We start from the raw sequence: 461,373 nt of genomic DNA, 5'->3' as shown, positions 1-461,373 counted from the left end.
TTTAACGGTCCATGCCTGAGAGAATTGACGGTCGCCGAACATCTCCACCAGACCGTTGATTTGCTTCAGGCGTAATACTTCATCTGAGTCCATTCCTAATTCTTTGCCGATTTTATCGTCTGACCAGCCGAGATGCGCCAGCTCCTGGACAATCTCCGACATTGCATGAATCTGATGACGCCCGCGCGCCCGGTTGTGGCGAATGGTGGCAGCCATCAGGGAGTCGCGCTTAGCGGTACTGCTCTCCAGACAGGTGACGGGGAGATAGCCTTTCAGTCGTTTTTTCAGCGCTGCTTTGCCGTTGGCTAGCTCGTGGCGATGAAAACCATCGACAATCGAGTAGTGTTCCTGTCCCTGTTTCAGCACCACGATGGGCTGAGTGAAGCCATCCGTTTCGAGTGATGTGAACAATAAACGCTTTTCCGGCGGCGCAAGGTTATTGGGGTTGTAATCATTAGGCGAAACAGTTTCCTGTTTTACCCACAGCACACAGTCAACGGGCTGCGTCTTGAACGGGCTATATTCATGCAGAATCTGGCGAAAGGTATTAAGCGCATTAATTCTCTCTTCCTCGCCTTTCAGTGATTGTAGATAGAGTTCAATATCCTGGATCAGTTGTCGTTGCATAGTATTCCCCATTGCTGGCGCTTCTTATTCATACGCTCGCGGTAGCGTTTATATTGATTAGCTTTGGTCGGGCTAAAAGAGAGCTGGCGGCACCAGTAATCATTGTTCAATAGAACTTTGCAGATGCGCCGCCATGAAGGGATGTCTTTGGAGCCGATATCCGACGGCTGAGTGTCCGGAATATCCATCATTCCCTGTTTCTGGTACCAGTGGAGATAGACTGCTATTTTATTGCGATAGTGTTCTGCCGTTTTCTCCGGCATGCTGTCGAGCAAAAACAGGGCATAGCTTTTCCACGTATGGTGTTCTGGTTTATCCAGTTTGCGATGGCCGTAGAACTGATTATCGTGACCGGCATAGACTCCGCCGCAGTGAACGCCGCTAACGCGCTGGCACATGGCGGCCCAGCGTTCAGGTTCCAGGACATGATACAGCCAAAGACCCTGGCGCTGTTCAGGGCCAAAGGGTTCACAGATGCGCATGTAGCGTAGCGGGACGCCCGCCTGGTACATCAGGTTATAGAGCGGGTTGTAGGAAAGGCCGCTTTTGCCAAACCAGGTCCAGATATCGGCAGTTTTCCAGTCGTAGATGGGGTAGATATACCACGCATGACCGCCCGGTGCGGAGGTGGTCCAGGGTTTGTCGTCGGCAAAACGCAGTTTTCGCTGCGAGGAAATGGTGATAAACCGATTAAGCGATTCATCGGCACGAATGCCGACCATGACTGCGGCCGGCCGGTTTTGCGAGAACCAGTCGGCAAATTCGCGGACAAAGGTTTCAAAGCTCATTCCGGGTTGATAAAACGGGAAATAGCCAGGGTCGGTTATAGCGTCCTCTGGTGGCTGTCGGACCCAGGGCGCGCCGGGTTCCCAGCACTGCCACTCGGGGTTGTATTGGGTCAGAGAGTTTTGGGTGGTGAGGGGGAGCGCCACCCAAAAAAATTGCTCAATAACGTCGTGATACTCTTCGCGCATCTTTTCACAATGAGCAATGGTACAGGAGAACTGCGCTTCCCAGTCAATAAACAGGACGCAAATTTTTTTGCCCACTTTGCGTGCATGCTGCGCCGTGAGATGCAGCATGGTTGTAGAATCTTTACCGCCAGAAAAAGAGACACAAATACGGGAGAAGTTTTCCATCACCCATTCTATTCGCTGCTGACTGGCTTGCAGTACAGATTCTGGTAATGGAAGTTTTATAAAAGACACAGCCACTATTCCTTTAATGCTAAAGATACAGTGTTGTTATATCATATTTCTTTTCTAATCAAGAGATTAGTTATTATTCATTGCGTGAATAATAACGTCTTAATTATGCGTAAATATTATTTTTTTTGCAGTCATCAATAAACTTCGCAAAATTTGGATCATCAAGGTTGACCCGGTTGTAAATCATATAAATCGTCATGGTTGGGATCTTGAAGGGAGTATCTAAAGTTTTAAATTTATTTTTGAAACTTATCTGCTCCAGAATGCATGTGGGGACAAAGCCAATTAAATCAGTTTGTTGAATAACGTTCAGGATGGCGATGTATGAATCGCTGCTAAATGATATTTTCCGGTCAGAAAGAAAGCTACTCGTCTGACTTTGAAATGATTTAGTACCCTGGTCATTTGAAAGATAACCAGTAAAACCTTCCTGAAGTATCGCTTTTGTTGTTGTTAATGACTCCTTTCGTGGATGATGTTCGCTACAAACGAGAGCGATATCCACTTCCTGAACCAATTTACATACGGTTGCGCGAGATGAGATTGGCATAGTGCTAAATATCAGGTCTGCCTTACGATAAGATAACAGGTTTTCGACAGATTCCCCGGATGCCAGAAGATCATGATGCTCTACATGTATATTTGCTTCATCTAATAACATGTGAATCAGACTTGTTGTTTTTATGGTGATAAAAAGTTGCGGAGCATAGACAACAAGGCGTTTTCTTAACTCTGAACGATTGGTGATATTGATAGTTTGTTCAAGCTGGTTAAGGTTTTTTTCCAGGTGATTGTGTAAATTAACACCTACCGTAGTGGGGGTGATCCCTTTACCGGAACGAACAAATAGCGGATCGTTAAGCTGGGTACGCAGGCGCTGAAGCGATTGACTGACGGCCGAAGGCGTAATAAATAGCGTTTCAGCGGCTTTACTGATGCTTAAATTCTGATAAATGCATTCAAAAATAACCAGTAGGTTCAGGTCAAACTTTTTGAGATCGTAAAGGTTAGCCATAATCAACGTCCTGTTAAGTTGGCAGAAGGGAAAAGAGAATATTGTGTATGTGCATTATATGCATTGCGTGATTATTCATTATTATTTAAACTAAGTGCTGCATTAAGTTTATCTAAATATATACCACCATTGAGCATTTCGCCAGATCCTTTTGTGTACTACTAAGCCTGACGGAAAATGGTCGTTTATGAAGAGTTACCCCACCCCTATCATCATCTGTAGTTTTTCTTTATCTGGAAGACCTGGTGTTTTCTGGAGTGCGCTTTCTTATTCATGCAGTAAATGGCAGATGTGACGTTGGTACCCGGATTATTCATTAATTACTGGTCGAAATTAAGTACCTCATGAGTTCAGGTGGAATGGAGGTTGGCGCCTCTATATCGTATTTGCCGTCGTGATGTTCGTTGTCGAGCCAGATCTGCTCAGGCTTTTCGTTGGTCAGAGTCGCTACCGCGACGGTCGGACTTGCTGGTTTGAACGCCCGGACTAACTTATGCTTAGTAAAATCAATGAGAAGAGTAAGTGTAGAGGTCAAACCTATTACAGCCATAGGCAAGACCTGCAGTCACGCGGATTGCCCTTTGATTCAGTGGGTGATGTAATCCCCAAGCTGTTACATTAAGGTGTAGAGCGCAACACATTGCCAGCTTGCTGGCGCTGAACCTACCTGCGGGTATTTCAGGTAATGGGGCCGCCTGAAAGGGCGGCCTTTTTACTTTTCAGCACATAAAATGCGAAAAGCGGCGGAAGCTTGCCATCGCGTTGACCGGTTCACAAAGTTGTCTTGTTACGGTTGTTAGATAACGCTTATTGATTCGATAATGCAAACGCATTGGTCGAGTCAGGAAAAATTCGTTAACTTAGACCTCAACGAAAACACGGAGGAAGTATAGATGTCCTTAATTAATACCAAAATCAAACCTTTTAAAAACCAGGCGTTCAAAAACGGTGAATTCATCGAAGTAACCGAGAAAGATACTGAAGGCCGCTGGAGCGTCTTCTTCTTCTATCCGGCTGACTTCACCTTCGTTTGCCCGACTGAACTGGGTGACGTGGCGGACCATTATGAAGAACTGCAGAAGCTGGGCGTAGACGTTTACTCCGTATCTACTGATACCCACTTCACCCACAAAGCGTGGCACAGCAGCTCTGAAACTATCGCGAAAATCAAATATGCGATGATCGGCGACCCGACTGGCGCCCTGACCCGTAACTTCGACAACATGCGTGAAGATGAAGGTCTGGCAGATCGTGCAACCTTCGTTGTTGACCCACAGGGTATTATCCAGGCTATCGAAGTTACCGCTGAAGGTATCGGCCGCGATGCATCTGATCTGCTGCGTAAAATCAAAGCCGCTCAGTATGTAGCTTCTCACCCAGGTGAAGTTTGCCCGGCTAAATGGAAAGAAGGCGAAGCGACTCTGGCTCCTTCTTTAGATCTGGTTGGTAAGATCTAAAATTCGCAGCGCCTTTCACGCTACAAGTGCGTTGGCTTCGCTTAATCACCCCGGTTAGTTACTTATGTAAGCTCCCGGGGATTCATAAGCTTGCGGCCTTCTTGTAACGCGAAATACTGGCGAATTAATCCTCAAGCGGGTGCGCCGCACCCGTTTTATTCCAGCACCATAATGCAAGCGCATTCAGGCTGCCTGAACGAGGCCGCTTGCATGATGATGTTTTAAGCCCAGGAGATTAAAAATGCTCGACACCAACATGAAAACCCAGCTCAAGGCCTATCTTGAGAAGCTGACCAAACCTGTTGAGCTGATTGCCACGCTGGATGACGGCGCTAAATCGGCAGAAATCAGGGAACTGCTGGCTGAAATTGCTGAACTGTCAGATAAAGTCACCTTCAAGGAGGATAATGGCCTGGCGGTACGTAAGCCGTCATTCCTCATTACCAACCCAGGTTCTCACCAGGGGCCGCGTTTTGCTGGTTCTCCACTGGGGCATGAATTCACCTCTTTAGTTTTGGCCCTGCTGTGGACCGGCGGTCATCCGTCAAAAGAAGCGCAGTCTTTGCTGGAGCAAATCCGCGACATTGATGGTGATTTTGAATTCGAAACCTATTATTCGCTTTCATGCCACAACTGCCCGGATGTGGTTCAGGCGTTAAACCTGATGGCGGTATTGAATCCGCGTATTAAGCATACGGCGATTGACGGCGGAACCTACCAGAATGAAATCACCGAGCGCAATGTGATGGGCGTACCGGCGGTCTTTATGAACGGTAAGGAATTTGGTCAGGGTCGTATGACGCTGACCGAGATCGTTGCCAAAGTCGATACTGGTGCGGAAAAACGTGCGGCCGAAGAGCTGAATAAACGTGAAGCTTATGATGTGTTAATTGTCGGCTCAGGCCCGTCCGGCGCAGCTGCGGCCGTTTACTCTGCGCGTAAAGGCATTCGTACCGGTCTGATGGGGGAACGCTTTGGCGGCCAGGTGCTGGATACCGTTGATATCGAAAACTATATCTCAGTACCAAAAACGGAAGGCCAGAAACTGGCTGGCGCGTTAAAAGCGCACGTCAGCGAATACGATGTTGATGTTATTGATTCTCAGAGCGCTTCTAAACTGATTCCTGCTTCAGTTGAAGGCGGCCTGCATCAGGTTGAGACCGCTTCTGGCGCGGTGCTGAAAGCACGTAGCGTTATCATTGCCACCGGTGCTAAATGGCGTAACATGAACGTTCCGGGTGAAGATCAGTATCGCACGAAGGGCGTGACCTACTGTCCGCACTGCGACGGCCCGCTGTTTAAAGGTAAGCGCGTGGCGGTTATCGGCGGTGGTAACTCCGGCGTGGAAGCCGCAATCGATCTGGCAGGCGTAGTTGAACACGTGACTTTGCTTGAGTTTGCGCCGGAGATGAAAGCGGATCAGGTTTTGCAGGACAAAGTTCGTAGCCTGAAGAATGTAGATATTATTCTTAACGCGCAGACTACGGAAGTGGTAGGCGACGGCAGCAAAGTCACCGGTCTGCAGTACCGTGACCGCGTGAGCGGCGACGAGCATCACGTGGCGCTGTCCGGGATTTTCGTGCAGATAGGCCTGCTGCCGAATACCAACTGGCTGGAAGGCGCGATTGAGCGTAACCGCATGGGTGAAATCATCATCGATGCGAAATGTGAAACCAACGTGAAGGGCGTGTTCGCTGCGGGCGACTGCACGACGGTACCGTACAAACAGATTATTATCGCCACTGGCGAAGGTGCGAAAGCTTCGCTTAGCTCATTCGACTACCTGATTCGCACTAAGACCGCATAATTCATAATAAAGTAAGACTAAACCTGCACAGCAAAGAGGCTACCTGGAGTAGCCTCTTTTTTTTACCTCAATAATGTTATCTAACGACCATCACAGGAATATGAGCATGGCGTATCACGCTTGAGGCATTAGATCCAAGCAGGTGCGTGCTGATTGACGGATTGCGCGAACCTATCACCACCACATCGGCTTTAATTTCATTTGCCAGTTCATTGACCATATCTCGCACGTTACCAAAGCGGACATGCATTTTGATTCGCGACGGGTCAATGCTGAAATGCCCGGCCATCGTTTGCAGGCGCGTTTCTGCTTCATGTTGCAAATGCTCTTCAAAACGGCGCAGATCGGCGGTGAAACGACTCATTGTGAAGCTTGATGATCCAGGTAGTACGTGGAGAAGATGGATAACCCCGTCCTGCTGGGCTAAAAACTCCGCATGGCGAACGGCTTTATCGCTTAACTCCATTTCAAAGACATCAACGGGCATAATGATTGTTTTATACATATGCATTCCTCCTTGTTCGTCTGCTTCTATATCAACATATTATAGGAAAGTATTGTGCCATTCAGGTCGCAAAATTGTCAGATCGGATGGCATGTGGCGTAAAAGTTTGTCAAAAGAGAAGAGGGGAGTGAAAGATGCAGAAAGAGGATGTGATTACATCCTCTGGATAAAGCGCAAAGCGCCTCAGGCAGTGGGGAGATTAACGGTGGAAATCGCCAGCGGCTTCCGGCTGATACAGCAGCTCCAGCACTTCGAGGTGCGTTGAGGTACCACCCGGCAATTCCCAGTGAATGGCGCTGCCGACTTTGAGTCCTAGCAAGGCGGCGCCAACCGGGGCCATAACCGACAACTGAGTGGCGCTATCAGTGGCCTGAGCCGGGAAAACCAGCGTGCGGATGCGTTCTTCACCCGTCGTTAAATCGCGGAATCTGACCTGGCTGTTCATGCTGACAACATCATGCGGCATGGCTTCTGGAGCCAGCATTTGCGCGCGGTCAAGCTCGTCGTTCAATGCATTCGCGACCGGTGAGTTGGCGAACGCAGGTTGTTCCAGCAGCCTGTCGATGCGTTCTGCATCAAGTTCATTAATGATGATTGCGGGTCTGGTCATCGCATACTCCATGTTATCCAGGAACCTGTCCGTAAAAGAAAACCCTCACCGAAAATGGCAAGGGTTAATGTCCACTCATCATACTGAGACTTGGTGATGGTTTGAAGTGATTAAACGCACATTCAGTGATGAATGATAGCTGGGTTGTATGAAATTCAACCAGCCTTATCCAGCAGAAATTGCTTACCGCAGTTTCCCGGATGGGGCTGGGGTAAGAAAGAATCAGTGGAAAGAGGGTCATTGATCGCCGTGGCTTTGATCGAGATTTGCATCTCAGTCAGGTAGGCGGGATTGCCGTTGCAGGTCAGTTTGAACGCCTTAACGTTCTGTTTTCCATAGGCAGCTGCAGCCGCAGCGTTGAAGCCATCCCGGCTAATCGTTTGACCATAGTGTTTCGCCATGAAGGTGCCCAAAGGGCTTTGTTTGATCTCAGCGTTCAGGCGTACCATAGCACCGAAATAGTTGTCAGGATTAAAACCAAAGCAGATCCCGTGCTTGGCGTATTCATAACGCTCAAGACATGAATTACCACCAGAACCCGGCATTACGCCGTTAAGTTTATTCGCCATTTCCAGTGATAGGCCCGTTTCCGCTGCCTGGCATTTTTGCCCGGCCTTGGCTTCCGGCATATTGGGGATAGGGCGTGTCGCGCAGCCAAAGCGCATCCAGCGCCGCTCGTCGACACCGCGCGCCGCGATGGATTTGGGCAAGCTGGGCCATAGCCCGTGTACGGTCAGGAAATCAGCTTTATTGCTGCGTTCTTGCTGCAATCGACACTCTTCCGGCTCGCTGCGGTTGCGGTCTTGCATGCTTTGGCAAAACCCTGTTTGCCAGGAGAGGGCCAGTACGTAGCGGTCAAAATCGCCGTATTGCGTTGCGATCAGCGGATCCGCGCTGACTTGAGTCGTACCGAGCAAGAGAGCAATGGCGACGAAATCCTTCCTGAACATTTTTATTCCTGATGACAGATGGTCATTGATAACATTGAGTTATTAAAGCATAAAAAAGGCGCCAGCAGGCGCCTTTTCGCGGGGTTTCAACGTTAGCGGATTGCGCTGCCGGGGACTAATACCTCGGTGGCGATAATAACCACCAATAAGCCAACCAGAACCGGGACTGAGGTCCGTTTTACCACTTCGAACGGTGATATTTTTGCCATTCCTGCCACGGCGACGACAACACCAGATACTGGTGAAATAGTCCTGCCGAGGTTAGATGCCTGTAGCATCGGAATGGAAAGATAGGCGGGGTTGATGCCGGAAGAGTGTGCCAGCTTCGGGATCATCTCAACGAAAGCATAAAATGGGGCATTACCAGAACCCGTCGTCATCGCCGCCAGCATGGTCAGAATGACCAGGACCAGCATCAAAATGATACTAGCGGAGCCAAACGATGTGGCTATGGAGATCAGTCCGTTAATAAAGCCAATGGTACTCAGCCCTTGGGCAAAGACACCGGCGGCAACCAACAGCATGACCACGCCAGCGAATGCATCAGCCATACCGCGATAGGCTGCTTCCAGCCCGTTGAATACATTTTTAGTGTTAAAGCCACGGCAAAATTCCAGAACCGCGGCCAGCAGCATACAGAGAACGAGAATCGCGATGATGTGCAACTCAGGTCCCCATTTCCCGTCGAAAATAAGTACACCAATAATCGGCGTAAACGGCAGGATGGCGTAGAAGGCTGGGGCTGTGGTGGTAATTTCGTTCACATCAAGCATTTCGTGAACCACGTTCTCTTTTTTATCCAGATAGCGTTGCCAGAAAAAGTGGGCGATTGCCATGCTGATAATGGCCACAATAGAGATGGGGAGCGTAGTTTTAAAAGCAAAGTCAATCAACGGCATTTCGGCGGCTTTGGCGGCCAAAACGACATCGCCAGAAGTAGGGGAGAGAATAATCGCCGCAGGGGAGGCGCAAATCGCTGCGGCAGCACCGCGGCTGATGCCAACATTGACCATTACCGGGAACAGCGTCGCCATGAGCAGTACGCCGAGACCTGTTGCTGAGGAGACCGCCAGCGACATCAGACAGGCAACAAAATAAGCGGCGATCATCAATAGATAAGGAGAGTTAATATAGCGCAGCGGTTTTGATGCAAGCTTCACGACCATGTCGTTGGCGCCTATGTGCGTCATATAGGTGGCGAAACCGCACAGCATCATAATCATCATGCCGAGATCGCCGCCGCGGCTCATCAGCAATATCTTGATGTATTCAACAATATCGGTCGCGGAATAACCGGTACTCGTTGCGTCGCCAGGTAAAATCTTATGTCCCATCAGCGCACTGGCGATGAGTAATACTAAACCGCCGACGAACAGCACACCGGTGGCGGAATAGCCTTTAATGATATAGCGGGCGACGCCCACAATGACCACAATCCCAATAAGGATCTCTACTAGCGTAAGCATTCTGTACCCCTAAACCATTAACCCAAAGAATCTGCTGATAAATGAAGCGAAGGAAAAATTAAGTGAGCGAATGTGCCTAAAAAACGGACGGAACTCGCTGATGCAAATCAATAAATCGATGAGAATCATTGCATGTCGGTGCTATAAAAACGTAAGGGGTGACGATTTTCAGATTCTTGTACCGTATAAATCAAGAGTTTGCCTTATTCCGTTAAGGTAGTATTAAGATTATCTTTGCTATCTTACTTCGTTTTAAAAATGATATTGGTAATAGAGAAGTGTTAATGCTACGTCGATTTACATGGTTTTTTCTTGGCTGCCTGGGCCTGTTGTTCTCATCCGCTTACGCTAACGCATCGTTTAGCTCAACGCTTCGCGACGGCTATAACACGCTGACCGATAACGTCGCACAGACCTGGAATGAGCCTGAACATTACGATCTCTATATCCCAGCGGTGACGTGGCATGCCCGTTTCGCTTACGACAAAGAGAAAACTGACAGGTACAACGAACGCCCGTGGGGAGCTGGTTTTGGCGTCTCCCGATGGGACGAAAAAGGGAACTGGCATGGCATTTATCTCATGGCTTTCAAAGACTCTTATAATAAATGGGAGCCCATCGGCGGCTATGGTTGGGAGAAAACCTGGCGTCCTTTGGCTGACGACAACTTCCACCTTGGTTTAGGCTACACCCTTGGCGTGACGGCGCGTGATAACTGGAATTATATCCCGATTCCGGTAGTGCTGCCTCTGGCTTCCATCGGTTACGGCCCTGCAACGTTCCAGATGACCTATATACCGGGTACCTACAACAACGGTAACGTTTACTTTGCATGGGCGCGCATTCAGTTTTAATGCGGCATTTCATAGTGATAAAAGAGATAAGCGCACTGTCTTGTGGAAAAACAAAGACTAAAGTGAACAGCGTACAAAAAGATAGAGACTTTTATCACTTTTTAGCAAAGTTGCGCTGGACAAAAGGTACCACAATTGGTGTACTGATACCCGACACAGTATTAGTGTCGATTTTTTCATATAAAGGTAATTTTGATGTCTAAGATTAAAGGTAACGTTAAGTGGTTTAATGAGTCCAAAGGATTCGGTTTCATTACTCCGGAAGATGGCAGCAAAGATGTATTCGTACATTTCTCTGCAATCCAGTCCAACGGTTTCAAAACTCTGGCTGAAGGTCAGCGCGTAGAGTTCGAAATCACTAACGGTGCCAAAGGCCCTTCTGCTGCAAACGTAATGCCTATCTAAGCAACGCGTCAGTAGAATATAAAAACCCGCGATTAGCGGGTTTTTTTTTGCCTGCGGCTAGCGGCTGGCAGCGTGAGAAAACAACCAGAATGCAGCGGCCGTCATGGCAAATGAGCCGAGTAAATTGACGAGAATGTTTAGCAACGCCCAGCTGAAACGTCCTTGCTGCAGTAAAAATACAACTTCAGCGGAAAAAGTGGAGAAGGTGGTCAGCCCGCCGCAAAAGCCGGTGGTAATGAGTAGTTTCCACATCGGATCGATATCCGTCAGGCGATTGAACCAGGCCAGACCGGCACCGATAATGAAAGCCCCTAAAAGGTTAGCGGTGAGGGTACCAATGGGGATGGCATGGTGCATTGGGTTAAACTTCATGCCCAGCCACCAGCGTAAAACGCTGCCGGTGCCGCCGCCAAGAAACACAGCCAAAAGGAGTTGCAACACGGTCATTTCCTGTTTATTGGTTGATACTAAACTTCGAGTGTAGCGCGCGAAATACCTTGCTGGCTATGAATTACCAGATGGGAGAAAAAAGATGCTTGTTGCTGCCGGACAATTTGTCGTAACGCCGGACTGGGTGGCTAATGCACAGACCTGCGTTGGCATGATGCACCAGGCCGCAGATCGGGGCGCGGCGCTTTTAGTTTTACCTGAGGCGCTGTTGGCGCGAGATGATAACGATGCGGATTTATCGGTTAAGTCAGCTCAGTCACTGGATGGCGGTTTTTTACAGCTTCTGTTGGCGGAAAGCCGGAATAACGATTTGACAACGGTACTGACCCTGCATGTGCCCTCAGTCGCGGGGCGAGCAGCTAACACGCTGGTGGCTTTGCGTCAGGGTAAGATTATTGCGCAATATCAAAAACTGCATCTGTATGACGCTTTCAACATTCAGGAATCCCGGCTGGTCGATGCTGGGGAACACGTTCCACCGCTTATTGAGGTGGGAGGGATGCGCGTCGGGCTGATGACCTGCTACGATTTACGTTTCCCTGAGCTGGCACTGGCGTTAGCGCTCAACGGCGCGCAGCTATTCGTGTTACCTACCGCGTGGGTGAAGGGGCCGATGAAAGAACATCACTGGGCGACGCTATTGGCGGCTCGCGCTCTGGATACGACCTGTTATATTGTCGCAGCAGGAGAGTGTGGGGCGCGTAATATTGGTCAGAGTCGTATCATTGATCCTTTGGGGACGACTCTTGCCGGGGCGGGGGAGCAGCCGCAGCTGATTTTTGCCGAGCTTTCAGCCGATTATCTTCAGCAGGTGCGAGAGCGCTTGCCGGTGTTGCAGAATCGTCGATTTGCGCCACCGCAATTATTATGACGTTTTTTTAAACAAGGCTTGATTCACCTTGTTACAGATTGCTATTGTGTCCGCGCGTCAAATAGCCGTTAATTGTATACGTGTATGATGGCGTATTCGCAGCTTGTATTAGAGAAGAAGGTTAGCTATGGGTGAGATTAGTATTACCAAACTGCTGGTAGTCGCAGCGCTGATTATCTTAGTGTTTGGTACCAAAAAATTACGCACGCTGGGTGGAGACCTGGGCTCGGCTATCAAAGGCTTCAAGAAAGCCATGAACGATGACGATGATAGTGCGAAAAAGACCAGTGCAGAAGAAGAAACTCCGGCACAGAAGCTCTCTCATAAAGAGTAATTAACGATGTGTCCCCAGTGACGGGGGCATATTGCCGACTGGTATAACCGGGTCGGCAAAGAGGCCGCAGCGTTGAGCGTTGCGGCCCTCTTTTTTGTCACAAATTTGCGATTTTGCCAGAAAAGATGCAACTAACTGTTACCGCGTTGGGCTTTTCATTGAGTCGTAGAGTAAGCAAGGGCAGAACAGACCGCAGCGCTAAAAATAAACGCTGCGGTTGGGGAAGGGATTACTTCACTTCCATGCCCTTGGCTTGCAGGTCAGCATGATAGGACGAACGAACAAACGGGCCGCATGCGGCATGGGTAAAGCCCATCGCCATTGCTTCGGCTTTCATCTCTTCAAACTCATCCGGACTAACATAGCGCTGTACCGGCAGGTGATGGCGGCTGGGCTGCAGATACTGGCCTAAAGTTAGCATGGTGACGCCATGGCGGCGCAAATCGCGCATGACTTCAACGATTTCGGCATTGGTTTCGCCTAAACCAACCATCAAGCCTGATTTCGTCGGGATCTCTGGATGCGCTTCTTTAAAACGCTCCAGCAGCTTCAGAGACCAGTTGTAATCGGCCCCCGGGCGAACCTGACGATACAGGCGAGGGACGTTTTCGAGGTTATGGTTAAACACATCCGGCGGTGTCGCCTGGAGGATTTCCAGCGCACGATCCATACGGCCGCGGAAGTCAGGAACCAGGGTTTCAATCTTAATCGACGGGCTTTTTTCGCGAATAGCGCTGATGCAGTCGGCGAAGTGCTGAGCGCCTCCATCACGCAGATCGTCGCGATCCACGGAGGTTACGACCACATAGCGCAAAGCCATATCGGCGATGGTTTGTGCCAGCTTCTGTGGTTCGTTAGCGTCCGGTGTAACCGGGCGGCCGTGGGCAACATCGCAGAACGGGCAGCGACGGGTGCAGATTGCGCCCAGGATCATAAAGGTTGCCGTTCCGTGGTTAAAACATTCCGCGAGGTTAGGGCAAGAGGCTTCTTCGCACACGGAGTGCAGGCCGTTCTTACGCATCGCTGCCTTGATCCCCTGGATACGGGACGAGTCAGCCGGAAGTTTGATTTTCATCCATTCCGGTTTTCTGAGCAGAGCTTCACGCTCAGTTGCCACGTTTTTCACCGGGATAAGGGCCATTTTATCGGCATCGCGGTATTTAACACCGCGTTCCATCACAATGGGTTTACTCATAGCGTGCGTGTTCCAGTTGCGAGTGACGAAGGAAAGCGAATCAATTCAAGTAAATGTTGTATTTATCAACTATTTTTGAATTAAACGCAGGCAGTATATCATTGATACGGGGGATAAAGCAGCCTGCTTGCCGGGCAAATTGTAAAATAGTTGTTGTTTTATGCTTTTCCCTCCCGTGCCTTATTACCTAAAAAGCCTGGCGAATGGTCTCGACAATCTCTTTCAACAAGGGTTCCTGCGCACTGAGCTTGTTATAATGTAGCGAAATATCGACTCTTTCTTCTCGTAAAGGAGCGAAATCAAGTATTTTTAACGGCCAAATTCGTTCTACCAGGGAAAACATCCCGGAAGTTATCAACCCCAGCATGTCGCTCTCGCTGACCAGTGCGGCTTGCGTTAACAGATTGTAGCTACTGAAACCGCAGCGACGTTCACCTAACTCTTCCTGTAAGCGACGAAGAATTGCCGCATAGCGATGATGCTCAGGTTGCAGTAACGCGAATTCATATTGGCGAAGGTTTTCTGCGGTTGTCGGCATTTGCAGCACCGGATGACCTGTCCGACAATATATGTGCACGGTATCCTGAAATAATACATGGTGCGTAATCCCCTGTCCGCCATGCGCGAAGCTGTCAATCATCAGATCAACCTGGCGCTGGTGTAACTGGTTGGCAGCGTCATTGATGGCGATATTGTGCAGCAAAACCTGAGGAAAGGCGCTGCGTAATTTTTTGGTGATAACCGGCATCAGCAGTGTCCCAATCGCTGGAGAGGTGGCGATGGTGATGACGCGCTCCTGATGTGTGTTTCCGCTTAAATCCAGAGCATTAAGAAATGCCGCCATTCCCTGACTAATATGCTGATGCAGATGTGTAGCGTAAGCCGTTGGCGTAACGCCCTGGCCTTTGCGAATAAATAACGGGTCAGGGAAGAGGGCGCGCAGTTTGTTGATTGACTGACTAATTGCGGACGGCGTGATATTAAGTACTTTTGCTGCGTTAACGATACCTTTATGTACGTAAACCGCTTCAAAAATAGTCAGTAAATTGAGATCAATATTACGCAGGATACGAAACATCTGCCGACCATGATGATCGTCATGCTGATCGCCAGGTTCAGCGCGAGAGTTATTTTCTTTCACTCGATATTTCCGCTAGTGATGATTAGTTCCATTATAGCGGTCGCAATTATTTGATTCGTGATAATAGATTGCAAAGTAGAAACTTATTGCGTTCTTGAGGGAGAGTTTGACGCCCCGCAGTAGCGGGACGAGATAATTAACAGGCTGGAACGTATTCGTAAGGTGGATTATCCAACAACGCTAGTAGGTTAGCGGCCAATCTGGGGGCAACGATTTCTGTACGAATATCAGGCTGCCATTGGCGCATTTGCGTCATCTCCATCCCGGCATAACCGCAGGGGTTAATTCTCAGGAACGGCGACAGATCCATGTTGATATTCAGCGCCAGGCCGTGGAATGAGCAACCTTTACGAATGCGCAGACCCAGAGAGCAGATTTTTTGCTCGCCAACATAGACGCCGGGGGCGTCCGCGCGCGGGTGTGATTCAATGCCATATTCCGCCAGGGTGTTCACGACGGTTTGCTCTAATAGAGTGACCAGTTCACGCACGCCTAACTTGCGGCGTTTCAGATTCAGCAAAACGTACATCACCTGCTGTCCGGGGCCATGATAGGTGACCTGGCCGCCGCGATCGCTCTGAATCACCGGAATATCGCCGGGAACGAGAACATGTTCAGCTTTTCCGGCCTGACCTTGAGTGAACACCGGATGATGCTCTACCAGCCAGATTTCATCCAGCGTGGCATCGTCGCGGGTGTCGGTAAATTCATGCATTGCCTGCGAGACAGGTTCGTAAGGTTGCAGGCCGAGCTGGCGGATGAGGATTTTATTGTGCTGCAAAACAACATCTCCGCAGAGAGAGAATAACTTGAGTAGGGGAGTATATCACAGCGAGGAAAAGAGAATGACCCGGCGTGGGGCCGGGTCGGGGAATCTATTTACAGCACCATCCGCACGATTTCAATATTGCCCAGTTCTTCGTACAGGGTTTCTACCTGCTCAATGTGCGTAGCGTTGATGGTAATAGAGACAGAGTGGTAGTTGCCTTTGCTGCTGGGTTTTACCGTCGGAGAGTAATCACCTGGTGCATGGCGCTGTACCACTTCAACCACCTGGTCAACCAGCTCCGGCAACGCCTGTCCCATCACTTTGTAAGTAAAGGGAGTAGGGAATTCAAGCAGTTCGTTAAGTTTGGTTTTCATGTCAGCTCCGGTGTTACAACAAAAAATAATAACTCCCACGACCTGTGGGAGTTATCTGGATACTTAGTATATGGGGACGTAAATCACACTTTCAAGCGTTCGATTTTTAACCAAACCAGTGATGGAACATTAATTTAATGTAATCAATAATTTTGCCGAAGAAATTACCTTCCGGGATTTCCTGCAGTACGACCAGAGGGCGCTGATCGATAGTTTTTCCATCCAGCTGGAAGTTGATGGTGCCCACGACCTGATTTTTCTGTAGCGGTGCGTGCAACTCAGCGTTGTTCAGAACGTAGCTGGCTTTCAGGTCTTTCATACGGCCGCGTGGGATAGTCAGATAAACGTCTTTATCCACGCCGAGGGAAGCGCGGTCGCTATCGCCAAACCAGGCGGGCTCGGAGGCGAACTCTTTCCCGGCTTTAATCGGGTTAACGGTTTCAAAAAAGCGGAAGCCCCAGGTTAGCAGCTTTTTGCTTTCTGATTCACGGCCCTTGTAGGTCCGGCCACCCATTACGGCAGAGATTAGGCGCATTTGGCCTTCGGTTGCCGAAGCCACGAGGTTATAGCCCGCTTTGTCCGTATGGCCGGTTTTAATACCGTCGACGTTCAGGCTGTTATCCCACAGAAGGCCGTTACGGTTGAGCTGGCGAATACCGTTGAAGGTAAATTCTTTTTCTTTATAGATGGTGTATTCGTTCGGTACATCGCGGATCAGTGCCTGGCCGATTAGCGCCATATCGCGCGCTGAGCTGAACTGACCATCTGCATCCAGACCATGTACAGTCTGGAAGTGGGTATTCTTCAGGCCCAAGGCGTTAACATAATTGTTCATCAGGCTAACGAAGGCATCCTGACTGCCGGCGACGTAGTCGGCCATCGCCACGCAGGCGTCGTTACCCGACTGCAGGTTGATACCACGGATCAACTGGGAAACCGGCACCTGCATGCCTGGTTTAAGGAACATCAGCGAGGAACCTTTAAAGACCGGGTTACCGGTTGCCCACGCATCGTTCCCAACGGTAACCAGATCGGACTCTTTAAATTTGCCCGCTTTCATAGCCTGGCCAATCACATAGCTGGTCATCATTTTAGTCAGGCTTGCCGGATCGCGACGAGAGTCGGCGTTGTTTTCTGCCAGAACTTTGCCTGAGTTGTAATCGATAAGAACCCAGGATTCGGCGTCAATCTGCGGGGCGCCTGGGATCATAGTTTTGATATTCAGGTCATCGGCGCGGGCAGCGGAGGACAGCGCTGCCACGGAGAGCGCCGTAACGAGTAAACGAGCGGTAAAAGAGGTCTTCATGGTCTGAACAACGGCATCCGTGATGGAGTTAAAAAAGTGCCTTACTATAACAAATGCACTATGAACCAGCATCCGACATTGCGCACGACTTTGTTAATGACTTTGTCATGCGCATCGAACAGCGGGCACAGGTCCTATGCCTTTAGTTGGCGCGAGTAATAAATGATTGCAGTTGAGCTTCGCTTTGCAGGCGCTGTTGAATCGTACTGGCCTGTGCTTTGCTGCTGAATGGGCCTAGCTGGATACGCCATACCGCGCCGTTTTGCGTGACGCGTCCTGGAACAGAAAACTGTTGACTCAGACGCTGCTGATACTGTTGCGCACGAGCCTGATCGCTCACTGCGCCGACTTGCACGACAAAATCGCCGCTGGCGCTTGCTGTTGCGGCAGGAGTCACCGCAGCGGTTGCGGCGACGGCAGGCGCAACGCTGCCCTGTACTGAGCCCGGAGCGGTAACCGGTGCAGTCTGCACGACGGGTTCGCTACCTTCCAGTACGCCGCTATTCAGAGGCGTTGGCGCGCCCAGGAATCCACCGCTGTTTACCGGCGCACCGGTGCTGTCTTCTGGCTTCAGCGTTGAGTTGCTGATGGCGTGTACGTCAGTTTGCTCTGGCTGGCCCATTGCCGCGCTGCCGTCGCCATCAAGATTCGGGCGGGCAGGCAGGGCGTAAGTCTGTTTGGCAACGGTTGTACATGCCATACCTGGACCGGAAAGCGAACCATCCGGTGCGACAACGATCGGATCGATGCGCACTTTGGTATTATTCGAGGTATTCAGGCGATCGGCCGACGCACGGGAAAGCGAAATAACGCGATCGTTACCATATGGCCCGCGATCGTTTATACGCACGACGATCATGCGGCCGTTCGCCAGGTTGGTGATCCGCGCGTAGCTTGGAATGGGCAACGTTGGATGGGCTGCTGTAAGCTGCGTGGGATCAAAAGCCTCCCCGGATGCGGTCAAATTACTGTTAGGTTCGGCATCGTAGATTGCCGCGAAGCCAGCCTGGGTAAAGTTAGACGGATCCTGGACGATTTTGTAGCTTTTGCCGTCGCGCTCATAATCCTGATTCGCCGTTGCGTTAGGCGTTTCATACTGCGGATCGGCACCGCTGATTTCCACCGTCGGGCCATTGCAAACGGCCGGCTGCGGGGTACTGACCGTTTTCTGTTGAACGTCTTCACCCGAACATGCCGCCAGCAGTCCTGCTGCTATGCAGATCCCTAGCCATTGCTTACGCATCGCGAACCCCTTAAACGCTTTTCGACAACATTTTTCTATGAGTATGGATCGACATGACGATACCAAACCCGGCCATCAATACGATTAGGGCTGAGCCCCCGTAGCTGACCAGCGGCAAAGGTACCCCCACCACCGGTAAAATACCACTTACCATACCAATATTTACGAAGACATAAACGAATAAAATCAACATTAAACCACCGGCCATCACCCGGCCAAAGGTGGTTTGCGCCTGGGCGGCAATCCACAGTCCGCGCATGATAAGCAGAATATAGAGCGCCAACAGGATTAGCACGCCAATCAGCCCGAGTTCTTCTGCCAGAACGGCAAAAATAAAGTCGGTATGGCGTTCCGGCAGAAACTCCAGCTGCGACTGGGTTCCGTGTAGCCAGCCTTTACCGCGCAGGCCGCCGGAGCCGATAGCAATTTTAGACTGAATAATGTGATAACCCGCACCGAGCGGGTCGGTCTCAGGGTCGAGAAGCATCATTACGCGTTGGCGCTGATAATCATGCATCAGGAAGAACCACAAGATGGGGATAAAGGCGGCGACCAGCACCACCGCAATGCCGATCAGACGCCAGCTCAGCCCAGACAAGAACAGGACGAACAGGCCGGATAACGCCACCAGAATCGAGGTCCCGAGGTCAGGCTGCGCGGCAACCAGCAGCGTGGGCAGGAAAATCAGCACCAGCGCAATGGCGGTATTCTTTAGCGATGGTGGGCAAACATCGCGGTTGATAAAGCGCGCCACCATCAGCGGTACGGCTATTTTGGCAATTTCCGATGGCTGGAAACGGACAATCCCGAGGTCCAGCCAGCGCTGCGCGCCTTTGGAGATCGCGCCGAAGGCATCAACTGCCACCAGCAGGATAATACAGAATATATAGAGATAGGGAGCCCAGCCTTCATAGACCCGAGGCGGGATTTGCGCCATGACGATCATAATAACAATCCCCATGGCGATCTGGCCGATTTTACGCTCCATCATGCCCATGTCCTGACCGCTGGCGCTCCAGATGACCAGCGCGCTGTAGGTCAGCAGCGCCAGCAGGATAAGCAGCATGGTCGGATCGAGATGGATTTTATCCCATAGCGATTTTTTGTTCGGATTATCAGTCATTATTGATCCTCCCCAGCCGTGACCGCCGGATTTTCACTCGGCAGATTGGTGTTGTTATCGCCCAGCATTATATGATCGAGAATCTGGCGCATAATGGTACCGACTGCAGGCCCTGCGCCGCCGTTCTCGAGAATGATTGCAACGGCAACCTGGGGGTTGTTATAAGGGGCAAATGCCGTCATGAGTTTGTGGTCACGCAGGCGTTCTGCGATTCGGTGCGCGTTATAGGTTTCATTGGCTTTCAGGCCAAAGACCTGGGCGGTGCCCGATTTCGCCGCAATTTTATACGGTGCGCTGGCGAAATATTTATGTGCAGTACCGTTTCCACGGTTGGCTACACCATACATTCCGTCTTTGGCGATTTCCCAAAAACCAGAGTGAATATCGCCGACCGGCGGTTCGTGCGGCTGAACCCAGGGTACTGGTTTGCCATCTTCAACCGTGCTTTGCAGCAGGTGCGGCACTTTGACAACACCGTCGTTAATCAGGATCATCAGCGCTTTGTTCATCTGAATAGGCGTTGCGGTCCAGTAGCCCTGACCGATGCCGACCGGAATAGTATCGCCCTGATACCACGGCTTCTTGAAGCGTTTGAGCTTCCACTCACGGGTCGGCATATTGCCGGAGCGTTCTTCAGAGAGATCAACGCCGGTATAGTGGCCATAGCCGAATTTACCCATCCATTCCGACAGGCGGTCGATACCCATGTCGTAGGCAACCTGATAGAAGTAAGTATCGGCGGACTCTTCCAGCGCTTTGGTGACGTTAAGATGGCCGTGGCCCCACTTTTTCCAGTCACGATAGCGTTTGTCCGAGCCGGGAAGCTGCCACCAGCCGGGGTCGAACAGACTGGTGTTGCGGGTAATGACTCCAGCGCTGAGCGCTGAGACAGCGACGTAGGGTTTAACCGTCGAGGCCGGAGGATATACCCCTTGAGTCGCGCGGTTGACCAGCGGCGTATTCGGATCGTTGAGAAGTCCGGAATAGTCTTTGCTGGAGATGCCATCAACGAACAAGTTGGGGTCGTAGCTTGGCGTTGAGACCAGCGCGAGAATCGCGCCGGTACGCGGGTCGGTCACCACGACGGCGGCGCGGCTACCGGCGAGCAGCGTTTCAATATACTGCTGTAGCTTCAGGTCGAGGGTTAAATAGATATCGCGTCCGGCCTGCGGAGGCACCTCTTTCAGTTGGCGAATCACGCGGCCGCGGTTGTTCACTTCAACTTCTTCGTAGCCGGTCTGCCCATGCAGGACATCTTCGTAATAGCGCTCGATCCCCAGCTTACCAATGTCGTGCGTGGAGGCGTAGTTAGCCAGTTTCCCCTCTTTATCCAGGCGATCGACGTCTTTATCGTTAATTTTAGAGACGTAGCCGATAACGTGGGTCAGAGCAGAGTTATAGGGATAGTAGCGGCGTTTGTAGCCTTTGACTTCTACGCCGGGAAACCGGTACTGGTTAACCGCAAAACGGGCAACCTGCACTTCGCTGAGGTTAACTTTCACTGGAATGGAGGTAAAACGGTGCGAGCGGGCGCGCTCTTTTTTAAAGTTCGCCACATCGTCATCAGTCAGATCGATAACATCGCGTAGGGCGTCCAGCGTTTGCTGAACGTTGTCGACCTTCTCCGGCATCATCTCCAACTGGTAAATCGTACGATTCAGCGCCAACGGTGTACCGTTGCGATCGTAGATAATGCCACGACTTGGCGGAATAGGGACCAGCTTGATCCGGTTTTCGTTTGAACGCGTTTGATAGTCGGTATAACGCACAATTTGCACGTTATAAAGGTTGGCGATCAATACGCCGGTAAGCAGCAAAATCCCTAAAAAAGCGACCAGCGCCCGACGCACGAACAGCGAGGATTCAGCCGTATAGTCGCGGAAAGAATTCTGTAATTTCATTCGCTGCTTAGTCTACCCTGGTCATCATTACTCACGGTGGTAAGGGTGGTTGGTGGTGATGCTCCACGCCCGATACAAACTCTCGGCCACCAGTACGCGAACCAGCGGGTGAGGTAACGTGAGCGTTGAAAGCGACCAACTTTGTTCTGCTGCTGCTTTGCAAGCGGGCGAAAGGCCTTCCGGACCGCCGATAAGCAGGCTGACATCGCGGCCATCTTGTTTCCAGCGTTCCAGCTCGCGCGCCAGCTGTGGCGTATCCCATGGCTTCCCCGGGATATCCAGGGTCACGATACGGTTTTTGCCTGCGGCCGCCAGCATCATCTCTCCTTCTTTTTCAAGGATGCGCTTGATGTCGGCATTTTTGCCGCGTTTACCGGCAGGGATTTCCACCAGTTCGAACGGCATGTCTTTTGGAAAACGGCGCAGATATTCGCTAAAGCCGGTCTGAACCCAGTCCGGCATTTTGGTGCCAACGGCCACCAGGTGCAGCTTCACGCATTAACTCCAGAGTTTTTCCAGCTCGTACAGACGACGGCTCTCTTCCTGCATAACGTGAACCATAACGTCGCCAAGATCCACGACAATCCAGTCCGCGGCGGCTTCACCTTCAACGCCCAGCGGCAGCATACCGGCGGCGCGAGACTCTTGCACAACGTGGTCGGCGATGGACATAACATGGCGCGTGGAAGTGCCTGTGCAGATAACCATGCAATCTGTGATGCTGGATTTGCCATGAACGTCAATGGCAACGATGTCCTGACCTTTCAGGTCATCAATTTTGTCGATAACAAAATCCTGGAGTGCTTTACCCTGCAAGAGTTCCCCCTGGGTGTGTGAAGAGTGATTACAATAAACAGCCTGACAGTATACCCGAACTGGTGGCTAAATCGGGATAAATGTCGATAAAAGGGCGGTGAAGGCGGCTATCATCCCATCCATCGCCAAGGATTGCATCGCCATTTTTGTAAAACAATTTCTGCAAAGTTCAAATGGCGGGCGCAGCCTGGCTGCGGAGAATAACAGCCTGCTTTGCTCTGTCAATGGTCTGCGCGCAATTCTTCTTCCGCAAGCCAAACGGCACGGCTATTTAGTACGCGCAGCGTGGTGAAATCTGACTGTAGATCGATAACGCTCCATGCGCCGTGTTCGATGGGAAAGTGCCACATGGCCGAGTCAGGCATGTTGAGCAACTGGGCAATTAACAGGCTAAGAACGCCCTGGTGACCAACGATCAGCAGATGGTTAAGTTCCTGATATAGGGGAAGGGTGGCCGTAAAGCTGGAGACCCGTTGGGTAAACGCCTGAAAGCCCTCACCGTTGGTCGGCGTCGCGTGCTGCCAGTCGGCGCACCACGCAGCGTAGTTTTCCGCATCTTCGTGCTGTAAATCGCGGTGGTGGCGCATTTCCCAGTCGCCGAAGAACATTTCATTAAGCTCAGGAAAGGATTGTCGAGGGATGTCACGCTCGCCAAGGAGCAGGCTGGCCGTGTACTGAGTACGCTCAAGTTCACTGCAAAAGACGTGCTGGAAAGGAACATCCTGCAGCAATTTCCCGAGCGTTTTTGCCTGCCAGATACCACGCTCCGTTAACGACGTAGGCGCATGCCCGCTATAAAGACCCGCGACGTTGGCCTCGGTTTCGCCATGACGAACTAACCACAATTTCATAATGACCCTCTCGACAGGAGTCTATGAGACTTTCCTTGTTATCAGGCTAGCAATAGAGCTTCTGTTCACGAATATAGTTAAGAACGGCCTCCGGCAGCATTTCGACGCAGGACTCTCCAGCTTCAAGTCGCTGGCGAATAAGGGTTGCAGAGATATCAAACCATGGCGTTTCGGCCAGATAGATGACGCCTGCCGGGGCGCTATGCAGTCGCTCGACGTCATAGGTGAGATGTTTATCTAACCACTGCTGATCCTTCTCGCTGGCCATGGCTAATGGGTAGCCGGGACGGCGGCAAACGATCAAATGAACGTTGTCCAGAATGCTTTCATAGTCGTGCCAGGTGGTAAAGGTGAGCAGCGAGTCCTGGCCTATAATAAACGCCAGCGGTTGCTCCGGCCCCTGTTCCTGACGCCATTCCCGCAGGGTTTGCGCCGAATATGACGGCGTATTGCGCTTAAGCTCGCGATCGTCGAGGATAAACAGCGGCTTATCGGCAATGGCTAACTCCAGCATATGTCTGCGTTGGTCGCTGGTGGCTTCGGGCTGTGGGCGGTGTGGTGGTACATTGTTGGGCACGATGGTCACTCTATTAAGGCCGATTTGGTTGGCCAGAATTTCCACCGGTTTGAGGTGACCGTAATGCACCGGATCGAAGGTGCCGCCGTACATTGCCTGTAACTGAGTCATATCAACCATCAATAAAAACGTCTGCCAGCGCTTTATGGCAGAGCAACAAAGAGAGACTTTCCAGCTCGGGCCAGACGGATTGTCCGTAATCCTGCTTAAAGGTAAGTTCTGCACGGGCCAACAATGTGATGGCTTGGCGTAGCTGATCGGCGCTAAGGCGAGCGAGCGCCTCGCTGACCAGCTGGCGGCGGTTTTGCCACACCCGATGTTTATCAAACAGCGAACGCAGCGGCGTGTGGGCAGACTGTCGCTTCAGATTGACCAGCAGCAGCAGTTCACGCTGTAGGGTGCGCAGCAGAATAGCCGGTTCGCAGCCTTCCAGCCGTAGCTGTTGCAGAACGTGCAGGACGCGTTTGCTCTTTCCCGCCAGCAGCGCATCAACCCAATGATAAGGCGTGAAGTGTGCGGCATCGTTCACTGCCTGTTCAACGCGCGGTAGCGTCAGTTTACCGTCCGGCCACAGAAGCGACAGGCGTTCCAGAGCCTGAGCCAACGCCAGCAGATTTCCTTCGTAGCAGTAGCACAGCAGCTGACTGGCTGCGTCATCAAGCTGTAGATTATGATGCTTTGCACGCGCGGCGAGCCAACGCGGCAGTTGGGCATATTCGGGAGTCTGGCAGCTAACCTGTACCGCGCGGCTGGCAAGTGCCGTCATCCACGCAGCGTTTTCCTGGGCCTTAGTTAACTTATTGCCGCGAACGATCAGCAGTAGATCGTCATGCAGCATGCCGACCAGCGTGGCGAGCTGCTCGTTAATTGCCGCGTTAGGTCCGTTTTCCGGCAGGATCAGCAGCAGCGTTTGACGGCTGGAAAACAGGCTCATTGCCTGGCTTAAAGAGAAGAGGGCGGGCCAGTCGGTGCTGGCATCAAGGGTGGCGGTATGGTGTTCGATAAAGCCCTGAGCGGCAGCGGCTTCGCGAATGGCGTCCTGGCTTTCCTGTAACAGCAGAGGATCGTTGCCAAGCAGCAGATAGGCCGCGCGCAGTCCTTCAGTGAGCTGCGCGCGGAGCTGTTCCGGGTACAACCGAATCATCAGTTACCCAGCGTGGTGGAGACGCGATTGCCGGAGGTTGAGGTTGCTGGGGTCGCATTGACCGGCTTCTCATCCTCTTTGGTGGCCTCGACATCCGCAACGTGTACGCTCGGCAGCTTACGGATCAGCTGTTCCGCCGCTTTATCGTACATTTCCTGAATAATAATGTCCTGCTCGGCATCTTTCGCTAACGCCGCCTGCGGGTTATCGAAGAACGAGCGATAGACTTTGGTCGTGATAGGGTAGATATCATGACCAGGGATCAGGACGCTGGCGTTTACCGTCATCACCATCTGATATTCCGCAGTACGACCATCCTGGAAAATAGATGCCGTATCTTTCTGAATAGACGATGCTTCCAGACGTAGAGAAGGAACGTCCTTACGTAACGTACTGGCATCAACCAGTTCGACCCCATTCAGACGCAGCTGATTACGGACCGCACGACTTAATGGACCATTTGGATCGCCCGACTGGAAGATCATGGTTTTCATCGTGGTCGGCACCTCCGTAGTACTACGCAGGTGCCAGCCACAACCGGCGGTGATTAACACCGCCAGAGATAACAACAATGTTGCCAGATATCGCACGCTTCCTCCCGCGCTTAGCCAACGACCAGATTGAGCAGTTTACCCGGAACGTAGATCACTTTACGTACGGTCACACCGTCGAGATATTTTGCGACCAGATGCTCCTGGCCAGCACGTTCACGAACCTGCTCTTCGGTTGCATCCACCGCAACGGTAATTTTACCACGAACTTTACCATTTACCTGGACCACAACCAGAGTGGTGTTTTCAACCATGGCGCTTTCATCTGCGACCGGCCATGGAGCGTTGTCGATATCGCCTTCGCCGCCAAGCTCCTGCCACAGCGTAAAGCTGGCGTGCGGAGTGAACGGGTTGAGCATACGAACCACAGACAGCAAGGCCTCACGCATCAGCGCGCGATCTTGCTCATTTTCCTGCGGCGCTTTCGCCAGCTTGTTCATCAGCTCCATAATTGCCGCAATCGCGGTGTTGAAGGTCTGACGGCGGCCGATATCATCGGTCACTTTAGCGATAGTTTTGTGTACGTCGCGACGCAGCGCTTTCTGATCTTCACTTAATGCATTCACATCAAGCGCGACAACATCGCCAGCGGCAACGTGTTCGTAGACCAATTTCCAGACGCGTTTCAGGAAGCGGTTCGCGCCTTCCACGCCGGACTCCTGCCACTCAAGAGTCATATCTGCCGGCGAGGCGAACATCATAAACAGACGTACGGTATCTGCACCGTAACGTTCTACCATTTCCTGTGGGTCGATACCGTTGTTTTTCGACTTGGACATTTTGCTCATGCCGGTATAGACCAGCTCATGGCCTGCCGCATCTTTCGCTTTCACGATCCGGCCTTTCTCGTCGCGTTCAACAATAGCCTCTTTCGGTGAAACCCAGTTACGTTCGCCGTTGTCGCCGACATAGTAGAAAGCGTCCGCCAGTACCATACCCTGACACAGCAGCTGTTTTGCCGGTTCGTCAGAGTTAACCATGCCCGCGTCGCGCATCAGCTTGTGGAAGAAGCGGAAATAGAGCAGGTGCATGATGGCGTGTTCGATACCGCCAATATAAATATCAACCGGCAGCCAGTAGTTGGCCGCTTCAGGGTCCAGCATCCCCTGATCGTACTGCGGGCAGGTATAGCGCGCGTAGTACCAGGAGGATTCCATAAACGTATCGAAAGTATCGGTTTCACGCAGCGCAGGCTGGCCGTTAACGGTGGTTTTCGCCCACTCGGGATCGGCTTTGATCGGGCTGGTGATGCCGTCCATGACCACGTCTTCAGGCAGGATCACCGGCAGTTGATCTTCCGGCGTCGGCATCACGGTGCCGTCTTCCAGAGTGACCATCGGGATCGGCGCGCCCCAGTAACGCTGACGGGAAACACCCCAGTCGCGCAGGCGGAAGTTTACTTTACGCTCGCCGACGCCGAGAGATGCCAGCTTGTCAGCGATGGCGTTAAAGCCTGCTTCGTGGTCCAGGCCATTGAATTCGCCAGAGTTAAACAGGGCGCCTTTATCCGTCATTGCCTGAGTGGACAGATCCGGTTCAGAACCGTCGGCAGCCAGAATAACTGGCTTGATGTTCAGACCGTATTTGCTGGCAAATTCGTAGTCGCGCTGATCGTGGCCCGGAACGGCCATTACGGCACCAGTACCGTATTCCATCAGCACGAAGTTTGCCGCCCATACCGGAATGGCTTCGCCAGTCAGCGGATGAATCGCTTTATAGCCGGTATCGACGCCTTTTTTCTCCATCGTGGCCATGTCTGCTTCGGCAACTTTGGTGTTACGGCATTCGTCGATAAACGTCGCCAGCGCGGGATTATTGGCAGCAGCTTGCTGCGCCAGCGGGTGACCCGCAGCGACGGCCAGATAGGTGCAGCCCATAAAGGTGTCTGGACGGGTGGTATAGACGGTCAGCTTATCGGCATACTCGTTGACGTTAAAAGAGATCTCTACGCCTTCAGAGCGGCCGATCCAGTTACGCTGCATGGTCTTAACGGTATCAGGCCAGTGATCCAGGTTATCCAGATCGTTCAGCAGTTCGTCAGCGTAGGCGGTGATTTTGATAAACCACTGCGGGATCTCTTTACGCTCGACTTTGGTGTCGCAGCGCCAGCAGCAGCCGTCGATAACCTGCTCGTTCGCCAGTACGGTCTGGTCGTTTGGGCACCAGTTAACTGCAGAGGTTTTTTTGTAGACCAGGCCTTTTTTATACAGCTCGGTGAAGAATTTCTGCTCCCAGCGATAGTATTCCGGAGTGCAGGTCGCAACTTCACGGCTCCAGTCATAACCAAAGCCCAGTTTTTTCAACTGGTTCTTCATGTAGGCGATGTTGTCGTAGGTCCACGGGGCCGGTGCGGTGTTGTTTTTCACCGCTGCGCCTTCCGCAGGCAGACCGAACGCATCCCAGCCGATAGGCTGCAGCACGTTTTTTCCCAGCATACGCTGATAGCGGGAAATCACGTCGCCGATGGTGTAGTTGCGCACGTGGCCCATGTGTAGTCGACCAGAAGGATAGGGAAGCATCGACAGGCAGTAATACTTCTCTTTACTCTCGTCTTCGGTAACTTCAAAGGTACGCTTCTCGTCCCAGTGTTGCTGGACTTTTGATTCTATCTCTTCCGGGCGGTATTGCTCTTGCATGGCAGCCAGTGGTCCTGTTTTCAATACAGCTACAAAGTGTAGCCAATGGATGTGTTATTTCAGATCGGCATAGCATAGCCCAAACGCTAACGTCAAAACAGCCTTTCACACACTTCCATGGATGAAAGCGGTAGAGAATATTTCGCGAGTCTGCGGGCTGGCTGGCAGAGCAATGTGTAGATAACGTCTATTATTAGAAGAAGTTAACCACACCGGAGGCGAAAAGATGAACAAGGTTGCTCAATTCTACCGAGAGCTGGTGTCAACTCTCAGCGAGCGGTTACGCAATGGAGAACGCGATATTGACGCGCTGGTGGAGCAGGCCAGGGTCAAGATTAGCCAGTCCGGCGAGTTAACGCAGAGTGAAATCGAGAACGTTATTCGTGCTGTCAGACGCGATCTTGAGGAGTTTGCGCTCAGCTATGAAGAGAGCCAGGATGAGCTCACCGATAGTGTTTTTATGCGAGTGATCAAAGAGAGTCTGTGGCAGGAGTTAGCGGATATCACCGACAAAACCCAGCTTGAGTGGCGGGAGGTGTTCCAGGATCTCAGCCACCACGGCGTTTATCACAGTGGTGAAGTGGTGGGGCTTGGTAATCTGGTATGTGAGAAGTGCCATTACCATCTGCCTGTTTATACCCCGGACGTGCTGCCGCGTTGTCCAAAATGTGGGCACGATCAGTTCCAGCGTCGGCCATTCGAGCCCTAATAAATAAGGCCCGGTGCGTATTTATTGCATCGGGCCTGGTTAAATATAATTTGGGAAGTCATATAAATTTCATAAATATGTTGGCTTTCATTTTAAGAATATGCCGTCCATCCTTTTTATCTCCACTGGCTTTATACTCAATCCTTTATCATTATCAAACATCACATAAGTTGATAGCAATGGATGCTGCTTTATGACTAAAGATGATCAATATTTATTATTTGCTCTTTCCACGCCAATGGAAATTTTAAATCACGATTGTGCGCCATCGCACTCTTCTCCAAAGATGTATGAGGGAATGAATTTTTTTGATCTTGCTTCATCCTGGGGAATTGAAAATCGCGATGAATTGATTCAGACCGTTTATCGCATGACCGATGATGGTCATGCGACGCACCTGGCCGAGTTTTATTACAACTGGTTTCGTTTTTCGCCGCAGGAGTGGCAGGGGCTGTTGAATGCTTGTGGCGACAAAGGCCGCGCCTATGCCCAGTTTGCCGCCGATACGGCGATGTGCTGCGGCGAAGGTGGAATACGCGCCTGGGATTATGTTCGTATGGGATTTTTGTGCCGAGTGGGCGTACTGAATAAATGGCTAACGGAAGAGGAGAGCCTGTGGCTGCAATCGCGGGTGCATCTGCGGGCGCTGCATTTCTATAGCGGCTGGGTGCAATATTATGCCGCCTATTCTCTTGGACGACTTTACTGGCAGTCGCCGGATGATGGCGACCTGAAGCAATTGCAAATCTTTCTGGCGCAAAAAGAATATGACAAATCAGGCGAGAGAATGTTCCGCGACCTGGTGTCTCAGGAAGATAGCTTTTATGCCACTCTGCCGTGGCGGCCATTAGGTGATTACCCCGAATGCCCGGAAACGCTCAAGGACGTTAGCGATCTATGAAAACATGTTGGGAAGTTCTTGGCATCGAGTATACCAACGATGCGGAAGCTATTCGCCGAACCTATCTGGCATTGTTGCCGTCTTTCCATCCGGAAAGCGATCCTCAAGGGTTCAAAGCGCTGCGTCAGGCTTACGAAAGCGCGTTGCAGGAGGCTAAAAAGCCAGCTTCGCCGGTGGTGGCGCTGGATGAGAATACGCGGGAGGTGAATGAGATTCTGGAAGCCTTTAGCGATTTGCTGGCCAGCGATGAAAGACGCTTTCAACCAGAAGCCTGGCAGGTTTTTATCCATAAAATCAATACGCTGTCGATTAAGCAAGTGGAGAGATTACGCTGGCCGCTGTATGCCATTGCCGAGGAGGCCTGGCCCGTTTCATATACCTGTCTGAGGCTGCTGGCGGAGCGGCTAAGCTGGGAACGGGGGGACGGCGGCGAAGCGGTTGATAGTGAAGCGCTGGACAGTTTTATCCAAACTATTCGACGTGGTGATTTGTTCGATTACTCCCTGTTGCAAAATTTACCAGCGGAAATGCAAAATCAGACGATCGCATTTTATAGTGCCCTCGAAGGCTCTTTTTTCAATCATCCATCGTTTTTTTCCCAGTTTATCAATCAGCATGGTGCCATGGTGGTACCGGCGGATCTGCTGTTTCAGCGACGTTTTCTGCGCTGGTACAGCTCGCTACAATGGGGGATCCCTGAGCTCATTCCCGTTGCGCAAGCGTGGCAGGAAGCCGAACCGGATAACACAAGCCCGCAATATTATGAATATGCTCAGCGCGTTTATTGTGGCGAAGGCGATACCCTGCTGCCCGAACTTTGCGCTTTATGGAAGCATGAACCGTCCACACAGGTGGGAAGCCTGCTGCTGCAGTGGTGCCGTCGGAATCGTCCTGATGATTATCCGCTGGTGGTGTTCGTGCTGGAGAAACATGAACAACGCGATAGTGAGGGTAAGCCTCTGCCTGTTTTCCCCGGCAATAGTGCGCGTACGCGCCTGCTTTGGGCGGAGGCATTGCACAGCGGAGGGTTGCTGCCGCTGGGGCGTTGTTTTGTCGCTCATCGGCTGAACAAAGCCGCTCCGGCAATGGGAAAAGAGCACCATCAGCATCCGCGCTGGCCGATTTATCAGGTTGCCGAATGTCTGGCGAGTGGGAAGGCACCGAAATCCTCCCAGCTTCTGCCGTTAATGCAACGACTCACGGCGGATGATGCCTGCCCATTAGAAATATTGATTATTGATTCGCTGACCGCGACACAACCGGATCAACTTGAGGAGTTGAATGAAACCGCAGAAGTCGAAGCGAATGAGAGCGGCAAGACGCCGGGGGGCGGCATCCTGCACGCGCTTAAAATCATCTTCTATATTTTCATCATCGGCGGCTTTCTTGCCAAATTACTGCTCCTTTTTAGATAAACTACGGATTATCGTGGAGCACGATATGAAGCGTATCGCAGGCCTCTCGGCGTATTTTGTCGGCGGCCTGCGCATCGTTTTCCCGCAGTGCGTTTTCAAACTCGATAATGATACGCCCAATCCACTGTCGTTCATCGCTTAGCGCTCGAGACCATTTCTCTTCAAGCTGCGCTTTAAAGGTTCTGTTAATCAGCATGTCTCTGGGGCAGATTTTTAACGCCTCCAGCCGCGTGCGGCTGGCTTCAATTTGCGACTGACTGAGCTGGAGAGGGCTGCGGTTGATGACTTTAGAGATGCGCTGGCCGGAATCGGGAAAGATAACGTCTACTTCCAGCAGGCCGTTGATATCATAGCTAAAGCGAACGTCCAATGACTGAATCGTTCCGGTTTGTACGAGTTCAATGGTCAGGCTGTCGACGAGAATATTGTTCTTAACTTTATGGCTTTCCCCTTGATAGATATTGATATCGATTTTGCTCTGTTCCGGGTGGAGGGTGGAGTACGTTTCAACTTTTGACACGGGGACAGTGGTATTGCGCTCGATAATCGGCGAAAAGATACCGTCTACGTTCTGTGAGCAAACTTCCACGCCTAGCGTATAGGGGCAGACGTCGGTGAGGATCACCTCTTCAATATCTTCATGGCGCAGGCGACAGGCGGCCTGCGTTGCGGCTCCCAGAGCTACGATAGTGCTCGGATCGTAATTTTTATACGGCATTTTGCCGAACAGGCGCACGGCGATACGCTGCGCCAGCGTGTGCTGGGACGCGCCGCCGACCAGCACCAGGCTATCTATTTGCTCGGGAGCCAGTAGCGAATCTCTAAGCGCTTGCTCAATGGGAGCGCGAAGACGATTAAGCAGCGGTAACCATAACGCTTCCAGTTCATCTTCGTGCCAGCTGATTTCCAGCAATCGTTCCTGATGTTGCCACGCGCAACTGAGTGGTAACTGCCCTCTACATTTTGCGCTTTCTAGCTGGTTATAGAGCGCAGAGAGAGCATTGCGGCTGATCTGTAATGGAGCCAGTTGCCAGCGTTTTAGTGCATCTTCCAGCAGCAGGCGGGTAAAGTCTTCTCCGCCAAGGTAATTATCACCAGCAGAAGCGCGGACCTCAATCACTGGAAAGGCGTATTCCAGCACCGTTACATCAAAGGTGCCGCCGCCAAGGTCGAAGATAAGTGAACGCGTATTCTGTCTAGTATGTAACCCGTAAGCTATGGCTGCGGCAGTTGGCTCATTTATCAATCGCACCGCATTCAGGCCTGCCAGTTCGGCCGCTAATCGCGTATGTTTTCGCTGCTCATCGCTAAAGTAAGCAGGGACTGAGATGACTACATCATAAATAGCTTGTTGCAGATACTCTTCTGCATCCTCTTTTAATGAACGCAATACTAACGAAGATAATTCTGGCGCGGAAAAGGATTCACTACCGAGCTGCCAGTGTGTATTACTTCCCATAGCCCGTTTAAATAATGCTGCTGTTTTATCAGGATGGGAAGTTTTACGAGAGGCAGCCGGTTTTCCTACCAGAATTTGATTGTTATCATCAAGACTAATAATTGATGGCGTTAAATATTGGCCAAATTTATTTGGGATGAGCTGTGCGGCGCCATCTTGCCAGACGGCGATTAAACTATTGGTTGTTCCAAGATCGATACCAATAGCGAGATTTGCATTATCCATTGCGCTTGTCGATGTAAAGGAGAGGAAGTAACAGAATAAGGGGACTGTGTTTATATATCGTGATCTTTATCAAATTAAGATGTTCAGAACAGAAGCTGACGCCCTGGTTTGCCTGGAAAAACGCCAGTTTCCACGACGCCTGGTTTATGTGCATTTTTTGTCCGCTTCAAACGGCCATAAGCGATGCGCTGATGCCAGCGCATCGCGTATTTTTAACGCTTGGTATTTATTTCGGCATATTTATATTGCTGGTGACCACCCATCCCAGAAGCATAATTGTGAGAAGAGTTGAGGACCAGTTTATTAGCTGAAATAGAGCCTATGCCGCAAGTTGCAAGACCAAGAAAGCCGCAGCTGTAGCCGCCATTTTTGACATTCCTGGTGGTCACAGTCAGGGTGCCATTAGCTTTAATGATGTTATAGTTTGCGATATCCGCATTATATTGCGTATCCAGGGTCATATCCCCGCTCGAAGAAATTTGGCCTTGGTTATGAATGCCATTTTTCGCGGTGATGCTGGTGGTATATCCATCGATTGTCGCTAAATTACGCACGTAGTTACTTTCAATATTCAGGGCATTCCCATAAACATAGTAAATATTGTCTAAGGAATTACTTTTAATCAAAAGCGAATTTGTACCTATAAGGTTACCTTCCTGGACTACGTTGCCGTTAGTGACAAGCGTTACGTCGCTACCGGAAATTCGTCCTGAGTTAAATATCTTACCTGAACTGGTGTTCTGATCCTTCTCTGATTTCACGGTCAGGCTGGAGTTGCCCCGTAGCTCACCGGTGACGCTGAGGCTATCGCCGCTAAACGCGACATTCGTGACATCGCCCCGTATTGAACCACCGTTGTTAATATTCTGGGCGGAAACCGCTAACTGACCATCGGAAGTAATTGATGAGCCACTGCGGGTGGTGATATTGCCTCCGCTGACTACGGATAATGCCTTAGTACCGTTAATGGTATTTGTGTTAACGAGGCTACCGGATGCGTTAACGATAAGCTGCTGGCTGCTGGAAATAGTTCCTTCATTGGTCAAGTTGCTCAAACTGGTCAGCTGTGTGGCGAGGGCTTTGTTATTAATCGTACCCGTATTTTTCATCTCACCAGCTGATACCATCTGCGCTATGTAGCCGTTCCCGGCGATTGAACCTTCATTAATCAATGAGCCATAGCTGGTCATGGCGAGAGTCGTGTTTGAGGTAATAGTACCTTTATTACGCACGCCGAAGCCTAAGTTATTACCGATCATGCTGATGCTATTGGCCTTGATTCCGCCCAGGTTACTGATATCAATGCTATATTCTGGTATTAGCATCTGCATAGCCGTAGCCTTTTTCTCATGGCTGGTCAGCTTTCCGGTATTGTTGTCAAAGGTGAAGTTACCCGCGCCGAGTATGGTATTGGCAGCGGTCATGGAGCCGTTAATCGCAATAGCGTCAGCGAGCAGTGCTGCATAGTTAGTGGATGCATCCATACCTTTGTCACTGATAGTGATTTGGCCTTGCGTGACCGTGTAGCTATCAATAGCTCCGGTATCTCCGAGATTGACCTGTCCTGTGGTGAGTACCGCTTTATTGGTGTTGATAAAGCTGCACCCGGAGCAGGTGATACCGTTGGTGTTGGCGATAACGACATCGGCTTTTTGCCCGTTAACTTCAATAAAACCCTGCAGGTTACTCATTTTATTGGAGGTAACTTCATTTAAAATAACGGAGGCGCTACCGTTGGTTAGATTGTTATTTCTGGCAATATTGCCGTGGCTGCTATCTTTAACGTCGTCAGCGCTGTTATTCAAAATGGTGCCATTAGAGCCGACGTTAAATTCGCGATATAAGTTATGCGATACGCCTGCGGCATTAGGGGCTTCAATATCGATAACCGTTGTACCTGATTTATGTGTATAGCTTGCCGGGTCTGCATAAACAACGGATGAGCTTAGCGCTGTCGCTAACGCAATGTATGAAAATTTGAATTTAAACATGTAGTTTATTCCTTTAAATATAGAAAATGGATTAGTAAATGGTTGTAATGCACTGATAAAAAATTAATACCTCCACTGTAATGAAAAACCCATATTCATGGCATCGCTATGAAAGTCATCTGGCTTACTGATAGGTGTGCTAACGAAAAAATCGTATTGCGTTGACCATATTTCCCCGCGAATTCCGCCTGCTGCGCCAGAGAGCGTTTTTCCTTTCTGTAAGCGTTCGCTGCCAATTATTCTGCCGACATCGAGGCCAAAATATAGCTGTCGCTCGTAGGATGGTATATTCCAGACGAAATCATTGCGCCAGTACCATCCCTGATTTGCGGAAAGCGTATTTTCACCATCAAAACCACGGACTGTCCAGCGATTGCCAATATTCAACTGGTTGTCCGAAGATAATACATCGGGACTGAACTGAGCGTGGAAACGCGGCATCCAGCTAAATTTATCGCCAGTCGCGGCAAACTGCGCTATTGCCTGAACATCGGCATGTATAACGCGTGAATGGCGGCTATATAAACGGGCTTTTTCCTCCGGCGTAGACGTGGAACTGAGCCATGGCAGGCTACGCTGAACGCCCACGCTGGCATCGATAACTTTATTGTTGAAATAGTGCTGATGGCGCAGAGTGAATTCCCAGACAGGATTTTGCTTACGCATAACCAAAATCTCATCGCCGCCAAAAAAATAGTGCGAACTGCTTTTCGCTATGCGCAGATCGGCAGTCGTTTTTTGCTGTCTGGTATGTGAAAGCAAACGGCTAAGGGTTGCGCTGTAATAACGATTTTTACTTTTGTAGTCGATAGCCGACCATTTTCCTTTAAACAGCTGGCGGTACTGGCTGTAGGAGCCGTACAGGCTTAATGACCAATAACCAAAAGGCAGGGAGTAGTAAAGGTTACCGTTGTGGTTGCCATCGTCGTGCTGATTGAACTCGACGTCGCCGCCTGCTGATATTGACAGAATGTCGTTCAATGAGGATAAATCGTAAAGATACAACGCTCCGCCGCCCTGGTAGCGCCCGCTGGCGCGGCTATCGGCATCATCAAGCCAGGCGCCAACCTGCCACGTTTTGTCCATTACTCGGGTGATTTCAATATCACTCTCGCCGATATGTTCCCCTGGCCGTAGTTTCATATGCGCGCTGGAGCCAGGAAGGCGCTGTAAATTAGCCATTCCTTGTTCAAGATCGCTAAGGCGCAGGATTTTACCGGAATGGGTTGGCATGGAAGTCCACAGGTTGGTTGTTGCGCTATTCGGCGCAAAAGCAATATTGCCCGTTTTGCCGTAAACAAGCGTTATTTTCAGAATGCCGCCGTCTAATGACTGGGAAGGAATATCGATAAGGGAAGTGATATAGCCTCGCGTAATTAACTCGTTCTGTAAGGCGGTAGTCAGCAGGCGAATACCTTCCACGCCCAAACAATGGCCGATGGCCTGGGCGGTGATTTTATCCATGATGGCTGACGTTTTTGCTTTATCTTCTGATTCGATATCAACTTGCGTAATATATCGGCATGTCGCTTCTTCGGGAAATATTAAGGTCTGCGTTTTTGCATTTGTACGAGAAGATTGATATTGCTGCTGATGGGGCATTAATGCGCTTTCACGGGCTTTATCCTGTTCGACCTGGTTTACCGTTGCGGCTTCAATGCCTGCCCGGACAGTAAAAGAGGTGAACAAATTTAAACTCAAAATAATGGCCAGTCGGTTGGTATTAGTCCACATGAAGCAATATCCGTTTGTTTCACTAAGTCAGGTTATTAACGATGGTTATGCGCGGTCGGGAGATAGACGGCGTAATGTATAGCAAGTTGATTGAAATATTATTTTTAAAGGAATTCTTTCACCCTAAGGTTATTACAAGACGCTGTATGCTAACGATACCGGGGAGCTTTATCCATTCATGGTCCCCTGAATTCTTTGTGAAATTTTTACTTCACTTTGTGAAGTCTGCGGCTGGATATAAGGAGGTGGAAAAGGCAGGCAGCAATGCGCGCACGATGATGTCGTGCGCGCCGTTGAAGTTAGTGCAGAATTTTGGCGAGAAAATCTTTAGCGCGTTCGGATTGCGGGTTGGCGAAGAACGCTTCTTTATCAGCATCCTCGACAATTTTCCCTTCATCCATAAAGATCACCCGGTTAGCGACTTTGCGCGCAAAGCCCATTTCGTGGGTCACCACCATCATGGTCATTCCTTCATTAGCCAGTTCGACCATTACATCCAGCACTTCATTGATCATTTCTGGATCAAGCGCAGAGGTGGGTTCGTCAAAAAGCATGGCGATAGGGTCCATACACAGCGCCCTGGCAATCGCAACGCGCTGCTGTTGACCGCCGGATAGTTGAGCCGGGAATTTTTCTGCATGAGCAGACAACCCCACGCGTTCCAGCAGTTTTAGCCCTTTTGCACGCGAAGAGGCTTTATCGCGATTGAGCACCTTGACCTGCGCCAGGGTAAGATTGTCGATAATCGACAGGTGCGGGAACAGTTCGAAGTGCTGGAATACCATCCCAACGCGGGAACGCAGTTTGGCCAGATTAGTCTTTTTATCGTTGACCGTGGTACCGTCAACGATGATTTCACCTTGCTGTATTGGCTCCAGGCCGTTTACGGTTTTAATCAACGTTGATTTACCGGAGCCAGATGGCCCGCAAACCACCACAACTTCACCTTTTTTCACTTCCGTGGAGCAGTCGGTCAGCACCTGAAAGTGACCATACCATTTTGAAACGTTTTTCAGGGTAATCATTACACAGTCCTTTTCTTCAACCAGCTGACCAACAGCGATGCGCTGAGGCTAATAACAAAATAAACGGCGCCTGCGAACAGGATCATTTCTACCTGGGTTCCGTCACGCTCGCCGATAGTGGAGGCGGTGCGGAAGAAGTCGGCCAGGCTCAGAACATAGACCAGAGAGGTATCCTGGAACAGTACGATGCCCTGAGTCAGCAGCAGCGGTACCATGGCACGAAAAGCCTGCGGCAGAATGACCAGCTTCATGGATTGCCAATGGGTCATACCTAACGCCAATGCAGCGCTGGACTGGCCGCGGGAGATACTTTGAATACCGGCGCGAATAATTTCTGAATAGTACGCTGCTTCAAACATGGAGAAGGCGATCATCGCTGAAATCAGACGGATATCGGTTTTCGGCGACAGCCCAAGTACGTTTTGCAGGAAGCCGGGAACAATCAAGTAAAACCACAGCAGCACCATCACCAGCGGAATGGAGCGGAAGACGTTAACGTAGGTTTTGGCAAACCACGCCAGCGGCAGGAAGCTCGACAGGCGCATGACCGCCAGAATCGTCCCCCAGACAATCCCGATAATAATTGCGGTTACGGTGATTTTTAGGGTAATAACCAGCCCTGCAAGCAGGTATGGCATTGAGGGAATAATGGAGCTCCAGTCAAAATCGTACATTATTTGCTCCCCATATTGCCCGGCAGACGGACCTTGCGTTCAACCACATACATAATCAGCATAATGACGGCGTTGATAAACACGTAGGCGAGGGTGATGGCGGTAAAGGACTCCCAGGCGTGGGCTGAGTAATCCAGCAGTTTGCCCGCCTGCGCGGCCATATCGGCAAGTCCGATAGTGGATGCGATAGCCGAGTTTTTCACCAGGTTCATCATCTCGGAGGTCATCGGCGGAACGATAACGCGGTAGGCGTTGGGCAGCAGTACGTAGCGATAGGTTTGTGGTAGCGTCAGTCCCATCGCCAGACCAGCATTTTTTTGCCCGCGAGGCAACGATTGGATACCGGAACGAACTTGTTCACAGACGCGTGCGGCGGTAAATAATCCCAGGCACAGCATCGAAGAGACGAAGAACTGAATATTAGGATCCAACTCGGACTTAAACCACATGCCGATGTTTTCCGGCAGTAGTTCGGGTACCACCAGATACCAACTGAAGAATTGTACGATAAGCGGAACGTTACGAAAGAGTTCTACGTAACAGGTACCGATAGAGGATAAAAGGCGATTAGGGACGGTACGTAAAATACCGAATAGCGAACCGACGAAGAAAGCGATAATCCAGGCCGTTATCGAGAGTGCGACGGTGACCTGAAAACCGCTCCAAAGCCAGCCCAGATAGGTAGTGTTGCCGAACGGGGCCTGTTGCAGGAATATCCCCCAGTTCCAGTCTATTGACATACATGACTCCTGGAAAAAAAGGGTAGCAGCGCTACCCTCGAAGATTGTTGTTCAGCTTGTTTCGGTATTCGCGGCGGCTGGGGAACGACCAGCCACCGTATAGTCTGTCCGTGCTGTAACAACAATCGGGAGGGCAGGATTTCCCGCCCTTTGTTTTTTTAATTAGTTAAGAGCTTTGTCGTTTGGTGATTTGAATAGCGCTTTCATCTCTTCAGAGAGTTCGAAATTCATATTCAGGTTCTTCGGCGGAATTGGGTTTTTGAACCATTTGTCGAACCATTTTGCCGCTTCGCCAGAGGTCTGGGCCTGGGCGACGGTTTCGTCTACCAGCGTTTTGAACTGCGGATCGTCTTTGCGTAGCATGCAGCCGTAGGCTTCCTGAGACTGAGCGGTGCCTACAATCTCCCAGTTATCCGGTTTCTTCGCTTTTGCTCGCTCACCGGCCAGCAGCGCGTCATCCATCATAAAGGCCACTGCGCGACCGCTTTCCAGGGTGCGGAAAGAGTCGCCGTGATCTTTTGCACTGATAATGCGCATATTCATTTTTTTCTCATCGTTCAGCTTGTGTAGCAGAATTTCTGAGGTAGTACCTGAGGTAACGACAACAGCTTTATCCTTCAGGTCCGGGAAATCTTTAATCGCACCGCCTTTTTTCACCAGCAGGCGCGTACCGACAACAAAGATCGTGTCGGAGAAGGCCGCCTGCTTTTGCCGTTCGAGGTTGTTAGTTGTAGAGCCGCATTCGAAGTCATAGGTGCCGTTTTGCAGCAGTGGGATACGGTTTTGCGAGGTGACTGGGATCAGTTTTACCTGCAGATCCGGCTTGTTCAGCTTCTTCTTGATGGCATCAACAATCGCATTCGAGTAGTCCTGAGAGTAGCCAACGACCTGCTGCTTGTTGTCATAGTAAGAGAATGGAACGGATGATTCACGGTGACCGACGACGATAACGCCGTTTTTGGCAATTTTATCCAGAGTACTCTGGCCAGCAGCTGGTGCCGTATCTTCTGCCTGCGCCGCACCGGCGGTCAGACCCATGACCAGCATTGCTGCGGCCAGTTTACGTAATTGCATATCCGACTCCTTATCCTCAGCGTCGTCAGACGCTATTGATACCCATTGTGAATGTGTGTTTTCTTATTGCTGCCATCTTTACGTGCAGCATTTGTATGTGTTTGTTAGCATTTAGTTTGGCTTAATGTAAAGATTTTGCTCTTATATTGTTGGTTTTTGCGAAGCGCACCGCACCATTTAAAGGCAAAAATTCCCCATTGCACCAAAATAGCGCCGTTTGATGATCTGTTATGGTGCAACCAGGTTTTACCAGTCAGGATCGCGTTGCTACATGAGTTTATTAAGCAATGGCCGTGCCAGAATGGCACGAGAGAGGGGTAACCGTAGCGACGAATGTCGCCACGGTAGAAGGGAGAAAGGTGATAATTATCGACGGCGTTGGCGCAGACTCATCAACAGCGCGCTGAAGCCAAATAATGCGGTGAGCGCCCACAGCGGCCAGTTCCCTGTACGCGCGTACGGCGTCAGTCCTGAGGTCGGGGTGACTTTGGTCGTTAATACCGCACGTGTGAACTGTGGGATCATTTCCTGAATTTCACCGCGTGGGCCGATGACTGCGGTAATGCCGTTATTCGTGCTGCGCAGCAGCGGGCGAGCCAGCTCCAGCGCGCGCATCCGCGCCATCTGGAAGTGCTGCCACGGGCCGATAGATTTGCCGAACCATGCATCGTTAGAGATGGTTAACAGAAAATCGGTATCCGGGCGGAAGTTATCTCGCACCTGCTCGCCAAGAATAATCTCGTAGCAGATGGCTGCCGTCAGACGCATATTATGCGCGACAAGCTGGGGCTGCACGTAAGGGCCGCGGCTGAAAGAAGACATCGGCAGGTCGAAGAACGGCGCCAGCGGGCGAAGAATCGATTCCAGTGGCACAAACTCGCCAAACGGCACCAGGTGGTTCTTGTTGTAGCGATTCTTCGAGTCGTAGCTGTACGGATTATCTTTGCCCAGCGTGATGATGGTGTTGTAAGTATCGTAGCGGTTCTTTGCGTTCAGTCGCGCATCGACGATGCCGGTGATCAGTGAGCTGTTTTTCGACCGTAGTAGATCGTCCAACGTGCTGAGGAACCGCTGCTGGTTGATTTCCAGATCGGGAATGGCTGATTCCGGCCAGATGATCAGCTGTGATTTACCCATATACGGCTGGGTAAGATCCAGGTAGGTTTTCAGCGTATTAAGTAGCTGATCCTGGTCCCATTTCATCGCTTGAGGGATATCTCCCTGTACCAGCGAAACCTGAGTTGTTCGCTCCGGCAATAGCTGATACCACTGAATGTAGCGCAGCGGGAAGGGCAGGGCGAACAGCACGACGGCGGCGATCAGCGGTTTCCAGCTACGCTGCATAAGCGCCAGCACCAGCAGGCCGCTGACAACCATCAGCAGGAAGTTAATCGCTTCGACGCCCATCACGGGAGCCAGGCCTTTTAGTGGACCGTCAATCTGGCTGTAGCCGAACTGTAGCCATGGGAAACCGGTCAGCACCCAGCCGCGCAGGAATTCGGTAATTTGCCACACTACCGGCGCGGCGATAGCGACGCGTATCCAGCTGGTTTTTGGCCACAGGCGCGAAAGAATACCGGCGAATAATCCCGTATAAAGAGACAGATACGCCGCCAGCAGAACAACCAGGAATACGTTAACCGGCCCCGGCATTCCGCCGAACTGCGCGATACTAACATAGACCCAATTAATTCCTGAGCCAAACAGCCCAAGTCCCCAGAAATAGCCAACGGCGGCGCTTTGTACCGGGCGGCGATTAAGGGTTAAACCTTGCAGGCCGATTAACGAAAAAATTGCCGCAGGCCAGAAGTCGTAAGGTGAAAAAGCCAGCGTTCCGCTGGCTCCGAATAACAACGCCAGCAGCAGACGTACACGCTGGCGTTCAATAAGAGAGGCAAATACCATTTAGGTTGATCGTCCCGTTGGATTAGTCTTCCAGCTTCGGCTGCGGGGCATCATCAGGAAGCTTTACATGTACCTGAATAATACGTCGGCTGTCGGCCATTGCGACCTTGAATTGGTAACCATCAATGTCGATAGACTCGCCGCGAGCAGGCAGATGACCAAACGCCTGCATTACCAGGCCGCCGATGGTATCGACTTCTTCATCGCTGAAGTGGGTACCGTAGGCTTCGTTGAAGTCTTCGATTGAAGCCAGCGCGCGTACCGTCCACGTATGGCGGCTGAGCTGACGGAAATCGATATCTTCTTCTTCGTCGTATTCATCTTCTATTTCGCCGACGATCAGTTCAAGGATGTCTTCGATGGTCACCAGACCCGAGACGCCGCCGAACTCATCGATAACGATAGCCATATGATAACGCTGGGAGCGGAACTCCTTCAGCATGCGGTCAACCCGCTTGCTTTCAGGCACGACAACCGCCGGGCGCAACACTTTTTCCATGCTGAAGGCTTCGGCATCGCTGCGCATAAACGGCAGCAGATCTTTGGCCATCAGAATCCCTTCGATGTGATCTTTGTCTTCGCTGATCACCGGGAAACGCGAGTGGGCGGATTCGATTATCACATCGAGGCACTCGTCCAGAGTCTGGTTGCGTTTCAGGGTAATCATCTGCGAGCGAGGGATCATGATGTCGCGGACGCGTTGGTCGGCGATATCCATTACCCCTTCGAGCATATCGCGCGTGTCTTCGTCGATAAGATCGTTTTGCCCGGAATCACGGATCAGCGCCAGTAGTTCGTCACGATTTTTGGGTTCACCGTGAAAGAGCTGGCTGAGTAACAGGGAGAAGAATCCCTTTTTGCTGTTTACTGTGTCGCTACTGTGTGAATTGTCGTCGCTCATGGCGTCGTATGGGTTCTCATGTTGGTTAAATAGTCGCTCGTCACGCGTATACTCAGCGTCCGGCATAGCGGCCAGTCGCCGGCAAAGCCGGCGGCAGGTTATTCCTTCTCGGCAATGTACGGATCCTCATAGCCCAGAGCAAGCATTATCTCCGTTTCGAGGGATTCCATCTCTTCCGCTTCTTCGTCAACGATATGGTCGTAGCCCAAAAGATGCAGACTACCGTGGACAACCATGTGCGCCCAGTGCGCTTCCAGCGGTTTGTTTTGCTCTTTCGCTTCCTGCTCGACGACCTGACGGCAGATGACCAGATCGCCAAGCAGTGGTAATTCGATGCCCGGTGGGGCTTCGAACGGGAAAGACAGCACATTAGTCGGCTTGTCCTTCCCGCGATAGGTCATATTCAGTTCATGGCTTTCCGCTTCATCAACCAGGCGAATCGTGACTTCCGAATCCTCCTGGAACTGCGGAATAACGGTATTGACCCAGCGCTGAAACTGGGTCTCGTCGGGCATTCCGCTGTTATCTTCGCAAGCCAACTGTAAATCGAGAATGACCTGACTCATTTATGCTCCTGTTCCTGGGCTTCGCGTTTACGCTCGGCGGCCAGTTCTGCTTTACGTTTTTGGTCCGCTTCTTCCCATGCTTCATAAGCATTAACGATGCGGGCGACAACCGGATGGCGCACCACGTCCTCGCTGTGGAAGAAGTTGAAGCTAATCTCATCGACTTCGGCCAGCACTTCTATGGCGTGGCGCAGGCCGGATTTGGTGCTGCGCGGCAGGTCAATCTGCGTCACGTCGCCGGTAATAACCGCCTTGGAGTTAAAACCAATACGGGTCAGGAACATCTTCATCTGTTCGATGGTGGTGTTCTGGCTCTCATCAAGGATGATAAAAGCATCGTTCAGCGTACGACCGCGCATATAGGCCAGCGGCGCGACTTCAATCACGTTACGTTCGATAAGCTTCTCAACTTTCTCAAAGCCGAGCATCTCGAACAGCGCGTCGTACAGCGGGCGCAGGTACGGGTCGACTTTCTGACTCAAATCACCAGGCAGGAAGCCCAGCTTTTCCCCGGCTTCAACGGCCGGACGGGTCAGCAGAATACGACGGATCTCCTGGCGCTCCAGCGCGTCTACCGCTGCGGCGACTGCCAGATAGGTTTTCCCGGTCCCGGCAGGGCCGACGCCGAAGGTAATGTCGTGGTCGAGAATATTGGCGATGTACTGCGCCTGATTCGGCGTACGCGGCTTGATCACGCCACGCTTGGTTTTGATATTGATGGCCTTGCCGTAGTCCGGAACGCTCTCAGCGCTTTGCTCCAGCACGCGGGCTTCTTTGATTGCCAGATGAATCTGTTCCGGTTCAATATCCTGAGTCTCGCCGCGCATTGGCGCAGTATCGACGTACAGGCTACGCAGGATATCCGCCGCAGCGGTGACGCAGATCGGACGACCGGTCAGTTTAAAGTGATTGTCACGACGATTAATCTCGATACCGAGACGGCGTTCCAGCTGTTTAATATTGTCATCAAACGGGCCGCAAAGGCTCAGCAGACGGGCATTATCAGCGGGCTCAAGGGTGATTTCGCGAGTGTCTGTGTTCAAACTGTTCCTCTTATGCATAGGTAGCCGGAAGGTAAACGTTCACCGGCCTGTCTGGAAATTATTCACGTCATCGGAATATGGCGCAAGCATCGCTGTAGATATTGGGTTCAGGAGAGGAAATACAAGGCCTGCCGGAGTCGGCAGGCCTGAACGGATTATGGCTGGTAGATACCGACACCCAAATCGTTTTCTTTACGGGTACGCGCAATGACCGATTCCGGGGTTTCTGCGATGCGCAGACCCATTTCGTCCTCGGTGCGCACGACTTTACCGCGCAGGGAGTTTGTCCAGACGTCGGTGATTTCAACATCAACAAACTTACCGATCATCTCAGGTGAACCTTCGAAGTTGACCACGCGGTTATTCTCGGTACGGCCCGACAGCTCCATGATGCTCTTACGCGAGGTACCCTCCACCAGAATACGCTGCACGGTGCCGAGCATACGACGGCTCCAGGCCGTTGCCTGCTGGTTGATACGCTCCTGCAGAATATACAGGCGCTGCTTCTTATCTTCTTCCGGCACGTCATCGACCATGTCGGCCGCCGGTGTTCCCGGCCGGGCGGAGAAGATGAAGCTGTAGCTCATATCGAAATTCACATCGGCAATCAACTTCATGGTCTGCTCGAAATCCTGGGTGGTTTCACCAGGGAAGCCAACGATGAAGTCGGAGCTAATCTGAATATCAGGACGTGCCGCGCGCAGTTTGCGGATAATCGCTTTGTATTCCAGAGCCGTGTGGGTACGCCCCATCAGGTTCAGTACGCGATCAGAACCGCTCTGTACCGGCAGATGCAAGAAGCTGACGAGCTCTGGCGTATCACGATAAACCTCGACGATATCGTCAGTGAACTCGATCGGGTGGCTGGTGGTAAAGCGGATCCGGTCGATGCCGTCTATCGCCGCAACCAGACGCAGCAGATCGGCGAAGCTGCCGGTGGTGCCATCGTAGTTTTCACCGCGCCAGGCGTTCACGTTTTGCCCGAGCAGGTTAACTTCACGCACGCCCTGAGCCGCAAGCTGGGCAATTTCAAACAGGATATCGTCGCTCGGGCGGCTGACTTCCTCACCGCGGGTATAAGGCACCACGCAGTAGGTGCAGTACTTGTTGCAGCCTTCCATGATAGAAACAAAAGCGCTGGGGCCTTCGGCGCGCGGTTCTGGTAGGCGATCGAACTTTTCGATTTCCGGGAAGCTGATATCGACAACCGGGCTGCGGTTGCCGCGTACGGAGTTGATCATCTCCGGCAGGCGGTGCAGGGTTTGCGGCCCAAAAATAATATCGACGTAGTGGGCGCGCTGGCGAATATGATCGCCCTCCTGAGAGGCTACGCAGCCGCCGACGCCGATGATCAAGTTGGGATTCTTCTCTTTCAGCAGCTTCCAGCGTCCTAGCTGATGGAAAACTTTTTCCTGAGCCTTCTCACGGATTGAGCAGGTGTTGAGCAGCAGCACATCTGCTTCTTCCGCCACTTCGGTGAGTTGATACCCGTGCGTGGCATCCAGCAGATCGGCCATCTTTGATGAATCGTATTCGTTCATCTGACAGCCCCAGGTTTTAATATGGAGTTTTTTTGTCATCGACTTGCTCATGCTTAAGTAGGTATACCCAATGTCATTTTCTTCACCGGACGTTGTTCTGCAATGTGAAGCGTGACGGGTATGAAGCCAGGATTGCAGGGCGCGTATTGTAATGCTTTGACCGCGCCGTGACCAGTACGACCGTAATCACCACAAGGCGAATAAAAATCCGGTAAACTTAAGAGATTCGGGTTTAAGGATAATAGCCATGACAATTCATGCAACAGATGTTGTTATCGTTGGCGGTGGAATGGTGGGCGGCGCCCTGGCGCTTGGGTTGGCGCAGCAAGGTTTTACGGTGACGGTCATTGAAAAGAATGCGCCACCCGCTTTTGATGCGTCTTCGCCGCCTGATGTGCGAATTTCGGCCATCAGCGCGTCATCGGTCGGGCTGCTGAAAAGCCTGGGCGTCTGGGATGCTGTGCGGGCAATGCGCGCGCATGCGTATCGACAACTGGAGACCTGGGAGTGGGAAAGCGCTCATGTCGTCTTTAACGCTGCGGAGCTAAAGCTGCCCGAACTGGGCTATATGGTGGAAAATAACGTCCTGCAGCTTGCCCTATGGCAGGCGCTGGAGGCCCATGAACTCATCTCTCTGCGGGTTGGTACATCGCTACAGGAGATGCGGCGTGGAGAAACGTATACTTTGATAACGCTGACCGATGGCAGCCAACATGATACCCGGCTGGTGATTGGCGCGGACGGCGCTAACTCGCAGGTACGACAACTGGCGGGAATTGGCGTGCAGGCGTGGCAGTATCAGCAATCCTGCATGTTGATAAGCGTGAACTGTGCGGACGATCCCGGCGATAGCACCTGGCAGCAGTTCACTCCAACGGGGCCACGCGCCTTTCTGCCGTTGTTTGACCATTGGGCTTCACTGGTGTGGTATGACACGCCGGCCAGGATCCTCCAGCTTCAGGGAATGAGTATGGTTCAACTGCGGCAAGAAATTGCCCGTCATTTTCCGTCCCGGCTGGGAGAGGTGACGCCGCTAAGCGCAGGCGCATTCCCGCTGATTCGCCGCCACGCATTGCAGTATGTGAAGCCGGGATTAGCGCTGGTGGGGGATGCTGCCCACACGATTCACCCGCTAGCGGGGCAGGGGGTTAACCTCGGCTATCGTGATGTTGATGCGCTGCTGGATATTCTGGGTAGGGCAAAAGCGCACGGTGAGGAGTGGGCTAGTCTGGCAGTGCTTAAGCGCTACCAGACGCGACGCAGAGCGGATAACTTTATTATGCAGTCAGGGATGGATCTGTTTTATGCCGGATTCAGCAACGACCTGGCACCGGTCCGTATGCTGCGAAATATGGGCCTGATGGCTGCCGGGCGAGCTGGTGCCCTGAAGCGGCAGGCGCTGAAGTACGCGTTGGGATTGTAATCTGCGTTTAACATAACCTTGCAAACAGCGTGTCTCTACCTTCTTTTGTTGGCAAGAATCCCTGATACCAGATACTTCCTCTGGAGGTTGTCAGGGATTCACACTGCCATTGATTAGTCGCTACTAAATAGAGCATATGTGCGCTTTTAGCTGACATATAGAGCAGATACAGTAGCGCCAGCAATGCAAGTATTACGGAAACCTCGCTTCCTTTGAAATACTGGAACTCATAAGCAAGTATGGCGATACAGCTCCCCTGTAAAACCATCTTGCCCACAAAGCAGCGGATAAAAAATTGTTGGATTCTCTCTGTTGACCAGAAGCAGGGATTTTTAAGTACGGCGCGTTGTTCCTGAGCCGGGAAGCCATGAATATAGGTTATCCATTGGGTATTTTCAGTAAGCGTTAGCGCGACGCCAGTTTCGTTGAGACGATGAAGACGCATTGATATGCCAATGGGAAAGAATAAACCAACCAGAACACAATATGTTAGTAAGGCAGAAATCCCGAAGAAGCAAGAAATGAAGCTGAATAGAAAAAAGAGCAGCGTTGTTATTCGGGTAAAAAGCGGGAAAACCTGATAGTTCATCGCAAATCCTTTTACGCATTTTCTCTGCAATGTATCCACAGCTAAGGTAGATGTAAACTTCAGGCTAGATTTTTCGGATTTCATAAAGCAAAAAGCCCGCCGAAGCGAGCTTTTTGCTATTAAGTGGCTGGGGTACGAGGATTCGAACCTCGGAATGCTGGTATCAGAAACCAGAGCCTTACCGCTTGGCGATACCCCAACGGGTGCGCCCACAGAGTGAGCGACTTTTTAAATTGGCTGGGGTACGAGGATTCGAACCTCGGAATGCTGGTATCAGAAACCAGAGCCTTACCGCTTGGCGATACCCCAACAATTTTTTGGACTTATCGAACTTAATCAATAATTCCTTTGTATGGTGGCTACGACGGGATTCGAACCTGTGACCCCATCATTATGAGTGATGTGCTCTAACCAGCTGAGCTACGTAGCCAAATCTTATCATATTCTTCGATGGCTGGGGTACCTGGATTCGAACCAGGGAATGCCGGTATCAAAAACCGGTGCCTTACCGCTTGGCGATACCCCAATACCGTCGCGGTGAACCGCAAATATCGAAGAAATATGGCTGGGGTACCTGGATTCGAACCAGGGAATGCCGGTATCAAAAACCGGTGCCTTACCGCTTGGCGATACCCCAACAACAATCTTTACTTGCAACGCGAAAGAATAAATGGTGCGGGAGGCGAGACTTGAACTCGCACACCTTGCGGCGCCAGAACCTAAATCTGGTGCGTCTACCAATTTCGCCACTCCCGCAAAAAAAGATGGTGGCTACGACGGGATTTGAACCTGTGACCCCATCATTATGAGTGATGTGCTCTAACCAGCTGAGCTACGTAGCCATCTTTTTTTTCGCGCTACCTTATCGGCGTTGCGGGGCGCATTATGCGTATTGAGCCTTGAAGCGTCAACCCCTTTTTCATCGAAAATGAGCTGAATGTAACTGTTTGGTTAGGTTGCGAACAGCGTGATGCAATAATCGGCAATTATTGGTTATTTATCGTTTTTAACAGCTTAAATAAGGCACAAAACAAAAACGGACCCCGAAGAGTCCGTTTGGAAAAAAGCGCTTGTCAGTAGGCTGACTGATGTACGCCAACTGCGCGTCCTGACGGATCGTTCATTTTCTTGAAAGATTCGTCCCATTCAATCGCTTTTGCGGAAGAGCAAGCAACTGACGGGCCACCCGGAACGCATTCAGCAGCACTCGGTACCGGGAATAGATCTTCAAAGATCTCACGGTACAGATATGCCTCTTTAGACGATGGCGTGTTGTACGGGAAGCGGAAGCTGGCAGTTTCCAGTTGTTGATCGGAAATCTGTTCGGCGGCAACTTCTTTTAACGTATCGATCCAGCTGTAGCCTACGCCATCAGAGAACTGCTCTTTCTGACGCCATGCGACGCTTGCCGGCAGATATGACTCGAAGCATTCACGCAGAACATGTTTTTCCATTTTACCGTTGCCGCACATTTTATCCTGCGGGTTGATGCGCATTGCCACATCGAGGAATTTCTTATCCAGGAACGGCACGCGTGCTTCAACGCCCCAGGCAGACATCGCTTTGTTGGCGCGGGCGCAGTCAAACATATGCAGCGCTTGCAGCTTACGTACGGTCTCTTCGTGCAACTCTTTGGCGTTCGGCGCTTTATGGAAATAAAGGTAGCCGCCAAATACTTCGTCAGAACCTTCGCCAGACAGCACCATTTTGATGCCCATCGCTTTGATTTTACGCGACATCAAATACATTGGCGTTGAAGCGCGAATCGTCGTCACATCGTAGGTTTCAATGTGATAGATAACATCGCGAATCGCGTCCAGACCTTCCTGAACCGTAAAGTGGATCTCGTGGTGCACGGTACCCAGATGGTTAGCCACTTCCTGCGCAGCCTTCAGGTCAGGTGCACCTTCCAGGCCTACGGCGAAGGAGTGCAGTTGTGGCCACCAGGCTTCTGATTTCTCCTGATCTTCAACGCGGCGAGCGGCATATTTTTTGGTGATAGCGGAAATAACCGATGAATCCAGGCCGCCGGACAGCAGTACACCATAGGGAACATCAGACATCAGGTGGCTTTTCACCGATTCTTCCAGCGCCTGACGCAGTTCGTTTTTGTCCGTGACGTTGTCTTTGACCGCATCATAGTTGAACCAGTCGCGCTGGTAGTACTGACGGATTTCGCCATCTTTACTCCACAGGTAACTGCCCGCCGGGAACTCTTTAATGGTGCGGCAGACCGGAACCAGTGCTTTCATTTCTGAAGCGACGTAGAAGTTGCCGTGCTCATCATGACCCATATACAGCGGGATGATCCCGATGTGATCGCGACCAATCAGATACGCATCTTGTTCGCTGTCGTATAACGCGAAAGCAAACATCCCCTGAAGATCGTCGAGGAACTCCGGACCTTTCTCCTGATACAGCGCCAGGATGACTTCGCAGTCGGAACCGGTCTGGAAAGCGTAGCGATCGCCGTATTCTGCGCGCAGCGCCTGGTGGTTGTAGATTTCACCGTTGACGGCGAGAGCATGGGTTTTTTGCGCGTTATACAGCGGCTGCGCGCCAGCGTTCACGTCGACGATAGACAGGCGTTCATGCGCCAGGATGGCTTTATCACAAGCATAGACGCCAGACCAGTCCGGGCCACGGTGGCGCATCAGGCGGGAAAGTTCCAGTGCCTTTTTACGCAGCTCGCCCGCGTCAGTTTTAATATCCAGTACGCCAAAAATCGAACACATAGCCTTCTCCGTTACCCTGTCTTGTTTGATGTTGTGCAAGCTTCGTCTCGGTGCGAAGCCTCAGTGCATGCTTAAGAAAATGCCGCAAAGGGGCGGAGGGCGCAAGGGGTTTGCGACTGGAAAAGGAAATAATGCAATCACGATTGCTGAATAGTGAAAAAAGAGTATGTTTTGAGCGCTTTCGTTGATGAATGTTTAATAATAATGCTTTTATTTTAGATGAACGCTTTCATCAGGGGCTTAAAAATAAGAAACCACGTCCTGGGACGTGGTTTTACTTAAAAAATATCGATTTCTGCAACGGAAGGATAAATCCACGAGGGGCGGAATGGCATGCTGTCGATATCATCGAGCGTGGCGACCCCGGAAAGCACCAGAATGGTTTCCAGACCGGCCTGGAAGCCCGCCAGAATATCCGTACGTAGGTTATCGCCGACGATGACCGTCTGCTCTGAATGCGCCTGCATTTTATTGAGCGCAGAGCGGATAATCCACGGACTCGGTTTGCCCACGTAAAACGGCTTACGGCCGGAGATTTTTTCGATACCGGCGCACAGCGCGCCGCAGGCCGGATAATAGCCGCGGCCGTGAGTATCCGGGTTAGTCGCGATAAAGCGTGCGCCATTGGCGACAAAAAAAGCGGCCTTATGCATCATCTCCCAGTTAAAGGAGCGGGTCTCACCGACGATAACAAAATCAGGATTGACGTCAGTGATGGTGAAGCCAGCTTTATATAATTCGTGAATCAACGCGCCTTCGCCTACTACATAGGCTTTCTTACCCTCCTGGCGGCGCAGGAAATCCGCCGTCGCCATCGCCGAGGTATAAAAGGCGGTATCAGGCACCTCTATTCCCGCCGTCGCAAAGCGGTTCGCCAGATCCTGGCCAGTTTGCGAAGGGTAGTTGGTCAGCATCACCAGCGGCATCTCTTTTTCGAGAATGCGCTTGATGAATTCAGCGGCGCCCGGCACGGCCACATTGTCGTGCATCAGCACGCCGTCAATATCACAGATTACGTTTTGAATGGTCATGAACTGTCCGACATCGTTGGAGAAAGGCGAAACTATAAAGCGGCTTTAGCTTTCCAGCAAACGCTGGAGCAGAGACCCGTTGAGCATCGCGCGCTTTACCAGGGCAAAAGCACCAATTGCTGAGCGATGATCGAGCGTGGATCGCACCACCGGCAGATTTTTACGAAATGCCTTCAGTACTTGAGTATTAATGCAGCCTTCAATGGCGGGAAGCAGCACTTTTTCTGCTTCAACGATCTCTCCGGCAATCACCACTTTTTGCGGATTAAACAGATTAATGGCAATAGCAATGGTTTTGCCAAGGTGGCGTCCGACGTGTTCAATAACCTCGCAGGCCAGCGCATCGCCCTTGTTTGCCGCTTTGCAGATCGTTTTGATCGTGCAGTCTTCAAGGGATATCTTACTCTGATAGCCCTGTTCCAGCAGGTGGCGAACGCGATGCTCGATGGCGGCGTTGGCGGCGATGGTCTCCAGACAACCGAAGTTGCCGCAGTGACAGCGCTCGCCTAGCGGATCGACCTGAATATGGCCGATTTCGCCGACGTTACCGTTGCGACCGATAAAAATACGTCCATTGGAGATGATTCCAGCGCCGGTTCCGCGGTGTACGCGCACCAGAATGGAGTCTTCACAGTCGTGGCTCGCACCAAAGTAGTGCTCCGCCAGCGCGAGGCTGCGGATATCGTGACCGACAAAGCAGGTCACTTTAAAACGTTCTTCCAGCGCTTCAACAAGACCCCAGTTTTCCACCTGAATGTGCGGCATATAGCGAATGACGCCGCTTTCCGGATCGACCAGTCCGGGAAGAATGACCGAGATAGCGATCAGTTCACGGATTTTACGCTGACAGCTTTCCATAAAGGAGGCGATGATGTTCAGCAGCGCGTGTTCCAGAGTTTCCTGGGTTCTTTCCGGTAGCGGATAGTGCTCTTCTTCGAGGGTCTTACTGCTTAAATCATAGAGCGTCAGGGTGGCATCATAGCGACCAAGACGTACGCCGATAGCGTGGAAGTTACGGGTTTCAGCCACAATAGAGATAGCGCGGCGGCCCCCGGTGGAGGCCTGCTGATCGACTTCTTTGATCAGTCCGCGTTCAATAAGCTGACGCGTAATTTTGGTTACGCTGGCAGGGGCAAGCTGGCTTTGTTCCGCAATCTGGATACGCGAGATTGGGCCATGCTGATCGATGAGCCGGTAGACGGCCGCGCTGTTCAGCTGTTTTACGAGATCGACGTTACCAATTTGAGCCTGTCCGCCTGCTGTCATACGTTTACTTACTCAGTGACGACCTCGTTACCATTAACGATGGTCTTGGTGATTTTATAATCGCGGGTGAATGCGGTCAGATTAGCGACCATCCCCGGAGCAATGCTGCCTAACTGCTTCTCTACGCCAATGGCGCGAGAAGGGTAGAGGGTTGCCATACGCAACACTTCGTCCAGCGCGATGCCGCAATGTTCAACGAGGTTACGCACCCCTTCAATCATGGTCAATGAGGATCCGCTGAGGGTTCCGTTCTCATCTACGCACAGACCGTTCCGGTAGTATATTGTTTTACCAGCAAAAATGAACTGTTCAATATTGGCACCCGCCGGAGCCGTTGCGTCGGTCACCAGACACAGCTTGTCGCCTTTCAAACGCTTAGCAAGGCGGACGTTAGCATAATCGACGTGCAGGCCATCGACGATGATACCGCAGTAAACATCCGGTTCATCGAAAATCGCCCCTGCCAGACCCGGTTCGCGACCGGTAATATATGGCATAGCGTTAAACAGATGGGTGGCGAAAGTGATGCCGGAGCGGAACCCAATTTTTGCTTCTTTCAGCGTCGCGTTGGAGTGGCCTGCAGAAACGATAATCCCGGCGGCGACCAGTTTGCGAATCACTTCAGGCTCAACGCGTTCTGGCGCGAGGGTGATTTTGGTAATCACATCCGCGTTTTCACACAGGTAATCCACCAGCGCGGCATCCGGTTTACGCACGTAGTCCGGATTATGAGTGCCTTTTTTGACGATATTCAGCCACGGGCCCTCAAGATGCAGGCCCAGCGCCTGGTTAGGATGCTTTTGCAAATACTCGCGCATCACCCGTACGCCCTGCTTCATCAGGTCATCGCTGGCGGTAATGAGCGTGGGGAGATAGCTGGTGCAGCCGGAGCGTTCATTAGCCTTCTGCATGATTTCCAGCGTTTCAACGGTGACTGCATCCGCAGTGTCGTTGAACTGCACGCCGCCGCAGCCGTTAAGCTGGACGTCGATAAAACCGGGGGCAAGGATCGCGCCATCAACCGAGCGCTGCTCGATCCCGCCAGGCAATTCAGTCAGCGGACAGATACGTTCGATAAGGCCATTGGCGATAACAATCGCATGGTCATCCAGAATTTCATGACCGGTATAAATCCGGCCTTGGGTTAATGCATACATTACGACCCCCGGTTATCAAAAATGATTGTCCCGCGGGGGCAGCCGCGGGACGAGACTACATTACAGACCTTTGATGTTTTCAGCTTCTAATTCGTTGAAATATTTCAGAGTCTTAACTTTCAGTTCCATGGTGGACGGCTCATCGCAGACGACGACCGCTTTCGGGTGCAGCTGCAGACAGGTAATGGTCCACATATGGTTTACGTTACCTTCCACTGCCGCCTGCAGCGCCAGCGCTTTCTGGTGGCCCAGCACCAGAATCATCACTTCCTCCGCGTCCAGCAGGGTACCCACGCCAACGGTCAGCGCATACTTAGGCACCTGATCGACATCGCCGTCGAAGAAGCGAGAGTTTGCTACGCGGGTATCGTGGGTCAGGGTTTTAATACGGGTACGAGACGCCAGGGAAGAGGCCGGTTCGTTAAATGCGATGTGGCCATCGTTACCCACGCCGCCCATAAACAGATTGATTTTACCGTATGAACGGATTTTTTCTTCGTAGCGGCGGCATTCTGCATCAATATCCGGCGCATTACCATTCAGGAGGTTAATGTTTTCTGCCGGGATATCAACGTGATCAAAGAAGTTGCGATGCATAAAGCTATGATAACTTTCCGGGTGCTCTTTCGGCAGACCAACGTACTCATCCATGTTGAAAGTCACAACGTGCTTAAAGCTAACCTGGCCTGCTTTGTGCATCTCAACCAGCGCTTTGTAAGCGGTCAGAGGCGTACCGCCGGTAGGCAGACCCAGTACGAAAGGGCGGTCCGCAGTCGGCTTGAACGCATTGATGCGGTTAACGATATGGCGGGCAGCCCATTTACCTACTTGTTCAGCTGTTACCAGGGGGATCAGTCTCATTGTTCACCTCTATAGTTAAATTAGAACCTGGCGGATTGGCGCCAGCATACTATTAAGAGTATTGCAGTTACTGCGTCGACCGGGGTCAATCCGTGTTGATTTTTTGAATGATAAAATAAGTTTTCGTTGTTAGCCAGTCAAAGGCGGAGGGGAATACGATATTTGGTGATTTTTGTCACAAAAAATACCCATTTAATTTGCGAGACGAATTAATTTTTCAGACACTTTGCAGGTAAGTTAAAAATTTAACCAGGTTACACAATAATAAAGTGGCTTTGAATGAGCCTTATCGGGGTCTCATAGGGGGAATAAGATGAATATTTTAGGTTTTTTTCAGCGACTCGGTAGGGCGTTGCAGCTCCCTATCGCAGTGCTGCCGGTTGCGGCACTGCTGCTGCGATTCGGTCAACCAGATTTGCTTAACATCGCGTTTATTGCGCAGGCGGGTGGGTCAATCTTTGACAACCTGGCGCTGATTTTCGCTATCGGTGTGGCATCCAGCTGGTCGAAAGACAGCGCCGGTGCCGCAGCGCTGGCGGGGGCGGTAGGTTACTTCGTATTGACTAAAGCGATGGTCACCATCAACCCGGCAATCAACATGGGCGTCCTGGCGGGTATTATTACCGGTCTGGTGGCGGGTGCGACTTACAACCGCTGGTCGGGCATCAAACTGCCTGACTTCCTGAGCTTCTTTGGTGGCAAACGCTTTGTGCCAATCGCTACCGGCTTCTTCTGTCTGGTGCTGGCAGCAATCTTCGGTTATGTATGGCCGCCGGTGCAGAACGCTATCCATGCTGGTGGTGAATGGATCGTCGGCGCTGGTGCGCTGGGTTCTGGTATCTTCGGTTTCATCAACCGTCTGCTGATCCCAACCGGTCTGCATCAGGTTCTGAACACCATTGCCTGGTTCCAGATTGGTGAATTCACGAACGCCGCAGGTGCGGTATTCCACGGTGACATCAACCGCTTCTACGCAGGTGACGGCACGGCGGGGATGTTCATGTCCGGCTTCTTCCCGATCATGATGTTCGGTCTGCCGGGTGCAGCGCTGGCGATGTACTTCGCGGCACCGAAAGAGCGTCGCCCAATGGTTGGCGGTATGCTGCTATCCGTTGCAATTACCGCATTCCTGACCGGTGTCACCGAGCCGCTGGAATTCCTGTTCATGTTCCTGGCGCCGTTGCTGTATCTCCTGCACGCCATCCTGACCGGTATCAGCCTGTTCGTTGCGACAGCGCTGGGCATCCACGCGGGCTTCTCCTTCTCTGCAGGTGCGATCGACTATGTTCTGATGTATAGCCTGCCAGCAGCCAGTAAAAATGTCTGGATGCTGATTGTTATGGGCGTGGTGTTCTTCGTCATCTACTTCCTGCTGTTCAGTGCGGTTATCCGCATGTTCAACCTGAAAACGCCGGGTCGTGAAGATAAAACCGATGACGTCGTGACTGAAGAGGCCAACAGCAATACCGAAGAGGGCTTAACCCAGCTGGCGACCAACTACATTGCGGCGGTTGGCGGTACCGATAACCTGAAAGCGATTGATGCCTGTATTACTCGTCTGCGTCTGACCGTTGCAGACTCTGCACTAGTTAACGATGCGGCCTGTAAGCGCCTGGGCGCTTCTGGTGTGGTTAAACTGAACAAACAGACCATTCAGGTTATCGTGGGTGCGAAAGCGGAATCCGTTGGCGATGAAATGAAGAAAGTGGTTGCCCGTGGTCCGGTTGCCGCAGCAGCTACGTCTTCTCACAGCGCACCCGCAGCAGCCCCAGCCGCTAAGCCACAGGCCGTAGCCAATGCGAAAACCGTTGAAGCGCTGGTTTCGCCGATTACCGGCGATATTGTGGCGCTGGAACAGGTGCCGGACGAAGCTTTCGCCAGCAAAGCCGTTGGCGACGGCGTGGCGGTGAAACCTACTGATAAGATTGTTGTGGCTCCGGCGGCAGGCACCGTGGTGAAAATCTTTAACACCAACCATGCTTTCTGTCTGGAAACTGAAAATGGCGCGGAAATCGTTGTCCATATGGGTATCGATACCGTCGCACTTAACGGTCAGGGCTTTAAACGCCTGGTGGAAGAGGGCGCTGAAGTGAAAGCGGGCCAGCCGATTCTGGAACTGGATCTTGAGTTCCTGAACGCTAACGCGCGTTCGATGATTAGCCCGGTGGTGTGCAGCAACAGCGACGACTACAGCGCGCTGGTTATGCAGGCAACCGGTAAGGTTGTTGCGGGCCAGACGCCACTGTACGAAATTAAAGGCAAGTAAGTCTCCTGAGTAGAGTTTATGCCTCAAGCGGCGCGGTGAAAACTGCGCCGCTTTTTTTTTGCCGCAAACTACCCCAATATTTCCGTTTGATACGTATTTTGCGTAACTAAAGGTTGTCAGCCCCTTCAGCTTATAAGATCATACGCCGTTATACGTTGTTTACGTTTTGAGGAACCCACGATGAGTGAGGCAGAAGCCCGCCCGACTAACTTTATTCGTCAGATAATCGATGAAGATCTGGCTACTGGTAAGCACACCACCGTTCATACCCGTTTTCCACCGGAACCGAACGGCTATCTGCACATTGGCCACGCAAAGTCTATTTGCCTGAACTTTGGTATCGCCCAGGATTACAAAGGCCAATGCAACCTGCGTTTCGATGACACCAACCCGGTGAAGGAAGATATCGAGTACGTTGAGTCGATTAAAAACGACGTGCAGTGGTTAGGTTTCCACTGGTCCGGGGATGTTTGCTACTCGTCTGATTATTTCGATCAACTGCACCAGTATGCGGTTGAATTGATCAATAAAGGTCTGGCCTACGTTGATGAACTGTCGGCGGAAGAGATCCGTGAATATCGCGGGACCCTGAAAGAACCAGGTAAAAATAGCCCGTATCGCGATCGCAGCGTAGAAGAGAACCTGGCGCTGTTTGAAAAAATGCGTACCGGCGGTTTTGAAGAAGGTAAAGCCTGCCTGCGTGCAAAAATTGATATGGCTTCTCCGTTTATCGTCATGCGCGATCCGGTGCTGTATCGCATTAAGTTTGCCGATCACCACCAGACCGGAAGCAAGTGGTGCATCTACCCGATGTACGACTTCACCCACTGCATCAGCGATGCGCTGGAAGGGATTACTCATTCCCTGTGCACCCTTGAGTTCCAGGATAACCGCCGTCTGTACGATTGGGTGCTGGATAACATCAGCATCCCTGTGCATCCGCGTCAGTACGAATTTTCGCGCCTTAACCTCGAATACACCGTGATGTCCAAGCGCAAGCTGAATCAGCTGGTGACCGAGAAGCACGTCGAAGGCTGGGACGATCCGCGTATGCCGACCATTTCTGGTCTGCGTCGCCGCGGCTATACCGCAGAGTCAATCCGTGAGTTCTGCAAACGCATCGGCGTGACCAAGCAGGACAACACCATCGAAATCGCTTCTCTGGAATCCTGCATCCGTGAGGATTTAAACGAGAATGCCCCGCGCGCGATGGCCGTTATCGACCCGGTTAAGCTGGTTATCGAAAACTATCCGCAGGGCGGCAGCGAAATGGTAACGATGCCGAATCATCCGAGTAAACCTGAGATGGGCAGCCGTGAGGTACCGTTTAGTGGTGAAATCTGGATCGATCGTGCCGATTTCCGTGAAGAAGCGAACAAGCAGTACAAGCGTCTGGTGCTGGGGAAAGAAGTTCGCTTGCGCAACGCTTACGTCATCAAAGCCGAGCGCGTAGAGAAGGATGTGGAAGGTAATATCACCACTATCTTCTGTACCTACGATGCTGACACCCTGAGCAAAGATCCGGCCGATGGTCGCAAGGTGAAGGGCGTTATTCACTGGGTGAGCGCAGCACATGCGCTGCCGGTAGAGATTCGTCTGTACGATCGTCTGTTCAGCGTGCCAAATCCCGGTGCTGCTGATGATTTCCTGTCGGTCATGAACCCGGAATCGCTGGTTATCAAGCAGGGTTTTGCTGAACCAAGCCTGGCGCAGGCGCAGCCTGAAAAAGCATATCAGTTTGAGCGAGAAGGTTACTTCTGCCTCGACAGCCGCTATGCAACCGCAACCAATCTGGTGTTTAACCGCACCGTTGGCCTACGTGATACCTGGGCGAAAGCCGGCGCGTAGTTCACCGTCATTATTGAGAACGCCGCTTATCGCGGCGTTTTTTTTATTTCAGAATCAGGGGATTAAATTATCATATTTTCGCGATGCGAATTAATCTTGTTTACAGATTGTAAAAAACGTAATTTTTAACCCTGCCAGTTTATCCTCTAAAAAAGTGTAATCGCTTTCATTTCTGTCTGTTTTCTCTTTTGTTGCAAGTACTTCCACGCTAAACGTGTGACTTCTAAGACTGAAACAAAAAGACATAAATTATGTGCGCTTTGTCATAATCTTCATCTTTGGTTGGCGAAAGAGATTGATAATTCGCGTCACGAAAAATAGTCTATACCCAGTGGTTATGCGAATTTTTACCGCTCCACTTTTTAAGTAGTCTTATTTTATTTTTTTGCGTGTTGCCTTTGGTAGCCGCACTTTAAAACGTCAAAGAGGATATGCATATGCGTACGTTTAGTGGCAAACGTAGTACGCTGGCGCTGGCTATCGCCGGTGTCACAGCTCTGTCAGGATTTGCAATGGTACCGGATGCGAAAGCTGAAGGGTTCATTGATGATTCAACGTTAACCGGCGGCATCTATTACTGGCAGCGTGAACGTGACCGTAAAGATGTGACTGACGGCGACAAATACAAAACTAACCTTTCTCATTCCACCTGGAACGCCAACCTCGACTTTCAGTCCGGCTATGCCGCCGATATGTTCGGTATTGATGTTGCGGCCTTTACCGCCATCGAAATGGGCGAAAGCAGCGACAGCGGCCACCCGAACGAAATCGCTTTTTCATCGCGTAACAAGGGTTACGATGAGGACTATACCGGTGATAAGAGCGGGATCAGCCTGTACAAAGCAGCCGCCAAATTTAAATATGGTCCGGCATGGGCGCGTGCTGGTTATATCCAGCCTACCGGTCAAACGTTGCTAGCACCGCACTGGAGCTTTATGCCGGGTACCTATCAGGGGGCTGAAGCCGGTGCTAACTTTGACTATGGTGATGCGGGTGCGCTGAGTTTCTCCTACATGTGGACAAACGAATATAAAGCGCCGTGGCACATTGAGATGGATGAGTTCTATCAGAACGACAAGAAAACCAAGGTTGATTATCTCCACTCTCTCGGCGCCAAATATGATTTTAAAAATGACCTCGTGCTGGAAGCCGCGTTTGGTCAGGCACAGGGGTATATCGACCAGTATTTTGCCAAGGCCAGCTATAAGTTTGATGTTGCAGGCACGCCGTTAACCACCAGCTACCAGTTCTACGGCACCCGCGATAAGGTCAGCAACGGCGGAACTAACGATATTTACGATGGCACCGCATGGCTGCAGGCATTGACCTTTGGCTATAAGGTTGCTGATGTTCTGGATCTGCGTCTGGAAGGAACCTGGGTTAAAGCTGATGGTCAGCAGGGCTACTTCCTGCAGCGTATGACGCCAACCTATGCCTCTTCTAACGGTCGTCTGGACATCTGGTGGGATAACCGCTCGGACTTCAACGCCAATGGTGAAAAAGCGGTGTTCTTCGGTGCAATGTATGACATGAAGAACTGGAACATGCCGGGCTGGGCCTTCGGCGCATCCTACGTTTATGCATGGGATGCTAAACCGGGCAAAATGTCTTCTCCTGACGCGTATTACAACCCGGATAAGCGTCTGGAAGAGTCAGCCTACAGCCTGGATGCCATGTACACCGTACAGGAAGGGCGAGCGAAGGGTACGCTGTTCAAACTCCACTTTACGCAATACGACAACCACTCCGACATCCCGAGCTGGAGCGGCGGTTACGGCAACATCTTCCAGGATGAGCGCGACGTGAAGTTCATGGTTATCGCTCCGTTCACTATTTTCTGATGCCAGTGCGGCGGGTGCGAGTCTGCCGCAATTTCCCGAGGTTGATTATGAAGAAGTTACTGCTTGTCGCCATTATGGCAGCGGGTCTGGTTGCCTGTACGCAGTCGCCGGCGCCGAAAGAAGATTCAAAGTTAAAAGATGCCTACAGCGCCTGTATTAATACCGCTGAGGGTAACCCGGATAAAGTCGAAGCCTGTCAGTGCGTATTAAACGTCCTGAAGCAGGAGAAGCAACATCAGCAGTTTGCAACGCAGGAAAGCGTACGGGTTCTGGATTATCAGCAATGCATTCAGGCGCGAAAAACCGGTAACGATCAGGCTGTACAGGCGCGCTGCGACCAGCTGTGGAAAGAGATTCGTAGCAACAATAGCAAATCCTGATTTTTTCCTGTCGGCATAAAAAAAGCCAACCCTTGGGTTGGCTTTTTGCTGCTTATGACAACGGGGAATTACTTTTCCACCGCGTCATGGGCATGTTCATCTTCGCGGCAATCGCCTTCCGCACAGTGACCATACAGGTACAGGCTGTGGTTGGTCAGGCGAATTCCGTGTTTGGCGGCAATTTCGCGCTGGCGCGCTTCAATTGAATCATCACTAAACTCGATCACTTTGCCGCAGTCGAGGCAAATCAGGTGATCGTGATGATGCTGCTGCGTCAGTTCAAAAACGGATTTACCACCTTCGAAATTATGACGGGTGACGATGCCGGCGTCGTCAAACTGGTTCAGTACGCGATAGACGGTTGCCAGACCAATCTCTTCACCCATATCAATCAGGCGTTTATATAAGTCTTCCGCACTGACATGATGGTTATCCGGTTCCTGCAGGACTTCCAGGATTTTTAATCTCGGAAGCGTCACTTTCAGGCCAGCCTTCTTTAATGCGGTATTGTTGTCAGTCATGCGGAATCTGTCCTGTTGCTAAACGATCTACTTCCATCAGCGGAAGTAATACAGAGAATCACCCGATGTAATGCGTCTCATTATAGAACTGCCATGGTGAAATGAAAACTGCAAGCATCGGGCCTTGTATGCTGTCAAAAACGAGGCACCCGCTACAAAGTGCTTCACGCGACCTCGTTAAATCAGAGGACATTGTACAGATATGTGATTAAAAGTTAAAAACTTGTAGCTATAACTTTGATTGCTTTTATCTATTAATTCGGCGAAATATGATGATTGCGCCGTTTAGACTCAGGCATTCTTGATTTCTTCAAGGTGCAGCTCTTCAGAAATCTGTTTCACCCATTTTTCCACGCGTTCGTTCGTCAGCTCCGGCTGACGATCCTCATCGATAGCCAGACCAACAAAGTGGTCGTCATCGGCCAGGCCTTTGGAGGCTTCGAAATGGTAGCCAGCGGTTGGCCAGTGACCAACGATGGTCGCGCCGCGCGGTTCGATGATGTCGCGGATGGTACCCAGCGCATCACAGAAGTATTCAGCATAGTCTTCCTGATCGCCACAGCCAAACAGGGCGACCAGTTTGCCGTTGAAATCGATCTCTTCCAGCGTCGGGAAGAAATCGTCCCAATCGCACTGGGCTTCACCGTAGTACCAGGTTGGGATGCCGAGCAGCAGGATATCGTGACCTTCCAGATCCTCTTTGCTGCTCTTGGCAATGTCGTGAACATCAGCAACATCTTTACCAAGCTGCTTTTGAATCATTTTTGCAATATTTTCGGTGTTGCCGGTGTCGCTGCCAAAAAAGATGCCGATGATTGCCATGAGTAAAATAACCTCTTGAAACTTAATGATGTGGTAGTGGCGTAATGCCTGCAGATAGGGGCAATGATAGCAGAACTGAGAAGGGCGCGGAAACAGCAATCACGCCCAACTGCACACTCTGCTACATGAAAGCTTATTTTTTGAGGGTTTTAGGCTTTATCCTGGCTGCGCAGGGCCGCCAGCTGGCTCATCAGCATCTCTTCGATCAGATCGCTGCGGTTCATATTACGGGCTTCGGCTAACTCGTTAAGCGCATCGACCGCATCGGCATTCAGCTTTAACTCAACGCGCTTCAGACCGCGAACCTTATCGCGTTTAAGCTGATTACGTTTGTTGATGCGCAGCTGTTCATCCCGCGAAAGCGGATTGGTTTTCGGTCTACCCGGCCGACGCTCAGTTGCGAACAAATCTAATGTCGTACGGTCCGTTTGTTCTTTTGCCATGGTTCAGAGTGAGTGACTTCGGGGGAAAACAAGCTATCGGGCATAGCCGACGCAGACAGCGCGCCATAATACATCAGGCGACGGGCTGCGCCAACGACCGCGGGCATTAAGCTGCGCGGTCGGGCAGATTTTCGCCAGTTACGCGGCGATGGAGGTCAAATACCGACGGATTGCGCGGATAACAGCCTCCGGTTTTTCGGCATGTACCCAGTGTCCGGCTCCGGCGATGACGTGAGCCCTCGCCTGAGGAAATTGGGCCAGTAAGGCGTCACGGTAGGCATCGGTTACGTAAGGGGAGTTACCGCCAGGGATAAACTGCGCCGGATGTGGCCAGGCAGGGACGGTTTGCCAGCCGACAATATTGTCGTACTGCTCCCACAGTACCGGTACGTTAAAACGCCATTGGCCGTCCACGAACGACTTCAGCAGAAACTGAATCACGCCTTCTTCATTAAGGTGTTCGCGCATCACCGTTGCCGCCTGTTGACGCGTTGCGGCGCCCGCATCGGTCACGGCGTTGATGGCGGCAAAGATCTCATCATGGCGGCGAACGTGATAATCCACCGGGGCGATGTCAATCGCGACCAGCCCAGAGATGCGCTCTGGCGCCAGCGCGCTCAGCGCCATTACCGCTTTGCCGCCCATGGAGTGACCAATAAAGGTAGCTTTCTCAATTTGTGATTCATTGAGAGTATCAAGCAGATCCTGGGCCATCGCGGTATAGGTCATCTCCGGTGCGCGAGGAGAAAGACCGTGGTTTCGCATATCGACCTGCAAAATATCGTGGTCGAGAACCAGATCGCGGGCGAGGATCCCCAGGTTATCCAGGCTGCCAAAAAGGCCGTGGACCAGGACGATCGGGGGATTATTGTGCGGATTTTGTGCAGATTGCGCTCGGCTATTTAATTTCATGGCAAAGTTCTTTTTTTCGCTCCGTCGGGTTAGGGTATTATGTTGGACATTCTGCCATCCGGCTGCAAGACCCGGAAGATTTCCGAGTTTTACCGCCATCCTGGTTTGACGCTATCCGCGGTTGGGATTTGTTTTTATAATCCCGACAACTTGTATTCAGAAAAAGATATCGCACTGGATTAAGATGAAAACAATTGAAGTTGATGATGAACTCTATAGCTATATTGCCAGCCATACCAAGCATATTGGCGAGAGCGCATCCGACATTTTACGGCGCATGTTGAAGTTTTCCGCCGTTTCCCAGCCCGCCGCACCGGCAGCGAAAGCTGCTCCGGCTCCGGCGCCAACGCCTGTCGTTGAAGTGAAGCCCGTCAATCCTCTGAAGGATAAAGTTCGCGCGATGCGTGAGCTGCTGTTATCCGATGAGTACGCGGAACAAAAGCGCGCGGTAAACCGCTTCATGCTGGTTCTGACTACCCTCTATTCCTTAGACAGTAAAGCGTTTGCCGAGGCGACCGAGTCTCTGCACGGGCGCACTCGCGTCTATTTCGCTGAAGATGAGCGGACGCTGCAGAAAAGTGGTAATCAGACGAAACCTAAGCAGGTTCCGGGTACGTCGTGGTGGGTCATTACAAATACCAATACCGGTCGCAAATGCAGCATGATCGAACATATCATGCAGTCCATGCAGTTCCCTGCGGAATTGATCGAAAAGGTTTGCGGTACGATCTAGTTATTTAACTTTTGCACCAGAAGGATCAGGCAATGGCAATCGATAAGCGCGCGGGTCAACCTGCGCAACAGAGTGATTTGATTAACGTCGCCCAGCTGACCGCCCAGTACTATGTACTGAAGCCGGAAGCAGGCAACGCGGAACATGCGGTGAAGTTTGGTACCTCTGGCCATCGCGGCAGCGCGGCGCGCCACAACTTCAACGAGCAGCACATTCTGGCGATTGCTCAGGCAATTGCTGAAGACCGCGCGAAAAACGGGATCACCGGCCCATGCTATGTCGGGAAGGACACCCACGCACTCTCCGAACCGGCATTCATTTCCGTACTGGAAGTGCTGGCGGCGAATGGTGTTGATGTCATCGTTCAGGAAAACAACGGCTTTACCCCGACGCCGGCGATTTCCAATGCGATTCTGGTGCATAACAAGAAGGGTGGCCCGCTGGCTGACGGTATTGTCATTACTCCGTCCCACAACCCGCCGGAAGACGGTGGTATCAAGTACAACCCGCCGAACGGTGGCCCGGCTGATACCAACGTCACCAAAGTAGTAGAAAACCGTGCCAACGAACTGCTGGCTGCCGGTCTGCAGGGCGTGAAGCGCATTTCTCTTGATGCGGCGCTGGCCTCTGGTCACGTCAAAGAGCTGGATCTGGTGCAGCCGTTTATCGAAGGGCTGGCGGATATCGTCGATATGGCGGCTATCCAGAAAGCGGGACTGACGCTGGGCGTCGATCCGCTGGGCGGCTCCGGTATCGAATACTGGAAACGCATTGCTGAGTACTACAAGCTGAACCTGACTATCGTTAACGATAATGTCGATCAGACTTTCCGCTTTATGCACCTCGATAAAGACGGTGCGATCCGTATGGACTGCTCCTCCGAGTGCGCGATGGCGGGACTGCTGGCGCTGCGTGATAAGTTCGATCTGGCCTTCGCCAACGACCCGGATTATGACCGTCACGGTATCGTGACGCCAGCCGGGTTAATGAACCCGAACCACTACCTGGCAGTGGCGATTAACTACCTGTTCCAGCACCGTCCGCAGTGGGGCAAAGATGTTGCTGTCGGTAAAACCCTGGTTTCTTCAGCGATGATTGACCGCGTGGTTAACGATCTGGGCCGTAAGCTTGTAGAAGTGCCGGTCGGCTTTAAGTGGTTCGTTGATGGTCTGTTCGACGGTAGCTTTGGCTTCGGCGGCGAAGAGAGCGCGGGCGCTTCGTTCCTGCGCTTCGACGGTACGCCGTGGTCCACCGACAAGGACGGCATCATCATGTGCCTGCTGGCGGCGGAAATTACCGCGGTAACCGGGAAAAACCCGCAGCAGCACTATGATGAACTGGCAGCGCGCTTCGGCGCGCCAAGCTACAACCGTCTGCAGGCTTCTGCGACCTCTGCGCAGAAAGCAGCGCTGTCTAAGCTCTCTCCGGAAATGGTGAGCGCCAGCACGCTGGCAGGTGACCCGATTACCGCACGTTTGACCGCGGCGCCGGGCAACGGGGCGGCGATTGGCGGCCTGAAGGTGATGACCGACAACGGCTGGTTCGCCGCACGTCCGTCAGGCACTGAAGACGCCTATAAAATCTACTGTGAAAGCTTCCTCGGCGCTGAGCATCGCCAGCAGATTGAGAAAGAAGCGGTGGAGATTGTCAGCGAAGTGCTGAAAAACGCATAAGCTGAGTCATCATCATAATCAGGCCCTTTTCAGGGCCTGTTTTTTTTCGCAAGGAGCGCGATGAAACTGCAACGTAAAAAGGTTTTTTGGTTTTGGGCCGGGATGGATCTGTTTTATCTCCTTCAGTTTCTCTGCTGGAATATCTACCATCAGCGAGTGCCTTTCTACAGCGATATCCTCGCTTATATACAGCTGGTGCAAAACTACGGCTCCGTAGCCGCCTGGCTGTATCCGCTTAATGTCATACTGATTATTAGTATTCCCGCATCGATGATTCTCTTCTGGCGACAGAGTCGCTATGCGCTGTGGCTGGCCTATGCGCAGACCCCGTTACGCCTGGTCTTTATGCTGCCGTCGCTTTCGCTGGTGTTATGGATGCTCCGTGAGATGGAATTCAGGGGAGCGATATTTTATAGCGGATTTTTGCTGGTCTCGGAGGCAGCGAAAATCGTAACGCTATGGCGATGTCGTCAGGTTTGATTGCATCACTGCGGTGACTGATTCGGGCATAAACGGGTATTATTTATTTGACCGGGTTTGCCCGTTCTGCAGAATAAAATTGCATAGTGGGCTAACGATGGTGGCCAATTTTGCGATTTTAATCACAAAAATAGCTCATCTCATATGAAAATTTCTTAGGATATATGATCCACTTCAAATTAAAAAAAGCTGAAAGCTTGTTTTGATTTTGTATGATTTGAATCACTTACTGATATGGATGATTTTGTTATATTTATGTCATTAAATCCTGGATGCTTTCTTGAGAACTTATATGTTACAAGTTAAACGTCATTCATTAATTCTGGAATATGTCATAGAAAAAGGTTGTGCTAGAGTCAATGAGCTGTCGCGAATATTTGGCGTCTCTCCGGAAACTATTCGCCGTGATTTAACCGCGCTGGCTAAAAATAAAAAGGTCGTTCGCAGCTTTGGCGGCGCAATGATTTCTGAAAATAATGCATCATTTTTAGCTGCCGATACTCCGACAAACAATGGAAACTTCGTCGACAAAGCCGAAGCTTTTATTAAGCGTACCAAAGAGCAACCAGAGCGTAAAATGCGTATTGCCAAAGGTGCGCTACAGTTTATCCATGAGCATGAGTGCATTATCATGGATAATAGTAGCTCCTGCTGGTTTTTGGCCCGCCAGCTTCCCGATATCGAACTGACGGTTATTACCAATTCATTGAATATTATTCAGACGTTAGCTTGTCGCAAAAAAATAAGAATTGTCAGCGTAGGCGGTGAATATTCTGAAAGACACGGTGATTTCCACGGACCGGTAGCCGAGTTTATTATCAACAACTTTAAGGTCAATAAGTTGTTCTTTTCCTGCCAGGGGCTCGACTCCGGCCTGGAAATTAAAGATAGCAATGAAGTTAACGTCAGGCTGAAGCAGGAAATGCTAAAAGTTGCCGATCAAAAAATCCTGATGGTAGATAGCAGTAAGTTTGAACGCTATTCTTTATATAAAATATGCGACCTGGCAGATATTGACATCCTGATCACTAACGAATTACCAACCGATACCTGGCGTCAGGAGCAGGTATATATTGTAGAGACGAAATAAGTCTCCACGCGATAATCTATTTGCATCATCTCACGTCTCTTGTGCCAGATGGAGGGTAGTTGCGTCAGTAACACTATCCATCTTCATTATTTATCCGAAAACGAGGTTTACGATGGAACAATTACCTGAAAATATGAAAGCTGTTGTGTGCCATGGCCCCCAGGATTACCGCTTTGAAAAGATCGCTCGCCCGGTAGCACAAGAAAAAGAAGTGGTTATTAAAGTTGATGGCTGCGGAATATGCGCTGGTGATTGCAAAGCGCAGGACGGCGCACCGATGTTTTGGGGTGAAAATCCTTGGGTGAAAACGCCAGTGGTGCCTGGGCATGAATTCTATGGCCGTGTCGCTGAATTAGGTCCAGGCTCGGCAGAGAAATATAAATTAAAAATCGGCGACCGTATTCTGGCAGAACAGATTGTGCCTTGCCATGAATGTCGTTTCTGCAAAACCGGGAAATACTGGATGTGTGAAACCCACGATATCTACGGTTTCCAGAAGGATGTTGCCGACGGCGGCATGGCTGAATACATGCGTTTTTCGGAAAGAGCAATTATTCACAAAATCCCTGAATCATTAAGCGAAGAAGATGCGGCGCTTATCGAGCCGATGGCCTGCGCTATCCACACTGTACGCCGCGGGGATATCGATCTGGATGATGTGGTGGTTATCGCCGGTGCCGGGCCGCTGGGCCTGTGTATGGTACAGGTTGCTCATTTGAAAACGCCGAAAAAGCTGGTGGTTATTGATACCATGGAAGACCGACTGGCGCTGGCGAAAGAGTTTGGCGCCGATGTGGTTATCAATGCGGCGAGAGAGGATGCCGTCGCCATTGTTAAATCGATGACCGATGGTTACGGCTGTGACGTTTATATCGAAGCGACCGGTGCGCCGATTGGCGTTACTCAGGGACTGGAGATGATTCGTAAGCTAGGTCGTTTTGTCGAGTTCAGCGTGTTTGGCAAAGAAACCACCGCCGACTGGTCGATTATTGGCGACCGTAAAGAACTGGATATTCGCGGCGCACATCTGGGGCCATACAGCTATGAAATCGCCATTGATCTCTTCGAGCGCGGCCTGCTTACCGCGAAAGGCGTCGTCACTCATTTCTATTCTATTGATGAGTGGAAAGCGGCTTTTGAAATGGCCAAATCGCTGGATTCTATTAAGGTAGTAATTAAACCATAAAAACGAAATTCTTAAATAGCGCCATTTATTTTAATTATCATCCGCTTTGAAATGGATGGCGGCTAAATAAATACTGGATTTGTATCATGGTGATTGCTGGGGTAAATATCAGCGGAATCTACGTTTCTGAACGCTGTGAATTTACTACTCAGTCTATCAGGCAACATGCGTACCATGAAAACGCTGAGGGATACGTTTTATTCCTTAGCGCATTACTCTAAAAGGAGATATTGAATGCCTGTAAAATTTACGACTAAAGCATTACTCTCAGGGCTTCTGGCTATGAGTATGGTAGCCTGTGTTAATGCAAAACCTTTGACTATCGGCATGTCGTTCCAGGAATTAAATAACGAATATTTCGTCACCATGAAAGAGTCGCTGGAGCAGTCGGCAAAAGATATTAACGCCACCGTCTATACGGCAGATGCGGCGCATGATGTTTCTAAGCAGATTAGCGACGTTGAGGATATGCTGCAAAAGAAAATTGATATTTTGCTGATTAACCCGGCAGATAGCGTTGGCGCGGAAACAGCCGTTCTGGCAGCAAAAAAAGCAGGCGTCGTTGTGGTTGCAATAGATGCTCAGGCTAATGGACCGATTGACTCATTTGTCGGTTCAAAAAACTATGATGCAGGCTTTATTGCCGGTGAACATTTAGCCAAAGCACTGGGTGATAAAGGCAACGTCGCGATTCTCGACGGAATTCCGGTTGTCCCTATTCTGGAGCGCGTGCGCGGCTTTGAAGATGCAATGAAAAAGCACCCGAATATTAAAGTGATTACAAAGCTGAATGGCAAACAAGAGCGCGATACTTCCATGAGCGTGACGGAAAACATGCTGCAATCCAACCCCACGCTCAACGGTATTTTCAGCGTCAATGATGTCGGCTCGCTTGGCGCGCTGGCGGCTATTCAGTCCTCCGGTCGTGATGTGAAACTGGTTAGCGTTGATGGTTCTCCGGAAGCGGTAGCTGAAATAGCTAAAGGCAATACGCCGTTTATTGCCACTGCTGCTCAGTTCCCACGCGATCAGTTGCGTATTGGCTTAGGTATTGCGCTGGCGAAACACTGGGGTGCGAATATTCCAAAAGAAATTCCGGTTGATGTGAAGCTGATAGATAAATCTAACGCTAAAGATTTCCACTGGTAATCGCGTTATTACTCCACAACGGCCCGCGTTTGCGTCGTGGGCCGTATTGGATTCTTATTTAGGTATGGCGCGATATTTTATCGTGCCGTCATGGAGCGATGTACATGCCCAGCTTACTGGAAGTCAAAAATGTCAGTAAAAGCTTCCCCGGAGTCAAGGCGCTCGATAACGTCAATATTACCCTCGGGCGAGGGGAGGTGCATGCTTTACTGGGTGAAAATGGTGCGGGTAAATCCACGTTGATGAAAATTCTTTGCGGAATATATCAACCTGATACCGGCAATATTTTTATTGATGGCAAGCAGCAGCATTTTCATAACTATCGCGATGCGATTGAGTGTGGTGTAGGGATTATCTTTCAGGAATTTTCTCTTATTCCTTACCTTAACGCCTATGAGAATATTTTCCTTAATCGCGAGAAGGTGAATAGTTTTGGCTTATTAGATCGTAAAACGATGCGCTGCGAGGCGCTACGGATTTTTAAAGAACTTGGCGTTACCCTCGACCCTGATGAACAAATTTGTCATCTCAGCGTTGCCGAACAGCAGTTTGTGGAAATCGCCAAAGCGCTATCGCTGGATGCGCGAATTCTTATTCTGGACGAACCTACCGCCACTTTAACCCCGAGCGAAGCCGAGCATCTTTTTCGCGTAATGCGTGATTTAAAAGCGAAAGGCGTGGGTATGTTCTTTATCTCTCACCATCTTGAGGAGATCTATGAGATCTGCGACAGCCTGAGCATCCTGCGCGACGGGAAATATATTGGTTCGGCAAAAGTAGATAATATCGACATCTCAGAGATGATCCAGATGATGGTTGGCCGCGAGGTGGAGAATATTTACCCCGAACGGCGGACGCTTGAACACAATGAATTACTGCTGGAAGCCGAAATTCAGCTCACGGAGAGTAGTCAGGTCAATCGACTGACGCTGCGCAAAGGTGAAATCCTGGGGCTCGCCGGGCTGGTGGGGTCGGGGCGTTCAGAAGCGATTCTGGCCCTTACCGGTGCGGATCGATGCTTCAAAAAGTATGTTCGCCTGGCGGGGAAAGAAGTGACGATAAAATCCACCGATCAGGCCCTGCGTTTGGGGATCGGCTTACTGCCGGAAAGCCGCAAAACTCAGGGGTTGGTGCTGCCTTTTTCCGTTAAAGATAACATCTGGCTCAATAAGCATGCCTGCCAATTCTCTCTTATCCGCGATGGTGAAGAACGCAAAACCGCTGAGCGTCTAATTAGTCATGTTGGGGTAAAAACGCCGGATGCCTGGACCGCTGTGGGGACACTAAGCGGGGGTAACCAGCAGAAAGTCGTTATTTCCCGTTGGTTAAATCACGATGTCAATATTCTTATTTTTGACGAACCTACTCGCGGTATCGATGTCGGCGCAAAATCTGAAATCTATCAAATTATGCGTGACCTTACCGCTCAGGGTATTTCGATAATTATGATCTCGTCTGAGCTGCCAGAAGTTATTGGCGTGAGTGACCGGGTTATGGTTTTTCGCGATGGCAATATTGTTGCCGAGCTTGAGAATGACAACATTAACTCCACCGTGATTATGCTGCATGCTGCCGGTAATATTATTTAGGGAGTATTAAATGAGTAATGAAAATGTATCATTAGTGCCAGCCGCATCTCCTGATAAAAATAAAAAAATTCTTCATGGATTATTAAAGACGCCCGCGTTCCTGCCGTTTGTCGGACTGGTATTACTGTTTTCCTGTATGGCTATTTTTAACGACTATTTCTTGACTGTGGATAACTTGTCTACCGTTGCCCGCCAGGTCTCGATTAACGCGATTATCGCTATCGGGATGACGTTTGCTATCCTCACCGGCGGTATCGACCTCTCCGTTGGCGCGGTAATGGCGTTGGCCGGTACCCTGATGGCGGGTTTAATGAAGTACTATGGTCTGGATCCATGGCTGGCCATTCTTATCGGCTTATGTGCTGGTGTGGCTTTTGGTGCGATTAACGGCTTTTTAACCGCTTATGGCAAGATGCCGCCGATTATCGTCACTCTTGGTGCGATGATTATCGCCAAGGGCCTGGCGCTGATTTATACCGGCGGCTATCCCATCTCTGGATTACCGGATTCATTTGCCTTTTGGGGGCGTGAATATCTGTTCGGTATTCAGGTGCCGATTATTCTGATGGTGGTGTTATATATTATCTTTTACATCGTCCTGAACCATATGCCGTTTGGTCGCTATGTCTATTCCCTCGGCGGCAATGAAGAAGCCGCACGGCTAAGTGGCCTGCGAGTTAAATATTATAAATTACTGGTTTACGTTATCAGCGGTTTTACCGCGAGTTTTGCCGGGCTTATTTTTACCTCGCGCGTGATGAGCGGCCAGCCGAATGCCGGCGTTGGTTTTGAACTGGATGCGATTGCCGCGGTGGTGCTCGGCGGCGCGTCTATTGCCGGTGGTCGAGGAATGATTATTGGCACGTTAATTGGCGCGATGATGCTCGGGGTGCTGAATAATGGTTTAAACCTTCTGGGAATCTCGCCTTATGTCCAGTACGTAGTGAAAGGGCTCATTATTTGGGGTGCCACTTTTATTAGCTCAGCCAGACGTTAACTTATTTTAAATATGAGGCAAAGGGATATGAATTTTATCGGGGTTGATATCGGTGGGACGGTCACCAAAGCCGGTATATATAATGAGTTAGGGCAAGAGATTCACGTTGCTTCGCAATATGCGCAGGTATTATCCGAACAGCCGGGTTTTACCGAGCGGAATATGCATGAACTGTGGGACACCGTTTGCAGCGTGATTAAAAAAGTGATGTATGAAAGCCAGGTGCCACCGTTAAGTATTGGCGGGATCGGTTTTTCCTCGCACGGCAAAGGATTGTACGCGATTGATAAAAAAGGGGAGCCGGTACGCAATGGGATTATTTCATCCGATACCCGGGCGCTGGAGTTTGTCAAAAAATGGTATCGCGAAGGTATCGACAAGCTGGCCTATCCAAAAGGATTGCAACAGCTGTGGACCGGACATCCTGTGTCGCTGCTGGCGTGGCTGAAAGAATATGAGCCGGCCAATTACGATAAAATCGATGCCGTTTTAATGGTTCATGACTATATTCGCTTCCGCCTGACCGGCGAAGCGACGGCGGAAATTACCAATATTTCCGGCAGCAATTTTTATAACCAATTTACCTCCCGCTACGACAGCGACATGATGGCGCTATTTGGCATTGAGGAAGTGGCGGATAAAACCTCGCCGGTGGTGAACTCAACGGACTGTGTCGGTCACATTACCCTGCAGGCGTCGCTGGACTGTGGATTATGTCCGGGGACGCCGGTTTTCGGCGGCTTTTTCGATGTGGTTGCCTCCGCCGTTTCTTCGGGGATTGAGCGGGCCGATACCCTCAGTGCGGTAGCCGGTACCTGGAGTATTGCCACCTCGGTGACGGATAATATTATTGCCAGCGACTTTCCCTATATCTGGGGGAAATACTGCATTCCGGGGAAATATTTTGTTCATGAGGGCAGCCCCACCTCGGCGAGTAATCTCTCCTGGTTTGTGAAACAGTTCTTTCCTGACGATGATCGCTGCTATGAGCATTTCGAAAGCTGGATCGCGGAAGATACCGACAGCAATCTGGTTTTTTTACCGTATCTGTTTGGTTCCAATCTGGCGATGGACCTGCCCGGCGCGCTGGTCGGCCTGGCGGGTCACCACACCAAAAAAGATATTATAGCGGCCATCTATCGCGGGATCGTTTTTTCCCACCTGGTGCATCAGGACCGCATTATCGAACTCAATCGGGATATTCAAAAAATCCGCTTCACCGGCGGCCCGAGCCAGTCGAAAGGCTGGACGCAGATGTACGCCGATGCCTCTAATCTTCCTCTGGAAGTGGTGGATATTGAACAGGCCGGATGCCGCGCAGCCGCACTGTGCGCGGCTGCCGGAACCGGTGCCTATGCTAACTTCAGCGAAGCTATCCAGGCCACCCAGCCGGAAGTCGTTTGCTACCAACCGGATGCCAAACGACATCAGCAGCTACGTGAAGGCTATGCCCGTTATTTGCAGGTCGCACAAAGCCTCTCCAGGGCGACGGGAGCGGCACAATGAAACCCAGACTAGGTATTTACGAAAAAGCGCTTCCTGGGGATCTGAACTGGGCACAACGCTTTGAGATGGCGGCAAATCTGGAGTTCGACTTTCTCGAAATGTCTGTTGACGAAAGCCCGGAACGCCAGGCCCGATTGCGCTGGAATCGAGGGCAGCGCCTGGCGTTTGTGGCGGACAAAATTAACAGCGGCATTGATGTACCGAGCATGTGCCTCTCCGCGCACCGCAGCTATCCTTTTGGCAGCGTCAACCGTGACACCCGGCTAAAGGCGCGCGAGCTGATGCTTGATGCGCTGGACTTTGCCAGCCACGTCGGGATCCGCAATATTCAGCTGGCAGGCTATGACGTCTATTATGAATCCTCTTCGGCGCAGACCCGGGAATATTTTATTGAAGGGATCAACTGGGCGGTGGCCGAAGCGGCTAAAGCGCAGGTAATGCTGTCGATGGAGATTATGGATACCGCTTTTATGAGCAACATCTCCCGCTGGCTGGATCTGGAGCGTAAGGTGTGCAGCCCGTGGTTTTGCGTCTATCCGGACGTCGGCAACCTGAGCGCCTGGCAAAACGATGTTCCTGAAGAGTTAAGTAAGGGGATTCATAAAATCACCGCCATCCATTTGAAGGACACCCAGCCTGTTTCACACGCCTCGCTGGGTCAGTTCCGCGACGTGCCGTTCGGTACCGGCTGCGTTGATTTTACGGAGATATTCCGTACGCTCTCGGCGCTGAACTATCGCGGCGCATGGTTGATTGAGATGTGGGCCAAAAATGACGGGCTGGATAGCGAGAGAATTGCCGAGGCTAAAGCGTGGTTAACGGATAAATACCAGCAGGGTTTTCTTATCCCGCAGTATGAAGCCGATGTGAATTCAGGAGTGAAGTATGCTGGATAATCTGAAGCAGACGGTTCTTGACGCCAATCTGGCGCTGCCGAAATTTAACCTTGTCACCTTTACCTGGGGCAACGTCAGCGGTATCGATCGCGAGGCGGGGATGATGGTGATTAAGCCCTCCGGCGTTGAATATGATGTGATGTCGGCTGACGATATGGTGGTGGTTGAACTGGCGACCGGGCGAGTGGTGGAAGGGCGCTACAAGCCTTCATCCGATACGCCGACGCATCTTGAACTGTATAAAGCCTTTAGCGGCGTGGGCGGGATTGTGCATACGCACTCACGCCACGCGACGATTTGGGCGCAGTCTGGCAGGCCGCTGCTGGCCATTGGGACCACCCATGCCGACTATTTTTATGGGCCAATTCCCTGCACCCGTCCGCTAAGCGACGATGAAATTCTCGGTGATTATGAAACCAATACCGGCCACGTGATTATTGAAACGTTCAGGACGCAAGATATCGAACCGCTCAGCGTGCCCGCCGCGCTGGTGCATGGTCATGGGCCTTTTGCGTGGGGAAAAGATCCGGCGAACGCGGTGCATAATGCGGTGGTGCTGGAAGAGATTGCCTATATGAATATGTGGACCCGCCAGTTGAGCACTGACGAACAGCCGGTCTCTGCGACGCTGCTGGATAAGCACTATTTACGCAAGCATGGGGCAGGGGCTTACTACGGGCAATAATTACCTCCCCCGGGTTGCGGCGTAAACGCCTTACCCGGGCTACCGATTCCCAGATGTCGGTGGACCTGTAGTCCGGCTAAGCGCAGCGCCGCCGGGAAATAAACTCTCCCAATCGCAACCTGGGGCAACGGCTACGGCATAAACCTGTAGCCGATCCCCGTTTCGGTCAGCAAATGCTGCGGTCGTGCCGGGTCAACCTCCAGCTTTTGCCGCAGATGACCCATATAAATCCGCAGGTAGTGGCTGTGTTCCACCGCATTCGGCCCCCAGACCTGATTGAGCAACTGTCGCTGGGTCAGCACCTTACCGGGATTATTTAACAATACTGCCAGCAGACGAAACTCAATTGGCGTCAGATGAATCTCTTCGCCGCCGCGTACGATGCGGCGGGCGGGGATATCCACTTCAATATTGGCAAAGCGCACCAGAGGCTCGTCAGCCTGAGCGCCAGCATGGCGGCGCAGGGCCACGCGTAAACGCGCCTGCAGTTCGCCAATACCAAACGGTTTACTCAGATAATCATCGGCACCAGCGTCGAGAGCGGCGATTTTATCCTGCTCCTCAGCGCGTGCCGATAGCACAATAATTGGCATCTGGCTCCACTGGCGAACCTCGCGAATAAACGTATTACCGTCACCATCGGGCAGACCAAGATCGAGAATGACCAAATCCGGCTTGCGGGTGGCGGCCTCAATCAGCCCGCGTTGCAGCGTTTCTGCCTCAAATACCCGCATGCCGTCGGCTTCCAGCGCGGTGCGCAGAAAGCGGCGGATAGCGTTTTCGTCTTCGATGATCAAAACGTTAATCACATTTCCTCGGCTAGCTCTTGCAGTTCAGGGGGCGCTTCTCGCGGCAGTGTAACACGGAAACAGGCACCGCCTTCCGGACGCGTCGCGCCGCTAATCGTCCCGCCGTGCACTTCAACGATGGCCTGACAAATCGCCAGCCCCAGGCCAACGCCGGGAATGGCCGACTCTTTATTGCCGCGGGCGAACTTATCAAAGATAGCCTGTTCCTGCCCTGCTGGGATACCGGGCCCGTTATCCCACACCTCCAGAAACAAATTATGCGGGTCGGTATGCGCCGTAATGCCGGTTTGCGCCTGCGGCCCGGCGTATTTCACCGCATTTTCCAGCAGATTAATCAGCACCCGTTCAAATAGCGGACCGTCAACGTGCACCAGCAGCAGCGGATCCGGCAGCGCAAGCTGAATATGCCGCCCGCCGAGACCCGGCTCCAGCATACGCAAAGCGCTGCCGACCACCTCTTCCAGGGTTAACCACTCTTTATGCAAATTAAAGCCGCCGGACTGGATCCGCGCCATATCGAGCAGGTTATTGACCAGCCGCGTGGTGTTCAGCACATGCTGGCGAATCTCATTGGCTTGCGGGGCGTGCTTTGACCCTTCGCTGGCAAGGTCCAGCGTCAGGATCTCCGCCTGGCCGAACAGTATCGTCAGCGGGGTACGCAAATCATGGGACAGCGCCGCCAGCAGCGAGTTGCGCAGGCTCTCCCGTTCGCTATTCATCCGCGCCTGCTCTTCGCTGGCGGTCAACGTCAGCCTTTCGAGTGCGCTGGCAACCAGCAGGGTGAAGGTTTCCAGCAGACGCTGTTGTTCGGGGATCATGAGCTGGCGCAGATTATCCGGCTCCACCACCAGCAATCCCCAGGTACGGGCCGCGCTTTTCAGCGGCAGAATTTGGTAGGGCACGCCGGGCAGTGTGTCGGTACCGGCTCCGGCGGGCTGGCCTTTATCGAAGCTCCAGAGGGCTATCGCGTCATCCCAGGTGATTGTTGCCGCTTGCTGAGTCAGACCAGAAAGTTTGCCTGCATCATCGGGTAGCAGCAGCTGGCTGCGCGCCTGAAACGTCGAGGCAATAAATCGCTCGCTGGTGGTGGTGATATCTTCACGGCTGCGGCCCACCGCCAGCGCTTTTGACATTTCGTAAAGATGACGGGTGCGTCGTTCGCGATAGCGCGCCACCCGCGCCTGGTAGCGTACGCCAGCGGTCAGATTACCAATCAGCAGCCCGACGGTCAGCATCACGCCAAAGGTCAGCAGATACTGCACGTCAGACACCGCCAGCGTACCGCGCGGCGCAACAAAAAACAGGTCAAAGCTGACCACGTTAATCACCGTCGCCAGCACCGACGGCCAGCGGCCATACACGAGGGCGATAATCACCACCCCGAGCAGATACAGCATCACCAGGTTGGCGGCCTCAAAGGCCATCAGCCACTGCATCGCGACGACGGTAATGACCGCGCACAGCGCGATGGCAACCACGCAGCCCTGAACCTGCAAACGCCATTTTTCCATTGCCGTGCGGCCATCGCTGGCGCGAGCGGGCAGAGGGGCCGCCTTTTCATCCAGCGCGATGACGACCAGATCGAGATCCGGCGCGTGTCGGGCCAGGCGATCGGCGAAACCGCTACGATCCCACCAGCGTCTTTTCTGCTGGCGGCCAATCACTATTTTTCCGAGGTTATGTTCGCGAGCGTAGTGCAGAACGGCCTTCTCTTCGGAAGGATCGGAGAGCGTGGCAGTCTCTGCCCCCAGCTCCTGCGCTAGCCTGAGCGCGGCGAGAATCGCCCGTCGCTTTGCTTCCGGCAGACGATGTAAAGAAGGGGTTTCAACGTAAACTGCATGCCAGACGCTGCCCAGGCGAGCCGCCAGTCGGGCGGCGGCGCGAACCAGTTTTTCGCTGCCGGTATTATGGCCGATGCACAGCAAAATGGCGTCGCGGGTATGCCAGACCTTTTCCTGCCCCTGACGGTCGCGCCAGGCGCGCATCTGCTCATCGACCCGATCGGCGGTGCGGCGCAACGCCAGCTCGCGCAGGGCAATCAGGTTGCCTTTGCGAAAGAAGTTCTCAATTGCCCGCTCGGCCTGACCGCCGATATAAACTTTACCTTCATTAAGCCGCTGGCGCAGATCGTCGGGGGGAAGGTCAACCAGCACCACATCGTCGGCGGCGTCGAAGAATGGGTCGGGGACGGTTTCGCGGACCTGTACGCCGGTGATGCCGCTGACCACATCGTTAAGGCTTTCCAGATGCTGGACGTTAACGGTAGTAAAAACGTCAATGCCGGCTTCGAGCAGCTCTTCAACGTCTTGCCAGCGTTTAGGATGGCGCGAGCCGGGCGCGTTACTGTGCGCCAGCTCATCGACCAGGATCAGCGCCGGACGGCGGGCCAGCGCGCCGTCAAGGTCAAACTCTTTAACGTAGCGCCCACGATGGGAAAGGCGGCGCAGGGGGAGGGTGCTGAGCCCCTCAAGCATTGCCGCCGTCTCTTTACGCCCGTGGGTTTCCGCCACGCCAATCAGAATATCCAGCCCCTGGGCGCGCAGCCGCTGCGCTTCCGCCAGCATCGCCCAGGTTTTGCCCACCCCCGCGCAGGCGCCAAAAAACACCTTCAGTTTTCCGCGATGCGCAGAGGCGGTGTGTTGCAACAGGCGGTCAGGGTCCGGACGCAGCGGCTCGTCACTCATCTTACTTATCCTTTAGGGCATCCAGCGACATATTCAGCAGCAGTATATTTACCACAGGTTGGCCGAGAAAACTGAGCAACGGTTTTTGCGTTGCCTCGTTAACCAACTGGCTGACCTGTTCAACGCTAAGCTGTCGCGCTTTGGCAACGCGCGGCACCTGCCACAGCGCGGCGGATGGGGTCAGGCTGTAATCCAGTCCGCTCGCTGAGGCAGTAACCAGCTCCACCGGCACCGTCGGATTCGCATCCGGGTTGGCGGCGCGCAGGGCCTGCACTCGTTCGCTGATGGCTTTATCCAACGCCGGATTGCTGGCGGCAAGGTTGCTGCCGCCGGAAGCCAGCGGGTTATCCGCCACCTCCGCCGTCGCGGAAGGGCGGCCCTGGAAATAGCCCGCAGTGGTAAAGTTCTGGCCGATCAGGCGGGAACCACGCACTTCGCCGTCAATGCGCACCAGCGAGCCGTTGGCCTGCTGCGGGAACCACCACTGTCCCAGTGCGGTGGTTAATAGCGGATAGACGCCGCCGGTCATTAGCGTTAACAAAATAAACAGCACAACAGCAGGACGAATCAATGACATGGTTTTTTCCTCACAGCAGCCCGGTCAGGGTCAGTAACAGGTCGATGGCTTTGATACCAATAAACGGCACCAGCAGCCCGCCGAGACCGTAGACCCACAGGTTGCGGCGCAGCATCGCCGAGGCCGTCAGCGGTTTATAGCTCACGCCCTTCAGCGCCAGTGGGATCAGAAAGACGATAATCAGCGCGTTAAAAATCACCGCGCTTAAAATCGCCGAGGAGGGCGAGTGCAGATGCATCACGTTAAGCATCGCCAGCGGTGGATAGACGGCGGCGAACGCGGCCGGAATAATGGCGAAATATTTCGCCACGTCGTTGGCGATGCTGAAGGTGGTTAAAGAGCCACGGGTCATCAGCATCTGTTTACCGATATGCACGACCTCGATCAGTTTGGTGGGGTTGGAGTCCAGATCCACCATGTTACCGGCCTCTTTTGCCGCCTGGGTTCCGGAGTTCATCGCCACCGCCACGTCGGCCTGCGCCAGCGCCGGGGCATCGTTGGTGCCGTCGCCGGTCATCGCCACCAGTCGTCCCTCGGATTGATACTGGCGGATCAGCGCCAGCTTGGCTTCCGGCGTGGCTTCGGCAAGGAAGTCATCCACCCCGGCCTCTGCGGCAATGGCGGCGGCGGTCAGGCGGTTATCGCCGGTGATCATCACCGTTTTAATCCCCATTTTACGCAGCTGGGCAAAACGCTCTTTAATACCACCCTTGACGATATCTTTGAGCGAAATAATCCCCAGCACCCGCTCGCCCTCAGCAACCACCAGCGGCGTGGCGCCAAGACGCGCCACTTCTTCTACCTGTTTCTCAACATCTGCCGGGAAGTGGCCGCCGTTGGCTTCCACGTGGCGACGAATGGCGTCGACTGAACCTTTGCGGATCATCCGTTGGTCGATATTGATACCGCTCATCCGCGTTTGCGCGGTAAACGGCACAAAGGTGGCGTGCAGTGACTGCAGGTCGCGCTCGCGCAGATTAAAGCGCTGTTTCGCCAGCACCACGATGCTACGACCTTCCGGCGTTTCATCCGCCAGCGACGACAACTGGGCAGCATCGGCAAGGGTTTTCTCTTCTACGCCCTGAGCGGGCAGGAACGCGGAGGCCTGGCGGTTGCCGAGCGTGATGGTGCCGGTTTTGTCCAGCAACAGCACGTCGACATCGCCCGCCGCTTCGACCGCGCGCCCGCTGGTGGCGATCACGTTAGCGCCGAGCATCCGGCTCATCCCGGCGACGCCGATGGCCGACAGCAGGCCGCCGATAGTAGTGGGGATCAGGCACACCAGTAGCGCCACCAGTACCGTCACGCTGACTGCGTTACCGCTCCATGCAGAGAACGGCCAGATGGTGGCGGTGGCAAGCAGAAATACTAAAGTCAGGGCGATCAGCAGGATCGTCAGCGCGATTTCGTTTGGCGTTTTGCGACGCTGAGCCCCTTCAACCATGGCGATCATCCGGTCAAGGAAGGTTTCGCCGGGGTTGACGCTACAGCGGATCACCAGCCAGTCAGAAAGAATACGCGTCCCGCCGGTCACCGAGGCGAAATCGCCGCCGGATTCACGAATAACCGGTGCAGATTCGCCGGTAATAGCGCTTTCATCTACCGACGCGCCGCCTTCGAGAACTTCGCCATCGCAGGGAATAATATCCCCCGCCTCGACCAGCACCACGTCGCCTTTGCGCAGCTCTTCGGCGGGAACGTGATCAATTTGCGCATCGTGCTGTGGGGCGCGTAGCTTGCGGGCAAACGAGGTCTTTTGTACCCCTTTAAGGCTATTGGCCTGCGCTTTACTGCGGCCTTCAGCCATCGCTTCGGCGAAGTTGGCAAACAGTACGGTGAACCACAGCCAGATACTGACAGTGGCGGTAAACCCGGCGCTACCCGCGATCTGCCCGCTTGCCATGGCGATGGCGAGTAGGGTGGTTAACAAGCTGCCAATCCAGACGATAAACATCACCGGGTTACGCCACTGTACTGACGGGCTCAGTTTTTTCACTGCGTCCAGCAGCGCCTGGCGCACCAGCGTCGGCTCCAGCAGGGCTAATGATTTACGACTCATAACAGGTTGCTCCGCTATCGCTTAAAGTAAGGAAAAGTGTTCCGCCAGCGGGCCGAGCGCCAGCGCGGGGATAAAGGTCAGCGCGCCAACCAGCAGTACGGTGCCGATCAGCAGTCCGATAAACAGCGCGTCGTGGGTGGCGAGCGTACCGCTACCGGCAGGCTGAATTTTCTTCGTTACCAGCGAACCGGCAATCGCCATCACTGGAATAATGACCGCGAAGCGACCGACCAGCATGCAGAACGCCAGCAACAGGTTCCAGAACGGCGTTGCCGCGCTTAAGCCGCCGAAGGCGCTGCCGTTGTTGTTCGCCGCTGAGGTAACGGCGTACAGCACTTCGCTAAAGCCGTGCGGACCGGGGTTAAACATCCCCGCGCGCCCGGCCTCGGTCATCATCGCCAGCGCCGTGCCGAGCAGCACCAGCGTTGGGGTGACGAGGATAGCCAGGGCAATCATTTTCATTTCGCGGACATCGATTTTCTTACCGAGGTACTCCGGCGTGCGGCCAATCATCAGCCCGGCGATAAATACCGCCAGCATGACGAACAGCAGCATGCCGTACAGGCCTGAACCAACGCCGCCGAACACCACTTCGCCAATCTGCATTAACCACATTGGCACCATCCCGCCCAGTGCGGTAAAGGAGTCATGCATCGCGTTGACCGCCCCGCAGGAGGCGGCGGTAGTGACCACGGCAAACAGGCTGCTGGCGAGAATACCGAAGCGGCTCTCTTTGCCTTCCATATTCAGACTGCTATCGGCGCCAAGGTTTAACAGATGCGGGTTACCGCGAGTTTCGGCCCACATGACGACCGCCACGCAGACGATAAAGATAAGCGTCATCGCCCACAGAATTGCCCGTCCCTGACGGCGGTCGCCCACCACCTCACCGAAGGCAAAACACAGCGCCGCCGGGATCAGAAAGATCGCCAGCATCTGCACCATGTTGGTCAGTGCGGTCGGGTTTTCAAACGGGTGCGCCGAGTTGGCGTTAAAGAAGCCGCCGCCGTTGGTACCGAGCATTTTAATCGCTTCCTGCGAGGCGACCGGCCCCATCGGCAGCATCTGGCGTACCCCTTCCAGCGAGGTAAACCCCTGATACGGCGCAAAGCTCTGCGGCACGCCCTGCTGAATAAAGAACAGCGCAATCAGCAGCGAAATGGGCAGCAGCAGCCAGAGGGTGATGCGAGTCAGATCGATCCAGGCGTTACCAAGCGTGCTGACCTTCTGTCGGGCGTAAGCGCGGGTAAGGGCAAAGATTACCGCGATGCCGGTGGCAGCGGAGAGGAAGTTTTGTACCGCCAGTCCCGCCATCTGGCTGAGGTAGCTCATGGTGGCTTCCCCGCCGTAGGCCTGCCAGTTGGTGTTGCTGACAAAGCTCACCGCCGTATTCAGCGCCAGATCCCACGACAGGCCGGGCAGATGCTGCGGATTAAGCGGCAGGGAGCCCTGGAACATCAGCAGCGCAAACAGCGCCACCAGACCCAGCGCGTTAAACAGCAGGATGGCGAATAAATATTGATACCAGTTCATCTCCTGCGAACGAATGCCCGCAGCCCGCCATAATCCGCGTTCGATACCGGCAAGTCCCGGTAACGGGACATCGTTGATCATGGTCGCCAGCGCTGTTCCCAGCGGACGAGCCAGGAGCATCAGCAGCAGAATAAAGCTCGCGATGAGTAAAAATCCTTGAGCGGCCATCAGAATGCCTCCGCGTGTATCAGGGCATAAACCAGATAAGCCAGCAACAGGAACACCAGCGCTACGCCAGCGATTACGCCTGCAGTCACAATCCACCTCCGGGTGTCTTTTTGATTTACGAGGAGGATAGGAAGTCGGGCGCAAAGATTTCGCAAAAATTAGCTGCAAGGGTGTAAAAAAAATATAAAAATCACCAATCCCTTAATTTAACTAATGGTTAGTATTATTTTAACTTTTATGTAACTAAGTTACCGGGTGAATGTAAATAAAGGCTAAATAAGTGCTTTTTAGTGGTCGGATGAGTAGTAAAATTACAGCCAAAGCGGTACTATTTTAACCAGAGACACATTGATACTTTACCGGCGTTGATTGCCGGCCTGACAAAGGGGAGAGAAATTATGGCGTTGTACAAAACTTATCCTGCTCACGTAATCTTCGCGCGTCGCACTTTCGCCGTTGTGGCTGGCGTGGCGGCGCTTCCGGTGATGTTGTTCTGGAAAGATCGTGCCCGTTTTTACAGCTGGCTGCACCGTGTGTGGTCAAAAACCAGCGACCAGCCGGTATGGATGGCGCAGGCGGAAAAAGCCTCCGCAGATTTTTACTGATATCCACATATCGTCTGAACGCTGTAAGCCGCCGGTTTCCCCCGGCGGTTTTTTTTTGCCTGTTGTGGCTTACACTTATTACTTCTGATGATACAAGGAGAAGTGATGAGCGACACCTGGCTGGAAGACGATAGCAAAACCCGTATTTACACCTTACGTGAACTGGATAATCTGCGCCGCGATGGGCTGACCCGGGGCAAACTGGTGGATTTTCATAGCCGCTACAAGCTGATACTGCTGGCGCATTCACAGCCGGAATACCGGCAGATTGGGCCCTTTGTGGCGGCTATTGCCGAGTGGCCATCGCTGGACGCTTTCTTTGACGCCTATCGTGAGCGTCTGGTGACGCTACTGGCTCATCCCTCCACCCGGCAAAATCACACCAACGTCCTGATGCACATTCAGGGTTATTTCCGTGAACATCTTAACGCCCAACAGAAGCAGGAGCTGACGACGCTGATTGATGACTATCGGCTGGGAAAAGAGCCGCTGCTTGCCCCGCTGAATCTGCTTAAACACTATCTGACCGAGTTTCCGGACGCTTATCTCTCCGGTCAGCGCTACTTCACCGGCTGGCCGCAAGCGCTGGACGAATAAAAAATCACTGATTGCAGGAGTTTTATGGCCACCCATCTGGTCTGGTTTCGCGCGGACTTGCGCGTTCACGATAACCTGGCGCTTGCTGCTGCCTGTCGCGATCCTCATGCTCGCGTGATGGCGTTGTTTATCGCCACGCCGGGACAATGGCGCCAGCACGGTATGGCACCGCGTCAGTCGGCATTTATTGTCAGTCATCTTGATAGCTTACAAATGGCGCTGGCCGAGCGGGGGATCCCGCTGCTCATTGAACATGCGGAGGACTTCGCCGCCAGCGTGACGCTGCTATCTGAAGTCTGTAAGCAGCAGCAGGTCAGCCATCTTTTCTATAATTATCAGTATGAAATTAATGAACGCCAGCGCGATGCGTTAGTCGAGAAAAACTTACAAGGCGTGATATGTCAGGGCTTTGATGACAGTGTGTTGTTACCGCCCGGCAGCGTGCTGACCGGCAATCGCGAAATGTATAAGGTGTTTACGCCGTTTAAAAATGCCTTTATTCGCCGCTTAAAGGAGGCGCTGCCGGAGTGCGTTGCCGCGCCCAAAGCTCGCGCCGGTGGGGCAATAGATGCAACGGCTGAAGTGAAAATAAACTACCCACAGACGCCGTTTGATAGCGACCTGTTTGCTGCGGATGAAAAAGCCGCTATCAATCAGCTACGCCGTTTTTGCCAGCAGAAGGCCGCCGATTATGCTGAGCAGCGCGACCTTCCGGCCATCGAAGGGACCAGTCGACTGTCGCCGTGCCTGGCGGTCGGTGTGCTTTCACCGCGTCAGTGCCTGCATCGCCTGCTGGTGGAGCAGCCGCGAGCGCTGGAGGGTGAAGCGGGGGCGGTGTGGCTCAACGAACTTATCTGGCGTGAGTTTTATCGCCATCTGATGGTTTACTACCCGAATTTGTGTAAAGGACGACCTTTTATCGCCTGGACCGATAACGTGGCGTGGTTGGATGATAAATCCGCGCTGCAGGCCTGGCAGCGCGGGCAAACCGGTTTCCCGATCGTTGATGCCGCCATGCGTCAGCTTAATTCTACTGGGTGGATGCATAACCGCTTGCGGATGATTGTCGCCAGCTTCCTGGTGAAAGACCTGCGAATCGACTGGCGGTTGGGGGAGCGCTACTTTATCGAACAGCTGATTGATGGCGACCTGGCGGCGAACAATGGCGGCTGGCAGTGGGCGGCGTCAACCGGTACCGATGCTGCACCTTATTTCCGCATTTTTAACCCGACGACCCAGGGAGAGCGGTTTGATAAATCCGGGCAGTTTATTCGTCACTGGTTGCCGGAGCTGGCCGATGTACCGGAGAAAGCGGTGCATCAACCGTGGCTGTGGGCGGAGAAAAATAGCGTGACGCTGGATTACCCGCGCCCGATTGTCGATCACAAACAGGCGCGGCTGGAGACGCTGGCGGCCTGGGAAGCCGCCAGAGAAATTAAGACTCCAGCGCCAGACGACGAGCCCTGACCTTCACGGAGTGGTACAGCCAGATAACCAGCACCAGGCCGACGCAGGCTAGCGCGCCCCAGGTTATCTGGCTGAACACCTCGATATAGGCGTTAATGGAGTAGTTAACGGCTCCGGCAGCGTCGAACGAACTTTGTGAGGTCTGGTCGGCAATTACCCCCGCCAGATAGTTAGCGATGGCCCCGGAGAGCAGCATATAGATACCGGTCAGTACGCCCGTCACGCCGGGGATCTCAATACGGGTAATTTGCGACATCGCCACCGGGTCGATAAACAGCTCGGCGAAGCCCATCACTGCCAGGCCCAGTACCATCAGCGGCATTGAGGATTGCCCGTAAGCCGCTGACCAGCGTGCGCTCAGCGTTAAGATGCAGAAACCGGCGCTCATCAGGCCGAGGCCCAGCGCGAACTTGCCCCAGATACGCACGGTACGGTTGCCGTTGATATTTTCTTTCACCAGCCACGCCAGCACGACCCCGCAGAGCATGACCGCAAAGGCGTTAACCGACTGGAACATTGCCGTCGGTATCTCGTAACTCATAACATGGCGGTTAACAAAACGGTCGATATACAGGCTAATTGAGCTACCGCCTTGCTGCGCGAAGGCCCAAAACAGCAGGCTGAAGCAGGTCAGAACCATAATCAGACGTAGTTCTTTACGCTGTTTGGCAGTCTCCGCCCGCAGGTAAATCCGCGTGAGCACCGCCAGACCGATAATCGTCGCCACAATCAGCGCATACACCGACCACTCCTGCCAGAACAGCACGGTAATCAACAACGGCGCGGCAATCAGCAGAACCAGCAGCCAGCCCCAGTTCGGTAAAACGAAATTACGCGCCCGCAGCGCTTCTCGATTCACGCCGCGGGTGTGGCGGAAATGATGATTACCGCTGAGGAAAATCACCAGCCCGGCAATCATCCCCACGGCCGCCAACGCGAAGCCCATCGCCCAGCTGTACTCCTCCTGCACGTAGCCGCAGGCGATTGGCGCAATGATCGACCCCACGTTACCCGCGGCATACATCAGCGAAAAACCGCCATCGCGGCGCGGGTCGGTGGGTTCGTACAGCTCGCCGAGCAGGCAGCTGACGTTGGATTTAAATAGCCCGTAGCCGCAGACGATAATCGCCAGCGACAGATAAAGGAAGGTGGGCGCAACCTCGCTGGCGCCGAGCACCAGATGGCCGATAGCCATTAGCAGCGCGCCGAGCATTACCGCCATGCGGTTGCCCAGCAGCTTGTCGGCCAGGAATCCGCCAAGAATCGGCGTAACGTAGACCAGCGAGCAGTAGGCGCTGAACAGGGCATATGCATGGTTATCGTCATACTTCAGCTGATTGGTGAGATAAAGGATCAGCAGCGCGCGCATGCCGTAAAAACTGAAATATTCCCAGATTTGCAGCGCGACAACGTAATAAATCGCCCGCGGCTGTGAAGATGATGTGTTCATTTAACGTTCTGTCCTGCCATAAAAAGGAAAGTCGATCTTTCTGCATGAATAGCCATTAGCTAGTGATATTCATGGCCTTATAGGCTTTCTGGTTATTTAATATGCTGTAATAGTGCATAAATATACACGAATGCGCGATGAGGGGAGTAGACAAATCGCGGGATTTCACCAAAAGTCAAAATAGCAGGCGAAGCGGTAGAACTATCGACGGAGCGGGCGGATAACGCTATGTTATTCCTTTGCATTACACGAAGACCTGATGGAGCGATAATGAAAAATAGCGAACTGGAACAACTGATTAATGAAAAACTGAATAGCGCGGCCATCAGCGATTACGCACCCAATGGGTTACAGGTGGAAGGGCGCGAGACGGTGCAAAAAATCGTGACCGGCGTGACCGCCAGCCAGGCGCTGCTTGATGAAGCCGTGCGCCTGGAGGCCGATGCGGTGATTGTTCATCATGGTTATTTCTGGAAAGGCGAATCGCCCATTATTCGCGGCATGAAGCGTCATCGCCTCAAAACGCTGCTGGCTAACGATATCAACCTCTATGGCTGGCACCTGCCGCTCGACGCTCACCCGGAGCTGGGTAATAACGCCCAGTTGGCCTCGCTGCTCGGTATTAATGTGATGGGTGAAATCGAGCCGCTGATGCCGTGGGGCGAACTGTCGATGCCGGTATCGGGCCTGGAGTTGGCCTCGTGGATTGAAGCACGGCTGGGGCGCAAACCGCTGTGGTGTGGGGACACCGGACCGGACAAAGTCACCCGCGTGGCGTGGTGTACCGGCGGTGGCCAAAGCTTTATCGATAGCGCGGCACGCTTCGGCGTTGATGCATTTATTAGCGGCGAAGTGTCGGAGCAGACCATCCACTCGGCGCGGGAGCAGGGGCTGCATTTCTACGCTGCCGGTCATCATGCCACCGAGCGCGGCGGAATTCGCGCGCTAAGCGAATGGTTGACGGAAAACACCGAACTGGACGTCACGTTTATTGATATCCCGAACCCGGCTTAATGAACGGAGGCAAAAGTGCAGCGAGCGCGTTGTTATTTGTTAGGTGAAACGGCTGTCGTACTGGAGCTTGAGCCTCCGGTAACGCTAGACAGCCAGAAACGGATCTGGCGGTTAGCCCAGCGGCTGATTGGCCATACCGAGGTGGTGGAGGCCATCCCGGGCATGAACAACATTACCGTGATATTGCGTAACCCGCAGCAAACGGCGTGGGATGCGATTGAGCGTCTGCAAATCTGGTGGGAGGAGTGCGATACGCTCGAGCCGGAATCGCGAGAGATCTCCGTTCCCGTGGTTTACGGCGGTGAAGGCGGCCCGGACCTGGGTGATGTTGCTCGTCACAGCGGCCTGAGTGAAAAGCAGGTGGTTGAGTTGCATTCGTCGGTCGAGTACGTGGTGTGGTTCCTAGGCTTTCAACCGGGATTCCCGTACTTCGGCGGGCTGCCGGAGAAGCTGGCGATGCCGCGACGGGCGGAGCCGCGTCTGCTGGTGCCCGCCGGTTCTGTTGGTATCGGCGGGGCGCAGACCGGGATCTATCCGCTGGCGACGCCGGGCGGCTGGCAGCTTCTGGGCCATACGCCGCTGGCGCTGTTTGATCCGAAGCGCAAGGAACCGGTGCTGCTGCGTTCCGGCGACAGAGTGCGTTTCGTGCCGCAAAAGGAGGGCGTATGTTAAAAATCATCCGCGCCGGAATGTATACCTCGGTGCAGGACGGCGGGCGCGAAGGTTTGCGCCAGTTGGGCATTAGCCGCTGTGGAGCGATGGATAAGCCCGCGCTGGTTACCGCCAATCTGCTGGTGGGGAACGGGGCCAATGCTGCGGTGCTGGAGATTACGCTGGGCCAGGTGGATATTCAGTTTGAACGCAACGGCTGGTTTGCGCTGACCGGTGCCGCCTGCGGTGCGATGTTAGACGGCGAACCTGTATGGGTGGGCTGGCGCACGGCGGTCAAGGCCGGACAGCATCTGGTGCTCAAGAACCCGCAGCACGGCGTACGCAGCTATCTGGCAGTGGCGGGCGGCATTGCCGTGCCAAAAGTGCTTGGCTCGCGCAGTACCGATCTCAAAGTGGGCATTGGCGGTCTGGAAGGGCGGCGTTTGCAGGACGGCGATCGGCTGAAGCTGGGGAAATCGGATAAGCCATTTAGCGGGCCGCTCGGCGTGAAACAGTTGCCCGTTGGCAACCGCATCCGCGCGCTACCGGGGCCGGAATACCATGAATTTGATAGCGCGTCGCAGGACGCTTTCTGGCGCTCGCCGTGGCAGCTTAGCCCACAGAGCAACCGCATGGGCTACCGTCTGCAAGGGCAGCCGCTGAAACGAACGACCGATCGCGAGATGCTTTCGCATGGCCTGCTACCCGGTGTGGTACAGGTTCCGCATAACGGTCAGCCAATCGTGCTGATGAACGACGCACAGACCACCGGCGGCTATCCACGCATTGCCAGCATTATCGAGGCCGATATGTATCAGCTGGCGCAGATCCCGCTGGGTCAGCCGATCCATTTTGTTCCCTGCTCCCTTGAGGAAGCGCTTAAAGCGCGCGTCGAAAGGCAGCGTTATTTTGAACAACTGGCATGGAGACTAAACGTTGAAAATTGATTTGAATGCCGACCTCGGCGAAGGCTGTGGTAACGACAGCGCGTTATTACAACTGGTCTCGTCCGCCAATATTGCCTGCGGCTTCCATGCGGGCGACGCGGTGATGATGCTGCAGTGCGTCCGCGAAGCGCTGAAATATGGCGTAGCGGTAGGCGCGCACCCCAGCTTTCCCGACCGGGAAAATTTTGGCCGTACGGCGATGCAGTTACCGCCGGAGACGGTATATGCACAAACGCTGTATCAGGTTGGCGCGCTTGCGGCGATGGTTCGGGCGCAGGGCGGTGAGCTGCAGCACGTCAAGCCGCACGGCATGCTCTATAACCAGGCAGCAAAAGATCCGCAGCTTGCTGACGCGATTGCGAAAGCGGTGCGCGATGTTGACGCCGACCTGGTGCTGGTGGGGCTGGCGGGCAGCGAGCTCATTCGTGCCGGTCAGCGTTATCAACTGACAACTCGTCAGGAAGTGTTCGCCGACCGCGGCTATCTGGCTGATGGTAGCCTGGTGCCGCGCACGCAGGCCGGTGCGCTGATTGAAAGCGAAGAGCAGTCGCTGGCGCAAACCCTGGAAATGGTGCAGCACAACCGGGTGCGCAGCATTACCGGCGAGTGGGCGCACGTGGTGGCGGAAACCGTCTGCCTGCACGGCGATGGCCAGCACGCGCTGGATTTTGCACGTCGCTTGCGTGCGGCGTTTGCCGGGCGCAATATACAGGTTAGTGCGGAATCAGAAGAATAAAAATAATAGTATCAATTAGTTAACAACAAACAACAATTCACAACATACAGGATGTAACTATGGGAGAATCAGTATCGCTCTGGCCATTGATCGGTATTGCCGCGATCGTGGTCGGGTTTTTATTACGTTTCAACCCGGTGCTGGTAGTGATAGTTTCCGGGATCATCACGGGTCTGACGGCGCATATGCCGATCGCGACCATTCTGGAAAAACTGGGGGAAGGGTTTCTTAACACCCGTAACCTGCCGTTTATTCTTTTGCTGCCGCTAGCGGTCATCGGCCTGCTGGAACGACACGGTCTGAAAGAGCGCGCGCAGGCGTGGATTGCGAAGATCCGCAGCGCCACCGCCGGTCGTCTGCTTATCGTCTATCTGTTCGTTCGTGAAATAACCGCTGCGCTGGGCCTGACCAGCCTCGGCGGCCATCCGCAGATGGTGCGTCCGCTGCTGGCGCCGATGGCGGAAGGGGCGGCGGAGAAAAACTTTGGTGCGTTACCGGGCGATGTCCGTTATCGCCTGCGAGCGATGTCGGCGGCGACCGATAACGTGGGGCTGTTCTTCGGTGAAGATATTTTTGTCGCCTTTGGCGCAATTATCTTTATGCATAACTTTATGCTCGAGTCCGGCGGCATTCAGACTGAGCCGCTGCACATCGCCCTGTGGGGGATCCCAACGGCGGTATGCGCTTTCCTGATCCACTCCGCCCGCTTGTGGCGTCTCGATCGCCATCTACAGCGTGAGCTGGACAAGGTTAACGCCGCGCAGGCGAAAGGCGGTGCAGCATGAATTTTCAGCAAACTTATCTCTACTGGCTGGCGGGCGTCGTTCTGCTGGTCGTCGCGGTGATGTCCTGGCGTGATAAGGCGAACCCGCGCAGGCTGACTACCGGTCTGTTCTGGGGACTGTACGGCCTGGTGTTTCTGTTTGGCGACTGGACCTATGAGCTGGTGGGCGATAAGCGCACCGTTAATATTGGCGTCGGGATCCTGGTGGTCGTGCTGGCGCTGATCGCCGGTTTTGGCGGCGTGCATCTTGGTCGCTATCATCAACGCTCGCAGGAAGAACGTTCCGCCAGCGCTGCGCGTCTGGGCAACAAACTGTTCTTCCCGGCGCTGGCCATCCCGGTGGTGACGGTCATTGGCGTTCTGCTGTTTAATAATCTGCCCTCGCTGCAGGTTGCTATCTTTGGCCCAGGCAATCACGCTACGCTGATCACCCTGTTTTCAATGACTGCAGGCACGCTGCTTGGTTTGGTGATGGCTATTCGCATGACCCACGAAACGGCAGCGCAGCCGTTGCAGGAAGCGCGCCGTCTGCTGGATTCGGTAGGCTGGGCATTTATTCTGCCGCAGATCCTCGCCGTTCTCGGACTGCTGTTTACCGCCGCAGGCGTCGGCAACAGCATCTCCTGGCTGACGCAGAACTATCTGGCGGTAGACAGCCGGTTTATCGCCGTAGCCGTCTACACCATTGGTATGGCGCTGCTGACGATGGTCATGGGCAACGCTTTTGCCGCTTTCCCCATTGTGACGGCAGGGGTCGGGATCCCGATCCTGGTGCTGCAGCACGGCGGTAACCCGGCAGTGATGGCGGCGATTGGTATGTTCTCCGGCTATTGCGGCACTCTGATGACCCCGATGGCGGCTAACTTCAATATTGTTCCGGCCGCGCTGCTGGAGCTGCCGGATAAAAACGCGGTGATCAAAGCCCAGGTGCCGACCGGGTTGATGTTACTTATCGTGAACGTATTTTTGCTCTATTTCCTGATGTTCCTGTAAGGAGGGATCATGGCTGGCGTATTGATTACCGGTTTTGAACCGTTCGGCGGCGAAGCGGTTAACCCTTCATGGGAAGTGGTAAAGCAGTTGGATGGCGTTATTATTGCCGGGCAGCCCGTTGTTGCCCGGCAGCTACCGTGCGTCTTCGGCGAAGCGCTGACGGTACTGAACGACGCGCTGGATGAGCTGGAGCCCGTATTGACGCTGGCGGTTGGTCAGGCGGGCGGGCGTGTCGACATCACCGTCGAACGCGTGGCGATTAACGTCGATGATGCGCGGATCCCAGATAATAAAGGCCTGCAGCCTGTCGATGTGCCGATCGTTGCTGATGGTCCGGCGGCGTACTTCGGTACGCTACCGATCAAAGCGATCGTTGCCGCGCTAAGAAGCAAAGGGATCCCCGCTTCGGTGTCGCAGACGGCGGGGACGTTTGTCTGTAATCACGTGATGTATGGCCTGCTGCACGGGCTACGTGATAAAAGCGGCGTGAAGGGCGGCTTTATCCATATTCCGTATCTGCCGGAGCAGGCTGCAGCTCATCCCGGTGAAGCGAGTATGGCGGTAGAGACGGTGCGCGTAGCGCTGGAAACGGCTATAGCTGTTGCCCTTCAGCAGGGCGATGACGTAAAAATTGCCGGCGGCGCAACGCATTAACACAAGGACATCAATATGCCGGAAGGTCCGGAAATCCGTCGTGCGGCGGATAGCCTGGAGGCGGCGATCAAAGGCGAACCCCTGACGAAAGCGTGGTTCGCCTTCCCGCAGTTACAAACTTATCAATCTCAGCTGGTTGGTCAGCAGGTGACGAATATCGAAACCCGCGGTAAAGCGCTGCTGACCCACTTCTCCGGCGGCTTGACGCTCTATAGCCATAATCAGCTGTACGGCGTCTGGCGGGTGGTCGAGCCGCAAGCGGAGCCTGAAACGACACGTATTTTACGCGTTCGGCTACAGACGGCGCACAAGGCGATATTGCTCTATAGCGCCTCTGACATTGAGATGCTGACCCCGGAACAGCTCGCTCAGCACCCGTTTTTGCTACGGGTGGGACCGGATGTGCTCGATATGACTCTTAGCGTTGAAAAAGTCAAAGAGCGGCTGCTGTCGGCGAAATTCCGCAACCGTCAGTTTTCCGGGCTGCTGCTGGATCAGGCATTTCTCGCGGGATTGGGGAATTATCTGCGCGTTGAGATCCTCTGGCAGGTGGGGCTAACCGGGCGGCATAAAGCCTCTGAGCTTAACGACGCACAGCTTGATGCGCTGGCTTATGCGCTGCTTGAGATCCCGCGCTTGTCCTACAATACGCGTGGTCTGGTGGATGAGAATAAGCACCATGGCGCACTATTTCGCTTTAAGGTCTTTCATCGGGAGGGGGAAGCCTGCGAGCGCTGCGGCGGGATTATCGAGAGGACCATGCTGTCGTCGAGGCCGTTTTACTGGTGCCCGGGGTGTCAGCAATAAAAAAACGCGCTCTCAGGCGCGTTTTTTATCTTCGCAATATCAGGCTTAGTATTTGATATCGTTTTTGAAATCGCGTTTTTCGTAGCCGGTATACAGCTGACGTGGACGGGCGATTTTCATGCCGTCGGTGTGCATTTCGTTCCAGTGTGCAATCCAGCCCACGGTACGCGCCATCGCGAAGATAACGGTAAACATGGATGATGGAATGCCCATCGCTTTCAGAATGATACCGGAGTAGAAATCGACGTTCGGGTACAGTTTCTTCTCGATGAAGTACGGGTCGTTGAGCGCAATGTGCTCAAGCTCCATCGCCACTTCCAGCAGATCGTCTTTGGTACCCAGTTCTTTCAGCACTTCATGGCAGGTTTCACGCATCACGGTGGCGCGCGGGTCATAGTTTTTATAAACACGGTGACCAAAGCCCATCAGGCGGAAAGAGTCATTTTTGTCTTTCGCACGACGCACAAATTCCGGAATGTGTTTAACCGAGCTGATCTCTTCCAGCATCTTCAGCGCCGCTTCGTTGGCGCCGCCGTGTGCCGGTCCCCACAGAGAAGCAATACCCGCAGCGATACAGGCGAACGGGTTCGCGCCAGAAGAGCCTGCGGTACGCACGGTGGACGTTGAGGCGTTCTGTTCGTGATCGGCGTGCAGGATCAGGATGCGGTCCATGGCGCGTTCCAGTATCGGGTTCACTTCATACTTTTCACACGGCGTGGAGAACATCATATTCAGGAAGTTACCCGCGTAGGAGAGGTCGTTGCGCGGATAAACAAAAGGCTGGCCGATGGAATACTTGTAACACATTGCCGCCATAGTCGGCATTTTGGAGAGCAGGCGGAATGCGGCGATATCGCGATGACGCGGGTTATTCACATCCAGCGAATCGTGATAGAACGCAGCCAGCGCACCGGTGATGCCGCACATAACGGCCATCGGGTGAGAATCGCGGCGGAACGCGTGGAACAGACGAGTGATCTGCTCGTGAATCATGGTGTGGCGGGTAACGATGGTTTTGAATTCGTCGTACTGGTCCTGGGTCGGTTTTTCACCGTTCAGCAGGATGTAGCACACTTCCAGATAGTTGGAATCGGTCGCTAATTGATCGATTGGAAAACCGCGGTGCAGCAGGATACCTTCATCACCGTCGATAAAGGTGATTTTGGATTCGCAGGATGCGGTTGAGGTAAAACCAGGGTCAAAAGTAAATACGCCTTTTGAACCAAGACTACGAATATCAATAACATCCTGACCGAGAGTGCCCTTTAGCACATCCAGTTCGATAGCAGTATCACCACCCAGGGTGATTTTTGCTTTAGCATCAGACATTTATGGTCTCCTTAGCGCCTTTATTGCTTAAGACTGCCGGGTGGTGGATTTGCATTCGGCCCGTAGCCGATGACGTTACCAGTTTGTTATGTTGCACATCGCTCTGCGTCACGAAAGGGGCAGGGTACAGAGCAAGGGCGCTTGATGGTACGTCTTCAACCTACGATGAAACAACAGCAAATCAGCGTTTTAGCAGCCCGAATTAGTTAAAACTATATACCACTAATAACTGTCCTGATTACATCGGTCAATACTCTCTCACTGTTGCATAACTTATTCTCAGGTAAAAGAGTGACCCCATAACTTTTGCGTATTATTGCATTTATCTGGTAATGGTTGTAACAATAATGTTTAATATTTGTCAAATCAGATGATTAAAATTTAAATTTATGTTGTTATCGTGACATTGATCACTGTTCGGGATAAAACCCGACAAACTATATGTAGGTTAATTGTAATGATTTTGTGAACGGCCTATACTGCCGCCAGGTCTCCGGAACTCCCTGCAATCCCGAGCCACCCAGCGTTATTTTGTCACGCTTTAACTTCTGAAAAGGGGTTTTAACATGACTTCTGGTTATAGATAAGGACGCTGTCTGACCCGCAAGCAGACCGGAGGAAGGAAATCCCATAGTCTTTCACGTTTCAGGTGCGTTGGCTGCGCCCGCTCGCCCCGGTCACATAGTTATCTATGCTCCCGGGTTTCCCGGACTTGCCGCCTTCCTGTAACGCGAAATCCAAAGGGAATAATAAGAACAGCATGTGGGCGTTATTCATGGTAAGAAATGTGAAAAAACAAAGACCTGTCAATCTGGATCTCCAAACGATCCGGTTCCCAATCACGGCGATAGCGTCCATTCTCCATCGCGTATCCGGAGTGATCACTTTTGTGGCGGTCGGGATTCTGCTTTGGTTGCTGGGCACCAGCCTTTCCTCTCCAGAAGGTTTCCTCACTGCGGCATCCATTATGAATAGCTTCTTTGTGAAGTTCATCATGTGGGGCATTTTGACCGCGCTGGCTTATCACGCAGTGGTCGGTATTCGCCATCTGCTGATGGATTTTGGCTACCTTGAAGAAACCCTCGAATCAGGGACACGCTCCGCCAAAATTTCTTTTGTTATTACTGTCGTGCTTTCACTTCTCGCAGGAGTCCTCGTATGGTAAGCAACGCCTCAGCACTAGGACGCAACGGCGTACATGACTTCATTCTGGTCCGTGCTACCGCCATCGTCCTCACCCTTTACATCATCTATATGGTTGGCTTCTTTGCCACCACGGGTGAAATTTCATGGGAAGTCTGGACGGGTTTTTTCTCCTCCGCGTTCACTAAAGTCTTCACCCTGCTGGCTCTCGTATCCATTCTGATCCACGCCTGGATCGGGATGTGGCAGGTGTTAACGGACTACGTTAAACCACTGGCTGTGCGCTTAATTCTGCAACTGCTTATCGTTGTTGCGCTGGTGGCTTACGTTCTTTATGGATTTGTTGTGGTGTGGGGTGTGTAATGAAATTGCCTGTCAGAGAATTTGATGCAGTTGTGATTGGTGCCGGTGGCGCAGGTATGCGCGCGGCGCTGCAAATTTCCCAGAGCGGCCAAACCTGTGCGCTGCTCTCCAAAGTGTTCCCGACCCGTTCCCATACCGTTTCCGCGCAGGGTGGTATCACCGTTGCGCTCGGTAATACCCATGAAGATAACTGGGAATGGCATATGTACGACACCGTGAAAGGGTCGGACTACATTGGCGACCAGGACGCCATTGAATATATGTGCAAAACCGGTCCGGAAGCGATTCTTGAACTGGATCATATGGGTCTGCCGTTCTCTCGTCTCGACGATGGCACCATCTATCAACGTCCGTTTGGCGGCCAGTCGAAAAACTTTGGCGGCGAGCAGGCGGCACGTACCGCAGCGGCGGCTGACCGTACCGGTCACGCCCTGCTGCACACGCTCTATCAACAGAATTTGAAAAACCATACCACTATTTTTTCCGAGTGGTATGCGCTGGACCTGGTGAAAAACGCCGATGGCGCTATCGTCGGTTGTACCGCGCTGTGCATCGAAACCGGTGAAGTGGTTTACTTTAAAGCTCGCGCCACCGTGCTGGCGACCGGCGGCGCAGGCCGTATTTATCAGTCCACTACTAACGCTCATATCAATACCGGTGACGGCGTGGGTATGGCGATTCGTGCCGGTGTCCCGGTGCAGGATATGGAAATGTGGCAGTTCCACCCGACCGGTATCGCCGGGGCAGGGGTTCTGGTCACCGAGGGCTGCCGCGGTGAAGGTGGCTACCTGTTGAACAAACACGGCGAACGCTTTATGGAGCGTTATGCGCCGAATGCGAAAGACCTGGCGGGTCGTGACGTGGTGGCGCGTTCCATCATGATCGAAATCCGCGAAGGCCGCGGCTGCGACGGTCCGTGGGGCCCGCACGCTAAGCTGAAACTCGATCACCTGGGTAAAGAAGTTCTGGAATCCCGTCTGCCGGGTATCCTTGAGCTCTCCCGTACCTTCGCCCACGTTGACCCGGTGAAAGAGCCGATTCCGGTCATTCCAACCTGCCACTATATGATGGGCGGTATTCCGACCAAAGTAAGCGGCCAGGCGCTGACCGTCAACGAGCAGGGCGAAGACGTGGTGATTCCGGGGCTGTTTGCGGTAGGCGAAATCGCCTGCGTATCGGTTCACGGCGCAAACCGTCTGGGCGGCAACTCGCTGCTTGACCTGGTGGTCTTTGGCCGCGCGGTCGGTCTGCATTTGCAAGAATCTATCGCCGAACAGGGCGTTCTGCGCGATGCAACGGATGAAGAAATCGATGCTTCTCTGGAACGTCTGAATCGCTGGAACGGTAACCGTAACGGTGAAGATCCGGTTGAAATCCGCAAAGCGCTTCAGGAGTGCATGCAGCATAACTTCTCCGTGTTCCGCGAAGGGGATGCGATGGCGAAGGGCCTTGAGCAGTTGAAAGCGATTCGCGAGCGTTTGAAAAATGCCCGTCTGGATGACACTTCCAGCGAGTTCAATACCCAGCGCGTTGAATGCCTTGAGCTGGATAACCTGATGGAAACCGCCTACGCCACTGCGGTGTCGGCAAACTTCCGTACCGAAAGCCGTGGCGCGCATAGCCGCTTCGACTTCCCGGATCGTGATGATGAAAACTGGCTGTGCCATTCCCTGTATCTGCCAGAGTCGGAATCCATGACGCGTCGTAGCGTCAATATGGAACCGAAACTGCGTCCGGCATTCCCGCCGAAGATTCGTACTTATTAATGCGGAGACAGGAATATGAAACTCGAGTTTTCAGTTTATCGTTATAACCCGGACGTAGACGATGCTCCGCGCATGCAGGATTACACCCTGGAAGCGGAAGAAGGTCGTGACATGATGCTGCTGGATGCATTGATGCAGCTGAAAGAGAAAGACCCGTCGCTGTCGTTCCGCCGCTCCTGTCGTGAAGGGGTTTGTGGCTCCGACGGTCTGAACATGAACGGGAAAAACGGTCTGGCATGCATCACACCTATTTCCGCGCTGAATCAGCCGGGTAAGAAAATTGTTATCCGTCCGCTACCAGGGTTGCCGGTTATTCGCGATTTGGTTGTAGACATGGGGCAATTCTACGCACAATATGAGAAGATTAAGCCTTACTTGTTGAATAATGGGCAAAATCCTCCGGCTCGAGAGCACTTACAGTCTCCAGAGCAGCGTGAGAAACTCGATGGTCTGTACGAGTGTATTCTCTGCGCATGTTGTTCAACGTCTTGCCCGTCGTTCTGGTGGAACCCGGACAAGTTTATCGGCCCGGCTGGCCTGCTGGCCGCGTATCGCTTCCTGATCGACAGCCGCGATACCGAAACCAGCGAGCGCCTTGAAGGCCTGAGCGATGCTTTCAGCGTATTCCGCTGTCACAGCATTATGAACTGCGTCAGTGTGTGTCCTAAGGGTTTGAACCCGACGCGCGCCATTGGCCATATTAAGTCGATGCTGCTGCAGCGTAGTGCGTAAGTAGTCAGAGGGGAGCGCTGTTCCCCTCACCCTAACCCTCTCCCTAAGGGAGAGGGGACAGATAGCAGGAAACCTCTAAAAACTGCCCCTGATAGTTAGACAGTTTTTAAAGGTTCCTTAGCGGGTGAAACCACAACTCATCCGCAACAAGTGAACCCCGGCACGTACAACTTCTGTGCGTGGTAGTTTCTACGGCGAAATAAGCATAAAAATGCTTAAGGGATCACGATGCAGAACGGCGCAATGAAAGCCTGGCTGGACTCTTCTTACCTCTCTGGTTCGAACCAGAGCTGGATAGAACAGCTCTATGAAGACTTCTTAACCGATCCTGACTCTGTTGACGCCAACTGGCGTTCTATGTTCCAGCAGTTACCTGGCACCGGAGTCAAACCAGATCAATTTCATTCCAAAACGCGTGATTATTTCCGCCGCCTGGCGAAGGATGCCTCGCGTTACACTTCTTCGATTTCCGACCCTGACACCAATGTGAAGCAGGTTAAAGTCCTGCAGCTCATCAACGCATACCGCTTCCGTGGTCACCAGCATGCGAATCTCGATCCGCTGGGACTGTGGCAGCAAGAGAGAGTGGCGGATCTCGATCCGGCTTACCACGATCTGACCGAGGCCGATTTCCAGGAAAGCTATAACGTAGGTTCTTTTGCTATTGGCAAAGACACGATGAAGCTGGGCGACCTGATCTCTGCCCTCAAGCAAACCTACTGCGGCTCCATCGGCGCGGAATATATGCACATTACCTCTACCGAAGAAAAACGCTGGATCCAGCAGCGTATCGAGTCGGTAGCAGGCAAAGCCAGCTTTAGCGCTGAAGAGAAAAAACGCTTCCTCAGCGAGCTGACCGCAGCGGAAGGCCTGGAACGCTATCTTGGCGCGAAATTCCCCGGCGCAAAACGCTTCTCGCTGGAAGGCGGCGATGCGCTGATCCCGATGCTCAAAGAAATTATCCGCCACGCGGGTAAGAGCGGCACCCGCGAAGTGGTGCTGGGTATGGCGCACCGCGGTCGTCTGAACGTACTGGTCAACGTGCTGGGTAAAAAACCGCAGGACCTGTTCGACGAATTCGTCGGTAAACATAAAGAACACCTCGGCACCGGTGACGTGAAGTACCATATGGGCTTCTCTTCCGATATGGAAACCGAAGGCGGCCTGGTGCACCTGGCGCTGGCGTTTAACCCGTCGCACCTGGAAATCGTCAGCCCGGTGGTTATCGGTTCTGTACGCGCCCGTCTTGACCGTCTGGACGAGCCGAGCAGCAACAAAGTTCTGCCGATTACCATTCACGGTGACGCCGCAGTCACCGGGCAGGGCGTGGTTCAGGAAACCCTGAACATGTCCAAAGCGCGCGGTTATGAAGTGGGCGGTACTGTACGTATCGTTATCAATAATCAGGTTGGCTTCACCACCTCCAACCCGCTGGATGCGCGTTCTACCCCGTACTGCACCGACATCGGTAAAATGGTGCAATCGCCGATTTTCCACGTTAACGCCGATGACCCGGAAGCCGTGGCATTTGTCACTCGCCTGGCGCTGGATTTCCGCAATACCTTCAAACGCGATGTCTTCATCGATCTGGTGTGCTACCGCCGCCACGGCCATAACGAAGCCGACGAGCCGAGCGCAACCCAGCCGCTGATGTATCAGAAAATCAAAAAGCATCCGACCCCGCGCAAAATCTACGCTGACAAGCTGGAAGCCGATAAGGTCGCGACGCTGGAAGACGCTACCGAGCAGGTTAACCTCTACCGCGATGCGCTGGATGCCGGCGAATGCGTGGTGCAGGAGTGGCGTCCGATGAACATGCACTCCTTTACCTGGTCCCCGTACCTCAACCATGAGTGGGATGAGAGCTACCCGGACAAAGTCGAACCTAAGCGTCTGGTCGAGCTGGCGAAGCGCATCAGCACGGTGCCGGAAGCCGTTGAGATGCAGTCTCGCGTGGCGAAAATTTACGGCGACCGTCAGTCAATGGCCGCCGGTGAGAAGCTGTTCGACTGGGGCGGCGCGGAAAACCTCGCCTACGCCACGCTGGTAGATGAAGGTATCTCCGTGCGTCTGTCCGGTGAAGACTCCGGGCGTGGCACCTTCTTCCACCGCCATGCGGTGATTCACAACCAGAAGAATGGTTCAACCTATACGCCGCTGCAGCACGTCCATAACGGCCAGGGCCACTTTAAGGTCTGGGATTCCGTGCTGTCTGAAGAGGCGGTACTGGCGTTTGAATACGGCTATGCCACCGCAGAACCACGCACCCTGACCATCTGGGAAGCGCAGTTCGGTGACTTTGCCAACGGCGCGCAGGTGGTTATCGACCAGTTCATTAGCTCCGGCGAGCAGAAGTGGGGCCGTATGTGCGGTCTGGTGATGCTGCTGCCGCACGGCTACGAAGGCCAGGGGCCGGAGCACTCCTCCGCGCGTCTGGAGCGTTATCTGCAGCTCTGCGCTGAGCAGAATATGCAGGTTTGCGTGCCGTCCACGCCGGCGCAGGTTTACCATATGCTGCGTCGTCAGGCGCTGCGCGGTATGCGTCGCCCGCTGATCGTGATGTCGCCGAAGTCTCTGCTGCGCCATCCGCTGGCAGTGTCGAGCATGGACGAACTGGCTAACGGCACCTTCCAGCCGGCTATCGGGGAAATCGACGATCTCGACCCGAAAGCAGTGAAGCGTGTTGTGCTGTGCTCTGGTAAGGTTTACTACGACCTGCTGGAACAGCGCCGTAAGAACGACCAAAAAGATGTCGCTATCGTTCGCGTAGAGCAGCTCTATCCGTTCCCGCATCAGGCGGTACAGGAAGCGCTGAAACCTTATGCGCATGTGCATGATTTTGTCTGGTGCCAGGAAGAACCGCTCAACCAGGGCGCGTGGTACTGCAGCCAGCATCACTTCCGCGAAGTGATTCCGTTTGGGGCCTCTCTGCGTTATGCAGGCCGCCCGGCCTCCGCCTCTCCGGCGGTAGGATACTTGTCCGTTCACCAGAAACAGCAACAAGATCTGGTCAATGACGCGCTGAACGTCGATTAATTAAAGGATACATAATGAGTAGCGTAGATATTCTGGTTCCCGACCTGCCTGAGTCCGTAGCTGACGCAACGGTTGCCACCTGGCATAAAAAACCGGGCGATGCGGTTGTTCGTGACGAAGTGCTGGTAGAAATCGAAACTGACAAAGTGGTACTGGAAGTACCGGCTTCAGCGGATGGCATTCTGGACGCAGTGATTGAAGACGAAGGCGCTACCGTGCTTTCTCGTCAGATCCTCGGCCGCCTGCGCGAAGGCAACAGCGCGGGCAAAGAGTCCAGTGCGAAAGCCGATGCCAAAGAGTCGACTCCGGCCCAGCGCCAGCAGGCTTCTCTGGAAGAGCAAAATAACGATGCGCTCAGCCCGGCGATTCGCCGTCTGCTGGCGGAACATAGCCTCGACGCGGCGGCCATTAAAGGCACCGGAGTTGGTGGCCGTCTGACCCGTGAAGACGTTGAGAAACATCTGGCGAGCGTACCGGCGAAAGCTGAAGCGCCAGCAGCACCGGCAGCCGCGGCTCCGGCTGCACAGCTGGGCAACCGCTCTGAAAAACGTGTGCCGATGACCCGTCTGCGCAAACGCGTAGCCGAGCGTCTGCTGGAAGCGAAAAATTCCACCGCCATGCTGACGACCTTCAACGAAGTCAACATGAAGCCGATTATGGATCTGCGCAAGCAGTACGGCGATGCGTTTGAAAAACGTCACGGTATCCGTCTGGGCTTCATGTCCTTCTACGTGAAGGCGGTTGTTGAAGCGCTGAAACGTTACCCGGAAGTGAACGCTTCTATCGACGGCGATGACGTGGTGTACCACAACTATTTCGATGTCAGCATGGCGGTCTCCACGCCGCGCGGCCTGGTAACCCCGGTCCTGCGCGATGTTGACCTGCTGGGCATGGCGGATATCGAGAAGAAAATTAAAGAGCTAGCAGTCAAAGGCCGCGACGGCAAGCTGACCGTTGATGACCTGACCGGCGGTAACTTTACCATTACCAACGGTGGCGTATTCGGTTCTCTGATGTCCACGCCGATTATCAACCCGCCGCAGAGCGCGATTCTGGGGATGCATGCCATAAAAGACCGTCCAATGGCGGTTAATGGTAAGGTAGAGATTCTGCCAATGATGTACCTGGCGCTCTCCTACGACCACCGTCTGATCGACGGGCGTGAATCGGTAGGCTACCTGGTGGCAATTAAAGAGCTGCTGGAAGACCCGACCCGTCTGCTGCTGGACGTGTAGTAATAAGAGTATTACCTATCGTAGGCCTGATAAAACGCGCTAGCGTCGCTATCAGGCCTACAGGTTTAAAGATAATTATTACCTGAAGGATGGACTGAACACATGAACTTACATGAATATCAGGCAAAACAACTCTTTGCCCGCTATGGTTTACCGGCGCCGGTGGGTTATGCCTGTACTACTCCGCGTGAAGCCGAAGAAGCCGCTTCAAAAATCGGCGCGGGTCCGTGGGTAGTGAAATGTCAGGTTCACGCTGGTGGCCGCGGCAAAGCGGGCGGTGTGAAAGTAGTTAACAGTAAAGAAGACATTCGCGCTTTTGCTGAGCATTGGCTGGGCAAACGCCTGGTAACCTACCAGACAGATGCGAACGGTCAGCCGGTTAACCAGATTCTGGTTGAAGCTGCGACCGATATCGGTAAAGAGCTGTACCTGGGCGCGGTGGTTGACCGCAGCTCCCGCCGCGTGGTCTTTATGGCCTCCACCGAAGGCGGCGTGGAAATCGAAAAAGTGGCGGAAGAGACCCCACACCTGATTCACAAAATCGCTCTCGATCCGCTGGCGGGCCCGATGCCTTACCAGGGTCGTGAACTGGCGTTCAAACTGGGTCTGGAAGGTAAGCAGGTTCAGCAGTTCACCAAAATTTTCATGGGCCTGGCGACCATTTTCCTTGAGCGTGACCTGGCGCTGATTGAAATCAACCCGCTGGTTATCACTAAGCAGGGCGACCTGATCTGCCTCGACGGTAAACTGGGCGCTGACGGCAACGCGCTGTTCCGCCAGCCGGACCTGCGTGAAATGCGCGACCAGTCTCAGGAAGACCCGCGTGAAGCTCAGGCGGCGCAGTGGGAACTGAACTACGTTGCGCTGGACGGTAACATCGGCTGCATGGTTAACGGCGCAGGCCTGGCAATGGGCACCATGGACATCGTTAAGCTGCACGGCGGCGAACCGGCTAACTTCCTTGACGTTGGCGGCGGCGCAACCAAAGAACGCGTGACCGAAGCGTTCAAAATCATTCTCTCTGATGACAACGTGAAAGCGGTTCTGGTTAACATCTTCGGCGGTATCGTACGCTGTGACCTGATAGCAGACGGTATCATCGGCGCGGTTGCCGAAGTGGGCGTTAACGTACCGGTCGTCGTTCGTCTGGAAGGTAACAACGCCGAACTGGGCGCGAAAAAACTGGCTGACAGCGGCCTGAATATTATTGCAGCGAAAAGTCTGACGGATGCAGCTCAGCAGGTTGTTGCCGCAGTGGAGGGGAAATAATGTCCGTTTTAATTAATAAAGATACCAAGGTTATCTGCCAGGGCTTCACCGGTAGCCAGGGGACTTTCCACTCTGAACAAGCGATTGCTTACGGTACGCAAATGGTCGGCGGCGTAACGCCGGGCAAAGGCGGCACCACGCATCTGGGTCTGCCGGTGTTCAACACCGTGCGCGAAGCGGTAGACGCGACCGGTGCGACAGCATCCGTTATCTACGTACCGGCACCGTTCTGCAAAGACTCCATCCTGGAAGCGATCGATGCAGGCATCAAGCTGATTATCACCATCACCGAAGGTATCCCGACGCTGGATATGCTGACCGTGAAAGTGAAGCTCGACGAAGCGGGCGTGCGCATGATCGGGCCGAACTGCCCGGGCGTGATCACCCCAGGCGAATGCAAAATCGGCATCATGCCGGGCCACATTCACCAGCCGGGTAAAGTGGGCATCGTTTCTCGCTCTGGCACCCTGACCTACGAAGCGGTTAAGCAGACCACCGATTACGGTTTCGGCCAGTCCACCTGCGTGGGCATCGGCGGTGACCCGATCCCGGGATCTAACTTTATCGATATCCTGAAGCTGTTCCAGGAAGACCCGCAGACTGAAGCGATCGTCATGATCGGTGAGATCGGCGGCAGCGCGGAAGAAGAAGCGGCCGCTTACATCAAAGATCACGTGACCAAACCGGTTGTCGGCTATATCGCTGGCGTAACCGCGCCGAAAGGCAAACGTATGGGTCACGCGGGTGCCATCATTGCCGGTGGTAAAGGGACTGCGGATGAAAAATTTGCTGCTCTGGAAGCCGCTGGCGTGAAAACCGTTCGTAGCCTGGCCGATATCGGCGAAGCGCTGAAAACCGTGATTAAGTAATAAGTAAAAAAACAGCCCTGACTTTCTGCATGGTCAAGGGCTGGTCCAGTTTCGACATGGTTGGCCATCTGATGATGGCCTTTTTTTGTCTGTAATTCAGCTTTCAGCTAGCGCTTTCAGCCAGCGAATGCCGCTTTCCGGTGAGGTCATTACCGGTACCGGCGGGGCGGGAAGCTGCTGCAACACCCGCGCCATTGAGGCCTGCGCCAGCATCACCACATCTGCCTGGCTAAAGGCACTCTTTAGCCCGTCACCGACGATTCGGTCATGGGTATCCATATCGCCTGCCAGCAGCGCGTGGAATGCCTCTTCCATTAATATGGGAGTAATGTTTCGCGGTTTACCGCTCTCCTGCACTTTACGCTGTACGTAATCCAGCGTTGGCTTCAGCGTGGTCGCCACGGTCGCCAGCACGGCGATACGCTCGCCTTTTTCAATCGACTCTTCCACCATCGCGCAATCAATACGTGCGAGCTGGAGCGGCGTCATAAACTGGCACTGTTCCACCGCCGAACCAATAGAAGAGCAGGCGGTAATAAAGATATCGCACTCTGCTTTTTCAGCGATATGCACGTAGTCGGCGATGCGGGCGGCAATATTCGGCGTTACGCCTCCGGCCTTCATTACCTGCTTGATCATCGATTCTTCCACCAGATGCATCACTTCCACTTCCGGCATGATATCGGCAATCAGCTGCTGCATCATCGCCAGCGTGGCTGAACTGGTATGAAGCATGGCGACCTTTTTCATTGTGCTATCTCCTTAAGCAAGTTTTCCGCGACGGCCAGCGCCGCATCATGATCTTCCTGCGCCGACAAACCGCCTACCGCAACGGCGCCAAGACATCTACCGTCATGCACAAGCGGGATCCCGCCGGGTAGGGCGGTAAAACGCGGGTCGGCAAAATAACCGATATCCAGCTGTTCTTTTTGCAGGCGCTGTAAAAACGCCTGCGTGGTGCAGCCCAGGCGGCTGCTGGTGCGTGCTTTGCGCTGGGTCAGCTCAATGGTTAACAGTTTGGCGCTATCCATTCGGGCAAAGCTCAGTAGCTCCCCGCTGGTGTCGCACACCGCTACGCTTAGCGGGCGCTTTGCATAGCGCGTTTCAGCAAGGTCAAGCGCACAGGCTACGGCGCGCTGGGCCTGTTCCAGGGTTAGGGTCGTCATTATGATTATCCTTTTGACAGATGTTCGGAAACGGATTGGACAGGGTTTTTGGCGGCGACGGCCTGGGCCTGCCTGGCGTCTTTTTTACGCCAGTAGTTGGCGAGCAGCGAGCCGCTAACGTTGCCAAGCGGGGTCATTACCGCCGAAGCGAGTCCGACGGTCGCCAGTTTGCCCATCGCGGCGGCAAGCCCTGATGCCATGCCGCCATTTTGCAGGCCGACTTCAAAGGCCACGGTGCGGGCGGACTGCACGTCCATGCGGAAGATCCAGCGGCTCATCAGGTAGCCAATCAGGAAGCCGCCGAGGTTATGCATCAGCATGGCGAAGCAGAGCAGGAAGCCGACCTGTACCAGGTTGTCGCGCCCGGCGGCTGCGGCGGTAGTCGTGAAGAAAATAATCCCGATCATCGAGATGGTCGGCATGATCTTCTTAATGCCCTCGACGCGACCGTACAGCCAGTTGTAGAACAGCGCCCAGACGAGGCCGCCTGCGACAAAGTTAATCACCACGGCGTACATTTGCGCTTCGGCGCTGGCAGAACCGAACTGTGCGTCCCAGCCTCCGGCGCTCATATACAGCAGCCACAGAGCGCCAATTCCGGCCAGAATCTGCACGGTACGACGACCACGCACGCCAGCGTAGGTTTTCAGGTAATCATGCAAAATCGCTGCGCCGATAGGGATGAGCACGATTTTCACCACATCCATTACCATCGCGGTGAGCTGGATATCGATCATCGAACCAGCCAGCAGGTTGACCCATAGCGGGGTCATCACCGTGGCCGCCAGGGTTGAGACCGCGGCGATCGAGACCGCCAGCGCCAGGTTAGCGTTGGCGATATACACCATTACCGTCGAGGAGAGGCCGCTGGGACAGGCGCCAATCAACAGGATGCCTACTGCGACTTCAGGCGGAAAGTTAAAAATCAGGGTAATGCTCAGACCGAGAAGCGGCATGATCACGAAGTGGCAGAAGGTGCCGATAAACACCGCCCACGGCATTTTGGCAACGTCGATAAAATCCTGGATCGTCAATTTAGTCCCCATGCTGAACATGGTGGCCTGGATAACCAAAAACACGATCCATTTATGGGTGATATTGAAACCGCCCCAGACGATCAGATCTGTTGACCAGGTCATCGCGGCGACAAAACCGGCGATGATCCACAGGGTAAACTGATAGCTGCGTAAACCCGGCCAGTAGCCCGCGCCTGCCGCGAAACCTGCGGTCAGCATCACCAGTCCAGGCTGCCAGATTGCTGCGGACTGGATTAGCGCGCCGATAACGGCCAGCGCGCCGCCGGCAACAGAAACGCCGAGCCCGGTTTTGTGAATAACAGTGGTCATAGTCATGTTGAAATGTCCTTTCTGTTGTTATTGCTGCCGGGGTGGAATAGATAACATTTGTCGCGCAATTTTCGGCGTGGCGACTTTTTTATCCATACTGCGAATCAACGTGGCGAGTTTGGCGACCTGCTGATAATTATGCTGCGCTTTTTCTTCAGCGCTTAAATAATAGCTATCTTCAAAGCCGATTCGTACTTCGCTTGCTCCCATGCCGACTGCAGCAGCGATAATATCGAAATTTTTCCTGCCAAAGTGGGTAATTCCCCATAGCGCATCGCGGGGGATCATACTGCGCAGAGCAATTAATGCATCCACGCTTGCGGGGGTACTGCCGCGATGACCAAGGACAATATTAAACAGCATCGGTTTTTTGAAGTTTATTATTTCTTGCAGGGTCAGGATATTATTAATCATGCCGATTTCAAAAACTTCAAACTCTGGAATAATATTGCGCTCGGTGATTTGCTGCGAGCAATACTCCACGTCCGGGCCTGGATTAAAGTAGACCGCATCGCCGAGGTTAACGGAGCCGACGTTCAGTGATGCCATCTCCACGCCGGGACAGGCCAGCGGCGCACAGCGTTCGGCGATGGACATCGAAGAGACGCCGCCGGTAGAGGCCTGAACGATCAGCTCTGAATGACGCATCACGTGGTCGATCGTCGCCTGAAAATCGCTAGTGTCCGGCGTCAGGCGTCCCTGTTTATCGCGAACGTGCAAATGAACAATGGCCGCGCCATGTTCTACGCTGGCGAGTATTTCCTGCGCCAGTTCTTCAGGTATTACTCTGGGGCAATCCGCGGCAACGGGCGCCAGAGAGATAATAACAGTATCCGACATGTTTTCCTCCGGTACAGAGATAGAAATATTAAAATTCCAGGTAAGGCGTTATCCAGTGTAATGATTCCGGGGCTGATGTTGATGGTTGATATTCACAGCCGATCCAGCACTGATAATTCAATTGTTCAATAAAGTCTAAAATCCATTTTTCATTTAATTCCCCGGTTCCCGGTTCGTGACGATAAGGAACGGAGGCAATCTGAAAATGTTTTATCAATGGGAGGTAATGTTCAATATTTTTTACCACATCGCCGTGAATTTTCTGGCAGTGGTAAATATCAAACTGTAGGCCAATATTTTTTCTGTCGACCTCGCGAATAATAGATTCGGCCAGTGGAAAACTATCAACCATATAGCCTGGCATATCCTGCGGATTTAACGGCTCAATCAGTACGTCAATTCCTGTTTTTGCCATCATATCGCAGGCAATGCGTAGCCGGTTAACCAGAAGCTCGCGCTGGGCGTATAGCGTCAGATCGCTGCGGCGCAGGCCAGACATCACGTGAACCCGGCGGCATCCCAGACCCATGGCATAATCATGAGCCACGTTCAGGCTACGATAAAACTCCTCATCACGTTCGGGGAGCGCAGCCAGCCCGCGTTCACCCTGAGACCAGTCGCCTGCCGGGGCGTTCATCAGCACCACCGGCAGAGATGTTTCCTGTTGAATAGCCTGAAGATGTTCCAGCGGGTGCTGCCAGAGAAACAGCCCTTCAACTCCGTGAAAACCGGCCGCTTTTGCCGCCTGAAATCGACCCGCTATCGGTAAATCAGTAAATAACCAGTCGAGGTTAGCCGCTAACTTCAGCATCGCGCACACCCTCCCGGCTATCCACCAGATGTAGCTTCACGCCCTGGCTGGCAATGGTTTGTTGAGCGTTTTCCGGTAGCCGATTATCAGAAATAATATCGGTTAACTGCTCCAGCCCGCAGATGTGGAACATGCCGTATTTACCAAATTTACTGCTGTCGCAAACCAGCACCCGACGCCGGGAGACGGTAAGCACCGCCTCTTTGACCGAGGCTTTGCCTTCGCTCGGCGTTGACATGCCGCGCTCGGTATCCCACGACGATGAACTGAGAAACGCCACGTCAATATTAATGGTGCGCAGAAAGCTGGCGGCGCTTTTGCCGATGCTTGAGCGGTTACGCTGATCCACCAGGCCGCCGGTGTGATAGAGCGTGATATGTGGCATATCCATCAGGTAGTGGCTGATGGAAAAATCGTTGGTCACCACCGTCAGGTTAAAACAGTGGCTGGCGGCCACCGCTTTCGCTACTTCGAACAGCGAGGTTCCGGCATCCAGATAGAGCGTTTGCCCCGGTTCAATCAGCATCGCCGCAAGCTGGCCCATTTTACGTTTCACATCGTGGTGCAATTCGGCCTTTTCCCGCCACGGAAGTTCGGATTTCAGCAGGTTATTGAGTTTTACTCCGCCATTAATGGCAATTACTTTGCCTTCTTCTTCCAGTAGCTGAATGTCGCGGCGTACGGTCATATGCGACACGCTCATCAGCTCCGCCAGTTCGTTAAAGGAGGCGACGTTTTTTTCATGCACGTAGCGGTAAATAAAATCACGCCGTTGTTCTGGGATCATCATCTCACCTCAGGCTCGCCGGATTTGTTCAAGTTCGGCCACCGCCTCTTCTGAGAGCGGAACATAGCCGAGTGGTTTTAAGGTCAGCCAGATGCGGGCGCTGTCTTCCAGCTCCTCGGCGTTAAACACCGCTTCGCGTAGCGAGCGACCGCTTACTACCGGCCCGTGGTTGGCCAGTAGCGCCGCCGTGTGGTCAGCGGCGATTTCGCTTAGCGCGCTGGCAATACCTTCATGACCGGGTTGGAAATAGGGCAGCAGCGGCAGCTGCCCGACGCGCATCACGTAGTAGGGCGTTAATGGCGGCAGGCAGTTCTCCGGCGTTGCGCACGGCAGGCAGGAGAGCGCCGTCAGCCATGGAGAATGCAGGTGGACTACGGCACCGCAGGACGGCCGATGTCGGTACCACGCCAGATGCATGGGAACCTCTTTTGACGGTTTGTCGCCGCTGAGATGCACGCCGTTGGCATCCAGTCGGCTTAACGTCGCGGCTTCCAGCTCGCCCAGACACGAGTTTGTCGGGGTCACAAGATAGCCGCCGTCTGGCAATTTGACGCTGAGATTGCCGGAGCCGCCGCTGCTGTATCCGCGCATAAACAGAGAACGACCATAGTGAGCCAGTTGTTCGCGGAGTTGGTGTTCACTCACTGGGTTCATGATGCGTACTCCTGGGCGGTAAAAAAGAAATCTTCGTTGCCAAAGTTGCCTGATTTCAGCGCCAGCGCCAGGTCGGGGGAAAAGACCCACGGCACGCCCGGCGCAATCGCTTTGCCGACGGACAGACGCTTCACCTGCAACGCCTCCACCACGGTGCCGGATGTTTCACCTCCGGCGACAATAAAAGTGTTCACGCCTGCGGTTCGTAGCTTTGCGCTCAAACGGGCATATGCGTGTTCAATCGCCCGGCAGGCGGGCTGCTCGCCGTATTCCCGCTGGATACGTTTTAGTTCGTCTGGCGGTTGGGTGGCGTAAATCATCGGCGCGAGCGGGTCGCTGATATGCGCCATCGCCCAGGCTGATAGCTCATCGGTGTAGGGTTCCGCATCGGACAGGCAGCGGGCCACGTCAAGCAAACAGGATGCCGCTTCTGTTTTATAGCGATTAACCTGACGATTGCTCATTGCAGAACAGCTGCCGGAGAACACGACTGCTTTGACCGGATGTGGGAAGCGATGCGCGGACGCTGTGTGCTGATCGCCCGTCCTGGCGGCCAGCGCGCCGCCAAGCCCGGAACCTCCGGCCAGCAGAGGATAATCTTGTAGCGCCTGAGCGAGCGTGTTGAGATCCGTTTCGTTGAGCGTGTCGACAATGACGTGGCGAGTTCCTTCAGCCTGGCAGCGGGCCAGGGCGTGAGTGACCGCTTCCACACCGCGACGAATCGTGCTGAGTGTAATATGCCCGACCGCGTTTTCTGTTTGCGCAGCCAGCAGACGTTGCACATTGGCATCGGTCATCGGATTAAGTGGATGCTTTTCCATCCCGGATTCGTTCAGCAGTACGCCGTTTACAAACAGATGACCATGAACCACCGTACGTCCGTTTTGCGGTAGGGCAGGACCGTGGACGATCAGCGGGGTCCGGATGTCGTTCATCAGGGCATCGCTCACCGGGCCAATATTGCCCGCTGGTGTGGAATCAAACGTTGAGCAATATTTAAAATAGATCTGGCGAGCGCTGGCGTTTTGTTTCAGCCAGCGAGCGCAGGAAAGGGATTGTGCGATGGCCTGTTCTGCGGGTAAAGAGCGGCTTTTCAGAGAGATAACGATAGCGTCAGCCTCTTCATTCCAGCTCTGCGTGATATCGGGCATACCTGGCAGCAGCGCCACTCGCCAACCTTGTTCAGCCATAAAGCTTGCAATATCCGTTGCGCCGGTGAAATCGTCGGCGATAACGCCTGTAGTGACGGCCATGGATCAACTCCGTTCAGATTGTTTGCTAATTGAGCATATTATTCAGGAGGACGTTTCACATTCACATGATGATTCTCACAAACAAGAACATCATGTGAATGTATTAAAAACGTATAATTAACTGAAAAATAATGATTATTGTTTTTTTCATGACAAAATCATGCTCACAACAAGTTGTGAAGATTCGTTAAAGTTTGGGAAAGCAGCTGGCGGTAGTGCTGGTGGGCTGTCATGTTATCGCTGATTCGGTCATGCATTTTGATCATATTCATCTGCGTAAATGAGATTATTTTTTGCGTTTAGCGTCATCCTTTTTATTGGCAATGTTTTGCATATTAAGTGATCTCAAAAGACCCCTGGAGATTAGCGTGGCGCAAAAGAAAATGGATGATGAATTCCCTTTTTACCATTCTCTGACCGAGATTTTTTCTCGGGCGACAGGGCTAATGGCGGTAGTGATTGAGGCGAAAGATGATCGTGTACCCGATTGCTATAGCGGATTAAACTTCTTTTCACTACCGCTCATTCGTTGCGAAAAATTATTCGCATACATTATTTTTGACCACAGTAAAGCGACCGATAATAATCATCGTTCGGCGGCAATAAGATTGCTTCATTTTATCATTAATAATATCTCAGAAACTGAAAGTGAAAAGATAGAGAGATCAGAACAATCGCGGCGGAAGGGCAATTTTTATTATGTGCAGAAATCGCCGCATGAAATAAAACTGGCTTCAGCGCTGCGTTATATCGACGAGCATTTATATGATGAGCTGTCTCTGGAATCTGTCGCTGCTCATGTTTGTCTGAGCGCCAATTACTTTAGCCGATTTTTTAAAAAGCGCCAGGGCGTGAATTTTAAAGTCTGGGTGAACCAGAGAAAAATGCAGCGGGCCGGAGAGCTACTCAGCAATCCAGCGTATTCAATAGACAGCGTGGCGCGCAAGCTGCAGTTCGCACAAACCAGCTATTTTTGTCGGGTGTTTCGCGCGGCCCACCGGACCAGCCCTCAGTCATTCCGCCATCAGCGTCTCTCGACGTCTTCATCAACATCCGGGCGGAGGACAGATTTTTCTGCAAACGTTCATAATGTGTCCCCGGTCGCTGAAATTTTAATTGATGTCTAGTTACTGATAATTAAATTACATCCACTCTCTGACTAACTTCGCTAATAAACAAGTTAACGTGAAAAAATATTGACAACTTATTGCTGTTATTTGCACAGCAATCACATTGTTTAAATTGTGTTTATTGTAGCTGCCGGGTATTATTGATTATTATTTGATCAGTGGCGATATGCATTAATCATGGAATAGATCAATGACATTTGATAGTAAAATAAAATATAACACTCGGGGCTAACCTGATGTCCTTGCGCGCTTTTTTTATTTATTAAACAATTTTTGCACGCCGTAAATGGAAGACGTTATGAGAGGAAAAATACCCAAAACCGAATTACTGGTGACCTTTGAGGTTGTGGCTCGCCACGAAAGTTATACTCGAGCAGCGGAGGAGCTGGCTTTAACACAAAGCGCCGTGTTCAGACAAGTTACGGCGCTGGAGGATTTCCTCCATACGTCATTATTTAATCATGCTAAAAAAAGGATTTTTCTAAATGCAGCTGGCAAACATTATTTGACTATCGTTAAGGAAACGCTTAACAAGCTGGAACGTGATACTAATTCAATCATGACCTGGCAACCGACGGTGCAGGTTCTTGAACTGGCCGTCAACCCCACCTTTAGCACTCACTGGCTGATCCCCAACCTGCGCGAGTTCAATAAATTAAATCCGGGTATTATCGTTAATATTCATTCTCTGGCTAACATCGGCGATTTTCTTAGCCGCGAATACGATGCCGCCATTATGCGCGAGGATTTTTGTTCGCCATGGTCCGAGGTTGAGTATCTGTTCGAAGAGGAAATTCTGCCTGTGTGCGGCTGCGGGCTGCTGTCTGAACCGGGGCAAAAGCTGGCGGTAGAGGAGCTGCTGGGCGAATTTCCGCTGTTGCATCAGAGTACACGAATTCACGGTTGGCAGGAGTGGTTCGCGCTGTCGAATATCACCAGCGCTCAGATCAACATCGGCCCGCGTTTTGACCTGCTTTCAATGTTGATAGCCGCGGTGCGTTCGAATCTGGGGGTAGCGCTGTTACCGCGTTTTGCCATTCAGCACGATCTGGATAGCGGTGAAATAGTGATTCCCTGCGATGTACCGATTCGCACCGGAAATCGTTTCATTATGACGTGGCAGGAGGATAAAGCAGAATCCGGTCATTTACAGGTCTTCCGCGACTGGTTATTGCATAAATCGCTGGTGTCGGCTACCTGATGGCACCGGTTCAGGCTACCGGCCCGCAGACGGCGGTGAACCTGTAGCCCGGTCAGCGCAGCGCCACCGGGACGAAGCAGCGCAGATGTATCAGATTTGGCACATTTCCCGGAGGCGGCGCTTGACGCGCCTGTCCGGGCTACCGGCCTACAGGACCCGTAGCTCGGCTAAGCGAAGCGCGAGCCGGGACCGGATAAAACTACCAGTCGATGCCCACTTGTGCCTGAATACCGTTATCAAACGCGTGCTTCACCGGGCGCAGTTCGCTCACCGTGTCGGCAAGTTCCAGCAACTGAGCGTGGCAGCCGCGGCCGGTGACAATGACGTTCTGCTGTGGCGGGCGATTCACAATTGCGGCAATCACTTCCTGAGTATCCAGATAGTGATACGCCAGCATATAGGTGAGTTCATCCAGCACCACCAGATCGTAGCCCGGGTCGGCCAGCATACGCTTGCTTTCCTGCCATACTGCCGATGCCGCCTCGATATCCGCCTCCCGGCTTTGCGTCTCCCAGGTAAAGCCGGTGCCCATAATATGAAACTCAACTCCGAGCGGATGCAGCGTGTTGTACTCCCCATTATCCCACTGGCCTTTGATAAACTGCGCGACGCCGACGATTTTGCCGTGCCCGACGGCGCGCGTCGCGGTACCAAAGGCGGCGGTGGATTTGCCTTTGCCGTTTCCGGTGAAGACTATCAGGATACCTTTTTGCTCCGTTGCCGCCGCCACGCGGGTATCAACCTGCGCTTTGAGCTTTTGCTGGCGCTGACGGTGGCGGTCGGGATTTCCTCGCGCGTGCATAAATGCTCCTTAATGCCCTGCCGGACAGGTTGCGCAGCGATGCTGCTGCTCAAACTGGCTGAAGAAGTTATTTCCCTTATCATCGACCAGTACAAAGGCGGGTAGGTTTTCGACTTCCATCATCCACACCGCTTCCATCCCCAGTTCGGGATACTCAAGGCAATGCAGGCTCTTGATATACTGCTGCGTCAGCAGGGCCGCCGCACCGCCAATGCTGCCGAGGTTAAATCCCCGATGTTTTTGGCAGGCGTCGGTCACCTGCTGGCTGCGGTTACCTTTGGAGAGCATGATCAGGCTGCCGCCCGCCGCCTGGAAAGCATCGACATAACCGTCCATGCGCCCGCCAGTGGTGGGCCCCATTGATCCGCAAGCCTGATTGTCCGGCGTTTTTGCCGGGCCTGCGTAATAGACGATATGGTTTTTCATGTATTCCGGCATTGGCTCACCGTTATCCAGACGTTCTTTGATTTTGGCATGGGCGATATCGCGGGCGACGACAATTGGCCCGCTCAGCGACAATCGGGTACCGATCGGTAGGGTGGACATGTCGCGCAGGATCTCATGCAGCGGTCGGTTCAGGTTAAGCTGTACGGTTTGACCGCTGTTTTCCACGCGGCAGGATTCGGGGATAAATTTACCCGGGTTATGTTCCAGTTTCTCCAGCCAGATGCCGTGCTTGTTGATTTTGGCTTTGATATTACGGTCGGCGGAGCAGGAGAGGGCCATGGCGATAGGGCAGGATCCGCCGTGCCGCGGCAGACGAATCACACGTATATCGTGGGCGAAGTATTTACCGCCAAACTGTGCGCCGATGCCGAACTCGCGGCTGGCGTTGAGCAACGTGGTTTCCAGCGCGGTATCACGAAACGCCTGACCCAGTTCGTTCCCGCTGGTGGGCAGGTTGTCGTAGTATTTTGTTGAGGCCAGCTTCGCGACCTTCAGCGCCTGATCTGCAGAGAGACCGCCGACCACAAAGGCGATGTGGTACGGCGGACAGGCAGCGGTGCCCAGTGATTTCATCTTCTCAATCAGGAAAGCGGTAAGCTTTTCTGGTTGCAGAATGGATTTCGTCTCCTGGAACAGCGCTGCTTTGTTCGCCGAGCCGCCGCCTTTGTTGACGAACAGGAAGCGGTATTCGCTACCCGGCGTGGCGCTGATGTCTATCTGCGCAGGCAGGTTAGTCTGGGTATTCACTTCGGTGTACATATCCAGCGGCGCGTTTTGCGAGTAGCGAAGATTGTTTTCCTGAAACGTGGTGTAGATGCCCTTGCTTAAGGCTTCGGCATCGTCGTAACCGGTCCAGACGTTCTGGCCTTTACTCGCCACAATGGTTGCGGTGCCGGTGTCCTGGCAGTTTGGCAGCACGCCTTTTGCCGAGACTTCGGCATTGCGCAGCAGCTGGAGAGCGACGTACTTATCGTTACTGCTGGCCTGCGGGTCGCGCAAAATGCTGGCTATCTGTTTTAAATGTCCGGCGCGCAGGAAAAATGAAGCCTCATAAAATGCCTGCTGAGCCAATAACGTTAATGCCTCTGGCGCGACTTTGATGACTTCTTCCCCATCTAACTCTGTCACCTTAACGTATTGATTACTGAGTAATTCATATTCTGTATTATCTTTACTCTGAACAAAGAGTTCCTGCCAGACAAAGGGTTTAGACATTTGACATCTCACCTGTACGTTGTTATTGCCGGATAGCGGCATCACCCCATATCCGGCCTGTGGGTCATAGTTCATTTAGCTATCAGGACATTGCCACTTCTGAAGGTTCGGTCGCAGGACGTTCATGCTCCGGCGTTTTGGCTGGCGCTTTGCCACGACAGCCTGCACCGAAGTGTTCGCCTTCCCAGCGGCCAACGATGGCGGCACCCATGGCGTTACTCATAACGTTGGTGGCAGAACGGCCCATATCGAGGAAAGGATCGACGCCCATCAGCAGGATCAGACCGGCTTCCGGAATGTTGAACTGGTTCAGGGTGGCGGCGATGACCACCATTGAGGCGCGCGGCACGCCCGCCATTCCCTTCGAGGTCAGCATCAGGATCAGCAGCATGGTGATCTGCTCGCCCATGCTGAGGTGGACGTTGCAGGCCTGGGCGATAAACACCGTGGCAAACGAGCAGTAGGCCATTGAGCCGACGAGGTTAAAGGAGTAGCCGATGGGCAGGACGAAGCTGGCGATTTTGGAAGAGACGCCAAATTTTTCCAGCTTATCCAGCGTGCCAGGGAAGGCTGCTTCTGAACTGGAAGTGGTGAACGCCAGCAGCGCGGGTTCAAGGATCGCTTTGGTCAAACGGCTAATGCATGGACCGACAATCACCGTCGACAGGCCAATTAGAATCGCCCACAGCATACCGAGCGTCAGGTAGAACTCGCCCATAAAGATCCCGGCGCTAACCATTACGCCCAGGCCGCGTTCAGCAATCAGCCCGGAGATGGCAGCAAAAACGGTAAGTGGTGCAAACAGCATGACGTAGCCAGTCAGCTTCAGCATCACGTGGACCAGCGAGTCGAGCACCTTCACGATCGGCTCGGCTTTTTCGCCGATTGCCGCGAGGCTACAGCCGAGGAAAATGGAGAACACCACAATTTGCAGAATTTCGTTACGCGCCATCGCATCAACGATGCTGGTGGGCACCGCGTGAGAGATAAACACTTTCAGCGTGAAGGGTTCTGACTGCACGGCCGCAACGGCTCCGGCGTCGTGGGCGACGAAGTTAATGCCCGCTCCCGGCTGGAACATATTGACGATCACCAGACCCAGCGCAATCGACAGCAGCGAAGCGCAAATAAACAGGAAAAAGGTTTTAGAGAATATACGGCCGAGGGTTTTCGCATCGCCCATTTTGGCAATACCGACGACCAGGGTAGAAATAACCAACGGGGCGATGATCATTTTTACCATGCGTAAAAATATGGTGGTAAAAATGGAAATATCCTGCGCGTATGACTTTGCTGTATCAGCCGAGGCCATATTATTAATAGCCACCCCGGCAATCATGCCGAGTATCAGGCCTAATATGATCATTTTGGTTAAACTAATTTTCTTCATTGTGACTCCATCGGATAAAGGTTGGATTTGGTGTAGGGTGACGTACGCCTGAGCCAGCACAGCAGCTCAGGCGCACGCCTGTTGTGACCAACCGCATGGATAATTCGAAGCACGGTGATACAGCTGAATTCGGTGCTCCAATGGCTGTTATTGTGTTTTTTTCTACAGATCGAACTCAATACTTAATAACGGCGCATGCTGCTGTGCGCCATAAACATCGTTGTCGCCGACGTTGCCGGAAATAATATCGCGCGGCATGACGATTTTTACCGCATTAGCCGGATCAAACCACACAATGCGATGAATAAAATCAGGCTTTACGTTATATAATCCAGCAATAAGCTGCGGCGTTAATTGTTCCGAACGTTTTACCCGCTGATAATCTTCCCGGGTTTTAAATAAAATATCTAAAACCAGTTCGTACGGTCCGGCGTTTTTGGAACGAATGACCTGCGCCAGCGAGCATATGGATTGTTTCATGCCTGAACTCCTTCTGGCGTCACCTGTTCAATATGGAAATCAAAACGTAGCGCGTCGCTGGCTTCAATCAGGTGATAGATAGAGAACTCATATACCGGCCCGCTTTGAATATCAGACGGCGAGAACGGGAAGGCGAGGTTGCCCGCAGTTGCAATGCGATTTTCATAGCCGTAGTGCAGCAGGGTAGAGCGCACCAGCGAACAGACGCTGTTGGCGATATCCTGCGTTGGCGCGACGACGTCCAGTAAAATACCCAGTTCGTGACCGGCGGTTTTCATCGGCTCGTGATTGCCCATCACGCCGTTCTTTCCGTACAGGTGGAAGGTGATGCGGATACTGTCGTCATTTAGCGAAAGGTTCCGCGCCACGCTGGTTTGTACCTCTTCGAGAATATTATCGATCCCGGCAATCATTATCGGGTCGCGCGTTCCGGCAATGGTCAGGCAGCGGAATCCGACCTGACGAGCACCTTCCAGCTTCAGCGCGTACGGTGTTTCTTCGTGACGTGAACCGCTGACGTAGACTTCGCCCTCGTTGACGGCTTTGAAGGTACACCCTTTCAGGTTCAGCACGCCGCCAGGGCCCGGCAGAAAGTACGGATCGGACTTCTCATACAGGGTGTGCGCCGCCGCGGAGGTTTCGGTGAACTTGCGTTTTGGATTGAACGTCTTGAGCGTAAAGCCGTGGTCGTCGATGATCCCCATGGCGCAGTCAGAACCCGAGCCCGGCGTGGCGGCAATGGCTGCACATTCAAGGATCTTGCCGCAGTGCAGCGCCAGCCCTTCATCGAAACCCTGCATAATTGGCAGGGCGGCAAAGCAGGCCGGATCGTAAGCGCGTCCACCTAAAACCACCTGCGCACCGGCTTTCAGCGCCCGCTGGAAAGGTTCGATCCCCATCTGCGCGACGATGTAGGTGCTCTCTTCGATAGCCTCGTGAGTCAGTTCCGGAACAAAATCCAGCGCGGTAATTTTGCCGTTATCCAGCGCCTGATGAACAACGTCTTTATCAACATCAGACGGGATTAGCGCCATCGAGAAAGATAGCTTTTCTTCCTGCGCAATCTCATGGATTATCTGGCGACACCACTCCAGATGCGGAGCAGCGCCGGATCCTCCGGCGGTGCCGATCACCACCGGAATGTTGTTTTTCACGCCAGCCACGATCATATAGCGCAGATCGCGTTTCACTCCGGCCCTGTCGGTAAAAGGTTTACCTGCCCCCAGGTAGTGGGGGCCGGGATCGGATGAACCGGCATCAACGGCAATCAGATCCGGCGACTCTTCCATCGCTTTACGAAAGCTCTCTTCCGGAAAGCCATAGCCCAGGATTGCCGTCGGCGATAAGATCTTAAAGGTACGAGCCATCTCTTAATCCTTAGTCTGCAACAGCGCGATGGTGCGGTTCATTTCGTTAAACACGATATTCAGACCTTCATCGAAGCCCATGCCTGGTTTGATCAGCATGCGCATAGGACGTGCGGCCAGCGCGACGTGCACGCAGGTGCGGGCGCTGATCTCGGTTTCGTTGCAGGTACCGCCCTGATAGGCTTCCATCGCGTGTTTGTTGCAGTACAGCACCGCGTCCACGATGTTGTGAATACCGCCAAGATCCGGGGTTTTTATCTGCACCATGTGGCAGCTACCGGCATCGGTGAAATCAACGATGTCCTGATAGGTATTGCACCATTCGTCGGCGACAATCTTCACGCCGGAACCCAGGCGCGTCAGCTCTTTGGTGATGGCGGTCAGCATGCGGATTTGATCCGCTTTGTTACCGGCGTCAACTGGGCCTTCTATATAGAGCGGCAGACCCTGGGCCTCTTTCTCCAGGCTGGCGATATACTCGGCGCAGCGAACCGGATCCATATCGAAAATCAGGCCGATAGTGCCGTAGACATCAATGTGCAGCGTCGGGTGATAGCGTTGGCTGGTACGCAGGCTGAGGATTCGGCCGGACAACCAGCGCACATACTCACGCAGTTTTTCTCCTTGCAAACCCAGCTTCTCTTCAACGTTGTTGATCAGCGCATGCGGCAGCACGTCAACGCCTTTGAGGATCATCTTGTCCACGGCGATATAGCGGTCATCGCCGCTCTGGCCAAATAATGGAATCGCTTCCGGGATGCACGGCAATTGCCATTCGTCGCAAACCACTTCCGCTTTCAGACGGCCGCTTGCCAGCGCGGTGGCGTCGAGCAGCGCCTGGGACAGGCCGTAACGAACGGCGGTATGCAGCAGATGGCCGTCGATGCGCAGCTTGTCGAAGAAGCGGGCGTTCGGCAGGAACAGATCGACATCGCGGCCTTCGAGCAGCGGTTTAATATGATCGTTGAGGAACGGGATAAAGTTTTCCGCCAGGAACAGCGGATCGCGACCGCCCGCGCCGGAGTACTGTACAGCAGCACAGTCACCGACCGCCACCGCGCCATTTTCCAGAATCAGCTGTACCGAGACGCACTCGCCCGCCTGGCGCACGGAGGTAAATCCGGGGGTAACCGGCGCGCCGGTATAGATGAATCCATCGTGACCCGCGCCGTTTTTAATCGCCTGCTGGTCGTCAAAATAGAATGAGGAGTAGCCAGCGGTGAAAAGGGCCTGTTTAATTTTCATTATGGTCTTCCTATTAATTTACTGTGGGATACCGCGTTGATGTCATCAACAACCATCTGGAATGAGGGTTTACGCCCTTCAAAATGCGCACGTTCGGCGACGTAATCGTGGTGCAGAGCGAGGATATCTTTTGGCAACGGAACCGCGCCGGCTTCAAGCACGCGAATGGCGCCTGAGTTATCGCGAACCGGCAGGATTTTGCCTGCGTTACAAGAGGCCGGAGCGAAAGGCACGTCCAGCACGCCGGCTTCGAAAGCCAGCACCGTGCCGCGAGCGATATCGCCGTTGCCCAGTTCGAAAACTCTCTTCAGTACGGCGCGAACTTCGCTTTTAATCAGATCCACTTCCTGCTCAACGGCGGCGCAGGGCGGGAATTTCTGGTCGCTGACCATGTTGAGCATCTGGCGCGAGGCTCTCAGACCCTGGGCGTTTGCTGCGGCAGTCGGAATGCCGAAGGCTTCGTGCGGGCTCTTGGTAATCACTTTAGTGGCGCCGGACATACCGGCTACCGCCGCGCCCCAGGAGATAATGGCAAATGCTTTCGATTCATCTTCCGGGAAGCCGCCCATCCACTGGTGGAAGACGGTGCTCAGTTCATAATCGTCGAAGCCGTAATTGCCGAAGTACTCGTGGGAGAGTTCTCGCAGGGACTGAATTGCGGCGATATCCTGGGTCAGGCTTCCTACCTGGCCGTAGCCGACGGTGATCGACTTGACGCCCTGTTCCAGTGCCAGCAGTCCTTCGATAATCGCCACCGCGTGGGACATAAATGGCGGGATCAGGGTGCCGGTCAGCGGGCCGAAGGGCTCGCGGTTAATACGGATGCCGTGCTCTTCATACAGGCCCATCAGGCGGTCGCAGTACTGCCAGTCGCGGATTGATTTTTCCAGGGTGACGCGCTTGGCGTAAGGAATGTTGTAGGAGATACCGCCGCCTTCGTAGCTGGTAAAGCCGCTGGCCATTGAGATTTCCGCCAGCAGACGCGCATCCGGCGTGCCGTGGCGCACCTGAACCGGTTTTTCCAGCGACTCGGTCATTCGGCGGCAGGCCGCGACGCCGTGGTTTACCACAGGTAAACCGTTGAGTTTGGAGGTACCCGCTTCGATGGATTTCTGGATCCCCACTGCCGCTTCTTCATAACGGTTCAGGCGGGTATAGGCATCGATGGTGCTGGGCAGCAGATCGCACTCTTCCTGCAGCGTTTTGAGTAGCGCAATGTGTTCATCCATCAATGCCACGCCCGCGCGCGGCTGGCTCAAGGTTTTACCTTCCTGGTCGGCTTTCAGCAGAGCGTGAGAAAAGCGTTTTTTCTCAGGAATGGTTTGCTGGTACTTCACGCCATCTTCGAAGTGCTCAACGTCCTTGCCGGTATGCCAGGTCTGCAGTACCTGATGCCGCTCGGTCATGAATTCGTCATGGGTTAATTTTTTATTTCGAAGTTCCATTCGTAGCTGCCCTCATTTTATAGGGTTAAACAGTGAATACTGGTGCGAGCGGCGAGCTCGGGGTAGAGCCTGGCAACGTTTGCCAGTAGAGGAAGCAGGCCTTTAGCATCGCGGTAATATTCAAACTGGGTGGGTAAGAGAATGCGTCTGCCGTCGTCGTCCAGCTCGCGGTACTTCAGCCAGCTATGGATATCGAACTGGGCGGCGCGGGAGAGCCATCCGCCGGAGCCGACCACTTTGCGTACGGTGGTCAGGTCGCGGCCCATCTGTAAATCGACGTTGCCCACGCAGGTGCAGACCTGTTTTTTGGTACCCGCATGGCGTTCGCTGGCATAGCCGACGCACAGCCCGGCCAGCACGGTGTCGAAATATTTCTCTTCCTCGTTAGCGGGAAGATAATCCGGCTGGGCGACCAGATGGCGCAGGTAGCGGTAAAAAGACGCCTGGCGCTGCGGCTGGTGGGCAAACACGACATTCATCAGTTCATGGGTACTTTCCCCCACAACGACTGCCGATACCCGCATGCCGAGGTCGCCCTCTACCGTGCGTTTAACAAACGGTTCCGGGACCCCGTGCAGAACGGTATCCGGAGAGAGCGTGTTGGCGCTGGCGGAATAGATATCGGTAGTGGCGCCTCCCATATCGATTAGCATGAACTCTTTCCACGCACTGTCGTAATTGCTGATGGTTTTCACCAGCTCGTAGACGGTCCACGGGGTCGGCATCGGCTCTTCGCCGGTTTCACCGACGATCACGTCCAGCCCCTTTCCTTTAACAATGCGGGATAAGAAGACATCACAGATGGCCTTGCGAGCGGCATAGGGATTCGGGTGATCGAGATCGGGCAGAATATTGTCGACGATGGTCAGATCTTTATGACCGAGGATGGCCTGAACCTCATCCTGAATATCGCGATTTCCGGCGTAGATAATCGCGCAGTCGAGCGTTGACTCCGCCAGCGTGTGGGCATTGGCGAGGCCATAGCTCTCTTCACCGCCGTCGGTACCGCCGGCAAACAGCAGGATATCCGGCGGCGTGGTTTCCAGCGCCTGAATATCGTGACGGTTGAGCTTGTAGGCGTAGTACTGGGCGATTTTAGCGCCCGCCGAGTGCGCGGTGACTTTTGCTGATTCCAGTGTAATGGATGGCACCAGTCCCATCGCGGCGACGGCAAGACCGCCTTTTGCTGATGAGGAGTATTTCAGCGTCACTTCACCGCTGTTCAACAATGGGCGCGCATCGGCAACGTTCAGCACCTGGTTCAGGCTGGCAAAAAATCCCTCCGCCAGATGATGGGTGGTTGTTGGGGTCAGAACGTGGTTAACCAGCGTAAGCTCATCCCCCTCCAGTGCGAAGAGGGCCGCTTTGGTCCACGTCGAGCCGATATCGACAGAGACGGTTTGCATCAGATGGCCTCTTCCAGACACGGCTGTTCAACGCCATGGCGTTGGTTGATGTCGTTTGCCATCAATCGGCAGACGTCTTCCAGATCGTGGCTTGGAGCGAAGACGCGATTGAACCCCATCTCTTTGAATTTGGCCTCGACGTCGGCAAAATCATGTTTACCTACCACCAGGTTACCGCCAACGTAGAGAAGAGTGTCGCCGATACCGCGTTCGATACAGCGTTCGCGCAGGCCCAGGCAGTCGATATCACCGTGACCGTAAATAGAGGACACGACGATGGCATCTGCGCCGGTTTCGATGGCGGCATCAATATATTCATCCTGGCTTACCATCACGCCGAGATTGATTACGCGAAAATCATGGGCAGTAAAAACGCGGTCCAGGACTTTATTGCCTACTGCATGGCAGTCAGCACCAATGACGCCAATAACAAGTGTTGATTTCTTCATGGGTAATCCTCTGTAGGGCTGATGGTATAAAATGAGTTCTAATAATTTTCAGCGTTTTTGATCGCTGCCGGTTAATAGGGCTGGAGTGTCTGTGGTTCATGAGTGGGAAGCAATTGATCTATTTTCAAAATATCTTTCAAAAAATTCTCATTTTTGATTTTTGTTGATAAAATCATTGTTTATCAAGTGGTTGTTTAATTTTTATTTATCTTTTTCTATTTGAAGTGGAATCTATTTAATAAATATATTGCGATGTTTGTGAGCAAGGTCTTATTTTATTTTTAGCGATATCGCGTATTTGGTTATTAAACATAAATAAAATTATTTTGATTTTTTTGTGAGCATAGTAACGGAATTTGTGTACTGGTTTTTATATGTGCAAAAAAACAATTTGTTAGATTAAATGTGTAAAATGATGATTTGTATTTTTTATATTTCATTTTTGTTGGTGGACGTGGCGAGGCCAGGCGTGAGTCTACAGAGAGGTGAAAAAAGAGCATGTTGCAAACGGTGTAGCAGAAGAGGAGGGCGTTTTTTCTCTCAAAAAAGGAGATGTCGATACACGATGCATTTACTTGATAATGAGATAGTTACACAGGTGTGTTAATCAAAGGTAAATGCAATGATAAATATAATAGGCAAAAAATATATAGCATTAACTTGATAAAAAAAATCTGTGAGCTACACAGCATTATCAGTTTACGGCTGCATTTAACCCACCGCTTCCCATCTCATTAAATTCCCCTCCAGGATTAAATTAATGGACTATCATTTTCAGTAACCGATGATACTGTTGAAAAACATACTATTAACCTAGTGTTTACCTATGTTGTACGTGATAAACATAATTAACATTTAAAATGAAAATTGATTTAAATCAATGTTTAAATCTTGGAAAAACTAGAGAAATGGAGTTAAATTGTCGCGGATCAAATTGACCAAAAACTGGTATTTTCGCTATAAATTGATCGCCGTCGAAAACTGCAAATTTATCACAATAAAAACCTATTTATTGTAAGGGTTTTGCAGCGTAATATAATCACGGGATCAATTTGGGTGTTTTGTTAACATGTTTGTAACTTTTCAGCACTACCGTTTTCTTATACTGAGAGAATGGCCGTGAAGGGAAGAAGCAAATAAATTTGTATTGGGGCATGCGTGTGACCCTTTCTAACGGGGTTCACTCTCGGAGTCTTCATGCGATGAGCAAGGAGTCAAGATGTTAGATATAGTCGAACTGTCGCGCTTACAGTTTGCCTTGACCGCGATGTACCACTTCCTTTTTGTGCCGCTGACGCTGGGTATGGCGTTCCTGCTGGCCATCATGGAAACGGTCTACGTCCTTTCCGGCAAACAGATTTATAAAGATATGACCAAATTCTGGGGCAAGTTGTTTGGTATCAACTTCGCTCTGGGTGTGGCAACCGGTCTGACCATGGAGTTCCAGTTCGGGACTAACTGGTCTTACTATTCCCACTACGTGGGCGATATCTTCGGTGCGCCGCTGGCCATCGAAGGTCTGATGGCCTTCTTCCTCGAATCTACCTTTGTAGGTCTGTTCTTCTTCGGTTGGGATCGTCTGGGTAAAGTTCAGCACATGGCCGTCACCTGGCTGGTGGCGCTGGGCTCCAACCTGTCGGCACTGTGGATCCTCGTCGCCAACGGGTGGATGCAGAACCCGATTGCGTCAGACTTTAACTTTGAAACCATGCGTATGGAGATGGTCAGCTTCTCTGAGCTGGTCCTGAACCCTGTCGCTCAGGTCAAGTTCGTCCACACGGTCGCTTCAGGCTACGTGACCGGCGCGATGTTCATCCTTGCCATCAGCTCCTGGTATATGCTTAAAGGCCGTGACTTCGCTTTTGCTAAGCGCTCCTTTGCGATTGCAGCCAGCTTCGGCATGGCGGCTATCCTCTCCGTTATCGTTCTCGGTGATGAATCCGGTTACGAAATGGGCGACGTGCAGAAAACCAAACTGGCGGCTATTGAAGCCGAATGGGAAACTCAGCCTGCTCCGGCAGCGTTTACCCTGTTTGGTATTCCCGATCAGAATGCGCAAGAGAACCGCTTCGCGATTCAAATCCCTTATGCGCTGGGCATCATTGCCACCCGCTCGGTGGATAAGCAGGTTACCGGCCTGAAAGATCTGATGGTTCAGCACGAAGAGCGTATCCGTAACGGGATGAAAGCTTACTCATTGCTGGAACAACTGCGCGCGGGTTCAACCGACCAGGCCGTTCGCGATCGCTTCAACGATGTCAAGAAAGATCTTGGCTATGGTCTGCTGCTAAAACGCTATACCGACAACGTTGCTGACGCCACGGAAGAGCAGATTGCTAAGGCGACCAAGGACTCCATTCCTGCCGTTGCGCCGCTCTATTTCGCCTTCCGTATCATGGTGGCGTGCGGTGTGTTGATGCTGTTAATTATCGGCGCATCCTTCTGGAGCGTGATTCGTAACCGCATTGGTGAGAAAAAATGGCTGCTGCGCGCCGCATTCTATGGCTTACCGTTGCCATGGATTGCCGTTGAGGCCGGCTGGTTTGTTGCCGAATATGGTCGTCAGCCGTGGGCTATCGGTGAGGTTCTGCCAACGGCGGTTGCAAACTCGTCGCTGACTGCGGGCGACCTGATCTTCTCAATGCTGCTGATCTGCGGACTGTACACGCTGTTCCTGGTGGCTGAGCTGTTCTTAATGTTTAAGTTCGCCCGTAAAGGACCAAGCAGCCTGAAAACCGGTCGCTATCACTTTGAACAGTCCTCTGCGGCTATTCAGTCGGCACGCTAAGACAGGAGTCGTCAAATGATCGATTATGAAGTATTGCGTTTTATCTGGTGGCTGCTGATTGGCATTCTGCTTATTGGTTTTGCCGTCGCTGATGGTTTCGATATGGGGGTGGGCATGCTCACCCGCTTCCTCGGCCGTAACGACACCGAGCGTCGAATCATGATTAACGCCATTGCCCCGCACTGGGATGGAAACCAGGTGTGGCTGATCACCGCGGGCGGCGCGCTCTTTGCTGCCTGGCCGATGGTTTACGCGGCTGCGTTTTCCGGCTTCTATGTGGCGATGATCCTCGTGCTGGCGTCTTTATTCTTCCGTCCGGTTGGTTTCGACTACCGTTCGAAGATTGAAGATACCCGCTGGCGTAATATGTGGGACTGGGGCATTTTCGTAGGGAGCTTTGTGCCGCCGCTGGTTATTGGCGTAGCGTTCGGTAACCTGCTGCAGGGCGTCCCGTTCCACGTCGACGAATATCTGCGCCTGTACTATACCGGCAACTTCTTCCAACTGCTGAACCCGTTTGGCCTGTTGGCAGGTATTGTCAGCGTGGGGATGATCCTGACTCAGGGGGCGACCTACCTGCAGATGCGTACCGTGGGTGAACTGCACCTGCGTACCCGCTCCGTCTCCACGGTGGCTGCGCTGGTCACGCTGGTCTGTTTCGCGCTGGCTGGTGTGTGGGTCTACTACGGCATTGATGGCTATGTGGTGAAGTCCGTCATGGATCATACCGGGCCGTCTAACCCGCTGACCAAAGAAGTGGCGCGTGAAGCAGGTGCCTGGATGGTGAACTTTAACAATATGCCAGCGCTGTGGGCGATTCCTGTTCTGGGCGTGGTGCTGCCGCTGCTGACCGTCATCTCGACGAAAGCGGATAAAGGCGCCTGGGCGTTTCTGTTCTCCTCGTTGACGCTGGCGTGCATCATTCTGACTGCCGGTATCGCGATGTTCCCGTTCATTATGCCATCCAGTACGGCGATGAACGCGAGCCTGACCATGTGGGACGCGACCTCCAGCCAGCTGACGCTGAACGTGATGACTTACGTGGCTGCTGTCTTCGTACCCATTATTCTGTGTTACACCACCTGGTGTTACTGGAAAATGTTCGGTCGCATCACTCGCGAAGATATCGAAAAGAACACCCATTCGCTGTACTAAGGTAAGGAGCTATATATGTGGTATTTCGCATGGATTTTGGGAACGCTTCTTGCCTGTGCCTTTGGGGTGATTACCGCGCTTGCGCTTGAGCACGTGGAAGCCACCAAAGCAGGTAAAGAAGAACACTGATGAGTATTATCGCGACCCTTTACGCGATAATGGACAAGCGCCCGTTAAGGGCGCTTTCCTTATTGATGGCGCTGGCGTTAGCGGGCTGCATCTTCTGGGATCCGTCGCGCTTTGCGGCAAAAACCAGCGAGCTGGAGATCTGGCACGGCTTCTTGCTGATGTGGGCGGTTTGTACCGGTGTTATCCACGGCGTGGGCTTCCGTCCGCGCGCCATTCACTGGCAGGGAATTTTTTGTCCACTTATCGCTGATATTGTGCTCGTTTTGGGCCTGTTTTTTTTCTTCTTTTGAATAAGAAATCTCTGTTAACCATATGGGCTTGCATAAGCCCATAAAAATTTACTCGTCGTTTACTTTCCCCCATTCCAAACCACGATTCCCGCGCGTATAGTAGCGAAGTTTGAAAGCACTAACCTTTTGTTGCATTACCGGGATGTAAAGTGAATACAACGCTGTTTCGATGGCCGGTTCGGGTCTATTACGAAGACACCGACGCCGGTGGTGTGGTTTACCACGCCAGCTACGTCGCTTTTTATGAAAGAGCACGCACAGAGATGCTGCGCCACCATCACTTCAGCCAACAGGTTTTGCTGGCTGAACGAGTTGCCTTCGTGGTTCGCAAAATGACTCTGGAATATTTTGCGCCCGCCAGACTCGACGACATGCTCGAAATCCAGACGGAGATCACCTCAATGCGAGGCACTTCCCTGGTTTTCACGCAGCGAATCGTCAACGCCGAGAACGTCGTTTTGAATGAAGCTGAGGTTCTTATCGTGTGCGTTGATCCACTCTTAATGAAGCCTCGTGCGCTTCCCAAGTCTATTGTCGCGGAGTTTAAGCAGTGACTGAGATGAATATCCTTGATTTGTTCCTGAAGGCGAGCCTTCTGGTTAAACTTATCATGTTGATTTTAGTTTGTTTTTCCATCGCCTCCTGGGCCATCATTATTCAGAGAACGCGTATTCTCAACTCGGCATCGCGTGAAGCCGAAGCGTTTGAAGATAAATTCTGGTCCGGTATTGAGCTTTCTCGTCTGTATCAGGAAAGCCAGGGCCGTCGCGATAATTTGACCGGTTCGGAACAAATCTTCTACAGCGGTTTCAAAGAATTTGCCCGCCTGCATCGTGCGAACAGCCATGCGCCGGAAGCAATTGTCGAAGGGGCATCGCGCGCCATGCGTATTTCGATGAACCGCGAGCTGGAAACCCTGGAGACGCATATTCCGTTCCTCGGCACGGTCGGTTCTATCAGCCCGTATATCGGCCTGTTTGGTACCGTGTGGGGGATCATGCACGCCTTTATCGCGCTAGGTGCGGTAAAACAAGCGACGTTGCAAATGGTTGCGCCGGGCATCGCAGAAGCGCTGATCGCGACCGCAATCGGTCTATTTGCCGCTATTCCGGCGGTCATGGCCTATAACCGCCTGAACCAGCGCGTGAACAAACTTGAGCTGAACTACGACAACTTTATGGAAGAGTTCACCGCCATTCTGCACCGTCAGGCGTTTACCAGCAGCGAAAGCAATAAGGGGTAAGCCATGGCCAGAGCACGTGGACGCGGGCGTCGCGAACTGAAGTCCGAGATCAACATCGTTCCGCTGCTGGATGTCCTGTTGGTGTTGTTGCTGATCTTTATGGCGACAGCGCCGATCATTACGCAGAGCGTGGAGGTCGACCTGCCGGACGCAACGGAATCACAGGCGGTGAAAAGCAACGATGAACCGCCGGTGATCGTTGAGGTTTCCGGAGTAGGGCAGTACAACGTGAAAATTGGCCCGGAAACGCTGTCGCAGCTGCCGCCGGAGCAGGTTATTGCCGAAGCCAGGCGTCGACTTGAAGCGAATGAGAAAACGGTATTCCTGATCGGTGGTGCCAAAGAGGTACCTTACGATGAGATTATTAAAGCGCTTAACCTGTTGCATAGCGCAGGGGTTAAATCGGTTGGCTTGATGACTAAGCCGATCTAATCGCTCGGAGTATGCACGCCCGCCAGGATGTCGGCTTTTGGACGAAACCGTCTTATAGCTGGCGTTATTAACGGGAACAGGCGAACAGTTTTTGGGAACCGATAGTGTCAAAGGCAACCGAACAAAACGACAAGCTTAAACGAGCGATCATAGTTTCAGTCGCGCTGCATATCGTATTGATAGCGCTGCTGATATGGAGTTCGTTTGACGAGCATCTGGACGCTTCAGCCGGCGGTGGCGGCGGTTCTTCTATAGATGCGGTAATGGTCGATCCGGGAGCGGTTGTGAATAATTACAACCGCCAACAGCAACAGCAGGCCAGCGCCCGTCGTGCTGCCGAGCAGCGTGAAAAGCAGGCTCAGCAGCAGGCGGAAGAGCTACGTGAGAAACAGGCCGCCGAGCAGGAACGGCTGAAACAGCTGGAACAGGATCGTCTGCAGGCGCAGGAAGCGGCTAAAGAAGCAAAAGAACAGCAGAAACAGGCTGAGGAAGCTGCTGCGAAAGCTGCCGCTGCGGCAAAGGCTAAAGCAGACGCTCAGGCGAAAGAGGCGCAGGAAGCTGCCGCCAAAGCCGCTGCGGATGCGAAAGCAAAGGCTGATGCTCAGGCTAAACTAGCCGAAGCGGCTGCAGCAAAAGCGGCGGCTGATGCGAAAAAACAGGCAGAAGCGGAAGCCGCGAAAGCAGCCGCGGACGCACAGAAGAAAGCCGAAGCCGATGCGGCGAAGAAAGCTCAGCAAGAAGCCGAGAAGAAAGCGCAGCAGCAGGCAGAGAAGAAAGCTCAACAGGAAGCGGCTAAACAGGCAGCTGCTGAAAAAGCTGCCGCCGAAAAAGCGGCAGAAAAAGCCGCTGCGCAGAAAGCTGCTGCCGAGAAAGCGGCAGCCGATAAAGCCGCCGCAGCGGAAAAAGCCGCAGCTGAGAAAGCCGCCGCAGCGAAAGCCGCTGCCGCAGAAAAGGCTGCCGCCGATAAAGCAGCGAAAGCCGCTGCTGCTAAGGCCGCAGCCGCGAAGAAAGCCGCTGCTGCAAAAGAGGCTAACGGCGTTGACGATCTTCTCGGCGACCTGAGCTCTGGTAAGAATGCGCCGAAAGGTAACACTAGCGGTAGCGCTGGAGGCTCTGCACCTGCTAAAGGAAGTAAGCAGGGGCAGGGTGGGGCATCTCAGGCTGAGATTAACAGCTATATTTCACAGGTTCAGGCTGCGATTAAAGGTCATCTCTACGACTGGGATACCTATAAGGGCAAAACCTGTACTTTACGTGTGAATCTGGCTCAGGATGGAACGCTGTTAAGTGTGAAATCGGAAGGCGGCGATCCGGCGTTCTGTCAGCAAATGCTGGCGGCAACGAGCCGAATGACGAAGTTCCCTAAACCGCCGTCGCAGGCTGTTTATGAAACATTCAAAAATGCGCCACTGGACTTCAAACCTCAGTGATAGTTTTCCCCGTTCCGACGGGGAAAACAAACTTCGGTAGTCCCAGGGTTTTGGTAGTTTTGTGTATTTGAGTTTGTTAACATTCTGCTAAATTATCGTGGGCTTTCCGCCTGGATAAGGGAGATATGATGAAGCAGGCATTACGAGTAGCATTTGGTTTTTTAATGCTGTGGGCGGCAGTGCTGCACGCAGAAGTACGTATCGAGATTACCCAAGGGGTTGACTCGGCACGCCCAATCGGCGTTGTGCCGTTCCAGTGGGCGGGGCAGGGTGCTGCGCCGGAAGATGTGGGTGGTATTGTGGCGGCTGACCTGCGTAACAGCGGCAAGTTTAATCCGCTCGATCGCTCTCGCCTGCCTCAGCAGCCGGGCAGCGCTCAGGAAGTGCAGCCTGCGGCATGGTCTGCGCTCGGTGTTGATGCCGTTGTCGTCGGCCAGGTTACGCAAAACCCGGACGGTTCCTATAACGTGGCCTACCAGCTGGTTGATACCGGCGGTGCGCCGGGTACCGTGCTTGCTCAGAACTCATTTAAAGTCACTAAACAGTATCTGCGCTATGCCGCGCATGCTGCCAGCGACGCGGTATTTGAGAAGCTGACCGGTATCAAGGGCGCTTTCCGTACCCGTATCGCCTACGTTGTGCAGACCAACGGTGGTCAGTTCCCGTATGAGCTGCGCGTATCTGACTACGATGGCTACAACCAGTTCCTCGTTCACCGTTCCACCCAGCCGCTGATGTCTCCGGCCTGGTCTCCGGATGGCGCTAAGCTGGCCTATGTAACCTTTGAAAGCGGTCGTTCTGCGCTGGTCGTCCAGACGCTGGCTAACGGCTCTGTTCGTCAGATTGCTTCGTTCCCGCAGCATAACGGCGCGCCGTCGTTCTCTCCGGATGGTAGCAAACTGGCCTTCGCCCTGTCGAAAACCGGTAGCCTGAACCTGTACGTCATGGATCTGGGCTCTGGTCAGATTCGCCAGGTGACCAACGGTCGCAGCAACAACACCGAACCAAGCTGGTTCCCGGATAGCCAGAACCTGGCCTTTACTTCCGACCAGGCCGGTCGTCCACAGGTGTATAAAGTCAATATTAATGGCGGCACGCCGCAGCGTATTACTTGGGAAGGTTCACAAAACCAGGACGCGGACGTGAGCGCAGATGGTAAAACTATGGTAATGGTAAGCTCGGCCGGTGGTCAGCAGCACATTGCCAAACAAGATCTGGAAGCGGGTGGTGTGCAGGTTCTGTCATCAACGTTTTTAGATGAAACGCCGAGTCTGGCACCTAACGGCACTATGGTAATCTACAGCTCTTCTCAGGGGATGGGATCCGTGCTGAATCTGGTTTCTACAGATGGGCGTTTCAAAGCGCGTCTTCCGGCAACTGATGGACAGGTAAAATCACCTGCCTGGTCGCCGTATCTGTGATAATAAATAATTGATTATTAAAGGAATCAAAGAAATGCAACTGAACAAAGTGCTGAAAGGGCTGTTGATCGCTCTGCCGGTTATGGCAATCGCAGCGTGTTCTTCTAACAAGAACGCCAGCAACGACCAGAGCGGTGAAGGCATGCTGGGTGCCGGCACTGGTATGGACGGTAACGCTAACGGCGGCAACATGTCTTCCGAAGAGCAGGCTCGTCTGCAGATGCAACAGCTGCAGCAGAACAATATCGTTTACTTCGATCTGGACAAATACGATATCCGTTCTGACTTCGCTGCAATGCTGGACGCGCACGCTAACTTCCTGCGTAGCAACCCATCCTACAAAGTGACCGTAGAAGGTCATGCGGATGAGCGTGGTACTCCGGAATACAACATCGCTCTGGGTGAGCGTCGTGCTAACGCCGTTAAGATGTATCTGCAGGGCAAAGGTGTTTCTGCCGACCAGATCTCCATCGTTTCTTACGGTAAAGAAAAACCTGCAGTACTGGGCCACGACGAAGCGGCTTACGCCAAAAACCGTCGCGCCGTACTGGTTTACTAAGAGAATTGCATGAGCAGTAACTTCAGACATCATCTGTTGAGTCTGTCGTTACTGGTTGGCATAGCGGCCCCCTGGGCCGCTTTTGCTCAGGCGCCAATCAGTAGTGTCGGCTCAGGCTCGGTCGAAGACCGCGTCACTCAACTCGAGCGTATTTCCAATGCTCACAGCCAGCTTTTAACCCAACTCCAGCAGCAACTCTCCGATAATCAGTCCGATATTGATTCCCTGCGCGGTCAAATCCAGGAAAGCCAGTATCAGCTGAATCAGGTTGTTGAACGCCAGAAGCAGATCCTGCTGCAGATCGACGGTCTGAGCAGTGGCGGCGGTGCGACGGGAGCGCAAACGCAGGCATCTGCGGGCGATCAGGGGGCTACGGCGACTGCGCCAGCGGCTTCGTCAGGCGCGCCGGTGCAGACTGGCGATGCGAATACCGATTACAATGCGGCTATCGCGCTGGTGAAGGATTCTTCCCGCCAGGAAGATGCGATTGCTGCCTTTCAGAACTTCGTTAAAAAGTACCCTGACTCAACGTATCAACCGAATGCCAACTATTGGCTCGGTCAGTTGAATTACAACAAGGGTAAAAAAGACGATGCCGCGTATTATTTCGCTTCCGTGGTGAAGAACTACCCAAAATCCCCGAAGGCACCCGATGCGATGTTTAAAGTCGGCGTGATCATGCAGGACAAAGGCGATACTGCAAAAGCGAAAGCAGTTTACCAGCAGGTTGTCAGTAAATTTCCTGGCACCGATGGCGCCAAACAAGCGCAAAAGCGTCTTAGCGCACTCGGATGATTATGGCATGACCAGAAATCGCGTTATTTCTGGTCTTGTCGCATGAATCCTAAGCAGTTAAGCGATCTTTATCTAAATTGTTGTTGCGCTGAATTCTGAAATCAGTAATATATGCCGCCGTTGCCAAGGGATATCGAACAAGCCCAAAGCGGCGAAAATAGTGGGTCGTTAGCTCAGTTGGTAGAGCAGTTGACTTTTAATCAATTGGTCGCAGGTTCGAATCCTGCACGACCCACCACTAAAAGCAGTATCCAGCGTAGTATCGGGTGATTAGCTCAGCTGGGAGAGCACCTCCCTTACAAGGAGGGGGTCGGCGGTTCGATCCCGTCATCACCCACCACTCGGGTCGTTAGCTCAGTTGGTAGAGCAGTTGACTTTTAATCAATTGGTCGCAGGTTCGAATCCTGCACGACCCACCAATTTAACATCAAACTCAGATGTTAAACGTGAAGGATAACGTTGCATCAGCAACGGCCCGTAGGGCGAGCGAAAGCGAGTCATCCTGCACGACCCACCAATTTCGATTGGTGACGAGTGAAGAAAGATTCAGGAAGTACCCGAGCGGGTCGTTAGCTCAGTTGGTAGAGCAGTTGACTTTTAATCAATTGGTCGCAGGTTCGAATCCTGCACGACCCACCAATGCTTAGGTAAGCACTGGTAGTAAGCGTGAAGGATAACGTTACGTTAGTAACGGCCCGTAGGGCGAGGCGAAGCCGAGTCATCCTGCACGACCCACCATCCTGAATACTTCAAGCAGTAAAATCCCGCAAGGGGTCGTTAGCTCAGTTGGTAGAGCAGTTGACTTTTAATCAATTGGTCGCAGGTTCGAATCCTGCACGACCCACCAATGTAAAAAAGCGCCCTAAAGGCGCTTTTTTGCTATCCAGCCTTTCCTCAAGTACCACATTATCCAATGTTGCGCTATTCCACCTTGGTGCCTTGCATCTTGCACAGGCCGGTAGCCCGGACAGATGCGCAGCATCGCCTCCGGGAAATGCTGGCTAAGTAATAAAATACCTCACGACATTTTCCGTACAATCGGCTATCTTGTTTAGCATATAAAACACCATGGCCGATTAATGCCTTTTTACAGGCTGATTACGGTCTGAAAGTTAAGCCAGCGAAACGAGACTGCAAGATGAGCGTAATGTTTGACCCGGAAGCGGCGATTTATCCTTTTCCGCCGAAGCCAATGCCGTTAAGCCGCGATGAGAAGCACTTCTATCGTGAAAAGATTAAACGCCTGCTGCGCGAGCGCGATGCGGTGATGGTTGCCCATTACTACACCGACCCGGAAATTCAGCAACTGGCTGAGGAGACCGGCGGCTGTATCTCGGATTCCCTGGAGATGGCTCGGTTCGGCGCTCGTCACTCTGCTTCAACGTTGCTGGTTGCCGGAGTGCGCTTTATGGGGGAAACGGCAAAAATCCTCAGTCCGGAAAAAACCATCCTGATGCCCACGCTGCATGCCGAGTGTTCTCTCGACCTGGGCTGCCCGATTGAGGAGTTTAGCGCCTTCTGCGATGCTCACCCGGATCGTACCGTGGTGGTCTATGCCAATACTTCTGCGGCGGTTAAGGCTCGTGCTGACTGGGTTGTAACCTCCAGTATTGCGGTCGAACTCATTGAGCATCTTGATAGCATGGGCGAAAAAATCATCTGGGCACCGGACCGCCATTTGGGCAGCTACGTCCAAAAACAGACTGGTGCTGATGTGCTGTGCTGGCAGGGGGCTTGCATTGTTCATGATGAATTCAAAACTCAAGCGCTGGCAAGAATGAAAGCCCTTTATCCTGATGCGGCGGTGCTGGTTCACCCTGAATCACCACAGGCGATTGTCGATATGGCCGATGCGGTGGGTTCAACAAGTCAGTTAATCAATGCGGCTAAAACGCTATCGCAGAAGCAGCTAATAGTGGCCACAGACCGCGGTATTTTCTACAAAATGCAGCAGGCGGTACCGGAGAAAGAGCTGTTGGAAGCGCCTACGGCTGGCGAAGGGGCAACCTGCCGCAGCTGCGCGCATTGTCCGTGGATGGCGATGAACGGCTTGAAGGCAATTGCTGAAGGGCTGGAGAAAGGAGGTGCTGAACATGAAATTCATGTTGATGAACATCTGCGTACCGGGGCGTTGGTCCCGCTGAACAGAATGCTCGATTTTGCGGCTACACTTCGGGGATAACTCATTACTGCGTCACAGTACGCTCTGGGGAAAAGATGGATTTTTTTAGTACGCAGAACATATTAGTGCACATACCCATTGGCACCGGTGGGTACGATCTATCGTGGATTGAAGCGGTTGGCACCGTCGCCGGTCTTTTATGCATCTGGTTGGCAAGCCTGGAGAAGATCAGCAACTATGCATTTGGGCTGATCAATGTGACTTTGTTCGCCATTATCTTCTTCCAGATTCAGCTCTACGCAAGCCTTTTGCTGCAGGTCTTTTTCTTCGCGGCCAACGTCTACGGCTGGTACGCCTGGTCACGGCAAACCAGTGATAATCAGGCGGAGCTGCAAATCCGCTGGTTGCCGCTGCCGAAAGCGTTGGGTTGGCTGGTTGCCTGCGTGGCGGCGATTGGCTTGATGACGGTATTTATTAACCCTGTCTTTGCGTTTCTGACGCGGATTGCCGTCGCGCTGATGCAGATGCTGGGTTTACAGGTTGCAATGCCGGAACTACAGCCAGATGCCTTCCCATTCTGGGACTCTTGCATGATGGTGTTGTCGATTGCGGCGATGATTCTGATGACGCGTAAATATGTTGAGAACTGGCTGCTGTGGGTGATTATCAACGTCATTAGCGTGGTTATTTTTGCCCTTCAGGGCGTCTACGCAATGTCGCTGGAATATCTGCTTTTGACATTCATTGCGCTCAACGGCAGTCGAATGTGGATTAACAGCGCGCGTGAGCGCGGCTCTCACGCGTTTTCTCGCTAGTGGTGGTGGTGATGTTCATGCCCGGCGTGCGTCATGTTAAGACGGCACTCCGGGCCGTTACAAGGCTGATATTCCATCTGTACCGTAACGTGTTCAATCTCATATTTATGCTGTAAGAAATGTAGAATGCGCTCCAGCAGGCCGTCGTGATCGTGCGGCGGCACTACCTGAACATGCAGCGTCATCACCGTTTTCTCACCCACCAGCCAGGCATGAACATGATGAACGTCGCGCACTTCCGGTATTGAGCGGCGTAAGTCGCGCTTGAGTGCATCGACATCAAGCGAACGCGGCGTACCTTCCAGAAGTTCATTGATACTCTCCTGAAGCAAACGCCAGGCACTACGCAAAACCAAACACGATACCAGCACGGAGAGAATCGGGTCGATAGGCGTCCAGCCGGTGGTAAGAATCACTATTGCGGCGATTATCGCTCCGACGGAACCGAGTATATCCCCTAGTACGTGCAGAGCGGCGGCCCGCACGTTGAGGTTACGTTCCTCATCGCCGCGATGCAGGATCCAGAATGCCAGGATATTGGCCAACAACCCGGCAACGGCGATGATCATCATCGTTTTACCGGCAACCGGTTGAGGATGATGAAAGCGCTGGATGGCCTCCCAGACGATCAGGATGGTAATTACCACCAGGGCGATTGCGTTGAGAAATGCCGCCAGCGTGGTCAGCCGCAGCCAACCAAAAGTGTGGCGGGTATTCGGCGGACGGCGGGCAAAGTGAATGGCTAAAAAAGCGAATAGCAAAGCTGCCGCGTCGGTAAGCATATGCCCGGCATCGGCCAGCAGTGCCAACGAGCCTGAGAGCAGTCCGCCAACGACCTCAACCAGCATAAATCCGGCGGTTATACAGAACGCCAGCAGCAGGCGGCGAGCATTATTATCTTCAGGTTGTTGAGCAGGAGTATGCGAGTGTGAGTGCCCCATGGCGCCATCCCTACGTTATTATTTTCCCTATTACTTTATGACAACATCGCGCTTTTAGTTTAACAAAATGCAAAAGGAGAGCCTGAGCTCTCCTTAATTATCAACATCACACGACAATTATTGGGTGGTGCCGTCAGTTTTACTGGCATCGCCCTGGCCGATTTTTTTATCGGTATCCGGGCAACGACCATCTTTACACATCGAGTTTTTATGCACTTCATCGCTCGACATGCCGTCATGGTTCATATTTGAGCCATCGGGGTGGAGCATAGTGCCGCCGGTATTGCCGGAACCAGTATTAATGTTGCCGTTGTCCACATTGTTAGGCGCTACGTTCTCCCGTGCGTCAGGTGCGACCTGTCCGGCATCGGCTGCCGAGTTGGCCTGCCCGTTATTAGATTGCGCGCCAGCATCGGCGGCAATAACCGCGCCGCTAGCCAGGCTCAGGGTTGCTGCGAGGAAAAGGCTAGTAAGTTTGTTCGTTTTCATTAGATGCTCCTGTCATGGTCGATTTGTCGGACAACGCTTCCAACAGTGCATTTTTCCGAGGTTTAACTGGCGATAGTTGAAGGCTCGGTATCAGCGAACGGCATTAATATATAATGCTGAATGCTAAAGAAAATTAAGTTCTAACAGTTAAAAATTGTAGTTTATGGCCATCATTTCGCTACTTTATGGTCGAATTTAGCCTAATTCCAGGAGTATTCTGTCGGTGCTGTAAAATCATGTTTACACTTTTTGACTGAAGAGATAGATTGGAGGGATTGCATTTAACTAGATAAGTATGGCAACGCTGGAAATAAGATGAATTATCAGAACGACGATTTACGCATTAAAGAGATCAACGAATTATTACCTCCCGTTGCGCTCCTGGAAAAATTCCCTGCTACCGAAAATGCTGCGAATACCGTCGCGCATGCTCGCAAAGCAATCCATCAGATCCTGAAAGGCAATGACGATCGCCTGCTGGTGGTGATTGGGCCATGTTCTATTCACGATCCGGCGGCGGCAAAAGAGTACGCTGAACGTCTGCTCAAGCTCCGTGAAGAGCTAAAAGGCGAGCTGGAAATCGTGATGCGCGTTTATTTTGAGAAACCGCGCACCACCGTGGGGTGGAAAGGGCTGATTAACGATCCGCATATGGATAACAGCTTCCGCATCAATGATGGTCTGCGTATTGCGCGTAAGCTGCTGCTGGATATCAACGACAGCGGGCTGCCTGCTGCCGGGGAATTCCTCGATATGATCACCCCGCAGTATCTTGCCGATCTGATGAGCTGGGGAGCGATTGGCGCGCGTACCACTGAGTCTCAGGTGCATCGCGAACTCTCTTCCGGCCTCTCTTGCCCGGTTGGTTTCAAAAACGGTACCGACGGGACGATTAAAGTCGCGATTGACGCGATTAATGCTGCCGGTGCGCCGCACTGCTTCCTGTCGGTGACCAAGTGGGGCCATTCGGCTATCGTGAACACCAGCGGTAACAGCGATTGCCATATCATCCTGCGCGGCGGTAAAGAGCCAAACTATAGCGCGCAGCACGTCGCTGAAGTGAAGGTTGGGCTGGCGAAAGCGGGTCTTCCTGCTCAGATCATGATCGATTTTAGTCATGCCAACTCCAGCAAGCAGTTTAAAAAGCAGATGGATGTCGGCGTGGACGTGTGTCAACAGGTTGCTGGTGGCGAACAGTCGATTATGGGCGTGATGATTGAGAGCCACCTGGTGGAAGGTAATCAGAACCTCGAGAGCGGCGAGCCCCTGACCTACGGCAAAAGTATTACCGATGCCTGTATTGGCTGGGAAGACACCGATGTTATCCTGCGTCAACTGGCGGATGCGGTAAAAGCGCGTCGCGGCTAGCTGAAGCATTTTCTAGGTCAAAAAAACCGGCTAATGAAGCCGGTTTTTTTGTATTTAATTTTCTTTAATCACAAAGGGTTAATTCCGCGTTTAAAACTTTTGAGATGATTGAAATCAAATTTTTACATATTTGTCGATCGTAATATAAATTTTTACATAACGACAGATATTCATTATGCATAAACCTATCCAACTGGCATCTTTATTTCCTTTACTCCTTACTCTGACACCACAAAGCACCTTTGCTGCCGCCTCCCCGGAAGAGGTCATGGTTGTGACCAGCAAGCTTTCAGGTAATTCGACGCATGCTGAATCAGGCTCCGGATTCAAAACAAATGATATTGATATCGGACCGCTGGGAAACAGAAGTTGGGTCGAAACGCCGTATTCCACAACGACCGTCACCAAAGAAATGATTGAAAATCAGCAGGCGCACAGCGTGAGCGAATTGCTGAAGTATTCCCCCAGCACGCAAATGCAGGCGCGAGGCGGAATGGATGTTGGCAGACCGCAAAGCCGGGGTATGCAGGGTAGTGTTGTCGCGAATAGCCGACTTGATGGCTTAAATATTGTCTCCACAACGGCATTTCCGGTCGAAATGCTTGAGCGACTGGACGTTCTTAATAGCTTAACCGGGGCGCTTTATGGCCCGGCAAGCCCGGCAGGACAGTTTAATTTTGTGGCTAAACGTCCTACACAAGAGACACTACGCAAAGTTACCCTGGGTTATCAAAGTCGTAGCGCCTTCACCGGTCACGCTGATTTAGGCGGACATTTCGATGATGAAAACCGCTTTGGCTATCGCGTCAACGTTTTGAACCAGGAAGGTGAGGGTAACCTGGATGACAGTACGCTGCGTCGTAAACTGCTTTCCGTTGCTTTGGACTGGAATATTCAACCGGGAACTCAGCTGCAGCTGGATGCCAGCCATTATGAGTTTATTCAAAAGGGATATCCGGGAAGCTTTAGTTACGGTCCCGGTATCAAACTGCCTTCCGCACCCGATGGGAAAAATAAGAACCTCGCGCTAAGTACCGCCGGTAATGACCTGACGACCGACACCGTGAGCACGCGACTGATTCATTATTTCAATGATGACTGGTCATTGACAGCAGGGGTGGGCTGGCAGCAGGCGGACCGCGCAATGCGTAGCGTTTCCAGCAAAATAATCAATAATCAGGGCGATATCAGCCGTTCAATGAAAGACTCCACGGCGGCGGGACGTTTCCGGGTGTTGAGCAATACCGCGACGTTAAGCGGGCATGTGGATACGGGCTCTATCGGTCATGATATTGCGCTCTCGACTACCGGTTACGTCTGGTCGATCTATGGCGCAAAAGGGACCGGAGCGACGTATAACTGGGGAACGACCAATATGTATCATCCGTCGGAAATGTACGAACAGGGTGATGGCAAAATCAACACTAACGGCTCGCGCTATAAATCCAGTGTTAATACTCAGCAGAGCATTACGATTGGGGATACCGTGACGCTGACGCCGAAGTGGTCCGCTATGTTCTACCTCAGTCAGAGTTGGATCCAGTCAAAAAATTACGATAAAAGCGGTGACAAAACGGCTCAAATTGATGAAAACGGCCTGAGTCCGAATGCGGCGGTAATGTATAAAATTACGCCGAATGTGATGGCCTATGTGAGCTATGCAGAATCTCTGGAGCAGGGAGGAACGGCGCCGACGAACAGCGATGTTAAAAATGCCGGACAAACCCTCGACCCATATCGTAGTAAACAGTATGAGATGGGGCTAAAAGCCGATATAGCGGGGATGAACCTTGGTGCGGCGCTGTTTCGCCTCGAGCGCCCTTTTGCATACGTAGATCCTAATGACAATGTGTATAAAGATCAGGGGAACCAGGTCAACAACGGGCTGGAACTCACCGCATCCGGCAACCTCTGGCAAGGGCTGAACATCTATAGCGGCGTAACGTTCCTCAATCCGAAACTGAAAGATACCGTCAGCGATTCCACCAGCGATAAGCAGGTTGTTGGTGTACCTAAAGTGCAGGCAAACCTGCTGGCGGAATACAGTTTACCGTCCATGCCGCAGTGGGTTTATAGCGCGAACGTTCATTATACCGGGAAACGCGCGGCTAACGACACCAACACCGCGTGGGCCAGCAGTTATACCACGTGGGATCTAGGTACTCGTTACACTACCAAAATCAACAACCTGCCGACGACCTTCCGTGTGGCCGTGAATAACGTGTTCGACAAGCATTATTGGGCATCAATTTTCCCGTCAGGTACCGATGGTGATAATGGCTCGCCGAGCGCTTTTATTGGCAGCGGGCGAGAGGTGCGCGCCACTGTAACCTTTGATTTTTAAGGGGTAAGTGATGATGTTCAATCGTGTTTTCGCGGTTCTGGTCTGGCTGGTTGCGGGAGGTGTGTTTGCTGCACAACCGCACAGCGACGTTCGCATCGCTTCACCGTGGCCTGCGCAGAATACCATCATTACCATGCTGGGCTATGGCGATAACATCGTCGGTACGTCGATGGTCGCCAAAAAGATCCCGTTGTTTCGTCAGAGTTTGCCGCGCATTGATGATGTTGCTGCTGTAAGTGTGAATAGTGGCCATGAACTTGATCCTGAGCAGATTATTTCATTGGGTACTCAACTGCTGTTTGTGCCGAAATCGATGACCGTGCCGAAACAAGCTCTGCTTGAGCAGGCAGGCGTGCGGGTTTTGGCCTTTGAAGCCAACTCAATGCCGGCTCTAACCTCAAGGATTCAAAAAACGGCAGATGTGCTGGGGCCTGATGCTCAGGAAAAGGCGAAACGCTACCAGCACTATTTTGAGCACAATGTAGCGCTGGTGAAAGAGCGCCTGAAAGATGTGCCGCCAAATGAGCGTGTTGCGGTGTATCACAGTATGGGAAACCCGCTGACCACAACCGGAAAACCATCGCTTAACCAGGACTGGATGGAGCTTGCTGGCGCAAGGAACATTGCTGAAAACTGGTTTACGAATAAACCGAATCGAGCCGGGGAAGTACCGCTTGAGCGAATTGTTGCGGCGAATCCAGCCGTTATCGTGGCGATGAATAAGCGCGATGCTGATACGATTATGACCTCTCCTCAGTGGTCACAGGTTGATGCGGTACTCAACCATCGTGTTTACGTGAATCCGAAAGGGATGTTCTGGTGGTGTAGGGAAACCAGCGAGGAGGCCATGCAGTTCCTCTGGTTGGCTAAAATGCTCTACCCCCAGCGCTTTGCCGATGTGGATATGAATCTGGAAACGCGTCATTTTTATCAGCAATTTTTTGGCATAACGCTCAATGATGCGCAGATTAACGATGTGCTCAACCCGCCGAAATAGGCCGACCTCGAAGGATTGTTATGTCGCAACCTACTGATGACAGGTCGTTAGTGTCGATTAGCCGTCGTTATCGCCTGATCGTACGCAAACGGCTACTGTTGGCGCTAGGGATAGCGCTGGCAATTATCGTGTCGCTGCTGTTGGACTTTACATTTGGTCCGGCGGGCTTGTCTCTTACTGAACTCTGGCAAAGCCTTTTACATCCGGCGAGCGTCAGTCCTGGGACGCGGATTATTGTCTGGCAGATCCGTTTACCTTATGCGCTGATGGCGCTGTTAGTGGGTATGGCGCTTGGTCTGGCGGGTGCTGAAATGCAAACTATCCTGAATAACCCGCTGGCCAGCCCATTCACTCTTGGGGTGTCATCCGCGGCGGCATTCGGCGCTGCGTTAGCCATTATATTGGGGATTAGCATTCCTGGAGTGCCCCCATCGTGGGCTATTCCGGCGAATGCGTTTGCTTTTGCCTTATTGTCCGCATTGCTGCTGGACGGTATTACCCGCTGGACCCGCGTCGCCACCTCCGGGGTGGTGCTGTTTGGTATTGCTCTGGTTTTTACCTTTAATGCCCTGGTGTCGATGATGCAGTTTATTGCCGATGAAGACACTTTGCAGGGACTGGTGTTCTGGACGATGGGCAGTCTGGCGCGAGCATCATGGGAGAAATTGCTCACCCTGGCGCTGGCGTTTGTTATTGTCATGCTGTGGTCAATGCGTAGCGCCTGGCAGCTTACGGCACTGCGTCTCGGGGAAGATCGCGCCATGAGTTTTGGCATTGATGTACGCCGCCTGCGTTTATCTTCGTTGCTGCGTATTAGCTTGCTGTCGGCGCTATCGGTTGCATTTGTCGGTCCGATTGGTTTTATCGGGCTTGTAGCGCCGCATATTGCGCGCATGCTATTTGGTGAAGACCATCGCTTTTTTCTACCCGGTAGCGTGTTGACCGGTGGGCTGGTGCTTTCACTGGCTTCTATTGCGTCTAAGAATATTTTTCCTGGCATTATTATTCCCGTCGGAATCGTTACCTCGTTAGTTGGTGTACCGTTTTTCCTGAGCATTATTGTGCGCCATCGCGGGAGTATGTCATGAGCGGCTTGAGCCTTCGGGGAATCAACGCCGGGTACCTTAAAAGGCCGATGATCCGCAATCTGAATATTTCAGAACTCCCTTGCGGAAAAATTACTGTTCTTTTGGGGCCAAATGGCTGCGGGAAATCGACTTTGCTACGTTCATTGGCCGGGCTGAACAAAGCGTATGGCGAAGTGCTATTGGCAGGAGAAAACCTGCTGTCGCTATCTTTTGCCGAACGCGCAAAGAAAGTGGTGTTTTTACCGCAGTCGCTGCCGCAGGGCGTCCACCTACAAGTACTGGAATCGGTTGTTGTCGCTCAGCGCGCATCGGGAGATCGGGAGCCTCGCCACAGAGAAGCACAGGCTCTGACATTGCTGGATCAGCTTGGTATTGCTCATTTATCGTTGCGCTATCTTGACCAGCTCTCCGGCGGCCAGCGGCAGCTAGTAGGGCTTGCGCAATCGCTAATCCACCATCCGCAGCTGTTATTGCTGGATGAACCTCTTAGTGCGCTAGACCTGAATTATCAGTTTCATGTGATGGATTTAATTGCAAGGGAGACCCGAGCGCGAAATATGGTCACGCTGGTTGTGGTGCATGATATCAACATCGCTTTGCAGCATGGTGAACATGTTTTGATGCTTAAAGAAGGGGAGTTGGTGGCGAGCGGTGCGCCGGAGGCGGTCATTACTGCTGAAAATCTAGCGGAAGTGTTCAATGTGCGAAGTCGAGTGGAGCGCTGTTCCCTGGGAAGGTCACAAGTGATTCTGGACGGGGTTATCAGGGTATAGAAGCTACCGGATAGCCTGAGCTATCCGGTAAATTAATTACTTCGCTTTGCCCTGGTTGGCAACGGCAGCCGCTTTTGCAGCGATTTCGTCGGCATTGCCCAGATAGTAGTGTTTGATAGGTTTGAAGTTTTCGTCGAACTCATACACCAGCGGTACGCCAGTCGGGATATTCAGTTCGAGGATCTCGGCTTCGCCCATGTTGTCGAGGTACTTCACCAGCGCACGCAGGGAGTTACCGTGAGCGGCGATAATCACGCGCTCACCGCTTTTCAGGCGCGGCAGAATGGTTTCGTTCCAGTAAGGCACAACGCGGTCGATAGTCAGCGCCAGGCTTTCGGTAGTTGGCAGTTCTGCATCGGTCAGTTTTGCGTAGCGCGGATCGTGGCCCGGATAGCGCTCATCGTCTTTGGTCAGCTCCGGCGGCGTTACCGCAAAGCCACGACGCCACTGCTTAACCTGCTCGTCACCGTATTTTTCAGCGGTTTCTGCTTTGTTCAGACCCTGCAGCGCACCGTAATGACGCTCGTTCAGTTTCCAGGATTTCTCAACCGGCAGCCAGGCCTGATCCAGCTCATCCAGTACGTTCCACAGGGTGTGGATGGCACGTTTCAGCACAGAGGTATAAGCAAAATCGAAGCTGAAGCCTTCTTCTTTCAGCAGCTTACCGGCTGCTTTTGCTTCACCAACGCCTTTTTCAGACAGGTCAACGTCATACCAACCGGTGAAACGGTTTTCGTTATTCCATTGGCTTTCGCCGTGACGAACGAGTACCAGCTTAGTTACAGCCATTCTCTTACTCCTCAAGCTTTATTTGAATGATAACAATTCTCATTATATTGCTGTGATTTACCTCACGGCAATGCTTATCCCTAACCATAGCGAAAATAGTGGCTCAGTGTAAGGTGCTTGTAAAACAGAGGTTATGTTTTTGTCTGTAAGTGGCGTATTTTTCAGCGAAAGGATAAAAAAACCCTCCATCAGGAGGGCTGGGGATTATTTGGCAATAAACTGATATTCCGTCAGGCTGACGTACTCTTCGCCGGGGCGCAGAACGCAATCTGGCTGCGGCCATTCCGGGTGGTTCGGTGAATCCGGCAGGAACTCGCTCTCCAGCGCCAGACCCTGCCAGTCATCGTACGGTTGCCCTGTACGCGACGGCGTGCCGCCCAGATAGTTGCCGGAGTAGAATTGCAGGGCCGGCGCGGAGGTATAAACCGTCATCTGTAGCTTTTTATCCTCCGACCAGACGTGAGCCGCCGGGCTGCTGGCGTTGCCCAGCGCCTGGAGCAGGAAGGCGTGGTCGTAACCTTTCACTTTCTGCTGGTCTTCGTCGCGCAAGAAATCGTCCGCCAGTACCTTCGGCGTACGGAAATCGAAGCTGGTGAGGGTGGCGTTTTGTAAATCGCCTCCCGGAATACCGTCGCTTTCTACAGGTAGATAAGCATCGGCAAAGATTTGCAGCGTATGGTTGCGCACGTCGCTCTGCACACCATCCAGGTTGAAATAGACGTGGTTGGTCAAATTCACCGGACAGGGCTGGTCAACGGTGGCGCGATACTCGATAGAGATCCGGTTATCGTCGGTCAGGCGGTAGTGCGCCGTTGCCGTCAGATTGCCGGGAAATCCCTGATCGCCATCGTGAGAGGAGAGCGAAAACAGCGCGTGGCGAGCGTCGGCGCTAACAATTTGCCAGCGGCGCTTATCAAAACCTTCTGGGCCGCCGTGTAGCTGGTGGCCAGCCTCGTTGGACGGCGTCAGGTTGACGATGCGGCCATCAAGGGGAAAGCGGCTGTTGGCGATTCGGTTAGCGTAACGGCCGACGGAAGCGCCGAGATAAGCGGCCTGGCGCGTATAGTCGCCAGGGGTCGCGCAGCCGAGCAGCGCTTCTCGTTCGCTACCGTCAGCCAGCGTCACTTTAGCTGAGAGCAGCGTGGCGCCCCAGTCCATCACGGTGACCGTCATCCCCGCGCCGTTACGCAGGGTGAGAATATTCCACGGCTGGCCGTCCGGCGCCAGCTCCGTTGTTTGGTTTAGCATTGTCCAGCTCCCTGAGACGGCTTGCAGACGTAGAAAGTCTCTTTAATACCGGTTTTTGCTTCGTACTCTTTAGCAACGGCCTGCTGCACGGTATCGACCAGATCTTCCGGCATCAGCGCGACAATACAGCCGCCGAAACCGCCGCCGGTCATGCGGACACCACCTTTATCGCCGATGGTCGCTTTGACGATCTCCACCAGGGTATCAATCTGCGGTACGGTAATTTCAAAATCATCGCGCATTGAGGCGTGAGATTCCGCCATCAGTTCGCCCATTCGCAGCAGATCGCCTTTTTCCAGCGCCGTGGCGGCTTCCACGGTACGGGCGTTTTCAGTCAGCACGTGGCGAACGCGTTTGGCGACAACCGGATCAAGCTCGTGGGCGACAGCGTTGAACTCAGCCAGAGTGACATCACGCAGAGCGGGCTGCTGGAAAAAGCGAGCGCCGGTTTCGCACTGTTCGCGGCGGGTGTTGTACTCGCTGCCGACCAGTGTGCGTTTAAAGTTACTGTTGATAATTACCACCGCGACGCCTTTTGGCATCGAGACTGCTTTAGTCCCTAAGGAGCGGCAGTCGATCAGCAGCGCGTGGTCTTTTTTACCGAGTGCGGAGATGAGCTGGTCCATGATGCCGCAGTTGCAGCCAACGAACTGGTTTTCCGCTTCCTGACCGTTCAGCGCAATCTGCGCGCCGTCGAGGGGCAGGTGATAAAGCTGCTGGAACACGGTACCGACGGCGACTTCCAGTGAAGCCGAGGAGCTTAGTCCTGCGCCCTGCGGCACGTTACCGCTGATGACCAGGTCTGCGCCGCCGAAGTTGTTATTCCGCTGCTGGAGATGTTTAACCACGCCGCGAACATAGTTTGACCACTGCTGGGTATCGTGGCGGGTAATCTGCGAGTCCAGAGAGAACTCATCGGTCTGATTGTCGTAATCGGCGGCAATCACCCGCACGATACGATCGTCACGTGGCGAGCAGCTGATGACCGTCTGGTAATCAATTGCGCAGGGCAGCACGAACCCATCGTTATAGTCGGTATGTTCGCCGATCAGGTTAACGCGGCCAGGGGCCTGGATAACGTGGCTGGCCGGATAGCCAAACTTTTCAGCAAACAGGGCTTGGGTTTTCTCTTTCAGACTCATGGTTATACTCCGGATTCGCGAAAATGGACGTCGCTCACAGCGCGCAGACGTTCGGCGGCCTGCTCGGCCGTCAGGTCACGCTGGGTTTCAGCCAGCATTTCATAGCCGACCATAAATTTGCGCACCGTGGCGGAGCGCAGCAGCGGCGGATAAAAATGCGCATGCAGTTGCCAGTGATTATTCTCTTCATCGTTAAACGGCGCGCCGTGCCAGCCCATCGAGTAGGGGAATGAGCACTGGAACAGGTTGTCGTAACGGCTGGTCAGCTTTTTCAACGCCAGAGCAAGGTCGCTGCGCTGGTCGTCGGTTAAATCGGTCAGGCGCCGGATGTGCGCTTTCGGTAGCAGCAGGGTTTCAAATGGCCACGCTGCCCAGTAGGGGACCACGGCGAGCCAGTGTTCGGTCTCGACGATGGTGCGGCTACCGTCGGCCAATTCGCGCTGCGCATAATCCACCAGCATCGGCGCGCCGTGCTCGGTGAAGTAGTCTTTTTGCAGACGGTCTTCGCGCTCCGCTTCGTTAGGCAGGAAGCTGTTTGCCCATACCTGGCCATGCGGATGCGGGTTGGAGCAGCCCATCGCTGCTCCTTTGTTCTCAAAGACCTGGACCCACGGATAGGTTTTTCCGAGGTCCGCGGTCTGTTCCTGCCACGTTTTAACCACGCCTTCCAGCGCTTCAACGCTCAGTTCCGGCAGCGTTTTGCTGTGGTCTGGCGAGAAGCAGATGACCCGGCTGGTGCCGCGGGCGCTCTGACAGCGCATTAGCGGGTCGTCGCTTTCCGGGGCGTCAGGGGTGTCGGTCATCAAAGCCGCAAAGTCATTGGTAAAAACAAACGTACCGGTGTAGTTCGGGTTAGTGTCACCGGTGACGCGGGTATTACCCGGGCACAGGAAGCAGTCCGGATCGTGCGCGGGCAACGTTTGCTTTGCCGGCGTTTCCTGCGCCCCCTGCCAGGGGCGCTTGGCGCGATGCGGAGAAACCAGAATCCACTGCCCGGTTAACGGGTTATAACGACGATGTGGATGGTCGACGGGGTTAAATACGCTCATGAAGGTTCCTTAGTCTGGATAACCCTGCGGATGACGGGACTGCCAGTGCCAGGTGTCCTGCGCCATTTCGTCAAGGTTGCGCGTCACGCGCCAGTTCAGATCGCGATCGGCCTTTTCAGCGTCCGCCCAGTAGGCCGGGAGGTCGCCGTCGCGGCGTGGCGCGAAGTGGTAGTTAATCGGTTTACCGCAGGCTTTGCTGAAGGCATTGACCACGTCAAGCACGCTGCTGCCGACGCCTGCGCCAAGGTTGTAGATATGCACGCCTGCTTTATCAGCCAGTTTTTCCATTGCCGCGACGTGACCGTCGGCAAGGTCCATGACGTGAATATAGTCACGAACGCCAGTGCCATCTTCGGTCGGGTAATCGTTACCGAAGACCGCCAGCGATTCGCGACGACCAACGGCAACCTGCGCAATGTATGGCATCAGGTTGTTCGGGATGCCCTGCGGATCTTCCCCCATGTCGCCCGACGGATGCGCGCCGACCGGGTTGAAGTAGCGCAGCAGCGCGATGCTCCAGTCCGGCTGCGCTTTTTGCAGGTCCGTCAGGATCTGCTCAACCATCAGCTTGCTTTTGCCATATGGGCTCTGCGGAGTGCCGGTCGGGAAACTTTCAACATAAGGAATTTTGGGCTGGTCGCCGTAGACGGTGGCGGAGGAGCTAAAAATGAAGTTTTTAACGCCAGCTGCCCGCATAGCGGAAACTAATTTCAGCGTGCCGGTTACGTTATTGTCGTAGTATTCCAGCGGTTTGGCGACGGACTCTCCGACGGCTTTCAGACCGGCGAAATGGATCACGGCTTCAATCGCGTGATCGTGGAGAATTTCCGTCATCAGCGCTTCATTACGAATATCGCCTTCGACAAAGGTGGCGCTTTTCCCGCCGAGACGTTCAATGACCGGCAATACGCTGCGCTTACTGTTGCAGAGATTGTCGAGAATAATCACTTCATGTCCCTGCAGTAGCAGTTGAACGCAGGTGTGACTTCCAATGTAACCGCTACCACCTGTAACCAGTACTTTCATGATTCGCTCCAATAGGCTTATCGTGTGAGAAGAAGATAGCATACCAAAGATGTGAAAAGTGTGACACAGGCCAAATTGGTGGAATCGTTTACACTAAAAATTTCAATTGCCAAATTTAATATTTTTTATTTTAAAAACAGGGCGGTATGGGATTTAGTGGATATAATTCTGAAAAAATCAGGGATCCGCAGATCCCTGTATAGGCTTAATTTTCCAGCGGACCCACCTGGTAAGTGTAACCGTCTCCACTCCTAATAAACGCCAGGCGGTGGGTAATGCAGTCCGGTGCGTCCTCGGCGTGGTGGGAAACAAACAGCAGCTGTGTTGAACCTTCGCTAATGAGCACATCAATAAAGCGACGTACCAGCTGGCGGTTGAGCGGATCCAGGCCCTGTAGCGGTTCATCCAGGATCAACAGCGTGGGATGCTTGACCAGGGCGCGGACGATTAGCGCCAGCCGCTGCTGTCCCCAGGAAAGGCTATGAAACGGCGCATCGGCGGTGCGTTTGTCGATACCCAGAATATCCAGCCAGTTTTGCACCAGCTTGTGTTGCTTGTCGGAAACGGCCTGGTAGATGCCGATAGAGTCGAAGTAGCCCGAAAGAATAACGTTACGCACGTTGGTGCTGACGCGGTACTCCAGATGCAGGCTGCTGCTCACGTAACCAATATGCTTTTTTATATCCCAGATGGTTTCGCCGCTGCCACGACGGCGGCCAAACAGAGTCAGGTCGTTGCTGTACCCCTGCGGATGATCGCCGGTCACCAGGCTGAGCAGCGTGGACTTACCGGCACCGTTAGGGCCGACTATTTGCCAGTGTTCGCCGGGATTTACCGTCCAGTTCAGGTGGTTAATGATCGGCCGATCGTTATAAGAAACTCTGCCGTCGTTCAGCACGATGAGCGGCGCATTGTCGTCCAGCGCGTGACGCGCGGCCGGGGCGTCCGGCTCCGGTAGGGTCATGCCGTCAAGCTTTTCGCTGTGGGCCAGTTGGGCGATCAGCGCCTGTTTCAGCAGCGCCTGCTTTTCTCCAGTTTCGCTCAGGACGCAGTCCGCCAGCACGCCAGCGAACTGGACGAATTCCGGTATTTCATCGAAACGGTTAAGTACCAGCACGAGGGTGATACCTTCGCGATTAAGCGTCGCCAGCCGTTCCGCCAGTTGCTGGCGCGAGGCAACATCGAGTCCGTCGAACGGTTCATCAAGAATGAGCAGATCGGGGTCGCCCATCAGCGCCTGGCACAGCAGCGTTTTGCGCGTTTCGCCGGTAGAGAGATATTTAAAGCGGCGCTGTAGCAGGTGGCCAATACCAAACTGTTCGGCAAGGTGAACGCAGCGAGAGGGGTCTTTACACTCATCCTGAATGATTTCCGCCGTCGTGCGCCCTGTATCTTCTTCTCCTGGGCTGAGCAAATCGGTGTTGTTGCGCTGCCACTCATCGCTGACCAGCTTTTGCAACTGTTCAAAAGAGAGGCGGGTGATGCGCGAAAACGTGCTCTCGCGCTGGCCGCTAAGCAGCGTTAGCTCGCCGGACAGCGCCCGCGCAAGGGCTGATTTCCCGCTGCCGTTGCTGCCGACGAAAGCCCAGCTTTCGCCAGCGCGCACGCTGAGGTGCTCAATATTTAACGTTTTTGTGTCGCTCAGGCGAAACGTGCCTTGCGAAATTTGCAATAATGACATTGTGTATCCCACTTTTTGCAGCGATGTGCTTCAGGGATACGTCTTCACGGGCGCAATGTCAATGCCATTAGCACAACGTGGCGAGAATGATGCGATCGGCATTAAAATAGGCTATCGCTTCCGCGCCTTCTTCAAGGTTTTTCGCCTGTTCTACCGGTAGGGTGGCGCAAAGGATCTGGCCATCCGGGAGCGCCATCAGCACTTCACACTGTTCCGGCCCGCGCTCGATATGGCTGATACGTCCGGCTAGCTGGTTATCAGCCTGTTCCGCCAGCGTTGAATCCTGGGTAATACCGACCCACGGCGCTTTCAACAGCACGAGTACTTCCTGACCTTCATCAAGGCCCAGTCGATCGGCGCTTTGCGCGGTAATGGCCACTTTAAAACGGGTTTGCCCGTCGGCCAGTAGCACGTCAACATGCTGCTGCACCTGCTGATGGTCGCGGCCGGTAATGGTGCCAAACCACTGGTTGCGTGCGCTGGTTTGTAGTGAGAAACGTGAAATGGCTGCCAGCAGGCTGTCGAGGGGCAGGGCGTCATCATCGCTCAGGACATCAAACGCTTTCTGCTGAATCTGCGCCAGCAAATCGTAAAGCTGAATCAGCCGCTGCCCGTAGCGGGTGAGAACCGCACCGCCGCCGCCTTTGCCGCCGGTGGCGCGATCGACCAGGGTTTGCTCGCTCAGCTGATTCATTTCATTAATGGCATCCCATGCGCTTTTATAGCTGATGCCCGCGTTTTTTGCCCCCTGGCTAATGGAGCCCGTCTGGTCAATCTGTTTCAGCAGGGCGATACGGCGGGGATCGGCGAACAGGCGCTGCTGTAATTTAAGGGTAAGAAGAATTTCGGCCTGCATAATCATATCCTGACGAAAAAAGGGTATTGTGACCGATAGCGGTCATCTTGCAAGATGCATCTGTTGCGGCGGCCTGTGAGGCACCGCACAAATGGGGCGTGTTTTTCCGGCTGAATTCGTTACAATAAAGCATTCGTACTTTCTGGAGCCAACCATGTTAGAGCTATTGAAAAGTCTGGTTTTTGCCGTAGTCATGGTCCCTGTGGTGATGGCTATCATCCTGGGTCTGATTTACGGGCTGGGCGAAGTGTTTAACCTCTTCTCCGGAGCCGGTCACAAAGACAGCAGACCGCAAAATCACTGATTTCCCTGCGCCCGGTTCTACCGGGCGTTTTTATTCGTCCCCTCAATTGATCCGCCTCTAATTACCCCCAATTTGCTCTGGGAAAACCCCAATCTTATCGCTATATTAGCTCCTACATAACGCACTCACAGGAGTTTCAGATGGCAGGTCAATGGTTACGCTTTTTTGCCGGAGCAACGTTAACGCTCTCCGTTGCAGGTCACGCGCTGGCGGAAGACGGTAAAATTACGGTGTTTGCAGCGGCATCGCTGACTAACGCAATGCAGGATATCGCTAAAGAGTATAAGAAAGAGAAAAACGTTGATGTTGTTTCTTCGTTTGCTTCTTCATCGACTCTGGCACGACAGATTGAAGCGGGCGCGCCTGCGGATCTGTTTATCTCCGCTGACCAAAAATGGATGGACTACGCGGTTGAGAAAAAGAGTATTGATACTGCGACACGCGCCACTCTGCTGGGCAATAGCCTGGTTGTCGTTGCGCCGAAAGCCAGCGCTCAGGGCGATATCACCATCAATGATAAAACTGACTGGACTAGCCTGCTGAAGGGGGGGCGTCTGGCGGTTGGCGATCCTGAGCATGTGCCTGCGGGCATCTATGCCAAAGAAGCGCTACAAAAACTGGGTGCTTGGGAAACCCTGTCACCGAAGCTGGCTCCGGCGGAAGACGTGCGCGGTGCGCTGGCGCTGGTTGAACGTAGCGAAGCCCCGTTGGGTATTGTTTACGGCTCTGATGCCGTTGCCAGTAAAGGCGTGAAAGTTGTCGGCACCTTCCCGGAAGATTCCCACAAGAAAGTCGAATATCCGCTGGCTATCGTTGACGGACATAAAAATGCGACGGTTAGCGCATTTTATGATTATCTGAAAGGACCGGAAGCTTCGGCCATCTTTAAACGTTACGGATTTACGACCCACTAATGTTCTTAAGCGATCCCGAATGGCAGGCGGTACTGCTGAGCCTGAAAGTTTCATCCCTGGCGGTGGTGTTTAGCTTACCTTTTGGGATCTTTTTTTCCTGGCTGCTGGTCCGACGGGATTTTCCCGGCAAAGCGCTGCTCGATAGCATTATCCACCTGCCGCTGGTGTTGCCGCCGGTGGTGGTAGGCTATCTGTTGCTGATTGCGATGGGGCGACGCGGATTTATCGGCAGCTGGCTCTATGACTGGTTTGGTCTGAGCTTTGCCTTTAGCTGGCGCGGTGCGGTACTGGCGGCATCAGTGATGTCCTTTCCGCTGATGGTGCGGGCTATTCGCCTGGCGCTGGAAGGGGTGGATATCAAGCTTGAGCAAGCCGCTCGTACCCTCGGCGCGGGCCGCTGGCGGGTATTTTTCACCATTACGTTACCATTGACGCTACCCGGTATTATTGTCGGTACCGTACTGGCCTTCGCCCGCTCTCTGGGCGAGTTTGGCGCGACGATCACTTTTGTCTCCAATATTCCCGGCGAAACGCGCACCATTCCTTCGGCAATGTATACCCTGATTCAGACCCCTGGCGGCGAAGGCGCGGCCGCGCGTTTATGCTTGATTTCGATTGTGTTGGCGCTCGTCTCGCTGCTGATTTCAGAATGGCTGGCCCGTTTAAGCCGTAAGCGGATGGGGAAATAATCATGCTCGAACTCGATTTTACCCAGACGCTGGGTACTCACTGTCTACAGATCCGTGAGTCGCTCCCCGCCAGCGGCATCACGGCGGTGTTTGGCGTTTCCGGCGCGGGAAAAACCTCTTTGATTAACGCCATTAGCGGCCTGACGCGCCCGCAGCAGGGGCGCATCGTGCTTAACGGCCGAGTGCTTAATGATGCCGAAAAACGCATCTGCCTGGCGCCGGAAAAACGCCGTATTGGCTATGTTTTTCAGGATGCTCGCCTGTTTCCGCACTACAAGGTGCGCGGCAATCTGAAGTACGGCATGGCGAAGAGTATGGCTGACCAGTTCGATAAGCTGGTGGATCTGCTTGGCATCGCGCCGCTGCTTGACAGGCTGCCGGGAGGGCTCTCCGGTGGTGAAAAACAGCGGGTAGCCATTGGCCGGGCGCTGCTCACCGCACCGGAGCTGCTGCTGCTGGATGAACCGCTGGCATCGCTGGATATTCCGCGTAAACGCGAGCTGTTGCCCTATCTGCAACGTCTGGCGCGGGAGATTAACATCCCGATGCTCTACGTCAGCCATTCCCTGGATGAGATTCAGCATCTGGCGGATAAAGTGCTGGTGCTGGAAGAGGGGAAAGTGAAAGCTTTTGGCGATCTGGAAGCGGTGTGGAGCAGCAGCATAATGCACCCTTGGCTACCGCAGGATCAGCAAAGCACCATTCTCAATGTGACCATTGCCGCTCAGCATCCGCAATATGCGATGACCGCCCTGGCGCTCGGCGACCAGCAGATATGGGTCAATCAGCTCGACAGACTGCCGGGAGAGACGGCGCGTATCCGCATTCAGGCTTCAGATGTCTCGCTGGTACTACAGCCAGGGCAGAGAACCAGCATCCGTAATATTTTACCCGCGCAGGTGATGCAGTGCATCGAAAGCAACGGGCAGGTTGAGGTCAGGCTTGAAATTAGCGGTCGAACGCTGTGGGCTCGTATCAGTCCCTGGGCGCGCGATGACCTGGGAATTACCCCAGGCCAGCAGCTGTATGCGCAAATAAAAAGCGTGTCAATCGCCGCCTGATTAAAGCAGGTGGCGATTGATGTAGTCGGCGATGCTGGTGGTTTCGTTTTCACCAATCACCACATTGGCGCGCGCTTTGACTTCATCCACTGCGTTGCCCATCGCCACGCCGGTACCGGCGGCTTCCAGCATGCTAAGGTCGTTGTAGTTATCGCCGAAAGCGACGACATCCTGCATCGACAGGCCCTGCGATGCTACCCACTGCGCCAGGCGTTTGCCTTTGCTGTTGCCTTCGCGGGCGATATCAACCTGATCGTGCCACGACCATTCGCATTCCAGACCTAGCGTCTGGCCGACATGCTGGGCAAAGCGCTGCAGTTTTGCGGTATCTTCATCGGTCAGGGCGAATTTCCACACGGCTTGTACATTGCGGGCTGCCAGGGCTAAAGAGTCAACCTGGGTTAATATCGGGCGCTGTTCGATGGGCAGCGTCTGTGCCCAGTTGGCGGTGCGGATGACGTGTCCTATGGGCTGTTCATAAAGCATGGCATCATCAACATACATCAGGCCGTGGATATCATGCTCGCTTAGCATTTCCGCCAGGTTCAGGGCTTTATCTACCGGCATCGGATCCGACTCCAGAACCTTTTTTGCATGATAATCATACAAATAAGTGCCATTACAACAAATTGCAGGTGTATCCAGAGCCAGTGCCTGATAAAAAGGATGGATAGCGACGTGATGTCGGCCGGTGACGACGATCACCTGGTATCCAGCGTCTCTGGCGCGAGCCAGTGCGTCGAGCGAGGCGGGAAGGATTGTTTTTTTTCCGGTCAGTAGGGTGCCGTCTAAATCCAGGGCAATCACGCGTGAGGTCATGTGTTGTTTCCGGTTAATGGTGAAAAGTGAGCAGGCTATGATGGTACACCGCTGTGCCATTCGGGCAAACTTTTCAGCATCTACCGCTAAAAGAGTCGATACACTTGATCCTTCTGGCTGCTGCGAGGCAACCTGAATCATGTAGTGTATGCGTATTGTGTTTTTCAGCGCGTCGTTAGTCTGAAAAATGAAATTTCCACGTGCAGTGAGGAAGGAGTATTCATGAAACAAACCGTTTATACCGCCAGCCCGGAAAGCCAGCAGATCCATGTCTGGAATCTGGATCCTGAGGGGAAACTGACCCTGGTGCAGGTTGTTGATGCCCCAGGCCAGGTGCAGCCAATGGTGGTGAGCCCGAACAAAGAGTATCTCTACGTCGGCGTGCGTCCGGAGTTTCGCGTATTGGCCTACCGCATTGCGCCTGATAATGGCGCCCTGACCTTCGCTGGTGAAGCCGCGCTGCCGGGCAGCCCAACGCATATTTCTACCGATCATCAAGGTCGTTTTGTTTTTAGCGCCTCTTATAATTCGGGCTGCGTAAGCGTGACGCCGCTGGTAGATGGCCTGCCGGGTGAAACGGTGACCGTAGTTGAAGGGCTCGAAGGCTGCCATTCGGCAAATATCTCTCCGGACAATCGCACCCTATGGGTCCCGGCGCTGAAGCAGGATCGTATCTGCCTGTTTACCCTCAGCGACGATGGTTTCCTTGCCGCGCAAGAACCGGCAGAAGTGACCACCGTTGAAGGCGCGGGCCCGCGTCATATGGCGTTCCATCCGAACCAGCAATACGGCTACTGCGTGAACGAACTGAATAGCTCCGTTGACGTTTGGGAACTGAAAGATCCGCACGGCAAGATCGAGTGCGTACAGACGCTGGACATGATGCCGCCTGATTTCACCGGCGTACGCTGGGCGGCGGATATCCACCTGACCCCGGATGGTCGTCATCTCTACGCTTGCGATCGTACCGCCAGCGTGATCACCATCTTCAGCGTTTCTGAAGACGGCAGCGTGCTGTCCATCGAAGGCTATCAACCGACCGAAGCGCAGCCGCGCGGTTTTAACCTCGATCACAGCGGTAAATATCTGATTGCCGCCGGTCAGAAGTCGCATCATATCGCGGTGTATGAAATTGAAGGCGAGCAGGGCATGTTGCAAGAAAAAGGGCGCTATGCCGTCGGCCAGGGCCCAATGTGGGTGGTGGTTAACGCATACTAAGCCTGCTGCTTATGGCTGAAAACCTCGCTCAGGCGAGGTTTTTTATGCCAGACGCAACGGCTATTTCACCCGCATACGATACTCAATCATGCCGCTTTTATCCGCTACCCAGTTATACAAACGCTGGCCGCGCAGGTTAGTTTCATGAGTGTGCCAGTACAGGCTGGCCGAGTGGCGTTTCCGCGCCTGCAGCTGAACATACTCAATCAGCTGTTTGCCAATATGCTTACCCCGAACGTCCGGACTAACGAATAAATCTTCCAGATAGCAGTAGTCGCTTTCGGCCCAGGTGGATCGGTGGAACAGATAATGCACGAATCCAACTATCTTTCCTTCATGTTTTGCTACAGCGCAAAACACGGGCTCGACGGGATTTAAAAAGCGCTTCCAGGTCAATTGCGTCACGGATTCAGGGATATCGACGCGATAAAAAGCCTGGTAGCTTTTCCACAGCGGCAACCACTGGGCAAAGTCGCTGTCGGTCGCTGGCTGGATGGTGATTTGTGCAAGGTTAACGTCGGTTTTGTGGCTATTCATGGCGGTTCCTTATTTTAATAAAAGGGAGATTGTCTTTGGTTGGCGCCATGTTAAGAGCTCTTCTGGTTCCTAAAAAGTGACACTTTGTGTATATTTATAGGGTCCACTTTTCTCTCGTCGATCCTCATCTCTTTATGCCAAAACCTATTTCACCGCTGTTTCAGGAACTTTTATTACCGCGTGGGGTTATCAAGGATCAGGTTTATCACGCCCTGCGTCATGCCATTCTGGATGGCCGATTAACAGCGGGATCAAAAATACCCTCCAGCCGGGCGTTAGCTGAGATGATGGCGATTTCCCGAAACTCGGTTATCTCCGGTTTTGAGCGCCTGATGGATGAAGGATATCTGATAACGCGCAAGGGGGCGGGCACCTTTGTCTGCGAACATATTCCGGATAACCTTATCAGCGAGTATGACTCGCCTGCGGAGCCGGAGGCGGCAATCGCTGGTATTGGACAGCTTAATCCTGATGTTGCCGCGCTGGTACCTTCATGGGCAGGGCGAGAAGATAGCGGAGAAATGAGTCAGGTTTTTGCCGTCGGTATTGGCTGTACTGATTTGTTTCCTCATGCGTTGTGGGGGCGGCTGCTGGGTCGCGTCTGGCGGCAATCGCGCCGTGAACTGGGGTTGCACGCCACGCCTTACGGATACCAACCGCTACGTCAGGCAATCAGTCACTATATCCAGGCAACGCGCGGCGTAAATTGCCATGAAGATCAGGTGATTATTGTCAATGGTATTCAACAGGCGCTGACGATCGCTGCCCAGGCGTTACTTGAAAAGGGTGATGAAGTCTGGCTGGACGATCCCGGGTACAACGGGGCTCGCGGCGCTTTCGCCGCCAGGGGCGCGGTTGTCAGGCCCGTTCGCGTCGACGGTGATGGCATGGATGTTGAGGATGGAATACGCCATTATCCGGGCGCTAAGCTGGTTTATACCGCGCCGTCGCACCAGTTTCCGCTCAGCGGCACGCTTTGCCTGCCCAGAAGGCTTGCTTTACTGGATTGGGCTGAAGCCAATCGGGCATGGATTTTCGAAGATGATTACAACAGCGAGTTCCGCTATGCCGCCCGCTCTTTACAGGCTTTACAAGGGTTAGATAAATATCAACGGGTCATCTACTCGGGGACATTTTCAAAAATGATGTACCCGGAGTTTCGCCTGGGCTTTTTAGTCGTTCCAGCGCATTTGCGTGAACAGTTTGCCATCACTAAATATTATACCGATCTCTGTAGCGGGTATCTGGAACAAGCCGTTCTGGCGCGTTTCATCAGCGAGGGGCACTATGCCAGCCATGTTCGTCGTATCCGTAAAGCCTGTTTCGAACGAAAAAGTGCGCTTGAGGCAGCGATTGAAGATTATTTTCCTGGACGTATGGCGATTCATCCGACGGATTCGGGCGTTCATTTAGTCTGCTGGTTGTTGAAGGGAATAAAGGCAAAAGAGGTGGTAGAAAAAGCTCGCCAGATAGGACTAGGGGTTCAGACCTTTGAGCGATATTGTCAGCGAACGATGCCGGGGGAGGGGATTTTACTGGGTTTTGCCAACCATCCTCCTGACGTTCTTGTTGATGGTGTACGCCGCCTGGCTGCGGTACTTTAGCGCACATATTCTGTGGGATGTTACTAAATAAATAATAGAATTCATTGTCTGGCCATTTCAGATAATTATCTTTATTTAAAACTCGCCCCCGTCGTGGATATTCATCTGATAACAGGAGGCAAGTTTTAAAAGAGTTATACCACGCATGGATTTAATATATATCCACAGCTTCGGTAGTAAAATAACCCATGGGTTAGCGATATGTGACTTCCCTGTTTAGTAAAATCTGCTGATAATTAGATATCATCCATAGTATAGCTTACGACGATTTCCAGCGTTTTGCGGATAACGTCGGCGGTTACCACATCACTTGTAGTCTCGAGTGCAGTAATCAACCAAAGAATAATGGCCTTATTACTGAGATGTCCCTCTGAAGCAAGAATGCTGCTGATAGCCAGTGACATCACTGCGGATTCATCGATCAGTCTGTCGCCCGCATTACGGAAATACTCAGAGAGTGCGGTATCGTTCAGGCCTGCGTAAATATCTGATTGCTGATGCATAGTCTGTCTCATCATATTCTCTACTTTGTTAATTAAATAATCGACCATTACTGGTCAGTGTATTTTATTTGTACCAGGCTGTGGAGGCGAACCCAGTAAAGAACTCTGGTCATCCCAATGATTTTTAGCACCTGAAGTACCCAAAGGCTTTTTCTTATCACGGAGAACTACCATATTATTAATTTCATCGATAATATGCCCAAGTGTATCTCGCCGTTTTTTATCTGCTTCCCTGTCTTGCATTGACTGAAGTTTGCTTAGCAGAGCCTGAGTATTAATAGGCCCTTTATTTTTGAGTAGAGAGAGGACAGCCTCCCCAATCAATACATCTGTTAATGGATCAAAATCACCGTTATTCATAACTGTATCTCTGATTATCGTCATCTCCATGACTGGGAATTTGGTGCAAGGCTGGTAATCTGTATAAGATTTTGGCCCATCCCTCATATTTCCTCATTCAGTAACGACTTAAATCACCAGATAACCGCTGGAATCTTTACTCCTGGCGTTCAAATAAGAGGCCGATCAGCGTTTGATAATGGCTTTCTTCTTCTGGTTGAGCAGCGACTTCAAGGCGACTCAGCAGTTTTGTGCACAGAGCTTTGCGGTTAAGATTTCGTCCTTCATTAAGGATATCCATGACAATCTGCCCTAAAGTTTCCTGTTGTGAAGGCAAAGAAGCTTTATTGAAATACTGGGCAATAGCGTTAGCCGTATCGGGAATGTAACCGTTCTGCTGCATATGTGCTCCTGTCAGTTCAAGGGTCAGTAAATCTGTCATTAAACTTATACAAATACTTTTAACTTGTACACAAAAAGTAAGAAAAAGATGTTCGTTTTTTGTTAATTTATTGATTTTTATGTTATTTTATTTTTTTTGAGAGTGGGTCCGTACATTCTACAGTTGTACGGATTGTACAGATGGGTACTTAAGGGAGAAGCTCAATAAAAAGAACACGTTAATGTAATTTATTTGTTAACCAAGAACGCTATTTTGCAGGACGCAAGGCTATAGATCTGCTACTGTGGATTCTCAATATCTCTTCTGTTGGAATTACCATGCTCACTACCATCATTTATCGCAGTCATATCTGCGACAACGTGTCATTTAAATCACTCGAAAGTATGGTTGCTGCGGCAAGTGAAAATAATAACCGCGTAAATGTGTCCGGCATTTTGTTATTTAACGGCACACATTTTTTCCAGCTATTAGAAGGGCCTGAAGAGAATGTGCAGGAGATTTATCAGCACATTTGCCAGGACACGAGACACCATAATCTCGTCGAATTGCTGTGTGATCACGGCCCGACGCGTAGATTTGGCAAGATTGGGATGGAGCTCTTTGATTTACGAGAGCATGACCGCGATGACGTTCTGCAAATTGTATTGGATAAAGGCACCACTAAGTATCAACTGACCTATGATGATAGAGCTCTCCATTTTTTCCGTACCTTTGTAGAAGCAACGGAAAAGGAGAATTATTATGAAATCCCCGCGGCAGAAAGCTGGGATTTTATTGAGGATGGCACCACCGCTTACCCAGAAACTCCATTTGTACAGGCCGAATGTAGCTTTGCTTTTCAGCCGGTTATCGACCCTTTTGCCAAAGAGATTGTTTCATTTGAGGCGTTGTTACGCACCGCTTCCGGCGAGTCGCCTGCGGCCTATTTCGATGGGCTATCGCGAGAGGACATCTATACTGCTGATTTGCACAGCAAGCGGGTGGCGTTTGCTATGGCGGGGCGTTTGGGTCTTCATGGCCGAACGTTGTCCATCAATCTTCTACCGATGACTCTGGTAAATGTTCCCAATGCTGTTGAATTTCTTTTAGCTGAAATTAAAGCAAACGATTTGATTGCAGAACAGATTATTGTCGAATTTACCGAGAGTGAAGCCATTTCCCGCATCGACGAATTCACGGATTCTGTGCGTAAGCTTAAGTCTGCGGGCATCCGCGTGGCTATCGATCACTTTGGCGGCGGATTTGCCGGGCTTTTGCTGCTGGCCCAGTTTCAACCAGACCGCATTAAGATTAATCGCCAACTGGTCAAAGATATCTACAAACATGGACCAAGGCAGGCTATCGTTCAGGCCATCATTAAATGCTGTAATTCGCTGGAAATTGCCGTCTCGGCGGTGGGTATTGAGCGGGCTGAAGAGTGGATGTGGCTTGAGTCAGCCGGAATCACGCATTTTCAGGGAAATCTATTTGCCAGCCCATGTTTGGAGGGGATCCCTGCGGTGGCTTGGCCCGAAAAAAAATCATCCTGGGATGAATTTTAAAAGTAGTCTGATGCGGTGGCGATCGTTACAGGGAGTAAACATCTCCAGTGGGGAAAAAGCTACCCTTTTTTGGCATACACATTGGCTCCCGACCTGTTATATTTTTACTGTACAAAAAAAGTTAATTGTACAGACTGGCTAAATTAGTTAATTTAGTCAGGAAAGTATTGATTGGTCAGAGGGTGCTAATGGCTTATTACAGTATCGGCGAAGTTGCCGAGCGTTGTGGAATTAACCCCGTTACTCTGCGAGCATGGCAGCGTAGATATGGTTTGCTGAAGCCGCAGAGAAGCGAGGGGGGGCACCGACAGTTTGATGACGAAGACGTTCAGCGCATTGAAGAGATAAAGCGTTGGATCGAGCGTGGCGTCTCGGTTGGCAAGGTTAAGGCGCTACTGGAAGGTCAGCAACCCACATCGCATGATGGGTCCGTTTTACTCCAGGATGAGATGATGACGCTTCTGCGAGTTGTACAGCCTGCGAAATTACGTAACAGAATCATGTCTCTTAGCCACGAATACCCCGTAGATAAGCTAATCGACCAGCTTTTTGTACCTGTACGGAACAAATTAAACCTCGACCAAAATACCTCGCTGGCAATTATCAGTATGCTGGATGGCATCTTGATCGATTGCGTGGCGTTATTCCTTGCTGAATCGCGTAAAAAGGTTGGAAAGGAGACCTTGTTGGTTGGATGGGGTAATGAAGATCGTACCCGATTGTGGCTGGAAGCATGGCGTTTGTCACAGCGCTCATGGCATGTCAATGTTCTGGCTGAGCCGCTTGAATCTCCGCGCCCGGAATTTTTCCCAGGCCAGCATATTTTTGTCTGGACCGGTCGTGCGTTGACGCCTTTACAAGCGGAATTACTGAGCCACTGGCAAAGTCAGGGGTTTACAATTGAGTTTCACGAGGATTAAGAGAATCGTTGATCATCAGCAGCAGAACTTTTTGTTCCGCCGCTTTCTTGTGTCTACTTTAATTTCGCTCGCAATTAAATTATTAGAAATTAAGCTGCGTCCAGGCCTTAAAGGTTTCACTACGACTAATATTAAAAAAATCTGTCCGACCAGAACAGCCTAGCTTTTTAATCAAAGTCAGGCGTATTTGATAAATTGTCTTAATATGCAAATTTAGCGATTTTCCGATGTTTACTATTGCTTCACCATCGTTCATCAATTTAATGACTGCCTTTTCACGGCTGGTGAAAATAATATTGTCAGCGTCGTTATCTGATTTTCTGCTAAAGAGCGTAGGGCGTAGAATAAACGATTTTATCTCAGCAGGTGTAGCGCGTGCCGGGATTCTGTACATCGGGATTTCGCTCAGGAAGTTCAAGTCGTTGCCATCGGTGAGCAGCACAAAGCGAACTCTTCGGCTATCATACTGATGATTTATCACAGAATAGTAATTATCGCTGGTGAAAAAGATATATTTTCCATGGAAACAGCCGGGTGATAACGAATCAAGTACAAGCTGTAAACCCTGACGCAACAGAGTATTGTTAATCCACAGATCGTAATGATTAAAAAACAGACCCTGCTTGTCGTTATTCATTTGTCCTCCGAACCAGAGATGTTAGTCACTACTTGCTGTTAGCAAAATAAAAATCACGCTTAGTGGCGATTTTTTCCGTATAACATATGTAGGATTTGAATATACAAATCAGCGAGGATTTCATTCTTCTCAATATTCAGGCGGCGCTGTACTTCAACGATAAGACGCTCATTGCTAAGCGTTTCATTCTCCTTCTGCACCATATGTTCAATGTTTTTTAATAAAGCTGAATCAGGAATAAACTCCGCTGGAATAGTGTTTTTAATTTGCATGATATATCTCGATCGATGTTAAATAATAAATCAGTAAGCAAAGGCGATTGGTAAAAATCATCTTTTTGGCTATACGGGTTTTCACCATATAAAAGACATGGTGTACAATTATTAAAATTTCAGGATGCTGTAATGCAGATAATTTAAAACTTACGGTATAACTATAGTCATGATTTTCAGTATGTACAATTTTTGCAGTAAAATTTTGTACAGTGGGTTTATTTTTTTAGTAATTAACTATAATTTATTGTTTTTTATAGTTATTAAGTGTGGTGGTTTTTGGGTGAAGTTGTACAAGATAGCCGTACTACGACAACGGACGAGTTTCGGAGAGTAATGATAAAAAGGAGGAAGAGCAGAACAGGAAGGAGAGAGAAGGGGGAATGGCTCCCCCTTTAAGTTTATAACCGTTACTGCTTCGGCTCAGCGACAACAAAACTTCCCACGCCGCGGTTATTGTATTCCCACATGCGGTTGAAGTTAGCATCGTTAAGGTTGCGCTGCGGATTGCCTTTGTCATCCGCGGTACCGGTGTTGCCGCTAAACGGTCGATTTGAGCCGACGGCATCAGCCCACGGTTTGGCCATATTAAAGCCTTCATTAATCACGCTATCGCGGATAACGACCTGGCCGTTGGTATTGCCGTCGACGTCGAGAGAACGGCCCAACTGCGCAACGTTATCGCCGGAAGCGGTAAAGCGGCTGTTGACCGCCAGGAAGCCATAGGTCACGCTTTTCAGGGTGGCCGGAGCAAAGACGTAAGCCTCTTTCTGGGTGCGAGAATTCACCACGCGGAAGTCGGTGTTATCGAATACCACGGCGCCGCGGCCAGAAACAATATCGACATCGCCTTCAATGTAGCTATTGCTGACCAGCGTACGAGTCTGACGATTATCCTGCAGACGGTTCTGTACGCCGCTATTGGTCACAAAGAAGGTATTCTGGCGACCAAGGATATTCACGTTATTTATCTGAACCTGATCGCCATCGGTGCGCAGAGCGACCGCCTGATGAGTACCTGCGTCAACGCTGTCGCCAAGGTTATTGGCGATAGTCAGGTTCTGCAGTTGCAGACCGTTATTCTGCGACCAGAATACTGCTGAGCACATGACGCCAATGGTGGCGGTGCGTTTGCTCTGGCAGTTGTCGAACATATACCATGCCGGTTTACCTGGCATGTATTTACCGCCTGGATTGACCTGATGACGCCAGGTGACCGGATCCATTTCTGAATCAATCGCCTCGCTGATTTTTACGTCAATCGGCTTCTCGCCGGTGCCGTACAGGGTCAGCGCGCCGGGGGCCGCCGGAACGTATACGGTGCCTGCATATTCGCCCGGCATAATGGCGATAAACTGACGGCGGTTGGAGTGGCGAGTAATTGCCGCGTCAACCGCAGCCTGAATGGTGGTATGGGTCACGCCCTGAGTCCCGGCAGGCCCGACAACAAAGTCGGGCTGTGCCGGAAGGCTGATGGCGGACGGATGCCAGGCCGCGGCGTTCGGATCCAGAGACTGGAAATAGCTCGCGGGTAAAAAGTTCTTTGCCTCGTCGGCGGTTAAAACAGGACGAGAGGCCGTGCCCGGCGCAGTCTGCGTTGAGGGCTGTTGATCGGCAGGCGTCGAACTACAGGCGGACAACGTCACGCCAAAGGCCAGCGCCAGCGCCATGCGGGAAACGGAATATGTGTTCATGTTGCTCCGGGCAAGAATCAATCAAATAGATATACCCTGAATTGAAGTATGACGGGTATAAGTCCTTTAAAGCCTGCTGTTTTATACCAAGTTAAGCGAAACGGGAAGACATAGCGCAAAAAAGTTGCTGCTTTTGTATAGCAGGAACCGGGAATGGGTCGCTTTTGATCACAAATAAATAACATTTGCGCTTGCCTGAGTTGACATTTCTTACGGAATCAAAATAAATGTCTATACAACCCATGACAAGTTGACCGCTATGACACATGCCACTTCCGAACGCGTAATCTGGCGAAATGCCCGCCTTGCCACCCTCGATCCCCATCTATCCCAACCCTATGGTCTCCTGGAGCATCATGCGCTGCTGGTGCGCAATGGTCGCATCGAAGCCATTGTCCCTGAAAGCGATGCGCCAGCGGGGCAGAGCATCGATCTTGAGGGCAGACTTTTGACGCCAGGTTTAATTGATTGCCACACGCACCTGATTTTCGGCGGCAGCCGGGCGCAGGAGTGGGAACAGCGCCTCAATGGTGTTTCCTACCAGACTATTAGCGCCAGAGGCGGCGGCATTAACTCAACGGTGCGCGCTACCCGGGAAAGCAGCGAAGCTGAACTGCTGGCGCTGGCCCGACAGCGGCTGGAGCGGTTGCTGCGTGAAGGGGTCACCACTCTGGAGATTAAATCCGGTTATGGGCTGGACCTGGAAAGCGAGCGCAAGATGCTGCGGGTTGTACAGCAGCTGGCTGCAAGCTATGCCGTTGAGATTTCGCCAACCCTGCTTGCCGCCCACGCCACGCCGGCTGAATACAAAGATGACCCTGACGGCTACATCAATCTGGTTTGTGAAACGATTCTGCCCACGCTATGGGAAGAAGGATTGTTTGAAAGCGTCGATGCCTTCTGCGAAAACGTCGGTTTTAGCCCGGCGCAAACTGAACGGGTTTACAGTACGGCTCAGGCATTGGGTATTCCGGTAAAAGGGCACGTTGAGCAGCTCTCTTCGCTGGGCGGCGCTGAGCTGGTGAGCCGCTACAAAGGCCTTTCCGCCGACCATATTGAATATTTGACACCAGAGGGAGTCGCGGCAATGAGCCGCAGCGGCACTGTGGCGGTGCTCCTGCCCGGCGCGTTCTATTTTCTTAATGAAACCCGCAGGCCGCCGGTTGAGCTGCTGCGTGAGCATAAAGTGCCGATGGCGGTGGCGACGGACTACAACCCCGGCACCAGCCCCTTTGCCAGCCTGCATCTGGCGATGAATATGGCCTGCGTGAAGTTTGGCCTGACGCCGGAGGAGGCGTGGGCTGGCGTGACTCGCCATGCGGCGCAGGCGCTGGGCCGTCAGGCGAGCCACGGCCAGCTGGCGACAGGTTTTGTGGCCGATTTTGCTATCTGGGATGCGGAACATCCGGTAGAGATGGTTTATGAGCCTGGGCGCAGTCCGCTCTGGCAGCGCGTCGTACGAGGAGAAATCGCATGAATCTATGGCAACCGACGCCCGCAGGGCTTTGGCTGGGGCGCGACGACAGCACAGAAGCCGCTAACGCGCTGCGTCTGTTTCAGACTGTTACCCGTGCTGAGCGCTTTGAGCCTGAAGCACTGGCTGGCGACATTGCCCTGTTGGGGTTTGCCTGTGATGAAGGGGTCCGGCGCAATAAAGGACGAACAGGAGCGAAACAGGGGCCAGAAACTCTGCGGCGGGCGCTGGCGAATATGGCCAGCCATCAGGGACATGACCGCTGCGTTGATATGGGGACCATCAGCGTGGAGGGGGAGGAGCTGGAAGAGGCTCAGCAGGCGTTGCGCGAAGCGGTTACTGCCTGTCAACGTGCTGGTAAACGGACGCTGGTGTTAGGCGGCGGTCACGAGACGGCTTTCGGCCACGGTGCCGGAGTACTGGATGCGTTTCCTGACGAAAAAGTGGGCATTATTAACCTTGATGCGCACCTGGATTTGCGTTTTGCCAACCAGGCCAGTTCCGGTACGCCGTTCCGTCAGCTGGCGCTGGCCTGCGAAGCGCAGCAGCGCGGTTTTCATTATGCTTGTATCGGCGTAAGCCGCGCCGCCAATACCCAGGCGCTGCTGGACGAAGCGGCCCGCCGCGAGGTGACGATTATCGAGGATCTCGATGTTCTTACCTCCTTTGAGGCGTGGGTTTTGCCGGAAATTAGCCGCAATATTGCCTGTTACGATCGCCTGTATCTGACTATCGATCTGGATGTGCTGCCCGCTCGTGAAATGCCGGCGGTCTCCGCACCTGCCGCGCTGGGTATCCCGCTGGCAACGCTGCTGCGTATCGTCGAGCCGCTGTGCCGTAGCGGTAAGCTTCAGGCAGTGGATCTGGTCGAGTTCAACCCGCAGTACGATATCGATAGCCAGGGAGCCCGCGCGGCAGCGCGTCTGGCATGGCAAATCGCCCATTGGTGGCAGTAGCGATTCAGTATATTCTGGACGTTTCGCCGCCATTAGCACAAGGAAAGCCCGGCCATGTTCTCATCGCAATCTCGTTCCGCGCCTGCGCCATTCTATGAAAAGGTGAAGCAGGCGATCAGCGAAAAGATCCATAGCGGCGTCTGGCGTCCGCACGATCGCATTCCTTCGGAAGCGGAGCTGGTAGCGCAGTTTGGCTTTAGCCGCATGACCATTAACCGGGCGCTGCGCGAGCTGACCGATGAAGGCCTGCTGGTGCGGCTGCAGGGGGTGGGCACTTTTGTCGCGGAGCCGAAAGGGCAGTCGGCGCTGTTTGAAGTGCGCAGCATTGCGGAAGAAATTGCTTCTCGCCATCATCAGCACCGCTGCGAGGTGCTTTTGCTGGAGGAAACGCAGGCCGACCTGATTCAGGCCGCGGCGCTGAACGTGGCCGCCGGTACGCGGATTTTTCATTCGCTGATGGTACATTTCGAAAATGATGTTCCGGTACAGATTGAGGACCGCTGCGTTAACGCCGCGGTGGTGCCGGACTATCTGCGTCAGGACTATACCGTCACCACGCCTCACGACTATTTGTCGCTGATCGCCCCCTTAACCGAAGGGGAACATATTGTTGAAGCGGTGCAGGCAACGGCCGAGGAGTGCGCGCTGCTGCATATCCATGCCCATGACCCATGCCTGCTGATCCGCCGTCGCACCTGGTCCACCACCCATATCGTCTCCCACGCGCGCCTGCTTTTTCCCGGTAGCCGCTATCGTCTGCAGGGCCACTTTGGTTCCTGATCTTCCTGCGCGTCAGCAAAACGTGATTGCTGACGCAATATAACAAAAATGTATCATTTCTGTTAAATCCTGGCTTGCGCATGCTTGTATAGACAAGTATATGTATCTACGTACACAACGTTAATTGTCAGGAGAACCCCGATGTCGCAAAGCAAATACCGCCAGCAGGACGTACGCGCACCGCGTGGCACGACGTTAAATGCGAAGAGCTGGCTGACCGAAGCCCCGCTGCGTATGCTCATGAACAACCTCGACCCGGATGTCGCCGAAAACCCGCATGAGCTGGTGGTGTACGGTGGTATTGGGCGTGCTGCGCGTAACTGGGAATGCTATGACGCGATCGTGAAGGCGTTGAAAGAATTAGAGAGCGACGAAACCCTGCTGGTGCAATCCGGTAAGCCTGTGGGCGTGTTCAAAACCCACGAAAACTCGCCGCGCGTACTGATCGCCAACTCCAACCTGGTGCCGCACTGGGCAACCTGGGAACACTTTAATGAACTCGATGCCAAAGGTCTGGCAATGTACGGCCAGATGACCGCCGGCAGCTGGATCTACATCGGTAGCCAGGGCATCGTGCAGGGTACCTATGAAACCTTCGTTGAGGCCGGTCGCCAGCACTATCAGGGCAGCCTGAAGGGGCGTTGGGTATTAACTGCGGGCCTGGGCGGCATGGGCGGCGCGCAGCCGCTGGCGGCAACCTTAGCGGGTGCCTGCTCGCTGAATATTGAATGCCAGCAAAGCCGTATCGATTTCCGCCTGCGTACTCGTTACGTTGATGAACAGGCGACTTCGCTGGATGACGCCCTGGCGCGCATTAAAAAATACACCGCCGAAGGCCGGGCGATCTCTATCGCCCTGTGCGGTAACGCGGCAGACATCGTGCCGGAAATGGTCAAGCGCGGCGTGCGTCCGGATATGGTGACCGACCAGACCAGCGCCCACGATCCGCTGCACGGCTATCTGCCGAAAGGCTGGAGCTGGGAAGAGTATCAGGCAAAAGCTGAATCAGACCCGCAGGGCACTATCCTGGCGGCGAAGCGCTCAATGGCTGACCACGTGCAGGCGATGCTGGCTTTCCACGAAATGGGCGTGCCGACGTTTGACTACGGCAACAACATTCGCCAGATGGCCCAGGAGATGGGGGTTGGCAATGCGTTTGATTTCCCCGGCTTCGTTCCCGCCTATATCCGTCCGCTGTTCTGCCGCGGCATCGGTCCGTTCCGCTGGGTTGCCCTGTCCGGCGACCCGCAGGATATCTATAAAACTGATGCTAAGGTGAAAGAGATCGTGAAAGATGATAAGCATCTGCACCACTGGCTGGATATGGCCCGCGAGCGCATCAGCTTCCAGGGGCTACCGGCGCGTATCTGCTGGGTAGGACTGGAGTGGCGGCAGAAGCTGGGCCTCGCGTTCAACGAAATGGTACGCAGTGGTGAAGTCTCGGCGCCAATTGTCATTGGTCGCGATCACCTTGACTCTGGCTCTGTTGCCAGCCCTAACCGTGAAACGGAATCAATGCGCGATGGTTCCGATGCCGTCTCCGACTGGCCGTTGCTCAACGCGTTGCTGAATACCGCCAGCGGGGCGACCTGGGTGTCGCTACATCACGGCGGCGGGGTAGGGATGGGCTTTTCGCAGCATTCTGGCATGGTTATCGTCTGCGACGGTACCGATGAAGCGGCGGCGCGTATTGCTCGCGTTCTGCACAACGATCCGGCGACTGGCGTGATGCGCCATGCCGATGCGGGTTACGATATCGCGATTGAGTGCGCGGCAGAACAAGGTTTGAATCTTCCGATGGTGGCAGCAACGCAGGGGCACGCTAAATGAACGCTTTAACACTGATTCCGGGCCAACTTAGCCTGTCACAGCTGCGCGATGTCTATAGCCAGCCGCTGAAGATCACCCTCGACAAGAGCGCCTTCGCGGCCATTGACGATAGCGTTGCCTGCGTCAATGCGATTCTTGCGGAAGGCCGCACTGCGTATGGTATCAACACCGGTTTTGGCCTGCTGGCGCAAACCCGCATCTCCACCGAAGATCTCGAAAATCTTCAGCGATCGCTGGTGTTGTCGCACGCGGCGGGGATTGGCGAACCGCTGGATGATGATCTGGCGCGTCTGATTATGGTGCTGAAAATTAACAGCCTGTCGCGCGGCTTTTCCGGGATCCGCCTGAGCGTGATCCAGGCGCTGATTGGCCTGGTGAATGCGGGAGTGACGCCGTGGATCCCGGCTAAAGGTTCAGTTGGCGCATCTGGCGACCTCGCGCCGCTGGCGCATATGTCTTTAACGCTGTTGGGCGAAGGAAAAGCACGGGTGCGCGGCGGCGAATGGCTACCGGCAACGGAGGCGCTGCGCGAGGCGGGCCTGGAGCCGATTACCCTGGCAGCAAAAGAGGGGCTGGCGCTGCTCAACGGCACTCAGGCATCAACGGCGTTTGCCCTGCGCGGCTTGTTTGAAGCGGAAGATCTGTTTGCTTCCGCAGTGGTCTGCGGGGCGTTAACCACCGAAGCGGCGCTCGGTTCGCGGCGTCCGTTTGACTCACGCATTCATGAAGCGCGCGGTCAGCGCGGGCAGATTGACGCGGCGGCGCTCTATCGCCATCTATTGACCGACGACAGCGCGATTTCCCAGTCGCACCATAACTGCACTAAGGTGCAGGACCCGTACTCTCTGCGCTGCCAGCCGCAGGTGATGGGCGCCTGCCTGACCCAGCTTCGCCAGGCGGCGGAGGTACTGCTGATTGAAGCCAACGCGGTTTCCGATAACCCGCTGGTGTTTGCCAGCGAAAACGACGTGATTTCTGGCGGTAACTTCCACGCCGAGCCGGTGGCGATGGCGGCGGACAATATCGCGCTGGCGATTGCCGAAATCGGATCGCTTTCGGAGCGCCGTATCGCCCTGATGATGGACAGCCATATGTCGCAGCTGCCGCCGTTCCTGGTCAAAAACGGCGGCGTCAACTCCGGCTTTATGATTGCCCAGGTCACCGCCGCAGCGCTGGCCAGCGAAAACAAAGCGCTGTCACACCCGCACAGTGTGGACAGCCTGCCGACTTCAGCTAACCAGGAGGACCACGTCTCGATGGCTCCGGCTGCCGGTCGTCGCCTGTGGGCGATGGCGGAAAATACGCGCGGCGTGCTGGCCGTTGAGTGGCTGGCTTCCGTGCAGGGGCTGGATATGCGCGAAGGACTGACCAGCAGTCCGCTGCTGGAAGAGGCGCGCCATCTGCTGCGCGAGCGAGTCACACACTACACCGAAGATCGCTTCTTCGCCCCGGATATTGAAAACGCTATTGCGCTTCTGGCGGAGCGTCACCTGACGCGGCTGCTGCCTGGCGTGCTCTCAGACCAACACTAAACCATCGCTGTTCTCTGTACCTGCGCCGGGAGGATTTCTCCTCCCGGTCACCCTACACGCATATTTGTCGTCGTATAAAAACTATCAGGACACTTGCATATGCAACAACAAAACAAGCCACACCTGCTGCGCGGGCTGAATGCCCGTCACATTCGTTTTATCGCCCTCGGCTCCGCCATCGGTACCGGGCTATTTTACGGCTCGGCATCGGCGATTAAAGCCGCGGGTCCGGCGGTACTGCTGGCCTATCTGATCGGCGGCGCGGCGGTATTTATCGTCATGCGCGCGCTGGGAGAAATGGCGGTACGTAACCCGGTTTCCGGCTCTTTCAGCAGCTACGCGCGCCAGTATCTTGGCCCGCTGGCGGGATTTATTACCGGCTGGACCTACACCTTTGAGATGGTGATCGTTGCCCTGGCGGACGTTACCGCCTTCGGCATCTATATGGGGCTGTGGTATCCCGACGTTCCGCGCTGGATCTGGGTGCTGAGCATTATCTTTTTTATCGGCGCCATGAACCTGTGCAGCGTACGCGTTTTTGGCGAGATGGAGTTCTGGCTGTCGCTAATTAAAGTGGTGGCGATTATTGCCATGATTGTAGCGGGCGGCAGCATTATTTTCTTCGGTTTCGGTAACGCTTTCCCGGCAACCGGACTGGAAAACTTATGGAGCCACGGCGGCTTTGCTCCTAACGGCTGGGAGGGCATCATCGCCTCGCTCGGCATTGTGATGTTTGCTTTCGGCGGCGTGGAAATTATCGGCGTGACCGCAGCCGAAGCGAAGAACCCTCAGAAGGTGATCCCGCAGGCGATTAATACTATCCCGCTGCGTATCGTGCTGTTCTATGTTTGCACTCTGGCGATTCTGATGGCGATTTTCCCGTGGAACAGCTTCGGCGAGCGGGGCAGTCCGTTTGTGCTGATTTTTGATGGCCTGGGCATTCCGGCGGCGGCCACCATCCTTAATATCATCGTGATCAGCGCCAGTATTTCGGCGATTAATAGCGACATTTTCGGCGCGGGGCGCATGATGTACGGGATGGCGAAAGAGGGGCTGGCGCCGAAGAGCTTCCAGCGCATCGCCAGCAACGGCGTACCGTGGATGACGGTGGTGGTGATGGGCGTGGCGCTGCTGGCTGCGGTGGTGCTGAACTATCTGATGCCGGAACAGGTTTTTGTGCTGATCGCCTCGCTGGCGGCCTTCGCCACGGTGTGGGTCTGGCTAATGATCCTGCTGGCGCACTTTGCGATGCGTCGTAGTTTGTCTGAAGAAGAGCGTCGTAACATCGCTTTCCCGGTACCGTTCTGGCCGGTTGCGCCGCTGCTGACACTGCTGTTTATGGGGCTGGTGATCGCAGTGCTGGGGATGGTGGAGGAGACGCGGATTGCGCTGATCGCCGGTCTGGTGTGGCTCGGCCTGCTGACGGTGGTGTGGTTCGCGCGGGTCAGAAAAAACGCCGTGCTGGCGGTAACAGAGTAGTCATCGAACTCCCGGTGGCGGCGCGGTGCGCCTGACCGGGCTACAGTCTCCGTGGTCTGCGGTTTTGTAGCCCGGACAGATGCGCAGCATCGCCTCCGGGATCGTTAGCTATACATCGCGGTAATCGACGAGCTGCCGAGGCTATGGAAATGGACGTTAAAACCCACCATCGCGCCGCTTGCGCCTTCATCGACATCAATTTTATCAACATCCAGCGCGTGGACGGTAAAGATATAACGGTGGGTCTCACCCTTCGGTGGCGCCGCGCCGCCGTATCCCGCCTGACCGAAATCGGTGCGGGTCTGGATTGCTTCCGCAGGTAATTCCGCCTGACCTGAACCGGCACCCTGCGGCAAAACGCGGGTATCGGCAGGAAGGTTGGCTACAATCCAGTGCCACCAACCGGAGCCGGTCGGCGCATCAGGATCGAAGCAGGTCACCACAAAGCTTTTGGTTCCCTCAGGGACTTCGTCCCACGCCAGATGGGGTGAAATATTGTCGCCGTCGTAGCCCATGCCGTTGAATACATGACGATTAGGCAGTTTTGCGCCATCCAGCAAATCATGACTGATTAATTTCATCGTCTCTCCTCAGGTTAATCTACTGATTAGCAAAGAAGTGTAGCGCGTGTGGCGCAGCATTACCGTCCCTTATTCGCTAAAAAATATTTCTTCCTGAACCGCGGTGTTCACCGCCTGCGTCAGGCGACTCAATTGCTCTGGCGTAATGATGTACGGCGGCATCAGATAAATCAGACGGCCGAACGGGCGGATCCATACGCCTTGCTCAACGAAAAAGCGCTGCAGGGCGGCCATATTCACCGGTCTGCGGGTCTCGACCACGCCAATCGCCCCGAGCACGCGGACATCGGCAACCAGCGCGGATTCTCTTGCCGGGACCAGCTCGGCTTTCAGCTGTGTTTCAATCGCCGCCACCTGCTGTTGCCACTCACCGCTTGCCAGCAGACGCAGGCTCTCTGCCGCCACCGCGCAGGCCAGCGGATTGCCCATAAAGGTCGGTCCGTGCATAAAGCAGCCTGCTTCACCGTCGCTGATGGTTTCCGCTACCTGACGCGTGGTCAGCGTGGCGGAGAGGGTCATGGTGCCGCCGGTCAGTGCTTTGCCGAGGCACAGAATATCCGCCGCAATCCCCGCGTGTTCGCAGGCGAACAGCTTACCGGTGCGACCAAAGCCGGTGGCAATCTCATCGGCAATCAGCAGTATGCCCTCGCGGTCGCACATTTTGCGGATCCGCCTAAGCCACTCGGGATGGTACATCCGCATTCCGCCTGCGCCCTGGACAATCGGTTCCACAATAACCGCCGCGATCTCATGGCGGTGGGCGGCCATCAGACGGGCGAACGGCACCATATCCCGCTCATCCCATTCACCATCGAAGCGGCTTTGCGGCGCCGGGGCGAACAGGTTATCCGGCAGATAACCCTGCCACAGACTGTGCATCGAATTATCCGGATCGCAGACCGACATCGCGCCGAAGGTGTCGCCGTGATAGCCGTTGCGGAAGGTGAGAAAGCGCTGACGCGGTTCGCCCTTTGCCTGCCAGTACTGGAGCGCCATTTTTATCGCCACTTCGACGGCAACGGAACCGGAATCAGCGAGGAACACGCATTCAAGAGATTCCGGGGTCATCGCCACGAGCTGGCGGCACAGCGCGACGGCAGAAGGATGGGTGATCCCGCCGAACATCACATGCGACATCTGGTCGATTTGCGCTTTCATCGCCGCATTCAGCCGCGGGTGATTGTAGCCGTGAATGGCCGCCCACCAGGACGACATGCCGTCAACCAGCTGCTCGCCGCCGGCAAGGGTCAACTCGCAGCCGTGGGCGGCCACCACCGGATAGACCGGCAGCGGGGAAGTCATAGAAGTGTAAGGGTGCCAGATATGGCGCCGATCGAAAGCGAGATCGTCCATTGTCATAATCGACTTGTAAACCATTTTGAAAACATTTAGGTTTACGAGTATAAACCGAACCGACAATTAACAAAACCCTTTGGAGAGGCTAATGGCTCACCACACCCGCTGGACAATGTCGCAAGTCGCTGAGTTGTTTAATAAACCCTTCCTGGACCTGCTGTTTGAAGCGCAGCAGATCCACCGCCAGCACTTCGATCCGCGCCAGGTTCAGGTCAGCACGCTGCTGTCGATTAAGACCGGTGCTTGCCCGGAAGACTGTAAATATTGCCCACAAAGCGCGCGTTATAAAACCGGTCTCGAATCCGAACGCCTGATGGAGGTTGAACAGGTGCTGGAGTCGGCGCGGCAGGCAAAAAAAGCTGGTTCAACCCGCTTCTGCATGGGGGCGGCGTGGAAGAACCCCAACGATCGTGATATGCCCTATCTCGAGCAGATGGTGAAAGGGGTGAAAGAGCTGGGGCTGGAGGCCTGCATGACCCTCGGGACTCTGAACGATAGCCAGGCGCAGCGGCTCGCCGGCGCCGGCCTGGATTACTACAACCACAACCTTGATACCTCGCCGGAGTTCTACGGCAATATCATCACCACCCGTACCTACCAGGAGCGTCTCGATACCCTCGATAAAGTCCGCGATGCGGGAATCAAAGTGTGCTCCGGCGGTATCGTTGGCTTAGGTGAAACGGTCAAAGACCGTGCCGGGTTACTGTTACAGCTGGCCAATTTGCCGACCCCGCCGGAAAGCGTGCCGATCAACATGCTGGTGAAGGTCAAAGGTACGCCGTTGGCGGATAATGATGACGTTGACGCCTTTGATTTTATTCGTACTATCGCCATCGCACGCATTATGATGCCGACCTCGCACGTGCGCCTTTCCGCCGGGCGCGAGCAGATGAACGAACAGACCCAGGCGATGTGCTTTATGGCCGGGGCGAACTCGATTTTCTATGGCTGTAAGCTGCTGACTACGCCAAACCCGGAAGAGGACAAAGATCTGCAGTTGTTCCGCAAGCTGGGAATTAACCCGCAGCAAACCGCGGTGCTGGAAGGCGATAACGCCCAGCAGCAGCGCCTGGAGCAGGCGTTGATGAATCCTGATACCGAGGAATATTACAACGCGGCGGCGCTATGAGCTGGCAGCAGCGTATTGAGCAGGCGCTGGAGGAGCGGCAGGCGGCGGACGCTCTGCGGTGCCGTCAGCCGGTAACCCAGGGAGCCGGTCGTTGGCTCACCCGCGAAGGCCAGCGCTGGCTCAATTTTTCCAGTAACGATTATCTGGGCCTCAGCCAGCATCCGGCGATCGTGAAGGCCTGGCAGCAGGGAGCGGATCGCTACGGCGTCGGCTCCGGCGGCTCCGGTCACGTCAGCGGCTATAGCGAGGCGCATTGCGCTCTGGAAGAGCAGCTTGCCGACTGGCTGGGCTACCCGCGCGCACTGTTGTTTATCTCCGGCTTTGCCGCCAATCAGGCGGTGATTGCCGCGCTGGCGGGCAAAGAGGATCGGATTGTTGCCGACCGCCTCAGCCATGCTTCGCTCCTTGAAGCTGCTCATCTCAGTCCGGCGCAACTGCGGCGTTTTCAGCACAATGATTCCCGGCATCTTGCGGGACTGCTGGCGAAACCGCTATCCGGTCAGCAGTTGGTGGTGACCGAAGGGATTTTTAGTATGGATGGCGATAGCGCGCCGCTGGTAGATATTCAGCGAGCGTCAGAAATGGCCGGGGCGCTGGTGCTGGTTGACGATGCGCACGGTATTGGCGTGGTCGGCGAAGAGGGACGAGGGAGTTGCGATAGCCAACAGATACATCCGGATCTGCTGATTGTTACCTTCGGCAAAGCTTTTGGCGTGAGCGGTGCAGCGGTACTGTGCAGCGAAGCGTTGGCAGATTATCTGCTGCAGTTTGCCCGCCATCTGATTTACAGCACCGCGATGCCACCGGCGCAGGCTGTGGCTCTCAGCGCGGCGCTGGGCGTCATTCGTAGCGACGATGGTCAGCAGCGGCGGGAAAAGCTGGCCCGTCATATTGCCGATTTTCGTCAAGAAATGGCCGATTATCCCGGCGAACTGACTCAATCTTGCAGCGCGATTCAGCCGTTGATCGTCGGCGACAACGCGCGCGCGCTGCGGCTGGCTACGCGCCTGCGTGAGCAGGGCTGCTGGGCGACGGCAATCCGCCCGCCGACGGTACCCTCCGGCAGCGCTCGACTGCGTCTGACGCTTACCGCAGCGCATGAATCCACTGATATTGCTCGTCTGCTGGAGGTGCTGCATGGCGGCGGTGAATAAACGTGCGATAGCGGCGGCGTTTGGTCGCGCGGCGGGCCATTACGCTCAGCATGATGAATTGCAACGTCTGAGCGCTTCCCGGCTGCTGGAGCAGCTCGATATAAAAACCTTCCCCGAGGTACTGGATGCGGGCTGCGGTCCCGGCAGCATCAGCCGCTTCTGGCGCGATGCCGGGAGTCAGGTGACGGCGCTGGATCTCTCCGTTGAGATGCTGGCGCAAGCCCGGCGCGGAGAGTGCGCGCATCGCTACATTGAAGGCGACATCGAAGCGCTGCCTCTGGCTGAGGGTTGCGTTGATCTGGCGTGGAGCAACCTTGCGGTTCAGTGGTGCGACAATCTTGCCGCCGCCATTAATGAGCTGTATCGGGTGGTGCGACCCGGCGGTCGGGTGGCGTTTAGCACTCTGCTGGCAGGTTCGCTGCCGGAGCTGAATCAGGCGTGGCGAGCTATTGATGAACAGCCGCATGCTAACCGTTTTCTCAGCGAGCAGGCGGTACGCCAGACGCTGGTTGGTCGCCGCGCTACCGGTCATGTTCATGCCATCACTCTGCCGTTTGCCGATGCGCTAAGCGCGATGCGATCCCTGAAAGGCATCGGTGCGACCCATTTGCACCGCGGGCGCAGCCCCGCACCGCTGAGTCGCGGTAAACTGCGGCAGCTCCAGCTCGCCTGGCCACAACAGCAGGGCCAGTGTCCGCTGACATATCATCTTTTTACAGGAGTCATCGAACGTGATTAAACGGTTTTTCGTGACCGGAACCGATACTGAAGTCGGTAAAACCGTTACCAGTTGCGCTCTGTTACAGGCGGCCAATCGCGCAGGATTCAATAGCGCGGGCTATAAGCCGGTAGCTTCCGGAAGCGAATATACGGCGGAAGGACTGCGCAACGAAGATGCGCTGGCTCTACAGCGCAATAGTCAGGTAGCGCTACGCTACGAGCAGGTCAATCCTTTCACTTTTGCTGAGCCGACGTCGCCGCATATTGTCAGCGCCGATGAAGGCAGGCCGATTGATGCCGCGTCGCTTTCTGCGGGCCTGCGCGGGCTGGAAGCATTGTCTGATTGGGTGCTGGTGGAAGGCGCGGGGGGCTGGTTTACGCCGCTTTCAGAAACGCTGACCTTTGCCGACTGGGTGCAGCAAGAACAGCTGCCGGTGATTTTGGTGGTGGGTGTTAAGCTTGGGTGCATTAACCATGCGATGCTCACCGCTCAGGCGGTGATTCAGGCCGGGCTGCCGTTGGCGGGATGGATAGCCAACGATATCCAGCCGCCGGGCAAGCGCCATCTTGAGTATCTGGCGACGCTAAAACGCGTACTGCCCGCGCCGTTTCTTGGTGAGATCCCGTGGCTGGCCGACGCCGCACAGCGCGAGGATCTCGGTCAGTACATCGATCTCAGCGTGCTGGGTCGGGCGTCATCCATTTTGCCAGCAGCGGGTCATCCAGTTGAATAACGTCTCCCTGGGCCACGCTGCGTCCGCAGTGCAGCAGACAAAAACGATCTGCCACCCGGCGAATAAACGGCAGGTGCTGCTCGGCGATCAGCACCGTCAGGCCAATATCGCGATTCAGGCGCACCAGTAAATCGCCCAGCTTATGCAGGAAGCGCTGGCCTCCTGCGCGTGAAGGTTCGTCGAGGATCAGCAGGCGCGGGCGGGTTATCAGCGCTCTGGCCAATGCCAGCTGGTACTGATCGTCAGCGGTGAGCGTAAGGCCTTTGCTTTGTCGCAGGGTATAAAGTTCCGGAAACAGATCGTAAATTTCTCCGGCGATCGCTGATGCGGGTTCACCGCCCGCTGCGAGGGCAATATGCAGATTTTCCTCCACGCTTAGCTGCGAGAAGATACGTTTATCCTGCGGGACGTAGCCAATGCCGATGGCGCTGCGTGACTGCGCGGAGAGCGGCATCAGATCGTAGGGGGGCGCTCCCGCGTCCTGCCAGGTCATACTGCCGCTGGCGACCGGCAGGTGGCCGGTAATGCAGTTGACGAGCGTGGTTTTTCCCATTCCCTGACGGCCCATTACGCAAGTGCACTTACCCGGCCTGAGCTCAAGGTCAACATTCCACAGCGTGTGCTGGCTTCCGTAATAGTGGTTCACGGCACGTAGACTCAACATAGACGTTTTCTCCTTTCCTGGGATAGCGGGCGACGAGAAGATTCTGCAAATCTCTTGCCAGGAAAAAGAACTCTCGGTATTTGCTGGTAAATACAGGTGCGGCCAGGTGAAAAGGGATGATGCCAGGTAAAGCCTTGCACTTTCCCGGTGCCAGGGCGCTGAAATGTGGTGCAAAAAATAACAAAAAATCCAGCTATTCTTAGCCGATAAACAGCAAAAAAAATTCAATAAAATTTTTTCGTGGCGGGTTTTACCGAAGTGGTCAGTTTTGTTCGGGTGGCACAGGTCATGGGCTGCAGACAGTTATCCACTATTCCTGTGGATAACCTTGTGTATTAGAGTTAGAAAACTTGCGGTAAGCTAGAGAGTACGCGGCCTGCGGGCGAATTGACGCGAAACCCGTCTTTTATTGAATTTTTTTAAAAATCAATTGCTTAAATAAAAGCAATGCCTGTAAGAAAAGTGTCACCGACTGCCATAAAACATTCATCCCCTTGCTTGACAAATGTTAAATGTCAAAAATTTCTGGGGATAACCCTACGGTCTGGTGGATTATCCCGTAAAGGGGCTTTTATTCGTTCCTGATGGGGCGAAAAAGAGCAAGTTTGCCAGGATACGATAATATGATACTGTTTTTATATCCAGTATTTTTTATTGGCAAAAGCTGAGCTGAAGGGTAGAATTAAACACCTGCCGTTCAACCCTTCTTCAGGTTCTGATTGATGAGTAAACCATTCAAGCTGCATTCTGCTTTCCGTCCATCCGGCGACCAGCCGGAAGCCATTCGTCGCCTGGAAGAGGGGCTGGAAGATGGCCTGGCGCATCAAACGCTGCTCGGGGTGACCGGCTCAGGTAAAACGTTTACCATCGCCAACGTTATTGCCGATCTCCAGCGCCCGACGATGGTGCTGGCGCCGAACAAAACCCTAGCGGCGCAGCTTTACGGCGAGATGAAAGAGTTCTTCCCGGAGAACGCGGTGGAGTACTTCGTCTCGTACTATGACTACTACCAGCCAGAAGCGTACGTACCCAGCTCGGACACCTTCATCGAGAAAGATGCTTCTGTTAACGAACATATCGAACAGATGCGTCTGTCAGCGACCAAAGCGCTGCTGGAGCGTCGTGATGTGGTGGTAGTGGCGTCGGTCTCCGCTATTTACGGCCTGGGCGACCCTGACCTGTATCTGAAGATGATGCTGCACCTCACGGTCGGCATGATAATCGACCAGCGCGCCATTTTGCGCCGTCTGGCCGAGCTGCAATACACCCGTAACGATCAGGCTTTTCAGCGCGGTACCTTCCGCGTGCGCGGCGAAGTCATTGATATCTTCCCGGCGGAATCTGACGATATCGCGCTGCGCGTTGAACTGTTTGATGAAGAAGTCGAACGCCTGTCGCTGTTCGATCCGCTGACCGGTCACGTTGAGTCTACGATCCCACGCTTCACCGTCTATCCGAAAACCCACTACGTCACCCCACGCGAGCGCATCGTCCAGGCAATGGAAGAGATTAAAGTCGAGCTGGCGGAGCGGCGTAAGGTGCTGCTGGAGAACAACAAGCTGCTGGAAGAGCAGCGCCTGAGCCAGCGTACGCAGTTCGATCTCGAAATGATGAACGAACTGGGCTACTGCTCAGGGATTGAAAACTACTCGCGCTATCTCTCTGGGCGCGGGCCGGGCGAGCCGCCGCCGACGCTGTTTGACTACCTGCCTGCTGATGGCCTGCTGGTGATTGATGAGTCCCACGTGACTATTCCGCAAATCGGCGGCATGTACCGTGGGGACCGGGCGCGTAAAGAGACGCTGGTGGAATATGGCTTCCGCCTGCCGTCCGCGCTGGATAACCGTCCGCTGAAGTTTGAAGAGTTTGAGGCCCTGGCGCCGCAAACGATCTACGTTTCGGCAACGCCGGGCGCCTATGAGCTGGATAAATCCGGCGACGAAGTGGTGGACCAGGTTGTCCGGCCAACGGGGCTGCTGGATCCGGTGATTGAAGTGCGTCCGGTAGCGACTCAGGTGGATGACCTGCTGTCGGAAATTCGCATCCGCACCGCCATCAACGAGCGCGTACTGGTTACAACTCTGACTAAACGCATGGCGGAAGACTTAACCGAATATCTGGAAGAGCACGGCGAGCGGGTGCGCTACCTGCACTCGGATATCGATACCGTCGAGCGCATGGAGATTATCCGCGACCTGCGCCTCGGTGAATTTGATGTGCTGGTGGGCATCAACCTGCTGCGTGAAGGTCTGGATATGCCGGAAGTCTCGCTGGTGGCTATTCTGGATGCCGATAAAGAAGGCTTCCTGCGTTCTGAACGTTCGCTGATTCAGACCATTGGCCGCGCGGCGCGTAATATCAACGGTAAGGCGATTCTCTACGGCGACAAGATTACCCCGTCGATGGCGAAAGCGATCGGTGAAACCGAGCGCCGCCGTGAGAAACAGCAGGCGTACAATGAAGAGCACGGCATTGTGCCGCAAGGGCTTAACAAGAAAGTGGTGGATATTCTGGCGCTGGGTCAGAATATCGCGAAAACCAAAACCAAGGGACGCGGTAAGTTCCGCTCGCCAGTTGAAGCAGATGCCGTAGAGCTGACGCTAACGCCGAAAGCGCTACAGCAGAAGATTCATGAGCTGGAAGGGCAGATGATGCAGCATGCGCAGAACCTGGAGTTCGAAGAAGCGGCGCAAATTCGTGACCAGCTTCATCAGCTGCGCGATCTGTTTATCGCGGCTTCATAGATTTCTGGTCAATATCATCCGGTATCTTACCGGACCACGGGGCTCCCGCCGTCTGCGGTCCGGTAGCCCGGACAGATGCGCAGCATCGCCTCCGGGATATTAACCCAGTGTGCCGCTATTTTCCCGGGGGCGGCGCTTGACGCGCCTTGCCCGGGCTACGGGTCCGTGCAGGGTGCACTCTTGTAGCCCGGACAGATGCGGAGCATCGCCTCCGGGAAATGTTGTGGTCTGATACGCCACGACCCGGGATTTTCAGTCACAAGTTCAATCCAGTTTTACCGTGGCCCTTAATGTTGGCTTAATATTGTTTGGCGAAACTATCCTCAATCTAATGAGGATAGCGCCATGCAAAAATTAACCTTTCGCGAATACCTGGCAGTCACCTGCGCCTTTGTTATCGTCGTAGCCTTCTTCCATCAGTGGGTATTGACGTTCTGACGGGAAGCTTTTGGGAAGAGTACCCAGGCGCGAACGCCGGGTCCTGGCTGGCGGTTATGTAAAAAGAACTGGGCATCGTGCAGTTGGGCGATGCGGGTAACAATACTTAATCCCAGGCCAATACCGCCATAGCGGCTGTCCATGCGAACGAACGCTTTGCTCAACTCGCCGCTTTTTGCCTCATCAATCCCTGGACCTTCATCCTCCACCGCCAGAACGGGCGTCGGACCGGGTGTTATCGTCACTTTTATCGTTGACCCTGTCGGGCTGTAACGATGCGCGTTTTCCACCAGATTTCGTAAAATAACCCGCACCAGCGTGGCGTCGCCCGAAACAACCGCCTCATCATCATGGTTGTTCAGCACCAGCTTCTGCTGACGCTGTTCCAGCATGGCTTCCAGCTCGCTTTGTAGCGACTCGATAACATCCTCTTTTAGCGCAACCTGCTGATAGCTTCCGGCAGAGAACGATTGGCCGACGCGCGCCAGCTGAAGCAGTTGGTTAATGCTGTTGGTCATTTGGTCGAGGCGCTGAATCAGCGGATCTACGCCAACGCTGTGCACCTTCGCTAACAGTTCCAGATGCAGACGCAGCCCGGCCAGCGGTGTGCGCAGCTCATGGGCGACGTCGGCGGTAAACAGACGTTCGCGATCGAGGGTTAAATTCAGGCGGGAGACCAACTGATTAATCGCGGTGGTGACGGCCGTCACTTCTGGAACCGATTCTTTCAGGGCGATCGGCTGCAGATTATCCGGGGTGCGGCTTTCCAGCTCCTGCTGAAGGCGGGAAAGCGGTTTGGTGATTTTTTTTACCGCCAGCAGGGAGATATACAGCGCCAGGCCGACAATCAGCAGGCTTGGGATCAACAGGCTGGCAACTGCTTCACGTATCTCATGCTCTATATGTTTTTGGTTGTTATGCCCTTCAATGGCGCTGGCTACCAGCAGTTGTATCTGTTCCTGGCTTTCATGCCACAGCCAGAACACGCTGATCAGCTGGCACACTACCAGAATCGTGCCAATAGTCAGCAGCAGGCGATGGCGCATGGTCCAGTTTTCACTCACAAACAGAGCCATAGCGTTATTCCGTCTCCTCATTATTGACCAGCATATAGCCGAAGCCCCGGACGGTGCGGATGCGTGATTTACCGACCTTATCGCGCAGATTGTGGATATGCACTTCCAGCGTGTTGGTGGCCGGTTCGTTATCCCAACTATAAATATCGTTGTAGAGAATTTCACGGTGTACCGGGCTACCCGCTTTCATCATCAGGCGAGAGAGCAGGGCATACTCTTTAGGCGTCAAATCCAGAGACTGTTCGCCGAGCCAGACCAGACGACGGGTGACGTTCAAGCGCAGATTGCCGATAGTCAGTTCGTTGTCCCCCTGATTGTTATGGCGACGCAGCAGGGCGCGAATACGCGCATTCAGCTCTTCCAGGGCAAACGGTTTAACCAGGTAGTCATCTGCGCCAGTATCCAGGCCGCTGATACGGTCATCAACGGTATCGCGGGCCGTGAGGATCAGCACCGGCTGGCTGAATTTCTCCCGGCGCATGCGCGCCAGGAAATGCAGGCCGTCTTCATCCGGCAGGCCCAGGTCGAGCACCACCAGACTGTAGTGATTGCTGGCCAGAGAGAGCGCCGCTTCGTGAGCAGTAGACACGCCGTCACAAACGTAGCCTTCGCTTTGCATTGCCAGAATTAATCCTTGTAACAGGAGCGCATCGTCTTCAATGACTAAAATTTTCATCGGCCTGCCTCTCTACATGGCGTTAAGATATCGTCTGTTGCCTGGTACTCGCGGGTACTGACCCCGAGCAGACCGAGCAGGGTGGAGAAGAGATTATCCTGCGAATACGATTCCGTTTTCGCTTTTTGCTGCAAACACTGGCTGGAAACGCCATAACGCTGTTGATAATCCGGCGATAGCCACAGCAGCATCGGCACATGCTTTTGCGTATCCGGCGCGATGGACCACGGCAGACCGTGCAAATAAACGCCATCTTCGCCCAGCGACTCGCCGTGATCTGAGAGATACACCAGGCTGGTGGTAAATTTATCCTGCTTTGACTGCAGTAATTTTATCGCTTTGTCGACTACATAATCGACATACAAAATCGTATTGTCGTAGGTATTGGTGAGTTGCTGCTGGGTGCAGCTCTGGATCTCATTGGTATCGCAGGTCGGCGTAAACTGCTTAAACTGCGCCGGATAGCGATTATAGTAGGTCGGGCCATGGCTGCCGATGGTATGCAGAACAATAATGCCGTCCTGCTGAAGGCTGTCGATATAGCTATCCAGATTGTGGAACAGCACTTCATCGTAGCACTCGCCGTCGATGCACTGGCCGCTCAGCTTGAGATCGGTGACGTTCTGGTGTGGTACCCGGTCACAGGCCCCTTTACAGCCGCCGTCGTTGTCATTCCACTGCACCTGAATTCCGGCCCGCTGCAGGATATCCAGCACGCCTTCCTGGTGGTGCGCAAGCTCTTCATCATAATGGGCGCGTGGCATATTCGAGAACATACACGGTACGGAAACCGCGGTGGCGGTGCCGCAGGAGATAGTATCAGGGAAGTAGATAACGTTATCCTGTTTCAGGCGCGGGTTGGTCTCGCGGGAGTAGCCGTTGAGAGAAAAGTTTGCTACGCGTGAGGTTTCGCCTAAAACCACGATGGTCAGGTTTTTTCGCGGTCCGCTGCGCATTCCCGGCTTCTGCACGGCATCTTCACCAATTTTTACGAGCGGAAGGTTATCCATTCTGTTATGCGCATACCATGAGTTTACAGCCACGATACTGTTTGATGGGCTCAGCGACTTCACCAGCTCTTTGTTGTTGCGAAACAGCGAGGCGTAGTCTTTATAAAACAGCGCGGCAACCAGCATAATCAGTAGCGCTGAAACCACGATACTCACCAGACGCATAGCAACGCTACGCCACAGCGTTTGCGGTTTACGAATCTTAACCCACCAGGCCACGCCTACCGCCAGAACGCCGGAGAGCCCCAGAATCAGGACCATTTTTCCGGAGAGTAGCGCAAAGCTTTCAGCAGGCGTGGTATCGAAAATATTGGTGATCATCGCCCGGTCGATAACCACGCCAAAGGTCCAGATAAAATACTGAGCTGAGGCGCTCAGCAGAATAAACAAACTGATAACGAGGCGGTCGAGCTTCAGGAACGACGCTAACGTGGTGATGATGTTCATCACGCTGATGGCGACTATTGGCATGCTGAGGAAGACCAGCCAGTTGTGTACGCCGTTGACCGGTAGCAGAGTAAACGCCTGGCGATAGAAGGCGATATTTAGCGCCAGCCCAATGTAGCAGGCAAAGAGAATCAGATAGACAGTACGGCTAAGAACCGGTCGGCGAAAAGAAAATAACGACATAACGAACGTCCGCATAAAGAGATGTTCGCTATGCTGCCAATTCTTTTTTAAGACAACCTTAAGATTTTAAGCCTGTGAGGAATACGTTGCCTGAAAGGTGAGTTTGAGAATTAACCTAATGCCTGAATTGCCTTTTCCAGCGCGCTGCGTAATAGCCGGCGATCGTGACGATAGGGCACATCGCTGGCGTCCAGCGGCGTCTGAATCACCACCCGGTTTTCAATCCCCCTGATATCGGCTTTCGGGCCGATAACGAGCGCATCGATAACGCGTTTGCCGATATGCTTCTCCATAATGGCGACTCTATCCGCCAGCGTCAGGCTGGCTGCTGGACTATGTTCTTTGCCGAGGTTATCGATAAATACCATCGGCGCAGGCGTGCGGCGCAGGGCTTGCGCCATTTCATCGAGCAGCAGAATTGGCATCAGGCTGGTATAGAAACTGCCGGGGCCGATCAGGATTAAATCGGCTTCAGCGATGGCTTCTATCGCTTCACGGGTAGTGGGAACCGGCGGAGAGAGCATGAGCTCGCGCGGCACGCTGACAAGCTGGTCGATATTTACTTCGCCGTAAACTTCGTGCCCTTCGTGGTCAATCGCCATCAGATCGACAGGTTGTTCCGACATCGGGATCAGAAACGCGTCGACTTTAAGGAGATTTCTGATCAAATTGATCGCTTCGAGAGGCCGTACGCTAAGGTGATCAAGAGCCTTTAACATCAGATTTCCGAGGTTATGGCCGGAAAGTTCTCCGTTACCGCTAAAACGATACTCAAACATCGCCGATGCTACGCTGGGTTCGGCAATTAATTGATTAATACAGTTGCGCATATCGCCCCAGGCGATGCCGCCTTCCGCGCGGCGAATTCGCCCCGTGGAGCCGCCGTTATCTGTTGTTGTCACAATGCCGGTCAGGCGTGAACCCAGAGAGGAGAGGGAGGACATCACTCGCCCCAGTCCGTGCCCGCCGCCCAGCGCCACAACGCGATCAAGATCGGCGAAAGTACGATTGCGCATAGAAATTCCTTATATCAATTAAACGGGCACACACTAACCGATTTCACCTTAAAAAACGATGCCCGGGCTTTGATGACATCGCTAATATTTCAGCACAGTGACCATAATAGCCTCTCCGGACATGGCTATTTGTTAAAAAAGCAGGATCGGTCAGTGATAGTATCGCTTGCTCATTAAATCCGCATATTTGCCGGATTTTCTGAATGCAGGCTAATTTTCGCTGATTGGTCTGGTGATTCGTTTAACCGAGACCACCTGGTTTGATAATGGAAACGCTGTTCGATTTAACTATTCCCGTTCGCTATGGCCAGGAAAAACGACAGGTTTATCTGAGCAGCGCAGGGGAAGAAAAATCTTTTTTCTATCCTCATGTTGGCTATGAATCTGCTCCTCTTGACGGTGGAGCTCCCTGGCTGGTTGTTACTCTGGAAAATGGCAAACGCGGTTTTCTCTCTTTAGCTGGAGAATGGATCGCTACGCCGCAATTTGATGACGTTCGTGCTTTTAACCTCCATGGGCTGGCACGGGTATGCGAAGACGGAAAATGGGGGATCGTTAACCGCTCAGGTGAGCGAGTGATTCCCTGTTCTTACCGAACATTGACCCCAATGGTAGAGGGATTGTCTATCGCAATGACTCAGCAATGTGACTTTGTCATAGTGAACTCCTCTGGTGAGCAAACGACCATTCAATTACCTCACTCAGGTGCTTTTGAAAGAGAGTGGTTTGACGAATTCAGCCCCTGCGGAATAGCCTGCTTTCACCGCCGGGCAGGAAACCGTATCTTTACCGGTTACATTGATGACTGCGGCACATTTATCATTCCAGTCCGTGAAGGATATGGGGAGGGCTTTTCGGCCAATGGCGTTGCGCCATTTTCTGCGCCCTCAGGAAAATATGGGTTGATTGATAGGGGCGGGAACTGGGTTGTGGAGCCGGTTTACGATCTGATATCGCACTATGATAGCTGTGGATTCTGCTGTGCCCAGCGCTGGGGTGATGAAGAGAAGTGCGAGTTTTATAATTCTTACGGCGAACGGACGTTCGAAATTGAAACCATTGACGCGCCGAAGATGGTGAACGGCATCGTACGTTCCGGTGGCAAAGGCGGCCTCTACGTACGCTATGTCAATCTCGCGAGCGGTAAAGAATTGACGCCTGAGCTGTTAAGCTACGGCACCGACTTTTACCAGGCTGGCGCGGCGATTGTCAGAACCCTGGATGGGCTGTGGGGAATTCTTACGACGCAAGGTCAATTTATTCACCAGCGGCGGTGGATGGAGCCGCTGATCGATTCGGAAAACACTATTGTCGGTTTTTCTGCAAGCAACACGGTTATTTTTATTGTTTCCCGCCACGAGCTTGAGTATGTGAGCACGCAAGGAAAGACGGTGGCGACGCTATTGTTTGATGACGTTCGGCAAATCGCCGTGCTGAAAAATGCCCAAAACCAGGTTATTCGCCTCTTCGATTACCAGAACGTTTGGATGCCTTATCTTTTCTTTACGGCTTCGCCAGCAGAAATTTACCCCGGTGAAGCTCTTAGCGATGCGGTTAATGCGTTGATTGCGACCAAACCCAGACCTTTTGTTATGGTCAATAAAATTGGCGGTAGCGGCGCGCAGTTTGAAGGTGAGGAGTACGACTTCAACGCCGATGAAGTCGATGAAGATGAAATTAAGTTTGGCGCAATTATTACGCTGGCCGATGTCTATTGCCGGGAAGAGGAGTGGGGAGAGTATGAGTTTCTGGAGTCCGACTACGCCGGGTGGATCAAAAGGCACTATCAGGATTTAAAGACGCGTCTGACTCTGTTATTCGGCGAGCCTGTTGATGAATGGCCGGATCGCTACTGCAAATGGCGTGTGGCAAAGCGCAGAGGGTATTTAACGCTCCAGCACTACCTCGAATATGGCGACGGAGATTTTGAAAAGCAGGTGGTGCTGTATATCGACGATAACGATGCGGGATGACATGGCCGCAGAGGGCCATGTCATCCCACTGAAGCGGAAAAGCGATAAAAGACTTCACCGCCGGGATATTTTCCGTCTTTAGCGCCTGCTGGAATAACTGGAATTGCCTCAGAGTCTGACGCTTCTGCTGGCTGTTAAGCTCGGCGTTTTTTGTTGCAACAGGGGATTGGGTTTTAAGTGCCCTGCAACGTGTCGCCAGATCGTTAAACCGCTGGTTTTCATCCACAGATTCCAGTCCGGCATAAACTTCGCAGGGGAGAGTGAGATCGGCATCGTTGAAATACCACCAGGGCGGTTCTGACGCACAAATCGTCATCTCTTTTACGCGCCATTGCCCGGCGGTTTTATTCAGCACGGTCCACAGCATTTTATCAAGGTCGGCATCGCATTCTTTCGCCAGCGACCAGTCGAGCTTTTGGCCCTGAGTTGCAACGATTTCCCCGACCAGAATGGCCCATTCGCTGCTGATATTTAAGCGCTCGACTTTAATTCGCACGGCCTGTCCGGCCTGGCTTGAAGCCAGTGGACGAACGGTATCCAGAATGGTTTTTCTTTGCGGATTGCCTGAGCCACCCGCCAGCTCTGCCGAGGATAAAATAAGGTGGGTATTGTCATATCCGCTTACGGCGTGCTCAAGCTTACCGGTCACCGTGACGTGTTTACCGGCGAGGGAGGTTAATGCTCTGGATGAACTCTCTGTTCGGAGCGTCACTTCTATTTGATTTCTCTCGTCTTCATAATACCAGAGGGAATCTGGCGCTGCTGTTGCGCAAATGGGCTCATCCAGGAAGAGCATATTTTGCACCTGGCGGCTATCCGTTTTTGGATTTTCACCGTAGTTGGGCGGGCCAAAAAAGGTTCTGACCTCAACGTACCCGTTGAGTTTAACCTCCTGGTCATAGTGAAAGCAGGGCTTTGCGGCGAAAGCGGCGCTGGCGTAAAGCGTGAGCATTGCCAGAATGGCGTACAGAGAGCGGTTCATCGCAATATAACGTCCTTTGTAGAGCGATTGTTAAAGGTTAACTTATTATTTTCATTGAATAAGTCTCTTTCCTTGTTTCTGCGGTGAGAATATCACTTTTTGTTGGGTAACCATAAAATACCTGACGGTTTTGTATCGGGTGGAAGACGAATAGCAGAAGTGAAGATTAGGCTATGTTCTCACGCACTTAGCGTCAAAAAAGCGATATAAATCCGTTATATACATTGATGCATAACGAAAAGTGAGTATGGCATAACCCTGGTTATCGCGCTACTATTTGGCGTAACCCACTAACACTCTAGCCTCTGTGCCTGTGTCAAAAGATATGGTGCTTTGGCCGTGACAACTTCGGTTGCCACCAGGGCGCGGAAAGAAATGACCGCGTCTCCCGTATTTGGAAAGGTGTCTATGGCTTCACAGCTTACCGATGCATTTGCGCGGAAGTTTTACTATCTGCGCCTGTCAATTACCGACGTGTGTAACTTTCGTTGCACCTACTGCCTGCCTGATGGCTACAAGCCCGGTGCCGTCACTAATAAAGGCTTTCTCAGCGTAGACGAAGTCCGTCATGTGACGCGCGCGTTTTCTGCCCTTGGTACGGAAAAGGTGCGCCTGACCGGTGGGGAACCTTCGCTACGTCGTGATTTTACCGACATTATTGCCGCCGTGCGGGAAAATCCCTCTATTCGTCAGATTGCGGTCACTACCAACGGCTACCGGCTGGCGCGCGATGTTGAAAACTGGCGCGATGCCGGGCTGACGGCGATTAACGTCAGCGTGGATAGCCTCGACGCCCGCCAGTTTCACGCCATTACCGGCCAGGACAAGTTTCGCCAGGTAATGGACGGCATCGATGCCGCTTTTGCTGCTGGCTTTGAGAAAGTTAAAGTCAACACCGTGCTGATGCGCGACGTTAACCATCACCAGCTCGACACCTTTCTGGCGTGGATCCAACCGCGCCGCATTCAACTGCGTTTTATTGAGCTGATGGAAACCGGCGAGGGTAGCGACCTGTTCCGCCGCCATCATATCTCAGGCATGGTGCTGCGCGACGAGCTGCTGCGCCGCGGCTGGATCCATCAGATCCGCCAGCGTAGCGACGGCCCGGCGCAGGTGTTTTGCCATCCGGATTATGCTGGCGAAATCGGCCTGATCATGCCTTATGAGAAAGATTTCTGCGCCACCTGCAATCGTCTGCGCGTCTCTTCCATCGGTAAATTGCACCTCTGCCTGTTTGGCGAAGGCGGCGTCGATCTGCGCGATCTGCTGGCCGATGAGCAGCAGCAGCCGGAGCTGGAAGCGCGTATTTCCGAGGCGTTAACGCATAAGAAGCAAACCCATTTCCTGCATCAGGGCAACACCGGTATTACACAGAACCTGTCGTATATTGGCGGATAATTCATTTTAAGGAGCGAACAGATGAGTCAGGTCAGCGCTGAGTTTATCCCGACCCGTATTGCAATTCTTACCGTTTCAAATCGCCGTGGCGAAGAGGATGATACCTCTGGCCACTGGCTGCGCGATGTCGCTCAGGAAGCGGGGCACGTCATCGTCGATAAAGCGATTGTCAAAGAGAACCGCTACGCCATTCGCGCCCAGGTGTCGGCGTGGATTGCCAGCGATGAGGTACAGGTGGTGCTGATCACCGGCGGTACCGGTTTTACCGACGGTGACCAGGCGCCGGAAGCCTTGTTACCGCTGTTTGATCGTGAAGTGGAAGGTTTTGGCGAGGTGTTCCGTATGCTCTCTTTTGAAGAGATTGGTACTTCGACCCTGCAATCCCGTGCCGTTGCCGGGGTGGCGAACCGCACGCTGATTTTCGCGATGCCCGGCTCAACCAAAGCTTGCCATACCGCGTGGGACAATATTATTGCGCCGCAACTCGATGCGCGCACCCGTCCTTGCAATTTCATCTCTCATCTTAAGAAGTAATTTATGTCGCAACTGACCCATATTAACGCCGCGGGCGAAGCGCACATGGTTGATGTCTCGGCGAAAGCGGAGACGGTTCGCGAAGCGCGCGCCGAGGCCTATGTCGAGATGCAGGCGACGACGCTTGCCATGATTATCGACGGCAGCCATCACAAAGGCGACGTCTTTGCGACTGCGCGTATCGCCGGGATCCAGGCCGCAAAACGCACCTGGGAACTGATTCCGCTTTGCCACCCGCTGATGCTGAGCAAAGTCGAAGTTAATCTACAGGCTCAGCCCGAACACAACCGGGTGCGCATCGAATCCCTGTGTCGTCTGACCGGTAAAACCGGCGTTGAGATGGAAGCCCTGACTGCCGCTTCCGTCGCCGCGCTGACGATTTACGATATGTGCAAAGCGGTGCAGAAAGATATGGTGATTGGCCCGGTGCGCCTGCTGGCGAAAAGCGGCGGCAAGTCCGGCGATTTCAGAGTGGAAGATACCCATGATTAATGTCCTTTTTTTTGCTCAGGTGCGCGAACTGCTCGGCACCGATTCCCTGATGCTCGATCCGAACGGACTACCCACGGTTGAAGCCGTTCGCCAGCAACTGGTCTCGCGCGGCGACCGCTGGGCGCTGGCGCTGGAAGAGGGTAAGCTGCTGGCGGCGGTGAATCAGACGCTGACCTCGTTTGATCATCCGCTGGCGGCCGGTGATGAAGTGGCATTCTTCCCGCCGGTTACCGGGGGATAAGATGACGCAAACCCGTATTATCGTCAGCCACGACCGTTTTAAGGTCGGGGACGAATACCCCTGGCTTGCCGAACGCGATGAAGACGGCGCGGTAGTGACGTTTACCGGCAAGGTCCGCAATCACAACCTTGGCGACAGCGTGAAAGCGCTGACCCTCGAGCATTATCCGGGGATGACGGAAAAATCGCTGGCGGAGATTGTGGAACTGGCGCGCGAGCGCTGGCCGCTGGGCCGGGTTACGGTGATTCATCGTATCGGTGAGATGTGGCCTGGGGAAGAGATTGTTTTTGTCGGCGTCACCAGCGCCCATCGCAGCAGCGCTTTTGCTGCGGGGGAGTTTATCATGGATTATCTGAAGACCCGCGCGCCGTTCTGGAAACGTGAAGCGACGCCGGAAGGGGAGCGTTGGGTTGATGCGCGAGATAGCGACCGCAAGGCGGCAGAACGCTGGTAGTGTGGTACGCTTAGAAAATAAATTTCGTTAATCAGGAGATAGTCATGGACAGATACCCTCGTTCCGGTTCAATCGTACAGGGCCGCAGCGGCCTGCAAACTTATATGGCGCAGGTTTATGGCTGGATGACGGTCGGGCTGCTGCTCACTGCGTTTATCGCGTGGTTTGCCGCCAATACCCCAGCGGTCATGATGTTTGTGTTTTCCAGCAAAATCACCTTTTACGGGCTAATTATTGCACAGCTTGGGCTGGTCTTCGTGCTCTCTGGCATGGTGCAACGGCTCAGCGCCGGGATGGCGACGACGCTGTTTATGTTCTATTCAGCGCTAACTGGGCTAACGCTATCGAGTATTTTCATCGTCTATACCTACTCGTCAATTGCCAGTACCTTCGTAGTCGCAGGCGGGATGTTTGGCGCGATGAGTCTTTATGGCTACATCACCAAACGCGACCTGAGCGGCTTCGGCAATATGCTGTTTATGGGGCTGATTGGTATTTTACTGGCGTCACTGGTCAACTTCTGGCTGAAGAGCGAAGCGCTGATGTGGGCAGTGACCTATATCGGGGTCGTTATCTTTGTCGGCTTAACCGCTTATGACACCCAGAAGTTGAAAAACATTGGCGAGCAGATTGATGTTCGCGATGCGTCAATGCTGCGTAAATACTCGATTCTTGGCGCTCTGACGCTGTATCTGGACTTTATCAACCTGTTCCTGATGCTGCTGCGTATTTTCGGCAACCGTCGTTAATCACTTCCCGGAGGCGATGCTGCGCATCTGACCGGGCTACCAGACCGCAGATGGCGGTCTGGTAGCCCGGTCAGCGAAGCGCCACCGGGGAATCTTCACTACTCTCCCGCCAGCTTACGCTCATTTTTCGCCCGCAGATGCTTCGCCCGACTCTCCAGAATCAGGTAGCCGATGGTCGCCAGCAGCAGCGGCAGGAAGTAGTACAGCGCGCGGTAGGCGAGCAGGGCGGCAATAATCGCGCCGCGTGAAATTTCTTCGCCGGAAAGCATCGCGATAAACACCGCCTCAAGAACGCCAATGCCCGCTGGAATATGCACGATGACGCCTGCGATACTGCTCACCAGCAGCACGCCGAGCACGAGGAAATAGTCCACTTGCGGGCCTAACAACAGCCAGATAATCGCCCCCATCGCCATCCAGTTCAGGCTGGATACCGCCATTTGCAGAAGCGCAAATCGCCATGAAGGCAGCACCAGACGCTGGCCTTTAATCGTCATATGACGCTTTTTAGCAAAGGCGCAGGCCCAGAGATAAAACGCGGAAATCAACAGCAAAACGATGCCGAGAATTTGCAGCGATGGTTGGCTGATATACCAGCGTTCGGGGACCGGCACCATCCCGGAGCTAAAAATGATGCCGCCGAGCAAAATATAGCCCAGCCAGTTGGTCGTAATGCTCAGCGAAAAGATGCGGGTAATGGTTCCCCCGCTGAGTCCCAGGCGCGAGTACAGCCGGTAACGCATACCAATACCGCCCACCCAAGTGCTGAGCGTCAGGTTAAAGGCATAGCAGATAAACGACACCAGCATCACCTGACGCTTAGCCAGTTTGTGACCACAATACACGCGCCCAAGCAGGTCGTAGCAGCCGTAGATCAGATAGCTGGTGATAACCAGTCCTGTCGCGCTCAGCAGCGCCGTGCGGTTATAGTCGCGAATGACTTTCCACACTTCCTGCCAGTCAATTTTTTGTGCGTAGACCACCAGCAGCGCTGCGACGGCGATAAAAAACAGCACCGTGAGGATTTTTTTCACCATTCGCCAGCGTGGGTGTGATTTCGCCATCAGGATTTCACCTCCTGGTTTTCCGCATCCACGCGATCCTGCGTTTCTATTTCTGGCTGCACTGGTGGCTGAACCCGCGACAGTATCGGCGTATGGGCCGGCAGCCAGCCCACCCAGGCAGGAAAGTGGCGCAGGAAGTGGAATGCCAGCACGCTGATGCCGAGCCGCCACCAGGTCCGTTTCGACAAAATACTTTTATCGACCTGGCGGCAGTCGTTGGCAATGAGACCGTTAAGATTATCGCGCAATGTCTGGTTGAACTCGCGATCGTGGATAACCAGGTTAGCTTCCAGATTCAGCGACAGGCTGAGCGGGTCGAGGTTGCTGGAGCCGACGGTGGCCCAGTGATCGTCCGCCAGGGCGACTTTGCCGTGCAGCGGACGGCGGCGATATTCGAAAATCTGCACGCCGCCCTTCACCAGATAGTGATAGAGCAGGCGCGCGCCGAATTTGACAATCGGGATATCAGGTTCGCCCTGGACGATAAGCTTAACGCGTACTCCGCGGCGGGCGGCGTTGCGCATTGCGTGCAGTAACCGATAGCCTGGGAAAAAGTAAGCGTTAGCAATAATCACTTCCCGGCGGGCGCTGGTCAGCATCTTCAAATAGTGACGCTCAATATCATCTCGATGATCCTGATTATCCCGCCAGATAAACAGCGCCTGAGCCTCGCCGGGGTTACGATTGATTTCTGGCTTATGGCGACGCCGGAGCCACCAGCGGCGGGTGGCTTCGCTGGTGGGCAGGTTTTCAAGTTGGAATTGCAGAATATCGAGCACCACCGGCCCTTCAACCTGGACGGCGTAATCCTGTTTGGCCTCCGGGCCGTAATCGGTCATATGCTCAGCGGAGTAGTTAATGCCGCCGACAAAGGCAGTAACGTCGTCGATCACCACGATTTTTCGGTGCATTCGGCGGAATAAATTGGTGCGCATTCCGAACAGGCGCGGACGCGGGTCGTAGTAACGAAAAATGACGCCAGCGGAGGTGAGCTCACCGACAAAACTGTCGCTTAAATCCGGTGAGCCGTAGCCGTCCAGCAAGACTTCTACGCGCACGCCGCGCTGGGCGGCTTTTAACAAAACGGCATGGAGCTGCCAGCCGACGTCATCTTCAAACCAGATAAAGGATTCAAGAATCACCCGCTGCTGTGCGCGACTAATAGCGGCAAAGACCGCCGGATAATAGTTATCGCCGTTTTCTAATAGCTGAATGCGGTTCCCTTCCTGCCAGCTGCATTTCACAAATGTATCTCCACGCTAAGCGGTGCATGATCGGAGAGGTGACGCCACTCTCTTAAGGCCAGCGTTCTGGGCTGGCTGGCATGCGCGTTTTTCACGTATATGCGATCGAGGCGCAGCAGGGGAAAGCTGACCGGAAAAGTCCGCGCCGGTCGCCCTCTGGCACGGGTGAAAATCTCTTCCAGCCCGGCCTGGGCTTTTAACTGCCGGTTAGCCTGCTGTTGCCAGTCGTTAAAATCACCCGCCACCACGACAGGCTCGTCTGCGGGTAAACGATTCACCCATTCCGACAGCATCGTGAGCTGGGTCTGCCGTTGATGGGAGCGCAGCCCAAGGTGCACGCAGATCAAATGGAGAGCTATCTCGCTTTCTGGCGGTACGATGCGGCAATAGAGCAGGCCGCGCTTTTCGCTGTTGCCGACGGAAACGTCGAGATTCTGATAATGTTCGATGGGAAAGCGAGAAAGCACTGCGTTGCCATGATGCCCTTCCGGGTAAACCGCATTGCGGCCGTAGGCGTAATCGCTCCACATGGTATCGGCAAGAAATTCATAATGGCTAGTATCAGGCCAGTTTTCGATATGCAGTGGATGAATTTCGTGCGCCCCCATGACTTCCTGCAGGCAAACAATGTCGGCGCTGACGCTGCGAACTGCTTCGCGCAATTCGGGCAAAATAAAGCGGCGGTTAAACGCGGTAAAGCCCTTATGCGTGTTAATTGTCAGCACGTTTAACGAAAATCGCGGCGTTTGTTTATTCATATTTATCCAGTCAATGTCACTTTCCTGAATGAAATAGTGTAGTAGAGGTCACAAAAAGATGCGGTGATACGGAATTTTCCGTAAAGTGCGGTACTCTGAGTAGCAGAGAAAAATCCTTCAGGAGAGAAGCCATGAAGTGGCAACAACGTGTACGCGTCGCAACGGGTCTTAGTTGCTGGCAGATTATGTTGCATCTACTGGTCGTGGCAGTACTGGTGATGGGTTGGATGAGCGGCGCGCTGGTGCGCGTCGGACTAGGCTTGTGCGTGCTGTACGGTGTCACGTTACTATCGATGCTGTTTTTGCAGCGTCACCACGATGAGCGCTGGCGTGACGTTGGTGATTTCCTTGAGGAACTCACCACCACCTGGTACTTCGGCGCGGCGGTGATCGTGCTGTGGCTGCTGTCGCGCGTGCTGCATAATAACCTGCTGTTAGCCCTTGCCGGGCTGGTGATACTGGCAGGCCCGGCAGTGGTTTCACTGTTGGCGAAAGATAAAAACGGATACCCTAAATCGTTCGAGCTACAACAAGGCGGCAACGCAGCGAATCCCCAGAAGCATAGATAACTATGTGACTGGGGTGAGTGAGGAGAGCCAACGCAGTTGTGGTTTGAACGATGACGGGTATTAGGCGATCTTTCTTCGGAACATCGCATACGCCGCTGAGCCGGTGGTGGCCGCTATGACCAGTAGCGGCCACAAACTTCCCCACACAATTTCCAGACTCGCATCCTTCAAATAGATCTGTTTGGTGATATCGGTAAAGTGACGAATCGGGTTTATCCAGGTCACGTCCTGAAGCCATTGCGGCATATTCTCTACCGGTGAAACGTAGCCGGAAAGCAGGATCGCCGGCATCATAAAGACGAACACGCCAATAAACGCCTGCTGCTGCGTCGAGCACAGCGACGAAATCAACAGCCCGAATCCAACCAGCGATAAGCCATACACAACCATCGTGAAGTAAAACAGCAGTAGCGATCCGGCAAAAGGAATCTGATAGGCCCAGATGCCAACCCCCAATACGATGGTCGCCTGCAGAGTGGCGACAATCAGCGCCGGGACCGCTTTGCCGATAAAAATTTGCCAGGTTGCCAGCGGCGAAACCAGCAACTGATCGAGAGTCCCCTGTTCACGCTCGCGGGCAACGGAAAGTGACGTAACGATCATCACCCCGATGGTGGTGATCATGGCAATCAGCGAGGGCACTACAAACCATTTGTAATCGAGGTTGGGGTTATACCAGTTGCGCACCACCAGTTCGCTATTGTTCGGTTTGGCTTTGCCTTCCATTAGCTCCTGCTGGTAATTTTTGACAATCTGTTGGAGATAATTCGCGGCGATCTGCGCGCTGTTAGAGTTGCGTCCATCCAACAATAGCTGGAGCGGCGCGGTCTGCCAGGTATCAAGATCACGCGAAAAATCGGCCGGGAAGCGCACGACCAGCAGCGCTTTTTGTTCATCGATGGTCGGCCTTATCTCCTGCGGGCTTTTCAGCAGCAGAACGTGGGTGAAAGCTTTGGCGCGGGCGAAGCGCTGGGTCAGCTCTACAGCGTGCTTGCCGTTGTCTTCGTTATAAATGGCGATGGTGGCGTTAGTCACCTCCAGCGTGGCGGCAAAGGGGAACAGCAGCACCTGAATCAGCACCGGCATAATCAAAATTGCCCGCGTCTGCGGCTCGCGTAGCAGCGACTGCAGCTCTTTGCGGATTAACGTCCATAAGCGATGAAACATATCTATTCTCTCTTTGTGATCCCCGGAGGCGGTGCTGGCGCACCTGTCCGGGCTACAAATTCAAACCCCTGCGGCCCTGGTAGCCCGGGCAAGGCGCTTGCGCCGCCCCCGGGGAAAGCGTGCAGGAAAGTTAATCCAGACGCCGCTTGGTTTTTAGCCACGTCAGGCCGATAAACATCACCGCCGAAGCGATTAAGAACATCACGTTAACCAGCAGCACCACCGGGATATTGCCCGCCAGAAACAGGCTTTGCAGGGTACTGACAAAATAGCGCGCCGGGATCACGTAGGTCACCGCGCGGATGATTGCCGGCATGCTGTCTATCTGAAAAATAAACCCGGACAGCATAATTGAAGGCAGGAACGCGGCGTTGAGCGCCACCTGCGCGGCGTTAAACTGGTTGCGGGTGATGGTGGATATCAGTAGTCCCATACCCAGCGTGCTCAGCAAAAACAGGCTGGTGATAAAAAACAGAATCACCAGCGAGCCGCGAAACGGTACGCCGAGAATAAATACGGCGACCAGCATACAGAGCAGCATCGCCAGCATGCCGAGGAAATAGTAGGGAATGAGTTTGCACAGCAGCAGCTCGGCGCGGGTAATTTCGGTCGACAGCAGCGCTTCCATGGTGCCGCGCTCCCACTCGCGGGCCACCACTAGTGACGTCAGGATCGCGCCGACCACCGTCATAATAATGGTAATCGCGCCGGGGATAATAAAATGCTGGCTGATAGCGGCCGGGTTAAACCAGTAGCGCGTCTGTACGTCAATGAGCGGCTCGAAGGTTTCGCCGCGATCTTCAGCCCGTTGTTGCTGCCAGATTTGCCAGATGCCTTCGACGTAGCCCTGGGCGAAGTTGGCGGTGTTTGGTTCGCTACCGTCGGTGATAAGCTGGATCGGCGCGTCGTCGCCGGGACGGGCCATTTTCTGGTCAAAATCGACCGGCACCACCACCAGCGCGCGGATCCGACCGGCCTGCATCATTTGAATCAGCTGTTGGCGGTTGTCGCTAATGGTGGCGTCAATATAGGGCGAACCGGTCATGGTATGGACGAAATCCAGCGCCTCTTCGCTCTGCTGTTCCAGCAATACGCCAACCCGTAACTTACTGGAATCAAGATTAATCCCGTAGCCAAAGATAAACAGCAGTAGCAGCGGGATCACCACCGCAATCAGCCAACTGCTCGGGTCGCGGATAATCTGTCGCGTCTCTTTGACGCACAGGGCGCGTACGCGCCGCCAAGATAGCATTTTAGCGCTCACTGGCGTTCTCCTTATCCCAGTCGTGGATGAGGGTAATAAATGCCTGTTCCATAGTTGGGTCAGGCTGTTCTTCATCCGCCGCCATCGCCTTCAGGGAGTCCGGCGTGCCGCTGGCGATAAGCTTGCCGTGATAGACCAGGCCGATACGATCGCAGTACTCCGCTTCATCCATAAAGTGGGTGGTGACCATCACCGTGACGCCCTTATCCACCATGCTGTTGATATGCAGCCAGAACTCGCGGCGGGTGAGGGGATCGACGCCCGAAGTCGGCTCATCAAGAAACAGAATATCCGGCTCATGCATTAGCGAGCAAGCCAGCGCCAGGCGCTGCTTATAGCCGAGCGGCAGGTCGTCGGCGGCCTGTCGGGCAATGCTTTTCAGGCCGAACGCCTCGCTCATGCTGGCGATTTTGTCGTTTTGCGCTTTGCCGCGAAGACCGTAAACACCAGAGAAGAAACGCAGATTCTGCTCAACGGAAAGGTTACCGTACAGCGAGAACTTCTGCGCCATATAGCCCAGATGCTGACGCGCCTTGCCGGAGCTGACTTTCAGGTCCATCCCCAGCACCAGCGCTTTACCGGAGGTGGGGACCAGCAGACCGCACATCATCTTAAAGGTGGTGGACTTGCCCGCGCCGTTAGGGCCCAGGAGACCAAAAATCTCTCCACGTTTGACCTGGAAATCAACGTGGTCGGTGGCGGCAAAATCGCCGAATTTTTTGGTCAACGTCTGCGCTTCAATCACCGTGTCATCATGTGATCCCTCCACGGTGTGGATAATTTTGCCCAACGGTGATTCGGCAGTACCGGCACCGCCCAGCAGGTCGATGAAGGCATCCTCAAAGCGCGGCGTGGTTTCGGCTATCTCCAGCGGTGGCATATCGGCGGCGCGCTGGACTTCGTTAATGCTGGCCTCTTTTTTGAGGATCAGACGTACCGATTTGCCCTGAATCACGCCATCGCTCACCTGCGGCAGTTTTAGCGTACGCTGGAGTAAGCGGCGGTTATTCTCCTTGCTGCTGGAAACCAAAAAGCTACGCCCGGCCATCGTCTGGGTCAGCTCTTTTGGCGCGCCCTGATAGAGCAACTGGCCTTCGTTCATCAACAGCACGTCGCGGCACTGTTCGGCTTCATCGAGGTAGGAGGTGCTCCAGAGGATTAGCATCCCATCCCCCGCCAGCTCGTGAACCATCTGCCACAGTTCACGGCGTGAGATGGGGTCGACGCCGACGCCGGGTTCATCCAGCAGCAGCACTTTCGGTTCGCCGACAAGGGTGCAGGCGAGGCCAAGCTTCTGCTTCATGCCGCCGGAAAGTTTGCCCGCCAGTCGGCCAGTAAAGGGGCCAAGGGAGGTAAATTCCAGCAGCCGGGCGAAGGTTTTCTCCCGTGCTTCGCCGGTGACGCTGCGCAGATCGGCGTAGAGCGTGAGGTTTTCCATCACCGTGAGATCTTCATACAAGCCGAATTTCTGCGGCATATAGCCGAGCACCGCGTGCAGGGCGCTGTCGTCGGCAATGGGGTCGAAGCCTATCACTTTTGCGCTGCCTGCATCGGCTTTAAGCAGCCCGGCGAGCATGCGCATCAGCGTGGTTTTCCCGGCGCCGTCAGGGCCGACCAGCCCGGTTACGTAGCCGGAACGAATGGTGCAGTCCAGCGGCGCGACGGCCGGGCGGTCCATTCCGGGAAAGCTCCGGGTCAGCCCGCTCAGCGTGATAACGTCTTCGCTCATTGGCCGTTTCCGTTACTGAAGGTGACGGTCACCGGCATCCCCTGGCGCAGGGCGTCGTCGGCATCGGTCACCACAATTCGCAGGCGATAAACCAGATCGGTGCGCAGGTCCGGCGTTTCAACGGTTTTCGGCGTAAATTCGGCCGTTGGGGAGACGAAACCAATTTTGCCGCGGTAAGGTTTATCTGGTCGACTATCGGTATAGAGCAGCACTTCGCGCCCCGGTTGGGCCTGTCCGAGATTTTTTTCATCGATGTAAGCGCGAGCCCAAACCGGATGAGTTAACGATAACGTCATTACCGTGCCGCCCGCGCTGAGCATGCTACCTGGCTCGACGGCGCGGGTCATCAGGGTGCCGTCGGACGGCGCGGTCAGCGTGGTATCGTGCAGATCGAGCTTCGCTTGCGCCAGCGCGGCCTGTGCCTGCTCAAGGCTGGCTTTAGCCTGGGCGATTTCCTGCGGACGATTACCGGCACGGTACTGGCGCAGTTTATCCTGTGCAGACTTCAGCGTGGCCTGAGCCTGATCGCGCGAGGAGCGGGCGTTTTCGAGGTCGTTCGCGGAGATAGCGCTGCTTTTGCGTAGCCCTAACTGGCGTTGGTAGAAATTCTGCGCGTAGTCGTAAGCCGCCTGCGCCTGATTAACCGCGGCGGCGGCCTGGGCAATCTCTTCCGAACGATAACCGGCCATCATCAGGTCGTACTGCGCCTGAGCGGTGGAAACGTTGGCCTGCGCTTGCTGCAGGGCATTCTCGTAGGGAGCGCGATCCAGTTCGCCCAGCGTTTGCCCGGTTTTAATCGCATCGCCCTCATCGACGCTTAGCGACGCCAGACGCCCACCCACGCGGAAGCTCAGATTAACGGTACGAATATCCACGTTGCCATAAAGCGTCAGCTCTTTTTGCTGACTGCTCTGGTACCACCACCAGCCTCCGCCAATCATAGCGGCCAGCAGGAGAAGCAGTAGAACGACAATGAGCGGTTTTTTCATGACTCCAGACTCCTTTGCGATAATCCTTGTAGAACGAAATCAATATGGCAGGTGATAACCTCAAAAATTTGCTCGGTTTTGTCCTGGTCGAACTCAGCCCAACCCGCACGGCGCAGTACCGTTTCTCGCCCGAGTCGAAAAGCGAGAACCTCGCCCAGCAGCGCATGAGTGTGGAGGACCATTTGCGTGCTGTTCGCATCAAGGCCGGTCCAGGCAGCGATTAATCGGGTCAGATAGCAGTGTAGCGGGGCAATGACCTGATCGTGGATGAGCTGATAGGCCGGCGTTGGCGACAGCTGTTCGCGAGAGATGAACTTGCTCAAATTGACCGTGTCTTCCTGGGTCAGAAGCAAGATCATATTCTGACAGGCGCGCAAAATCAGAGTACGGATTGCGGCTTTATCCTGTGCGGGCTGAGCCAGCAGATCCTCTGCCGCCTGCGCGTGGGGGCGAAAATTTTGCTCGATAAAATCGGCAATCCACTGGGCGCAGGCGAGATAAAGATCGTCTTTAGAGCCAAAATAGTAGGTTATGGCGGCGATATTTTGCCCGGCCAGGGCGGCGATATCGCGGGTTGTCGCGTGCAGGCCGTATTCGCCGAACTGGGCGATAGCGGCGGCGATAAGCTGGCTTTTCGCCTGTTCGCCTTTGCTGGTCATTGGTGTCGTAGTCATCGCGTTTGAAAAGTTAATCAATCGATTGATTAACTTTAGACGCGGATTTCAGTTTTGTCCATCGTCCGCGGCTAGATATGAAATCCTTCATAATTCAACTCTTCAGAAACCCAATTAAAGAATATCTTCACTTTCTCTTTTTGTTCATTGGGATGCGGTAAAACGAAGTGGTGAGCATTCACCGGCATACTGACATCGTCAGTAAACACGGGTTGCAGATGCCCCTGGCGAATACTCTGTCCGGCGAGCAAATTGCTCTCGAGAATAATACCCATGCCCATGCGTGCGGCCTCAATGCTCATATAGGAACGGTCAAAATTAAAAATATAGTTTTTATTCCAGCCGCGAACCTTATGCCAGGACAACCAGTTGCTCCAGTTTATCAGCGTACTATCCGAATGAATAAGATCGCAGGCCAGTAAATCTTCAATGGCCTGAATATCATGGCTGGCTAAATAAGATGATGATGTATAAGGGAGCACCCGTTCATTCTTGATGGTTTTGACGACCAGTGTTGGCCATTGTGAAAGCCCATGGCGAATATCGATATCAATATTATCGCGGGAGAACTGAATGCTTTCGTAAGAGCAGGTCAGGCTAATTTTCAGCTCTGGCCAGGCCTGGCGGAATTTATTTAACCGGGGCATTAACCACAGTAATCCAAAACTCGGCGCGGAATGAATGCGTAAATAATCCTGATGAATATCATTTATGACCTGGTTGGTGGCCTGGCCAATAATATTTAATGCCCCGGAAACTTCTTTAAGATATTTTTCACCAATTGTGGTTAATATCACTCCTCTACTGCTGCGGGAAAATAGCTTCTTTCCGAGATATTGTTCCAGGCTGGCTATCTGGTGGCTGACGGCCGAAGCGGTGATATTAAGATTTTCGGCAGCGAGGTTCAGGCTGCCGGTATCGGCTACTTCAATGAACGCCTGAATATTGCGTAACGACGGCACTGGCAAGCTTTTATTTTGCAGCGGCTGCGTCATGATTTCCTCCGGGGAATGGAATAAGGCATGGCGTTTTTTTATTAGCGAGTAAGAAGTTAACACTGCCTTTGTCCCACTAATTGAGAAGTCAGCATAACATAGCCAAAAAATAAGTTATGTAGCAATCCGTGATGAAGTTAACAGTTTTAAATGAGAAAGATTTTTCACAACATCGTTTACAGGAATTTGAATGTAGTCACGAAGCAAATTTTTCTCATTCATAATTGAGGTTTTTTGAATACCCTTTCTTTTTTGGGTTGTTATATTGCAACCACAGGCCTGATAACAAGGCGCGATGCGGTAAGGTTCGCGAAAAAACATAAAACAATAATGAAATGAGGATACCCTATGTCACGTATAGATACTGTAGTCTGTACTGACGCCAGGAAGACAAAATATCGTTTCGTGGTTTTGACGATGATTTTCCTGGTGTATGCAATAAATTACGCCGACAGAACCAATATCGGCGCGGTGCTGCCGTTCATCATTGATGAGTTTCATATCAACAATTTTGAAGCCGGGGCCATCGCCAGTATGTTTTTCCTTGGCTATGCGGTAAGCCAGATCCCGGCAGGTTTTTTCATCGCTAAACGCGGCACGCGGGGGTTAGTTTCACTGTCAATTTTTGGCTTTTCCGCTTTCACCTGGCTGATGGGCACGGTGAGTTCCGTGTTTGGCCTGAAGATGGTGCGTCTTGGGCTGGGGCTTAGTGAAGGGCCATGCCCGGTGGGTCTGGCTTCAACCATTAACAACTGGTTCCCGCCGAAAGAGAAAGCCACGGCAACCGGCGTTTACATCGCGGCCACCATGTTTGCGCCGATTATTGTGCCGCCGCTGGCGGTGTGGATTGCGGTCACATGGGGCTGGCGGTGGGGCTTTTTCTCTTTTGCGATCCCGGGGATTGTGGCGGCGATCGCCTGGTATTTACTGGTGAAGTCAAAACCCTCTGAGAGTGGATTTGTTTCACAAAGTGAACTGGAAGAGATCAATGCCGGGCGGGATAATCACACAAATACCGAGCGAGAAAATATATTAATTGCCGATCGCTTTACCTTACTCGATAAAATTATTCGGGTGAAGAAGATGGCGCCTATTGATACAGCGAAGGGATTATTCACCTCTAAAAATATCCTTGGTGACTGCCTGGCCTATTTTATGATGGTTAGCGTGCTGTATGGCTTATTAACCTGGATCCCACTCTATTTAGTGAAAGAGCGCGGTTTTGATGTCATGAGTATGGGGTTTGTAGCCAGTATGCCATGCATCGGTGGCTTTATTGGCGCGATTGGCGGCGGATGGATTTCAGATAAATTATTAGGTCGTCGACGTAAGCCAACGATGATGTTTACTGCAATTTCCACCGTGGTCATGATGTTAATTATGCTGAATATTCCGGCAAGCACCTGGGCGGTATGTGTTGGGTTATTTTTTGTCGGTTTATGCCTGAATATTGGCTGGCCTGCATTCACTGCGTACGGTATGGCGGTTTCGGATACGAAAACTTATCCCATTGCCTCCTCTATTATCAACAGCGGTGGCAACCTTGGCGGATTTGTTGCTCCGATGGCTGCTGGTTTTTTACTCGACAAGACCGGCAGCTTTAATTCTGTATTTACCTATTTTGGTATCTGCGCAGCAATTGGCCTGCTGGTTATTCTCTTCCTCGATGAACCACAATAACGGAAATATATCCTGTTAATTAATATGACGTAATGTCATGGAGTGAAAATATGTTATTAAAAGATAAAGTCGCCATTATTACTGGCGCGGCCTCCGCACGCGGTTTGGGTTTTGCTACCGCGAAATTATTTGCCGAAAACGGCGCTAAAGTGGTCATTATCGACCTCAATGGTGACGCCAGCAAAGCCGCCGCTGCGGCATTAGGCGAAGGCCATCTCGGCCTTGCAGCGAACGTCGCTGACGAAGTTCAGGTACAGGCGGCAGTCGAACAAATCATGGCTAAATATGGCCGGATCGATGTGCTGGTGAATAACGCCGGTATTACTCAGCCGCTGAAGCTGATGGACATCAAGCGCGCTAACTATGACGCGGTGCTTGATGTCAGCCTGCGTGGCACGCTGCTGATGTCGCAGGCGGTTATCCCGACAATGAGAGCGCAAAAATCCGGCAGCATCGTCTGCATCTCTTCCGTTTCCGCCCAGCGCGGCGGCGGTATCTTCGGCGGCCCGCACTATAGCGCGGCAAAAGCTGGTGTGCTCGGCCTGGCGCGGGCGATGGCGCGCGAGCTTGGCCCGGATAACGTCCGTGTTAACTGCATCACCCCTGGGCTGATTCAGACTGATATCACCGCCGGTAAGCTGACCGACGACATGACGGCCAACATCCTTGCCGGGATCCCGATGAACCGCCTCGGCGACGCGGTAGACATCGCGCGCGCCGCGCTGTTCCTGGGAAGCGATCTCGCGTCCTACTCTACCGGTATCACCCTTGACGTTAACGGCGGCATGTTAATTCACTAAGCGAGGCAACGAGATGAAGATGACCGAATCACAAAAAGTCGCCGCGGCGGCGTGGCGTATCCGCCGCTACGCCCTGCAAATGGGTGAAGTTCAGGGACAGGGCTATATCGGCCAGGCGCTGGGCTATGCCGACGTGCTGGCAACCGCATTTAGCCACGCGATGACCTACCGTCCGGAAGACCCTGAGTGGGAAGGGCGCGATCGCTTCCTGCTCTCTCACGGCCACTACGCTATTGCCTATTATGCCGCGCTGCTGGAGGCAGGAATTATCCCGGAAGAGGAGCTGGAAACCTACGGCTCCGACGACAGCCGACTACCGATGTCGGGGATGGCGGCCTACACGCCAGGGATGGAGATGTCCGGTGGTTCGCTGGGACAGGGGCTGTCCATTGCCGTAGGAATGGCGCTCGGGCTGAAGCAAAAAAGTAGTACCTCCTGGGTTTATAACTCTATGTCAGATGGGGAGCTGGACGAAGGTTCGACCTGGGAAGCGGCGATGTCGGCGGCTCACTATGGCCTGACTAACCTGATTAACATCGTTGATGTCAACAAACAGCAGGCGGACGGCGATTCGCGCAAAATCCTCGGTTTTGAGCCGCTGCATGAAAAATGGGCCGCCTTCGGCTGGTACGTACAGCGCGTAGACGGTAACGATCTGGCCACGGTGATTGCCGCCTTCGACAACGCGAAAAGTCATACCGGCAACCAGCCGCGGGTCATTCTCTGCGACACGTTGATGGGTAAAGGAGTGCCGTTTCTCGAAACCCGCGATAAGAACCATTTTATACGCGTCGATGCTGACGAGTGGCAAAAAGCGATTGCGGTGCTGGACGCCAACAAACCGGAAGGAGTGCTGTAATGAGCCAGAGTAAACCACGCTTAAAAACGTCCGCCATGATCGCCTCTATTGCCGATGAAGGTCAGGCGACGATCCCTGCGCCGTTTGGCGTCGCGCTGTCAAAACTGGCGGCGCAGCGCCCGGAAATCGTTGGTATGACGGCAGACCTGTCAAAGTACACCGATCTGCATATTTTCGCCCAGGCCTTCCCGGATCGCTTTTTCCAGATGGGAATGGCGGAACAGCTGCTGATGGGCGCTGCGGGGGGCATGGCGAAAGAGGGATTTATTCCCTTCGCTACCACCTACGCTGCGTTTGCCACCCGCCGCGCCTATGATTTTATCCATCAGGTGATCGCCGAAGAACATCTTAACGTGAAGATCTGCGCAGCGCTGCCGGGTCTGACAACGGGCTACGGGCCAAGCCATCAGGCAACCGAAGATCTGGCGATTATGCGCGGCATTCCCGGCATGGTCATCGTTGATCCTTGCGATGCGCTGGAGATAGAGCAGGCGGTACCGGCAATTGCCGACCATAACGGCCCGGTGTATATGCGCCTGCTGCGCGGTAAGGTGCCGCTGGTGCTGGACAAATACGACTATCAGTTTGAGCTGGGCAAGGCGAAGCTGCTGGAGGACGGCAATGATGTGCTGATTATCTCTTCCGGGCTGATGACCATGCGCGCGCTGGAGGCGGTCGAAAAGCTACGCGCCGATAACATCAGCGTGGCCGTATTGCACGTGCCAACCATCAAGCCGCTTGATGAAAAAGCGATTATTGAGCAGGCGTCGAAGCCTGGCCGCCTGGTAGTGACCGCAGAAAACCATACATCGGTCGGTGGGTTAGGGGAGGCGGTTGCCGCACTGCTGATGCGCAAAGGCGTACGCTGCGAGCTGGATACCGTTGGTTTACCTGACGAGTTTCTGCTGGCCGGCGCGCTGCCGACCCTGCACGATCGCTACGGTATTTCCACCGCGATGATGGTCGAAAAAATTAAGTATCGTCTACGTTAATTGCTTTCGCCGCCGCGTTCTGCGGCGGCGCTTCTCTGTTTCCGTTCGCGGTTTCCATATCGATTAATAAATCGCGCTGGTGGCTGTTGTTGTGGAGATATATCACGAAGCGGAATTGCCGCTCCTCATCTACAGTACGGGAAGCAGTAGTTTATTAGTCAGAGGATTCTTTTCGGGAGATTTTATGCGGTTCGTCACAAAATCTGCTAGACTGCGCTGCTTCATGGCATTGTGGTTTTTGCCATCTCTTTCGCAATAATCTCCCTGAAAACTACGCCTGTGAAGGGCCGGGGCGGTTCGGAGTTGTTATGTCTTTTGATTCCCTTGGCCTGAATCCTGAAATCCTGCGCGCGGTTGCTGAGCAGGGCTACGTTGAGCCAACCCCCATTCAGCAGCAGGCTATTCCTGCTGTATTACAGGGGCGCGATCTGATGGCCAGCGCCCAGACCGGTACCGGCAAAACGGCGGGGTTTACGCTACCGCTACTTCAGCATCTGATCCAAAAAGAACCGCATGCTAAAGGCCGTCGCCCGGTACGCGCCCTGATCCTGACTCCGACGCGCGAGCTGGCGGCACAGATTGGCGAGAACGTGCGGGATTACAGTAAATATCTCAATATTCGTTCGCTGGTGGTTTTCGGCGGCGTGAGTATTAATCCGCAGATGATGAAGCTGCGCAGCGGCGTTGATATCCTGGTGGCAACGCCGGGCCGTCTGTTGGATCTTGAGCACCAGAACGCAGTTAGCCTGGACAAGGTTGAAGTGCTGGTGCTGGATGAAGCCGACCGTATGCTGGATATGGGCTTTATTCACGATATTCGTCGCGTGCTGGCGAAGCTGCCGCCGAAACGTCAGAACCTGCTGTTCTCAGCAACTTTCTCTGACGACATTAAATCGCTGGCGGAAAAGCTGCTGCGTAACCCGCTGGAAATCGAAGTGGCCCGTCGGAACACCGCTTCTGAGCAGGTGAGCCAACTGGTGCATTTTGTCGATAAAAAGCGCAAGCGCGAGCTGCTGTCGCAGATGATCGGCGAAGGCAACTGGCAGCAGGTGCTGGTCTTTACCCGTACTAAGCACGGTGCCAACCACCTGGCTGAACAGCTCAATAAAGATGGCATCCGTAGCGCCGCGATTCACGGTAATAAGAGCCAGGGCGCACGTACCCGCGCATTGGCAGACTTTAAATCCGGCGGTATTCGCGTGCTGGTGGCAACCGATATCGCCGCGCGTGGTCTGGATATTGAAGAGTTGCCGCACGTGGTGAACTACGAGCTGCCAAACGTACCGGAAGATTATGTACATCGCATCGGTCGTACCGGTCGCGCTGCGGCAACGGGCGAAGCGCTGTCGCTGGTCTGCGTGGACGAACATAAACTGCTGCATGATATCGAACGCTTGCTGAAAAAAGAGATCCCGCGTATCGCCATTGCAGGCTACGAGCCGGATCCTTCCATTAAGGCAGAGCCAATTCAGAACGGTCGCCAGCAGCGTGGCGGCGGCGGTCGCGGCGGTCAAAGCCAGGGACGCGGCGGCCAGGGTCAAGGGCGCAGTCAGCAGTCCGCTCCGCGTCGTACCGATGGCGAAGCGCCGAAAGCGCGTACTCAGGACGGTAAGCCTCCTCGCCGTCGTCGCCCGCGCAAACCTGCCGCGGCTGAGTAATAGCGTTCTGGCTGCGGTGGGATAACCTGCCGCAGCGTGACCCCATGCGATGTGAGCTTTCACGCTCGTGGTTGTTCATCAGACAGGCATTATTTTTTATGTGGCTTCACTTTCGGCAATGAGCCATTTTTTCGGCTTCTGCAATAGCTGACAAAATTATAACCGGCGACCACCAAAAGAATAACAGAAACCAATAACATTAAAAAAGCAACCATAAATACCCTCAATAATTTACATCCCCATGTGGGTTCTAAAAGGTAGTATACGGATTAGTGGTTTAGATAAAGTATCTTATAAGTGTAGTTATACTGTATTTTGCTGATATTAAACGATTAAGCTTATTTTTTATCTTTTTGGTTCTATTTTTTCGGAATATGTTTAGCTACGTTTATTCATTTTTTCTCTTTTTTTGATATTTTCCCTTTTAAAGGGAAACTCGATATCTGTTATCAACGTAAATAACGGTGATACGTATTGTTATTGTATGGATATCGCTAGCTGATTGGACATTGTTGAGATTCTGAACGATCATTTTTCGACAGATTCTGCGAGGCCGCTTCCCGTTTGCCGAAAAAGGGATACCTCCGCCCAGTCAAAAATGGCACAATAGTGGCTGTTTATACAGTATTCAGGTTTTCTCATGGCTTTGACCGCTGCGCTAAAAGCGCAAATCGCCGCCTGGTATAAGGCGCTCCAGGAACAAATTCCGGACTTTATTCCCCGTCCCCCGCAGCGGCAAATGATTGCCGATGTCGCGAAGACGCTAGCCGGGGAAGAAGGGCGGCACCTGGCGATTGAAGCGCCGACCGGCGTCGGCAAAACCCTGTCATACCTGATCCCCGGTATTGCCATCGCTCGCGAAGATCAAAAAACGCTGGTGGTCAGTACCGCCAACGTTGCATTACAGGACCAGATCTACAGTAAAGACCTGCCGCTACTGCGCAAAATCATTCCCGACCTGCGCTTCACCGCCGCCTTTGGCCGCGGGCGCTACGTCTGCCCGCGTAACCTGGCCGCGCTCGCCAGCAGCGAACCGACGCAGCAGGACCTGCTGGCTTTCCTGGACGACGAGCTCACGCCAAATAACCAGGCAGAACAGAAGCTGTGCGCGACGCTGAAAGCGGATCTTGATAGCTATAAATGGGACGGTCTGCGCGATCATACCGATAAAAACGTGGATGATTCTCTGTGGAGCCGCCTGAGCACTGATAAAGCCAGCTGCCTTAACCGCAATTGCTACTATTACCGCGAATGTCCGTTCTTCGTTGCCCGGCGGGAAATTCAGGAAGCGGAAGTGGTGGTGGCGAATCACGCGCTGGTCATGGCGGCCATGGAGAGCGAATCGGTGCTGCCGGATCCGAAGCATCTGCTGCTGGTGCTGGATGAAGGCCACCACCTGCCGGATGTCGCCCGCGATGCGCTGGAGATGAGCGCGGAAATTACCGCCCCATGGTACCGCCTGCAGCTGGACCTGTTCACGAAACTGGTTTCTACCTGCATGGAGCAGTTTCGTCCGAAAACCACGCCGCCGCTGGCGAATCCCGAGCGTTTGAACGCACATTGCGAAGAGTTGTTTGAGCTGATCTCCTCCCTGAATAATATCCTCAATCTCTATATGCCGGCCGGACAGGAGGCGGAGCACCGCTTCCCGATGGGTGAGCTGCCGCAGGAAGTGATGGAGATCTGCCAGCGTCTCGCGAAGCTTACCGAAACCCTGCGCGGCCTGGCGGAGCTGTTCCTGAACGATCTGAGTGAAAAAACCGGCAGCCATGACGTGGTGCGTCTGCACCGGGTTCTTTTACAAATGAACCGCGCACTGGGGATGTTTGAAAGCCAAAGTAAACTGTGGCGGCTGGCGTCGCTGGCGCAGTCATCCGGTGCGCCGGTTACAAAATGGGCCACGCGCGATCTGCGGGATGGCCAGATGCATATCTGGTTCCACTGCGTGGGGATCCGCGTCAGCGATCAGCTGGAAAGGCTGCTCTGGCGCAGCGTTCCGCATATCATCGTGACCTCGGCGACGCTGCGTTCGCTCAATAGCTTTTCGCGTCTGCAGGAGATGAGCGGGCTGAAAGAGAAAGCAGGCGATCGCTTTGTGGCGCTGGATTCGCCCTTTAACCATGTCGAACAGGGTAAAATTATCATCCCACAGATGCACTATGAACCGCTTATTGACAACGAAGAGCAGCATATTGCGGAAATGGCGGCTTATTTTCGTGAGCAGGTCGAGAGCAAAAAGCATCTTGGCATGCTGGTGCTGTTTGCTAGCGGAAGGGCGATGCAGCGTTTTCTCGAACACGTTACCGATCTGCGCCTGCTGCTGCTTGTTCAGGGCGATAAACCACGCTATCGGCTGGTGGAACTGCATCGCAAACGGGTTGAAAACGGCGAGCGTAGCGTACTGGTTGGGCTGCAATCATTTGCAGAAGGGTTAGATTTGAAAGGCGACCTGTTAAGCCAGGTGCATATTCATAAAATTGCGTTTCCGCCGATAGACAGCCCGGTGGTGGTGACCGAAGGCGAATGGCTCAAAAGCCTCAACCGCTACCCGTTTGAAGTCCAGAGCCTGCCAAGCGCTTCATTCAACCTGATCCAGCAAGTTGGCCGCCTGATCCGTAGCCATAGCTGTTGGGGAGAGGTAGTCATTTATGACAAGCGCCTGTTGACCAAAAACTACGGTAAACGTTTGTTGAACGCATTACCCGTATTTCCGATAGAGCAGCCTGTCGTCCCTGAGGTTATAGTAAAAACTAAAGTAAAACAGACGCGTCGCAAACGGCGTTAATGGTGCAATGTCGACGATGTGAGAAGCTCAGAGGAGCCTGCAATGGACTACAGCAAGATCATTAAAGAAGTCGGGCGCGGAAAAAACCATGCCCGCGATCTGGATGAGGATACGGCCCGCGCGCTCTATGCGCGGATGCTTAGCGGCGAGGTGCCAGACCTTGAATTGGGCGGCATTCTTATCGCCCTGCGCATTAAGGGCGAAGGTGAAGCAGAGATGAAGGGCTTTTATGAAGCGATGCAGGCCCATACGATTAAGCTCACTCCACCGGTCGCTAAACCGATGCCGATTGTGATCCCCAGCTACAACGGTGCGCGTAAACAGGCAAACTTGACGCCTCTGCTTGCCGTCCTGCTGCATAAGCTTGGTTTTCCGGTCATTGTTCATGGCGTAAGCCACGATCCAACCCGCGTGCTGACGGAAACTATTTTTGAACTGATGGGGATCCCGGCGACGCTTCATGCGGGTCAGGCCCAGGCGCGGTTAGACAGCCACCAGCCGGTTTATATGCCGATAAGCGCATTTTGTCCGCCGCTGGAGAAACAGCTGGCGATGCGCTGGCGCATGGGTGTGCGTAACAGCTCGCATACGCTGGCCAAGCTGGCTACTCCTTTTGCGGAAAATGACGCGCTGCGCCTGTCGAGCGTTTCGCACCCCGAATATGTCGGTCGGGTGGCGAAATTCTTTGCTGAAATCGGCGGACGGGCGTTGCTGATGCACGGTACCGAAGGCGAGGTTTATGCTAACCCACAGCGTTGTCCGCAAATCAGCCTGATCGATGCCACCGGTACCCGGGTGGTTAACGCGCGTCAGGATGGCGCAGCTGCGCAGGTAGCTGTACTTCCGGTGTCAAAAGATCCCGAAGTGACCGCACGCTGGATTGAGCGCTGCATCGTGGGGAGCGAGCCGCTTCCGCAGTCGCTGAAAATTCAGCTGGCCTGCTGTCTGGTGGCGACCGGAGAAGTCTTGTCGCTGGAACAGGGGCTGTTGAAGGTCGAAGAGAGCTGGTAAACGTATCCGCAGGTCAAAAAAAAAGCCCGTCCAGTGGCATGGACGGGCAAGGCAAGGGTATTAAAGGATCTTACAGGGTTAAAACAGTGGCATTACAGGGTCTTGCTACAGGAATATCTGGCGATTATTTGTAGATAACCGCGGTACCGCTAACTTTGTTATTGGTGTTAGCGGAGGTGATGCTGTAACCCGTCGCGCCAGCGGCATCCGCTTTTGCAGCCAGTTTGGCTTCCAGTCCGTCCAGCGTCGTCGCGCCTTCTGCGGAAACAACACCGATTTTGTTCATACTTTCTGCCTGAGCTGATGTTACTGGCTGAGCGGCGAATGCGCCGAAGGACAGAGCGGAAAGGGCGATAGCAGCGGCAGCATATTTGATGTTTTTCATAGTTAATCTCTCGCAGGTTGTCTTGTATAGGGGACGATGTTCCGTCGATGTGATAAGTATCACGGTTTTTGGCGAGAGATAAAATCGAAGGAAATTAACAGTCTTCATCGAATTTTTTGAATGATTATTAATTTATTGAATATTAATAAATTATTTTAGCCAGTGAAGACAAAACCCGTTATGGCGGAACGGGAGGGGCTACAAGGGCACATTTTGCCACTCCGTTTGCGAAAAAACGTGCGCGAAAAGATAACATGACCTGTGGTAATGAACGGTAAATGTTGGTCAGCGAAGCTGGCTGTCCTTAGAACCTCTGCGATTATATCCTGAAAATGTATTGTTATGTAAATCTATCTGCTGTTGGCATTTAAGGCAATATTTCACCCCCGCAACCGCCTGTCGGCGAGCTTCCGGTATTGGCTCTGCGCATTCTTCACAAAATTTGTTGCTTTCCCCCGATGACAGCTCATTTCGTGCCCGCGCGATCGCGTCGTTGATGGTGCTGTCTATCTGTTCCTGCACGGCGTCATCATTTGCCCAACCTGATGCCATAGCTCACCTCACTTTCTCGTAGATCTATAGTATAGAGAATATATGGGGGTAAAAAATGACCAGGCAAGGTTCAGATTTCTGACCATTCCCGTAGCAGATTGTGGTACAGGTTGAGCAGAGACAGGACTTCCTCGCTTTCACCGTGGCGACCTTTTAACTTCTGAATATTGCCATCCAGCTCAAACAGCATGGCGCGGCGCTTATCATCGCGGATCATCGATTGAATCCATAAGAACGAAGCGACGCGGGTACCTGATGTAACCGGAGTGACGCAGTGAAGGCTGCTTGAGGGGTAGAGCACCAGATCACCTGCTGGGAGTTTAACGGAGTGCTGGCCATAGGTATCGTTGACGACCAGTTCACCGCCTTCGTAACTCTGCGGATCGCATAAAAAGAGCGTGGCGGAAAGATCGGTACGCATCCACCCGCCCTGCGCCTGGCTGCGCACTGCGCCGTCAACGTGGAAACCGTAAGTTTCGCTCTGCTGATAACGGTTAAACAGCGGACTGGAAATCGCCTTTGGCAGCGCGGCGGCAAAAAACAGCGAGTTGCGATTCAGCGCCGCCAGCACTTTGCCCTGAAGTTCAGCGTACAGGCTGCTGCGGGTATCCACTTGCTGGTTATTTTTGACCTGAGCTCCCTGATCGCCGGTTGTGGCACGTCCATCAATCCATTCAGCCTGCTGTAGCTGGGCAGAAAAATGGTCCACTTCCTGAGGGCTGAGAACGGCGGGAATATGATACATCATCGGTTTATCTCCTGAGAAAACGGGGCGTTGACGCCCCGCAGTGGATCAGAAATGCATATTGGCGGTAAGCAGGAAGGTCCGCGGTTCGCCCGGGTGATAGCGGTAGCCGCTCTTATTAATAGAGGCAACATAGTCGGTATCAAACAGGTTATAGACGTTCAGTTGTAGGTCGAGATTACGGTTAATGCGATAGCCGACCTTGGCGTCAGCCACCCAGTAGCCTTCGGTGTAAGATGGGGTACCGACCGCGCCGTCGCTGCCGCGATGCATGCTACCGACGTAACGTGCGCCAGCGCCGATGGAGACAGCATCGGTGGCCTGATACTGGCTCCACACGGTAAACGCATGTTCTGGCGTATACGGCAGGGCGCTGGTGCCATCCTGAGCGGTGTTTGCACCTTCCTTAATGCTGGCGCGCTGTTGGGTATAGCCGCCGATAACCTGCCAGTCAGGAGTGATATTACCGGCGAGAGAAATCTCATAGCCTTCAACGCGTTTCTTGCCGTACTGCGAATAAGTGCCATCGTCGTTCTGTTCGACTTCGTTTTCAATATCGGTACGGAAGAGGGCGGCGGTCAGCAGCAGGCGCTTGTCCATCAACTCCCATTTGGTGCCCACTTCGCTGGTTTTGGCTTTCTGCGGTTTAAAGTCGGTACGGTTGGCGCTGTTGCCGGTGCCGCTTTGCGCAAGGGTAAAGTTACTGCCCCCCGGAGGCTGCTGCGAGACGGCGTAGTTGACATAAATATTGCCGTTCTCGGTCAGATGGTATAGCGCTCCGGCTTTCCAGTTCACCAGATTGCCGCTGGTGGAGGTATCGACCGTGGTCACCGGGGTATTTTTTTCTACTCCGGCAGGACAGGCGATAGCGCCGCGTCCAGTACCGCCGCACAGGCTCGCGCTATCGTATTTGGTCTGGTAGTTATCCAGACGGATCCCGCCATTTAGTTCGAACTCCTGGGTAATTTGCAGGGTATCGAAAGCATAGACGCCGAACGTATCCGTTTGCCCGTTGGCGTTGGCGCCGCTGCGGTTCAGGCCGCCAATAGAGATATCGCTGTTCGGATGATAAATATTCACCGCTGGTGGCGTGAGCGGATATACCCCGTAGTTAGTCTGCGTTTCACGAGTGAATTCCACCCCGGTGCTGACATCATGACCGATGGATCCGGTATAAAACTTCGAGGTCAGGTTAGTCTGGTTAGTGAGGATCTTGTTACTGATATCTTTAGTGTTCGCCAGACGTGACCAGGTCCAGGTGCCCACATCGTTGGGATTGGGCTGGGTAATATTTGATGCACCGCCCATCACCGCCGTCATGAGATAATCCTGCTTTACGCGCGACCAGCGGGTCGTGTTCCGAATGGTGGTGGTATCGCTCAGATCGTGCTCGAAACGCATAGTGACGGTATCGGTCGTGGAATCATCGTAGTCAGAGTTGGTTCCGTAAAAGTTGCTGGTGGCAACTTTACCTGAATGATTCAGCGCCGAGGTACTGGCATTGGGTGCGGAATAGCCCGGTAGACCGATGGTCGGAATGCCACCATCAGGCGTGTTGTGCTGGGTTACGTGAAGATAGTTAAGGTACAGGCGGTTTTCGGTACCGAGGCCGAATGCGGCGGATGGCGCCACGCCGTAACGCTCGTTTTGCACCTTATCGCGGCCGGCATCGTGAGTTTTTTCGCCCATCAGATTGAGGCGCACCGCGCTGGTTTCGCCAATGGCCTGGTTAATATCCAGCGTGCCGCGCCGGAACCAGGCGCTACCTACGCTTGCGGAAGCATCGATGCCGGAGTCCAGGCGCGGCTGTTTGCTGATCATATTGATTGAACCGGTCGGCGCGCTGCGGCCGTAGTCGGAACCAGACGGCCCCTTGATAACCTCAACCTGCTCAGTGTTGAAGGTATCGCGGCTGACGCTGCCGATATCGCGAATACCATCAACGTAAATACTATTGGAGGTATCCGCGCCGCGCATATAAATGGCATCGCCGGTGGTTGAGTTACCATTTTCACCAGCGAAGAACGCACCGACCCCGGGGACGTTTTTCAGCGCGTCGGTGAGGTTAGTGACGCCCTGATCTTTCATCACCTGTTCCGAGACAACGGTAACCGTCCTCGTCGTGTCGGCTATGGGGCGTGAAAATTTAGGGTCGGCGGAGTGGGTTGGCGCATACAGCGATGGGGTTTGCGCTTCAACCACCAGCGTTTCACCAGCGTTTTTTTCAGTGTTGTCCGCTGCAAGCACCTGGCCGGACGGAGAGAGACTCAGGCATAAGCCGGTGAAGATTGTCAGCGAGTTAAAACTGCTGAACGGCAAATTGTTGTTTTTTTCCATATCAATAAGTGACTTATAGTTTTAATTAGGCCATAACGACCGTAGACGAAGCTATGCTTCATCCCGACCACTGCAGGTGATTTTTTACAAAAGCAATGAGTTTGATAATGATTTCGATAATCATTATCAAAAAACGGCCGAATTTTTATCACTCATTTATAAAAAAATAAATACATTTATTTACATTGACTGCTTTTTTTCTACATAAATCGAGTGGAGATAAGAGAGAGTAAAGCCAAAGACTCCCGACCTGGATGCAGGCTTATATCGCAGGTCAGGATGATGGGGGGCTAACGTGCATCCGGACGAACAAGGTCGAAGCGCAGGCTTTCGTCAATGCCATAATAGGCGCTGGGTCCTCCGGCGCGCAGAATCGGTTGGGCTTTGGCGGTCTGGTAAATGCCATCCTCAAGCAAAGATTCATCAATATGCACTGCCACGACTTCGCCCAGCACCAGCCAGCTTTCAACCGCTAGCCCTTCAGCGCTGGTTAACTGGATGCACTGCGAGAGGCGGCACTCGAAGTTTACCGGGCTTTCAGCTACACGCGGGGCGCTGATGATGCGGCTGGCGGTGGGGGTCAGCCCGGCGCGGGCAAATTCATCTTCGTGACGCGGTATACTGGCGGAGGTTTCGTTCATCGCCACTGCCAGAGGGCGAGTGGCCAGGTTCCAGACAAACTCTTTAGTCTCGACGATATTTTGCACGCTATCTTTCCAGCCGCTGCTGGCAAAACCAATAATCGGCGGCCGATAGTTAAAGCAGTTAAAAAAACTGTAGGGCGCGAGGTTACGTTGGCCGCTACTGTCAAGAGAGGAAATCCAGCCGATGGGGCGCGGCCCGATGATGGCATTAAGCGGGTCGTGCGGCAGGCCGTGTCCGTGCGATGGTTGGTAGAAGTACATACGACACCTGTGAGAAAAAAGGAGATATCCAGACTCACTTATTTACCGCGCCGCCGTCAACGGGTATCTTACGCGGCTGTTCAGAGGAGATTACCATGAAAGCCCAGAAACCGGGGTTGCACCCGCGTAACCGTCACCATCAACGCTACGACCTGACCGCGCTGTGTCAGGCTCATCCTGAGTTGCAGCGCTTTATCACATTGAACCCGGTGGGTGAGCAGACCATCGACTTCGCCAATCCGTTGGCAGTGAAGGCGCTGAATAAAGCGCTGCTGGCGCACTTTTACGCGGTGAAACATTGGGATATCCCCGAGGGCTTTCTTTGTCCACCGGTTCCGGGTAGGGCGGACTATATTCATCACCTCGCCGATTTGCTGGCGCTGGATAACGGGACGATTCCGGCGAATGCCAGCATTCTTGATATCGGCGTTGGCGCAAACTGCATCTACCCACTGATTGGCGTTCATGAATACGGCTGGCGTTTTACCGGCAGCGAAGTGAATGCCGAAGCATTTGCCAGCGCGCAGGCTATCGTTAACGGTAATCCAGGATTGACTCGTCAGATTCGCCTGCGTCGGCAAAAAGATGCCAAAGCGATTCTGACCGGCATTATCCATAAAAATGAGAACTACGACGCGACCCTGTGCAACCCGCCGTTTCATGATTCCGCCGCCAGCGCGCAGGCGGGCGGTGAACGTAAACGTCGTAATCTGGGGCTGGGCGAAGACAGCGTGACCAACTTTGGCGGCCAGCAGCAGGAGCTGTGGTGCGAAGGGGGCGAGGTGGCCTTTATTACCCAGATGATTCAGGAGAGCCAGCAGTTCGGCCGTCAGGTGAAATGGTTTACTTCGCTGGTTTCCCGTGGCGACAATTTGCCGCCGCTTTACCGCGCGCTGACCGACATCGGAGCGGTGAAAGTGGTGAAAAAAGAGATGGCCCAGGGCAATAAGCAAAGCCGCTTTATCGCCTGGACCTTTATGGACGAAGCCAAACGTCGCCGTACTTTATAGCGTAGGCTCCGCGGGGGCCGGTGGTCCTGCTGGTGCTGGCATCGGTAGTACCTGATAAGTTTGTACCGGTGCCCGTACTCCTGCAAGATCGAAATGCCTTTTCACCTGGGTATCAAGGGCGAAACGCACCGTCCACTGCTTCAGCGGCAGGGTGGTGAAGGTAACGCGCAGGGTGAAGGCCGTATTGCTTAAGCCCACCAGCCCTGCAAAAGAGGGTTCGCCAATGATCAGACCACGAATATCGTCCTGCGCCATCACCTCTGCTACTGCGTCTTTCAGCGCCTGATTGGCCTTATCCAGACTCTCCTGCCGGTCAACATCATAGTTGGCGACAACCGAACCGATACCGCGCACAAAGTTAGCGAAGGTCGTTATCGAGGACCACGGAATAATATGGTAAGCGCCGGTATCCTGGCGCACGCCGACGGAACGAATCGACATCCGTTCCACCGTTCCGGTTAATGGCCCGATCGTCACCAGATCGCCGGTATTCATGCCGTTCTCAAACTGGATAAAGATCCCGGTAATAATATCTTTGACCAGGGTCTGCGCGCCGAATGAAATGGCGAGGCCCAGCGCACCGGCACCGGCCAGCAGTGGGGCGATATTCACGCCTACTTCCGAGAGCAGGATCATGATAGTAATCGTGCTGATCACCACCGCCAGCGCGTTGCGAAATAGCGTCAGCAGCGTACGGGCGCGGGCGCTGGGCAGCGGGCGACCATGAATATCCGATGCCAGCCGGTTCTCAATCAGGCTGGCGAGCAGCGTCCAGCCAATCGCCGAGAAGAACAGGATTAGCGCGATGCGAATCAGCACATCTACCGCTTTTTGCCCGCTGCCGTTATGCATCCACTGCCAAAAATCGAACAGTCCCCACGCGCTGAGCAGCAGCATTATCGCCACGCAGACCGTTAAGATCCGCGCCGCTTTCAGCGATGCAGAGATCCAGCCGTTAAGCCGCTTTTGCAGTTCGGGATAGTTGCGCTGGGTTTCTGGCGACAGGGTGATGGTTTTTGCTATCCAGCGTGACAGAATTCCGGAGACCAGCGCGGCGGCGCCGATGATGGCCAGGCTGCGCAGCGTGGCGCCCATCATAAACTTCAGGCTGTTGCCGGGATCGAACAGTGAGAAGAAAAACAGCACGATAAAATAGGCGCAGGCCAGCCAGTGCCAGACCAGAGCAAAGGCGCGAATAAACAAGCTAAAGAAGGCTAGTGAGCGGTCGGCGAGATGGATAAGCCCTTGGGTAATCAGTTTTTTATTGTGGAATATCAGATACAGCGCCCAGAGAGTAATACACAGCATAATAACGACGTTGGCCAGCGCGCCGACCTGCACGTTGACCTGATTAGAAATAATGGGTACCGCGACGATCAGGCCATAGCCAATCAGGCTGCTTAGCGCGCTCAGGCGCAGGTTCCAGTATTTTGCCGCTTCATCGCTGAGGTTGAATGGACGTAGCTCGGGGATTCGCGGGCAGAAAATGAGCCGCAAAATGGCTTTGAAAAACTCAATGAGCGCGAAGGCGTTAAGGAACAGGCTTTGCTGAAAGGCGATGGTGGGATTATTACCGTTCAGGCGATCGCTTAGCAGCTGGCCGACGAACAGCGTAAGGGCCAGCAGAAGCAGGTCAAAAATAAACGCCCCGGCGATAGTCGAAGGTAGCTGCAGCCAGTTGCTGCGATCGCGGTTTTTATGCCGTCCCCAGTGGCCCATTTTGCGATACAGCGGCAGGGCTGCCAGGCGTACCAGCCACCAGAAGGCAAAGACCAGCCCCGCCAGCAATAAGAAATGCCAGGCCGCGCTGGTAAAGGTTTGGGAATTAAAAGGTTTGTGCGGAGAGCCGGTGATGTTGCGCCATAGCTGAGAAAAACGTGATGAGAGCTGCTCGCCGTATTCGCGGCTGAATTGGGTGACGTTTTCCAGCACCGTGGCCTCATCTTTTATTTCCGGCGGCGTCAGTTTCGGCGTGCTGTCCGGTGGCGGCGTAGCGGCGGCCTTACGTAGTTGATCGATAAGTTCCTGACGGGCATCGGCGTTTTCAAGAACGTCAGCCAGCGCGCCGTAGGCTGCTTTCTTTTGTGCCAGATCGGGTTCGCTACTGCTGGATTGGTCCGTCGTGGTTGCCGGGACGCCGGGCAGCGTTGCGGCCGATAGCGGGGCGGTGAAGAGTAAAGCGAGCAGTAACAAAATCTGCGGCACAGGCACCTCCATTGCATCTCAAACCGTTAAGTATAGAAGACGAGATCCGGAGGGTCAGGTTGGGATGATTCTGGAAAGCGGCCCTCCTGCGAATGGGAGGGCCGTTGGGCATCAGGCTACGTGCTGTAAAAACTCGCGCAGACGCGGGCTTGGTGGGTTCTTAACCAGCATCTGCGGATCGCCATCTTCCGCAATACGCCCTTTATCGATAAAGATCAGACGCGAAGCCACTTTCTCGGCGAAGCCAATTTCGTGGGTGACGATGACCATGGTCATGCCTTCTTCGGCCAGATCCTGCATCACTTTCAACACTTCGTGACGCAGCTCGGGATCAAGCGCTGAGGTGGGCTCATCGAAAAGCATCATTTTTGGCTTGACCGCCAGCGCGCGGGCAATGGCAACGCGCTGCTGCTGACCGCCGGAAAGCTCAGAAGGGTAGTGGTGTGCACGTTCCGCCAGACCTACTTTCTCCAGCAAGTCTTTAGCCAGTTTCTCCGCCGCTGCTTTATTCGCGCCGCGAACGCGCAGCGGGCCGAACATGACGTTTTCCAGCGCCGTCAGATGCGGGAACAGATAAAACTGCTGGAACACCATACCGGCTTCCTGGCGAATCAGGCGCTCATCAACCTTCGGGTCATTAACTTTCAGGCCGTCGACAATCAGATCGCCGCTGGTAATCTCTTCCAGTTTATTAATACAGCGCAGCAGAGTCGATTTACCTGAACCGGACGGGCCGATAATGACGACGACTTCGCCCTGGTTGATCTTCAGATCGATATCATGCAGCACTTTGGTTGGGCCAAAATGCTTGGAAACGTTTTTAAATTCAATCACAGGATTTTCATCCTTCTTTCAAGTCGACGCAGAACAAAGCTCAGCACCAGGGTAATGATCAGATAGATAACGGCAACGGCGCTCCAGATCTCCAGTGCGCGGAAGTTACCGGCAATGATTTCCTGGCCCTGGCGGGTCAGTTCGGCAACGCCGATGACGATAAACAGCGAGGTATCTTTGATACTGATAATCCACTGGTTGCCCAGCGGCGGCAACATACGACGTAGCGCCAGCGGCAGGATGACGTAGCGAATGGTTTCCCGGCGAGAAAGACCTAACGCCAGGCCCGCTTCGCGAAAGCCTTTATGGATAGACAACACAGCGCCGCGGGTGATTTCCGCAATATAGGCGCCAGAGTTGATCATAATGGTGACCACTGCCGCTGAGAACGGGTCGATACGTAAATCGCTAAACGCCATTGGCAGGGCAAAATAAATGAACATCACCTGCACCACAATCGGGGTGCCGCGAATGATTTCGATAAACACCAGCGCGATGTGGTTGGCGATCCAGCCGCCGAAACAGCGGGCGAAACCGGCCACCAAACCGATTATCAAACCGCCGACCAGGCCGAGGACGGAAATCCACAGCGTCATTTTGGCGCCTTCCAGCAAAATAGGAATGGCGGGCCAGATGGCACTCCAGTCAAACTGCATAATGTGTTCCTGTTACCGTGTCGAAAACAGAGGAAAGCCCTCTGAGAAAACTATTCAGGCCTGCTTATCAGCAGGCCTGGAAGAGAAAACGCTCATTATTATTTTGGTTCAGTACCGAACCATTTTTTATAAATTTCGTTGTAAGTGCCGTTTTCACGCAGCGTTTTTAGCGCGCCGTTCACTTTTTCACGCAGTTCGTCGCTACCTTTCGGGAAAGCGATACCGTAGTTTTGCGCTTCCAGCGATTCACCTACTGCTTTGAACTTGCCGTTGCCCGCCGTTTTGATGAAGTAAAGAATGTTTGGCGTATCGTGCAGGACCGCATCGGCACGACCGGTACCCAGTTCCATATAGGCGTTATCGATGTTCGGGAACTGGCGCAGATCTTTAGTCTTAATATTGGCTTTCGCATAGTCAACGGAACCGGTACCGCCTTTCACGGCAACCACTTTACCGTTCAGATCTTTAACGTCTTTAATGTCGTTATTATTGGCGTTAACCATCACCAGCAGGCCGCTTTTGTAGTAGCCATCGGAGAAATCGATCGCTTTTTTACGTTCATCCGTAATGGTGATACCCGCCAGCGCCAGGTCAATATTTTTGGTTTGCAGCGCCGGGATAATGCCGCTGAAGTCCATTGGCTTCAGGGTGTAATCGAGCTTCAGCTCTTTCGCGATGGCAGCCCACAGATCAACGTCGAAACCAACATACTGATCGCCTTGTTTAAATTCGAACGGAACAAACGCCGTATCTGTCGCGACAACCAGTTTTTTATCAGCGGCTTGAGAAGAAACCGCAAAAGCCAGGGTCAGTGCAGCCAGTGAAACTTTAAATACAGACTTCATAGCATTTCCTTTTTTATCCACGGGACGATCCCCTGCGAGAACGAGTAGCCTTATGAAAAAATCGTGCCAGTTTTACAACCTGTTGTTTTATAACAACCAGGATAAATCCCGTTGCACAATTTTGATAACGGATAACGTTAATTGCACCTATTTGGGGCGCTATTTTGGTGCATCATAAGGGCATCGCATAACAAGAGCATTTTTAACGCAAACCCTGATGTTAAAACAATCTCGTCGTAACGATTGTGTGAGGTGATTATTACAATTGATTTACTTTAGCGCGCATTTTGCACATTTACATGCACTAACCTGGTGCGTTTCGGTGGGCGTGAGAAAATAAAAAAAAGCCGCCAGCAGGGCTGACGGCGATTGGCATTATTCAATGTTAGCTTCGATGAACCACAGGAATTTATCCAGGTCGCGGGAAGCAGCGGTGAAGATATCTGCAGTATCTTCGTCTTTCGCTTCGTCGATGGCTTTACGTACATCGTTGGCAACGATGGCATAGCGGTCGGCCAGCTCTTTCAGATGGTCCTGTACGCTATGGATGTCCAGCGGATAGCTTTTCAGCGGACTTTTGCTATTGATGACCTGAGTTGTCCCCAGCGCCACGCCACCAAGCTGTACGGCACGCTCAGCCATGGTATCAAGGTGGTCGACCAGCGCAGTGCGGAAGCCGTCCAGCATTTCATGAACGGCGATAAAGTTTGCACCGCGCATATTCCAGTGAGCCTGTTTGGTAATCAGCGACAGGTCAATGAACTGGATCACCTGGCGATTCAGCAGCTCAACGGTCACTTTCTTCGCGCTATCTGCGACGTCGTTACGGGTATAGAGCAGATTCGTTGCTTTAGTTTTAACCAGTTTTGCGGTACTCATAGTGTCATATCCTCTTGATATTTGTGCTCGTCATATTTCAAATTTGAATTATGCGGAGCGTCTCGTCCCAATAACTTGCGGAATTAAGTATAGCAACGGATATGAGTTTTGCAGTGGCGGTAGTCTCTATCGGTCTGATAGCGAGGGTCTGTTGGTTAACTTTATCTATTGTAAAATCATAAGATTCGGTGGTTTAAGGTTCTGCGGAATAGCTACCACCGCAGAACCTGGCGGTTAGCTGAGGTCCACTTCCTTTATTTTACTTTCCCTGCGCATCGTTAAGGTGGAGCCCATTGAAGCAAGGATGATCGCGCCGAGCGCCAGCGTCTGGGTCGCAGTTAGCGTTTCACCGAGAAATACCATTCCGGAAAGCGCGGCGAGGGCAGGCTCCATACTCATCAGGGTACCGAACGTCTTGCTGGGCATACGGGTCAGAGCAACCATCTCCAGAGAGTAGGGCAGCGCGGTCGATAAAATGGCGATCCCGAGTCCGGGTAATAATAGCCCCCACTGAAACAGCGTATCGCTGGCCTGAATCATCCCCATTGGCACGAAAACGATCGCGGCAATGAACGACCCCATGGCGACCGTTGCCGGACCATGTTCTTCTCCTGCACGCTGGCCGGTCAGAATGTAGACCGCCCAGCATGCCCCGGCGCCGAGCGCCAGCAGCGCGCCAATGGGATCGATCTGCGAAACGCTTTGCCCCAGCGGCAGCAGAAACCACAGCCCGAGCACCGCCAGGGCCACCCAGACAAAGTCGAGGGGACGGCGGGAGCCAAAGAGCGCTACCGCCAGCGGTCCGGTGAACTCCAGCGCAACCGCTATCCCCAGCGGAATTCGTTGAATCGATAAATAGAACAGGTAGTTCATCGCGCCTAGCGACAGGCCGTATAACAGCAGCGGCAGGCGTTGTTCAGGGGAAAAACGTAGACGCCAGGGTTTAAAGACAACCACCAGGATTAGGGTTCCGAGAGCCAGGCGCAGGGCAGTGACGCCCGGTGCGCCGACGAGTGGGAACAATGATTTGGCCAGCGAGGCGCCACTCTGGATGGAAACCATGGCGATTAAAATAACCAGTATCGGCAACCACGCCGGTACTTTACGAGACGAGCCGGGCATCCTTTCTCCTGTCAGAATTTGTCAAATGCGGTAAAGGTTCCAGTGTAATTGAATTACCCCGCGGCGGTTGAGCTAATGTTGAAAAAAAGAGCCTAGAAAGCAGTACAATAGGATGGGATGCGAAGATAAATTCACCAGATGATTAGGAATTATCTGGATGCATGTCTGGCGCTTTATGAGCCTTAATAGGACTATATTTGTAAAAAGGGTTTGTTTTCCAGTTTGTTATAGAAACGTAGAAACCTTTAGTTACATGAAAAAGTTCGTTAGACACTGTAAAGTGAAAAGAGTTTCCCAAAAGTTTTTGATATATTTAAGGCTTAGGACTTATTAGAAACACATTTGAGGTGGTTATGAATAAAATTGCACGTTTTTCAGCACTGGCCGTTGTTCTGGCTGCATCCGTAGGTACCACTGCTTTCGCTGCAACATCTACCGTTACCGGTGGTTACGCTCAGAGCGATATGCAGGGTGAAGCGAACAAAGCAGGTGGCTTCAACCTGAAGTACCGCTACGAGCAAGACAATAACCCGCTGGGCGTTATCGGTTCTTTCACCTATACCGCTAAAGATCGTACCGAAGATGGCGTTTACAAAAAAGGCCAGTACTACGGTATCACCGCTGGTCCGGCATACCGTCTGAATGACTGGGCAAGCATCTACGGTGTAGTGGGTGTTGGTTACGGTAAATTCCAGGACAACAGCTACCCGAACAAATCTGATATGAGCGACTACGGTTTCTCTTACGGTGCTGGCCTGCAGTTCAACCCGATCGAAAACGTTGCTCTGGACTTCTCCTACGAGCAGTCTCGCATTCGTAACGTTGACGTTGGCACCTGGATTGCTGGCGTAGGTTACCGCTTCTAATCACTTCGGTGATGTAAAAAATCCGCCTCAAGGGGCGGATTTTTTTTGCCTTTAATTTTCTTTAGTTAACCGTGAACGCATCGGTGCCAAGATGGGTATAGTCCACTTTTTTTAACTGGAAGTTGGTGATATACGTCGTCCCGGCTTTCTGCTCGGAGATAAAACGATAGCGCGGAGTAATCTCCTGAGCGCTGATCCCGGTCCACTGTGAGAAGAAACTGAGGAAGTCATTAGCGGAACGCCGCGCTTTAATGACCTTATGCGCTTTATCATCACTGGACAGCACCATAAACGGTACCTGGAAGTTCTGCTGATACTTATCGTCATGCGCCAGATACTGCACCTCTTTTCCGCGCTCTTTAAACGCCAGACCATGATCGGAAAAGTAGGTCATGGAGAAGGTCTCGCCGGAGTTTTGTAGCTGACTATAAAGATTGCTTAGCAGCGTATCGGTTTGCGTCATGGTGTAGAGATAGCAGGACGTCTCTTTCGACTGAACAAAAACGGTGTATTTCCCTTTGGTTCGGTCGCATGCCTGCGGATGGGAGCCCATCAGATGCAGAACAATCAACTGCGGCTGGGAACGGCGGGTGGCGAGCACCTGCGCGGTCAGCTTTAATAACTGCTCATCCTGGGTGTTTTTATTGGCTTCGAAATCGCCGTTCTTGAGGAACTGCACTTCATCCGCGCGTTTGGCGATACTGGCAATCGCCGTATCGTATTCGCCAATTTGTCCCTGATTCGAAAACCACCATGTCTGAAAACCGGCGCGGTTGGCGAGGGTGACGAAGTTATCCTGAAACTGCGGCTTATTATCGACGACGCGATTGAGAGTCAGGCCCAGTGACTTCTGCGTAGAGCCGCTGGCAGCGATGTAGTCATTGAACAGATAGCCTTTTACCGAACTGGCGAATGGCGTGTTGTCCCAGTGGCCGCCGAAGGCACCGAGCGCATCGCGACGCGCGCTCTCCCCGATAACCACGACGTACAGATGATACTTTGGCTTCACTGCCAGCACGTGCCAGCTGTCTTTCATGTTCGCCAGTTGAGTCATTCGTGCCTGCTCATCCAGCACTTCATTATTATTGACCACCACATCTTTAACGAAGCGCACGGCCGGGTAGCCGGTATCGATAACCTTAAAGACGCCGCCCCAGGCGAGATTTTGCACCGGCTGCAGGAAGAAAATACCGATGCAGAACAGTAGCCCCAGGGTATCCAGTTTTCCCCAGCGCGCCGACGCTTCCGGTTTACGGCGCACGGCAATTACCCCAAGCACAAAGATAAACACCGCCAGCAGATAGTTGTACCACGGGAAGATCGTCAGGATCTCGGTGGACTCTTCGATATTGGTGGCATGCAGCGCCAGCAGCGTGTTGAAATTCGGTGCGCCATAGGCCTGGCCAAACGGGTAGTACATCGCTGCCAGCAGCGAATATGCGCCAATGACCACCTTTTGCACGCGCGGAAAGCTTCGCCAAAGCAGATGCAGTACGCAAGTAAAAGCCACGGTATAGAGCAGGCTAAAATCGTAGCCCAGCGCCAGATTAATAAACAGCGATTGTAAAAAGTAGAATCCTGTCCATGGGTTCAGTACCAGTCCGCGGGCGACCAGCGTTTCTTTCAGCGTGACATTCATAGTAAACAATCAAAAAAGAGCCATGTGCGTCCCCTGGCATCAAGGGGTAAAACCTGCTGGACAGTGCGTGAAGAGGGTCTCTGCGAGCCGCAGTAGTGGCAGGGCTGACAAAAGATAGGGCTTGCAAATGTTAAGGTCAACTATCCATAACGGATTGTTTTGGGAGGACGCTTACAAAACTTGAAAAAAGTCGCTGAAGTGCTGAGTAATCAGCCAGTTTGAAGGGCAATTGTGACAGAAAAATGAAGCGGCGTACCGCGACGCCGCATTAGTTGTTAGGTTTGTCCTGCTGAGGTTTGCCGTTGATCAGATCGCACAGCATACCAATAAGCATTAACCGGACTTTAAAAGGAGAATGGGTAAACACGTTTAAGCACCTCTTGAATTCGTTCATAACAGACCTCCTGTAATTTCGTCCTTCGCTCCTTGAAGGATGTGTGTATTACATACAGATATAGCACAGGCTATATCTTATAGCTATGGCTAAAACGTTAATTTTTTGTTCTCTGTGCGCGATCCATTACAATGGGGATCCTTTTATATGATGCTTGATGCGTCACAGGAATGAGGAAGCACAATGAACCGTCGCGCAGGTAAGCCAATAACAAAAAAAGTGACGCAGCTAGTGAATGTCGAAGAACACGTTGAGGGATTCCGTCAGGTGCGCGAGGCGCATCGTCGGGAGTTGATTGATGACTACGTGGAGCTGATTTCCGATCTGATCCTCGAGGTAGGCGAAGCCCGTCAGGTGGATATGGCCGCGCGTCTCGGCGTATCGCAGCCAACAGTTGCGAAAATGTTAAAACGACTGGCCAGCGTTGGGCTGATCGAGCAGATCCCATGGCGGGGGATCTTTTTAACTCCGGAAGGCGAGAAGCTGGCGCATGAAACCCGCGAACGCCACCAGATCGTCGAAAACTTTTTACTGGTGATTGGCGTCAGCCCGGAGATTGCTCGTCGCGATGCCGAAGGGATGGAGCACCACGTCAGCGAAGAGACGCTGGCCATGTTTAAACAATTTACCCTCAAGCAGGGGCCGCAGGGAGAATGAACCTCGTCTTTGTTCAGTCGCTGACCCGCGACCGCTTTTTACATCTGCTGCTGATTGTTGGCATTGTTTTAAGCTTCTTTGTACCGTTTGCCCCCGGAAGCTGGCTTCATGCCATTGACTGGCACACGATTATCACCCTGAGCGGGCTGATGCTACTGACCAAAGGCATTGAACTTAGCGGCTATTTTGACGTGATAGGCCGCAAAATGGCGCGCCGCTTTGTGACCGAGCGCCAGCTGGCCATTTTTATGGTGCTGGCTGCCGCGCTGCTATCGACCTTCTTAACTAACGACGTGGCGCTGTTTATCGTCGTACCGCTCACGCTGACGCTGAAAAAATGGTGCGCTATTCCGACGAGCCGGTTAATCATTTTCGAGGCGCTGGCGGTGAACGCCGGATCGTTATTAACCCCTATTGGTAACCCGCAAAATATCCTGCTATGGGGGCGATCCAGTCTTTCATTCCCGGCTTTTATCGGCCAGATGTTGCCTCTGGCGGCGGCGATGATGATCACCCTGTTGGCGTTGTGCTGGTTCTGTTTTCCGGCAAAGCATCTCAACTATCAGAGTCGTGACAGGTCGCCTTCGTGGCGGCCGAAGCTGGTCTGGAGCTGCCTGGCGTTTTACCTGGTCTTTTTGACGGCGTTAGAGTTAAAACAGGAATTGTGGGGGCTGGCGCTGATTGCGGTCGGTTTCCTGCTGCTGGCGCGAGCGGTAATTATCAACGTTGACTGGACGCTGTTGCTGGTTTTTATGGCGATGTTTATTGACGTTCACCTGCTGACCCAGCTACCCGTTCTACAGCACGCACTCAACGGCGTCGGCCAGCTCTCTCCGGGAGGATTGTGGCTGACGACGATTGGCCTGTCGCAGTTTATCAGTAACGTCCCGGCGACTATCTTGCTGCTTAACTACGTTCCTCCTTCAATACTGTTGGCCTGGGCGGTTAACGTCGGCGGCTTTGGTCTGCTGCCGGGTTCTCTGGCAAACCTGATTGCGCTACGAATGGCGGGCGATCGCCGTATCTGGTGGCGTTTTCACCTTTACTCTATCCCCATGCTGCTGTGGGCGGCGCTGGTGGGCTACGGGCTGATAACCGTGCTCATGTAATACAGCAGTCATACAGGCCGGATCGCGAGTATCACGATCCGGCTTTTTTATGCGCTGCGTTCACAAAAACGATCCTTAAATTTGCCTGATGACGAAATTTTGTTTATATGACTAGTCATGAAATAAATATGACTAGTCATGAGGCGGCAATGAACAGAACACTACCGGCAGATTTTTTATGGGGCAACTCGGTTTCCAGTATGCAAACCGAAGGTGCATGGAATGAGGGCGGGAAGGGGATGTCGGTCTACGATATCCGCCAGCCTGCGGAATTTGCTTCCGACTGGAAAGTCGCCACCGACTCTTACCATCGTTATCGGGAAGATTTCGACCTGATGCAGGATCTGGGGATGAACTGCTACCGCTTCCAGATCGCCTGGAGCCGCGTCTGCCCGCAAGGCGATGGTGAATTCAATGAAGAAGGCATCGCCTTTTACCACCAGTTTATCGATGAGCTGATTGCCCGCGGTATTGAGCCGATGATCTGCCTGTATCACTTCGATATGCCGCTGTCGCTGGCTGAACGCTACAACGGTTTCACCGACCGCCGCGTAATGGAGGCTTTTATCCGCTACGGGCAGAAGATGATCGACTGCTTCGGCGATAAGGTGAAGTGGTGGCTGACCTTTAATGAACAGAATCTCTATCATATGCCGGACGCGTTTCTGATTTCAGGCTATATGCGCGGAGAGAAAACCCTGCGCGAGCTGTATCAGATCCAGCATCACGTCATGATGGCCCACGTTCATCTGACGCAATATCTGCACCAGGCCAAACCGCAGTGCCTGATGGGCGGTATGCTGGCCCATGCGCTGGTCTATCCGGCCACCTGCAAACCGCGCGATATCCTTTGCGCGCAGCAGCTCGATGAGTTCTTAAATCAGAACCTGCTGCGCGCCTATGCCGGGGAGGGCTATAGCCCGGAAGTGATGCACGTTGTCGCCCACGAAGGCTTTACTGATATCTATCGCGAAGATGATCTGGCGCTAATGGCGAAAGTAAAAATCGACTATCTGGCCTTTAGCTACTACGCCAGTAAGGCCCTCGACAGCGATGCGATTCCGCCGGGCACGCCGGTGAACTATTACATGCAGTTTGGTGATAAAAAGAACGAATACCTGCAGGCCACTGAGTGGAACTGGCAGATTGACTCGCTAGGCTTTCGCACCATCATTACCCGCTATTACAACGACTGGCGGCTGCCCGTGTTCCCGATTGAAAACGGCATCGGGGTGATTGAGTCCTGGGATGGCGAAAACCAGGTGGCTGATGATTACCGCATCGCCTATCACCGTGACCATATCAATGCCATGAAAGAGGCGATCGTTGAGGACGGCGCGCAGGTGATTGGTTACCTGGGCTGGGGGTTGATCGATATCCTCAGCTCACAGGGCGATATGCGTAAACGCTACGGGGTTGTTTACGTGAATCGTGAAAACCACGATCTGAAAGACCTCAAACGCGTGCCGAAGAAAAGCTATGCCTGGCTGAAGCGGGCTATTCACAGCAACGGCGAAGAGATGTAACGGCGCGTCAGGCGGGCAGATAGTGTATTCTGCCCGCCAGCCACCATCAGCAAAGCAAAAGGATCGGGCAATGACGGCCAAATATCTGAATATCGCGCGGGAAATTAAAAAGCGCATCATCAGCCAGCAGTATCCGGCCAGCGCGCCATTACCCGACCAGTTCGCGTTAGCGGCGGAATTCAGCACCAGCAGGATGACCATCCAGCAGGCGATGCGCCAGCTTATCGTCGAAGGCCTTATCTACACCCGCAAGGGGCAGGGAACCTTTGTACGCAAAAACTTTCTCCAGCTTTCACAATGGGAGCTGCCGGGTAGTGACTACTTTGGCGCTACTAAGACCTGGGAACATTTAGGGGACGTGACCAGCCGGGTGATTCGCTTTGAGCTACGTTTTCCGACGGAAAAAGAGCAGAGTTCGCTGCTGATCGATGCGGATGCCCCGGTCTATGATTTCGTTCGGCTGCGGTTGTTGAACGATGAGCCGGTGTCGCTGGATCTCACCGTGATGCCCGTTGCGCTGGTGCCCGGCCTTAACAAAACGCATCTCGAAAGCTCGGTGTTTCGCTACGTACAGGAGACGCTGGGGCTAAAAATGATGGGATCGTATCGCGTGGTGCGGGCGCTCAAACCGCAGGAGCTGGATAGAGAACACCTTAACTGTGAGGCGAGCGACCCGGTGCTGGAGGTGGAGCAGGTTATCTATCTGGAGGACGGGACGCCGCTGGAATATGCCCATTGCCACTATCGTTACGATCACGGCGGTATTATTCTGGTGAATAATGGATAAAAAAATGGCGGGCTTCGGGCCCGCCACTCTCTGCATTATGCGCGTTTAGTTCAGACGCACCGGCATACCAGAACGATTCTGAATCGCCTGATCGACTACGCTCTGGTCTACGTCAGTCTGGCCGGTAATCGCCTGCACTGATTTGGTCAGGGTAATCGGCACGATTTCACCGCCCTGGAACTGTTCTTCAGTGGTAGACAGCGGATTGTGAACCTCAATAAAGCGGCTGCCGTCAGGTTCGGTGGTGGCTTTTACCGGCTCATCGATAAACTCAACGCGGGTGCCGACCGGCACGTTTTCAAACAGGAATTTGATATCGTCGTTACGCAGACGTACGCAGCCGTGGCTGACGCGCAGGCCGATACCGAAGTTGGCGTTAGTCCCGTGAATAGCGTACAGGCGGCCGATATACAGTGCGTACAGGCCCATCGGGTTGTCAGGACCGGCCGGAACAACGGCTGGCAGCGGTTCGCCGGCAGCGCGGTATTCAGCATGCATTTTGGCGGTTGGGGTCCAGGTCGGGCCCGCTTTTTTGCGCTCAACCTTGGTGACCCAGTTGATCGGGGTATCTTTACCTAACTGGCCGATGCCGATCGGTAACACGACAACGGTGTTGGTGCCTTTCGGGTAGTAATACAGGCGCATTTCCGCGCTGTTAATGACGATACCTTCATGCACGGTGTCAGGCAGGATCAGCTGCTGCGGGATATTCAGCACCGTGCCGCCTTTCGGCAGGAAGGTGTCCACGCCGGGGTTGGCTTCCAGCATGTTGGATAAACCCATCTGATATTCGGCGGCAAAGTATTCCAGCGGCTGCTTGTTGCCTTCCGGGATAGTAATGACCTGGTTCTGACCAATCAGACGGCTGCCGTCGGTAGGCAGGGGATAGGTTACAGCAGAAGCTGTGTTGCAAAAGCCCACGATGGCGAAGGCTGCCGCGAAGAGTGTTGATAATTTCATAATCTTTATGTCGTGGGCGATATTAATGCCGCACAGGCCTTTGTCAGTTTAAACAGGAAGTCGATGGGAGCGCATTATATGTGCTTTCCGGCAAACAGGTAAATGAGATGTGTACGAAATCACATTTTTTTCCTGTTACTGTAATTGTAGCCCGTCGGCGCCGGGCTTGCGGCCTGAAGACGGGAGGGATCACCCCTCCAGAAGCCGCGACTGCAGCGCTTCCCGCGCCTGTGGCGTAAGCTGATACTCTTGCTCAAGCCAGGCATCAACGCTGGCATAGCGTTCATCGATTCCGGAAAGCGCCGCGGCAAGATATGACTCATGAACCGTCATCATTTCTGCCAGATTCTGCCGCCCGCGAGCGGTCAGCTCATCGCCGAGCGATTCAAGCATGAAATTCTCGATCTGGGTCAGCATGCCCTGGGTGAGCAGGTACTCTTCCATCACTGTCTGGCGATCGCAGCCGAGGGCAAATAGTGTCAGCGCGCAGCCAACGCCGGTACGGTCTTTACCCACCGCGCAGTGCTGCAGCAGCGCGCCGTCGAAAGGCTCCATTAGCCATCCGGCCAGCTGGCGATAAGCGGCGTTATTGAACGGCAGCTGGCGATAGAGCTCCAGCATAAACTGTTCACCGTTAAGGGCATTTAGCGTCGCGGCGTTAAGTTCGGTCACTTTCGCGTTAACGTCGCGAACGTGCGGGTTGGCGGGGGCGTTGAGGTAGTGAGCTAACTCATTGAGCTTGTCGGGGCTGCGAGTGACTTCCCCCGGGTCGCGATAATCAATCACCCGGCTAAGCGGGATAGCGTCCAGATGGGTTAAGTCATCGGTCGTCATCATGTGCAAAGAGCCGGAGCGGAATAATTTCCCCGAACGGACGCGGCGGCCGTCGGCGGTTCGCTGGCCGCCCAGGTCGCGAAAGTTGATGCCGCCCTGCAGCGATAAGAAAGCCGGATGGCGGGAGAGTATTGTCATAGGTTCCTTCCGAATTTAAGTAGAAAAATTACGCGTTAAGTAGTGTAACCGCGCAATATGACAATGACCCTAACACAAGCGACATTGATGATTTTATAACGGCCCGTGAAAAGTGAAGCATTTGCTGGCATAATGTCTGGTTCATCACACTTCTCATTCTCTATTTTCAGGATAACCCCGTGCTAGTATCCAGCAACGTCACCATGCAGTTCGGCAGTAAGCCGCTGTTCGAAAACATTTCCGTCAAATTTGGCGGCGGCAACCGTTACGGCCTTATTGGTGCCAACGGTAGCGGCAAATCCACCTTTATGAAGATCCTTGGCGGCGATCTGGAGCCGACTCTGGGTAACGTTTCCCTCGATCCGAACGAGCGTATCGGTAAGTTGCGTCAGGATCAGTTTGCGTTTGAAGAGTTCAGCGTGCTGGATACGGTTATTATGGGCCACGGCGAGCTGTGGGAAGTGAAACAGGAGCGCGATCGCATCTATTCTCTGGCCGAGATGAGCGAAGAAGATGGTTACAAAGTCGCTGATCTTGAAGTGCAGTACGGTGAGATGGACGGCTATTCCGCCGAAGCGCGCGCCGGTGAACTGCTGCTCGGCGTCGGTATTCCGGTAGAACAGCATTACGGCCCGATGAGCGAAGTGGCTCCCGGCTGGAAGCTGCGTGTGCTGTTGGCGCAGGCGCTGTTCTCTAACCCGGATATCCTGCTGCTCGATGAACCGACGAACAACCTGGACATCGATACCATTCGCTGGCTGGAGCAGACGCTGAACGATCGCGACAGCACCATGATCATCATTTCGCACGACCGTCACTTCCTGAACATGGTTTGTACCCATATGGCGGATCTGGATTACGGTGAACTGCGCGTTTATCCAGGTAACTATGATGAATATATGACCGCCGCGACCCAGGCGCGCGAACGTCTGCTGGCGGATAACGCCAAGAAAAAAGCGCAGATTGCCGACCTGCAATCCTTCGTTAGCCGCTTTAGCGCCAACGCCTCTAAATCTCGTCAGGCGACCTCCCGCGCCCGTCAGATTGATAAAATCAAGCTCGATGAAGTGAAAGCCTCCAGCCGCCAGAACCCGTTCATCCGTTTTGAGCAGGATAAGAAATTGTTCCGTAACGCGCTGGAAGTCGAAGCGCTGGCAAAAGGCTTTGATAACGGCCCGCTGTTCAAAAATTTCAATCTGCTGCTGGAAGTGGGCGAGAAGATTGCCATTCTGGGCGCCAACGGCGTGGGTAAATCCACCATGCTGAAAACCCTGGTTGGCGATCTGACGCCGGATAACGGTACCGTGAAATGGTCCGAAAACGCGCAGATTGGCTACTACGCGCAGGATCATGAATATGAATTCGAAAATGATCTGACGGTATTTGACTGGATGAGCCAGTGGAAGCAGGAAAGCGACGACGAGCAGGCGGTGCGCAGTATTCTTGGTCGCCTGCTGTTCAGCCAGGACGATATCAAGAAGCCGGCGAAAGTACTCTCCGGTGGTGAAAAAGGCCGTATGCTGTTCGGTAAGCTGATGATGCAGAAACCGAATATTCTGGTGATGGACGAACCGACCAACCACCTGGATATGGAATCGATTGAATCGCTGAACATGGCGCTGGAGATGTATCAGGGCACTCTGATTTTTGTTTCCCACGACCGTGAGTTTGTGAGCTCGCTGGCGACCCGCGTGATTGAGATTACGCCGCAGCGCGTGGTGGACTTCACTGGTAACTACGAAGATTACTTGCGCAGCAAAGGCGTCGAATAATTTTCCCGTTGTCTTTCCCGGATTGCGGCGCTAATGCGCCTGATCCGGGCTACCGACTCGCGGACAGCGGTGAACCCGTAGCCCCGGTAAGCGCAGCGCCACCGGGGGAGAGTTTGGTTGAAATGCCACCTCGTTATGCCATTCCCAGAGCCCGCTTGCCGTGAATATTTAAATCATCCAGGGTAAAGCGGTCTTTCCAGCTGGCTTCATAATCTTCACGCGGGAAATCTCCCGGCGACGCTCCTCTCTCCAGCGCCACTTTGACCTTATGCGCATAGGCGAGATTTTTCTCACACATCGGCGCCGCGGGGATATACATCACGTTGCCCCAGCCCTGCTGATTTTCCACTGGTGCGACCGAGTGGATCACGTCGCAGTGCCACCACACCGAATCGCCTGCATTTAGCGCTGGAATAGAGCTTAAGGCTTTAATCAGCAGCGGGTGCCATTTTTCCGAAATAGGCAGCACCTTGCCCGGTGCGACGCCGCACAGTTCATCATCCGGTACATCGTCGAGCAGAGGGCGCAACAGCACATAGGCCATCGCTTCAGGAATTGGCACCACGTGCAGCAGGCCCTGATCGGGGATCATATCGGAGAGCGCGGTCCAGCCCTGGAAGGTACGGAACACTGAGCATTTGGTGGTGTTATCGACGGTATACTCTTCCACCTCAGTACGATGCGCCGCATCCCACGGATCGTAAGCATCGATATTGCCGTTAAAAACGTCGGCAAAGACTTTTTGATAGGCCGGCAGCAGCCAGCGCTCCAGCGCGCCGGAGTCGGTATGTGCGCCAAGTCCTTTGGAGGTGGTTCCCGGCGGGCGGCGGCGAATGCGGTCCGGATAAATCACGCTGACATCCGGGTCAAACCACTGTTTTCCGTCGCGGTTAAAGGTCCACAGGCGGTTAAGGAATGACTGTACGGCTGCCATTTCATCGCTCTGGCGAGCCTGCATTTGCGCCAGTGACCAGTAAATCGGATAAATTTCCGGGCGCGAAGCATCCAGAGAACCGAAGAAGGTGTCGCCGGGGCCTTTATAGACATCATCGAAATGGTTGAGGTCGAGATACTCCAGCATTGAGTTATCCCATGCCAGCGCCCGTTCACGGGTGAAATGACCTTTGATGACCGCGCAGCCGCGGCGCTTAATAGCCTCGCGCTGGGCGTCCGTTACCTGGCCCTGCGCGATATCGCTGAACGGAATCACCGGCCAGACATCCTGGCTGTTGGCTTTAAGGGCGTCTATCTCTTCCAGATGGGCCGTGATACGCGCCGTCAGCCGATCGAACACTGCCTGCACGTCGCCAATCTGCGCGCGCAGCTCCTGCTTAATCTGGCGGATTGCCGCTTTATGGTCGGTGGGTAGTGTTTCACAGGTATGGGTAACAGCCATGATGACCTCTCATCTTTCATTCGAAAGTAATAAATCTTACAAACGTTAATTTAAGTTAAAATTAAGTTAATGCAAGTTTAAAATTATGCGGAGGTGCACAAAACGGAAAACCGGGGCAGAAATGCCCCGGCGAGAGATCATTCGTTGAAAGGGGAAGCGTGGTCGAGGACGGCCTGAATAACATTTAGCGCACCGTCATGATTGTTGTCATCGGTGGCGAAACGCGATATCGCTTTAATGCTCTCAGCGGCGTTATCCATGGCGAAGGAGTATTTCACCAGCTTTAACATCTCCGTATCGTTCGCGCTGTCGCCAATGGCCACGCAGGCCTGTGGGGAGATGTTCCAGCGCTTAAGCAGGCGGCTAATGCCGTTGGCTTTATGCAGGCCAGGGATAATCAAATCGACGAAGCCAAAGCCGCTGGTAACCGGCTTCATGATGCCGTCCAGCGAGACGTGCAGTTTGTCGATAAGCAGCGGGATTTCGCTATCCGGCAGGTTAAGCGAAAACTTAAACAGCTTATCGTCAATATCGTGGTAGTTGCTGATGCGCTGCAGGCGATGGTAGTGCTTTGACATCAGCGCGACAAAGGCGTCGGGCGCGCGATCGCTGACGTAAGCGCTTTCAAGGCCGCAGGCGACGAAGTTGAGCTGCGAGTCTTTGAGCAATTCACCAATCACTACCTGGGATTCATGGCGGGTAAGTTCGCCGTGGAACAGTTGTTGGCCGTGTTCATAAACCAGCGCGCCGTTTTCGGCAACAAAGGAGATCTGCTCGCGGATTTCCGGGAAAAAGGAGATCAGCTGGTAATACTGGTTGCCGCTGGCGACAACGAATTCGATACCCTGCTGTTGGAGTTGCGCGAACTGCGCGAGAAAACGCGAGCGGTCATACTGCTTGGCGTCATTGAGAAAAGTTCCGTCCATATCGGTGACGATAACTTTAACAATCATAACAAATGCTCCTGGCTTAACTTCGACCAGCAACATTCTAATTACAATGTGATGGGGAGCACAAATTTATTTCGAATGAAAGTTTGTGTTCACTGCTGTGCAGCATAAAACCCCGGGTTGCGGCGTAAACGCCTTACCCGGGCTACCGGCTGTCCGGGCTACGGGGCTTGTGCCGTCGGGTAGCCCGGACAGGCGCAACGCGCCGCCTCCGGGGGATTTAACTTACAGCGTATGCTCGGTACGGGCGATAATATCGTCCTGGGCATCCGGCGACAGGGCGGTAAAGAACGCCGAGTACCCGGCGACGCGGACGACTAAATCGCGGTACTGGTCAGGGTGTTTCTTTGCTTCCAGCAGCGTCTCGCGCGACACGATGTTGTACTGAATATGCCAGCCTTTGTGTACCTCAAAGAAGGTACGCAGTAGCACCATCAGTTTCTGCTTATCGGACTCGTTCTCAAGCGTTGCCGGGTTCAGCTTCTGGTTCAACAGTACGCCGCCAAGAATCGAGCCGGTGGGCAGTTTACCCACTGAACTGATAACCGCGGTTGGCCCCAGATGGTCGGTACCGGAAGCCGGGCTTGCTCCTTCCGCCAGCGGTGAATGCGCTTTGCGGCCATCCGGCGTCGCCATGGTCTGCGCACCAAATGGGACGTTAGCGGAGATGGAGGAGGTCCCGGCGTAGTAGTTGCCGCCAATCGGGCCGCGACCGTAGCGCGGGTTGTGATACTGCTTCAGCTCATCGATATAGGTCTGGTAAGCGCGGGCCAGCAGGATATCAACGCTATCTTCGTCGTTGCCGTATTTCGGCGCGCCGTTGATTAAGCGCTGGCGCAACTGCTCGTGGGTCAGGCCTTCAAAGTCTTCAGCCAGCGCTTTTGCCAGCTCTTGCTGTCCAATGACGCCCTGATCGAACACCAGTTTCTTCACCGCTACCAGGCTGTTGCCGAGGTTAGCGATACCGACCTGCAGACCGGAAACCCAGTCATATTTAGCGCCGCCCTGCTTGATACTCTTCGCGCGCTCGATACAGTCATCGACCAGCGCCGAGCAGAGAATATCGTGCACGTTCTCTTCCAGCATGGTGTCGACCACATACTCAATCTCGATAGATTTGCGCGTGTAGTAGCGGATCTGGGTATCCCAGTCGGCCAGCACCTGGTCGAAGTTATCAAAGTTACCTTTCGATAGCGCGTGCGTTTGCGGCAGGAAAACCTGACCGCTGGTGGCGTCGCGGCCGCCTTCCAGGGTTGCTAACATCACCCGGGCGAAGTTGATAAAGCTCATCCCGGTGCAGCGATAGCCCCACTTGCCGCCGACCGCGGTTTCGATGCAGCCGATAGCGGCATAATCGTAGGCGTCCTGCGGCTCAATGCCGAGCTTGATAAATTCCGGAATAACGATTTCGTCGTTGTTGAACGCCGGCATCCCGAAGCCGCAGCGGATCACCTGCACGCAGGCGTCGAGGAAGTCGTTACTCATGCCCGCGTGGTAACGGACGCTGAGGTTTGGCTGCGTCGAGCGCAGGCGACCGCAGGATTCTAGAATCGCGTAGGAGAGCGGGTTCACTGCATCTTGTGCTACGCCGTCTACCAGATTTTGACCGCCGATGGTGACATTCTGATACAGCGGGCTACCGGCGGAGGCTTTAGAGTGCGAGCCGGAGCGAATTTTGTTCACTTCCAGCAGCTTCAGCCAGCAGCAGTGCAGCAACTCAATGGCGTGCTCGCGGTCCAGAGACTGCTCAAGTTCGACATCGCGGCGGTAGTACGGGTAGAGATATTGGTCCATGCGGCCAAAAGAGACCGAGTGACCGTTGGATTCGACCTGCAGAATCAGCTGAATGAAATAGCACAGCTGCAGCGCCTGCCAGAAGGTCTTCGGCGGTTCGTGGGCGATAATGTCGCAGTTCTCGGCAATCGCCAGCAGCTCGTCGCGACGGGATTCACGGGCCTCTGTCGCCGCCATGCTGCGCGCCAGCTCAGCGAAGCGCTTGCTGTGTTCGCTGACCGCTTCCAGTACGATATCAATGGCTTTCAGGAACTGCTCGCCGTGCAGGTCTTCCAGCACCGTAAGATTAATGCGCGAACGACGCTCAGCGACTTTAGCGCGCATGCCGTCAAGGCCTTTTTCCAGCAGCAGCGGGTAGTTGACCGCCAGGTGAGCATCGCCGGAGGTCATATTACCTTCGGCTTTAATAATCCCGGTTGCGAGCAGCGCTTTTTGCTCATCGGTGAACATGCCGTAGCAGCGATCTTGTACGGTCTGGCCACGCCACCACGGACACACTTCATGCAGTATGCGTTTGTTCTCTTCGCTGACCGCAAAGCCTGCGCCGGGGCGATCGGCCAGGTCGTCGATCTCTTTTTCAATCCAGCTAACCGTATACTCCGGAAAGATTGGCGCGGCGCGAACTTCACTTGCCTGGTTACCGACAATCAGTTCGTCATGTTTGATCCAGATAGTGCGTTCTGCAAGGTGATGGGCCAGCGCCAGCGCGCGGCGTACTGGAATCGGTTTATCCAGATGTTGCTGATAGGCGGCGGTATAGTGCTGAGCGCGCTCGGTACACACCGGCGGCTTGACGATATGCACCAGCGCCATTTTATGTGCCTGAATGCGCGGGCTCAGGGTATCCAGTTTCAACGTTGTCATAAGGTTATCCTCGTAGAGTCGCCGTTAAACCTTTGCTCTGAGCGTAGTGCTGCGCAAAGGCGAGCAGCTCGGGGGCAGCAAGTGGTTTGTCCGGAGCGGTATAGGGCTGACTGAGTAATTGGTATTTATTCATTCCTAACGTGTGATACGGCAGGAAGTGGATCTCGCCGACCTTTAAGCGGTCAGCCGCAAAATCGGTTATGGCGGTAATATCGTTTTCATTGGCGTTAAAGCCCTGAATCAGCGGCACGCGAATAATGATTTTTTTCCCGGCCTGCGCCACGCGTTGCAGATTATCGAGCACCCGACGGGCGCTGCCGTCCGTCCATTGCTGGAAAATGGCTTCATTGACGTGCTTAAGGTCGGCGAGGAACAGGTCGATAAAGGGTAGAGAAGGCTCGACGTATTTCCATGGTACGTGCAGACAGGTTTCGACAGCGGTATGAATCCCTGCGTTGTGGCTGGCTTCAAACAGCTGACGGGCCAGCTCTGGGTTCATAAACGGCTCGCCGCCGGAGAGCGTGACGCCGCCGCCGCTGCGATCGTAAAACGGTTTATCGCGCAATACCTTCGCCATAATCTCTTCGACGTTTTTCTCTTCGCCGCAGACCGTCAACGCCGTAGTCGGACAGCAGTCGCGCAGCTTGCTGATATGTGCATCGGTGAGCTTTTCACGATGGATAATCAGGCCATCCAGTTTGCGGGTAATAACGTCCGGCGCCGCCTGCTGGCAGAGGTCGCAGCCGTCAAGACACAAGCGCGCGTCATACAGCAGATCCGCCGTGCGGGCGCGGCTTTCCGGGTTCTGACACCAGCGGCAGCCCAATGAACAACCTTTGAGGAATACGACGGTGCGGATCCCTGGGCCGTCATGGGTGGAGTAACGCTGAATGTTGAAGATCATGATTCACCCTCTTATTTGCATATGAAGATTAAATTACTTTCGAATGAAAGTTGCATTGATATAAATCAACAAGCAGAGTGGGGAATAAAAGCAGGTGCTAAAAACTCGTGGATGGTCACAAATAATCCGGCGGCAAGGCCCGCCGGAGAAGGGTTAAAGCGTGCCACACACCTCACACTGTGGATTACGCAGCAGCTTCATTTCGCGAAACTGGCAGCGCATGGCGTCATACATGACGATTTTACCCGTCGCCGGGCTGCCGTAGTGGGCCAGTAGCTTTATCGCTTCCATCGCCTGAAGCGAACCGATGATGCCGACCAGCGGCGCCATCACTCCGGCTTCGACGCAGGTGAGGGCGTTTTCGCCAAACAGACGGCTCAGGCACCGGTAGCAGGGTTCGTCTTCCTGATACGTAAAGACACTGATTTGCCCTTCCATACGAATCGCCGCGCCGGAGACCAGCGGGGTTTTATGCCGGAAACACCCGGTATTCAGCTGGTTACGAATAGTGACGTTGTCGGTACAGTCGAGCACCAGATCGTGGGCGGCGATTTGCGCCCAGAGCGCCTCTTCGTCCAACAGCGCGTTTAGCGGCGTGAGCTGAACGTTAGGGTTAATGCGCGCAAGCGTAGCGTGGGCGGAGTCGACTTTCGGCTGGCCGATGGTGGCATCGCTGTGCAGGGTCTGGCGCTGAAGATTGGAGAGCGATACGGTGTCGAAATCGAGCAGGGTGAGCTGACCGACGCCAGCCGCCGCCAGATACTGCGCGGCGGCGCAGCCGAGACCACCGAGGCCAACCACCAGTACGCGGGAGGCTTTTAGCTGCTCCTGACCGTCAAAATCGAAATCGCGCAGGATGATTTGCCGGTTGTAGCGCAGCATTTCCGCATCGCTCAGCTCCACGCCCATTACAACCCCCCAAACAGATGATTGAAGGGCTCAACTTCCACCCATTCTCCCGCTTCAACGTTGCCGCGCTCGCGCTCCAGCACGATAAAGCAGTTGCCGAGGCTAAATGAGCTAAAGATATGTGAGCCCTGATGGCCGGTGCTGTTAACGACCAGTTCGCCGTCCGGGTTGCGTTGCAGTACGCCGCGTTGAAAATCGAGGCGTCCCGGTGATTTTTTCAGGCGTGATGCTGCACGTACGCGCAGGCGCATCGGCTGAACTTGTCCGACGTTGCCGGAGAGCTTCGCCAGCAGCGGCTGAACCAGCTGGTAGAAGGTCAGCGTTGCGGAAACCGGGTTGCCCGGCAGGCCGCAGAACCAGCTGTGGTTAAGCTTGCCGAAAGCGAAAGGTTTGCCCGGCTTGATTGCCAGCTTCCAGAAGCCGATTTCCCCCAGCTCTCCGAGGATCTCTTTGGTGTAATCTGCTTCGCCGACGGAGACGCCGCCGGAGCTAATCACCACATCGGCCTGCTGGTCAGCCTGAATAAAGACTTCGCGCAGTTTAGCCTGATCGTCGGGAATAATACCGAGGTTAATCACCTCACAGCCCAGCTCTTGCAGCATCAGGTGCACCGCCAGGCGGTTGGTATCGTAAATCTGCCCGTCGGCAAGCGGTTGTCCTGGAAGCTGAAGCTCATCGCCGGTGGAGAACACCGCAACGCGCACTTTACGCACCACGTCGACTTCCGCAATCCCCAGGGAAGCTAGCACCGGCAGTTCGGCGACGGTCAGTCGGGTTCCCGCAGGGAAAACGACCGCCCCGTGGGCGATATCTTCACCAAGGCGACGAATGTTCTGCCCTTTTTTCACAGGGGCGGTAAAGCGCACTCCGCCGTCTGTTTGTTCGGTTTGCTCCTGCATCACCACCGCATCGCAGCCTTCCGGTACCGGCGCGCCGGTCATAATGCGGATACAGGTACCTGCGGGCCAGACGTCGTTGAAAGGTTGGCCTGCGAAGGCCTTGCCTGCCACCGGTAGCACCGCGTCGTCAGTGAGTTCTGCCAGACGTACGGCATAGCCGTCCATCGCCGAATTATCAAAACCGGGAACGTTCAGCGGTGAAACCAGATCATGGGCGGTCACGCGCGAAAAGGCCTGCAACAGCGGTACGGTTTCCGTCGCATTCAGCGGCGTAATACGATTGAGCATCTGGGTCAGGGCTGTGTCGAGCGGCATCAGTCCGGCGGTAAAATCCATGGGTTTCTCCTGCGGGCAAACATCGAAAACGCCTATTATGGCAGAAAAGAGAAGCAGGCTATATCCCACCTGGGTACAAGCTTTACATCACCGCCTGCTCTTTCTATATTCAAAAATTGTATAGGACAGTCAGCACGATAATGATATTTATACACTTTATCGTTAAGGAATGGCGTAATGGGCAAGGCGGTTATAGCAATTCACGGCGGCGCCGGGGCGATTACCCGCGCCCAGTTGACGCCGGAGCGCGAGCGGGAGTACGTGGCGGCGCTGTCGGCGATTGTCGATAGCGGGCAAAAAATGCTGGCGGAAGGCGCCAGCGCGCTGGATACGGTGACCGAAGCGGTGCGGCTGCTGGAGGAGTGTCCGTTATTTAACGCCGGGATGGGTTCCGTGTTTACCCGCGATACCACTCATGAACTCGATGCCTGCGTTATGGATGGTTACAGTTTACAGGCGGGAGCGGTGGCTGGAGTTAAGCATTTACGTAATCCGGTGCTGGCGGCGCGTCTGGTGCTGGAACAAAGCCCGCACGTCCTGCTGATTGGTGAAGGGGCGGAAAACTTTGCCGCGTCCCACGGCATGGAACGGGTGGATAATGATCTGTTTTCTACGCCAGAACGGTTGCTACAACTGCGTCAGGCGCAGCAGGGCGACGATATTGTGCTCGATCACCACGCCTCCCCGCTGGATGAGCGGCATAAAATGGGCACCGTCGGCGCGGTGGCGCTGGATCTGGCGGGTAATCTCGCGGCGGCAACCTCCACCGGCGGGATGACCAATAAGCTGCCGGGACGCGTCGGTGATAGCCCGCTGCCGGGAGCTGGCTGTTATGCCAATAACGCCAGCGTTGCCGTCTCCTGTACCGGTACCGGCGAGGTGTTTATGCACACCCTGGCAGCTTATGATATTTCGGCGCTGATGGAGTACAGCAATCTCAGTTTGCACGACGCGTGCGAGCGGGTGGTGATGGAGAAGCTCCCGGCGCTGGGCGGCTGCGGCGGTTTGATTGCGGTCGACAGAGAAGGCAACGTAGTATTGCCATTTAATAGCGAAGGTATGTACCGTGCCTGGTGCTACGCGGGCGATACGCCCACGATTGGAATTTATCGCGAATAAGAGGAAAGGGCGTTGCCGCATAGTCTGGAAATCGATGCTAATGATGTTCTGCTGGTACGCGATCTGAACGTTTCGTTTACTCAGCAGCAGCAGGCTTTTTCTGCCGTTCGTCACCTCTCGTTCACACTACGGCGCGGCGAGACGCTGGCGATTGTCGGTGAGTCTGGATCGGGTAAATCGGTAACGTCGCTGGCGCTGATGCGTCTGCTTGATTCGGCGACCAGCGAAGTGCGCAGCGATCAGCTGCTGCTACGTCGCCGCAACCGGCAGGTGATTGAGCTTAGCGAACAGTCTGCATCCGATATGCGCAGCGTGCGCGGTGCGGATATGGCGATGATCTTTCAGGAGCCGATGACCTCGCTGAACCCGGTGTTCACTATCGGTGAGCAGATCGCTGAATCAATACGATTGCATCAGGGGTTAAAGCATGATGAGGCGCTGCGTGAGGCCAAAAAGATGCTCGATCAGGTGCGGATCCCGGAAGCGGAAACCATGCTTTCGCGCTATCCGCACCAGCTTTCCGGTGGGATGCGCCAGCGGGTGATGATTGCCATGGCGCTGTCGTGCCGTCCGGCGGTGCTGATTGCTGATGAACCCACTACCGCGCTGGATGTGACTATCCAGGCGCAGATTTTACAGCTGATCGCCGTCCTGCAAAAAGAGATGGCGATGGGCGTTATCTTTATTACCCACGACATGGGCGTGGTGGCCGATATCGCCGACCGCGTACTGGTGATGTATCGCGGTGAAGCGGTGGAAACCGGTAGCGTTGAAGAGATTTTCCGCGCGCCGAAGCATCCGTATACCCAGGCGCTGCTGGCCGCTGTACCTCGCCTTGGCGCGATGCGCGGCAGCGACCTGCCGCGTCGCTTCCCGCTATTAAACCAAAGCGCGCCGGAAGAGGGGCAGAATACCGTTGTTGCTGGAGAACCCATTCTTAAAGTCCGCGATCTGGTGGCGCGCTTTCCGCTGCGCAGCGGTATTCTCAATCGGGTTACCCGCGAGGTACACGCGGTCGAAAAAGTCAGCTTTGATTTATGGCCCGGCGAAACCCTAAGCCTGGTGGGCGAGTCCGGCTGCGGTAAGTCAACGACCGGTCGTGCGCTGCTGCGGCTGGTGGAAACCCAGGGCGGGAGCATTACGTTTAACGGTCAGCGAATTGATACGCTGGCGGGTAGCAAGCTTCAGGCGCTGCGCCGCGACATTCAGTTTATTTTCCAGGATCCTTACGCTTCCCTCGACCCACGGCAAACGGTCGGTTATTCGATTATGGAGCCGCTGCGCGTGCACCGGCTGCTGGAAGGCGATGCCGCACGTGAGCGCGTTGCCTGGCTGCTGGAGCGCGTCGGTCTGGAGCCGGAGCATGCATGGCGCTATCCGCATGAGTTTTCCGGCGGCCAGCGGCAGCGCATCTGTATTGCCCGCGCGCTGGCGCTCAATCCGAAGGTGGTTATCGCTGACGAGTCTGTCTCGGCGCTGGACGTGTCGATTCGCGCGCAAATTATCAACCTGATGCTCGATTTGCAGTGTGAAATGGGCATCGCATTTCTGTTTATTTCCCATGATATGGCGGTGGTTGAACGCATCAGCCACCGCGTGGCGGTGATGTATCGCGGGCGTATTGTCGAGATTGGCCCGCGGCGCGCCGTGTTCGAAAACCCGCAGCACCCCTATACCCGTAAATTGATGGCTGCCGTACCGGTTGCCGACCCGGCGCATCGTCATCCACAGCGTGTGCTGCTCTCTGACGAGTTGCCGGGCAATATATTCAAGCGGGGAGAGGAGGGGCTTAGTACGCCGTTACAGCAGGTGGGACCGGGGCACTTTGTCGCCAGAGAGTCCGCCGCCGACGTGCTGGCACGATAACAACAACATCAATAATGCAGCATCTCAGGAGAACAACATGACTCAACGCGTTTCAGGCAAATGGCTGTTGGCGCTGGGCGTCGCTTCGGCGCTGGCAGCGACTCCGGCCTTTGCCGCAAAAGATGTAGTGGTGGCGGTCGGTTCTAACTTTACGACCCTCGACCCATATGATGCTAACGACACGCTGTCGCAGGCGGTGGCGAAGTCCTTCTATCAAGGGCTGTTCGGCCTCGATAAAGATATGAAGTTGCAAAACGTGCTGGCGGAAGGCTATACCGTTTCCCCGGACGGGCTGGTGTATACCATTAAGCTGCATCCGGGGGTGAAGTTTCAGGACGGTACCGAGTTTAATGCCGAAGCGGTGAAGGCTAACCTCGATCGCGCCAGTAACCCGGAAAATCATCTCAAGCGCTATAACCTGTATAAAAATATCGCCAGCACCGAAGCGGTAGATCCGACAACGGTGAAAATCACGCTTAAACAGCCTTTCTCCGCGTTTATCAATATCCTGGCCCACCCGGCGACGGCAATGATTTCCCCGGCGGCGCTGAAGAAATACGGTAAAGAAATTGGCTTCCATCCGGTAGGTACCGGTCCGTATCAGCTCGACACCTGGAATCAGACCGATTTTGTTAAAGTGACGAAGTTCGCCGGTTACTGGCAGCAGGGGCTGCCGAAGCTGGATTCCATTACCTGGCGTCCGGTGGTGGATAACAACACTCGTGCGGCGATGTTGCAGACCGGCGAAGCGCAGTTTGCTTTCCCGATCCCTTACGAACAGGCTCCGCTGCTGGAGAAAAACAGCAAGCTGGAGCTGGTGGCCAGTCCGTCAATTATGCAGCGCTATATCAGCATGAACGTGACGCAGAAGCCGTTTGATAACCCAAAAGTACGCGAAGCGATTAACTACGCCATTAACCGTCAGGCGCTGGTGAAAGTGGCCTTTGCGGGCTACGCTACCCCGGCGACCGGCGTTGTGCCGCCGTCGATTGCCTATGCTGAAAGCTACACCGCCTGGCCATACGATCCGGCTAAAGCCCGCGAGCTGCTGAAAGAGGCGGGTTATCCGAATGGATTCAATACCACGTTGTGGTCGTCGCACAACCACAGTACCGCGCAGAAAGTGCTGCAGTTTACCCAACAGCAGCTGGCGCAGGTGGGCATTAAGGCTCAGCTGACGGCGATGGATGCGGGCCAGCGCGCAGCGGAAGTGGAAGGCAAAGGGCAGAAAGAGAGCGGCGTACGCATGTTCTATACCGGCTGGACGGCCTCAACCGGTGAAGCCGACTGGGCGCTGTCGCCGCTGTTTGCTTCGCAAAACTGGCCGCCGACCCTGTTCAACACGGCTTTCTACAGCAATCCTCAGGTCGATAAAGACCTCAACGAGGCGTTGAAAACGACCGACGTGAAGGAAAAAACGCGGCTGTATAAAGACGCGCAGGATACTATCTGGAAAGAGTCGCCGTGGGTGCCGCTGGTGGTGGAAAAACTGGTCTCAGCGCACAGTAAAAACCTGACCGGATTCTATATCCAGCCGGATACCGGATTTAGCTTTGAACAGGCGGATCTTAAGTAGACAACTGTATACCCTAAATAATTCGAGTTACAGGAAGGCGGCAAGCTCGTGAGTCCCCAGGAGCATAGATAACTATGTGACTGGGGTGAACGAGTGCAGCCAACGCACCTGAAACTTGAAGTATGACGGGTATATCTCCCCGGGCGCTGGCCGCGGGGACTTCATGCAAGGAGAAGCATGCTCAATTATGTGATTAAACGCCTGCTGGGGCTGATCCCTACGCTGCTGATTGTGGCGGTGTTGGTATTTCTGTTCGTGCATATGCTGCCCGGCGATCCGGCGCGGCTGATTGCCGGACCGGAAGCCGATGCGCAGGTGGTTGGAATGGTCCGCCAGCAGCTAGGGCTCGATCGGCCGCTGCATGTGCAGTTCTGGCACTATATCAGCAATATTTTGCAGGGGGATTTCGGCACCTCGATGGCTTCACGCCGTCCGGTGAGCAGCGAAATCGCCAGCCGGTTTATGCCAACCTTTTGGCTGACGCTCGCCAGCATGAGCTGGGCCGTGGTGTTTGGTATGGCGGCGGGCATCGTGGCGGCAGTGTGGCGTAACCGCTGGCCGGATCGTTTAGGTATGGCGCTGGCGGTGACCGGGATCTCATTTCCGGCGTTCGCGCTCGGTATGTTGCTGATGCAGGTGTTTTCCGTTGAACTGGGCTGGCTGCCGACGGTGGGAGCTGACAGCTGGCGGCACTATATTCTGCCTTCGTTGACGCTCGGCGCGGCGGTGGCGGCGGTGATGGCGCGCTTTACCCGCGCATCGTTCGTCGATGTTCTGCACGAAGACTATATGCGTACCGCAAGGGCGAAAGGCGTTAGCGAAACGCTGGTGGTGCTCAAGCACGGTCTGCGCAATGCGATGATCCCGGTGGTCACGATGATGGGGCTGCAGTTCGGTTTTCTGCTTGGCGGGTCAATCGTCGTGGAGAAGGTCTTTAACTGGCCTGGACTTGGGCGTCTGCTGGTGGACTCGGTAGAGATGCGTGACTATCCGGTGATTCAGGCGGAAGTGTTGCTGTTTTCCCTGGAATTTATTCTTATTAATTTAGTGGTGGACGTGCTGTATGCCGCCATTAATCCGGCTATCAGGTATAAGTAAGGTGCGATTGCTCAACTGGAGAAGACAAGCGGTTATCAACGCGATGCCGGGGATTAAACCCGGGCAAATTCGTACCCCATGGCACGAGTTCTGGCGGCGTTTTCGTCGCCAGCCGGTGGCGATGGGGGCGGGGATATTTGTTCTGCTGCTGATTGCGGTTGCGGTCGTTGCGCCGTGGATTGCGCCGTTCGATGCGGAAAACTACTTTGACTACGACCGGCTTAACGACGGCCCGTCAATGATGCACTGGTTCGGTGTCGATTCATTAGGGCGGGATATCTTTAGTCGGGTGCTGGTAGGGGCGCAGATCTCGCTGGCCGCGGGGGTATTCGCGGTATTAATTGGCGCGGTCATTGGCACCGTTCTCGGGCTATTGGCGGGGTATTACGAAGGTTGGTGGGATCGCATTATTATGCGCATCTGCGACGTGCTGTTTGCGTTCCCCGGTATTCTGCTGGCGATTGCCGTGGTAGCGGTCATGGGCAGCGGGATGTCGAATGTGATTATCGCGGTGGCGATTTTTTCGATCCCGGCGTTTGCGCGTCTGGTACGCGGCAACACGCTGGTACTTAAGCAGCAGACTTTTATCGAGTCGGCGCGCAGTATCGGCGCCAGCGATGCCAACATCCTGTTTAACCACATTTTACCCGGAACGGTATCGTCGATTGTCGTCTATTTTACGATGCGTATCGGGGTGTCGATTATCTCCGCAGCCAGCCTTTCATTCCTGGGACTTGGCGCGCAGCCGCCGACCCCGGAATGGGGCGCGATGCTGAACGAGGCGCGGGCGGATATGGTGATGGCACCGCACGTGGCGCTGTTCCCGGCGATCGCCATTTTCCTGACGGTACTGGCGTTTAATCTGCTAGGGGACGGCCTGCGCGATGCGCTGGATCCGAAGATAAAGGGGTAGGCGTTCGAGGGTTTTGTCGCCCGGATAAGGCGCGTTAGCGCCGCAATCCGGGACACGTTCAGAGGAAGGAATTAAACCCGGCTGCCCCACAGGTCGTATTCGTCGGCATGTTCGACCTTCACCCGCACAACGTCACCTGGTTTAACTTTGCTTTCGCCGTTCAGGTAGACCGCGCCGTCGATCTCCGGTGCATCCGCCATGCTGCGGCCAATCGCGCCTTCTTCATCAACTTCATCGATCAGAACCATGATTTCGCGGCCCACTTTCTCCTGCAGACGCTCAGCAGAGATCTGCTGCTGTAGCTGCATAAAGCGGTTCCAGCGCTCTTCTTTTACTTCTTCCGGCACCTGGTCTGCGAGTTCGTTGGCGGTCGCGCCTTCCACCGGGCTGTATTTGAAGCAGCCGACGCGATCCAGACGAGCCTCTTTCAGGAAGTCGAGCAGCATCTGGAAATCTTCTTCCGTTTCGCCCGGGAAGCCGACGATAAAGGTCGAGCGTAGGGTCAGCTCAGGGCAGACTTCGCGCCACTGTTTGATGCGCGCCAGCTGACGGTCAGCGGAGCCAGGGCGTTTCATCATTTTGAGAATACGCGGGCTGGCGTGCTGCAGCGGGATATCCAGATACGGCAAAATCTTGCCTTCCGCCATCAGCGGGATGACATCATCAACGTGTGGATACGGGTACACGTAGTGCAGCCGAACCCAAATCCCCAGCTTGGCCAGCTCTTCGCACAGGCTTACCATGCTGGTTTTCACCGGCATACCGTTATGGAAGCCGCTGCGATGCTTGACATCAACGCCGTAGGCGGAAGTGTCCTGAGAAATCACCAGCAGCTCTTTGACCCCGGCATCGGCCAGGCGTTTGGCTTCCGCCAGCACTTCACCAATCGGACGACTGACAAGGTCGCCGCGCATCGACGGGATAATGCAAAAGGTGCAGCGATGGTTGCAGCCTTCTGAAATTTTTAAGTAGGCGTAATGACGCGGCGTTAGCTTAACGCCCTGTTCCGGCACCAGGCTCAGGAACGGATTGTGCTTAGGCTTCGGCGCGTAGTGGTGGACGTGTTCCAGCACCTGCTCGTAGCTGTGTGGACCGGTGATTTCCAGCACTTTTGGATGGACTTCGCGGATTTGATCTTCTTTCGCGCCCAGGCAGCCGGTGACAATCACTTTGCCGTTTTCTTTTAACGCTTCGCCAATCGCTTCCAGCGACTCCTGCACGGCGCTATCGATAAAGCCGCAGGTATTAACGATAACCATATCGGCGTTATCGTAGGAAGGAACCACGTCGTAACCTTCGGTGCGCAGTTCAGTCAGGATACGTTCTGAGTCCACGAGATTTTTCGGGCAGCCCAGAGAGACAAAGCCGATTTTCGGCTGATGGGTGACATTGCTCATAGCTTAAAAAGTGTTCAATTATTGGAATGGTCAGGGCAGGGATTTTACAGGTCTTTGCGTAAAATAGTATAGCAACGACATGCTTAATGATGAAAAAGCCCAGGAGTGTATCCTGGGCGTTGAGGAATTACAGCGTTTGCGTCGCGCCTGTACCCGGCGCAGCGCCTGGTGCAGTCGGCTCTCGATTATCACGAAGCGTGAATATCGAGATCAGAGTAAACAGTCCGGCGATACCGCCCAGAATATAATATGTATGCGCGAAGCCGATGGTGTCGTACAAATACCCCGCTAATGGTGAGTAAATGGCGGTAGCGATGGAGGCGACAAACAGTACCAGCAGGTAGACCGTTGATGACAGTTTGTTGTCGAAGTTGGCGGCGATAAATTTAAATACCGAAACCAGAATCAGCGGTTTTTCCAGCGCATGCATCATTTTTACCGCGCCGATCCACACCGGACCAAGCGGGATAGCAGAGCCGACGATACGCACTGACATAATCAGCCCGGCAATGATCAACGCCCACTTCGCGCCAGTACGGTTAACAAACCACGGCATCAGGCATAAAAACAGCGTTTCGCCGCACACCTGAATGGAAGCCAGAATCCCGTACCAACGGTTGCCTTCTTCCGGCGTCGGGAACTGCAGAGAAAAGTATTGAGCGAACTGCTGGTCATAGGTGTCGTAGATTTGCGTGACGAAAAGGGTAAACACCAGCAGCATCCAGAACTGACCGTTTTTCGCCAGCTCCAGGGCATGCGAAACTTTCAGCGCGCTGGTTTTTTGCATTTCCGCTTCGGTCAATTCGACCTTAGTCAGCATAAAACAGATTGCCGCGATAACAATGGCGAAGCTGGCCAGCCAGAAAGCGAGGTTTGGATTGCTGTCGATATATTTGCCGACGATCCATGCCGCAGCCGCCCAGCCTAACGATCCCCACATCCGCACCCGACCATATTCGAACTGATAGCGACGCGAGATTTTATCGATATACGAATCAATCACCCCGCAGCCGGAGTTGAAAATAATCCCCAGGTATACCCCGCCAAGCAGTGCGCCCAGCCAGAAGCTATGAACCAACAACGGTGCATATAAGTAGATAAAGAACGGGCCAACCGGCAGCAGCATGGCGACCAGGATCCAAATCAGTCGCTTTTTCAGGCCGAATTTGTCGGAAATAAAACCGAAGAAGGGCTGCATCAGCAAAGCGATAAAGGCGTTGACCGAATAGAGCAGGCCGGTTTTGGTCGCACTAATCCCGAGGTGTTGAGTGGTCCAGATAACAAAAAACGCCATGGTTGATGACCAGGCGAACAGATAGAGGAAATCGAAAAGACTCAACAAGATATAGTTTCTTTTGCCGGGCGTAATCATTTCTGTTCCTTCAAGCGATAGAGATAAAGGTTGCAAACAGGATCGAGCCGTTTGCTGTTCTTATTAAATGTTATACGTAATACATTTATTTGGATGATATGACACCCGGCAGGATTTTCAGGCAATGAGCATTGCGCTATTTTGTGATCATTACAGCAATAAATGATTGTTCATTGCCAAATTGAAAGCCTCATTTTTGTGAGAGCGTATAACATTTTTTGTGTTTTTTGCTTTGGAGGCTGTCTGAGCGCAGGGAAGGATTTTACTCATCGTTGTAACATTGTAAATGATGTTAATGAACTGGTGTTTATTGATCTCTCTCATCGTTTTGTACGAAAAATGACCATATTATAATTATGGTAAAGGACGACAGAGGAGGACCTGAGATGAGCGTTGACAGACTATATCGTAACCTGATGAATAAGCTGGTTAATGCCAACATTGACCTCGATGCTTATTTACAGCTGCGTAAAGCAAAAGGCTATATGTCAGTCAGCGAAAACGACCATCTGCGTGATAACTTGTTTGAACTGTGTCATGAAATGCGTGAACACGCGCCGCGCTTGCAGCACGCCGTTGCGCCGGAGGAAAAGGAAGCTCTGCGGCTTGCGGGCGAGGCCGTCGCTTCTGCGGCGGTGTGCCTGATGAGCGGACATCATGATTGCCCGTCCTACATTGCTGTCAACGTAGATAAGCTGGAAAGCTGTCTGGCGGTATTGACGCTAAATATTCATAAACTGAATAAATCAGCGCCAATGACCCATGCCTGAGATTGGGGGGAGCTTGCTCCCCCTATTTAATGTTATGTAAAAATCCCTTCCCGTTTCCCCCTGCTGGCTACCCTTATCCCATTGCTGACAAAAGGAGTATGCCATGCGCCAGACCGTTACCCTGATAGCCCTTACCGCGTTGTTGTTACCCATGGCAACCTTTGCCGCCCAGGAGCGCGTAGAGGTGTTGCAGGACCAGCTTGAACACCCGTGGGCGCTGGCCTTTCTTCCTGACGACAAAGGAATACTGATTACTCTGCGCGGTGGCGAACTCAAGCTTTGGCAGAAGGGCGAAGGTCTCTCGCCTGCGCTGTCCGGCGTACCGCAGGTATGGGCCAGCGGGCAGGGCGGTTTGTTGGATGTGGTACTGGCGCCGGATTTCACCCAGTCGCGCCGGGTCTGGCTAAGCTACGCCGAAGGCGGCAATGACGGTAAAGCCGGGACTGCTGTGGGCTATGGCCGACTGAGCGAGGACCTCCAGCGGCTGGAAAACTTCCAGGTGGTTTTCCGCCAACTGCCGAAGCTATCAACTGGCAACCATTTTGGCGGACGGATGGTGTTTGACGGCCACGGGTATCTGTTTATCGGACTTGGGGAAAATAACCAGCGTTCGACTGCCCAGGATCTGGATAAGCTACAGGGGAAAGTGGTGCGTCTGACGGCTGACGGTAAAATCCCCGCTGATAATCCTTTCGTCGGCAAGCCGGGCGTCAGGCCAGAAATCTGGTCTTACGGTATTCGCAATCCGCAGGGGATGGCGATGAATCCGTGGAGCGATACGCTGTGGTTGAACGAACATGGCCCACGCGGCGGCGATGAGATTAATATTCCGCAAAAAGGTAAGAACTACGGCTGGCCGCTGGCGACGCACGGTATTAATTATAGCGGCCTGCCGATTCCGGAGGCTAAAGGTAAGACGGCGGCGGGAACCGAAGCGCCGCTGTTTGTCTGGGAAAAATCTCCGGCAGTGAGCGGGATGGCTTTTTATGATGCGGCGACTTTCCCGCAGTGGCAGCAACGGCTGTTTATCGGTGCGTTGAAGGATGAGTCGCTAATTGTGCTGAAGGTCGATGGCGATAAAGTCACGGAACAGGAGCGAATTCTGAGCGATCGCGGTAAACGAATCCGTGATGTGCGCCCTGGACCCGACGGTTATCTGTATGTGTTAACCGACGAATCCAACGGCGAGCTGCTGAGGGTAAGTCCAGCCGGCTAAATCAGGTGACCGGGATCATCACCACATTACGCCAGGCCTGACGCTCGCTAATCTGCTGGTACCAGCGCTGAAGATGCGGGCGCGATTGCCAGGTTTTTACGGTTTCCAGCAGGTTATAAACGAACGGCGCGACGGCAATGTCGCCAAGGCCAAAGGTATCGCCCGAGAGCCACGGATGCCGAGCCAGTTCGTCATCAAGAATGGCAAACAACGCCTCGCAGGCGGCGATACCGGCTTCAATCGCCGCAGGATCGCGTTTTTCTGGTGGCGTCCTGACCAGCCCCATTAGAATCGGCCGATGAGCGGGAGAGAGCGAACCGTTGGACCAGTCCATCCATTTTTCGCCCTCGGCGCGCAGTGCCGGTGACTCTACCCACAGACGGTTCTGGCCATATTGCGCTGCCAGATAGCGAATAATAGTATTCGATTCCCAAAGCACGATGTTGGTGGATGCATCTTTTAACAGCGGCACCAGACCGTTGGGATTCATGGCCAGATATTCGGGGTCGTGATTCAGACCAAACTCAAGTCCCGCCAGAATTTGTTGATACGGAAGGTCGAGTTCTTCCAGTACCCAGCGCACTTTTTTCACATTGGTCGAGTTGTTTCTGCCCCACAGCGTAATCATATCCGCTCCTGCTTTTTATTTAGCCGCCATTGCAGCGTAGTGAGCATTCATGTTGGAATAAAGTTAATATTCCGGCAAGTGATTTTATTCTGCTGAAATTAAACGCTTTTTATACCCACTACCTTGCGTTTGGGGCACCCTTGGGACACAACGTCAGAAAAACTACTGTTCAGCATTTCCACCTGGTTACGGTCCATCTCTCCGATCCACTTCGAGTAAATCTCATAAACCATCTTCGCGTTCTCGTGACCCATCTGTCCGGCGATAAATGACGGGTTAGCACCGGCAGTTAAAAGCCAGCATGCGAACGTGTGGCGCGACTGGTAAGGGCGTCTGTTCCTTATTCCAGCCTTCTTTAATCCCGCCTCCCAACTATACCCCAGAGACTGAGATCCGTAATACTTCGTTTCCCCGCGCCAGTTTTTGGGCGGGATAAACACGAACCGCAGTTTTTGTTGCTCTGTTAACCCATGTTCGCGGTGATGAAAAGTGATTTCTGTTTTGCTTAATGCGCCAGTTAGCTTGAATTGCTCACATAAAGCTTTCAGCGCAGGCTCAAGCAGGGTTACAGTTCTGATACCCGCTTCGGTTTTAGGTGGTACAAACAGGCCCTCATTCGTCTGGTTACGCCTGACGTGAAGCTCACCTTTATCAAGATCTACATCCTCCCAGGCTAAAGCTGTAATCTCGCCATGCCGAAGGCCGGTAAAGATAGCCGTAGTCCAGAGCAAAGCATACCGATGAGAAAGCGCCTTTATAAAACCCTCGTACTCGCTCTGGAGAAGCGGATCAGGGTCTCTCCTGGAGCGTTTAAGCATCTTTATACCTTCGTGAGGGGTATGCTCGATAAAGCCGCTCAGGTTCGCCAGTTTGAGTAACGCAGTCAGATTGTTCATCAGGCCGTTGACCGTGGATACAGCGCGACCTTTTCTTTTAAGCCAGGGCGCGTGATCGCTAAAGGTGTTACCAGTTAATAGCGCGTTCCTGTAATTCAACAGGTCGGTATGCTGAATATCCGCAATATGCGTATTACTTCCAACAATAGCGCAAAGCGTTGCTATACGTGATTCTGCGCCTCTGTATGACGCAGCTGAGACCTCAAGCTTTTTGGCATTAAGATAAACTTTGCACAATTCACCGAAGGTTTTAATTTTTTGTGTTGTGGTGAATTTTTTAAGCGCCTTTGATTCAGGAAAGTGCTCTGCATAGTCAAATTTACCTTGCTGAATCTCACTCATAATTAAAGCACGGAGATTGCCAGCTTTTTTTATATTGCTATTTGATACAGTCCAGCCCCGCAAAACTTCGCGGCAACGTATGCCGCGATATAGAAAGCTAATTCTTATTCCTTTCCCATGCAGCTCTACGCCAGCAGGCATATTCATTATGTTTCCCCGACAAGCCTATTAATCCTGGTGTAGTTGTAGAGAAGCGTTACCCTTCCTTCTGAAGCTTTTGGATCTGGTGGGTGCTTCTTATAATGAATGCCCTCGATCCATCTCCCCTCCCGGTAAGATTTAATTTGCCGGGGAGTCATATACATCTTCGCTACAATTCCCTTTTCCATCACCCATTCATCTTCTTGAGTAATATCGGCCATAAATAACCTCATGGCCGGGAAACTATAATCAGTTCCCCGGTTTAATTTTGATTATTGGAAATCAAATGCTGGATCCATCAAGATGATCAAACAAACTCCAGTATCTCGACCAGTCTGGCTCCATATACTCTTCCGCTTCATCATTCCATTCGCCAGCAAAGGGGTCCTCACAGACCGAGGTGAGCCATAGCCCTATCGCCGGACAGTCAGGATTTCCCTCAAATAGTTCAGCGATAGCAGGCCAATGATTAACTAAGTTTTCATTTGGCGGAAAATCAGCAAGATATAGCCGGATGCATTCCGCAGCGCGTGAATAATGTTCTTTAAGGATGTACATCCTGTCATATGTCATCGCCAGAACTGCGCGGTGATGGAGGGGGATATCTTGTCGGTTAGCAAGAGGCCATAGCTTATCAATGCACATCGAATACGCATGTGGTAGAGCCCCAAGGTAGCGGATTGCCATATCGTTCCAGATTACTGGTCCGCTACCCCATGCATTGCGAAACTCTTCAGCAGTCTCTGACTTTTCGCCAGGCCAGACGCGTATGACAGTTGTATAGCTCATCGTAAAGCCTCCGACTGAAGTACTTTATATGCACGAAGCACGTGAGATGTTTTACCGGATATCTCCGTTTTCAAAATAAAGAATCCGCTGCTGTTATGGCGTACACTCGGAGCCAGAAACAAGGCAGTATCCGCAGCTCGATTGTGGCGGCGGAATTCGAATACGGTACTGATGATGGTGGCGGTTGCTATTGCTCCATGAACATCAAATTCTATTCTCACAATAATTATCTCCTGTCTTTACGTTGGTTATATTTTTCATGGCTCATGACTTCCCAACACTTGCCGTTATCGCGGGACAATAAGCGCCACTTTCTTCCGACCTTTAAACTTAAATTCCCACATTTAATGCGGCAGGGCTTTACTTGCCCGCAGTGATATGAATTAAGGGTCGCGTATGCTTTTTGATTAACGTGTAACGGCGTGCGAGCGGCGTTCGATATCATTTGTTCCATAGTGCAGGCCTTAGTTGAGCAGTTACTGGTCTTGATGGTAACGACTTGCGAACTAACGACTGTGTAGCCTTTAATTGGTTTTTCTTTTTTTCCTTTTCGTTACAGATAGAACAGTAATATGCCACTTTACGATAAGCACCTCTGCCTGAAGGGCGATATTGCAATTCTTCGCGTGCAAAGGAGTCGCCGCAGCTGTAGCAATGGAGTGTTTCGGTTTCCATATATATTCCTGTGTTAAGGTGTGTGGATACCTGCCATTCAAGGCATTAATTAGTTCTATTAATAATTAAAATGAAACTTCGGTATTTATTTTATATTGGGCTGTAAGCAAGTCTGCATCGACGGAAATTAAATCTCCGTACATGTCATAATTCAAAACAATATCTCGAAAGTTTAATCCTGAAAGCGCATCTGTACGACCACAGAACATCCGATCTTCTATGTGCTTTGCCTTTTCATGAATATTCTTCATTGATGACATGGCTTGATCCCACATGTCTCTGTCATCAATACAGTGAGCAATAGCAAGTTTGCTTTGTGCTGCCTGAATATGCGGATCGTGTTTTGGTAAACTAGCCATTGAATACCCCCGCAACATGCATAATTTTGATAATCGTCGCTGACCAGGCAACAAGGCAGATAGCCAAGACAATTACCAGTGTACGAATGCCGTTTCTGCTCATCTCCTTACCCTCGTGTGTATTGAGTACCTAACAGACCTTGCAATGCAGTGCCGGGTGCCTCCCGGTGATACCAGCCAGTTAACAACTGATGCCGACCTGCTTTTTCCCGCAACATGGAAATCGCCCATGCTTACCTTTTTAACTGTGCCACGTGCGCTTAGCCGCATTCACTTGCATTGCAAGGTATGTTGATTTTTTGCCTGTCTTTTCACCACTTCAGGCTCGGTGGTATCCTCTGTTCACCACAAACAAGGAGGAATTCTTATGGCTTCTTTTGACCGCCAGCTTCAATTGCAGATACTTCAAATTGCACTGGAGTTTTATCCAGACGAAATTGGCTGCATACCCAAAGAACTATCGTCACTAGACGAAAAAACGCTCCTGCAGAACATCGCCTATCTTCAGCAGGAAGGACTTATAACCGGTGGAATTGAAGATTCACTCGCCGGTAAGTCACCTGACATCAAATTAATAACCGCAACCCGTGATGCTGTTAACCTGCTAAGCGAGGAGGGCAGTATTTCCGCTTCCCTTAAAATCGTCACCGTTAAATTGCACGATGAAACGCTGTCTGCTCTCAGGGATTTCATTAACCAGAACATTTCTGACCCAGAAGATAAGAAAGCGTATTTGCAGCGCTTAAAAGAGCTTCCCGCTGACGCCACAAAACACATCGTGCTTGAACTACTGACTCAGGGGCTGGGTCAGATCCCGAACGCAGTTCTTTGGCTACAAACAATGCTCCGCCATCAGTAAACTCAGTTTCCAGGCGAAGCTTTTCAAACTTTATCCAGCCGACGCCACCAGGGATTTCCAACCAAAAATCCTCCCGATCATCGGTTGAAAGAGTGATCGCTCTTTTGACAAAAGCCATTGCGTAGATACGTAGTGGCTTTTTTTGTTCGGTTAATTCCTGAGTCATGTCACACCTCATCTAGTTGACCCTTATCGCCGGGTAGCGGATTGTTTACCTATCGCACCTTGATTGGTGTTGATGGATTCAATAATACAACCTGAAGTTATGTTGTCAATAACTTTAAGTTGTATTTTGTGGTGCGGTGAGAGGTGCCGAAGGCTAAAGCAAAGTGGTATGCTCATAAAAACATCAAAGAGGATTGTGGGTATGGACTACGAAGAAGCCGCGCAACTGCGCTATCAGGAGATGTGCCGTATTGTCGGGGATGTCGTTTTTGCTATGGTCGCCGAAGGCCATGAAACCAAGCGGGTAGCCATAGCTGACGTGATAAGAACTGAGATAGCAAAGGGGCTGGATAAGTGGGATTTTGACCAGATTCAGGTCATGGAGTTGGCGGTAAAGCTACTGGAAGAGTAGGGCAGTAGAAACCCGGCGACATGGCCGGGTTTATTGTATAATTACTTGTTAACTTCTTTTTGCTCTGATTTGGCTAAAAGAATTTTAATGTCATTAAGTTGCGAAGACGTGTCCTTAAATCCTTCTGCGGTCTTATCTTCAACTCTGTCTATCTTGGCTGATAGCTCAATTCTACTGGATTTAATTTCATCAGACATATCCTTTCTCAAGCCATTGGTCTTATCATTCATTGAGTTGGAGATTGTCCAAGTAGCGCAAACTCCAGTTCCCAAGACTGTTAAAATTGCCAGGATGATACCGACCCAAAATTGTGTGGTTGTTATGGATTTTTCACTCATTTTTTCGCCGTTATTTGATGAAAATCTAGTATCAACGCCGTTTATGCTGGTAGTTAATGGATGATATGTTGCTAGATTGCCTCGATGGGATACTTTGTATACATCTGCGCCGAGTGTCAAGATCGTCTCAAGGTTTTCTGGCTCCCGGAAGTTATTCATTTTCTGATGAGTCATGCTCTTTGTTCTCTTCAGATTTTAGTTTTTTGTAATCACCAGTCTCGATGTTTTTACTCACTTTTCTGTGACTAAAAAGGTTTATGTACCCACAATTTGAGCACTGCATTATTAAGATATCAAGAGCCTCCGAGCTAACCATTGACGTCTTTTTCTTGTCATTATCTTCGGAGTATGAAACCAAAGGTAAAGATGGAATCACTTTATATACCTTGGCATTCTCAGCATCCTTTGTCAGCTCGTCTGGCGTGTAAAGTGTCCATTCGTCAGTATTACAAATAGGACATACATGATCACCGACTAATGAGTTTAAGTAGTGACCAAATTCCTTGAAGTCGATAAGTTTAGATTTTTTGCTTTCCATAACCTATTGATTACTCTGTTATTTAAATGATAATAAGCAATTATGTTAAAACGTGATATGGGCTATCCCGCTTTTGAGTTGAGTGGGATACTACAAAGCATATGAGTTGATATGGCATTACCCAAACACCTCACCATTGCACCTAACTTATTATTTATTGCCCTTCTGAGCTGCAAGCCACCGGGCAACGGTCTTATCCATTGTCTCTTTACGCTCTTTCATTTCAGACAGCATTTGCTGCTGATCTTCTTCCGGGAACGCATTGAAGGTTTTAAGCAGGTCCAGTTGCATTGGGCCTAACTTCATTGCGTCTGGAGTTACCACCTGATCGCCTTCGTCTGGTGGGAGCATGAACCAGTAGGGTGGATGCCCTGTGATCTCCGATAACTTGTCGACATTATCCATTGAGGGGCTGGCTTTCCCTTTCGCCCATTTTTGAATCGTTTGCTGTGTAACTCCCAATCTCTGTGCGAGATCTGTCTGACTCCAGTTTCTTTCCTTTAGGAGCCTGTTTATGCGGTAAGTGGTGATGTCGATAGTCTTCATTCTCATACCTAAATAATACAACCAAAGGCTGTTGCTTGCGATATGAACCTAAAGTTGTTGCAAGTCACGCCTTGAAGTTGTATTTTGAGGGTGTGAATTACAGGAGATGTTCCATGAAAAAAGAAATTAAAGATTTGGTAGCTCGGCGCTTTACTCAAGCTGAAATTGGTCAGCGCTTAAACGTTAGCCAGCAAACCGTATTTAAATGGTTAAAAAAGCAAGTTCCTTCAGGTCGTGTTATTCCACTTTGCCAATTAATGGGGTGGGAAGTTACACCCCATGAATTACGTCCAGATCTGCACCCAACACCTATTAGTGGAATACCTGAAGGCGTGATTTTGCCCAAGAAACAAGAAGGAGTCTGATTAATGGAAATCAAACACGAGCACGTTGAAATGGTTCTGCTGGCCTGGGCTGCTGAAGTCGGTCAGGCATACGTAGCCAACGCCATCACTGAAGAGTATGTGCGTTCAGGTGGGGCTGAGCTTCGCCTGGTTCCGGGCAAAGCGTGGGCCAACCAGCAGAATATCTTCCACCGCTGGCTGAAAGGTGAAACCGAACAGCAGCGCGAGAAAATCCGTCTGCTGCTTCCGTCAATCCTGCGCGTTCTGCCGCGTGAAATTCGCCATCGTCTGAGCATCTACGACACGATTGAGCGTCGGGCGTTGCTGTCGGCTCAGTATGCCATTGGAACGGCGATTGATGCGCACGACGACGCGATTGAGGCCATCTACAGCAAGGCGTACCAGCATCGCGCTGTTGAAGTAACGAAATACCACTGATTCCGGAGGTGACTATGTGTAACCCGTCTGCTGCTGAATTGATTGCTCGCCTGAAACGAGCGTATCCGGCGTATGAGCCTTTCGAGGTGGATAGAGCCAGTAATGGTATCCCTGAGGTCGGTTCTCGCTTCCAGCACAGGCACAAAGGCCACATGGTGACGGTACTCACAGCGACAGAGAAAGATGTTTCCTACCGCAAAGCCTGCGGGTCTGTGGGCTGGGTGGGATTGAGAGAGTTTTTACGGCTACACAATGAGGTTTCGGAATGAACAATCAGGTGTTTGAAATTGTTCAGGCCATGTCGGGGCAGGGGAACTGCATAACGATCCCCGGACCGTATCTGGATTTCTTTGCAGGAGACAGGCAGCAGCATTTGCTGGCGGCCATTCTCAATCAGCTGGTGTTCTGGTCGGGTAAGTCTAGCCTGGAAAATGGCTGGTTTTACAAAGAGCACGCAGCGCTTGCGAAAGAGGTTCGGGTTTTAGAGGGCGATGTGGTCCGAAGAGCTATCTACAAAATTACTGAGCAATATTTACCCGGCGTTATCCAGGAAGAAATTCGTCAGGTTAACGGTACGCCGAAGAAGCACTACCGCATTGACCAGGAAGAGCTGATGCTCAAGATTTTCCCGTCAATACTGGATTCGGCACAAGTGCCGAATGGAAGCAAAGCATTGAAAGTATTGGATTCGGCACAAACGCCGAATGGAAACGGCACAAACGCCGAATGCATTCGGCATAAACGCCGAATCCAGGAAACGGCACAAACGCCGAATGGAAACGGCACAAACGCCGAATCCTATCTCTATACAGATCTTAAAAGAACAGATCTTATAACAGATCTTAAAAACCAAGGCGGAGAGTATTCCCCTGTGGATAACTTTGCTGAGAAGCATCCTGAGGCGGTGATTTTCAACGCTGAAAAAAGCCTTTGGGGCAGCGCGGAAGACCTGGAGTTTTCGAAGTGGTTTTATGCCCGCGTCGTCGAAGTGCACGAACGAGCCGCTGAATTCGACGGGACGATTTCAAGACCGGCAGAGCCAGACTGGACATTCTGGGCGAATGAAATCCGGTTGCTACGCGAACAGCAGGGCTGCACTCACGAGCACATGTACACCATGGTTGAACGCATTCAGAACAGCTGGTGGGTCAAGGACATTAAAACTGCTGACCGCCTGCGGAGCAAATGGCCTGAGGTGGCTGTGAAGCTTTGTCCGGCAAATCTCACAACCGGTGGCAATCTCGGTTTTAGCGGCAAAGTTCAGGCAGATATTCCGAAAGGTTTCAGGGGGTAAGGATTTTTTTATGAAAACAACCAAATCCAAGAAAACACAATACAGCGGTGAAATCACGATGATCGAATTTCTCAAAGCTAACTCTGATTTGACTACGCGTGAAATCGCCACTGCGCTGGGGCGTGGCATGTCCTCGGTGAATGGCCAGCTTCGCCAGTTGCATGGAGCAGGGCAGATTGTCCAGAGCGGCCTTCGCCATGGCGCTGCCTTGTGGCGCTTTAACGACATGCCGTTTGGCTGCGCGAACCGTCTCCGCATGATGTTTGAAAACCTCCTGAGGGAATGTCGCGGGGTTGCTCAATGAAATTACCTGTGTGCCCTGATTGTGGCGCAGCGCCTGAGTACCACTGGAAAGACTACCGGTTTGGCTCCTGCTCAGGTGCGCTGAAATGCCCAAACGACCATTACCGGGTCCAGCACAGTTACTGGGCTGGTGGAAAGAGCAAAGCCAGGCAAGTACTGGAACAAAAATGGGCTACGGCAGTTAACGAAAACGAGGCAAGCAATGGAAAACCTGACTGATATCCTGAAACTGATGGGCAAAGCCACTACCCGCGAAATAGCGGCGCGAATGAAGATTGAGCCTATTGAAGCGCTTAACCTGCTCCGTGAACTCGAAGAGCTTGAGAAGGTAGCCAGCACCAATGGTTACTGGAATCTGGTGATACCGTTTACGCCTGAAGTTAAACCGAAAGCTGCCGCTACCCCTAAACCAGTTTTACGCGCCAAGAATACCGCTAAGCCAAAAGCACCACGCCACCCGGAGCGTCTGGATCCTGATGCTGAGTTTGAGAAGGTTTCGGAACTACTCCGCAACAATGACCGCATGACCGCCGCAGATATTGGTAAGGCGCTGAGTCGCGACTCTCGCGGAATGATTTCGACGCTGTGCGTGCTGGAGAAACAGGGGCGTATTGTGAAGAACGGCGCGGGGAAAGGCGTTACATGGAGCTTGCCAGAGGCCACTAAAGAGTCAGTGCAGCTGGTTGAGTCTAAGTCAACTCAGGCGCAGGAATTCATTGATACGATCCCGGTGCTTATCAAACCCCAGAATGAAACAGGCATCCCGACACTGGCGCAAGTCGCGAAAGAAATCCGGCAAGCCAAAACGAAATTAAACCGTCTGCAAAAGTTACGCGAAACCATACGTGAGCTTGGCAAGCACAAGAAATTCATTCAGCAGGTAATGGGGGCGTAAGCATGGCAAAGAACTCAATTGACGCATACGGTGCCAGCGGCAAAACCAACGTTCTGATGTTTGAGCCGGAAAAATTGCACCTGGTCACCGATAAGTCCCACCCGCTTTATGACGAACGTATTCACCTGCCGATCGATGAAGGGATGGTTCTGAACATCAAGGAACTGGGTGTTCTGGAGCCGATTACTGTCTGGAAAGACCCTGAAAACGGACTTACCTGTGTGGTTGTCGGACGCCAGCGCGTTCGCCATACCATGAAAGCCAATAAACTCCTGCTGAAAGAAGGCAAAACACCTCTGCTTGTTCCTGGTGTCGTTAAGCGCGGATCGGCAAATCAAATGGCCAAATACATGGTCAGTGAAAACGAAATCCGCCGTCCCGACACGCCATTAGGTCGCGCTAAGAAAATGTCAGACGCGCTTGATCGTGGTCACGACGAGGATGATCTAGCGGTGTTGTTTGGCTGTAGCGTTCAGACCGTCCGTGCAACGTTGTCCCTGCTCGATGCCACCCTGGCTGTTAGGGAAGCGGTAGAGTCCGGTACGGTGACAGTTACTCAGGCACGTCAACTGGCATCACTGAAACCCGAAGAGCAGCGGGAAAAAGTAGCTGAAATCGAAGCGGCGACCGCAGGCACTAAAGGCCATGAAAAAGCGCGTCGTCAGCGTCAGGTACTGGGCGAAGCAAAACCGCGCCTTAAATCCAGAAAAGAAATTACCAAAGCCCTCGAGGCTGCCAGCGGTGAATACGCTGATGCTCTGCGCTGGGTGCTCGGGGAGGCTGTATGAATAACGAATTAACAGCAGCACTGGCGACTATCGAGAAATGCCGGGAGATAACCAACTGCCCGGATGGAGTGGATTTGCAGGACCATCTGCGGCAGCTGGCAGCGGAGAATGTGGGGCTGAAGGATGCAATTAGTGCAGTAAACAGGACAGCGGAAGAGTGTGAGCTTAACGGCGACGAATTGAAATACGTTGTCGAGCCGTCTGAGTTTGAGGCGTTGACTGATTTGCTGGACGAAACCCCCACCACCGACGCTTATCTGGCCGGGATTAAGGCTGAGGGCGCAGAGGCCTGTGTCAGGGCGCTGGTTACCTCGTGTGATGACGACTTCACCGACGCACCAAACATCTGCGCAATGGTGGCATTTCAGCTGCGCGAGGGGGCCAAATGAGCAAGCAGATAGAGCTATCCAATGCCGCCCTGGTTTTTACTGACGCGATGACCGGTCAGGGGTATATCAGAACGCTCAACGAGACCGAAGCAACCCTTATCTCCGCTCAACTCGCTGCGTTTGATGACGGTGAGTTAAAAGCGATTCCTGTCTATCCGGTTGAAATCCGGAAAATGAATAAGGAGCGTGCAGCATGACAACTGATATCACCGAACTGACAGGCAAACTTAAGCACGCAAATCAGCATCGTATCTCAAGACTAATCGTCGAAGCACCTAACGATGAATTGCGCCAATTGGCATCAGAGGTTGAGCAATATACGGATCAACTCATAGAGGCGCTGGAGAGGGCGCAGCAGCACATTGCGCGTCAGGAGCAGATTATCCTGAATCAGGATGAGTCTCTGTCAATTCGTCGCGGTGAACTGGAGAAGGCGCAGAATAGCAACGAGTTTCTGAAAGGCCAATTGTCTGAGCTCGCCAACTTCAACCCTGACTGGGACAAGTTGGAGGCCAGTTACGAAAGCTGGCGTGAAATTGCCGCTGAATTGCTGGTAGCAAAAGACCGCATCGCCGAGTTGCAAATTGTTAGCGATAAATGTTTCTTGAGCGGTTTAAAAACTGGCTGGGAATATGGGACTAACCATGACGGTGAAGGCTACAACCGTGAAATCTCTGATGCACAGGCAGTAATCTACCGCGCCACTGGCATCAAGGTTGAGGTTGAGTAGATGGGAAAATTAACAATCAGCGACCTTAAATTTATTTCACCTGCAGTCCTTTACAACTGGAAAGCTGAGCAATGGACCAATAGAAACGGAAATTCAGTGTGGTATTGGCAGGGCGATCCTTTGTTTCCCGTGAAGGTTGGACCGGTTATGGAAAAACTCGAATCAATGGGTTTCATGGAACGGCTGGATATCGGTATCGGTGTTCCGTGTTACCGGGCAACTCCAAAGGCACAATCGTTAGTATGCAACAACTGCCACAAAGGCCGCCTATTTAGCGATAGCGATGAGGACACTGGACCTTGTCCGGTTTGTCATGGTCTGGGCATCAAGTGGGAGGCTGAGTAGATGGCTAAGCAAGTGTGGAAGCGACCAGGTGAGTGGCGGTGCTGGTCATGCAAAGAATGGGTGTCAAACATTGAACTGAGCAATGCTGATGGGTTTTGTCCTCACTGCGACCAAGAAATTGATACGCAAGACTCGCCATACACCGATGATGACAGACCAGAAGGAGCCAACCAATGACCAGCAAATTAACCAGAGAACGCATCGAATGGCTCAACTATGCCGCAACAGGACTTGCTGCCAACGGAACTGAAATGGCGATGAGTCCGCAGGATGTGATTGCGCTGACTGAGCGTTGCCTGGCCGCAATGGACAGCGAGCCGGTGGCGTACATGTACGATGGCGAAGATGGCCGCGAGTACAACGGGCATAACGAATTCTCCGGTGGCGGGAAAGGTATCCCGCTCTATCGCCACGCGCAGCAGCCGGTAGTGCCGGAGAATCGCGTAACAGCAGAACACCGACGCGTTATTGAAATGCTACTCAGTGTTTGCGGCGCTGCATTTGAACTAGCAGATGATAGTTGCCAGCAAGATGTTGACGGGGAAGATTGCCATGTTGTCCCAAACGATGCATTTCAGAGGCTTAGCAATGCTTTGGACGAAATCGAAAACACTCTCCCGACCGAAGATATCGACAGGCCAGACGTATTTCTTGCATGGTCGGCAATGCCGAGGGCGGCACTGAAATCTATTATCCAGGTTGGCAACTCTCCGGTAATTCCACAAGGTTCGGTGTCCATGCTTAAGCGCTGGTTGGCGTTTGGTCGTGGTATGCAAAATGCAGGAAGCCAGTTACCTCACAATCTGATTGCGGAAACTGAGTCCATGCTCGCAGCCGCCCCGCAGGAGGTGAAGTGATGGAAAATGACAACGTCATCAACCTGGTGCAGCCAAAGCGCGACGAAGAGAAGCTGCTGAATATCACCGTAACCGATAAGAAGGCTCACGAAAAACAGCGCTGTAAGCACCTTTCGATTGAGGTCAGTGAAAAGGAACGCACAGTACACTGCACCCGCTGCGGCTGTGCTGTTGACCCGTTCGACCACATTCTCCAGTGCGCTACCAATGGAGAGCGCGTGGTCACTGAGATAGCGCAACTTCACCGCCGTCGTGACGAGCTACGGGAGTCTGTAGCCAACCTGGAACGAGAAGAGAAAAACGCCAAGGCCCGGTTACGCGCCGCCAGAACGTCGATCCTATTTGCGGAAAACGACCTGAAAAATACTGAGCAGGGGATAAAGCAATAAAACACAAACACCATATTTGTTATCAACAAATCTAAGGTTGGTTATTTATGCAAATGATAACCAGAAAAAAACCAGCCTTTACCGAGCTGTATCAGACGGGAGTTCTGACCCGCATTGTCGCAGTCAGAAACGCAGATAGCGGAGGCTGGTTACTGTTTGGGTTTTGGCGAGATAAGGATATTGGCGTGTACGTAGAGGCTGCGCGTGGTGGTGTCAGGGAATGGTCAGGGCTGGATTACCTGGCTAACTTCTGTGGTAGTTGCGGAATCAGTCGCTGGGAGGTTCATAACAGGGTGGAGCCAAAACCGCCGCAGTAATATATGATTCAGTGTACTTCAGGTAGCTTGAATCAAAAAACATTCGGCGTCGTCATGGTTACATGAGAAAAACAACAATTGGTATTATCTATGAAAAAAACAACATTCCTTGTTTGTACTGTACTTGTATCAACCGTGGCGTTTTCTGCTGAAAGTCCTTTAGAAGAAAAGCCCATACTTATTAGCTGCCCTTTTCCGGTGATGCCCGCTAAAGCCCAGGCATTAAAGATTGATGGCAGTGTAAATTATTCTGTCTGGGTGAATGAAAAAGGAGGTGTTTACTCCGTTGATACCACAGGTGATGAGATATTCTTTCAGGCGACACAGGACGCACTGAGAAACTGCAAATATGAGCCGGGCCATTCCGGTGTTGATCGGGGCACGATGAAATTTCGCTCATCCATACCGTAAAAGTCACTTCCTGCATGCAGCAAGCTGATTTATAATAATCACATCGGCTGATTACCGAACCTATCGCGCCATCACCGGAGTATAGTGATGACGCAAAAATGCAGTAACGCCATTCTACGCCGTGCCTTTGTGCGCGGTGTTTCCGTTTGTCTGTCGCATCCAGGCGGTGCGATATGAGCAAATCAAAAACCAAAGCTGAAAAGCTTCATCTAAGCCGTGTAGCCGCTCTTGGCTGTATCATTTGCCGCAACCTTGATTACGGTGAATCACCAGCTGAAATCCATCATTGCAGCTCTGGTACGGGATTATCTGTCCGCGCTGATAACTTCCATGTAATTCCTCTATGCCATGCCCATCATCGCACTGGTGGTTACGGCGTTGCTATTCATGCCGGCCGTAAGTCATGGGAAGAGAAATTCGGTACTGAAAGCGAGTTGCTGGCGCAGGTTCTTCAGGAATTAGGGGAGACCATCGCATGACTAATCCTTACTGCGAATCTCTCGCGGCCCTACGCAACGCACCATCACATTATTTAAAAGAGGTTGGCGACCAGTGGCGAACGCCGGATCCTCTTTTCTGGGGTATTAACGCGATGTTTGGTCCGTTGATGCTGGACTTGTTCGCTGATGACAGCAACGCAAAATGCCCAGTCTGGTACACCGCAGAAGATAACGCGCTGACACAGGATTGGTCGGAAATGCTGGACTCAATCGGTGGTGCTGCATTTGGTAATCCGCCTTACAGCCGCTCTCAGTACCACGAAAAGAAAGCTATCACCGGCATGACTCACATCATGAACTACGCAGCAGCGCAACGCGAGAAAGGCGGGCGCTATGTGTTCCTGGTTAAATCAGCCACAAGCGAAACATGGTGGCCGGAAGATGCGGATCATGTCTGCTTTATCCGTGGGCGAATTGGTTTCGATCTGCCTGTCTGGTTTAACCCTGCCAACGATAAACAAAGGCCGACCAGCGCGTTTTTTGCTGGGGCCATAGCTGTGTTTGATAAGACCTGGCGAGGCGAGAAATTCAGTTATATCAACCGCACTGAGCTGGAAGCGAAAGGCCACGCATTTATGGCACTGGCGCAGTTTGCCGCCGAGCAACAGAAAATCAAAAATGAGGTGAATAAATGATTAACCCTTCTGAGGTTGGTAAATCAGGTGAAATGGTTCGCCTCCGCACTCTGGAAAGCATCTGGATACAGGGAAAACTGCGCATGTGGGGCCGCTGGTCGTACATCGGCGGCGGTAGCGGCGGCAACATGTTTAACCAGCTGTTGGTATCCGGGAAGATAACGAAGACTGCTATCAATGACGCTCTGCGCCGGATGAAGAAATCAGGCATTACCAAGCCTGAGCTGGAAGCCTTCTTAAAGGAAATCCTCAGTGGTAAAAATAAAAGCGGCCTGGCGTTTTGTACTGACGAGGAGGGGTTGAAAATTGATTCAGTGCTCAGTACTGAGCTTGTGCGCTCCGGGAATAAAGCCCTCTATAAGCTAATCAAAGATCGGTATGTCTATCGCATGAGCAAGAAGGCAATGGCGAAAGAGCTAAACGAAAAGCATCCAGAATGGTGCTTGCGGACTTGCGAGAGCAGGATCGATGTTTGGCTAAATCTTGCAGAATCGATGCTTTACGCACCAATGTGTGACGCATTTGGCACAAATGGCGACAGATTTTACTTGAATAGTTGCGCGGAAAGTGCTTGAATTGTGATAGGCTCGGGACGTTAAAGCGAACTGAGCAGCAAAAATCATTAGAAGCCCGAGGTTAACGCCTTGGGCTTTTTGCTTTCCGGCGATACGACAGGGGTATTCGCGAGATGCATTGCATCAGTACCCCTGTCACATCGTCGTAGAGCATTGAAACGAGTTTCATCAGATGTTAAATTTTTGATGTGGTGAATCCCCCTATGCGGAGGGGCGTCCAGCTAATAGAGCGAAAGCCCTGTGAATGCAGCGCGAGACATGTTTGCTGGGGCATGCTCACCGGGAGGCACCCGGCACCACGTCTAATCGCAAGTAAGTAAACCGAACACCTTGTTGGGTTTACTCATTCTCTTTGGCAGACTATGGTTAATTACAGTAACGACATAAAAGGGAATGTTTTTCTGGTAAATCGGTAGCTCGGACTATCAGGTACCTTTCTTTATCGTTACTCCTCGAAAGCCAACTTTTTCAGCCCGCTCTCATAGCGGGCTTTTTTTATTCCCCTCGTTCATGAGAGGACTCACAGCAATAGAGGGGGCTAAATGTCCGATCCTGTTTCTGGCACTACGGTAGCTGCTGGTGGGCTCATGGGGGCCAGCATGTTTGGTCTGGCAACTGGCATTGATTACGGCGTGGTGTTTGGTGCGTTCGCTGGTGCGGTGTTCTATGTCGCAACGGCGGTGAACATCAGCCGCATAAAGCTGGTGGGTTACTTCATCACCTCATTCATTTTTGGTGTTATTGGCGCACCTCTGCTGGGGTCGTACTTCTCAAAGTGGACGGGATACAGCGACAGGCCGCTTGATGCACTCGGTGCTGTAATCGTTGCAGCCATAGCCATTAAATTGCTGACGTTCGTTAACAGTCAGGACCTGGGTAGCCTGTTTGGGATTCTCTCTCGCTTACGTGGAGGAGGGTCAAGCAATGGTAACAAGTGATCCGAGCGCAATCATCAATGCGGTGATATGCGCTGTAATTGTTGTTGCGCTGATGTTCTACCGACGCGACGGGTCAAGACACCGTCCCATGATATCGCTGATGGCTTACTTCACTGTGCTGGTTTATGCCAGCGTTCCTTTCCGTTATCTGTTCGGTCTCTACCATGAATCACACTGGCTGGTAGTGCTGGCGAACATTCTTATTTGTGGCGCGGTTCTCTGGTTCAGGGGGAATGTGGCGCGTCTGGTTGATGCACTGAGGCACTGATGAACCAATCACAATTTCAAAGGGCGGCTGGTATTAGCGCCGGGTTAGCTGTGTGCTGGTTTCCGCACATTGATGCTGCGATGAAAGAGTTCGGCATCATCACTCCGCAGGACCAGGCAATGTTCATTGCTCAGTGCGGGCATGAAAGCACGTCATTCACCCAACTGGTTGAGGGGTTCAACTATAGCGTTGCCGGTCTGGCTGGTTTTGTGAAGGCAAAGCGCATCACGCAGGACCAGGCAAACTCACTCGGGCGCAAATCGTCTGAGAAGGTGCTACCGCTTGAACGCCAGAAAGCAATCGCAAATCTGGTCTACAGCAATCGCTATGGCAACAAGTCGGCAGGTGATGGCTGGAAATATCGCGGGCGTGGACTGAAGCAAATCACTTTCCTGGATAATTACCTGCGATGCGGTACTGCGCTGAGGCTCGATTTAGTGAGCAACCCTGAGCTTCTGGAGAAGGATATTAACGCAGCCCGCAGCGCCGCATGGTTCTATGCCTCAAGCGGTTGTTTGAAATACCCCGGCGATTTAGTGCGCGTAACACAGATTATCAACGGTGGGCAGAACGGTATTGATGACCGACGCGCCCGATTCCTGAAAGCTAAATCTGTTCTGGTGTGAGGTCCTCATGGGCATTGAAATGATTATTGGTCTGGCAACTGCGTTGCTGGCCATTGTCGCTGGCGCATTTGGGTTAGGCCATTCACGCGGAACCAGCAAGGCAGAAGCCAAAGCCGAACAGCAGCGCACCGAAGAGAACGCCGCCGCTAATGTCGCCGTAGCAGAACGCAGGGCGCAAGCAACGAAAGAGGCCAGCGATGTACAGCAAACAGTTAGCCATATGCCTGATGACGATGTTGATCGGGAGCTGCGCGAACAATTCACCCGTAAAACCTGAAGTCATCGATACCGCCTGCAGCTGGGTGCGGATCATCTACCTGACCGACCACGACATCGACGTGCTGGATATGCAGACCAAGCGCGACATTCTGGCGCATAACAAATCAGTGCAGGCGAACTGTCTGACGAAACCTACTAATAATAGGTAAATTCATGCTTGCTGATTGGCGGTTAACACGCTAGTTGTTCGTGATAAAATTCCTGGGGTGATGTTTTCTTAAAGGAATTCGTGATATGGACGTGCTAATTGACAGTGCCCTCGAAGGCTATTTTTTTCTCTTACTCGATATGTGGCCAGTTTTGATTGTTGCTTTCGCAGGGTTGGCCATCTCATTTTATGGCGTTTTAATGCGTAGAACTGCGGTCACCTTCATTCTACTTGCAGCGATAATAGGAACTGCAGGTTCGATTTATGCTTAATTCAGACTGCAGACAATATGCACCAAGTCAACTGCCAGAAAGGTAAGTGACATTAGTCAAAGTTAAATGAGATTCGTCTTAATTGCTTTAGTGCCTGGGCGTAGATTGAAGATGCTGCAATCAGCGGTATCACTCTGGGACATAACAATGGGACAGTATTATTACGTTAATAAAAATGCGCAGTTTAATGGCGATCACGAAGTACATGTGAGTTCATGCACTCGGTTGCCAGAAGAGAAAAACAGGCTGTATCTGGGGATTTTTGAAACTTGCTCTCCGGCAGTGAGAGAAGCCAAGAAAACCTACTCGCAATCAAATGGCTGTTATTACTGCTGTTATGCGTGTCATACGTCCTGACAACTAGCATGAATCAAACCAAGGTCGCCAGTGGCGGCCTTTTTTATTACCAGAAGCAGGAGAAGAATCATGTTAACAGTAAAAGTGATGTCGCCTGGTGGCGGCGAAGAAATCCATTGTGGCCTGAGCGTTGGGTTCAACCCTGACCAGCAGAGTATTGCCGTATCGGGAATGGACCAGAACGTGTTCCTGAAGCAGGGAGAAGTAGCGTACGTGATGAACGCAAACGGCAAGACCATCTCCCGTTACGAACACACCACACGACAGTAGATGTTACAGAAGCTCTTCAGCGAAGGGTTTCGATAATGCTGATTTAATTCAGGCAAAAAAAAGCCCCAGGAGCGAACTGCGGGGCGAAATCTACAAACAATAATAACAGAGCGCTGAAAGTAACACTTAACCACAATTATTGTGCGTGTTAATTGCAATAGAGGTCACTTTTCAGAAGTTTCACGGACCATTGTTATCAAGCATGAGCCTCGCAATAGCGAGGAAGCAAATAGTAAAGAGAGGAATGTATGACAGTAGTTCTTACAGCTAAACAGATCGAAGACCTTGCCGACTTTGCGAAAAAGGACGGACAACCGCAATACACCATCACTACCGGCACTATCCCTGAGTTTGAAGCTGAAGACGGTAGCACTTTCCCGGAGTATCACGGATTGATTGCCTATTCTGATTCGCTTGAGCATGGGGTTTTGCAACTGGGTGAGTAGGCATTACAGAAGCCCTTCACATCGCGAGGGGCTTCGATAATGCGAATGAATATCATTATTGAGAGCCTGAAGGGAAATTAGTGTTGGTTTGGACGTCTAAATGGCTAAAAGTGGTGATTTTGTCGATTTTAATGCAAATAGTAATTATTATCATTTATGGGTCCTCCCGGAGGGGGAGGCTGCCACGGGGAGACGTGCTCGCGGAAAACGGCTAGTTTTCTAATTTCATAGTCATCATCATCATGTGTGCAGGTTATTGATTTTCCGAGAGTCGGATTTTCAATGATGTCGAATTGTTCAAAAAGTGTTCATCATCATGGACCAGGAAATCGCTTCATTAAAACTCAATATCAACCAGCTCGCTGGTATCACTGGCGTACACCGCCAGACGGTCGCGGCCAGGCTGAAAAACGTTGTTCCGGCACCAGGCAGCAATAGCAAGCTCAAGCTATATCTCGTTACTGATATTTTGAGTGAGCTGATGATTCCGACGGTATCAACGGCAAGCGTTGAAGATATGGACCCCTCAGACAGGCTCGCCCACTGGAAGGCTGAGAATGAGCGGCTGAAATTTGAGGTTGATACAAAGCAACTTATTCCTGCCGAAGACGTTGCCAGAGAATTTTCACTGATGGCGAAAGCCGTTGTCATGGTACTTGAAACACTTCCGGACATTCTTGAACGAGACTGTGCACTTACGCCGGTTGCGGTATCACGCGTGCAAAGCGTGATTGATGACCTGCGTGATCAGGTCGCCCAAAGAGTAATGGACGCCGAACCAGAGGAGGATGAGCCAGAGGAGGACTGATGGCAAAACGGGCATCTGCCAGGGGGATACGCCGCGATGTCTCCGGTATTCTACGTGCCCCGCGTCGTATGCAGGTGGCCGATGCGGTCAGCTCGTATATGCGTGTGCCGATGGGGGCGGGTAACTCCGTACCTTGGGACCCCAATCTGGCCCCTTATATTATTGAACCGATGAATTGCCTGGCATCCCGTGAATATGATGCTGTGGTGTTTGTTGGACCAGCCCGAACCGGGAAAACGATTGGCCTGATTGATGGCTGGATTGTTTATAACATCGTTTGCGATCCAGCTGACATGCTGGTCATTCAGGTGTCAGAAGAGAAAGCGCGTGAACATTCAAAGAAACGTCTTGATCGTACATTCCGGTGTAGCCAGGAAGTAAAATCGCGACTCAGTCCGCGCCGTAATGATAATAACGTTCACGACCGTACCTTTCGGGCCGGGAACTATCTCAAGCTTGGTTGGCCGTCGGTCAACATTATGTCGTCGTCAGACTATAAAAGCGTTGCGCTGACTGACTATGATCGCTTTCCTGAAGATATCGACGGTGAGGGTGATGCATTTTCCCTAGGTTCGAAGCGTACCACCACCTTTATGTCCAGCGGTATGACCCTCGTTGAGAGTTCACCTGGACGCGATATTCGAGACACAAAATGGCGACCAACTACCGCGCATGAAGCGCCGCCGACCACTGGCATTTTATCGTTGTTTAATCGTGGTGACCGCCGCCGTCTTTACTGGCCTTGTCCGCATTGCGGAGAATATTTTCAGCCCGAAGTCGCCAATATGACGGGCTACCGGGATTCCCCTGATCCCGTTCTGGCTAGTGAGTCCGCATATCTCCAGTGCCCGGCATGCAAGGGTAGAATCACGCCGGATATGAAACGTGAGCTGAATATCTGCCATGTTTGGTTGCGCGACGGGGAAAAAATAGATCGTGATGGCAAAAGATATGGTGAGCCGCGCCGTTCACGCATCGCGTCGTTCTGGATGGAAGGACCCGCAGCGGCATACCAGACGTGGGCACAGATGATATACAAATTCCTGACTGCCGAGCAGGAATATGAGTCTACACAGAGTGAAGAGACGCTAAAAACGGTAGTTAATACCGACTTTGGTAGACCTTATCTCCCCCGCGCCAGTCTTGAACAACGTAAAAGCGAACTGCTGGAACAACGCGCCGAAGATGTGCCAAAGCGCTCTGTACCAGATGGTGTGCTGTTTATGACTGCAACCGTTGATGTGCAGGGCGGTAAATCCCGCCGTTTCGTGGTTCAGGTGACTGGCTACGGTGAGCAGGGTGAGCGATGGCTGGTAGATCGCTACAACATCCGACATTCATTACGGGCAAACGAGCACGGTGAGTGTTACCCCATTGATCCGGCCAGTTATCCGGAAGACTGGGATTTACTCCTGTCTGACGTGTTCGAAAAGTCCTGGGTCTTATCGAGTGACCCGTCAAAACGTATGCGGCTCATGGCAATGGCTGTCGATTCAGGTGGTGAGGATGGTGTCACCGATAACGCCTATAAGTTCTGGCGTAAATGTCGACGGGATGGACTGGGTAAAAAGATTTTCCTCTTTAAGGGCGACAGTATCCGACGCTCAAAACTGATTACCCGCACATTTCCTGATAACACTGACAGAACAACCCGCCGGGCAAAAGCTGCTGGCGATGTGCCGCTTTACCTTCTTCAAACCGATGCACTGAAAGACCAGGTTAATAACGCCCTGTGGCGTGAATCACCCGGCCCAAACTATGTGCATTTCCCTAAATGGCTCGGTAGCTGGTTTTACGATGAGCTGACCTATGAGGAGCGTTCACCCGATGGAAAATGGAGCAAACCGGGCAGAGGTCCGAACGAAGCTTTCGACCTGCTCGTTTATGCCGATGCGCTGGTCATATTACACGGGTACGAAAAGATCAAATGGCCGGATGCGCCTGAATGGGCAAAACGGACAACGTGGATCGAAGAAAGCTCGCCCGAAACTGGCGAAGTGTCATCCACGTTACCAGCAAAAACGAACCACAGCAGGAAAAAACGTAAGGCAAATAAGCCCGACGTTGAAAACAATCCCTGGACCACATCATCAGGAGGCTGGGTGTGAAACAAACCGATATTGAATCCATTATCCAGCGTTATACCGAGACAGAAATAGCTGTTCTGGATGGAAAGTCTATAACATTCAACGGGCAGCAGATGACGCTGGAGAACCTGTCTGAAATCCGCAAAGGGCGGCAAGAATGGGAGCGCCGTCTTGCTTCCCTGCTGGCTCAGCGTCACGGGCGACCCGGTTATAAACTCGCGAGGTTTCCATGAGCCTGTTAGATGATGCGATTGGCGTCTTTTCCCCTGGATGGAAAGCTGCGCGGTTACGTTCGAAAGCAATGATCCAGGCATATGAAGCTGTTAAGCCCACCCGAACACACAAGGCGCGCAGGGAAAACCGTTCCGCTAACCAGCTTAGCCAGATGGGTGCTGTATCCCTCCGTGAGCAAGCGCGCTGGTTGGACAATAATCACGATCTCGTTATCGGCGTGTTCGATAAGCTTGAGGAACGGGTGGTAGGTGCAAAAGGAATTATTGTTGAGCCCCACCCGGTACTGAAGAACGGGAAAATAGCGAAAAAGCTGGCAGAACAAATCAGAACAAAGTGGGCCGAATGGTCGGTCAGCCCTGAGGTCACTGGGCAGTTTACCCGCCCGATGCTTGAGCGGTTGATGCTCAGGAGCTGGCTCAGGGACGGGGAAATTTTCGCTCAGATGGTGAATGGCTCAGCGCAGGGACTAGATCCGGTGGCTGGCGTCCCTTTCTGGCTTGAAGCGCTTGAGGCCGATTTTGTACCGATGACCAATGACGAATCCCAGCAACTTTGTCAGGGAGTATATGTAGATAATTGGGGACGCCCGAAAAAGTACCAGGTTTATAAAAGTCTGCCTGTTACCGGCCGTCAATTGGATACGAAAGATATTGATGCCGGGAATATGCTTCATCTCAAATTTACCCGCCGCCTTCATCAAACCCGAGGGACATCTCTCCTTTCTGGTGTACTCATGCGTCTCAGTGCCCTGAAAGAATATGAGGATGCGGAACTGACGGCGGCGCGTATCGCTGCCGCCCTGGGGATGTACATCAAAAAAGGGGACGGGCAAAGCCTGGATGCTGATGTCAGCAAAGACAATCGCGAAGCGATAATTGAACCTGGCATTATCTATGATGATCTGCTCCCCGGTGAAGACATCGGGATGATCAAGTCCGACAGACCAAACCCCAATCTTGAAACATTCCGAAATGGACAGTTGCGCGCTGTCGCTGCTGGGGCGCGTCTCAGCTTCTCCAGTACAGCCAGAAACTATGATGGGACATACAGTGCCCAGCGTCAGGAGCTGGTTGAGTCAACAGATGGTTATTTGATCCTCCAGGACTGGTTCATCGGCGCAATTACCCGGCCAATGTACCGAAACTGGTTAAAAATGGCGGTGGCTTCTGGCGAAATTCAGCTACCCCGCGGGCTGGATATGGCATCGCTTTACACTGCCGTTTATTCAGGTCCGGTCATGCCATGGATTGATCCAGTCAAAGAGGCCAATGCCTGGAAAGCGCAAATCCGTGGTGGTGCTGCGACAGAATCAGACTGGGTGCGAGCCAGCGGACGCAATCCGGATGATGTCAAACGCCGTCGCAAGGCTGAAGTTGATGATAACCGCGAACTGGGACTGGTGTATGACACCGATCCTGCAAACGATAAAGGAGGCACCAGTGCCGAAGTCAAAGAACCAGACGCTCCGTCGCCCGAAAGCCAGCGCAAGAAGTAATTCGTGGTTTCGTATGCAGGCCAGCGCCGACAATCAGGCTGAAATATTCATTTACGACGAAATTGGTTACTGGGGGGTGACAGCCCGACAGTTTGTTAACGACCTGAAGGCGCTGGGCGATGTGACCCATATCAACCTTCATATCAACTCTCCCGGTGGCGACGTCTTTGATGGTATCGCCATTTTTAATGCTCTTAAACATCATGGCGCGTCAATCACCGTTCACATCGACGGTCTGGCCGCGTCTATGGCCTCGGTCATTGCCATGGTAGGTAACCCGGTCATCATGCCGGAAAATACCATGATGATGATCCATAAGCCCTGGGGCTTTGCTGGTGGTGATGCCAACGATATGCGTGACTACGCAGAACTTCTGGACAAGGTTGAGTCCGTTCTTATCCCCGCTTATGCAGAGAAAACCGGAAAATCTTCGGATGAAATAGCGGCAATGCTGGAAGACGAAACCTGGATGGACGGCAAAGAATGCGTCGCGATGGGTTTTGCCGACCAGACCACCCCTTCTCTTCAGGCGATGGCCTGTATCCAGTCTAAACGTATTGAGGACTTCGAAAAGATGCCAAAAAGTATGCGCAACATGTTAACGCCGCCACGAGCAACCACTCAGCGCGATCCGCAGCAACCTCAGGGGCAGCAGCCGACGGTCACTCAACCTTCCGGGGCAGACGAAAATACAATCCGCGCCCAGGTTATCGCAGAGCAAAAAGAGCGCGTTAATTGTATTAACAACCTCTTCGCGATGTTTGGTGGTAAGCATTCCGAACTTCAGGCGCAGTGTGTAGCCGATATGGATTGCTCTGTCGATCTGGCAAAAGACAAACTGCTGGCGCTGCTGGGGAAAGATGCTTCTCCATCGGCGAAAACCACGCCAGCGCACACCCACGCAGGTAACGGTAATTTTGTCGCCGATGGTATTCGCCAGGCATTGATGGCGCGCGCAGGATTTGAAGATCAGGAACGTGATAATGTCTACAACGGGATGACCCTGCGTGAATATGCTCGTATGGCGCTGACTGAGCGCGGTATTGGCGTATCCAGCTATAACCCGATGCAAATGGTAGGGCTGGCGCTGACGCACAGCACCTCTGATTTTGGCAATATCCTGCTTGATGTCGCCAATAAAGCAATTCTGCAAGGCTGGGATGAAGCGGCAGAAACCTTTGAACAGTGGACGAAGAAAGGCCAGCTTTCCGACTTTAAAACAGCGCATCGTGTGGGTATGGGGGGATTCCCTTCTCTGCGACAGGTTCGTGAAGGCGCTGAGTATAAGTATGTGACTACCAGCGATAAAGGTGAAACCATCGCGCTCGCCACCTACGGGGAAATTTTCTCTATCACTCGCCAGGCTATCATTAACGATGATCTGAACCAGCTCACCGATGTTCCGATGAAAATGGGCCGGGCCGCCAAGGCGACTATCGGCGACCTGGTTTACGCTGTTCTGACTAAAAACCCAAAACTCTCCGATGGTAAGGCGTTATTCCATGCCGATCACCGCAACCTTTCTTCCGGTGCGATTTCTGTCGGCAGCCTGGATGATGCGCGTAAGCTGATGCGCCTGCAGAAAGAAGGTGAGCGATCTCTGAACATCCGACCGGCATTTATGCTGGTGCCGGTTGCACTGGAGACGCTGGCCAACCAGACGATCAAGTCAGCGAGCGTCAAAGGGGCGGATATCAATGCCGGAATTATCAACCCGATCCAGAATTTTGCAGATGTGATTGCTGAAGCCCGTCTGGATGATGCTGATGCTAAAGCCTGGTATCTGATGGCAGCCAAAGGGACGGACACTATCGAAGTGGCGTACCTGAACGGCGTTGATACACCTTATATTGATCAGCAGGAAGGGTTTACCACCGACGGCATCGCCACCAAAGTTCGTATTGATGCTGGAGTGGCTCCACTTGACTATCGCGGTCTGGTTAAATCCAGTGGTCAATAGTTCTCAACTCTGAATCACAATATCAATGCCCGTCAGGGCTTTTTTTATAACTGAATTCAGCCCCGAACGGGGCTGAAAGGAGATGTTATGGCTAAGAATTACATTCAGGCAGGCGCAACTATCCCGCTCAAAAACGCCGGGAGTGAAGATGTTCTCAGCGGTGATCCGGTTGTTGTCGGCAGCATGATTGCTGTAGCGATTACCGATATCGCGGTGGGCGATGTGGGGGATGGTTTTGCCGAAGGGGTATTCCTGTTACCCAAGCTGCCTGCTGATGCCGTGACTGCGGGGACGAAAGTTTATCTTAAAGCCGGAAACGTTCAATTGGATGAAACCGATGCGGTACTGGCCGGGGTTGCCTGGGAAGATGCAGCTGCGGGGGCAACTGTTCTGGAAGTCAAAATTAATGTCTAACCCCTTCGAGCGAATAGCAGAGCGTATGGATGCGGCCACCGTCAGAAAAATGGGGAAAGCGGTCACTATCAATGGCGAGGGTTGCATCGCCATTGAAAGCCATCTTCTTGCTGAGATGGGGGCGGTTAATGGTGACGGTATCTCGCTGGTGGTTTTCACTTCAGGGTATACCCCGCGCAGAAATGATGTGGTCGAGTTTGAAGGCCGGGCATATCAGGTCACGCAGCATCGATTATTCAACAGAAAACCACAAATCTGGATTGAATAACGGAGGTGTTAAATGGTTGGCGAATTATCGATTGAGGGTCTTGACGAGTTGAGACGTCAGCTTAATGGCCTTAGCCGGACAGCCGTCCCACGCGCATCAGCTCAGGCGGTTAATCGTGTTGCAAGTCGGGCAGTAAGTCGTAGCACTGCCAGAGTGGCAAGTGCTACAAAAGTTCCGAGACGCCTGGTCCGCGGTCGCGTCAGACTGGTTAAAGCCAGTACGAACATGCCAACAGCAACACTAAAGGTCAGACGAAACAACCTGCCAGCCATCGCCCTTGGTAAAGCCAGTCTGCGAAAACCACGGGGTAAATCCAGTGCCGTGTTGAAGGTCGGCCCATTCACATTCCCGGGCGCATTCATCCAGCAGCTCGCCAACGGGCGCTGGCATGTACTTCGCAGAACAGCGAAAAGCCGTTACCCAATTGAGGTAGTGAAAATCCCGATGGCTATACCGCTGACGGAGGCATACACGGATGAAGTTAACAAACTGATGGAGACCGATATGCCAAAAGAACTCTCTGCGGCCCTGAACAATCAGATGAGGATCCTTTATTCACGATGAAAAATCATATTGAAATCCGTAAGGCTGCTCTGACGGCAATTAAAGAATCGCTTGCAGAGAGCGGCACTGCTGGTGTGGTTTTTTTTGATGGTCGCCCTGGTTTTATTGACGCAAGTGATTTACCCGCTGTTGCTGTGTATATATCCGATGCCGAAGTGGACGGGGAGGGCAGTACGTTCTGTGACGATACTTGGGCGGCGACTCTACATGTCGAAGTCTTTCTCAAGGCAAGCAGCCCGGATACCGATCTGGATAAATGGACTGAGCAGTTGTATCGGGCTGTTTCCGAATCGGAATCGCTTTCAGAACTGGTCATGACCTTCAGCCCGCAGGGCTACGATTATCAGCGCGATGAAGAAATGATGACGTGGGGATCGGCAGACCTTCGGATTGCCATAACCTACAGTATTTAACGTTTTAACTGAATCCCCCAACCCGCCGCTGGCGGGTTTCTTTTTTTGGAGACCGAAATGACAGCGCAAGTCGAACGCACTAAAAAAACGGTGGTAATGATTACCTCCCGACCCGTGACGGCGGAAGAGCTGGGCACGGCAATCTGGTTGAATCTCAGCTGCGCAATCAAACAGGCCAGCTTCACCGCAGGGCAGAAAAACGATATTGACGTGACCACGCTCTGCTCAGAGGAAACGGAGAATATCAACGGACTTTCGGCACCACATGAGATGTCAATGTCCGGTAACTTCTCACGCAATCCCGGACAGGATGCCCTGCGTGAAGCCTATGACAATGATGAAATTTATGGTTTCAAAATTGTATTCCCGTCCGGTAATGGCTTTCTGTTTCGGGCCGAGGTGCGTCAACACACCTGGGATGCGCAGGTCAACAGCGTCGTTGCTGCGACGTTCTCCCTGCGTCTGAAAGGCAAGCCAACCAATATTAATGCCCCGGGGATCCTGTCTTTCGCGGCAGACCTTCCCGCATCGCAGACAGTGGCGGCCGGAGGCACCCTGACCATGGGCGTGGTGGTTCAGGGCGGTACGGAGCCTTATACCTACGTCTGGAAAAAAGACGCAGTGGTTTTCAGTGGGCAAACAGGGGCAACATTCAGTCAGTCCGGAGTGGATTCAGGCGATGCCGGGGTTTATTCCTGCGTCGTCACCGATGCCGATGGCACTGTTATCACCTCTGCTGACCACACCGTCACCATTAATTAACGGAGCGCCGGGAGACCGGCGATACACTTAATGTCAAAACAGAATCTTAAAGCGCTGGCACTGGCCCCGATGGCGGGTTTTCGTAAAAAAGAAGTCACCGTTCCGGAGTGGGAAAACGCCAAAGTTATCATTCGTGAACCATCGGCTGAAGCCTGGATTCGCTGGCAGGGTATTGCCAGCCCGGAACAACCAAAACTACCGGAAGGGCAGGAAGCGGCAGAGGTGCCAGAACTGACCCCTTCAGAACGCGCGTTCCGCACGATGCGGGCAGATGTCACACTCTTCATTGATATTCTGCTGGATACCGACCTGCAGTACGTTTTCACCGTCGATGATACCGAGCAGGTTGAAGCGATTTACGGGCCCATCCATTCCCGGTTGTTGAAACAGTCGCTCGATCTTGTTCGTGACGCGGATGATGCCAAAGCAAAGTAAAAATGCCTGGCATGCAGTTCCTGATGGCGCTGGCGCTCCGGATGGGCCGCACGCTGGGCGAACTGCGACAAACCATGACGGTCGGAGAATTCAGGATGTGGGCTGAATACGACCGTATCAGCCCGATCGGTGATATCCGTGGCGATATTCTCAATGCTCAGCTGGTTTCAGCGATCTACGGGGCGCAGGGCGGTAAAGTCACCATTGAAGACGCACAGCTTCAGTGGAGCGCAGAAGAGGACGAGGCAAGCGACAGCGGCGATCCTTTTGCGGGATTAGAGGCCGCTTTGCTCGCGGCTTCTCAGTGACAATACATGCGTGACGGTTTAGGATATCGCCAAATACATGGGGAGGCGTTATGGAACCGTTATTCGTAGTCTTTGGTGTTTTTGGTTGGCTAATTAATATTATTATTGTTTTTTATTTGATTCGTTTTAGTGTAAGAGCTAATGATCAGGTAGCTGCCTTGCAGGAAATAAATAAAAAGCAAGATGCACAAATTGATTTGTTAATACAAATAGCCCATCAAAATAAAAACACTTAAACTAAAGCCCCGCAAACGCGGGGTGTTTTATTAGGTGATGTATGGCTACTCTCCGTGAGTTAATTATAAAAATATCTGCTAATTCTCAATCGTTTCAGACTGAAATATCTCGCGCCTCTAGAATGGGCAATGATTATTATAAGATAATGCAATCAGGTGGTCGCCAAGCAGCAGCGGCCTCAAGAGAAACAAAAAGAGCTATTTCTGAGTTAACAAATCAAATGAACTCGGCAAAATCATCTGCCATTGGAATGGCTGGGGCTTTTGCGGGCGCATTTGCTACCGGGCATTTGATAAACCTCGCCGATGAATGGAGTTCTGTTAATGCAAGGCTGAAACAAGCCTCGCAATCTACTGATGACTTCAAAGCGTCTCAAAATGCTTTAATGGAAATTAGTCAGAGGACAGGTACAGCTTTCTCTGATAACGCAGCTTTATTTTCGCGCTCAGCTGCATCTATGAGAGAATATGGGTATAGTTCGCAGGAAGTACTGAAAGTTACAGAAGCAATATCAACTGGATTAAAGCTATCTGGAGCAAGCTCATCCGAAGCAAGTTCAGTGATTACTCAATTTAGCCAAGCGCTAGCTCAAGGAGTTCTTCGTGGTGAGGAATTCAATTCTGTAAACGAAAATGGAGATCGAGTCATCCGTGCCTTGGCTTCCGGAATGGGAGTGGCAAGAAAAGACCTAAAGGCGATGGCTGATCAAGGGCTTTTAACTTCAGATAAGGTTGTTCCTGCGTTAGTTAGTCAATTAGGTACGCTCAGGAAAGAATATGAAGCAATGCCTCAAACGGTTTCGGCTGCTACGACTAAAATCGAGAATGCATTCTTGGCTTGGGTTGGCGGAGCTAATGAAGCTACCGGAGCTACAACCACTCTTGTGGGCGTTCTCAATTCTGTGGCGAATAACATTGACACGGTTGCAACAGCTGCTGGAGCATTGGCGGCAATTGGCGGGGCTAAGTATTTTGGGGGGATTGTAGGAAATATTGGCACTCAAACAGGGAATATTCTTGATGCTAGGAAGAATGAAATAGCTTTGGCTGCTGCGCGGTCACAATCGGCTACTCAATCTCAAAGAAAAGCTGTTGCTGATGCTATTGCAGCTGAAAGGGCTTATCAATTAGCACAAAGTGAATTAGAATTAGCCAAAAATACTAATACCGAAGCTACAGCAACTCAGAATGCAATTTCAAAGCGCCGTGCGATGATAACGGCTAATGCTGCTCTAGTACAATCAAATATAACCGTTAGGGCCTCTCAAGAGGCGCTTAATAAAACCACCTCTGCTTTAGGATTAGTAAAAAACGGGGCGGCCGGACTACTTTCTTTAGTCGGCGGTATTCCCGGTGTTTTGATGTTAGGTGCTGGAGCATGGTATACGATTTACCAACGTCAAGAGCAAGCTCGCGCATCGGCTGTGCAATATGCTGATACTTTGGATCAAGTAAGAGACAGTCTTAAATCTATGTCTCAGACACAAATATCAGCTAATTTGGGGCAAGCAAATCTCTCCATTGATGCTCAAGATTATAATATTGATAAACAGAAACAGAAGGTAGCGGAGCTTTCTAATCAACTTTATAACGCCAGACAGGCCGCTAAGGCAGCTACTGAAGGGACCTGGCTATATAACGATGCAACTGAAAAAGCAGGAATTTTTGCTTCTGAATTAGCCGTTGAAGAAGGCAAGCTTGAATTAATGCTCAAAAAACGCCAGCAGACGCAAGATTTAATTATTGATATTACAAATGCCGCAATTAGCAAGACAGTTGAAATGACAGGCGCTGTTAGTTCTCTGGCAGATATGTACGACAGGCTTAATAAAGTTACTCGGCAAGCTGTCTTAGCAACCCAGGCTTATCAAGGCCCTGTCCTGCCCGGACTTGATTCTAAGCAACAATCCGCAATGGATAGAGCAAAGCAGCAGGCAGAACTTGCTGGTTTGAGCGGAGTTGAGCGAGCAAGGCGACAGGCCCAATTTGAAGCTTCAGACTTAAATCTTCCGGCAGGACAATACGAGAAATATATAAATTATGCTGTTGATAGTGAGAGGAAGCTTCAGGAATTACGTGACTCCAATAAGAAAAGTCGAGGTAAAAGCCAGGAAGAAAAAACGGAAGATACATATACCCGCATTGTTAAACAACAAGAAGAACAGATTGCACTCGCCGGACAAAGCAATGAACTGGCAAAAATAAAATATCAGATAGTTCAGGGGGAGTTAGCCTCACTCGATCAAGCTAAAAAAGAAACCCTTCTGCATAACGCTGCGCTAATCGATCAGAAAAACATTGCTGAACAGTTAAAAACCTTCCGTGAGGGGCTGGCTGACAGTAATGCTGCTGCGCGTGACCGGGGGAATATTGATTTTCTTGGTGCGGGGATGGGGGATAAGGCCCGCGACCGCATGAAGGAAATGGCGGATATTCGCACTGACTTCCGTAAGCAACAGGATGAGCTTCAGCGTGACTTTAACAAGAAGCAAATTTCTGAGGACCTGTACAAACAGCAAACGGAAGCGCTTCAGGCGGCGCTTTCTGAGCGGCTCCAGATTCAGGAGGACTACTACAAGAAAACCGATGAACAGCAGTCAGACTGGCGGGCGGGGATCAGCGATTCACTGATGAACTACGCCGATCAGGCTGCTGACCTCAGTTCAATGGCTGCATCAGCGACCAGCGAGATTCTCAATAACACCACGAACTCCATTTCCAATAACCTGACCAGTGTTCTGACGGGTGCGACTTCGTTCAAGGAAGGGATGTCGAATATCTTCAGTTCTCTGGGTGAAACGGTGATTCAGACGTTGATCCAGATGGCAACGCAAGCGTTAATCACCAAAGCGATTATGGCGTCGTTCGGCGGTGGTGCTGGTGGGATGTTCGGTAGTCTTTTTGGTGGAGCAAGTGGAGCTGCAAGTAGTGGAACTGCATTGCAAAGTTTCGGATCGTCTTTTTCCTTCAACGCCCTCGGCGGTGTCTACGATTCCCCGTCGCTTTCTGCCTATAGCGGCGGCGTATACAGCACTCCGCAGTATTTTGCCTTTGCGAAAGGCGCGGGCGTGTTCGGTGAAGCTGGTCCGGAAGCAATTATGCCGCTTACCCGTGGTGCTGATGGTTCGCTGGGGGTTCGTGCGGTTGGACGTGAGTCACCAGCAGTCCAGGACGCAGCAAGGCAGCAGCAGGAAAGAAAATTACTTTCTATGGGAGACACCAACGTCAATTACTACCTGACGGGTAAACCTGATGATGTGATGATGCAGACAATGGATGCCCACGGTCGCCGCCTGGCTAAGCAGATAAAATCTGAACTGACGAGCGACATAAACAATCCCCAAAAGGCTTTCGGTAAAGCACTTTATTCCAACCTTCAGTCCAAAAAACCGCAATAGACCAGCCCGGAGGGAAAGTTAATGGCGGATATTATCTATCCGGATGAGTACCTGCCCATGCCACTTATGGACGGGTACGGTTTTAAGCCCACATCACCTTTACTGCGAACGGAAATGACATCCGGTCGCGCAAGGCAGCGGCGGCGATACACCTCAACACCCACCCAGGCATCAGTGAAATGGATTTTTCAGACTGATGCGCTGGCGCAGGTGTTTGAGGCTTTTTTCCGGGATGCACTGAAAGACGGTCAGTCCTGGTTTTATCTTAAACTCCAGACACCAATCGGAGTAAAGCCCTACAAGGCCAGATTTGTTGATATTTACGAAGGACCGACGCTGGTCGCACCAAAATACTGGCAGTACAGCGCAATGCTGGAATTGTGGGAGCGTCCGTTACCGCCTGCCGGGTGGGGCAATTATCCGGAATGGCTCGCTGGTCAGTCATTACTCGATATCGCACTGAATAAAGAGTGGCCAAAAAATGACGATTCTTGAGCGCCTTTATGCCAGCAGCGGCTCTGAAGTTATCCACGATACGCTGCAAATCACGGCCGGAGATGAGAAATACTGGATAACACGCGGATGGGATGATGTTACCGTCACGCTTGAAAATGGACAGGAGGCGACTTTCGAGGGATGCGCAGTTGAAATCGCATTACCAGCCAGAAATGCGGACGGCACCCAGGACCTGAAGTTTTCCCTCAGCAATATTGACGGCGTGGTATCCGGCGCGATTGACAAAATTCTGGATGAAATGAAATCGGCAACGCTGACTTATCGACGGTACATTTCCTCTGACCTTTCTGCGCCCGCTGCAGCACCCTATACGCTTGATGTGAAGTCGGGAAGCTGGACGGCCAGCGCGGTTCAACTGACAGCAGGGTATATGGATATCCTGAAAACAGCCTGGCCCCGCCTGCGCTTCAACCTGGCTGAGCACCCCGGACTCCGTTACATGTCCTCCTGAGGTTTCTCTATGTTCAATTCTGATAAATACCGTTCAGTCACCTGGCTGAAGGGCGGTCGCGTTTACCCTGAACTTGACTGTTTCGGCATTATTAATGAAATCCGCCGTGACCTTGTACTACCACCATGGCCGGATTTTGCCGGAGTGACAAAAGACGAAGGCGGTCTCGACAGGGAGGCCAGAAAGTTTATGAAATCGCTGAGTCGCTGCGAACCCTGCGTGGGCGCTGGCGTGGCATGTTATTCAGGCTCAACGGTGACACACGTCGGGATCGTCGTTCTGCTAGATGGTCAGTTGCAGGTTGCTGAGTGCAATCCCGGCGCTAACGTTACTTTTCTGCCGCTGGCGCGATTTATACGCCGCTTTAACCGTGTGGAGTTCTGGCAATGACCATCAGAATTTACCCCTCCCGGTTGCCCGGAGAACCGCTTGAAACACACGAACATGGCTATTTAACGATTCATCAATGGATGAAGAAAAACGTACCCAGTTACAGCCAGGATCGGAAACATCCTGTGGTCGTTGAGCTTAACGGGCAACCCGTCCCCCCGGAAGAATGGCCGCTTTGCCGTCTGAAACCCGACAGCGATATCAGAATGTACCCTGTTCCCTATGGTACAGGGCTGGAGATTGCCATGTGGGTGTCGGTTGCGGTATCCGTCGCCTCCGCAGCGTACTCACTGTTTTTCGGTCCTAAACTCGGGGTTAACAGTTTCTCATCCAGTACGGGACGCTCGCTGGACCTGAACCCAGCCAAAGCCAACACCGCGCGACTCGGCGACCCCATCCTGGAGGCTTTCGGAAAAAACCGGATTTACCCGGATTATCTGGTGCAGCCGGTGACCCGTTTCGATCCTGATGACCCGACCAGGATGACCGTCGAAATGTTCCTGTGCGTTGGCCAGGGTAGCTTTTCCTTTACTGGCGGTGATAAGCGCGTGGGCGAAACGCCAGTGTTATCACTCGGGGACGGTTTCAGCGATACCGTATATCCACCCGGAGCTGATGTTTCCGGTGACCGGCGCAGTGAAAACTGGTTCAACTCTACAGAGGTGGGAGGAACATCCAGCGGGGCCGGGTTAGATCTGGGCCAGACCTCCCCTGAGTCGGAAGATATCATCGCAGACAGCATGACAGTTTCCGGTATCGCCGTGACGTTCACAGGTCTCGACAGGGACGATGATGACGATGAGGATGCTGACGAGAATAAACTTCCTGATAGCTGGGTGGAGGGAACGATTGTCGAAATTAAAGCGCCGACAAACTACCTCATGTCCACGTCATCAGGTTACAGCGTATTTTCCAGCCCGATACTGACGGAAATCGCCCCGGACGTGGGTATGCCCGTGACGCTGAGTTTCAACGGGGTTGATTATGATCTGGTGATTGCATCCTACACGCCGGGTCAGGATGCGGTACCAGGTGAGGGTGGCAGTGCCGCCAGAGTTCAGTCCAGTGCAGCGCCGATCACCTACGATTTTTCAATGGACAGCACCACGTTTAAAGTGACCTGGCAGGGAGAGACGTATTCTGTTTCGCTGGTCACAAATTATGTGAACATGTCCGGCCTGCTGGCTGTGATTACTGAAGGGTTAACAGGATCGGGGCTTGTTGCGCAGGATAATGGCGGAACCGTAACGATTACGGAAGCCTCCAGCCCGTTCGTCGGTGGCGCAATTACCTCAACCTCACTTCCTGTCACTGTGTTCGGTGATGCACCGGCTTACACCAGTGGTTCAGCATCAAGTGGTGGCAGTGCTGCCGTAATCGCTAATGTTACGCTGGCTTATAACAGCGCGACGGGTACCGCATTTTCCGGGGTGCCTGATGGCACACAGCGTCTGACGCTGGCGCATCGCGGTAACGAGTATCAGGTTGTGACGACTGACGGTACGACCGCAACCCTTGCCCGTCTCATTAATGGTGTTGTTGATACCACCTGGCCTGGGTTTAACTCCCGCACGATGGTCGATTATGTTGTTACAGGCATAAACGATAACGATCGCTGGATGGGGCCATTCCTTGCGTGTCCGTCAAACGAGAAGATTGACATGTTCGAAGTGAATTTCTCATTCCCTAACGGCCTCTGTTGGTTTACCAAAAGTGGTAGCAAAGGCCCCCGGACGGTTTACTGGGAGATTCAGTATCGGGCATACGATTCAGGTGGATCATGGGTCACGCATAAGGGGAGCTACCGCCTGCTTAATATAAACGGTCTTGGATTCACTGAGCGGATCACGTTATCTGAGCCTTCACTTGTTGAGGTTCGCTGTCGGCGCACAAACGAACAGGGAGAGAATAACTGCCGGGATAATATGTACTGGCAGGCTTTAAGTGGCAGACTTCTGAACCGACCGACATCCTATGCAGGCGTTACCACCTGGGGAGTAACGGTCGAAACAGGTGGAAAACTGGCCGCACAGTCTGATCGCCGGGTGAATGTTGTGGCTACCAGAAACTACGATAGTGGCGGAGACAGAACCATCAGCGGCGCTTTCTTCCACCTTGCCCGCAGCCTTGGCTACAGCGACAGCCAGATCGACACAGACACCATCAACATGCTGGAGTCAACCTGGTGGACGCCGAGAGGGGAATATTTTGATTATCAGGCGGTCAGTGACAGCACCTCCGCGAAGGACATCTTTGACAAGATAACCGAAGCCGGGATGGGGTATTTTCTGCTTTCTGACGGGCTTTTGTCTGCGGGCCGGGAAGGTATCAAAAGCTGGTCTGGCATCATCACTCCACAGGATACCGTGGGGGATATGCAGACGAATTTCAGGGCGCGGACGGACGACGACTATGATGGCGTGGATGTGAAATACATCAACCCCATCAGATGGGCCGAAGAAACGGTGCAATGCCGAACCGATGACAACCCGGTACCCCGAAAAGTCGAATCATACACCCTTGACGCAGCAATGAGCGCGGATCGTGCGTACAGGATAGGAATGCGCAGGCTGATGAAATATCTGCATCAGCGCAAAACCTATGACTGTACAACAGAGTTGCTGGGCTGGTGCTATCAGTTTGGCGATCGCATCATTCTCGCTGACGATATTCTCACCGGGAAGACGATAAGCTGCCTGATTGAGGGAATGATATATGACGATGATGTTATTACGCTGAATGTTACTGAGCCTCTGGACTGGAGCTATGCTAACCCGCGCTGCTGGATTCAGTTTCAGGGAGGGCGGCCGTCAACTCGCTTGTTAACGCCGACACGTATCGATGACTTCACCCTTACTATACCGTACAACGACGATCTGCACCCGGAAGACTGGATAATGGATGATCCGGATGTTGAATTACCGCGCCTGTTGTTTTGTGACAGTGAGAAGGGGGCCCGGCACGGTATTGTTCAGGAAATAGTCCCGTCTGATGACTGCACATGTCAGGTCACCGCCCCGGAATATAAAGAAATTTTCTACAGCTACGACGACGCTATCTACCCCGGCGACGTCGCTTAATTCCCCATAAAAACCCCTTATTAACTTTTTTCGCTCAAACCCTCGTTTGGGCGAAGCCTCTTTTTGGAGCAAAAAACATGGCTGCAGATGAACTGAATCCGCCGCTGGGAACGACGACGCCGGAAATATTCATGGACAACGTTAAGCGCGCTGACGAGCTGGTTAACGGTCCGGCCGGAACGGTTAACGACCGCGGCGGTGAACCACTCGATACCTGGCGTCAGATGATGGCGAAAAACGATGAGGTCAGGCAGAACCTGATCCCACTCAGCAAGCAGTATCAGACGCTTGAGGCGGCTCAGGCAGATATTGCGAATATCCCTGATGGCAGCACTACGTATTACCGCAGCCCTGATGACAGCACGCTCGCTATCGAGATCATGAACGTTGGCGGAACGCTGACCGCTACCGGGCGAGAAATGCCATCCATCAGAACGATTGATGACAAAATTGATTCTCGCCTTGTCCCCGGCGATTACTCTCCAGCGATGATTCCGCTATTTCATGATAATGATGGGAAAGTACCTGTTTATCTTGATAACGGGAGACTGGATGCGGCCGGGTTAGGGCCAGTTCTACAAGAGATAATTGCTGACACGCCAAATAATCTTGTCGAACAGATGATTACGCAGTACACAACCTATAGTCCCGCTTTTTTCCCGTTTGCTCATGACCTGAACGGTAATGTCTATGCATGGTTTGACGGTGGCCTTTTTGATGCAGCGGGTGTTGGGCCTGTTTTAAAGGGGTTTATTAAAAATTTCATAGGCACTTCTGGTGTATCTTCCAGTTCATTTATTGAGGGTGATCAGTATAAATTCACATTCAAACGCGGACGTGTTTTTAATGGTCAGGCCGCCAGTGTCAATGTAGCATTCACTGGTAATTCGTGGACAGAAAGAAAAACTATTCCGCAGTCACTTATTAATGTGCTCGGCGGCAATTACAAAGACCCTGGCTGGATTAGTTGCTCAGACAGGACTGATGGGGTAATGGCGGGAATTTCACCTGTCGTTGCGACGAATTTTACTAAATATGATGGAGGGAGTAATAACACGAACCCACCACCGTATGGATGCGGACCGGATGGGAATGGATATTACAATAATAATACCGTTGGCTCGCTGTCCTGGACCGGCATCACAGCAACCGATCTTTCAGTTTTTTATTATGATGGTTCCGGAACGTTCACCATCACAATTGATGGTGGCAATCCTGTAACTATCACTGGCGCGAACACAGGAACGGCTAAAAAGCACGATATCAGTGGGCTATCCGCAACAGCCCATAGCGTAACGATTCAGAGCCTGGGAAGTGGGGTTGTATCCATTTTGGGGATGTATGGAAAGAACAGCGCTGTGCGTTCCGGCGTAACCGTTTCAAGGATGGGGAATGGCGGCGCTATCGCGAATGATTTTTTCAACTTCTCTGCATGGATTGCGCCTGTTGCGCAGCATCTGGATTTAGACCTGCTATTTGTTATTTTAGATACAAATGATTATAGATTGAGTAGGGGCCTTACAGAATACAGGGCGGGCGTTACAGAGGTTATAGCCCAGTACCGAGCTGCAACTCCAGATATTTGTATTTGCCTTGTCTCCTCAGGGCAATGCAATGCAACGGCTACACCTTCACTTAATGAATATGACCAGGTCGCAAGAGAACTTGCCGTAGAGTATAATGTGAACTTTATTAGTGGTTATCAGCTGTTCCCCAAAACCTACGACAACAGCAACGGCGCATGGGATGATGATCTCCATCTTAGTTCCCTTGGGGCTTATATATTAACAAACAAAATGAAAAACGAATTTTTTCAGGAGTAAATATGTCAATCACTTCAATTAAAATAAATGGTGTTCTGCCCGTAGTGCCGGGAATGAAAACGCTTGATGACTTTGTGGTTACAAACTGGTTCTCTGATTTCCCGGTGGTTACCGGAACGAACAAAGGTGGATATTATTTTAGTGATATTGTAACCGACATAACGCTAAACTCTTTCAATAATGCATTGCCGCTAATCGAATACGGCACATTTGATAATTCACAGGGATATATCAGCGTTAATTCCAGCAACTATCTTGATACCTCTGTTATTGATTCAGGTAATACTAAAATAATTGCTGTAATTCGACGGCCTCCAGTCCACACCGATGGGAGTGTTTATTTCGTTGCGGATTTTTCAACTGCCAGCGGATCCGGGATTGGCGTTGCCCTGGGAATCGGCACCGATGGCAACCTGAGAATGGCGGCGCAAAATGCAGGCGGCTCGCTGGGGCTAGCAACAGTGGCATGGCCTGCATCTATTGCCGTAGGTGATTTGTGTGCTGTGGCAGGGCACGCTTATCAAGGCCAGGTTTACGCTGCCGTTTACAACCCGGCAACGCTAAATTATGTCGGATCGTCAGCATCATTGAGCGGAACAAAATCCGCTGGAACTAAATCCCTGCTAATCGGCAAGCGGCCTGACGGCAACACTTCGACCACTTCAATCGATATCAAATCGGCTGTTCTGATTGATGGTCAGATTACAGGAGCGGAACAGCTTGCGGTAATGCAGTATATGCTGGCCATGAACTGATTTACCGCCAGTCCCATTAATCGATAGCCGCAACTTTCTTGATTTTCCATCCCCTTAAAACAACTGTGTTCATAAACAGTATTCATGGGAGGATAACCATGCTCAGACAGTCGGGTATCAACCAGGCCTTTCGGGAATCAATTCGACGAAACTCGAAAGGCTTTCAGTCCCTGTACAAGAGGGACTTTGTTTTCTCTCTGGTAGCTCTGGGAATTCACATTTCCTTTCCGGAAGCCTATAGATGGATTGAAAGTCGTCAAATATGTTTTGCTGCTAAGACACCAGATTACAGTGAATCCTATGAGCATTATCGGCGCGAACTCGCGAGCTATCATCACTTGAAACGCATTCACTTTAACTAACTCCTGTCAAGCTCCAATAACTTTGCTTTTGTGTAATGTTTTTGTTATTTTAATAACGGTTAATGATATAGCTAAAGTTATGATAATTATCAAAGCCGAATAAATTATATTATTAACTGATGCTAATTTTTTGTTTAACAACAAAATCGGTATTGGGTGAAAAAAATAAATGTAGTTCGGAATGTTTTTGTTTATTTTTATCCCGAATTTCATGTTTTTAAATAACAAAAAAACAGCTGGGCATAGTATTATAAGAGAAAGGTAAATATCGAATGACATTGATTTAGATAGTGGCTGTTGAGATATGAATTTGGTGTGATTTATAAATATTTCAATCCCAAATAATATGATGGCAAACAAACAAATTATTATTGTTGTTCTCTGCGGCATATGTGTCCATTTAGTTCTAAAAAGATATCCGATAAACATAAAAGGTAATCCAATAGTGAAAGCATTTCTGTATATGGAATAACGTTGTGGGAGATCTGGATTTATTGTATGTTGATATGATGTATATATTTGAATGAAGAAGCCGAAAAGAAAAAAACAAACAGATATTATTAATAGTGGTGTGCTGTTCTTCAAATAAAATATTATCAATCCTGCAATTATCATTGCCTGTATATACCAGAGATGTGAGTAACCAGCCAACAATGCATGAGCTATTGTTTTTATTGATGTGGTGAGTGTTGAATAATCTAACCAAAAAAAAGCGTAAAGAGCGGTAAGCGATAAATAAATGCAGGTTGACTTAATTAACCATTTCTTGAATGAATTTTTTGTGGATGGTAAAAAATATCCGTTCATTATAAAAAATACTGGAACAGCTATTCTAAAAAAACCATTTGACGTAAAGGTATCAAGCAGTACGCTGTTATCCAAAAATATTCTTGTATGAATAAAAACGACCATGATGCTGAGTGTTAATTTTAACGAATTAAGGCTGTAAATATTTTTATCTGTATTGGCATGTAAGAATGATTTATTCATGACTGTAACCAAATGTAATTTTAAGCGAAAATACAGGAGAACATCGGAAAAATCAACCTCCTTGCAGGTTGTAGGTGAGCGGCGACCGACTGCCCACATCAAGCGGGCACTTCTGATGTATAGGTCGCTGAAGTGCTCGGAGTTGCAACGCACGTGATCAACGATATGAGGCAGGATGATAGCCCTGTTTGATAACTTGGTGAGAGTAACCTTACTTTAACTACTGTTTCCTGAAATTAACATCTGAGATAATAACTCAACGAAGGATAGAGGAAAGAGTGGTTGAATGTGAGCAGTAAGGAAGCGTTAACGTTCGTACAATTTTTGATAATTAATAGTAACCTTGCCAAAGTCTCAGATACCTGGGCTGATTTGTGGGCATTGATTTTCCACACGAACCTTAGTGCGGGTAGGCTGCTGGCGCTTCGTTATGATGACATAGATGGCAATTCGATACTGATACGAGAGAGGGGGAGGCTGAAAGCGCTGCGCGTTGAAATTCCACCTACGGTGATGGCGATGATAGCCCGGCGACGGGAAAGGCATCCAGAGGATATTTTTGTGTTCCAGAGCCATTCAAATCGTGTGAAGAACGAATGTCGGCCAGTCACTTTAATTGCTTTCAATACTGCGTTGAGGCATGCGTCTAAATCGCTATCAGTAGTCACGGTAAGCAGTAACAGTGCCAGAAATATCACAAATTAAGTGTCCACCCATCAGCCGTATCGCAAATTATTATATAAAGCGGATTGCGCATAAACTCGCCACCAACTCCCGAGGGCCTTCTCTTTGGTGAGCTGTTTTTTGGGGCAGATTTTGGGGCAAAGTGGTGTTTGGGGCACAATTTGGGGCAATCAAATGTCTGTATTTGTCTGCATTTGTCCAGAAGTCAATCACTCTATATCTTTGAAAATGAAGCAGATCATTGAATTTGCTAAACTATTTTTTTGCATGCCATAATAAAGTTAATATTTAGGCAACCGCGATCAAAAAAATTGCTCTGTTTGCAGCAGCAGGCGGGGTTATTGCGTAAACTTTAAAAACTTTACCAACTCGCTGTTTCTTTAAGGTCATTTGTACGCTTTACTCACCGGCTGCTGCGGCGCCGAAAGAGTGTGGCGGCATATTTTTGTTTGGAAAGGATACTTGGGTGGCTCTTATGACGCATGATACTTTTTCCCTTCGCGGCCTCGCGGCAGGCTGCGCGCTTTTATTTCTCGTTGCGCCTGCGGTTCAGGCTGCAGAACAACTCCCCGATGCGCCGTCGATTGATGCGCGAGCCTGGATCCTGATGGACTATGCCAGTGGCAAAGTGCTCAGCGAAGGCAATGCTGATGAGAAACTCGACCCGGCAAGTCTGACCAAGATCATGACCAGCTACGTTGTCGGCCAGGCGTTAAAGGCGGGCAAGATTAAGTCTACCGACATGGTGACCATCGGGCGTGATGCATGGGCAACCGGTAACCCGGCGCTGCGCGGCTCTTCGGTGATGTTCCTCAAGCCGGGGATGCAAGTATCGGTAGAAGATCTTAATAAGGGCGTCATCATTCAGTCCGGCAACGATGCCAGCATTGCGATTGCCGACTACGTGGCTGGGAGCCAGGATGCGTTTGTCAGCCTGATGAACGGCTATGCGCAAAAGATGGGCCTGACCAACACCACCTTTATGACCGTGCACGGTCTGGATGCGCCGGGTCAGTTCAGTACCGCCCGCGATATGGCGCTGCTCACCAAAGCGATGATCCATGACGTGCCGGAAGAGTATGCTATCCACAAAGAAAAAGAGTTCACTTTTAACAAGATTCGTCAGCCGAACCGTAACCGTCTGCTGTGGAGCACAAACCTCAACGCGGATGGCGTAAAAACCGGGACAACCGCCGGGGCTGGCTACAACCTGGTTTCGTCAGCGACGCAAAACGATATGCGCCTGATTGCCGTCGTGCTGGGAACCAAAACTGACCGCATCCGTTTTAATGAGTCAGAAAAGCTGCTGACCTGGGGTTTCCGCTTCTATGAAACCGTGACGCCGATTAAACCTGACGCGACTTTCATTACCCAGCGCGTCTGGTTTGGCGATAGCAGCGAAGCGAAGCTGGGAGCGGGCGAGGCCGGTTCCATCACGCTGCCGAAAGGCCAGCTGAAAAACCTTAAGGCCAGCTACACCCTGAACGATACTCAGTTGACCGCTCCGCTGACCAAAGGGCAGGTTGTTGGCACCATCGACTTTAAACTCAATGATAAAACCATTGAGCAGCGGCCGCTGATTGTCATGGAAGCGGTCAACGAAGGCGGCTTCTTCAGCCGGATGGTTGATTTCGTGCTGATGAAACTGCACGGCTGGTTTGGCGGCTGGTTCTCTTAAGACGCAGGCCGCGCCCTGCGGGGCGCGGTTAGTAAAGAAGTGAAATCTGTTTTTCTTTTGCCAGCGCCAGCAGGTCATCATCCGGGCAAACGTCGCTGGCAATCACGTCAAACTGCGCTAAATCGCCCATTCGCGCCGGTCGAACCTTACCGAATTTACTGTGATCAACGACCAGCACATGGTAGCGAGCGCTTTTCATCGCCCAGTGTTTTACCGGCAGCTCTTCCAGGTTAAAGCAGGTTGCTCCCTGCTCGCAATCAATGCCTGCGGCGGAATAAAACGCGATATCCGGGCAGAGATGGCTCAACGTATCCTGCAGGCTCAGCGGTTTAAAAATGGCGTTGCTGGCGTGAAATTCACCGCCGCATAAAATCGCGCGGCACTGGGGCTTTTCCTGTAAGGAAAGAAAGGTATTGAGCGAATAGCACACGCCAGTAAAGGGCAGGGCGTTGTCGATGGCGTCAATAATCCACGGCGTAGTCGTTCCGCAGTCGAAAAAGGCCATCTGATGGGCCTCAAGCAGTTTCGCCGCATGGCGGGCGGCGCGGCGTTTTTCATCGACCAGCCGCGTTTTCTGGTCGCTCAGCAGGTAGTGCGTCGCGCTGCGTGGTTCCAGCACAATATAGCCGCCCAGCAAAACAACCGGGCCGCTATGGCCGTTGAGGTCGCGACGAATGGTCATCTCTGACACGCCAAGCAGGGTGGCTGCTTCTTTTAGATGGAGTTTATCACTGCGCTTGAGTGCCTGAATAAGCTGGCTAATGCGTTCGTCACGACGAGTTTCCATGTTCCCTCTAAGCTGAAAGCGCCCTGCATTGACAGGGCGTCAGCGGCAATTTTACCTGCCGGAAGAGGGTTAGTCACGTGGTGGAGCTAAGACCATCCGCAACTTTACCGGCTGGTCAGGAATGGGCTATCCGCGCACCCAGCCTTTGCGAATTGGTAGCGAAAAGAACAGGCGGTACAGCCGCTGCAGATGCTGATAAAGGATTTTTCCGCCGCTTTGCCACAGCAGCTGGGCGCTTAGGCAGGCGCTCATCGCGGTGAGTAGTCCGCCCAGCATGTCCATCGGCCAATGAACGCCGAGATAGACTCTGGACCAGGCAATCGCGCAGGCAATACCGATAAGCAATGCTCCCGACCACAGTCGGTGCCAGAACATAAAAGCCAACGCAAAGGTAAAGCAGATAGTGCCGTGATTGCTCGGAAAGGAGTTATTTGGCGAATGGTGCAGGAAGTTATAGCCAACACCGGCGGCAAACGGACGTTCGTGCGGAAAAAAAACACCAAATATCCATGAAAGCGTAAGGCTAACGGCGAGTGCCATCATAACTTTAAATACTAACTGACGTTGGTTAGGCCCCCAAAGCCATAAAGCGAATACCAGTAATGGCACAATAATAATCAGGTCTTTGGCGATAAACGTCGCGATTTCAATCGCCCACCAGGGGGAATCGGGAGTTGCATTGAGCAATGCAAACAGCGCGTAGTTGATATTTTCCAGCATACATCCAGGCTCTTTAGTCCGTTAGCAACAAGCCGCCCACCTTAAAAAATGGTGGCGATAAGGTAAAGCAGTATTGTCTTAATTATCAGTTTGTTATGAATGAAAGCGTGAGTGTGTCTTCGTTAACAGACTGAATAAGGGAGTATATAGCGTGTAATCTAATTGAAACATAAACGAAATATATACAGTTAGATTTTCCTTAGCTGATGGGATTGTTATGCCAGGAGGCGAAAATTTTTTATCGCGGCTCACAATTCGCTATCTCCCCGGCGCGACTTTCATTAAACTTTGCGCGGTTTTATTTAAATAAGAGATTTCATGCAGAATTATTCACTCTCGGGTAAACGCCTCGGACGCCAGGCGCTGCTCTTTCCGCTGTGCCTGGTGCTCTACGAATTCTCCACTTATATCGGCAATGACATGATCCAGCCGGGAATGCTCTCGGTGGTGGAAGAGTTTGGCGTAGGTAATGAGTGGGTGCCGACTTCGATGACCGCCTACCTGGCTGGCGGTATGTTTTTACAGTGGCTGCTGGGGCCGCTATCAGACCGTATCGGCCGCCGTCCGGTGATGCTGACCGGCGTCGTGTGGTTTATCGTGACCTGCCTGGCGACGCTGCTGGCGCAAACTATTGAGCAGTTTACGCTGCTGCGCTTTTTGCAGGGTATCAGCCTCTGCTTTATTGGCGCGGTCGGCTATGCGGCGATACAGGAGTCTTTTGAAGAGGCGGTTTGTATCAAGATTACCGCCCTGATGGCTAACGTTGCGCTGATTGCGCCGCTGCTCGGGCCGCTGGTGGGCGCGGCCTGGGTTCACCTCCTGCCGTGGGAGATGATGTTTGTTCTGTTTGCCGTGCTGGCCGCTATTGCTTTCTTTGGGCTGCAGCGGGCGATGCCGGAAACGGCTACCCGCATCGGTGAGAAGCTATCGGTCAAAGAGCTGGGGCGCGATTATCGCGAAGTGCTGAAGAACCTGCGCTTTGTCGCCGGAGCGCTGGCGACCGGCTTTGTCAGCCTGCCGCTGCTGGCATGGATTGCCCAATCGCCGGTGATTATCATCAGCGGCGAGCAGGCGACCAGCTATGAATATGGCCTGCTGCAGGTGCCGATTTTTGGCGCGTTGATTGCCGGTAACCTGGTGCTGGCGCGCCAGACTTCACGCAAAACGGTGCGCTCGCTGATTATTCTCGGCGGCTGGCCGATTATGATTGGCCTGCTAACCTCTGCGGTGGCGACGGTCGCCTCGACGCATGCTTATCTGTGGATGACCGCCGGGCTGAGCGTTTACGCATTCGGCATTGGTCTGGCGAACGCTGGCCTGGTGCGCCTGACGCTGTTTGCCAGCGAGATGAGCAAGGGGACGGTGTCGGCGGCGATGGGCATGCTGCAAATGCTGATCTTTACCGTTGGTATTGAAGTCAGTAAGCATGCCTATGAATCTGGCAGCAGCGGACTGTTCAGCCTGCTAAATCTGCTGAGCGGAGTGCTCTGGCTGGCGATGACGGTCTACTTCCTGAAGGATAAGAGCGTGGGTAATGCCCACGAGCCGCAGTAATTCTATAATGCCCTGCTGCGAAATCAGGCGTCGCAGCAGGGACCTCGTCAGGCGAACGGCGCTTCACGATTTAGTACTTTATCAATAATATGCAGCACGCCTTCTTCGTTATTGTGCGGCGCATCGTAGCCAGCAACGGCTTTCACCGGGGCGGCAGCATTGGCCATAGCAAACCCGAAACCGGCGTGTTGCAGCATCTCTATATCGTTGCCGCTATCACCAAAAGCCACAACTTCATGGTTCTCAATGCCCCAGCGTTCCTGCAGGATACGCAGGCCGTTGGCTTTATGGACCCCGGGAATTATCAGGTCAATGCTGCCGTAGCCGGTGGCAACCGCTGTCACCATGTCGCCCAGCGCAGCGTGTAGCTTCGGCTGCATCTGCGGGATCAGGTGATCTGGCACGTTGAGACCGAATTTCAGAATCACATCATCAATATGATTGAAGTCGTCGACCAGTTCGAGGCGATGATAGTACTTCGCCGCGACCGCTTTCAGCTCGTCATTATATTGATTGAGGGTATAAGCGCTGCGTTTACCGCAGGCGATAATTTCAATATTGGTCAGCGTCTGGAGATGGTCGATGACGATATTGAAATGCTCTTTCGGCATCTGGCAGTTAAAAACGTCATCTCCGGCGCTCACCACCCAGCCGCCGTTTTCGGCGACAAAGGCTATCTCATTAGCGACTTCAGGGAAGAACGAGATGAGCTGATAATACTGGTTGCCGCTGGCGACCACGAAGCGGATGTCTTGTTCGCGCATCCGCTGATACTGCGCGAGGAAGCGCTGGCGGTTATAGGTTTTGGCATCGCTCAGAAAGGTGCCGTCCATGTCTACCGCAATCAATTTGATGCTCATTAACTGTTCTCCATGACAGGTTCAGGTTGTGGCTTCGCCACCGCGCGGGCGACGATTGCCGCGACCAGTACCAGCGCCAGCACCACCATCATGGCGCTGCGCAGGCCGAAGTGTTCGCCCAGGAATCCCAGCAGCGGCGGCCCGACGAGGAAGGCGAGGTAGCCGGTGATCGCCACCACGCTGACGCGCTTCGGCGCATCGGGGCCGGTGTCGCTGGCGGCGGAAATAGTGAGCGGGAAGCCCAGCGATGCGCCGAGACCCCATAATAGTACGGAGATACCAGCGACCCACGCGTTATCGACAAAAATAATCAGGCCAATACCCAGCGCACCCATCACCGCGCTGGCACGAACCACCGTTACCCGGCTGTAGCGGTCAATAAACCAACCGCCGGTAAAGCGGCCAATGGTCATCCCGAGGGTGAAGCCTGCGTAAATCAGGGAACCGGAGGTTGGGCTAAAGCCGTGACCATCAACCATCAACAGCGGTAGCCAGTCGTTGGCGGAGCCTTCGGCAAAGGCCATTGCCAGGACGATCACGCCAATCAGCAGCAGTTGAGCATCGCGCCATATCGGCAGTCCTTTTCCTTCATGTTGCGCGGCTTCCGCTGCATTTTTACCGGTGCCGTCAGGAATAGCGCGAATGGCGATAGCGATAGGGGCGATAGCCACCAGCGCCGCCAGCAGAATATGCGGTGCGGCGGGTAAGCCGAAGCCGGTCACCGCCATACCAATTCCGGCGCCGATCAGCGTGCCGAAGCTGTAGAAGCCATGCATCATCGGCAGGACGGTTTTATTCATTTCACGCTCAACGGCAGCGCCTTCGACGTTAATGGCTACTTCAGCTGAGCCAAAGCTGGCGCCGAAGATGGCTAATCCAACGGCAAACAGTACGGCTGACGTAAACCACAGCGCAATGCTGAGCACCAACATGCCCACTACCGCGCAGGACATGGTGGCGCGAATGACTTTACGGGTGCCGAATCGATTGACCAGCCACGCAGAGCAGAGGATGCCGCTCATCGAACCTATTGATAGTCCAAATAATACAATCCCCATTTCTGCCGTGGATAGCGTCAGCAAATCGCGAATCGCCGGCGTGCGGGTTGCCCATGATGCCATGAGTAATCCGGGGATAAAAAAGAACATGAAGAGCGCCCACAGCCTTAGCTGAAGGGCTCTGCGGGAGGTTTGCGCTGTCATCCGTAAAGGCCCGTGAGTGAAGAGATGAAGACAACAGTAGCAAGGTTGTGTACATTTGTACATCCAGGTTGCTTGCTGCTGGCTGATTTTTTATTCGCCTCAATGATTCGATTCAGCCTGAGGGATCATGTAAGCCTGGGTCATTAGATTTAGCGTCCATTTGCCTGAAAGAGGAAAACTTATGGCCCGTCGACCAAACGACCCGCGGCGTCGGGAGCGCATACTGCAGGCGACGCTGGACACGATTGCTATACACGGCATCCATGCGGTAACGCACCGGAAAATCGCCACCTGTGCGGGTGTACCGCTGGGCTCGCTGACGTACTATTTTAGCGGTATTGAAGCGCTGGTCGAAGAAGCGTTCAGCCTGTTCACCGGCGAGATGTCGGTGCAGTATCAGCAGTTCTTTGCCGATGTGGGTAATCGCGAAGAGGCCTGTGACGCCATTGCCGAGCTGATTTTTAGCGCCCAGGTTACCACCGCGCGCAATATGGAGCTGATGTACCAGCTTTACGCCTTTTGCAGCAGCCAGCCGAACCTAAAAGCGGTGATGCAGAACTGGATGTTACGCAGCCAGCAAACCCTCGAGCAGTGGTTTGAACCCGCGACCGCCCGCGGGCTGGATGCCTTCATTGAGGGCATGACGCTGCACTTCGTCACCGACAGAGCGCCGCTATCAAGAGAAGCGATTCGGCTGATGGTGGGAAGGTTGGCGGGGGAAATATGAACATTCCACTTTTTCTACCAAAAGCTTCGAAACTTCAGAAGGACTGGCCTGGGCAGCCATTTCAGCTGCGACCTGTGCTGAAACGTTGCGTAGGGTTGTATCGCTAAGAAATGTATTGATGAGTTTAGTGGTCAAACCATTATTGTCAGGGATAATTCCGCAACCCCTTTCCATTACGGCTCTGGCATTAACGGGGCGATCTGCACCTTGCCCAAAAACAATCTGGGGTATTCCACCGCGCAGGGCAGTCAGCGTATTACCTGCGCCACCATGATGAATAAATCCATCGGCACCGTTGAGAAATACTCCCATAGGGATCCAATCAACAAGCCGGACATTTGGTGGTAATTTTCGCAATCCAGTGCGCGCGTTAAGCGATAGCTGTAAAATTATTTCCGCATCTACTTCGCCGGCAGAATCCATAACCCAGGATATTAGATCCAGTCCATCAACCATAGGCTTAACTGTGCCAAGGCTTATCAACAAGCGTTTTCTGTCAGGATGCCTTTCCCACCACGTGTCCCATACGGCTCCTCCGTTGTAAGGTACATATTGCATTGAAATGATAGGTTCGCCGTCATTTTTAAGAATACTCATACTTGGAGGCGTAACATCAATCCAGGCAAGATCTTGTGGGGGAGAGGCAACGCCATGGCGGGTATAAGTATCGGCCAAAGTTTGTGTCATCATTTTTATGTGCAAGGAGGTATGAGCGAATCCTACCGTCTGCATAACTGCGGGAACACCATACTTAGCCGCAATTAACGGGCCTACTGGGCCAAGTGGTGGATAGATTATCAAGTCAGGTTGCCACTTGCCTGCAAATTCAATTAATTGATCGGCCATATCATTACTAAAAAAAGAAAAATTGCCTACTATATTGTTCTGCTTCCGAATTTTTTCTCGACGTTGATAATCAGCTTCTGAATCGAGGTCGGGGGCAGCATTGAATACGACTAAACCAGCTTCAGCCGCTTTTTGCGCAAATTTACCTGCGCTAGCAATCAGTACTTCATGTCCATTTACACGAAAGCCCTGAGCGAGTGAAAGTATTGGATATAATAGGCCATATAAGGGTGGACCAATAAATAGAACACGCACAAGAAATTCTCCTGCTGGAAATTAATGCCGATACTCCACTTTTTGAAGTATCTATCTGTTACAGCCAAATTAGCTAAAGAGTGTTTATCTGAATGTCAAAGTGTTGCTAGCCCATCAAGAAGGGCCCCACGCCACCATGCATAATCGTGACCGCCAGAATAAATAGAAAGAACACTTTCCACTCCGGATGCAAGTAACCCTTGATGTAGCTGCTGGACATGTGAAACGGTGGCCCCTTCTAAGGATCCTACGCATAAATTGATTTGCACTTTTTTCGGAGGCCGGGATAATACGCGTTTACTTACCCAGGATATATCATTTTCAGTAAACCTGAAGGGAGGAGTATCTCTGTCTGGTGACCACCACATTGATGGAGAGTGGCAGATTATGGAGCCAAAAGTTTCTGTCGCGTATAAAGCGGCCATCAATGCGCTAACACCTCCAAGGCTTTGGCCCGCGAAAACGGTTTTTGAACGTCCTGCCCATACTCTGTCGGGATAATTTTCTCGTAATTGGGGAATTAAGTTGTCGACAATATTGAGTATAAATTCACTGTTTCCTCCCAGGATTGTTGAACGATCTGATTCATCAAGATTATCAATTCCTAGTACGGCTATAGGGCTGATACGACCATTTTTAATCGCGATATCTATGGGTTCCAGTACTCCTATGCGGTCAAACCATGTTTCTGCATCTGGTAACACAAGTAATCCCAGTGGGATGGTGTTGGCTACATCAGGAAAATAGGTGCGAATACGGCGTTTACGGCTGGCAATAAGTGAGTAAGAACTGATAAGTTTTCCAGAGTAAGTACCCTGCAGATCAATCCATTCATTTTGTTCGGGCGCGTCTTTTAGCGACAAAATCGACTCTTTAACACCACTTCCTGAGTTGATACTCGGTGCTTTGTTAAGTGGATCTGATTGTCCAGTAAGAGGGGAAAAGCGACCACCAAGAGCAGTCATTTGTTCAGGTGTCGTTCCCTGTGGTATTTCGATTATCGAATATGAACCTCGATATGTTGCTGGTAATCTAAGGGTTAGCGTCCAGATGTCGCTTGATGGGATACGAGTCATCAACCCTCTTGTTACATTGCGTTTATCTGTCACTCGGTTCAAGCGAACATAAACGCTCAATAGAGGCTTCTCTGAGCGCCATAAGAAAGTGACTTCATAGAATTTACCGATTCCATTAGATTCGGCAATCAGGGGCGTGCTCAGGTTTTTTACATCATTCCAGAATTGCGCAATATCCAACGATGTACATGTGGATAACTGGGCACGTATACGCATTTCAGTACTGACATTACGAAGTGCAAAAGAGGATACTATTCTCATTTATGAAGTTCCGTGAAATGAATTTGTGAATTTTGTTTGTTACAGTTCATAACCGCATCCACTGCAGTTATTTTCTCCGCAGCCACAAATATATTCATCGTGTTCTATTTTTTGTGAAGTAACATGAACTATATGAAGGTCGATAGCGAAGGTAGAATTCTCTGCTGTAAGTAAAGGGGATTTTTCATCATTAATCATGTGTTTCTCCATAACTGAAGGTTGTATATATGCATAAAACTATGATGTAGATAAATGCCTATTTATTAATTGGGTGAATGACAATGTCTGTCTCTTATTTATCTATATAACGTAAATTATCATTTGACTTTGTAGTTACACTATGACATTTTTTCGCCATAAGTAAATGACAATCATTCTCTTTTGATGGGGTGGAATGAAAAAATGGAACTTGCAGTAAATCAGAAAAAATCAGATAGCAGTAATCACATTGATACAAAGACGATCATGTCATCTTTAATCATGTTAACAACTCTTCTCGAGTATTCGATGCTGATGTTTTGATAGAAAACTTCAGAGCTATATTGGTAATAGTATCAAACTTAACGTGATGAGTTTGCCATAAGTTGAGCGAAAAATATTTTATCGCGTTCATGAATTTATTCGCCCTTATATATACCCTATGGAGAATTTGACCAGATGAAGTATTCTCTTTCGCTTAGCGACCTGACGGTGAACCTTATTCCTTTTACCGCACGGCGGGTAGATTCTATCTTGATATGGTGTGCTCCTGAAATCTCAGATAGAGAAACTTTGCAAAACAACTGTAGCTATCTGGTTGATCCAGACAGTTCCGCTCATGCAAAGATATTCCAGGCGGAACGTTATGGTGGTAGTGGGCTTCAACGTAACGGCGGAGGTGCTCGTTGCGGTTTTGATGGCCTTAATCAGATAAAAGGAATCGGAGCTAACCTTTTAGTTGGGGAAGGTTCAGACAGACACCATTCCAATGGTGCGCTTGATGTTAACGACGCAATTTATGAGGCTTTATGGGGCGAGGTATTGGCGGATGTCTTGCCTTATGGGGCCGTAAGAGCGCGGGCTGTTTTGCTGACTAACAGCTTCATACAGAATTCACGCATTCCTTTGCGACGCGCATTACTGGTTCGTGAACCTGTAATTCGTCCTGCACATTTTGAGCGAGCACCTTACTTTCGGCCACAATTTGAATATATTGGGCAACTGATGCATGACGCCCGAAGAGTCAAAGCGGTGATCCCCATGCTGCCTGGATGTCTACCGATACCGTTTGAAGGTTTTAGTGTAGAAGCTCAATGCAATCCGCAGCTTTATTGTATTGAAGGTTTATGTGAACTAGCTCGGCGACAGGCTTGGCAAATGGCGTTTTGTCGTACACGTTTTTTACGATTGACTACCTCTCCTTCAAATATAGCGACAGATGGCCGGCTGTTGGATTTCAATGGGCTCAGATGCTTATTTCCTGGTGATTATCGCGATAATTTTGATCACAGACTTCGGGTTGTACAGATGATGAAAGAACCATGGGTTCTTCAGCAAGGATTGTCCGATCTTTGTCTGTATCTTGGTAAATACCTGTTCGACTCCTCTTTCACGCTGATTGCCCGGCAGCATGTTGAGAATACTTTTCGAGACACCTTCCAGGAAGCTTGTTACCGGGGTTATCTGGAATTACTCGGTATACCTACAGAGAATTTGCAAATAGGACGTATACCTGAATTACTGAAGCAACTGGTCAATAGTTTTATCACCTTGCTCGAAAAACGTAGTGAAACTTTGTATTGCCCGCAGAGAATTGAAGGAGAGGAGTCTCAGTTGCAAGTGTTAGTGATGAGTTTAATCCACCTTAGCCAAAGGCAATTTATTCCTGATGATAGCGATATAGAACATGATGTTTATTTTCTTGAAGCATTACGACATTTTACTGACACGATTTATTGGCTAGCAGAAATACAAGGCGATGATATATCTAGAATTATGCAAGGAGTTGAACAGCGAGCCAGAAAAAGGCTCCAGCCCAGAGATATTCTTGGGAAAGTGCGAATGTCTGATGAAATTTCGGGCATACTAGATACTTATGGTAATGATGCCTTATCTTTGCAACAAGCATTCACCGAAATGGGAAGCAGAATGCAACTATTTGCAAGAGAGGCGTTAGGTCGTCAGCTATATATCCCAAGGTGATAAAAATGACGTTGTATATCAGTGAAAAAGTCAATGGTCAGGAAAAGTGGTCGGTTCAGGAGCAGATCGGTTTTGCAGTGAGTTGTATGTTTCATTCTCGTAATTACAGTCTTTATCCTGTTTTAAGTATTCAGCTCTGGACTGAATTTGCTATACAGCATAATCAGATAAAATTCCTCTTCGACAGAAGTGGGCTTCCTTTAGCGTATATTACCTGGGCATATCTGGAAGCGGATACTGAAGCGCGTTTGCTTAACGATCCTGAGTTCAGGCTTCATCCCTCCGAATGGAATGAGGATGGTAAAATCTGGCTTCTTGATTTTTGTTGCAAGCCTGGATTTGGCCGTAAGGCGATTGAACGCTTCATTCAGCTACATCCATGGGGACAAGGGCGACCACATTGGTTAAGCAGGAAAAAAAAGATCATGCGCCTTCGATAGTTAATAATGGCTTTATGCAATACAGTATATTTCTGTATTTTATTGATTGTCATGCTATATAACTTGAATGTTTTGCATCAACATACTGATGAATCATCGATCAACCGGGACGACTCATATCTTAAGGGAAATTAAAAATGGATCGTAATGCTAAATCATTCTGGATTAATAAAATATCAGCTGTTTTGAGTTTCCCTCTTACAGTCATATTTGTTTCATTCTCATCGTTGAAAATTATGGGGGAGGATAATTCTTTTGTTGATATATTATTGGCTTGTATCGTTTATTTAGGTTTTGTAAATTTATTTAATGCATTTAAAAAACTCATGAATTTTTTATAGAAAACTAAAAGGAAATGGTATGCGAGAATTAACTCAATCTCAACTAGAATATGTTTTTGGTGCTGGTGGTGCCCCAGCAACAGTCGCAAATGCTACAGGCATGGGGATTATTATTGGATCTCTGGGGGCTATTGCTACAGGTATTGTTGCTGGAAGCCCTGTTGGACCTGGAGGAATGATACTTGGCGGTATTTTGGGCGGGCTAAGTGTTGCCGTTGGTGCAAACACAGGTAGTTCAGGAGGTGCTACCTCTGGAGCTGGTTGTGGTTATTAATCGATAACAATATAGCAAACCTGGCATAGGTCTGACTTAGTGGAAGGTTCTCCAATCCCTGAGGGCCGATAACAATTGTAGTACTGTTCTGCGCGGCTATTTGTATTTAGTCTATTGCTGAAAATACAGCACATTTATATTAACCATTGAGATGAAAATGAAGCAATTGACGGTTATCTCTGCAGGATTATATGAAAGCGTTGATCGCAATTGCGCGCTTGCCGCAGGAGCTATGATTGTTTCTGTCTTTGGGGGCCAGTTGCGGCTATCGCGGCGGGGATGACGGCTATAGGTGCTTGTACTTCCTCCTCAAGCGCGGCAAGCAGTGGGGCATGGCAAATACGGTGAAAAACATGCTAGATAAATTTATAAATTTTGAAATGAAATTTTTATTTTTCACCAGTGATAAAATTAATATATTAATGGTGAGTGTATTTTCTGCATTTTTAATGTATTTAGCATATCACTTGCCAGATAAAGAGTGGCTGGTCTTTGTCACTGGTATATTGATCATATGGGAGAGAGTTCTCTTGTTAAAAATCAAAAAAATGCAGTCTTCGTTGCCTCCAGTGGATAGCGGTGACTGATGCCCTGTGCCCAGATATGCTGAGCCGTGACATGACCTCATTTGGTCGTGTGCTCTGGTCATCGGTTTATTTGCAAGCCAATTGCGATAAATATTTCATTAAAGGGAGAGAGCTCATATGGGCTCGGATTAGCCGATCCGGGCCCAGCCAGGCACCGAACCGTACTCGATTCCCTCACTACATCAGTTGCCATTTTCATACCGCCTGGCTACAAAATTCAGACAACAAAAAACCCATCAACCTTGAACCTAAGCGGCGGGGTTGATGGGCTCCACAAAATGGGGACATCAAAGAAAAGCAGTGGCACTACTTATGACTGATGCCAGCAAAAAAAGTTCTGCGTATGTGCGTTTTTTTTCTGAAAAACTTACTGTAACCCCGGCCAGATGATGACAATCAGCGTACCAGCCAGGGTTAACAACACGTTAGCGATGGCATAAGTGCCGGCGTATCCCAGCGCCGGAATGTTGCTGCGCGCGGTATCGCTGATGATTTCCATTGCCGGGGCGCAGGTGCGGGCACCCATCATTGCGCCGAAGAGCATCGCGCGGTTCATACGCAGGACGTATGCACCGAACAGGAAGCAGATAACCACCGGCACCAGGCTGACGATGAGACCCGCCGCCAGCATCTGGCCACCGACGGCGCCGAGGCCGTTATTAATGCCCGCTCCTGCGCTGAGCCCTACACCGGCCATAAACACCATTAATCCAAACTCTTTCACCATATTCAGCGCGCCCTGCGGGATATAGCCGAACGTCGGGTGGTTAGCTCGCAGGAAGCCGAGCATGATCCCGGCAAACAGCAGACCGGCGGCGTTACCGATGCCGAAGCTGAACGAACTGAACTGGAAGGTAATCATGCCGATCATCAGGCCAACGATAAAGAAGGCGCAGAAGGCGAGCAGGTCGGTCACCTGGCTGTGAATAGAGATAAAGCCGATGCGGTCCGCAACGGTTTTGACGCGACGCGCATCGCCGCTAACCTGCAGCACGTCGCCTTTGTTGAGGACGACGTTATCGTCGATAGGCATTTCAATCTGGCTGCGGATAACGCGGTTTAAGAAGCAGCCGTGGTCGGTCAGCTTTAACTGCGCCAGGCGGCGGCCAACGGCATTGTGGTTTTTTACCACGATCTCTTCGGTGACAATGCGCATATCCAGCAAATCACGATCGAAGACCTCTTTGCCGTTACGAAAGCTTGGGTCGAGGCGGGCGTGCGCATCCGGATAGCCCACTAGCGCGATATCATCGCCCATTTGCAGAACCGCATCGCCGTCCGGATTCGCCAGAATACCGTTGCGGCGAATGCGCTCGATGTAGCAGCCGGTCTGGCGGTAAATGCCCAGCTCGCGCAGGTTTTTACCATCTGCCCACGCCACCAGCTCCGGACCGATGCGGTAGGCGCGGATCACCGGCAGATAGACCTTACGCCGGGAGTCGGTATCGAGTCCGCGTTCGCGGGCGATTTGCTGGGCGCTGGTTTGCAAATCCTGATGCTGTAGCTTTGGCATATAGCGCGCGCCGACAATCAGGCTCACCAGACCAATCAAATAGGTCAGGGCGTAGCCGAGGCTCAGATGATCGAGCGAGAGGGCTAGCTGGTCGCTGGCCATGCCAAAGTGGCGTAGCGTATCCCCGGCGCCAACCAGCACCGGAGTGGACGTCATTGCTCCGGCGAGCATCCCGGCCGTCAGGCCGATATCCCAGCCGAACAGCTTACCCAGCCCCATGGCGATCAGCATTGCGCTGCCGACCATCACCAGAGCGAGCATTAGGTAATTTTTCCCATCGCGAAAAAAAATAGAAAAAAAGTTGGGGCCCGCTTCTACGCCGACACAAAAAATAAACAGCATAAAGCCGAGATTCAGAGCATCAGTGTTAATACTGAAATGCTGCTGGCCTAATAATAGGGAAACGACTAAAACGCCAATGGAATTACCAAGTTGTACCGACCCAAGACGCAGTTTCCCGAGGCAAAGACCTAATGCAAGTACAACGAACAATAACAGGATGTAATTCCCGTTTAACAAATCTGCGACGTTTATATTCACGAAAGCCAACTTCTCATTTACTAGTAAGTTGTTGAAGGAAATGGTTATTTGGTCTAAGGTTGGACCAGCGTTTGCGTTGTCCAGAACGCTATTCTGGCATCCCGTTATAACCAGCAAAATATAGTCGATAGTTTAATCTTTCCTGCGGGCTGCGGCTAGTAACAATCGTTTTTACCTTGACGGGATCTTTTATTGGCATGGATTGCCAGAATCTTTATCTGACTGGGCGAAGTGGAAGTTGGTTAGAGGCAAAATCAGGAGGATGTCGTGAAATCTGAGCGTGCTTGGGCCGGTATTATCTGTGGGTTCTTTCTATTTATTGTGGTTTGTTTGTCACTGTTGTTACATATGAAAGGTGCCTTTCGGGCTACCGGTAACCCTGAGCTCGGGCTGCTGTTCTTTTTGCTACCCGGTGCGGTGGCAAGCTGCCTCTCTCCCGGTCAACGGGTGCTTCGTCCGCTTATCGGCGCCATGCTGGCTGCTCCCATCTGTCTGGTGGTGATGCGGCTTTTCTTTGTGACTCAGCGTTCTTTCTGGCAGGAGCTGGCGTGGATGTTCAGCGCGGTATTCTGGTGCGCGCTTGGGGCGCTTTGCTTTTTGTTTATTTGCGCCTGGCTTGATACCAGACGCAAGCATACCTCAGAAGATTGAGCTATCTCAGGCAAATAGGCCGAGATTCTCTTTCGCCCAGGCTTCAAAGTCGGTGCAGCCGCCAATGTGTTTCTGGTCGACAAAAATCTGCGGTACGGTCTCAACCGGTTTGCCCACGGTTTTTTCCAGATCGGCTTTGCTGATGCCTTCGGCGTGAATATCAATGTAGCGATAGTTGAAATCATCACGCTCATTGGTCAATTTTTCAGCCAGTTCTTTGGCGCGAACGCAATACGGACAACCTGGACGACCAAAAATTACGGTAAACATCGTTTCTCTCCTTAAATCTCAGCCTGATGGCGAATGGCGCGTATCATGCCGCGTTATGATGCTAAGGAAAAGAAGGTTCTGCCTTTTGCTTTGATGGTTTAAGGCTATGTTTGATAAATATCAGGTTGATGAAACCGCTATACTGGCCCGATACGTGACCAGTTTTGCCTGGTTGCGCGAATGATTTGGATCGGAGGAGCGTGATGCGATCGCCCGCAGCATTACCTAAAAGCGTACTGGTGGTAGAGATTATCGGCATGGTGCTATTGACCCTTGCCTGGCTCTCGCTCAACCAGTACGTCAGCCTGCCCGCGCCGTTTTCCAGCCCGACGGCGGCGCTGTTGATGATTTTCGCGGGGATCCTGCTAATGCTTCCGGCCGCCATAGCGTTGATGTGGCGGGTGGCGAAAGTGCTTGCCCCGCAGCTGACGCAAACCAAAACCCCACCTTCATCATTGCCTGACAGAGAAAAACGAGATGACGCCGACCATTGAGCTGCTGCGTAGCCACCGTTCTATTCGCCATTTTACCGACGCGCCAATAAGCGACGAACAGCGCGCCGCGATTATTGCCAGCGCGCAAGGGGCTTCCAGCTCCAGTTTTCTACAATGTTCCTCTATTATTCGCGTTACCGATCCTGAGATACGTCAACAGCTGGTACCGCTAAGCGGCGGCCAGCAGCACGTGGCGCAGGCCGCTGAGTTTTGGGTATTCTGCGCCGATTTTAACCGCAATCTGCAAATCTGCCCGGACGCTCAATTGGGCCTGGCCGAACAGCTGCTGCTGGGCTGCGTCGACACTGCGATTCTGGCGCAGAATGCGCTAGTGGCGGCGGAATCTCTTGGTTTAGGCAGCGTCTATATCGGCGGTTTGCGTAATAATATTGATGCGGTGACCGAGCTGCTGAAGCTTCCGCAGCACGTGCTGCCGCTGTTTGGCCTGTGCCTTGGCTGGCCTGCCGATAACCCTGATGTGAAACCACGTATGCCGTCGGCGATGCTGGTGCATGAAAATCACTATCAGCCGGTAGACGATGCGGTACTCGCGGAATATGACGAACAGATGGCGCAGTATTATCTCTCTCGCGGCAGCAATACGCGCCGCGATACCTGGAGCGATCATATTCGGCGGACCATCGTCAAAGAGAGTCGTCCGTTTATTCTCGAATATCTGCATAAGCAGGGGTGGGCTACGCGCTGATTGCGTGTAAACTGCACCCGGGCTGACACAAGGAGATTCCGCCAGGTCAGCGCTAATTTTAGATGTTGTTCGCTACCAGAGGCCCGCCAGAGCGGGTCTTTTCGCAGAGGTGCAGGGTGAAAATTGCCATATTATCCCGGGATGGAACGCTTTATTCATGTCGACGCCTGCGTGAAGCCGCGCAAAAACGCGGTCATCAGGTGGAAATCCTCGATCCGCTTTCCTGCTATATGAACGTCAGTCCGGTAGCCTCATCGATTCACTACAAAGGTCGCCAGCTCCCACATTTTGATGCGGTTATCCCGCGTATCGGAACGGCAATCACCTATTACGGTACCGCTGCGCTGCGTCAGTTTGAACTGTTGGGTAGCTATCCGCTAAATGAGTCGGTGGCCATCACGCGCGCGCGCGACAAGCTGCGTTCGCTACAGCTGCTGGCGCGCCAGGGGATCGATCTGCCGCTTACCGGTATTGCCCATTCGCCCGACGATACCAGCGACCTGATTGCGATGGTAGGCGGCGCGCCGCTAGTGGTGAAGCTGGTGGAGGGCACTCAGGGGATCGGCGTCGTGCTGGCTGAAACTCGTCAGGCCGCTGAGAGCGTCATTGATGCTTTTCGCGGCCTGAACGCGCATATCCTCGTGCAGGAATATATCGCCGAGGCGAAAGGGCGAGATGTACGCTGCCTTGTGGTGGGGAATGAAGTGGTGGCGGCGATTGAACGGCGGGCGAAGGAGGGCGATTTTCGCTCCAATCTGCATCGCGGCGGCGTGGCAACGGTAGCGATCATTAGCGAGCAAGAGCGTGAAATGGCGATTAAGGCGGCGCAAACGCTCGGGTTAGACGTCGCAGGCGTTGATATTCTGCGCGCCACGCGCGGTCCCCTGGTGATGGAGGTCAATGCTTCTCCTGGCCTGGAAGGGATTGAAACGACCACAGGTGTCGATATTGCCGGGAAGATGGTCGCCTGGATCGAGCGTCAGGCGACGCCTGAATTTTGTCTGAAAATGGGAGGATAATTCCCTTTCACGACACCGTCATGGTATACGGCGCTTTTTTTGCGTAAGCTATGGCGTCGCATTTTCCACAGTAAGAGGTTACAGGTCATATGGATTCACTGGTCGTTCCGGGTCTTGATACGTTACGTCAATGGCTCGACGAATTAGGCATCAGCTTTTTTGAGTGTGATTCCTGCCAGGCATTGCATTTGCCGCATATGCAAAACTTCGAAGGCATTTTTGATGCCAAACTTGACCTGGTGGATAACGTGGTGCTTTTCTCCGCGCTGGCTGAAGTTAAACCTTCAGCGCTGCTGCCGCTTTCTGCCGATCTTTCGGCCATTAACGCCAGTTCATTGACCGTGAAGGCGTTCCTCGATATTCAGGATGATAATCTACCGAAACTGGTGGTTTGTCAGGCGTTGACCGTCGGCGTTGGCGTAACGCTCGATCAGTTTGCCTGGTTCTTCCGCCAGAGCGAAGAACAGATTTCCATGGTTATCCTCGAAGCCAGCGCCAATCAGGTGCTGTATAAGTCTGAGGAAGAAGAGTCGGTTGCTGAGAATATTCAGTACCATTTTCTTCACTAAGCCTGTCGAAAAATAGCGCAGCCACTGCCATGGCGGCTGCGTATTTCCAACTTTTATTCTGCTATTAACCTTCTCTTAAAGAATTTTTCACCGCTATTCTGCCGCTTTCGGCTTATCACATAGACCCTTATTGCATAAAAAATTGATAAAAGCCGTTTTTTTACCTGGGCTATAGCCTCTTATTCTGGCTACAGTTATTCTGACGATGCTTCCAGTTGCGGGCAACCATTCCGGGAGAGGTCCTCTCTCCTTTTCTTAGGCAATGAAAAAATATGCATGATTATTGCATGCAAACAAGTGCGTATATTCAGCCCGCTTGTTAACGGGCATTGAGAAGGAATAAGAGATATGACCGCCTTTGGTAAAAAATGGTTAACAGGTCTGGTTACGGGTGCGCTGATGGCCGTTTCTGCCGGTTCGCTCGCAGCCGAACAAAAAACCCTGCATGTTTATAACTGGTCTGATTATATTGCGCCGGATACGGTGGCGAATTTTGAAAAAGAGACCGGTATTAAAGTGGTGTATGACGTTTTTGATTCCAATGAAGTGCTGGAAGGAAAATTAATGGCGGGCAGCACCGGTTTTGACCTGGTGGTGCCGTCGGCGAGCTTCCTCGAACGCCAGCTGGCGGCAGGGGTGTTCCAGCCGCTCGATAAGAGCAAACTCCCTAACTGGAAAAATCTCGATCCGGAAGTGTTGAAGCTGGTTGCAAAGCATGATCCGGACAATAAATACGCGATCCCGTACCTGTGGGCGACAACCGGCATCGGCTACAACATCGATAAAGTGAAAGCCGTGCTGGGTAAAGATGCGCCGCTGGATAGCTGGGATCTGGTGATGAAGCCGGAAAATCTGGAGAAACTGAAAAGCTGCGGCGTCTCCTTCCTCGATGCCCCGGAAGAGATATTCGCCACCGTGCTGAACTATCTCGGCAAAGATCCTAATAGCAGTAAAGCCGATGACTACACCGGCCCGGCGACCGAGCTGCTGCTGAAGCTGCGTCCGAATATCCGCTATTTCCACTCATCGCAGTACATAAACGATCTGGCTAACGGCGATATCTGCGTTGCGATCGGCTGGGCAGGCGACGTATGGCAGGCAGCGAATCGGGCGAAAGAAGCCAAGAACGGGGTAAACGTCTCCTATTTTATCCCGAAAGAGGGCGCGCTGGCGTTCTTTGATGTCTTCGCTATGCCTGCGGATGCCAAGAATAAAGATGAGGCTTATCAGTTCCTGAACTATCTGATGCGCCCGGACGTTATCGCCCATATCAGCGATCACGTTTACTACGCCAACGGTAATAAAGCGTCCACGCCGCTGGTGAGCGAGGAGATTCGCAATAACCCGGCAATTTATCCACCGGCTGACGTATTTGCCAAGCTATTCACCCTGAAAGTACAGGATCCAAAAATCGACCGCGTGCGTACTCGCGCATGGACGAAAGTGAAAAGCGGAAAATAACGGCTTTTGATACTGTTGCCCGGTGGCGTTAATGCTACCGGGCCGACAAAAACCGTAGGCCGGGCAAGCGTTAGCATCGCCCGGCGATACGCACCATGACAGTGCGTTTGCACCAGTTTTGATTTCTGCCGGAGAGCACCCCGTGAACGACGTAACCCCCCGCCCGCAGGCGAAAGCCCCCAAAGCGCTGACCCCGCTACTGGAAATCCGTAATTTAACCAAGTCGTTTGATGGGCAGCACGCCGTCGATGACGTCAATCTCACCATTTACAAAGGCGAAATCTTTGCCCTGCTGGGCGCATCCGGCTGTGGTAAATCGACCCTGCTGCGCATGCTGGCAGGGTTTGAACAGCCAACAGCCGGGCAGATTGTTCTCGATGGCGTCGACCTGGCGCGGGTGCCACCGTATCAGCGGCCTATCAACATGATGTTTCAGTCCTACGCGTTGTTTCCCCATATGACGGTGGAACAAAATATCGCTTTTGGCCTCAAGCAGGACAAGCTGCCAAAAGCTGAAATCACCAGCCGGGTGCAGGAGATGCTGGCGCTGGTGCATATGCAGGAGTTCGCGAAGCGCAAACCGCATCAGCTTTCTGGTGGCCAGCGCCAGCGCGTGGCGCTGGCCCGCAGCCTGGCGAAAAGGCCAAAGCTGCTGCTGCTTGATGAGCCGATGGGGGCGCTGGATAAGAAGCTGCGCGACAGGATGCAGCTGGAAGTGGTCGATATCCTTGAACGCGTTGGGGTGACCTGCGTCATGGTCACCCACGATCAGGAGGAGGCGATGACCATGGCGGGCCGCATCGCCATTATGAACCGCGGTAAGTTTGTGCAAATCGGTGAGCCGGAAGAGATCTATGAACATCCGACCACCCGCTACAGCGCGGAGTTTATCGGTTCGGTAAACGTCTTCGAAGGACTGGTGAAAGAGCGTCAGGAAGATGGCCTGGTGCTGGATTCGCCGGGGCTGACGCATCCGCTGAAGGTCGATCCGGATGCTTCCGTCGTAGATAACGTCCCGGTGTGGGTAGCCCTGCGTCCGGAAAAAATCATGCTTTGCGAAGAGCCTCCGGCGGACGGCTACAACTTTGCGGTGGGCGAGGTTATCTACATTGCCTATCTCGGCGACCTGTCTATCTACCATGTACGCCTGAAAAGCGGGCAGATGATCAGCGCTCAGCTACAGAATGAACACCGTTACCGTAAGGGGGCACCGACCTGGGGTGACGAAGTTCGTTTGTGCTGGGACGCCGATAGTTGCGTCGTGCTGACGGTGTAAGGAGAGGGCGATGAGTACATTAGAACCTCCGTCAGGCGCGAAAAAGCCGGGCGGTTTTGCGCTGTGGCTGGCGCGCCTGCAGATGGCCCACGGACGCAAGCTGGTCATCGCGCTGCCTTACGTGTGGCTGATCCTGCTGTTTCTGCTGCCGTTCCTGATTGTGTTTAAAATCAGTCTTGCAGAGATGGCGCGGGCAATCCCGCCCTATACTGATCTGCTGGAGTGGGCTGACGGCCAGCTGACGCTAACGCTGAATCTTGGCAATTTCCTGCAGCTCACCGACGATCCGCTCTATTTCGAAGCGTATTTGCAGTCGCTTCAGGTGGCGGGAATTTCGACGTTCTGCTGTCTGCTGATGGGTTATCCGCTGGCGTGGGCGGTGGCGCACAGTAAGCCGTCCACCCGTAATATCTTGCTGTTGCTGGTTATCCTGCCGTCGTGGACATCGTTCCTGATCCGCGTTTATGCCTGGATGGGCTTGTTGAAAAGCAACGGCGTACTGAATAATTTCCTGTTGTGGCTGGGGGTTATCGATCAGCCGCTGGAGATCCTGCACACCAATCTGGCAGTATATATCGGTATTGTTTATGCCTATCTGCCGTTTATGGTGCTGCCGATTTATACCGCTCTCACGCGTATCGATTACTCACTGGTCGAGGCGTCGCTGGATCTGGGCGCCAGGCCGCTGAAAACCTTCTTCCAGGTGATTGTTCCGCTCACCAAAGGCGGCATTATCGCCGGGTCGATGCTGGTGTTTATTCCGGCGGTAGGGGAGTTCGTTATCCCGGAACTGCTGGGCGGCCCGGACAGCATTATGATTGGCCGCGTGCTGTGGCAGGAGTTCTTTAATAACCGTGACTGGCCGGTAGCCTCGGCGGTAGCTATTGTGATGCTGTTGCTGCTGATCGTACCGATCATGTGGTTCCACAAGCATCAGCAAAAACAGGTGGGGGAACACGGATGAATAATTTGCCGGTAGTCCGTTCGCCGTGGCGAATTTTGATTCTGGTGCTCGGCTTTACTTTTTTGTATGCGCCAATGCTGATGCTGGTGATTTACTCGTTCAACAGCTCAAAGCTGGTGACGGTATGGGCTGGATGGTCAACGCGCTGGTATCGTGAGCTTTTTCATGACGATGCGATGATGAGTGCGGTAGGCCTGAGCCTGACCATTGCCGCCTGTGCCGCGACGGCGGCGGTGATCCTCGGCACCATTGCTGCGGTAGTGATGGTGCGTTTTGGTCGCTTTCGCGGTTCAAACGGTTTTGCCTTTATGATCACCGCGCCGCTGGTAATGCCCGATGTGATAACCGGTTTGTCGCTGCTGCTGCTGTTTGTCGCGTTGGGGCACTCTATTGGCTGGCCGTCGGATCGCGGAATGTTGACCATCTGGCTGGCGCACGTCACCTTCTGTACCGCCTACGTCGCGGTGGTCATTTCGTCACGTCTGCGCGAGCTGGACCACTCTATTGAAGAGGCGGCGATGGACCTTGGCGCAGCGCCGCTTAAAGTCTTCTTTGTCATTACGCTGCCGATGATTATGCCGGCGGTCGTTTCGGGCTGGCTGTTGGCGTTCACTTTGTCACTGGATGACCTGGTAATTGCCAGCTTTGTTTCCGGACCAGGTGCGACAACGCTGCCGATGCTGGTCTTCTCCAGCGTGCGTATGGGTGTCAATCCGGAGATCAATGCCCTGGCGACCTTAATCCTCGGCGTGGTCGGGATTGTTGGTTTTATCGCCTGGTATTTAATGGCCCGCGCGGAAAAGCAGCGGGTGCGCGATATCCAGCGTGCAAGAAGGGGCTGAACCGCCTATACCCGTCATACTTCAAGTTGCTTATGTGTTGGCTACGGATTACTCGGCCCATCCATGGGCCTCGCCCTCACGGGCCGTCGCAAGCGACGTTCAAATCTGCTCCCGGCAGATTTGTCGCTCACCCCAGTCACATAGTTATCTATGCTCCTGGGGACTCCCTCCCTTGCCGCCTTTAAGCAACTCGAATTATTTAGGGTATAATATCTGCAATAGAGTTAACATCGGCGCCGCATTTGTGGCGCCGTTTTCATGGAAGACTTTACGTTGGGATTGTTTACAAAAACGCACTCGTCTCATGCTCGTCTTAACGTTCCTGCACTGGTGCAGGTGGCGGCTTTCGCCATTATTTTAATCCGTGGCCTGGATTTGCTGATGATCCTCAATCAGCTTGGCGTTCAGGGTATTGAAGAGTTTGTCCATCGCAGCGTGCAGACGTGGGCGTTAACCCTGGTTTTCCTCTCAAGCCTGGTGCTGGTTTTTGTTGAGATCTGGTGCGCGTTTTCGTTGGTAAAAGGGCGTAACTGGGCGCGCTGGCTGTTCCTGTTGACTCAGATTATCGTGATTGGCTACCTGTGGGCCGCTTCTCTGGGCTACGGTTATCCCGAGCTCTTTAGCATCGCCGGAGAGTCGAAGCGCGAAATATTTCGTTCTCTGGTGCTGCAAAAACTGCCGGATCTGCTGGTGTTGGCCATTCTGTTTGTTCCTGCGCCGTGCCGACGCTTTTTCCGTTTACAGTAACGGTGATACAATCCCCGCCCCTGTTTTTTTGAAGGTCTTGTTATGCACTGCGCACTTTATGACGCGAACCGCTGTCGCTCCTGCCAGTGGCTCGAACTGCCGATATCTCAACAGCTCGCCGGTAAAATGGCCGACCTGCGTACGCTGTTGACGGATGCTCCGGTAGCCAACTGGTGCGCGCCGTTGTGCGGCCCGGAAACCGGGTTTCGCAATAAAGCCAAAATGGTGGTCAGCGGCAGCGTTGAGCGCCCGCTGCTCGGGATGCTGCACCGTGATGGTACGCCGGAAGACCTGACTGATTGCCCGCTTTACCCGCAAAGTTTTGCCCCCGTATTTGCCGCGCTTAAACCGTTTATCGCCCGTGCCGGACTCACGCCCTATAACGTGGCCCGCAAGCGCGGAGAGCTGAAGTATATTCTGCTCACCGAAAGCCAGCAGGATGGCGGTATGATGCTGCGTTTTGTTCTGCGCTCAGAGACCAAGCTTGCCCAACTGCGCGCGGCGCTGCCGGAGTTACAGGTACAGCTTCCGCAACTGAAAGTGATTACCGCCAATATTCAGCCGGTGCATATGGCTATCATGGAGGGAGAGCAGGAAATCTTCCTCACCGATCGGCAGGCGCTGGCGGAAAACTTCAACGGCGTGCCGCTGTGGATCCGCCCGCAGAGTTTCTTTCAGACTAACCCGACGGTTGCCAGCCAGCTGTATGCCACCGCTCGCGACTGGGTGCGCCAACTGCCGGTTAACCATATGTGGGATCTCTTCTGCGGCGTTGGCGGCTTTGGACTGCACTGCGCCACGCCGCAGATGCGCCTGACCGGGATTGAGATCGCCCCGGAAGCCATCGCCTGCGCAAAGCAGTCGGCGGCGGAGTTAGGTTTACACAATCTGCATTTTCAGGCGCTCGACTCTACGCAGTTTGCCACCGGCGAAGGGGAGGTTCCTGAGCTGGTACTGGTGAATCCGCCGCGTCGCGGTATTGGCAACGAGCTGTGCGACTATTTAAGCCGCATGGCGCCTGACTTTATTATCTACTCCAGCTGTAACGCCCGGACGATGGCGAAAGATATCGCTCGTCTGACCGGGTATCGTATCGAACGCGTGCAGCTGTTTGATATGTTCCCCCACACCGCCCACTATGAGGTGCTGACCCTGTTGGTTCGCGAAGTTTAACTAAAATGTGAACTCTTCAGCAGGCAAAGATCGGGTAAGCTTGGCTAATCAGAATGTATGAAAAGCGGAGTGCTGCCGGTGGCTAAGAGAATTCTGTTGGTTGAAGATGATGACGATATCGCCGCGCTGCTGCGCCTGAATCTGCAGGATGAAGGGTATCAGATTGTCCACGAGGCGGACGGTGCGCAGGCGCTACAGCAGCTGGAAAAAGAGGTCTGGGATGCAGTGATTCTCGATCTGATGCTGCCCGGCGTTGACGGTCTGGAGATCTGTCGGCGTATTCGCCAGCAAACTCGTTACCTGCCGGTCATTATTATCAGCGCCCGCGCCAGCGAAACCCAGCGCGTGCAGGGGCTGGAAATGGGGGCCGATGATTACCTGGCCAAACCCTTTTCAATTATCGAACTGATTGCGCGGGTAAAAGCGGTGTTTCGCCGTCAGGAGGCAATGGGCCAGAATCTGTTGATGGATGCCGGACGCATCACCAGTCACGGCCTGAGCATCGACCCGCTGTCCCGTGAGGTCAAGCTGCGCGGCGAGACGGTGGATCTGACGCCGCGCGAGTTTGACCTGCTGTACTACTTTGCCCGCCACCCGGGAGAGGTCTTTTCCCGTCTTGCGCTGCTTGACCAGGTATGGGGCTATCAGCACGATGGCTATGAGCATACGGTCAACACCCATATCAACCGCCTGCGTACCAAAATTGAGCACGACCCGGCTGAACCTGACATCATCCTGACCGTCTGGGGAAAAGGCTATAAGTTCGCCGTGGAGCGCAAAGAGGCGCTGTCATGATCCACCGTCTCAGCCTCAGCCAGCGCCTGGCGTTGGTTTTCACCTCGCTGCTGCTGCTCTGCGCCATCGCCGTGTGCCTGATCCAGCTTTACAGCAGCGCGCAATATGGTAATGCGATGGTGCAGCGCCTCTCTGCCGGACTGGCGCAGCAAATTGCCGCCCGCGAACCACTTCTTGACTCCCAGGGGCAGGTTGACCGCCAGATGCTGAAACCGCTTTTCGACCGGTTGATGACCTTCAACCCCAGCGTCGAGCTGTATCTGGTTTCACCCGACGGCGAGCTGCTGGCCGACGCCGCACCGCCGGGCCATATCAAGCGCCAGCGCATTGATCTTGAGCCAGTACAAACCTTTCTTTCCGGCGGCACCTGGCCGATTTATGGCGACGACCCGCGCAGTATCGGCCAGCAGAAAGTGTTCAGCGTCGCGCCGCTAAGGCAGGATGGCCAGCTGCGCGGCTATCTGTACATCATTCTGCAAGGCGAGACCTTTAATGAACTGGCGGTAAACGCATGGCAGAAAACGTTGGGGAGTCTGTTGTTGTGGACCCTTGTGCTGGTCGTTGGTCTTGGCCTGTTGGCGGGTTGGCTTGCCTGGTACTGGGTCACGCGTCCGGTACGCCAGCTTACCGCGCTGGTAGCGACGGATGAAAAAGACAGCATTCACGCGATTAAGGCGCTGGCGGCGCAAACGCCGGAAGCGAATCCGGGCAATGAAGTCGCCGTGCTATACAACCGCTTTATCGAGCTGGCCCGCCAGATTGCCGGGCAGTGGGATCGCCTGGCTGATAGCGATCGCCAGCGTCGCGAATTCGTCGCCAATATCTCTCACGACCTGCGCACGCCGCTGACCTCGTTGCTGGGCTATCTGGAAACATTGACCCTTAAGGCCGATCGACTCACGGTGGAGGAGAACAAACAGTATCTGAACATCGCGCTACGTCAGGGGAATAAAGTTCGCCATCTTTCTCAGCAGCTGTTTGAGTTGGCCCGCCTGGAGCACGGGGGGATTAAGCCGCAGCCGGAGAAGTTTGCGCTGGCTGAGCTGATGCAGGACGTGGCGCAAAAGTTCGATTTGACGATCGCCACGCGAAAAATTGCTTTGCAGCTGGAGCTGTCGGAGGGTTTGCCGCCGGTTGTCGCGGACCTGTCGATGATCGAAAGGGTGCTGACTAATCTACTTGATAACGCCCTGCGGCACACCCCGGAAGGCGGGACTATTCGCCTGACGGCACGTGAGTCAGAGCAGGAGATTATCGTCGAGGTGGCTGACAGCGGGCCGGGAGTAGCTGGTGAGCTACGGGCAACGTTGTTTGAACGGCCTTCGGTGCTGGAGCCTGGTGCGCAAAGCGCATCGCGAGGGGGGTTAGGGTTGATGATTGTGCGCAGGATGCTACAGCTACACGGCGGCGATATACGCCTTCTGGAAGTACCAGCAGGGGCCTGTTTCCAGTTTACCCTGCCGGTTTAAGGTTCTTGGTTTGTTGACCGGCTCTGTCCAGGTCGTGTGGTTGCACATTATCATCCCGGGGGCGGCGCTTGATGCGCCTTGCCCGGGCTACAGGTTCACAGTCGCCTGCGGGCTGGGTAGCCCGGACAGGCGCACCGCGCCGCCTCCGGGAAGGATTACTCCGGGAACCACTGATTGCTGATTTTGTCGTAGGTGCCGTCGGCTTTAATTGCCTTCAGCGCAGCGTTCAGTTTTTCCAGTAGTGCTTTATTATCCGGGCGTACCGCAATGCCGAGGCCGGTGCCAAAGTATTGCGGGTCGGTGACTTTCGGCGTCGCCGCACCCAGCTGCGGGTTGGTTTTCAGCCATTCGTTAACCACGGCGGTATCGCCAAATACCCCATCAATACGGCCATTTTTCAGGTCGATAAATGCATTCTGGTAGCTATCGTAGGCCACGGTTTTCACTTCCGGGTGTTTATCCTGCAGGTATTTCTGATGCGTGGTGCCATTTTCCATACCGATGCGCTTGCCTTTCAGATCGTCGAAAGAGTGGTAAGCATCTTTCTTCGAAATCACCAGCGCGGAGTTGGCGTAGTACGGGTCGGTAAATGCCACCTGCTTGCTACGTTCTGGAGTAATGTCCATACCGGAAATAACCGCATCATATTTTTTAAATTTGAGCGCCGGGATCAGGCTGTCGAAAGCATGGTTGGTAAAAGTACATTCAGCCTGCATTTGTTTGCACAGCGCGTTTGCCAGGTCGATATCGAAACCGGCGATCTGGTTGTTGGCGTCCATCGATTCAAACGGTGGATAGGTTGCAGAAACGCCAAAGCTGATTTTCTCTGCGGCTGCGGCGCCAAAGGCGAAAGAGGTAAGCAGTGCGGCCAGAACTAACTTTTTCATTGTCAAACTCCCGTCGGTCAATCTTATGTTGTTGTGCCGTGTCTGTGGCTGGGATTAACAATGCCATCAAATGAATTTATATTCAATAAATATGGATAACTATTTTAATCTAAATAAAAAAAGACGGATAATTCAGCGAATTTATCCGTCTTCGTTTGGCTGGTTATGCGTTTTTAATTACGGCGCTCAAAAGCCAGTGCTTTATGTTCAACCAGACGCATCAGCAGCGTCAGCAGACCGTTGACGATGAGATAAACAATCCCGGCGGCGCCGAACACCATCACATCATAGGTACGGCCATAGAGCAGCTGGCTGTGGCCCATCACTTCCATCAAGGTAATGGTGTAGGCCAGAGAAGTACTCTTGAACACCAGCACCACTTCGTTGGAGTAAGAGGAGAGGGCGCGTTTGAAAGCATACGGTAGCAAAATAGCCAGCGTATCTTTCTTGCTCATCCCCAGCGCGCCGCAGGACTGCCACTGGCCATCGGGAATAGCGCGAATAGCACCATAAAACAGCTGGGTGGTATAAGCGGCGCTGTTGAGAGAGAGGGCAATCAGCGCGCAGAGCCAGGGCTCGGAAATGAGATGCCAGAGTACCGGATACTCCTGCAGCGACGGGAACTGACCCGGGCCGTAGTAAATCAGGAAAATCTGCACCAGCAGCGGCGTGCCGGTAAACAACGTGATATAGCCGCGCACGATCCATACCAGCCCCGGCGTTTTTAGCGTCAGGATGATGGTAAAGACGAGCGAGAGAATCAGCGCCACAACGATAGAGGCTGCGGTTAGCGTCAGGCTGGTATGCAGCCCTTTGAGCAGTTCGGGTAAGTAATCAAGCATCAGCCTGGACTCCTTTCGAAGCGCGTCGCACGCTGATCAATACGTTTCAGGATGTACTGACTCAACAGCGTGATGACCAGGTAGATTGCCGCCGCGATGATATACCAGTTAAACGGCTCCTGAGTACGGGTGGCGATACTTTTGGTTTGCAGCATAAGATCGTTGACGCTGATAAGGCTGACTAACGCGGTATCCTTCAGCAACACCAGCCACTGATTCCCGAGTCCCGGCAACGCATGACGCCACATTTGCGGCATCACCAGACGGAAGAAAATGGCGGATTTGGATAACCCCAGCGCCTGACCGGATTCCCACTGTCCCTGAGGGACTGCTTTTAGCGCCCCGCGCAGGGTCTGCGATGCGTAAGCGGCATACAGCAGGGAAAGCGCAATGGCTCCACACAGGAACGGACTGACGTCGAAGTTCTCAATCTGCATCTGGACCGGGATCTGCACAAAGCCGAGATTGATCGTAAAGCCGTCAGAGAGGCTCAGCAGCAGCTGTGAGGAACCAAAATAGATAAACAGAACCACCAAAATTTCCGGTAGTCCACGTAAAAGGGTGACAATGCCGGTTGCGAGCCAGGCGACCGGACGCAGCTTCACCGACTCGAGGACGGCAAACAGCATCGCCAGCACCAGGCCGATGATCAGGGCGCAAACGGCAAGGCCGACGGTCATACCGGCGGCGCTTGCTAATGGAAAAAATTCGTTCATTCAGCGTTACTTCTGGAACCATTTGTTATAGATAGACTGGTAAGTCCCATCGCTCTTCACTTTTTCCAGCGCAGCGTTAAATTTCTGCTGCAGCTCGGTATTGCCCTGGCGCAGCGCAATGCCGAGACCGGTGCCGAAGTAGTCTTTATCGGTGACTTTATCGCCCACAGCCCCCAGCTTCGGATTGCTCTTCAGCCATTCGGTAACGACAGCGGTGTCGCCGAACACGGCGTCAATGCGGCCGTTTTGCAGGTCCAGCTTCGCGTTCTGGTAGCTGTCGTAAGGGACGGTGGTGATTTCCGGGTGCTTATCGGTGATGAATTTCTGGTGAGTCGTGCCGTTCTGGACGCCGACTTTTTTGCCTTTAAGCTGCTCGATGCTGGTGAATTTACCCTGCTGACCGACAAACAGCGCAGAGTTTTCATAGTATGGGGTGGTGAACAGCACCTGCTTTTCACGCTCGGGGGTGATATCCATCCCGGCCATAACCGCGTCGAAACGACGGAATTTCAGGCTTGGGATCAGGCTATCGAACGCCTGGTTAGTAAAGGTACAGGTGGCATCAATCTCTTTACACAGCGCGTTCGCCAGATCGACATCGAAGCCGACAATTTTGTTATTGGCATCAATCGCTTCAAACGGAGGGTAGGAAGCCTCGGTGGCGAAACGAATGGTCTGGGCTGCGGTAGCGGAGAGGCTCATGCCCGCAAGAAGTGCGGCAATCAGTACTTTTTTCATCGTCATTTCCCCGAAAACATCAATGTGAAAGATAGTTTTTAAACGCGTCGGTCTGCGGATGCGCGAAGCAGCCAGCATCCCCTTGTTCGACGATATAGCCATTTTCCATATACACCACGCGGCTCGCGGTTTTACGCGCCACTTCCACTTCGTGGGTGACGATAACCTGCGTGATGCCGGTTTCAGCCAGTTCGCGAATGATACTGACTATCTGAGCGGTGATTTCTGGATCGAGCGCCGCCGTCGGTTCATCAAACAGCAGAACCTGCGGTTCCATCATCAGGGCGCGGGCAATAGCGACGCGCTGCTGCTGACCGCCGGAAAGATGCAGCGGATAGCGATCGCTGTAGGGTTTCAGGCGCAGACGTTCGAGCAGTTTTTCTGCGCGGGCTAAAGCCTGATCCTTGCTTAAACCGAGTACGCGGCAGGGAGCTTCAATCAGATTTTGCTGCACCGTCAGATGCGGCCACAGATTGTACTGCTGGAAAACCATACCGACGTTCTGGCGCAGCTCACGAATGGCTTTGTCAGAGGGCGCTTTGGTAAAGTCGAAATGATTCCCGGCGATATGCAGGGTACCGGAACGCGGCATTTCCAGCAGGTTGAGTACGCGCAGCAGCGAGCTTTTACCGGCACCGCTTGGGCCGAGCAGCACCAGCGTTTCCCCCTGCGGGCAATCCAGCGTGATGTCGAACAGCGCCTGGTGCGCGCCGTAGAAGCAATTAATGCCGTTTAATTTAATGCTCATCTGGGCAGTCTGATACAAATAGCAATTGAGGCCGCAAATAGTACCTTTGGCAGAATAGTTATGCAATATTTATGCGTTAAAAGTTAAATGTAAACCACGTTTACATTTAAAGGTAGCACAAAATATGGGTTCACGAAGGGGAGGGGAGTAAATGTCGGCATTAGCTGGGTAAATGCCGACATTTTACCGGGGTTATCAGTTTGGCCGCATGGCTTCAACGACGCCGGTTAGCGTTTTTCGAGACTCTGACGCAGGGTTCCCGCCGGCGCATGGGAGTTATTGCCGAGATAGCGCACGTCATCCACGGCCCAGCACTGGCCTTCCTGAATCATCAGCACTTCGTCTTTCCAGCTTTGCGTCCCCTGTTTCAGCTCAACGCGCAGCGGAATATTACGCGCATCGCGATTAGGGATCGTGGAGGCGCTGGCGACGCTGGCGCTGTCGGCTGGCGTGGTGCTACTGGAGAACAGGTTAGACTGCAGCAGGGTATGATTTGATGGGTCCTGGCGAGCATCGTTCAGTAGCTTCGCCAGGTCGTCACTCAGATATGGACGCAGCGCGGTTAAATCGCTATTGCGATTCTGTACCTGGTAGTCATAAAACTTTTGCGCCACGTCATCCGGACCGCCTTCGACGCAAGGGCCGCTGCGGGTGCCGTTATCTTTGTAGGCAGGCGTGACGGTAGTACAGGCGCTGAGCGCCAGCGCGCAGGGGAGGACTAATGCAAGAACTTTGTAGCGCATGATGATTTCCTTATAAGCTCACTACGTTAGAATATCTTTACAAGCATAGTGTATCAGATAGGGATTGTGCTTGACCCTTAGAGCTAACGCATTGAACGCTAAAGAAGGAGTCTCACCATGCAATTCTCAACCACCCCGACCCTGGAAGGTCAGCCGATTATCGAATACTGCGGCGTCGTCACGGGGGAAGCAATTCTCGGTGCTAACGTATTCCGCGATTTTTTCGCCAGCATTCGCGATATCGTCGGCGGTCGTTCCGGTGCCTATGAAAAGGAGTTGCGTAAGGCGCGGGAAATCGCTTTCGAAGAGATGAGCGAGCAGGCGAAAGCGCTGGGCGCGGATGCGATAGTCGGTATTGATATTGATTACGAAACCGTCGGTAAAGACAGCAGCATGCTGATGGTGAGCGTCAGCGGCACTGCGGTGAAGACCCGGCGATGAGAATTGGCCGGGCAGGCGTACTGCTTACGCTACTGCTGGCGGGCTGCGCCACGGAAAAAGGGATTATCGATCGCGACGGCTATCAGCTGGATACGCGCCACCCGGCGCAGGCGGCTTATCCGCGCATCAAGGTGCTGGTGATCCACTACACCGCCGATGATTTCGACGTTTCGCTGGCGACGCTGACGGATAATCAGGTGAGTTCTCACTATCTGATCCCGGAGAAACCGCCGCTTTACAACGGTAAACCGCGGATCTGGCAACTGGTGCCGGAAGAGGATCTGGCCTGGCATGCGGGTATCAGCTTCTGGCGCGGCAGCACGCGTATTAACGATACTTCGATTGGTATTGAGCTGGAGAATCGCGGCTGGCAAAAAACGGTGGGGGTAAAAAGCTTCATGCCGTTTAATCCGGCGCAGATTGACGCCCTGATCCCGCTGGCGAAAGATATCATTGCGCGCTACCACATCGCGCCGCAGAACGTGGTTGCTCATGCGGATATCGCCCCGCAGCGTAAAGACGACCCGGGGCCACTCTTCCCGTGGCGCAGGCTGGCGGAGCAGGGGATTGGCGCATGGCCGGATGCGCAGCGCGTGGCGTTTTATTTACAGGGACGTCCGTCATACGAACCGGTCGAAACGGCAGATCTGCTGGACGTGCTGTCCCGCTACGGCTATCAGGTGACGCCGGAAATGACCCAGGCGCAGCAGAAGCGGGTGATTATGGCTTTCCAGATGCACTTTCGCCCCGAGCGCTGGGACGGCGTTGCCGATGCCCAAACGCTGGCGATTGCTGAAGCGCTGCTGGAAAAGTACGGTCGCGGTTAATAGTGCAGTTTACCGTGGTCTTTTAGCCACGCGGCGGTACGGATAATCCCTCCATCCATGGTGACGACCGGCTGGTAGCCTAGCTCCTGCCGGGCACGGGCGATATCAAGGGTGAAATCAAAGTTCAGCTTGGAGACGCCGTAGTGGGTGAACGCGGGCTCTTTAGCTGACTTATTGCCAAAGTGCTCCATGCTGCGGGCGATGATATCCAGCATTGGATAGGGGACCGAACGGATGCGGCACTTAATCCCCAGCTCATCGATAAGCTTTTGCACAATGCTGTGCAGGGTTTGCGGTTCGCCGTTAGTGATGTTGTAAGCGCGAGCCGAAGTCAGACGGTCGCACTGCGGTTGGCTGGCGAGCCACATCGCGTGCACTGCGTTTTCATAATAGGTCATATCCACCAGCGCGCTGCCGCCGCGCGGTAACAGAACGCTGCCGTAGTGCTGCATCATCTGCGCCAGGCGCGGGATAAACACTTTGTCATGCGGGCCAAACAGGCTTTGCGGGCGCAAAATCGTAAAACGGGTATTCGGATTAGCCTGCGCCAGCAGGTTAATCACATCTTCGCTTGCCGCTTTGCTGCGGGCGAACTCGTTGGCGAAACGCTGCGGGCGAAAATCTTCCTGAATATCGCGATGATGGTGGTAATCAAAGTAGAGCGATGGTGAAGAGATATGCACGAAGTTGCGCACGCCCCAGGCCACCGCCCACTCGCCGAGGCGACGGGTGGCGCGGACGTTCGCCAAATCAAAGGCCTGCTGGGTACCCCACGGTGAGGTAAAGCTGGAACAGTGCCACAGGGTGTCGATATCGGCGAGCATCACTTTCGCCTGAGAGGAAACCAGTTCGGTTAAGTTCGCAGGGACAAACTCTGCGCCCATTTTGCTCAGAAGCTTGCCCATGGCCTCGTTGCGCCCGGTCGCTCTGACGCTGATGCCCCTGTTACGCAGATATTCCACCGCGTTGCGGCCCAATCCGCTGGTCGCACCGGTAACCAGTACCTTCATATCGATCCACTGTTTCACAAAAGAATTTCGTGCGCATTTTTCCGTGATTCTGACTACGATGCAATGAGAATCATGAAAGAATTCTACGCATATACTCTATTTGATGGTGGTTTGCTCCGCCAGCCGGGCGATGCGCCGCGCCATGCCGCGAAAAATAAACAGATGCGCCGGGATCATCAGCAGCCAGTAGAAGAGGCCCGGCATACCGTGCGGATGCCACCAGGCACGCACGTCCAGCTCGCGATGGTCGCCTTTATCGCGCAGGGTAAAGCTCAAACGGCCAAGACCGGGGGCTTTCATGCCGAATAATAGGGTGAGCTGCTTTTCCGGCTCGACGATAATCACCTTCCAGCTGTCCACCGCGTCGCCGGTCTGCAGATATTCTTTTTCCGGGCGGCCTTTTGCCAGCCGATGGCCGACCAGCAAATCCATCGCGCCGCGAGTTTTCCACAGGACGTTACCGAAGAAGTAGCCCTCTTTGCCGCCGATTTGATTGACCACTTTCCACAATGCTGCGAGGCTGGCGGAGGTGTTTACGGTGCAGCCAGCTTGCTTCGGGTAGTAGCCATACTCTGGCCGCCAGCGGGCAAAGGCCTGCGCATCGTAACCCCAGTCGCTGGAGTTCACCAGTTGCTCTTCTTCTTTTAGCGTGCGGCGTACCGCTTCATCGAAAGCGATCAGCGGCTGCGGAATTAAGGCCCGCAGGGCGCGATCGTCAGCGATCAGATCGTGTTTAAGCCCCTGGATCAGCGCTTTGGCGATCGTTGGCGGCACGGAGGTAATGACATTGAGAAACCACACCGAAATCCAGCGGGTTGGGAAAGGGATGGGGATCAGCAGGCGCTTTTTGCCGCTGACTGCCATAAAGCGAGTGAACTGCTGCTGATAGCTCAAAACTTCCGGCCCGGCGGCTTCAAAGATGCGATGCTCGCGGGCCGGATAGTTAAGCAGCTGCACCAGATAGTAGAGCAAGTTTTCCAGCGCAATCGGCGTGGTGCGCGAGCGTACCCAACGCGGCGGCGTTAACACTGGCAGGTTGTAGACCATATCGCGCATCACTTCGAACGCAGCAGAACCCGCCCCGACGATAATCCCGGCGCGAATTTCCGTGACCGGGACGCCGGACTCGCGCAGCAGGTCAGCGGTTATCTGGCGGGCGCGCAGGTGATCGGATTGCTCCTGTTCTGCAACCTGTAAGGAACTGAGAAAAATCACTTCGCTGACCGGCGTCTCGCGCAGCGCATCGCGAACGTTTAGCGCAACCTGGCGTTCGTGTTGAATAAAATCGCCGCCTTCACCCATTCCGTGTACCAGGTAGTAAACGATGTCGGCCTGCGTCAGCAGGGCGGGCAGGCCACCTGGCTGGTTTAGGTCAAGCGGGTGACACTCGACGCCAGGGAGATTCTGTTTTTTAAGCCTGTCAACCTGGCGCGCCGCCGCCAGCACTGGAAAACCCTGCTCGCTGAGGCTTTTTACCAGATGCTGACCAATATAACCGCTGGCGCCAAGCACCAGAATTCGTTGCGACACGCCGGACCTCCTTAACGGTTTAAAAATGCCTGCCAGTGGCGAACCACCTCGGCAAGCTGCTGACGGCTGACGTCAATATGCGTGACCAGGCGCACAACAGGCGAAGAATTAATCAACACGTTGCGTTCGCGTAAATATTCGCCCAGCGCGGCAGCCTGTTCTTCGCCGACGCGGACAAATAGCATATTGGTGTCATGACGAGTGACGTCAGCGCCGATAGCGCGCAGCTGCTCCGCCATCCACGCGGCGTTGTCGTGATCCTCTTTTAAGCGCTCAACGTTGTTCTGTAACGCATACAGGCCCGCCGCAGCCAGAATTCCTGCCTGGCGCATCCCGCCGCCGACCATTTTCCGCCAGCGGATAGCGCGGCGAATGTACTCCTGGCTCCCCACCAGCAGTGAACCTATCGGCGCGCCGAGGCCTTTGGAAAGGCAAATGGTGAACGAATCGCAGTACTGGGTGACTTCGCGCAGCTCGCAGCCATAGTCCACTACGGCGTTAAAAATACGCGCGCCGTCAACGTGCAGCCCGAGGCCTCGCTGGCGAGTGAACTCCCACGCATCATGGAGGTATTCGCGCGGCAGTACTTTGCCATTATGAGTATTTTCCAGACATAGCAGCCGGGTTGGGGCGAAATGGATATCGTCCGGTTTGATTTTGGCGGCGACTTTATCCAACGGCAGGGAACCGTCCGCAGCAGCGTCGATTGGCTGCGGTTGGATACTGCCAAGTACTGCTGCGCCACCAGCTTCGTAGAGATAGTTATGTGCGCCCTGGCCGACGATATACTCTTCGCCGCGCTGGCAGTGGCTGAGCAGAGCGACCAGGTTGGCCTGAGTACCGGTCGGCAGGAAGATCGCGGCCTCTTTGCCCGCCAGTTCGGCGGCATAGCGCTGGAGTCCGTTAACGGTTGGGTCATCACCATAAACGTCATCCCCGACCGGGGCGGCCATCATCGCTTCCAGCATGGCGCGGCTCGGGCGGGTGACGGTATCACTGCGTAAATCAATCATATAAATTCCTTCTCAAGAGTTGTCTTCAATTTTTACCGGAAGTTATGGGCTTACGCCACTCTCGAGAAGGAAAAGCGTGTTTAATCGATGTTCTCTCCCAGCCCGGCATTAATCAACGCCTGTAAATTGAACATTTCCACCTCTTTCCCGGCGGGCAGGCGCACAATTATCTCATCGCCGCGGCTGACGCCGAGGCTGAGAAGCTTCATTAAACTGCCCGCATTGACGAAGCGTTCCGGATGCCGCGTATGGGCAATCTCCACCGGGAAATCCAGTGCTTTAACGGTTTTGACTAACTGCGCCGCAGGCCGGGCGTGCAGGCCGCTGGGGTTACGAATGCGAATATATGCTTGTAGATAACTCATGGTATGACTCCTCTATTATCAGGCGCACTTTTCCGCAAGCCGCAGTAAATTCTCCAGGCTTATCGCCAGGCTATCCAGCGGGTTGCCGGGGCATATATCTTGCTCAACGGCGTAATACTGAACGCCATAGCGTTCGCCCCATTGTAGAATGGGCAGAAAATCAATACTCCCACGGCCAATCTCGGCTAGCGACTCCGGGTAGCCGAGAGCCGGGTTGTCATAGATATCCTTTAGATGGAGGACAGGGATGCGATATGGGTATTTTTCGATGCAGTTAAGGGGATCGAATCCGGCGTATTTTACCCAGTAGGTGTCTATCTCCGGGTACAAACAGCGGTTATTTTCCGGCGCCATCAGGTAGTCATGGGCGATAATTCCATCAACCTGCGACTGGAACTCAAATTCGTGATTATGGTAGCCGACGCGCCAGCCGAGCGGGGCAAGTTTATCGGCAACGGCCAGTAGCTGCGATTTAATCTCCCGATAGCCAGCTTCATTTTGCCGTTCTGGTTCGAGATAGTGACAAAACATGGTCTTCGTGCCGAACAGCAGCCCCTCATAAACACGGCGTCCAGGTCATTCACCATCCGCTGTGGGCTGATATGCATTCCGGCAACCTTCAGACCGGTTTCATGTAGCGCAGCGCTGACCTCTTCTGCGCTGTGTCCACGCAGCCCATCAATTTGTACCGCTTGCCAGCCCATTTTTTTTACTTCACGCAATGTTCCGGCGAAGTCCTCGGTAAGCGCGTGGCGTAGGGTATAGAGTTGTACGGCAAATTTTCCGCTGTTCATGCTTTTTCTCCTGTTTCCAGCCAGTAAAGTTCTTCTGGCGTTAGCTCTAGCGTTGCCGCGCGCAGGCAGTCCGCTAATTCCGCGGGCGTTTCAGGGCCGACGATAGCAGCGCAGGGGAAGGGTCGGGCCAGTACCCAGGCCAGCGCGATATTAATGGCGTTAACGTTTTTACGCTGCGCCAGCTGCTGAGCGCGGCTTAATCTCTGCCAGTTACCGTCAAAACAGAAGGCATCCACCATCTCCTGCTCTTCAGGAAGCCGGTTCGGCCCGTAAAGCCCGGAGAAAAACCCTCCCGCTTGCGAAGACCAGGCGATGAGCGGGAGCTGCGTTTGCTGGTGCCAGGCCTGCATCTGCGAATCGGCGCTAACGCATCCCGGCCAGCGGGGGACCCGGCTTTGCGCGAGGCTCAACTGCGGACTGTTAAAGCTCAATGGCGTAAGCCGATGGCGCGCAATAAAATTTTGTGCGTCGGTGATTCTCTCCTGAGACCAGTTTGACACGCCAATGGCGCGTATTCTGCCCTTACTGACGTGTTCGTGCAGGCAGGCCATCAACGATGAAACCTCGACGCGGGTATCGTCCCGATGCAGGGCGTACAGGTCGATGTAATCCGTTTGAAGCTGTTCAAGGCTGGTGAAAATATCTTCGTCAATATCGCGTGGGTTAACGCGGGAGCGATCGGGATCTTCGCGCGTAGGGTGGCCGCCTTTGGTGATGATCCGTACCTGCTCGCGCAGGCCGCGCTCGGCAATCCAGACGCCCAGTACCGTTTCGCTGGCGCGGTAGTGGCGTGCGACATCAAAAGTATTGCCGCCAGCGGCAAAAAAGGCGTCCAGAAGAGCAAAGGCTTCCTCCCGGCGATCCTTACATAAGCAGTTCGCCGAGCCGAGTACCAGTTGGCTACAGGAGAAAGAGAACGGTTTGCCATCATGCCAGCCGCGCAGCGCTATCTGTTTCATCACGCTTCCTCCCGATCTTCGGTGATGTGCGGGATAGCTCTATCTGTCCAGAATGTCGTTTGCGGTAGGTCGCGCAGCAGGCTGGCGGGAAAATGTGGGCCAACCGGCGTGCTGATAAACTGTTCAACGATGCCTGCTTTGTGGGCACCGGTTATCATCAGCAAAATCTGTCGCGCCGCTCGCAGCTGCTGAATGCCCAGAGTGATGCCCTGGGTGACCGGCTGCGGGCGATTGAAATACTTCGGGGCGATGGTGCGGGTGACCTCATCAAGCGGTTCGATATGGCTGTTTTGCTCACAGTTGACGCCGGGTTCATTGAATCCGATATGGCCGTTCATGCCCACGCCGAGCACCACCAGATCGAGACCGCCATGCTCGTCGATAGTCGCGTCGATTTTCCGGCACTCGTTTTGTAGATCGGCAGCTTTGCCATCGAAGAAAAAGATCTGTTCCCTTCTCAACGCCAGCGGCTGAAATAGCTCATCGCTCAGCGTTTGCAGACAGCTGCCTGTGTCCTCGCGGCCCAGGCCGATCCATTCGTCAAGGCTGACAAAACGACAGCGGCTAAAATCCGCTTTCCCTGCCTGCTGCGCAGCGACGCAGGCGCGAAACACCGGTAGCGTGGTTTCTCCTCCCGCCAGGCATAACAGGCTATCGGGCCGCTGTTGGAGCTGCTCGATAATGCGCAGGCTGATGGCCTGTGCTAATTGCGACTCCGTTTCTTGGGTATAGATATGCATACTCTAATCCTTAGTTCTCAATCAAAAATCCAGGTCCAGGCTATCGAAGGCTGCCTGGCGGCTATCTTGCTGCTGTGCTTTTTGCAGCAGGCTGCGTTCGTAAAGCCGAAAGAAGGGGTAGTAGAAGAGTGTGGCTATGCCGAGGATGGCAAATCCCAGAATGACCGCCCGCCAGTCCATCGTTGAGAGGTACTGCGCCAGCGGAATGGGCGTTGCGCCGACGTTGGTGACCGGCGGGCGCACCCAACCCCAATGGAAGATGTACCAGCTCATGACGCCAATCGTCGGCGTACCCAGCACAAAGGGGATAAAGAACCAGGGATTCCAGGCGACGGGCAGGCCAAAGACCACCGGTTCGGAGATAGTAAAAATAGCCGGAACGACGGCGGCTTTACCGACGGCTCGTAGCTCCTGAGAGCGGCTGCGCAACGCTAATATCACCAGTGCGCCGGTGATGCCGGAGCCAGAGAAACCGAGAAAATAGTCCCAGAAGTTCGGTGCGAATACGTGTGGGATCGGCGCGCCAGCGGCGAAAGCGGCCGCGTTTTCCGCCAGGTACTGGGTCATAAAGGGCAGCACCACACCGACAATAATGGCGTAGCCGTTCAGGCCGATAAACCAGAAGACCATTTCCAGAAATGAGATCAGAAAGACGGCCTGCGGGGTATCGATGCTGTTGAAGGCCGGCGCCAGGACGTTCATCAATACTTGAGGCAGGATTAGCCCATCGGATAAATGCGTGACGGTCCCCTGTACCAGCGTGGCGGCAACGAGTGAAACCAGCAACGGGATAATTGACTCGAAGGTTTGCGCGATGCCTGCGGGCAGGCCGTTAATACGAATGGTGATACGTTTGCGAATAAAAAATGCCATTAATTCGACGGTGCAGAGCGACGCGATCAGCGCAACGAATAACCCCCGTGAATCGAGATAATCCGTTACCATTTTACCGTCAACGATACTGACGTTCAGCATCAGGGTCGCCATCATTGAACCGGTGATCGCAGGCAGGATTGGAACCTGCATTTGCTGGGCGTGATGCCAGGCGACCGAGGCGGCGCAATACACAGACAGCAGGCCAAAGGTGAACTGGAACGGTAGGCTAATCAGGCTGTTGTAATGCTTGAACCACAGGCTGATGGCGCTACCCTGGGGAAACATACCGCCGATCCCCATCAACATCAGCGAGATGGATCCGACCATTAATACCGCCATCAGCGCGATCATGCCGTTTTTGATAGAGGAGATATGCCGTTGCCTCTCTATGCGGGCGGCAACCGGTGTTAACCAGTGTTCCAGCCACGTGATAAAGGAATTTGCGCGGCTCATGCGTTTGTCTCCCGGCCCAGACGCAGCAGAATGGCGGTTTTCAGTATGTTGCCGCCATTGACGGTACCGTAATCCCGGATGTCGATGACGCCAATAGGGCGCTGATGCTGATGGCAAATCGCCTCCAGCTCAGCCAGGCGGTGTTTGATTTGCGGCCCCAGCAGCACGACGTCAAATTCACTGATTTTCTCGACCAGTAACCCTGCCGGGTGGGCCTCAATTTTTATTTTAATGTTGCGTAGCTTTTCGCTCTCGGCGGCGATGGTGCGCATTTTACTCACCATGACGCCGGTGGATGCGCCAAGGTTGCAAACCAGCAAAATATTAAGATGCGTTAACGTTGAAAGATTCATCGTGGGCTCCGTGTAGTTGCTGATAAATTTCGATAAATTCCTGGAAAAGGGTATGCGCCAGCAGGGCATTCATCAGGGAATCCTGGGCGTGGGCGAGTAGGGTGGAATAGCTTGCGCAGGCACCTTCACTTTCGGCGACCAGTAAGCGCGTATGCGAATTGTGGCCTTCATTCAGGCTTGCGTTGGCCTCCTGCATAAAGCGTGCGGCTTCGGAAAACTGCTTTGCCTTACTGCATGCCAGAGCCTGATGCATTTTGCTCAGCGCATCACCAGCGCAGGCAATTATCTGAAAACTGATCTCTTCGGTATCGATTGTTGGGGTGTTCACGATGCCTCCTGCGGTAGTGTAATCGTTCAAACATTCAAACATCCGAATGTTTGAACAAGATAAAGAATCGAGTATACTGGCGTCCATAGGCTTGATCACATTTTCATCAAAAAATGGGTGTTAATTCAGCATGCGATGAGCATGGATCTCTGGCGTAAAGAAATTCGATCATTAAAAAGTATGGGCGGGAGAGGAACGTGGACGAACTGGAAAGTGCTAACCCATTGTATGTACAAATAGCGTTGGATCTTAAAGGACGTATCGAGCGCGGAGAATTCAAGGTTGGCGATATGTTACCCAGCGAAGGTGAGCTGGTCGCGCAGTATACCGGCGGACGGGCGACGCTGCGTGCGGCTGTAGAGATGCTGGCAGAAAGAGGCTATGTGGTAAAAAAACAGGGTATCGGGACGCGAGTTACCTGCCCACCTATCGAAGCCCGACGCCATCAACCGCTGAGTTTTTCGGAGAATATGGCCCAGCATAGCCTGAAAGCCAGTACCTCTATCCTCACGTTTACGCAGCAGCTGGCGAATACCGAACAGCAGCAAAAGCTGCATCTTTCAGCCAGTGATTTAGTGATATTTATGGTGCGTCTGCGCTTTACTAATAGCCTTCCAGCGCTTTATGAAGAAACCTGTCTGCCGCTGGCGCTATTTCCTGATTTACAGCGCGAGGAAGTTGAAACAAAAGGACTGTATAACGTATTGGGCGAACGCTTCTATTTATTGAGTATCGCGGCGCAGGAGAGCTATTTCCCCTGCTTGCCGGAGGTGGATATGGCGAAGAAGCTGGATATCCCTTCCGGCCTGCCCTGCATGCGCGTTGAGCGTTTAGCATCCCGGCGCAAAGATAACGTCCCGTTCGAATTTACGCGGGGATGGGCCAATAGCGAGCGCTACCCGCTGACGTTTCGTTTTGTCAGTGGATAAACGCCCGCAGCCGCGAGCTAACGCAGCCAGTTGGTTTTCGCCAGTTCGATAACTTCGTCGCCGCGTCCGCTGATAATCGCCCGCAGCATATACAGGCTGAAACCTTTGGCCTGTTCCAGTTTGATTTGCGGCGGCATCGCCAGTTCTTCTCCGGCGACGACCACATCCACCAGCACTGGGCCATCGGTCGCGAAGGCGGTTTGCAGCGCTTCGTCAACGTCCGCCGCGTTTTCTACGCGAATGCCTTTGATACCGCAGGCTTCGGCGATACGGGCAAAATTGGTGTCGTGCAGCTCGGTACCGTCGGTGAGATAACCTCCGGCCTTCATCTCCATCGCCACAAAGCCAAGTACGCTGTTATTGAAGATGATAATTTTCACCGGCAGCTTCATTTGCGCCAGTGAGAGGAAATCCCCCATCAGCATACTGAAACCGCCGTCACCGCACATTGCCACCACCTGACGCTCTGGAGCCGTGGCTTTCGCGCCGATAGCCTGCGGCATAGCGTTGGCCATTGAACCATGATTGAACGATCCCAGCAGACGGCGTTTGCCGTTCATCTTCAGATAGCGCGCGGCCCAGACGGTTGGCGTACCGACATCGCAGGTAAAAATGGCATCGTCGTCGGCAAAGTGGCTGATCTGCTGCGCCAGGTACTGTGGATGGATAGTCTTGTCACTGGGCTTCGCCAGGTCATCAAGCCCCTTACGGGCGTCACGGTAGTGCTCCAGCGCTTTATCGAGGAATTTGCGGTCGGTTTTCTCCTCCAGATGCGGCAGAAGCGCGCTGAGGGTGGATTTGATATCGCCGACCAGCGCCATGTCGACTTTACTGTGCGCGCCAATACTTCCCGGGTTAATGTCGATTTGAATGATTTTGGCGTCCGTCGGATAGAAGGCGCGATAGGGGAACTGGGTGCCGAGCAGCACCAAAGTGTCGGCGTTCATCATGGTATGGAAGCCGGATGAAAAGCCGATCAACCCGGTCATCCCGACATCATAAGGGTTGTCGTATTCAACGTGCTCTTTACCGCGCAGCGCATGGACGATAGGCGCTTTTAGCTTCGCAGCGAACGCCACCAGCTCTTTATGGGCTCCGGCGCAGCCGCTGCCGCACATCAGGGCGATATTGCTCGAATAGCGCAGCAGTTGCGCCAGCTTTTTGAGTTCTTCTTGCGGCGGAGTGACCTCTGGCAGCGGCGCATGGTACCAGTGGCTGCTGGCGCTTTCCGGCGCGGCTTTTAGCGCGACGTCGCCAGGCAGCACCACGACCGAGACGCCGCGGTTAATCACCGCCTTGCGCATCGCGATGGCCAGCACCTGCGGAATTTGTTCCGGGGATGAGACCAGCTCGCAGTAGTGGCTGCATTCGCGGAACAGCTCCTGTGGATGGGTTTCCTGGAAATAGCCGCTGCCGATTTCGCTGGACGGAATATGGGCGGCGATAGCCAGTACCGGAACATGGTTGCGGTGGCAGTCGAAAAGGCCGTTAATCAGATGCAGGTTACCGGGTCCGCAGGAACCCGCGCACACCGCCAGTTCACCGGTAAGCTGGGCTTCCGCCCCGGCGGCGAAGGCGGCAACTTCTTCATGGCGCGTGGGCATCCAGTCAATAGTACCCATGCGGTTCAGGCTGTCGCTTAAGCCGTTTAGAGAGTCCCCGGTGACGCCCCAAATACGTTTAACGCCAGCCTGTTCAAGAGTTTTAGCAATGTATGCCGCCACGGTCTGTTTCATGGTTTTCCATCTCCTTTAGTGATAACGCTTACAAGCTTAGATGAAAATAGCCGCTACGTTTGTCGTTCCCCCTCATTTTCAGCTGGTTTTACTTAGGGAAAATTCCGCATAATCTGTCTACACATTAAGTAGTAAACAGGAATTATTTCAGATGGTTAAAACGCTGTTAAATGCTGTTAATAAGATGCTATCTCATGACGACTTCGGCAAACTCTTGTTACGACTTGCCGTTGGCGGACTGATGCTGTTTCACGGGTTGCATAAGCTATTTGATGGCGTAGGGGGAATCAGCAATATGCTGGTGGCAAAAGGATTGCCAGGTTTTATCGCTTATGGGGTTTTAATTGGCGAGGTCGTTGCGCCTTGCCTGTTGATTCTGGGAATACTGACTCGCCCGGCGGCGCTGGCGCTGGCATTTACGATGGTTGTTGCCTGGTTGATGGTCGGGACAGGGAAAACGTTCGCGCTGGACGCGGTTGGCGCATGGGCGATTGAGAGCCTGGTCTATTTCTTTGTTGGCGCGCTGGCCATTGCCTTCCTGGGCGCTGGGCGTTATGCCGTGGCTGGAAATTCGGTCTGGCGGTAAAAAATTTGCCGGATGACGCAACGTCATCCGGCAATTTAGGGTTAGGCCAGGACTAAATCCCCCTGTGGATGGCAGGAGCAGGCCAGCACGTAACCATCGGCAACTTCCGCATCCGTCAGCGTCATGGTGCTGCTGACCGTATACTCGCCGGAAACCACTTTCGTTTTGCAGCAGCCGCAGACGCCTGCGCGGCAGGCGACGGTGACCGGAACCTTATTGCTTTCCAGCGCATCCAGCAGCGTGGTGCCGACCGGCGCGTAGAACTCTTTCGCTGGTTGAAGCTTGGTGAACTTCAGGCCGCTGGTTGCGGCTTCGGCTACCGGCGTAAAGAATTGCTCTTTAAAGAAGCGCGTTATGCCAAGCGCTTTCACTTCTTTTTCAACCAGGTCCATATACGGTGCCGGGCCGCAGGTCATCACGGTGCGTGATGCCAGATCCGGTACGCTTTGCAACAGCTCTGTGGTTAAACGTCCTGCGACAAAGCCGTGGGTCGCGTTGTTTTCAGCAACCAGAGTCACCGGATACTGACGCCATTCCTCTGCGAAAATGACATCCTTTGGCGAGCGTATGTTAAAGATCACCTGCACATCGGCCTGCGGGCGATATTTTGCCAACCAGCGGCGCATTGACATAATCGGCGTAACGCCGCAGCCGGCGGCCAACATCAGGAACTTGTCGTCCGCTTTATCATCACAGGTGAACTCACCCATGGCATCTGACAGCCAGATGTAGTCGCCGCGTTTCACATCGCGGGTTAGCCACTGAGAACCTGCGCCATCGTCAATACGGCGAACGGTCAACGTAATATATTCGCTGACGCCCGGCGTAGAGGAAATGGTGTAAGCACGCAGCGTTTCCGCCGAGTTGCGCACGCTGATCAGTGCATACTGTCCGGCACGGTACGGATAATAGTCGTGGCACAGCAGCGAAATTGTCCAGACGTCCGGCGTTTCCTGATGGATGTGATGAACTTGCATCCGCCATGGGCACTGATGGGTTGGCATCGTCATTCTTTAACTCCTCACGCGCTCAGTAGCTGCTGCATATCTTGTTCAACGGTGGTCACGGAGCGCAGACCAAATTTCTCATTGAGTACGGCCAGCAGATCCGGCGTGAAGAAGCCGGGTGCGGTTGGGCCAGTGACGATGTTTTTCACGCCCAGAGAGAGCAGGGTCAGCAGAATCACGATCGCTTTCTGTTCGAACCAGGAGAGCACCAGAGACAGCGGCAGGTCATTCACGCCGCAGCCCAGTTTCTCTGCCAGAGTCACCGCCAGAATGATGGCAGAGTAAGCATCGTTACACTGACCAGCATCAACCAGACGCGGCAGCCCTTCGATATCGCCGAAATCCAGTTTGTTGAAACGGTATTTACCGCAGGCCAGGGTCAGGATCAGGCAGTCGTCCGGGACGCTGGTGGCGAAATCGGTGAAGTAGTTACGTTCACCGCGCGCGCCGTCGCAGCCGCCAACCAGGAAGATGTGACGCAGTTTTTCGCGGCTGACCAGATCAATCAGCGTATCCGCCGCGCCGAGCAGCGTCTGACGACCGAAACCTACGGTTATCAGATGCGGGATTTCGCTATACGGGAAGCCCGCCATCTGCTGCGCCTGGGCGATAACCGGTGCGAAATCTTCGCCTTCCAGGTGATTTACGCCCGGCCAGCCAACGATGCTGCGCGTCCAGATACGGTCGTCATACGCCCCAACGGTTGGATCGATGATGCAGTTAGAGGTCATCACGATCGGGCCTGGGAAGCGGGCGAACTCTACCTGCTGGTTCTGCCAGCCGCTGCCGTAGTTACCGATCAGGTGTTTAAACTTACGCAGCTCCGGGTAACCGTGCGCTGGCAGCATCTCACCGTGGGTATAGACGTTAACGCCGGTACCTTCGGTTTGTTCCAGCAGGTTATAGAGGTCCTTCAGGTCGTGACCGGAGATCAGGATACATTTGCCTTCGGTGGCTTTTACGTTGACCTGAGTTGGCGTTGGGTGGCCGTATTTGGTGGTTTCACCGGCGTCCAGAATGCTCATCACTTTGAAGTTCATCTGGCCGATTTCCATTGAGCACTCCAGCAGAGCGTTCATATCGGCAGGCCAGGTACCGAGCCACGCCATGATTTTGTGGTACTGGGCGTAGATGTCGTTGTCGTATTGACCGAGTACGTGAGCGTGCTCCATATAGGCGGCTGCGCCTTTCAGGCCATACAGGCATAGCAGACGCAGACCGAGAATATTCTCGCCAATCGCCGCTTTGTCCTTGTTCGGGGTAAACTCTGCCGCCTGACGCTGCAGATCGCCCAGATCGTCACTCGCCAGCTGCAGGTCGGCCATGGGGTTGTTGACCGTAGCGTGGGCATCGATGTTCAGACACTGCGCTTTCAGCGCTTCACGCATTGCAATCGCCTGGCGTGCATAGCCAACGATACGCGGAGAGTCGAAGTTAACGTTGGTCAGCGTAGAGAAAAAAGCACGCGGCGCAAAGTTATCAACGTCATGGTCGATAATGCCGTATTCACGGGCTTTAAGCGCCCATGCGGAGAGGCCTTGCAGAGAAGCAATTAGCAGATCCTGCAGATCGGATGTTTCGGCTGTTTTTCCGCACATACCCTGCGCGTAAGAGCAGCCGTTCCCTGCCGGGGTACGGATGGTTTGTTCACATTGCACACAAAACATGGTCACACCTTTTTTAAAGTTATATTTAATATACATGTTTAAGACTATGCCCGAGCGCGCAAGGATAAAAGGTATTTCTGGTACAACTTACAGGGAGATTGATTTAGCGCAAAATTGGCGGTAGAGGACTACCGCCTGAGAGGTATTAAGCAGAGAAAAAGGCCATCAAAATGGGGACCAGCAGACTCAAAATAAAGCCATGAACGATAGCCGCCGGGACAATTTCTACGCCGCCTGAGCGTTGCAATACTGGTAGCGTAAAGTCCATTGATGTCGCGCCACACAGTCCTAACGCCGTTGAACGGCTGCGGCGTACCATGCCGGGAATAAGCATAATCGCCAGCAGCTCTCGGGCAAGATCGTTAAAGAACGCGGCGCTGCCAATAACCGGCCCATAGGATTCGGTCAACAGGATCCCGGAAAGCGAATACCAGCCAAACCCGGAGGCCATTGCCAGCCCGGTTTTTAACGGCAGGTCGAGAATAAAGGCATTGATGACGCCGCCCAGTAATGAACTGACCATCACCACCACCGCGACAATCATTCCACGGCGATTAAGGACGATTTGCCGCAGCGTCATTCCGTTATTACGTAGTTGAATACCGATGAGGAACAAAAGGAAAATCAGCGTATATTCGCTGGCCTCGGTGGCATGTTGCAAAAAGGACAAACCGCTCAGGCCAATAAGAAAACCAATAAGCACCACCCCGCATAGCTGGAGGGACTCCAGGGCCATTGCGAGTCGTGATGGTAATTTCTCCTGGCGATGATGATTCTGCCACGGCATTTTCTGCTCAAGCCACATCAGCGCTGCAATATTGCATAGCAGGATAATAACGACGCTGACCGCTGCATAATGAAGGATCGCCAGCAGGTTGCTGGCCAGGTTATCAAGGAAGGCCAGGCTAATTCCCATAAAGAAGAGAATAACATAGACGATCCAGCTCAGAAGTCGCGTGATGAGTTTAAGGGCTGATGGCTGATTAAGAGGAATAAGATAGCCTATGACTAACGGCAGCAGAATGATTAATAGTCCCGAAAACATGAACGACATGGTCCTTGCAGAATGAAAATAGCATTACTGACACTACCCAAATCGCCGGACGGAGTAAAGTCGTCGAAAAAAGAAAGGCCCGGCAAAACCGGGCCTGGAGAAAACTTAAGATGTGATTAATTGCGTTTTTCCAGCAGAGTGCGGTAAAGCACGCCGCCGAGAATACCGCCGATAATCGGCATGACCCAGAATAACCATAGCTGCTGTAGTGCCCATCCGCCCTGGAATATCGCCACCGCAGTACTACGCGCCGGGTTAACTGAAGTGTTGGTAACCGGAATGCTAATCAGGTGAATAAGCGTCAGCGCCAGGCCAATGGCGATAGGAGCAAAGCCAGCCGGCGCGTTTTTATCGGTGGCGCCGTGAATAACCAGCAGGAAGCCGCAGGTCAGGACGATTTCAATGACGATAGCGGAAAGCATTGAGAAACCGCCCGGTGAGTGTTCGCCATAACCGTTAGAAGCGAAGCCGCTAGCGGCGGCGTCAAAACCTGCTTTACCGCTGGCGACGACATACAAAATAGCGGCTGCAATAATACCACCGACAACCTGGGCGATAATATAACCAATAACGTCTTTCGCCGGGAAACGACCGCCGGCCCACAGGCCTAACGTTACCGCCGGGTTAAAATGCCCGCCGGAAATATGACCGACGGCAAATGCCATGGTTAATACCGTTAAGCCGAACGCTAATGCGACGCCGGCAAAACCAATACCCAATTCCGGAAATGCTGCGGCCAAAACGGCGCTACCGCAACCACCAAACACCAGCCAGAATGTACCAAAGCATTCTGCTGCTAATTTTCTAAACATAACCACCTCAATAAAAACGTAAACAAGCACGAATTTTCGTGCCAGCCTTTATTTTCGCCACAAAGAATGACGAGTAAAATAAAGCGTCGTTATTCTATGGACGATGACCATCCTGGGACTAGTTAAATAAATTGATGTAATTTGATTTAGAACAAGGTGATGGTATTCCTTTTGCCATGGCGAATTCTTAAAAATGTAGAACAAAAGCGGCGAAAATAACTATCATTAACTATGAATTATTTTCTGAATTTGGTGATATCAGACGAATCACATTCTTAACCCGCCAAACGGTAGCGATTAGCATACGCCTGGAGTGTCATGTTCATGCCCGGCTCGCTATACTGCTGATAATTGAAGGAGAAAGTAGCCACCGAGCGGAGGGGATATGCATCTTGAGCGCGTCGAAATAGTCGGCTTTCGCGGCATCAACCGTTTATCGTTGATGCTGGAGCAAAATAACGTGCTGATTGGCGAAAATGCATGGGGTAAATCCAGCCTGCTGGATGCCCTGACGCTACTCTTATCGCCTGAGTTCGATCTCTATCATTTTGTTCGGGAAGATTTTTGGTTCCCTCCCGGAGATATTCAGGGGCGTGAGCGTCACCTGCATATCATTTTGACTTTTCGCGAAAATGAACCAGGGCGTCATCGGGTGCGCCGCTACCGTCCCCTGAGCAACTGCTGGGTACCCTGCGAAGATGGCTATCAGCGGGTCTTCTATCGCCTGGAAGGGGAGCTTACTGACGACGATAGCGTTATGACCCTGCGTAGCTTTATTAATGGCGAAGGAGAGGCGCTGGATCTTGATGATATAGATGAACTGGCCCGTCATCTGGTACGGCTGATGCCGGTGCTGCGGCTGCGTGATGCACGCTTTATGCGGCGGATCCATAACGGCACCGTTCCACATTCGCCGCAGATAGAGATTACCGCCCGCCAGCTCGATTTTCTCTCCCGGGAACTGGTGCATCACCCACAAAATTTAACCGATAGTCAGATACGCCAGGGGCTGTCGGCCATGGTGCAACTGCTGGAACACTATTTTGCCGAGCAGAGTAGCGCGCAATCGCGTAACCGCCTGATGCGCCGACATTCACATGATGAACAGCGCAGCTGGCGCTATCTGGATATTATCAATCGCATGATCGACAAGCCCGGCGGGCGCAGTCATCGGGTGATATTACTGGGTCTGTTCTCTACGCTATTGCAGGCGAAAGGTACGGTGCGTCTCGATCGTGATGCACGACCGCTGCTGCTGATTGAGGATCCGGAAACCCGCCTGCACCCTATCATGCTGTCCGTAGCCTGGCATTTGCTTAATCTGCTGCCGTTGCAGAGAGTGACGACTACCAACTCCGGCGAACTGCTGTCGTTGACCCCCGTCGAGCACGTCTGCCGTCTGGTTCGTGAATCCTCTCGGGTATCCGCATGGCGACTGGGACCCGGCGGCATGAATGCGGAAGACAGTCGGCGCATCGCGTTTCATATTCGTTTCAACCGCGCTTCATCGCTATTTGCTCGCTGCTGGCTGCTGGTGGAAGGGGAGACGGAAACCTGGGTTATCAACGAACTGGCCCGCCAGTGCGGGCACCACTTTGATGCGGAAGGCGTGAAGGTGATTGAGTTTGCGCAGTCGGGATTAAAACCGCTTATCAAATTTGCGCGGCGAATGGGCATTGAGTGGCATGTGCTGGTCGATGGCGATGAAGCCGGGAAGAAATATGCCGCTACCGTTCGCGGGCTGTTGAATGACGATAAGATGCTGGAGCGTGACCATCTGACGGTACTGCCAGCGATGGATATGGAGCATTTTATGTATCGTCAGGGCTTTGATGATGTGTATCACCGGGTGGCGCAACTGCCAATAAATATTCCCATGAATATGCGGCGGGTGATAACCAAAGCGATTCATCGTTCGTCAAAACCGGATCTGGCGATTGAAGTCGCGATGGAAGCCGGACGTCGCGGCGTTGATGCTATTCCGACGCTGTTGAAAAAAATGTTTTCTCGCGTGCTATGGCTGGCGCGCGGGCGCGCAGATTAGCTCCCTGCGTCGAGTATCTCTTTTTGCCGGGACGCATCCCGGCATCGCCTCTTAGCAACCCTCAACTTCAATTAAACAAAAATTAAGCACAGCTTAAAATGAACGTTATTCTGTCGCCGCATTTAGATAGAATTGTTGCGGGTTCTGCGGGTTAAAACATCAGGAATTTTTATGAAATTAAATGGAAAGCGCAGGAAAGTTTGGTGGCTGCTGGCGATTGTCGTACTGGCCCTGGCTATCTGGGGATGGCGAGTACTGAATGCGCCGCTACCGCAGTATCAAACGCTGGTGGTGCGTAAAGGGGATCTGCAGCAGAGCGTGCTGGCGACCGGCAAGCTGGATGCATTAAAAAAAGTGGACGTTGGTGCGCAGGTGAGCGGGCAGCTCAAAACGCTGCGCGTCGAGATTGGCGATAAAGTCAAAAAAGACCAACTGCTGGGGATCATCGACCCTGAGCAGGCGGAAAACCAGATTAAAGAAGTTGAGGCGACGCTGATGGAACTGCGGGCGCAGCTAAATCAGGCGCGTGCGGAACGCAAATTATCGGCAGCGACGTTGTCCCGTCAGCAGCAGCTGGCGCAGCGGCAACTGGTTTCTCGTCAGGATCTGGATACCGCCACGGCTGATTTAGCGGTCAAGGAAGCGCAAATCGGGGCGATTGAAGCGCAGGTTAAACGTAATCAGGCTACCCTGGATACGGCTAAAACCAACCTCGACTACACCAAAATTTTGGCGCCTATGTCCGGGGAAGTGACGCAAATCACCACCCTGCAGGGGCAGACAGTGATAGCAGCTCAGCAGGCTCCGAATATTTTGACCCTTGCAGACCTCAGCACCATGCTGGTGAAAGCACAGGTTTCTGAAGCTGATGTGATTCATCTGAAGCCAGGGCAAAAAGCCTGGTTCACCGTACTGGGCGATCCGCTGACGCGTTATGAAGGAACATTAAAGGATATTCTCCCAACCCCGGAGAAGGTCAATGACGCTATTTTTTATTACGCCCGTTTTGAGGTGCCTAATCCGCAGGGTATTCTGCGTCTGGAAATGACCGCCCAGGTGCATATTCAGCTCTCTGAGGTGAAAAACGTCATCACGATCCCATTGAGCGCGCTGGGTGAAGCCATCGGCGATAACCGCTATCACGTGCGGTTGCTGCGTACCGGTGAAGTCAAAGAGCGTGAAATCGTGATTGGCGCGCGTAATGATACCGATGTGGCGGTGCTGAAGGGGCTGGAAGAGGGCGATGAAGTGATCATCGGCGAAGGTGCGGCCGGGGCGACGAAATGACGGCGCTACTGGAACTGCGTGATATTCGCCGCAGCTATCCCTCTGGCGACGGTAGCGTTGATGTGCTGAAGGGGATTACGTTGAGCATTGCCGCCGGTGAGATGGTGGCTATCGTCGGGGCATCCGGGTCTGGTAAATCCACGCTGATGAATATTCTGGGCTGTCTGGATAAGCCCACCAGCGGAACCTATCAGGTGGCGGGAACGGACGTAGCTCGCCTCAACGGTGATGAACTGGCGCGTCTGCGGCGGGAACATTTCGGGTTTATTTTCCAGCGCTACCATCTGCTCTCGCACTTGACCGCGGCGCAGAACGTGGAGGTCCCGGCAGTCTACGCCGGAGCGGAACGTAAAGCGCGTCTTGCCCGTGCTCATGAGCTACTGGTGCGATTGGGGTTGGGAGACAGAGCAGAATATCAACCTTCGCAGCTTTCCGGCGGTCAGCAGCAGCGAGTGAGTATTGCTCGTGCCCTGATGAACGGCGGAGAAGTGATTCTGGCGGATGAGCCAACCGGCGCGCTGGATAGCCGTTCCGGCGAAGAGGTGATGGGGATCCTTCACCAGCTTAAAGCGCAGGGGCATACGGTGATTATTGTCACCCATGACCCGCAGGTGGCGGCCCAGGCGGAGCGGGTCATCGAAATACACGATGGCGAGATTGTCAGTAATCCACCCGCTCTGAGTACCACGCAAGGCGGCGTGCTGCGCCAGCGCACCGTGGCCGAGCCTTCAGCCTGGCGTCAGTTCAGCAGCGGTTTTCGTGAAGCGCTGGTGATGGCCTGGCGTGCGATGGCGGCGAACAAAATGCGCACGTTGCTGACGATGCTCGGGATTATTATTGGCATTGCCTCGGTGGTGTCGATTGTGGTGGTGGGCGATGCCGCCAAGCAGATGGTGCTGGCTGATATTCGTGCTATTGGCACTAACACCATTGATGTCTATCCCGGCAAAGATTTCGGCGATGATGATCCCCGTTATCAGCAGGCGCTGAAATACGATGATCTGCTGGCGATTCAGAAACAGCCCTGGGTTAGCTCGGCAACTCCGGCGGTATCAAAAAGCCTGCGCCTGAGGGCTGATAATATTGACGTTGCCGCCAGCGCAGAGGGCGTAGGGGCGCAGTATTTTAATGTCTACGGCATGACCTTTAGCGAAGGAAATACCTTCAACGAGCTGCAGTTAAATAGCCGTGCGCAGGTAGTCGTGCTCGATAGCAACGCGCGTCGACAGCTGTTCCCGCATAAAACGAAGGTGGTGGGTGAGATAGTTCTGGTCGGTAATATGCCAGCGACGGTGATTGGCGTTGCGGATGAAAAACAGTCGATGTTTGGCAGCAGCAAAATTCTGCGCGTCTGGCTGCCCTATACCACCATGGCTGGTCGGGTGATGGGGCAGTCATGGCTCAACTCCATCACCGTTCGCGTCAATGAAGGCTACGACAGCGCGATTGCCGAACAGCAGTTGTTACGTTTACTGGAACTCCGCCACGGCAAGAAAGATGTTTTCACCTGGAATATGGACAGCATCTTGAAAACGGCGGAACGGACCACACATACATTACAGCTGTTTTTAACCCTGGTAGCGGTGATTGCGCTGGTGGTCGGCGGGATTGGCGTGATGAACATTATGCTGGTCTCAGTGACTGAGCGCACGCGAGAGATTGGTATTCGTATGGCGGTTGGCGCACGGGCCAGCGATGTATTGCAGCAGTTTTTGATTGAAGCAGTACTGGTCTGTCTGGTCGGTGGCGCGCTGGGTGTGACGCTATCGCTGCTGATTGCCTTTGTGCTACAGCTGTTTTTACCCGGCTGGGAAATTGGTTTTTCACCGTTGGCGCTATTGACCGCATTTTTATGTTCAACGCTGACCGGCGTTTTGTTTGGCTGGCTACCGGCGCGCAATGCGGCTCGTCTGGATCCTGTCGACGCGCTGGCTCGCGAGTAGCGATAAAAAAATGCCAGTCAGAAGGACTGGCATTTTGCTGGCGGGATGTACACAATGAAGCAAAAGAGTTATGCGGCTGTTTCTGTTTCTTCTGCTTCAACAGGGACAATCACGCTGGCGTGATTACCTTTTGGCCCCTGGTGAACATCAAACCGAACGGCTTGTCCGGCTTTTAGCGTTCTGTAACCATCCATCTGGATGGTGGAGTAATGGGCGAAAATGTCTTCGCCGCCGCCCTCAGGGCAAATAAAACCGAACCCTTTGGCATTGTTGAACCACTTAACAGTACCCATTTCCATACTTCGACATCCTTCGTAAATCTTATAAGTAAGATGGAATGAACCGGTAGTGGAGTGACGAGTTGTTCAATTGCTCGCCAACTCTCGCCACTACAATTTAGAGAAATCAGGAAATGCGTCAAGCAATTGACGCTGGGGGACGGTGAAAAATGCGTCAAAATTTGAAGCAGTTAACGCTATTGCCGGGGAATGTGACAGACGTCGCGGATGGAAGTAATAGATGATAATTATCTATGATCTATTGTAGATTTGTGATGTGCATAGCCTCTGGTCATCGACAGGCCACCGCCTGTTGGCTACAGCAACCGATGATGAACACTGACGATGAGTAAGAGAGACTGGTTGGACTTCGATCAGCTAATAGAGGACGAAGTTAAGGATGCGCTTAAACCGCCATCTATGTATAAAGTGATATTGGTCAATGATGACTACACTCCAATGGAGTTTGTTATTGACGTGTTACAAAAATTCTTTTCTTATGATGTTGAACGTGCAACGCAACTGATGCTGACGGTTCACTATCAAGGTAAAGCGATTTGCGGGGTCTTTACTGCGGAAGTCGCGGAAACCAAAGTGTCGATGGTGAACCAATACGCGAGGGAGAACGAACATCCGCTGTTGTGCACGCTAGAAAAAGCCTGAATACAGGCCACAAACTTGGGGGAGGTGCCTATGCTCAATCAAGAACTGGAACTCAGTTTAAACATGGCTTTCGCCAGAGCGCGCGAGCACCGTCATGAGTTCATGACCGTCGAGCACTTGTTGCTGGCGCTGCTTAGCAACCCTTCGGCCCGCGAAGCGCTAGAAGCGTGTTCAGTGGACCTGGTTGCGCTGCGTCAGGAACTCGAAGCCTTCATCGAACAGACCACACCCGTCCTGCCTGCCACGGAAGAAGAGCGTGACACTCAGCCGACGCTGAGCTTTCAGCGCGTGCTGCAGCGTGCCGTTTTCCACGTACAGTCTTCCGGGCGCAGCGAAGTTACCGGTGCCAACGTGCTTGTCGCTATTTTTAGCGAACAAGAGTCCCAGGCAGCATACCTGCTACGTAAACATGAAGTCAGCCGACTTGATGTGGTGAACTTCATCTCTCACGGTACGCGTAAAGACGAGCCGAGCCAGTCTTCCGATAACAGCGGAAGCCAGCCTGGCAACAGTGAAGAGCAAGCAGGCGGGGAGGATCGTATGGAAAACTTCACCACCAACCTCAACCAGCTTGCCCGCGTTGGCGGTATTGACCCGCTGATTGGCCGCGAGAAAGAGCTGGAACGTGCAATTCAGGTCCTGTGCCGTCGTCGCAAAAATAACCCGCTGCTGGTGGGAGAATCCGGCGTCGGTAAAACCGCTATTGCTGAAGGTCTCGCCTGGCGTATCGTGCAGGGCGATGTGCCGGAAGTGATGGCCGACTGCACTATCTACTCGCTGGATATCGGCTCGCTGCTGGCAGGCACCAAATATCGCGGCGATTTTGAAAAACGTTTTAAAGCACTGCTTAAGCAGCTGGAACAAGACACCAGCAGTATTCTGTTCATTGATGAAATCCACACCATCATCGGTGCGGGTGCAGCTTCAGGCGGGCAGGTCGATGCCGCTAACCTGATCAAACCGCTGCTCTCCAGCGGCAAAATCCGGGTAATTGGTTCGACGACCTACCAGGAGTTCAGCAACATCTTTGAAAAGGATCGTGCGCTGGCGCGTCGTTTCCAGAAAATTGATATCACCGAACCTTCAGTAGAAGAGACGGTGCAGATTATCAATGGCCTGAAGCCGAAATACGAAGCGCACCACGACGTGCGTTATACCGCCAAAGCGGTGCGTGCGGCAGTTGAGCTGGCGGTGAAATACATCAACGATCGTCATCTGCCGGATAAGGCGATTGACGTGATTGACGAAGCCGGGGCGCGTGCGCGCTTGATGCCGGTAAGCAAACGTAAGAAAACGGTTAACGTCGCGGATATTGAGTCCGTGGTGGCGCGCATCGCGCGTATTCCTGAGAAGAGCGTTTCCCGCAGCGATCGCGATACGCTGAAAAACCTCGGCGATCGCCTGAAAATGCTGGTCTTTGGTCAGGATAAGGCGATTGAGGCATTAACTGAAGCTATTAAGATGGCGCGCGCCGGGCTGGGCCATGAGCACAAACCCGTGGGTTCTTTCCTGTTCGCCGGGCCTACCGGGGTCGGGAAAACCGAGGTCACCGTGCAGTTGGCGAAGTCGCTGGGCATTGAGCTGCTGCGTTTTGATATGTCCGAATATATGGAACGTCATACCGTCAGCCGCTTAATCGGCGCCCCTCCGGGATATGTCGGTTTCGACCAGGGCGGACTGCTGACTGATGCGGTTATCAAGCATCCGCATGCGGTGCTGCTGCTGGATGAAATTGAAAAAGCACATCCGGACGTCTTTAACCTGCTGCTGCAGGTGATGGACAACGGTACGCTGACCGATAATAACGGCCGCAAAGCGGATTTCCGCAACGTGGTGCTGGTGATGACCACCAACGCCGGGGTGCGTGAAACCGAGCGTAAATCCATTGGCCTTATTCATCAGGACAACAGTCCGGATGCGATGGATGAGATCAAGAAGATCTTTACGCCGGAGTTCCGTAACCGTCTCGATAACATTATCTGGTTCGATCACCTGTCTACGACGGTTATTCATCAGGTGGTGGATAAGTTTATCGTCGAGCTGCAGGTTCAACTGGATCAGAAAGGCGTATCTTTGGAAGTCAGCCAGGAAGCTCGCGATTGGCTGGCCGAGAAGGGCTACGACCGGGCCATGGGCGCGCGTCCAATGGCGCGGGTGATTCAGGACAACCTGAAGAAACCGCTGGCCAACGAGCTGCTGTTTGGCTCACTGGTTGACGGCGGCCAGGTGACCGTTGAGCTGGATAAAGAGAAGAACGCGCTGACCTACGACTTCCAGAGTGCTCAGAAGCACAAACCGGAAGCGGCGCACTAAGTTTTTGTTGTCGTCAATGTCAAAACCGGCCTCAGGGCCGGTTTTTTTATGCACAATGAAAAGGCCGGGAAATATCCCGGCCTTCAGCATCTGGCGCTTTAAGCGCAAAAACGATCAGCGACTACGGAAGACAATGCGGCCTTTGCTCAGGTCGTACGGGGTCAGCTCAACAGTCACTTTGTCGCCCGTCAGAATGCGGATGTAGTTTTTACGCATTTTACCGGAAATATGCGCAGTTACCACGTGACCGTTTTCCAGTTCTACGCGGAACATAGTGTTAGGCAACGTATCAAGTACGGTACCCTGCATTTCAATATTGTCTTCTTTGGCCATCTAGTCCTCTGGGGTATCACTACCGTAGTTTTGAACCGGCAAGATAATGCCGAAGTTCAGCAAGTAAGTAAAGTTTTACGTATACCCGTCATACTTCAATTTGCATGTTCGTCAGCTGCGCTCATTCACCCCAGTCACTTACTGATGTAAGCTCCGGGGGATTCATTCTCTTGCCGCCTTCCTGCAATTTGAATTATTTAGGGTAAAAAATCGCCGAAGTAGTTTTGGCGCATTGCCCGGAATTCACACGGATAAACCGGGTGACAGGCGCAAACGTAAAGGGGGGAGTGACAGAACGATGGGCGTTATCTGACTCTTATTATTCCCAAACGGCGGCGGGGCAACGGGCAGAAGCTACTCTACCGCGCAATTATAACATCCCGACAAAAAATGTGCTGAAAACATTTATGCTTCGCCAACAAATAGCACCCGGGGTACCCAGAACCGCTCCGGCAGACGGTAAGTTCGCAGTACTGAAAGATAGTCAAGATAGTCTCTGCGAGGTATTTCTACTGCGCCCAGAGACGCCGTATGCTTATTGAGCACCTGACAGTCGATTAATTTCCCGCCATCCTGCATAAACGTCTGGCTAAATACCAGCAGCGCGGTTTTGGAGGCATTTTCAGCGCGGCTGAACATTGACTCTCCGCAAAACAGCGCTCCTTGCGCCACGCCGTACATTCCGCCGACTAGTTCATCACCCTGCCACACCTCAATAGAGTGAGCATGGCCCAGCTCATGCAGTTGATGATAGGCCTGGACAATGCCTGGCGTTATCCACGTCCCTTCATCGCGATGATCGGCGCAGCCTTCGATAACTTGACCAAAGGCGTGGTTCAACGTGACGCGATAAGGAGAGCGCTGGTGAAAGCGCTTCATACTGCGGCTGAGATGGAATTTTTCCGGCCACAGAACCGCTCGCGGATCGGGAGACCACCATAAAATGGGGTCGCCGGGTGAAAACCACGGAAAAATACCCCGCTGATAGGCCATCAGCAAACGTGCCGGACTAAGATCGCCGCCCAGCGCTAATAAGCCATTAGGTTCGCGCAAAGCGCCTTCCGGGGAGGGGAAGGCGATGGAATGATGGGAGAGCTGAACCAGCCGCATTTTTACCTCAACGCATCAGGCAGTGATTCTATAGTAGCCTACAGGCGCTGCTTAAACCGGTAGTATCGCCCTTGTTCAGCCAGCAGTTCTGCGTGACTACCTTGCTCAATAATCTTCCCGTTGTCCATGACTATTATCTGATTAAATCGCGCAAGTCCGCGTAGACGATGGGTCACCATGAGCACGGTTTTTTCGCGCATCACTTCCGCCAGTAAATCAAGTATTTGGCTTTCAGTCGTTGCATCAAGACCTTCGGTAGGCTCATCAAGCAACATAAGCGGCGCGTCGTGAAGCAGAGCGCGGGCGATCGCCAGCCTGCGAAGCTCGCCGCCGGAGAGCTGGCGGCCGCCTTCTCCCAGCCAGCTATTGAGCCCGCTATCGTCCAGCAGCTTGTCTAAACCGACGCGCTCAAGCGTTTCTGAGAGCTGGGCATCGCTGGCATCAGGGGAGGCCAGCAGCAAGTTATCACGCAGCGTGGCGCTGAACAGATGCACACGCTGCGGCACAACGCTCATCGCCTGGCGCAACGTCGCCTCATTAAGCTGCGTCAGCGGCTGATTATTGAGTGAAATTTCACCCTGGGCCGGATCCCAGGCGCGGGTTAGCAGCTGTAGCAGCGTTGATTTACCACAGCCCGTCCGTCCCAGTATGGCGATATGTTCCCCAGCTTTGACCTGTAAAGAAACTTTCTCCAGCGCCGGAGAGGGCTGCTGCGGATAGCTAAAAGTGACCTGATTTAAGGTTAATGAGACCCGCTCCAGCTTCTGAGCTTCACCCTGAGTGAAGGACACTTCCGGCTCTTGCTCTGTAATTTGCGTGATGCGCTGTGCTGAAGCGATAACCTGACCTAAATGCTGAAATGCGCCGGTTACCGGCGCTAAGGCCTCGAACGCCGCCAGCGCGCAGAAGACAAACAGGGCAATCAATGCTCCCGGCTGAGTATTGCCGCCAACGCCTTCTGAGGCGAGCCACAGCATCACGATAACCGCAATACCGCCAATCAGCAGCATTACGGCCTGGGACAGCGCCGTGAGTTCCGCCTGGCGACGCTGTGCATCCTGCCAACGCACTTCGGTTTTTTCCATCTGCTCCCGATAACGGGAACTGGCGTTAAACAGCATAAGTTCAGCTTGCCCCTGAAGCCATGCGGTGAGCTGCTGGCGATACTGGCCGCGAAGGCGGGTCATGCTTTCGCCTGCGGGTTTACCGGCGCGATAGAACAGCGGTGGCAGAAGCAGCAGGGTGAGCAGCATAATGCCGCCGAGCGTCAGGGCGAGGGTGACATCCAGCACGCTCAGACCGACGGTGACAACAATAATCACCACCAGAGCCCCAATCAGCGGCGATATCACGCGTAAATAGAGATGGTCCAGGGTATCGACATCAGCCACCACCCGGTTAAGCAGCTCTCCCTGACGAAAACGCGCCAGTCCGGCGGGGGAGAGCGGCAGCAGCTTACTGAAGGTAAATACGCGCAGATGCTGCAGGACGCGGAAGGTTGCGTCATGGCTCACAAGGCGTTCAAAGTAGCGACCAGCGGTGCGAATAATTGCCGCCCCGCGGACGCCTGCAGCGGGCAGCATATAGTTAAAGCTGTAAATGCCCGCCACGCCAACAACGGCAGATGCTGACAGGAACCAGCCGGATAGCGTTAATAAACCAATACTGGCCAGTAACGTTACGATTGCCAGCACGATACCGAGCAGCAGCAGCCATTTGTGCCGTTTGTACAGCGCCAGGTAAGGCAGTAATGCGCGCATTTAAATCTCCTCCTGACGATGGGCGAGCAGGGTCGCGAAAGGGCCGCCTGCGGTCGCCAACTGCGAATAACTTCCTTGCTCAACAATCTGACCATTCTGCATCACCCAGACGGCATCCCAGTTCGCAAGACCTTCCAGTTGGTGAGTCACCATTAACGTTGTTTGCTGCGTTGAGGCGTTGGTCAATGCCTGCATCACACGCTGCTCGCTGTGAGCGTCGAGGCTGGCTGCAGGCTCATCCAGCAGCAACAGGCGACAGGGTACCAGCAGCGCCCGAGCAACGGCGATGCGCTGAGCCTGCCCGACCGACAGACGACCAGCCTGATCGCCAACGGGCGTGTTAATGCCCTGCGGTAGAAGAGAGATAAATTCGCTAACCCAGGCTTTATCCAGGGCAAGTTGGAGTTGAGCTTCGGTGGCTTCAGGCCAGGCCAGCAGCACGTTTTCGCGCAGCGTAGCCGCTGGCAGCTGTGGATTTTGCCCAACCCAGCTCAGGAGACGACGCCAGCGATCGGCATCAAGGTTACGTAGTTCGATACCGTTCACCTTGAGAGAGCCATCATAGGGAAGAAAACCGGTTAACGTATTCAATAACGAGCTTTTTCCTGAGCCGCTTTGCCCAACCAGCACCACGCGTTCCCCCGCGCGCAACGAAAAGTTCAATGGCCCGGCCAGCACTTTACCCTCAGGGGACTTAATCAGCAGGTCGCGAGCTTCGAGGCTAACCATTTCATTATCGCTAAGTGTTTTTTCACCACGTTCAGCTTGCGCCAGTGGCGTCTCCATAAAGGTTTTCAGGCTGTCAGCGGCGCCAATTGCCTGCGCTTTAGCATGATAAAAGGTGCCTAAATCGCGCAGCGGCTGGAAAAATTCTGGGGCCAGGATCAGCGCAAGGAACCCGGACATCAAGGTGACGCCAACGCCGTAATGGCCAAAATTGAGCTCTCCCAGATAGGAGAAACCAAAGTAAACGGCGACCAGTGCAATAGAGAGCGAAGTAAAAAACTCAAGTACGCCGGAGGAAAGAAACGCCAGGCGTAGCACTTCCATTGTCCGTTGACGGAAATCCTGAGAGGCTTGACGAATGTTGTTTGTCTCCGCTTCGCCACGATGAAAAATGCGCAGTGTCTCCATGCCGCGCAGGCGATCGAGAAAATGGCCGCTTAGGCGCGCCAGCGCGAGAAAGTTGCGTCGGTTGGCATCCGCCGCTCCCATTCCCACCAGCGCCATAAACAGCGGAATCAGGGGGGCGGTACCCAGCAGAATGAGCGCCGCAGCCCAGTTGGTGGGGAAAATAGTGATGACAATCAGCAAGGGTACGCAGGCCGCCAGCGTCATTTGCGGCAGATAACGTGCATAGTAGTCATGCATATCGTCGATCTGCTCAAGAATTAGCGTCGCCCAGCTACCGGCGGGTTTACCCTGTATCCATGCAGGCCCTGCCTGCTGTAAGCGATCCAGAACCTGACGGCGAATCTCAAGACGGATGTGCTGACCGGCCTGAAAACCCACTCTTTCGCGCAGCCAGACTACCCAGGCGCGAAGCACAAAGACCAGTACCAGTAGCGTAAAGGGTAGTAGCAAAGCCGTTGCGGGGATATTTTCCATAATCATGCGATGGAGGATCCGCGCCAGGAACCAGGCTTGGGCAACGATTAACAGGCCGCTAACGACGCCCAATGCACGGGAAATCATCAACCAGCGACGGGAGATAATGCTTTGATCTTTTAACCAACGGGTTAATTCTTGTTGACGGGTTTTATTCATTGCGCGCTTTGCAGGTGTCGTTATGAGTATTTTTGGGCACGGCAATGTTACAACGAGGCAAAAATAAAGGCGACTTTTCGTCGCCTTCTTTACCTTTGTTACTGACTTGTAAAGATTATTTGCAAGCGTCGGCTAAACCATCGAGATAACGCTCTGCGTCCAGCGCTGCCATACAGCCTGTTCCCGCGGAAGTAATGGCCTGACGATAGATATGGTCCATTACGTCGCCGGCGGCGAAAACGCCCGGAATGCTGGTCTGGGTTGCGTTGCCGTGGATGCCAGACTGGACTTTGATATAGCCATTTTCCAGCTCCAGTTGACCAGCAAAAATTGCCGTATTCGGACTGTGGCCGATAGCCACAAACAGCCCGGCTACTTCCAGAGATTCAACGTTGTCGGCATGCTGCGTATCGCGCAGACGTAAGCCGCTTACGCCCATCTGGTCGCCAGTGACTTCTTCCAGCGTGCGGTTGGTATGCAGCACGATGTTGCCGCTTTCCACTTTGTCCATCAGGCGTTTGATGAGGATTTTTTCCGCACGGAAGCCGTCACGACGGTGGATGAGATGAACTTCTGAAGCGATGTTAGACAGATACAGCGCTTCTTCAACTGCCGTGTTACCTCCGCCAATGACGGCGACTTTCTGGTTACGATAGAAAAAGCCATCGCAGGTGGCGCAAGCGGAAACGCCGCGGCCTTTAAACGCTTCTTCTGAGGGCAGGCCCAGATAACGCGCCGATGCGCCGGTGGCAATGATCAGGGCATCGCAGGTGTATTCGCCGCTGTCGCCGATCAGACGAAACGGACGGTTTTGCAGATCAACGCTGTTGATATGATCGAAAATAATTTCGGTATCAAATTTGGTGGCATGTTCGTGCATGCGCTCCATCAGCAGCGGTCCGGTCAGATCGTTAGGATCGCCTGGCCAGTTTTCCACTTCAGTCGTGGTGGTCAGTTGACCGCCTTTTTCCATCCCGGTAATCAGTACCGGCTGCAGGTTCGCGCGCGCAGCGTAGACCGCAGCGGTATATCCCGCAGGTCCAGAACCAAGAATAAGCAGTTTACTGTGTTTGGCCGTGCCCATGAGATCCTCATAATTTATTGGCATACATGAGCTGGATTGTAGGGAATTTGTTGTCGTAAAAAAAGAGCGCAGCGGTTTTGTTAACGATATGTGCAATAGAAGCTGCCGATGAATTGGCGATTTAACGAACGAAGAATATAACTAATTCTACTGTCAGCAGGACAATTATAAGAGGAAAACATGAGAATCAACGGGGGAGGATAATGAATATCTGGCATCTTGTACTAAAAATCGATGTTTTACTTTGACAATCCCCTGTGCTTTTGCGAAAACATTCATGGAAGAAGAAAAGCAGTGTTTAGCGTGTGGCGAATTTTCATGCACGCAAATGCCATTTTTATCCGGGTTAGCGAAATCTACGCATGGTGTGGACAGACGCCATGCGTGATGTCGGTGACTGCCGTCAGGCAACGGACTTCTCACGTACCCCTGGGTTACCCAATGTCGTACGGGTAATAACAGGATGGACTCTGGCAGTGAAGGCTCAGAGTCGGAACAGGAGTAGGGAAGGAATACAGAGAGACAATAATAATGGTAGATAGCAAGAAGCGCCCTGGCAAAGATCTCGACCGAATTGATCGTAATATTTTGAATGAATTGCAAAAAGACGGGCGTATTTCCAACGTCGAGCTTTCTAAACGGGTGGGACTTTCTCCGACGCCTTGCCTTGAGCGCGTGCGTCGACTGGAAAGACAGGGTTTTATTCAGGGCTATACAGCGCTGCTCAACCCGCATTATCTGGATGCATCACTTCTGGTATTTGTTGAGATTACTCTGAATCGTGGCGCGCCGGATGTGTTTGAGCAATTTAACTCCGCTGTGCAAAAACTTGAAGAAATTCAAGAGTGTCATCTGGTTTCCGGAGATTTCGACTATCTGTTGAAAACCCGCGTACCGGATATGTCAGCGTATCGTAAGTTACTGGGCGAGACCTTGCTGCGCCTGCCGGGCGTAAATGACACCCGTACCTACGTGGTAATGGAAGAAGTCAAGCAAAGTAATCGTCTGGTAATCAAGACGCGCTAACACGGAACAGGTGCAAAATCGACGTAGTTTGATTACACTCCTGTTAATCCATACAGCAACAGTGCCGGGGAGACCCGGCACTGTTGTCCGTTTTAGCTGAAGGCAGGAAACAGCCTGATACCTGGAGAGCCTTTCTTGAGCCAGGAATACACTGAAGACAAAGAAGTCAAATTTACAAAGCTAAGTAGTGGGCGTCGACTCCTTGAGGCGTTACTCATTCTTTGCTCCCTTTTTGCCATCTGGTTGATGGCGGCCTTACTCAGCTTTAATCCCTCGGATCCTAGCTGGTCACAAACGGCGTGGCATGAGCCTATTCACAACATAGGTGGTACGCCGGGAGCCTGGCTTGCCGACACGCTATTTTTTATTTTTGGCGTAATGGCCTATACCATTCCGGTCATCATTATCGGCGGTTGCTGGTTTGCCTGGCGTCATCAGGAAAACGACGAGTACATAGACTATTTTGCCGTCTCGCTGCGTTTGATCGGCGCGCTGGCACTCATTCTTACCTCCTGTGGGCTGGCAGCCATCAATGCTGATGATATCTGGTATTTCGCCTCCGGTGGGGTGATTGGCAGCCTGCTGAGCACCACGCTACAACCGCTGCTGCACAGCAGCGGCGGGACGATCGCGCTGCTCTGTATCTGGGCTGCTGGATTGACGTTGTTTACCGGTTGGTCATGGGTCAGCATCGCTGAAAAACTTGGCGGTGTGATTCTTTCTGTTCTCACTTTTGCCAGTAATCGTACCCGTCGTGACGATACCTGGGTTGATGAAGGGGAATATGAAGATGATGAAGAAGAATATGAAGATGATGAATCTGCGAAACCGCAAGGTTCGCGTCGTGCGCGAATTTTACGTAGCGCTTTAGCACGTCGCCAGCGCCTGGCTGAGAAGTTTTCCAACCCAATGGGGCGTAAAACCGATGCCGCGTTGTTCTCAGGCAAACGGATGGATGATGCGGAGCAAGAGATTCAGTATAGCGCCAGCGGTGCACCTGTCGCCGCTGACGATGTGCTTTTTTCCGGTTCCAGCGCAGCGCGTCCGGCGGATGCTGATGACGTGCTGTTTTCCGGAGCCAGTGCGGCACGCCCTGGTGATTTTGACCCATACGATCCGCTGTTGAACGGCCATAGTATTGCCGATCCTGTGACTTCTGCCGCGCAGAATACTGGAGCACCGCAAGCTTGGTCTGAGCCGCTACCGGGTCATGAGGCCCAGCCAGTATATCAATCTCAGTCGGGATACCCGCCGCAGCACGCGTATCAGCCGGAACAGACTCCGGTACAGCAGCCAGCTTATCAACCCGAGCCTGCATACCCGCCGCAGCACGCGTATCAGCCGGAGCAGGCTCCGGTACAGCAACCGGCTTATCAGCCTGAGCCTGCATACCCGCCGCAGCACGCGTATCAGCCGGAGCAGGCTCCGGCGCAGCAACCGGCTTATCAGCCCGAGCCTTCATACCCGCCGCAGCACGCGTATCAGCCGGAGCAGGCTCCGGTGCAGCAACCGGCTTATCAGCCCGAGCCTGCATACCCGCCGCAGCACGCGTATCAGCCGGAGCAGGCTCCGGTGCAGCAACCGGCTTATCAGCCTGAGCCTGCATACCCGCCGCAGCACGCGTATCAGCCGGAGCAGGAGCCTGATCCGTATGTTCCGGCTCCTGCTGTAGAGCCTGAGGTTCCGCAGGAAGAAGTGAAGCCTCAGCGTCCTCCTATGTACTACTTCGAAGAAGTGGAAGAGAAACGTGCGCGCGAGCGCGAGCAGCTTGCCGCCTGGTATCAACCTATTCCAGAACCTGCCAGCCCGGTTGCGACAAAACCCATCGCGCCTCCGCCTCCATCGCCGGTCGATGCTGCCGCCGTGAGCGCGCTGGCTGCTGGCGTCCATCAGGCGACGAGTGCAGCCCCTGCTAGCGCCGTGGTGGCTTCGGCCGCATCTGCTGCGTCCAGTGCTGCCCCCTTATTCAGCCCGGCATCCGGCGGCCCTCGCGTCCAGGTGAAAGAGGGCATTGGCCCGAAACTGCCGCGTCCAAACCGCGTTCGGGTCCCAACGCGTCGTGAGCTGGCCTCCTATGGCATTAAGCTGCCTTCACAGCGATTGGCCGAGGAGCGTGCGCGTCAGGCTGAACATCAGCATTATGATGATGATTCGCTGACGGATGAGGAAGTTGCAGAGCTTGAGCAGGATGAGCTGGCGCGTCAGTTTGCGGCAGCGCAAAATCAGCGTTATGGCGACAACTACGCTACGCAAGAAGATAGCGCGGATGAGGATTCTGCCGCGGAAGCTGAGCTTGCCCGCCAGTTTGCTGCATCTCAGCAGCAGCGCTACGCCAGCGAGCAGCCGCCTGGATCGCATCCGTTCTCTGCTGCTGATTATGCGTTTTCACCAATGAAAACTCTGGTTGATGATACGCCGAGCGAGCCTGTGTTCACGCCGATGCCGGAAGTACAGCAGCCTGCTCCGCAGTATCAGCAACCGATCCAGCATTCGCAGCCTGTACAACAGCAGCCAATGCCGCCGCATCAGCAGGCACCTCAGCAGCCGCAAAATGCGCAGCATCAGGTTTATCAACCTGTACCGCAGTCGCTTCAACATCAGCAGATGCCTCCGCAGGGGCAGCATGCTGCTGGCGGCTATCCGCATCAACATGCGGCTCAGGGACATGTTACGCAACAGCCAGTTCCACAGCCGCAGGAAAGCCTGATTCATCCGCTGTTGATGCGCAATGGCGACAGTCGTCCGTTGCAGAAACCAACGACGCTGCTGCCGTCTCTTGACCTGCTTACGCCGCCACCGGCTGAAGTTGAGCCGATAGATACCTTTGCGCTTGAGCAGATGGCACGCCTGGTTGAAGCGCGTCTGGCCGATTTCCGCATTAAAGCTGATGTGGTGAACTACTCGCCTGGCCCGGTCATCACCCGTTTTGAGCTGAATCTGGCTCCAGGCGTGAAGGCAGCACGAATTTCTAACCTGTCACGAGACCTGGCGCGTTCCCTGTCCACCGCAGCGGTTCGCGTGGTGGAAGTTATTCCGGGTAAACCTTACGTTGGCCTGGAACTACCTAACAAAAAGCGTCAGACCGTTTACCTGCGTGAAGTGCTGGACTGTGCGAAGTTCCGCGATAATCCGTCGCCGCTTACCGTGGTGTTGGGTAAAGATATCTCTGGCGAACCGGTTACCGCCGATTTGGCGAAGATGCCACACCTGCTGGTAGCGGGTACCACCGGTTCTGGTAAGTCCGTTGGGGTCAATGCCATGATCCTCAGCATGCTCTATAAAGCGCAGCCGGAAGATGTGAAATTCATCATGATCGACCCGAAAATGCTTGAGCTGTCGGTCTATGAAGGAATTCCGCATCTGTTGACGGAAGTTGTGACGGATATGAAAGACGCCGCTAACGCTTTGCGCTGGAGCGTTAACGAGATGGAGCGCCGTTACAAACTGATGTCTGCGCTGGGCGTGCGTAACCTTGCAGGCTATAACGAGAAGATTGCTGAAGCCGCGCGCATGGGGCGACCGATTCCGGATCCGTACTGGAAGCCTGGTGACAGCATGGATGCGACGCATCCGGTGCTGAAAAAAGAGCCTTACATCGTGGTTCTGGTCGACGAATTTGCCGACCTGATGATGACCGTCGGCAAGAAAGTGGAAGAGCTGATTGCGCGTCTGGCGCAGAAAGCCCGTGCCGCAGGGATCCACCTGGTGCTGGCAACCCAGCGACCGTCGGTTGACGTGATTACCGGTCTTATCAAAGCGAACATCCCGACGCGTATCGCTTTTACCGTCTCGAGTAAAATTGACTCGCGTACCATTCTTGATCAGGGCGGTGCGGAATCTCTGCTGGGTATGGGCGACATGCTCTATTCTGCGCCAAACTCGACTATCCCGGTGCGCGTACACGGTGCCTTTGTGCGCGACGAGGAAGTCCATGCCGTGGTTCAGGACTGGAAGGCGCGCGGGCGTCCGCAGTATGTTGACGGTATCACCTCCGATAGCGAAAGCGAAGGTGGTGGCGGTGGTTATGAAGGAGGCGAAGAGCTTGATCCGTTATTCGATCAGGCCGTCAACTTTGTGACGGAGAAACGCAAAGCTTCTATTTCCGGAGTACAGCGTCAGTTCCGTATCGGCTATAACCGCGCTGCGCGTATCATTGAGCAAATGGAAGCTCAGGGTATTGTGAGTGAGCAAGGTCATAATGGTAACCGTGAAGTGCTGGCTCCGCCGCCTTTCGAGTAATGGCAAAGTTGGGTAAATAAGTGAAAATCAGCCTGTTCTGCTGTTACGCCGCCGTTGGTGGTCCTACATTAGGGGCAGAAGAGGCTCCCGCGTCGGGAGTGACGCACATTAAGGAACAACAATGAAAAAACTCGCAATCACCTGTGCATTACTGTCCGGTTTTGTCGTAAGCCAGGTATGGGCGGATGCCGCCAGCGATTTAAAAAGCCGCCTTGATAAAGTGAGCAGTTTCCACTCCAGCTTTACGCAGAAAGTGACCGACGGCAGCGGTAATGCCGTACAGGACGGACAAGGGGATCTGTGGGTCAAGCGCCCCAATCTGTTCAACTGGCATATGACTCAGCCGGACGAAAGCGTACTGGTTTCCGATGGTAAAACCCTGTGGTTTTACAACCCGTTTGTCGAGCAGGCTACCGCCACCTGGCTGAAAGATGCGACCAGCAATACGCCGTTTATGCTGATTGCCCGCAATCAGACCAGCGACTGGCAGAATTACAACATCAAACAGAACGGTGATGATTTTATTCTGACCCCGAAAAGCGGTAGCGGTAATCTGAAGCAGTTCACCATCAACGTGGGTCGTGACGGCACGATTCATCAGTTCAGCGCCGTGGAACAGGACGATCAACGCAGCAGCTATCAGCTGAAATCGCAACAAAATGGTGCCGTCGATGCATCTAAGTTCACCTTTACGCCGCCGCAAGGGGTTACGGTGGACGATCAACGTAAGTAGAGGCGAACGTGAGTAATCTGTCGCTCGATTTTTCCGATAACGCGTTTCAACCACTGGCCGCCCGTATGCGGCCAGAAAATTTAGCACAGTACATCGGCCAGCAGCACCTGCTGGCACCCGGCAAACCTTTGCCGAGGGCGATTGAAGCAGGGCATCTGCACTCCATGATTCTGTGGGGGCCGCCTGGCACGGGGAAAACCACGCTAGCCGAGGTGATTGCGCGCTATGCCAGCGCCGACGTTGAACGTATCTCAGCGGTTACCTCCGGGGTGAAAGAGATCCGCGAGGCTATTGAGCGCGCGCGCCAAAACCGCAATGCGGGTCGCCGAACTATCCTGTTTGTCGACGAAGTTCACCGTTTCAATAAAAGCCAGCAGGATGCTTTTCTGCCGCATATTGAAGACGGGACCATCACCTTTATTGGCGCGACAACGGAAAACCCTTCCTTTGAACTTAACTCTGCGCTGCTATCTCGTGCGCGCGTCTATCTGCTGAAATCACTAACCAGTGACGACATTGAGCAGGTGCTCAATCAGGCAATGAGTGATAAAACCCGAGGCTACGGCGGGCAAAATATTGTGCTGCCAGACGAGACGCGCAAGGCGATTGCCGATTTGGTTAACGGTGATGCGCGCCGGGCGCTGAATACTCTGGAAATGATGGCCGATATGGCCGAGGCCGACGCTTCCGGCAATCGCGTGCTAAAAGTTGAACTGCTGACCGAAATAGCCGGAGAGCGCAGCGCCCGTTTCGATAATAAAGGCGATCGTTTTTACGATTTAATCTCCGCGTTGCATAAATCGGTTCGCGGGAGCGCGCCGGACGCCGCTCTCTACTGGTATGCGCGGATTATTACCGCCGGAGGCGATCCGCTGTATGTGGCGCGGCGCTGCCTGGCGATCGCTTCGGAAGATGTTGGTAATGCTGATCCGAGAGCCATGCAGGTTGCTATCTCCGCCTGGGATTGCTTTACTCGCGTTGGTCCGGCGGAAGGTGAGCGGGCGATTGCGCAGGCTATCGTTTATCTCGCCTGCGCGCCCAAAAGCAACGCTGTTTACACCGCATTTAAAGCGGCGATGGCTGATGCTCGCGAGCGTCCTGATTATGATGTACCGGTGCATTTGCGTAATGCCCCCACTAAGCTGATGAAAGAGATGGGCTACGGGCAGGAGTATCGCTACGCTCACGATGAGCCCAATGCTTATGCTGCTGGAGAGCAGTATTTCCCGCAGGAAATGGCGAAAACGCGCTATTATCAGCCAACAAACCGGGGGCTGGAGGGCAAAATAGGCGAAAAGCTCGCCTGGTTAGCCGAACAGGATCAAAATAGCCCGATAAAACGCTACCGATAATTGAGGCGTTGCGGTAAGGTTGTCACAATATTTCCGTGGTCGCGCTCTGCGGCCATTTTTCTTTATTAATTCGATAAGCACAGGATAAGCATGCTCGATCCCAATCTGCTGCGTACCGAGCCAGACGCAGTCGCAGAAAAACTGGCACGCCGGGGCTTTAAGCTGGATGTAGATAAACTTCGCGCTCTGGAAGAGCGTCGTAAAGTTCTGCAGGTTCAAACTGAAAACCTGCAGGCGGAGCGCAACTCCCGATCGAAATCCATTGGCCAGGCGAAAGCGCGCGGGGAAGATATCGAGCCATTACGCCTGGAAGTGAACCAACTCGGCGAGCAGCTTGATGCTGCGAAAACCGAGCTGGATGCGCTGCTGGCGGAAATCCGCGATATTGCGCTGACTATCCCTAATATTCCACATGACGACGTTCCGGCCGGTCGCGACGAAAACGACAACGTTGAAGTCAGCCGTTGGGGAACGCCGCGCGAATTTGATTTTGACGTTCGCGATCACGTGACGCTGGGCGAGATGCACGGAGGGCTGGATTTTGCCGCCGCCGTGAAGCTGACCGGTTCTCGCTTTGTGGTCATGAAAGGCCAGCTGGCGCGTCTGCATCGCGCGCTGGCGCAGTTTATGCTGGATCTGCATACTGAACAGCACGGTTACAGCGAAAACTATGTTCCGTATCTGGTTAACCAGGACACGCTGTACGGCACCGGCCAACTGCCAAAATTCGCAGGCGATCTGTTCCACACCCGCCCGCTGGAAGAAGAAGCCGATAGCAGCAACTACGCGCTGATCCCGACGGCGGAAGTCCCACTGACCAACCTGGTTCGCGATGAGATCATCGATGAAGACGATCTGCCGATCAAAATGACAGCGCATACCCCTTGCTTCCGCTCTGAAGCGGGTTCTTATGGTCGTGATACTCGCGGTCTGATCCGTATGCACCAGTTCGATAAAGTCGAAATGGTGCAGATTGTGCGCCCGGAAGATTCAATGGCGGCGCTGGAAGAGATGACTGGACATGCGGAAAAAGTTCTGCAGCTGCTGGGTTTGCCATATCGCAAAGTGGCCCTGTGTACTGGCGATATGGGCTTCAGCGCATGCAAAACCTACGATCTGGAAGTGTGGGTACCGGCGCAGAACACCTATCGCGAGATCTCTTCTTGCTCTAACGTCTGGGATTTCCAGGCGCGTCGTATGCAGGCTCGCTGCCGTAGCAAGTCTGACAAGAAAACTCGCCTTGTCCACACGCTGAACGGTTCTGGTCTGGCGGTTGGGCGTACTCTGGTTGCGCTGATGGAAAACTATCAGCAGGCCGATGGTCGCATCGAGATCCCGGAAATTCTGCGTCCGTACATGCGCGGCCTCGAATTTATCGGCTGATTTTTCGACTCTCTTCTCAAAAGCGCCTGCGGGGCGCTTTTTTTTTACCCCCTTCTTGATACCGGGCAATAATCGACTTTGTGAATACGAAGATACTCCCTTTGGATTAACCAGCATAAAAAACTAATAAAGGCTAATTTCGTTATATATGCATCTATATAGCGGTTTTGAGTTAATTGTGAGCAACCAAAGCGAGTATCTATGAAAACCAAAACCCCCAATGCTTTACTGGCTGCCGAGGTGAGCCGGCGTGGTTTAATGAAAACCACGGCGATTGGCGGGCTGGCGATGGCCAGTAGCGCTTTTACCTTACCCTTCACGCGCATTGCCCATGCCGCGGATAGCCTGATCCCCATCAGTGAAACGGTCACCTGGAGCGCCTGTACCGTTAACTGCGGTAGCCGCTGCCCGCTGCGCATGCACGTGGTTGACGGCGAGATAAAATATGTCGAAACCGACAATACTGGCGACGATAACTACGACGGTCTGCATCAGGTTCGTGCCTGCCTGCGCGGCCGTTCGATGCGTCGACGCGTCTATAATCCGGATCGCCTGAAATATCCGATGAAGCGCGTTGGCAAACGCGGCGAGGGTAAATTTGAGCGCATCAGTTGGGAGGAAGCGTTCGACACTATCGCCAGCAATATGCAGCGTCTGATTAAAGATTACGGTAACGAGTCTATCTACCTGAACTACGGTACCGGGACCCTCGGCGGGACGTTGACTCGTTCCTGGCCGCCGGGGAAAACCTTGATTGCCCGTCTGATGAACTGTTGCGGCGGTTATCTCAATCATTACGGCGACTACTCCACTGCGCAAATCGCCGCAGGTCTGAACTACACCTACGGCGGTTGGGCCGATGGTAATAGCCCGTCGGATATTGAAAACAGCAAGCTGGTGGTGCTGTTCGGCAATAACCCGGGGGAGACCCGGATGAGCGGCGGCGGGGTGACCTACTATCTGGAACAGGCGCGGGAGAAATCCAACGCCAGGCTGATCGTTATCGACCCGCGCTATACCGACACTGGAGCTGGACGTGAAGACGAATGGATCCCTATCCGCCCAGGAACCGATGCGGCGCTGGTTTCTGCGCTGGCATGGGTGATGATTAGCGAAAACCTGGTTGATCAATCTTTCCTGGATAAGTACTGCATAGGCTATGACGAGAAAACGCTGCCGGAAGGTGCGCCAGCCAATGGCCACTATAAGGCCTATATTCTTGGTCAGGGCAAAGATGGTATTGCGAAGACGCCTGAGTGGGCATCGACGATTACCGGCATTCCTCAGGCGCGTATCGTACAGCTGGCGCGTGAGATTGCGGGTGCTAAGCCGGCCTACATTTCCCAGGGCTGGGGGCCACAGCGGCATGCCAACGGTGAGCTGGTTTCTCGGGCGATTTCAATGCTGGCGATTTTAACCGGTAACGTCGGGATCAATGGCGGGAATACCGGCGCGCGTGAAGGCTCTTACTCGTTGCCGTTTGAACGTATGCCGACGCTGGAAAACCCAGTCGAAACCAGCATTTCCATGTTTATGTGGACCGATGCGATTGAGCGCGGAACGGAAATGACCGCGCTGCGCGACGGCGTGCGCGGTAAAGATAAGCTTGATGTGCCGATTAAAATGGTCTGGAACTATGCCGGTAACTGTCTGATCAATCAGCATTCAGAAATCAACCGTACCCATGAAATTCTGCAGGATGACAAGAAGTGCGAGATGATTGTGGTGATTGATTGCCATATGACCTCGTCAGCGAAATATGCCGATATTTTGCTACCTGATTGTACGGCCTCAGAGCAGATGGATTTTGCCCTCGACGCCTCCTGCGGCAACATGTCTTATGTGATTTTTGCTGACCAGGCCATCAAACCGCGTTTTGAATGTAAAACCATTTATGAAATGACGACGGAACTGGCGAAGCGTATGGGCGTTGAGCAGCGCTTTACCGAAGGCCGGACTCAGGAAGAGTGGCTGCGTCACCTCTATGAACAATCCCGCAAAGCGATCCCGGATCTATTGCCGTTTGATGAGTTCCGTAAGCAGGGAATATTCAAACAGCGCGATCCGGAAGGTCATCACGTTGCCTATAAGGCGTTCCGCGAAGATCCTGCGGCGAATCCGCTAACCACGCCGTCAGGGAAAATTGAGATTTACTCTGCACAGCTGGCGGAAATTGCGGCCACCTGGGAGCTTAAAGAAGAGGATGTTATCGACCCGCTGCCGATCTACAGTCCAGGGTTCGAAAACTATAACGATCCGCTTGCTGAAAAGTATCCGCTGCAGCTGACCGGTTTTCACTATAAAGCGCGCACTCACTCAACCTACGGTAACGTTGACGTACTAAAAGCAGCCTGCCGTCAGGAGATGTGGATCAACCCGCTTGATGCGAAGAAGCGCGGTATCGCTAATGGCGACAGGATCCGTATCTTCAACGATCGTGGTGAAGTGCATATCGAAGCTAAAGTGACCCCGCGAATGATACCTGGCGTTGTCGCGCTGGGCGAGGGGGCCTGGTATAACCCGGACGCAGGTCGCGTGGATCAGGCGGGCAGCATTAACGTGCTGACGACCCAACGCCCGTCGCCGCTGGCGAAAGGCAATCCATCGCATACCAACCTCGTCCAGGTTGAAAAGCTGTAAGGAGTAACCGATGACAACTCAATATGGATTTTTTATTGATTCCGCCCGTTGCACCGGTTGCAAAACCTGCGAACTGGCTTGTAAAGACTACAAAAACCTCACTCCGGAGGTGAGTTTCCGCCGCATTTACGAATACGCCGGTGGCGACTGGCAGGAAGATAACGGTGTCTGGCAGCAGAACGTGTTTGCCTATTACCTCTCTATCGCCTGTAACCATTGTGAAGATCCGGCTTGTACTAAAGTTTGCCCTAGCGGGGCGATGCACAAGCGTGAAGATGGTTTTGTTGTCGTTGATGAAGATGTGTGTATTGGCTGCCGCTATTGTCATATGGCCTGTCCTTACGGCGCGCCGCAATACAATGCGACAAAAGGGCATATGACCAAGTGTGATGGCTGCCACGAACGCGTAGCAGAAGGTAAAAAACCGATTTGTGTCGAATCCTGCCCGCTGCGCGCGCTTGATTTTGGCCCTATCGAAGAGTTGCGGAAAAAACACGGCCAGTTGGCCGCCGTTGCGCCACTGCCTTCGGCGCACTTTACTAAGCCGAGTATCGTGATTAAACCTAACGCCAACAGCCGTCCGTGTGGAGATACCACCGGCTATCTGGCCAACCCGAAGGAGGTGTGAGATGGGGAGTGGATGGCATGAATGGCCGTTGATGATTTTCACGGTCTTTGGGCAGTGCGTGGTAGGCGGGTTTATTGTACTGGCCCTGGCGCTAATGAAAGGCGACTTATCGCGTGAACAACAGCAGCGCGTGGTGTGGAGTATGTTTGGCCTGTGGGTGCTGATGGGGATTGGTTTTATTGCCTCCACGATGCATCTCGGATCGCCAATGCGTGCTTTTAATTCGTTGAATCGCGTGGGTGCTTCGTCGTTGAGTAATGAAATCGCCAGCGGGGCGATTTTCTTCGCCATCGGCGGTATTGGCTGGCTGCTGGCGGTGGTCAATAAACTCCCGTTGGGACTGCGTAATGTCTGGCTGGTCGTTACCATGGTGCTGGGCGTTATCTTCGTCTGGATGATGGTGCGTGTGTATAACACCATCGATACGGTACCTACCTGGTACACGATCTGGACGCCGCTTAGCTTCTTCCTGACGATGTTTATCGGCGGCCCGCTGCTGGGATATCTGCTGCTGCGTTTCTCGGGAGTTAGCGGCTGGGCGATGCGTCTGTTGCCTGCGGTGACTCTGCTGGCGCTGGTGGTTAGTGTGACGGTGGTATTGATGCAGGGGAGCGAACTGGCAACAATCCATAGTTCCATACAGCAGGCCTCGGCTCTGGTGCCGGATTACGGTTCGCTGATGGCATGGCGCGTGGTTGCGCTGGTGCTGGCGCTGGTTTGCTGGGTTGCCCCACAACTTAAGGGGTATCAGCCTGCATTACCGCTACTGGGGCTGGCATTTGTGCTGGTACTGGTTGGTGAGATGATTGGTCGCGGCGTCTTCTATGGCCTGCATATGACCGTAGGGATGGCTATCGCCAGCTAAGCGCTCTTTATCGCGCCAGAAGGATGATTTCTGGCGCGATAAAAAGTGCGGTCGATTCATGAAATATTTCTACTGATATTCCCGCCGCTGTTTTCCAATAAATTAATAAAAACAATGGAATAATATAAAGATCTATTCTGTTGCCGATCCGCTGGATAAAAAACTTCTATCGTTCGCCTGCAAACCGCGTCAGGCCTGATTTCAGGTGGATTGACAATGTTTACAGCAGTGGCATGATGCGCACGAAATCTGAACTCCATCACGGTTTAAATCCATGACCATCTACACCCGGCCAGTGCAAATGTTGCTCTGTGGCCTGCTTCTGTTGACCCTGGCGATAGCGGTTTTAAATACGCTCGTCCCGCTTTGGCTCGCCCATGAAAATATGCCGACCTGGCAGGTCGGAATGGTTGGGTCGTCCTATTTTACCGGTAATCTGGTGGGAACCTTGCTGGCCGGATGGGTGATCAAGCGTCTGGGTTTTAACCGCAGCTATTATTTGGCTTCTGTTATTTTTGCCGTGGGCTGCGTCGGTCTTGGCATTACTATTGGTTTCTGGACCTGGTTCAGTTGGCGCTTTATCGCGGGCGTCGGCTGCGCGATGATTTGGGTAGTGGTTGAGAGCGCTCTGGTCTGTAGCGGCACTTCGCGCAGCCGTGGTCGTCTGCTGGCGGCGTACATGATGATTTACTACGTCGGTACGGTACTGGGTCAATTAATGGTCAGCAAGCTGCCGACGGATTTAATGAGCGTTCTGCCGTGGGTAACGGCGTTGGCTCTGGCGGGCATTCTGCCGCTGCTGTTTGCTCGCGTGGTGAATCAGGCCGATGAGCCACACGAACCAGCACGTATCTGGCCGATGTTAAGGCTGCGTCAGGCTCGTCATGGGGTCAATGGCTGTATTATTTCCGGCATTGTTCTCGGCTCGCTGTACGGGCTGATGCCGCTGTGGTTGAACCATCAGGGCGTCAGCGATTCCGGCATCGGCTTCTGGATGGCGGTGATGGTGAGCGCGGGCATCGTTGGGCAGTGGCCGATTGGCCGACTGGCCGATCGTTATGGTCGCCTGTTGATCCTGCGCGTTCAGGTGTTTGTGGTGATCTTGGGCTGTCTGGCAATGCTAAGCCAGGCAGCAATGGCCCCAGCGCTGTTTGTGCTTGGTGCTTCCGGGTTCACGCTCTACCCGGTCGCTATGGCCTGGGCCTGTGAAAAAGTTGAACGTCATCAGCTGGTGGCGATGAACCAGGCGCTGTTAATGAGCTATACCGTGGGCAGCCTGCTTGGTCCGACGCTGACCGCCATGCTGATGCAGAACTTCTCTGATAACTTGCTGTTTATCATGATAGCCAGTGTGTCATTCATCTATCTGCTGACGCTGCTGCGTAAAGCAGGGCACCACCCGACGCCGGTGGCTCACGCCTGATTTGCTTAAAGAATGACCGAGGGAATACCACCCTCGGTTATTAATGAGAAGCAATAAGCGCTTCAAACTGAGTCTGATTTTGAACTGAGGTGAATCTCTGTAGCCTGTCCTCCTCATCCAGCCAGCAGACTAACCGCTGGATTGTCTGAATATGCTGTTCGCTATCAGCCGCCGCCAGTATGACTATCAGCCGCACACCGGGATGACCGGGAAAATCAACGGGTTCACAGCAGCAAAGCAGCGAAAGTGCGCTGTTTTTGCTCAGGACGCCTTCTTCCGGACGGGCGTGCGGTAGTGCAAATGCCGGGCTCAATATGTACCAGGGACCATCCAGCTCCGTGGCGTTAATAATTGCCTGGGCATAACTTTCGGTGATTTTTCCTTGCTGTTCGAGAGGACGGCAGGCGAGGTGAACGGCGCAGTGCCAGTTCAGATGGCTATGTGTGAACTGGCAGGCAGAAAATAACGCATTTTCCATATAGGTTCCTTTATGCGCGAGCCGATCGCCAGAACGACCGGCTCGTATAATGGTTATTGAAGCGCGTTAAACACTGCTTCGCCCGAGATGCCGTACTTCTCTTTTAGTTGCCTGCTATTACCTGATTCAGTAAAGGTGTCCTGTGTTCCCAACCGCGTGAGACGGGCAGGATGCGCCGCTTGCGCCATGGTTTCAGCAATCAGTCCTCCGAGGCCGCCGTTTACCGTGTGATTTTCAAGCGTGGCGATAAGTGGGCAGCCTTCGACCAGTCGATAAAATTCCTGCTGGTTAAACGGTTTGAGTGTGGCAACGTGAATAAGCTTGCCCTTTTTGCCGCTGGCAACCAGCTTTTCGTAGCCGTCTGAGGCCTGCTCCAGTACCGTTCCTTCAAACAGAATCGCAAAATCATTGCCGCTGTCGGCGATAGCGGCGATATCACTGACCCGCGGGATGACGCTTTTATCGCGAACCGGCATCGGCTCGCGCGCGACGCGAATGTAAACGGGTCCCTTTATTTTTGCTGCTTGCTCAAAAGCCTCGGCGATTTCTTCCGCATCTGCCGGGGTCAGAACGGTTAATCCAGGAAGCACGCGGGTCAGAGCTAAGTCTTCCAGAGCATGGTGTGAAGCGCCGTCCGGGCCATCATCCATACCCGGATGGCTACCAACGAGTTTAATATTGGCTTTGGCGTAGCATGCCTGCCGCAGCTGGGTCCAGGCGGTGCCGGTGACGAACATGGCAAAGTTAACATAGAAGGGCATAAAACCTTCCAATGCCTGGCCGACCGCAAAGCTCATAGCGGAACCTTCCGCAATGCCCATTTCGAAAAAGGCTTCCGGGTAGATTGCCTGAAACTGATCAGTACGCGTGGAGCTGGCTAAGTCGCTGTCGATGGCAACCACGGGGTAGCCTTTTTCTTTCAGGGCAATCAGGGCATTACCAATTTCATCGCGGGGTGCTTTCATCACTGTAACTCCTCCATTGCCTGCTGATATTGTTCTTTGCTCGGGGTTTTTGAGTGCCAGTCGCCGTTGTTTTCCATATAGCTGACGCCGGAGCCTTTGGTGGTATGCGCCACGATAGCGACAGGCTTGCCTTTCAGGTGGCGGGATAACATCAGAGTGTCGGCCACCTGATGCATATCATTGCCGTTGTGCAGCTCCAGAACGTGCCAGCCAAAGCAGCGGATTTTGTCCGCCAGCGGTTCGAGGTTAACCACTGCATTGACCGGGTCGTGGGAAGAGAAGCCGTTGTAATCGATGATGGCGACCAGATTATCCATTTTCATATGGCCGGCCTGTTGCAAGGTTTCCCAGATCTGCCCTTCATGCATTTCACCATCGCCAATAATGGCGAATACCCGATGAGGGTCGTTGTGCCGTTTTTTTGCCGCTGCCATGCCGAAAGCAATAGATAACCCCTGACCCAACAAGCCAGTTGTTGCATCTACCTCCGGCAATGATTTGATGCTGGGGTGCCCCTGCAGACGGGAGTTAATCTGCCGGAAGGTATTGAACTCGCTGCGATCGATCTTTCCTTGTTGATATAGCATGGCGTACTGTGCGGCGACGGCGTGGCCTTTACTCATTACAACCCGCGAGCGAGGGGCCGCTGCAAGGTCGATCTCCTGATAGTAGAGCCAGGTAAGAATGTCGATTATCGATAACGCTCCGCCCGGATGACCAATTCCGGACTCGTAAATCATGGTGACTATCTCGCGTCGGGCGGCAAGCGCGTGGGACTTTAGTTCATCAATGTTCATGTTCATTCCTTCTTATGGCAGCATTTTACCGATGTAGTACACGACCAGACCCAGAGCGACGAAGTCGGTTTCCGGGAAGCTGGTGCCTGACAGACCGACGGATTCCATAATCGGATAAATCAGTGCTGGGCCGATACCGATCAGGATCCCGGTGATGAAACTCCCGGCAATTGCACCTTTCCAGCCGCCGGAGGCATTACCAAATACTGCAGCGGTAGCGCCGATAAAGAAGTAGGGAATGGCTACCGGGATAATGACGGTTTGCCCCAAAATCGCGAGAAAACCCATTACCACCAGTCCGCCGACGAACGATGAGATAAACCCCAGCACCGTGGCGGTGGGGGCATAAGGGAAGACTACCGGGCAGTCGAGCGCGGGTTTGGCGTTAGGGATAAATTTCTCCGAGATGCCGAGAAAGGCTGGAACAATTTCCGACAGCAGTAAGCGCACGCCGGTAATGATGATGTACAGTGATGCGGTGAAGGTCAGCGACTGGAAGAGGGGATAAACCAGCCAGTGCATTCCGCCAGCCGCTGCGGTTACCGCTGCCTTTCCAGCGGCAAGCGCGGCGATGTAGTAGAAAATACTCACCGAGATAGATACCGAGACGATGTAATCTTTAAAAATCCCCAGCCAGCCGGGTAGATTCAGCTTTTCCGTTGATTGTTTAGGATCGCCAACCTTTGAGCCGATCCAGCCGGATGCGGCGTAGGCCAGAGTGACGTAGTGCCCCATCGCGATCTCATCGTTACCGGTAATTTTTCGCATCCACGGCTGCGCAATGGCTGGGTAGAGGCAGGCGGCCAGGCCCAATAACACGGAGCCGACGATGATCGTTGTCATATCGCTATAGCCCAGCGCCTTCAGCGTTACGGTAAGCAGAGCGGAGAGATAGAGGTTATGTTGCCCGGTAAGAAAGATGTATTTAAAAGGAGTCACGCGGGCAAAGAACAAGTTCCAGCCAAAACCAATCACCATAATCAGCGAAACGCACATCGCGAATTTGGTTTGCGCCAGCCCGGTTAGCGCTTCTGCCAACGGCATCACCCCCTTCAGGCCAAATCCATCGCTGAATAGCGTCTGAAAATTGCCCAAAGAGGTGACCGCCAGACCAGCGCCACCGGCAAAAACCAGAAAGCCGACGATGGTTTTGAAGGTACCGGAGAGCACCTTTTCAATCGGCTTGCGTTGGATTAACAGGCCGATTAATGCAATAAAGCCAACTAAAAGTGGGGTTACACCCAGAATGTCGAATACAATAAATCTGAGGAAATCCATATTGCCTCCGGGAGAGGTTAGTTGCTTTGAACGATGTCAGTGAGCGCAGATTCCATCTCTTCACTATTCATCAGATCGGTGATGCCAACGGCTCTGAATCCGGCGGCTTCGACTTCATCGGTGAGATCGCGCATAGTGATGACAAAATCAATGTCTCGCCAGGTCCGCAGACCCGAGAGGACATCGTGTTCCAGCTCGATATCCCAGCCGTGTTTGTCGATGATTTTTTGTGCTTTGATTTTGAGCATTAAGGAGCTGCCCATACCGGTACGACAGACTATGAGACCTTTCATTCGATGTTCTCCTGTTTGTAAAAATAATTATTTTTATTTGTTTGTGTGAGATAATAATTATTATCTTTACCGCGGAACGAAAGATGTGACTGTGTTTGCATTTTGAGCAAATAAGGCAAAACATGAGCCAGATAGACAACAACTTGTTGATAAGCATAAGAAATGGAGCTTCGGGGCTAAGCCCGATACTGGAGAAAGTTGGCCGTTTTATTACGGAAAATCCTGACTTTGTGATGCGTCACACGATTTCAGAACTGGCCGACTCCATTGACACCAGTGAAGGGAGTATCACCCGTTTTTGTCGGGCTTTCGGTTTTAAAGGTTTCTCGGATTTCAGGACTGCGCTGGCGATGGAGCAGGGCGCTGCGCGCTCGGAAGACAATAGTACCCATGGTAATGAAGAGATTGCCCCGGTGCTGGCGAGCATCCGCGATAGTAATGCCATTGTTGATAACCAGGAATTAAAAGCGGCGGCTGACTGGCTTAACACTCTGAATAGTATTGCTATCTATGCTGTAGGCACGGCGGTGCCGGTGGCGTTATTCCTGCAGATGAATTTAATTAATATGGGCAAGGCGGCCAGCTTTGTTGATCGCTCCTATCCGGCTGCGATGCCGTTGCTGGCAGATAACCAAAAAACCGGCATCATCGTTGTGCATACCGAGCAGGCATCGGCGGATATGATGCAGGCCCTGTCGCTGGCCAGGCAGCAGGGCGTCAAAATACTATCGCTTACGCGTGGGACCTTTGCACCGCTGGCCCGTTTATCTGACTGGAATCTACAAGCTGCGGTTGCTTTACAGGGGGAAGGGGAATCGGGGTTTGCCGAAATAGCGGGCGCGATGATGGTGGCCGACCGGATCCTGAGCGCGCTGGAAGAGCAGGATGAGCGCTATGCAGAATACCGCAAGGCGCATCAGAAGCGGATTTTCTCGATTGAAAGCGTGGCGAATAAGCTGTCGGAATACTTTATGTCCTGATGCTTATTTCATGCTGAAGAAAAACCCGGTAGCACAAGGTCTACCGGGTGATGGCTTTGTGTTTAGTACATCACCTTGTGACCGTACTGTTCGAGAATACCCTTCACGCGCTCCATCGTTTCTTTCTTCGGCGGATGGACGCCATCCAGCTTGTACTCTTCGCCCATCGCTACCCACTTATGTTTACCTAACTCGTGATACGGCAGTAGTTCGATTTTTTCGACATTGCCCATGTCACGGGTAAACTCGCCCAGACGATGTGCGGAATCATCATCGTCAGACCATCCAGGAACAACAACGTAGCGGATCCAGACGTTAATATTTTTGTTTGACAGGTAACGGGCAAACTCCAGAGTACGATGGTTAGATACGCCGACCAGGTTCTGGTGAATCTCGTCGTTCATCTGCTTGAGATCGAGCATCACCAGGTCGGTGACTTCCAGCAGCTCATCAATAACCGGGTCGTAGCGGCGCACAAAGCCGTTAGTGTCGAGACAGGTGTGAATGCCTTCTTTCTTACAGGCGCGGAACCAGTCACGAACGAATTCGGCCTGCAGAATGGCTTCGCCTCCTGATGCCGTTACGCCGCCGCCGGAAGCATTCATAAAATGGCGATAGGTAACAACCTCTTTCATCAGCTCTTCAACGGTAATCTCTTTGCCACCGTGGGTATCCCAGGTGTCGCGGTTATGGCAATAGAGGCAGCGCATCAGGCAGCCCTGGAAGAAGGTAATAAAGCGGATCCCGGGGCCATCGACGGTGCCACAGGATTCAAAGGAGTGAATGCGACCAATTGTTGACATTGCAGTGATATCTCCAGATTCGGCCCGTTCAGGGCCTGTGGATGCACAGCTCAAACCGGCTGTGTTAAGTCTGTTTTGGCTGTTATCCATAGAGTATAGACGGCAGACAAAAGAGACTGGGGCAGGGTGGTATTGCTAAAAAAGGCCCCACTTGCGTGGAGCCTTTATTGTACGCTTTTTACATCACGATTTCAGTCAAAACCAATTACATGGTCTGAGTGAAGGTACGAGTGATAACGTCCTGCTGTTGTTCTTTAGTCAGGGAGTTAAAACGTACTGCGTAGCCAGATACGCGGATGGTCAGCTGCGGATATTTCTCCGGGTTTTCCATCGCGTCGAGCAGCATTTCGCGGTTCATAACGTTGACGTTCAGGTGCTGACCGCCTTCAACGGAAGCTTCGTGGTGGAAGTAACCGTCCATCAGGCCTGCCAGGTTAGTTTTACGAACTTCGTCGTCTTTGCCCAGTGCGTTCGGAACGATAGAGAAGGTATAAGAGATACCATCTTTCGCGTAAGCAAACGGCAGTTTAGCAACGGAGGTCAGAGAGGCGACAGCACCTTTCTGGTCACGGCCGTGCATCGGGTTAGCACCTGGTCCGAACGGCGCGCCAGCGCGACGACCATCAGGGGTGTTACCGGTTTTCTTACCATACACAACGTTAGAGGTGATGGTCAGAACAGACTGAGTCGGGATAGCGTTGCGGTAGGTGTGCAGTTTCTGAATTTTCTTCATGAAACGTTCAACCAGGTCAACGGCCATATCATCGACGCGAGAGTCGTTGTTACCAAACTGCGGGTATTCGCCTTCGATTTCGAAGTCGACAGCCAGACCGTTTTCATCACGAATCGGTTTAACTTTCGCATATTTGATTGCAGACAGGGAGTCAGCAGCAACGGACAGACCTGCGATACCACATGCCATGGTGCGGATAACATCACGGTCGTGCAGCGCCATCAGAGAAGCTTCGTAGCTGTACTTGTCGTGCATGTAGTGGATGATGTTCAGTGCAGTGACGTACTGTTTAGCCAGCCAGTCCATGAAGTGATCCATGCGGTCCATCACTTCGTCGAAGTTCAGAACGTCGCCTTTAATCGGTTCAGATTTAGGACCAACCTGCATTTTCAGTTTTTCATCAACGCCGCCGTTGATTGCGTACAGCATGGTTTTCGCCAGGTTAGCACGAGCACCGAAGAACTGCATTTGCTTACCAACAACCATCGGGCTTACGCAACAAGCGATTGCATAGTCATCGTTGTTGAAGTCCGGACGCATCAGGTCATCGTTCTCATACTGCAGAGAAGAGGTATCGATAGACACTTTCGCTGCGTATTTTTTGAAGCTCAGCGGCAGTTTTTCAGACCACAGAATGGTGATGTTCGGCTCCGGAGACGGCCCCATGGTGTACAGGGTGTTCAGGAAGCGGAAGCTGTTTTTGGTCACCAGAGTACGGCCGTCAACGCCCATACCGCCGATGGATTCAGTTGCCCAAATCGGGTCACCAGAGAACAGTTCATCATATTCAGGAGTACGCAGGAAACGAACCATACGCAGTTTCATGACCAGGTGGTCAATCATTTCCTGAGCGTCTTGCTCGGTGATTTTGCCAGCTTTCAGGTCACGTTCGATGAAGATATCCAGGAAGCTGGAGGTACGACCGAAGGACATTGCTGCGCCGTTCTGAGATTTAACAGCAGCCAGGTAACCGAAGTAGGTCCACTGGATAGCTTCCTGAGCAGTCGTTGCCGGACCAGAGATATCGCAGCCATATTTTGCTGCCATTTCTTTGATCTGACCCAGAGCGCGGTGCTGTTCAGAGATTTCTTCACGCAGACGGATGGTTGCTTCCAGATCTTCGCCGTTTTCCAGTTTCTCTTGCAGAGAAACGAACTGAGCGTATTTGTCTTTCATCAGGAAGTCGATACCGTACAGCGCAACGCGACGGTAGTCACCAATGATACGACCACGGCCATAAGCATCAGGCAGACCGGTCAGAACGCCGGATTTACGGCAGTTCAGGATGTCTTTGGTGTAAACATCAAAAACGCCCTGGTTGTGAGTTTTGCGGTATTCGGTGAAGATTTTCTTCAGCATCGGATCCAGCTCGCGATCGTACGCTTTGCAAGAACCTTCAACCATTTTGATGCCACCGAACGGGATAATCGCACGTTTCAGCGGGGCTTCAGTCTGCAGACCAACGATTTTCTCGAGAGCTTTCTCGATGTAACCAGCGTCGTGAGAAGTGATGGTGGATGCAAGGGAAGTGTCAAAATCAACAGGCGCGTGAGTGCGGTTTTCCTGTTTTACGCCTTCCATTACGGTGTCCCACAGCTTGGTGGTCGCGTCAGTTGCGCCAGCCAGGAAGGACTCGTCACCTTCGTACGGGGTATAGTTTTTCTGGATAAAGTCGCGGACGTTGACTTCTTTCTGCCAGTCACCTTTCGCAAAACCTTCCCAGGCTGTGGCTAACTTTTCATTAAGCTCGGACATGTAACACCTACCTTCTTAAGTGGATTTTTTATTTACTGCCTGAAACAACCCTTAGTGATGGTCGTCGCCACGCAGGTAAATGACCCAGTATGTCAACCCAACCAACAGACCACCGCCGATGATGTTCCCGATAGTTACCGGAACCAGGTTATCAGTGATGAAGTTCATGACGGTCAGGTGAGAGAAACTTTCCGGAGTTGAACCGACTGCGGTCCAGAATTCCGGGCTTGCAAAGTCGCGGATGATGATACCCATCGGGATCATAAACATGTTCGCGATACTATGCTCAAACCCGCTGGCAACAAACATTGCCACCGGTAAAACCATAATCATGGCTTTATCCATCAGGCTGCGGCCGGAGTAGCTCATCCATACCGCAAGGCAGACCATCAGGTTTGCCAGGATACCCAGGCACACGGCTTCAATAAAAGTATGGTGCATTTTGTGGTCGGCGGTTTGCAGGACGTTAAGTCCCCATTGACCGTTGGCGGTCATATATTCGCCTGAAAGCCACATCAGCAACACAAAGAGTAAGCAACCAATCAGGTTACCAACATAGACGTTGAGCCAGTTTTTCGCCAGTTGGCCCCATGTAATTCGCCCGCTGGCTTTTGCCACGACGATAAGTACAGTCGAGGTAAACAGGTCGGCACCGCAAATGACGCAGAGAATCAAACCCAGTGAGAAGCAGACGCCCCCAATCAGTTTGGCAACACCGAAAGGCATCCCGGCCGCGCCGGTTGTTGCTGTGATATAGAAAACAAAAGCGATAGAGATGAAGACACCTGCGGTGATAGCCAGATAAAACGTCTTTATCGGATGTTTTGTCGCTTTATAGACACCCGCTTCTTCGGCGACTTTCGCCATAGCAGCAGGGAGTAAAAGATCAAAAGGGTTGTCAGCTTTCACACTAACTCTCTCTTTATGTAAGTTGGCGGTGAGATACTAACAAAGCATTATAGAAGGTAATTTGATGTAGATCATATCCTACCGGAACTATAGGCCTTTTTAGTGTATGGATTTGACCTGAAATCAATATAAGCAATTGTTTTGTAATGGAAAAATAAATTTTAAAATTTACAAATAATGTTGATTATTTTCATTTTAGCCCCGTTTTCCGGTTAATTAAAATGGGGTATTTTTATTAAAATTAACAATATTTGCGGCGGCGTTTTATTATTTCTCACCACTAATTAACTTTATGATTACAAATCTGTGTGGCTTGCGGAAAATATAAAAAACGGGGCCGTAGAGACGACCCCGCGATGCTGTCATTGCGGCAGAAAAAGAGGGCTTATTTGAGCCAGAATGCCGCTTTTGCGCGCTGCAGTTTTTCATAGGCCTTCAGTAATGACTGATGGGCCGGGAAAGCGAGCAGATCGTCGTCAACGGCTTGTAAGCCGTAGAACGGCGCTTCACCGCTAAGAGCAGCGCTAGCGGCCTCAACCGCGTCGACGCCGTACATACGTACAAAAGCATTCAGGTATTGCAGCGGCTGACGCTCCTCTTCCTGGCTCAACAGCAGCAAGGTCTGCAGGCAGCGGTAATAATTGGCCCGCTCGGCGCTAAAGATCGAGGCGTTGAACTCCATGGTCCACTCGGTCCAGATCAATGCTTGTTCAAGATCGCCGCCCGCCAGCGCCAGCATTGCTTTAAGCTCACCGATGCGCAATGTATACCAGCCATTGTCTTTACCGGTCGCCAGACCCAGCAGTTCGCGCACGCGGGTGAAATCATCAAGGCCTTCATCGTCCATTTGCTCGATAAGCGCCAGATAATCTTCTTTTTCCCACTCGCTTCCCGGTAGGGAAAGAATGGTTTCCCGCAGGTGAGCGCCCATGCTGTTATTGGCGAGCCAGAGATCTTCCGCCGGGTAGATATCGGACATGCCCGGGACGATGATACGGCAGGCGTAGACGCTCAGGTGTTCGTAATCTGCGATATAAACTTCTTTATCTTCTTCTTTAAAGATAGCCATCAGGGTGGCGAACTCTTCATCCGTGGTACCGGAGAAGCTCCAGTCTACAAACGGATAGTCGGCATCCTGCTTAAACATATCCCAAGAGATCAGGCCGCTTGAATCGATAAAGTGAGTTTCGAGGTTGGCATGCTCAGCCACTTCTTCATCATCAAAGGTTGGCGGTGTGAAAACGTCGAGGTCTTTCAGGCTACGGCCCTGTAGTAACTCAGTGACCGTACGTTCCAGCGCCACGCCGAAATCGGGATGCGCGCCGAAAGAAGCAAAGCAGGTGCCGTTCGCCGGGTTAAATAACACGACGCAGATAACCGGATACTTACCGCCCAACGAGCCATCATAAGCAAAAATCGGAAAACCTTCGGCCTCCAGCTTATTAATCGACTCTACAACGCCCGGATAACGGGCCATGACATCGGCTGGGATCTCCGGCAGGCTGATGCTTTCGGCGATAATGCGGTTTTTAATATGGCGCTCAAACACTTCTGACAAACCCTGAACGCGGGCTTCGTTGCGCGTATTGCCTGCGGACATCCCGTTAGAGACGTACAGGTTGCCGACGATGTTCATTGGAATATAGACCGTCTCACCATCAGACTGACGGGTGAACGGCAGGCCGCAGACGCCGCGATCGTCATTGCCTGATTGCAGATCAACCAGCATGCTGGCAGTTAACTGATCGTCAGGGTCGTAGAAGGCGCGCAGGCGAGCATCCAACAGACCTTCCGGTACTTCGTCATCGTTGGTTAATGGAAACCATTTTTCATTCGGATAATGAACAAAAGAGCCATTAGCGATGGTGTTACCCAGCCAGAAGTCGGCGAAGAAGTAGTTTGTGGAGAGACGTTCAAAGTATTCCCCAAGCGCCGATGCCAACGCAGCTTTTTTGGTGGCGCCCTTACCGTTGGTGAAGCACAAGGAGCACTCTTTATCGCGGATATGCACTGACCAGACGTGCGGTACCGGGTTGAGCCATGAGGCCTCTTCAATGTCAAATCCGAGGTCGAGCAACTTTTGCTGGAAGCGAGCGATGGAATCTTCCAGAGCGGCATCTTTGCCGGGAATAAATGTTTGAGTCATTGCAGTCACTTTTATCGTACGGAAAGCGCGCAATGATACGGGTTTTAGATGACAGGTGCTATCTCCATCGTCTGGCTATGCTTATGTCACTCAATAACTGTTCAGGCGTTAACCATGAAGACATTTGACTGGCATCGTATGGCACTGGATAAAATGCCCGTGGAATTTCTTGCCGAGGTGGCATTACGTAGCCTCTATACCTTCGTACTGGTATTTATTTTTCTCAAAATAACCGGGCGGCGTGGCGTTCGCCAGATGTCTCTTTTCGAAGTACTCATCATTTTGACCCTCGGTTCGGCGGCAGGGGACGTCGCGTTTTATGATGATGTTCCCATGCTGCCGGTACTGGCGGTATTCATTACCCTGGCTCTGCTGTATCGATTGATTATGTGGCTGATGGGGCATAGCGAAAAACTGGAGGATTTGCTTGAAGGTAAGCCGATTATTGTTGTGGAGAACGGCGAACTGGCCTGGGAGAAACTGCAGGCGGAAAATATGACCGAATTCGAGTTTTTTATGGAACTGAGAATCAGCGGGGTTGAGCAACTGGGTCAGGTACGGCTGGCTATTCTGGAAACCAACGGCCAGATCAGCCTTTATTACTACGAGGATGAAGATATTAAAGCCGGGCTTTCCATTCTGCCTTCCCGTTTTACCGATCGTTTTATCACCATACCTCACGATGATGAGTACGCCTGCGTACGCTGTAGCGCAATACTTACGCTACGAGCTGGTGATAAACAATTATGCCCGCGCTGTACAAATGCAGAATGGTCGAAGGTCAGTCGGGCCAAAAGAGTCACCTGACAGCAATTATGTCGGTTTTATGACGTCAAGATGGCAGATTCTTTTGTGTGAGCGAATCCACATTTCTCCGTGACTCAGTTTTAGCCATTGCGGTGTGTGTCACTGAATGATAAAACCGATAGCCACAGGAATAACTTATGCCCGCGACGGTTCGCGGGTAAATAACATAGCAAGTGGTGAGGGGAAATGGCTCAGGTCTATAACTTCAGTTCAGGCCCGGCAATGCTGCCGGCGGAAGTGCTCAAACTGGCGCAAAAGGAGCTTTGCGACTGGAACGGTTTGGGGACGTCGGTGATGGAAATCAGCCACCGTGGTAAAGAGTTCATTAAGGTGGCTGAAGAGGCGGAACAGGATTTTCGCTCCCTGCTCAATATTCCTTCCAATTATAAAGTCTTATTTTGCCACGGCGGCGGTCGCGGACAGTTTGCTGGTATCCCGCTGAACCTGCTGGGGGATAAAACCGTTGCCGACTACGTTGATGCCGGCTACTGGGCGGCCAGTGCGGTTAAAGAAGCCCATAAATACTGTAAACCGAACGTCATCGACGCCAAAATCACCGTTGACGGATTGCGTGCGGTTAAACCGATGAGCGAATGGCAACTGACTCCTGGCGCTGCCTATCTGCACTACTGCCCGAATGAAACCATTGACGGTATTGCTATTGAAGAGGCGCCAAACTTTGGCGACGATGTGATTGTCACTGCGGATTTGTCCTCCACAATTTTATCCCGTGAAATTGACGTTAGTCGTTATGGCGTAATCTACGCGGGCGCGCAGAAAAACATCGGTCCTGCCGGTCTGACGCTGATTATTGTGCGCGAAGATCTACTGGGTAAAGCCAGCGTAGCCTGCCCGTCGATTCTTGATTACTCCATCCTGTCGGCCAATGACTCTATGTTTAACACGCCGCCGACGTTTGCCTGGTACCTCTCAGGCCTGGTGTTTAAGTGGCTGAAAGAGCAGGGCGGCGTTGCCGCTATGGATAAAATCAACCAGCAGAAAGCCGACCTGCTGTATAGCACTATCGATAACAGCGGCTTTTATCGTAACGATGTCGCTGCGGCGAACCGCTCGCGCATGAACGTGCCGTTCCAGTTGGCGGATAGTGAGCTTGATAAACTGTTCCTCGAAGAGTCATTTGCCGCTGGCCTGCATGCGCTGAAAGGCCACCGCGTAGTAGGCGGTATGCGCGCTTCTATCTATAACGCTATGCCGTTGGCGGGCGTGAAGGCGCTGACCGACTTTATGCAGGACTTCGAACGCCGTCACGGTTAATCGCTGTTGTGTTTTCATCCCCGCAGCCGGTCTGCGGGGTTTTTATTCTGTTTGTTTGAGAGTTAAGTTTAATGGAATCCCTGACGTTACAACCCATCGCACGAGTAGATGGCACTATTAACCTACCCGGGTCTAAGAGTGTCTCTAACCGTGCCTTGCTGCTGGCGGCCCTGGCCCGTGGCACTACGGTGCTGACTAATCTGCTGGATAGTGACGATGTACGCCACATGCTGAATGCCCTGAGCGCTCTGGGAGTTCATTATAACCTGTCATCCGATCGTACCCGCTGTGAAGTCATCGGCAACGGTGGCCCTCTGCAGGCGGCTAAAGCATTAGAACTGTTCCTCGGTAATGCCGGAACGGCGATGCGTCCGCTGGCGGCGGCGCTATGTTTGGGCAGTAACGATATTGTGCTGACCGGCGAGCCGCGAATGAAAGAGCGCCCGATTGGTCACCTGATTGACGCCCTGCGTCAGGGCGGGGCGCAAATTGAATACCTGGAGCAGGATAATTATCCGCCTCTGCGCTTGCGCGGCGGTTTCAGCGGCGGCCAGGTTGAGGTCGACGGTAGCGTTTCCAGCCAGTTCCTCACTGCGCTGTTGATGACGGCCCCGCTGGCGCCTCAGGATACCGTTATTGCTATTAAAGGCGATCTGGTTTCCAAACCTTATATTGATATTACGCTGCACCTGATGAAGACGTTTGGCGTTGAGGTTGAAAATCAGTCTTATCAGCGTTTTATCGTTCGTGGCAATCAGCATTATCAGTCTCCGGGCGATTATCTGGTTGAAGGCGATGCTTCCTCGGCATCTTATTTCCTCGCCGCAGGGGCGATTAAGGGTGGTACGGTAAAAGTCACTGGTATTGGTCGCAACAGTGTCCAGGGGGATATCCGTTTTGCCGATGTACTGGAAAAAATGGGCGCAACCGTCACCTGGGGCGATGATTTTATTGCCTGTACGCATGGCGAACTGAACGCTATCGATATGGATATGAACCATATCCCGGATGCAGCGATGACTATCGCAACGGCTGCTTTGTTTGCAAAAGGCACCACGACTTTGCGCAACATCTATAACTGGCGTGTTAAAGAGACCGACCGTCTGTTTGCCATGGCAACGGAACTGCGTAAAGTAGGAGCGGAAGTTGAGGAAGGTGAGGATTACATCCGCATCACTCCGCCTGCCAGGCTGCAGTTTGCTGAAATCGGCACCTATAACGATCACCGTATGGCAATGTGTTTCTCGCTGGTGGCGCTTTCGAACACGCCGGTAACCATTCTTGATCCGAAATGTACGGCGAAAACTTTCCCTGATTACTTTGAACAGTTGGCGCGAATTAGTACGCTGGCCTGAATTTTGCGAATTTAAATAAAAACGCCGACCGGAAAGTCGGCGTTTTTTTATGCATGCTTGTCGGCGAAGAAACTAAGTGTTAGCCTTGATTGCTTGTAAATATAGGATTTATAAGCATTTAATATGCTTATCAATGGATGATTGATATGAAAAATACAAAAGTAATGCTGGCTTTAGCGATTTCTGCCACATTGTTGGCAGGTTGTAAAAATATGCAAGGTATGGATACCAACGCCCTGGTCAGTTCAGGGATGACGGCCTACAAAGCGGCAACGCTATCTGACTCCGAAGTCAAAGCGCTTTCCGACGATGCCTGTAAGCAAATGGATAGTGAAAATAAGCAGGCTGGCGCTTCAAGTAAATACACTAAACGTCTCAATAAAATAGCCAAAGCGTTAGGGAATAATATCAACGGTACGTCAGTAAACTATAAGGTTTACATGACTTCAGATGTGAACGCATGGGCAATGGCTAACGGTTGCGTGCGCGTTTATAGCGGCCTGATGGACATGATGACGGATAATGAAGTCGAAGCGGTTCTGGGTCATGAATTGGGCCACGTCGCGCTGGGTCACTCGCGTAAAGCAATGCAGACTGCTTATGCGACCGTTGCTGCGCGTGATGCGATTTCAGCAACCGGAGGCGCGGCTGCAAGTTTGTCTAAATCCCAGTTGGGCGATATCGGTGAAGGGATGATCAACTCAGCGTTCTCTCGCTCTCAGGAGTCTGATGCTGATGATTTCTCTTACGATCTGCTGAAGAAGCGTAATATCAATACTCAGGGCCTGGTGGGAAGCTTCGACAAACTGGCTAGCCTTGACGCCGGTCATAGTAAATCTCTGTTTGATTCACACCCGCCTTCAGCCGAACGCGCGCAGCATATTCGCGACCGTATCGCTGCAGATAAAAAGTAAAACTGGGTCATCTTCCGGGCTGATGTTCCGTCAGCCCGCTATAATTGCACAATTCTTCCGCATTAGATTTCCTGTTGTCCGTAATTTACAAGCAATGCTCACTTTCCGTCGTATAGATGCGTATAATGCGCGGCGTTTATATATTTATGCGCCTTGCTGAAGGAGAAAAAGATGACGGCAATTGTACCGGTAATCACCATTGATGGGCCTGGCGGTGCGGGCAAAGGCACTTTGTGCAAGGCAATGGCAGAAACGCTGGGCTGGCATCTGCTGGATTCTGGGGCAATTTATCGCGTTCTGGCTCTCGCGGCGCTGCATCATCATGTTGATGTCGAGTCTGAAGAGGCGCTAGTACCGCTGGCTGCGCATCTGGACGTTCGTTTCGTCTCCACTGACGGTAGCCTGGAAGTTATTCTGGAGGGCGAAGATGTCAGTGCAGAAATCCGCACACAGGATGTGGCGAATACGGCGTCTAAAGTGGCGGCTTTTCCACGCGTGCGCGAAGCGCTGCTGCGCCGTCAACGCGCTTTCCGTGATTCGCCCGGCCTGATTGCCGACGGACGCGATATGGGGACCGTCGTTTTCCCGGACGCGCCGGTAAAAATTTTCCTTGACGCTTCCGCGGAAGAACGTGCTCATCGCCGCATGCTTCAGTTGCAGGAGAAGGGCTTTAGTGTTAACTTTGATCGCCTTTTATCCGAGATAAAAGAGCGTGACGACCGCGATCGTAATCGCGCAGTGGCGCCGCTTATCCCGGCCGCCGATGCTTTAGTTCTTGATTCGACGGAACTAAACATTGAGCAAGTAATTGAAAAAGCGCTACAATATGCGCGCGAAAAACTGGCTGCCGCTTAATCTGCTTACCGATTAAGCACCATAGCCTCCGAATTATAGCAGTACCCCCGCAGCAACGGAGTGTTAGCGGGTATGTGAAACAACCCCATCCGGCACGGAGCCAGGTGGACGTTAATATTAACCTGAAGATTAAACATGACTGAATCTTTTGCTCAACTGTTTGAAGAATCCTTAAAAGAAATCGAAACCCGCCCGGGTTCCATCGTTCGTGGTGTTGTTGTTGCTATCGACAAAGACGTAGTACTGGTTGACGCCGGTCTGAAATCTGAGTCCGCCATTCCGGCAGAGCAGTTCAAGAACGCCCAGGGCGAGCTGGAAATCCAGGTTGGTGACGAAGTTGACGTTGCTCTGGATGCAGTAGAAGACGGCTTCGGTGAAACCCTGCTGTCCCGTGAAAAAGCTAAACGTCACGAAGCTTGGATCACGCTGGAAAAAGCTTACGAAGACGCTGAAACTGTAGTCGGTATTATCAACGGCAAAGTTAAAGGTGGCTTCACTGTTGAGCTGAATGGTATTCGTGCGTTCCTGCCGGGTTCCCTGGTAGACGTTCGTCCGGTGCGCGATACGCTGCACCTGGAAGGCAAAGAGCTTGAATTCAAAGTCATCAAGCTGGACCAGAAACGTAACAACGTTGTTGTTTCTCGTCGTGCCGTTATCGAATCCGAAAACAGCGCAGAGCGCGATCAGCTGCTGGAAAACCTGCAGGAAGGCATGGAAGTTAAAGGTATCGTTAAGAACCTCACTGACTACGGTGCATTCGTTGATCTGGGCGGCGTTGACGGCCTGCTGCACATTACCGATATGGCATGGAAACGCGTTAAGCATCCGAGCGAAATCGTAAACGTTGGCGACGAAATCACTGTTAAAGTGCTGAAGTTCGACCGCGAGCGCACTCGTGTATCTCTGGGCCTGAAACAGCTGGGCGAAGATCCGTGGGTAGCTATCGCTAAACGTTATCCGGAAGGTACCAAACTGACCGGTCGCGTGACCAACCTGACCGACTACGGCTGCTTCGTTGAAATCGAAGAAGGCGTTGAAGGCCTGGTTCACGTTTCCGAAATGGATTGGACCAACAAAAATATCCACCCGTCCAAAGTTGTTAACGTTGGCGACGTAGTGGAAGTTATGGTTCTGGATATCGACGAAGAACGCCGTCGTATCTCCCTGGGCCTGAAGCAGTGCAAAAACAACCCGTGGCAGCAGTTCGCGGAAACCCACAACAAGGGCGACCGTGTTGAAGGTAAAATCAAGTCTATCACTGACTTCGGTATCTTCATCGGCCTGGACGGCGGCATCGACGGCCTGGTTCACCTGTCTGACATCTCCTGGAACGTTGCAGGCGAAGAAGCAGTTCGTGAATACAAAAAAGGCGACGAAATCGCAGCAGTTGTTCTGCAGGTTGACGCAGAGCGTGAGCGTATCTCTCTGGGCGTTAAACAGCTCGCAGAAGATCCGTTCAACAACTGGGTTGCACTGAACAAGAAAGGCGCAATCGTAAACGGTAAAGTGACTGCAGTTGACGCTAAAGGCGCAACCGTAGAACTGGCTGACGGCGTTGAAGGTTACCTGCGCGCTTCTGAAGCTTCACGTGACCGCGTTGAAGATGCAACTCTGGTTCTGAGCGTAGGCGATGACGTTGAAGCTAAATTCACCGGCGTTGACCGCAAAAACCGTGCAATCAGCCTGTCTGTTCGTGCTAAAGACGAAGCTGATGAGAAAGATGCAATCGCAACTGTTAACAAACAGGAAGATGCAAACTTCTCTAACAACGCAATGGCTGAAGCTTTCAAAGCAGCTAAAGGCGAGTAATCTTAGTCTTTCGGGTTACAACAACCTGAATTATGACGAGTTTACTTGACAGATTGCAGGATTCGTCCTGTAATCAAGCACAAAGGGCGGCTACGGCCGCCCTTGTTTAAGCTGTTAGCTAATTTTGCCTTGAAGGAAACCGGAGGAATAATGACCAAGTCAGAATTGATAGAAAGACTTGCCAGCCAGCAATCTCACATTCCTGCGAAAGCAGTGGAAGATGCTGTTAAAGAAATGCTGGAGCATATGGCCTCAACGCTTGCTCAAGGTGAGCGCATTGAAATCCGCGGTTTCGGCAGCTTCTCTCTGCATTATCGAGCACCCCGCACCGGGCGTAACCCGAAAACTGGCGATAAAGTTGAACTGGAAGGTAAATATGTTCCGCACTTTAAACCGGGTAAAGAATTACGCGACCGCGCCAATATTTACGAAGAGTAAGTTTCGCTGAGCTGCGACAACATACTGGACGTTAAAAAAGCACCTTCGGGTGCTTTTTTTATGCCCTTAAATCTACCTTTGAACGCACCTCGCAAAATACAGTTTGTTTTTCGGTAATAAAGTCAATTTTCTGGATAGCGCAATACAGTCCACTTTCATCGTCAGAGACCCCCCGCTCTATTAGCGTGATACTCCTTGCAACAGGGAGGTGTTAATGCGTTTACCACAACTTGCCGGCTGCGTGATTATCGGTATTCTGCCGCTACTCTGGTTGCCCGTCTTGCCCGGACGGTTTGTCATCTGGGGAATCATTTTCTTTGCCGTACTTATTGCGCAGTATCGCTGCAGAACTACGCAATATGTGGCGCTGATAGCCCTTTTTTTTGCCTGGGGGATCCTCAGCGGCCAGCAGGCACTATGGCCGATGGAGAAGCTAACCGGCGGGAATCAGCAGGTGGAAATAGAGCTCACAGCAACAGACGGTCAAACAACTCACCAGGGCAGGATTATCCGCCTGGATGGGCGACGCCTGTTTCCCGCGCCAGGAGTTAGTCTTTACGGTAATTATTTGCCTGAAACGCCCTGCGCTGGGCAGGTCTGGTCAATGACGCTACGCACGCGTCCGGTTCATGGCCAGCTTAATGATGGCGGGTTTGATAGCCAACGTTATGCACTATCGCAGCATCGGCCATTAACCGGGCGCTTTATTACCGCGGAAGTGCGAGAACGGAACTGTAGTTTGCGGGCGCGTTATCTGGCATCGCTAAATCAAACGCTGGCTGCATTACCGTGGCAATCGGTCATGTTGGGATTAGGCATGGGCGAACGCTTTGCAGTGCCCCGTGAGATAAAAAATCTGATGCAGGAAACCGGTACATCGCACCTGATGGCGATTTCGGGTTTACATATTGCGTTGGGTGCTTCGCTGGGCTGGTTGTTGCTAAGAGGAGTTCAATTCTTTCTCCCGTGCCGCTGGCTTAGCTGGCGAGCGCCGCTACTTATCGGCCTGGCGTGCGCGATTTTTTATTCCTGGTTAACCGGTATGCAGCCGCCTGCTTTGCGCACATGCGTTGCGTTGGCTGTTGGTTGTGCGCTGCGGTTATCCGGAAAACGCTGGTCGTCGTGGCAAATATGGCTCTGTTGCCTCGGTGCAATATTGTTTGCTGATCCGCTGGCGGTGTTGTCAGAAAGCCTCTGGCTGTCTGCATTTGCTGTTGCGGCACTGATCTTCTGGTATCAGCTAGCGCCAATGCCGCGCCGTAAAATGCACTGGCTCCTGCGACAAAGTCTGGCGTTATGCCACCTGCAGGTTGGATTGATGTTCTTACTTGCCCCTTTACAGATTGTTCTATTTCACGGCATTAGTTTAACTTCTGTGATCGCCAACTTTATTGCCGTGCCCCTGGTGACCTTCGTTGTAGTTCCACTAATTTTGGCAGCCATGTTATTGCATCTCTGTGAACCGTCTATCATTGAGATGGCGATATGGCAATTAGCTGATCGTACGCTGGCCGCGCTATTTTGGTTCTTATATCAATTACCCTCCGGTTGGTTGGGAATAGATGCTCGTTGGTCTGGAATAAGCATACTTCCGTGGCTAGCGTTAGCCGTCTGGCGTTTTCATGCCTGGCGTACCTTGCCAGCGTTCTGTTTAGGCTGCTTCACCCTGTTGAGCTGGCCCTTCTGGCGAAGTACTTCTATCGACGAATGGCGGGTCACAATGCTCGATGTGGGACAAGGGCTAGCTCTGGTAATAGAACGGCAGGGCGCGGCAATTCTTTATGATACCGGACTCGCCTGGCCTGATGGTGACAGCGGCCAGCAGATTATTGTCCCCTGGCTGCGTTGGCATCATTTATCCCTGGAAGGGATTGTTCTCAGTCATGAGCATCTTGATCACCGTGGTGGGCTAAACTCAGTGTTAAAAGCATGGCCTCAAGTATGGGTGCGTAGCCCGTTAGGCTGGGCGGGACATTCAGCGTGTCAGCGCGGGGAGATCTGGCAATGGCGAGGGTTAACCTTTCGTGCGCTCTGGCCGTTGCCTGGGGCGACAAAGCAGGGGAATAATCGCTCTTGCGTCGTGCGAATTGATGACGGTAAACATAGTATTTTGCTGACCGGGGATATCGAAACGTCTGCAGAGCAGGCGATGATTAGCCACTACTGGCAGCATCTTGCGTCTACACTTATCCAGGTTCCACACCATGGTAGCAATACCTCATCGGGCATAGCCTTGCTGCGGAGCGTTGGCGGCAAGGCAGCGCTGGCTTCAGCTTCCCGCTATAACGCATGGCGCATGCCATCAACGAAAGTGGTTCAGCGCTATCTAAAACAAGGCTATCAGTGGTTCGACACCCCGCATCAGGGGCAAATTACGGTTATTTTTTCCACTGATAGTTGGCAAATCCATGGCTTACGCGATCAAGTTTTACCTCGTTGGTATCATCAGTGGTTTGGCGGGAAGGCGTAGAACGGGTAGAATATGCGGCTATTTCAACACAAGCTGGTTTATTGAATGCAGAACGATAAAGATCTCTCCACGTGGCAGACCTTCCGCCGACTCTGGCCGATTATAGCGCCGTTTAAACCCGGGCTAATCGTTGCAGCGGTAGCGTTAGTGCTTAACGCGGCTAGTGATACCTTCATGCTATCGCTTCTTAAACCGTTATTGGATGATGGTTTTGGTAAAACGGATCGCTCAGTGCTGATATGGATGCCGCTGGTGGTGATCGGGTTGATGATTCTGCGCGGCATTACCAGCTACGTTTCGAGCTACTGTATCTCATGGGTTTCCGGCAAAGTCGTGATGACGATGCGTCGTCGTTTATTCAGCCATATGATGGGAATGCCGGTTGCCTTCTTTGACAAACAGTCCACCGGTACGCTGTTATCACGCATTACCTATGATTCCGAACAGGTCGCATCCTCTTCTTCCAGCGCGTTGATTACCGTCGTGCGCGAGGGCGCGTCGATTATTGGCCTGTTCATTATGATGTTTTATTACAGCTGGCAGCTGTCGGTGATTCTGATCGTCCTGGCGCCGATCGTGTCTATTGCTATTCGCGTGGTATCGAAGCGTTTTCGTAATATCAGCAAGAATATGCAGAACACGATGGGTCAGGTGACCACCAGCGCAGAGCAGATGCTGAAAGGGCACAAAGAAGTGCTGATGTTTGGCGGTCAGGCCGTCGAAACCAAACGTTTTGATAAGGTCAGCAACAAGATGCGCCTGCAGGGGATGAAAATGGTTTCCGCATCCTCAATTTCTGACCCGATTATTCAGCTTATTGCCTCTCTGGCCCTGGCTTTCGTGCTCTATGCTGCAAGCTTCCCGAGCGTGATGGAAACGCTGACTGCCGGTACAATCACCGTTGTCTTCTCCTCTATGATTGCTCTGATGCGCCCGCTGAAATCGCTGACTAACGTCAACGCCCAGTTCCAGCGCGGGATGGCGGCTTGCCAGACGCTTTTCGCCATCCTTGACTCTGAGCAGGAGAAAGACGAAGGCACGCGGGTTATTGAACGTGCGAAGGGCAATCTCGAATTTAAAAACGTTACTTTCAGATATCCTGGGCGTGAAGTCGCCGCGCTGCGCAATATCGATCTGAACATCCCGGAAGGGAAAACCGTGGCGCTGGTTGGGCGTTCGGGTTCAGGGAAATCAACTATCGCCAGCCTTATTACGCGTTTCTATGATGTCGATGACGGCCAGATTTTGCTGGACGGTCACGACCTGCGTGAATATACGCTGAGCTCCCTGCGCGATCAGGTCGCTCTGGTATCACAAAACGTCCATCTCTTTAACGATACTGTGGCGAATAACATTGCTTATGCGCGTACTGAAGAGTACAGCCGTGAGCAGATTGAAGAAGCGGCTCGTATGGCTTATGCCATGGACTTTATCAATAAAATGGACAATGGCCTGGATACGATTATCGGTGAAAACGGCGTGATGCTTTCCGGCGGTCAGCGCCAGCGTATCGCCATCGCTCGTGCCTTGCTGCGTAATAGCCCGATTCTGATCCTCGACGAAGCAACATCGGCGCTGGATACTGAATCTGAACGCGCTATTCAGGCCGCGCTGGATGAACTGCAGAAAAACCGCACCTCGCTGGTTATTGCCCACCGTCTGTCGACGATTGAGCAGGCCGACGAAATTGTGGTGGTGGAAGATGGCCAGATCGTTGAACGCGGTAGCCATTCTGACCTGCTGGAGCATAAGGGTGTGTACGCTCAGTTGCATAAGATGCAGTTTGGCGCATGATTGCCCGCATCTGGTCCGGTGAATCACCTTTATGGCGACTGCTGCTGCCGCTCTCCTGGCTGTATGGCCTGGTAAGCGGGTTAATACGGCTTAGCTATAAGCTTGGATGGCGAAAAACCTGGCGAGCGCCGGTGCCGGTGGTGGTGGTTGGCAATCTGACCGCTGGCGGCAATGGCAAAACGCCGGTAGTTATCTGGCTAGTGGAGCAGCTCCAGCAGCGCGGTATTCGCGTTGGCGTTGTTTCACGCGGCTACGGCGGTAAAGCGGCAAGTTATCCGCTGTTGTTGAATGCTGATACTGGTACTGCTGAAGCGGGCGATGAACCGGTACTGATTTACCAGCGTACCGGTGCGCCAGTTGCCGTCTCTCCGGTACGCAGCGAAGCGGTACAGGCTCTGCTCGCCGCCAACGATCTCCAGCTTATCGTCACTGATGATGGCCTGCAGCACTATAAGCTGGCGCGCGATAAAGAAATCGTGGTGATTGACGGTGTGCGCCGTTTTGGCAACGGATGGTGGTTGCCTGCCGGACCTATGCGCGAGCGCGCTTCGCGTTTACGCAGCGTCGATGCGGTTATCGTGAATGGCGGCATCGCCCGTCCGGGAGAGATCCCGATGCAGCTCTGTCCCGGACTGGCGGTGAACCTGTTGACCGGTGAACGGCGCGATGTGGCGGCATTTGAACATGTGGTGGCGATGGCCGGGATCGGCCACCCGCCGCGTTTTTTCGCCACTCTTGAAGGTTGCGGCGTAAGGCCAGTAAAAACCGTAGCCTTAGCCGATCATCAGGCATTGACGCAGAGCGATGTCGCCGGGCTGGCGACCTCATCGCAAACTCTACTGATGACGGAAAAAGACGCGGTGAAGTGCCGCGAGTTTGCGCAAGCAAACTGGTGGTACTTACCGGTCGACGCAATAATGACTGATGAACGGGCACAGCAGTTGCTCACGGACTTAGTTACGCTGGCGCAACGCTAATTTTGGTTCCCAATGCTTGCGTCGGTACCCTTAACGGAGAACCTGCATGCCGGTATTGTCTCTCTCGCTTAAAGAAGCTCGCCATCTTCATCTTGCCGCGCAGGGGTTGTTGAAAAAGCCCCGGCGTCGCGCCAAACCCGAGGATATTCTGCAAACCATTAAGCAGATGTCCCTGCTGCAAATCGATACCATCAATGTTGTTGCCCGCAGCCCTTATCTGGTGCTTTTTAGCCGTTTGGGTAACTATCCGCAGAGCTGGCTGGACGAAGCGCTCCGAGTCGGTGAACTGATGGAATACTGGGCGCACGAAGCCTGCTTTTTACCGCGTAGCGACTTTTCGCTAGTGCGTCATCGCATGCTAACGCCGGATAAAATGGGCTGGAAATATCACAAAGAGTGGATGACCGAGCACGCCGCGAGTATTCAGGAACTGTTGTCCCATATTGCCGAAAATGGCCCGGTTCGCTCGGCTGACTTCGAGCATCCGCGCAAAGGTGCAAGCGGCTGGTGGGAATGGAAACCGCATAAGCGTCATCTTGAAGGTTTATTCACCGCTGGCGAAGTGATGGTTATTGAGCGGCGTAATTTTCAGCGAATTTACGACCTGACGGATCGGGTGATGCCTCACTGGGATGACGAACGGGATGGGCTCCCTCAGGAACAGGCAGAAGCCATTATGTTGCGTAATAGCGCTCGCAGTCTGGGGATTTTTCGCGCCCAATGGTTGGCTGATTATTATCGGCTGCGTCAGCCAGCTTTACCGCTGCTGCTGGCGAGCTGGCAGGAAGAGGGGCTGGTCGTACCGGTAAACGTTGAGACGCTGGGCGATATGTGGCTCCATCGCGATGCGCTGGATTTGCTGGAATCCGCTCCTGGCGGCAGGATCTCAGCCAGCCACAGCGCCGTGCTTTCCCCTTTCGACCCGGTTGTATGGGACCGGAAACGGGCTGAGCAGCTGTTTAGCTTTAGCTATCGTCTGGAGTGCTACACGCCCGCACCCAAGCGCCAGTACGGCTATTTTGTGTTACCACTACTGCATCAGGGGAAGCTGGTTGGCAGAATGGATAGCAAAGTACACCGTAAAACCGGTGTTCTGGAAATTTTTGCGTTATGGCTGGAAGAGGGCGTGAAGGTATCCGCAGGGCTGGAGAAGGGGCTAAAACGGGCGATTGATGACTTTGCCCTCTGGCAGGACGCGACGCAGGTGACCTGTGGGCTGCTACCACCGGATCTTTTTGCCGGGCTGCGACAGGGCTGGGAAATTGACGCCGCCTGAGTCCGCGTGTGGTATGCTGCTGAAGAATCTATTCGGTCCATCTGGAGGAATCATGGATCACCGTTTACTTGAAATTATCGCCTGTCCGGTTTGTAACGGTAAACTGTATTACAGCCAGGATAAGCAAGAACTGATCTGCAAACTTGATAGCCTGGCTTTCCCGCTGCGTGAAGGCATTCCTGTTCTGCTGGAAACTGAGGCCCGCCCGCTTGCCCTTGAAGAGAGCCAGTCATGAGTTTCGTGGTTATCATTCCCGCACGTTTTGCTTCTACTCGCTTACCCGGAAAACCGCTCCAGGATATCAACGGTAAACCGATGATAGTCCACGTCCTGGAACGCGCTCGTGAATCCGGGGCCGATCGTATCATCGTGGCTACGGATCATGAAGACGTGGCCCGCGCGGTGGAGGCTGCTGGTGGTGAAGTGTGCATGACGCGTGAAGATCATCAGTCCGGCACCGAACGTCTTGCCGAGGTGGTCGAGAAATGCGCCTTCAGCGATGAGACTATCATCGTTAATATTCAGGGCGATGAGCCGATGATCCCGCCCGCTATCGTGCGGCAGGTGGCTGAGAATCTGGCCGCCAGTTCCTGCGGGATGGCGACGCTCGCGGTACCCATCCATGATGCAGAGGAAGCGTTTAATCCGAATGCGGTGAAGGTGGTGATGGACGCTGCGGGCTACGCGCTCTATTTCTCCCGCGCCACTATTCCCTGGGATCGCGATCGTTTCGCCAAATCCCGGGAGGCGATTGGTGATTCGCTGCTGCGTCATATCGGGATTTATGGTTATCGCGCTGGTTTTATCCGCCGCTACGTCAGCTGGACGCCGAGCCCGCTGGAGCAAATTGAAATGCTCGAGCAGCTGCGCGTGCTGTGGTACGGCGAAAAAATCCATGTAGCAGTCGCTGAAGTCGTTCCTGGCACAGGTGTTGATACGCCGGAAGATCTGCAACGCGTCCGCGCGGAACTGCGCTAATCCCCCTATCCCCTCTATCAGGAGGGGATATCCTCAGGTCGTTTTTCCATACTTTTTTGCGGCTATTTTGATCTCACCCGATGACAACCCCGGCGCAGGCGCTCATTATGAAACCGGTAGTATTCATAGGGGTAATCAGAAATGGAACAGTTGCGTACCGAACTGAGCCACCTGCTGGGTGAAAAACTAAGCCGCGTGGAGTGCGTCAGCGAGAAGCCCTCGTCGGCGCTGTGGTCGCTATATGATGCACAAGGAAACCCAATGCCGCTGCTGGCGCGAAGTTTTACAACGCCGGGCGTGGCGCGCCAGCTGGCGTGGAAAATATCGACCCTTGCGCGAAGCGGTACCGTCCGTATGCCGGTTGTCTACGGCGTGATGACGCATGAAGAACACCCTGGCCCCGATGTTCTGCTAATTGAACGGCTGCGAGGCGTCTCAGTTGAAGCGCCAGCCCGTACGCCTGAGCGCTGGGAGCAATTGCAGGAGCAGATAGTGGAAGCGCTGCTGGCATGGCACCGTCAGGATAGCGGCGGCTGCGTCGGGATGGTTGATAGTACTCAGGAAAACCTCTGGCCGCACTGGTATCGTCAGCGCGTAGAGGTTCTATGGAGTACGCTGAATCTTTATCAGGATACCGGCCTGACGATGCAGGACAAACGTATTCTGTTCCGCGCGCGTGAATGCCTTCCAGATTTATTTAAAGAGTTCAATGACAACTGCGTGCTGGTGCACGGTAGCTTCACGCTGCGCAGTATGCTGAAGGATCCGCGTAGCGATCAGCTGCTGGCGATGGTTGGTCCGGGTATGATGCTTTGGGCTCCACGTGAATACGAGCTGTTCCGTTTGGTCGATGGCGGCCAGGAGGAGCAGCTACTGTGGCACTACCTGCGCCGGGCGCCGGTAGCGGAAGCGTTTCTCTGGCGGCGCTGGCTGTATCTGCTATGGGATGAAGTGGATAATCTGGTGAATACCGGGCGCTTTGACCGCGCCCGGTTTGATCTGGCGGCTAAATCAATCCTGCCCTGGCTCGCCTGAAGATCCTTTCAGCCATTGCCAGATGCGGCCTAACGTTTCATAGCCAACCCGATCGCTATGCATCAGCCAGACGGGCGAAGGGATAGCCCGCTCCCATGGGTTAAGCGGTGACTCAATCGCCAGCTGGTTAGCCGGTGCCGGTAAAGGGTTCAGCCCGGCGTGGCGAAAGAAAATCATCGCTCGCGGCAGGTGTGATGCGGAGGTGACCAGTAGGAAAGGTGCCTTGCCAATCGCCTCTTTTACCGCGGCGGCTTCCTCTTCGGTATCTTTGGGTTTATCGAGGACGATAATTTCGCTGCGCGGTATTCCCAGGCTCTCCGCAACTCTGGCCCCGGCTTCAGCGGTACTGACCGGGTTGGTTTTTGCCGCAGCGCCGGTAAAAATGAGTTTTGAACCGGGATTCTCATACCACAGGCGGATACCTTCCGTCAGCCGCGGCAGGCTGTTGTTGATAAGATTTGAACTGGGTGCCCAGTCCGGGTTCCAGGTGTAGCCTCCGCCGAGTACCACCACGTACTGCACACGCTCTTCACCTCGCCACGTTGGGTATTTATCTTCAATGGGTTTTAGCAAACGATCGGCTACCGGTTGCAGGCTCAACAGCAGCAACAGCAACCAGCCGAGGCTGACGCAGAGCTTGCCGGTGCGCTGGAAACGACTAAACCACAGTAGCGCGATTCCGGCCGCAATGAGCAACAGTAACAAGGGAAGCGGCAGCATCATACCGCCTAAAACCTTTTTCAGCGTAAAAAGCATGCCAGATGGTTCCTTTTTTAACCATATAACCAAAGATATACCCGGATCTTACAACAGATCGCTTCATTCTCTGCGCGGGTATGACAAAATAGCGGCTTTGTGTTGGCTTGTGGAGTCACCCGTGCAGGATCGTAATTTCGATGATATTGCTGAAAAGTTTTCGCGCAATATATATGGCACCACCAAAGGCCAGCTGCGGCAGGCGATCCTCTGGCAGGATCTGCAACCGCTGCTGAACCGGATGGGGCCCGGGCCATTGCGAGTGCTTGACGCGGGCGGCGGCGAAGGGCAGACGGCAATCAAAGTGGCGGAAATGGGCCATCACGTCACGTTATGCGATCTCTCTGGTGAAATGGTGGCTCGCGCCCGACAGGCGGCTGCTGATAAAGGTGTGATCGACAACATGCATTTTGTACAATGCGCGGCTCAGGATATTGAGCAGCATTTGGAAAGTCCGGTCGATCTGATACTGTTTCATGCGGTGCTGGAATGGGTTGCTGAGCCGCAGGCGATGTTGCGTACGCTGTGGTCGATGCTGCGACCCGGCGGCGCGTTGTCGCTGATGTTCTACAATGCTAACGGTCTGTTGATGCACAATATGGTCGCCGGAAACCTCGACTATGTGCAAATCGGCATGCCGAAAAAGAAAAAACGCACGCTGTCGCCGGACTATCCGCGCGATCCGCAGCAGGTCTACGGCTGGCTGGAAGAAATTGGCTGGCAGATTACCGGGAAGACCGGCGTGCGGGTGTTTCATGATTATCTGCGTGAAAAACACCAACAGCACGACAAGTTTGCGGCGCTGCTGGAGCTGGAAACGCGCTACTGTCGCCAGGAGCCGTATATTAGCTTAGGCCGTTATATTCATGTCACCGCGCTTAAGCCGCAGATGCAAGGATAAACTATGAGTGAATTTTCCCAGACAGTCCCCGAACTGGTTGCCTGGGCCAGGAAAAATGATTTTTCTATTTCGCTGCCGGTCGACAGACTCTCTTTTCTGCTGGCGATTGCCACGCTGAACGGCGAGCGGATGGAAGGGGAAATGACCGAGGGAGAACTGGTGGATGCGTTCCGCCACGTCAGTGATGCGTTTGAGCAGACCAGCGAAACCATCAGCCAGCGCGCCAATAATGCGATTAACGATATGGTGCGCCAGCGTCTGCTGAACCGCTTTACCAGCGAAATTACCGAAGGTAATGCTATTTATCGCCTGACGCCGTTAGGTATCGGCATTACCGATTACTATATTCGCCAGCGCGAGTTCTCAACCCTGCGCCTGTCGATGCAGCTATCGATCGTTGCCGGTGAGCTCAAGCGTGCCGCTGATTCGGCGGAAGAGGGCGGTGATGAGTTCCACTGGCACCGTAACGTTTTCGCCCCGCTGAAGTACTCGGTAGCGGAAATATTCGACAGTATTGACCTGACTCAGCGAATCATGGACGAGCAGCAGCAGCTGGTGAAAGATGATATTGCCCAGCTGTTGAACAAAGACTGGCGAGCGGCGATCTCCAGCTGTGAACTACTGCTGTCGGAAACCTCCGGCACGCTGCGTGAATTACAAGATACGCTGGATGCAGCGGGCGACAAGCTGCAGGCAAACCTGTTGCGGATTCAGGATTCGACCATCGCGCGCGACGATCTGAATTTTATCGATCGCCTGGTGTTCGATTTGCAAAGCAAGTTGGACCGCATTGTCAGCTGGGGCCAGCAGGCGATTGACCTGTGGATTGGCTACGATCGCCACGTGCATAAATTTATCCGCACCGCCATCGATATGGATAAAAACCGTGTCTTCGCGCAGCGTCTGCGTCAGTCGGTGCAAACCTACTTCGACGCTCCGTGGGCGCTCACTCATGCGAATGCCGATCGTCTGCTTGATATGCGCGATGAAGAGATGGCGCTGCATGATGAAGAGGTGACCGGGGAACTTCCGGCGGATCTGGAGTACGAAGAGTTTAACGAAATTCGCGAGCAGTTGGCGGCGCTGATTGAAGGGCAGCTGGCAGTCTATAAAGAGAAGGGATTACCGCTGGATCTTGGCCTGGTGGTTCGCGAATATCTGTCGCAATATCCGCGCGCACGCCACTTTGATGTCGCGCGAATCGTTGTCGACCAGGCGGTACGTTTGGGCGTAGCGCAAGCAGATTTCACCGGACTGCCAGCCAAATGGCAGCCGATTAATGATTACGGAGCCAAGGTACAGGCGCATGTCATCGACAAATATTGAACAAGTGATGCCGGTTAAACTGGCGCAAGCGTTGGCTAATCCGTTATTTCCGGCGCTGGATAGCGCCCTGCGCGCGGGCCGTCATATCGGTCTCGACGAGCTGGATAATCACGCCTTTTTAATGGATTTTCAGGATTACCTGGAAGAATTTTACGCTCGTTACAACGTCGAGCTGATTCGCGCGCCGGAGGGGTTTTTCTACCTGCGTCCGCGGTCGACTACGCTAATCCCACGCTCGGTGCTTTCCGAGCTGGATATGATGGTCGGCAAAATTCTTTGCTATCTCTACCTCAGCCCGGAGCGCCTGGCAAATGAAGGCATCTTCACCCAGCAGGAACTGTACGACGAGCTGCTGACTCTTGCGGATGAGGCCAAACTGCTGAAGCTGGTCAATAACCGTTCTACCGGTTCTGACCTGGACCGCCAGAAACTACAGGAAAAAATGCGCGCCTCGCTTAACCGCCTGCGCCGTCTCGGTATGGTGTGGTTCATGGGGCATGACAGCAGCAAATTTCGCATCACCGAGTCGGTCTTCCGCTTTGGCGCTGACGTTCGCGCCGGTGACGATCCGCGAGAAGCGCAGCTGCGCATGATCCGCGACGGCGAGGCCATGGCGTTAGAAAATCGCCTGCAGCTCAATGATGAGAATGAAGAGAATCAGCCGGATAGCGGGGAGGAAGAGTAATGATTGAACGCGGTAAATTTCGCTCGCTGACGCTGGTTAACTGGAACGGCTTTTTTGCCCGCACCTTTGATCTTGATGAACTGGTGACCACGCTTTCGGGTGGTAATGGTGCCGGTAAATCAACCACCATGGCGGCTTTCGTCACGGCGCTGATCCCCGACCTGACGCTGCTGCACTTTCGTAATACCACGGAAGCCGGCGCCACCAGCGGTTCGCGCGACAAAGGTTTGCACGGTAAGCTGCGCGCCGGGGTCTGTTATTCAGTGCTGGATGTTATCAACTCTCGCCACCAGCGCGTCGTGGTTGGGGTTCGTCTACAGCAGGTCGCTGGTCGCGATCGTAAAGTCGATATCAAGCCTTTTGCTATCCAGGGGCTGCCGACCTCCATTCAGCCGACTCAGTTGCTAACTGAAACCCTTAACGAACGCCAGGCGCGCGTCGTTACGCTCAACGAGCTGAAAGATAAGCTCGAAGCGATGGAAGGGGTGCAGTTCAAGCAGTTTAACTCTATTACCGAGTATCACTCGCTGATGTTCGATCTGGGCGTGGTGGCCCGCCGCCTGCGTTCAGCTTCCGACCGTAGTAAATATTATCGTTTGATTGAAGCTTCCCTTTACGGCGGTATTTCGAGCACCATCACCCGTTCGCTGCGCGACTACCTGCTGCCGGAAAACAGCGGCGTGCGTAAAGCGTTTCAGGATATGGAAGCGGCGCTGCGTGAAAACCGCATGACGCTGGAAGCGATTCGCGTCACGCAGTCCGACCGCGATCTGTTCAAACATCTGATCAGCGAAGCCACTAACTACGTTGCGGCCGACTATATGCGCCACGCTAACGAGCGGCGCATTCATCTCGACAAAGCGCTGGAATATCGCCGCGATCTGTTCACCTCGCGAGCACAGCTTGCCGCCGAGCAGTATAAGCACGTGGATATGGCGCGCGAACTCCAGGAGCATAACGGCGCCGAAGGCGACCTGGAAGCCGATTATCAGGCCGCCAGCGATCACCTGAACCTGGTGCAGACCGCTCTGCGCCAGCAGGAAAAAATTGAGCGCTATGAAGCCGATCTCGATGAACTGCAGATCCGTCTCGAAGAGCAAAATGAAGTCGTGGCGGAAGCGGTTGACCAACAGGAAGAGAACGAAGCCCGCGCCGAAGCCGCCGAGCTGGAAGTGGATGAGCTGAAAAACCAGCTTGCCGACTACCAGCAGGCGCTGGACGTGCAGCAGACCCGCGCGATTCAGTACAACCAGGCGCTACAGGCGCTGGAGAGGGCAAAAGCTCTCTGTCATCTGCCGGACTTAACTCCGGAAAGCGCCGACGAGTGGCTGGAAACGTTCCAGGCGAAAGAGCAGGAAGCGACGGAAAAAATGCTGTCGCTGGAACAAAAAATGAGCGTGGCGCAAACCGCGCACAGCCAGTTTGAACAGGCATACCAGCTGGTGGCGGAGATCAACGGCCCGCTGGCGCGTAATGAAGCCTGGAACGTGGCCCGCGAGCTGCTGCGTGAAGGCGTTAATCAACGCCATCAGGCTGAACAGGCGCACGGTCTGCGCAGCCGACTGACGGAACTTGAACAGCGTCTGCGTGAACAGCAGGATGCCGAGCGCCAGCTCAATGAGTTCTGTAAGCGTCAGGGCAAACGTTACGATATTGACGAGCTGGAAGCCCTGCATCAGGAGCTGGAAGCCCGCATTGCGTCCCTTTCTGATAGCGTATCCTCCGCGAGCGAGCGGCGAATGACCCTGCGTCAGGAGCTGGAACAGCTGCAATCGCGCACTCAGACCCTGATGCGCCGCGCGCCAATTTGGCTGGCAGCGCAGAACAGCCTCAATCAGCTTTGTGAGCAGAGCGGCGAGCAGTTCGAATCAAGCCAGGACGTTACCGAATATCTCCAGCAACTGCTGGAACGTGAACGCGAAGCCATCGTAGAGCGCGACGAAGTCGGCGCCCGCAAGCGCGCTATCGACGATGAAATTGAGCGTCTTAGTCAGCCTGGCGGCTCGGAAGATCAGCGCCTGAATACGCTGGCGGAACGTTTTGGCGGCGTACTGCTGTCTGAAATCTATGATGACGTGAGCCTCGATGATGCGCCGTATTACTCGGCGCTATACGGTCCGTCGCGCCACGCGATTGTCGTCCCGGATCTGTCGCTCATTGCTGAACAGCTGGAAGGACTAGAAGATTGCCCCGAAGATCTCTACCTGATCGAAGGGGATCCACAGTCGTTTGATGACAGCGTATTTAGCGTCGATGAGCTGGAAAAAGCGGTTGTCGTTAAGATTGCCGATCGTCAGTGGCGTTATTCACGCTTCCCGACGCTGCCGCTGTTTGGCCGAGCTGCTCGCGAAAGCCGCGTTGAAACGCTGCACGCCGAGCGCGAAAGCTTATCTGAGCGTTTTGCGACGCTGTCGTTTGATGTGCAGAAAACTCAGCGTTTGCATCAGGCGTTCAGCCGCTTTATCGGCAACCATCTGGCGGTGGCCTTCGAGGATGATCCGGAAGAAGAAATCCGCAAACTCAATACCCGACGTGGCGAGCTTGAACGCGCGCTGAGCGCGCATGAGAGCGATAACCAGCAGAATCGGGTGCAGTACGAGCAGGCGAAAGAGGGCGTATCCGCGCTGAACCGCCTGCTGCCGCGTCTGAATTTGCTGGCCGATGATTCGCTGGCCGATCGCGTTGATGAAATCCAGGAACGCCTTGACGAAGCGCAGGAAGCCGCGCGTTTTGTACAGCAACATGGTAATCAGCTGGCGAAACTTGAGCCGATCGTCTCTGTTCTTCAGAGCGACCCGGAGCAGTTTGAACAGTTGAAAGAAGATTACGCGTATTCGCAGCAGACTCAGCGCGATGCGCGGCAGCAGGCGTTTGCGCTGACTGAAGTGGTGCAGCGTCGCGCCCACTTTAGCTACTCTGATTCCGCAGAGATGCTGAGCGGGAATAGCGATCTGAACGAGAAGCTGCGCCACCGTCTGGAGCAGGCGGAAGCGGAACGCGCCCGCACTCGTGAAGCGTTACGTACCCACGCCGCGCAGCTTAACCAGTACAACCAGGTACTGGCGTCGTTGAAAAGCTCGTATGACACCAAAAAAGAGCTGCTCAATGACCTGCACAAAGAGCTTCAGGATATCGGCGTACGCGCCGATGCGGGGGCAGAAGAACGTGCCCGCCTGCGTCGTGACGAGCTTCATGCTCAACTGAGCAACAACCGCGCGCGGCGCAATCAGCTTGAGAAAGCATTGACCTTCTGCGAAGCGGAAATGGACAACCTGACCCGCAGGCTGCGTAAGCTGGAGCGCGATTACTGCGAAATGCGCGAACAGGTAGTGAGTGCCAAAGCGGGCTGGTGCGCGGTCATGCGTCTGGTGAAAGACAACGGCGTAGAGCGTCGTCTGCATCGCCGCGAGCTGGCTTACCTGTCTGCAGATGAACTGCGTTCGATGTCGGATAAAGCGCTCGGCGCGCTGCGTCTGGCAGTGGCTGATAACGAGCACCTGCGCGATGTGCTGCGTATCTCTGAAGATCCGAAGCGTCCGGAACGCAAAATCCAGTTCTTTGTCGCCGTTTACCAGCATCTGCGTGAACGTATTCGCCAGGATATCATCCGTACCGACGATCCGGTGGAAGCGATTGAGCAGATGGAGATTGAACTCAGCCGTCTGACGGAAGAACTGACGAACCGTGAGCAGAAGCTGGCCATCAGCTCCCGTAGCGTGGCCAACATCATCCGTAAGACCATTCAGCGCGAGCAGAACCGTATTCGTATGCTCAACCAGGGGCTACAGAGCGTCTCCTTCGGTCAGGTCAACAGCGTGCGTCTGAACGTCAATGTGCGGGAGACCCACTCGACGCTTCTGGACGTGTTGTCTGAGCAACACGAACAGCATCAGGATCTGTTCAACAGTAATCGTCTGACCTTCTCGGAAGCGCTGGCGAAGCTGTATCAGCGCCTGAATCCGCAAATTGATATGGGGCAGCGTACACCGCAAACTATCGGTGAAGAGCTGCTGGACTACCGCAACTATCTGGAGATGGAAGTGGAAGTTAACCGCGGGTCCGACGGCTGGCTGCGAGCAGAATCCGGGGCGTTGTCGACCGGTGAGGCTATCGGTACCGGGATGTCGATTCTGGTGATGGTGGTGCAGAGTTGGGAAGATGAATCCCTGCGCCTGCGCGGGAAGGATATTTCGCCGTGTCGTCTGCTGTTCCTTGATGAAGCTGCGCGTCTGGATGCCCGTTCTATCGCCACGCTGTTCGAGCTGTGCGATCGTCTGGAGATGCAGCTGATTATTGCCGCGCCGGAAAATATCAGCCCGGAAAAAGGCACTACCTATAAACTGGTGCGTAAAGTCGTGAATAATCATGAGCATGTTCACGTGGTGGGGCTTCGTGGTTTTGCGCCACAGCTGCCTGAAACACTACCGGGAACGGCCAGCGCGTCGTAATATTATTCAATGATCAGGCCAAAGGGCGACGCTATGTCGCCCTTTTTGTTATCCGTTCCTGTATTTTAGGATTGTATAATCTTTTAACTTCTTTACATTTGGGAAGGCAAAAGCGTTTTCGTCTTCATATACTGAAAGTAAGCCCCATTTTAGCGGGCAGCAATGTGTTAACAGGGGGCAAGGGATGTTGCTAAAGAAACGGTATGGTCGTCAATTGTCAGCGCTCAGCCTGAGCCTGGCTTTTGCATTTGCTCCACTGTTCAATGTCCAGGCCGAAGAGCCTGAAGTGGTACCAACAGACAGCTCAGCGACGATTGGCGAGATATCTTCTGCGCTGAGCCAGACCGAAAATCAATCTGCGTCGGTGGCCAAAATGGCCGGGGAGCAGGTGCTTTCCGCCGATGCGGCGGCAAAAAGTCGCGCCGATATTCAGGCAGTGCTGCCGTCGGGTTATCAACCTGTATTTATGAATCCGCTGGTATCGCTGTATGCGGCCAGGGATATGAAACCGATGTGGGATAACCGCGAGGCGGTACAGGCGTTTCAACAGCAGCTGGCTGAAGTTGCTATCGCCGGTTTTCAGCCTCAGTTCACCACTTGGGTTGAGCTGTTAACTGACCCGGCGGTGAATGGTCTGGCGAGAGACGTTGTGCTGTCTGATGCCATGATGGGCTATCTGCATTTTATCAGCGGCATTCCAACCCAGGGCAATCGCTGGCTGTATGGTACAAAGCCATATTCTATGTCGACGCCGCCGCTGTCGGTCATCAACCAGTGGCAGCTGGCGCTGGATAACGGCTCGCTGCCGCAGTTTATCGCGGGCCTGGCACCACAGCATCCGCAATATACCCCTATGCACCAGGCGCTGTTGGCTCAGGCCGCTGATTCCCGACCGTGGCCGCAGCTTACTGGCAAGACGTCGCTGCGTCCCGGCGAGTGGAGCAATGATATTGGCGCGCTGCGTGAAATTTTACAGCGTACCGGTATGCTGGATGATTCGGTAAAAATAGCCCTGCCTGGTGATGATGTGGTTAGCCCATCAGCTGAGAGGAAGGCTAAAAATAGCGGTCGCGGTGTTTACGACCGCCAGTTAGTTGAAGGCGTTAAGCGTTTTCAGGCGTGGCAGGGACTGGGCGCTGATGGCGTGATTGGTCAGTCAACCCGCGATTGGCTTAACGTATCACCCGCGCAACGTGCTGGTGTGCTGGCGCTGAACATTCAGCGTTTACGCCTGCTTCCGGGGAATCTCTCGACTGGAATTATGGTGAATATTCCCGCTTTCTCGCTGGTTTATTATCAGGATGGCAATCAGGTTCTGGCGTCGCGAGTGATTGTCGGTCGCCCGGATCGCAAAACGCCAATGATGAGCAGTGCGCTGAACAACGTCGTGGTCAACCCGCCGTGGAACGTACCGCCGACGCTGGCACGCAAAGATATCCTGCCGAAGGTGCGCAATAATCCTGGCTATCTCGAGCAGCATGGCTATACGGTAATGCGCGGCTGGAACAGTAAAGAGGCAATCGACCCTTATCAAGTGGATTGGGAAACGATAACCGCATCAAATCTGCCGTTCCGTTTCCAGCAGGCACCGGGTGCGCGCAATTCTTTGGGGCGGTATAAATTCAATATGCCGAGCTCGGATGCGATTTATCTGCACGATACGCCGAACCATAATTTGTTCCAGAGAGATGGACGAGCTTTAAGTTCTGGATGTGTTCGTGTGAATAAGGCTTCAGAGCTGGCGAATATGCTGCTGCAGGATGCTGGCTGGAACGATGCGCGAATTTCGGATGCGCTTAAACAAGGGAATACCCGTTACGTTAATATTCGTCAGAATATCCCGGTTAATCTCTATTATTTGACCGCATTTGTCGGTACTGATGGACGTACACAATATCGAACAGATATTTACAATTACGATCTCACCGCGCGATCCAGCGCACAAATCCTGCCAAAAGCTGAACAATTAATCAGATAAATGAAGTAATTCAACCGATTCGGCTGTCCTACTTCTGTGTGAAAACGGGCCTTGTTGTCTACAAGGCCCGTGTTTGCTGGGGTTAGGCTACCTTGACGTTGGCAATAATGCTCGGTAAGGTGCCTTCTGTGCGCCAGAAGTGCATATACATATAATCCTGCAAAATGCGTTGTAGCTGAAAGCGGCAGATTCTCTGTGGCTGATATTTCTTAGCCACCAGAAGATAGTCTTGGGCTGGCGGCTAACGGGCAAATTGCGGGAAAAGTATATTACGATTCATTTACCTGTAGACCTGATTATCATGGACAAATTTGACGCTAATCGCCGCAAACTGCTGGCGTTAGGTGGAGCTGCGCTCGGTGCTGCTGCCATTCTGCCTGCGCCGGCATTTGCCACCCTCTCGACCCCCCGACCGCGTATTTTGACGCTGAACAACCTGCATACTGGTGAATCACTCAAGGCGGAGTTTTTCGATGGCAGAGGCTATATTCAGGATGAATTAGCAAGACTTAATCATTTTTTCCGCGACTACCGTGCGAATAAAATTAAGTCGATCGATCCTGGTTTGTTCGATCAACTCTATCGCCTGCAGGGATTACTCGGCACCAATAAGCCCGTCCAACTTATTTCTGGTTATCGCTCTGTTGATACCAATAATGAGCTGCGTGCACGAAGCCGCGGTGTGGCAAAGCATAGCTATCACACCAAAGGCCAGGCCATGGATTTCCACATTGAAGGCATTTCGTTAAGCAATGTTCGCAAAGCGGCGTTATCTATGCGCACAGGTGGTGTAGGATACTACCCACGTAGCAACTTTGTGCATATTGATACCGGGCCGGTACGGCACTGGTAACGAAAGGAGCATCATGAACTATCGTATTATTCCGGTTACCGCGTTCGCGCAGAACTGTTCTTTAATCTGGTGTGAACAAACCAAACTGGCGGCACTGATCGATCCTGGCGGCGACGCTGAGCGAATCAAACAGGAAGTTACGGCGGCGGGCGTCAGCCTGATGCAGATTTTGCTCACTCATGGTCATCTTGATCACGTTGGTGCGGCGGCGGAACTGGCGCAACATTATGGCGTGCCGGTTATTGGTCCGGAAAAAGAAGATGAGTTCTGGCTGGAAGGTTTACCTGCGCAAAGCCGGATGTTTGGTCTGGAAGATTGCCAGCCGCTACAACCTGATCGCTGGCTTAATGAAGGGGATGTGGTCAGCGTAGGGAGCGTTTCCCTGCAGGTGCTGCACTGTCCAGGCCACACGCCAGGGCACGTGGTCTTCTTCGACGATGCCTCCCGGCTGCTGATTTCTGGCGATGTGATTTTTAAAGGCGGAGTAGGGCGCAGCGACTTCCCGCGCGGCGATCATAGTCAGCTGATCGATGCGATTAAACGCAAGCTATTGCCGCTGGGCGATGACGTGACGTTTATCCCCGGTCACGGACCTATCTCTACCCTTGGGTACGAACGCCTGCATAATCCGTTCCTGCAGGATGAAATGCCGGTCTGGTAAAGATACCGGAAAGGATGTTAAAAAGGCCGCAGATGCGGCCTTTGGTTTTACAGAACGCGAGGTTATAGCACGGCAACAATCGCTTCGCACAGCGGCGCCATGTTGTCAGGCGTCATACCGGCAACGTTAATACGTCCGGATGCAACGGCGTAAATTGCAAACTCTTCACGCAGGCGCAGTACCTGCTCTTTTGTCAGACCGCTGAACGAGAACATCCCGTTCTGCTGAATGATGAAGGAGAAGTCGCGGCTCGCGCCTTTCTCCTGCAGGGTATTCACGAACAGCAGACGCATGCGCTGAATACGCTGGCGCATGTCGGTCAGCTCTTGTTCCCAGATGGCGCGCAGCGCGTCGTTACTAAGAATGGTCGCAACTACCGATGCGCCGTGTGCCGGCGGGTTAGAGTAGTTTGCGCGAATCACGGATTTCATCTGGCTGAAAGCACGGTCTACCGTTTCCTGGTCAGCAGCAACCAGCGTACAGGCGCCTACGCGCTCGTTGTAGAGACCGAAGTTCTTGGAGTAGGAGCTGGCAACCAGCAGCTCTTTATGCAGCGCAGCGAACGCGCGCAGGCCTTCGGCATCTTCTTCCAGGCCGCGGGCAAAGCCCTGATAGGCAAAGTCAAACAGCGGCAGCCAACCTTTTTCTACAGAAAGCTGCGCGAGCTGTTGCCACTGCTCAAGCGTCGGGTCGATACCGGTTGGGTTGTGGCAGCAGCCGTGGAACAGAACCACGTCACCCGCCTGCGCTTCATTCAGGCTGGCCAGCAGGCCGTCGAAGTCGAGTTTATGGTTAGCGGCATCGTAGTAAGCGTATTCGCAAACTTCCAGCCCGGCGGAATTGAACACGCTTTTATGGTTCGGCCAGCTTGGGTTGCTCACCCAAATACGTTTAGCATCGGTGTTCTTCGCCAGAAAATCGGCAGCAACGCGCAGGCCACCGGTACCACCTGGGGTCTGTGCAGTACGGGCGCGCTTATCATTAATAATTGCGCTTCCTTTCCCAAACAGCAACTCCTGGGTGCAGCGACCAAATTCTGGAATACCATCAATGCCCAGATAATTTTTGGTGGTTTCATTTTCCAGCAGATATTGCTCTGCTTTTTTCACGCTAGTCAGGACCGGCGTTTTACCCGTTTCATCTTTATAAACACCAATTCCAAGATTAATTTTTGTTGGGCGGTCGTCGGCACGAAATAGATCGGCTAAACCCAGAATCGGGTCGGCAGGGGCGGCGGTAATGTTCTCAAACATGACGAGGTTCCATTGTGATTACTGAAGGGAAATCCGCTATCAGGTTAACGGGAGTTCTGTTAATTGCCAACCGTTTGCGACAAAAAGCGAGAAGGTTTTCAAAAGTTACGATCTTCATCTTAGGAACGCAGAAAAGCAGGACCGAAGTCCTGCTTTTTAGGCATATCACGAAGGGGTGTACTGCTGATTAGAACTGGTAAACGATACCTACTGCCGCCTGGTCGTCGGTAGACAGGCCAAGAGCTTTGGAGTAATCGTTGTCGTCCAACTGGTTGAATTTATATGCAGCGTAGACGTTCATGTTTTTGTTGAAGTAGTACCATGCACCCACTTCAATATATTTCACCAGATCTGCATCGCCGCCAGCGAAACGAGCGTTATTGGCGCTACGTGCAGTCAGGTCTTTACCCTTGGTTTGTACATAGCCGATGGACGGACGCAGACCGAAGTCGAACTGATATTGCACAACGGCTTCAAAGTTCTGCGTTTTGTTGGCGAAACGGTCACCTTCATTTTCCGGAGTCATGTTGTAGGTCTGAGAATACATGACTGCAGCGTAGACATTGTTAGCATCATACTTAGCGGAGGTTGCCCATGCTTCAGCTTTCTCGCCCTGACGGTCCGCTTTCTGATCACCGCTACGGTTAGAGTTAGCATAGCCTGCGGACAGCGCAATACCGTTGTCAAACGCGTAGGTTGCCGCGGTGCTGAAACCGTCGCCGTTCTGTTTCTTAACATCACGAGAAGTGGCGTCGTTTTTACCTTGGTACTGCAGCGCGAAGCTCAGGCCGTCAACCAGACCGAAGAAGTCAGAGTTACGGTAAGTTGCTACGCCGTTGGTACGGCCGGTCATGAAGTTGTCAGTGTAGTTCCAGCCATCGCCGCCCCACTCAACTAACATATCGGTTGCTGCTTCTACGTCGTAGATAGCGCCGTAGTTACGACCATAATCGAATGAACCATATTCACCCGCTTTCAGGCCGGCGAAAGCCAGACGAGTTTTAGTGGTCTGGGAACCTTCAACATTGGAGGCGTCCATGTTGTATTCCCACTGACCGTAACCGGTCAGCTGGTCGTTGATCTGGGTTTCGCCTTTCAGACCGATACGAGCATAGGTGGTGTCTTCACTGCTGGTGTCGCCGTTGGTGGTCCAAACGTGCTCGCCAACCATTTTTCCGTAAAAATCCAATTTGTTGCCGTTTTTGTTATAGATTTCTGCAGCGTTAGCTGCACCGGCTACCAGCAGGGCAGGAATTACCGCTGCCAGAATTTTGCGCTTCATCATTATTTATTACCCTCATTTATATTTTTTTATGAACACTTGCCACTGCCGCCAATAAGTTTCGTCAATAAAAAATTACGGAACTATTGATGATAGTTTGGTGTCTGGAGGCATCTTTCCATCCAGAACAACGTTTCGCTAGCCTGAAAATGCTACCAATGTCGCATATGAGTAACCAAAAGAAAGTGTATGTAACAATATGTGTATTTTAGGGAACTTTGTGAACTCAATCAACATTCCAGCGGTGTTTGTCGACGAAATCGACTATTCATATATATCTATATGAATTAATTATGATTAATTTAGATAAGAGAGGGTTTGTGCATTTTGTGTTGGAATTTTGATTCTTTTTTATTCAATGCGTGTCTTTGCAAGATGTGCTGTCAGTGGTTAAAAAATGAGCAAAATAATCATTGGGTTTGGTAATTTATGAACATAAGGTGCGGTTTTTATCTTTGGGCTGGGATGAAATAGTGCGTAACATAAATGTGAATCTTGAAGGTTGATGTTTAAATTTCCTGAATTTTGTTAACGGAAATTGACATAAAAAAAGGCCAGCTTGCGCTGGCCTTTTGGCTTTATTGTAGAAAAAAATCAGAATGTCGCGTTACGCGGGGTCCGTGGGAACGGAATAACGTCACGCACGTTCTGCACGCCGGTCACGTAAGCGATCAGGCGCTCAAAGCCCAGACCAAAACCGGAGTGCGGTACGGTACCGTAGCGACGCAGGTCGCGATACCACCAGTAGTCTTCTTTATTAAGGCCCATTTCTGCCATACGCGCATCAAGCACGTCCAGGCGTTCTTCACGCTGGGAGCCGCCGATGATTTCGCCGATGCCCGGAGCCAGAACGTCCATAGCGGCAACGGTTTTACCGTCTTCGTTAAGACGCATATAGAACGCCTTAATCTCTTTCGGATAGTTTTTGACAACCACCGGTGCTTTGAAGTGCTCTTCAGCAAGATAGCGCTCATGCTCGGAGGAGAGATCCACACCCCAGTACACCGGGTTTTCAAACTGCTTACCGCAGTTTTCAAGAATGGTGACCGCATCAGTGTAATCAACCTGAGCGAAATCAGCGGACACAAAGCGTTGCAGACGGTCGATAGCGTCTTTATCCACACGTTCAGCAAAGAATTTCATGTCATCCGCTCGTTCTTCCAGAACGGCTTTGAAGACGTACTTCAGCATGGCTTCCGCCAGACCAGCAACATCGTTCAGGTTAGCAAAAGCGACTTCCGGCTCCAGCATCCAGAATTCTGCCAGGTGGCGACTGGTGTTAGAGTTTTCCGCACGGAAGGTTGGACCGAAGGTGTAGATTTTTGACAGCGCGCAGGCATAGGTTTCGCCGTTCAGCTGGCCGGAAACGGTCAGGAATGACTCTTTACCAAAGAAGTCTTTATCGAAATCGACCTTGCCCTGATCGTTGCGCGGCAGGTTTTCCAGATCCAGCGTCGAAACGCGGAACATCTCGCCAGCACCTTCGGTATCCGAAGCGGTAATCAGCGGAGTAGAAACCCAGAAGAAACCCTGCTCATCGAAGAAACGATGCAGCGCCTGCGCCAGCGTATGGCGAACGCGAGCTACTGCGCCAATCAGGTTGGTACGCGGACGCAGGTGGGCCACTTCACGCAGATACTCGATGCTGTGGCGTTTTGCCGCCATTGGGTAAGTATCCGGATCTTCGACCCAGCCGGTGACTTCAACATGACTGGCCTGAATTTCAAAACTCTGACCCTGGCCCTGAGATGCCACGACTTTACCGGTTACGATGACCGAGCAGCCGGTAGTCAGGCGCAGCACTTCCTGATTGTAATTGGGAAGAGAATTACTGATGACGGCCTGTACAGGATCAAAGCAGGAACCGTCATAGACGGCGAGGAAAGAAAAGCCAGCTTTAGAATCTCGGCGGGTACGCACCCATCCGCGCACGGTGACTTCGCTGTCAACGGCAACGCGGCCCTGGAGTACGTCGGCTACAGGCACAACGCTCATAATAGTCTCTCTTATTAGTCCAATAGAAAAATCTGTATCCCCCTTCAGCGGGGGGATATCTATGTTACCTGTCATCTTCTATCAGACAAGTAGATTTCGCATCTGAAAGGGGATAATTCGGCAATAATAATAAAGAAAAAGGAGCCTGAGCGGCTCCTTGAGGAGATTAACTCGCCTTTTTAACCGGCGGCAGGTCAAAAGCTTTGCGCAGGGCGCGCACAAACGCTTTATCGTGGCAAATCGTTTTACCCGGGCTATCGGAAAGTTTCGCCACCGGCTTACCGTTGCACTCCACTAGCTTGATAACAATATTCAGCGGCTTAACCTGAGGAATATCGCAGGTCAGCCGGGTGCCGATGCCGAAGCTCAAATTCACCCGCGACGAGAAGTGGCGATATAAATCGACCGCTTTGGTCAGGTCGAGGTTATCGGAAAACACCAGCACTTTACTCAACGGATTGATGCCCAGTTTTTTATAGTGTGCGATAGCCTTCTCGCCCCATTCCACCGGATCGCCGGAATCGTGACGCAGTCCCTGATAGCGGGTTGCAAACTCCGGGCCGAAATCGCGCAGGAAGGCGTCCATCGTAATGCAGTCGGTCAGGGCGATACCCAACTGATCAGGATACTCCTCCAGCCAGGCCGCGAGAGCCGCGCGCTGGCTGCTGGCCAGGCTTGGGCTGATTTGCTGATGCGCCTGGAACCATTCGTGCGCCTGGGTTCCCATTGGGGTCAGATCCAGACGACGCGCCAGATCGTAGTTGCTGGTGCCGGTGAACCACGGCTCCTGCTGCAGACGCTCAACAATGGCCTGCTGTACTTCACGCGAGAAGCGGCGGCGGGTACCGAAATCCATCAGGCGGAAACCGGACATATCGACGTCAGCAGTGAGGTGATTAAAATCGACCAATTTATGCTCGAGGGTCTTAAGCGCTAAGTCAACGCTGGTTTCTGGTGAACGATAGTGATGAACCAGCTCGCTTATCACCGCCAGCAGCGGAACTTCCCACATAATGACTTCAAGCCACGGGCCGGAAAGGCGAATATTAAGCTTGCCGTTGTCATTGGTGACGGAAACCTGGCGTGGGTCGTAGCGAAAATTGCGCAGCCAGTCGAGATAGTCTTGCGAAAAGAAGGGCAGGCCCGACAGCCAGTGATATTCATCGTCCTGCAGTCTCAGGTCGCGCATCGTCTCAACCTGTTCGCGAATCGCATCGGCATAGATGCCGAGCAAATCGTCCCCACGGCAGCGGAACTCCGCCGCGACCTGTACATCATTGTAGCGGTGGAAGACAGCCTGCTGCATGTGCAGCTTGTAGGCATCCGTATCAAGCAGCGAGTGCAGTACAGGAGAAGTGAATTGGGTCATGGTGCGCAGTAGCATCCTCTCACTGGAGCGTTTCCATCAAAACCAAAGCGGTAAAAAGGAGGCGGAGTATACCTGTAATACCCGACTCTGTCCCGCGGCGACGGCTGATGACGACGCTAACGGTCATTTGCGAGGCCTAGTTTAATATATTGAACACGCATCACACCACAAGCTTTGCGCCTGGTCGAGCGCATTTCGTGCCTCTGGTGTTATCAAAATGTAGCAATTTTCATGTTTGGCATTGAAAAGATGAAGATTCTGCGTAGCGAGATTTGCGCAACAGGAATAGACTGAGTCGACACTTTACAGGACATGCTAAAGGTTTTTTATGACACAACAGCCCCAAGCCAAATACCGCCACGACTATCGTGCGCCGGATTATCTGATTAGCGATATCGATTTGACCTTTGACCTGGACGCCGCGAAAACCGTTGTGACGGCTGAGAGCAAGGTCTCCCGCCATGCGGCTACGTCTGATGTGCCATTGCGTCTGGATGGCGAAGACCTGACGTTGGTCTCTCTGCAGGTTAATGGTCAACCGTGGAGCGACTACAAGGAAGAAAATAACCAGCTGGTAATTTGCGGGTTGCCGGAACATTTCACCCTGACCATCGTCAACGAAATTAGCCCGGCGGCCAATACCGCGCTGGAAGGGCTGTACCAGTCGGGTGAAGCGCTGTGTACCCAGTGCGAAGCGGAAGGTTTCCGCCATATTACCTGGTATCTGGACCGCCCGGACGTTTTGGCGCGCTTCACCACCAAAATCATCGCCGATAAAACAAAATATCCGTTCCTGCTCTCTAACGGTAACCGCGTGGCCCAGGGCGAGCTGGAAAATGGCCGTCACTGGATCCAGTGGCAGGATCCGTTCCCGAAACCTTGCTACCTGTTTGCGCTGGTGGCCGGTGATTTCGACGTCCTGCGTGATACCTTCAAAACCCGCTCCGGGCGTGAAGTCGCGCTTGAGCTGTACGTTGACCGCGGCAACTTGGATCGCGCGCCGTGGGCGATGACCTCGTTGCAAAACTCCATGAAGTGGGACGAAACGCGCTTCGGTCTGGAATACGATCTCGACATCTATATGATTGTCGCCGTCGACTTCTTCAATATGGGGGCGATGGAGAACAAGGGGCTTAACGTCTTTAACTCCAAATACGTGCTGGCGCGTACCGATACCGCGACCGATAAAGATTATCTGGATATCGAACGGGTTATTGGCCACGAATATTTCCATAACTGGACCGGTAACCGCGTAACCTGCCGCGACTGGTTCCAGCTCAGCCTGAAAGAAGGCCTGACCGTTTTCCGCGACCAGGAGTTCAGCTCTGACCTTGGTTCGCGGGCGGTTAATCGCATTAACAATGTGCGCACCATGCGTGGTATGCAGTTTGCCGAAGACGCCAGCCCGATGGCGCATCCGATTCGTCCGGATATGGTTATCGAAATGAACAACTTCTACACCCTGACGGTGTATGAGAAGGGCGCGGAAGTCATTCGCATGCTGCACACTCTGTTGGGTGAAGAGAATTTCCAGAAAGGGATGCAGCTGTACTTTGAACGCCACGACGGCAGCGCCGCCACCTGCGACGATTTTGTTCAGGCGATGGAGGATGCTTCCAATGTTGACCTGTCCCACTTCCGCCGCTGGTATAGCCAGTCCGGGACGCCGATTGTTACCGTCCATGACGATTACAACCCGGAAACGGAGCAGTATACGCTGACCATCAGCCAGCGTACGCCGCCGACGTCTGAACAGGCAGAGAAGCTGCCGCTGCACATTCCGTTCGACATTGAACTTTATGATAACGAAGGAAAAGTGATTCCGTTGCAGAAGGGCGGACACCCGGTACATCACGTGCTGAACGTCACTCAGGCAGAGCAGACTTTTGTTTTTGATAATGTCTACTTCCAGCCGGTACCGGCGCTGCTTTGTGAATTCTCTGCGCCGGTGAAGCTGGAGTACAAATGGAGCGATCAGCAACTGACGTTCCTGATGCGCCACGCGCGCAATGATTTCTCCCGCTGGGATGCGGCGCAAAGCCTGCTGGCAACGTATATCAAGCTCAACGTCAATCGCCATCAGCAGGGTCAGCCGCTGTCGCTGCCTGTTCACGTTGCCGATGCGTTCCGCGCGATTCTGCTGGATGAAAAGATCGATCCGGCGTTGGCGGCGGAGATCCTGACGCTGCCTTCGGCTAATGAAATTGCGGAACTGTTCGCGGTTATCGATCCGATCGCTATCGCCGCAGTGCGTGAAGCGCTCACCCGTACGTTGGCGAAAGAACTGGCAGACGAGTTCCTGGTGATTTACAACGCCAACAAGCTCGACAGCTATCGCGTTGAACATGCCGATATCGGCAAGCGTTCTCTACGTAACACCTGCTTGCGCTACCTGGCGTTTGGCGATGCGGAGCTGGCGGATAAACTGGTCAGTGCGCAGTATCACCATGCCGACAATATGACCGATGCTCTGGCGGCGTTGTCGGCGGCAGTCGCGGCTCAGCTGCCGTGCCGCGATGCCCTGATGCAGGAGTATGACGACAAATGGCACCAGGACGGCCTGGTGATGGACAAATGGTTTATCCTGCAGTCCACCAGCCCGGCGGATAACGTGCTGGAAACGGTACGTAGCTTGCTGAATCATCGTTCATTTAGTCTGAGCAACCCGAACCGCATCCGTTCGCTGATAGGTGCCTTTGCGGGGAGCAACCCGGCGGCATTCCACGCTGAAGACGGTAGCGGCTATCAGTTCCTGGTTGAGATGCTGACTGAACTGAACAGCCGCAATCCGCAGGTTGCCTCACGTCTGATTGAGCCGTTGATTCGCCTGAAACGCTATGATGAGAAGCGTCAGGCGCTGATGCGCGCGGCGCTGAAGCAGTTAAAAGGCCTGGAGAATCTTTCCGGGGATCTGTTTGAGAAAATCAGCAAAGCGCTGGCGTAACGCCAGCGCGAGTCCAAACCTGTAGCCCCGCTAAGCACAGCGCCAGCGGGGAAACGTCGCAGTCGTTAACCGTGACTCACTAAGCGCGGCGAGGATTCACTCTTGCCGCGCTGCATCACCCGATTCAATACTTCCGCTTCCAGTTCGGCCAGCTTCGCTGAGCCTGTGCGTCTGGGCCGTGGAATATCTACCAGCAGATCCAGGCCAATTTTCCCTTCTTCAATTAGCAAAACGCGATCGGCCATGGCCACCGCCTCGCTGACGTCATGGGTCACCAGCAGGACGGTAAATCCATGCTCCTGCCACAGCGAAACGATCAGATCCTGCATTTCCAGACGAGTTAACGCGTCCAGCGCACCCAGCGGCTCATCAAGCAGTAATAATCCAGGGCGATGAATTAGCGCACGGGCCAGCGCCACGCGCTGTTTCTGCCCGCCGGAAAGCGCCGCAGGCCATTCACTGGCGCGATCCTCCAGACCGACGCTCGCCAACGCCTTAAGCGCAGCCTCGCGCCACTGGCCTTTTAGCCCGAGGCCAACATTGTCAATTACCGTTTTCCACGGTAGCAGGCGTGAGTCCTGAAACATCATCCGGGTATCGTCCTGGACTTGCGCCAGCGGCGTTGAACCAGCAAGCAGTTCACCGGCGTTGGGCTTTTCCAGCCCGGCCAGCAACCGCAGCAGGGTGCTTTTACCGCCGCCGCTGCGCCCGACTACCGCGACAAATTGCCCGGTGGGAATATGCAGATCGAGTTCGTTCAGGATCGTCTTGCTACCATAACGCTTGCTTACGCCGTTTAGCAGCAGCGGGATCCCCGGATTAAGACGCGCGGTTGTCATGCGGTGACCTCCTGAAGGTGATAAGCCGGGTTCCAGCGCAGCCAGACGCGTTCCAGAAGCTGGGCGCTGAAGTCGGCCAGTTTGCCGAGAATGGCGTAAAGAATAATGGCGACCACCACGACATCGGTTTGCAGAAATTCGCGGGCATTCATCGCCAGGTAGCCGATACCGGCGTTAGCAGAGATAGTTTCGGCAACAATCAGCGTTAACCACATCAGGCCGAGCGCAAAACGAATACCGACCATAATAGAGGGCAGGGCGCCAGGCAGGATCACGTGACGGAACAGAGCAAAGCCGGATAAACCGTAGCTGCGGGCCATCTCGACCAGTCCTCTGTCGATGTTGCGGATCCCGTGCCAGGTATTGATGTAAATCGGGAACATGGTCCCCAGTGCGACGAGAAAGATTTTGGCGCTTTCATCAATGCCGAACCATAAAATTACCAGCGGGATCAGCGCGAGGTGCGGCACGTTACGCAGCATTTGAATCGACGTATCCAGCAGGCGTTCACCCCAACGTGACAGGCCGCTGATAAGCCCCAGAACCAGGCCAATGGAACCGCCAATGCTGAAGCCGATAAGCGCACGCCATGAGCTGATTGCCAGATGCTGCCACAGTTCACCGCTGGCGGAGAGCGTCCAGAAAGCTTTTAGTACGCCTTCTGGTGAAGGCAAAATGCGGGTGGATAGCCAACCGATGGAGGAGGCGAATTGCCAAACGATCACGCTACCGACCGGCAAAAGCCAGGGGGCCAGACGGATCAGAAATTTTTGCGAAAGGGTCGCCATAGTCTATTCCTTTATTCTCTTAGTCCCGTCGCGATACTGGCGGCGGCTATTAAACATGTTCAACCCGCTGTAAGGTTTTCAATGCTGGCGCGCGACTACTGGGACGGTGCAGCGCTTGCCAGAAGGTTTCCAGCGCCTGGTCGAGCCGGCCCTGCAGGTTGGGCGTAAACTGGGGTTTATGCTGATAATCGGTGACCTGGCTATCGTCAGCGAAGACGCCATGAAGGATCTCCTGGGCTTTCAACGCATTGAGTACCGGTTTTAAGGCGTAATCGACCGCCAGCATATGTGCGATGGTTCCGCCAGTAGCCAGCGGCAGGACGATTTTGCCTTCCAGTGCGCGCTCCGGGAGCAGGTCGAGTAGCGTCTTCAGCGCGCCGGAAAAAGAGGCTTTATAAACCGGGGTGGCGATAATCAGCCCATCTGCATCAGCAAGTTGTTCATTCAGCGCATGCAGAGCGGGGTTATCAAAGCGTGCGTAGAGCAGGTCTTCCGGGGCAAAATTTTGCAGATGCCAGTGGCAGACTTCGATTTCCGCAGCGGAGAGCGTCTCTCTGGCGTATTCCAGAAGCGCGCTGGAGCGGGAAGGGTAACGCGGGCTACCCGCAAGTGTTATGACTCGCATACTCTCTCCTTATAACTAAATATTCAATTTTATCGATAATTGATAACATTTAGCGGCAGTGTGACAGAGCGCTTTTATTTCCCTAAATGATTTATCCAGCGTTGAATTGTCAGAAAGTGCATAAAGAGGGAGACAAAAGTAAACGTTTGCGTCTGAGATGCGATTTTTTGTCGCAGGTCAATTCCCTTTCCGGGGTGGATCGCACATAATACGCCCCCGGTTTGCACACCGGGAATCCAGGAGAGTTCATGTACTACCCCTTCGTTCGTAAAGCCCTTTTTCAGCTCGACCCTGAGCGCGCTCATGAAGTAACCTTTCAACAATTACGCCGTGTTTCAGGCACACCGCTGGAAATGTTGGTTCGCCAGAAGGTGCCGACAAAGCCGGTAACCTGTATGGGGCTCACATTTAAGAACCCGCTGGGTCTGGCCGCCGGATTGGATAAAAATGGCGAGTGTATTGATGCACTCGGGGCAATGGGTTTTGGTTCAATTGAAATTGGTACCGTGACGCCTCGTCCGCAGCCGGGTAACGATAAGCCAAGGATCTTCCGCCTGGTTGATGCCGAAGGTTTGATCAACCGCATGGGCTTTAATAACCACGGTGTGGATAACCTGGTTGAGAACGTAAAAAAGGCGCATTTCGACGGTATCCTGGGGATTAATATCGGCAAGAATAAAGATACCCCGGTAGAGCAAGGTAAAGATGATTATCTGATTTGTATGGAGAAAATCTATGCTTATGCCGGATATATCGCGATTAATATCTCCTCGCCGAATACCCCAGGACTGCGTACTTTACAATACGGCGATGCGCTGGATGATTTACTTTCTGGTATTAAAAATAAGCAACGTGAGCTGCAAGATAAGCATCAGAAATATGTTCCGGTAGCCGTGAAGATCGCGCCGGATCTTTCCGTTGAGGAATTGATCCAGGTAGCGGACAGCCTGGTTCGACATAATATTGATGGGGTCATTGCCACCAATACCACGCTGGATCGATCGCTGGTGCAGGGAATGAAAAATTGCGATGAAACAGGTGGGCTTAGCGGGCGTCCGTTGCAATTAAAAAGTACAGAAATTATCCGCATGCTCTCTGCTGAATTAAATGGCCGTTTGCCCATTATCGGAGTCGGTGGTATTGACTCGGTGATTGCGGCCCGTGAAAAGATAGCCGCAGGTGCGACTCTGGTACAGATTTATTCTGGGTTTATTTTCAAAGGTCCGCCGCTGATTAAAGAAATTGTTACCCATATCTAATCTTTTCCCTTCTTATATCCTACCAGGGCTTTATTTATAGCCCTGGTTGTTTTATATTCTTTCATTGTTGCTTATTTAGTCTTTTCTTAATTTTGGAAATATTCTGTAGCAGTTTACCTGTTTATTACAGATGGAAGTGAAAGAGGGCGGGGGTAGAAATGCGGATTAAACCTGACGATAACTGGCGTTGGTATTACGACGAAGAGCACGATCGTATGATGCTCGACCTGGCTAATGGCATGTTATTTCGTTCGCGTTTTGCTCGCCGGATGTTGACCCCTGATGCGTTTGCTCCCTCTGGGTTTTGCGTCGATGATGCCGCGCTTTATTTTTCATTTGAAGAAAAATGCCGCGACCTCGAATTATCAAAAGAGCAGCGCGCTGAATTAGTTCTTAATGCGCTGGTCGCTATTCGCTTTCTTAAGCCGCAAATGCCGAAAAGCTGGCATTTCACTACCCATGAAGCGTGCTGGCAACCCGCCGGTGGCGACGCTGCCAGCGCATGGCTTAGCGATACCGGTCAGCAGGTTAATCTGCTGGTGGTTGAACCCGGCGAAAACGCGGCGCTGTGCCTGCTGGCCCAGCCGGGTCTGACGCTTGCCGGGAGAGTTATGCAGCTTGGCGACGTGATTAAAATAATGAACGACCGGCTGCAGCCAGCGCCGGGCGTCGCCAGCTACAGCCTGGGGCAGGCGGTTTAAGGCGCCAGGCGCAGTGCGGTTTTCGGCACGCAGCTACAGCTCAGAATAGTGCCGTCAGATGCCACCGCGTTTTTCTTAAGCGCGCTGACTTCGCCTTCTTCCAGCCGGATGCGGCAGCTACCGCAAATTCCCGCCCGGCAGGAGTAAGGAATACGAATACCTTGTTGTTCTAACTGCTCCAGCAAGATTTGCTGGTTATTCCCGGTGAAACGTAATCCCTGCCACTCAATTTCCACTGTCGCGTTCTGTTCTGCTTCGGATGCTAACGAATCGTCGCTATCGCCTGCGCCATAGGCCTTCGCCGGGCCGCGGGTCAGCACTTCTAACCGATCGCCGACTCGGATCACGCCGCTATTACGTGCGATTAGATTCTGACCGAAATCGACATCACCGTTATCCAGCGCAGTGCGAAAACCTTGCAGCGTGGTTAAGGGTTCACCAGATGGGTGCTTTTGCCCACGTTCAGGGCTGACGGTAGTAAACACGCAGCGGCTGCACGGCTTGGCGACATCAAAAATGACCTCGCCGATGCGAACCACTTTCCACGTATCCTCCTCCCAGGCCGCTGCCCCGGTCACCACCAGGTTCGGGCGAAATTGTTCTATGCTTACGCTGGCCGGACAGCGATTTTGCAGGTCGCGCAAAGAAGCCTCATTGGCCAGCAGATAGGGAAAACCATCGGCGAAGGAGAGGGGGACGGCATCATGGCGCTTTACCCGGCGACTCAGCTGTGGTCCCAACCAGCGGAGCTGGACGCTGCGGTTAAAGAAACCGCTTAGCCACTGGTTAACCGATGTCGGGGCAATCAGGGCGGTAAAATGGTTACCCCAGACTTCGGTCGGCTCCTGCTGCGGGGCGAAATCGCTGAAGCGAACTATTGCGCTGCTGCCGTCAGGGGCGGTCAAGTGAAGGCCATCATGGAGCGGCGCGGGGATAAACTTAACCATTTGCGGAAACTGGCGGGCCGTAATGAAGGTGCCATCGGTTTCCGTCACCATAAATATGCGATCGAAGGCCAATCCGCTTATGTCCGCATAAGCGTGGCTCAGGCCAATTCCCCGCATTGATTTGACGGGATGAATAAAAAGTCGCGAAAGCGTTACCATACGCTGCCCCTGGGTTCAAAAATAAGCCTTTAACTTTATGACATAGGGCACATATTGGCTATAATGCGCACCAATTTTCTTTAAGTAAAAGTGACGATATGAAATCTCTGTTTGCCAGCACGGCTCGTGGTCTTGAAGAGCTGTTAAAAACTGAACTGGAAGGACTTGGCGCGGTAGAGTGTCAGGTGGTCCAGGGCGGGGTCCATTTTCAGGGAGATACGCGCCTGCTGTATCAAAGCCTGATGTGGAGTCGGCTGGCTTCGCGCATTATGCTGCCGCTGGGTCAGTGCAGCGTATATAGCGACCTGGACCTTTACCTCGGTGTACAGGCCATTTCCTGGACGGAGATGTTTAATCCTGGCGCAACTTTTGCCGTACATTTTAGCGGGCTGAACGATGAAATCCGCAATAGCCAGTACGGCGCGCTGAAGGTAAAAGATGCGATCGTCGATAGCTTTACACGGAAGAATTTACCGCGTCCAAATGTCGATCGCGAGAATCCCGATCTGCGCATTAACGTCTGGCTGAATAAAGAAACCGCGCATATTTCTTTGGATCTCAGCGGCGAGGGCCTGCATCTGCGCGGCTATCGCGATGGTACAGGTATGGCGCCGATCAAAGAAAACCTGGCGGCGGCGATTGTCATGCGTTCAGGTTGGGCTCCGGGTACGCCGCTGCTCGATCCGATGTGCGGTTCCGGTACTCTGTTGATTGAAGCGGCAATGCTGGCGACCGATCGCGCGCCGGGGCTGCATCGCGGTCACTGGGGCTTTGGCGGCTGGGCACAACACGACGATGCTGTCTGGAAAGAGGTGAAAGCCGAAGCGCAGACCCGCGCCCGTCAGGGGCTGGCAGCGTATGAATCACGCTTTTACGGTTCCGACGTTGACGGGCGGGTTATCGAACGCGCGCGCCGCAACGCTCGTCGCGCGGGAATTGGCGAACTGGTGACTTTCGAAGTGAAAGATGTCGCCCAGATGAGCAACCCGCTGCCGAAAGGTCCTTACGGTACGGTTATCAGCAACCCGCCATATGGTGAACGTCTGGAGAGCGAACCGGCGCTGATTGCCCTGCATAGCCTGCTGGGGCGGACGATGAAAAACCAGTTCGGCGGCTGGAACTTGTCGCTATTTAGCGCGTCTCCTGAACTGTTGAGCTGTCTGCAATTACGCGCCGATAAGCAGTTCAAAGCCAAAAACGGCCCGCTCGACTGCGTGCAGAAGAATTATCATCTTGCTGAGAGTGAGGGCGGTAAAACCACCATGCTGGCGGACGATTTTGCCAACCGTCTGCGTAAGAATCTGAAAAAGTACGAAAAATGGGCGCGTCAGGAAGGGATTGAATGCTATCGCCTGTACGATGCCGATCTTCCTGAATACAACGTGGCGATTGACCGCTATGGTGATTGGGTGGTGGTACAGGAGTATGCACCGCCGAAAACCGTTGATGCGCACAAAGCCCGTCAGCGCCTGTTTGATATTATCGCTGCCACCATTGCCGTGCTGGAGATTGCGCCGAATAAGCTGGTGCTGAAAACCCGTGAACGGCAGAAAGGGAAAAACCAGTATCAGAAAATGGGCGAAAAAGGGGAATTCATTGAAGTGCAGGAGTATAACGCACGTCTATGGGTAAACTTGACCGATTATCTGGATACCGGTCTGTTCCTCGATCACCGTATCGCCCGCCGTATGCTGGGTGAGATGAGCAAAGGTAAAGATTTCCTCAATCTGTTCTCTTACACCGGCAGCGCCAGCGTCCATGCTGGCCTTGGGGGAGCGCGCTCTACGACGACGGTTGACATGTCGCGTACCTATCTCGAGTGGGCGGAGCGTAACCTGCGTCTCAATGGTTTAACCGGTCGAGCGCATCGCTTGATGCAGGCCGATGTACTGGGCTGGCTTCGCGAGAGTACCGAGCAGTTTGATCTGATCTTTATCGATCCGCCAACCTTCTCAAACTCTAAACGCATGGAAGATGCGTTCGACGTCCAGCGCGACCATTTGCGCCTGATGACCGATTTAAAACGCCTGCTGCGTAAAGGCGGCACGATTATGTTCTCGAATAACAAACGCGGTTTCCGTATGGATCATGACGGGCTAGAGGCGCTTGGCCTGAAGGCGCAGGAGATCACGCAAAAAACGCTGTCTCAGGATTTTGCCCGCAACCGTCAGATTCACAACTGCTGGCTGATTACTTCAGCCTGAAAGGAATAAAGAATGTCATTGATTAGTATGCACGGTGCCTGGCTCTCCTTCAGCGATGCGCCGTTGCTGGATAATGCTGAACTGCATATCGAAGATAACGAGCGCGTCTGCCTGGTAGGGCGTAACGGTGCGGGTAAATCGACCCTGATGAAGATCCTGAACCGTGAACAGGGCCTTGATGATGGGCGCATTATTTATGAGTTGGATCTGGTTGTTGCGCGGTTGCAGCAGGATCCACCGCGCGATGTGACCGGAACCGTTTATGATTTCGTGGCGGAAGGCATTGCCGAGCAGGCGGCCTACCTTAAAGGCTATCACGATGTTTCGCAACTGGTGATGACCGACCCGAGCGACAAGAACCTGAATGAACTGGCGCGTCTGCAGGAGCAACTGGATAATCTGGGACTGTGGCAGCTCGATAGCCGTATTAATGAAGTGCTGGAGCAGCTTAATCTGGATCCCAATGCTGAGCTCTCCTCGCTCTCCGGCGGCTGGCTGCGTAAAGCGGCCCTGGGGCGCGCGCTGGTCAGCGGGCCGCGCGTACTGCTGCTGGATGAACCGACTAACCACCTCGATATCGAAACGATCGACTGGCTGGAAGGTTTCCTGAAGATGTTTAAAGGCACCATTATTTTCATCTCCCATGACCGCTCCTTTATTCGCAATATGGCGACGCGTATTGTCGATCTCGATCGCGGTAAGCTGGTGACTTATCCAGGGAACTACGATCAGTATCTGCTGGATAAAGAAGAAGCGCTGCGCGTGGAAGAATTACAGAATGCGGAGTTCGATCGCAAACTGGCGCAGGAAGAAGTGTGGATCCGTCAAGGGATTAAAGCCCGTCGTACCCGCAATGAAGGGCGCGTGCGTGCATTGAAAGCGATGCGCCGCGAACGCGGTGAGCGCCGTGAAGTGATGGGTAGCGCGAAAATGCAGGTCGAAGAGGCCGCGCGTTCGGGCAAAATTGTCTTCGAGATGGAGAACGTGAACTACCAGGTTGATGGCAAAGTGCTGGTGAAGGATTTTACCGCCCAGATCCAGCGCGGTGACAAGATTGCGCTGATTGGCCCGAACGGCTGCGGTAAAACCACGCTGCTGAAGCTGATGCTCGGTCAGTTGAAGGCAGATAGCGGGCGTATCCACGTGGGTACTAAGCTGGAAGTTGCCTATTTCGACCAACACCGTGCGGAGCTTGACCCGGACAAGACGGTGATGGACAACCTGGCGGAAGGCAAACAGGAAGTGATGGTAAACGGCAAGCCGCGCCATGTACTGGGCTACCTGCAGGATTTTATGTTCCATCCAAAACGCGCCATGACGCCAGTGCGTGCGCTGTCCGGCGGTGAGCGTAACCGTCTGCTGCTGGCGCGCCTGTTCCTCAAGCCCAGCAACCTGTTGATTCTCGATGAACCGACAAACGATCTGGATGTCGAAACCCTGGAACTGCTAGAGGAGCTTGTCGACGGCTATCAAGGTACCGTGATGTTGGTCAGCCACGACCGTCAGTTTGTCGACAATACCGTAACCGAGTGCTGGATTTTCGAAGGCGGTGGCAGAATTGGCCAGTATGTGGGTGGGTATCACGATGCTCGTGGTCAGCAAGCGCAGTATCTGGCACAAAAGCAGCCGGTTGCCAAAAAAACGGTAGAAGTTGCTCAACCAAAAGCAGAAAGTGTCAAACGTGCCGCCAGCAAACTAAGCTATAACCTGCAGCGCGAGCTTGAACAGCTGCCGCAGAAGCTGGAGGAACTGGAAGCTCAGCTGCAGAATTTGCAGGATCAGGTTGCCGATCCTTCTTTCTTTGGTCAGTCGCATGATCATACGCAGCAGGTGCTGGCGCAGATGAGCGAAGCGGAGCAGGCGCTGGAAACTGCCTTCGAACGCTGGGAATATCTTGAAGGATTAAAAAACGGCGCATAAGCTGAGGAGTTTTCATGTGCGATCATCATCATGCTGCGCGGCATATTCTGTGCCGACAATGTGATCTGCTGGTGGCTTTGCCGCAGCTGGAGCATCGCCAGAAAGCTGCGTGTCCGCGCTGCGGAACGACATTGACGACGTCATGGGACGCGCCTCGGCAGCGTCCCACTGCCTATGCGCTGGTCGCGTTGTTTATGTTGCTGCTGGCGAACCTGTTTCCCTTTATTTATATGAAGGTTGGCGGGATCAGTAGCGAAATTGAGCTGCTGGAAATTCCAAATGTCCTGTTTACCGAGGATTACGCCAGCCTTGGTACCTTCTTTTTGCTCTTCGTGCAGCTGGTGCCGGCTTTCTGCCTTATCACCATTCTGCTGCTGGTCAATCGGGTACGCATGCCTTCCGGGCTAAAAGCCTTTCTCGCGCGGATCCTGTTTCACCTGAAAACCTGGGGAATGGCGGAAATTTTTCTCGCCGGGGTTCTGGTCAGCTTCGTTAAGCTGATGGCCTATGGCGATATTGGTATTGGCCTGAGCTTTGTTCCCTGGTGTATGTTCTGCGTATTACAACTGCGGACATTTCAGTGCGTGGATCGCCGCTGGTTATGGGATGACATTGCGCCAATGCCGCCGATTAAGCAGCCGCTGAAAGTCGGTGTTTCCGGCCTTCGTCAGGGGCTGCGCTCGTGCTCGTGCTGTACGGCCGTTTTGCCTGTAGATGAAGCCGTTTGCCCGCGCTGTCGTACAAAGGGAACCGCTCGACGCAAAAACAGCCTGCAGTGGACGATGGCGTTGTTAATGACGTCAATAATCCTCTATATGCCCGCCAATGTTCTGCCGATCATGATTACCGATCTGCTGGGCGATAAAATGCCCTCTACGATTATGGCGGGGGTGATCCTGTTGTGGAGCGAGGGATCGTATCCGGTGGCGATGGTGATATTTATCGCCAGCATCATGGTGCCGACGTTAAAGATGATCGCTATCGGCTGGCTATGCTGGAACGCCAGCGGTAAGGGCGATCGCGATTCGGAGCGCATGCATCTGATTTATGAAGTTGTTGAGTTTGTTGGCCGCTGGTCAATGATTGATGTGTTTGTCATCGCAGTACTCTCAGCTCTGGTACGGATTGGAGGATTAATGAATATCTATCCGGCGATTGGAGCGGTGATGTTTGCGCTGGTCGTAGTTATGACAATGTTTTCGGCCATGACGTTTGACCCTCGTTTATTGTGGGACCGTGAGGCAGATTCAAGCCATGAGGAAAGACAGCAGCATGGAAAATAAGAGCGGAGAAGCGAAAGTGCAAAGGGTGAAGAACTGGTCACCAGTGTGGATCTTCCCGATAGTCACGGCGCTTATCGGCGCATGGATTCTGTTTTATCACTACAGCCATCAAGGGCCGGAAGTGACTTTAATTACGACGAACGCTGAAGGTATCGAAGGGGGGAAAACCCGGATTAAAAGCCGCAGCGTTGATGTCGGCGTCATTGAAAGCGCAACCCTGACGGACGACCTGAACCATGTGGAAATTAAGGCTCGACTGAATTCAGGTATGGAAAAACTGCTACACCAGGATTCTGTTTTTTGGGTGGTGAAACCTCAGGTTGGTCGTGAAGGAATTAGCGGCCTGGGGACGTTATTATCCGGTGCCTATATTGAACTACAGCCGGGTAATAAAGGCTCTGTCCCTGCCCAGTATCCGCTGCTTGATTCACCGCCGTTGGCTTCTCCCGATGCTAAAGGGATTCGCATTTTGCTGGAAAGTAGCAAAGCAGGCCAATTGTCTCCCGGTGACCCGGTGCTCTTCCGCGGCTATCGCGTAGGTTCAGTTGAAACCAGCACTTTTGATGCGCAAAAACGTAATATCACCTACCAGCTGTTTATTAGTGCGCCCAACGATCGTTTGGTAACGAATAATGTGCGCTTCTGGAAGGATAGCGGTATCGCGGTGGATCTGACCGCTGCGGGTATGCGCGTTGAAATGGGTTCGTTATCGACCCTGTTTGGTGGCGGCGTTAGCTTTGATATTCCTGAAGGGCTGCCGCTAGGAGAGCCGGTGGCGAATAAAACCGAATATCATCTGTTCGACGATCAACGAAGCATTCAGGATTCGGTGTTTACCCAGCATATTGACTACGTGATGTTCTTTAAAGATTCAATTCGCGGGCTTCAGCCTGGTGCGCCTGTTGAGTTCCGTGGTATCCGCCTTGGTACAGTGGGTAAGGTGCCGTTCTTTATTCCTGGCCTGAAGCAAAACTTAAACGATGATTATCGTATTCCGGTTGAAGTGCGGATTGAGCCTGAACGGCTGATCAATCAATTAGGCACCGATCCCGATATCCGTAAGCATATCGACGATCTGATGAATCGCGGACTGCGTGGCTCGCTCAAAACCGGTAACCTGGTGACCGGGGCGCTGTATATCGATCTCGACTTCTATCCGAAAGCGCCTGCGCGCGGCAAGATTCAGGAGTTTGGCGGTTATCCGATTATTCCAACCGTAAGCGGTGGTCTGGCGCAGATCCAGCAGCGCCTGATGGACGCGCTGGATAAGATCAACAATCTGCCGATTAATCCGTTGCTTGAGCAGGCGACCAGTACGCTGGCGCAAAGTGAGAAAACGATGCAGCACGTACAGGCCACGCTGGATAGTCTGAATAAGATCACTTCTAGCCAGTCTATGCAGCAGCTGCCGGGCGATATGCAAAACACGCTGCGTGAACTCAATCGTAGTATGCAGGGCTTCCAGCCTGGGTCTGCGGCATACAATAAGATGGTTGCGGATATGCAGCGGCTGGATCAGGTTCTTCGTGAACTGCAGCCGGTACTCAAAACGCTCAATGATAAGAGCAATGCGCTGGTATTTGAGGCGAAGGATAAAAAAGATCCGCAGCCGAAGGGAGCGAAATAATGAAGAAATGGCTAATAGCGGCGGCGGTTTGTGCGCTGACGGCGTGCAGCAGCGGCGGTGAGAGCAAAACCTACTACCAGCTGCCGGTCGCGCAGGGGGGTGCGCAAAGCGCAGCTCACCAAAGCAAAAACTTGCTCTGGGTCGAGCAGGTTAGCATTCCTGATTATCTGGCTGGTAATGGGGTGGTTTACCAGACTACTGATGTCCAGTACGTGATTGCGAATAATAATCTGTGGGCTAGCCCGCTTGACCAGCAGCTAAGAACGACGCTGGTCGCGAACCTTAGCAACCAATTACCCGGGTGGGTTGTTGCCTCGCAACCGCTGGGCAGCGAGCAGGATACGCTGAACGTGTCCGTTAGCGGGTTTCACGGTCGTTACGATGGTCGGGTGATTGTAAGCGGTGAATGGCTGCTGAAACATCAAGGGCAGTTGATTAAGCGCCCGTTTAATATCGAGCTTAAGCAACAGCAGGATGGCTACGATGCGATGGTGAAAACATTAGCTCAGGCCTGGACTCAGGAAGCGACGGCGATTGCCAGCGAGTTGAATCGCCTGCCATAAGTAAAATTAATGAGAAGACAAAGCCGCTGCGAACATCAAAACCGCAGCGGCTTTTTTATTTGTCTCGTCAGCTTGTTACTTGTGCCACTTCACAGATTTTGTACAAATGAACTTTCATGTAGCTCACAAATATGACAATGGCGTGAATTTTGCGCATTGACGTTGACCCGGATTCGCGGTATTCGTTATCCGTGGTTGTGTATTTAGTGACCACTGTTTTCTTTTCCACCAGATCAAAGAATGAGGGAAACGAGGCATGAAGAGACAAAAACGAGATCGCCTGGAACGGGCACATCAACGTGGATATCAGGCCGGTATTGCCGGGAGATCGAAAGAAATGTGTCCTTATCAGGGCTTAAATCAGAGGTCCTGGTGGCTAGGAGGCTGGCGAGAAGCCATGGAGGACAGGGTGCAAATTGCCTGACTGTCTCTTTAAAAAAGAAGCCTCCGCTGCGCGGGGGCTTCGCCTTTTTAAAGTGTCACTGTTTTATCAGAACGCAGAAGTGTCCTGGAATAAACCCACTTTCAGATCGGTTGCGGTGTAGATCAGACGATCGTCAACCAGCACTTCACCATCCGCCAGTCCCATAATCAAACGGCGGTTTATCACACGTTTGAAATGAATGCGGTAGGTCACTTTTTTTGCCGTTGGCAGCACCTGGCCAGTGAGTTTAACTTCACCTACGCCTAACGCACGCCCTTTACCCTCGCCGCCTAACCAGCCCAGGTAGAAGCCAACCAACTGCCACATGGCGTCCAGACCCAGGCAGCCAGGCATAACCGGATCGCCAATGAAGTGGCAACCGAAGAACCACAGGTCCGGGTTAATATCGAGTTCTGCCTCAACATAACCTTTATCGTAGTTACCACCGGTTTCGGTCATCTTGATGACGCGGTCCATCATCAGCATACTTGGTGCTGGTAACTGCGGGCCCTTTGCGCCAAACAGTTCACCACGGCCAGAGGCAAGAAGGTCTTCTTTTGTATAGGATTCGCGTTTATCTACCATGTTTTCAGTAAGCCTTATTTTGAGTTCGGGACGCAGGATAGCTAACACGTGTACGCTGAACAAGTCCGATCAGTTCGAACCTGAACCGCCTAACCAGCGTAGCGGCCACGGAAAGCGATGGCGACCCTCTTGCTGCGTCGCCTGCGCAATCCGTTCCTGAATGGTTTGCCGTAAAGTTTGTCCTTCGCCGTCCCAGAGTAATTGGGTCAGGATGGGCAGCGCTTCTGTTACGTCATCGACAGCCCAGATAAAGAACTGCTCATCCGCAACGGCCTGCTGTAGCTCCTGCGCCAGGCTCAGATGGCGAACGTTCGCGGAGGGAATAATAACGCCCTGTTTACCGGTCAGCCCACGCTGCTGGCAAATAGCAAAGAAGCCTTCAATTTTTTCGTTGAGTCCACCAACCGGCTGTACGCGACCAAACTGATCGACGGAGCCGGTAATGGCGATGCTCTGATTAATCGGTACATTGGCCAGTGAACTGATTAGAGCGCATAATTCTGCCATAGAGGCGCTATCGCCATCCACTTCACTGTAGGACTGCTCAAAGGTCAGGGAGGCGGTGAACGGGAGCTGTTGTTCAAGTTCCAGCTCTGACATCAGGAATGCCTGCATAATCATCATGCCTTTTGCATGAATGTTGCCCCCCAGTTCAGCCTTGCGCTCAACGTCAATAAATTCGCCATCGCCAATATGTACGACGCAACTGATGCGCGAAGGCTCGCCAAATGCGCGCGGATGACCTGGAAACTCGATGACCGATAGCGCGTTGATTTGTCCTACGCATTCGCCTTCAGTTTCGATCAGGATTTGCTCCTGCAGGATTTCATCCTGGATACGTTCAGCAAGATAACCTTCGCGCCACAGGCGGCGCTCCAGCATGGTTTGCATCTCTTCAGCGCTAATCTCTTCGCTTTCACAGAAAGCAGCGGCTTCACGAAGCTGGCGAGTAATCCAGAGTACGCACAGGGGAAGGGTTTCCTGGTCACCCGTATAGCGTGCACCTTCCTGAATCAGTAGCGGCCAGGTATCAGCGGCTGGCCCTGGGAGTTCTAGCTGTTGAGCATTTTGCCAGACCCACTGACACCACTGCTTCAGGGTATCTGCATCAGCGATTTGCAGATTATCTTCGTATTCGCTGTAGATTGCCTGCGCAGAAAGCTCGGGTTCCATCTCCTGGAAGTCAGCCAGTGATTCCCGCTCGCCAACCAGAATGATTTTCAGACTGAGCGGCATGGAGGGAATGTTTACCGGAAGAGGGCGGGACTCATCAAATGAAAGCCAGTCAAAACGCTGACGAGCCACCATATTTTTCAGCCGCATCCACAACAGCGGCTGAGCCAGCAATGCACGTAGCGAAAGGATCAGTACGCCGCCGTTGGCGCGGTGAACCAGGCCTGGCTCTAACGTGATTTCACTATTGAATTGACGCACACAGCCGAAAAGTTGCTCTGCTTCAATCCAGTCAGCTGATTCAACCGGAGCAATACTGGCGAAGTTATCTTCCGCCGTTTGTGCCGGGGAGAGCGTGATATTTCCACCATTAACCTGGTAACGTACACCATGCAGTACGTCTGATGGCTGATGTAAGGTCCGGGTTTCGTTTGCTAACCACTGCAGGTACTCCGGTTCTTCCGGGGCTTTAACCAGCATAAATGGCGAAATGGCTGGAGTGACCAGAAGCTGCTCCAGGGCATAGAATAAACGGGGTTGCAGTTCGCCACAGAGGGATGCCTCTGTTTGAGATAAGTCGGCTTGTGCAAACAGCGCCTGATAACTTTCCGTATCAGGAGCGAGGTCGTTTCGGGTAAGTTTCGTAATGGTCAAAGTCGCTGTTTTTAGTCAGATGTAAAACGCGCGATTATACATTATGCCGCGTCTGAGCACACTGAGGATTGCGATTGTCGTCGTGATTACGAATATACCCACTTCACGAAAGATGATTTATTCTCAGCATAACGATAAAAAACTGATATCCTGAAATGAGTTACACGGTCACATTGAGATCGCAATGAAATATCAACAACTGGAAAATCTGGAAAGCGGCTGGAAATGGACGTACCTGGTAAAAAAGCACCGGGAAGGTGAACCGATAACCCGCTACATTGAAGCCAGCGCTGCGCAAGCCGCGGTCGATGTCTTGCTGACGCTCGAGAATGAACCTGTTCTGGTGAATACCTGGATTGAGCAGCATATCAATCCGGAGTTAGTGAACCGTATGAAGCAGACTATCCGTGCTCGACGTAAGCGGCATTTTAATGCGGAACATCAGCATACGCGTAAAAAATCTATCGACCTGGAGTTTATGGTCTGGCAACGGCTCGCGGGTTTGGCGCAAAGGCGAGGCAAGACCCTGTCGGAAACAATCGTGCAGTTGATTGAGGATGCCGAGCACAAAGAGAAGTATGCCAGCAAGATGTCCAGCCTGAAGCATGATTTGCAGGTATTGCTAGGCAAAGAGTAGAGGTTAGATGTTGAGTAAGATCCTCTTCGCTCTACAGATTTGTAGTTTTGATAGATAAATACAAAAAACCCCGCATAAGCGGGGTTTTTATCAACGGTAGAACTTAAGCCTGCGGCTGAGTTACTACGTCTTTGTAGCCTTTAACTTCGATCTCTACACGACGATCCGGACCCAGGCAGTCAATCAGAGCTGCACGAGCTTTCACGTTGTCACAGGTGCTGCCAGTGACCGGGTTGGATTTACCCATACCACGAGCGGAGATTTTGCTAGCCGGGATACCTTTAGATACCAGGTAATCAACAACGGACTGAGCACGTTTCTCAGACAGCTGCTGGTTGTAGGCATCAGAACCGATACGGTCGGTGTAGCCCAGTACAACTGCGGAACCGTCTTTCGGATCCATGTTGCTCAGCTGAGTATACAGCTGATCCAGAGCCTGCTGACCTTCCGGTTTCAGAGTTGCTTTGTTGAAGTTGAACAGAACGTCAGACTTCAGGGTAAAGTGCTTGGTAGTCACTTCTGGAGCCGGGGCCGGAGCCGGTGCTACAACCGGAGCAACATCGTCCTGACCGAAACGGTAGGAAACACCCAGGCTCAGCATGCCGTTATCAGGACGGGCGCCAACGGTACCAGCGTCGCCGATGTTGTTAACCCACTGGTATTCCAGACGAGTTGCGATGTCACGAGTAACAGCCCACTCTACGCCACCTGCGAATACAGGGGAAACGCCAGTGTCATGTTCGCTGCGAGAAACGCCGGTAGAAGCGTAGTTGCCTTTAGCGTCAGCACGCCAAACCATACCACCCAGACGGGTGTAGATGTCCAGATCGTCAGTGATCGGGTAACCCAGTTTAGCAGTCAACTGAACGCCCTGAGCTTTGAAAGCACCGTTATCAACGCTGCCTTTATATGCCATGCGGCCCAGCCAGTCATAACCCATTTCGAAACCGAGGTACGGGTTAACCTGGTAACCACCAAACGCACCAGCACCCAGCTGATCGTTACGAACCGGGCCATTGTTGCCTTTAAAACCGTTACCGTAGAAACCGGTGTCGTGATACTGGGACCAGCCCAGTTTAGCACCTGCGTACCAGGTGTTATCTTTCGGAGCGGCCTGCGCTACGGTAGCGAAGCCAGCCAGTGCCACTGCAATTGCGATAGCTGTCTTTTTCATTTTTTGCGCCTCATTATCATCCAAAATTCGCCATGAAGGTTCAGAAGACCTCACGGTTAAATCCTTCACCCGGGGCGTGACTTGTTGTTAACTATGCTGATACATGCAGCGTAAGCCGATCACCCCTGGCGATGTAAAGTCTACAACTTAGTTAGAAACTTACAAGTGTGAACTCCGTCAGGCATATGAAAAAAAAGGGTTGTGTATGCAATGTTTAACAAATAGGGTTGAAATTCATGCAGCAAAAAAAGTCGCGAAACCGCATCAGACAGGCATTTTAACAAAAATAGTCATTGGAAAAGCTCCTCTCTGCTCATCTCAAAAAAAATTCCAGGATTTATCCTAAATTCACTTAATGATACAGGTTTGAATGAATTTTCAGGCCGGAAAGTTGTCTGCCTGGCTGACGTGTATTTCTCACCGGCCGCATAATGAAGCCTATTGCATGACCTTCTTCTGCAGCGGCAACCAGTCGTTCATGCTCTTCAGCCGTAAGTTCATCTGATAGCCAACCAATAACTACACTATAATTGCCAGTACGCAGTGCACGAATCATCGACTCCAAAGTGTTACAGGGGGTCATTTGACTGATCTGCATGACCTTGGTGAGTGGTAAACCGGATGACTGTACCCATTCGCGGCTTAGTTTCTGCTGTGGTGTGAGCCAAAGCTGCCAGCGTGATTGCTGACCGAGCTGTTGTAGTAAAGGAAGTAGTAACATCTGAGTCATCATAGGTTGATCTTCACGATAGACAATTTCACTGATCAGCCCGCTGGTTGGCTGTTCGGTTGCGTCATGAGAGTGACGGCGTACTGGAGTAGAGGTCAGTGTTGAACGATTTGCGTGAGCTGAAGTGAACATAGTCTATCCCGCCTGTGAGTTACTGTATGTATGTACAGTATATGCGGCAGGCGAAAAGATCAACCACATTTTCTCTCTTGTTGAGTGAAATTTGTACTCTCTCTTGAGGGAATAAGTGCTGATAGCCCCTAATGTGAGCATGTGCATAATGTGAATTCATCGTTGCCGCAATTCTTTTGTAGGTGAATTGTTCTCCTTGATTGGGGTGTGAGCGGTTGAGAGCGATTACAGAGTCAGGTCTTCTGTATCTTATTGTGATTAATATTAATTAAGCATTTTACCTTTCCTGGTTTTGATCTCATCGAGGGGCTATTTTCTGAAAGCTGCTCGCAAAAAAGCAAACTGATTAAAATAAAGAAATAATTCATGTTGCTGCATAAAGGGAAGTCACTTATTTTCTTTATCAGCGGATCCGTTAATAAACTTTTATCTTATTTACATGATTAACAAAGGAATAATCATGAAGAAATTTGTATACCTTAGGATTCATCAGTTTCGCGCATGTTTGTCTCCATTAGGGAGAATAAGCTGTCGGCCCTTATTTGGTGGTTATAGCCTGGCGATAGATAATACCGTTTTTGCCATGATGGCTGAGGGCGAAATCTATCTTCGGGTTTGCGAACAGAGTGCGACATATCGTGTAACACACAAACCTCCGCTTCTACGGATGCAGAAAAATGGTCGTCTGGTTGCAATGAAATATTATCATATAGATGAAGGGCTTTGGCGTGATAGTAAAATGCTTTTTCATTTATCATCCCTTTCGTTGCAGACCGCCCGTAGTGAAAAGCATCGGCAGCGGTATTCAGGGAGATTGAAAAACTTGCCAAATATTAGTTTTCACATGGAACTGCAGTTGATTAATGTCGGTATTACAGATGAGAACATGTTACGCAGGGTTGGAACGAAAGAAACCTGGTTGAGACTGCGGAAAATAAATAAAGCGCTAACGGTCAATGTACTTTATTCGTTAGAAGGAGCTATTGAGGGCGTACATGCCGCCACGCTCCCGACGCAACGGCGTCAGGAGCTTGAGGAGTGGGCAGCAGCGCAGGTGCAGGAAATAGAAACCTAGTCAGGCTGAACTCCCACCTGCCGCTGAAGCCGACAAATCTCTGGCAGCAGCGCCAATAGCAGACCTATTTGTTGAAGTACTAAAGGTTCTTTGCTATCGGAGCGAGGATCGAGATGCTGGATCCGGGTCTGCAGGCTTGCTAAAGCTTGCTGTACCCGCTGTTCATCGGCTGGTGTGTGGTGAAGTGCGTCATCAACATAACAAACGGCATCGTCCAGCAGCGCCAGGATATCTGGCGTTGTCAGTTTTTCACGATGGGCACCCAGGGCTGATATATAGCTGGTTAAGGTATGGTTCAGACACAGTAAGCGGAACGCGATTTCGCGCATTGTTGAATCTGCCTTCGGTTCCGTTGATAAATTTGATACTACCGATGCCAGCTCTCCATCTCTGTTATGAGCCGCGCGCCGGGCGATACGATAGGCAAGGCGGTTATCTCGACCCTGGTGATACTGTTCAAGGATCGCATCTAAATACCGACAGTTAGCGTTGATTGCTTGCTCAAGCACTCTTGGTAAATTACGGAATTTCCAGTCTGGCCAAATAAAACTGACGGCCGCCCAGGCGATGGCGCAACCGATAAGCGTGTCAAATATGCGTGGTAGGGCAACCTCAAAACCCTCGCCCAGTAAGTTAAAGCACAGCAAAACGAGCAGGGTAATAAACATTGTCGCATGGGCGTATTGTACGTTACGAAAGGCAAAGAAAAGTACGCCGGTCAGGACAATTAAGAGCAGTTGGCCTTCGATGGATGGTACGAGAAGGAGCACGGGTAAACCTATCGCTACCCCTATCAGGGTTCCGACTATCCTTAATGCCAGGCGGTGACGAGTCGCGTTATAGTTTGGCTGGCAAACAAACAGGCTGGTGAGCAATATCCAGTAACCATGATTTAGCCCAGTGAACTGAATAAAGGCATAGCCAGCGCACAGAACGAGTGACATACGAACCGCATGGCGAAACAAAGCTGATTCCGGAGTCATATTATTGCGTAAGCGCAGCCAGATATCGCTAAAACCGTTAGGCTGGTCGTCAGCTAGCAGGTTTTCAGTGCTGTTATTGGGCTGTATGGTCGTCTGGACTGACTCAATTGTTGCCAACTGAGCGTCAATAGCTCGTAAGTTATTAAGCAAAAATCCCAGAGCTTTTATCTGCTCTGTCGGAGCGCCGCTGGCTTTTACGCGATCGAGTGCGGCGTCAAGATGCATAAAAGCACGCTCAAAGTGAGCGTCATGTTGATAGGGCTCACGCAGCAGGATGGCTCGCGATAGTTTCTGGCACGCCTGCGCCTGCATTGACAGCATGCGCTGAAAGCGGAACATCACGTCACTGTAACGAAAATGATCGCGCAGCGTCTGGTATTGGATATGCGAAGAACTGGCGCGTTCATGAATATCCTGCGCCACAAAGTAATACTGTAAAGTGCGGCGAGTACCGCGCTGACCACGATCGCCGCGCAGACGAGTCAGCAGAGAGACTTTGGTCTGATTCAGCGTGGTGACTAGCTGGCCGTTGGCTATTGCCAGGTCGTACAGTGGAGCCTGGCTTTCATCTTCGATGTCTGGATCAAAGAGCCGAGATTTAAGCTCCAGGTAGTGCGCCAGCTGCTCGTAGCTGCGGGCCAGATTGTCCTGAAGAGGGCGGATAGGGAAGATGAGATGCCCGGCGAGCGTAAGCAAGTTGTACCAGACCGCACCGGCCAGCAAGAATAGCGGCTGAAGGTACCAATGGCTGTAAAGCGTGACGCCCAGCATGGTATAGATGGCGATTAATAAAGCACCAAAGGCAATTGTTGCATAGCGTTGCCCCAGCCCACCGAGCAAAATAAAACCGATGGTTGAAAGGGTCAGGCCGATCGCGAATAGCCAGGGCCAGGGAAAGAGAAGCTCAACTGAAGCTGAAGCAATAAAGAAGCAGACCAGAGTGATGGCCAGATTCCGCAGTCTTCCCGTCAAGCGATCGTCGAGATCGGTCAACGCGGCGGCCACCACCCCAAGCGTTAAGGGGATGGTTAGTTTTACTTCACCAATCCACCAGGGAAATGCGGTCGTACCGCTGAGTGCGACAAATATCCTGACATTATATAACCAGGCGCTGTTCCAGGTGTAGCGGCGTAGCAGGGGGCTAAGCATTTCGGTGTTCCATTCAATTACTGAAATCTGCGACGGGCATTGGCTTCACGTGCGGCACGGGCTGTTTCTACAGAGACTACCCGGCGACCTACCGGCCAGAGAGCGATCGCTGCGATTTTAAAGTTGGCGATCCCGACCGGGATTCCGATGATTGTCAGACACTGTGCGATACCACAAAAGATATGCATCAGGCACAGCCACCAGCCAAAGAAAATAAACCATAAAATATTCAGTAGCGTCCCGCCCGCGTTTAACAGGCTATTTTTCCCCTGAGGATCGAGTTCATCAACATGAATAGCTTCATTACCATAAGGAAGAAGAGAGAGCTTGGTTATCTCCCAGCAGGAGCGAGTGAGAGGCAGCGTAAAGATCAACACGATGCTGACCAGCGTTGCCAGCAACCAGCCGAGCGTGGTAGCGAATCCGCCAAGGATAAAATTTAAAATATTCAGAATGGTACGCATAAACCCTCTGTTGAGTCCTGTGGATAATAAGACCTGACCATTGTAGCGTTTTTTTACGCTGGAGCACCCGGTCGCTGGCGGTTAAACTTAAAAACATCCAACCTGATTGAAATTCGACATTATATGGAACTTAAAGCGACAACATTGGGCAAACGCATGGCACAGCATCCCTATGATAGGGTGCAACTTCTCAACGCTGGAGTAAAAGTCTCCGGTGATAGCCATGAGTATCTTATACCTTTCAATCAGTTATTGTCAGTTCATTGCAAACGGGGGCTGGTTTGGGGCGAACTGGAGTTTGTTCTGCCAAACGATAAAGTTGTGCGTTTGCATGGTACTGAATGGAACGAAACTCAGCGTTTTTATCATCATCTGAACACTCTCTGGCAGCAGTGGAGTGCAGAGATGAGCGATATTTCTGCTGATGTACTCCGCCAGCAATTGGCTGAAGTGGCTCGTTCCAGCGCGGAGGGTAAATGGTTAACTCGACAGCAGGTTGCGGATATTCAGAGTAAAATTCGTCGTGCATTAAGTGGATTACCTATGCCGACGAGTCGTCTTGATGCTTTCGATAACTGCCGAGAGCTTTGGCGACAATGCCAGAGTTGGTTGAGTGATACGGAAAAAGCGAGGCTTGCTCATAACCACGCATTTACTGAATCAATGCTGGAACAATATCGCGGATTTTTTGCCGGAGTTGAGTCATCGCCACTGAACCCGGCTCAGGCTCGTGCGGTGGTAAATGGTGAGCGTTCATTGTTAGTTCTGGCCGGTGCCGGAAGCGGTAAAACCTCGGTTCTGGTGGCGCGCGCGGGTTGGTTATTGACGAGAGGTGAAGCGGCTGCCGAGCAGATCCTGCTTTTAGCATTTGGGCGCCAGGCTGCTCAGGAGATGGATGAGCGTATTCGTGAGCGCCTGGGGACAGAAGAGATCTCCGCGCGTACTTTTCATGCTCTGGCGCTACACATTATTCAACAGGGTAGTAAAAAAGCACCGACGATTAGTCAACTGGAGAACGACAGCTCTGCGCGCCAAAAATTATTAGTACAGTGCTGGCAACAGCAGTGCCAGGAGAAAAAAGCGCAGGCGAAAGGCTGGCGGCTATGGCTGGAAGAGGAGATGGGCTGGCAGGTCCCTGAAGAGGATTTTTGGCAGGATAAAAAGCTGCAGCGCCGGATGGCCAGTCGACTCGACCGCTGGGTTAGCCTGATGCGGATGCACGGTGGTTCACAGGCAGAGATGATTGCACAAGCGCCGGAAGAGGTGCGCGATCTTTTTAGTAAACGCGTTAAGCTAATGGCCCCTTTGCTCAAAGCGTGGAAAACAGCGTTAAAAGATGAGAATGCTGTCGATTTCTCCGGTCTGATTCATCAGGCGATAAATATTCTTGATAAGGGTCGGTTTGTCAGCCCGTGGAAGCATATTTTGGTCGATGAGTTTCAGGACATCTCCCCACAGCGTGCCTCTCTACTGGCAGCATTACGTCGGCAAAATACGCAAACTACATTGTTCGCTGTCGGTGATGACTGGCAGGCTATCTATCGTTTTAGCGGGGCTCAACTTTCGTTAACGACGGCTTTTAATCACTATTTTGGCGAAGGCGATTGCTGTGCACTGGATACGACTTATCGCTTCAATAGCCGAATAGGTGAGGTGGCCAATGGATTTATTCAGCAGAACCCGCATCAATTAACGAAACCATTAAATAGTCTGTCCGCAGGTGATAAAAAGGCGGTGACGCTGTTGGCGGAAGATAAGCTTGATGATTTGCTGGATAAAATGAGCGGTTATGTAAAACGAGAGCAGCGGATTTTACTGTTAGCTCGCTACCATCACCTGAAACCCACGGCGTTGGAAAAAGCCGCGACGCGCTGGCCGCATCTGCAACTCGATTTTATGACCATTCATGCCAGCAAAGGACAGCAGGCGGATTACGTCATTGTTCTGGGTCTTCAGGATGGCGATGATGCATTTCCCGCCCCGTCGCGTGAGTCAATCATGGAGCATGCGTTGCTGCCACAGCCGGAGGATTTTCCCGATGCAGAAGAAAGGCGTTTGCTGTATGTCGCCATCACTCGAGCACGCCTTCGCGTATGGTTATTGTTTAATAAAGAACACCCTTCGCCGTTTGTTGAAATGTTAGAAGCGCTGGACGTTCCGGTAGCGAGAAAACCATAAAGACTGGCGGCACGGCCGCCAGCCTGGCTTATTTCAGGCGCTCAGAGAGGTAGCGTTGATAATCAGGGATCAGAATATCAACTGGGTCACTGAAGTGAGGTGACTGGATAATAAAGTCAGCGGTAGAAGCATTGGTGGCGACCGGAATATTCCATACCGTTGCCAGGCGCAATAGCGCTTTTACATCCGGGTCGTGCGGCACCGCATTCAGCGGATCCCAAAAGAAAATCAGTACGTCTATTTTACCTTCGGAAATCAGTGCACCCACTTGCTGGTCGCCACCCATTGGGCCGCTCAGCATTGCGTGAACCTCAAGCCCGGTTGCTCGGGCAACAAGGTTCCCGGTAGTGCCGGTTGCCGATAACGTGTGTTGGGCCAGCAACTGCTGGTGGCGTTCAACCCATTTCATCAGCATATCTTTACAGTGATCGTGAGCAACCAGCGCAATATGTTTGCGTGCTGGCAATGTACGTGTTGTTAGTTCCATTATTGCATTCCACATTTTAGCCTGTAGACAGATTACTGGAAGTGGTTAACGCTGCAAGCTCCAGGATGAAAAATTTTGATGTATCTGCAGGTTAGGATAGATGGTTGGTTCGTCTGTATTAGCATACACTTGGGTTAAATAGCTGGAGGATGAAGATGAAAGAGAACGATATCGCAAGCATTTTGACCTCAACACGGACGATTGCGCTGGTGGGCGCTAGCGACAAGCCAGACCGCCCAAGCTATCGGGTAATGAAGTACCTCCTGGAGCAGGGCTACCATGTTATTCCTGTTTCTCCGAAGGTTGCAGGAACGACTCTGCTAGGGCAAAAGGGTTATGCTTCGCTTGCTGATGTGCCAGAAAAGGTCGATATGGTTGACGTTTTCCGCAATTCGGAAGCGGCCTTGGGCGTTGCGCAGGAGGCAGTGGCTATTGGAGCCAAAACGCTGTGGCTACAGCTGGGAGTAATCAATGAACAGGCGGCAGTACTTGCCCGAGACGCTGGTCTGAACGTGGTGATGGATCGCTGCCCGGCGATTGAGATCCCGCGATTAGGATTGGCCAGGTGAACCAAAGCCTCGTCTAATGAGCGGCCCCCAAAAGTTGGACGTCCAGCGAGTAAGGGGCCGTTTTTTATACAGGCTCATTGTTAAGTTATTTAAGGTGATTGTTTTAATTAAATCTACATCGAAACGTTTTTTTATTTTTATTACAAGATGAACCAAATGCTTATTTTGTTTTTATAGCGCGCGTTCCCCGCATTTGAAATGCTTTTTTTTTTGCTTTTCTTCCTCCTTTATAGATAAAAAAACGAATGGAAAATCGTTTTTTTATCAGCGAAATTCATCCTGGATATAGGGGGGAATATTTCAATATTTTTTAAAATTTAAAAAAAATGTAATGTTTTTCTTATGCGATTTGTATGAACAATATCACAGATTTTTTTACGATAGTTAATCAATGAATGATTAAAGATATGAAGAATGAATGATTCATAATTTTATCTTTATTGTAATCACCGTGAGTAACAAAATTCATCATGGATGCGCATAGTATCTCTAAATGTAAGCTTATTATTATATATCATTGTAAGATAAGTGCTTTCCGTTATTTCTGAATATTAATGGTTTGTTTTGCCGGGATACTTACACTCAGGCACGCCGTAAGTCCCGCTGCGGATTTGCCGGTGGGTAAACACAATTATCTCCTGCGCCCGCAGGGGAGAATCATTGAGGATTATCTCGATAGCGCCGGAAATATTCTTCTGCGCAAAAGCTTTGACGAGAAAAAGGGCAATGTGCAGCTCAGCCATCTTGAAATCGCCCTGGCGGATGGTGAAATAAAACGCTTTACCCAGGAAGAGGCGTTTTTTGCGTGGATGCTGGAAACGATGCTCAGCGGAAGAGGGCGCTGGCACTTTATCGTCGATAAAAATAAAACGTGGAAAAATTTTGTCTGCTCGCGGCCAGCCCAGCGTATGACGTGCTCGCTGAGCGCTATCATCCACTCTCATCACCAGTTGTCCAACGGTGAGCTGAAAAGTTCGTACCGGCATATTTTGCAACAACCGGACCTTGTGGATACGCTGATTGTCCTGACCGATGAGCAGTGGCAGGATTTGCAGCAGGAGGGATTCCCACACAAGCAAATGGTGGTGATTCCAAACCACCTGGATAACAGCAATATCCCGGCGGCCCCACAGAAAATTCCTTCACGAACGGTGATTTACCTGGCGCGCTATTCAGCGGAGAAACAGCATACCTTGCTGCTGAACGCGTTTCGCAACGTCTTGGCTGTAATCCCTGATGCGCAGCTACATACCTACGGCGTCGGCCCGCTACGGCGCAATCTCAGCGCGCAGGTAGCGGAATGGGGAATGGAGGGGGTTATCCATATTAATGGCTTTACCTCGGATATTGAGCAAGCGCATAAAACGGCCTGCTGCACGGTGCTCTGTTCGACCCAGGAGGGGCAGTCTATCTCCGCCGTAGAGGCGATGGCCTACGGCACGCCGCTGATAAGCTTTGCGATTAAGTACGGTCCGCGCGATATCCTGCAGGATAGGCAGGCCGGGATTCTGGTGCCCTGCGATGATGAAGACGCTTTGGCGGCGGCGTTGATCAAAGTCATCTCCGACAAAGCGTTGCAGCAAAGTATGCAGCAAGCCGCGCTGAGTAACGCTCAGCGCTATTACGCCAGCGCCATTGCCAGGCGCTGGGCGGCATGGCAGCAGGCAAGCGAGCGTTTGATATATGCAGAACCGGTGGTGGATATTGGGGAAGCAAAGAAGGGGCATCCGACGGCTAACGTTAGGTAACGACAGGATGCGTTTGAGTATGGGCAGGGGGCAATGAAACGAATCGCCGTAATACTGCTGGCATCCTGCTGCTGTTCGCCGCTTCAGGCCCACGACGTGCTGCTGGTCTCCCACTGCGTCCCCGGTTCTCTGCTCCATGAGCATCGGCTGGAAAAGACGCATATGGTGGATGATTTTCATATTTATTACAGCCTGCAGGGTAAGGACGCCCTGCAATATCCGCAGGATAGCACCGGCGATGGAGTGCCGGACGTCATTAAAGATATTGCCAGCCAACTGCAGGCTGCAGAATATCTCTACACGTCGCTGCTGGGCCTGCGAACGCCGCTACGGCAGAAGATCTACGCTCAGGCGCGGCAGATTAATATCTACCTGCTGACTCTTCCCAAGGGTAACGGTCTGGCCTTTGACCGCGTAGCGGCGGAAACCATGAGCGACAGAACGGCGCTCCCCTGCGGCTTAAAAATTGTACTTAACGCCGCGTTGCAACCGGCGCGCAACGTTACGCCCGCGCATGAGCTTTTCCATTTGTACCAGTACGGCTATGCGGTGTTTAAACAAAAATGGTATCTGGAAGGGATGGCGCGCTGGATGGAAAATGTGTTCAGGCCTGCGGAGAAAAGAGTCTTGCCGCCGGCCGAGCCTTCCACCTGTGAGCGTAATTTCTCGCGCGGCTACGGTGCCGCGAGCTTCTGGGCCGGCTACGCTCAACATGGTTTCCCGGCGATAACTTTGCCAGATAAGGCGATGGCCTGGCGTTACGCTGATGGCAGCCCGGTATTTAAAACCCGAGAGTTGCCGGGAGGGAAGATGTTGCAACCGTTTTTTCAGCAGCTTGCGCTTAGCAGCGAAAGTATTTCCCGTGAAATGAATTTGGCCAATACTCGCTGGAGCGAAAAACAGCAGCGCGCCGGGCAGTTCAACAGTCTGATTTGCCAGGCGCTGGCAGATACCGCGATAAGGTAACAGGCAATAAAAAACCCGCAGCGCGGGTTTTTCGATTTTAGATTAGTTACGTAGTCGCGGCGCCTGCAGCTGCCGACGAATCGTTCGCGCCAGCTCGTCCATTGACGGTTGCTCAGGATGTTCGTCGCTGGGTTCGCTGCTTAGCTGCGCTTCCGCAAGGTAAGTGTGAATTGGCTGGCCATCATCATCTTCCATCACCACATGGTACCAGGGGGCCATGCGCAGTTCGTCGTTAGCGGCGATTTCGTCCTCTTCCGGCTCCGTGAGCGAGTACTCTGGATCGACATCAACGATCACGCCCAGGTAGCCCAGAAGCGTGTGGCGAACTTGTTGGCCGATACCGAATTTGCTGGCTATCATAAGCACCTCCTGGGATACGTGATTACCTGCTATATGCGGGCCGATTCTCCACTTTTCAAGTTACATGAGGCGACAGGCAAACCCTTTCAGATACAGCCCTTCCGGGTAGGTTGCTATCACCGGGTGATCGGCAGCCTGACGGAACTGTTCTATAAATTGTACATCACGCCCGGCATCGAGTGCGGCATCGGCGATGATTTTCTGAAATAAATCGGTGGTCATCAGGCCGGAGCAGGAGAAGGTCAGCAGCACGCCGCCGGGGTTCAACAACTGGATTGCCAGCATGTTGATATCCTTATAGCCGCGGCAGGCCCCCATCAGTTGGCTTTTGTTTTCAACAAACTTTGGCGGATCCATCACGATAACGTCGAACGTCTCACCGGAATCGCGATATTTGCGCAGCAGTTTGAAAACGTCATCACGGACAAATTCGGCTTTCGACAGATCCAGCTTATTCAGCTCAACGTTCTGTTTTGCAACGTCCAGCGCCTCCTGAGACGTATCAACGCTAACCACCTGACGGCAGCCGCCCATCAACGCGGAGATAGCAAAGCCGCCGGTATAGGAGAAGCAGTTCAGCACGCGTTTGTCCGTCACGTAGCGACGGGTCGCCAGGCGGCTGTCGCGCTGGTCGAGGTAGTAGCCGGTTTTGTGACCCCCCTGAATGTCTACCAATAGCTGCATACCATGCTCGGTAATTGGCAGCAGAGCTGGCGGCAGTTCACCGACGACCAGCCCTTGCGCCAGCTCCAGCCCCTCTTTTTTACGCACCGCGACGTCGCTACGGTCGTAGATAGAGCCGTTCGGGAACAGCGTTTGTAGGGCGCTGACAATCGGCGCGCGCTGGTATTCCGCACCGGCGCTCAGCAGTTGCAGAACAAAAAAGTCGCCAAAACGGTCGATGGTGACGCCCGGCAGGCCGTCGGATTCACCGGCAATCAGGCGATAGCTATCAAGGCTGTCGCGGGCTGCCAGCCATTCGCGCCAGGTCAGCGCCTGCTGCAGGCGACGCTCAAAAAAGGCGTTATCAATGGCTTCATCGCGATCAAAACTCCAGACGCGGGCGCGGATCTGTGAAGAAGGAGAATACGCGCCGCGGGCCAGCCATTTTCCCTGCGAATCCACGATATCGATGGTCTCACCGGAACGGGCTTTACCTTCCATCCTGGCGACGGCGCCGGAGAAAATCCACGGATGGCGACGCAGCAGGGATTTCTCGCGTCCTTTGGTTAACACTAAGCGGGGGAAAATGGAGTCTGTCATGGGGCTACCTTTAAGCAACGGGAATGTCGGCACCGAAAAAATGGCGCGTAGGTTAGCACAAGTGGCTGAGGCAAGCACCATTCCACCAGTATTGACAGGTGAGCGTTTCGGCACAAAACGCAGGCGCTTTGGCACATTAAAAATCACGCCGGGATCTTACAGTATTTCCTCACCCATAAGGAGGAAAATACAATGAAAACAGGATTGAAATTCGTCGCCGCGATGATGGTAATAATGAGCGGGGCAGCGATTGCCGCGCCGTTCAGCGTTAGCAGCGAGGATATGCGCGAAGGCGAACCTTTGGCGCAGACGCACTGGTTTGGCGGCTTTGGCTGCACCGGCGGCAATATCTCACCGCAAATTGTCTGGAAAAATGCCCCAGCGGGTACCCGTAGTTTCGCGGTGACCGCTTATGACCCGGATGCGCCGACCGGGAGCGGCTGGTGGCACTGGACGGTGGTGAATATTGCCCAACAGGTGACTGGCTTAGCCGCTGGCGCCGGAGACAAAAATAACGCTAAACTGCCCGCCGGGGCGATACAGGGGCGCAATGACTTTGGCTATGCGGGTTTTGGCGGCGCGTGTCCGCCCGCCGGAGATAAACCGCATCGCTACCGCTTTACGGTATGGGCGCTTGATACGCCGACACTGCCTGTTGATGCTCAGGCCAGCGGAGCATTAGTCGGTTTTATGTTACATAGCCACGCTATCGCCAACGCGCAGTTAACCGCGGTGGCAGGGCGATAAAAAAGGGCAGCCTGATGCGGAATGTTCAATTTCATCATAATGCGTTAACGGCGGCAGAAATTACGACCCGACGTTTATGCAAACTGCACCGCGTCACGCTGTTTTCGCCCGCGCTCTGTCGGGTAAATCGCGGCAGTAAGGTGATTGTGCAGGGAGCCAGCCAGATGCTGGCAACGCCGCAGCAGCTCATTATTTTACCCGCTGAAGTTGAGCTGGAGGTTATTAACCAGCCGGAAAACGGGCTGTTTTGCTCCGATCTGCTCTCATTAACGCCTGAGCTTCTGGCGGATTTTAAGGGGCGTTATATGAGCGATCCGCAGACGGGCCGTCTGACGTCGCTCTGCGCGCCGCTGGCGCCGGAACTCTCGTTTATGTGGCAGAGCGTTCTGCAGGCGGTGCGGGAAGGGCTTTCGGCGGAGTTACAGCATCATCAGGCGATGGGGTTGCTGCTGGCGTTGTATCAGGCCGGATACGCTGGACCGCTGCTTAACGAACGGCGCGACGACATAACCGGTCAGGTCAGGCAGATTATTATGCTGTCGCCTGCCGAAGCGTGGAGCGTGGCGAAAGTCGCAAAAATGCTGTTTCTTGGCGAATCGACGCTGCGCCGCCGTTTGCAGCAGGAATCCCGGAGCTTTCGCCAGATCGTAGAAGAGGTGCGGATGGCCTACGCGCTGGGGCAATTGCAGTCGACGTCGCGGCCCATTGGTGAAATTGCGCAAAGCAGCGGCTATCTGTCAGGCTCGCGCTTTACCGCCCGTTTTCGTCAGCACTTTGGGTTATTACCAAAGCATGTACGCTGAAAGAATTTGCTATCCTCAGTATTGAGTCATTGGCCGGAAAGGAGAGAGAACATGGCAACGGTTTGCACGATGGCGTGGGTATACGGTTCCGTTCAGGGCGTCGGGTTTCGCTATTCGACCCAGCGTGAGGCGCTGCGGCTTGGGTTAACCGGGTATGCGCGTAATCTTGATGACGGCGGCGTAGAGGTGCTTGCCTGCGGAGATGCGGGGCAGGTGGAGACGCTGATTGCCTGGCTGAAGGCCGGTGGGCCACGCAGCGCGCGGGTTGACAGGGTGCTGACCGAGCCCCATCAACCCACCAGAGAGTGGCAGAAGTTCGCCATTCTGTATTAGATGCATTTGACCGGTTTAGGCAGGCCGGCAATTTTTGTCGCTTGCTTAGCCGGGCCTTTCGGGAACAGGCGGTAGAGATAGCGGCTGTTGCCTTTCTCTTCGCCAAACTTGTTCGCCATGGCCTTCACCAGCATACGAATCGCCGGTGAGGTGTTAAATTCCAGATAAAAGTCGCGCACAAAGCGCACCACTTCCCAGTGCTCAACGGACAGGCTAATGCCTTCCTGTTCGGCGATAACTACCGCCATCGCCTCGCTCCACAGGGTGGTATCCTTCAGATAGCCTTCGCTATCGGTCTCAATTTCATTGCCTTCAAAGATAAACATGATTCTTCACATACCGCTGAAAATGGCGGCAGTGTAGCAAAAAATAAGGCCCCGCATAAGCGGGGCCTGAGTACAGACGGGGAGAGGATTAGTCTCTGCTGGCGAAGCCAAGGATGCTCAGCAGGCTGACGAAGATGTTGTACAGCGAGACGTACAGGCTAACGGTCGCGCGGATGTAGTTGGTTTCGCCGCCGCGGATGATGTTGCTGGTTTCAAACAGGATGGCGCCTGAAGAAATCAGGATAAACACCGCGCTGATGGCCAGATGCAGAGCCGGCAACTGCAGGAAAATGTTGGCGACCATACCGATAAGCACCACCACCACGCCGGCCATCAGCATGCCGCCGAGGAAGGACATATCTTTACGGGTGGTCAGCACGTAGGCCGAACAGCAGAAGAACACCAGCGCGGTACCGCCCAGCGCCAGACCAATCAAATCGCCCATGCCCGCAGACAGGTAAGCGTTAAGCATCGGCCCCAGAATATAGCCCAGGAAGCCGGTGAAGGCGAACGCGGACAGAATACCGACCGGCTTATTCGCTGTTTTATAGGTCAGGAACATCAGGCCATACATACCGACCAGCGTCAGAATCAGACCTGGAGAAGGCAGCATTAGCACCGTGCTGGCCGTCGCCGTGATGGCGGAAAATGCCAGCGTCAGGCTAAGCAGGAAATAAGTGTTCCGCAGAACTTTATGCGTGCTGAGCAGCGATGAACGGTCACGCGACGATGTAATTATACGATCCATGAGTCACTCTCTTATGACAGATGTAATTAATAACGAAGCATAAAAAAACCACGGCTGAAGC

At 52.9% G+C, this 461,373-nt stretch carries 440 protein-coding genes, 12 tRNA genes, 2 pseudogenes and 1 riboswitch (1 of these 455 running past the window's edge); of the genes and pseudogenes, 242 read left to right on the top strand and 212 right to left on the bottom strand.

Translation table 11 applies throughout. From position 1 onward, the window contains the following. From FN082_RS02605 to citR, 3 genes are all read right to left on the bottom strand, one after another. Positions 1-627, bottom strand: the 5' portion of a protein-coding gene (locus FN082_RS02605) for an IbrB-like domain-containing protein (protein WP_142464120.1). The gene continues 3 nt to the left of window position 1, outside the view; the window shows 627 of its 630 coding nt (coding positions 1-627); the start codon lies at positions 625-627; its stop codon lies off the left edge, out of view. After that, the gene (locus FN082_RS02600; RefSeq protein ID WP_142464121.1) at positions 612-1,835 is read right to left on the bottom strand and encodes a phosphoadenosine phosphosulfate reductase; all 1,224 of its coding nucleotides are present in this window, start codon (positions 1,833-1,835) and stop codon (positions 612-614) included. Before FN082_RS02600 ends, FN082_RS02605 begins: the two co-directional genes overlap by 16 nt. A gap of 103 nt (positions 1,836-1,938) precedes the next feature. After that, positions 1,939-2,850: a DNA-binding transcriptional repressor CitR gene (citR, locus tag FN082_RS02595; protein ID WP_142981091.1), complete on the bottom strand. Its 912-nt coding sequence runs from the start codon at positions 2,848-2,850 to the stop codon at positions 1,939-1,941. A gap of 893 nt (positions 2,851-3,743) precedes the next feature. Here citR and ahpC point away from each other — a divergent pair. After that, positions 3,744-4,307, top strand: a complete 564-nt coding sequence (ahpC, locus tag FN082_RS02590; protein WP_002894394.1) for an alkyl hydroperoxide reductase subunit C — start codon at positions 3,744-3,746, stop codon at positions 4,305-4,307. Between the two features lie 241 nt (positions 4,308-4,548). Then, a complete protein-coding gene (ahpF, locus tag FN082_RS02585) occupies positions 4,549-6,114 on the top strand; it encodes an alkyl hydroperoxide reductase subunit F (protein ID WP_139538646.1) in 1,566 nt (521 codons plus the stop codon). 76 nt (positions 6,115-6,190) lie between these two features. On the opposite strand, the gene uspG is transcribed toward ahpF, so the two are convergent. The 4 genes from uspG to dcuC form a co-directional block, all read right to left on the bottom strand. Next, positions 6,191-6,619, bottom strand: coding sequence for a universal stress protein UspG (gene uspG, locus FN082_RS02580; protein ID WP_139538647.1), 429 nt, complete (start codon positions 6,617-6,619; stop codon positions 6,191-6,193). A 199-nt stretch (positions 6,620-6,818) separates the two neighbouring features. Next, on the bottom strand, positions 6,819-7,229 hold the full coding sequence (gene rnk, locus FN082_RS02575; protein WP_142467551.1) for a nucleoside diphosphate kinase regulator: 411 nt from the start codon (positions 7,227-7,229) through the stop codon (positions 6,819-6,821). 155 nt (positions 7,230-7,384) lie between these two features. After that, entirely contained in the window at positions 7,385-8,179 is a 795-nt protein-coding gene (gene rna / locus FN082_RS02570; RefSeq protein ID WP_142981090.1) for a ribonuclease I, read from the bottom strand. A gap of 92 nt (positions 8,180-8,271) precedes the next feature. Next, positions 8,272-9,645 (bottom strand): anaerobic C4-dicarboxylate transporter DcuC, encoded by a 1,374-nt coding sequence (gene dcuC / locus FN082_RS02565; protein WP_142981089.1) that lies wholly within the window; start codon positions 9,643-9,645, stop codon positions 8,272-8,274. Positions 9,646-9,923: 278 nt separating this feature from the next. On the opposite strand from dcuC, the gene pagP reads away from it, so the two are divergent. Further along, a complete protein-coding gene (gene pagP, locus FN082_RS02560; RefSeq protein WP_180349558.1) occupies positions 9,924-10,499 on the top strand; it encodes a lipid IV(A) palmitoyltransferase PagP in 576 nt (191 codons plus the stop codon). Between the two features lie 195 nt (positions 10,500-10,694). Beyond that, positions 10,695-10,904 (top strand): transcription antiterminator/RNA stability regulator CspE, encoded by a 210-nt coding sequence (gene cspE / locus FN082_RS02555; RefSeq protein WP_004100146.1) that lies wholly within the window; start codon positions 10,695-10,697, stop codon positions 10,902-10,904. Positions 10,905-10,961: 57 nt separating this feature from the next. Here cspE and crcB read toward each other — a convergent pair whose 3' ends face one another. Further along, complete coding sequence (gene crcB / locus FN082_RS02550; RefSeq protein ID WP_139538652.1) at positions 10,962-11,345, bottom strand: fluoride efflux transporter CrcB; 384 nt, start codon at positions 11,343-11,345, stop codon at positions 10,962-10,964. Positions 11,346-11,436: 91 nt separating this feature from the next. Here crcB and FN082_RS02545 point away from each other — a divergent pair, with 91 nt between their 5' ends. After that, positions 11,437-12,225 carry a deaminated glutathione amidase gene (locus FN082_RS02545; protein WP_142981088.1) on the top strand — a complete coding sequence of 263 codons (789 nt, stop codon included), beginning with the start codon at positions 11,437-11,439 and terminating at the stop codon, positions 12,223-12,225. 127 nt (positions 12,226-12,352) lie between these two features. Further along, positions 12,353-12,559 (top strand): twin-arginine translocase subunit TatE, encoded by a 207-nt coding sequence (tatE, locus tag FN082_RS02540; protein WP_041144572.1) that lies wholly within the window; start codon positions 12,353-12,355, stop codon positions 12,557-12,559. A 229-nt stretch (positions 12,560-12,788) separates the two neighbouring features. Here the strand turns inward: tatE and lipA are convergent, their stop codons facing one another. The 15 genes from lipA to leuS all read right to left on the bottom strand — a co-directional run bounded on the left by lipA (position 12,789) and on the right by leuS (position 28,186). Further along, a complete protein-coding gene (lipA, locus tag FN082_RS02535) occupies positions 12,789-13,754 on the bottom strand; it encodes a lipoyl synthase (RefSeq protein ID WP_139538654.1) in 966 nt (321 codons plus the stop codon). 187 nt (positions 13,755-13,941) lie between these two features. Then, positions 13,942-14,895, bottom strand: coding sequence for a YbeF family transcriptional regulator (locus FN082_RS02530; RefSeq protein WP_139538655.1), 954 nt, complete (start codon positions 14,893-14,895; stop codon positions 13,942-13,944). Positions 14,896-15,031: 136 nt separating this feature from the next. Then, positions 15,032-15,676: a lipoyl(octanoyl) transferase LipB gene (gene lipB / locus FN082_RS02525; protein ID WP_139538656.1), complete on the bottom strand. Its 645-nt coding sequence runs from the start codon at positions 15,674-15,676 to the stop codon at positions 15,032-15,034. A gap of 98 nt (positions 15,677-15,774) precedes the next feature. Further along, a complete protein-coding gene (ybeD, locus tag FN082_RS02520; protein WP_004100153.1) occupies positions 15,775-16,038 on the bottom strand; it encodes a DUF493 family protein YbeD in 264 nt (87 codons plus the stop codon). A 106-nt stretch (positions 16,039-16,144) separates the two neighbouring features. Continuing rightward, positions 16,145-17,344 (bottom strand): D-alanyl-D-alanine carboxypeptidase DacA, encoded by a 1,200-nt coding sequence (gene dacA / locus FN082_RS02515; RefSeq protein WP_142463093.1) that lies wholly within the window; start codon positions 17,342-17,344, stop codon positions 16,145-16,147. Positions 17,345-17,486: 142 nt separating this feature from the next. Further along, positions 17,487-18,587 (bottom strand): endolytic peptidoglycan transglycosylase RlpA, encoded by a 1,101-nt coding sequence (rlpA, locus tag FN082_RS02510; protein ID WP_139538658.1) that lies wholly within the window; start codon positions 18,585-18,587, stop codon positions 17,487-17,489. A 10-nt stretch (positions 18,588-18,597) separates the two neighbouring features. After that, positions 18,598-19,710, bottom strand: coding sequence for a peptidoglycan glycosyltransferase MrdB (mrdB, locus tag FN082_RS02505; RefSeq protein WP_004100156.1), 1,113 nt, complete (start codon positions 19,708-19,710; stop codon positions 18,598-18,600). Beyond that, positions 19,710-21,611 carry a peptidoglycan DD-transpeptidase MrdA gene (gene mrdA, locus FN082_RS02500; protein WP_139538659.1) on the bottom strand — a complete coding sequence of 634 codons (1,902 nt, stop codon included), beginning with the start codon at positions 21,609-21,611 and terminating at the stop codon, positions 19,710-19,712. Before mrdA ends, mrdB begins: the two co-directional genes overlap by 1 nt. 27 nt (positions 21,612-21,638) lie before the next feature. Further along, positions 21,639-22,106 carry a 23S rRNA (pseudouridine(1915)-N(3))-methyltransferase RlmH gene (gene rlmH, locus FN082_RS02495; protein ID WP_004100160.1) on the bottom strand — a complete coding sequence of 156 codons (468 nt, stop codon included), beginning with the start codon at positions 22,104-22,106 and terminating at the stop codon, positions 21,639-21,641. Positions 22,107-22,109: 3 nt separating this feature from the next. After that, positions 22,110-22,427 carry a ribosome silencing factor gene (rsfS, locus tag FN082_RS02490; RefSeq protein ID WP_004100162.1) on the bottom strand — a complete coding sequence of 106 codons (318 nt, stop codon included), beginning with the start codon at positions 22,425-22,427 and terminating at the stop codon, positions 22,110-22,112. Between the two features lie 221 nt (positions 22,428-22,648). Then, positions 22,649-23,278, bottom strand: coding sequence for an adenosylcobalamin/alpha-ribazole phosphatase (locus FN082_RS02485; protein WP_139538660.1), 630 nt, complete (start codon positions 23,276-23,278; stop codon positions 22,649-22,651). 46 nt (positions 23,279-23,324) lie between these two features. Beyond that, a complete protein-coding gene (gene nadD / locus FN082_RS02480) occupies positions 23,325-23,975 on the bottom strand; it encodes a nicotinate-nucleotide adenylyltransferase (RefSeq protein ID WP_180349559.1) in 651 nt (216 codons plus the stop codon). Further along, positions 23,968-24,999 (bottom strand): DNA polymerase III subunit delta, encoded by a 1,032-nt coding sequence (holA, locus tag FN082_RS02475; RefSeq protein WP_142465307.1) that lies wholly within the window; start codon positions 24,997-24,999, stop codon positions 23,968-23,970. Before holA ends, nadD begins: the two co-directional genes overlap by 8 nt. Further along, positions 24,999-25,589, bottom strand: a complete 591-nt coding sequence (gene lptE, locus FN082_RS02470; protein WP_142981087.1) for an LPS assembly lipoprotein LptE — start codon at positions 25,587-25,589, stop codon at positions 24,999-25,001. Before lptE ends, holA begins: the two co-directional genes overlap by 1 nt. 14 nt (positions 25,590-25,603) lie before the next feature. Continuing rightward, a complete protein-coding gene (gene leuS / locus FN082_RS02465; protein WP_142981086.1) occupies positions 25,604-28,186 on the bottom strand; it encodes a leucine--tRNA ligase in 2,583 nt (860 codons plus the stop codon). A gap of 226 nt (positions 28,187-28,412) precedes the next feature. Here leuS and FN082_RS02460 point away from each other — a divergent pair, with 226 nt between their 5' ends. The 3 genes from FN082_RS02460 to FN082_RS02450 all read left to right on the top strand — a co-directional run bounded on the left by FN082_RS02460 (position 28,413) and on the right by FN082_RS02450 (position 31,211). Then, the gene (locus FN082_RS02460) at positions 28,413-28,895 is read left to right on the top strand and encodes a zinc ribbon-containing protein (protein ID WP_014228404.1); all 483 of its coding nucleotides are present in this window, start codon (positions 28,413-28,415) and stop codon (positions 28,893-28,895) included. Positions 28,896-29,088: 193 nt separating this feature from the next. Beyond that, on the top strand, positions 29,089-29,796 hold the full coding sequence (locus tag FN082_RS02455) for a DUF1266 domain-containing protein (protein ID WP_142465305.1): 708 nt from the start codon (positions 29,089-29,091) through the stop codon (positions 29,794-29,796). Beyond that, positions 29,793-31,211 carry a J domain-containing protein gene (locus tag FN082_RS02450; RefSeq protein ID WP_142981085.1) on the top strand — a complete coding sequence of 473 codons (1,419 nt, stop codon included), beginning with the start codon at positions 29,793-29,795 and terminating at the stop codon, positions 31,209-31,211. The genes FN082_RS02455 and FN082_RS02450 overlap by 4 nt, the downstream gene beginning before the upstream one ends. Before the next feature lies 1 nt (position 31,212). Here FN082_RS02450 and FN082_RS02445 read toward each other — a convergent pair whose 3' ends face one another. From FN082_RS02445 to miaB, 12 genes are all read right to left on the bottom strand, one after another. Continuing rightward, positions 31,213-32,895, bottom strand: coding sequence for a molecular chaperone HscC (locus tag FN082_RS02445; RefSeq protein ID WP_142981084.1), 1,683 nt, complete (start codon positions 32,893-32,895; stop codon positions 31,213-31,215). A gap of 212 nt (positions 32,896-33,107) precedes the next feature. Continuing rightward, on the bottom strand, positions 33,108-34,886 hold the full coding sequence (locus FN082_RS02440; protein WP_142981083.1) for a filamentous hemagglutinin N-terminal domain-containing protein: 1,779 nt from the start codon (positions 34,884-34,886) through the stop codon (positions 33,108-33,110). Positions 34,887-34,949: 63 nt separating this feature from the next. Beyond that, the gene (locus FN082_RS02435) at positions 34,950-36,620 is read right to left on the bottom strand and encodes a ShlB/FhaC/HecB family hemolysin secretion/activation protein (RefSeq protein ID WP_142981082.1); all 1,671 of its coding nucleotides are present in this window, start codon (positions 36,618-36,620) and stop codon (positions 34,950-34,952) included. 299 nt (positions 36,621-36,919) lie between these two features. Then, a complete protein-coding gene (locus FN082_RS02430; protein WP_142463083.1) occupies positions 36,920-37,645 on the bottom strand; it encodes an amino acid ABC transporter ATP-binding protein in 726 nt (241 codons plus the stop codon). Further along, positions 37,645-38,319: a glutamate/aspartate ABC transporter permease GltK gene (gene gltK, locus FN082_RS02425; RefSeq protein WP_142463082.1), complete on the bottom strand. Its 675-nt coding sequence runs from the start codon at positions 38,317-38,319 to the stop codon at positions 37,645-37,647. The genes FN082_RS02430 and gltK overlap by 1 nt, the downstream gene beginning before the upstream one ends. Further along, positions 38,319-39,059 carry an amino acid ABC transporter permease gene (locus FN082_RS02420; protein ID WP_139538669.1) on the bottom strand — a complete coding sequence of 247 codons (741 nt, stop codon included), beginning with the start codon at positions 39,057-39,059 and terminating at the stop codon, positions 38,319-38,321. Before FN082_RS02420 ends, gltK begins: the two co-directional genes overlap by 1 nt. Before the next feature lie 162 nt (positions 39,060-39,221). Then, entirely contained in the window at positions 39,222-40,133 is a 912-nt protein-coding gene (locus tag FN082_RS02415) for an amino acid ABC transporter substrate-binding protein (RefSeq protein ID WP_142981081.1), read from the bottom strand. A 366-nt stretch (positions 40,134-40,499) separates the two neighbouring features. Continuing rightward, positions 40,500-42,038 carry an apolipoprotein N-acyltransferase gene (gene lnt / locus FN082_RS02410; RefSeq protein ID WP_139538671.1) on the bottom strand — a complete coding sequence of 513 codons (1,539 nt, stop codon included), beginning with the start codon at positions 42,036-42,038 and terminating at the stop codon, positions 40,500-40,502. Between the two features lie 22 nt (positions 42,039-42,060). Further along, entirely contained in the window at positions 42,061-42,939 is an 879-nt protein-coding gene (gene corC / locus FN082_RS02405; RefSeq protein ID WP_004130445.1) for a CNNM family magnesium/cobalt transport protein CorC, read from the bottom strand. A 98-nt stretch (positions 42,940-43,037) separates the two neighbouring features. Beyond that, the gene (gene ybeY, locus FN082_RS02400; RefSeq protein WP_142981080.1) at positions 43,038-43,505 is read right to left on the bottom strand and encodes an rRNA maturation RNase YbeY; all 468 of its coding nucleotides are present in this window, start codon (positions 43,503-43,505) and stop codon (positions 43,038-43,040) included. Further along, the gene (locus tag FN082_RS02395; RefSeq protein WP_180349560.1) at positions 43,502-44,548 is read right to left on the bottom strand and encodes a PhoH family protein; all 1,047 of its coding nucleotides are present in this window, start codon (positions 44,546-44,548) and stop codon (positions 43,502-43,504) included. The genes ybeY and FN082_RS02395 overlap by 4 nt, the downstream gene beginning before the upstream one ends. Positions 44,549-44,703: 155 nt before the next feature. Continuing rightward, positions 44,704-46,128, bottom strand: a complete 1,425-nt coding sequence (miaB, locus tag FN082_RS02390) for a tRNA (N6-isopentenyl adenosine(37)-C2)-methylthiotransferase MiaB (protein ID WP_139538674.1) — start codon at positions 46,126-46,128, stop codon at positions 44,704-44,706. A gap of 208 nt (positions 46,129-46,336) precedes the next feature. Here miaB and ubiF point away from each other — a divergent pair, with 208 nt between their 5' ends. Then, complete coding sequence (gene ubiF, locus FN082_RS02385; protein ID WP_142981079.1) at positions 46,337-47,512, top strand: 3-demethoxyubiquinol 3-hydroxylase; 1,176 nt, start codon at positions 46,337-46,339, stop codon at positions 47,510-47,512. A gap of 7 nt (positions 47,513-47,519) precedes the next feature. Here the strand turns inward: ubiF and FN082_RS02380 are convergent, their stop codons facing one another. The 13 genes from FN082_RS02380 to nagB all read right to left on the bottom strand — a co-directional run bounded on the left by FN082_RS02380 (position 47,520) and on the right by nagB (position 55,151). Next, on the bottom strand, positions 47,520-48,101 hold the full coding sequence (locus tag FN082_RS02380; protein WP_139538676.1) for a hypothetical protein: 582 nt from the start codon (positions 48,099-48,101) through the stop codon (positions 47,520-47,522). A gap of 124 nt (positions 48,102-48,225) precedes the next feature. Next, positions 48,226-48,300 (bottom strand) — tRNA-Gln (locus FN082_RS02375). 35 nt (positions 48,301-48,335) lie between these two features. Beyond that, positions 48,336-48,410: transfer RNA gene (locus tag FN082_RS02370), tRNA-Gln, on the bottom strand. Positions 48,411-48,454: 44 nt separating this feature from the next. Beyond that, positions 48,455-48,531: transfer RNA gene (locus FN082_RS02365), tRNA-Met, on the bottom strand. Positions 48,532-48,552: 21 nt separating this feature from the next. Beyond that, a tRNA-Gln gene (locus tag FN082_RS02360) sits at positions 48,553-48,627 on the bottom strand. Between the two features lie 36 nt (positions 48,628-48,663). Beyond that, a tRNA-Gln gene (locus FN082_RS02355) sits at positions 48,664-48,738 on the bottom strand. Positions 48,739-48,772: 34 nt separating this feature from the next. After that, a tRNA-Leu gene (locus tag FN082_RS02350) sits at positions 48,773-48,857 on the bottom strand. Positions 48,858-48,866: 9 nt separating this feature from the next. Continuing rightward, positions 48,867-48,943 (bottom strand) — tRNA-Met (locus FN082_RS02345). A 231-nt stretch (positions 48,944-49,174) separates the two neighbouring features. Continuing rightward, on the bottom strand, positions 49,175-50,836 hold the full coding sequence (gene asnB, locus FN082_RS02340) for an asparagine synthase B (RefSeq protein ID WP_142981078.1): 1,662 nt from the start codon (positions 50,834-50,836) through the stop codon (positions 49,175-49,177). A 278-nt stretch (positions 50,837-51,114) separates the two neighbouring features. Beyond that, positions 51,115-51,867: an HAD-IIA family hydrolase gene (locus tag FN082_RS02335; protein ID WP_139538678.1), complete on the bottom strand. Its 753-nt coding sequence runs from the start codon at positions 51,865-51,867 to the stop codon at positions 51,115-51,117. Between the two features lie 45 nt (positions 51,868-51,912). Next, a complete protein-coding gene (gene nagC, locus FN082_RS02330; protein ID WP_139538679.1) occupies positions 51,913-53,133 on the bottom strand; it encodes a DNA-binding transcriptional regulator NagC in 1,221 nt (406 codons plus the stop codon). Between the two features lie 8 nt (positions 53,134-53,141). Next, positions 53,142-54,290, bottom strand: a complete 1,149-nt coding sequence (gene nagA / locus FN082_RS02325) for an N-acetylglucosamine-6-phosphate deacetylase (protein ID WP_139538680.1) — start codon at positions 54,288-54,290, stop codon at positions 53,142-53,144. 60 nt (positions 54,291-54,350) lie between these two features. Beyond that, entirely contained in the window at positions 54,351-55,151 is an 801-nt protein-coding gene (gene nagB / locus FN082_RS02320; protein WP_139538681.1) for a glucosamine-6-phosphate deaminase, read from the bottom strand. A gap of 313 nt (positions 55,152-55,464) precedes the next feature. Here nagB and nagE point away from each other — a divergent pair, with 313 nt between their 5' ends. The 4 genes from nagE (at position 55,465) to chiQ (ending at position 61,486) form a co-directional block, all read left to right on the top strand. Further along, the gene (nagE, locus tag FN082_RS02315) at positions 55,465-57,417 is read left to right on the top strand and encodes a PTS N-acetyl glucosamine transporter subunit IIABC (protein ID WP_139538682.1); all 1,953 of its coding nucleotides are present in this window, start codon (positions 55,465-55,467) and stop codon (positions 57,415-57,417) included. A gap of 180 nt (positions 57,418-57,597) precedes the next feature. Continuing rightward, the gene (gene glnS / locus FN082_RS02310) at positions 57,598-59,265 is read left to right on the top strand and encodes a glutamine--tRNA ligase (RefSeq protein WP_142463075.1); all 1,668 of its coding nucleotides are present in this window, start codon (positions 57,598-57,600) and stop codon (positions 59,263-59,265) included. 437 nt (positions 59,266-59,702) lie between these two features. Next, complete coding sequence (chiP, locus tag FN082_RS02300) at positions 59,703-61,106, top strand: chitoporin ChiP (protein WP_142463074.1); 1,404 nt, start codon at positions 59,703-59,705, stop codon at positions 61,104-61,106. A gap of 47 nt (positions 61,107-61,153) precedes the next feature. After that, positions 61,154-61,486 (top strand): ChiQ/YbfN family lipoprotein, encoded by a 333-nt coding sequence (gene chiQ, locus FN082_RS02295; protein ID WP_142981077.1) that lies wholly within the window; start codon positions 61,154-61,156, stop codon positions 61,484-61,486. A 68-nt stretch (positions 61,487-61,554) separates the two neighbouring features. Here chiQ and fur read toward each other — a convergent pair whose 3' ends face one another. From fur to ybfF, 4 genes are all read right to left on the bottom strand, one after another. Then, the gene (gene fur / locus FN082_RS02290; protein WP_139538686.1) at positions 61,555-62,007 is read right to left on the bottom strand and encodes a ferric iron uptake transcriptional regulator; all 453 of its coding nucleotides are present in this window, start codon (positions 62,005-62,007) and stop codon (positions 61,555-61,557) included. A gap of 291 nt (positions 62,008-62,298) precedes the next feature. Then, positions 62,299-62,829, bottom strand: coding sequence for a flavodoxin FldA (gene fldA / locus FN082_RS02285; RefSeq protein WP_004130478.1), 531 nt, complete (start codon positions 62,827-62,829; stop codon positions 62,299-62,301). Between the two features lie 149 nt (positions 62,830-62,978). Beyond that, positions 62,979-63,272, bottom strand: a complete 294-nt coding sequence (ybfE, locus tag FN082_RS02280) for a LexA regulated protein (RefSeq protein WP_139538688.1) — start codon at positions 63,270-63,272, stop codon at positions 62,979-62,981. 138 nt (positions 63,273-63,410) lie between these two features. Further along, positions 63,411-64,184 carry an esterase gene (gene ybfF, locus FN082_RS02275; RefSeq protein WP_139538689.1) on the bottom strand — a complete coding sequence of 258 codons (774 nt, stop codon included), beginning with the start codon at positions 64,182-64,184 and terminating at the stop codon, positions 63,411-63,413. A 184-nt stretch (positions 64,185-64,368) separates the two neighbouring features. On the opposite strand from ybfF, the gene seqA reads away from it, so the two are divergent. The 11 genes from seqA (at position 64,369) to araD (ending at position 76,168) form a co-directional block, all read left to right on the top strand. Next, positions 64,369-64,917, top strand: a complete 549-nt coding sequence (gene seqA, locus FN082_RS02270) for a replication initiation negative regulator SeqA (RefSeq protein ID WP_142981075.1) — start codon at positions 64,369-64,371, stop codon at positions 64,915-64,917. Positions 64,918-64,949: 32 nt separating this feature from the next. Further along, positions 64,950-66,590, top strand: a complete 1,641-nt coding sequence (pgm, locus tag FN082_RS02265; protein ID WP_139538691.1) for a phosphoglucomutase (alpha-D-glucose-1,6-bisphosphate-dependent) — start codon at positions 64,950-64,952, stop codon at positions 66,588-66,590. Positions 66,591-66,650: 60 nt separating this feature from the next. Continuing rightward, on the top strand, positions 66,651-67,070 hold the full coding sequence (locus FN082_RS02260; RefSeq protein ID WP_139538692.1) for an arginine:ornithine antiporter: 420 nt from the start codon (positions 66,651-66,653) through the stop codon (positions 67,068-67,070). A gap of 292 nt (positions 67,071-67,362) precedes the next feature. Then, positions 67,363-68,160, top strand: a complete 798-nt coding sequence (locus tag FN082_RS02255; protein WP_139538693.1) for a DeoR/GlpR family DNA-binding transcription regulator — start codon at positions 67,363-67,365, stop codon at positions 68,158-68,160. 112 nt (positions 68,161-68,272) lie between these two features. Then, on the top strand, positions 68,273-69,346 hold the full coding sequence (locus tag FN082_RS02250; RefSeq protein WP_142981074.1) for a zinc-binding dehydrogenase: 1,074 nt from the start codon (positions 68,273-68,275) through the stop codon (positions 69,344-69,346). Between the two features lie 234 nt (positions 69,347-69,580). After that, positions 69,581-70,495, top strand: a complete 915-nt coding sequence (locus FN082_RS02245) for an ABC transporter substrate-binding protein (protein ID WP_139538695.1) — start codon at positions 69,581-69,583, stop codon at positions 70,493-70,495. A gap of 104 nt (positions 70,496-70,599) precedes the next feature. Then, entirely contained in the window at positions 70,600-72,084 is a 1,485-nt protein-coding gene (locus tag FN082_RS02240; protein WP_142981073.1) for a sugar ABC transporter ATP-binding protein, read from the top strand. Positions 72,085-72,094: 10 nt separating this feature from the next. Further along, on the top strand, positions 72,095-73,081 hold the full coding sequence (locus tag FN082_RS02235; protein WP_142981072.1) for an ABC transporter permease: 987 nt from the start codon (positions 72,095-72,097) through the stop codon (positions 73,079-73,081). 27 nt (positions 73,082-73,108) lie between these two features. Further along, positions 73,109-74,587 carry an FGGY-family carbohydrate kinase gene (locus tag FN082_RS02230; RefSeq protein ID WP_139538698.1) on the top strand — a complete coding sequence of 493 codons (1,479 nt, stop codon included), beginning with the start codon at positions 73,109-73,111 and terminating at the stop codon, positions 74,585-74,587. Beyond that, a complete protein-coding gene (locus tag FN082_RS02225) occupies positions 74,584-75,483 on the top strand; it encodes an L-ribulose-5-phosphate 3-epimerase (protein ID WP_142981071.1) in 900 nt (299 codons plus the stop codon). The genes FN082_RS02230 and FN082_RS02225 overlap by 4 nt, the downstream gene beginning before the upstream one ends. Further along, a complete protein-coding gene (gene araD / locus FN082_RS02220) occupies positions 75,473-76,168 on the top strand; it encodes an L-ribulose-5-phosphate 4-epimerase (RefSeq protein WP_142981070.1) in 696 nt (231 codons plus the stop codon). The genes FN082_RS02225 and araD overlap by 11 nt, the downstream gene beginning before the upstream one ends. 131 nt (positions 76,169-76,299) lie before the next feature. Here araD and kdpE read toward each other — a convergent pair whose 3' ends face one another. From kdpE to kdpF, 6 genes are read right to left on the bottom strand one after another with little or no spacing between them, the layout of a single operon-like run. Continuing rightward, entirely contained in the window at positions 76,300-76,977 is a 678-nt protein-coding gene (gene kdpE / locus FN082_RS02215) for a two-component system response regulator KdpE (protein ID WP_139538701.1), read from the bottom strand. Continuing rightward, positions 76,974-79,661, bottom strand: a complete 2,688-nt coding sequence (gene kdpD / locus FN082_RS02210; protein ID WP_142981069.1) for a two-component system sensor histidine kinase KdpD — start codon at positions 79,659-79,661, stop codon at positions 76,974-76,976. Before kdpD ends, kdpE begins: the two co-directional genes overlap by 4 nt. Position 79,662: 1 nt before the next feature. Next, the gene (gene kdpC / locus FN082_RS02205; RefSeq protein WP_142465287.1) at positions 79,663-80,238 is read right to left on the bottom strand and encodes a potassium-transporting ATPase subunit KdpC; all 576 of its coding nucleotides are present in this window, start codon (positions 80,236-80,238) and stop codon (positions 79,663-79,665) included. 10 nt (positions 80,239-80,248) lie between these two features. Further along, entirely contained in the window at positions 80,249-82,297 is a 2,049-nt protein-coding gene (gene kdpB, locus FN082_RS02200; RefSeq protein WP_142981068.1) for a potassium-transporting ATPase subunit KdpB, read from the bottom strand. A 21-nt stretch (positions 82,298-82,318) separates the two neighbouring features. Further along, positions 82,319-83,998 carry a potassium-transporting ATPase subunit KdpA gene (gene kdpA, locus FN082_RS02195; RefSeq protein WP_142981067.1) on the bottom strand — a complete coding sequence of 560 codons (1,680 nt, stop codon included), beginning with the start codon at positions 83,996-83,998 and terminating at the stop codon, positions 82,319-82,321. Then, a complete protein-coding gene (kdpF, locus tag FN082_RS02190; RefSeq protein WP_112214488.1) occupies positions 83,998-84,087 on the bottom strand; it encodes a K(+)-transporting ATPase subunit F in 90 nt (29 codons plus the stop codon). The genes kdpA and kdpF overlap by 1 nt, the downstream gene beginning before the upstream one ends. 309 nt (positions 84,088-84,396) lie before the next feature. Between kdpF and FN082_RS02185 the strand changes: the two genes are divergently transcribed. The 3 genes from FN082_RS02185 (at position 84,397) to phrB (ending at position 86,667) form a co-directional block, all read left to right on the top strand. Beyond that, entirely contained in the window at positions 84,397-84,603 is a 207-nt protein-coding gene (locus tag FN082_RS02185; RefSeq protein WP_110277323.1) for a YbfA family protein, read from the top strand. An 87-nt stretch (positions 84,604-84,690) separates the two neighbouring features. After that, on the top strand, positions 84,691-85,200 hold the full coding sequence (locus FN082_RS02180; RefSeq protein ID WP_139538707.1) for a DUF1722 domain-containing protein: 510 nt from the start codon (positions 84,691-84,693) through the stop codon (positions 85,198-85,200). A 24-nt stretch (positions 85,201-85,224) separates the two neighbouring features. Beyond that, on the top strand, positions 85,225-86,667 hold the full coding sequence (gene phrB / locus FN082_RS02175; RefSeq protein WP_142981066.1) for a deoxyribodipyrimidine photo-lyase: 1,443 nt from the start codon (positions 85,225-85,227) through the stop codon (positions 86,665-86,667). Here the strand turns inward: phrB and dtpD are convergent. Then, positions 86,636-88,117: a dipeptide permease DtpD gene (gene dtpD / locus FN082_RS02170; protein WP_142981065.1), complete on the bottom strand. Its 1,482-nt coding sequence runs from the start codon at positions 88,115-88,117 to the stop codon at positions 86,636-86,638. The two genes, phrB and dtpD, sit on opposite strands and share 32 nt — an antisense overlap. Positions 88,118-88,387: 270 nt before the next feature. Here dtpD and FN082_RS02165 point away from each other — a divergent pair, with 270 nt between their 5' ends. From FN082_RS02165 to nei, 8 genes are read left to right on the top strand one after another with little or no spacing between them, the layout of a single operon-like run. Next, entirely contained in the window at positions 88,388-89,131 is a 744-nt protein-coding gene (locus tag FN082_RS02165; protein WP_142981064.1) for a type 2 GTP cyclohydrolase I, read from the top strand. Between the two features lie 15 nt (positions 89,132-89,146). Further along, the gene (gene pxpB / locus FN082_RS02160; RefSeq protein WP_139538711.1) at positions 89,147-89,803 is read left to right on the top strand and encodes a 5-oxoprolinase subunit PxpB; all 657 of its coding nucleotides are present in this window, start codon (positions 89,147-89,149) and stop codon (positions 89,801-89,803) included. Beyond that, positions 89,797-90,729, top strand: a complete 933-nt coding sequence (pxpC, locus tag FN082_RS02155) for a 5-oxoprolinase subunit PxpC (RefSeq protein ID WP_142461948.1) — start codon at positions 89,797-89,799, stop codon at positions 90,727-90,729. The genes pxpB and pxpC overlap by 7 nt, the downstream gene beginning before the upstream one ends. Beyond that, positions 90,719-91,465 (top strand): 5-oxoprolinase subunit PxpA, encoded by a 747-nt coding sequence (pxpA, locus tag FN082_RS02150; protein WP_142461947.1) that lies wholly within the window; start codon positions 90,719-90,721, stop codon positions 91,463-91,465. The genes pxpC and pxpA overlap by 11 nt, the downstream gene beginning before the upstream one ends. Before the next feature lie 59 nt (positions 91,466-91,524). Continuing rightward, positions 91,525-92,250 carry a DUF969 domain-containing protein gene (locus FN082_RS02145; RefSeq protein WP_139538714.1) on the top strand — a complete coding sequence of 242 codons (726 nt, stop codon included), beginning with the start codon at positions 91,525-91,527 and terminating at the stop codon, positions 92,248-92,250. Then, positions 92,247-93,242, top strand: coding sequence for a DUF979 domain-containing protein (locus FN082_RS02140; protein ID WP_142981063.1), 996 nt, complete (start codon positions 92,247-92,249; stop codon positions 93,240-93,242). The genes FN082_RS02145 and FN082_RS02140 overlap by 4 nt, the downstream gene beginning before the upstream one ends. A gap of 9 nt (positions 93,243-93,251) precedes the next feature. Beyond that, entirely contained in the window at positions 93,252-93,896 is a 645-nt protein-coding gene (gene pcp / locus FN082_RS02135) for a pyroglutamyl-peptidase I (protein ID WP_142981062.1), read from the top strand. A 15-nt stretch (positions 93,897-93,911) separates the two neighbouring features. Then, positions 93,912-94,703, top strand: a complete 792-nt coding sequence (gene nei / locus FN082_RS02130) for an endonuclease VIII (protein WP_142461946.1) — start codon at positions 93,912-93,914, stop codon at positions 94,701-94,703. Between the two features lie 45 nt (positions 94,704-94,748). Here nei and gltA read toward each other — a convergent pair whose 3' ends face one another. Beyond that, positions 94,749-96,032, bottom strand: a complete 1,284-nt coding sequence (gene gltA, locus FN082_RS02125) for a citrate synthase (protein WP_139538718.1) — start codon at positions 96,030-96,032, stop codon at positions 94,749-94,751. Positions 96,033-96,244: 212 nt separating this feature from the next. Beyond that, the gene (locus FN082_RS30545; protein ID WP_418268728.1) at positions 96,245-96,397 is read right to left on the bottom strand and encodes a hypothetical protein; all 153 of its coding nucleotides are present in this window, start codon (positions 96,395-96,397) and stop codon (positions 96,245-96,247) included. 395 nt (positions 96,398-96,792) lie between these two features. Between FN082_RS30545 and sdhC the strand changes: the two genes are divergently transcribed. The 8 genes from sdhC (at position 96,793) to sucD (ending at position 106,445) form a co-directional block, all read left to right on the top strand. After that, positions 96,793-97,197 (top strand): succinate dehydrogenase cytochrome b556 subunit, encoded by a 405-nt coding sequence (gene sdhC / locus FN082_RS02120; RefSeq protein ID WP_180349561.1) that lies wholly within the window; start codon positions 96,793-96,795, stop codon positions 97,195-97,197. Then, positions 97,191-97,538 (top strand): succinate dehydrogenase membrane anchor subunit, encoded by a 348-nt coding sequence (gene sdhD / locus FN082_RS02115; protein WP_004100278.1) that lies wholly within the window; start codon positions 97,191-97,193, stop codon positions 97,536-97,538. The genes sdhC and sdhD overlap by 7 nt, the downstream gene beginning before the upstream one ends. Next, a complete protein-coding gene (gene sdhA / locus FN082_RS02110) occupies positions 97,538-99,304 on the top strand; it encodes a succinate dehydrogenase flavoprotein subunit (RefSeq protein WP_139538720.1) in 1,767 nt (588 codons plus the stop codon). Before sdhD ends, sdhA begins: the two co-directional genes overlap by 1 nt. Positions 99,305-99,319: 15 nt before the next feature. After that, on the top strand, positions 99,320-100,036 hold the full coding sequence (gene sdhB / locus FN082_RS02105; RefSeq protein WP_139538721.1) for a succinate dehydrogenase iron-sulfur subunit SdhB: 717 nt from the start codon (positions 99,320-99,322) through the stop codon (positions 100,034-100,036). A gap of 228 nt (positions 100,037-100,264) precedes the next feature. Then, on the top strand, positions 100,265-103,072 hold the full coding sequence (sucA, locus tag FN082_RS02100) for a 2-oxoglutarate dehydrogenase E1 component (RefSeq protein ID WP_142981061.1): 2,808 nt from the start codon (positions 100,265-100,267) through the stop codon (positions 103,070-103,072). 14 nt (positions 103,073-103,086) lie between these two features. After that, positions 103,087-104,307, top strand: a complete 1,221-nt coding sequence (gene odhB / locus FN082_RS02095) for a 2-oxoglutarate dehydrogenase complex dihydrolipoyllysine-residue succinyltransferase (RefSeq protein ID WP_112214475.1) — start codon at positions 103,087-103,089, stop codon at positions 104,305-104,307. Between the two features lie 102 nt (positions 104,308-104,409). Next, positions 104,410-105,576: an ADP-forming succinate--CoA ligase subunit beta gene (gene sucC / locus FN082_RS02090; protein ID WP_139538723.1), complete on the top strand. Its 1,167-nt coding sequence runs from the start codon at positions 104,410-104,412 to the stop codon at positions 105,574-105,576. Then, complete coding sequence (gene sucD, locus FN082_RS02085) at positions 105,576-106,445, top strand: succinate--CoA ligase subunit alpha (RefSeq protein ID WP_139538724.1); 870 nt, start codon at positions 105,576-105,578, stop codon at positions 106,443-106,445. Before sucC ends, sucD begins: the two co-directional genes overlap by 1 nt. A gap of 96 nt (positions 106,446-106,541) precedes the next feature. Here sucD and FN082_RS02080 read toward each other — a convergent pair whose 3' ends face one another. Genes FN082_RS02080 through otnK form a run of 8 tightly spaced genes read right to left on the bottom strand, consistent with a single transcriptional unit; the run spans position 106,542 to position 113,302 of the window. Continuing rightward, the gene (locus FN082_RS02080; RefSeq protein WP_142981060.1) at positions 106,542-107,195 is read right to left on the bottom strand and encodes an aspartate/glutamate racemase family protein; all 654 of its coding nucleotides are present in this window, start codon (positions 107,193-107,195) and stop codon (positions 106,542-106,544) included. Continuing rightward, entirely contained in the window at positions 107,192-107,611 is a 420-nt protein-coding gene (locus tag FN082_RS02075; RefSeq protein WP_142981059.1) for a GlcG/HbpS family heme-binding protein, read from the bottom strand. The genes FN082_RS02080 and FN082_RS02075 overlap by 4 nt, the downstream gene beginning before the upstream one ends. A 5-nt stretch (positions 107,612-107,616) precedes the next feature. Further along, positions 107,617-108,963 carry a bile acid:sodium symporter family protein gene (locus tag FN082_RS02070; RefSeq protein WP_139538727.1) on the bottom strand — a complete coding sequence of 449 codons (1,347 nt, stop codon included), beginning with the start codon at positions 108,961-108,963 and terminating at the stop codon, positions 107,617-107,619. A gap of 21 nt (positions 108,964-108,984) precedes the next feature. Beyond that, positions 108,985-109,797 (bottom strand): BKACE family enzyme, encoded by an 813-nt coding sequence (locus FN082_RS02065; protein WP_142981058.1) that lies wholly within the window; start codon positions 109,795-109,797, stop codon positions 108,985-108,987. A 28-nt stretch (positions 109,798-109,825) separates the two neighbouring features. Continuing rightward, on the bottom strand, positions 109,826-110,608 hold the full coding sequence (locus tag FN082_RS02060) for a hydroxypyruvate isomerase family protein (protein ID WP_142981057.1): 783 nt from the start codon (positions 110,606-110,608) through the stop codon (positions 109,826-109,828). Then, positions 110,589-111,398, bottom strand: coding sequence for a DeoR/GlpR family DNA-binding transcription regulator (locus FN082_RS02055; protein ID WP_180349562.1), 810 nt, complete (start codon positions 111,396-111,398; stop codon positions 110,589-110,591). The genes FN082_RS02060 and FN082_RS02055 overlap by 20 nt, the downstream gene beginning before the upstream one ends. 6 nt (positions 111,399-111,404) lie before the next feature. Further along, positions 111,405-112,049, bottom strand: a complete 645-nt coding sequence (gene otnC / locus FN082_RS02050) for a 3-oxo-tetronate 4-phosphate decarboxylase (RefSeq protein ID WP_142981056.1) — start codon at positions 112,047-112,049, stop codon at positions 111,405-111,407. After that, positions 112,046-113,302 (bottom strand): 3-oxo-tetronate kinase, encoded by a 1,257-nt coding sequence (otnK, locus tag FN082_RS02045; protein ID WP_142981055.1) that lies wholly within the window; start codon positions 113,300-113,302, stop codon positions 112,046-112,048. The genes otnC and otnK overlap by 4 nt, the downstream gene beginning before the upstream one ends. Before the next feature lie 368 nt (positions 113,303-113,670). Between otnK and FN082_RS02040 the strand changes: the two genes are divergently transcribed. Together FN082_RS02040 and FN082_RS02035 are read left to right on the top strand one after the other, a co-directional pair. Next, complete coding sequence (locus FN082_RS02040) at positions 113,671-114,429, top strand: helix-turn-helix transcriptional regulator (RefSeq protein ID WP_235891574.1); 759 nt, start codon at positions 113,671-113,673, stop codon at positions 114,427-114,429. A 301-nt stretch (positions 114,430-114,730) separates the two neighbouring features. Continuing rightward, positions 114,731-115,633, top strand: coding sequence for a LysR family transcriptional regulator (locus FN082_RS02035; RefSeq protein WP_139538732.1), 903 nt, complete (start codon positions 114,731-114,733; stop codon positions 115,631-115,633). Positions 115,634-115,832: 199 nt separating this feature from the next. Here the strand turns inward: FN082_RS02035 and cobO are convergent, their stop codons facing one another. The 9 genes from cobO to glmS all read right to left on the bottom strand — a co-directional run bounded on the left by cobO (position 115,833) and on the right by glmS (position 125,879). Further along, complete coding sequence (cobO, locus tag FN082_RS02030) at positions 115,833-116,435, bottom strand: cob(I)yrinic acid a,c-diamide adenosyltransferase (RefSeq protein WP_142466082.1); 603 nt, start codon at positions 116,433-116,435, stop codon at positions 115,833-115,835. A 9-nt stretch (positions 116,436-116,444) separates the two neighbouring features. Beyond that, positions 116,445-118,097: a class I fumarate hydratase gene (locus tag FN082_RS02025; RefSeq protein WP_142981054.1), complete on the bottom strand. Its 1,653-nt coding sequence runs from the start codon at positions 118,095-118,097 to the stop codon at positions 116,445-116,447. Between the two features lie 82 nt (positions 118,098-118,179). Further along, positions 118,180-119,487: a dicarboxylate/amino acid:cation symporter gene (locus FN082_RS02020; RefSeq protein WP_139538735.1), complete on the bottom strand. Its 1,308-nt coding sequence runs from the start codon at positions 119,485-119,487 to the stop codon at positions 118,180-118,182. A 162-nt stretch (positions 119,488-119,649) separates the two neighbouring features. Beyond that, on the bottom strand, positions 119,650-119,967 hold the full coding sequence (locus FN082_RS02015) for a DUF4387 domain-containing protein (protein WP_139538736.1): 318 nt from the start codon (positions 119,965-119,967) through the stop codon (positions 119,650-119,652). Beyond that, entirely contained in the window at positions 119,964-121,334 is a 1,371-nt protein-coding gene (locus tag FN082_RS02010) for an acyclic terpene utilization AtuA family protein (RefSeq protein ID WP_139538737.1), read from the bottom strand. Before FN082_RS02010 ends, FN082_RS02015 begins: the two co-directional genes overlap by 4 nt. A gap of 3 nt (positions 121,335-121,337) precedes the next feature. Continuing rightward, on the bottom strand, positions 121,338-122,579 hold the full coding sequence (locus FN082_RS02005; protein WP_139538738.1) for a methylaspartate ammonia-lyase: 1,242 nt from the start codon (positions 122,577-122,579) through the stop codon (positions 121,338-121,340). Beyond that, positions 122,579-124,024, bottom strand: a complete 1,446-nt coding sequence (locus FN082_RS02000) for a methylaspartate mutase subunit E (RefSeq protein ID WP_139538739.1) — start codon at positions 124,022-124,024, stop codon at positions 122,579-122,581. The genes FN082_RS02005 and FN082_RS02000 overlap by 1 nt, the downstream gene beginning before the upstream one ends. Before the next feature lie 17 nt (positions 124,025-124,041). Next, a complete protein-coding gene (gene glmL, locus FN082_RS01995; protein WP_142461929.1) occupies positions 124,042-125,430 on the bottom strand; it encodes a methylaspartate mutase accessory protein GlmL in 1,389 nt (462 codons plus the stop codon). Then, positions 125,430-125,879: a methylaspartate mutase subunit S gene (gene glmS / locus FN082_RS01990; RefSeq protein WP_139538741.1), complete on the bottom strand. Its 450-nt coding sequence runs from the start codon at positions 125,877-125,879 to the stop codon at positions 125,430-125,432. The genes glmL and glmS overlap by 1 nt, the downstream gene beginning before the upstream one ends. A 1,219-nt stretch (positions 125,880-127,098) precedes the next feature. On the opposite strand from glmS, the gene cydA reads away from it, so the two are divergent. From cydA to pnuC, 18 genes are all read left to right on the top strand, one after another. Further along, the gene (cydA, locus tag FN082_RS01985; protein WP_139538742.1) at positions 127,099-128,667 is read left to right on the top strand and encodes a cytochrome ubiquinol oxidase subunit I; all 1,569 of its coding nucleotides are present in this window, start codon (positions 127,099-127,101) and stop codon (positions 128,665-128,667) included. Positions 128,668-128,682: 15 nt separating this feature from the next. After that, the gene (cydB, locus tag FN082_RS01980) at positions 128,683-129,822 is read left to right on the top strand and encodes a cytochrome d ubiquinol oxidase subunit II (protein WP_139538743.1); all 1,140 of its coding nucleotides are present in this window, start codon (positions 128,683-128,685) and stop codon (positions 129,820-129,822) included. 15 nt (positions 129,823-129,837) lie between these two features. Continuing rightward, on the top strand, positions 129,838-129,951 hold the full coding sequence (cydX, locus tag FN082_RS01975) for a cytochrome bd-I oxidase subunit CydX (RefSeq protein WP_004100325.1): 114 nt from the start codon (positions 129,838-129,840) through the stop codon (positions 129,949-129,951). Continuing rightward, complete coding sequence (gene ybgE, locus FN082_RS01970) at positions 129,951-130,241, top strand: cyd operon protein YbgE (RefSeq protein ID WP_004100327.1); 291 nt, start codon at positions 129,951-129,953, stop codon at positions 130,239-130,241. Before cydX ends, ybgE begins: the two co-directional genes overlap by 1 nt. Positions 130,242-130,390: 149 nt before the next feature. Further along, a complete protein-coding gene (ybgC, locus tag FN082_RS01965; RefSeq protein WP_110276825.1) occupies positions 130,391-130,795 on the top strand; it encodes a tol-pal system-associated acyl-CoA thioesterase in 405 nt (134 codons plus the stop codon). Beyond that, complete coding sequence (gene tolQ / locus FN082_RS01960) at positions 130,792-131,484, top strand: Tol-Pal system protein TolQ (RefSeq protein WP_014228456.1); 693 nt, start codon at positions 130,792-130,794, stop codon at positions 131,482-131,484. Before ybgC ends, tolQ begins: the two co-directional genes overlap by 4 nt. Before the next feature lie 3 nt (positions 131,485-131,487). Beyond that, the gene (gene tolR / locus FN082_RS01955) at positions 131,488-131,916 is read left to right on the top strand and encodes a colicin uptake protein TolR (protein WP_004100333.1); all 429 of its coding nucleotides are present in this window, start codon (positions 131,488-131,490) and stop codon (positions 131,914-131,916) included. Between the two features lie 104 nt (positions 131,917-132,020). Beyond that, positions 132,021-133,346, top strand: coding sequence for a cell envelope integrity protein TolA (tolA, locus tag FN082_RS01950; RefSeq protein ID WP_142461928.1), 1,326 nt, complete (start codon positions 132,021-132,023; stop codon positions 133,344-133,346). A gap of 128 nt (positions 133,347-133,474) precedes the next feature. Then, the gene (gene tolB / locus FN082_RS01945; RefSeq protein ID WP_139538887.1) at positions 133,475-134,767 is read left to right on the top strand and encodes a Tol-Pal system beta propeller repeat protein TolB; all 1,293 of its coding nucleotides are present in this window, start codon (positions 133,475-133,477) and stop codon (positions 134,765-134,767) included. A 34-nt stretch (positions 134,768-134,801) separates the two neighbouring features. After that, complete coding sequence (gene pal, locus FN082_RS01940; protein ID WP_004100337.1) at positions 134,802-135,326, top strand: peptidoglycan-associated lipoprotein Pal; 525 nt, start codon at positions 134,802-134,804, stop codon at positions 135,324-135,326. A gap of 9 nt (positions 135,327-135,335) precedes the next feature. After that, complete coding sequence (gene cpoB, locus FN082_RS01935) at positions 135,336-136,121, top strand: cell division protein CpoB (RefSeq protein ID WP_139538746.1); 786 nt, start codon at positions 135,336-135,338, stop codon at positions 136,119-136,121. A gap of 162 nt (positions 136,122-136,283) precedes the next feature. Further along, a tRNA-Lys gene (locus FN082_RS01930) sits at positions 136,284-136,359 on the top strand. 26 nt (positions 136,360-136,385) lie between these two features. Continuing rightward, positions 136,386-136,461: transfer RNA gene (locus FN082_RS01925), tRNA-Val, on the top strand. 3 nt (positions 136,462-136,464) lie between these two features. Next, a tRNA-Lys gene (locus FN082_RS01920) sits at positions 136,465-136,540 on the top strand. Between the two features lie 144 nt (positions 136,541-136,684). Next, positions 136,685-136,760, top strand: a tRNA-Lys gene (locus FN082_RS01915). Between the two features lie 132 nt (positions 136,761-136,892). Beyond that, a tRNA-Lys gene (locus FN082_RS01910) sits at positions 136,893-136,968 on the top strand. 291 nt (positions 136,969-137,259) lie between these two features. Then, positions 137,260-138,303, top strand: a complete 1,044-nt coding sequence (gene nadA, locus FN082_RS01905) for a quinolinate synthase NadA (RefSeq protein WP_139538747.1) — start codon at positions 137,260-137,262, stop codon at positions 138,301-138,303. Between the two features lie 35 nt (positions 138,304-138,338). After that, entirely contained in the window at positions 138,339-139,058 is a 720-nt protein-coding gene (gene pnuC, locus FN082_RS01900) for a nicotinamide riboside transporter PnuC (RefSeq protein WP_139538748.1), read from the top strand. Here the strand turns inward: pnuC and zitB are convergent. Beyond that, the gene (gene zitB, locus FN082_RS01895) at positions 139,055-139,999 is read right to left on the bottom strand and encodes a CDF family zinc transporter ZitB (RefSeq protein WP_142981053.1); all 945 of its coding nucleotides are present in this window, start codon (positions 139,997-139,999) and stop codon (positions 139,055-139,057) included. The two genes, pnuC and zitB, sit on opposite strands and share 4 nt — an antisense overlap. A 117-nt stretch (positions 140,000-140,116) precedes the next feature. Next, on the bottom strand, positions 140,117-140,488 hold the full coding sequence (locus tag FN082_RS01890; RefSeq protein WP_142981052.1) for a YbgS-like family protein: 372 nt from the start codon (positions 140,486-140,488) through the stop codon (positions 140,117-140,119). A 315-nt stretch (positions 140,489-140,803) separates the two neighbouring features. Here FN082_RS01890 and aroG point away from each other — a divergent pair, with 315 nt between their 5' ends. The 5 genes from aroG (at position 140,804) to FN082_RS01865 (ending at position 147,058) form a co-directional block, all read left to right on the top strand. Next, positions 140,804-141,856 (top strand): 3-deoxy-7-phosphoheptulonate synthase AroG, encoded by a 1,053-nt coding sequence (aroG, locus tag FN082_RS01885; protein ID WP_110276815.1) that lies wholly within the window; start codon positions 140,804-140,806, stop codon positions 141,854-141,856. Positions 141,857-142,124: 268 nt separating this feature from the next. After that, positions 142,125-144,200 (top strand): TonB-dependent receptor, encoded by a 2,076-nt coding sequence (locus tag FN082_RS01880; RefSeq protein WP_235891720.1) that lies wholly within the window; start codon positions 142,125-142,127, stop codon positions 144,198-144,200. 10 nt (positions 144,201-144,210) lie between these two features. After that, a complete protein-coding gene (locus FN082_RS01875) occupies positions 144,211-145,197 on the top strand; it encodes an ABC transporter substrate-binding protein (RefSeq protein ID WP_142981051.1) in 987 nt (328 codons plus the stop codon). 20 nt (positions 145,198-145,217) lie between these two features. Next, positions 145,218-146,285 (top strand): FecCD family ABC transporter permease, encoded by a 1,068-nt coding sequence (locus FN082_RS01870; protein WP_139538754.1) that lies wholly within the window; start codon positions 145,218-145,220, stop codon positions 146,283-146,285. Next, a complete protein-coding gene (locus FN082_RS01865; protein WP_142981050.1) occupies positions 146,282-147,058 on the top strand; it encodes an ABC transporter ATP-binding protein in 777 nt (258 codons plus the stop codon). The genes FN082_RS01870 and FN082_RS01865 overlap by 4 nt, the downstream gene beginning before the upstream one ends. A 36-nt stretch (positions 147,059-147,094) precedes the next feature. Here the strand turns inward: FN082_RS01865 and gpmA are convergent, their stop codons facing one another. The 7 genes from gpmA to modE form a co-directional block, all read right to left on the bottom strand. Next, positions 147,095-147,847: a 2,3-diphosphoglycerate-dependent phosphoglycerate mutase gene (gene gpmA / locus FN082_RS01860; RefSeq protein WP_004100351.1), complete on the bottom strand. Its 753-nt coding sequence runs from the start codon at positions 147,845-147,847 to the stop codon at positions 147,095-147,097. Positions 147,848-148,051: 204 nt separating this feature from the next. Then, positions 148,052-149,095, bottom strand: coding sequence for a galactose-1-epimerase (gene galM / locus FN082_RS01855; RefSeq protein ID WP_142981049.1), 1,044 nt, complete (start codon positions 149,093-149,095; stop codon positions 148,052-148,054). Beyond that, positions 149,089-150,237, bottom strand: a complete 1,149-nt coding sequence (gene galK / locus FN082_RS01850; RefSeq protein WP_142461920.1) for a galactokinase — start codon at positions 150,235-150,237, stop codon at positions 149,089-149,091. Before galK ends, galM begins: the two co-directional genes overlap by 7 nt. A 2-nt stretch (positions 150,238-150,239) precedes the next feature. Then, positions 150,240-151,286, bottom strand: coding sequence for a galactose-1-phosphate uridylyltransferase (gene galT, locus FN082_RS01845; protein ID WP_142461919.1), 1,047 nt, complete (start codon positions 151,284-151,286; stop codon positions 150,240-150,242). A 9-nt stretch (positions 151,287-151,295) separates the two neighbouring features. Next, positions 151,296-152,312, bottom strand: coding sequence for a UDP-glucose 4-epimerase GalE (gene galE / locus FN082_RS01840; RefSeq protein WP_112214444.1), 1,017 nt, complete (start codon positions 152,310-152,312; stop codon positions 151,296-151,298). A gap of 205 nt (positions 152,313-152,517) precedes the next feature. Beyond that, the gene (modF, locus tag FN082_RS01835) at positions 152,518-153,993 is read right to left on the bottom strand and encodes a molybdate ABC transporter ATP-binding protein ModF (protein ID WP_142981048.1); all 1,476 of its coding nucleotides are present in this window, start codon (positions 153,991-153,993) and stop codon (positions 152,518-152,520) included. Positions 153,994-154,060: 67 nt separating this feature from the next. Next, complete coding sequence (modE, locus tag FN082_RS01830; protein ID WP_139538760.1) at positions 154,061-154,849, bottom strand: molybdenum-dependent transcriptional regulator; 789 nt, start codon at positions 154,847-154,849, stop codon at positions 154,061-154,063. Positions 154,850-155,003: 154 nt separating this feature from the next. On the opposite strand from modE, the gene FN082_RS01825 reads away from it, so the two are divergent. From FN082_RS01825 to modC, 4 genes are all read left to right on the top strand, one after another. Beyond that, positions 155,004-155,153 (top strand): AcrZ family multidrug efflux pump-associated protein, encoded by a 150-nt coding sequence (locus FN082_RS01825; RefSeq protein WP_004134988.1) that lies wholly within the window; start codon positions 155,004-155,006, stop codon positions 155,151-155,153. A 140-nt stretch (positions 155,154-155,293) separates the two neighbouring features. Then, positions 155,294-156,067: a molybdate ABC transporter substrate-binding protein gene (gene modA, locus FN082_RS01820; RefSeq protein ID WP_112214441.1), complete on the top strand. Its 774-nt coding sequence runs from the start codon at positions 155,294-155,296 to the stop codon at positions 156,065-156,067. Continuing rightward, entirely contained in the window at positions 156,067-156,756 is a 690-nt protein-coding gene (modB, locus tag FN082_RS01815) for a molybdate ABC transporter permease subunit (protein WP_139538761.1), read from the top strand. Before modA ends, modB begins: the two co-directional genes overlap by 1 nt. Positions 156,757-156,758: 2 nt before the next feature. Further along, positions 156,759-157,817 (top strand): molybdenum ABC transporter ATP-binding protein ModC, encoded by a 1,059-nt coding sequence (modC, locus tag FN082_RS01810; protein ID WP_139538762.1) that lies wholly within the window; start codon positions 156,759-156,761, stop codon positions 157,815-157,817. Here the strand turns inward: modC and FN082_RS01805 are convergent, their stop codons facing one another. Then, the gene (locus FN082_RS01805) at positions 157,818-158,636 is read right to left on the bottom strand and encodes a pyridoxal phosphatase (protein ID WP_139538763.1); all 819 of its coding nucleotides are present in this window, start codon (positions 158,634-158,636) and stop codon (positions 157,818-157,820) included. A 222-nt stretch (positions 158,637-158,858) separates the two neighbouring features. Here FN082_RS01805 and pgl point away from each other — a divergent pair, with 222 nt between their 5' ends. Then, positions 158,859-159,854 (top strand): 6-phosphogluconolactonase, encoded by a 996-nt coding sequence (gene pgl, locus FN082_RS01800; RefSeq protein WP_142981047.1) that lies wholly within the window; start codon positions 158,859-158,861, stop codon positions 159,852-159,854. A gap of 60 nt (positions 159,855-159,914) precedes the next feature. On the opposite strand, the gene FN082_RS01795 is transcribed toward pgl, so the two are convergent. Next, positions 159,915-160,391: a GNAT family N-acetyltransferase gene (locus FN082_RS01795; RefSeq protein WP_139538765.1), complete on the bottom strand. Its 477-nt coding sequence runs from the start codon at positions 160,389-160,391 to the stop codon at positions 159,915-159,917. A gap of 134 nt (positions 160,392-160,525) precedes the next feature. Between FN082_RS01795 and pdxR the strand changes: the two genes are divergently transcribed. Then, positions 160,526-161,995 carry a MocR-like pyridoxine biosynthesis transcription factor PdxR gene (pdxR, locus tag FN082_RS01790; RefSeq protein ID WP_142981046.1) on the top strand — a complete coding sequence of 490 codons (1,470 nt, stop codon included), beginning with the start codon at positions 160,526-160,528 and terminating at the stop codon, positions 161,993-161,995. A 236-nt stretch (positions 161,996-162,231) separates the two neighbouring features. Here the strand turns inward: pdxR and FN082_RS01785 are convergent, their stop codons facing one another. From FN082_RS01785 to ycgZ, 3 genes are all read right to left on the bottom strand, one after another. Further along, positions 162,232-162,498 carry a biofilm development regulator YmgB/AriR family protein gene (locus FN082_RS01785; RefSeq protein ID WP_139538767.1) on the bottom strand — a complete coding sequence of 89 codons (267 nt, stop codon included), beginning with the start codon at positions 162,496-162,498 and terminating at the stop codon, positions 162,232-162,234. Between the two features lie 54 nt (positions 162,499-162,552). Further along, positions 162,553-162,858 carry a hypothetical protein gene (locus tag FN082_RS01780; RefSeq protein WP_235892109.1) on the bottom strand — a complete coding sequence of 102 codons (306 nt, stop codon included), beginning with the start codon at positions 162,856-162,858 and terminating at the stop codon, positions 162,553-162,555. A 136-nt stretch (positions 162,859-162,994) separates the two neighbouring features. Further along, a complete protein-coding gene (ycgZ, locus tag FN082_RS01775; RefSeq protein WP_139538768.1) occupies positions 162,995-163,240 on the bottom strand; it encodes a regulatory protein YcgZ in 246 nt (81 codons plus the stop codon). A 317-nt stretch (positions 163,241-163,557) separates the two neighbouring features. Between ycgZ and FN082_RS01770 the strand changes: the two genes are divergently transcribed. Together FN082_RS01770 and FN082_RS01765 are read left to right on the top strand one after the other, a co-directional pair. Continuing rightward, positions 163,558-164,781 (top strand): diguanylate phosphodiesterase, encoded by a 1,224-nt coding sequence (locus FN082_RS01770; protein ID WP_142981045.1) that lies wholly within the window; start codon positions 163,558-163,560, stop codon positions 164,779-164,781. 188 nt (positions 164,782-164,969) lie between these two features. Continuing rightward, positions 164,970-165,701, top strand: a complete 732-nt coding sequence (locus FN082_RS01765; protein ID WP_139538770.1) for a MerR family transcriptional regulator — start codon at positions 164,970-164,972, stop codon at positions 165,699-165,701. 82 nt (positions 165,702-165,783) lie between these two features. Here the strand turns inward: FN082_RS01765 and FN082_RS01760 are convergent, their stop codons facing one another. The 3 genes from FN082_RS01760 to FN082_RS01750 form a co-directional block, all read right to left on the bottom strand. Then, a complete protein-coding gene (locus FN082_RS01760) occupies positions 165,784-166,338 on the bottom strand; it encodes a helix-turn-helix domain-containing protein (RefSeq protein WP_139538771.1) in 555 nt (184 codons plus the stop codon). A 59-nt stretch (positions 166,339-166,397) separates the two neighbouring features. Next, positions 166,398-166,610: a hypothetical protein gene (locus FN082_RS01755; protein WP_139538772.1), complete on the bottom strand. Its 213-nt coding sequence runs from the start codon at positions 166,608-166,610 to the stop codon at positions 166,398-166,400. Positions 166,611-167,020: 410 nt separating this feature from the next. Continuing rightward, complete coding sequence (locus FN082_RS01750; RefSeq protein WP_142461912.1) at positions 167,021-168,304, bottom strand: putative acyl-CoA thioester hydrolase; 1,284 nt, start codon at positions 168,302-168,304, stop codon at positions 167,021-167,023. Positions 168,305-168,563: 259 nt separating this feature from the next. Between FN082_RS01750 and hutI the strand changes: the two genes are divergently transcribed. The 6 genes from hutI to FN082_RS01720 all read left to right on the top strand — a co-directional run bounded on the left by hutI (position 168,564) and on the right by FN082_RS01720 (position 176,355). Further along, positions 168,564-169,781 carry an imidazolonepropionase gene (gene hutI / locus FN082_RS01745; protein ID WP_142465780.1) on the top strand — a complete coding sequence of 406 codons (1,218 nt, stop codon included), beginning with the start codon at positions 168,564-168,566 and terminating at the stop codon, positions 169,779-169,781. Further along, complete coding sequence (gene hutG, locus FN082_RS01740) at positions 169,778-170,734, top strand: formimidoylglutamase (protein WP_142461910.1); 957 nt, start codon at positions 169,778-169,780, stop codon at positions 170,732-170,734. The genes hutI and hutG overlap by 4 nt, the downstream gene beginning before the upstream one ends. A gap of 54 nt (positions 170,735-170,788) precedes the next feature. Next, complete coding sequence (locus FN082_RS01735; protein WP_139538776.1) at positions 170,789-171,514, top strand: histidine utilization repressor; 726 nt, start codon at positions 170,789-170,791, stop codon at positions 171,512-171,514. A gap of 141 nt (positions 171,515-171,655) precedes the next feature. Next, complete coding sequence (hutU, locus tag FN082_RS30100; RefSeq protein WP_142461909.1) at positions 171,656-173,344, top strand: urocanate hydratase; 1,689 nt, start codon at positions 171,656-171,658, stop codon at positions 173,342-173,344. Next, positions 173,341-174,876, top strand: coding sequence for a histidine ammonia-lyase (gene hutH / locus FN082_RS01725; protein WP_142981044.1), 1,536 nt, complete (start codon positions 173,341-173,343; stop codon positions 174,874-174,876). Before hutU ends, hutH begins: the two co-directional genes overlap by 4 nt. A 99-nt stretch (positions 174,877-174,975) precedes the next feature. Next, entirely contained in the window at positions 174,976-176,355 is a 1,380-nt protein-coding gene (locus FN082_RS01720) for an amino acid permease (RefSeq protein ID WP_139538779.1), read from the top strand. Between the two features lie 104 nt (positions 176,356-176,459). On the opposite strand, the gene FN082_RS01715 is transcribed toward FN082_RS01720, so the two are convergent. Continuing rightward, positions 176,460-176,936 carry a kinase inhibitor gene (locus FN082_RS01715; RefSeq protein WP_139538780.1) on the bottom strand — a complete coding sequence of 159 codons (477 nt, stop codon included), beginning with the start codon at positions 176,934-176,936 and terminating at the stop codon, positions 176,460-176,462. Between the two features lie 69 nt (positions 176,937-177,005). Beyond that, the gene (gene bioA / locus FN082_RS01710) at positions 177,006-178,295 is read right to left on the bottom strand and encodes an adenosylmethionine--8-amino-7-oxononanoate transaminase (protein ID WP_139538889.1); all 1,290 of its coding nucleotides are present in this window, start codon (positions 178,293-178,295) and stop codon (positions 177,006-177,008) included. 85 nt (positions 178,296-178,380) lie between these two features. On the opposite strand from bioA, the gene bioB reads away from it, so the two are divergent. Genes bioB through bioD form a run of 4 tightly spaced genes read left to right on the top strand, consistent with a single transcriptional unit; the run spans position 178,381 to position 182,029 of the window. Continuing rightward, entirely contained in the window at positions 178,381-179,421 is a 1,041-nt protein-coding gene (gene bioB / locus FN082_RS01705; RefSeq protein ID WP_139538781.1) for a biotin synthase BioB, read from the top strand. Further along, entirely contained in the window at positions 179,418-180,575 is a 1,158-nt protein-coding gene (gene bioF / locus FN082_RS01700) for an 8-amino-7-oxononanoate synthase (RefSeq protein WP_139538782.1), read from the top strand. Before bioB ends, bioF begins: the two co-directional genes overlap by 4 nt. Further along, positions 180,559-181,314, top strand: coding sequence for a malonyl-ACP O-methyltransferase BioC (gene bioC, locus FN082_RS01695; RefSeq protein ID WP_139538783.1), 756 nt, complete (start codon positions 180,559-180,561; stop codon positions 181,312-181,314). The genes bioF and bioC overlap by 17 nt, the downstream gene beginning before the upstream one ends. After that, positions 181,307-182,029: a dethiobiotin synthase gene (gene bioD, locus FN082_RS01690; RefSeq protein ID WP_139538784.1), complete on the top strand. Its 723-nt coding sequence runs from the start codon at positions 181,307-181,309 to the stop codon at positions 182,027-182,029. The genes bioC and bioD overlap by 8 nt, the downstream gene beginning before the upstream one ends. Here bioD and FN082_RS01685 read toward each other — a convergent pair. Further along, a complete protein-coding gene (locus FN082_RS01685) occupies positions 181,971-182,693 on the bottom strand; it encodes an ABC transporter ATP-binding protein (protein ID WP_139538785.1) in 723 nt (240 codons plus the stop codon). The genes bioD and FN082_RS01685 overlap by 59 nt on opposite strands. Positions 182,694-183,415: 722 nt before the next feature. On the opposite strand from FN082_RS01685, the gene uvrB reads away from it, so the two are divergent. Continuing rightward, positions 183,416-185,437: an excinuclease ABC subunit UvrB gene (gene uvrB / locus FN082_RS01680; protein WP_139538786.1), complete on the top strand. Its 2,022-nt coding sequence runs from the start codon at positions 183,416-183,418 to the stop codon at positions 185,435-185,437. Between the two features lie 416 nt (positions 185,438-185,853). On the opposite strand, the gene pmrB is transcribed toward uvrB, so the two are convergent. The 4 genes from pmrB to yvcK all read right to left on the bottom strand — a co-directional run bounded on the left by pmrB (position 185,854) and on the right by yvcK (position 190,283). After that, positions 185,854-186,951 carry a two-component system sensor histidine kinase PmrB gene (gene pmrB / locus FN082_RS01670; protein ID WP_142981043.1) on the bottom strand — a complete coding sequence of 366 codons (1,098 nt, stop codon included), beginning with the start codon at positions 186,949-186,951 and terminating at the stop codon, positions 185,854-185,856. Positions 186,952-186,955: 4 nt separating this feature from the next. Next, positions 186,956-187,627 (bottom strand): two-component system response regulator PmrA, encoded by a 672-nt coding sequence (pmrA, locus tag FN082_RS01665; protein ID WP_139538788.1) that lies wholly within the window; start codon positions 187,625-187,627, stop codon positions 186,956-186,958. Further along, the gene (eptA, locus tag FN082_RS01660) at positions 187,624-189,267 is read right to left on the bottom strand and encodes a phosphoethanolamine transferase EptA (RefSeq protein ID WP_142981042.1); all 1,644 of its coding nucleotides are present in this window, start codon (positions 189,265-189,267) and stop codon (positions 187,624-187,626) included. The genes pmrA and eptA overlap by 4 nt, the downstream gene beginning before the upstream one ends. A 110-nt stretch (positions 189,268-189,377) precedes the next feature. Then, positions 189,378-190,283 (bottom strand): uridine diphosphate-N-acetylglucosamine-binding protein YvcK, encoded by a 906-nt coding sequence (gene yvcK, locus FN082_RS01655; protein ID WP_142981041.1) that lies wholly within the window; start codon positions 190,281-190,283, stop codon positions 189,378-189,380. Between the two features lie 266 nt (positions 190,284-190,549). Here yvcK and FN082_RS30095 point away from each other — a divergent pair. Next, positions 190,550-191,257: pseudogene (locus tag FN082_RS30095) on the top strand (WG repeat-containing protein); the annotation flags it as partial. Between the two features lie 799 nt (positions 191,258-192,056). Here FN082_RS30095 and FN082_RS30090 read toward each other — a convergent pair. Continuing rightward, positions 192,057-193,238, bottom strand: coding sequence for a DUF4431 domain-containing protein (locus FN082_RS30090; protein WP_139538792.1), 1,182 nt, complete (start codon positions 193,236-193,238; stop codon positions 192,057-192,059). A 282-nt stretch (positions 193,239-193,520) separates the two neighbouring features. After that, positions 193,521-193,659: riboswitch (molybdenum cofactor riboswitch) on the top strand. On the opposite strand from FN082_RS30090, the gene moaA reads away from it, so the two are divergent. The 6 genes from moaA (at position 193,647) to FN082_RS01615 (ending at position 197,106) form a co-directional block, all read left to right on the top strand. Then, positions 193,647-194,636, top strand: a complete 990-nt coding sequence (gene moaA / locus FN082_RS01640; protein WP_139538793.1) for a GTP 3',8-cyclase MoaA — start codon at positions 193,647-193,649, stop codon at positions 194,634-194,636. It overlaps the preceding riboswitch by 13 nt. 21 nt (positions 194,637-194,657) lie before the next feature. Beyond that, entirely contained in the window at positions 194,658-195,170 is a 513-nt protein-coding gene (moaB, locus tag FN082_RS01635; RefSeq protein ID WP_139538794.1) for a molybdenum cofactor biosynthesis protein B, read from the top strand. A gap of 3 nt (positions 195,171-195,173) precedes the next feature. Further along, on the top strand, positions 195,174-195,662 hold the full coding sequence (gene moaC / locus FN082_RS01630) for a cyclic pyranopterin monophosphate synthase MoaC (RefSeq protein WP_112216970.1): 489 nt from the start codon (positions 195,174-195,176) through the stop codon (positions 195,660-195,662). After that, on the top strand, positions 195,655-195,903 hold the full coding sequence (gene moaD, locus FN082_RS01625; RefSeq protein ID WP_139538795.1) for a molybdopterin synthase sulfur carrier subunit: 249 nt from the start codon (positions 195,655-195,657) through the stop codon (positions 195,901-195,903). Before moaC ends, moaD begins: the two co-directional genes overlap by 8 nt. Before the next feature lies 1 nt (position 195,904). Further along, positions 195,905-196,357 (top strand): molybdopterin synthase catalytic subunit MoaE, encoded by a 453-nt coding sequence (gene moaE, locus FN082_RS01620; RefSeq protein WP_139538796.1) that lies wholly within the window; start codon positions 195,905-195,907, stop codon positions 196,355-196,357. A gap of 44 nt (positions 196,358-196,401) precedes the next feature. Next, positions 196,402-197,106, top strand: a complete 705-nt coding sequence (locus FN082_RS01615; protein ID WP_142981039.1) for a Bax inhibitor-1/YccA family protein — start codon at positions 196,402-196,404, stop codon at positions 197,104-197,106. Between the two features lie 98 nt (positions 197,107-197,204). Here FN082_RS01615 and FN082_RS01610 read toward each other — a convergent pair whose 3' ends face one another. From FN082_RS01610 to FN082_RS01600, 3 genes are read right to left on the bottom strand one after another with little or no spacing between them, the layout of a single operon-like run. After that, complete coding sequence (locus FN082_RS01610) at positions 197,205-198,170, bottom strand: lysylphosphatidylglycerol synthase domain-containing protein (protein WP_142465799.1); 966 nt, start codon at positions 198,168-198,170, stop codon at positions 197,205-197,207. Further along, the gene (clsB, locus tag FN082_RS01605; RefSeq protein WP_139538799.1) at positions 198,170-199,414 is read right to left on the bottom strand and encodes a cardiolipin synthase ClsB; all 1,245 of its coding nucleotides are present in this window, start codon (positions 199,412-199,414) and stop codon (positions 198,170-198,172) included. The genes FN082_RS01610 and clsB overlap by 1 nt, the downstream gene beginning before the upstream one ends. Then, positions 199,411-200,172, bottom strand: a complete 762-nt coding sequence (locus FN082_RS01600; RefSeq protein WP_139538800.1) for an endonuclease/exonuclease/phosphatase family protein — start codon at positions 200,170-200,172, stop codon at positions 199,411-199,413. The genes clsB and FN082_RS01600 overlap by 4 nt, the downstream gene beginning before the upstream one ends. A 131-nt stretch (positions 200,173-200,303) precedes the next feature. On the opposite strand from FN082_RS01600, the gene FN082_RS01595 reads away from it, so the two are divergent. Next, positions 200,304-200,741, top strand: a complete 438-nt coding sequence (locus FN082_RS01595; protein WP_139538801.1) for a YbhQ family protein — start codon at positions 200,304-200,306, stop codon at positions 200,739-200,741. A 60-nt stretch (positions 200,742-200,801) separates the two neighbouring features. Here the strand turns inward: FN082_RS01595 and FN082_RS01590 are convergent, their stop codons facing one another. From FN082_RS01590 to FN082_RS01565, 6 genes are all read right to left on the bottom strand, one after another. Beyond that, positions 200,802-201,908: an ABC transporter permease gene (locus FN082_RS01590; RefSeq protein ID WP_139538802.1), complete on the bottom strand. Its 1,107-nt coding sequence runs from the start codon at positions 201,906-201,908 to the stop codon at positions 200,802-200,804. Positions 201,909-202,038: 130 nt separating this feature from the next. Beyond that, positions 202,039-203,160, bottom strand: a complete 1,122-nt coding sequence (locus FN082_RS01585; protein ID WP_139538803.1) for an ABC transporter permease — start codon at positions 203,158-203,160, stop codon at positions 202,039-202,041. Position 203,161: 1 nt separating this feature from the next. Continuing rightward, entirely contained in the window at positions 203,162-204,901 is a 1,740-nt protein-coding gene (locus FN082_RS01580) for an ATP-binding cassette domain-containing protein (protein ID WP_139538804.1), read from the bottom strand. Then, the gene (hlyD, locus tag FN082_RS01575) at positions 204,898-205,890 is read right to left on the bottom strand and encodes a secretion protein HlyD (protein WP_139538805.1); all 993 of its coding nucleotides are present in this window, start codon (positions 205,888-205,890) and stop codon (positions 204,898-204,900) included. Before hlyD ends, FN082_RS01580 begins: the two co-directional genes overlap by 4 nt. Next, entirely contained in the window at positions 205,887-206,564 is a 678-nt protein-coding gene (gene cecR, locus FN082_RS01570; protein WP_139538806.1) for a transcriptional regulator CecR, read from the bottom strand. Before cecR ends, hlyD begins: the two co-directional genes overlap by 4 nt. 71 nt (positions 206,565-206,635) lie before the next feature. Continuing rightward, the gene (locus FN082_RS01565; RefSeq protein WP_139538807.1) at positions 206,636-207,559 is read right to left on the bottom strand and encodes a LysR substrate-binding domain-containing protein; all 924 of its coding nucleotides are present in this window, start codon (positions 207,557-207,559) and stop codon (positions 206,636-206,638) included. Between the two features lie 348 nt (positions 207,560-207,907). Between FN082_RS01565 and FN082_RS01555 the strand changes: the two genes are divergently transcribed. The 5 genes from FN082_RS01555 to rhlE all read left to right on the top strand — a co-directional run bounded on the left by FN082_RS01555 (position 207,908) and on the right by rhlE (position 213,548). After that, positions 207,908-209,239, top strand: coding sequence for an MFS transporter (locus FN082_RS01555; protein ID WP_142981038.1), 1,332 nt, complete (start codon positions 207,908-207,910; stop codon positions 209,237-209,239). Positions 209,240-209,289: 50 nt separating this feature from the next. Then, positions 209,290-210,039: an SDR family NAD(P)-dependent oxidoreductase gene (locus FN082_RS01550; protein WP_142465805.1), complete on the top strand. Its 750-nt coding sequence runs from the start codon at positions 209,290-209,292 to the stop codon at positions 210,037-210,039. A 13-nt stretch (positions 210,040-210,052) separates the two neighbouring features. Next, entirely contained in the window at positions 210,053-210,898 is an 846-nt protein-coding gene (locus tag FN082_RS01545; RefSeq protein ID WP_139538811.1) for a transketolase, read from the top strand. Beyond that, positions 210,898-211,890: a transketolase family protein gene (locus FN082_RS01540; protein WP_139538812.1), complete on the top strand. Its 993-nt coding sequence runs from the start codon at positions 210,898-210,900 to the stop codon at positions 211,888-211,890. Before FN082_RS01545 ends, FN082_RS01540 begins: the two co-directional genes overlap by 1 nt. A 308-nt stretch (positions 211,891-212,198) precedes the next feature. Continuing rightward, positions 212,199-213,548 (top strand): ATP-dependent RNA helicase RhlE, encoded by a 1,350-nt coding sequence (gene rhlE / locus FN082_RS01535; RefSeq protein WP_142981037.1) that lies wholly within the window; start codon positions 212,199-212,201, stop codon positions 213,546-213,548. 89 nt (positions 213,549-213,637) lie between these two features. On the opposite strand, the gene FN082_RS30425 is transcribed toward rhlE, so the two are convergent. Next, positions 213,638-213,748 carry a small membrane protein gene (locus FN082_RS30425; protein WP_227016025.1) on the bottom strand — a complete coding sequence of 37 codons (111 nt, stop codon included), beginning with the start codon at positions 213,746-213,748 and terminating at the stop codon, positions 213,638-213,640. A gap of 440 nt (positions 213,749-214,188) precedes the next feature. On the opposite strand from FN082_RS30425, the gene dinG reads away from it, so the two are divergent. Together dinG and ybiB are read left to right on the top strand one after the other, a co-directional pair. Beyond that, the gene (gene dinG / locus FN082_RS01525; protein WP_142461886.1) at positions 214,189-216,333 is read left to right on the top strand and encodes an ATP-dependent DNA helicase DinG; all 2,145 of its coding nucleotides are present in this window, start codon (positions 214,189-214,191) and stop codon (positions 216,331-216,333) included. A gap of 42 nt (positions 216,334-216,375) precedes the next feature. After that, positions 216,376-217,344 carry a DNA-binding protein YbiB gene (ybiB, locus tag FN082_RS01520; RefSeq protein ID WP_142981036.1) on the top strand — a complete coding sequence of 323 codons (969 nt, stop codon included), beginning with the start codon at positions 216,376-216,378 and terminating at the stop codon, positions 217,342-217,344. A 124-nt stretch (positions 217,345-217,468) separates the two neighbouring features. On the opposite strand, the gene ybiJ is transcribed toward ybiB, so the two are convergent. The 5 genes from ybiJ to FN082_RS01495 form a co-directional block, all read right to left on the bottom strand. Further along, positions 217,469-217,729 (bottom strand): DUF1471 family protein YbiJ, encoded by a 261-nt coding sequence (gene ybiJ / locus FN082_RS01515; protein ID WP_045395040.1) that lies wholly within the window; start codon positions 217,727-217,729, stop codon positions 217,469-217,471. 285 nt (positions 217,730-218,014) lie between these two features. Beyond that, positions 218,015-218,281 (bottom strand): DksA/TraR family C4-type zinc finger protein, encoded by a 267-nt coding sequence (locus FN082_RS01510; RefSeq protein WP_142981035.1) that lies wholly within the window; start codon positions 218,279-218,281, stop codon positions 218,015-218,017. A gap of 70 nt (positions 218,282-218,351) precedes the next feature. Continuing rightward, a complete protein-coding gene (gene ybiX / locus FN082_RS01505; RefSeq protein ID WP_139538818.1) occupies positions 218,352-219,029 on the bottom strand; it encodes a PKHD-type hydroxylase YbiX in 678 nt (225 codons plus the stop codon). Positions 219,030-219,074: 45 nt separating this feature from the next. After that, entirely contained in the window at positions 219,075-221,363 is a 2,289-nt protein-coding gene (locus tag FN082_RS01500) for a catecholate siderophore receptor Fiu (protein ID WP_142465810.1), read from the bottom strand. A 290-nt stretch (positions 221,364-221,653) separates the two neighbouring features. Then, the gene (locus tag FN082_RS01495; protein WP_142981034.1) at positions 221,654-222,268 is read right to left on the bottom strand and encodes a flavin reductase family protein; all 615 of its coding nucleotides are present in this window, start codon (positions 222,266-222,268) and stop codon (positions 221,654-221,656) included. A 95-nt stretch (positions 222,269-222,363) separates the two neighbouring features. Here FN082_RS01495 and rlmF point away from each other — a divergent pair, with 95 nt between their 5' ends. Next, positions 222,364-223,278: a 23S rRNA (adenine(1618)-N(6))-methyltransferase RlmF gene (gene rlmF / locus FN082_RS01490; RefSeq protein WP_142981033.1), complete on the top strand. Its 915-nt coding sequence runs from the start codon at positions 222,364-222,366 to the stop codon at positions 223,276-223,278. Here rlmF and ybiO read toward each other — a convergent pair. From ybiO to rhtA, 6 genes are all read right to left on the bottom strand, one after another. After that, positions 223,273-225,483, bottom strand: a complete 2,211-nt coding sequence (gene ybiO / locus FN082_RS01485) for a mechanosensitive channel protein (RefSeq protein WP_142461879.1) — start codon at positions 225,481-225,483, stop codon at positions 223,273-223,275. The two genes, rlmF and ybiO, sit on opposite strands and share 6 nt — an antisense overlap. A gap of 111 nt (positions 225,484-225,594) precedes the next feature. Then, positions 225,595-226,317, bottom strand: a complete 723-nt coding sequence (glnQ, locus tag FN082_RS01480) for a glutamine ABC transporter ATP-binding protein GlnQ (RefSeq protein WP_139538823.1) — start codon at positions 226,315-226,317, stop codon at positions 225,595-225,597. Further along, a complete protein-coding gene (gene glnP / locus FN082_RS01475) occupies positions 226,314-226,973 on the bottom strand; it encodes a glutamine ABC transporter permease GlnP (protein ID WP_004100490.1) in 660 nt (219 codons plus the stop codon). Before glnP ends, glnQ begins: the two co-directional genes overlap by 4 nt. 98 nt (positions 226,974-227,071) lie before the next feature. Continuing rightward, entirely contained in the window at positions 227,072-227,818 is a 747-nt protein-coding gene (gene glnH, locus FN082_RS01470) for a glutamine ABC transporter substrate-binding protein GlnH (protein WP_139538824.1), read from the bottom strand. 375 nt (positions 227,819-228,193) lie between these two features. Then, positions 228,194-228,697, bottom strand: coding sequence for a DNA starvation/stationary phase protection protein Dps (gene dps, locus FN082_RS01465; protein ID WP_082237395.1), 504 nt, complete (start codon positions 228,695-228,697; stop codon positions 228,194-228,196). 234 nt (positions 228,698-228,931) lie between these two features. Then, positions 228,932-229,819 carry a threonine/homoserine exporter RhtA gene (rhtA, locus tag FN082_RS01460; protein WP_142461877.1) on the bottom strand — a complete coding sequence of 296 codons (888 nt, stop codon included), beginning with the start codon at positions 229,817-229,819 and terminating at the stop codon, positions 228,932-228,934. Positions 229,820-230,172: 353 nt separating this feature from the next. Here rhtA and ompX point away from each other — a divergent pair, with 353 nt between their 5' ends. Next, a complete protein-coding gene (gene ompX / locus FN082_RS01455) occupies positions 230,173-230,685 on the top strand; it encodes an outer membrane protein OmpX (RefSeq protein WP_110275359.1) in 513 nt (170 codons plus the stop codon). 61 nt (positions 230,686-230,746) lie between these two features. Here the strand turns inward: ompX and FN082_RS01450 are convergent, their stop codons facing one another. Then, positions 230,747-232,324: a phosphoethanolamine transferase gene (locus tag FN082_RS01450; protein WP_142981159.1), complete on the bottom strand. Its 1,578-nt coding sequence runs from the start codon at positions 232,322-232,324 to the stop codon at positions 230,747-230,749. A gap of 268 nt (positions 232,325-232,592) precedes the next feature. Then, the gene (mntS, locus tag FN082_RS01445) at positions 232,593-232,718 is read right to left on the bottom strand and encodes a manganase accumulation protein MntS (RefSeq protein ID WP_139538826.1); all 126 of its coding nucleotides are present in this window, start codon (positions 232,716-232,718) and stop codon (positions 232,593-232,595) included. A 183-nt stretch (positions 232,719-232,901) separates the two neighbouring features. Between mntS and mntR the strand changes: the two genes are divergently transcribed. From mntR to FN082_RS01425, 4 genes are all read left to right on the top strand, one after another. Further along, entirely contained in the window at positions 232,902-233,375 is a 474-nt protein-coding gene (mntR, locus tag FN082_RS01440; protein WP_139538827.1) for a manganese-binding transcriptional regulator MntR, read from the top strand. After that, positions 233,372-234,484 carry an anion transporter gene (locus FN082_RS01435; protein ID WP_139538828.1) on the top strand — a complete coding sequence of 371 codons (1,113 nt, stop codon included), beginning with the start codon at positions 233,372-233,374 and terminating at the stop codon, positions 234,482-234,484. Before mntR ends, FN082_RS01435 begins: the two co-directional genes overlap by 4 nt. A gap of 149 nt (positions 234,485-234,633) precedes the next feature. Further along, the gene (locus FN082_RS01430; RefSeq protein ID WP_142981032.1) at positions 234,634-236,010 is read left to right on the top strand and encodes a glycoside hydrolase family 1 protein; all 1,377 of its coding nucleotides are present in this window, start codon (positions 234,634-234,636) and stop codon (positions 236,008-236,010) included. 70 nt (positions 236,011-236,080) lie between these two features. After that, positions 236,081-236,797 (top strand): GntR family transcriptional regulator, encoded by a 717-nt coding sequence (locus FN082_RS01425; RefSeq protein ID WP_142464822.1) that lies wholly within the window; start codon positions 236,081-236,083, stop codon positions 236,795-236,797. 45 nt (positions 236,798-236,842) lie between these two features. On the opposite strand, the gene ldtB is transcribed toward FN082_RS01425, so the two are convergent. Both ldtB and FN082_RS01415 read right to left on the bottom strand, forming a co-directional pair. Further along, on the bottom strand, positions 236,843-237,757 hold the full coding sequence (gene ldtB / locus FN082_RS01420) for a L,D-transpeptidase (protein WP_139538831.1): 915 nt from the start codon (positions 237,755-237,757) through the stop codon (positions 236,843-236,845). A 189-nt stretch (positions 237,758-237,946) separates the two neighbouring features. Next, positions 237,947-238,729 (bottom strand): tyrosine-protein phosphatase, encoded by a 783-nt coding sequence (locus tag FN082_RS01415; protein WP_139538832.1) that lies wholly within the window; start codon positions 238,727-238,729, stop codon positions 237,947-237,949. A gap of 179 nt (positions 238,730-238,908) precedes the next feature. Between FN082_RS01415 and FN082_RS01410 the strand changes: the two genes are divergently transcribed. Next, a complete protein-coding gene (locus tag FN082_RS01410; RefSeq protein WP_139538833.1) occupies positions 238,909-240,501 on the top strand; it encodes an ABC-F family ATPase in 1,593 nt (530 codons plus the stop codon). Between the two features lie 133 nt (positions 240,502-240,634). Here the strand turns inward: FN082_RS01410 and FN082_RS01405 are convergent, their stop codons facing one another. The 6 genes from FN082_RS01405 to moeA form a co-directional block, all read right to left on the bottom strand. Further along, entirely contained in the window at positions 240,635-241,897 is a 1,263-nt protein-coding gene (locus FN082_RS01405) for a DUF1479 domain-containing protein (RefSeq protein WP_142981031.1), read from the bottom strand. 137 nt (positions 241,898-242,034) lie between these two features. Beyond that, the gene (locus FN082_RS01400; RefSeq protein ID WP_139538835.1) at positions 242,035-242,850 is read right to left on the bottom strand and encodes a Cof-type HAD-IIB family hydrolase; all 816 of its coding nucleotides are present in this window, start codon (positions 242,848-242,850) and stop codon (positions 242,035-242,037) included. A 222-nt stretch (positions 242,851-243,072) separates the two neighbouring features. After that, positions 243,073-245,505 carry a formate C-acetyltransferase/glycerol dehydratase family glycyl radical enzyme gene (locus FN082_RS01395; RefSeq protein WP_142981030.1) on the bottom strand — a complete coding sequence of 811 codons (2,433 nt, stop codon included), beginning with the start codon at positions 245,503-245,505 and terminating at the stop codon, positions 243,073-243,075. Between the two features lie 4 nt (positions 245,506-245,509). Then, complete coding sequence (locus FN082_RS01390; RefSeq protein WP_142981029.1) at positions 245,510-246,409, bottom strand: glycyl-radical enzyme activating protein; 900 nt, start codon at positions 246,407-246,409, stop codon at positions 245,510-245,512. A gap of 153 nt (positions 246,410-246,562) precedes the next feature. Then, positions 246,563-247,318: a molybdopterin-synthase adenylyltransferase MoeB gene (gene moeB, locus FN082_RS01385; protein WP_139538838.1), complete on the bottom strand. Its 756-nt coding sequence runs from the start codon at positions 247,316-247,318 to the stop codon at positions 246,563-246,565. Next, complete coding sequence (gene moeA, locus FN082_RS01380) at positions 247,318-248,553, bottom strand: molybdopterin molybdotransferase MoeA (protein ID WP_142981028.1); 1,236 nt, start codon at positions 248,551-248,553, stop codon at positions 247,318-247,320. The genes moeB and moeA overlap by 1 nt, the downstream gene beginning before the upstream one ends. A 177-nt stretch (positions 248,554-248,730) precedes the next feature. On the opposite strand from moeA, the gene iaaA reads away from it, so the two are divergent. The 5 genes from iaaA (at position 248,731) to gsiD (ending at position 255,125) form a co-directional block, all read left to right on the top strand. Continuing rightward, entirely contained in the window at positions 248,731-249,672 is a 942-nt protein-coding gene (gene iaaA / locus FN082_RS01375) for a beta-aspartyl-peptidase (protein WP_142981027.1), read from the top strand. Positions 249,673-249,684: 12 nt separating this feature from the next. Further along, the gene (gene gsiA / locus FN082_RS01370) at positions 249,685-251,538 is read left to right on the top strand and encodes a glutathione ABC transporter ATP-binding protein GsiA (RefSeq protein WP_142981026.1); all 1,854 of its coding nucleotides are present in this window, start codon (positions 249,685-249,687) and stop codon (positions 251,536-251,538) included. A gap of 37 nt (positions 251,539-251,575) precedes the next feature. After that, positions 251,576-253,114 (top strand): glutathione ABC transporter substrate-binding protein GsiB, encoded by a 1,539-nt coding sequence (gsiB, locus tag FN082_RS01365; protein ID WP_142461866.1) that lies wholly within the window; start codon positions 251,576-251,578, stop codon positions 253,112-253,114. Positions 253,115-253,291: 177 nt separating this feature from the next. Continuing rightward, a complete protein-coding gene (gene gsiC, locus FN082_RS01360; RefSeq protein ID WP_139538843.1) occupies positions 253,292-254,212 on the top strand; it encodes a glutathione ABC transporter permease GsiC in 921 nt (306 codons plus the stop codon). 1 nt (position 254,213) lies between these two features. Then, on the top strand, positions 254,214-255,125 hold the full coding sequence (gene gsiD, locus FN082_RS01355) for a glutathione ABC transporter permease GsiD (RefSeq protein ID WP_112214696.1): 912 nt from the start codon (positions 254,214-254,216) through the stop codon (positions 255,123-255,125). Positions 255,126-255,196: 71 nt separating this feature from the next. Here the strand turns inward: gsiD and rimO are convergent, their stop codons facing one another. Further along, positions 255,197-256,522 carry a 30S ribosomal protein S12 methylthiotransferase RimO gene (gene rimO, locus FN082_RS01350; RefSeq protein WP_142461865.1) on the bottom strand — a complete coding sequence of 442 codons (1,326 nt, stop codon included), beginning with the start codon at positions 256,520-256,522 and terminating at the stop codon, positions 255,197-255,199. 127 nt (positions 256,523-256,649) lie between these two features. Continuing rightward, entirely contained in the window at positions 256,650-257,891 is a 1,242-nt protein-coding gene (locus FN082_RS01345; protein ID WP_180349574.1) for an oligosaccharide MFS transporter, read from the bottom strand. A gap of 389 nt (positions 257,892-258,280) precedes the next feature. On the opposite strand from FN082_RS01345, the gene bssR reads away from it, so the two are divergent. Together bssR and FN082_RS01335 are read left to right on the top strand one after the other, a co-directional pair. Then, a complete protein-coding gene (bssR, locus tag FN082_RS01340; RefSeq protein WP_139538846.1) occupies positions 258,281-258,664 on the top strand; it encodes a biofilm formation regulator BssR in 384 nt (127 codons plus the stop codon). A 103-nt stretch (positions 258,665-258,767) separates the two neighbouring features. Further along, the gene (locus FN082_RS01335) at positions 258,768-259,880 is read left to right on the top strand and encodes a PQQ-dependent sugar dehydrogenase (RefSeq protein WP_142461864.1); all 1,113 of its coding nucleotides are present in this window, start codon (positions 258,768-258,770) and stop codon (positions 259,878-259,880) included. A 1-nt stretch (position 259,881) separates the two neighbouring features. Here the strand turns inward: FN082_RS01335 and FN082_RS01330 are convergent, their stop codons facing one another. The 7 genes from FN082_RS01330 to FN082_RS01300 form a co-directional block, all read right to left on the bottom strand. Continuing rightward, positions 259,882-260,508, bottom strand: a complete 627-nt coding sequence (locus FN082_RS01330) for a glutathione S-transferase family protein (RefSeq protein WP_139538848.1) — start codon at positions 260,506-260,508, stop codon at positions 259,882-259,884. 98 nt (positions 260,509-260,606) lie between these two features. Next, positions 260,607-261,893: a site-specific integrase gene (locus FN082_RS01325; protein ID WP_142981025.1), complete on the bottom strand. Its 1,287-nt coding sequence runs from the start codon at positions 261,891-261,893 to the stop codon at positions 260,607-260,609. Further along, positions 261,893-262,108 carry an excisionase family protein gene (gene xisR, locus FN082_RS01320; RefSeq protein WP_004111685.1) on the bottom strand — a complete coding sequence of 72 codons (216 nt, stop codon included), beginning with the start codon at positions 262,106-262,108 and terminating at the stop codon, positions 261,893-261,895. Before xisR ends, FN082_RS01325 begins: the two co-directional genes overlap by 1 nt. A 61-nt stretch (positions 262,109-262,169) precedes the next feature. Further along, the gene (locus FN082_RS01315; RefSeq protein ID WP_142981024.1) at positions 262,170-262,676 is read right to left on the bottom strand and encodes a hypothetical protein; all 507 of its coding nucleotides are present in this window, start codon (positions 262,674-262,676) and stop codon (positions 262,170-262,172) included. Then, positions 262,673-262,897, bottom strand: coding sequence for a hypothetical protein (locus FN082_RS30085; RefSeq protein WP_142981023.1), 225 nt, complete (start codon positions 262,895-262,897; stop codon positions 262,673-262,675). Before FN082_RS30085 ends, FN082_RS01315 begins: the two co-directional genes overlap by 4 nt. A gap of 5 nt (positions 262,898-262,902) precedes the next feature. Then, positions 262,903-263,121: a ParE family toxin-like protein gene (locus FN082_RS30540; RefSeq protein WP_456237440.1), complete on the bottom strand. Its 219-nt coding sequence runs from the start codon at positions 263,119-263,121 to the stop codon at positions 262,903-262,905. 295 nt (positions 263,122-263,416) lie between these two features. Further along, positions 263,417-263,710, bottom strand: a complete 294-nt coding sequence (locus FN082_RS01300) for a host cell division inhibitory peptide Kil (protein WP_142981022.1) — start codon at positions 263,708-263,710, stop codon at positions 263,417-263,419. 367 nt (positions 263,711-264,077) lie between these two features. Between FN082_RS01300 and FN082_RS01295 the strand changes: the two genes are divergently transcribed. Then, a complete protein-coding gene (locus tag FN082_RS01295; RefSeq protein WP_142981021.1) occupies positions 264,078-264,569 on the top strand; it encodes a hypothetical protein in 492 nt (163 codons plus the stop codon). Positions 264,570-264,936: 367 nt separating this feature from the next. Next, the gene (fumD, locus tag FN082_RS01290) at positions 264,937-265,146 is read left to right on the top strand and encodes a fumarate hydratase FumD (RefSeq protein WP_142981020.1); all 210 of its coding nucleotides are present in this window, start codon (positions 264,937-264,939) and stop codon (positions 265,144-265,146) included. Between the two features lie 41 nt (positions 265,147-265,187). Here the strand turns inward: fumD and FN082_RS01285 are convergent, their stop codons facing one another. From FN082_RS01285 to FN082_RS01275, 3 genes are all read right to left on the bottom strand, one after another. Continuing rightward, positions 265,188-265,658, bottom strand: a complete 471-nt coding sequence (locus FN082_RS01285; RefSeq protein WP_142981019.1) for a hypothetical protein — start codon at positions 265,656-265,658, stop codon at positions 265,188-265,190. Continuing rightward, positions 265,636-266,022, bottom strand: a complete 387-nt coding sequence (locus FN082_RS01280; RefSeq protein ID WP_142981018.1) for a hypothetical protein — start codon at positions 266,020-266,022, stop codon at positions 265,636-265,638. The genes FN082_RS01285 and FN082_RS01280 overlap by 23 nt, the downstream gene beginning before the upstream one ends. 150 nt (positions 266,023-266,172) lie before the next feature. After that, on the bottom strand, positions 266,173-266,568 hold the full coding sequence (locus FN082_RS01275) for a helix-turn-helix domain-containing protein (RefSeq protein WP_142981017.1): 396 nt from the start codon (positions 266,566-266,568) through the stop codon (positions 266,173-266,175). A gap of 113 nt (positions 266,569-266,681) precedes the next feature. On the opposite strand from FN082_RS01275, the gene FN082_RS01270 reads away from it, so the two are divergent. The 44 genes from FN082_RS01270 to FN082_RS01035 all read left to right on the top strand — a co-directional run bounded on the left by FN082_RS01270 (position 266,682) and on the right by FN082_RS01035 (position 299,779). Next, complete coding sequence (locus tag FN082_RS01270) at positions 266,682-266,933, top strand: transcriptional regulator (protein WP_049095184.1); 252 nt, start codon at positions 266,682-266,684, stop codon at positions 266,931-266,933. 3 nt (positions 266,934-266,936) lie between these two features. Beyond that, the gene (locus FN082_RS01265; RefSeq protein ID WP_142981016.1) at positions 266,937-267,350 is read left to right on the top strand and encodes a toxin YdaT family protein; all 414 of its coding nucleotides are present in this window, start codon (positions 266,937-266,939) and stop codon (positions 267,348-267,350) included. Between the two features lie 265 nt (positions 267,351-267,615). Next, positions 267,616-268,644, top strand: a complete 1,029-nt coding sequence (locus FN082_RS01255; RefSeq protein ID WP_142981014.1) for a hypothetical protein — start codon at positions 267,616-267,618, stop codon at positions 268,642-268,644. 10 nt (positions 268,645-268,654) lie between these two features. Next, a complete protein-coding gene (locus tag FN082_RS01250; protein WP_142981013.1) occupies positions 268,655-268,948 on the top strand; it encodes a FaeA/PapI family transcriptional regulator in 294 nt (97 codons plus the stop codon). A gap of 201 nt (positions 268,949-269,149) precedes the next feature. Continuing rightward, on the top strand, positions 269,150-269,842 hold the full coding sequence (locus FN082_RS01240; RefSeq protein WP_142981011.1) for a hypothetical protein: 693 nt from the start codon (positions 269,150-269,152) through the stop codon (positions 269,840-269,842). A 2-nt stretch (positions 269,843-269,844) separates the two neighbouring features. After that, positions 269,845-270,630: a ParB/RepB/Spo0J family partition protein gene (locus tag FN082_RS01235; RefSeq protein WP_142981010.1), complete on the top strand. Its 786-nt coding sequence runs from the start codon at positions 269,845-269,847 to the stop codon at positions 270,628-270,630. Then, positions 270,627-271,019 (top strand): hypothetical protein, encoded by a 393-nt coding sequence (locus tag FN082_RS01230; protein WP_142981009.1) that lies wholly within the window; start codon positions 270,627-270,629, stop codon positions 271,017-271,019. The genes FN082_RS01235 and FN082_RS01230 overlap by 4 nt, the downstream gene beginning before the upstream one ends. Further along, on the top strand, positions 271,016-271,216 hold the full coding sequence (locus FN082_RS01225; protein WP_142981008.1) for a hypothetical protein: 201 nt from the start codon (positions 271,016-271,018) through the stop codon (positions 271,214-271,216). Before FN082_RS01230 ends, FN082_RS01225 begins: the two co-directional genes overlap by 4 nt. Continuing rightward, positions 271,213-271,749 (top strand): hypothetical protein, encoded by a 537-nt coding sequence (locus FN082_RS30080; protein WP_235892108.1) that lies wholly within the window; start codon positions 271,213-271,215, stop codon positions 271,747-271,749. The genes FN082_RS01225 and FN082_RS30080 overlap by 4 nt, the downstream gene beginning before the upstream one ends. Continuing rightward, the gene (locus tag FN082_RS01215) at positions 271,750-272,094 is read left to right on the top strand and encodes a hypothetical protein (RefSeq protein WP_142981007.1); all 345 of its coding nucleotides are present in this window, start codon (positions 271,750-271,752) and stop codon (positions 272,092-272,094) included. 173 nt (positions 272,095-272,267) lie between these two features. Then, a complete protein-coding gene (locus tag FN082_RS01210) occupies positions 272,268-272,951 on the top strand; it encodes a hypothetical protein (RefSeq protein ID WP_142981006.1) in 684 nt (227 codons plus the stop codon). Continuing rightward, positions 272,951-273,340 (top strand): hypothetical protein, encoded by a 390-nt coding sequence (locus FN082_RS01205; protein WP_142981158.1) that lies wholly within the window; start codon positions 272,951-272,953, stop codon positions 273,338-273,340. Before FN082_RS01210 ends, FN082_RS01205 begins: the two co-directional genes overlap by 1 nt. Before the next feature lie 407 nt (positions 273,341-273,747). Then, positions 273,748-274,068, top strand: a complete 321-nt coding sequence (locus FN082_RS01195; RefSeq protein ID WP_142981004.1) for an energy transducer TonB — start codon at positions 273,748-273,750, stop codon at positions 274,066-274,068. Positions 274,069-274,241: 173 nt separating this feature from the next. Next, entirely contained in the window at positions 274,242-274,547 is a 306-nt protein-coding gene (locus FN082_RS01190; RefSeq protein WP_142981003.1) for a Ref family recombination enhancement nuclease, read from the top strand. Continuing rightward, positions 274,544-275,203: a phage N-6-adenine-methyltransferase gene (locus FN082_RS01185; RefSeq protein ID WP_142981002.1), complete on the top strand. Its 660-nt coding sequence runs from the start codon at positions 274,544-274,546 to the stop codon at positions 275,201-275,203. Before FN082_RS01190 ends, FN082_RS01185 begins: the two co-directional genes overlap by 4 nt. Further along, on the top strand, positions 275,200-275,778 hold the full coding sequence (locus tag FN082_RS01180; RefSeq protein WP_142981001.1) for a DUF1133 family protein: 579 nt from the start codon (positions 275,200-275,202) through the stop codon (positions 275,776-275,778). Before FN082_RS01185 ends, FN082_RS01180 begins: the two co-directional genes overlap by 4 nt. 542 nt (positions 275,779-276,320) lie before the next feature. Further along, positions 276,321-276,716 carry a phage holin family protein gene (locus FN082_RS01175; RefSeq protein ID WP_142981000.1) on the top strand — a complete coding sequence of 132 codons (396 nt, stop codon included), beginning with the start codon at positions 276,321-276,323 and terminating at the stop codon, positions 276,714-276,716. Then, a complete protein-coding gene (locus FN082_RS01170; protein WP_142980999.1) occupies positions 276,703-276,984 on the top strand; it encodes a phage holin family protein in 282 nt (93 codons plus the stop codon). The genes FN082_RS01175 and FN082_RS01170 overlap by 14 nt, the downstream gene beginning before the upstream one ends. Then, the gene (locus FN082_RS01165) at positions 276,984-277,610 is read left to right on the top strand and encodes a glycoside hydrolase family 19 protein (RefSeq protein WP_142980998.1); all 627 of its coding nucleotides are present in this window, start codon (positions 276,984-276,986) and stop codon (positions 277,608-277,610) included. Before FN082_RS01170 ends, FN082_RS01165 begins: the two co-directional genes overlap by 1 nt. Before the next feature lie 7 nt (positions 277,611-277,617). Beyond that, on the top strand, positions 277,618-277,887 hold the full coding sequence (locus FN082_RS01160; RefSeq protein ID WP_142980997.1) for a hypothetical protein: 270 nt from the start codon (positions 277,618-277,620) through the stop codon (positions 277,885-277,887). After that, positions 277,844-278,038, top strand: coding sequence for a hypothetical protein (locus tag FN082_RS30075; protein ID WP_142981157.1), 195 nt, complete (start codon positions 277,844-277,846; stop codon positions 278,036-278,038). Before FN082_RS01160 ends, FN082_RS30075 begins: the two co-directional genes overlap by 44 nt. An 85-nt stretch (positions 278,039-278,123) precedes the next feature. Then, positions 278,124-278,309 carry a hypothetical protein gene (locus tag FN082_RS01150; RefSeq protein ID WP_004136197.1) on the top strand — a complete coding sequence of 62 codons (186 nt, stop codon included), beginning with the start codon at positions 278,124-278,126 and terminating at the stop codon, positions 278,307-278,309. 426 nt (positions 278,310-278,735) lie between these two features. Continuing rightward, entirely contained in the window at positions 278,736-278,936 is a 201-nt protein-coding gene (locus FN082_RS01140) for a hypothetical protein (RefSeq protein WP_142980996.1), read from the top strand. Between the two features lie 248 nt (positions 278,937-279,184). Continuing rightward, entirely contained in the window at positions 279,185-279,382 is a 198-nt protein-coding gene (locus tag FN082_RS01135) for a hypothetical protein (protein ID WP_142980995.1), read from the top strand. 316 nt (positions 279,383-279,698) lie between these two features. After that, the gene (locus FN082_RS01130) at positions 279,699-280,190 is read left to right on the top strand and encodes a DUF1441 family protein (protein WP_142980994.1); all 492 of its coding nucleotides are present in this window, start codon (positions 279,699-279,701) and stop codon (positions 280,188-280,190) included. Next, positions 280,190-282,298: a phage terminase large subunit family protein gene (locus FN082_RS01125; protein WP_142980993.1), complete on the top strand. Its 2,109-nt coding sequence runs from the start codon at positions 280,190-280,192 to the stop codon at positions 282,296-282,298. Before FN082_RS01130 ends, FN082_RS01125 begins: the two co-directional genes overlap by 1 nt. Beyond that, positions 282,295-282,510: a hypothetical protein gene (locus FN082_RS01120; RefSeq protein ID WP_142980992.1), complete on the top strand. Its 216-nt coding sequence runs from the start codon at positions 282,295-282,297 to the stop codon at positions 282,508-282,510. Before FN082_RS01125 ends, FN082_RS01120 begins: the two co-directional genes overlap by 4 nt. Then, on the top strand, positions 282,507-284,006 hold the full coding sequence (locus FN082_RS01115; RefSeq protein WP_142980991.1) for a phage portal protein: 1,500 nt from the start codon (positions 282,507-282,509) through the stop codon (positions 284,004-284,006). The genes FN082_RS01120 and FN082_RS01115 overlap by 4 nt, the downstream gene beginning before the upstream one ends. Before the next feature lie 13 nt (positions 284,007-284,019). Further along, a complete protein-coding gene (locus tag FN082_RS01110; RefSeq protein WP_235892112.1) occupies positions 284,020-285,966 on the top strand; it encodes a ClpP-like prohead protease/major capsid protein fusion protein in 1,947 nt (648 codons plus the stop codon). A gap of 87 nt (positions 285,967-286,053) precedes the next feature. Beyond that, complete coding sequence (locus tag FN082_RS01105) at positions 286,054-286,380, top strand: DUF2190 family protein (RefSeq protein WP_139537073.1); 327 nt, start codon at positions 286,054-286,056, stop codon at positions 286,378-286,380. Next, positions 286,373-286,648, top strand: a complete 276-nt coding sequence (locus FN082_RS01100) for an ATP-binding protein (protein WP_139537074.1) — start codon at positions 286,373-286,375, stop codon at positions 286,646-286,648. Before FN082_RS01105 ends, FN082_RS01100 begins: the two co-directional genes overlap by 8 nt. 12 nt (positions 286,649-286,660) lie before the next feature. Beyond that, the gene (locus FN082_RS01095; RefSeq protein WP_139537075.1) at positions 286,661-287,212 is read left to right on the top strand and encodes a phage tail protein; all 552 of its coding nucleotides are present in this window, start codon (positions 286,661-286,663) and stop codon (positions 287,210-287,212) included. Beyond that, positions 287,209-287,625 carry a phage tail terminator protein gene (gpU, locus tag FN082_RS01090; RefSeq protein ID WP_139537076.1) on the top strand — a complete coding sequence of 139 codons (417 nt, stop codon included), beginning with the start codon at positions 287,209-287,211 and terminating at the stop codon, positions 287,623-287,625. Before FN082_RS01095 ends, gpU begins: the two co-directional genes overlap by 4 nt. Positions 287,626-287,682: 57 nt before the next feature. Beyond that, positions 287,683-288,387 (top strand): immunoglobulin domain-containing protein, encoded by a 705-nt coding sequence (locus FN082_RS01085; RefSeq protein WP_139537077.1) that lies wholly within the window; start codon positions 287,683-287,685, stop codon positions 288,385-288,387. Between the two features lie 30 nt (positions 288,388-288,417). Further along, complete coding sequence (locus tag FN082_RS01080) at positions 288,418-288,822, top strand: phage tail assembly chaperone (RefSeq protein WP_142980989.1); 405 nt, start codon at positions 288,418-288,420, stop codon at positions 288,820-288,822. A gap of 2 nt (positions 288,823-288,824) precedes the next feature. Beyond that, a complete protein-coding gene (locus FN082_RS01075) occupies positions 288,825-289,130 on the top strand; it encodes a phage tail assembly protein T (protein ID WP_142980988.1) in 306 nt (101 codons plus the stop codon). A 50-nt stretch (positions 289,131-289,180) separates the two neighbouring features. After that, a complete protein-coding gene (locus FN082_RS01070; protein WP_017145578.1) occupies positions 289,181-289,366 on the top strand; it encodes a YebO family protein in 186 nt (61 codons plus the stop codon). Positions 289,367-289,407: 41 nt separating this feature from the next. Beyond that, the gene (locus FN082_RS01065; protein ID WP_142980987.1) at positions 289,408-292,764 is read left to right on the top strand and encodes a phage tail tape measure protein; all 3,357 of its coding nucleotides are present in this window, start codon (positions 289,408-289,410) and stop codon (positions 292,762-292,764) included. A gap of 21 nt (positions 292,765-292,785) precedes the next feature. Next, positions 292,786-293,259: a hypothetical protein gene (locus tag FN082_RS01060; RefSeq protein ID WP_142980986.1), complete on the top strand. Its 474-nt coding sequence runs from the start codon at positions 292,786-292,788 to the stop codon at positions 293,257-293,259. Further along, entirely contained in the window at positions 293,246-293,731 is a 486-nt protein-coding gene (locus FN082_RS01055; RefSeq protein ID WP_142980985.1) for a DUF1833 family protein, read from the top strand. The genes FN082_RS01060 and FN082_RS01055 overlap by 14 nt, the downstream gene beginning before the upstream one ends. A 9-nt stretch (positions 293,732-293,740) precedes the next feature. After that, on the top strand, positions 293,741-294,121 hold the full coding sequence (locus FN082_RS01050) for a nitrite transporter (protein WP_139537082.1): 381 nt from the start codon (positions 293,741-293,743) through the stop codon (positions 294,119-294,121). After that, positions 294,118-297,201 carry a host specificity factor TipJ family phage tail protein gene (locus tag FN082_RS01045; RefSeq protein ID WP_142980984.1) on the top strand — a complete coding sequence of 1,028 codons (3,084 nt, stop codon included), beginning with the start codon at positions 294,118-294,120 and terminating at the stop codon, positions 297,199-297,201. The genes FN082_RS01050 and FN082_RS01045 overlap by 4 nt, the downstream gene beginning before the upstream one ends. A gap of 77 nt (positions 297,202-297,278) precedes the next feature. Continuing rightward, the gene (locus tag FN082_RS01040) at positions 297,279-299,024 is read left to right on the top strand and encodes an SGNH/GDSL hydrolase family protein (RefSeq protein WP_142980983.1); all 1,746 of its coding nucleotides are present in this window, start codon (positions 297,279-297,281) and stop codon (positions 299,022-299,024) included. A 2-nt stretch (positions 299,025-299,026) separates the two neighbouring features. Then, complete coding sequence (locus tag FN082_RS01035; RefSeq protein ID WP_142980982.1) at positions 299,027-299,779, top strand: hypothetical protein; 753 nt, start codon at positions 299,027-299,029, stop codon at positions 299,777-299,779. Positions 299,780-300,147: 368 nt separating this feature from the next. Here the strand turns inward: FN082_RS01035 and FN082_RS01025 are convergent, their stop codons facing one another. Continuing rightward, complete coding sequence (locus tag FN082_RS01025; protein WP_235892111.1) at positions 300,148-301,230, bottom strand: acyltransferase family protein; 1,083 nt, start codon at positions 301,228-301,230, stop codon at positions 300,148-300,150. Positions 301,231-302,290: 1,060 nt separating this feature from the next. Between FN082_RS01025 and dacC the strand changes: the two genes are divergently transcribed. Next, a complete protein-coding gene (gene dacC, locus FN082_RS01015; protein ID WP_142981156.1) occupies positions 302,291-303,493 on the top strand; it encodes a serine-type D-Ala-D-Ala carboxypeptidase in 1,203 nt (400 codons plus the stop codon). A gap of 28 nt (positions 303,494-303,521) precedes the next feature. Here dacC and deoR read toward each other — a convergent pair whose 3' ends face one another. Together deoR and ybjG are read right to left on the bottom strand one after the other, a co-directional pair. Continuing rightward, positions 303,522-304,280: a DNA-binding transcriptional repressor DeoR gene (deoR, locus tag FN082_RS01010; RefSeq protein WP_139537090.1), complete on the bottom strand. Its 759-nt coding sequence runs from the start codon at positions 304,278-304,280 to the stop codon at positions 303,522-303,524. A gap of 126 nt (positions 304,281-304,406) precedes the next feature. Further along, positions 304,407-305,000: an undecaprenyl-diphosphate phosphatase gene (gene ybjG, locus FN082_RS01005; RefSeq protein ID WP_139537091.1), complete on the bottom strand. Its 594-nt coding sequence runs from the start codon at positions 304,998-305,000 to the stop codon at positions 304,407-304,409. A gap of 318 nt (positions 305,001-305,318) precedes the next feature. On the opposite strand from ybjG, the gene FN082_RS01000 reads away from it, so the two are divergent. Beyond that, entirely contained in the window at positions 305,319-306,554 is a 1,236-nt protein-coding gene (locus FN082_RS01000; protein WP_142980979.1) for an MFS transporter, read from the top strand. 47 nt (positions 306,555-306,601) lie between these two features. Here FN082_RS01000 and FN082_RS00995 read toward each other — a convergent pair whose 3' ends face one another. Next, positions 306,602-307,414 (bottom strand): Cof-type HAD-IIB family hydrolase, encoded by an 813-nt coding sequence (locus tag FN082_RS00995; protein WP_139537093.1) that lies wholly within the window; start codon positions 307,412-307,414, stop codon positions 306,602-306,604. Then, positions 307,414-308,616, bottom strand: a complete 1,203-nt coding sequence (locus tag FN082_RS00990) for an MFS transporter (protein WP_142980978.1) — start codon at positions 308,614-308,616, stop codon at positions 307,414-307,416. Before FN082_RS00990 ends, FN082_RS00995 begins: the two co-directional genes overlap by 1 nt. A 181-nt stretch (positions 308,617-308,797) precedes the next feature. Here FN082_RS00990 and FN082_RS00985 point away from each other — a divergent pair, with 181 nt between their 5' ends. Then, positions 308,798-309,343 carry a TetR/AcrR family transcriptional regulator gene (locus FN082_RS00985; protein ID WP_142980977.1) on the top strand — a complete coding sequence of 182 codons (546 nt, stop codon included), beginning with the start codon at positions 308,798-308,800 and terminating at the stop codon, positions 309,341-309,343. Here FN082_RS00985 and FN082_RS00980 read toward each other — a convergent pair. The 3 genes from FN082_RS00980 to FN082_RS29910 form a co-directional block, all read right to left on the bottom strand. After that, positions 309,293-310,444, bottom strand: coding sequence for a glycosyltransferase (locus FN082_RS00980; protein WP_142980976.1), 1,152 nt, complete (start codon positions 310,442-310,444; stop codon positions 309,293-309,295). The two genes, FN082_RS00985 and FN082_RS00980, sit on opposite strands and share 51 nt — an antisense overlap. 95 nt (positions 310,445-310,539) lie before the next feature. After that, positions 310,540-311,781, bottom strand: a complete 1,242-nt coding sequence (locus FN082_RS00975; protein ID WP_142463807.1) for an enterochelin esterase domain-containing protein — start codon at positions 311,779-311,781, stop codon at positions 310,540-310,542. A gap of 39 nt (positions 311,782-311,820) precedes the next feature. Then, positions 311,821-311,979, bottom strand: coding sequence for a hypothetical protein (locus FN082_RS29910; RefSeq protein ID WP_185931920.1), 159 nt, complete (start codon positions 311,977-311,979; stop codon positions 311,821-311,823). A gap of 459 nt (positions 311,980-312,438) precedes the next feature. On the opposite strand from FN082_RS29910, the gene FN082_RS00970 reads away from it, so the two are divergent. The 5 genes from FN082_RS00970 to FN082_RS00950 all read left to right on the top strand — a co-directional run bounded on the left by FN082_RS00970 (position 312,439) and on the right by FN082_RS00950 (position 315,604). Beyond that, complete coding sequence (locus tag FN082_RS00970; RefSeq protein WP_142980975.1) at positions 312,439-313,962, top strand: MchC protein; 1,524 nt, start codon at positions 312,439-312,441, stop codon at positions 313,960-313,962. Positions 313,963-313,967: 5 nt separating this feature from the next. Next, positions 313,968-314,402 carry a toxin-activating lysine-acyltransferase gene (locus FN082_RS00965; RefSeq protein WP_142980974.1) on the top strand — a complete coding sequence of 145 codons (435 nt, stop codon included), beginning with the start codon at positions 313,968-313,970 and terminating at the stop codon, positions 314,400-314,402. A gap of 137 nt (positions 314,403-314,539) precedes the next feature. Next, entirely contained in the window at positions 314,540-314,743 is a 204-nt protein-coding gene (locus tag FN082_RS00960) for a hypothetical protein (protein WP_142980973.1), read from the top strand. Positions 314,744-314,762: 19 nt separating this feature from the next. After that, positions 314,763-315,017 (top strand): microcin H47, encoded by a 255-nt coding sequence (locus FN082_RS00955; protein WP_142463811.1) that lies wholly within the window; start codon positions 314,763-314,765, stop codon positions 315,015-315,017. 236 nt (positions 315,018-315,253) lie between these two features. After that, positions 315,254-315,604, top strand: a complete 351-nt coding sequence (locus tag FN082_RS00950) for a hypothetical protein (protein WP_142980972.1) — start codon at positions 315,254-315,256, stop codon at positions 315,602-315,604. Between the two features lie 367 nt (positions 315,605-315,971). Here FN082_RS00950 and FN082_RS00940 read toward each other — a convergent pair whose 3' ends face one another. Further along, the gene (locus FN082_RS00940; protein ID WP_142980970.1) at positions 315,972-317,657 is read right to left on the bottom strand and encodes an aspartate:alanine antiporter; all 1,686 of its coding nucleotides are present in this window, start codon (positions 317,655-317,657) and stop codon (positions 315,972-315,974) included. Between the two features lie 267 nt (positions 317,658-317,924). Between FN082_RS00940 and ybjM the strand changes: the two genes are divergently transcribed. Then, positions 317,925-318,308: an inner membrane protein YbjM gene (gene ybjM, locus FN082_RS00935; protein ID WP_139537099.1), complete on the top strand. Its 384-nt coding sequence runs from the start codon at positions 317,925-317,927 to the stop codon at positions 318,306-318,308. Positions 318,309-318,314: 6 nt separating this feature from the next. Here ybjM and FN082_RS00930 read toward each other — a convergent pair whose 3' ends face one another. After that, entirely contained in the window at positions 318,315-318,578 is a 264-nt protein-coding gene (locus FN082_RS00930; RefSeq protein ID WP_110275282.1) for a GrxA family glutaredoxin, read from the bottom strand. A 203-nt stretch (positions 318,579-318,781) separates the two neighbouring features. Here FN082_RS00930 and FN082_RS00925 point away from each other — a divergent pair, with 203 nt between their 5' ends. The 12 genes from FN082_RS00925 to FN082_RS00870 all read left to right on the top strand — a co-directional run bounded on the left by FN082_RS00925 (position 318,782) and on the right by FN082_RS00870 (position 330,093). Continuing rightward, positions 318,782-319,072 carry a YbjC family protein gene (locus FN082_RS00925; RefSeq protein WP_139537100.1) on the top strand — a complete coding sequence of 97 codons (291 nt, stop codon included), beginning with the start codon at positions 318,782-318,784 and terminating at the stop codon, positions 319,070-319,072. Then, positions 319,056-319,778 carry a nitroreductase NfsA gene (gene nfsA, locus FN082_RS00920; protein ID WP_142980969.1) on the top strand — a complete coding sequence of 241 codons (723 nt, stop codon included), beginning with the start codon at positions 319,056-319,058 and terminating at the stop codon, positions 319,776-319,778. Before FN082_RS00925 ends, nfsA begins: the two co-directional genes overlap by 17 nt. A gap of 116 nt (positions 319,779-319,894) precedes the next feature. Then, positions 319,895-320,797 (top strand): 30S ribosomal protein S6--L-glutamate ligase, encoded by a 903-nt coding sequence (gene rimK / locus FN082_RS00915; protein ID WP_139537102.1) that lies wholly within the window; start codon positions 319,895-319,897, stop codon positions 320,795-320,797. 89 nt (positions 320,798-320,886) lie between these two features. Beyond that, positions 320,887-321,366 (top strand): type III secretion system chaperone family protein, encoded by a 480-nt coding sequence (locus FN082_RS00910; protein WP_139537103.1) that lies wholly within the window; start codon positions 320,887-320,889, stop codon positions 321,364-321,366. A 348-nt stretch (positions 321,367-321,714) separates the two neighbouring features. After that, entirely contained in the window at positions 321,715-322,827 is a 1,113-nt protein-coding gene (gene potF / locus FN082_RS00905) for a spermidine/putrescine ABC transporter substrate-binding protein PotF (RefSeq protein WP_139537104.1), read from the top strand. Positions 322,828-322,969: 142 nt separating this feature from the next. After that, on the top strand, positions 322,970-324,103 hold the full coding sequence (gene potG, locus FN082_RS00900; protein ID WP_139537105.1) for a putrescine ABC transporter ATP-binding subunit PotG: 1,134 nt from the start codon (positions 322,970-322,972) through the stop codon (positions 324,101-324,103). 10 nt (positions 324,104-324,113) lie between these two features. Continuing rightward, on the top strand, positions 324,114-325,067 hold the full coding sequence (potH, locus tag FN082_RS00895) for a putrescine ABC transporter permease PotH (RefSeq protein WP_110275271.1): 954 nt from the start codon (positions 324,114-324,116) through the stop codon (positions 325,065-325,067). Then, complete coding sequence (potI, locus tag FN082_RS00890) at positions 325,064-325,909, top strand: putrescine ABC transporter permease PotI (RefSeq protein ID WP_110275269.1); 846 nt, start codon at positions 325,064-325,066, stop codon at positions 325,907-325,909. Before potH ends, potI begins: the two co-directional genes overlap by 4 nt. Positions 325,910-326,167: 258 nt before the next feature. Continuing rightward, on the top strand, positions 326,168-326,656 hold the full coding sequence (locus FN082_RS00885; protein ID WP_139537106.1) for a YbjO family protein: 489 nt from the start codon (positions 326,168-326,170) through the stop codon (positions 326,654-326,656). A gap of 42 nt (positions 326,657-326,698) precedes the next feature. After that, positions 326,699-327,829: a 23S rRNA (uracil(747)-C(5))-methyltransferase RlmC gene (gene rlmC / locus FN082_RS00880; protein WP_139537107.1), complete on the top strand. Its 1,131-nt coding sequence runs from the start codon at positions 326,699-326,701 to the stop codon at positions 327,827-327,829. A gap of 78 nt (positions 327,830-327,907) precedes the next feature. After that, a complete protein-coding gene (locus tag FN082_RS00875; protein ID WP_139537108.1) occupies positions 327,908-328,624 on the top strand; it encodes a response regulator transcription factor in 717 nt (238 codons plus the stop codon). Continuing rightward, positions 328,621-330,093 (top strand): sensor histidine kinase, encoded by a 1,473-nt coding sequence (locus FN082_RS00870; RefSeq protein ID WP_142980968.1) that lies wholly within the window; start codon positions 328,621-328,623, stop codon positions 330,091-330,093. Before FN082_RS00875 ends, FN082_RS00870 begins: the two co-directional genes overlap by 4 nt. A gap of 155 nt (positions 330,094-330,248) precedes the next feature. On the opposite strand, the gene artJ is transcribed toward FN082_RS00870, so the two are convergent. The 6 genes from artJ to FN082_RS00840 form a co-directional block, all read right to left on the bottom strand. After that, a complete protein-coding gene (gene artJ / locus FN082_RS00865) occupies positions 330,249-330,980 on the bottom strand; it encodes an arginine ABC transporter substrate-binding protein ArtJ (protein ID WP_139537110.1) in 732 nt (243 codons plus the stop codon). Positions 330,981-331,153: 173 nt separating this feature from the next. After that, the gene (artM, locus tag FN082_RS00860; protein ID WP_139537111.1) at positions 331,154-331,822 is read right to left on the bottom strand and encodes an arginine ABC transporter permease ArtM; all 669 of its coding nucleotides are present in this window, start codon (positions 331,820-331,822) and stop codon (positions 331,154-331,156) included. Next, complete coding sequence (gene artQ, locus FN082_RS00855) at positions 331,822-332,538, bottom strand: arginine ABC transporter permease ArtQ (RefSeq protein ID WP_142980967.1); 717 nt, start codon at positions 332,536-332,538, stop codon at positions 331,822-331,824. The genes artM and artQ overlap by 1 nt, the downstream gene beginning before the upstream one ends. A gap of 6 nt (positions 332,539-332,544) precedes the next feature. Continuing rightward, positions 332,545-333,276, bottom strand: coding sequence for an arginine ABC transporter substrate-binding protein ArtI (gene artI / locus FN082_RS00850; protein WP_139537113.1), 732 nt, complete (start codon positions 333,274-333,276; stop codon positions 332,545-332,547). Between the two features lie 19 nt (positions 333,277-333,295). Further along, positions 333,296-334,024 carry an arginine ABC transporter ATP-binding protein ArtP gene (gene artP / locus FN082_RS00845; RefSeq protein WP_139537114.1) on the bottom strand — a complete coding sequence of 243 codons (729 nt, stop codon included), beginning with the start codon at positions 334,022-334,024 and terminating at the stop codon, positions 333,296-333,298. A gap of 227 nt (positions 334,025-334,251) precedes the next feature. Further along, the gene (locus FN082_RS00840; RefSeq protein ID WP_139537115.1) at positions 334,252-334,767 is read right to left on the bottom strand and encodes a lipoprotein; all 516 of its coding nucleotides are present in this window, start codon (positions 334,765-334,767) and stop codon (positions 334,252-334,254) included. A gap of 117 nt (positions 334,768-334,884) precedes the next feature. Here FN082_RS00840 and FN082_RS00835 point away from each other — a divergent pair, with 117 nt between their 5' ends. Further along, positions 334,885-335,208, top strand: coding sequence for a heavy metal-binding domain-containing protein (locus tag FN082_RS00835; RefSeq protein WP_112214675.1), 324 nt, complete (start codon positions 334,885-334,887; stop codon positions 335,206-335,208). Continuing rightward, positions 335,205-336,035, top strand: coding sequence for an N-acetylmuramoyl-L-alanine amidase (locus FN082_RS00830; RefSeq protein ID WP_142463818.1), 831 nt, complete (start codon positions 335,205-335,207; stop codon positions 336,033-336,035). The genes FN082_RS00835 and FN082_RS00830 overlap by 4 nt, the downstream gene beginning before the upstream one ends. On the opposite strand, the gene FN082_RS00825 is transcribed toward FN082_RS00830, so the two are convergent. From FN082_RS00825 to FN082_RS00780, 10 genes are all read right to left on the bottom strand, one after another. Beyond that, entirely contained in the window at positions 336,032-337,045 is a 1,014-nt protein-coding gene (locus tag FN082_RS00825; RefSeq protein ID WP_142981155.1) for an NAD-dependent epimerase/dehydratase family protein, read from the bottom strand. The two genes, FN082_RS00830 and FN082_RS00825, sit on opposite strands and share 4 nt — an antisense overlap. A gap of 96 nt (positions 337,046-337,141) precedes the next feature. Then, a complete protein-coding gene (locus FN082_RS00820) occupies positions 337,142-338,575 on the bottom strand; it encodes an SDR family oxidoreductase (RefSeq protein WP_142980966.1) in 1,434 nt (477 codons plus the stop codon). 11 nt (positions 338,576-338,586) lie between these two features. Further along, positions 338,587-339,588 (bottom strand): low-specificity L-threonine aldolase, encoded by a 1,002-nt coding sequence (gene ltaE, locus FN082_RS00815; protein ID WP_139537118.1) that lies wholly within the window; start codon positions 339,586-339,588, stop codon positions 338,587-338,589. A gap of 80 nt (positions 339,589-339,668) precedes the next feature. Further along, positions 339,669-339,953: an HPr family phosphocarrier protein gene (locus tag FN082_RS00810; RefSeq protein ID WP_142980965.1), complete on the bottom strand. Its 285-nt coding sequence runs from the start codon at positions 339,951-339,953 to the stop codon at positions 339,669-339,671. A gap of 18 nt (positions 339,954-339,971) precedes the next feature. Continuing rightward, positions 339,972-340,484 (bottom strand): sugar phosphate isomerase/epimerase family protein, encoded by a 513-nt coding sequence (locus FN082_RS00805; RefSeq protein WP_208436565.1) that lies wholly within the window; start codon positions 340,482-340,484, stop codon positions 339,972-339,974. 259 nt (positions 340,485-340,743) lie between these two features. Then, entirely contained in the window at positions 340,744-341,706 is a 963-nt protein-coding gene (locus FN082_RS00800) for an aldo/keto reductase (RefSeq protein ID WP_139537121.1), read from the bottom strand. Further along, the gene (locus FN082_RS00795; protein ID WP_142980964.1) at positions 341,706-342,446 is read right to left on the bottom strand and encodes a glucosamine-6-phosphate deaminase; all 741 of its coding nucleotides are present in this window, start codon (positions 342,444-342,446) and stop codon (positions 341,706-341,708) included. The genes FN082_RS00800 and FN082_RS00795 overlap by 1 nt, the downstream gene beginning before the upstream one ends. Positions 342,447-342,467: 21 nt before the next feature. Next, complete coding sequence (locus FN082_RS00790) at positions 342,468-343,775, bottom strand: PTS sugar transporter subunit IIC (RefSeq protein ID WP_139537123.1); 1,308 nt, start codon at positions 343,773-343,775, stop codon at positions 342,468-342,470. After that, on the bottom strand, positions 343,772-344,128 hold the full coding sequence (locus tag FN082_RS00785; protein ID WP_139537124.1) for a PTS sugar transporter subunit IIB: 357 nt from the start codon (positions 344,126-344,128) through the stop codon (positions 343,772-343,774). The genes FN082_RS00790 and FN082_RS00785 overlap by 4 nt, the downstream gene beginning before the upstream one ends. Then, positions 344,100-344,456, bottom strand: a complete 357-nt coding sequence (locus FN082_RS00780) for a PTS lactose/cellobiose transporter subunit IIA (protein WP_208431193.1) — start codon at positions 344,454-344,456, stop codon at positions 344,100-344,102. The genes FN082_RS00785 and FN082_RS00780 overlap by 29 nt, the downstream gene beginning before the upstream one ends. A 197-nt stretch (positions 344,457-344,653) precedes the next feature. Here FN082_RS00780 and FN082_RS00775 point away from each other — a divergent pair, with 197 nt between their 5' ends. Then, entirely contained in the window at positions 344,654-345,385 is a 732-nt protein-coding gene (locus FN082_RS00775) for a GntR family transcriptional regulator (protein ID WP_142980963.1), read from the top strand. Positions 345,386-345,402: 17 nt separating this feature from the next. Here the strand turns inward: FN082_RS00775 and poxB are convergent, their stop codons facing one another. Then, positions 345,403-347,121 (bottom strand): ubiquinone-dependent pyruvate dehydrogenase, encoded by a 1,719-nt coding sequence (gene poxB, locus FN082_RS00770; RefSeq protein ID WP_139537126.1) that lies wholly within the window; start codon positions 347,119-347,121, stop codon positions 345,403-345,405. A gap of 151 nt (positions 347,122-347,272) precedes the next feature. On the opposite strand from poxB, the gene FN082_RS00765 reads away from it, so the two are divergent. Next, positions 347,273-347,707, top strand: coding sequence for a DoxX family protein (locus tag FN082_RS00765; RefSeq protein WP_142463828.1), 435 nt, complete (start codon positions 347,273-347,275; stop codon positions 347,705-347,707). Positions 347,708-347,748: 41 nt separating this feature from the next. Here FN082_RS00765 and hcr read toward each other — a convergent pair whose 3' ends face one another. The 4 genes from hcr to aqpZ all read right to left on the bottom strand — a co-directional run bounded on the left by hcr (position 347,749) and on the right by aqpZ (position 352,247). Then, positions 347,749-348,717, bottom strand: coding sequence for an NADH oxidoreductase (gene hcr, locus FN082_RS00760; RefSeq protein WP_142980962.1), 969 nt, complete (start codon positions 348,715-348,717; stop codon positions 347,749-347,751). 11 nt (positions 348,718-348,728) lie between these two features. Continuing rightward, a complete protein-coding gene (gene hcp / locus FN082_RS00755) occupies positions 348,729-350,381 on the bottom strand; it encodes a hydroxylamine reductase (RefSeq protein ID WP_139537129.1) in 1,653 nt (550 codons plus the stop codon). 145 nt (positions 350,382-350,526) lie between these two features. Further along, positions 350,527-351,426, bottom strand: coding sequence for a lysine exporter LysO family protein (locus FN082_RS00750; protein WP_139537130.1), 900 nt, complete (start codon positions 351,424-351,426; stop codon positions 350,527-350,529). Between the two features lie 125 nt (positions 351,427-351,551). Further along, a complete protein-coding gene (aqpZ, locus tag FN082_RS00745; RefSeq protein ID WP_142463831.1) occupies positions 351,552-352,247 on the bottom strand; it encodes an aquaporin Z in 696 nt (231 codons plus the stop codon). Positions 352,248-352,632: 385 nt separating this feature from the next. Here aqpZ and FN082_RS00740 point away from each other — a divergent pair, with 385 nt between their 5' ends. The 3 genes from FN082_RS00740 (at position 352,633) to macB (ending at position 357,521) form a co-directional block, all read left to right on the top strand. Then, entirely contained in the window at positions 352,633-354,291 is a 1,659-nt protein-coding gene (locus FN082_RS00740) for an ATP-dependent endonuclease (protein ID WP_139537132.1), read from the top strand. 171 nt (positions 354,292-354,462) lie between these two features. After that, positions 354,463-355,578, top strand: a complete 1,116-nt coding sequence (gene macA, locus FN082_RS00735) for a macrolide transporter subunit MacA (protein ID WP_139537133.1) — start codon at positions 354,463-354,465, stop codon at positions 355,576-355,578. After that, positions 355,575-357,521: a macrolide ABC transporter ATP-binding protein/permease MacB gene (gene macB, locus FN082_RS00730; RefSeq protein WP_142980961.1), complete on the top strand. Its 1,947-nt coding sequence runs from the start codon at positions 355,575-355,577 to the stop codon at positions 357,519-357,521. Before macA ends, macB begins: the two co-directional genes overlap by 4 nt. A 68-nt stretch (positions 357,522-357,589) precedes the next feature. Here the strand turns inward: macB and cspD are convergent, their stop codons facing one another. Continuing rightward, entirely contained in the window at positions 357,590-357,820 is a 231-nt protein-coding gene (gene cspD, locus FN082_RS00725; RefSeq protein WP_004100627.1) for a cold shock-like protein CspD, read from the bottom strand. 324 nt (positions 357,821-358,144) lie between these two features. On the opposite strand from cspD, the gene clpS reads away from it, so the two are divergent. Continuing rightward, entirely contained in the window at positions 358,145-358,462 is a 318-nt protein-coding gene (clpS, locus tag FN082_RS00720) for an ATP-dependent Clp protease adapter ClpS (protein WP_004100628.1), read from the top strand. Between the two features lie 30 nt (positions 358,463-358,492). Continuing rightward, complete coding sequence (gene clpA / locus FN082_RS00715; RefSeq protein WP_139537135.1) at positions 358,493-360,775, top strand: ATP-dependent Clp protease ATP-binding subunit ClpA; 2,283 nt, start codon at positions 358,493-358,495, stop codon at positions 360,773-360,775. 114 nt (positions 360,776-360,889) lie between these two features. On the opposite strand, the gene infA is transcribed toward clpA, so the two are convergent. From infA to trxB, 5 genes are all read right to left on the bottom strand, one after another. Further along, positions 360,890-361,108, bottom strand: coding sequence for a translation initiation factor IF-1 (gene infA, locus FN082_RS00710; protein WP_002211347.1), 219 nt, complete (start codon positions 361,106-361,108; stop codon positions 360,890-360,892). A gap of 405 nt (positions 361,109-361,513) precedes the next feature. Further along, positions 361,514-362,218, bottom strand: a complete 705-nt coding sequence (gene aat, locus FN082_RS00705; RefSeq protein ID WP_139537136.1) for a leucyl/phenylalanyl-tRNA--protein transferase — start codon at positions 362,216-362,218, stop codon at positions 361,514-361,516. Between the two features lie 38 nt (positions 362,219-362,256). Beyond that, complete coding sequence (gene cydC, locus FN082_RS00700) at positions 362,257-363,978, bottom strand: heme ABC transporter ATP-binding protein/permease CydC (protein WP_142980960.1); 1,722 nt, start codon at positions 363,976-363,978, stop codon at positions 362,257-362,259. Continuing rightward, entirely contained in the window at positions 363,979-365,745 is a 1,767-nt protein-coding gene (gene cydD / locus FN082_RS00695; RefSeq protein WP_139537138.1) for a heme ABC transporter permease/ATP-binding protein CydD, read from the bottom strand. A gap of 115 nt (positions 365,746-365,860) precedes the next feature. Continuing rightward, the gene (gene trxB / locus FN082_RS00690; protein ID WP_142463837.1) at positions 365,861-366,829 is read right to left on the bottom strand and encodes a thioredoxin-disulfide reductase; all 969 of its coding nucleotides are present in this window, start codon (positions 366,827-366,829) and stop codon (positions 365,861-365,863) included. A gap of 531 nt (positions 366,830-367,360) precedes the next feature. On the opposite strand from trxB, the gene lrp reads away from it, so the two are divergent. The 9 genes from lrp to FN082_RS00645 all read left to right on the top strand — a co-directional run bounded on the left by lrp (position 367,361) and on the right by FN082_RS00645 (position 381,118). Continuing rightward, on the top strand, positions 367,361-367,855 hold the full coding sequence (lrp, locus tag FN082_RS00685) for a leucine-responsive transcriptional regulator Lrp (RefSeq protein WP_002439523.1): 495 nt from the start codon (positions 367,361-367,363) through the stop codon (positions 367,853-367,855). A 135-nt stretch (positions 367,856-367,990) separates the two neighbouring features. Next, positions 367,991-372,094 (top strand): DNA translocase FtsK, encoded by a 4,104-nt coding sequence (ftsK, locus tag FN082_RS00680; RefSeq protein WP_142980959.1) that lies wholly within the window; start codon positions 367,991-367,993, stop codon positions 372,092-372,094. 121 nt (positions 372,095-372,215) lie between these two features. Beyond that, complete coding sequence (lolA, locus tag FN082_RS00675) at positions 372,216-372,827, top strand: outer membrane lipoprotein chaperone LolA (protein WP_139537141.1); 612 nt, start codon at positions 372,216-372,218, stop codon at positions 372,825-372,827. An 8-nt stretch (positions 372,828-372,835) separates the two neighbouring features. Beyond that, positions 372,836-374,179, top strand: coding sequence for a replication-associated recombination protein RarA (rarA, locus tag FN082_RS00670; RefSeq protein ID WP_142980958.1), 1,344 nt, complete (start codon positions 372,836-372,838; stop codon positions 374,177-374,179). 90 nt (positions 374,180-374,269) lie between these two features. Further along, complete coding sequence (gene serS, locus FN082_RS00665; RefSeq protein ID WP_139537143.1) at positions 374,270-375,562, top strand: serine--tRNA ligase; 1,293 nt, start codon at positions 374,270-374,272, stop codon at positions 375,560-375,562. A 201-nt stretch (positions 375,563-375,763) separates the two neighbouring features. Then, on the top strand, positions 375,764-378,202 hold the full coding sequence (dmsA, locus tag FN082_RS00660; protein WP_139537144.1) for a dimethylsulfoxide reductase subunit A: 2,439 nt from the start codon (positions 375,764-375,766) through the stop codon (positions 378,200-378,202). A 10-nt stretch (positions 378,203-378,212) separates the two neighbouring features. Continuing rightward, positions 378,213-378,830, top strand: a complete 618-nt coding sequence (locus FN082_RS00655; RefSeq protein ID WP_139537145.1) for a DMSO/selenate family reductase complex B subunit — start codon at positions 378,213-378,215, stop codon at positions 378,828-378,830. Position 378,831: 1 nt separating this feature from the next. Beyond that, positions 378,832-379,695, top strand: coding sequence for a dimethyl sulfoxide reductase anchor subunit family protein (locus FN082_RS00650; protein WP_139537146.1), 864 nt, complete (start codon positions 378,832-378,834; stop codon positions 379,693-379,695). A gap of 274 nt (positions 379,696-379,969) precedes the next feature. After that, positions 379,970-381,118, top strand: coding sequence for an MFS transporter (locus tag FN082_RS00645; protein ID WP_139537147.1), 1,149 nt, complete (start codon positions 379,970-379,972; stop codon positions 381,116-381,118). 40 nt (positions 381,119-381,158) lie between these two features. Here FN082_RS00645 and FN082_RS00640 read toward each other — a convergent pair whose 3' ends face one another. From FN082_RS00640 to FN082_RS00620, 5 genes are read right to left on the bottom strand one after another with little or no spacing between them, the layout of a single operon-like run. Next, positions 381,159-381,596, bottom strand: a complete 438-nt coding sequence (locus FN082_RS00640) for a PTS sugar transporter subunit IIA (protein ID WP_142980957.1) — start codon at positions 381,594-381,596, stop codon at positions 381,159-381,161. Positions 381,597-381,649: 53 nt separating this feature from the next. After that, on the bottom strand, positions 381,650-382,561 hold the full coding sequence (locus FN082_RS00635) for a transketolase family protein (protein ID WP_139537149.1): 912 nt from the start codon (positions 382,559-382,561) through the stop codon (positions 381,650-381,652). Continuing rightward, entirely contained in the window at positions 382,561-383,358 is a 798-nt protein-coding gene (locus tag FN082_RS00630) for a transketolase (protein WP_139537150.1), read from the bottom strand. Before FN082_RS00630 ends, FN082_RS00635 begins: the two co-directional genes overlap by 1 nt. Positions 383,359-383,370: 12 nt before the next feature. Next, positions 383,371-384,636 (bottom strand): PTS ascorbate transporter subunit IIC, encoded by a 1,266-nt coding sequence (locus FN082_RS00625; protein ID WP_004871676.1) that lies wholly within the window; start codon positions 384,634-384,636, stop codon positions 383,371-383,373. Positions 384,637-384,653: 17 nt separating this feature from the next. Further along, a complete protein-coding gene (locus FN082_RS00620; RefSeq protein ID WP_004100672.1) occupies positions 384,654-384,929 on the bottom strand; it encodes a PTS sugar transporter subunit IIB in 276 nt (91 codons plus the stop codon). A gap of 122 nt (positions 384,930-385,051) precedes the next feature. On the opposite strand from FN082_RS00620, the gene FN082_RS00615 reads away from it, so the two are divergent. After that, the gene (locus FN082_RS00615) at positions 385,052-385,909 is read left to right on the top strand and encodes a MurR/RpiR family transcriptional regulator (RefSeq protein WP_139537151.1); all 858 of its coding nucleotides are present in this window, start codon (positions 385,052-385,054) and stop codon (positions 385,907-385,909) included. A gap of 62 nt (positions 385,910-385,971) precedes the next feature. Here the strand turns inward: FN082_RS00615 and pflA are convergent, their stop codons facing one another. From pflA to ycaO, 4 genes are all read right to left on the bottom strand, one after another. Beyond that, positions 385,972-386,712 carry a pyruvate formate lyase 1-activating protein gene (gene pflA / locus FN082_RS00610; RefSeq protein ID WP_004871674.1) on the bottom strand — a complete coding sequence of 247 codons (741 nt, stop codon included), beginning with the start codon at positions 386,710-386,712 and terminating at the stop codon, positions 385,972-385,974. A gap of 205 nt (positions 386,713-386,917) precedes the next feature. Further along, on the bottom strand, positions 386,918-389,200 hold the full coding sequence (gene pflB, locus FN082_RS00605) for a formate C-acetyltransferase (RefSeq protein ID WP_139537152.1): 2,283 nt from the start codon (positions 389,198-389,200) through the stop codon (positions 386,918-386,920). A 51-nt stretch (positions 389,201-389,251) separates the two neighbouring features. Beyond that, a complete protein-coding gene (gene focA / locus FN082_RS00600) occupies positions 389,252-390,109 on the bottom strand; it encodes a formate transporter FocA (RefSeq protein ID WP_142980956.1) in 858 nt (285 codons plus the stop codon). Between the two features lie 385 nt (positions 390,110-390,494). Continuing rightward, positions 390,495-392,255, bottom strand: a complete 1,761-nt coding sequence (gene ycaO / locus FN082_RS00595) for a 30S ribosomal protein S12 methylthiotransferase accessory factor YcaO (protein ID WP_142463842.1) — start codon at positions 392,253-392,255, stop codon at positions 390,495-390,497. A 114-nt stretch (positions 392,256-392,369) separates the two neighbouring features. Between ycaO and FN082_RS00590 the strand changes: the two genes are divergently transcribed. From FN082_RS00590 to FN082_RS00525, 14 genes are all read left to right on the top strand, one after another. Next, positions 392,370-393,062 (top strand): DUF421 domain-containing protein, encoded by a 693-nt coding sequence (locus FN082_RS00590; RefSeq protein ID WP_139537154.1) that lies wholly within the window; start codon positions 392,370-392,372, stop codon positions 393,060-393,062. 186 nt (positions 393,063-393,248) lie between these two features. Then, positions 393,249-394,337, top strand: coding sequence for a 3-phosphoserine/phosphohydroxythreonine transaminase (gene serC / locus FN082_RS00585; protein WP_139537155.1), 1,089 nt, complete (start codon positions 393,249-393,251; stop codon positions 394,335-394,337). A gap of 71 nt (positions 394,338-394,408) precedes the next feature. Beyond that, positions 394,409-395,692, top strand: a complete 1,284-nt coding sequence (aroA, locus tag FN082_RS00580) for a 3-phosphoshikimate 1-carboxyvinyltransferase (RefSeq protein WP_142980955.1) — start codon at positions 394,409-394,411, stop codon at positions 395,690-395,692. A 146-nt stretch (positions 395,693-395,838) separates the two neighbouring features. Further along, complete coding sequence (gene loiP, locus FN082_RS00575) at positions 395,839-396,606, top strand: metalloprotease LoiP (protein ID WP_139537157.1); 768 nt, start codon at positions 395,839-395,841, stop codon at positions 396,604-396,606. Between the two features lie 171 nt (positions 396,607-396,777). Beyond that, the gene (gene cmk, locus FN082_RS00570; protein WP_139537158.1) at positions 396,778-397,461 is read left to right on the top strand and encodes a (d)CMP kinase; all 684 of its coding nucleotides are present in this window, start codon (positions 396,778-396,780) and stop codon (positions 397,459-397,461) included. Positions 397,462-397,596: 135 nt separating this feature from the next. After that, positions 397,597-399,270 carry a 30S ribosomal protein S1 gene (gene rpsA / locus FN082_RS00565; RefSeq protein WP_139537159.1) on the top strand — a complete coding sequence of 558 codons (1,674 nt, stop codon included), beginning with the start codon at positions 397,597-397,599 and terminating at the stop codon, positions 399,268-399,270. A 150-nt stretch (positions 399,271-399,420) separates the two neighbouring features. Then, positions 399,421-399,708, top strand: a complete 288-nt coding sequence (gene ihfB / locus FN082_RS00560; RefSeq protein WP_004100704.1) for an integration host factor subunit beta — start codon at positions 399,421-399,423, stop codon at positions 399,706-399,708. A 214-nt stretch (positions 399,709-399,922) separates the two neighbouring features. Next, a complete protein-coding gene (locus tag FN082_RS00555; RefSeq protein ID WP_139537160.1) occupies positions 399,923-402,178 on the top strand; it encodes a ComEC family protein in 2,256 nt (751 codons plus the stop codon). A 45-nt stretch (positions 402,179-402,223) separates the two neighbouring features. Then, positions 402,224-403,972, top strand: a complete 1,749-nt coding sequence (gene msbA, locus FN082_RS00550; RefSeq protein ID WP_139537161.1) for a lipid A ABC transporter ATP-binding protein/permease MsbA — start codon at positions 402,224-402,226, stop codon at positions 403,970-403,972. Then, positions 403,969-404,949: a tetraacyldisaccharide 4'-kinase gene (gene lpxK / locus FN082_RS00545; protein ID WP_139537162.1), complete on the top strand. Its 981-nt coding sequence runs from the start codon at positions 403,969-403,971 to the stop codon at positions 404,947-404,949. Before msbA ends, lpxK begins: the two co-directional genes overlap by 4 nt. A 46-nt stretch (positions 404,950-404,995) precedes the next feature. Beyond that, positions 404,996-406,225: a winged helix-turn-helix domain-containing protein gene (locus FN082_RS00540; RefSeq protein WP_139537163.1), complete on the top strand. Its 1,230-nt coding sequence runs from the start codon at positions 404,996-404,998 to the stop codon at positions 406,223-406,225. A 52-nt stretch (positions 406,226-406,277) separates the two neighbouring features. Beyond that, positions 406,278-406,460 carry a protein YcaR gene (gene ycaR / locus FN082_RS00535; RefSeq protein WP_139537164.1) on the top strand — a complete coding sequence of 61 codons (183 nt, stop codon included), beginning with the start codon at positions 406,278-406,280 and terminating at the stop codon, positions 406,458-406,460. Next, positions 406,457-407,203, top strand: coding sequence for a 3-deoxy-manno-octulosonate cytidylyltransferase (gene kdsB / locus FN082_RS00530; RefSeq protein ID WP_142980954.1), 747 nt, complete (start codon positions 406,457-406,459; stop codon positions 407,201-407,203). The genes ycaR and kdsB overlap by 4 nt, the downstream gene beginning before the upstream one ends. Positions 407,204-407,344: 141 nt before the next feature. Continuing rightward, complete coding sequence (locus tag FN082_RS00525) at positions 407,345-408,238, top strand: YcbJ family phosphotransferase (protein ID WP_139537166.1); 894 nt, start codon at positions 407,345-407,347, stop codon at positions 408,236-408,238. Here FN082_RS00525 and elyC read toward each other — a convergent pair. Next, positions 408,215-408,994, bottom strand: a complete 780-nt coding sequence (gene elyC / locus FN082_RS00520) for an envelope biogenesis factor ElyC (protein WP_139537167.1) — start codon at positions 408,992-408,994, stop codon at positions 408,215-408,217. The two genes, FN082_RS00525 and elyC, sit on opposite strands and share 24 nt — an antisense overlap. Before the next feature lie 121 nt (positions 408,995-409,115). On the opposite strand from elyC, the gene cmoM reads away from it, so the two are divergent. The 7 genes from cmoM (at position 409,116) to FN082_RS00485 (ending at position 419,846) form a co-directional block, all read left to right on the top strand. Continuing rightward, a complete protein-coding gene (cmoM, locus tag FN082_RS00515; protein ID WP_139537168.1) occupies positions 409,116-409,895 on the top strand; it encodes a tRNA uridine 5-oxyacetic acid(34) methyltransferase CmoM in 780 nt (259 codons plus the stop codon). 3 nt (positions 409,896-409,898) lie between these two features. Continuing rightward, entirely contained in the window at positions 409,899-411,221 is a 1,323-nt protein-coding gene (gene mukF, locus FN082_RS00510; RefSeq protein ID WP_139537169.1) for a chromosome partition protein MukF, read from the top strand. Next, positions 411,202-411,906, top strand: a complete 705-nt coding sequence (mukE, locus tag FN082_RS00505) for a chromosome partition protein MukE (protein WP_004100725.1) — start codon at positions 411,202-411,204, stop codon at positions 411,904-411,906. Before mukF ends, mukE begins: the two co-directional genes overlap by 20 nt. Beyond that, entirely contained in the window at positions 411,906-416,354 is a 4,449-nt protein-coding gene (gene mukB, locus FN082_RS00500) for a chromosome partition protein MukB (RefSeq protein ID WP_139537170.1), read from the top strand. The genes mukE and mukB overlap by 1 nt, the downstream gene beginning before the upstream one ends. A 184-nt stretch (positions 416,355-416,538) precedes the next feature. Continuing rightward, on the top strand, positions 416,539-418,332 hold the full coding sequence (ldtD, locus tag FN082_RS00495; RefSeq protein ID WP_142980953.1) for a L,D-transpeptidase: 1,794 nt from the start codon (positions 416,539-416,541) through the stop codon (positions 418,330-418,332). 301 nt (positions 418,333-418,633) lie between these two features. Then, the gene (locus FN082_RS00490) at positions 418,634-419,185 is read left to right on the top strand and encodes a YcbK family protein (RefSeq protein WP_004130967.1); all 552 of its coding nucleotides are present in this window, start codon (positions 418,634-418,636) and stop codon (positions 419,183-419,185) included. Between the two features lie 13 nt (positions 419,186-419,198). After that, positions 419,199-419,846, top strand: coding sequence for an MBL fold metallo-hydrolase (locus FN082_RS00485; RefSeq protein ID WP_139537172.1), 648 nt, complete (start codon positions 419,199-419,201; stop codon positions 419,844-419,846). 62 nt (positions 419,847-419,908) lie between these two features. Here FN082_RS00485 and FN082_RS00480 read toward each other — a convergent pair whose 3' ends face one another. From FN082_RS00480 to pncB, 4 genes are all read right to left on the bottom strand, one after another. Next, positions 419,909-421,099 (bottom strand): amino acid aminotransferase, encoded by a 1,191-nt coding sequence (locus FN082_RS00480; protein ID WP_139537173.1) that lies wholly within the window; start codon positions 421,097-421,099, stop codon positions 419,909-419,911. A gap of 187 nt (positions 421,100-421,286) precedes the next feature. Continuing rightward, the gene (locus tag FN082_RS00475) at positions 421,287-422,384 is read right to left on the bottom strand and encodes a porin (RefSeq protein ID WP_139537174.1); all 1,098 of its coding nucleotides are present in this window, start codon (positions 422,382-422,384) and stop codon (positions 421,287-421,289) included. A gap of 591 nt (positions 422,385-422,975) precedes the next feature. Next, a complete protein-coding gene (asnS, locus tag FN082_RS00470) occupies positions 422,976-424,376 on the bottom strand; it encodes an asparagine--tRNA ligase (protein ID WP_139537175.1) in 1,401 nt (466 codons plus the stop codon). 166 nt (positions 424,377-424,542) lie between these two features. Next, on the bottom strand, positions 424,543-425,745 hold the full coding sequence (gene pncB / locus FN082_RS00465; RefSeq protein ID WP_142980952.1) for a nicotinate phosphoribosyltransferase: 1,203 nt from the start codon (positions 425,743-425,745) through the stop codon (positions 424,543-424,545). A gap of 328 nt (positions 425,746-426,073) precedes the next feature. Here pncB and pepN point away from each other — a divergent pair, with 328 nt between their 5' ends. Beyond that, a complete protein-coding gene (gene pepN / locus FN082_RS00460) occupies positions 426,074-428,689 on the top strand; it encodes an aminopeptidase N (protein ID WP_142980951.1) in 2,616 nt (871 codons plus the stop codon). 65 nt (positions 428,690-428,754) lie between these two features. On the opposite strand, the gene ssuB is transcribed toward pepN, so the two are convergent. The 3 genes from ssuB to ssuE are packed head-to-tail and all read right to left on the bottom strand — an operon-like array spanning position 428,755 to position 430,941. Further along, positions 428,755-429,528 carry an aliphatic sulfonates ABC transporter ATP-binding protein gene (gene ssuB / locus FN082_RS00455; protein WP_142980950.1) on the bottom strand — a complete coding sequence of 258 codons (774 nt, stop codon included), beginning with the start codon at positions 429,526-429,528 and terminating at the stop codon, positions 428,755-428,757. Beyond that, positions 429,525-430,316 (bottom strand): aliphatic sulfonate ABC transporter permease SsuC, encoded by a 792-nt coding sequence (ssuC, locus tag FN082_RS00450; protein ID WP_142980949.1) that lies wholly within the window; start codon positions 430,314-430,316, stop codon positions 429,525-429,527. Before ssuC ends, ssuB begins: the two co-directional genes overlap by 4 nt. Before the next feature lie 49 nt (positions 430,317-430,365). Then, positions 430,366-430,941 carry an NADPH-dependent FMN reductase gene (gene ssuE / locus FN082_RS00445; RefSeq protein WP_139537184.1) on the bottom strand — a complete coding sequence of 192 codons (576 nt, stop codon included), beginning with the start codon at positions 430,939-430,941 and terminating at the stop codon, positions 430,366-430,368. Between the two features lie 248 nt (positions 430,942-431,189). Here ssuE and pyrD point away from each other — a divergent pair, with 248 nt between their 5' ends. Together pyrD and zapC are read left to right on the top strand one after the other, a co-directional pair. Beyond that, complete coding sequence (pyrD, locus tag FN082_RS00440; protein WP_139537185.1) at positions 431,190-432,200, top strand: quinone-dependent dihydroorotate dehydrogenase; 1,011 nt, start codon at positions 431,190-431,192, stop codon at positions 432,198-432,200. 158 nt (positions 432,201-432,358) lie between these two features. After that, positions 432,359-432,901, top strand: a complete 543-nt coding sequence (zapC, locus tag FN082_RS00435) for a cell division protein ZapC (protein ID WP_139537186.1) — start codon at positions 432,359-432,361, stop codon at positions 432,899-432,901. On the opposite strand, the gene FN082_RS00430 is transcribed toward zapC, so the two are convergent. Next, a complete protein-coding gene (locus tag FN082_RS00430) occupies positions 432,898-434,007 on the bottom strand; it encodes a YcbX family protein (protein ID WP_139537187.1) in 1,110 nt (369 codons plus the stop codon). The genes zapC and FN082_RS00430 overlap by 4 nt on opposite strands. A 98-nt stretch (positions 434,008-434,105) precedes the next feature. Between FN082_RS00430 and rlmKL the strand changes: the two genes are divergently transcribed. From rlmKL to rmf, 6 genes are all read left to right on the top strand, one after another. Then, positions 434,106-436,211 carry a bifunctional 23S rRNA (guanine(2069)-N(7))-methyltransferase RlmK/23S rRNA (guanine(2445)-N(2))-methyltransferase RlmL gene (gene rlmKL, locus FN082_RS00425; RefSeq protein WP_142980948.1) on the top strand — a complete coding sequence of 702 codons (2,106 nt, stop codon included), beginning with the start codon at positions 434,106-434,108 and terminating at the stop codon, positions 436,209-436,211. Between the two features lie 12 nt (positions 436,212-436,223). Continuing rightward, positions 436,224-438,131, top strand: coding sequence for an ABC transporter ATP-binding protein (locus FN082_RS00420; protein ID WP_139537189.1), 1,908 nt, complete (start codon positions 436,224-436,226; stop codon positions 438,129-438,131). Between the two features lie 14 nt (positions 438,132-438,145). Continuing rightward, positions 438,146-439,414: a membrane integrity-associated transporter subunit PqiA gene (gene pqiA, locus FN082_RS00415; protein ID WP_139537190.1), complete on the top strand. Its 1,269-nt coding sequence runs from the start codon at positions 438,146-438,148 to the stop codon at positions 439,412-439,414. Next, positions 439,404-441,041 carry an intermembrane transport protein PqiB gene (gene pqiB, locus FN082_RS00410; RefSeq protein ID WP_139537191.1) on the top strand — a complete coding sequence of 546 codons (1,638 nt, stop codon included), beginning with the start codon at positions 439,404-439,406 and terminating at the stop codon, positions 441,039-441,041. Before pqiA ends, pqiB begins: the two co-directional genes overlap by 11 nt. Continuing rightward, positions 441,041-441,604: a membrane integrity-associated transporter subunit PqiC gene (gene pqiC / locus FN082_RS00405; RefSeq protein ID WP_139537192.1), complete on the top strand. Its 564-nt coding sequence runs from the start codon at positions 441,041-441,043 to the stop codon at positions 441,602-441,604. Before pqiB ends, pqiC begins: the two co-directional genes overlap by 1 nt. Positions 441,605-441,860: 256 nt before the next feature. Next, positions 441,861-442,028, top strand: a complete 168-nt coding sequence (rmf, locus tag FN082_RS00400; protein WP_139537193.1) for a ribosome modulation factor — start codon at positions 441,861-441,863, stop codon at positions 442,026-442,028. Positions 442,029-442,094: 66 nt separating this feature from the next. Here the strand turns inward: rmf and fabA are convergent, their stop codons facing one another. Continuing rightward, entirely contained in the window at positions 442,095-442,613 is a 519-nt protein-coding gene (gene fabA, locus FN082_RS00395; protein ID WP_139537194.1) for a bifunctional 3-hydroxydecanoyl-ACP dehydratase/trans-2-decenoyl-ACP isomerase, read from the bottom strand. Positions 442,614-442,682: 69 nt separating this feature from the next. Then, entirely contained in the window at positions 442,683-444,440 is a 1,758-nt protein-coding gene (locus tag FN082_RS00390) for an AAA family ATPase (RefSeq protein WP_142980947.1), read from the bottom strand. Between the two features lie 184 nt (positions 444,441-444,624). On the opposite strand from FN082_RS00390, the gene matP reads away from it, so the two are divergent. Further along, positions 444,625-445,077, top strand: coding sequence for a macrodomain Ter protein MatP (gene matP / locus FN082_RS00385; RefSeq protein WP_139537196.1), 453 nt, complete (start codon positions 444,625-444,627; stop codon positions 445,075-445,077). Between the two features lie 103 nt (positions 445,078-445,180). Here matP and ompA read toward each other — a convergent pair whose 3' ends face one another. Together ompA and sulA are read right to left on the bottom strand one after the other, a co-directional pair. Continuing rightward, on the bottom strand, positions 445,181-446,251 hold the full coding sequence (gene ompA / locus FN082_RS00380) for a porin OmpA (protein WP_139537197.1): 1,071 nt from the start codon (positions 446,249-446,251) through the stop codon (positions 445,181-445,183). A gap of 352 nt (positions 446,252-446,603) precedes the next feature. Then, entirely contained in the window at positions 446,604-447,113 is a 510-nt protein-coding gene (sulA, locus tag FN082_RS00375) for an SOS-induced cell division inhibitor SulA (RefSeq protein ID WP_139537198.1), read from the bottom strand. 460 nt (positions 447,114-447,573) lie between these two features. On the opposite strand from sulA, the gene FN082_RS00370 reads away from it, so the two are divergent. Next, positions 447,574-448,188, top strand: a complete 615-nt coding sequence (locus FN082_RS00370; protein ID WP_139537199.1) for a TfoX/Sxy family DNA transformation protein — start codon at positions 447,574-447,576, stop codon at positions 448,186-448,188. Here the strand turns inward: FN082_RS00370 and yccS are convergent. Further along, a complete protein-coding gene (yccS, locus tag FN082_RS00365; protein ID WP_139537200.1) occupies positions 448,185-450,320 on the bottom strand; it encodes a YccS family putative transporter in 2,136 nt (711 codons plus the stop codon). The two genes, FN082_RS00370 and yccS, sit on opposite strands and share 4 nt — an antisense overlap. A gap of 17 nt (positions 450,321-450,337) precedes the next feature. Then, positions 450,338-450,784 (bottom strand): YccF domain-containing protein, encoded by a 447-nt coding sequence (locus FN082_RS00360; RefSeq protein ID WP_139537201.1) that lies wholly within the window; start codon positions 450,782-450,784, stop codon positions 450,338-450,340. A 123-nt stretch (positions 450,785-450,907) separates the two neighbouring features. Between FN082_RS00360 and helD the strand changes: the two genes are divergently transcribed. Continuing rightward, the gene (gene helD, locus FN082_RS00355; RefSeq protein WP_142980946.1) at positions 450,908-452,962 is read left to right on the top strand and encodes a DNA helicase IV; all 2,055 of its coding nucleotides are present in this window, start codon (positions 450,908-450,910) and stop codon (positions 452,960-452,962) included. Positions 452,963-452,990: 28 nt separating this feature from the next. On the opposite strand, the gene mgsA is transcribed toward helD, so the two are convergent. Next, positions 452,991-453,449, bottom strand: a complete 459-nt coding sequence (gene mgsA / locus FN082_RS00350; protein WP_139537203.1) for a methylglyoxal synthase — start codon at positions 453,447-453,449, stop codon at positions 452,991-452,993. Positions 453,450-453,604: 155 nt separating this feature from the next. On the opposite strand from mgsA, the gene FN082_RS00345 reads away from it, so the two are divergent. The 3 genes and pseudogenes from FN082_RS00345 (at position 453,605) to FN082_RS00335 (ending at position 456,732) form a co-directional block, all read left to right on the top strand. Next, positions 453,605-454,018 carry a CoA-binding protein gene (locus tag FN082_RS00345; protein ID WP_142980945.1) on the top strand — a complete coding sequence of 138 codons (414 nt, stop codon included), beginning with the start codon at positions 453,605-453,607 and terminating at the stop codon, positions 454,016-454,018. Between the two features lie 569 nt (positions 454,019-454,587). Continuing rightward, positions 454,588-455,766 (top strand): annotated as a pseudogene (locus FN082_RS00340) (glycosyltransferase); the annotation flags it as partial. A gap of 33 nt (positions 455,767-455,799) precedes the next feature. After that, positions 455,800-456,732 (top strand): peptidase, encoded by a 933-nt coding sequence (locus FN082_RS00335; RefSeq protein ID WP_142980944.1) that lies wholly within the window; start codon positions 455,800-455,802, stop codon positions 456,730-456,732. 42 nt (positions 456,733-456,774) lie between these two features. Here FN082_RS00335 and hspQ read toward each other — a convergent pair whose 3' ends face one another. Together hspQ and rlmI are read right to left on the bottom strand one after the other, a co-directional pair. Further along, entirely contained in the window at positions 456,775-457,092 is a 318-nt protein-coding gene (gene hspQ, locus FN082_RS00330; RefSeq protein WP_139541084.1) for a heat shock protein HspQ, read from the bottom strand. 60 nt (positions 457,093-457,152) lie between these two features. Beyond that, complete coding sequence (gene rlmI, locus FN082_RS00325) at positions 457,153-458,355, bottom strand: 23S rRNA (cytosine(1962)-C(5))-methyltransferase RlmI (RefSeq protein WP_142980943.1); 1,203 nt, start codon at positions 458,353-458,355, stop codon at positions 457,153-457,155. A 192-nt stretch (positions 458,356-458,547) separates the two neighbouring features. Here rlmI and FN082_RS00320 point away from each other — a divergent pair, with 192 nt between their 5' ends. From FN082_RS00320 to yccX, 3 genes are read left to right on the top strand one after another with little or no spacing between them, the layout of a single operon-like run. Next, on the top strand, positions 458,548-459,102 hold the full coding sequence (locus FN082_RS00320; RefSeq protein WP_139541086.1) for a YbhB/YbcL family Raf kinase inhibitor-like protein: 555 nt from the start codon (positions 458,548-458,550) through the stop codon (positions 459,100-459,102). 14 nt (positions 459,103-459,116) lie between these two features. Next, complete coding sequence (locus FN082_RS00315; RefSeq protein ID WP_139541087.1) at positions 459,117-459,905, top strand: helix-turn-helix transcriptional regulator; 789 nt, start codon at positions 459,117-459,119, stop codon at positions 459,903-459,905. 51 nt (positions 459,906-459,956) lie between these two features. Continuing rightward, entirely contained in the window at positions 459,957-460,238 is a 282-nt protein-coding gene (yccX, locus tag FN082_RS00310) for an acylphosphatase (protein ID WP_139541088.1), read from the top strand. On the opposite strand, the gene tusE is transcribed toward yccX, so the two are convergent. Beyond that, on the bottom strand, positions 460,235-460,564 hold the full coding sequence (gene tusE / locus FN082_RS00305; protein WP_139541089.1) for a sulfurtransferase TusE: 330 nt from the start codon (positions 460,562-460,564) through the stop codon (positions 460,235-460,237). The genes yccX and tusE overlap by 4 nt on opposite strands. A gap of 88 nt (positions 460,565-460,652) precedes the next feature. After that, positions 460,653-461,312: an FtsH protease modulator YccA gene (gene yccA / locus FN082_RS00300; RefSeq protein ID WP_112215297.1), complete on the bottom strand. Its 660-nt coding sequence runs from the start codon at positions 461,310-461,312 to the stop codon at positions 460,653-460,655. Between the last annotated feature and the right edge of the window lie 61 nt (positions 461,313-461,373).

Source organism: Klebsiella spallanzanii (assembly GCF_902158555.1).
GTDB lineage: Bacteria > Pseudomonadota > Gammaproteobacteria > Enterobacterales > Enterobacteriaceae > Klebsiella > Klebsiella spallanzanii.
The sequence above is the reverse complement of the archived record's forward strand: the minus strand, read 5'-3'. Positions and strand labels throughout refer to the sequence as shown.

What these genes read in the sequence shown, in the direction of transcription:
- citR (WP_142981091.1), bottom strand. Translation starts at nt 2,850, where the DNA reads ATGGCTAACCTTTACGATCTCAAAAAGTTTGACCTGAACCTACTGGTT.
- ahpC (WP_002894394.1), top strand. Translation starts at nt 3,744, where the DNA reads ATGTCCTTAATTAATACCAAAATCAAACCTTTTAAAAACCAGGCGTTC.
- ahpF (WP_139538646.1), top strand. Translation starts at nt 4,549, where the DNA reads ATGCTCGACACCAACATGAAAACCCAGCTCAAGGCCTATCTTGAGAAG.
- uspG (WP_139538647.1), bottom strand. Translation starts at nt 6,619, where the DNA reads ATGTATAAAACAATCATTATGCCCGTTGATGTCTTTGAAATGGAGTTA.
- rnk (WP_142467551.1), bottom strand. Translation starts at nt 7,229, where the DNA reads ATGACCAGACCCGCAATCATCATTAATGAACTTGATGCAGAACGCATC.
- rna (WP_142981090.1), bottom strand. Translation starts at nt 8,179, where the DNA reads ATGTTCAGGAAGGATTTCGTCGCCATTGCTCTCTTGCTCGGTACGACT.
- dcuC (WP_142981089.1), bottom strand. Translation starts at nt 9,645, where the DNA reads ATGCTTACGCTAGTAGAGATCCTTATTGGGATTGTGGTCATTGTGGGC.
- cspE (WP_004100146.1), top strand. Translation starts at nt 10,695, where the DNA reads ATGTCTAAGATTAAAGGTAACGTTAAGTGGTTTAATGAGTCCAAAGGA.
- FN082_RS02545 (WP_142981088.1), top strand. Translation starts at nt 11,437, where the DNA reads ATGCTTGTTGCTGCCGGACAATTTGTCGTAACGCCGGACTGGGTGGCT.
- tatE (WP_041144572.1), top strand. Translation starts at nt 12,353, where the DNA reads ATGGGTGAGATTAGTATTACCAAACTGCTGGTAGTCGCAGCGCTGATT.
- lipA (WP_139538654.1), bottom strand. Translation starts at nt 13,754, where the DNA reads ATGAGTAAACCCATTGTGATGGAACGCGGTGTTAAATACCGCGATGCC.
- ybeD (WP_004100153.1), bottom strand. Translation starts at nt 16,038, where the DNA reads ATGAAAACCAAACTTAACGAACTGCTTGAATTCCCTACTCCCTTTACT.
- dacA (WP_142463093.1), bottom strand. Translation starts at nt 17,344, where the DNA reads ATGAAGACCTCTTTTACCGCTCGTTTACTCGTTACGGCGCTCTCCGTG.
- rlpA (WP_139538658.1), bottom strand. Translation starts at nt 18,587, where the DNA reads ATGCGTAAGCAATGGCTAGGGATCTGCATAGCAGCAGGACTGCTGGCG.
- mrdB (WP_004100156.1), bottom strand. Translation starts at nt 19,710, where the DNA reads ATGACTGATAATCCGAACAAAAAATCGCTATGGGATAAAATCCATCTC.
- mrdA (WP_139538659.1), bottom strand. Translation starts at nt 21,611, where the DNA reads ATGAAATTACAGAATTCTTTCCGCGACTATACGGCTGAATCCTCGCTG.
- FN082_RS02485 (WP_139538660.1), bottom strand. Translation starts at nt 23,278, where the DNA reads ATGAAATTGTGGTTAGTTCGTCATGGCGAAACCGAGGCCAACGTCGCG.
- nadD (WP_180349559.1), bottom strand. Translation starts at nt 23,975, where the DNA reads ATGGTTGATATGACTCAGTTACAGGCAATGTACGGCGGCACCTTCGAT.
- holA (WP_142465307.1), bottom strand. Translation starts at nt 24,999, where the DNA reads ATGATTCGGTTGTACCCGGAACAGCTCCGCGCGCAGCTCACTGAAGGA.
- leuS (WP_142981086.1), bottom strand. Translation starts at nt 28,186, where the DNA reads ATGCAAGAGCAATACCGCCCGGAAGAGATAGAATCAAAAGTCCAGCAA.
- FN082_RS02460 (WP_014228404.1), top strand. Translation starts at nt 28,413, where the DNA reads ATGAACAAGGTTGCTCAATTCTACCGAGAGCTGGTGTCAACTCTCAGC.
- FN082_RS02455 (WP_142465305.1), top strand. Translation starts at nt 29,089, where the DNA reads ATGACTAAAGATGATCAATATTTATTATTTGCTCTTTCCACGCCAATG.
- FN082_RS02450 (WP_142981085.1), top strand. Translation starts at nt 29,793, where the DNA reads ATGAAAACATGTTGGGAAGTTCTTGGCATCGAGTATACCAACGATGCG.
- FN082_RS02445 (WP_142981084.1), bottom strand. Translation starts at nt 32,895, where the DNA reads ATGGATAATGCAAATCTCGCTATTGGTATCGATCTTGGAACAACCAAT.
- FN082_RS02440 (WP_142981083.1), bottom strand. Translation starts at nt 34,886, where the DNA reads ATGTTTAAATTCAAATTTTCATACATTGCGTTAGCGACAGCGCTAAGC.
- FN082_RS02435 (WP_142981082.1), bottom strand. Translation starts at nt 36,620, where the DNA reads ATGTGGACTAATACCAACCGACTGGCCATTATTTTGAGTTTAAATTTG.
- FN082_RS02430 (WP_142463083.1), bottom strand. Translation starts at nt 37,645, where the DNA reads ATGATTACCCTGAAAAACGTTTCAAAATGGTATGGTCACTTTCAGGTG.
- gltK (WP_142463082.1), bottom strand. Translation starts at nt 38,319, where the DNA reads ATGTACGATTTTGACTGGAGCTCCATTATTCCCTCAATGCCATACCTG.
- FN082_RS02420 (WP_139538669.1), bottom strand. Translation starts at nt 39,059, where the DNA reads ATGTCAATAGACTGGAACTGGGGGATATTCCTGCAACAGGCCCCGTTC.
- FN082_RS02415 (WP_142981081.1), bottom strand. Translation starts at nt 40,133, where the DNA reads ATGCAATTACGTAAACTGGCCGCAGCAATGCTGGTCATGGGTCTGACC.
- lnt (WP_139538671.1), bottom strand. Translation starts at nt 42,038, where the DNA reads ATGGTATTTGCCTCTCTTATTGAACGCCAGCGTGTACGTCTGCTGCTG.
- corC (WP_004130445.1), bottom strand. Translation starts at nt 42,939, where the DNA reads ATGAGCGACGACAATTCACACAGTAGCGACACAGTAAACAGCAAAAAG.
- ybeY (WP_142981080.1), bottom strand. Translation starts at nt 43,505, where the DNA reads ATGAGTCAGGTCATTCTCGATTTACAGTTGGCTTGCGAAGATAACAGC.
- miaB (WP_139538674.1), bottom strand. Translation starts at nt 46,128, where the DNA reads ATGACAAAAAAACTCCATATTAAAACCTGGGGCTGTCAGATGAACGAA.
- ubiF (WP_142981079.1), top strand. Translation starts at nt 46,337, where the DNA reads ATGACAATTCATGCAACAGATGTTGTTATCGTTGGCGGTGGAATGGTG.
- FN082_RS02380 (WP_139538676.1), bottom strand. Translation starts at nt 48,101, where the DNA reads ATGAACTATCAGGTTTTCCCGCTTTTTACCCGAATAACAACGCTGCTC.
- asnB (WP_142981078.1), bottom strand. Translation starts at nt 50,836, where the DNA reads ATGTGTTCGATTTTTGGCGTACTGGATATTAAAACTGACGCGGGCGAG.
- FN082_RS02335 (WP_139538678.1), bottom strand. Translation starts at nt 51,867, where the DNA reads ATGACCATTCAAAACGTAATCTGTGATATTGACGGCGTGCTGATGCAC.
- nagC (WP_139538679.1), bottom strand. Translation starts at nt 53,133, where the DNA reads ATGACAGCAGGCGGACAGGCTCAAATTGGTAACGTCGATCTCGTAAAA.
- nagA (WP_139538680.1), bottom strand. Translation starts at nt 54,290, where the DNA reads ATGTATGCATTAACCCAAGGCCGGATTTATACCGGTCATGAAATTCTG.
- nagB (WP_139538681.1), bottom strand. Translation starts at nt 55,151, where the DNA reads ATGAGACTGATCCCCCTGGTAACAGCTGAACAAGTAGGTAAATGGGCT.
- nagE (WP_139538682.1), top strand. Translation starts at nt 55,465, where the DNA reads ATGAATATTTTAGGTTTTTTTCAGCGACTCGGTAGGGCGTTGCAGCTC.
- glnS (WP_142463075.1), top strand. Translation starts at nt 57,598, where the DNA reads ATGAGTGAGGCAGAAGCCCGCCCGACTAACTTTATTCGTCAGATAATC.
- chiP (WP_142463074.1), top strand. Translation starts at nt 59,703, where the DNA reads ATGCGTACGTTTAGTGGCAAACGTAGTACGCTGGCGCTGGCTATCGCC.
- chiQ (WP_142981077.1), top strand. Translation starts at nt 61,154, where the DNA reads ATGAAGAAGTTACTGCTTGTCGCCATTATGGCAGCGGGTCTGGTTGCC.
- fur (WP_139538686.1), bottom strand. Translation starts at nt 62,007, where the DNA reads ATGACTGACAACAATACCGCATTAAAGAAGGCTGGCCTGAAAGTGACG.
- fldA (WP_004130478.1), bottom strand. Translation starts at nt 62,829, where the DNA reads ATGGCAATCATCGGCATCTTTTTTGGCAGCGACACCGGCAACACCGAA.
- ybfE (WP_139538688.1), bottom strand. Translation starts at nt 63,272, where the DNA reads ATGGCAAAAGAACAAACGGACCGTACGACATTAGATTTGTTCGCAACT.
- ybfF (WP_139538689.1), bottom strand. Translation starts at nt 64,184, where the DNA reads ATGAAATTAAATAGCCGAGCGCAATCTGCACAAAATCCGCACAATAAT.
- seqA (WP_142981075.1), top strand. Translation starts at nt 64,369, where the DNA reads ATGAAAACAATTGAAGTTGATGATGAACTCTATAGCTATATTGCCAGC.
- pgm (WP_139538691.1), top strand. Translation starts at nt 64,950, where the DNA reads ATGGCAATCGATAAGCGCGCGGGTCAACCTGCGCAACAGAGTGATTTG.
- FN082_RS02260 (WP_139538692.1), top strand. Translation starts at nt 66,651, where the DNA reads ATGAAACTGCAACGTAAAAAGGTTTTTTGGTTTTGGGCCGGGATGGAT.
- FN082_RS02255 (WP_139538693.1), top strand. Translation starts at nt 67,363, where the DNA reads ATGTTACAAGTTAAACGTCATTCATTAATTCTGGAATATGTCATAGAA.
- FN082_RS02250 (WP_142981074.1), top strand. Translation starts at nt 68,273, where the DNA reads ATGGAACAATTACCTGAAAATATGAAAGCTGTTGTGTGCCATGGCCCC.
- FN082_RS02245 (WP_139538695.1), top strand. Translation starts at nt 69,581, where the DNA reads ATGCCTGTAAAATTTACGACTAAAGCATTACTCTCAGGGCTTCTGGCT.
- FN082_RS02240 (WP_142981073.1), top strand. Translation starts at nt 70,600, where the DNA reads ATGCCCAGCTTACTGGAAGTCAAAAATGTCAGTAAAAGCTTCCCCGGA.
- FN082_RS02235 (WP_142981072.1), top strand. Translation starts at nt 72,095, where the DNA reads ATGAGTAATGAAAATGTATCATTAGTGCCAGCCGCATCTCCTGATAAA.
- FN082_RS02230 (WP_139538698.1), top strand. Translation starts at nt 73,109, where the DNA reads ATGAATTTTATCGGGGTTGATATCGGTGGGACGGTCACCAAAGCCGGT.
- FN082_RS02225 (WP_142981071.1), top strand. Translation starts at nt 74,584, where the DNA reads ATGAAACCCAGACTAGGTATTTACGAAAAAGCGCTTCCTGGGGATCTG.
- araD (WP_142981070.1), top strand. Translation starts at nt 75,473, where the DNA reads ATGCTGGATAATCTGAAGCAGACGGTTCTTGACGCCAATCTGGCGCTG.
- kdpD (WP_142981069.1), bottom strand. Translation starts at nt 79,661, where the DNA reads ATGAGTGACGAGCCGCTGCGTCCGGACCCTGACCGCCTGTTGCAACAC.
- kdpC (WP_142465287.1), bottom strand. Translation starts at nt 80,238, where the DNA reads ATGTCATTGATTCGTCCTGCTGTTGTGCTGTTTATTTTGTTAACGCTA.
- kdpB (WP_142981068.1), bottom strand. Translation starts at nt 82,297, where the DNA reads ATGAGTCGTAAATCATTAGCCCTGCTGGAGCCGACGCTGGTGCGCCAG.
- kdpA (WP_142981067.1), bottom strand. Translation starts at nt 83,998, where the DNA reads ATGGCCGCTCAAGGATTTTTACTCATCGCGAGCTTTATTCTGCTGCTG.
- FN082_RS02185 (WP_110277323.1), top strand. Translation starts at nt 84,397, where the DNA reads ATGGCGTTGTACAAAACTTATCCTGCTCACGTAATCTTCGCGCGTCGC.
- FN082_RS02180 (WP_139538707.1), top strand. Translation starts at nt 84,691, where the DNA reads ATGATACAAGGAGAAGTGATGAGCGACACCTGGCTGGAAGACGATAGC.
- phrB (WP_142981066.1), top strand. Translation starts at nt 85,225, where the DNA reads ATGGCCACCCATCTGGTCTGGTTTCGCGCGGACTTGCGCGTTCACGAT.
- dtpD (WP_142981065.1), bottom strand. Translation starts at nt 88,117, where the DNA reads ATGAACACATCATCTTCACAGCCGCGGGCGATTTATTACGTTGTCGCG.
- FN082_RS02165 (WP_142981064.1), top strand. Translation starts at nt 88,388, where the DNA reads ATGAAAAATAGCGAACTGGAACAACTGATTAATGAAAAACTGAATAGC.
- pxpC (WP_142461948.1), top strand. Translation starts at nt 89,797, where the DNA reads ATGTTAAAAATCATCCGCGCCGGAATGTATACCTCGGTGCAGGACGGC.
- FN082_RS02145 (WP_139538714.1), top strand. Translation starts at nt 91,525, where the DNA reads ATGGGAGAATCAGTATCGCTCTGGCCATTGATCGGTATTGCCGCGATC.
- FN082_RS02140 (WP_142981063.1), top strand. Translation starts at nt 92,247, where the DNA reads ATGAATTTTCAGCAAACTTATCTCTACTGGCTGGCGGGCGTCGTTCTG.
- pcp (WP_142981062.1), top strand. Translation starts at nt 93,252, where the DNA reads ATGGCTGGCGTATTGATTACCGGTTTTGAACCGTTCGGCGGCGAAGCG.
- nei (WP_142461946.1), top strand. Translation starts at nt 93,912, where the DNA reads ATGCCGGAAGGTCCGGAAATCCGTCGTGCGGCGGATAGCCTGGAGGCG.
- gltA (WP_139538718.1), bottom strand. Translation starts at nt 96,032, where the DNA reads ATGTCTGATGCTAAAGCAAAAATCACCCTGGGTGGTGATACTGCTATC.
- sdhC (WP_180349561.1), top strand. Translation starts at nt 96,793, where the DNA reads ATGTGGGCGTTATTCATGGTAAGAAATGTGAAAAAACAAAGACCTGTC.
- sdhD (WP_004100278.1), top strand. Translation starts at nt 97,191, where the DNA reads ATGGTAAGCAACGCCTCAGCACTAGGACGCAACGGCGTACATGACTTC.
- sdhA (WP_139538720.1), top strand. Translation starts at nt 97,538, where the DNA reads ATGAAATTGCCTGTCAGAGAATTTGATGCAGTTGTGATTGGTGCCGGT.
- sdhB (WP_139538721.1), top strand. Translation starts at nt 99,320, where the DNA reads ATGAAACTCGAGTTTTCAGTTTATCGTTATAACCCGGACGTAGACGAT.
- sucA (WP_142981061.1), top strand. Translation starts at nt 100,265, where the DNA reads ATGCAGAACGGCGCAATGAAAGCCTGGCTGGACTCTTCTTACCTCTCT.
- odhB (WP_112214475.1), top strand. Translation starts at nt 103,087, where the DNA reads ATGAGTAGCGTAGATATTCTGGTTCCCGACCTGCCTGAGTCCGTAGCT.
- sucC (WP_139538723.1), top strand. Translation starts at nt 104,410, where the DNA reads ATGAACTTACATGAATATCAGGCAAAACAACTCTTTGCCCGCTATGGT.
- sucD (WP_139538724.1), top strand. Translation starts at nt 105,576, where the DNA reads ATGTCCGTTTTAATTAATAAAGATACCAAGGTTATCTGCCAGGGCTTC.
- FN082_RS02080 (WP_142981060.1), bottom strand. Translation starts at nt 107,195, where the DNA reads ATGAAAAAGGTCGCCATGCTTCATACCAGTTCAGCCACGCTGGCGATG.
- FN082_RS02075 (WP_142981059.1), bottom strand. Translation starts at nt 107,611, where the DNA reads ATGACGACCCTAACCCTGGAACAGGCCCAGCGCGCCGTAGCCTGTGCG.
- FN082_RS02070 (WP_139538727.1), bottom strand. Translation starts at nt 108,963, where the DNA reads ATGACTATGACCACTGTTATTCACAAAACCGGGCTCGGCGTTTCTGTT.
- FN082_RS02065 (WP_142981058.1), bottom strand. Translation starts at nt 109,797, where the DNA reads ATGTCGGATACTGTTATTATCTCTCTGGCGCCCGTTGCCGCGGATTGC.
- FN082_RS02060 (WP_142981057.1), bottom strand. Translation starts at nt 110,608, where the DNA reads ATGCTGAAGTTAGCGGCTAACCTCGACTGGTTATTTACTGATTTACCG.
- FN082_RS02055 (WP_180349562.1), bottom strand. Translation starts at nt 111,398, where the DNA reads ATGATGATCCCAGAACAACGGCGTGATTTTATTTACCGCTACGTGCAT.
- otnC (WP_142981056.1), bottom strand. Translation starts at nt 112,049, where the DNA reads ATGAACCCAGTGAGTGAACACCAACTCCGCGAACAACTGGCTCACTAT.
- otnK (WP_142981055.1), bottom strand. Translation starts at nt 113,302, where the DNA reads ATGGCCGTCACTACAGGCGTTATCGCCGACGATTTCACCGGCGCAACG.
- FN082_RS02035 (WP_139538732.1), top strand. Translation starts at nt 114,731, where the DNA reads ATGAGAGGAAAAATACCCAAAACCGAATTACTGGTGACCTTTGAGGTT.
- cobO (WP_142466082.1), bottom strand. Translation starts at nt 116,435, where the DNA reads ATGCACGCGCGAGGAAATCCCGACCGCCACCGTCAGCGCCAGCAAAAG.
- FN082_RS02025 (WP_142981054.1), bottom strand. Translation starts at nt 118,097, where the DNA reads ATGTCTAAACCCTTTGTCTGGCAGGAACTCTTTGTTCAGAGTAAAGAT.
- FN082_RS02020 (WP_139538735.1), bottom strand. Translation starts at nt 119,487, where the DNA reads ATGAAGAAAATTAGTTTAACCAAAATGATCATATTAGGCCTGATACTC.
- FN082_RS02015 (WP_139538736.1), bottom strand. Translation starts at nt 119,967, where the DNA reads ATGAAACAATCCATATGCTCGCTGGCGCAGGTCATTCGTTCCAAAAAC.
- FN082_RS02010 (WP_139538737.1), bottom strand. Translation starts at nt 121,334, where the DNA reads ATGGCTCGTACCTTTAAGATCTTATCGCCGACGGCAATCCTGGGCTAT.
- FN082_RS02005 (WP_139538738.1), bottom strand. Translation starts at nt 122,579, where the DNA reads ATGAAAATTAAACAGGCCCTTTTCACCGCTGGCTACTCCTCATTCTAT.
- FN082_RS02000 (WP_139538739.1), bottom strand. Translation starts at nt 124,024, where the DNA reads ATGGAACTTCGAAATAAAAAATTAACCCATGACGAATTCATGACCGAG.
- glmL (WP_142461929.1), bottom strand. Translation starts at nt 125,430, where the DNA reads ATGCAAACCGTCTCTGTCGATATCGGCTCGACGTGGACCAAAGCGGCC.
- glmS (WP_139538741.1), bottom strand. Translation starts at nt 125,879, where the DNA reads ATGAAGAAATCAACACTTGTTATTGGCGTCATTGGTGCTGACTGCCAT.
- cydA (WP_139538742.1), top strand. Translation starts at nt 127,099, where the DNA reads ATGTTAGATATAGTCGAACTGTCGCGCTTACAGTTTGCCTTGACCGCG.
- cydB (WP_139538743.1), top strand. Translation starts at nt 128,683, where the DNA reads ATGATCGATTATGAAGTATTGCGTTTTATCTGGTGGCTGCTGATTGGC.
- cydX (WP_004100325.1), top strand. Translation starts at nt 129,838, where the DNA reads ATGTGGTATTTCGCATGGATTTTGGGAACGCTTCTTGCCTGTGCCTTT.
- ybgE (WP_004100327.1), top strand. Translation starts at nt 129,951, where the DNA reads ATGAGTATTATCGCGACCCTTTACGCGATAATGGACAAGCGCCCGTTA.
- tolR (WP_004100333.1), top strand. Translation starts at nt 131,488, where the DNA reads ATGGCCAGAGCACGTGGACGCGGGCGTCGCGAACTGAAGTCCGAGATC.
- tolB (WP_139538887.1), top strand. Translation starts at nt 133,475, where the DNA reads ATGAAGCAGGCATTACGAGTAGCATTTGGTTTTTTAATGCTGTGGGCG.
- pal (WP_004100337.1), top strand. Translation starts at nt 134,802, where the DNA reads ATGCAACTGAACAAAGTGCTGAAAGGGCTGTTGATCGCTCTGCCGGTT.
- cpoB (WP_139538746.1), top strand. Translation starts at nt 135,336, where the DNA reads ATGAGCAGTAACTTCAGACATCATCTGTTGAGTCTGTCGTTACTGGTT.
- nadA (WP_139538747.1), top strand. Translation starts at nt 137,260, where the DNA reads ATGAGCGTAATGTTTGACCCGGAAGCGGCGATTTATCCTTTTCCGCCG.
- pnuC (WP_139538748.1), top strand. Translation starts at nt 138,339, where the DNA reads ATGGATTTTTTTAGTACGCAGAACATATTAGTGCACATACCCATTGGC.
- zitB (WP_142981053.1), bottom strand. Translation starts at nt 139,999, where the DNA reads ATGGGGCACTCACACTCGCATACTCCTGCTCAACAACCTGAAGATAAT.
- FN082_RS01890 (WP_142981052.1), bottom strand. Translation starts at nt 140,488, where the DNA reads ATGAAAACGAACAAACTTACTAGCCTTTTCCTCGCAGCAACCCTGAGC.
- aroG (WP_110276815.1), top strand. Translation starts at nt 140,804, where the DNA reads ATGAATTATCAGAACGACGATTTACGCATTAAAGAGATCAACGAATTA.
- FN082_RS01880 (WP_235891720.1), top strand. Translation starts at nt 142,125, where the DNA reads ATGGTTGTGACCAGCAAGCTTTCAGGTAATTCGACGCATGCTGAATCA.
- FN082_RS01875 (WP_142981051.1), top strand. Translation starts at nt 144,211, where the DNA reads ATGATGTTCAATCGTGTTTTCGCGGTTCTGGTCTGGCTGGTTGCGGGA.
- FN082_RS01870 (WP_139538754.1), top strand. Translation starts at nt 145,218, where the DNA reads ATGTCGCAACCTACTGATGACAGGTCGTTAGTGTCGATTAGCCGTCGT.
- FN082_RS01865 (WP_142981050.1), top strand. Translation starts at nt 146,282, where the DNA reads ATGAGCGGCTTGAGCCTTCGGGGAATCAACGCCGGGTACCTTAAAAGG.
- gpmA (WP_004100351.1), bottom strand. Translation starts at nt 147,847, where the DNA reads ATGGCTGTAACTAAGCTGGTACTCGTTCGTCACGGCGAAAGCCAATGG.
- galM (WP_142981049.1), bottom strand. Translation starts at nt 149,095, where the DNA reads ATGCTAAACCAAACAACGGAGCTGGCGCCGGACGGCCAGCCGTGGAAT.
- galK (WP_142461920.1), bottom strand. Translation starts at nt 150,237, where the DNA reads ATGAGTCTGAAAGAGAAAACCCAAGCCCTGTTTGCTGAAAAGTTTGGC.
- galT (WP_142461919.1), bottom strand. Translation starts at nt 151,286, where the DNA reads ATGAGCGTATTTAACCCCGTCGACCATCCACATCGTCGTTATAACCCG.
- galE (WP_112214444.1), bottom strand. Translation starts at nt 152,312, where the DNA reads ATGAAAGTACTGGTTACAGGTGGTAGCGGTTACATTGGAAGTCACACC.
- modF (WP_142981048.1), bottom strand. Translation starts at nt 153,993, where the DNA reads ATGTCATTATTGCAAATTTCGCAAGGCACGTTTCGCCTGAGCGACACA.
- modE (WP_139538760.1), bottom strand. Translation starts at nt 154,849, where the DNA reads ATGCAGGCCGAAATTCTTCTTACCCTTAAATTACAGCAGCGCCTGTTC.
- FN082_RS01825 (WP_004134988.1), top strand. Translation starts at nt 155,004, where the DNA reads ATGTTAGAGCTATTGAAAAGTCTGGTTTTTGCCGTAGTCATGGTCCCT.
- modA (WP_112214441.1), top strand. Translation starts at nt 155,294, where the DNA reads ATGGCAGGTCAATGGTTACGCTTTTTTGCCGGAGCAACGTTAACGCTC.
- modB (WP_139538761.1), top strand. Translation starts at nt 156,067, where the DNA reads ATGTTCTTAAGCGATCCCGAATGGCAGGCGGTACTGCTGAGCCTGAAA.
- modC (WP_139538762.1), top strand. Translation starts at nt 156,759, where the DNA reads ATGCTCGAACTCGATTTTACCCAGACGCTGGGTACTCACTGTCTACAG.
- FN082_RS01805 (WP_139538763.1), bottom strand. Translation starts at nt 158,636, where the DNA reads ATGACCTCACGCGTGATTGCCCTGGATTTAGACGGCACCCTACTGACC.
- pgl (WP_142981047.1), top strand. Translation starts at nt 158,859, where the DNA reads ATGAAACAAACCGTTTATACCGCCAGCCCGGAAAGCCAGCAGATCCAT.
- FN082_RS01795 (WP_139538765.1), bottom strand. Translation starts at nt 160,391, where the DNA reads ATGAATAGCCACAAAACCGACGTTAACCTTGCACAAATCACCATCCAG.
- pdxR (WP_142981046.1), top strand. Translation starts at nt 160,526, where the DNA reads ATGCCAAAACCTATTTCACCGCTGTTTCAGGAACTTTTATTACCGCGT.
- FN082_RS01785 (WP_139538767.1), bottom strand. Translation starts at nt 162,498, where the DNA reads ATGCATCAGCAATCAGATATTTACGCAGGCCTGAACGATACCGCACTC.
- FN082_RS01780 (WP_235892109.1), bottom strand. Translation starts at nt 162,858, where the DNA reads ATGAATAACGGTGATTTTGATCCATTAACAGATGTATTGATTGGGGAG.
- ycgZ (WP_139538768.1), bottom strand. Translation starts at nt 163,240, where the DNA reads ATGCAGCAGAACGGTTACATTCCCGATACGGCTAACGCTATTGCCCAG.
- FN082_RS01770 (WP_142981045.1), top strand. Translation starts at nt 163,558, where the DNA reads ATGCTCACTACCATCATTTATCGCAGTCATATCTGCGACAACGTGTCA.
- FN082_RS01765 (WP_139538770.1), top strand. Translation starts at nt 164,970, where the DNA reads ATGGCTTATTACAGTATCGGCGAAGTTGCCGAGCGTTGTGGAATTAAC.
- FN082_RS01760 (WP_139538771.1), bottom strand. Translation starts at nt 166,338, where the DNA reads ATGAATAACGACAAGCAGGGTCTGTTTTTTAATCATTACGATCTGTGG.
- FN082_RS01755 (WP_139538772.1), bottom strand. Translation starts at nt 166,610, where the DNA reads ATGCAAATTAAAAACACTATTCCAGCGGAGTTTATTCCTGATTCAGCT.
- FN082_RS01750 (WP_142461912.1), bottom strand. Translation starts at nt 168,304, where the DNA reads ATGAACACATATTCCGTTTCCCGCATGGCGCTGGCGCTGGCCTTTGGC.
- hutI (WP_142465780.1), top strand. Translation starts at nt 168,564, where the DNA reads ATGACACATGCCACTTCCGAACGCGTAATCTGGCGAAATGCCCGCCTT.
- hutG (WP_142461910.1), top strand. Translation starts at nt 169,778, where the DNA reads ATGAATCTATGGCAACCGACGCCCGCAGGGCTTTGGCTGGGGCGCGAC.
- FN082_RS01735 (WP_139538776.1), top strand. Translation starts at nt 170,789, where the DNA reads ATGTTCTCATCGCAATCTCGTTCCGCGCCTGCGCCATTCTATGAAAAG.
- hutU (WP_142461909.1), top strand. Translation starts at nt 171,656, where the DNA reads ATGTCGCAAAGCAAATACCGCCAGCAGGACGTACGCGCACCGCGTGGC.
- hutH (WP_142981044.1), top strand. Translation starts at nt 173,341, where the DNA reads ATGAACGCTTTAACACTGATTCCGGGCCAACTTAGCCTGTCACAGCTG.
- FN082_RS01720 (WP_139538779.1), top strand. Translation starts at nt 174,976, where the DNA reads ATGCAACAACAAAACAAGCCACACCTGCTGCGCGGGCTGAATGCCCGT.
- FN082_RS01715 (WP_139538780.1), bottom strand. Translation starts at nt 176,936, where the DNA reads ATGAAATTAATCAGTCATGATTTGCTGGATGGCGCAAAACTGCCTAAT.
- bioA (WP_139538889.1), bottom strand. Translation starts at nt 178,295, where the DNA reads ATGACAATGGACGATCTCGCTTTCGATCGGCGCCATATCTGGCACCCT.
- bioB (WP_139538781.1), top strand. Translation starts at nt 178,381, where the DNA reads ATGGCTCACCACACCCGCTGGACAATGTCGCAAGTCGCTGAGTTGTTT.
- bioF (WP_139538782.1), top strand. Translation starts at nt 179,418, where the DNA reads ATGAGCTGGCAGCAGCGTATTGAGCAGGCGCTGGAGGAGCGGCAGGCG.
- bioC (WP_139538783.1), top strand. Translation starts at nt 180,559, where the DNA reads ATGGCGGCGGTGAATAAACGTGCGATAGCGGCGGCGTTTGGTCGCGCG.
- FN082_RS01685 (WP_139538785.1), bottom strand. Translation starts at nt 182,693, where the DNA reads ATGTTGAGTCTACGTGCCGTGAACCACTATTACGGAAGCCAGCACACG.
- uvrB (WP_139538786.1), top strand. Translation starts at nt 183,416, where the DNA reads ATGAGTAAACCATTCAAGCTGCATTCTGCTTTCCGTCCATCCGGCGAC.
- pmrB (WP_142981043.1), bottom strand. Translation starts at nt 186,951, where the DNA reads ATGGCTCTGTTTGTGAGTGAAAACTGGACCATGCGCCATCGCCTGCTG.
- pmrA (WP_139538788.1), bottom strand. Translation starts at nt 187,627, where the DNA reads ATGAAAATTTTAGTCATTGAAGACGATGCGCTCCTGTTACAAGGATTA.
- eptA (WP_142981042.1), bottom strand. Translation starts at nt 189,267, where the DNA reads ATGTCGTTATTTTCTTTTCGCCGACCGGTTCTTAGCCGTACTGTCTAT.
- yvcK (WP_142981041.1), bottom strand. Translation starts at nt 190,283, where the DNA reads ATGCGCAATCGTACTTTCGCCGATCTTGATCGCGTTGTGGCGCTGGGC.
- FN082_RS30090 (WP_139538792.1), bottom strand. Translation starts at nt 193,238, where the DNA reads ATGAACCGCTCTCTGTACGCCATTCTGGCAATGCTCACGCTTTACGCC.
- moaA (WP_139538793.1), top strand. Translation starts at nt 193,647, where the DNA reads ATGGCTTCACAGCTTACCGATGCATTTGCGCGGAAGTTTTACTATCTG.
- moaB (WP_139538794.1), top strand. Translation starts at nt 194,658, where the DNA reads ATGAGTCAGGTCAGCGCTGAGTTTATCCCGACCCGTATTGCAATTCTT.
- moaC (WP_112216970.1), top strand. Translation starts at nt 195,174, where the DNA reads ATGTCGCAACTGACCCATATTAACGCCGCGGGCGAAGCGCACATGGTT.
- moaD (WP_139538795.1), top strand. Translation starts at nt 195,655, where the DNA reads ATGATTAATGTCCTTTTTTTTGCTCAGGTGCGCGAACTGCTCGGCACC.
- moaE (WP_139538796.1), top strand. Translation starts at nt 195,905, where the DNA reads ATGACGCAAACCCGTATTATCGTCAGCCACGACCGTTTTAAGGTCGGG.
- FN082_RS01615 (WP_142981039.1), top strand. Translation starts at nt 196,402, where the DNA reads ATGGACAGATACCCTCGTTCCGGTTCAATCGTACAGGGCCGCAGCGGC.
- FN082_RS01610 (WP_142465799.1), bottom strand. Translation starts at nt 198,170, where the DNA reads ATGGCGAAATCACACCCACGCTGGCGAATGGTGAAAAAAATCCTCACG.
- FN082_RS01600 (WP_139538800.1), bottom strand. Translation starts at nt 200,172, where the DNA reads ATGAATAAACAAACGCCGCGATTTTCGTTAAACGTGCTGACAATTAAC.
- FN082_RS01595 (WP_139538801.1), top strand. Translation starts at nt 200,304, where the DNA reads ATGAAGTGGCAACAACGTGTACGCGTCGCAACGGGTCTTAGTTGCTGG.
- FN082_RS01590 (WP_139538802.1), bottom strand. Translation starts at nt 201,908, where the DNA reads ATGTTTCATCGCTTATGGACGTTAATCCGCAAAGAGCTGCAGTCGCTG.
- FN082_RS01585 (WP_139538803.1), bottom strand. Translation starts at nt 203,160, where the DNA reads ATGCTATCTTGGCGGCGCGTACGCGCCCTGTGCGTCAAAGAGACGCGA.
- FN082_RS01580 (WP_139538804.1), bottom strand. Translation starts at nt 204,901, where the DNA reads ATGAGCGAAGACGTTATCACGCTGAGCGGGCTGACCCGGAGCTTTCCC.
- hlyD (WP_139538805.1), bottom strand. Translation starts at nt 205,890, where the DNA reads ATGAAAAAACCGCTCATTGTCGTTCTACTGCTTCTCCTGCTGGCCGCT.
- cecR (WP_139538806.1), bottom strand. Translation starts at nt 206,564, where the DNA reads ATGACTACGACACCAATGACCAGCAAAGGCGAACAGGCGAAAAGCCAG.
- FN082_RS01565 (WP_139538807.1), bottom strand. Translation starts at nt 207,559, where the DNA reads ATGACGCAGCCGCTGCAAAATAAAAGCTTGCCAGTGCCGTCGTTACGC.
- FN082_RS01555 (WP_142981038.1), top strand. Translation starts at nt 207,908, where the DNA reads ATGTCACGTATAGATACTGTAGTCTGTACTGACGCCAGGAAGACAAAA.
- FN082_RS01550 (WP_142465805.1), top strand. Translation starts at nt 209,290, where the DNA reads ATGTTATTAAAAGATAAAGTCGCCATTATTACTGGCGCGGCCTCCGCA.
- FN082_RS01545 (WP_139538811.1), top strand. Translation starts at nt 210,053, where the DNA reads ATGAAGATGACCGAATCACAAAAAGTCGCCGCGGCGGCGTGGCGTATC.
- FN082_RS01540 (WP_139538812.1), top strand. Translation starts at nt 210,898, where the DNA reads ATGAGCCAGAGTAAACCACGCTTAAAAACGTCCGCCATGATCGCCTCT.
- rhlE (WP_142981037.1), top strand. Translation starts at nt 212,199, where the DNA reads ATGTCTTTTGATTCCCTTGGCCTGAATCCTGAAATCCTGCGCGCGGTT.
- FN082_RS30425 (WP_227016025.1), bottom strand. Translation starts at nt 213,748, where the DNA reads ATGTTATTGGTTTCTGTTATTCTTTTGGTGGTCGCCGGTTATAATTTT.
- dinG (WP_142461886.1), top strand. Translation starts at nt 214,189, where the DNA reads ATGGCTTTGACCGCTGCGCTAAAAGCGCAAATCGCCGCCTGGTATAAG.
- ybiB (WP_142981036.1), top strand. Translation starts at nt 216,376, where the DNA reads ATGGACTACAGCAAGATCATTAAAGAAGTCGGGCGCGGAAAAAACCAT.
- ybiJ (WP_045395040.1), bottom strand. Translation starts at nt 217,729, where the DNA reads ATGAAAAACATCAAATATGCTGCCGCTGCTATCGCCCTTTCCGCTCTG.
- FN082_RS01510 (WP_142981035.1), bottom strand. Translation starts at nt 218,281, where the DNA reads ATGGCATCAGGTTGGGCAAATGATGACGCCGTGCAGGAACAGATAGAC.
- ybiX (WP_139538818.1), bottom strand. Translation starts at nt 219,029, where the DNA reads ATGATGTATCATATTCCCGCCGTTCTCAGCCCTCAGGAAGTGGACCAT.
- FN082_RS01500 (WP_142465810.1), bottom strand. Translation starts at nt 221,363, where the DNA reads ATGGAAAAAAACAACAATTTGCCGTTCAGCAGTTTTAACTCGCTGACA.
- FN082_RS01495 (WP_142981034.1), bottom strand. Translation starts at nt 222,268, where the DNA reads ATGTACTTCTACCAACCATCGCACGGACACGGCCTGCCGCACGACCCG.
- rlmF (WP_142981033.1), top strand. Translation starts at nt 222,364, where the DNA reads ATGAAAGCCCAGAAACCGGGGTTGCACCCGCGTAACCGTCACCATCAA.
- glnP (WP_004100490.1), bottom strand. Translation starts at nt 226,973, where the DNA reads ATGCAGTTTGACTGGAGTGCCATCTGGCCCGCCATTCCTATTTTGCTG.
- glnH (WP_139538824.1), bottom strand. Translation starts at nt 227,818, where the DNA reads ATGAAGTCTGTATTTAAAGTTTCACTGGCTGCACTGACCCTGGCTTTT.
- dps (WP_082237395.1), bottom strand. Translation starts at nt 228,697, where the DNA reads ATGAGTACCGCAAAACTGGTTAAAACTAAAGCAACGAATCTGCTCTAT.
- rhtA (WP_142461877.1), bottom strand. Translation starts at nt 229,819, where the DNA reads ATGCCCGGCTCGTCTCGTAAAGTACCGGCGTGGTTGCCGATACTGGTT.
- ompX (WP_110275359.1), top strand. Translation starts at nt 230,173, where the DNA reads ATGAATAAAATTGCACGTTTTTCAGCACTGGCCGTTGTTCTGGCTGCA.
- FN082_RS01450 (WP_142981159.1), bottom strand. Translation starts at nt 232,324, where the DNA reads ATGAATGTCACGCTGAAAGAAACGCTGGTCGCCCGCGGACTGGTACTG.
- mntS (WP_139538826.1), bottom strand. Translation starts at nt 232,718, where the DNA reads ATGAACGAATTCAAGAGGTGCTTAAACGTGTTTACCCATTCTCCTTTT.
- mntR (WP_139538827.1), top strand. Translation starts at nt 232,902, where the DNA reads ATGAACCGTCGCGCAGGTAAGCCAATAACAAAAAAAGTGACGCAGCTA.
- FN082_RS01435 (WP_139538828.1), top strand. Translation starts at nt 233,372, where the DNA reads ATGAACCTCGTCTTTGTTCAGTCGCTGACCCGCGACCGCTTTTTACAT.
- FN082_RS01430 (WP_142981032.1), top strand. Translation starts at nt 234,634, where the DNA reads ATGAACAGAACACTACCGGCAGATTTTTTATGGGGCAACTCGGTTTCC.
- FN082_RS01425 (WP_142464822.1), top strand. Translation starts at nt 236,081, where the DNA reads ATGACGGCCAAATATCTGAATATCGCGCGGGAAATTAAAAAGCGCATC.
- ldtB (WP_139538831.1), bottom strand. Translation starts at nt 237,757, where the DNA reads ATGAAATTATCAACACTCTTCGCGGCAGCCTTCGCCATCGTGGGCTTT.
- FN082_RS01415 (WP_139538832.1), bottom strand. Translation starts at nt 238,729, where the DNA reads ATGACAATACTCTCCCGCCATCCGGCTTTCTTATCGCTGCAGGGCGGC.
- FN082_RS01405 (WP_142981031.1), bottom strand. Translation starts at nt 241,897, where the DNA reads ATGGCTGTTACCCATACCTGTGAAACACTACCCACCGACCATAAAGCG.
- FN082_RS01400 (WP_139538835.1), bottom strand. Translation starts at nt 242,850, where the DNA reads ATGATTGTTAAAGTTATCGTCACCGATATGGACGGAACTTTTCTCAAT.
- FN082_RS01395 (WP_142981030.1), bottom strand. Translation starts at nt 245,505, where the DNA reads ATGACAACGTTGAAACTGGATACCCTGAGCCCGCGCATTCAGGCACAT.
- FN082_RS01390 (WP_142981029.1), bottom strand. Translation starts at nt 246,409, where the DNA reads ATGATCTTCAACATTCAGCGTTACTCCACCCATGACGGCCCAGGGATC.
- moeB (WP_139538838.1), bottom strand. Translation starts at nt 247,318, where the DNA reads ATGGGCGTGGAGCTGAGCGATGCGGAAATGCTGCGCTACAACCGGCAA.
- moeA (WP_142981028.1), bottom strand. Translation starts at nt 248,553, where the DNA reads ATGGATTTTACCGCCGGACTGATGCCGCTCGACACAGCCCTGACCCAG.
- iaaA (WP_142981027.1), top strand. Translation starts at nt 248,731, where the DNA reads ATGGGCAAGGCGGTTATAGCAATTCACGGCGGCGCCGGGGCGATTACC.
- gsiB (WP_142461866.1), top strand. Translation starts at nt 251,576, where the DNA reads ATGACTCAACGCGTTTCAGGCAAATGGCTGTTGGCGCTGGGCGTCGCT.
- gsiC (WP_139538843.1), top strand. Translation starts at nt 253,292, where the DNA reads ATGCTCAATTATGTGATTAAACGCCTGCTGGGGCTGATCCCTACGCTG.
- rimO (WP_142461865.1), bottom strand. Translation starts at nt 256,522, where the DNA reads ATGAGCAATGTCACCCATCAGCCGAAAATCGGCTTTGTCTCTCTGGGC.
- bssR (WP_139538846.1), top strand. Translation starts at nt 258,281, where the DNA reads ATGAGCGTTGACAGACTATATCGTAACCTGATGAATAAGCTGGTTAAT.
- FN082_RS01335 (WP_142461864.1), top strand. Translation starts at nt 258,768, where the DNA reads ATGCGCCAGACCGTTACCCTGATAGCCCTTACCGCGTTGTTGTTACCC.
- FN082_RS01330 (WP_139538848.1), bottom strand. Translation starts at nt 260,508, where the DNA reads ATGATTACGCTGTGGGGCAGAAACAACTCGACCAATGTGAAAAAAGTG.
- FN082_RS01325 (WP_142981025.1), bottom strand. Translation starts at nt 261,893, where the DNA reads ATGAATATGCCTGCTGGCGTAGAGCTGCATGGGAAAGGAATAAGAATT.
- xisR (WP_004111685.1), bottom strand. Translation starts at nt 262,108, where the DNA reads ATGGCCGATATTACTCAAGAAGATGAATGGGTGATGGAAAAGGGAATT.
- FN082_RS01315 (WP_142981024.1), bottom strand. Translation starts at nt 262,676, where the DNA reads ATGAGCTATACAACTGTCATACGCGTCTGGCCTGGCGAAAAGTCAGAG.
- FN082_RS30540 (WP_456237440.1), bottom strand. Translation starts at nt 263,121, where the DNA reads ATGATATCGAACGCCGCTCGCACGCCGTTACACGTTAATCAAAAAGCA.
- FN082_RS01300 (WP_142981022.1), bottom strand. Translation starts at nt 263,710, where the DNA reads ATGGCTAGTTTACCAAAACACGATCCGCATATTCAGGCAGCACAAAGC.
- FN082_RS01295 (WP_142981021.1), top strand. Translation starts at nt 264,078, where the DNA reads ATGGCTTCTTTTGACCGCCAGCTTCAATTGCAGATACTTCAAATTGCA.
- fumD (WP_142981020.1), top strand. Translation starts at nt 264,937, where the DNA reads ATGGACTACGAAGAAGCCGCGCAACTGCGCTATCAGGAGATGTGCCGT.
- FN082_RS01285 (WP_142981019.1), bottom strand. Translation starts at nt 265,658, where the DNA reads ATGACTCATCAGAAAATGAATAACTTCCGGGAGCCAGAAAACCTTGAG.
- FN082_RS01280 (WP_142981018.1), bottom strand. Translation starts at nt 266,022, where the DNA reads ATGGAAAGCAAAAAATCTAAACTTATCGACTTCAAGGAATTTGGTCAC.
- FN082_RS01275 (WP_142981017.1), bottom strand. Translation starts at nt 266,568, where the DNA reads ATGAAGACTATCGACATCACCACTTACCGCATAAACAGGCTCCTAAAG.
- FN082_RS01270 (WP_049095184.1), top strand. Translation starts at nt 266,682, where the DNA reads ATGAAAAAAGAAATTAAAGATTTGGTAGCTCGGCGCTTTACTCAAGCT.
- FN082_RS01265 (WP_142981016.1), top strand. Translation starts at nt 266,937, where the DNA reads ATGGAAATCAAACACGAGCACGTTGAAATGGTTCTGCTGGCCTGGGCT.
- FN082_RS01255 (WP_142981014.1), top strand. Translation starts at nt 267,616, where the DNA reads ATGAACAATCAGGTGTTTGAAATTGTTCAGGCCATGTCGGGGCAGGGG.
- FN082_RS01250 (WP_142981013.1), top strand. Translation starts at nt 268,655, where the DNA reads ATGAAAACAACCAAATCCAAGAAAACACAATACAGCGGTGAAATCACG.
- FN082_RS01240 (WP_142981011.1), top strand. Translation starts at nt 269,150, where the DNA reads ATGGAAAACCTGACTGATATCCTGAAACTGATGGGCAAAGCCACTACC.
- FN082_RS01235 (WP_142981010.1), top strand. Translation starts at nt 269,845, where the DNA reads ATGGCAAAGAACTCAATTGACGCATACGGTGCCAGCGGCAAAACCAAC.
- FN082_RS01230 (WP_142981009.1), top strand. Translation starts at nt 270,627, where the DNA reads ATGAATAACGAATTAACAGCAGCACTGGCGACTATCGAGAAATGCCGG.
- FN082_RS01225 (WP_142981008.1), top strand. Translation starts at nt 271,016, where the DNA reads ATGAGCAAGCAGATAGAGCTATCCAATGCCGCCCTGGTTTTTACTGAC.
- FN082_RS30080 (WP_235892108.1), top strand. Translation starts at nt 271,213, where the DNA reads ATGACAACTGATATCACCGAACTGACAGGCAAACTTAAGCACGCAAAT.
- FN082_RS01215 (WP_142981007.1), top strand. Translation starts at nt 271,750, where the DNA reads ATGGGAAAATTAACAATCAGCGACCTTAAATTTATTTCACCTGCAGTC.
- FN082_RS01210 (WP_142981006.1), top strand. Translation starts at nt 272,268, where the DNA reads ATGACCAGCAAATTAACCAGAGAACGCATCGAATGGCTCAACTATGCC.
- FN082_RS01205 (WP_142981158.1), top strand. Translation starts at nt 272,951, where the DNA reads ATGGAAAATGACAACGTCATCAACCTGGTGCAGCCAAAGCGCGACGAA.
- FN082_RS01195 (WP_142981004.1), top strand. Translation starts at nt 273,748, where the DNA reads ATGAAAAAAACAACATTCCTTGTTTGTACTGTACTTGTATCAACCGTG.
- FN082_RS01190 (WP_142981003.1), top strand. Translation starts at nt 274,242, where the DNA reads ATGAGCAAATCAAAAACCAAAGCTGAAAAGCTTCATCTAAGCCGTGTA.
- FN082_RS01185 (WP_142981002.1), top strand. Translation starts at nt 274,544, where the DNA reads ATGACTAATCCTTACTGCGAATCTCTCGCGGCCCTACGCAACGCACCA.
- FN082_RS01180 (WP_142981001.1), top strand. Translation starts at nt 275,200, where the DNA reads ATGATTAACCCTTCTGAGGTTGGTAAATCAGGTGAAATGGTTCGCCTC.
- FN082_RS01175 (WP_142981000.1), top strand. Translation starts at nt 276,321, where the DNA reads ATGTCCGATCCTGTTTCTGGCACTACGGTAGCTGCTGGTGGGCTCATG.
- FN082_RS01170 (WP_142980999.1), top strand. Translation starts at nt 276,703, where the DNA reads ATGGTAACAAGTGATCCGAGCGCAATCATCAATGCGGTGATATGCGCT.
- FN082_RS01165 (WP_142980998.1), top strand. Translation starts at nt 276,984, where the DNA reads ATGAACCAATCACAATTTCAAAGGGCGGCTGGTATTAGCGCCGGGTTA.
- FN082_RS01160 (WP_142980997.1), top strand. Translation starts at nt 277,618, where the DNA reads ATGGGCATTGAAATGATTATTGGTCTGGCAACTGCGTTGCTGGCCATT.
- FN082_RS30075 (WP_142981157.1), top strand. Translation starts at nt 277,844, where the DNA reads ATGTTGATCGGGAGCTGCGCGAACAATTCACCCGTAAAACCTGAAGTC.
- FN082_RS01150 (WP_004136197.1), top strand. Translation starts at nt 278,124, where the DNA reads ATGGACGTGCTAATTGACAGTGCCCTCGAAGGCTATTTTTTTCTCTTA.
- FN082_RS01140 (WP_142980996.1), top strand. Translation starts at nt 278,736, where the DNA reads ATGTTAACAGTAAAAGTGATGTCGCCTGGTGGCGGCGAAGAAATCCAT.
- FN082_RS01135 (WP_142980995.1), top strand. Translation starts at nt 279,185, where the DNA reads ATGACAGTAGTTCTTACAGCTAAACAGATCGAAGACCTTGCCGACTTT.
- FN082_RS01130 (WP_142980994.1), top strand. Translation starts at nt 279,699, where the DNA reads ATGGACCAGGAAATCGCTTCATTAAAACTCAATATCAACCAGCTCGCT.
- FN082_RS01125 (WP_142980993.1), top strand. Translation starts at nt 280,190, where the DNA reads ATGGCAAAACGGGCATCTGCCAGGGGGATACGCCGCGATGTCTCCGGT.
- FN082_RS01115 (WP_142980991.1), top strand. Translation starts at nt 282,507, where the DNA reads ATGAGCCTGTTAGATGATGCGATTGGCGTCTTTTCCCCTGGATGGAAA.
- FN082_RS01110 (WP_235892112.1), top strand. Translation starts at nt 284,020, where the DNA reads ATGCAGGCCAGCGCCGACAATCAGGCTGAAATATTCATTTACGACGAA.
- FN082_RS01105 (WP_139537073.1), top strand. Translation starts at nt 286,054, where the DNA reads ATGGCTAAGAATTACATTCAGGCAGGCGCAACTATCCCGCTCAAAAAC.
- FN082_RS01100 (WP_139537074.1), top strand. Translation starts at nt 286,373, where the DNA reads ATGTCTAACCCCTTCGAGCGAATAGCAGAGCGTATGGATGCGGCCACC.
- FN082_RS01095 (WP_139537075.1), top strand. Translation starts at nt 286,661, where the DNA reads ATGGTTGGCGAATTATCGATTGAGGGTCTTGACGAGTTGAGACGTCAG.
- gpU (WP_139537076.1), top strand. Translation starts at nt 287,209, where the DNA reads ATGAAAAATCATATTGAAATCCGTAAGGCTGCTCTGACGGCAATTAAA.
- FN082_RS01085 (WP_139537077.1), top strand. Translation starts at nt 287,683, where the DNA reads ATGACAGCGCAAGTCGAACGCACTAAAAAAACGGTGGTAATGATTACC.
- FN082_RS01080 (WP_142980989.1), top strand. Translation starts at nt 288,418, where the DNA reads ATGTCAAAACAGAATCTTAAAGCGCTGGCACTGGCCCCGATGGCGGGT.
- FN082_RS01075 (WP_142980988.1), top strand. Translation starts at nt 288,825, where the DNA reads ATGCCTGGCATGCAGTTCCTGATGGCGCTGGCGCTCCGGATGGGCCGC.
- FN082_RS01070 (WP_017145578.1), top strand. Translation starts at nt 289,181, where the DNA reads ATGGAACCGTTATTCGTAGTCTTTGGTGTTTTTGGTTGGCTAATTAAT.
- FN082_RS01065 (WP_142980987.1), top strand. Translation starts at nt 289,408, where the DNA reads ATGGCTACTCTCCGTGAGTTAATTATAAAAATATCTGCTAATTCTCAA.
- FN082_RS01060 (WP_142980986.1), top strand. Translation starts at nt 292,786, where the DNA reads ATGGCGGATATTATCTATCCGGATGAGTACCTGCCCATGCCACTTATG.
- FN082_RS01055 (WP_142980985.1), top strand. Translation starts at nt 293,246, where the DNA reads ATGACGATTCTTGAGCGCCTTTATGCCAGCAGCGGCTCTGAAGTTATC.
- FN082_RS01050 (WP_139537082.1), top strand. Translation starts at nt 293,741, where the DNA reads ATGTTCAATTCTGATAAATACCGTTCAGTCACCTGGCTGAAGGGCGGT.
- FN082_RS01045 (WP_142980984.1), top strand. Translation starts at nt 294,118, where the DNA reads ATGACCATCAGAATTTACCCCTCCCGGTTGCCCGGAGAACCGCTTGAA.
- FN082_RS01040 (WP_142980983.1), top strand. Translation starts at nt 297,279, where the DNA reads ATGGCTGCAGATGAACTGAATCCGCCGCTGGGAACGACGACGCCGGAA.
- FN082_RS01035 (WP_142980982.1), top strand. Translation starts at nt 299,027, where the DNA reads ATGTCAATCACTTCAATTAAAATAAATGGTGTTCTGCCCGTAGTGCCG.
- FN082_RS01025 (WP_235892111.1), bottom strand. Translation starts at nt 301,230, where the DNA reads ATGTGGGCAGTCGGTCGCCGCTCACCTACAACCTGCAAGGAGGTTGAT.
- dacC (WP_142981156.1), top strand. Translation starts at nt 302,291, where the DNA reads ATGACGCATGATACTTTTTCCCTTCGCGGCCTCGCGGCAGGCTGCGCG.
- deoR (WP_139537090.1), bottom strand. Translation starts at nt 304,280, where the DNA reads ATGGAAACTCGTCGTGACGAACGCATTAGCCAGCTTATTCAGGCACTC.
- ybjG (WP_139537091.1), bottom strand. Translation starts at nt 305,000, where the DNA reads ATGCTGGAAAATATCAACTACGCGCTGTTTGCATTGCTCAATGCAACT.
- FN082_RS01000 (WP_142980979.1), top strand. Translation starts at nt 305,319, where the DNA reads ATGCAGAATTATTCACTCTCGGGTAAACGCCTCGGACGCCAGGCGCTG.
- FN082_RS00995 (WP_139537093.1), bottom strand. Translation starts at nt 307,414, where the DNA reads ATGAGCATCAAATTGATTGCGGTAGACATGGACGGCACCTTTCTGAGC.
- FN082_RS00990 (WP_142980978.1), bottom strand. Translation starts at nt 308,616, where the DNA reads ATGACAGCGCAAACCTCCCGCAGAGCCCTTCAGCTAAGGCTGTGGGCG.
- FN082_RS00985 (WP_142980977.1), top strand. Translation starts at nt 308,798, where the DNA reads ATGGCCCGTCGACCAAACGACCCGCGGCGTCGGGAGCGCATACTGCAG.
- FN082_RS00975 (WP_142463807.1), bottom strand. Translation starts at nt 311,781, where the DNA reads ATGAGAATAGTATCCTCTTTTGCACTTCGTAATGTCAGTACTGAAATG.
- FN082_RS29910 (WP_185931920.1), bottom strand. Translation starts at nt 311,979, where the DNA reads ATGATTAATGATGAAAAATCCCCTTTACTTACAGCAGAGAATTCTACC.
- FN082_RS00970 (WP_142980975.1), top strand. Translation starts at nt 312,439, where the DNA reads ATGAAGTATTCTCTTTCGCTTAGCGACCTGACGGTGAACCTTATTCCT.
- FN082_RS00965 (WP_142980974.1), top strand. Translation starts at nt 313,968, where the DNA reads ATGACGTTGTATATCAGTGAAAAAGTCAATGGTCAGGAAAAGTGGTCG.
- FN082_RS00960 (WP_142980973.1), top strand. Translation starts at nt 314,540, where the DNA reads ATGGATCGTAATGCTAAATCATTCTGGATTAATAAAATATCAGCTGTT.
- FN082_RS00955 (WP_142463811.1), top strand. Translation starts at nt 314,763, where the DNA reads ATGCGAGAATTAACTCAATCTCAACTAGAATATGTTTTTGGTGCTGGT.
- FN082_RS00930 (WP_110275282.1), bottom strand. Translation starts at nt 318,578, where the DNA reads ATGTTTACCGTAATTTTTGGTCGTCCAGGTTGTCCGTATTGCGTTCGC.
- FN082_RS00925 (WP_139537100.1), top strand. Translation starts at nt 318,782, where the DNA reads ATGCGATCGCCCGCAGCATTACCTAAAAGCGTACTGGTGGTAGAGATT.
- nfsA (WP_142980969.1), top strand. Translation starts at nt 319,056, where the DNA reads ATGACGCCGACCATTGAGCTGCTGCGTAGCCACCGTTCTATTCGCCAT.
- FN082_RS00910 (WP_139537103.1), top strand. Translation starts at nt 320,887, where the DNA reads ATGGATTCACTGGTCGTTCCGGGTCTTGATACGTTACGTCAATGGCTC.
- potF (WP_139537104.1), top strand. Translation starts at nt 321,715, where the DNA reads ATGACCGCCTTTGGTAAAAAATGGTTAACAGGTCTGGTTACGGGTGCG.
- potH (WP_110275271.1), top strand. Translation starts at nt 324,114, where the DNA reads ATGAGTACATTAGAACCTCCGTCAGGCGCGAAAAAGCCGGGCGGTTTT.
- potI (WP_110275269.1), top strand. Translation starts at nt 325,064, where the DNA reads ATGAATAATTTGCCGGTAGTCCGTTCGCCGTGGCGAATTTTGATTCTG.
- FN082_RS00885 (WP_139537106.1), top strand. Translation starts at nt 326,168, where the DNA reads ATGGAAGACTTTACGTTGGGATTGTTTACAAAAACGCACTCGTCTCAT.
- rlmC (WP_139537107.1), top strand. Translation starts at nt 326,699, where the DNA reads ATGCACTGCGCACTTTATGACGCGAACCGCTGTCGCTCCTGCCAGTGG.
- FN082_RS00870 (WP_142980968.1), top strand. Translation starts at nt 328,621, where the DNA reads ATGATCCACCGTCTCAGCCTCAGCCAGCGCCTGGCGTTGGTTTTCACC.
- artJ (WP_139537110.1), bottom strand. Translation starts at nt 330,980, where the DNA reads ATGAAAAAGTTAGTTCTGGCCGCACTGCTTACCTCTTTCGCCTTTGGC.
- artM (WP_139537111.1), bottom strand. Translation starts at nt 331,822, where the DNA reads ATGCTTGATTACTTACCCGAACTGCTCAAAGGGCTGCATACCAGCCTG.
- artQ (WP_142980967.1), bottom strand. Translation starts at nt 332,538, where the DNA reads ATGAACGAATTTTTTCCATTAGCAAGCGCCGCCGGTATGACCGTCGGC.
- artI (WP_139537113.1), bottom strand. Translation starts at nt 333,276, where the DNA reads ATGAAAAAAGTACTGATTGCCGCACTTCTTGCGGGCATGAGCCTCTCC.
- artP (WP_139537114.1), bottom strand. Translation starts at nt 334,024, where the DNA reads ATGAGCATTAAATTAAACGGCATTAATTGCTTCTACGGCGCGCACCAG.
- FN082_RS00840 (WP_139537115.1), bottom strand. Translation starts at nt 334,767, where the DNA reads ATGCGCTACAAAGTTCTTGCATTAGTCCTCCCCTGCGCGCTGGCGCTC.
- FN082_RS00835 (WP_112214675.1), top strand. Translation starts at nt 334,885, where the DNA reads ATGCAATTCTCAACCACCCCGACCCTGGAAGGTCAGCCGATTATCGAA.
- FN082_RS00830 (WP_142463818.1), top strand. Translation starts at nt 335,205, where the DNA reads ATGAGAATTGGCCGGGCAGGCGTACTGCTTACGCTACTGCTGGCGGGC.
- FN082_RS00825 (WP_142981155.1), bottom strand. Translation starts at nt 337,045, where the DNA reads ATGAAGGTACTGGTTACCGGTGCGACCAGCGGATTGGGCCGCAACGCG.
- ltaE (WP_139537118.1), bottom strand. Translation starts at nt 339,588, where the DNA reads ATGATTGATTTACGCAGTGATACCGTCACCCGCCCGAGCCGCGCCATG.
- FN082_RS00810 (WP_142980965.1), bottom strand. Translation starts at nt 339,953, where the DNA reads ATGAGTTATCTACAAGCATATATTCGCATTCGTAACCCCAGCGGCCTG.
- FN082_RS00805 (WP_208436565.1), bottom strand. Translation starts at nt 340,484, where the DNA reads ATGTTTTGTCACTATCTCGAACCAGAACGGCAAAATGAAGCTGGCTAT.
- FN082_RS00800 (WP_139537121.1), bottom strand. Translation starts at nt 341,706, where the DNA reads ATGAAACAGATAGCGCTGCGCGGCTGGCATGATGGCAAACCGTTCTCT.
- FN082_RS00795 (WP_142980964.1), bottom strand. Translation starts at nt 342,446, where the DNA reads ATGCATATCTATACCCAAGAAACGGAGTCGCAATTAGCACAGGCCATC.
- FN082_RS00790 (WP_139537123.1), bottom strand. Translation starts at nt 343,775, where the DNA reads ATGAGCCGCGCAAATTCCTTTATCACGTGGCTGGAACACTGGTTAACA.
- FN082_RS00785 (WP_139537124.1), bottom strand. Translation starts at nt 344,128, where the DNA reads ATGAATCTTTCAACGTTAACGCATCTTAATATTTTGCTGGTTTGCAAC.
- poxB (WP_139537126.1), bottom strand. Translation starts at nt 347,121, where the DNA reads ATGAAACAGACCGTGGCGGCATACATTGCTAAAACTCTTGAACAGGCT.
- FN082_RS00765 (WP_142463828.1), top strand. Translation starts at nt 347,273, where the DNA reads ATGGTTAAAACGCTGTTAAATGCTGTTAATAAGATGCTATCTCATGAC.
- hcr (WP_142980962.1), bottom strand. Translation starts at nt 348,717, where the DNA reads ATGACGATGCCAACCCATCAGTGCCCATGGCGGATGCAAGTTCATCAC.
- hcp (WP_139537129.1), bottom strand. Translation starts at nt 350,381, where the DNA reads ATGTTTTGTGTGCAATGTGAACAAACCATCCGTACCCCGGCAGGGAAC.
- FN082_RS00750 (WP_139537130.1), bottom strand. Translation starts at nt 351,426, where the DNA reads ATGTTTTCGGGACTATTAATCATTCTGCTGCCGTTAGTCATAGGCTAT.
- aqpZ (WP_142463831.1), bottom strand. Translation starts at nt 352,247, where the DNA reads ATGTTTAGAAAATTAGCAGCAGAATGCTTTGGTACATTCTGGCTGGTG.
- FN082_RS00740 (WP_139537132.1), top strand. Translation starts at nt 352,633, where the DNA reads ATGCATCTTGAGCGCGTCGAAATAGTCGGCTTTCGCGGCATCAACCGT.
- macA (WP_139537133.1), top strand. Translation starts at nt 354,463, where the DNA reads ATGAAATTAAATGGAAAGCGCAGGAAAGTTTGGTGGCTGCTGGCGATT.
- macB (WP_142980961.1), top strand. Translation starts at nt 355,575, where the DNA reads ATGACGGCGCTACTGGAACTGCGTGATATTCGCCGCAGCTATCCCTCT.
- cspD (WP_004100627.1), bottom strand. Translation starts at nt 357,820, where the DNA reads ATGGAAATGGGTACTGTTAAGTGGTTCAACAATGCCAAAGGGTTCGGT.
- clpS (WP_004100628.1), top strand. Translation starts at nt 358,145, where the DNA reads ATGAGTAAGAGAGACTGGTTGGACTTCGATCAGCTAATAGAGGACGAA.
- clpA (WP_139537135.1), top strand. Translation starts at nt 358,493, where the DNA reads ATGCTCAATCAAGAACTGGAACTCAGTTTAAACATGGCTTTCGCCAGA.
- infA (WP_002211347.1), bottom strand. Translation starts at nt 361,108, where the DNA reads ATGGCCAAAGAAGACAATATTGAAATGCAGGGTACCGTACTTGATACG.
- aat (WP_139537136.1), bottom strand. Translation starts at nt 362,218, where the DNA reads ATGCGGCTGGTTCAGCTCTCCCATCATTCCATCGCCTTCCCCTCCCCG.
- cydC (WP_142980960.1), bottom strand. Translation starts at nt 363,978, where the DNA reads ATGCGCGCATTACTGCCTTACCTGGCGCTGTACAAACGGCACAAATGG.
- cydD (WP_139537138.1), bottom strand. Translation starts at nt 365,745, where the DNA reads ATGAATAAAACCCGTCAACAAGAATTAACCCGTTGGTTAAAAGATCAA.
- trxB (WP_142463837.1), bottom strand. Translation starts at nt 366,829, where the DNA reads ATGGGCACGGCCAAACACAGTAAACTGCTTATTCTTGGTTCTGGACCT.
- lrp (WP_002439523.1), top strand. Translation starts at nt 367,361, where the DNA reads ATGGTAGATAGCAAGAAGCGCCCTGGCAAAGATCTCGACCGAATTGAT.
- lolA (WP_139537141.1), top strand. Translation starts at nt 372,216, where the DNA reads ATGAAAAAACTCGCAATCACCTGTGCATTACTGTCCGGTTTTGTCGTA.
- serS (WP_139537143.1), top strand. Translation starts at nt 374,270, where the DNA reads ATGCTCGATCCCAATCTGCTGCGTACCGAGCCAGACGCAGTCGCAGAA.
- dmsA (WP_139537144.1), top strand. Translation starts at nt 375,764, where the DNA reads ATGAAAACCAAAACCCCCAATGCTTTACTGGCTGCCGAGGTGAGCCGG.
- FN082_RS00655 (WP_139537145.1), top strand. Translation starts at nt 378,213, where the DNA reads ATGACAACTCAATATGGATTTTTTATTGATTCCGCCCGTTGCACCGGT.
- FN082_RS00650 (WP_139537146.1), top strand. Translation starts at nt 378,832, where the DNA reads ATGGGGAGTGGATGGCATGAATGGCCGTTGATGATTTTCACGGTCTTT.
- FN082_RS00645 (WP_139537147.1), top strand. Translation starts at nt 379,970, where the DNA reads ATGACCATCTACACCCGGCCAGTGCAAATGTTGCTCTGTGGCCTGCTT.
- FN082_RS00640 (WP_142980957.1), bottom strand. Translation starts at nt 381,596, where the DNA reads ATGGAAAATGCGTTATTTTCTGCCTGCCAGTTCACACATAGCCATCTG.
- FN082_RS00635 (WP_139537149.1), bottom strand. Translation starts at nt 382,561, where the DNA reads ATGAAAGCACCCCGCGATGAAATTGGTAATGCCCTGATTGCCCTGAAA.
- FN082_RS00630 (WP_139537150.1), bottom strand. Translation starts at nt 383,358, where the DNA reads ATGAACATTGATGAACTAAAGTCCCACGCGCTTGCCGCCCGACGCGAG.
- FN082_RS00625 (WP_004871676.1), bottom strand. Translation starts at nt 384,636, where the DNA reads ATGGATTTCCTCAGATTTATTGTATTCGACATTCTGGGTGTAACCCCA.
- FN082_RS00620 (WP_004100672.1), bottom strand. Translation starts at nt 384,929, where the DNA reads ATGAAAGGTCTCATAGTCTGTCGTACCGGTATGGGCAGCTCCTTAATG.
- FN082_RS00615 (WP_139537151.1), top strand. Translation starts at nt 385,052, where the DNA reads ATGAGCCAGATAGACAACAACTTGTTGATAAGCATAAGAAATGGAGCT.
- pflA (WP_004871674.1), bottom strand. Translation starts at nt 386,712, where the DNA reads ATGTCAACAATTGGTCGCATTCACTCCTTTGAATCCTGTGGCACCGTC.
- pflB (WP_139537152.1), bottom strand. Translation starts at nt 389,200, where the DNA reads ATGTCCGAGCTTAATGAAAAGTTAGCCACAGCCTGGGAAGGTTTTGCG.
- ycaO (WP_142463842.1), bottom strand. Translation starts at nt 392,255, where the DNA reads ATGACTCAAACATTTATTCCCGGCAAAGATGCCGCTCTGGAAGATTCC.
- FN082_RS00590 (WP_139537154.1), top strand. Translation starts at nt 392,370, where the DNA reads ATGAAGACATTTGACTGGCATCGTATGGCACTGGATAAAATGCCCGTG.
- serC (WP_139537155.1), top strand. Translation starts at nt 393,249, where the DNA reads ATGGCTCAGGTCTATAACTTCAGTTCAGGCCCGGCAATGCTGCCGGCG.
- aroA (WP_142980955.1), top strand. Translation starts at nt 394,409, where the DNA reads ATGGAATCCCTGACGTTACAACCCATCGCACGAGTAGATGGCACTATT.
- loiP (WP_139537157.1), top strand. Translation starts at nt 395,839, where the DNA reads ATGAAAAATACAAAAGTAATGCTGGCTTTAGCGATTTCTGCCACATTG.
- cmk (WP_139537158.1), top strand. Translation starts at nt 396,778, where the DNA reads ATGACGGCAATTGTACCGGTAATCACCATTGATGGGCCTGGCGGTGCG.
- rpsA (WP_139537159.1), top strand. Translation starts at nt 397,597, where the DNA reads ATGACTGAATCTTTTGCTCAACTGTTTGAAGAATCCTTAAAAGAAATC.
- ihfB (WP_004100704.1), top strand. Translation starts at nt 399,421, where the DNA reads ATGACCAAGTCAGAATTGATAGAAAGACTTGCCAGCCAGCAATCTCAC.
- FN082_RS00555 (WP_139537160.1), top strand. Translation starts at nt 399,923, where the DNA reads ATGCGTTTACCACAACTTGCCGGCTGCGTGATTATCGGTATTCTGCCG.
- msbA (WP_139537161.1), top strand. Translation starts at nt 402,224, where the DNA reads ATGCAGAACGATAAAGATCTCTCCACGTGGCAGACCTTCCGCCGACTC.
- lpxK (WP_139537162.1), top strand. Translation starts at nt 403,969, where the DNA reads ATGATTGCCCGCATCTGGTCCGGTGAATCACCTTTATGGCGACTGCTG.
- FN082_RS00540 (WP_139537163.1), top strand. Translation starts at nt 404,996, where the DNA reads ATGCCGGTATTGTCTCTCTCGCTTAAAGAAGCTCGCCATCTTCATCTT.
- ycaR (WP_139537164.1), top strand. Translation starts at nt 406,278, where the DNA reads ATGGATCACCGTTTACTTGAAATTATCGCCTGTCCGGTTTGTAACGGT.
- kdsB (WP_142980954.1), top strand. Translation starts at nt 406,457, where the DNA reads ATGAGTTTCGTGGTTATCATTCCCGCACGTTTTGCTTCTACTCGCTTA.
- FN082_RS00525 (WP_139537166.1), top strand. Translation starts at nt 407,345, where the DNA reads ATGGAACAGTTGCGTACCGAACTGAGCCACCTGCTGGGTGAAAAACTA.
- elyC (WP_139537167.1), bottom strand. Translation starts at nt 408,994, where the DNA reads ATGCTTTTTACGCTGAAAAAGGTTTTAGGCGGTATGATGCTGCCGCTT.
- mukF (WP_139537169.1), top strand. Translation starts at nt 409,899, where the DNA reads ATGAGTGAATTTTCCCAGACAGTCCCCGAACTGGTTGCCTGGGCCAGG.
- mukE (WP_004100725.1), top strand. Translation starts at nt 411,202, where the DNA reads ATGTCATCGACAAATATTGAACAAGTGATGCCGGTTAAACTGGCGCAA.
- mukB (WP_139537170.1), top strand. Translation starts at nt 411,906, where the DNA reads ATGATTGAACGCGGTAAATTTCGCTCGCTGACGCTGGTTAACTGGAAC.
- ldtD (WP_142980953.1), top strand. Translation starts at nt 416,539, where the DNA reads ATGTTGCTAAAGAAACGGTATGGTCGTCAATTGTCAGCGCTCAGCCTG.
- FN082_RS00490 (WP_004130967.1), top strand. Translation starts at nt 418,634, where the DNA reads ATGGACAAATTTGACGCTAATCGCCGCAAACTGCTGGCGTTAGGTGGA.
- FN082_RS00485 (WP_139537172.1), top strand. Translation starts at nt 419,199, where the DNA reads ATGAACTATCGTATTATTCCGGTTACCGCGTTCGCGCAGAACTGTTCT.
- FN082_RS00480 (WP_139537173.1), bottom strand. Translation starts at nt 421,099, where the DNA reads ATGTTTGAGAACATTACCGCCGCCCCTGCCGACCCGATTCTGGGTTTA.
- FN082_RS00475 (WP_139537174.1), bottom strand. Translation starts at nt 422,384, where the DNA reads ATGATGAAGCGCAAAATTCTGGCAGCGGTAATTCCTGCCCTGCTGGTA.
- asnS (WP_139537175.1), bottom strand. Translation starts at nt 424,376, where the DNA reads ATGAGCGTTGTGCCTGTAGCCGACGTACTCCAGGGCCGCGTTGCCGTT.
- pncB (WP_142980952.1), bottom strand. Translation starts at nt 425,745, where the DNA reads ATGACCCAATTCACTTCTCCTGTACTGCACTCGCTGCTTGATACGGAT.
- pepN (WP_142980951.1), top strand. Translation starts at nt 426,074, where the DNA reads ATGACACAACAGCCCCAAGCCAAATACCGCCACGACTATCGTGCGCCG.
- ssuB (WP_142980950.1), bottom strand. Translation starts at nt 429,528, where the DNA reads ATGACAACCGCGCGTCTTAATCCGGGGATCCCGCTGCTGCTAAACGGC.
- ssuC (WP_142980949.1), bottom strand. Translation starts at nt 430,316, where the DNA reads ATGGCGACCCTTTCGCAAAAATTTCTGATCCGTCTGGCCCCCTGGCTT.
- ssuE (WP_139537184.1), bottom strand. Translation starts at nt 430,941, where the DNA reads ATGCGAGTCATAACACTTGCGGGTAGCCCGCGTTACCCTTCCCGCTCC.
- pyrD (WP_139537185.1), top strand. Translation starts at nt 431,190, where the DNA reads ATGTACTACCCCTTCGTTCGTAAAGCCCTTTTTCAGCTCGACCCTGAG.
- zapC (WP_139537186.1), top strand. Translation starts at nt 432,359, where the DNA reads ATGCGGATTAAACCTGACGATAACTGGCGTTGGTATTACGACGAAGAG.
- FN082_RS00430 (WP_139537187.1), bottom strand. Translation starts at nt 434,007, where the DNA reads ATGGTAACGCTTTCGCGACTTTTTATTCATCCCGTCAAATCAATGCGG.
- rlmKL (WP_142980948.1), top strand. Translation starts at nt 434,106, where the DNA reads ATGAAATCTCTGTTTGCCAGCACGGCTCGTGGTCTTGAAGAGCTGTTA.
- FN082_RS00420 (WP_139537189.1), top strand. Translation starts at nt 436,224, where the DNA reads ATGTCATTGATTAGTATGCACGGTGCCTGGCTCTCCTTCAGCGATGCG.
- pqiA (WP_139537190.1), top strand. Translation starts at nt 438,146, where the DNA reads ATGTGCGATCATCATCATGCTGCGCGGCATATTCTGTGCCGACAATGT.
- pqiB (WP_139537191.1), top strand. Translation starts at nt 439,404, where the DNA reads ATGGAAAATAAGAGCGGAGAAGCGAAAGTGCAAAGGGTGAAGAACTGG.
- pqiC (WP_139537192.1), top strand. Translation starts at nt 441,041, where the DNA reads ATGAAGAAATGGCTAATAGCGGCGGCGGTTTGTGCGCTGACGGCGTGC.
- rmf (WP_139537193.1), top strand. Translation starts at nt 441,861, where the DNA reads ATGAAGAGACAAAAACGAGATCGCCTGGAACGGGCACATCAACGTGGA.
- fabA (WP_139537194.1), bottom strand. Translation starts at nt 442,613, where the DNA reads ATGGTAGATAAACGCGAATCCTATACAAAAGAAGACCTTCTTGCCTCT.
- matP (WP_139537196.1), top strand. Translation starts at nt 444,625, where the DNA reads ATGAAATATCAACAACTGGAAAATCTGGAAAGCGGCTGGAAATGGACG.
- ompA (WP_139537197.1), bottom strand. Translation starts at nt 446,251, where the DNA reads ATGAAAAAGACAGCTATCGCAATTGCAGTGGCACTGGCTGGCTTCGCT.
- sulA (WP_139537198.1), bottom strand. Translation starts at nt 447,113, where the DNA reads ATGTTCACTTCAGCTCACGCAAATCGTTCAACACTGACCTCTACTCCA.
- FN082_RS00370 (WP_139537199.1), top strand. Translation starts at nt 447,574, where the DNA reads ATGAAGAAATTTGTATACCTTAGGATTCATCAGTTTCGCGCATGTTTG.
- yccS (WP_139537200.1), bottom strand. Translation starts at nt 450,320, where the DNA reads ATGCTTAGCCCCCTGCTACGCCGCTACACCTGGAACAGCGCCTGGTTA.
- FN082_RS00360 (WP_139537201.1), bottom strand. Translation starts at nt 450,784, where the DNA reads ATGCGTACCATTCTGAATATTTTAAATTTTATCCTTGGCGGATTCGCT.
- helD (WP_142980946.1), top strand. Translation starts at nt 450,908, where the DNA reads ATGGAACTTAAAGCGACAACATTGGGCAAACGCATGGCACAGCATCCC.
- mgsA (WP_139537203.1), bottom strand. Translation starts at nt 453,449, where the DNA reads ATGGAACTAACAACACGTACATTGCCAGCACGCAAACATATTGCGCTG.
- FN082_RS00345 (WP_142980945.1), top strand. Translation starts at nt 453,605, where the DNA reads ATGAAAGAGAACGATATCGCAAGCATTTTGACCTCAACACGGACGATT.
- FN082_RS00335 (WP_142980944.1), top strand. Translation starts at nt 455,800, where the DNA reads ATGAAACGAATCGCCGTAATACTGCTGGCATCCTGCTGCTGTTCGCCG.
- hspQ (WP_139541084.1), bottom strand. Translation starts at nt 457,092, where the DNA reads ATGATAGCCAGCAAATTCGGTATCGGCCAACAAGTTCGCCACACGCTT.
- rlmI (WP_142980943.1), bottom strand. Translation starts at nt 458,355, where the DNA reads ATGACAGACTCCATTTTCCCCCGCTTAGTGTTAACCAAAGGACGCGAG.
- FN082_RS00320 (WP_139541086.1), top strand. Translation starts at nt 458,548, where the DNA reads ATGAAAACAGGATTGAAATTCGTCGCCGCGATGATGGTAATAATGAGC.
- FN082_RS00315 (WP_139541087.1), top strand. Translation starts at nt 459,117, where the DNA reads ATGCGGAATGTTCAATTTCATCATAATGCGTTAACGGCGGCAGAAATT.
- yccX (WP_139541088.1), top strand. Translation starts at nt 459,957, where the DNA reads ATGGCAACGGTTTGCACGATGGCGTGGGTATACGGTTCCGTTCAGGGC.
- tusE (WP_139541089.1), bottom strand. Translation starts at nt 460,564, where the DNA reads ATGTTTATCTTTGAAGGCAATGAAATTGAGACCGATAGCGAAGGCTAT.
- yccA (WP_112215297.1), bottom strand. Translation starts at nt 461,312, where the DNA reads ATGGATCGTATAATTACATCGTCGCGTGACCGTTCATCGCTGCTCAGC.